The sequence below is a fragment of the Enterobacter quasimori genome, from assembly GCF_018597345.1.
Taxonomy (GTDB): Bacteria; Pseudomonadota; Gammaproteobacteria; order Enterobacterales; family Enterobacteriaceae; genus Enterobacter; species Enterobacter mori.
The window spans coordinates 1-461,373 of record NZ_JAHEVU010000001.1 but is presented as its reverse complement, the minus strand read 5'-3'; the positions used below and the strand labels follow the sequence as shown (position 1 = coordinate 461,373).

407 protein-coding genes, 2 tRNA genes, 5 pseudogenes and 1 other annotated feature (1 of these 415 only partly in view) are annotated in these 461,373 nt (G+C 56.2%); of the genes and pseudogenes, 205 read left to right on the top strand and 209 right to left on the bottom strand.

What is annotated here, in order from left to right; genetic code table 11:
- From KK102_RS02060 to KK102_RS02030, 7 genes are all read right to left on the bottom strand, one after another.
- Positions 1-64: the 5' end (the start) of a hypothetical protein gene (locus KK102_RS02060; protein WP_216356842.1), read on the bottom strand. 407 nt of this gene lie to the left of the window's left edge; the window shows 64 of its 471 coding nt (coding positions 1-64); its start codon is at positions 62-64; its stop codon lies beyond the left edge, outside the window.
- Between the two features lie 235 nt (positions 65-299).
- Positions 300-896: an NAD(P)H-dependent oxidoreductase gene (locus KK102_RS02055; RefSeq protein WP_126816441.1), complete on the bottom strand. Its 597-nt coding sequence runs from the start codon at positions 894-896 to the stop codon at positions 300-302.
- Between the two features lie 74 nt (positions 897-970).
- Positions 971-1,564, bottom strand: a complete 594-nt coding sequence (locus KK102_RS02050) for a TetR/AcrR family transcriptional regulator (RefSeq protein ID WP_042716852.1) — start codon at positions 1,562-1,564, stop codon at positions 971-973.
- A gap of 35 nt (positions 1,565-1,599) precedes the next feature.
- Positions 1,600-4,689, bottom strand: a complete 3,090-nt coding sequence (locus KK102_RS02045) for an efflux RND transporter permease subunit (protein WP_216356841.1) — start codon at positions 4,687-4,689, stop codon at positions 1,600-1,602.
- Positions 4,686-5,783: an efflux RND transporter periplasmic adaptor subunit gene (locus KK102_RS02040; protein WP_216356840.1), complete on the bottom strand. Its 1,098-nt coding sequence runs from the start codon at positions 5,781-5,783 to the stop codon at positions 4,686-4,688. Before KK102_RS02040 ends, KK102_RS02045 begins: the two co-directional genes overlap by 4 nt.
- 75 nt (positions 5,784-5,858) lie before the next feature.
- A complete protein-coding gene (locus tag KK102_RS02035) occupies positions 5,859-6,473 on the bottom strand; it encodes a TetR/AcrR family transcriptional regulator (protein ID WP_216356839.1) in 615 nt (204 codons plus the stop codon).
- Between the two features lie 274 nt (positions 6,474-6,747).
- Entirely contained in the window at positions 6,748-7,215 is a 468-nt protein-coding gene (locus KK102_RS02030) for a nuclear transport factor 2 family protein (RefSeq protein WP_063942514.1), read from the bottom strand.
- A 103-nt stretch (positions 7,216-7,318) separates the two neighbouring features.
- Between KK102_RS02030 and KK102_RS02025 the strand changes: the two genes are divergently transcribed.
- Both KK102_RS02025 and KK102_RS22170 read left to right on the top strand, forming a co-directional pair.
- Positions 7,319-7,897, top strand: a complete 579-nt coding sequence (locus tag KK102_RS02025) for a TetR/AcrR family transcriptional regulator (protein WP_126544588.1) — start codon at positions 7,319-7,321, stop codon at positions 7,895-7,897.
- Positions 7,898-7,928: 31 nt separating this feature from the next.
- Positions 7,929-8,063: pseudogene (locus KK102_RS22170) on the top strand (VOC family protein); the annotation flags it as partial.
- A 36-nt stretch (positions 8,064-8,099) separates the two neighbouring features.
- Here the strand turns inward: KK102_RS22170 and KK102_RS02020 are convergent.
- Together KK102_RS02020 and KK102_RS02015 are read right to left on the bottom strand one after the other, a co-directional pair.
- Positions 8,100-8,870, bottom strand: coding sequence for a hypothetical protein (locus tag KK102_RS02020; protein WP_126544589.1), 771 nt, complete (start codon positions 8,868-8,870; stop codon positions 8,100-8,102).
- A 1-nt stretch (position 8,871) separates the two neighbouring features.
- Positions 8,872-9,069: a hypothetical protein gene (locus KK102_RS02015; RefSeq protein WP_042715285.1), complete on the bottom strand. Its 198-nt coding sequence runs from the start codon at positions 9,067-9,069 to the stop codon at positions 8,872-8,874.
- A 261-nt stretch (positions 9,070-9,330) separates the two neighbouring features.
- Between KK102_RS02015 and KK102_RS02010 the strand changes: the two genes are divergently transcribed.
- The 8 genes from KK102_RS02010 to KK102_RS01975 are packed head-to-tail and all read left to right on the top strand — an operon-like array spanning position 9,331 to position 15,211.
- The gene (locus KK102_RS02010; protein WP_216356838.1) at positions 9,331-9,765 is read left to right on the top strand and encodes a nuclear transport factor 2 family protein; all 435 of its coding nucleotides are present in this window, start codon (positions 9,331-9,333) and stop codon (positions 9,763-9,765) included.
- On the top strand, positions 9,762-10,481 hold the full coding sequence (locus KK102_RS02005) for an SDR family NAD(P)-dependent oxidoreductase (RefSeq protein WP_126544591.1): 720 nt from the start codon (positions 9,762-9,764) through the stop codon (positions 10,479-10,481). The genes KK102_RS02010 and KK102_RS02005 overlap by 4 nt, the downstream gene beginning before the upstream one ends.
- Complete coding sequence (locus KK102_RS02000; protein WP_216356837.1) at positions 10,478-11,737, top strand: NAD(P)/FAD-dependent oxidoreductase; 1,260 nt, start codon at positions 10,478-10,480, stop codon at positions 11,735-11,737. Before KK102_RS02005 ends, KK102_RS02000 begins: the two co-directional genes overlap by 4 nt.
- A 1-nt stretch (position 11,738) precedes the next feature.
- Positions 11,739-12,461: a DUF1365 domain-containing protein gene (locus tag KK102_RS01995; protein ID WP_216356836.1), complete on the top strand. Its 723-nt coding sequence runs from the start codon at positions 11,739-11,741 to the stop codon at positions 12,459-12,461.
- Positions 12,458-13,678, top strand: coding sequence for an SAM-dependent methyltransferase (locus tag KK102_RS01990; RefSeq protein WP_126544594.1), 1,221 nt, complete (start codon positions 12,458-12,460; stop codon positions 13,676-13,678). The genes KK102_RS01995 and KK102_RS01990 overlap by 4 nt, the downstream gene beginning before the upstream one ends.
- The gene (locus tag KK102_RS01985) at positions 13,675-14,160 is read left to right on the top strand and encodes a DUF2878 domain-containing protein (protein WP_216356835.1); all 486 of its coding nucleotides are present in this window, start codon (positions 13,675-13,677) and stop codon (positions 14,158-14,160) included. Before KK102_RS01990 ends, KK102_RS01985 begins: the two co-directional genes overlap by 4 nt.
- Complete coding sequence (locus KK102_RS01980) at positions 14,157-14,681, top strand: hypothetical protein (protein ID WP_216356834.1); 525 nt, start codon at positions 14,157-14,159, stop codon at positions 14,679-14,681. Before KK102_RS01985 ends, KK102_RS01980 begins: the two co-directional genes overlap by 4 nt.
- On the top strand, positions 14,678-15,211 hold the full coding sequence (locus KK102_RS01975; RefSeq protein ID WP_216356833.1) for a DUF3833 domain-containing protein: 534 nt from the start codon (positions 14,678-14,680) through the stop codon (positions 15,209-15,211). The genes KK102_RS01980 and KK102_RS01975 overlap by 4 nt, the downstream gene beginning before the upstream one ends.
- Here the strand turns inward: KK102_RS01975 and KK102_RS01970 are convergent.
- Together KK102_RS01970 and KK102_RS01965 are read right to left on the bottom strand one after the other, a co-directional pair.
- Positions 15,208-15,666, bottom strand: a complete 459-nt coding sequence (locus KK102_RS01970; protein ID WP_216356832.1) for a DMT family transporter — start codon at positions 15,664-15,666, stop codon at positions 15,208-15,210. The genes KK102_RS01975 and KK102_RS01970 overlap by 4 nt on opposite strands.
- A gap of 4 nt (positions 15,667-15,670) precedes the next feature.
- A complete protein-coding gene (locus KK102_RS01965; protein WP_126544599.1) occupies positions 15,671-16,105 on the bottom strand; it encodes a DMT family transporter in 435 nt (144 codons plus the stop codon).
- A gap of 97 nt (positions 16,106-16,202) precedes the next feature.
- Here KK102_RS01965 and KK102_RS01960 point away from each other — a divergent pair, with 97 nt between their 5' ends.
- Together KK102_RS01960 and KK102_RS01955 are read left to right on the top strand one after the other, a co-directional pair.
- Entirely contained in the window at positions 16,203-17,135 is a 933-nt protein-coding gene (locus KK102_RS01960) for a LysR family transcriptional regulator (protein ID WP_216356831.1), read from the top strand.
- A gap of 68 nt (positions 17,136-17,203) precedes the next feature.
- Positions 17,204-18,148 (top strand): LysR family transcriptional regulator, encoded by a 945-nt coding sequence (locus KK102_RS01955; protein WP_216356830.1) that lies wholly within the window; start codon positions 17,204-17,206, stop codon positions 18,146-18,148.
- On the opposite strand, the gene KK102_RS01950 is transcribed toward KK102_RS01955, so the two are convergent.
- Positions 18,145-19,203, bottom strand: coding sequence for an ABC transporter substrate-binding protein (locus KK102_RS01950; RefSeq protein ID WP_126544602.1), 1,059 nt, complete (start codon positions 19,201-19,203; stop codon positions 18,145-18,147). The two genes, KK102_RS01955 and KK102_RS01950, sit on opposite strands and share 4 nt — an antisense overlap.
- Positions 19,204-19,425: 222 nt before the next feature.
- On the opposite strand from KK102_RS01950, the gene KK102_RS01945 reads away from it, so the two are divergent.
- Genes KK102_RS01945 through KK102_RS01935 form a run of 3 tightly spaced genes read left to right on the top strand, consistent with a single transcriptional unit; the run spans position 19,426 to position 23,545 of the window.
- The gene (locus tag KK102_RS01945) at positions 19,426-20,994 is read left to right on the top strand and encodes an ABC transporter permease (RefSeq protein ID WP_216356829.1); all 1,569 of its coding nucleotides are present in this window, start codon (positions 19,426-19,428) and stop codon (positions 20,992-20,994) included.
- On the top strand, positions 20,991-21,734 hold the full coding sequence (locus tag KK102_RS01940) for an ABC transporter ATP-binding protein (protein WP_216356828.1): 744 nt from the start codon (positions 20,991-20,993) through the stop codon (positions 21,732-21,734). Before KK102_RS01945 ends, KK102_RS01940 begins: the two co-directional genes overlap by 4 nt.
- Positions 21,735-21,757: 23 nt before the next feature.
- The gene (locus KK102_RS01935; protein ID WP_216356827.1) at positions 21,758-23,545 is read left to right on the top strand and encodes an aryl-sulfate sulfotransferase; all 1,788 of its coding nucleotides are present in this window, start codon (positions 21,758-21,760) and stop codon (positions 23,543-23,545) included.
- 42 nt (positions 23,546-23,587) lie between these two features.
- Here KK102_RS01935 and KK102_RS01930 read toward each other — a convergent pair whose 3' ends face one another.
- Entirely contained in the window at positions 23,588-24,619 is a 1,032-nt protein-coding gene (locus tag KK102_RS01930) for a methionine synthase (protein WP_216356826.1), read from the bottom strand.
- Between the two features lie 26 nt (positions 24,620-24,645).
- Positions 24,646-25,620, bottom strand: a complete 975-nt coding sequence (locus tag KK102_RS01925; RefSeq protein ID WP_126544607.1) for a DUF1852 domain-containing protein — start codon at positions 25,618-25,620, stop codon at positions 24,646-24,648.
- Between the two features lie 171 nt (positions 25,621-25,791).
- On the opposite strand from KK102_RS01925, the gene KK102_RS01920 reads away from it, so the two are divergent.
- On the top strand, positions 25,792-26,331 hold the full coding sequence (locus KK102_RS01920; RefSeq protein ID WP_126544608.1) for a DUF2058 domain-containing protein: 540 nt from the start codon (positions 25,792-25,794) through the stop codon (positions 26,329-26,331).
- A gap of 7 nt (positions 26,332-26,338) precedes the next feature.
- Here the strand turns inward: KK102_RS01920 and KK102_RS01915 are convergent, their stop codons facing one another.
- Positions 26,339-27,025 carry an RluA family pseudouridine synthase gene (locus KK102_RS01915; RefSeq protein ID WP_216356825.1) on the bottom strand — a complete coding sequence of 229 codons (687 nt, stop codon included), beginning with the start codon at positions 27,023-27,025 and terminating at the stop codon, positions 26,339-26,341.
- Positions 27,026-27,115: 90 nt separating this feature from the next.
- On the bottom strand, positions 27,116-27,721 hold the full coding sequence (gene azoR / locus KK102_RS01910; protein ID WP_010430882.1) for an FMN-dependent NADH-azoreductase: 606 nt from the start codon (positions 27,719-27,721) through the stop codon (positions 27,116-27,118).
- 205 nt (positions 27,722-27,926) lie between these two features.
- Here azoR and hrpA point away from each other — a divergent pair, with 205 nt between their 5' ends.
- Positions 27,927-31,829 (top strand): ATP-dependent RNA helicase HrpA, encoded by a 3,903-nt coding sequence (gene hrpA, locus KK102_RS01905; protein WP_216356824.1) that lies wholly within the window; start codon positions 27,927-27,929, stop codon positions 31,827-31,829.
- Between the two features lie 81 nt (positions 31,830-31,910).
- On the opposite strand, the gene KK102_RS01900 is transcribed toward hrpA, so the two are convergent.
- The 5 genes from KK102_RS01900 to KK102_RS01880 form a co-directional block, all read right to left on the bottom strand.
- Complete coding sequence (locus tag KK102_RS01900) at positions 31,911-32,570, bottom strand: O-methyltransferase (RefSeq protein WP_126544612.1); 660 nt, start codon at positions 32,568-32,570, stop codon at positions 31,911-31,913.
- Positions 32,571-32,638: 68 nt separating this feature from the next.
- Positions 32,639-34,018 (bottom strand): efflux transporter outer membrane subunit, encoded by a 1,380-nt coding sequence (locus tag KK102_RS01895; RefSeq protein ID WP_216356823.1) that lies wholly within the window; start codon positions 34,016-34,018, stop codon positions 32,639-32,641.
- Complete coding sequence (locus KK102_RS01890) at positions 34,015-35,097, bottom strand: HlyD family secretion protein (protein WP_216356822.1); 1,083 nt, start codon at positions 35,095-35,097, stop codon at positions 34,015-34,017. Before KK102_RS01890 ends, KK102_RS01895 begins: the two co-directional genes overlap by 4 nt.
- A gap of 22 nt (positions 35,098-35,119) precedes the next feature.
- Positions 35,120-36,772 carry an MFS transporter gene (locus KK102_RS01885; protein WP_216356821.1) on the bottom strand — a complete coding sequence of 551 codons (1,653 nt, stop codon included), beginning with the start codon at positions 36,770-36,772 and terminating at the stop codon, positions 35,120-35,122.
- A gap of 156 nt (positions 36,773-36,928) precedes the next feature.
- Positions 36,929-38,248, bottom strand: coding sequence for an MFS transporter (locus KK102_RS01880; protein WP_216356820.1), 1,320 nt, complete (start codon positions 38,246-38,248; stop codon positions 36,929-36,931).
- Between the two features lie 393 nt (positions 38,249-38,641).
- Between KK102_RS01880 and KK102_RS01875 the strand changes: the two genes are divergently transcribed.
- Both KK102_RS01875 and aldA read left to right on the top strand, forming a co-directional pair.
- Positions 38,642-39,433 carry a YdcF family protein gene (locus tag KK102_RS01875; protein ID WP_126544617.1) on the top strand — a complete coding sequence of 264 codons (792 nt, stop codon included), beginning with the start codon at positions 38,642-38,644 and terminating at the stop codon, positions 39,431-39,433.
- Between the two features lie 198 nt (positions 39,434-39,631).
- Positions 39,632-41,071 carry an aldehyde dehydrogenase gene (gene aldA / locus KK102_RS01870; RefSeq protein WP_216356819.1) on the top strand — a complete coding sequence of 480 codons (1,440 nt, stop codon included), beginning with the start codon at positions 39,632-39,634 and terminating at the stop codon, positions 41,069-41,071.
- 37 nt (positions 41,072-41,108) lie between these two features.
- On the opposite strand, the gene gap is transcribed toward aldA, so the two are convergent.
- Positions 41,109-42,110: a type I glyceraldehyde-3-phosphate dehydrogenase gene (gap, locus tag KK102_RS01865; protein ID WP_216356818.1), complete on the bottom strand. Its 1,002-nt coding sequence runs from the start codon at positions 42,108-42,110 to the stop codon at positions 41,109-41,111.
- A gap of 190 nt (positions 42,111-42,300) precedes the next feature.
- Between gap and cybB the strand changes: the two genes are divergently transcribed.
- A complete protein-coding gene (gene cybB, locus KK102_RS01860) occupies positions 42,301-42,831 on the top strand; it encodes a cytochrome b561 (RefSeq protein WP_126544620.1) in 531 nt (176 codons plus the stop codon).
- Between the two features lie 93 nt (positions 42,832-42,924).
- On the opposite strand, the gene KK102_RS01855 is transcribed toward cybB, so the two are convergent.
- Positions 42,925-43,992 carry an oxidoreductase gene (locus KK102_RS01855; RefSeq protein ID WP_216356817.1) on the bottom strand — a complete coding sequence of 356 codons (1,068 nt, stop codon included), beginning with the start codon at positions 43,990-43,992 and terminating at the stop codon, positions 42,925-42,927.
- 13 nt (positions 43,993-44,005) lie between these two features.
- Entirely contained in the window at positions 44,006-44,749 is a 744-nt protein-coding gene (locus tag KK102_RS01850; RefSeq protein WP_216356816.1) for a DeoR/GlpR family DNA-binding transcription regulator, read from the bottom strand.
- A gap of 739 nt (positions 44,750-45,488) precedes the next feature.
- Here KK102_RS01850 and KK102_RS01845 point away from each other — a divergent pair.
- The 4 genes from KK102_RS01845 (at position 45,489) to KK102_RS01830 (ending at position 68,467) form a co-directional block, all read left to right on the top strand.
- Positions 45,489-46,826 (top strand): TolC family outer membrane protein, encoded by a 1,338-nt coding sequence (locus KK102_RS01845; RefSeq protein WP_126544623.1) that lies wholly within the window; start codon positions 45,489-45,491, stop codon positions 46,824-46,826.
- A 121-nt stretch (positions 46,827-46,947) separates the two neighbouring features.
- Positions 46,948-64,953: an Ig-like domain-containing protein gene (locus tag KK102_RS01840; RefSeq protein ID WP_216356815.1), complete on the top strand. Its 18,006-nt coding sequence runs from the start codon at positions 46,948-46,950 to the stop codon at positions 64,951-64,953.
- A 176-nt stretch (positions 64,954-65,129) separates the two neighbouring features.
- The gene (locus KK102_RS01835) at positions 65,130-67,295 is read left to right on the top strand and encodes a type I secretion system permease/ATPase (RefSeq protein WP_216356814.1); all 2,166 of its coding nucleotides are present in this window, start codon (positions 65,130-65,132) and stop codon (positions 67,293-67,295) included.
- Positions 67,292-68,467 (top strand): HlyD family type I secretion periplasmic adaptor subunit, encoded by a 1,176-nt coding sequence (locus tag KK102_RS01830; RefSeq protein WP_216356813.1) that lies wholly within the window; start codon positions 67,292-67,294, stop codon positions 68,465-68,467. Before KK102_RS01835 ends, KK102_RS01830 begins: the two co-directional genes overlap by 4 nt.
- A gap of 35 nt (positions 68,468-68,502) precedes the next feature.
- Here KK102_RS01830 and KK102_RS01825 read toward each other — a convergent pair whose 3' ends face one another.
- Positions 68,503-69,387 carry a helix-turn-helix domain-containing protein gene (locus KK102_RS01825; protein ID WP_126544626.1) on the bottom strand — a complete coding sequence of 295 codons (885 nt, stop codon included), beginning with the start codon at positions 69,385-69,387 and terminating at the stop codon, positions 68,503-68,505.
- Positions 69,388-69,676: 289 nt separating this feature from the next.
- Here KK102_RS01825 and KK102_RS01820 point away from each other — a divergent pair, with 289 nt between their 5' ends.
- Positions 69,677-71,140: an EAL domain-containing protein gene (locus KK102_RS01820; RefSeq protein WP_216356812.1), complete on the top strand. Its 1,464-nt coding sequence runs from the start codon at positions 69,677-69,679 to the stop codon at positions 71,138-71,140.
- 25 nt (positions 71,141-71,165) lie between these two features.
- Here the strand turns inward: KK102_RS01820 and KK102_RS01815 are convergent, their stop codons facing one another.
- Both KK102_RS01815 and KK102_RS01810 read right to left on the bottom strand, forming a co-directional pair.
- Positions 71,166-71,438, bottom strand: a complete 273-nt coding sequence (locus tag KK102_RS01815) for an ElaB/YgaM/YqjD family protein (RefSeq protein WP_010430933.1) — start codon at positions 71,436-71,438, stop codon at positions 71,166-71,168.
- A 134-nt stretch (positions 71,439-71,572) separates the two neighbouring features.
- Entirely contained in the window at positions 71,573-72,049 is a 477-nt protein-coding gene (locus tag KK102_RS01810; protein ID WP_216356811.1) for a GNAT family N-acetyltransferase, read from the bottom strand.
- A gap of 91 nt (positions 72,050-72,140) precedes the next feature.
- Between KK102_RS01810 and KK102_RS01805 the strand changes: the two genes are divergently transcribed.
- From KK102_RS01805 to KK102_RS01790, 4 genes are all read left to right on the top strand, one after another.
- Positions 72,141-73,064, top strand: a complete 924-nt coding sequence (locus KK102_RS01805; RefSeq protein WP_216356810.1) for a LysR family transcriptional regulator — start codon at positions 72,141-72,143, stop codon at positions 73,062-73,064.
- Between the two features lie 150 nt (positions 73,065-73,214).
- Positions 73,215-73,490, top strand: a complete 276-nt coding sequence (locus tag KK102_RS01800; RefSeq protein WP_063451370.1) for a metal/formaldehyde-sensitive transcriptional repressor — start codon at positions 73,215-73,217, stop codon at positions 73,488-73,490.
- 30 nt (positions 73,491-73,520) lie between these two features.
- Positions 73,521-74,639: an S-(hydroxymethyl)glutathione dehydrogenase/class III alcohol dehydrogenase gene (locus tag KK102_RS01795; protein WP_010430994.1), complete on the top strand. Its 1,119-nt coding sequence runs from the start codon at positions 73,521-73,523 to the stop codon at positions 74,637-74,639.
- A gap of 160 nt (positions 74,640-74,799) precedes the next feature.
- Positions 74,800-76,491 (top strand): methyl-accepting chemotaxis protein, encoded by a 1,692-nt coding sequence (locus tag KK102_RS01790; protein WP_126544632.1) that lies wholly within the window; start codon positions 74,800-74,802, stop codon positions 76,489-76,491.
- Positions 76,492-76,610: 119 nt separating this feature from the next.
- Here KK102_RS01790 and KK102_RS01785 read toward each other — a convergent pair whose 3' ends face one another.
- The gene (locus tag KK102_RS01785; protein WP_216356809.1) at positions 76,611-78,995 is read right to left on the bottom strand and encodes a glucose/quinate/shikimate family membrane-bound PQQ-dependent dehydrogenase; all 2,385 of its coding nucleotides are present in this window, start codon (positions 78,993-78,995) and stop codon (positions 76,611-76,613) included.
- 261 nt (positions 78,996-79,256) lie between these two features.
- Complete coding sequence (locus KK102_RS01780; RefSeq protein WP_216356808.1) at positions 79,257-80,180, bottom strand: LysR substrate-binding domain-containing protein; 924 nt, start codon at positions 80,178-80,180, stop codon at positions 79,257-79,259.
- A 227-nt stretch (positions 80,181-80,407) separates the two neighbouring features.
- On the opposite strand from KK102_RS01780, the gene hglS reads away from it, so the two are divergent.
- Both hglS and KK102_RS01770 read left to right on the top strand, forming a co-directional pair.
- Positions 80,408-81,751, top strand: a complete 1,344-nt coding sequence (gene hglS, locus KK102_RS01775; protein WP_216356807.1) for a 2-oxoadipate dioxygenase/decarboxylase HglS — start codon at positions 80,408-80,410, stop codon at positions 81,749-81,751.
- A gap of 42 nt (positions 81,752-81,793) precedes the next feature.
- The gene (locus KK102_RS01770; RefSeq protein ID WP_216356806.1) at positions 81,794-83,299 is read left to right on the top strand and encodes a carboxylesterase/lipase family protein; all 1,506 of its coding nucleotides are present in this window, start codon (positions 81,794-81,796) and stop codon (positions 83,297-83,299) included.
- Here KK102_RS01770 and KK102_RS01765 read toward each other — a convergent pair.
- On the bottom strand, positions 83,286-84,128 hold the full coding sequence (locus KK102_RS01765; protein WP_216356805.1) for a LysR family transcriptional regulator: 843 nt from the start codon (positions 84,126-84,128) through the stop codon (positions 83,286-83,288). The genes KK102_RS01770 and KK102_RS01765 overlap by 14 nt on opposite strands.
- Before the next feature lie 113 nt (positions 84,129-84,241).
- On the opposite strand from KK102_RS01765, the gene KK102_RS01760 reads away from it, so the two are divergent.
- From KK102_RS01760 to rimL, 4 genes are all read left to right on the top strand, one after another.
- Positions 84,242-85,411, top strand: coding sequence for a pyridoxal phosphate-dependent aminotransferase (locus tag KK102_RS01760; protein WP_216356804.1), 1,170 nt, complete (start codon positions 84,242-84,244; stop codon positions 85,409-85,411).
- 10 nt (positions 85,412-85,421) lie between these two features.
- Entirely contained in the window at positions 85,422-86,195 is a 774-nt protein-coding gene (locus KK102_RS01755) for a transporter substrate-binding domain-containing protein (RefSeq protein ID WP_216356803.1), read from the top strand.
- A 242-nt stretch (positions 86,196-86,437) separates the two neighbouring features.
- Complete coding sequence (locus KK102_RS01750; RefSeq protein WP_108417505.1) at positions 86,438-88,093, top strand: glucan biosynthesis protein D; 1,656 nt, start codon at positions 86,438-86,440, stop codon at positions 88,091-88,093.
- 102 nt (positions 88,094-88,195) lie between these two features.
- Positions 88,196-88,735, top strand: a complete 540-nt coding sequence (gene rimL / locus KK102_RS01745) for a 50S ribosomal protein L7/L12-serine acetyltransferase (protein WP_216356802.1) — start codon at positions 88,196-88,198, stop codon at positions 88,733-88,735.
- Here rimL and ydcK read toward each other — a convergent pair.
- Positions 88,730-89,710, bottom strand: a complete 981-nt coding sequence (ydcK, locus tag KK102_RS01740; RefSeq protein WP_216356801.1) for a YdcK family protein — start codon at positions 89,708-89,710, stop codon at positions 88,730-88,732. The genes rimL and ydcK overlap by 6 nt on opposite strands.
- A 134-nt stretch (positions 89,711-89,844) precedes the next feature.
- Between ydcK and tehB the strand changes: the two genes are divergently transcribed.
- Positions 89,845-90,438 (top strand): tellurite resistance methyltransferase TehB, encoded by a 594-nt coding sequence (gene tehB / locus KK102_RS01735; protein ID WP_126544643.1) that lies wholly within the window; start codon positions 89,845-89,847, stop codon positions 90,436-90,438.
- On the opposite strand, the gene pepT is transcribed toward tehB, so the two are convergent.
- Positions 90,435-91,664, bottom strand: coding sequence for a peptidase T (gene pepT, locus KK102_RS01730; protein WP_216356800.1), 1,230 nt, complete (start codon positions 91,662-91,664; stop codon positions 90,435-90,437). The two genes, tehB and pepT, sit on opposite strands and share 4 nt — an antisense overlap.
- Positions 91,665-91,775: 111 nt before the next feature.
- On the opposite strand from pepT, the gene KK102_RS01725 reads away from it, so the two are divergent.
- Complete coding sequence (locus KK102_RS01725) at positions 91,776-93,371, top strand: ABC transporter substrate-binding protein (RefSeq protein WP_216356799.1); 1,596 nt, start codon at positions 91,776-91,778, stop codon at positions 93,369-93,371.
- Between the two features lie 135 nt (positions 93,372-93,506).
- A complete protein-coding gene (locus KK102_RS01720; RefSeq protein ID WP_010431033.1) occupies positions 93,507-94,181 on the top strand; it encodes a DUF3313 domain-containing protein in 675 nt (224 codons plus the stop codon).
- 33 nt (positions 94,182-94,214) lie between these two features.
- Here the strand turns inward: KK102_RS01720 and KK102_RS01715 are convergent, their stop codons facing one another.
- Positions 94,215-95,111, bottom strand: a complete 897-nt coding sequence (locus tag KK102_RS01715) for a DMT family transporter (protein ID WP_126544645.1) — start codon at positions 95,109-95,111, stop codon at positions 94,215-94,217.
- A 173-nt stretch (positions 95,112-95,284) separates the two neighbouring features.
- On the opposite strand from KK102_RS01715, the gene KK102_RS01710 reads away from it, so the two are divergent.
- Positions 95,285-96,157, top strand: coding sequence for an AraC family transcriptional regulator (locus tag KK102_RS01710; protein WP_126544646.1), 873 nt, complete (start codon positions 95,285-95,287; stop codon positions 96,155-96,157).
- Here KK102_RS01710 and KK102_RS01705 read toward each other — a convergent pair.
- A complete protein-coding gene (locus KK102_RS01705; RefSeq protein WP_216356798.1) occupies positions 96,137-97,303 on the bottom strand; it encodes a benzoate/H(+) symporter BenE family transporter in 1,167 nt (388 codons plus the stop codon). The two genes, KK102_RS01710 and KK102_RS01705, sit on opposite strands and share 21 nt — an antisense overlap.
- Before the next feature lie 95 nt (positions 97,304-97,398).
- Here KK102_RS01705 and KK102_RS01700 point away from each other — a divergent pair, with 95 nt between their 5' ends.
- Complete coding sequence (locus KK102_RS01700) at positions 97,399-97,926, top strand: helix-turn-helix domain-containing protein (RefSeq protein WP_100166686.1); 528 nt, start codon at positions 97,399-97,401, stop codon at positions 97,924-97,926.
- Positions 97,927-98,006: 80 nt separating this feature from the next.
- A complete protein-coding gene (locus KK102_RS01695; protein WP_126544649.1) occupies positions 98,007-99,971 on the top strand; it encodes a peptidase U32 family protein in 1,965 nt (654 codons plus the stop codon).
- Here KK102_RS01695 and KK102_RS01690 read toward each other — a convergent pair whose 3' ends face one another.
- Entirely contained in the window at positions 99,972-100,202 is a 231-nt protein-coding gene (locus KK102_RS01690) for a DUF2554 family protein (RefSeq protein WP_100166684.1), read from the bottom strand.
- A 274-nt stretch (positions 100,203-100,476) separates the two neighbouring features.
- On the opposite strand from KK102_RS01690, the gene KK102_RS01685 reads away from it, so the two are divergent.
- Complete coding sequence (locus KK102_RS01685) at positions 100,477-100,839, top strand: hypothetical protein (RefSeq protein ID WP_010431056.1); 363 nt, start codon at positions 100,477-100,479, stop codon at positions 100,837-100,839.
- A gap of 151 nt (positions 100,840-100,990) precedes the next feature.
- Here KK102_RS01685 and ftrA read toward each other — a convergent pair whose 3' ends face one another.
- The gene (gene ftrA / locus KK102_RS01680) at positions 100,991-101,989 is read right to left on the bottom strand and encodes a transcriptional regulator FtrA (protein ID WP_120158350.1); all 999 of its coding nucleotides are present in this window, start codon (positions 101,987-101,989) and stop codon (positions 100,991-100,993) included.
- Between the two features lie 73 nt (positions 101,990-102,062).
- Here ftrA and KK102_RS01675 point away from each other — a divergent pair, with 73 nt between their 5' ends.
- The 8 genes from KK102_RS01675 to zinT all read left to right on the top strand — a co-directional run bounded on the left by KK102_RS01675 (position 102,063) and on the right by zinT (position 110,075).
- Positions 102,063-102,476 (top strand): rhodanese-like domain-containing protein, encoded by a 414-nt coding sequence (locus tag KK102_RS01675; protein WP_126544652.1) that lies wholly within the window; start codon positions 102,063-102,065, stop codon positions 102,474-102,476.
- 156 nt (positions 102,477-102,632) lie between these two features.
- Complete coding sequence (locus KK102_RS01670; protein WP_126544653.1) at positions 102,633-103,736, top strand: cobalamin-independent methionine synthase II family protein; 1,104 nt, start codon at positions 102,633-102,635, stop codon at positions 103,734-103,736.
- 199 nt (positions 103,737-103,935) lie between these two features.
- Positions 103,936-105,207 carry an urea ABC transporter substrate-binding protein gene (urtA, locus tag KK102_RS01665; RefSeq protein ID WP_126544654.1) on the top strand — a complete coding sequence of 424 codons (1,272 nt, stop codon included), beginning with the start codon at positions 103,936-103,938 and terminating at the stop codon, positions 105,205-105,207.
- A gap of 24 nt (positions 105,208-105,231) precedes the next feature.
- Positions 105,232-106,806: an urea ABC transporter permease subunit UrtB gene (gene urtB / locus KK102_RS01660; protein ID WP_216356797.1), complete on the top strand. Its 1,575-nt coding sequence runs from the start codon at positions 105,232-105,234 to the stop codon at positions 106,804-106,806.
- On the top strand, positions 106,806-107,879 hold the full coding sequence (urtC, locus tag KK102_RS01655) for an urea ABC transporter permease subunit UrtC (RefSeq protein WP_010431075.1): 1,074 nt from the start codon (positions 106,806-106,808) through the stop codon (positions 107,877-107,879). Before urtB ends, urtC begins: the two co-directional genes overlap by 1 nt.
- Positions 107,879-108,676, top strand: coding sequence for an urea ABC transporter ATP-binding protein UrtD (urtD, locus tag KK102_RS01650; RefSeq protein WP_126544656.1), 798 nt, complete (start codon positions 107,879-107,881; stop codon positions 108,674-108,676). The genes urtC and urtD overlap by 1 nt, the downstream gene beginning before the upstream one ends.
- A 9-nt stretch (positions 108,677-108,685) precedes the next feature.
- On the top strand, positions 108,686-109,384 hold the full coding sequence (urtE, locus tag KK102_RS01645) for an urea ABC transporter ATP-binding subunit UrtE (RefSeq protein WP_216356796.1): 699 nt from the start codon (positions 108,686-108,688) through the stop codon (positions 109,382-109,384).
- 52 nt (positions 109,385-109,436) lie between these two features.
- Entirely contained in the window at positions 109,437-110,075 is a 639-nt protein-coding gene (gene zinT / locus KK102_RS01640) for a metal-binding protein ZinT (protein ID WP_126544658.1), read from the top strand.
- A gap of 47 nt (positions 110,076-110,122) precedes the next feature.
- Here the strand turns inward: zinT and ydeE are convergent, their stop codons facing one another.
- Positions 110,123-111,316, bottom strand: coding sequence for an efflux MFS transporter YdeE (ydeE, locus tag KK102_RS01635; RefSeq protein WP_126544659.1), 1,194 nt, complete (start codon positions 111,314-111,316; stop codon positions 110,123-110,125).
- 193 nt (positions 111,317-111,509) lie between these two features.
- On the opposite strand from ydeE, the gene eamA reads away from it, so the two are divergent.
- The gene (eamA, locus tag KK102_RS01630; protein WP_216356795.1) at positions 111,510-112,409 is read left to right on the top strand and encodes an O-acetylserine/cysteine exporter; all 900 of its coding nucleotides are present in this window, start codon (positions 111,510-111,512) and stop codon (positions 112,407-112,409) included.
- A 37-nt stretch (positions 112,410-112,446) separates the two neighbouring features.
- On the opposite strand, the gene marB is transcribed toward eamA, so the two are convergent.
- From marB to marR, 3 genes are read right to left on the bottom strand one after another with little or no spacing between them, the layout of a single operon-like run.
- A complete protein-coding gene (gene marB / locus KK102_RS01625; RefSeq protein ID WP_010431092.1) occupies positions 112,447-112,665 on the bottom strand; it encodes a multiple antibiotic resistance protein MarB in 219 nt (72 codons plus the stop codon).
- 31 nt (positions 112,666-112,696) lie between these two features.
- Entirely contained in the window at positions 112,697-113,077 is a 381-nt protein-coding gene (marA, locus tag KK102_RS01620; RefSeq protein WP_001303241.1) for an MDR efflux pump AcrAB transcriptional activator MarA, read from the bottom strand.
- 20 nt (positions 113,078-113,097) lie between these two features.
- A complete protein-coding gene (gene marR, locus KK102_RS01615; protein WP_010431103.1) occupies positions 113,098-113,532 on the bottom strand; it encodes a multiple antibiotic resistance transcriptional regulator MarR in 435 nt (144 codons plus the stop codon).
- Positions 113,533-113,788: 256 nt separating this feature from the next.
- On the opposite strand from marR, the gene KK102_RS01610 reads away from it, so the two are divergent.
- The gene (locus tag KK102_RS01610; protein WP_010431105.1) at positions 113,789-114,454 is read left to right on the top strand and encodes a MarC family NAAT transporter; all 666 of its coding nucleotides are present in this window, start codon (positions 113,789-113,791) and stop codon (positions 114,452-114,454) included.
- Between the two features lie 95 nt (positions 114,455-114,549).
- Here KK102_RS01610 and KK102_RS01605 read toward each other — a convergent pair whose 3' ends face one another.
- Positions 114,550-115,746, bottom strand: a complete 1,197-nt coding sequence (locus KK102_RS01605) for a sugar transporter (protein WP_126544661.1) — start codon at positions 115,744-115,746, stop codon at positions 114,550-114,552.
- Positions 115,747-115,917: 171 nt separating this feature from the next.
- Between KK102_RS01605 and KK102_RS01600 the strand changes: the two genes are divergently transcribed.
- Both KK102_RS01600 and KK102_RS01595 read left to right on the top strand, forming a co-directional pair.
- The gene (locus tag KK102_RS01600; protein WP_126544662.1) at positions 115,918-116,706 is read left to right on the top strand and encodes a PhzF family phenazine biosynthesis protein; all 789 of its coding nucleotides are present in this window, start codon (positions 115,918-115,920) and stop codon (positions 116,704-116,706) included.
- 19 nt (positions 116,707-116,725) lie between these two features.
- Positions 116,726-117,517 (top strand): PhzF family phenazine biosynthesis protein, encoded by a 792-nt coding sequence (locus tag KK102_RS01595; RefSeq protein WP_126544663.1) that lies wholly within the window; start codon positions 116,726-116,728, stop codon positions 117,515-117,517.
- Here KK102_RS01595 and KK102_RS01590 read toward each other — a convergent pair.
- From KK102_RS01590 to KK102_RS01565, 6 genes are all read right to left on the bottom strand, one after another.
- The gene (locus KK102_RS01590; RefSeq protein ID WP_216356794.1) at positions 117,514-118,191 is read right to left on the bottom strand and encodes an SDR family NAD(P)-dependent oxidoreductase; all 678 of its coding nucleotides are present in this window, start codon (positions 118,189-118,191) and stop codon (positions 117,514-117,516) included. The two genes, KK102_RS01595 and KK102_RS01590, sit on opposite strands and share 4 nt — an antisense overlap.
- A gap of 1 nt (position 118,192) precedes the next feature.
- Positions 118,193-118,663 carry a NanQ anomerase/TabA/YiaL family protein gene (locus KK102_RS01585; protein WP_216356793.1) on the bottom strand — a complete coding sequence of 157 codons (471 nt, stop codon included), beginning with the start codon at positions 118,661-118,663 and terminating at the stop codon, positions 118,193-118,195.
- A complete protein-coding gene (locus KK102_RS01580; RefSeq protein WP_216356792.1) occupies positions 118,660-119,826 on the bottom strand; it encodes a sialidase family protein in 1,167 nt (388 codons plus the stop codon). Before KK102_RS01580 ends, KK102_RS01585 begins: the two co-directional genes overlap by 4 nt.
- A gap of 1 nt (position 119,827) precedes the next feature.
- The gene (locus KK102_RS01575; protein WP_126544667.1) at positions 119,828-121,240 is read right to left on the bottom strand and encodes a sodium:solute symporter family protein; all 1,413 of its coding nucleotides are present in this window, start codon (positions 121,238-121,240) and stop codon (positions 119,828-119,830) included.
- A gap of 76 nt (positions 121,241-121,316) precedes the next feature.
- Positions 121,317-122,201 carry a dihydrodipicolinate synthase family protein gene (locus KK102_RS01570; protein ID WP_108417482.1) on the bottom strand — a complete coding sequence of 295 codons (885 nt, stop codon included), beginning with the start codon at positions 122,199-122,201 and terminating at the stop codon, positions 121,317-121,319.
- Between the two features lie 17 nt (positions 122,202-122,218).
- Positions 122,219-123,364, bottom strand: coding sequence for an iron-containing alcohol dehydrogenase (locus KK102_RS01565; RefSeq protein ID WP_216356791.1), 1,146 nt, complete (start codon positions 123,362-123,364; stop codon positions 122,219-122,221).
- 173 nt (positions 123,365-123,537) lie between these two features.
- Here KK102_RS01565 and dtnK point away from each other — a divergent pair, with 173 nt between their 5' ends.
- From dtnK to KK102_RS01545, 4 genes are all read left to right on the top strand, one after another.
- Positions 123,538-124,755, top strand: coding sequence for a D-threonate kinase (dtnK, locus tag KK102_RS01560; protein ID WP_216356790.1), 1,218 nt, complete (start codon positions 123,538-123,540; stop codon positions 124,753-124,755).
- Positions 124,748-125,734 carry a D-threonate 4-phosphate dehydrogenase gene (locus KK102_RS01555; protein ID WP_126544670.1) on the top strand — a complete coding sequence of 329 codons (987 nt, stop codon included), beginning with the start codon at positions 124,748-124,750 and terminating at the stop codon, positions 125,732-125,734. The genes dtnK and KK102_RS01555 overlap by 8 nt, the downstream gene beginning before the upstream one ends.
- Before the next feature lies 1 nt (position 125,735).
- Positions 125,736-126,497, top strand: a complete 762-nt coding sequence (locus tag KK102_RS01550; protein WP_126544671.1) for a DeoR/GlpR family DNA-binding transcription regulator — start codon at positions 125,736-125,738, stop codon at positions 126,495-126,497.
- A gap of 71 nt (positions 126,498-126,568) precedes the next feature.
- Positions 126,569-127,051 (top strand): GNAT family N-acetyltransferase, encoded by a 483-nt coding sequence (locus tag KK102_RS01545; protein WP_126544672.1) that lies wholly within the window; start codon positions 126,569-126,571, stop codon positions 127,049-127,051.
- Here KK102_RS01545 and ptrR read toward each other — a convergent pair.
- Positions 127,005-127,883, bottom strand: a complete 879-nt coding sequence (gene ptrR, locus KK102_RS01540) for a putrescine utilization regulator PtrR (protein WP_010431127.1) — start codon at positions 127,881-127,883, stop codon at positions 127,005-127,007. The genes KK102_RS01545 and ptrR overlap by 47 nt on opposite strands.
- A 99-nt stretch (positions 127,884-127,982) precedes the next feature.
- On the opposite strand from ptrR, the gene sad reads away from it, so the two are divergent.
- The 9 genes from sad (at position 127,983) to KK102_RS01495 (ending at position 137,920) form a co-directional block, all read left to right on the top strand.
- Entirely contained in the window at positions 127,983-129,371 is a 1,389-nt protein-coding gene (gene sad, locus KK102_RS01535; RefSeq protein ID WP_216356789.1) for a succinate-semialdehyde dehydrogenase, read from the top strand.
- A gap of 122 nt (positions 129,372-129,493) precedes the next feature.
- Entirely contained in the window at positions 129,494-131,083 is a 1,590-nt protein-coding gene (locus KK102_RS01530) for a methyl-accepting chemotaxis protein (protein ID WP_216356788.1), read from the top strand.
- 62 nt (positions 131,084-131,145) lie between these two features.
- Positions 131,146-132,072 (top strand): glutaminase B, encoded by a 927-nt coding sequence (glsB, locus tag KK102_RS01525; RefSeq protein ID WP_216356787.1) that lies wholly within the window; start codon positions 131,146-131,148, stop codon positions 132,070-132,072.
- Complete coding sequence (locus KK102_RS01520; protein ID WP_216356786.1) at positions 132,072-132,428, top strand: DUF4186 domain-containing protein; 357 nt, start codon at positions 132,072-132,074, stop codon at positions 132,426-132,428. Before glsB ends, KK102_RS01520 begins: the two co-directional genes overlap by 1 nt.
- 191 nt (positions 132,429-132,619) lie before the next feature.
- Entirely contained in the window at positions 132,620-133,612 is a 993-nt protein-coding gene (locus tag KK102_RS01515; RefSeq protein WP_216356785.1) for a sensor domain-containing diguanylate cyclase, read from the top strand.
- Positions 133,613-133,665: 53 nt separating this feature from the next.
- A complete protein-coding gene (locus KK102_RS01510; RefSeq protein ID WP_216356784.1) occupies positions 133,666-134,631 on the top strand; it encodes a sensor domain-containing diguanylate cyclase in 966 nt (321 codons plus the stop codon).
- Between the two features lie 77 nt (positions 134,632-134,708).
- Positions 134,709-135,236 carry a GNAT family N-acetyltransferase gene (locus KK102_RS01505; protein WP_216356783.1) on the top strand — a complete coding sequence of 176 codons (528 nt, stop codon included), beginning with the start codon at positions 134,709-134,711 and terminating at the stop codon, positions 135,234-135,236.
- Between the two features lie 116 nt (positions 135,237-135,352).
- Positions 135,353-136,804, top strand: coding sequence for a tagaturonate reductase (locus KK102_RS01500; protein WP_216356782.1), 1,452 nt, complete (start codon positions 135,353-135,355; stop codon positions 136,802-136,804).
- A gap of 201 nt (positions 136,805-137,005) precedes the next feature.
- Positions 137,006-137,920, top strand: coding sequence for a bestrophin family protein (locus KK102_RS01495; protein ID WP_010431145.1), 915 nt, complete (start codon positions 137,006-137,008; stop codon positions 137,918-137,920).
- Here KK102_RS01495 and KK102_RS01490 read toward each other — a convergent pair.
- A complete protein-coding gene (locus KK102_RS01490) occupies positions 137,908-138,456 on the bottom strand; it encodes a GNAT family N-acetyltransferase (RefSeq protein ID WP_216356781.1) in 549 nt (182 codons plus the stop codon). The two genes, KK102_RS01495 and KK102_RS01490, sit on opposite strands and share 13 nt — an antisense overlap.
- Before the next feature lie 118 nt (positions 138,457-138,574).
- Between KK102_RS01490 and KK102_RS01485 the strand changes: the two genes are divergently transcribed.
- The 6 genes from KK102_RS01485 to KK102_RS01460 all read left to right on the top strand — a co-directional run bounded on the left by KK102_RS01485 (position 138,575) and on the right by KK102_RS01460 (position 144,044).
- Positions 138,575-139,045, top strand: a complete 471-nt coding sequence (locus tag KK102_RS01485) for a GNAT family N-acetyltransferase (RefSeq protein WP_216356780.1) — start codon at positions 138,575-138,577, stop codon at positions 139,043-139,045.
- Positions 139,046-139,057: 12 nt separating this feature from the next.
- Positions 139,058-139,498 (top strand): GNAT family N-acetyltransferase, encoded by a 441-nt coding sequence (locus KK102_RS01480; RefSeq protein ID WP_126544681.1) that lies wholly within the window; start codon positions 139,058-139,060, stop codon positions 139,496-139,498.
- A 145-nt stretch (positions 139,499-139,643) separates the two neighbouring features.
- Entirely contained in the window at positions 139,644-140,639 is a 996-nt protein-coding gene (locus KK102_RS01475) for an alpha/beta fold hydrolase (RefSeq protein WP_216356779.1), read from the top strand.
- A 44-nt stretch (positions 140,640-140,683) separates the two neighbouring features.
- Complete coding sequence (locus KK102_RS01470) at positions 140,684-141,424, top strand: response regulator (RefSeq protein ID WP_216356778.1); 741 nt, start codon at positions 140,684-140,686, stop codon at positions 141,422-141,424.
- Positions 141,421-142,716 carry a sensor histidine kinase gene (locus tag KK102_RS01465; protein ID WP_216356777.1) on the top strand — a complete coding sequence of 432 codons (1,296 nt, stop codon included), beginning with the start codon at positions 141,421-141,423 and terminating at the stop codon, positions 142,714-142,716. Before KK102_RS01470 ends, KK102_RS01465 begins: the two co-directional genes overlap by 4 nt.
- Before the next feature lie 137 nt (positions 142,717-142,853).
- Complete coding sequence (locus tag KK102_RS01460; protein WP_216356776.1) at positions 142,854-144,044, top strand: cytochrome c biogenesis protein/redoxin; 1,191 nt, start codon at positions 142,854-142,856, stop codon at positions 144,042-144,044.
- An 8-nt stretch (positions 144,045-144,052) separates the two neighbouring features.
- Here KK102_RS01460 and tam read toward each other — a convergent pair whose 3' ends face one another.
- Together tam and KK102_RS01450 are read right to left on the bottom strand one after the other, a co-directional pair.
- A complete protein-coding gene (gene tam / locus KK102_RS01455; protein WP_216356775.1) occupies positions 144,053-144,811 on the bottom strand; it encodes a trans-aconitate 2-methyltransferase in 759 nt (252 codons plus the stop codon).
- 83 nt (positions 144,812-144,894) lie between these two features.
- A complete protein-coding gene (locus tag KK102_RS01450; protein ID WP_126544687.1) occupies positions 144,895-145,479 on the bottom strand; it encodes an NUDIX hydrolase in 585 nt (194 codons plus the stop codon).
- A gap of 86 nt (positions 145,480-145,565) precedes the next feature.
- Here KK102_RS01450 and KK102_RS01445 point away from each other — a divergent pair, with 86 nt between their 5' ends.
- Positions 145,566-146,339: a DeoR/GlpR family DNA-binding transcription regulator gene (locus KK102_RS01445; protein ID WP_216356774.1), complete on the top strand. Its 774-nt coding sequence runs from the start codon at positions 145,566-145,568 to the stop codon at positions 146,337-146,339.
- A gap of 100 nt (positions 146,340-146,439) precedes the next feature.
- A complete protein-coding gene (locus tag KK102_RS01440) occupies positions 146,440-147,732 on the top strand; it encodes a glycoside hydrolase family 28 protein (protein WP_126544689.1) in 1,293 nt (430 codons plus the stop codon).
- 11 nt (positions 147,733-147,743) lie between these two features.
- Here KK102_RS01440 and KK102_RS01435 read toward each other — a convergent pair whose 3' ends face one another.
- From KK102_RS01435 to KK102_RS01405, 7 genes are all read right to left on the bottom strand, one after another.
- Positions 147,744-148,106, bottom strand: coding sequence for a TIR domain-containing protein (locus KK102_RS01435; RefSeq protein WP_126544690.1), 363 nt, complete (start codon positions 148,104-148,106; stop codon positions 147,744-147,746).
- Positions 148,107-148,238: 132 nt separating this feature from the next.
- Positions 148,239-148,619 (bottom strand): VOC family protein, encoded by a 381-nt coding sequence (locus tag KK102_RS01430; protein ID WP_216356773.1) that lies wholly within the window; start codon positions 148,617-148,619, stop codon positions 148,239-148,241.
- 284 nt (positions 148,620-148,903) lie between these two features.
- Positions 148,904-150,208, bottom strand: a complete 1,305-nt coding sequence (gene yjjJ, locus KK102_RS01425) for a type II toxin-antitoxin system HipA family toxin YjjJ (protein ID WP_216356772.1) — start codon at positions 150,206-150,208, stop codon at positions 148,904-148,906.
- Positions 150,209-150,252: 44 nt separating this feature from the next.
- Positions 150,253-153,429, bottom strand: coding sequence for a Cu(+)/Ag(+) efflux RND transporter permease subunit SilA (gene silA / locus KK102_RS01420; RefSeq protein ID WP_216356771.1), 3,177 nt, complete (start codon positions 153,427-153,429; stop codon positions 150,253-150,255).
- Between the two features lie 10 nt (positions 153,430-153,439).
- Entirely contained in the window at positions 153,440-154,690 is a 1,251-nt protein-coding gene (locus tag KK102_RS01415) for an efflux RND transporter periplasmic adaptor subunit (RefSeq protein WP_126544694.1), read from the bottom strand.
- Between the two features lie 11 nt (positions 154,691-154,701).
- Complete coding sequence (gene cusF / locus KK102_RS01410; RefSeq protein ID WP_126544695.1) at positions 154,702-155,043, bottom strand: cation efflux system protein CusF; 342 nt, start codon at positions 155,041-155,043, stop codon at positions 154,702-154,704.
- A 29-nt stretch (positions 155,044-155,072) separates the two neighbouring features.
- Positions 155,073-156,458 carry an efflux transporter outer membrane subunit gene (locus KK102_RS01405; protein ID WP_216356770.1) on the bottom strand — a complete coding sequence of 462 codons (1,386 nt, stop codon included), beginning with the start codon at positions 156,456-156,458 and terminating at the stop codon, positions 155,073-155,075.
- 190 nt (positions 156,459-156,648) lie between these two features.
- Here KK102_RS01405 and KK102_RS01400 point away from each other — a divergent pair, with 190 nt between their 5' ends.
- Together KK102_RS01400 and KK102_RS01395 are read left to right on the top strand one after the other, a co-directional pair.
- Positions 156,649-157,329 carry a copper/silver response regulator transcription factor gene (locus tag KK102_RS01400; protein ID WP_126544697.1) on the top strand — a complete coding sequence of 227 codons (681 nt, stop codon included), beginning with the start codon at positions 156,649-156,651 and terminating at the stop codon, positions 157,327-157,329.
- Positions 157,322-158,779 carry a Cu(+)/Ag(+) sensor histidine kinase gene (locus tag KK102_RS01395; RefSeq protein ID WP_216356769.1) on the top strand — a complete coding sequence of 486 codons (1,458 nt, stop codon included), beginning with the start codon at positions 157,322-157,324 and terminating at the stop codon, positions 158,777-158,779. The genes KK102_RS01400 and KK102_RS01395 overlap by 8 nt, the downstream gene beginning before the upstream one ends.
- A 3-nt stretch (positions 158,780-158,782) precedes the next feature.
- On the opposite strand, the gene KK102_RS01390 is transcribed toward KK102_RS01395, so the two are convergent.
- The gene (locus KK102_RS01390; RefSeq protein ID WP_010431230.1) at positions 158,783-159,688 is read right to left on the bottom strand and encodes a LysR family transcriptional regulator; all 906 of its coding nucleotides are present in this window, start codon (positions 159,686-159,688) and stop codon (positions 158,783-158,785) included.
- A 117-nt stretch (positions 159,689-159,805) separates the two neighbouring features.
- On the opposite strand from KK102_RS01390, the gene KK102_RS01385 reads away from it, so the two are divergent.
- Positions 159,806-161,191 (top strand): MFS transporter, encoded by a 1,386-nt coding sequence (locus tag KK102_RS01385; protein ID WP_216356768.1) that lies wholly within the window; start codon positions 159,806-159,808, stop codon positions 161,189-161,191.
- Positions 161,192-161,278: 87 nt separating this feature from the next.
- Here KK102_RS01385 and KK102_RS01380 read toward each other — a convergent pair whose 3' ends face one another.
- Genes KK102_RS01380 through KK102_RS01370 form a run of 3 tightly spaced genes read right to left on the bottom strand, consistent with a single transcriptional unit; the run spans position 161,279 to position 163,989 of the window.
- Positions 161,279-162,274: a DUF2891 domain-containing protein gene (locus KK102_RS01380; protein WP_216356767.1), complete on the bottom strand. Its 996-nt coding sequence runs from the start codon at positions 162,272-162,274 to the stop codon at positions 161,279-161,281.
- Positions 162,275-162,283: 9 nt separating this feature from the next.
- Positions 162,284-163,270, bottom strand: a complete 987-nt coding sequence (locus KK102_RS01375; RefSeq protein WP_126544702.1) for a DUF979 domain-containing protein — start codon at positions 163,268-163,270, stop codon at positions 162,284-162,286.
- Positions 163,267-163,989, bottom strand: a complete 723-nt coding sequence (locus tag KK102_RS01370; protein WP_008501655.1) for a DUF969 domain-containing protein — start codon at positions 163,987-163,989, stop codon at positions 163,267-163,269. Before KK102_RS01370 ends, KK102_RS01375 begins: the two co-directional genes overlap by 4 nt.
- A gap of 201 nt (positions 163,990-164,190) precedes the next feature.
- On the opposite strand from KK102_RS01370, the gene KK102_RS01365 reads away from it, so the two are divergent.
- Positions 164,191-164,736: a winged helix DNA-binding protein gene (locus tag KK102_RS01365; RefSeq protein ID WP_216356766.1), complete on the top strand. Its 546-nt coding sequence runs from the start codon at positions 164,191-164,193 to the stop codon at positions 164,734-164,736.
- 1 nt (position 164,737) lies between these two features.
- Here the strand turns inward: KK102_RS01365 and glgX are convergent, their stop codons facing one another.
- From glgX to treZ, 3 genes are read right to left on the bottom strand one after another with little or no spacing between them, the layout of a single operon-like run.
- Entirely contained in the window at positions 164,738-166,813 is a 2,076-nt protein-coding gene (glgX, locus tag KK102_RS01360) for a glycogen debranching protein GlgX (RefSeq protein WP_216356765.1), read from the bottom strand.
- Between the two features lie 15 nt (positions 166,814-166,828).
- Positions 166,829-169,297, bottom strand: a complete 2,469-nt coding sequence (gene treY / locus KK102_RS01355; RefSeq protein ID WP_216356764.1) for a malto-oligosyltrehalose synthase — start codon at positions 169,295-169,297, stop codon at positions 166,829-166,831.
- Positions 169,294-171,081 (bottom strand): malto-oligosyltrehalose trehalohydrolase, encoded by a 1,788-nt coding sequence (treZ, locus tag KK102_RS01350; protein ID WP_216356763.1) that lies wholly within the window; start codon positions 171,079-171,081, stop codon positions 169,294-169,296. Before treZ ends, treY begins: the two co-directional genes overlap by 4 nt.
- Positions 171,082-171,212: 131 nt before the next feature.
- Here treZ and KK102_RS01345 point away from each other — a divergent pair, with 131 nt between their 5' ends.
- From KK102_RS01345 to KK102_RS01335, 3 genes are all read left to right on the top strand, one after another.
- The gene (locus KK102_RS01345; protein ID WP_126544706.1) at positions 171,213-171,740 is read left to right on the top strand and encodes a GNAT family N-acetyltransferase; all 528 of its coding nucleotides are present in this window, start codon (positions 171,213-171,215) and stop codon (positions 171,738-171,740) included.
- 77 nt (positions 171,741-171,817) lie between these two features.
- On the top strand, positions 171,818-172,564 hold the full coding sequence (locus KK102_RS01340; protein ID WP_216356762.1) for a 5'-nucleotidase, lipoprotein e(P4) family: 747 nt from the start codon (positions 171,818-171,820) through the stop codon (positions 172,562-172,564).
- A 153-nt stretch (positions 172,565-172,717) separates the two neighbouring features.
- Positions 172,718-173,704 (top strand): MBL fold metallo-hydrolase, encoded by a 987-nt coding sequence (locus KK102_RS01335; protein ID WP_216356761.1) that lies wholly within the window; start codon positions 172,718-172,720, stop codon positions 173,702-173,704.
- Between the two features lie 31 nt (positions 173,705-173,735).
- On the opposite strand, the gene KK102_RS01330 is transcribed toward KK102_RS01335, so the two are convergent.
- Complete coding sequence (locus KK102_RS01330) at positions 173,736-174,620, bottom strand: LysR substrate-binding domain-containing protein (RefSeq protein WP_216356760.1); 885 nt, start codon at positions 174,618-174,620, stop codon at positions 173,736-173,738.
- A 112-nt stretch (positions 174,621-174,732) separates the two neighbouring features.
- On the opposite strand from KK102_RS01330, the gene KK102_RS01325 reads away from it, so the two are divergent.
- From KK102_RS01325 to KK102_RS01315, 3 genes are all read left to right on the top strand, one after another.
- Complete coding sequence (locus KK102_RS01325) at positions 174,733-176,220, top strand: UbiD family decarboxylase (protein WP_126544710.1); 1,488 nt, start codon at positions 174,733-174,735, stop codon at positions 176,218-176,220.
- Positions 176,221-176,347: 127 nt separating this feature from the next.
- A complete protein-coding gene (locus KK102_RS01320; RefSeq protein ID WP_216356759.1) occupies positions 176,348-176,635 on the top strand; it encodes a VF530 family protein in 288 nt (95 codons plus the stop codon).
- Between the two features lie 7 nt (positions 176,636-176,642).
- Entirely contained in the window at positions 176,643-177,935 is a 1,293-nt protein-coding gene (locus KK102_RS01315; protein WP_216356758.1) for a glycoside hydrolase family 10-like protein, read from the top strand.
- A 44-nt stretch (positions 177,936-177,979) separates the two neighbouring features.
- Here the strand turns inward: KK102_RS01315 and dsbG are convergent, their stop codons facing one another.
- The 11 genes from dsbG to KK102_RS01260 form a co-directional block, all read right to left on the bottom strand.
- Positions 177,980-178,756, bottom strand: coding sequence for a thiol:disulfide interchange protein DsbG (gene dsbG, locus KK102_RS01310; RefSeq protein WP_126544713.1), 777 nt, complete (start codon positions 178,754-178,756; stop codon positions 177,980-177,982).
- A gap of 41 nt (positions 178,757-178,797) precedes the next feature.
- Positions 178,798-179,358: an RNA polymerase sigma factor gene (locus tag KK102_RS01305; RefSeq protein ID WP_185805597.1), complete on the bottom strand. Its 561-nt coding sequence runs from the start codon at positions 179,356-179,358 to the stop codon at positions 178,798-178,800.
- Positions 179,359-179,363: 5 nt separating this feature from the next.
- Positions 179,364-179,777, bottom strand: coding sequence for a hypothetical protein (locus KK102_RS01300; RefSeq protein ID WP_126544715.1), 414 nt, complete (start codon positions 179,775-179,777; stop codon positions 179,364-179,366).
- A gap of 200 nt (positions 179,778-179,977) precedes the next feature.
- Entirely contained in the window at positions 179,978-181,528 is a 1,551-nt protein-coding gene (locus KK102_RS01295; RefSeq protein ID WP_216356757.1) for a methyl-accepting chemotaxis protein, read from the bottom strand.
- Between the two features lie 98 nt (positions 181,529-181,626).
- Positions 181,627-182,643, bottom strand: coding sequence for a LacI family DNA-binding transcriptional regulator (locus tag KK102_RS01290; protein WP_216356756.1), 1,017 nt, complete (start codon positions 182,641-182,643; stop codon positions 181,627-181,629).
- A gap of 28 nt (positions 182,644-182,671) precedes the next feature.
- Complete coding sequence (locus KK102_RS01285) at positions 182,672-184,078, bottom strand: sucrose-6-phosphate hydrolase (protein ID WP_216356755.1); 1,407 nt, start codon at positions 184,076-184,078, stop codon at positions 182,672-182,674.
- On the bottom strand, positions 184,078-185,448 hold the full coding sequence (locus tag KK102_RS01280) for a sucrose-specific PTS transporter subunit IIBC (protein WP_126544719.1): 1,371 nt from the start codon (positions 185,446-185,448) through the stop codon (positions 184,078-184,080). Before KK102_RS01280 ends, KK102_RS01285 begins: the two co-directional genes overlap by 1 nt.
- A gap of 67 nt (positions 185,449-185,515) precedes the next feature.
- Positions 185,516-187,033: a carbohydrate porin gene (locus tag KK102_RS01275; protein ID WP_216356754.1), complete on the bottom strand. Its 1,518-nt coding sequence runs from the start codon at positions 187,031-187,033 to the stop codon at positions 185,516-185,518.
- Between the two features lie 170 nt (positions 187,034-187,203).
- A complete protein-coding gene (locus KK102_RS01270; protein WP_216356753.1) occupies positions 187,204-188,094 on the bottom strand; it encodes an aminoimidazole riboside kinase in 891 nt (296 codons plus the stop codon).
- 100 nt (positions 188,095-188,194) lie between these two features.
- Complete coding sequence (locus KK102_RS01265; RefSeq protein WP_126544721.1) at positions 188,195-189,406, bottom strand: diguanylate phosphodiesterase; 1,212 nt, start codon at positions 189,404-189,406, stop codon at positions 188,195-188,197.
- Between the two features lie 88 nt (positions 189,407-189,494).
- On the bottom strand, positions 189,495-190,970 hold the full coding sequence (locus KK102_RS01260) for an alpha/beta hydrolase (protein ID WP_216356752.1): 1,476 nt from the start codon (positions 190,968-190,970) through the stop codon (positions 189,495-189,497).
- A gap of 268 nt (positions 190,971-191,238) precedes the next feature.
- Here KK102_RS01260 and KK102_RS01255 point away from each other — a divergent pair, with 268 nt between their 5' ends.
- Genes KK102_RS01255 through KK102_RS01225 form a run of 7 tightly spaced genes read left to right on the top strand, consistent with a single transcriptional unit; the run spans position 191,239 to position 198,073 of the window.
- On the top strand, positions 191,239-192,093 hold the full coding sequence (locus KK102_RS01255) for a MurR/RpiR family transcriptional regulator (protein ID WP_216356751.1): 855 nt from the start codon (positions 191,239-191,241) through the stop codon (positions 192,091-192,093).
- A 12-nt stretch (positions 192,094-192,105) separates the two neighbouring features.
- Positions 192,106-192,681, top strand: a complete 576-nt coding sequence (ddpX, locus tag KK102_RS01250) for a D-alanyl-D-alanine dipeptidase (protein ID WP_010431314.1) — start codon at positions 192,106-192,108, stop codon at positions 192,679-192,681.
- A 15-nt stretch (positions 192,682-192,696) separates the two neighbouring features.
- Positions 192,697-194,229: an ABC transporter substrate-binding protein gene (locus KK102_RS01245; protein ID WP_216356750.1), complete on the top strand. Its 1,533-nt coding sequence runs from the start codon at positions 192,697-192,699 to the stop codon at positions 194,227-194,229.
- 23 nt (positions 194,230-194,252) lie between these two features.
- Positions 194,253-195,275: an ABC transporter permease gene (locus KK102_RS01240; RefSeq protein WP_126817046.1), complete on the top strand. Its 1,023-nt coding sequence runs from the start codon at positions 194,253-194,255 to the stop codon at positions 195,273-195,275.
- Positions 195,272-196,165: a D,D-dipeptide ABC transporter permease gene (ddpC, locus tag KK102_RS01235; RefSeq protein ID WP_216356749.1), complete on the top strand. Its 894-nt coding sequence runs from the start codon at positions 195,272-195,274 to the stop codon at positions 196,163-196,165. The genes KK102_RS01240 and ddpC overlap by 4 nt, the downstream gene beginning before the upstream one ends.
- Positions 196,165-197,151, top strand: coding sequence for an ABC transporter ATP-binding protein (locus KK102_RS01230; RefSeq protein ID WP_216356748.1), 987 nt, complete (start codon positions 196,165-196,167; stop codon positions 197,149-197,151). Before ddpC ends, KK102_RS01230 begins: the two co-directional genes overlap by 1 nt.
- Positions 197,144-198,073: an oligopeptide/dipeptide ABC transporter ATP-binding protein gene (locus KK102_RS01225; RefSeq protein WP_126544727.1), complete on the top strand. Its 930-nt coding sequence runs from the start codon at positions 197,144-197,146 to the stop codon at positions 198,071-198,073. Before KK102_RS01230 ends, KK102_RS01225 begins: the two co-directional genes overlap by 8 nt.
- On the opposite strand, the gene KK102_RS01220 is transcribed toward KK102_RS01225, so the two are convergent.
- The gene (locus tag KK102_RS01220; RefSeq protein WP_216356747.1) at positions 198,070-198,819 is read right to left on the bottom strand and encodes an SDR family oxidoreductase; all 750 of its coding nucleotides are present in this window, start codon (positions 198,817-198,819) and stop codon (positions 198,070-198,072) included. The genes KK102_RS01225 and KK102_RS01220 overlap by 4 nt on opposite strands.
- A 116-nt stretch (positions 198,820-198,935) precedes the next feature.
- Here KK102_RS01220 and KK102_RS01215 point away from each other — a divergent pair, with 116 nt between their 5' ends.
- A complete protein-coding gene (locus tag KK102_RS01215) occupies positions 198,936-199,841 on the top strand; it encodes a LysR family transcriptional regulator (protein WP_216356746.1) in 906 nt (301 codons plus the stop codon).
- Positions 199,842-199,865: 24 nt separating this feature from the next.
- Here KK102_RS01215 and KK102_RS01210 read toward each other — a convergent pair whose 3' ends face one another.
- The gene (locus tag KK102_RS01210; RefSeq protein ID WP_126544730.1) at positions 199,866-200,294 is read right to left on the bottom strand and encodes an OsmC family protein; all 429 of its coding nucleotides are present in this window, start codon (positions 200,292-200,294) and stop codon (positions 199,866-199,868) included.
- Between the two features lie 115 nt (positions 200,295-200,409).
- Here KK102_RS01210 and KK102_RS01205 point away from each other — a divergent pair, with 115 nt between their 5' ends.
- A complete protein-coding gene (locus KK102_RS01205) occupies positions 200,410-201,369 on the top strand; it encodes a hypothetical protein (protein WP_216356745.1) in 960 nt (319 codons plus the stop codon).
- Positions 201,370-201,372: 3 nt separating this feature from the next.
- Here KK102_RS01205 and KK102_RS01200 read toward each other — a convergent pair whose 3' ends face one another.
- The gene (locus KK102_RS01200; protein WP_216356744.1) at positions 201,373-202,266 is read right to left on the bottom strand and encodes a LysR family transcriptional regulator; all 894 of its coding nucleotides are present in this window, start codon (positions 202,264-202,266) and stop codon (positions 201,373-201,375) included.
- A 111-nt stretch (positions 202,267-202,377) separates the two neighbouring features.
- Between KK102_RS01200 and KK102_RS01195 the strand changes: the two genes are divergently transcribed.
- The 12 genes from KK102_RS01195 (at position 202,378) to KK102_RS01140 (ending at position 216,348) form a co-directional block, all read left to right on the top strand.
- Positions 202,378-203,229 (top strand): Vmh family MBL fold metallo-hydrolase, encoded by an 852-nt coding sequence (locus KK102_RS01195; RefSeq protein ID WP_216356743.1) that lies wholly within the window; start codon positions 202,378-202,380, stop codon positions 203,227-203,229.
- Between the two features lie 230 nt (positions 203,230-203,459).
- On the top strand, positions 203,460-203,675 hold the full coding sequence (gene bdm, locus KK102_RS01190) for a biofilm-dependent modulation protein (protein WP_014883903.1): 216 nt from the start codon (positions 203,460-203,462) through the stop codon (positions 203,673-203,675).
- Between the two features lie 95 nt (positions 203,676-203,770).
- Positions 203,771-203,908 (top strand): stationary-phase-induced ribosome-associated protein, encoded by a 138-nt coding sequence (gene sra / locus KK102_RS01185; protein WP_013096533.1) that lies wholly within the window; start codon positions 203,771-203,773, stop codon positions 203,906-203,908.
- 176 nt (positions 203,909-204,084) lie between these two features.
- A complete protein-coding gene (locus KK102_RS01180; RefSeq protein ID WP_126544733.1) occupies positions 204,085-205,782 on the top strand; it encodes an NAD-dependent malic enzyme in 1,698 nt (565 codons plus the stop codon).
- 382 nt (positions 205,783-206,164) lie between these two features.
- On the top strand, positions 206,165-207,877 hold the full coding sequence (locus KK102_RS01175) for an ABC-F family ATP-binding cassette domain-containing protein (RefSeq protein WP_216356742.1): 1,713 nt from the start codon (positions 206,165-206,167) through the stop codon (positions 207,875-207,877).
- 196 nt (positions 207,878-208,073) lie between these two features.
- A complete protein-coding gene (gene adhP, locus KK102_RS01170) occupies positions 208,074-209,084 on the top strand; it encodes an alcohol dehydrogenase AdhP (RefSeq protein ID WP_216356741.1) in 1,011 nt (336 codons plus the stop codon).
- Positions 209,085-209,233: 149 nt separating this feature from the next.
- Positions 209,234-210,853 carry a TIGR04028 family ABC transporter substrate-binding protein gene (locus KK102_RS01165; RefSeq protein ID WP_216356740.1) on the top strand — a complete coding sequence of 540 codons (1,620 nt, stop codon included), beginning with the start codon at positions 209,234-209,236 and terminating at the stop codon, positions 210,851-210,853.
- A 10-nt stretch (positions 210,854-210,863) separates the two neighbouring features.
- On the top strand, positions 210,864-211,808 hold the full coding sequence (locus KK102_RS01160; RefSeq protein ID WP_126544736.1) for an ABC transporter permease: 945 nt from the start codon (positions 210,864-210,866) through the stop codon (positions 211,806-211,808).
- The gene (locus KK102_RS01155) at positions 211,805-212,656 is read left to right on the top strand and encodes an ABC transporter permease (RefSeq protein ID WP_126544737.1); all 852 of its coding nucleotides are present in this window, start codon (positions 211,805-211,807) and stop codon (positions 212,654-212,656) included. The genes KK102_RS01160 and KK102_RS01155 overlap by 4 nt, the downstream gene beginning before the upstream one ends.
- On the top strand, positions 212,653-214,260 hold the full coding sequence (locus KK102_RS01150) for a dipeptide ABC transporter ATP-binding protein (protein WP_216356739.1): 1,608 nt from the start codon (positions 212,653-212,655) through the stop codon (positions 214,258-214,260). Before KK102_RS01155 ends, KK102_RS01150 begins: the two co-directional genes overlap by 4 nt.
- Positions 214,257-215,246 (top strand): putative FMN-dependent luciferase-like monooxygenase, encoded by a 990-nt coding sequence (locus tag KK102_RS01145; RefSeq protein ID WP_216356738.1) that lies wholly within the window; start codon positions 214,257-214,259, stop codon positions 215,244-215,246. The genes KK102_RS01150 and KK102_RS01145 overlap by 4 nt, the downstream gene beginning before the upstream one ends.
- Before the next feature lie 10 nt (positions 215,247-215,256).
- A complete protein-coding gene (locus tag KK102_RS01140; protein WP_216356737.1) occupies positions 215,257-216,348 on the top strand; it encodes an alkylhydroperoxidase domain protein in 1,092 nt (363 codons plus the stop codon).
- A gap of 5 nt (positions 216,349-216,353) precedes the next feature.
- Here the strand turns inward: KK102_RS01140 and araJ are convergent, their stop codons facing one another.
- The gene (araJ, locus tag KK102_RS01135; RefSeq protein ID WP_216356736.1) at positions 216,354-217,529 is read right to left on the bottom strand and encodes an MFS transporter AraJ; all 1,176 of its coding nucleotides are present in this window, start codon (positions 217,527-217,529) and stop codon (positions 216,354-216,356) included.
- A gap of 120 nt (positions 217,530-217,649) precedes the next feature.
- The gene (locus KK102_RS01130) at positions 217,650-218,294 is read right to left on the bottom strand and encodes a QnrE family quinolone resistance pentapeptide repeat protein (protein ID WP_126544742.1); all 645 of its coding nucleotides are present in this window, start codon (positions 218,292-218,294) and stop codon (positions 217,650-217,652) included.
- 179 nt (positions 218,295-218,473) lie between these two features.
- On the opposite strand from KK102_RS01130, the gene ppk2 reads away from it, so the two are divergent.
- From ppk2 to KK102_RS01115, 3 genes are all read left to right on the top strand, one after another.
- Entirely contained in the window at positions 218,474-219,316 is an 843-nt protein-coding gene (gene ppk2, locus KK102_RS01125) for a polyphosphate kinase 2 (RefSeq protein ID WP_244991816.1), read from the top strand.
- A 102-nt stretch (positions 219,317-219,418) separates the two neighbouring features.
- On the top strand, positions 219,419-219,607 hold the full coding sequence (locus tag KK102_RS01120) for a type II toxin-antitoxin system CcdA family antitoxin (protein ID WP_126544743.1): 189 nt from the start codon (positions 219,419-219,421) through the stop codon (positions 219,605-219,607).
- Entirely contained in the window at positions 219,607-219,930 is a 324-nt protein-coding gene (locus KK102_RS01115) for a CcdB family protein (protein ID WP_126544744.1), read from the top strand. Before KK102_RS01120 ends, KK102_RS01115 begins: the two co-directional genes overlap by 1 nt.
- Before the next feature lie 71 nt (positions 219,931-220,001).
- On the opposite strand, the gene fdnI is transcribed toward KK102_RS01115, so the two are convergent.
- Genes fdnI through fdnG form a run of 3 tightly spaced genes read right to left on the bottom strand, consistent with a single transcriptional unit; the run spans position 220,002 to position 224,594 of the window.
- The gene (gene fdnI / locus KK102_RS01110; protein ID WP_216356735.1) at positions 220,002-220,658 is read right to left on the bottom strand and encodes a formate dehydrogenase-N subunit gamma; all 657 of its coding nucleotides are present in this window, start codon (positions 220,656-220,658) and stop codon (positions 220,002-220,004) included.
- On the bottom strand, positions 220,651-221,535 hold the full coding sequence (gene fdxH, locus KK102_RS01105; protein WP_126544746.1) for a formate dehydrogenase subunit beta: 885 nt from the start codon (positions 221,533-221,535) through the stop codon (positions 220,651-220,653). The genes fdnI and fdxH overlap by 8 nt, the downstream gene beginning before the upstream one ends.
- Positions 221,536-221,546: 11 nt before the next feature.
- The gene (gene fdnG, locus KK102_RS01100) at positions 221,547-224,594 is read right to left on the bottom strand and encodes a formate dehydrogenase-N subunit alpha (protein ID WP_216356734.1); all 3,048 of its coding nucleotides are present in this window, start codon (positions 224,592-224,594) and stop codon (positions 221,547-221,549) included.
- A gap of 221 nt (positions 224,595-224,815) precedes the next feature.
- Between fdnG and yddG the strand changes: the two genes are divergently transcribed.
- Positions 224,816-225,694 (top strand): aromatic amino acid DMT transporter YddG, encoded by an 879-nt coding sequence (gene yddG / locus KK102_RS01095; RefSeq protein WP_216356733.1) that lies wholly within the window; start codon positions 224,816-224,818, stop codon positions 225,692-225,694.
- Positions 225,695-226,320: 626 nt separating this feature from the next.
- Positions 226,321-227,394 carry a porin OmpC gene (gene ompC / locus KK102_RS01090; protein WP_100166597.1) on the top strand — a complete coding sequence of 358 codons (1,074 nt, stop codon included), beginning with the start codon at positions 226,321-226,323 and terminating at the stop codon, positions 227,392-227,394.
- 43 nt (positions 227,395-227,437) lie between these two features.
- Here the strand turns inward: ompC (KK102_RS01090) and KK102_RS01085 are convergent, their stop codons facing one another.
- The gene (locus KK102_RS01085; RefSeq protein ID WP_216356732.1) at positions 227,438-228,364 is read right to left on the bottom strand and encodes a LysR substrate-binding domain-containing protein; all 927 of its coding nucleotides are present in this window, start codon (positions 228,362-228,364) and stop codon (positions 227,438-227,440) included.
- A 189-nt stretch (positions 228,365-228,553) separates the two neighbouring features.
- Here KK102_RS01085 and KK102_RS01080 point away from each other — a divergent pair, with 189 nt between their 5' ends.
- The 7 genes from KK102_RS01080 to KK102_RS01050 are packed head-to-tail and all read left to right on the top strand — an operon-like array spanning position 228,554 to position 235,005.
- Entirely contained in the window at positions 228,554-229,504 is a 951-nt protein-coding gene (locus KK102_RS01080) for a branched-chain amino acid ABC transporter permease (protein ID WP_216356731.1), read from the top strand.
- A gap of 8 nt (positions 229,505-229,512) precedes the next feature.
- The gene (locus tag KK102_RS01075; RefSeq protein ID WP_046889617.1) at positions 229,513-230,619 is read left to right on the top strand and encodes a branched-chain amino acid ABC transporter permease; all 1,107 of its coding nucleotides are present in this window, start codon (positions 229,513-229,515) and stop codon (positions 230,617-230,619) included.
- On the top strand, positions 230,616-231,383 hold the full coding sequence (locus tag KK102_RS01070; protein WP_216356730.1) for an ABC transporter ATP-binding protein: 768 nt from the start codon (positions 230,616-230,618) through the stop codon (positions 231,381-231,383). The genes KK102_RS01075 and KK102_RS01070 overlap by 4 nt, the downstream gene beginning before the upstream one ends.
- On the top strand, positions 231,376-232,095 hold the full coding sequence (locus KK102_RS01065; RefSeq protein WP_216356729.1) for an ABC transporter ATP-binding protein: 720 nt from the start codon (positions 231,376-231,378) through the stop codon (positions 232,093-232,095). The genes KK102_RS01070 and KK102_RS01065 overlap by 8 nt, the downstream gene beginning before the upstream one ends.
- Positions 232,096-232,123: 28 nt before the next feature.
- Positions 232,124-233,281 (top strand): branched-chain amino acid ABC transporter substrate-binding protein, encoded by a 1,158-nt coding sequence (locus KK102_RS01060; protein WP_216356728.1) that lies wholly within the window; start codon positions 232,124-232,126, stop codon positions 233,279-233,281.
- 18 nt (positions 233,282-233,299) lie between these two features.
- Positions 233,300-233,782: an L-2-amino-thiazoline-4-carboxylic acid hydrolase gene (locus tag KK102_RS01055; RefSeq protein WP_046889613.1), complete on the top strand. Its 483-nt coding sequence runs from the start codon at positions 233,300-233,302 to the stop codon at positions 233,780-233,782.
- Positions 233,779-235,005 carry a Zn-dependent hydrolase gene (locus KK102_RS01050; protein ID WP_216356727.1) on the top strand — a complete coding sequence of 409 codons (1,227 nt, stop codon included), beginning with the start codon at positions 233,779-233,781 and terminating at the stop codon, positions 235,003-235,005. The genes KK102_RS01055 and KK102_RS01050 overlap by 4 nt, the downstream gene beginning before the upstream one ends.
- 70 nt (positions 235,006-235,075) lie before the next feature.
- On the opposite strand, the gene KK102_RS01045 is transcribed toward KK102_RS01050, so the two are convergent.
- On the bottom strand, positions 235,076-236,563 hold the full coding sequence (locus tag KK102_RS01045) for an MFS transporter (protein WP_216356726.1): 1,488 nt from the start codon (positions 236,561-236,563) through the stop codon (positions 235,076-235,078).
- 116 nt (positions 236,564-236,679) lie between these two features.
- Between KK102_RS01045 and KK102_RS01040 the strand changes: the two genes are divergently transcribed.
- The 6 genes from KK102_RS01040 to narI (KK102_RS01015) all read left to right on the top strand — a co-directional run bounded on the left by KK102_RS01040 (position 236,680) and on the right by narI (KK102_RS01015) (position 245,534).
- Positions 236,680-237,255 (top strand): TetR family transcriptional regulator, encoded by a 576-nt coding sequence (locus KK102_RS01040; protein WP_216356725.1) that lies wholly within the window; start codon positions 236,680-236,682, stop codon positions 237,253-237,255.
- A 209-nt stretch (positions 237,256-237,464) separates the two neighbouring features.
- Complete coding sequence (locus KK102_RS01035; RefSeq protein ID WP_216356724.1) at positions 237,465-238,853, top strand: NarK family nitrate/nitrite MFS transporter; 1,389 nt, start codon at positions 237,465-237,467, stop codon at positions 238,851-238,853.
- Between the two features lie 27 nt (positions 238,854-238,880).
- Complete coding sequence (locus tag KK102_RS01030) at positions 238,881-242,621, top strand: nitrate reductase subunit alpha (RefSeq protein ID WP_216356723.1); 3,741 nt, start codon at positions 238,881-238,883, stop codon at positions 242,619-242,621.
- Positions 242,618-244,162, top strand: coding sequence for a nitrate reductase subunit beta (gene narH, locus KK102_RS01025; RefSeq protein ID WP_148400751.1), 1,545 nt, complete (start codon positions 242,618-242,620; stop codon positions 244,160-244,162). The genes KK102_RS01030 and narH (KK102_RS01025) overlap by 4 nt, the downstream gene beginning before the upstream one ends.
- Positions 244,162-244,857, top strand: a complete 696-nt coding sequence (narW, locus tag KK102_RS01020) for a nitrate reductase molybdenum cofactor assembly chaperone (RefSeq protein WP_126544759.1) — start codon at positions 244,162-244,164, stop codon at positions 244,855-244,857. The genes narH (KK102_RS01025) and narW overlap by 1 nt, the downstream gene beginning before the upstream one ends.
- Positions 244,854-245,534, top strand: a complete 681-nt coding sequence (gene narI, locus KK102_RS01015; RefSeq protein ID WP_216356722.1) for a respiratory nitrate reductase subunit gamma — start codon at positions 244,854-244,856, stop codon at positions 245,532-245,534. Before narW ends, narI (KK102_RS01015) begins: the two co-directional genes overlap by 4 nt.
- A 79-nt stretch (positions 245,535-245,613) precedes the next feature.
- On the opposite strand, the gene nhoA is transcribed toward narI (KK102_RS01015), so the two are convergent.
- On the bottom strand, positions 245,614-246,459 hold the full coding sequence (nhoA, locus tag KK102_RS01010; RefSeq protein WP_216356721.1) for an N-hydroxyarylamine O-acetyltransferase: 846 nt from the start codon (positions 246,457-246,459) through the stop codon (positions 245,614-245,616).
- Between the two features lie 108 nt (positions 246,460-246,567).
- On the opposite strand from nhoA, the gene KK102_RS01005 reads away from it, so the two are divergent.
- Positions 246,568-247,140, top strand: coding sequence for a flavin reductase family protein (locus KK102_RS01005; protein WP_126544762.1), 573 nt, complete (start codon positions 246,568-246,570; stop codon positions 247,138-247,140).
- Positions 247,141-247,175: 35 nt separating this feature from the next.
- Here KK102_RS01005 and fusA read toward each other — a convergent pair whose 3' ends face one another.
- Entirely contained in the window at positions 247,176-249,275 is a 2,100-nt protein-coding gene (gene fusA / locus KK102_RS01000) for an elongation factor G (protein WP_216356720.1), read from the bottom strand.
- Positions 249,276-249,435: 160 nt separating this feature from the next.
- Here fusA and KK102_RS00995 point away from each other — a divergent pair, with 160 nt between their 5' ends.
- Complete coding sequence (locus KK102_RS00995; protein WP_008501755.1) at positions 249,436-249,735, top strand: ArsR/SmtB family transcription factor; 300 nt, start codon at positions 249,436-249,438, stop codon at positions 249,733-249,735.
- Here KK102_RS00995 and KK102_RS00990 read toward each other — a convergent pair.
- The 4 genes from KK102_RS00990 to KK102_RS00975 form a co-directional block, all read right to left on the bottom strand.
- Positions 249,728-250,369, bottom strand: coding sequence for an ECs1377 family protein (locus tag KK102_RS00990; RefSeq protein WP_216356719.1), 642 nt, complete (start codon positions 250,367-250,369; stop codon positions 249,728-249,730). The two genes, KK102_RS00995 and KK102_RS00990, sit on opposite strands and share 8 nt — an antisense overlap.
- 158 nt (positions 250,370-250,527) lie before the next feature.
- The gene (locus tag KK102_RS00985; protein ID WP_420842087.1) at positions 250,528-251,781 is read right to left on the bottom strand and encodes a glycerate kinase type-2 family protein; all 1,254 of its coding nucleotides are present in this window, start codon (positions 251,779-251,781) and stop codon (positions 250,528-250,530) included.
- A gap of 13 nt (positions 251,782-251,794) precedes the next feature.
- Positions 251,795-252,862: a tartrate dehydrogenase gene (locus tag KK102_RS00980; RefSeq protein ID WP_216356718.1), complete on the bottom strand. Its 1,068-nt coding sequence runs from the start codon at positions 252,860-252,862 to the stop codon at positions 251,795-251,797.
- Between the two features lie 14 nt (positions 252,863-252,876).
- Complete coding sequence (locus KK102_RS00975) at positions 252,877-254,184, bottom strand: MFS transporter (protein ID WP_216356717.1); 1,308 nt, start codon at positions 254,182-254,184, stop codon at positions 252,877-252,879.
- A gap of 131 nt (positions 254,185-254,315) precedes the next feature.
- Between KK102_RS00975 and KK102_RS00970 the strand changes: the two genes are divergently transcribed.
- Positions 254,316-255,212, top strand: a complete 897-nt coding sequence (locus tag KK102_RS00970; RefSeq protein ID WP_126544768.1) for a LysR family transcriptional regulator — start codon at positions 254,316-254,318, stop codon at positions 255,210-255,212.
- A gap of 95 nt (positions 255,213-255,307) precedes the next feature.
- Here the strand turns inward: KK102_RS00970 and pptA are convergent, their stop codons facing one another.
- From pptA to KK102_RS00910, 11 genes and pseudogenes are all read right to left on the bottom strand, one after another.
- Positions 255,308-255,538 (bottom strand): tautomerase PptA, encoded by a 231-nt coding sequence (pptA, locus tag KK102_RS00965; RefSeq protein ID WP_126544769.1) that lies wholly within the window; start codon positions 255,536-255,538, stop codon positions 255,308-255,310.
- 38 nt (positions 255,539-255,576) lie between these two features.
- Positions 255,577-256,194 (bottom strand): glutathione S-transferase family protein, encoded by a 618-nt coding sequence (locus KK102_RS00960; protein ID WP_216356716.1) that lies wholly within the window; start codon positions 256,192-256,194, stop codon positions 255,577-255,579.
- Positions 256,195-256,235: 41 nt separating this feature from the next.
- Positions 256,236-257,123 carry a transporter substrate-binding domain-containing protein gene (locus KK102_RS00955; RefSeq protein ID WP_216356715.1) on the bottom strand — a complete coding sequence of 296 codons (888 nt, stop codon included), beginning with the start codon at positions 257,121-257,123 and terminating at the stop codon, positions 256,236-256,238.
- A 9-nt stretch (positions 257,124-257,132) separates the two neighbouring features.
- On the bottom strand, positions 257,133-257,906 hold the full coding sequence (locus tag KK102_RS00950) for an amino acid ABC transporter ATP-binding protein (protein WP_024909602.1): 774 nt from the start codon (positions 257,904-257,906) through the stop codon (positions 257,133-257,135).
- The gene (locus KK102_RS00945) at positions 257,890-258,816 is read right to left on the bottom strand and encodes an amino acid ABC transporter permease (RefSeq protein WP_126544771.1); all 927 of its coding nucleotides are present in this window, start codon (positions 258,814-258,816) and stop codon (positions 257,890-257,892) included. Before KK102_RS00945 ends, KK102_RS00950 begins: the two co-directional genes overlap by 17 nt.
- Before the next feature lie 9 nt (positions 258,817-258,825).
- Positions 258,826-259,335, bottom strand: a complete 510-nt coding sequence (locus tag KK102_RS00940) for a GNAT family N-acetyltransferase (protein ID WP_047745574.1) — start codon at positions 259,333-259,335, stop codon at positions 258,826-258,828.
- Between the two features lie 9 nt (positions 259,336-259,344).
- Positions 259,345-261,608: pseudogene (locus tag KK102_RS22165) on the bottom strand (NtaA/DmoA family FMN-dependent monooxygenase).
- 16 nt (positions 261,609-261,624) lie between these two features.
- Positions 261,625-262,746, bottom strand: a complete 1,122-nt coding sequence (locus KK102_RS00925) for an amidohydrolase (RefSeq protein ID WP_216356713.1) — start codon at positions 262,744-262,746, stop codon at positions 261,625-261,627.
- Positions 262,743-263,744 carry an LLM class flavin-dependent oxidoreductase gene (locus tag KK102_RS00920; protein WP_216356712.1) on the bottom strand — a complete coding sequence of 334 codons (1,002 nt, stop codon included), beginning with the start codon at positions 263,742-263,744 and terminating at the stop codon, positions 262,743-262,745. The genes KK102_RS00925 and KK102_RS00920 overlap by 4 nt, the downstream gene beginning before the upstream one ends.
- A gap of 109 nt (positions 263,745-263,853) precedes the next feature.
- On the bottom strand, positions 263,854-264,393 hold the full coding sequence (locus KK102_RS00915) for an AAA family ATPase (RefSeq protein ID WP_216356711.1): 540 nt from the start codon (positions 264,391-264,393) through the stop codon (positions 263,854-263,856).
- 74 nt (positions 264,394-264,467) lie between these two features.
- The gene (locus tag KK102_RS00910) at positions 264,468-264,866 is read right to left on the bottom strand and encodes a (R)-mandelonitrile lyase (RefSeq protein ID WP_126544786.1); all 399 of its coding nucleotides are present in this window, start codon (positions 264,864-264,866) and stop codon (positions 264,468-264,470) included.
- Between the two features lie 113 nt (positions 264,867-264,979).
- Here KK102_RS00910 and KK102_RS00905 point away from each other — a divergent pair, with 113 nt between their 5' ends.
- Positions 264,980-265,894 carry a LysR family transcriptional regulator gene (locus KK102_RS00905; RefSeq protein ID WP_126544778.1) on the top strand — a complete coding sequence of 305 codons (915 nt, stop codon included), beginning with the start codon at positions 264,980-264,982 and terminating at the stop codon, positions 265,892-265,894.
- Between the two features lie 304 nt (positions 265,895-266,198).
- A complete protein-coding gene (gene ansP / locus KK102_RS00900; RefSeq protein WP_010431489.1) occupies positions 266,199-267,695 on the top strand; it encodes an L-asparagine permease in 1,497 nt (498 codons plus the stop codon).
- Positions 267,696-267,787: 92 nt separating this feature from the next.
- Here the strand turns inward: ansP and yncE are convergent, their stop codons facing one another.
- Positions 267,788-268,849, bottom strand: a complete 1,062-nt coding sequence (yncE, locus tag KK102_RS00895; RefSeq protein WP_216356710.1) for a 7-bladed beta-propeller protein YncE — start codon at positions 268,847-268,849, stop codon at positions 267,788-267,790.
- Between the two features lie 242 nt (positions 268,850-269,091).
- Here yncE and pqqU point away from each other — a divergent pair, with 242 nt between their 5' ends.
- A complete protein-coding gene (gene pqqU, locus KK102_RS00890; RefSeq protein WP_216356709.1) occupies positions 269,092-271,206 on the top strand; it encodes a TonB-dependent receptor PqqU in 2,115 nt (704 codons plus the stop codon).
- 121 nt (positions 271,207-271,327) lie between these two features.
- Here the strand turns inward: pqqU and KK102_RS00885 are convergent, their stop codons facing one another.
- The 3 genes from KK102_RS00885 to KK102_RS00875 form a co-directional block, all read right to left on the bottom strand.
- Positions 271,328-271,996, bottom strand: coding sequence for a GntR family transcriptional regulator (locus tag KK102_RS00885; protein ID WP_010431497.1), 669 nt, complete (start codon positions 271,994-271,996; stop codon positions 271,328-271,330).
- Between the two features lie 251 nt (positions 271,997-272,247).
- A complete protein-coding gene (locus KK102_RS00880) occupies positions 272,248-273,288 on the bottom strand; it encodes an NADP-dependent oxidoreductase (RefSeq protein ID WP_216356708.1) in 1,041 nt (346 codons plus the stop codon).
- Positions 273,289-273,354: 66 nt separating this feature from the next.
- Entirely contained in the window at positions 273,355-273,930 is a 576-nt protein-coding gene (locus KK102_RS00875; RefSeq protein ID WP_126546433.1) for a helix-turn-helix domain-containing protein, read from the bottom strand.
- A 162-nt stretch (positions 273,931-274,092) separates the two neighbouring features.
- On the opposite strand from KK102_RS00875, the gene KK102_RS00870 reads away from it, so the two are divergent.
- Together KK102_RS00870 and KK102_RS00865 are read left to right on the top strand one after the other, a co-directional pair.
- Positions 274,093-274,611, top strand: coding sequence for a GNAT family N-acetyltransferase (locus KK102_RS00870; protein ID WP_010431503.1), 519 nt, complete (start codon positions 274,093-274,095; stop codon positions 274,609-274,611).
- Complete coding sequence (locus tag KK102_RS00865; protein ID WP_126546434.1) at positions 274,608-275,057, top strand: DMT family transporter; 450 nt, start codon at positions 274,608-274,610, stop codon at positions 275,055-275,057. The genes KK102_RS00870 and KK102_RS00865 overlap by 4 nt, the downstream gene beginning before the upstream one ends.
- Positions 275,058-275,060: 3 nt before the next feature.
- Here KK102_RS00865 and KK102_RS00860 read toward each other — a convergent pair whose 3' ends face one another.
- Together KK102_RS00860 and KK102_RS00855 are read right to left on the bottom strand one after the other, a co-directional pair.
- Positions 275,061-275,294, bottom strand: coding sequence for a YdcY family protein (locus KK102_RS00860; RefSeq protein ID WP_010431507.1), 234 nt, complete (start codon positions 275,292-275,294; stop codon positions 275,061-275,063).
- Between the two features lie 95 nt (positions 275,295-275,389).
- On the bottom strand, positions 275,390-276,988 hold the full coding sequence (locus KK102_RS00855; RefSeq protein WP_126546435.1) for an ABC transporter substrate-binding protein: 1,599 nt from the start codon (positions 276,986-276,988) through the stop codon (positions 275,390-275,392).
- Between the two features lie 280 nt (positions 276,989-277,268).
- Between KK102_RS00855 and KK102_RS00850 the strand changes: the two genes are divergently transcribed.
- From KK102_RS00850 to KK102_RS00840, 3 genes are read left to right on the top strand one after another with little or no spacing between them, the layout of a single operon-like run.
- Entirely contained in the window at positions 277,269-278,603 is a 1,335-nt protein-coding gene (locus KK102_RS00850) for an SrfA family protein (RefSeq protein ID WP_216356707.1), read from the top strand.
- A 4-nt stretch (positions 278,604-278,607) separates the two neighbouring features.
- Positions 278,608-281,589: a virulence factor SrfB gene (locus KK102_RS00845; protein WP_216356706.1), complete on the top strand. Its 2,982-nt coding sequence runs from the start codon at positions 278,608-278,610 to the stop codon at positions 281,587-281,589.
- Entirely contained in the window at positions 281,586-283,760 is a 2,175-nt protein-coding gene (locus KK102_RS00840) for a virulence factor SrfC family protein (RefSeq protein WP_216356705.1), read from the top strand. Before KK102_RS00845 ends, KK102_RS00840 begins: the two co-directional genes overlap by 4 nt.
- Before the next feature lie 78 nt (positions 283,761-283,838).
- Here the strand turns inward: KK102_RS00840 and KK102_RS00835 are convergent, their stop codons facing one another.
- Both KK102_RS00835 and KK102_RS00830 read right to left on the bottom strand, forming a co-directional pair.
- Positions 283,839-284,594 (bottom strand): alpha/beta fold hydrolase, encoded by a 756-nt coding sequence (locus KK102_RS00835; RefSeq protein WP_126546439.1) that lies wholly within the window; start codon positions 284,592-284,594, stop codon positions 283,839-283,841.
- Between the two features lie 86 nt (positions 284,595-284,680).
- Positions 284,681-284,854, bottom strand: coding sequence for a GhoT/OrtT family toxin (locus KK102_RS00830; protein ID WP_003856960.1), 174 nt, complete (start codon positions 284,852-284,854; stop codon positions 284,681-284,683).
- A 244-nt stretch (positions 284,855-285,098) separates the two neighbouring features.
- Here KK102_RS00830 and KK102_RS00825 point away from each other — a divergent pair, with 244 nt between their 5' ends.
- The 3 genes from KK102_RS00825 to KK102_RS00815 are packed head-to-tail and all read left to right on the top strand — an operon-like array spanning position 285,099 to position 285,993.
- Positions 285,099-285,425 (top strand): TehB family protein, encoded by a 327-nt coding sequence (locus KK102_RS00825; protein ID WP_108417515.1) that lies wholly within the window; start codon positions 285,099-285,101, stop codon positions 285,423-285,425.
- Positions 285,426-285,452: 27 nt separating this feature from the next.
- Entirely contained in the window at positions 285,453-285,806 is a 354-nt protein-coding gene (locus KK102_RS00820; RefSeq protein ID WP_216356704.1) for a TehB family protein, read from the top strand.
- Between the two features lie 4 nt (positions 285,807-285,810).
- Positions 285,811-285,993 carry a DUF1869 domain-containing protein gene (locus KK102_RS00815; protein WP_010431529.1) on the top strand — a complete coding sequence of 61 codons (183 nt, stop codon included), beginning with the start codon at positions 285,811-285,813 and terminating at the stop codon, positions 285,991-285,993.
- Between the two features lie 38 nt (positions 285,994-286,031).
- Here KK102_RS00815 and patD read toward each other — a convergent pair whose 3' ends face one another.
- From patD to ymcF, 7 genes are all read right to left on the bottom strand, one after another.
- Positions 286,032-287,456 carry an aminobutyraldehyde dehydrogenase gene (gene patD, locus KK102_RS00810; protein WP_216356703.1) on the bottom strand — a complete coding sequence of 475 codons (1,425 nt, stop codon included), beginning with the start codon at positions 287,454-287,456 and terminating at the stop codon, positions 286,032-286,034.
- 24 nt (positions 287,457-287,480) lie between these two features.
- Positions 287,481-288,287: an ABC transporter permease gene (locus KK102_RS00805; protein WP_042716209.1), complete on the bottom strand. Its 807-nt coding sequence runs from the start codon at positions 288,285-288,287 to the stop codon at positions 287,481-287,483.
- Complete coding sequence (locus KK102_RS00800) at positions 288,277-289,215, bottom strand: ABC transporter permease (RefSeq protein ID WP_420842086.1); 939 nt, start codon at positions 289,213-289,215, stop codon at positions 288,277-288,279. The genes KK102_RS00805 and KK102_RS00800 overlap by 11 nt, the downstream gene beginning before the upstream one ends.
- Before the next feature lie 7 nt (positions 289,216-289,222).
- Positions 289,223-290,236 (bottom strand): ABC transporter ATP-binding protein, encoded by a 1,014-nt coding sequence (locus KK102_RS00795; protein WP_216356701.1) that lies wholly within the window; start codon positions 290,234-290,236, stop codon positions 289,223-289,225.
- A 17-nt stretch (positions 290,237-290,253) separates the two neighbouring features.
- Positions 290,254-291,399 (bottom strand): putative ABC transporter substrate-binding protein YdcS, encoded by a 1,146-nt coding sequence (gene ydcS, locus KK102_RS00790; protein WP_126546445.1) that lies wholly within the window; start codon positions 291,397-291,399, stop codon positions 290,254-290,256.
- A gap of 272 nt (positions 291,400-291,671) precedes the next feature.
- On the bottom strand, positions 291,672-293,081 hold the full coding sequence (locus tag KK102_RS00785) for an aminotransferase-like domain-containing protein (protein ID WP_120158244.1): 1,410 nt from the start codon (positions 293,079-293,081) through the stop codon (positions 291,672-291,674).
- 82 nt (positions 293,082-293,163) lie between these two features.
- Positions 293,164-293,352 (bottom strand): cold shock small protein YmcF, encoded by a 189-nt coding sequence (gene ymcF / locus KK102_RS00780; RefSeq protein WP_126546446.1) that lies wholly within the window; start codon positions 293,350-293,352, stop codon positions 293,164-293,166.
- Between the two features lie 393 nt (positions 293,353-293,745).
- Between ymcF and KK102_RS00775 the strand changes: the two genes are divergently transcribed.
- The 4 genes from KK102_RS00775 to hslJ all read left to right on the top strand — a co-directional run bounded on the left by KK102_RS00775 (position 293,746) and on the right by hslJ (position 296,849).
- The gene (locus KK102_RS00775) at positions 293,746-295,146 is read left to right on the top strand and encodes a cytochrome ubiquinol oxidase subunit I (protein WP_126546447.1); all 1,401 of its coding nucleotides are present in this window, start codon (positions 293,746-293,748) and stop codon (positions 295,144-295,146) included.
- Complete coding sequence (gene cydB, locus KK102_RS00770) at positions 295,146-296,156, top strand: cytochrome d ubiquinol oxidase subunit II (RefSeq protein WP_216356700.1); 1,011 nt, start codon at positions 295,146-295,148, stop codon at positions 296,154-296,156. Before KK102_RS00775 ends, cydB begins: the two co-directional genes overlap by 1 nt.
- Positions 296,156-296,284, top strand: coding sequence for a DUF2474 domain-containing protein (locus KK102_RS00765; protein WP_126546449.1), 129 nt, complete (start codon positions 296,156-296,158; stop codon positions 296,282-296,284). Before cydB ends, KK102_RS00765 begins: the two co-directional genes overlap by 1 nt.
- A gap of 127 nt (positions 296,285-296,411) precedes the next feature.
- Positions 296,412-296,849 carry a heat shock protein HslJ gene (hslJ, locus tag KK102_RS00760; RefSeq protein WP_126546450.1) on the top strand — a complete coding sequence of 146 codons (438 nt, stop codon included), beginning with the start codon at positions 296,412-296,414 and terminating at the stop codon, positions 296,847-296,849.
- On the opposite strand, the gene KK102_RS00755 is transcribed toward hslJ, so the two are convergent.
- Positions 296,850-297,116: a putative hemolysin gene (locus KK102_RS00755; RefSeq protein WP_010431552.1), complete on the bottom strand. Its 267-nt coding sequence runs from the start codon at positions 297,114-297,116 to the stop codon at positions 296,850-296,852.
- A 270-nt stretch (positions 297,117-297,386) separates the two neighbouring features.
- Here KK102_RS00755 and nifJ point away from each other — a divergent pair, with 270 nt between their 5' ends.
- Both nifJ and ompC (KK102_RS00745) read left to right on the top strand, forming a co-directional pair.
- Positions 297,387-300,911 carry a pyruvate:ferredoxin (flavodoxin) oxidoreductase gene (gene nifJ, locus KK102_RS00750; RefSeq protein WP_216356699.1) on the top strand — a complete coding sequence of 1,175 codons (3,525 nt, stop codon included), beginning with the start codon at positions 297,387-297,389 and terminating at the stop codon, positions 300,909-300,911.
- Positions 300,912-301,300: 389 nt separating this feature from the next.
- Positions 301,301-302,410 (top strand): porin OmpC, encoded by a 1,110-nt coding sequence (ompC, locus tag KK102_RS00745; protein ID WP_216356698.1) that lies wholly within the window; start codon positions 301,301-301,303, stop codon positions 302,408-302,410.
- A gap of 39 nt (positions 302,411-302,449) precedes the next feature.
- Here ompC (KK102_RS00745) and KK102_RS00740 read toward each other — a convergent pair whose 3' ends face one another.
- Positions 302,450-302,647 carry a hypothetical protein gene (locus tag KK102_RS00740; protein WP_126546453.1) on the bottom strand — a complete coding sequence of 66 codons (198 nt, stop codon included), beginning with the start codon at positions 302,645-302,647 and terminating at the stop codon, positions 302,450-302,452.
- A 75-nt stretch (positions 302,648-302,722) separates the two neighbouring features.
- Positions 302,723-303,058 carry a DUF1294 domain-containing protein gene (locus tag KK102_RS00735; RefSeq protein WP_126546454.1) on the bottom strand — a complete coding sequence of 112 codons (336 nt, stop codon included), beginning with the start codon at positions 303,056-303,058 and terminating at the stop codon, positions 302,723-302,725.
- A gap of 277 nt (positions 303,059-303,335) precedes the next feature.
- On the opposite strand from KK102_RS00735, the gene KK102_RS00730 reads away from it, so the two are divergent.
- From KK102_RS00730 to ttcA, 3 genes and pseudogenes are all read left to right on the top strand, one after another.
- The gene (locus KK102_RS00730; RefSeq protein WP_126546460.1) at positions 303,336-304,184 is read left to right on the top strand and encodes a glycosyltransferase family 17 protein; all 849 of its coding nucleotides are present in this window, start codon (positions 303,336-303,338) and stop codon (positions 304,182-304,184) included.
- Between the two features lie 142 nt (positions 304,185-304,326).
- A pseudogene (locus KK102_RS00725) lies at positions 304,327-304,428 on the top strand (site-specific integrase); the annotation flags it as partial.
- Between the two features lie 29 nt (positions 304,429-304,457).
- The gene (ttcA, locus tag KK102_RS00720) at positions 304,458-305,393 is read left to right on the top strand and encodes a tRNA 2-thiocytidine(32) synthetase TtcA (protein WP_216356697.1); all 936 of its coding nucleotides are present in this window, start codon (positions 304,458-304,460) and stop codon (positions 305,391-305,393) included.
- Positions 305,394-305,434: 41 nt separating this feature from the next.
- Here ttcA and dbpA read toward each other — a convergent pair whose 3' ends face one another.
- The 4 genes from dbpA to KK102_RS00700 form a co-directional block, all read right to left on the bottom strand.
- A complete protein-coding gene (gene dbpA / locus KK102_RS00715; protein WP_216356696.1) occupies positions 305,435-306,808 on the bottom strand; it encodes an ATP-dependent RNA helicase DbpA in 1,374 nt (457 codons plus the stop codon).
- 27 nt (positions 306,809-306,835) lie between these two features.
- Positions 306,836-307,012, bottom strand: coding sequence for a proline-rich small protein YnaL (ynaL, locus tag KK102_RS00710; protein WP_476728970.1), 177 nt, complete (start codon positions 307,010-307,012; stop codon positions 306,836-306,838).
- Between the two features lie 279 nt (positions 307,013-307,291).
- Positions 307,292-308,275, bottom strand: coding sequence for a zinc transporter ZntB (gene zntB, locus KK102_RS00705; RefSeq protein WP_126546385.1), 984 nt, complete (start codon positions 308,273-308,275; stop codon positions 307,292-307,294).
- 143 nt (positions 308,276-308,418) lie between these two features.
- The gene (locus KK102_RS00700) at positions 308,419-309,555 is read right to left on the bottom strand and encodes a methyl-accepting chemotaxis protein (RefSeq protein WP_216356695.1); all 1,137 of its coding nucleotides are present in this window, start codon (positions 309,553-309,555) and stop codon (positions 308,419-308,421) included.
- A gap of 361 nt (positions 309,556-309,916) precedes the next feature.
- Here KK102_RS00700 and KK102_RS00695 point away from each other — a divergent pair, with 361 nt between their 5' ends.
- The 3 genes from KK102_RS00695 (at position 309,917) to KK102_RS00685 (ending at position 313,587) form a co-directional block, all read left to right on the top strand.
- Positions 309,917-312,046 (top strand): putative bifunctional diguanylate cyclase/phosphodiesterase, encoded by a 2,130-nt coding sequence (locus KK102_RS00695; RefSeq protein ID WP_216356694.1) that lies wholly within the window; start codon positions 309,917-309,919, stop codon positions 312,044-312,046.
- Between the two features lie 92 nt (positions 312,047-312,138).
- Positions 312,139-313,371 (top strand): sensor domain-containing diguanylate cyclase, encoded by a 1,233-nt coding sequence (locus KK102_RS00690; protein ID WP_216356693.1) that lies wholly within the window; start codon positions 312,139-312,141, stop codon positions 313,369-313,371.
- A 75-nt stretch (positions 313,372-313,446) separates the two neighbouring features.
- Positions 313,447-313,587 carry an Ecr family regulatory small membrane protein gene (locus KK102_RS00685; protein WP_148102939.1) on the top strand — a complete coding sequence of 47 codons (141 nt, stop codon included), beginning with the start codon at positions 313,447-313,449 and terminating at the stop codon, positions 313,585-313,587.
- Positions 313,588-313,626: 39 nt separating this feature from the next.
- Here KK102_RS00685 and KK102_RS00680 read toward each other — a convergent pair whose 3' ends face one another.
- Complete coding sequence (locus KK102_RS00680; RefSeq protein WP_216356692.1) at positions 313,627-315,243, bottom strand: peptide ABC transporter substrate-binding protein; 1,617 nt, start codon at positions 315,241-315,243, stop codon at positions 313,627-313,629.
- A 185-nt stretch (positions 315,244-315,428) separates the two neighbouring features.
- Between KK102_RS00680 and mpaA the strand changes: the two genes are divergently transcribed.
- Complete coding sequence (gene mpaA / locus KK102_RS00675; protein WP_126546381.1) at positions 315,429-316,142, top strand: murein tripeptide amidase MpaA; 714 nt, start codon at positions 315,429-315,431, stop codon at positions 316,140-316,142.
- On the opposite strand, the gene ycjG is transcribed toward mpaA, so the two are convergent.
- Positions 316,133-317,098 carry an L-Ala-D/L-Glu epimerase gene (gene ycjG / locus KK102_RS00670; protein ID WP_126546380.1) on the bottom strand — a complete coding sequence of 322 codons (966 nt, stop codon included), beginning with the start codon at positions 317,096-317,098 and terminating at the stop codon, positions 316,133-316,135. The two genes, mpaA and ycjG, sit on opposite strands and share 10 nt — an antisense overlap.
- A 107-nt stretch (positions 317,099-317,205) precedes the next feature.
- Here ycjG and tpx point away from each other — a divergent pair, with 107 nt between their 5' ends.
- Both tpx and KK102_RS00660 read left to right on the top strand, forming a co-directional pair.
- Positions 317,206-317,712, top strand: coding sequence for a thiol peroxidase (gene tpx, locus KK102_RS00665; protein ID WP_126546379.1), 507 nt, complete (start codon positions 317,206-317,208; stop codon positions 317,710-317,712).
- A 283-nt stretch (positions 317,713-317,995) separates the two neighbouring features.
- A complete protein-coding gene (locus KK102_RS00660; RefSeq protein ID WP_216356691.1) occupies positions 317,996-319,204 on the top strand; it encodes an aldose 1-epimerase family protein in 1,209 nt (402 codons plus the stop codon).
- A gap of 38 nt (positions 319,205-319,242) precedes the next feature.
- Here the strand turns inward: KK102_RS00660 and tyrR are convergent, their stop codons facing one another.
- The 3 genes from tyrR to KK102_RS00645 all read right to left on the bottom strand — a co-directional run bounded on the left by tyrR (position 319,243) and on the right by KK102_RS00645 (position 323,344).
- Positions 319,243-320,784 (bottom strand): transcriptional regulator TyrR, encoded by a 1,542-nt coding sequence (tyrR, locus tag KK102_RS00655; RefSeq protein ID WP_216356690.1) that lies wholly within the window; start codon positions 320,782-320,784, stop codon positions 319,243-319,245.
- A 113-nt stretch (positions 320,785-320,897) separates the two neighbouring features.
- Positions 320,898-321,950, bottom strand: coding sequence for a YcjF family protein (locus tag KK102_RS00650; protein ID WP_126546376.1), 1,053 nt, complete (start codon positions 321,948-321,950; stop codon positions 320,898-320,900).
- On the bottom strand, positions 321,947-323,344 hold the full coding sequence (locus tag KK102_RS00645) for a YcjX family GTP-binding protein (RefSeq protein ID WP_216356689.1): 1,398 nt from the start codon (positions 323,342-323,344) through the stop codon (positions 321,947-321,949). Before KK102_RS00645 ends, KK102_RS00650 begins: the two co-directional genes overlap by 4 nt.
- 153 nt (positions 323,345-323,497) lie before the next feature.
- Between KK102_RS00645 and KK102_RS00640 the strand changes: the two genes are divergently transcribed.
- Complete coding sequence (locus tag KK102_RS00640) at positions 323,498-324,508, top strand: LacI family DNA-binding transcriptional regulator (protein WP_174339661.1); 1,011 nt, start codon at positions 323,498-323,500, stop codon at positions 324,506-324,508.
- 34 nt (positions 324,509-324,542) lie between these two features.
- On the opposite strand, the gene KK102_RS00635 is transcribed toward KK102_RS00640, so the two are convergent.
- The 15 genes from KK102_RS00635 to pspA all read right to left on the bottom strand — a co-directional run bounded on the left by KK102_RS00635 (position 324,543) and on the right by pspA (position 338,969).
- Positions 324,543-325,457: an OmpG family monomeric porin gene (locus KK102_RS00635; protein ID WP_216356688.1), complete on the bottom strand. Its 915-nt coding sequence runs from the start codon at positions 325,455-325,457 to the stop codon at positions 324,543-324,545.
- Positions 325,458-325,523: 66 nt separating this feature from the next.
- Positions 325,524-326,606 (bottom strand): ABC transporter ATP-binding protein, encoded by a 1,083-nt coding sequence (locus KK102_RS00630; protein WP_216356687.1) that lies wholly within the window; start codon positions 326,604-326,606, stop codon positions 325,524-325,526.
- Positions 326,607-326,608: 2 nt separating this feature from the next.
- A complete protein-coding gene (gene pgmB, locus KK102_RS00625) occupies positions 326,609-327,286 on the bottom strand; it encodes a beta-phosphoglucomutase (RefSeq protein WP_216356686.1) in 678 nt (225 codons plus the stop codon).
- A complete protein-coding gene (locus KK102_RS00620) occupies positions 327,276-329,558 on the bottom strand; it encodes a glycoside hydrolase family 65 protein (protein WP_216356685.1) in 2,283 nt (760 codons plus the stop codon). The genes pgmB and KK102_RS00620 overlap by 11 nt, the downstream gene beginning before the upstream one ends.
- Complete coding sequence (locus KK102_RS00615) at positions 329,552-330,610, bottom strand: D-glucoside 3-dehydrogenase (RefSeq protein WP_126546369.1); 1,059 nt, start codon at positions 330,608-330,610, stop codon at positions 329,552-329,554. Before KK102_RS00615 ends, KK102_RS00620 begins: the two co-directional genes overlap by 7 nt.
- 11 nt (positions 330,611-330,621) lie before the next feature.
- The gene (locus KK102_RS00610) at positions 330,622-331,410 is read right to left on the bottom strand and encodes a 3-dehydro-D-guloside 4-epimerase (RefSeq protein WP_216356684.1); all 789 of its coding nucleotides are present in this window, start codon (positions 331,408-331,410) and stop codon (positions 330,622-330,624) included.
- 17 nt (positions 331,411-331,427) lie between these two features.
- Complete coding sequence (locus KK102_RS00605) at positions 331,428-332,480, bottom strand: D-guloside 3-dehydrogenase (RefSeq protein ID WP_216356683.1); 1,053 nt, start codon at positions 332,478-332,480, stop codon at positions 331,428-331,430.
- A 28-nt stretch (positions 332,481-332,508) separates the two neighbouring features.
- Complete coding sequence (locus KK102_RS00600) at positions 332,509-333,351, bottom strand: carbohydrate ABC transporter permease (RefSeq protein ID WP_216356682.1); 843 nt, start codon at positions 333,349-333,351, stop codon at positions 332,509-332,511.
- Positions 333,338-334,219, bottom strand: a complete 882-nt coding sequence (locus KK102_RS00595) for a carbohydrate ABC transporter permease (RefSeq protein ID WP_216356681.1) — start codon at positions 334,217-334,219, stop codon at positions 333,338-333,340. Before KK102_RS00595 ends, KK102_RS00600 begins: the two co-directional genes overlap by 14 nt.
- 21 nt (positions 334,220-334,240) lie before the next feature.
- Positions 334,241-335,533 (bottom strand): ABC transporter substrate-binding protein, encoded by a 1,293-nt coding sequence (locus KK102_RS00590; RefSeq protein ID WP_126546365.1) that lies wholly within the window; start codon positions 335,531-335,533, stop codon positions 334,241-334,243.
- 14 nt (positions 335,534-335,547) lie between these two features.
- Positions 335,548-337,245, bottom strand: a complete 1,698-nt coding sequence (locus KK102_RS00585; protein ID WP_126546364.1) for a sugar phosphorylase — start codon at positions 337,243-337,245, stop codon at positions 335,548-335,550.
- A 189-nt stretch (positions 337,246-337,434) separates the two neighbouring features.
- The gene (gene pspD / locus KK102_RS00580; protein WP_126546363.1) at positions 337,435-337,656 is read right to left on the bottom strand and encodes a phage shock protein PspD; all 222 of its coding nucleotides are present in this window, start codon (positions 337,654-337,656) and stop codon (positions 337,435-337,437) included.
- 12 nt (positions 337,657-337,668) lie between these two features.
- Complete coding sequence (gene pspC / locus KK102_RS00575) at positions 337,669-338,028, bottom strand: envelope stress response membrane protein PspC (protein ID WP_216356680.1); 360 nt, start codon at positions 338,026-338,028, stop codon at positions 337,669-337,671.
- On the bottom strand, positions 338,028-338,252 hold the full coding sequence (pspB, locus tag KK102_RS00570) for an envelope stress response membrane protein PspB (RefSeq protein ID WP_010431698.1): 225 nt from the start codon (positions 338,250-338,252) through the stop codon (positions 338,028-338,030). The genes pspC and pspB overlap by 1 nt, the downstream gene beginning before the upstream one ends.
- A 48-nt stretch (positions 338,253-338,300) precedes the next feature.
- Complete coding sequence (gene pspA, locus KK102_RS00565; RefSeq protein WP_010431699.1) at positions 338,301-338,969, bottom strand: phage shock protein PspA; 669 nt, start codon at positions 338,967-338,969, stop codon at positions 338,301-338,303.
- A 166-nt stretch (positions 338,970-339,135) separates the two neighbouring features.
- Here pspA and pspF point away from each other — a divergent pair, with 166 nt between their 5' ends.
- From pspF to pdeR, 10 genes are all read left to right on the top strand, one after another.
- Positions 339,136-340,113, top strand: coding sequence for a phage shock protein operon transcriptional activator (pspF, locus tag KK102_RS00560; RefSeq protein WP_126546361.1), 978 nt, complete (start codon positions 339,136-339,138; stop codon positions 340,111-340,113).
- An 88-nt stretch (positions 340,114-340,201) separates the two neighbouring features.
- Positions 340,202-341,842, top strand: coding sequence for an ABC transporter substrate-binding protein SapA (sapA, locus tag KK102_RS00555; RefSeq protein WP_126546360.1), 1,641 nt, complete (start codon positions 340,202-340,204; stop codon positions 341,840-341,842).
- Positions 341,839-342,804, top strand: a complete 966-nt coding sequence (gene sapB / locus KK102_RS00550; RefSeq protein ID WP_126546359.1) for a putrescine export ABC transporter permease SapB — start codon at positions 341,839-341,841, stop codon at positions 342,802-342,804. Before sapA ends, sapB begins: the two co-directional genes overlap by 4 nt.
- On the top strand, positions 342,791-343,681 hold the full coding sequence (gene sapC, locus KK102_RS00545) for a putrescine export ABC transporter permease SapC (protein ID WP_089600639.1): 891 nt from the start codon (positions 342,791-342,793) through the stop codon (positions 343,679-343,681). The genes sapB and sapC overlap by 14 nt, the downstream gene beginning before the upstream one ends.
- Entirely contained in the window at positions 343,681-344,673 is a 993-nt protein-coding gene (sapD, locus tag KK102_RS00540) for a putrescine export ABC transporter ATP-binding protein SapD (RefSeq protein ID WP_089600637.1), read from the top strand. The genes sapC and sapD overlap by 1 nt, the downstream gene beginning before the upstream one ends.
- A 1-nt stretch (position 344,674) precedes the next feature.
- Positions 344,675-345,481 carry a putrescine export ABC transporter ATP-binding protein SapF gene (sapF, locus tag KK102_RS00535; protein ID WP_089600634.1) on the top strand — a complete coding sequence of 269 codons (807 nt, stop codon included), beginning with the start codon at positions 344,675-344,677 and terminating at the stop codon, positions 345,479-345,481.
- Positions 345,482-345,605: 124 nt separating this feature from the next.
- On the top strand, positions 345,606-346,394 hold the full coding sequence (fabI, locus tag KK102_RS00530; RefSeq protein ID WP_126546018.1) for an enoyl-ACP reductase FabI: 789 nt from the start codon (positions 345,606-345,608) through the stop codon (positions 346,392-346,394).
- A 156-nt stretch (positions 346,395-346,550) separates the two neighbouring features.
- Positions 346,551-347,537, top strand: a complete 987-nt coding sequence (locus tag KK102_RS00525) for a CMD domain-containing protein (RefSeq protein ID WP_126546017.1) — start codon at positions 346,551-346,553, stop codon at positions 347,535-347,537.
- 88 nt (positions 347,538-347,625) lie between these two features.
- Entirely contained in the window at positions 347,626-349,560 is a 1,935-nt protein-coding gene (locus tag KK102_RS00520; protein WP_126546016.1) for an exoribonuclease II, read from the top strand.
- A gap of 319 nt (positions 349,561-349,879) precedes the next feature.
- Positions 349,880-351,868 (top strand): cyclic di-GMP phosphodiesterase, encoded by a 1,989-nt coding sequence (gene pdeR / locus KK102_RS00515; RefSeq protein WP_216356679.1) that lies wholly within the window; start codon positions 349,880-349,882, stop codon positions 351,866-351,868.
- Here the strand turns inward: pdeR and KK102_RS00510 are convergent.
- Entirely contained in the window at positions 351,865-352,734 is an 870-nt protein-coding gene (locus KK102_RS00510; protein WP_216356678.1) for a crotonase/enoyl-CoA hydratase family protein, read from the bottom strand. The two genes, pdeR and KK102_RS00510, sit on opposite strands and share 4 nt — an antisense overlap.
- A gap of 193 nt (positions 352,735-352,927) precedes the next feature.
- On the opposite strand from KK102_RS00510, the gene KK102_RS00505 reads away from it, so the two are divergent.
- The 3 genes from KK102_RS00505 to osmB all read left to right on the top strand — a co-directional run bounded on the left by KK102_RS00505 (position 352,928) and on the right by osmB (position 354,389).
- Positions 352,928-353,110 carry a YciZ family protein gene (locus tag KK102_RS00505; protein ID WP_010431733.1) on the top strand — a complete coding sequence of 61 codons (183 nt, stop codon included), beginning with the start codon at positions 352,928-352,930 and terminating at the stop codon, positions 353,108-353,110.
- A gap of 43 nt (positions 353,111-353,153) precedes the next feature.
- Entirely contained in the window at positions 353,154-353,906 is a 753-nt protein-coding gene (gene yciT / locus KK102_RS00500; RefSeq protein ID WP_216356677.1) for a DNA-binding transcriptional regulator YciT, read from the top strand.
- 264 nt (positions 353,907-354,170) lie between these two features.
- The gene (gene osmB / locus KK102_RS00495; protein ID WP_010431738.1) at positions 354,171-354,389 is read left to right on the top strand and encodes an osmotically-inducible lipoprotein OsmB; all 219 of its coding nucleotides are present in this window, start codon (positions 354,171-354,173) and stop codon (positions 354,387-354,389) included.
- Positions 354,390-354,490: 101 nt separating this feature from the next.
- Here the strand turns inward: osmB and yciH are convergent, their stop codons facing one another.
- From yciH to pgpB, 5 genes are all read right to left on the bottom strand, one after another.
- Positions 354,491-354,817, bottom strand: a complete 327-nt coding sequence (gene yciH / locus KK102_RS00490) for a stress response translation initiation inhibitor YciH (RefSeq protein WP_010431741.1) — start codon at positions 354,815-354,817, stop codon at positions 354,491-354,493.
- On the bottom strand, positions 354,817-355,554 hold the full coding sequence (pyrF, locus tag KK102_RS00485; RefSeq protein WP_216356676.1) for an orotidine-5'-phosphate decarboxylase: 738 nt from the start codon (positions 355,552-355,554) through the stop codon (positions 354,817-354,819). Before pyrF ends, yciH begins: the two co-directional genes overlap by 1 nt.
- Positions 355,555-355,740: 186 nt before the next feature.
- The gene (gene lapB / locus KK102_RS00480; RefSeq protein ID WP_126546012.1) at positions 355,741-356,910 is read right to left on the bottom strand and encodes a lipopolysaccharide assembly protein LapB; all 1,170 of its coding nucleotides are present in this window, start codon (positions 356,908-356,910) and stop codon (positions 355,741-355,743) included.
- Between the two features lie 6 nt (positions 356,911-356,916).
- A complete protein-coding gene (locus KK102_RS00475; protein WP_010431755.1) occupies positions 356,917-357,225 on the bottom strand; it encodes a LapA family protein in 309 nt (102 codons plus the stop codon).
- A gap of 148 nt (positions 357,226-357,373) precedes the next feature.
- Positions 357,374-358,141, bottom strand: a complete 768-nt coding sequence (gene pgpB, locus KK102_RS00470) for a phosphatidylglycerophosphatase B (RefSeq protein ID WP_216356675.1) — start codon at positions 358,139-358,141, stop codon at positions 357,374-357,376.
- A 197-nt stretch (positions 358,142-358,338) separates the two neighbouring features.
- On the opposite strand from pgpB, the gene ribA reads away from it, so the two are divergent.
- Positions 358,339-358,929: a GTP cyclohydrolase II gene (ribA, locus tag KK102_RS00465; protein ID WP_008501210.1), complete on the top strand. Its 591-nt coding sequence runs from the start codon at positions 358,339-358,341 to the stop codon at positions 358,927-358,929.
- Between the two features lie 36 nt (positions 358,930-358,965).
- Here ribA and acnA read toward each other — a convergent pair whose 3' ends face one another.
- The 5 genes from acnA to topA form a co-directional block, all read right to left on the bottom strand.
- A complete protein-coding gene (gene acnA, locus KK102_RS00460; protein ID WP_126546010.1) occupies positions 358,966-361,641 on the bottom strand; it encodes an aconitate hydratase AcnA in 2,676 nt (891 codons plus the stop codon).
- A 164-nt stretch (positions 361,642-361,805) separates the two neighbouring features.
- A complete protein-coding gene (gene ymiC, locus KK102_RS22160; protein WP_042713577.1) occupies positions 361,806-361,904 on the bottom strand; it encodes a small membrane protein YmiC in 99 nt (32 codons plus the stop codon).
- A 312-nt stretch (positions 361,905-362,216) separates the two neighbouring features.
- Positions 362,217-362,357, bottom strand: coding sequence for a YmiA family putative membrane protein (locus tag KK102_RS00455; RefSeq protein ID WP_213327741.1), 141 nt, complete (start codon positions 362,355-362,357; stop codon positions 362,217-362,219).
- Positions 362,358-362,694: 337 nt separating this feature from the next.
- On the bottom strand, positions 362,695-363,669 hold the full coding sequence (gene cysB / locus KK102_RS00450; protein WP_010431770.1) for an HTH-type transcriptional regulator CysB: 975 nt from the start codon (positions 363,667-363,669) through the stop codon (positions 362,695-362,697).
- Between the two features lie 188 nt (positions 363,670-363,857).
- Positions 363,858-366,455 (bottom strand): type I DNA topoisomerase, encoded by a 2,598-nt coding sequence (gene topA / locus KK102_RS00445; protein WP_216356674.1) that lies wholly within the window; start codon positions 366,453-366,455, stop codon positions 363,858-363,860.
- 399 nt (positions 366,456-366,854) lie between these two features.
- Between topA and KK102_RS00440 the strand changes: the two genes are divergently transcribed.
- Positions 366,855-367,106, top strand: coding sequence for a YciN family protein (locus KK102_RS00440; protein ID WP_010431772.1), 252 nt, complete (start codon positions 366,855-366,857; stop codon positions 367,104-367,106).
- Positions 367,107-367,140: 34 nt separating this feature from the next.
- On the opposite strand, the gene sohB is transcribed toward KK102_RS00440, so the two are convergent.
- The gene (gene sohB / locus KK102_RS00435; protein WP_216356673.1) at positions 367,141-368,187 is read right to left on the bottom strand and encodes a protease SohB; all 1,047 of its coding nucleotides are present in this window, start codon (positions 368,185-368,187) and stop codon (positions 367,141-367,143) included.
- 252 nt (positions 368,188-368,439) lie between these two features.
- Between sohB and KK102_RS00430 the strand changes: the two genes are divergently transcribed.
- Together KK102_RS00430 and cobO are read left to right on the top strand one after the other, a co-directional pair.
- Positions 368,440-369,201, top strand: coding sequence for a YciK family oxidoreductase (locus KK102_RS00430; RefSeq protein WP_126546007.1), 762 nt, complete (start codon positions 368,440-368,442; stop codon positions 369,199-369,201).
- The gene (gene cobO, locus KK102_RS00425) at positions 369,198-369,788 is read left to right on the top strand and encodes a cob(I)yrinic acid a,c-diamide adenosyltransferase (protein WP_126546006.1); all 591 of its coding nucleotides are present in this window, start codon (positions 369,198-369,200) and stop codon (positions 369,786-369,788) included. The genes KK102_RS00430 and cobO overlap by 4 nt, the downstream gene beginning before the upstream one ends.
- 35 nt (positions 369,789-369,823) lie before the next feature.
- Here cobO and rluB read toward each other — a convergent pair whose 3' ends face one another.
- The 3 genes from rluB to rnm form a co-directional block, all read right to left on the bottom strand.
- Positions 369,824-370,699 carry a 23S rRNA pseudouridine(2605) synthase RluB gene (gene rluB, locus KK102_RS00420; RefSeq protein ID WP_216356672.1) on the bottom strand — a complete coding sequence of 292 codons (876 nt, stop codon included), beginning with the start codon at positions 370,697-370,699 and terminating at the stop codon, positions 369,824-369,826.
- A 96-nt stretch (positions 370,700-370,795) separates the two neighbouring features.
- A complete protein-coding gene (locus KK102_RS00415) occupies positions 370,796-371,416 on the bottom strand; it encodes an L-threonylcarbamoyladenylate synthase (protein WP_003856793.1) in 621 nt (206 codons plus the stop codon).
- Positions 371,413-372,306 carry an RNase RNM gene (gene rnm, locus KK102_RS00410; protein WP_216356671.1) on the bottom strand — a complete coding sequence of 298 codons (894 nt, stop codon included), beginning with the start codon at positions 372,304-372,306 and terminating at the stop codon, positions 371,413-371,415. Before rnm ends, KK102_RS00415 begins: the two co-directional genes overlap by 4 nt.
- Positions 372,307-372,433: 127 nt before the next feature.
- Between rnm and trpL the strand changes: the two genes are divergently transcribed.
- The 8 genes from trpL to yedF all read left to right on the top strand — a co-directional run bounded on the left by trpL (position 372,434) and on the right by yedF (position 380,716).
- A complete protein-coding gene (trpL, locus tag KK102_RS22340) occupies positions 372,434-372,478 on the top strand; it encodes a trp operon leader peptide (protein ID WP_106993556.1) in 45 nt (14 codons plus the stop codon).
- Positions 372,455-372,549: a sequence feature (Trp leader region), on the top strand. (Overlaps the previous gene by 24 nt.)
- Positions 372,550-372,572: 23 nt before the next feature.
- A complete protein-coding gene (locus KK102_RS00400; protein ID WP_216356670.1) occupies positions 372,573-374,135 on the top strand; it encodes an anthranilate synthase component 1 in 1,563 nt (520 codons plus the stop codon).
- Positions 374,135-375,730: a bifunctional anthranilate synthase glutamate amidotransferase component TrpG/anthranilate phosphoribosyltransferase TrpD gene (trpD, locus tag KK102_RS00395; protein WP_216356669.1), complete on the top strand. Its 1,596-nt coding sequence runs from the start codon at positions 374,135-374,137 to the stop codon at positions 375,728-375,730. Before KK102_RS00400 ends, trpD begins: the two co-directional genes overlap by 1 nt.
- Positions 375,731-375,733: 3 nt before the next feature.
- A complete protein-coding gene (gene trpCF, locus KK102_RS00390) occupies positions 375,734-377,092 on the top strand; it encodes a bifunctional indole-3-glycerol-phosphate synthase TrpC/phosphoribosylanthranilate isomerase TrpF (RefSeq protein ID WP_216356668.1) in 1,359 nt (452 codons plus the stop codon).
- Between the two features lie 10 nt (positions 377,093-377,102).
- Positions 377,103-378,296 (top strand): tryptophan synthase subunit beta, encoded by a 1,194-nt coding sequence (gene trpB / locus KK102_RS00385; protein WP_047647557.1) that lies wholly within the window; start codon positions 377,103-377,105, stop codon positions 378,294-378,296.
- Positions 378,296-379,105 carry a tryptophan synthase subunit alpha gene (gene trpA, locus KK102_RS00380; RefSeq protein WP_042719119.1) on the top strand — a complete coding sequence of 270 codons (810 nt, stop codon included), beginning with the start codon at positions 378,296-378,298 and terminating at the stop codon, positions 379,103-379,105. Before trpB ends, trpA begins: the two co-directional genes overlap by 1 nt.
- Before the next feature lie 169 nt (positions 379,106-379,274).
- A complete protein-coding gene (gene yedE / locus KK102_RS00375; RefSeq protein ID WP_108417798.1) occupies positions 379,275-380,486 on the top strand; it encodes a selenium metabolism membrane protein YedE/FdhT in 1,212 nt (403 codons plus the stop codon).
- The gene (gene yedF, locus KK102_RS00370; RefSeq protein ID WP_003856774.1) at positions 380,483-380,716 is read left to right on the top strand and encodes a sulfurtransferase-like selenium metabolism protein YedF; all 234 of its coding nucleotides are present in this window, start codon (positions 380,483-380,485) and stop codon (positions 380,714-380,716) included. The genes yedE and yedF overlap by 4 nt, the downstream gene beginning before the upstream one ends.
- A gap of 43 nt (positions 380,717-380,759) precedes the next feature.
- On the opposite strand, the gene ompW is transcribed toward yedF, so the two are convergent.
- Positions 380,760-381,392, bottom strand: a complete 633-nt coding sequence (gene ompW, locus KK102_RS00365) for an outer membrane protein OmpW (RefSeq protein ID WP_010433029.1) — start codon at positions 381,390-381,392, stop codon at positions 380,760-380,762.
- A 183-nt stretch (positions 381,393-381,575) separates the two neighbouring features.
- Between ompW and KK102_RS00360 the strand changes: the two are divergent.
- The 4 genes and pseudogenes from KK102_RS00360 to yciA form a co-directional block, all read left to right on the top strand.
- Positions 381,576-381,665, top strand: a pseudogene (locus tag KK102_RS00360) (YkgJ family cysteine cluster protein); the annotation flags it as partial.
- Between the two features lie 25 nt (positions 381,666-381,690).
- Positions 381,691-382,434, top strand: a complete 744-nt coding sequence (locus KK102_RS00355) for a YciC family protein (RefSeq protein WP_042719117.1) — start codon at positions 381,691-381,693, stop codon at positions 382,432-382,434.
- A 13-nt stretch (positions 382,435-382,447) separates the two neighbouring features.
- On the top strand, positions 382,448-382,987 hold the full coding sequence (locus tag KK102_RS00350; protein WP_010433024.1) for a septation protein A: 540 nt from the start codon (positions 382,448-382,450) through the stop codon (positions 382,985-382,987).
- Between the two features lie 96 nt (positions 382,988-383,083).
- On the top strand, positions 383,084-383,479 hold the full coding sequence (gene yciA, locus KK102_RS00345) for an acyl-CoA thioester hydrolase YciA (protein ID WP_126545998.1): 396 nt from the start codon (positions 383,084-383,086) through the stop codon (positions 383,477-383,479).
- A gap of 36 nt (positions 383,480-383,515) precedes the next feature.
- On the opposite strand, the gene tonB is transcribed toward yciA, so the two are convergent.
- Positions 383,516-384,238, bottom strand: coding sequence for a TonB system transport protein TonB (gene tonB / locus KK102_RS00340; protein ID WP_185805621.1), 723 nt, complete (start codon positions 384,236-384,238; stop codon positions 383,516-383,518).
- 221 nt (positions 384,239-384,459) lie between these two features.
- Between tonB and KK102_RS00335 the strand changes: the two genes are divergently transcribed.
- The gene (locus KK102_RS00335; RefSeq protein WP_089600585.1) at positions 384,460-384,756 is read left to right on the top strand and encodes a YciI family protein; all 297 of its coding nucleotides are present in this window, start codon (positions 384,460-384,462) and stop codon (positions 384,754-384,756) included.
- A 39-nt stretch (positions 384,757-384,795) separates the two neighbouring features.
- Here the strand turns inward: KK102_RS00335 and KK102_RS00330 are convergent, their stop codons facing one another.
- The 4 genes from KK102_RS00330 to KK102_RS00315 all read right to left on the bottom strand — a co-directional run bounded on the left by KK102_RS00330 (position 384,796) and on the right by KK102_RS00315 (position 387,257).
- Entirely contained in the window at positions 384,796-385,749 is a 954-nt protein-coding gene (locus KK102_RS00330) for a bifunctional helix-turn-helix transcriptional regulator/GNAT family N-acetyltransferase (protein ID WP_216356667.1), read from the bottom strand.
- A gap of 91 nt (positions 385,750-385,840) precedes the next feature.
- A complete protein-coding gene (gene leuE, locus KK102_RS00325) occupies positions 385,841-386,476 on the bottom strand; it encodes a leucine efflux protein LeuE (protein WP_109081352.1) in 636 nt (211 codons plus the stop codon).
- A gap of 69 nt (positions 386,477-386,545) precedes the next feature.
- Positions 386,546-386,956 (bottom strand): Exc2 family lipoprotein, encoded by a 411-nt coding sequence (locus KK102_RS00320; protein WP_126545991.1) that lies wholly within the window; start codon positions 386,954-386,956, stop codon positions 386,546-386,548.
- A gap of 127 nt (positions 386,957-387,083) precedes the next feature.
- Complete coding sequence (locus KK102_RS00315) at positions 387,084-387,257, bottom strand: YciY family protein (RefSeq protein WP_017384232.1); 174 nt, start codon at positions 387,255-387,257, stop codon at positions 387,084-387,086.
- Positions 387,258-387,400: 143 nt separating this feature from the next.
- Here KK102_RS00315 and cls point away from each other — a divergent pair, with 143 nt between their 5' ends.
- A complete protein-coding gene (cls, locus tag KK102_RS00310) occupies positions 387,401-388,861 on the top strand; it encodes a cardiolipin synthase (RefSeq protein WP_089599052.1) in 1,461 nt (486 codons plus the stop codon).
- A 33-nt stretch (positions 388,862-388,894) separates the two neighbouring features.
- The gene (locus KK102_RS00305) at positions 388,895-389,224 is read left to right on the top strand and encodes an HI1450 family dsDNA-mimic protein (RefSeq protein WP_006810881.1); all 330 of its coding nucleotides are present in this window, start codon (positions 388,895-388,897) and stop codon (positions 389,222-389,224) included.
- A 31-nt stretch (positions 389,225-389,255) separates the two neighbouring features.
- Here the strand turns inward: KK102_RS00305 and KK102_RS00300 are convergent, their stop codons facing one another.
- From KK102_RS00300 to KK102_RS00270, 7 genes are all read right to left on the bottom strand, one after another.
- On the bottom strand, positions 389,256-390,092 hold the full coding sequence (locus KK102_RS00300; protein ID WP_089599051.1) for an ion transporter: 837 nt from the start codon (positions 390,090-390,092) through the stop codon (positions 389,256-389,258).
- A gap of 48 nt (positions 390,093-390,140) precedes the next feature.
- Complete coding sequence (gene oppF / locus KK102_RS00295; RefSeq protein ID WP_010433006.1) at positions 390,141-391,145, bottom strand: murein tripeptide/oligopeptide ABC transporter ATP-binding protein OppF; 1,005 nt, start codon at positions 391,143-391,145, stop codon at positions 390,141-390,143.
- Positions 391,142-392,155 (bottom strand): ABC transporter ATP-binding protein, encoded by a 1,014-nt coding sequence (gene oppD / locus KK102_RS00290; protein ID WP_174339689.1) that lies wholly within the window; start codon positions 392,153-392,155, stop codon positions 391,142-391,144. Before oppD ends, oppF begins: the two co-directional genes overlap by 4 nt.
- An 11-nt stretch (positions 392,156-392,166) precedes the next feature.
- Positions 392,167-393,075, bottom strand: a complete 909-nt coding sequence (gene oppC / locus KK102_RS00285) for an oligopeptide ABC transporter permease OppC (protein WP_047348245.1) — start codon at positions 393,073-393,075, stop codon at positions 392,167-392,169.
- 12 nt (positions 393,076-393,087) lie between these two features.
- Positions 393,088-394,008: an oligopeptide ABC transporter permease OppB gene (oppB, locus tag KK102_RS00280; RefSeq protein WP_126545989.1), complete on the bottom strand. Its 921-nt coding sequence runs from the start codon at positions 394,006-394,008 to the stop codon at positions 393,088-393,090.
- Positions 394,009-394,092: 84 nt separating this feature from the next.
- Positions 394,093-395,721 carry an oligopeptide ABC transporter substrate-binding protein OppA gene (gene oppA, locus KK102_RS00275; protein WP_126545988.1) on the bottom strand — a complete coding sequence of 543 codons (1,629 nt, stop codon included), beginning with the start codon at positions 395,719-395,721 and terminating at the stop codon, positions 394,093-394,095.
- Between the two features lie 772 nt (positions 395,722-396,493).
- Positions 396,494-397,141 carry a YchE family NAAT transporter gene (locus KK102_RS00270; RefSeq protein ID WP_216356666.1) on the bottom strand — a complete coding sequence of 216 codons (648 nt, stop codon included), beginning with the start codon at positions 397,139-397,141 and terminating at the stop codon, positions 396,494-396,496.
- 478 nt (positions 397,142-397,619) lie between these two features.
- On the opposite strand from KK102_RS00270, the gene adhE reads away from it, so the two are divergent.
- Positions 397,620-400,298: a bifunctional acetaldehyde-CoA/alcohol dehydrogenase gene (gene adhE, locus KK102_RS00265; protein WP_100166115.1), complete on the top strand. Its 2,679-nt coding sequence runs from the start codon at positions 397,620-397,622 to the stop codon at positions 400,296-400,298.
- Positions 400,299-400,373: 75 nt separating this feature from the next.
- On the opposite strand, the gene tdk is transcribed toward adhE, so the two are convergent.
- Positions 400,374-400,988, bottom strand: coding sequence for a thymidine kinase (gene tdk / locus KK102_RS00260; protein WP_216356665.1), 615 nt, complete (start codon positions 400,986-400,988; stop codon positions 400,374-400,376).
- Between the two features lie 549 nt (positions 400,989-401,537).
- Between tdk and hns the strand changes: the two genes are divergently transcribed.
- A complete protein-coding gene (hns, locus tag KK102_RS00255; RefSeq protein ID WP_003856724.1) occupies positions 401,538-401,951 on the top strand; it encodes a histone-like nucleoid-structuring protein H-NS in 414 nt (137 codons plus the stop codon).
- Positions 401,952-402,156: 205 nt separating this feature from the next.
- Here the strand turns inward: hns and galU are convergent, their stop codons facing one another.
- The 3 genes from galU to rssA form a co-directional block, all read right to left on the bottom strand.
- On the bottom strand, positions 402,157-403,065 hold the full coding sequence (gene galU / locus KK102_RS00250) for a UTP--glucose-1-phosphate uridylyltransferase GalU (RefSeq protein WP_126545985.1): 909 nt from the start codon (positions 403,063-403,065) through the stop codon (positions 402,157-402,159).
- Positions 403,066-403,264: 199 nt separating this feature from the next.
- The gene (gene rssB, locus KK102_RS00245; RefSeq protein WP_126545984.1) at positions 403,265-404,278 is read right to left on the bottom strand and encodes a two-component system response regulator RssB; all 1,014 of its coding nucleotides are present in this window, start codon (positions 404,276-404,278) and stop codon (positions 403,265-403,267) included.
- Between the two features lie 92 nt (positions 404,279-404,370).
- A complete protein-coding gene (gene rssA / locus KK102_RS00240) occupies positions 404,371-405,273 on the bottom strand; it encodes a patatin-like phospholipase RssA (protein WP_126545983.1) in 903 nt (300 codons plus the stop codon).
- Positions 405,274-405,387: 114 nt separating this feature from the next.
- Here rssA and KK102_RS00235 point away from each other — a divergent pair, with 114 nt between their 5' ends.
- From KK102_RS00235 to KK102_RS00220, 4 genes are all read left to right on the top strand, one after another.
- Positions 405,388-405,846, top strand: a complete 459-nt coding sequence (locus tag KK102_RS00235) for a YchJ family protein (RefSeq protein WP_126545982.1) — start codon at positions 405,388-405,390, stop codon at positions 405,844-405,846.
- A gap of 48 nt (positions 405,847-405,894) precedes the next feature.
- The gene (gene purU / locus KK102_RS00230; protein WP_216356664.1) at positions 405,895-406,737 is read left to right on the top strand and encodes a formyltetrahydrofolate deformylase; all 843 of its coding nucleotides are present in this window, start codon (positions 405,895-405,897) and stop codon (positions 406,735-406,737) included.
- Positions 406,738-406,895: 158 nt separating this feature from the next.
- Positions 406,896-406,980 (top strand) — tRNA-Tyr (locus tag KK102_RS00225).
- A 35-nt stretch (positions 406,981-407,015) separates the two neighbouring features.
- A tRNA-Tyr gene (locus KK102_RS00220) sits at positions 407,016-407,100 on the top strand.
- A 157-nt stretch (positions 407,101-407,257) separates the two neighbouring features.
- Here the strand turns inward: KK102_RS00220 and KK102_RS00215 are convergent.
- Positions 407,258-407,701, bottom strand: a complete 444-nt coding sequence (locus tag KK102_RS00215; RefSeq protein ID WP_216356663.1) for an Lrp/AsnC family transcriptional regulator — start codon at positions 407,699-407,701, stop codon at positions 407,258-407,260.
- 107 nt (positions 407,702-407,808) lie between these two features.
- Here KK102_RS00215 and KK102_RS00210 point away from each other — a divergent pair, with 107 nt between their 5' ends.
- Complete coding sequence (locus KK102_RS00210) at positions 407,809-408,705, top strand: DMT family transporter (RefSeq protein WP_126545980.1); 897 nt, start codon at positions 407,809-407,811, stop codon at positions 408,703-408,705.
- On the opposite strand, the gene narI (KK102_RS00205) is transcribed toward KK102_RS00210, so the two are convergent.
- From narI (KK102_RS00205) to KK102_RS00185, 5 genes are all read right to left on the bottom strand, one after another.
- Positions 408,702-409,379, bottom strand: coding sequence for a respiratory nitrate reductase subunit gamma (gene narI / locus KK102_RS00205; RefSeq protein ID WP_216356662.1), 678 nt, complete (start codon positions 409,377-409,379; stop codon positions 408,702-408,704). The two genes, KK102_RS00210 and narI (KK102_RS00205), sit on opposite strands and share 4 nt — an antisense overlap.
- Positions 409,379-410,089 (bottom strand): nitrate reductase molybdenum cofactor assembly chaperone, encoded by a 711-nt coding sequence (gene narJ / locus KK102_RS00200; protein ID WP_216356661.1) that lies wholly within the window; start codon positions 410,087-410,089, stop codon positions 409,379-409,381. Before narJ ends, narI (KK102_RS00205) begins: the two co-directional genes overlap by 1 nt.
- Positions 410,086-411,621, bottom strand: coding sequence for a nitrate reductase subunit beta (narH, locus tag KK102_RS00195; protein WP_089599043.1), 1,536 nt, complete (start codon positions 411,619-411,621; stop codon positions 410,086-410,088). The genes narJ and narH (KK102_RS00195) overlap by 4 nt, the downstream gene beginning before the upstream one ends.
- Entirely contained in the window at positions 411,618-415,361 is a 3,744-nt protein-coding gene (locus KK102_RS00190) for a nitrate reductase subunit alpha (protein ID WP_216356660.1), read from the bottom strand. The genes narH (KK102_RS00195) and KK102_RS00190 overlap by 4 nt, the downstream gene beginning before the upstream one ends.
- 380 nt (positions 415,362-415,741) lie before the next feature.
- Entirely contained in the window at positions 415,742-417,139 is a 1,398-nt protein-coding gene (locus tag KK102_RS00185) for a NarK family nitrate/nitrite MFS transporter (RefSeq protein WP_126545976.1), read from the bottom strand.
- A 309-nt stretch (positions 417,140-417,448) separates the two neighbouring features.
- Here KK102_RS00185 and narX point away from each other — a divergent pair, with 309 nt between their 5' ends.
- Together narX and narL are read left to right on the top strand one after the other, a co-directional pair.
- Positions 417,449-419,245, top strand: a complete 1,797-nt coding sequence (gene narX, locus KK102_RS00180) for a nitrate/nitrite two-component system sensor histidine kinase NarX (protein ID WP_126545975.1) — start codon at positions 417,449-417,451, stop codon at positions 419,243-419,245.
- On the top strand, positions 419,238-419,888 hold the full coding sequence (narL, locus tag KK102_RS00175; RefSeq protein WP_028018756.1) for a two-component system response regulator NarL: 651 nt from the start codon (positions 419,238-419,240) through the stop codon (positions 419,886-419,888). Before narX ends, narL begins: the two co-directional genes overlap by 8 nt.
- Before the next feature lies 1 nt (position 419,889).
- Here narL and KK102_RS00170 read toward each other — a convergent pair whose 3' ends face one another.
- The 7 genes from KK102_RS00170 to nasR form a co-directional block, all read right to left on the bottom strand.
- Positions 419,890-421,296 carry a YchO/YchP family invasin gene (locus KK102_RS00170; protein ID WP_216356659.1) on the bottom strand — a complete coding sequence of 469 codons (1,407 nt, stop codon included), beginning with the start codon at positions 421,294-421,296 and terminating at the stop codon, positions 419,890-419,892.
- Positions 421,297-421,498: 202 nt separating this feature from the next.
- Positions 421,499-423,976 carry a nitrate reductase gene (locus tag KK102_RS00165; RefSeq protein ID WP_216356658.1) on the bottom strand — a complete coding sequence of 826 codons (2,478 nt, stop codon included), beginning with the start codon at positions 423,974-423,976 and terminating at the stop codon, positions 421,499-421,501.
- A complete protein-coding gene (gene nirB, locus KK102_RS00160; RefSeq protein WP_216356657.1) occupies positions 423,973-427,959 on the bottom strand; it encodes a nitrite reductase large subunit NirB in 3,987 nt (1,328 codons plus the stop codon). Before nirB ends, KK102_RS00165 begins: the two co-directional genes overlap by 4 nt.
- A 13-nt stretch (positions 427,960-427,972) precedes the next feature.
- Positions 427,973-428,761 (bottom strand): ABC transporter ATP-binding protein, encoded by a 789-nt coding sequence (locus KK102_RS00155; RefSeq protein ID WP_042715167.1) that lies wholly within the window; start codon positions 428,759-428,761, stop codon positions 427,973-427,975.
- A gap of 9 nt (positions 428,762-428,770) precedes the next feature.
- Positions 428,771-429,649, bottom strand: coding sequence for a nitrate ABC transporter permease (gene ntrB, locus KK102_RS00150; RefSeq protein WP_126545971.1), 879 nt, complete (start codon positions 429,647-429,649; stop codon positions 428,771-428,773).
- Positions 429,650-429,651: 2 nt separating this feature from the next.
- On the bottom strand, positions 429,652-430,899 hold the full coding sequence (locus KK102_RS00145; RefSeq protein WP_216356656.1) for a CmpA/NrtA family ABC transporter substrate-binding protein: 1,248 nt from the start codon (positions 430,897-430,899) through the stop codon (positions 429,652-429,654).
- Between the two features lie 227 nt (positions 430,900-431,126).
- A complete protein-coding gene (gene nasR, locus KK102_RS00140) occupies positions 431,127-432,311 on the bottom strand; it encodes a nitrate regulatory protein NasR (RefSeq protein WP_216356655.1) in 1,185 nt (394 codons plus the stop codon).
- A gap of 73 nt (positions 432,312-432,384) precedes the next feature.
- On the opposite strand from nasR, the gene KK102_RS00135 reads away from it, so the two are divergent.
- From KK102_RS00135 to KK102_RS00125, 3 genes are all read left to right on the top strand, one after another.
- On the top strand, positions 432,385-432,738 hold the full coding sequence (locus KK102_RS00135; RefSeq protein ID WP_216356654.1) for a DsrE/DsrF/TusD sulfur relay family protein: 354 nt from the start codon (positions 432,385-432,387) through the stop codon (positions 432,736-432,738).
- A 106-nt stretch (positions 432,739-432,844) separates the two neighbouring features.
- Complete coding sequence (locus tag KK102_RS00130; RefSeq protein ID WP_216356653.1) at positions 432,845-434,629, top strand: methyl-accepting chemotaxis protein; 1,785 nt, start codon at positions 432,845-432,847, stop codon at positions 434,627-434,629.
- Between the two features lie 194 nt (positions 434,630-434,823).
- The gene (locus KK102_RS00125; RefSeq protein ID WP_010432930.1) at positions 434,824-435,063 is read left to right on the top strand and encodes a DUF1883 domain-containing protein; all 240 of its coding nucleotides are present in this window, start codon (positions 434,824-434,826) and stop codon (positions 435,061-435,063) included.
- A 30-nt stretch (positions 435,064-435,093) separates the two neighbouring features.
- On the opposite strand, the gene KK102_RS00120 is transcribed toward KK102_RS00125, so the two are convergent.
- Together KK102_RS00120 and chaB are read right to left on the bottom strand one after the other, a co-directional pair.
- On the bottom strand, positions 435,094-435,789 hold the full coding sequence (locus KK102_RS00120; RefSeq protein ID WP_216356652.1) for a gamma-glutamylcyclotransferase: 696 nt from the start codon (positions 435,787-435,789) through the stop codon (positions 435,094-435,096).
- A 177-nt stretch (positions 435,790-435,966) separates the two neighbouring features.
- A complete protein-coding gene (gene chaB / locus KK102_RS00115) occupies positions 435,967-436,197 on the bottom strand; it encodes a putative cation transport regulator ChaB (protein ID WP_032680829.1) in 231 nt (76 codons plus the stop codon).
- 270 nt (positions 436,198-436,467) lie between these two features.
- Here chaB and chaA point away from each other — a divergent pair, with 270 nt between their 5' ends.
- A complete protein-coding gene (gene chaA / locus KK102_RS00110) occupies positions 436,468-437,568 on the top strand; it encodes a sodium-potassium/proton antiporter ChaA (RefSeq protein ID WP_023312122.1) in 1,101 nt (366 codons plus the stop codon).
- A gap of 94 nt (positions 437,569-437,662) precedes the next feature.
- On the opposite strand, the gene kdsA is transcribed toward chaA, so the two are convergent.
- From kdsA to hemA, 6 genes and pseudogenes are all read right to left on the bottom strand, one after another.
- Complete coding sequence (gene kdsA, locus KK102_RS00105; RefSeq protein ID WP_126545965.1) at positions 437,663-438,517, bottom strand: 3-deoxy-8-phosphooctulonate synthase; 855 nt, start codon at positions 438,515-438,517, stop codon at positions 437,663-437,665.
- A 36-nt stretch (positions 438,518-438,553) separates the two neighbouring features.
- Positions 438,554-439,363 (bottom strand): invasion regulator SirB1, encoded by an 810-nt coding sequence (gene sirB1, locus KK102_RS00100; RefSeq protein ID WP_089599489.1) that lies wholly within the window; start codon positions 439,361-439,363, stop codon positions 438,554-438,556.
- Positions 439,364-439,377: 14 nt separating this feature from the next.
- Positions 439,378-439,521: pseudogene (locus KK102_RS22155) on the bottom strand (SirB2 family protein); the annotation flags it as partial.
- The gene (prmC, locus tag KK102_RS00095; RefSeq protein WP_216356651.1) at positions 439,497-440,327 is read right to left on the bottom strand and encodes a peptide chain release factor N(5)-glutamine methyltransferase; all 831 of its coding nucleotides are present in this window, start codon (positions 440,325-440,327) and stop codon (positions 439,497-439,499) included. The pseudogene KK102_RS22155 and the gene prmC, both read right to left, overlap by 25 nt.
- A complete protein-coding gene (gene prfA / locus KK102_RS00090) occupies positions 440,327-441,409 on the bottom strand; it encodes a peptide chain release factor 1 (RefSeq protein ID WP_049005087.1) in 1,083 nt (360 codons plus the stop codon). The genes prmC and prfA overlap by 1 nt, the downstream gene beginning before the upstream one ends.
- A 41-nt stretch (positions 441,410-441,450) precedes the next feature.
- A complete protein-coding gene (gene hemA / locus KK102_RS00085; protein ID WP_126545963.1) occupies positions 441,451-442,707 on the bottom strand; it encodes a glutamyl-tRNA reductase in 1,257 nt (418 codons plus the stop codon).
- 201 nt (positions 442,708-442,908) lie between these two features.
- On the opposite strand from hemA, the gene lolB reads away from it, so the two are divergent.
- The 4 genes from lolB to dauA all read left to right on the top strand — a co-directional run bounded on the left by lolB (position 442,909) and on the right by dauA (position 447,263).
- Positions 442,909-443,520, top strand: a complete 612-nt coding sequence (lolB, locus tag KK102_RS00080) for a lipoprotein insertase outer membrane protein LolB (RefSeq protein WP_010432909.1) — start codon at positions 442,909-442,911, stop codon at positions 443,518-443,520.
- Positions 443,517-444,386, top strand: a complete 870-nt coding sequence (gene ispE, locus KK102_RS00075; RefSeq protein ID WP_216356650.1) for a 4-(cytidine 5'-diphospho)-2-C-methyl-D-erythritol kinase — start codon at positions 443,517-443,519, stop codon at positions 444,384-444,386. Before lolB ends, ispE begins: the two co-directional genes overlap by 4 nt.
- A gap of 125 nt (positions 444,387-444,511) precedes the next feature.
- The gene (gene prs, locus KK102_RS00070; RefSeq protein ID WP_003856663.1) at positions 444,512-445,459 is read left to right on the top strand and encodes a ribose-phosphate diphosphokinase; all 948 of its coding nucleotides are present in this window, start codon (positions 444,512-444,514) and stop codon (positions 445,457-445,459) included.
- Between the two features lie 124 nt (positions 445,460-445,583).
- Complete coding sequence (gene dauA / locus KK102_RS00065; RefSeq protein ID WP_216356649.1) at positions 445,584-447,263, top strand: C4-dicarboxylic acid transporter DauA; 1,680 nt, start codon at positions 445,584-445,586, stop codon at positions 447,261-447,263.
- Here dauA and KK102_RS00060 read toward each other — a convergent pair.
- Together KK102_RS00060 and ychH are read right to left on the bottom strand one after the other, a co-directional pair.
- Positions 447,249-448,307 carry a MerR family transcriptional regulator gene (locus tag KK102_RS00060; protein ID WP_216356648.1) on the bottom strand — a complete coding sequence of 353 codons (1,059 nt, stop codon included), beginning with the start codon at positions 448,305-448,307 and terminating at the stop codon, positions 447,249-447,251. The genes dauA and KK102_RS00060 overlap by 15 nt on opposite strands.
- Positions 448,308-448,428: 121 nt before the next feature.
- Positions 448,429-448,704 carry a stress-induced protein YchH gene (ychH, locus tag KK102_RS00055; protein WP_042713911.1) on the bottom strand — a complete coding sequence of 92 codons (276 nt, stop codon included), beginning with the start codon at positions 448,702-448,704 and terminating at the stop codon, positions 448,429-448,431.
- A gap of 274 nt (positions 448,705-448,978) precedes the next feature.
- Here ychH and pth point away from each other — a divergent pair, with 274 nt between their 5' ends.
- A complete protein-coding gene (pth, locus tag KK102_RS00050; protein ID WP_126545959.1) occupies positions 448,979-449,563 on the top strand; it encodes an aminoacyl-tRNA hydrolase in 585 nt (194 codons plus the stop codon).
- 126 nt (positions 449,564-449,689) lie between these two features.
- Positions 449,690-450,784 carry a redox-regulated ATPase YchF gene (ychF, locus tag KK102_RS00045; RefSeq protein ID WP_010432886.1) on the top strand — a complete coding sequence of 365 codons (1,095 nt, stop codon included), beginning with the start codon at positions 449,690-449,692 and terminating at the stop codon, positions 450,782-450,784.
- A gap of 58 nt (positions 450,785-450,842) precedes the next feature.
- On the opposite strand, the gene KK102_RS00040 is transcribed toward ychF, so the two are convergent.
- The 8 genes from KK102_RS00040 to KK102_RS00005 form a co-directional block, all read right to left on the bottom strand.
- Positions 450,843-451,244: a hypothetical protein gene (locus KK102_RS00040; RefSeq protein ID WP_244991812.1), complete on the bottom strand. Its 402-nt coding sequence runs from the start codon at positions 451,242-451,244 to the stop codon at positions 450,843-450,845.
- Positions 451,245-451,333: 89 nt separating this feature from the next.
- Positions 451,334-452,122: a macro domain-containing protein gene (locus KK102_RS00035; RefSeq protein WP_216356646.1), complete on the bottom strand. Its 789-nt coding sequence runs from the start codon at positions 452,120-452,122 to the stop codon at positions 451,334-451,336.
- Positions 452,079-456,437, bottom strand: a complete 4,359-nt coding sequence (locus KK102_RS00030) for an RHS repeat-associated core domain-containing protein (protein ID WP_216356645.1) — start codon at positions 456,435-456,437, stop codon at positions 452,079-452,081. Before KK102_RS00030 ends, KK102_RS00035 begins: the two co-directional genes overlap by 44 nt.
- 3 nt (positions 456,438-456,440) lie before the next feature.
- Entirely contained in the window at positions 456,441-456,881 is a 441-nt protein-coding gene (locus KK102_RS00025) for a DcrB-related protein (RefSeq protein ID WP_126545955.1), read from the bottom strand.
- A gap of 75 nt (positions 456,882-456,956) precedes the next feature.
- The gene (locus KK102_RS00020) at positions 456,957-458,033 is read right to left on the bottom strand and encodes a hypothetical protein (RefSeq protein WP_216356644.1); all 1,077 of its coding nucleotides are present in this window, start codon (positions 458,031-458,033) and stop codon (positions 456,957-456,959) included.
- A gap of 3 nt (positions 458,034-458,036) precedes the next feature.
- The gene (locus tag KK102_RS00015; protein ID WP_338070871.1) at positions 458,037-458,477 is read right to left on the bottom strand and encodes a hypothetical protein; all 441 of its coding nucleotides are present in this window, start codon (positions 458,475-458,477) and stop codon (positions 458,037-458,039) included.
- A 120-nt stretch (positions 458,478-458,597) separates the two neighbouring features.
- Positions 458,598-459,035, bottom strand: coding sequence for a hypothetical protein (locus KK102_RS00010; RefSeq protein WP_244991811.1), 438 nt, complete (start codon positions 459,033-459,035; stop codon positions 458,598-458,600).
- A 70-nt stretch (positions 459,036-459,105) separates the two neighbouring features.
- The coding region (locus KK102_RS00005; protein WP_216356642.1) for a type VI secretion system Vgr family protein at positions 459,106-461,373 on the bottom strand (2,268 nt) is incomplete at its 5' end.

Below are 461,373 nucleotides of genomic sequence, written 5' to 3'. Positions count from 1 at the left end.
CATCCGCGGTGTTTTTTTCTGGTGAAAGCATTTCCATTAAATGAAATAAAACATCGAGTGTCATAGGTGCTCCATATACGCACATTATTATTTATTGTTTTAATGCCGCTATCCACTATCGACAGCGCTATACCAGGGGTGAGTGGATGGTATTTCATCGCGATAGCGGTTGAAAAACGATAAATAGTGGGCGTCAATGTGAGTTTTACTCAACGTAGGATTTCATATCCTATGCTTTTCTTAGATATGGTGGTGACCCGGCGCGCGAAAAGGCAAGCCGGGTAAGACAGGCGGGCTTATTAAATGCTCTCGAGCCCCTGCAGGAAATCCTCCACCTGGGCAGGTGTTGCCGTGTCAGCCTGGTAAAGGATGTCGAGCTTCACGTTCTTCAGCCCGCAGAAGCCAAATACACCTTCGATTATCTGCGTCTGAATTGCCGTCGAATAGCCATGTTTGTCGAATCCGGTGAGATCGCTGCCGCCGGTGGCAATCAGGCGGACGGGCACATCGCGTAAATTGCCCACAATCCGGCCATCGTCGGCCACTTTATACGCCCAGTTCAGGGTCAACACCCGATCGAACCAGCCTTTTAACAGTGCGGGGACTGACCACCAGTACACCGGGAAGACAAATACCAGCATATCTGCGCGCTCAACGCGCTGCTGCTCGCGCAAAATATCCTCGGGAAGCGCAGTGGGATCGCCGTGATACAAATCAAGGTCGGGACGAGACATGGTCGGATTAAAGCCTTCAGCATGAAGATCGGCAATTTCTACCTGCGTCCCTTGCTCGCGTAACGTCGCGGCAATGCGATCCGCCAGCGAATGGGATAAAGAATGTTCAACAGGGTGAGCCGTCACGATCAGTGCATTATTGATGACATGTGTAACAGACATAGCAACCTCAGCAGGGGAGTGAATTGACACCTATATTACTATTGGTAAGTTAGGTGTCAATCCGACAGCAACGATCATTTTGTGCTGTTGGCGTAGGTATCCAGAACGCCAGACATGGCGCCGCTGAGCATATCTTCTGCGACGTTGCGAGCGAGTATCCCGTTACCCGCGGCAGTACTGAGCGCGTCCGCGGCACCGATGATGGCTGTCAGTACCGCTTCACCCTGAACGCCTTTAAGCACGATAAACGGAGAAAGCGCCGTGCGAAGACAGTCGGCACATTCGGCAACGCACGCCTCGCGGAACGTCTGCAGCGCGCGGGAGCCGGACAGCGCTGCGGCTATCGGACCCGTTTCCGGGCCGGCGGTAATGGCGCAGTCGATATAGGCAGCGCTGAAAAAGCGGATCGTCTTCTCCAGCGTTTTGCTGTCGACCGCCAGCGTCTCGCGGAACTTCGCCAACTGACTATCGCTATAATCCTGGTACAGCGCCATCAGCAAGCCTTCACGATCGCCAAAGTGGTCATAGGGAATAGGCTTTGTCACGTTAGCCCGCTCGGCAAGATAGCCCAGGGTGAGCGCCTCGGTGCCTTGCTGGCGAACAATGCCGCGAGCAACCTCCAGCAGCTGCACCCGGCGATCCTCTTTTCTTAAGCGCTTAACAACCATGATGTCCCTCGTATCGTTTATCTACTGATAGTAGTTTACACGCTTTCTGCCAGAGGCTGAACGCTTTGTGTCGCAGGACGGATCCTGAACCAGATCGCATACATCGCTGGCAGGAAGACCAGCGTAATGATGGTTCCCCCTAACGTTCCGCCGATCAGCGTCCAGGCGAGCGTTCCCCAGAATACGGAATGCGTCAGGGGAATAAAGGCCAGAACGGCGGCCAACGCCGTCAGTAAGACCGGTCTGGCACGCTGTACTGTCGCTTCGACAACCGCATGGAACGGATCGTGCCCCTCTTTCTGGTTATGATCGATTTGACCAATAAGAATCAGCGTATTGCGCATCAGAATGCCCGAAAGGGCGATCAATCCGACGAGGGCGTTAATGCCAAACGGCTGATTGAACAGCAGCAAGGTTGGCACTACGCCGATAAGCCCCAGCGGCGCGGTAAGAAAGACCATGACCATGGCCGACATGGAACGCACCTGCAGAATGATGATCAGTAGCGTCAGGGCAATCATAATGGGGAACAACGGCAACATTGCCCGGGTGGCTTTGCCTGATTCCTCAATCGATCCGGCCATTTCAATACGGTATCCTGGCGGCAGCGAATCCACGATCGGCTGGAGCTGTTTCATGATGGCCATCGACACGTCCGGTGGCTGAAGCGTTTCGTCGATATCACCCCGGACGGTGATGGTCGGCGTTCGATCGCGACGACGCAGCAGCGGATCTTCCATTCTCACCTCAACATCGCCAATTTGTGACAGAGGGATGCGCTGGCCCGCATTGCCGACCAGGGTAAAGCCCGCTATTTTTGCCGGATCCAGGCGAATGTCACCTGCGGCGCGGCCAATCACCTGAACGGCGCGAATGTCCTCTCGTACAGACGTGATGGGAACACCGGACAGAAGGAACTGCAGCTGCTGAGCAACGGCATTCGAGGTTAAGCCAGTGGCCTGCAGACGGTCCTGATCGAGCGTGAAATGCAGTGTGGGTACGCGCGTTCCCCAGTCCGTGTTGACGGTCCGCATCATCGGGCTTGCCTCGAGCACGCCTTTCACTTTGTCAGCGATGCCGCGTAGCGTATCGACATCGGGTCCCGTGACTCGCCAGGCGACCGGGAAGGGAGAGTAGGGACCAAACACCAGCTGCGTGACGCGCACGCGCGCTTCGGACGCAAGGCCTTCGGCAACCGCTTTACGTAGTCTGAGCTTGAGTGCCTCACGTGATGCCGGGCTATCCGTCAACACCACTATCTTCGCAAATGACGGATCGGGTAACTCAGGAGCCATGGCCAGATAAAAGCGCGGTGAACCCTGACCAATGTACGATGTGACGATGTTGGCTTCTGGCTGTTTCTGCAACCAGTCTTCTATTTTCGCTGCGGCGGCGCTGGTTTGCTCGATTGACGTGCCGTAGGGCATCTGCACTTCAACCAGCACTTCGGGGCGATCCGACGTCGGGAAAAATTGTTTTTTCACCAGCCCCATGCCCAGGATCGCCAGGATAAAAATGGCGACAACCGACCCCGCCACAATCCATTTTCTGGCGATGACGCGGGTTAAGAGATGGCGAAAACGGTTATAGCGAGGCGTACCGTAGATAGCGGCATGGCCTCCTTCCACTTTGGGCATATCCGGCAGCATTTTCACGCCGAGATAGGGAGTGAAAACCACGGCGACGACCCAGGATGCAATCAGCGCCAGGCCGACAATCCAGAACATATTGCTGGTGTATTCTCCCGCCGTTGACTGGGCGAAACCATTCGGCATAAAGCCAATGGCCGTTACCAGCGTGCCGGCGAGCATCGGAGCCGCGGTATGGCTCCAGGCGTAGGCGGAGGCTTTGATTCTGTCGTAGCCTTCCTCCATTTTTACCACCATCATTTCGATGGCGATGATGGCATCATCAACCAGCAAGCCCAGGGCAAGAATGAGGGAGCCCAGCGTGATGCGGTCAAAGTTAATGCCGCTGGCCTCCATTACCACAAAGACCACGGCCAGTGTCAGTGGAACCGCCGCCGCGACGACCACGCCCACGCGCCAGCCCATACTGACAAAACAAACCACCATTACAACCAGCAGGGCGACGAAGAATTTGATCATGAACTCATCCACCGACGAGCTGATGTTCACGGACTGATCGGTGACTTTCGTCAGGGTCATCCCCAGAGGCAGACCGTCATTGATTCTCGTCGTTTCGGCATCCAGCGCTTTCCCCAGCGCCAGCCCGTTCCAGCCTTCGCGCATCACAATACCCAGCAGCAGAGCCGGTTCATGCTGGTTGCGAATTTGCAGAACAGGCGGGTCTTCGTAACCTCGTTCCACCGTGGCGACGTCGGAGAGCTTGAGCGTTTTGCCCTGCGCAATAAACGGCGTATCGCGGATTTTCCGCAGGGTATCGAAGGCCCCGTCGAGGCGGATAAAGATCTGCGCGCCGCGCGTCTCAATTGAACCCGCAGCCGTCAATACGTTCTGATTGTTCAGCGCATTGAAAATATCCTGAGGCGACAGGCCCAGCGTCGCGAGACGCTCGTGAGAGAAGGAGATATAGATGCGCTCTGCCTGCTCGCCGATGATATTGACTTTCTTCACGCCCGGGACGTGCAGGAGCTGCTGGCGCATGGTTTCGGCATCGCGCACGAGCAAACGCTGCGGCTCTCCTTTTGCTTTGAGCGCAAAGAGAGCAAATGTCACATCGGCGAACTCGTCATTGATCATCGGTCCCGTTACGCCTGCGGGAAGATTTCGGCTCTCATCCCCAAGCTTTTTTCTGGCCTGATAGAACTCTTCCTGCACCTCAGAAGGTGGCGTATTGTCCTGTAATGACAGCGTGATAAAGGCCATGCCGGGGCGGGTATAGGTTTCCGTACGGTCATACCATTTGAGCTCCTGCAGGCGTTTTTCCAGCGGTTCGGCCACCTGATCCTGGATCTCCTGCGCGGTCGCGCCGGGCCACACGGCGATTGCGGTCATCTGCTTCACCGTGAAAGGCGGATCTTCTGCACGCCCGAGCCCAAAAAACGAGAGAATACCGGCAATTGTTACCAGAATAATCAAAAACAGCGTGACCGAGCGTTCGCGTACAGCGAGCGCTGACAGGTTGAAGCGTCCTGCGCTCATGGCTGACTCTCCGAACGCTGTTGAGCGAGGCGGACCACTTCGCCTTCATGCAGAAGATGCACCCCTAGCGCGACAATCTTTTCACCGGGCGTCACACCCCCCGTTACCTGGGCGGCATCATCGCTCACGCTAAGCACCTTGACGGGCTGCCAGGTCACTTTGGCGGGTTGATCCGAGATCCGCCAGACGCCAGGCCCTTTGCCCGCATCGTAGAGCGACGCTAGGGGAACCTGCATGACCTGGTTTTTCTCATTACTGTTCCCTATGTTCAGCGTGACGGTCGCACCCAGCGGCGCGTCTGCCAGCGCGCCTGCCAGAACATACCGCGCCTCATAGGTGCGGGTGGTGGCATCGGCGGAATCAGAGAGCAGACGAAGCGTTGCGGTAACAGGCTGTTTTTCGTTGCCATAGCGGGTCGCCTGTGCTTCGCTCCCGACGACCGGACGCAGGGTCTCTGGAAGTTGCACCAGCGCCTCACGTTGTCCCGCGCGGGCAAGACGAATCACTGCCTGTCCGGCGCTTACGACCTGACCTGGCTCAGCGAAGGTCTCCATCACCACGCCGTCTGAATCGGCCAACAGTACGGCATAGCCTGTCGCGTTTTGCGCGACGCTGGCCTGCGCCCTGGCGGCACTCAGCTCCGCTCTGGCGGTATCGGCCGCCGCTTTAATTTGGTCGTACTCGGAGGCAGACACAGCGCCCGTAGCCACAAGGCCCCGGTATCGCGCTTCGTCAGCGATCGCTTTTCTTGCACGCGCCTGGGCGGCATCCACCGTCCGTTGCTGAGCCTGCGCCTGTAACGTCAGATCGGCGGGATCGAGCCGCATTAAAGGCTGGCCTTTTTTTACGCTCTGGCCCGTATCAACAAGTCGCTCAAGGATTTTGCCCTGAACCCTGAAGCCGAGATCGCTCTGCGTTCTGGCAACCACCACGCCGGTAAACGCGCGGGACGTCGCGTTCGCGCGTTCTACGGACGCGGATCTGACGAGCGGTGGGTGCGTGCGCGGATCGTCACTCGCCGCGTTATCGCCGCAGGCCGCGAGGGCCAGCGGCAGGAGAGAGACGAGACAACGGGCTGATGTAAGCCTGAGCATGGGAAACCCTTATTAAAATAACAGGACAGTTTCCACATTCTCTGACTAGTGACCAATATTGTCAATGGTCACTAGTCAGGGAGCCAGGCTTCTTAAAATCAGTGAGGGGAGAAGGATCGCAGCAGTGGGGGCGGTTTCGAGATTGTATTGCAGTTGAATGGGGTTAATGAAAGGACACATCACCAGATATATCGCGAGCGTTGCCTCATCGAGCGGGGTTTTCCTTTCGAACTCCCCGGCCTGCCTGCCTTCAACAATAATACTCTCAATCAGTTTTAGCAGGTGTTCTGAGTACCTTTCAGTTGAGGGCCATTTTTCGCGCGCGGCAACGGCGGCGATGTCGTAGAGCTTACGATCGTGGAAAAACAGTTCGCTTCCCGCCTCGGTGAGCGCCCTGAAGAGACGACGTATTTTCTCGCTGGCGGAGGGCGCATCGGCGAGCGCCGAATGCACTGCGGTCATGATCAGTTCCAGGCGGTTAGCACAGATCACCTCGCCGATAGCCTGTTTGGAGTCAAAAAATTTATAAATGTAGGCCTTTGAAAAGCCGATGGATTTAGCAAGCTCTGCCACGGTGGTTTTTTCATAGCCGTAGTGACCGAAGTGCTCAAAGGCCGCTTCGACGATCTGCTCTCGGACGGAGTGGTCAAGTGGACCACGCGTAACTGGGACGTTCAAATTTTTAGTCATTTTTTAAGCTTAGCGTGACAGGCTTCGAATGACAACGAGTGACCATTTTGTGATTTGGTTACATGCGTTTTCGTCATGAACCCTTCAGACGGGACGATAAATCAGATGGGGTAAGTGTATCACTGTTTTTCGCGCGCAATGGCATCTATATGACAGTGCCAGCCTTGTGTCGATGCGCTTTAATGGGGAGGGGAGGCCGCAAAACCATCGCGGCCCGAGACGCATAGGGTAGCCCTGAGGCCACGCCTGAAATAGGCGCTATCTCTTAATAAAGCTATAAGCCCAGATCGCTCAGAGAGGGGTGATCGTCCGGACGTCTTCCCAGCGGCCAGTGGAACAGTCGCTCTGATTCTTTTATCGGCATATCGTTTACGCAGGCAAAACGGCGCTTCATCAGTCCGTCCGGCTCAAACTCCCAGTTTTCATTACCGTATGAACGGAACCAGTTGCCGGAATCATCATGCCATTCATAGGCATAGCGCACCGCGATTCGGTTATCCGTAAATGCCCAGAGCTCTTTAATCAGACGATAATCCAGCTCTTTTTTCCATTTCCGCGCCAGAAACGCCTGGGCTTCTTCACGGTTGGTCGCGAATTCTGCGCGGTTGCGCCATTGGGTATCGAGCGTATAGGCGAGCGCGACTTTCGCCGGGTCGCGGCTGTTCCAGCCATCTTCTGCCAGTCTGACTTTTTCGATAGCGCTTTCACGGGTGAAGGGCGGTAAAGGAGGACGTGTATTCATTGCGATTACCTCTGGGTTATATGATGTAGACAGGTCTGTCTACTTGCGGTAATCTATGCCTGTAAAATAACGCTGTCAACCTCCGTTTTGAGGCTACTAAAAAATGAAAACAGAACCCGCAGGCAACGATACTAAAATTAGCGTCAGAGATAAGATATTACTCACGGCGCACGATCTGTTTTATTCCACAGGCTTCAGGGCGACGGGGGTGGATACGCTGATTAAAGCGTCGAAAGTGACCAAGGTGACTTTTTATCGCCATTTTCCGAGTAAAAGTTTACTTATTCTCGCCTATTTACACTATCGGCATGAAATATGGATTAGCTGGTTTGAGACTACGCTGCGCCGACATCTTGACGAAGGCGAAATACCTTCTGATGCGATATCTGCAACGCTTTACGAATGGTTTATTTCGCCCGAGTTCCACGGCTGCGCGTTTATTAATGCCAGTGCAGAGGCTAAATCGGAAGATATTGAAAGTGAAATAAAAGAGATATGCCGGGACCATAAGTCAGAGACAAAGAAAACAATCGTCACGCTCACCGGTATAAATGATGAAGAGACCGTCAATGACATGATGATGCTCATTGACGGCGCTATTATTCATGCGCAAATGGGTATGGATCCAGAAAGGGTGGTAAAAGCGTTAAAGACGGGCTTGGAGAAACTGACCGGTCAGTGATATTCCTCTGCCCTATGCAAATGAAACAAAAATGAGAACACAGAAACGATGTCTTGGTTGCGTGGCTATTGTAGTTGTTGGCTACGATCGCGCTATTGATTCTTAAACGCACAAGCTGGGCTTTACCCTCGTCGAGGATACGCCACAGCCGGGTAAGCGCTGGGTAGCCCACGCGTGAAGCGGATCATATGGGAATATCTCTTTAGGACGAGCACTCGTCCCGCTGCGCCATCTCAAGCGCGCTGGCACTCGCGGGGTCGAACAGCGAGATGCTCTCAATCTGGTTGAGCAGAATGACCTTGCGGAAATCCATTGCGCTTCGCGGGTCTGAATCCAGCGTAATATCGTGTTCGTCATACCACCTGCTGTAGTTATTTTCGATGCGCAGATTCATCGTCTTCTCGTCGCGATAGCCGCTTAACATGGGGATCAGCACGATATTGGCCGTTTTTTCGTACTCCAGCGTGGCGGTGTGGATCATGCCGATGTAAATCCGCCCCGACCTGAGCGACACCTGCGCCAGCTCGCCTTCCTCCATGCACTGATAGAGCACCTGTTCAATACCGCTTGACTGGGCGAGCCGCTTGTAGAGCTTTTTCCTGCCTTCACCGTCCAGCCTGGCACTGCCTGCCCAGTTAGAGCGGTAGAGGCAAAACAGGATGGCAAACGCCAGCATCACGACCACCGGCGCCTGGATGCCTAAAAAGCTCCAGTTCATAAAGTCGATTTGCCAGTCGGTATATTTCGGTGAGGCAAAGTGAAAAGCGTTATTGGCGGCGGAAAGGGAGAGCAGGAGTAGCCAGAGCAGACCGGTGGCAATCACGCCCTGAAGAACAAAAATACAGCCGTAAAGCGCCACGAGAAAATAGACGTCCCAGCCGAAGGAACGCTTGATTTTGAAGCGGGTGGACAGATCGCGGCTGGTGTACCAGTACCCGCACACCATCAGCACCATAAAGATTGCCGTTCCCATATCAGGCCCTCTTCAGCGCGTCGACGTGACGCAGAAAATCCTGCCGTACCTCGTTGCTTTTGTAGTTCACCGAAGCGTTCCCGTCCTGGTCGATAATGATGCGATCGCCATCTTCTACGGCTTCAATGATTTCCTGCTGGCTCATTACCTGGAGCAATGACTCAGGGCTGGAGAAAAGGGAGAGAAAGAAGCGTTTCATGTCAGGCATCCTTATGAATAAAAAGGATAAGCCTGGAAGAAGGGTGGCGAGTTTGCCTTAAGGATAACCTGAAAGTGAGTGAAAGCCGGGTGGCGGTTACGCCTTACCCGGCCCACAAAATCTTCAAGTAAATGAGCTTTCAACTTATTGATATTTATGATTAATAAAAAATAAATTCGCACAAACTTGGACAAGTAACGTTAATTGTGTAAGTTTTAATTATGCGATTACGCCACGTTGTTTGCCGCCAGGATGTGACCCATGAGCACGTTGCCCTCCATTGTCAGTCGGTTTGTTGATTACTACGCCACGTTGGACGCTCAGCCGCCGTCGGCGCTGGCGGGGCTTTATCATCCGGATGCCACGCTTGTCGATCCGTTTGGCGAACACAACGGGTTTTTTGCGCTCCAGCGTTATTTCACCCATTTGCTGGCAAATGTCGAAAACTGCCGTTTTACCATTGATGCCCCCCTTCTGAGCGAACGCCGGTTTGTCGTCACCTGGACAATGCACTGGTCGCACCCGCGCATTGCCGGGGGGGAGCCGCTTGACCTGCCGGGGTGTTCAGTGGTGGACACGGAAAACGATCTCATCACGCGTCAGCGCGACTACTACGACGCGGGGGAGATGATCTACGAACACCTTCCTCTGCTGGGCTGGGCGGTACGCGGCGTGAAGCGGAGGGTCAAATCATGAAAACGGTGCTCATTACCGGTGCCAGCTCGGGCATTGGGGCCGGGCTGGCGAAATCCTTTGCCGCGGACGGCTACCAGGTGATTGCCTGCGGGCGCGATGCGTCGCGTCTGGACGCCCTCCAGCTGCACAGTCCGAACATCACGGTGCGCCGCTTCGATATGACAGACAGGGACGCCTGTTGCCAGGCATTGAAGGACTGTAACGCCGAACTGGCGATCCTCTGCGCCGGGACCTGTGAATACCTCGATCGTGGCGTGGTGGATGCCGCGCTGGTGGAGCGGGTGATGAAGACCAATTTCCTCGGCCCGGTCAACTGCCTCGCCGCGCTACAGCCGCAGCTGGCTGCGGGTCATCGCGTGGTATTGGTCAGTTCGATGGCGCACTGGCTTCATTTTCCGCGAGCCGAAGCCTACGGAGCGTCCAAAGCCGCGCTCACCTGGTTCGCCGACACGCTGCGTCTGGACTGGGAGCCGAAAGGCATTGGCGTAACCGTGGTTTCTCCGGGGTTTGTGGATACGCCGCTGACCCAAAAAAATGATTTTGCCATGCCGGGCAGAGTGACCGTTGACGAGGCCGTGAATGCAATACGCGCCGGGCTGGCGAAAAATAAAAACCATATCGCGTTCCCTTCCGGATTCGGCCTGATCCTGCGGCTGCTCTCACGGCTTCCGACCCTGATCCAGAACGCGCTGCTGCGCAGGATGGTGCGCTCATGAAGATCGCGATTATCGGCAGCGGTATTGCCGGGCTGACCTGCGCCTGGCGTCTGGCGGGCCATCATCAGGTCACCCTGTTTGAAGCGGGCGCAACGCCGGGCGGACACACCGCGACGGTTGACGTCTCCACGTCCCAGGGGACCTGGGCCATCGACACCGGGTTTATCGTCTACAACGACCGTACTTATCCGCGCTTCATGGGCCTGCTCAGCGAGTTGGGCATCAGCGGCCAAAAAACGCAGATGAGCTTCTCTGTGCACAACCCGCAGTCCGGCCTGGAGTACAACGGACACACGCTGACGTCGCTGTTTGCCCAGCGCCGAAACCTGGTGAACCCGGCATTCTGGCGGCTGCTGGGGGAGATCGTCCGCTTCAATCGTCTGGCAAAACAGGCGCTGGACGGGGAGGTGGACCCGAACGCCACGCTGGAGACGTTTCTGGAACAGCACGGTTTCACGCCGTTTTTTGCACGCCATTACATTCTGCCGATGGGCGCCGCGATCTGGTCCTCGTCGCTTCAGGAGATGAGACGCTTTCCGCTGCCGCTGTTCCTGCGCTTCTTTGCGCATCACGGCCTGCTGGATATTACCCATCGTCCGCAGTGGTACGTTGTCCCCGGCGGCTCGCGGGAGTACATCCGCGCCATGCTCGACAAGCTGGGCGACCGTCTGAACGTGCATCTCAATTCGCCGGTGCAGCGGGTGAGCCGCCACGAGCACGGGGTCACGCTTCAGCTTGAAAACGACAGCCATACCTTCGATCAGGTGATTTTTGCCTGCCATTCCGGGCAGGCGCTGGCGATGCTGGACGAGCCGACGCCTGCAGAACGTGCCGTGCTGGGCGATATCGGCTGGCAGCGCAACGAGGTGCTGTTACACAGCGACAGACGCTGGCTGCCGGTGCGCGAGCGCGCGTGGGCGAGCTGGAACTATCGCCTGAGTGAACGTGACCAGGCCAGCGCCTGCGTCACTTACAACATGAACATTTTGCAGGGGCTGCCCGAGGGGAGTCCGCTGTTCTGCGTCACGCTGAATCCTGAAACGCCGGTGGATGAACGTTTCGTTCTGAAGCGCTTTATCTATGAACACCCGCTGTTCAACCCTCAAAGCTGGCGCGCGCAGGCGCGTCGCGGGGAGATTAACGGTCATCGACGGAGCTGGTTCTGCGGAGCGTACTGGTACAACGGTTTTCATGAAGATGGCGTGCGCAGCGCGCTGGACGTGGTCAATGCGATAGCCGCCGTGGAGGGGTACTGAGATGAACAGCTGCCTTTACCACGGCGTACTGCGCCACCGCCGCCTCCAGCCGAAAACCCACGCATTCAGCTACAGCGTCTTTATGGCCTGGCTGGATCTCGATGAGCTGGAAACATTGCCCTCGGTCGGCGTACGCCGTAACCGCATGGCCGCCGCCTCGTTCCACGACGCGGACTATCCGCTGGGGACGCCGCTCAAGGAGAACGTGCTGAGCAGGCTGGAGAGCCTGACCGGGGAACGTCCGCAGGGGCGGGTCATGCTCCTGACGCAGCTGCGCTACTTCGGGTTCCATTTTAATCCGGTCAATTTTTACTACTGCTATGACCAGCAGAATGCGCTTCGCTGGGTGCTCGCCGAAGTGCGCAACACGCCGTGGAACGAGCGGCATTACTATGCGGTAGACGGGCAGAATGCCCGGCCCACGGAGAAAGCGTTTCACGTTTCGCCCTTCAACCCGATGGACATGGTCTACCACTGGCGCTTCAACAACCCGGACAACACGCTGCATATGCACATTGAAAATCATCAGGAAGCGAAGGTCTTTGACGCCACGCTGGCGCTTCGTCGGGAGCAGCTGACCCGTCCGGCGCTGCGTTCGCTGCTGCTGCGCATCCCGCTGATGACCCTGAAAACCGTTTTCGCCATTTACTGGCAGGCGCTGCGGCTGTGGCTCAAGCGCGTGCCGCTGTATAACCATCCCGTCAGCAGGAGTGAACGCTCATGACCGATCCCGTCTTTGCGCTAGAACCCGATATCCCGCGCAACGTCCGCATCGCGCGCTGGCTGCTTTTTAGGCTGCTAAGCGGCATACGCGGCGGCTCGCTGACGCTGCGTGAAGGGGCGCAAACCTTTCACTTTGGTGAGGCATCTGCCGCGCTGCATGCCGACGTGCAGATCCTCTCGCCTGGGCTTTACTGGCGCATCTTAACGGGCGGCAGCCTGGCGGCGGCAGAGGCCTGGATGGACGGCGAATGGGAGACCCCGCACCTGACGCCGCTTCTGGAGCTGCTGGCGCTCAACGGCAAGGTGCTTGGCCGTCTGGAGAATGGTTTCCGCCTGCTCGGCAGGCCGCTGGAGCGGCTGCGCCACTGGACGCGGCGTAACTCCCGCGCGCAGGCGCGGGAAAATATTGCCGCCCATTACGATCTGGGCAACACCTTTTATGCCCACTTTCTGGATCAGGAGCTGCTCTATTCCAGCGCGCTGTTTACCGCTGACGAGCAGGATCTTACTGCAGCTCAGCAGGCCAAAATGGCGCGTCTGTGCGACCAGCTGGCGCTTAACGCGAGTGACCACCTGCTGGAAATTGGCACCGGCTGGGGAGCGATGGCGGAATACGCGGCCCGTCACTACGGCTGTCGGGTCACCACCACCACGCTGTCGCAGGAGCAATATATCTGGGCGACCGAGCGCATCGCCCGCGCCGGGTTGCAGGATCGCGTTGAGGTGCTGCTCTGCGACTATCGCGACCTTACCGGGCAGTACGACAAGCTGGTGTCGATAGAGATGATTGAAGCCGTCGGGCAACGCTATCTGCCCACGTTCTTCCGTACCTGCCAGGCGCGGCTGCGCCCGGGGGGACGGATGGCGATTCAGGCCATCACCATTCAGGACCAGCGCTACCGCGACTACAGCAAAAGCGTCGACTTTATTCAGCGCTACATTTTCCCCGGCGGCTTTTTGCCGAGCGTCACCGCCATGAACGAATTGATGACGCGCCACACCGATTTTGTGTTGCGCAACCTCTTCGACATGGGGCCGGACTACGCCCGCACGCTGGCTCACTGGCGGCAGCGCTTTGTCCACGCCTGGCAGGAGATTGAAACGCTCGGCTTTGACGAACGTTTCCGCCGGATGTGGCTCTACTACTTCGGCTACTGCGAAGCCGGGTTTAACGCCCGCACCATCAGCGTGGTGCAGCTGACAGCGGAACGCGTATGAGACGTTACATGCAGGTGTTCCTGATGGCGATTGCGTTCGATCTCTACTGGACGCTGGTGGTGCTGTTTCGCGAGCGGGGGCTGGTCGTCTGGCTCGCGCTGGCGATCCTTGCCTGCCTGATGCTGTCGCCTGCACACCGTATTTACGCCATTTTGCTGGCGGCGGCAGGCAGCCTGCTGGACGCTCTCTGGGCGGTGACGGGGCTTATCGCCTTCACGGGCGACTCGCTGATGCCCCTGTGGATGGTGGCGCTGTGGCTGACGTTCGCCACCGTCTGGACCCGACTGACGTGCACCACTACCTTACCGGGCTGGATCTTAACGCTGTTGGCGACCGTCGGCGGGCCCGTGGCGTACCTTATCGGCGAGCGGCTGGGGGCTATTACGTTCCTGGAACCTGATTTTATCGTCGTCAGCTGGATGGCGCCGGGCTGGCTGGTATTAATGCTGTTTTTCCACCTGCTGATGGGGAGACAACAATGAAAACCCTGCTGATGCTAATCTGTCTGACCTTTACCGTACCGGTCGCGAACGCCGCTGACTGGCTAAGCTGGCGCAAAGTAGGCAGCGCCACGCTCACCTGGGGGCCCTTCACCGTCTATACCTCGCAGCTGCTGACGCCCGATGGACGCTACGCCGGCGAAAACAGAGATCAGGCGCTGATCATTACCTATGCGCGCGACATCGACCGTAAGGATCTGGTTGAAGCGACGCGCGATCAGTGGCAGGCGCAGGGAATTTTGCAGCAGGAGCCGCTGAGCGAAGCATGGCTTCACCGGCTGGAATCGCTCTGGCCGGACGTCAAGGCAGGCGCGCAGCTGGCGTTTGTGCTTAAAAATCAGCAGGGACAGTTCTGGTACCGCGCGCCTGACGCGCAGACAGGTTTCACTCCACTGGGGCCAGCGCAGCCAGCGGCGTTCAGTACGCGCTTTCTGGCCATCTGGCTCGATCCCCGCACGCAATACCCTGAACTGCGTCAGCAGTTAATCGGAGGCCAAAAATGAAACGTTTCCTGACCCTGGCGCTGGCGCTCACGATGCTGCTGGCAGGCTGCAGCACGGAGGTAACGGAGTACCGCCAGCAGCAGCCGCGGCTTGATATCTTCCATTACTTCCAGGGGAAAACCGAAGCGTGGGGCATGGTGCAGGATCGCAGCGGGAAGCAGATCCGCCGCTTTCACGTTGAGATCGCCGGGGATGTGATTGGCGATACGCTGACGCTCAACGAACGCTTTGTTTACGACGATGGTGAAAAACAGCAGCGCGTCTGGCACATCCGGCGCCTGGGGAACGATCGCTACGAGGGAACGGCGGGGGATATTGAAGGGGTTGCTACGGGGCAGGCCGCAGGCAACGCCTTTAACTGGCATTACAGCATGAGCGTGGAGGCCAACGGCAAAACCTGGTTGCTGCACTTTGACGACTGGATGTACCTGCAGGATGAGGCCCATCTGTTCAATAAAACCGAGATGAAGAAATTTGGCGTCACCGTCGCCACGGTGACGCTGTTCTTTACCCGTAAGTCCCCGGCTTAGTCGCGGATGCTGCCGGTTTTGCTGCTGGAGTAGATGAAGTACAAGGCGATCCCAAGGCAGACTACCGCGCCCAGTCGGCTCAGCGAAAACGGAATGGCGGCATTCCCCAGCCAGCCAAAGTTATCAATCAGCATGCTCATGGTGAGCTGGCCGAAGATCACCGCTACCGTGGCGACGGCGGTGCCGATCCGCTGTACGGCGAGCACCATTATCACAATATAGGGCACGCCAAACATCGCGCCGAGGAGCTGCCATTTCGGCACGTCCAGCAGCGTGACCGCCGGCTTAGGCTCAAAGAAGAAAATGAGCAGGGCGGTCACCAGCGCGCCGACGGAAAACGTCAAAAACGCGCTTTTAAATACGCCCACGCTGCTGCCGAGCTGCCCGTTTATCGCGGCCTGAATGCTCAGCGTCGCGCCGCCGCAGACGGCCAGTAGAATCATCATCAGTGTCATGCGCTTACCCCTGTGCCACCAGAACCAGTGCGGCAATAATAAAAACCAGCGCCACGATGCGTTTTGCGTTTATCTTCCTGTGTGGCGTACCCAGCAGACCAAAGTGATCGATGATCAGGCTTTTAAACACCTGACCGGCCAGAATGCCAATCATGGTCATCGCGATGCCGATAGCGGGTGTTGCAACGGTCAGAATGACCACGTACACGGGGCCGAGCACTCCGCCGAGCAGTTGCCAGGACGGCAGTGTAAAAAATGACGGACTGTTGCGCGGGCTGAAAAACAGCATCAGCAGAAACGTCAGCGCGGCACCCACGCCGAAGATACTGAACGTGGCCCACAAATCACCCACTTCGCCCCCTAGCGGTCCCAGCAGTCCCGCCTCTACGGACAGCCCCATCCCGCCAGCAATCACCAGGAAAATTAAAATAAGTTGCATAGCTCACTCTCTTGTTGTCCAGGCGACGAAGAATACGGGGTATCAGCAGTGAGAAAAATGCCATAATGCAGGAAACACCATTGCAGGAAATGCACTAATGATCGATGCCGGAAATATCAGCATTCGCGCGCTGCTGATCTTTATCGCGGTTTATGAATCGCAGAATTTCTCCGTGGTTGCGCGGCGGGAAGGGATCTCCGCCTCGCAGGTTTCACGCGTGATCCACCAGCTTGAGGACGCGCTCGGCCAGCAGCTTTTTTATCGCAATACGCGGGCCGTGATCCCGACGGAAAGCGGGAATCTCTTTATCCGCTACGCCCGGGCGATGGCAGGAAGTCTTGACGAGGCGCGCCGGGAGCTGGACGAGCGATCCCTCGAGCCAACTGGGCTCATTCGCATTAACTGCCCGGTATTTTTTGGACAGCGGCACGTAGCCCCTGGCCTGGCGGGGCTGTCGACGCGCTACCCCCGGCTCAATCTTGAGTTGACCCTCACCGACGACTTTATCGACCCTCACCGGGACGCCGCCGACGTGCTGTTCCGCATCGGCACGCTGACGGACTCCTCTTTTCACGCCCGGGTGCTCGGGCAGCAGCTGTATCATCTGGCGGCATCGCCGTCCTATCTGCAACAACACGGTGCGCCCGATGTGCCGGAGGATCTGACGCATCACCGCTGCCTTGTCTATCGCGGATCGTCCGGGCCTAACCGCTGGCTCATTCGCCGTCCAAATGCGGCGTGGGTTCACTATCCCGTTGCGCCGCTGATGACCTCCAACAACGCCGAAACGCTGCTGATTGCCGCGCTGGGCGGAATGGGGATCGTGCTGTTCCCCGACTGGCTGGTGAGCGAAAGGCTAAACAGCGGCGAGCTGGTGTCGCTTCTGCCGGATCATGAATGTTCGATCAACACCGAGCCGCAGACCATCGCGGCGATCTACCCGAACGCGCGTCATCCGCCCCTTAACGTCAGGGCGGTGATCGATTATTACGTGGAGCGGTTCGGCACGCCGCCGTACTGGCAAAGATGAACCCGCGATTGCGCGACCTGGCCGCTATCCCTTACTGTAGCGAAAACGTAAAAGGATAATCCTGGCCTATGCATCTTGATTTTCGCCAACTGCGCAACTTCGTCGCGCTGGTTGAATACGGCAGTTTTAATCGCGCGGCAGAGGCGGTGTGCCTCTCGCAGTCGGCTTTTAGCCGCAGCATTCAGGCGCTGGAGCAGAGCGTCGGGCATCCGTTATTTGACCGGCAAAGCAAGCTGGCCACCCTGACGCAGCACGGCCAAACGCTGCTGCCCTACGCCCGACGGTTTCAGGAGCTGAACGTTGAGCTCAGCAGCCAGATGCGCGAAGCTGAGGAGGCGCAGACCGGCGAAGTGACGTTCGGCTGCGGTCCGGCCCCGGCTGCCCGCCTGATCCCCGCCGCGGTGGGGGCGTTTCATCGCAGCATGCCGCAGGCGAAGGTACGCTTTCAGATCGACAACTGGTTTACGCTGCATCAGGCGCTGACCACGCAGCATTATCCATTTGTCGTGGCCGATAGCTGGCAGGCGGAGCTGGATCCCCAGCTGCGGGTGCAGCCGCTCAGCCCGCAGCGCTGCTTCTTTATCTGCCATGCCGACCACCCGCTGGCGCAGCAGGGCATCGTATCCGTACAGGCGCTGTTGCGTTACCCCTTTGCGGCACCCTATTTACCGCCGGGCGTGCGCAAGGTGCTGGCTACCCTCAGCCAGCAGCAGGATTTTACCCCCGCGATCCAGTGCGATCACGTCTATGCGCTGCTCTCAACGCTCGCCTATACCCACGCGATAAGCTTCGCCAGCGAGGATGGCTTTGCGCTGTGCCAGCACAGCCACCGGCTGGTGAAGCTGGAGATATGCGACCTGCCGGAAGAGTGGCGGCTGATGCAGACCCGGTTTGCCATTATTTCCCCGGTCCATGCTACCCAGCCGCCGCTGGTGGAAAAGATGATTGAGACGATCCTCCATGCCGACCGCCAGCATCAGAATCAGCTGCTGGCGCAGGAGGAGGGGAGTTAAAGCGGCTGGCCCTGAGGCGAGTACTGCGGCCAGTGGTTTTCCAGCTTTTGCGCTTTCAGGGCCTGCTCGACGAAGGAGCCGTCAACCCACTCTTTGGTACTAAAGGCGCTGCGGATCAGACGGCCCGAATGCGCCTGTTCAACGCTGTTGGTAAAGCTGTCGGTCAGAAAGGGATCGATGCGCGGTGAGGTGGTGAAGTTAAGATCCTGCGGCTGCAGCTCCTCCAGGAACAGCGCCCTGGGGATTTGGCTTTGCTGTGCCATTTCCGCCGACCAGGCTTCACGGTTGTTCGGATCGCTGATTTCTGCCGCGTTCTTCACCAGCACGTCGATAATCTGCTGCGTCGCCTGCGGCCAGGCGTCAATAAAGGTTTGTGTCCCAAGGAACCCCGCCTGCGTGGTGTTCTGGCGACCGGAATCGCCGCTCTTCACCACCACGTCGATCTTATCGCCCCGCAACGCCAGAAGAGACACGCCGCCCCAGACGGCATCCACGCGGCCCGCCGCCAGCGCCGCTTTTCCGGCATTCCAGTCGAGATTAATGACCTGCAGGTTTCTTTCCGTAAGCCCGACGGTTTGCAGGGCGCGGTCGAACGCCAGCTGGTCCGCCGTACCGCGATAGACCGCGACCCGTTTACCCTTTAAATCCGCCAGGGTTTTAATGCCCGAGGCGCGTGTGACCGCGAGGTAAGAGTCCGACCCGCGGCTGCCCAGCAGCAGGCGCGTGGGAAGGCCGTTCGCTTTGCCGATGATGGCCGCCAGATCGCCAAGGTAGACAAAATCGAGCTGTTGGTTAGCCAGCGCTTCATTCACCGCCGGACCCGCGCCCTTAAAGAACTGCCACTGGATTTCTACGCCCTGAGGTTTGAACACCGCCTCAAGCTGGTGGCGGATGTAGGCCATGCCGACCGGGCCCTCAATAAAGGGCTTACTGCCCGCACTTTGATCCGGCACGCCGATACGAATGGCGTGCAGCGCTTCGGCGCTGGCGTTTCCCATCAGGGCGAGGGCGGCCACCAGCGGCAGCAAAGCGCGACTAAAAAATGCTTTCATCATAACAAGTTACTCCAATGTGTTTTTTCTCACCCTAATGAGCCGCCCGGCCCGCTGTTAAATGCTTTTATTGGAAAAGGACAGGTGAAAATGAGCTAAATCAGCGCCCGCGAGTCCGGCAGGCTGAAATGCATTTGTTGCATCGGGATTATTCGCGTAACGCAATGACGAAGGGGAACGGGACGGGTTTTTATAGCGGCATGACGGGTTTAAACGTGAATCACTATGTCGCAGATAATTTTAAAAACGGGCTCATCCGGAAGGCAGAAAGTACGACTGAACGGCTGGCCGTGGATATTGCCCGCGCTACTGCTGCTGCTGTGGTCCATCGCGGCAGAGCGCCACTGGATGCCGGAACAAATTTTACCCGCGCCTTCGGCGGTCGCCGACACGGCGCTCTCGCTCCTGGCCGGAGACCTTCTCTCCCAGTGGGCGTTTAGCCTGCAGCATCTGCTGCTGGGCCTGCTGGCAGGCGCGTTCGCCGGCACGCTGCTGGGCGCGCTGTTCGGCCTGGTTCCCGGTGCGGCGCGTCGCGTGGAGCCGCTGTTTTACGCGCTGGCGCAAATCCCGACCCTGGGGTGGATCCCGCTGTTTATGGTGCTGTTCGGGATCGATAACGGCCTGAAGCTGGCGGTAATCATCAAAACCACCATCGTGCCGATGACGATTAACACGCAGCAGGCGGTAACCAGCGTGCCCCATACCCTGAGCGAGGCCGCCAGGGTGATGAACTTTTCACGCTGGCAGCGTCTTCGCTGGCTGGTGATCCCCGCCAGCCTGCCCGGCTGGTTTACCGGCCTGCGGCTGGCGCTCTCTCAGGCCTGGGTGTCGCTGATCGTTGTTGAACTGCTCGCTTCGTCGGAGGGCATTGGCTACCTGATGGTCTGGGGGCGCCAGCTTTTCCAGCTGGATATCGTTTTCGTCACCATTGCGGTGGTGGGCTTCAGCGGCATGCTGATGGAGTGGGCGGCGAATCGGGCCTTCTCCCGGCTGGTATTCTGGCCCCAGCCCGCCGTCGGGCGTCTTGCCTGGAAACCGCAGGCCAGCTGGCAGGCGCTGCAGCTGCCGATCCTGCTGCTGGCGCTGTGGCAGCTGGCTAGCCGAAGGGGATGGATTGACGGGGCGCTATTCTCTTCGCCGCTGGCGGTCGCCGAGCGCTTTATGCAGGGCGCGGCGAGCGGGGAGCTGGCGGCGGCGATGCTGGCGAGCCTTGGGCGCGCCTTTGCGGGCGGGGCGGCGGGTATTGCCGCTGGCCTGCTCTGCGGATTACTGCTGGCGCTGCGGCCGCGCGCCGGGCAGATCGTGACGCCATCGCTCAACGTGCTGCGCCATATAGCCCTTTTTGCGTGGCTACCGCTGCTGACCGCGTGGGTAGGCAACGATAACGTCGGCAAAATCGTCTTTATCGCCCTGGCCTCGTTCTTTCCGATGTTCTTTAGCACCCTTCAGGCCGTGCTGCAGCGCAGCCCGCAGCTGGACGAAGTGGCGCGTGTGCTGCGTTTAGGCGGCCTGACGCGCCTGCGAATGCTGATCCTTCCCGGCGCGGCGCCCGGCATTTTCGCCGGGCTGCGGCTGGCGATGATCTACGCCTGGCTTGGCAACATTGGCGCGGAATACTTCATGTCCTCGGGCGCCGGGATCGGCAGCCTGATGATTAACGCCCAGCAGCTGCTGGATATGCCCACCATTCTCTGCGGCATGGTGCTGGTCGGTCTCACCGGCGCAGCGCTGGATAAAGCCGGACGTTTACTGGAACTTCGCGCCACCCGCTGGCGCCAACAGGAGCCATCATGACCGCCCAAACTCTGGTCTCATTTCAACACGTGCGTAAAACCTGGCAGCAGGTCACGGCGCTGCAAAATTTTAGTCTCGACATCGCTGCCGGTGAACTGGTGGTGCTGGTCGGCAGCAGCGGCTGCGGTAAGTCGACGCTTCTGCGCATGCTGGTCGGCCTTGAAGAGGCGACGCAGGGGGAAATCCGCATCAGCGGCGAGCGGGTCACCGGCGTGGGCAAAGAGCGCGGCATCGTGTTTCAGGAGCCCCGGCTGTTCCCGTGGCTGAGTGTGATCGACAACGTCATGCTGGGGCTGGCAGATGAAAAACTGAGCCGGGCCGCCAAACGCCAGCGCGCGCGGGAGATGCTGGCGCGGGTGCAGCTCGCCGAGTTCGAGGGCGCGCTCCCCGCGCAGCTTTCCGGCGGGATGGCCCAGCGCGTCGCCATTGCTCGCGGCCTGGTTGCCCGCCCACAAATTCTGATGCTGGACGAGCCGTTCGGCGCGCTCGACGCCCTGACGCGTCACACCCTGCAGCAGGCGCTTTTGCAGATTCACAGAAGCGAGGGAACCACCACGCTGCTGGTGACCCATGACGTCGAAGAAGCGGTCGCCCTGGCTGACCGGGTCGTGGTGCTTTCCCCACGTCCCGGCCGCATACGCGAAGTGGTAAGCCTTGCGCTGCCGCATCCGCGACAGCGTGACGACGCCGCGTTCACCGACGCCTGCCGCCATATTCGCACTCTTATTACCTCTGCCTGATAACCTTCACTAAGGAGCAATACATGGGACATCCTTCCGTTTTCCCCACCGGCGCGACGCTTTACGATCCTGCGCGCGCGTGGAGCGGCTATACCCTTTTCCAGGCCACCGAGCATGGCGCGGTGCTGGTCGACATGAACGGCGCCGTGGTGCGCGAATGGCCAGAGCTTCACGGTTTCCCCAACAAAATCCTGCCCGGCGGGGCGATCCTCGGACACAGCGGCGAGCGCGACCCGCGCTACGGCATGCAGGATATGCTCGACCTGATCCAGGTGGACTGGGAAGGCAATGTGACATGGTCCTTCGATCGCTATGAGAACGTGAGCGACCCCGGCAATGAAACCCGCTGGATGGCGCGGGCGCACCACGACTATCAGCGCGCGGGCAATCCGGTTGGCTACTACGCGCCGGGGCTGGAGCCGCAGGTCGAAGGGGGGAATACCCTGATTCTCGCCCACACCAACCTGGTCAACGAGGCGATATCGGACAAGGTTCTGCTGGACGACACCATTATTGAGGTCGACTGGCAGGGAAACGTGGTTTGGGAATGGCGCTGCAGCGATCATTTTGAGGAGCTGGGCTTCGACGATGCGGCACGCACCGCGCTTTACAATAACCCCAACATGCGCGCCAGCGGCGGCGGAATGGGCGACTGGATGCATATCAACTCGATGTCCACGCTGGGGCCGAATAAATGGTATGACGCCGGAGACAGCCGCTTCCACCCTGACAACATCATCTGGGACGCCCGCGAGTCCAACATCATCGCCATCATCGATAAGCAGAGCGGCAACATCGTCTGGCAGCTTGGCCCGGATTACAGCACGCCAGCGCTAAAACACATCGGCTGGATCATCGGCCAGCACCACGCGCACATGATCCCGCAGGGGCTGCCCGGCGCAGGCAATATCCTTATTTTCGATAACGGGGGCTGGGCCGGATACGGCGCGCCAAACCCGGCCTCGGCGGACGGGGTGAAAAACGCCTGGCGCGACTATTCGCGGATCCTCGAAATTAACCCTGTGACGCTGGATATCGAGTGGCGCTACTCGCCGTATGAAGCGGATCTGCCCCAGCCAACCGATTCATACCGTTTTTATAGCCCGTACATTAGCAATATGCAGCGCCTCGAAAACGGCAATACCCTGATTAATGAAGGCTCCAACGGGCGCATTTTTGAAGTGACTCGCAATCATGAAATCGTCTGGGAGTACGTGTCGCCGTTCTGGGGCAAGACGCTCAACAACAACATGGTTTACCGCGCGTACCGCATTCCTTATGCCTGGATCCCGCAGCTTCCTCAGCCGCTAGAAACGCCAATAGTCCCGGTGGATGTTCGAACCTTACGCCAGCCTGGCGCGGCGGCGGCTGGCCCGGCGCAAAGCGTTGTGCGGGTCGCAGGCGTGAAGCCCTACAGTAAAAGCGCCGATGCGCTATGCGTCGCGACGGATAACGACACCCTTCGCCGCAGCCCAAAACTGTTCCGCGTGGCGGAAAGCGCGTTTAAAACGGTGAGCGCGTCGAGCGAGCTGGAAAGCGATGGCCCGATACTGCTGTTTGTCGGGGCGGAGCGCTGCGTGCACTGCCGCAGGCTCTGGCAACTGCTGGCGAACGAGAAGCTGATTCCGCTGACGGCGCGGTTTGATACCCGCTATCTGGACGCCGATCTGAACACGGAACTGGCAAGCCAGCTTGGCGTGCGCGGTTTGCCCACGCTGCTGGTGCTCAGGCAGGGTCAGCCGGTCTCGCGTGCGCCTGCGCAGCAATCGGTAGAAAGCGTCGGTGAGTGGTTGCAAGGCGTGAGTGAATAATGCGATACCCGGGAGAGTGAGCCTCTCCCGGGAAGGGCGAGATTATTTTGCCAAAATCTCACGGCGAACGATCTCTGCGCCTGCGCTCAGCGCCCTCAGCTTGCCGTTAGCAACCTGACGGGAAAGGGGAGCCATTCCGCAGTTGGTGGAAGGATAAAGCTTGTCGGCATCGACAAACTGCAGCGCTTTACGCAGCGTATCGGCGACTTCCTCCGGCGTTTCGATATGGTTCGTCGCCACGTCAATCGCGCCCACCATCACTTTTTTGCCGCGGATCAGCTCCAGCAGATCCATCGGCACGCGCGAGTTGTGGCACTCCAGCGAAATGATGTCGATGGTTGAGGTCTGCAGCTTAGGGAAAGCCTCTTCGTACTGGCGCCACTCGGAGCCGAGCGTCTTTTTCCAGTCGGTATTGGCCTTGATGCCGTATCCGTAGCAGATGTGTACCGCGGTTTCGCACTTCAGCCCTTCAACGGCGCGTTCAAGCGCGGCGATACCCCAGTCGTTGACCTCGTCGAAAAAGACGTTAAAGGCAGGTTCGTCAAACTGGATGATATCGACGCCTGCGGCTTCCAGCTCGCGTGCTTCCTGGTTGAGAATTTTGGCAAATTCCCAGGCCAGCTTTTCGCGGCTTTTGTAGTGGGCGTCGTAAAGCGTGTCGATCATGGTCATCGGGCCCGGCAGCGCCCATTTGATCGGCTTGTCCGTCAGCTGGCGCAGGTACTTCGCATCGTCCACGAATACCGGCTTTTGACGCGCAACGGCTGAAACCACGGTCGGCACGCTTGCGTCATAGCGGTTGCGAATGCGCACCGTCTGGCGGTTCTCAAAATCGACGCCGCTCAGGTGCTCAATAAAGGTGGTAACAAAGTGCTGGCGGGTCTGCTCGCCGTCGCTGACGATATCAATGCCCGCGCGGAGCTGTTCATCGAGGGATAAACGCAGCGCATCCTGCTTACCCGCCAGTAATTCATCATCCTGAAGTTTCCACGGGGACCACAGCGTTTCAGGTTGTGCAAGCCAGGTTGGTTTAGGTAAGCTGCCAGCCGTTGATGTCGGGAGCAATGTTTTCATAATAGAAGACCTTTATTATCGGTTAATTAAAGCGTGAAGTTATGAGACCACTGCTCAAGACGTTGTTTGTAAGGCTTAATAAACTGTTCTTCCGTAAATTTGCCCTGCTGAATCGCTAACTGGCTGCGCTCTTCACGGTCATAAACAATTTTCGTTAATGAATGATCCTGCTGATTCAGATCAGGCTGATAGCACTGTCCGGCGGTCGAGTTCGCATTATAAATTTCAGGGCGGTAAATCTTCTGGAATGTTTCCATGGTGCTGATCGTTCCAATCAGTTCAAGATTTGTATAATCCGCCAGCAAATCACCGGAATAATAAAAGGCAAAAGGCGCAGCGCTGTTCTCAGGCATGAAATAACGCACCTTCAGGCCCATCTTGCCAAAGTATTGTTCAGTCAGTGATGTCCCGTCCGGCTGGTACTCAATTCCCAATACAGGGTGCGTGTTGCCCGTACGGTGGTAGGTATCTTTGCTGGAGACGCTCAGGCAGATCACCGGCGGTTTTTTGAAGTTTTCTCTGTATTCAGCAGAGCGGGTGAAGTGCTTGAAGATGTTGCCGTGCAATTCACCAAAGTTCTCCGGGATGCTGAACGTTGAGCGATCTTTATTATGTTCGAGCAGCAATACGCTGAAGTCATAGTCACGCACGTAGGAAGAGAAGTTATTCCCGACAATGCCTTCGATGCGCTCATGGGTTTGCTTGTCGACAATGAACGTCTGCAATATTTCTATGGCCGGGAAGCTATTTTCTCCATCGATGTTCATATCAACGGAAATAATTTCAAGCTCAACCGCATAACGATCGGCTTTAGGGTTATCCCAGCGCGCTAAGGCGTTGAAGCGGTTGTTGATCATCACCAGCGTATTGCGCAGGTTTTCCTGACGCTTTTCGCCGCGCGCCAGGTTAGCAAAGTTGGTGGTGGTACGCGTATTTTCTGACGGGTTGTAATTTTCATCGAAGCAACTGCGCTTAAGGCTAAATGTAAAAGCTTTACTCATTGTGGTTATGCATCCTAAGTTCATGTTGCCAGGAAGTTATCAATGCATAATTTATGCCTGAGCCAGTGTCAGAGGGGAAGTGACTTAATTTCAATGCAACATGAGCGAACTTCATGAACGGCGCACTTCACGTTATACTGCCCAAAATATCCAACCGGTTTAGAAACAATCATGACAAAACTCACCTTACAAGAGCAGATGCTGAAAGCGGGCCTCGTCAGCAGCAAGAAAGTGGCGAAAGTGCAGCGCACGGCAAAGAAATCACGCGTTCAGGCGCGTGAGGCCCGTGAAGCGGTCGAAGAGAACAAGAAAGCGCAGCTTGAGCGCGACAAGCTGCTGAGCGAGCAGCAGAAACAGGCGGTGCTGGCGAAAGAGTTTAAGGCGCAGGTGAAGCAGTTGATTGAGATGAACCGCATCACCGTGGCGAAAGGCAACATCACCTTTAACTTTACCGACGGTACGCTGATTAAAAAGATTGAAGTCGATAAGCAAACGCAGACCCAACTGATCAACGGCCGTCTGGCGATTGCGCGCCTGGTGCTCAATGCTAACGGTGACTGCGACTACGCGATCATTCCGGCAGTGGTGGCCGATAAAATTGCCCAGCGCGATGCCGATAGCATCGTGTTAAACAGCGCGCTCAGCCAGGAAGAGCAGGACGAAGACGATCCGTACGCGGACTTCAAAATCCCTGACGATTTGATGTGGTAAACCCTGTCTAAAACGGAGCCGCGTGTCGGGCGTTAATCGTCTCGCCGCTCACCGGATGCACAAAATCCAGCCCGCTGGCGTGCAGCATCAGCCGCGGCGTCGTTTCAGCGCCCGGCACGTCAAGACCGCCATACAGATCGCAGCCCAAAATAGGGTGACCCAGCTGCTGGCAGTGTATGCGCAGCTGATGGGTACGCCCCGTCTCTGGCGTGAGCGCAACCCGCGTCAACGGTAACCCCGTCGTCTGATAAAAACGTTCGATAACCCGGTAGCGGGAGCGCGCCGGTTTGCCCGTGACGGCGCAAATCGACATCAGCGGGAACAGCGCCGGGTCTTTGGCAATCGGCGCGTCAATCACCCCTTCGTCATTTTCAACATGTCCGCACAGCAGGGCGCTATACACCTTCTTCACGGCGCGCTGGCTGAACTGATAACAAAGTGCGGCGTTAATCGCTTTATTACGCGCAATCACCATTAAACCGGACGTGCCAAAATCAAGGCGATGCACCAGCGTGCAGCCCGGGAAGTTTTGCACCAGACGGTAATGAACGGAATCCAGGTTTTGCGGGTTTTTGCCCGACAGGCTAAGCAGGCCGGAAGGTTTATCGATTAGCAGCAGGTGCTCGTCCTGCCAGAGAATGTCAATCTCATCGAGACAAGGTGGGGCAATAAAATTATCGACGATTGCAGACATCAGGCCGCCCGGCTGGAGAGTGGGAGCGGATGATAACGAAAAGCGGGGGAAAAGAAAAACCCTCCCACCTGGCGGTGAGAGGGGGAATTCTTAGGCTGCGACGAAGCCGTCGATAGCTGCTTTCGCATCGGTCTGCGCTTTGGTCGCCACTTCAGGACCGTAAGCGATACCTTCAGCGAACACGAAGTTCACGTCGGTGATACCGATGAAGCCCAGGAAGAGGGTCAGGTACGGCGCAACCAGATCGGTTGGGGTATCTTTGTGAATACCGCCACGGCTGGTCAGTACAACCGCACGCTTGCCTTTCACCAGACCTTCAGGGCCGTTTTCGGTGTAACGGAAGGTCACACCCGCACGCGCCACCAGGTCGAAGTAGTTCTTCAGCTGGGTAGGGATGTTGAAGTTGTACATTGGGGCGTTGATGACGATAACGTCGTGCGCCTGCAGTTCTGCAATCAGTTCATCAGACAGGGCCAGGGCTTCCTGCTGACGCGGAGTCAGTGGTGCATCGCTTGGACGCAGCGCGCCAACCAGCTCGCCGTCCAGCACAGGAATCGGGTTTGCAGCCAGGTCACGCACGGTGATTTCGTCAGCAGAATGCTGTTCACGCCACTGTTCAACGAAGTAATCAGACAGCTGACCAGACTGAGAGTACCCTGCCAGAATACTGGATTTCAAAACTAATACTTTGCTCATGGGTGATTCCTGTTGTTGCATTTGATTGAAGGGGGTTGCCCCGTTGCTTGTTGACACTCTATTCACAATCCTGCCACAGAGATAGCGCAATATATCGAAGTCTATGTTCGAATTTTTTGAATAAGGCGCGAAAGGCGTCAATGTGGTACTCTATAGCAATCATTAAAAAGAGAGTTTATCAGGGCGTGTACTGCCCTTTAACGCTATGACAGAACAACAAAAATTAACCTTCCCGATGCTCCTGCAACAGCTTGATTCCCTGATGCTGCGCGATAAACAGCGCTTTGCGCGCCGTCTGCACGGGGTGAAGAAGGTTAAAAATCCTGATGCACAACAGGCCATTTACCAGGAGATGGCGAAAGAGATTGAACAGGCGGCAGGGAAAGTTGCGCTGCGCGAAGCCGCACGCCCGGCGATCAGCTATCCGGAAAACCTGCCCGTCAGTCAGAAAAAACAGGACATCCTTGAGGCCGTCCGCGACCACCAGGTGGTCATTGTCGCGGGGGAAACCGGTTCGGGGAAAACCACCCAGCTGCCGAAAATATGCATGGAGCTGGGACGCGGCCTGAAAGGGCTGATTGGCCACACCCAGCCGCGTCGTCTGGCGGCGCGTACCGTGGCGAACCGTATTGCCGAAGAGCTGCAAACGGAGCCGGGGGGCTGCATTGGCTACAAGGTGCGATTCAGCGACCACGTCAGCGATAACACCATGGTTAAGCTGATGACCGACGGTATTCTGCTGGCGGAAATCCAGCAGGATCGCCTGCTGATGCAGTACGACACCATCATCATTGACGAAGCGCACGAGCGCAGCCTGAACATCGACTTCCTGCTCGGCTATCTGAAGGAGCTGCTGCCGCGTCGCCCGGATCTGAAAGTGATCATCACTTCCGCGACCATCGACCCGGAGCGCTTCTCGAAGCATTTCAACAATGCGCCGATTATCGAAGTCTCGGGACGCACCTATCCGGTAGAGGTGCGCTATCGCCCGATTGTTGAAGAGGCGGACGACACCGAGCGCGACCAGCTGCAGGCCATCTTCGATGCCGTCGACGAGCTGGGCAACGAAAGCGCGGGCGACATCCTGATCTTCATGAGCGGCGAGCGTGAAATCCGCGATACCGCCGATGCGCTTAGCAAGCGCGACCTGCGCCACACCGAGATCCTGCCGCTTTACGCGCGCCTGTCAAACAGCGAGCAGAACCGCGTGTTCCAGCCGCACGGCGGACGCCGCATCGTTCTGGCGACCAACGTGGCGGAAACCTCGCTGACCGTGCCGGGGATTAAATACGTGATCGACCCGGGCACGGCGCGCATCAGCCGCTACAGCTACCGCACCAAGGTCCAGCGTTTGCCGATTGAGCCGGTCTCTCAGGCCTCCGCCAACCAGCGTAAAGGCCGCTGCGGCCGCGTGTCGGAAGGGATCTGTATTCGTCTCTATTCCGAAGACGATTTCCTGTCGCGCCCGGAATTTACCGACCCGGAAATTCTGCGTACCAACCTGGCGTCCGTTATCCTGCAGATGACCGCGCTGGGGCTGGGCGACATCGCGGCGTTCCCGTTCGTCGAAGCGCCGGACAAACGCAACATTCAGGACGGCGTACGTCTGCTGGAAGAGCTCGGAGCGATCACCACCGACGAACAGGCGACGGCCTATAAGCTGACGCCGCTGGGCCGTCAGCTCAGCCAGCTGCCGGTCGATCCGCGTCTGGCCCGTATGGTGCTGGAAGCGCAGAAACACGGCTGCGTGCGCGAGGCGATGATCATTACCTCGGCGCTCTCCATTCAGGATCCGCGCGAGCGTCCGATGGACAAACAGCAGGCGTCTGACGAAAAGCACCGCCGCTTCCACGACAAAGAGTCCGATTTCCTCGCCTTTGTGAACCTGTGGAACTACCTCGGCGAGCAGCAGAAAGCGCTCTCCTCGAACCAGTTCCGCCGCCAGTGCCGCGTGGATTTCCTCAACTACCTGCGCGTGCGCGAGTGGCAGGATATCTACACCCAGCTGCGCCAGGTGGTGAAAGAGCTGGGCATTCCGGTTAACAGCGAGCCGGCGGAGTACCGCGAAATCCATATCGCGCTGCTGACCGGCCTGCTGTCCCATATCGGGATGAAGGATGCGGACAAGCAGGAATTTACCGGCGCGCGTAACGCCCGTTTCTCCATCTTCCCCGGTTCCGGCCTGTTCAGGAAACCGCCGAAGTGGACCATGGTTGCCGAGCTGGTAGAAACCAGCCGCCTGTGGGGGCGCATTGCCGCGCGTATCGATCCGGAATGGGTCGAGCCGGTGGCGCAGCACCTGCTGAAACGCTCGTACAGTGAACCGCACTGGGAGCGCGCGCAGGGCGCGGTAATGGCGACCGAGAAAGTGACCGTCTATGGCCTGCCGGTGGTTGCCGCGCGTAAGGTGAACTACAGCCAGATCGATCCGGCGCTCAGCCGCGAGCTGTTTATCCGCCACGCGCTGGTGGAGGGCGACTGGCAGACGCGCCACGCCTTCTTCCGTGAAAACCTGAAGCTGCGCGCCGAAGTGGAGGAGCTGGAGCACAAGTCCCGCCGCCGCGACATTCTGGTGGACGACGAGGCGCTGTTTGAGTTTTATGACCAGCGCATCAGCCACGATGTTATCTCTGCCCGCCACTTCGACAGCTGGTGGAAGAAGGCCAGCAAAGAGACGCCGGACCTGCTCAACTTCGAAAAGAGCATGCTGATTAAGGAGGGGGCGGAGTCGGTCAGCAAACTCGACTACCCGAACTTCTGGCATCAGGGCAACCTCAAGCTGCGGCTGACCTATCAGTTCGAGCCGGGGGCCGACGCGGATGGCGTGACCGTCCACATTCCGCTGCCGCTGTTAAACCAGGTGGACGAGAGCGGTTTCGAGTGGCAAATTCCCGGCCTGCGCCGCGAGCTGGTGATTGCGCTGATCAAATCTCTGCCGAAACCGGTGCGCCGCAACTTTGTGCCTGCGCCAAATTACGCGGAAGCGTTTTTGGGCCGCGTCACGCCGCTGGAGCTGCCGCTGCTGGACGCGCTCGAGCGCGAGTTCCGCCGCATGACCGGCACCACCATCGACCGTGAGGACTGGAACTGGGATCAGGTGCCCGATCACCTGAAAATCAGCTTCCGCGTGGTGGACGATAAAAACAGAAAGCTGCAGGAAGGTCGTTCGCTAACCGAGCTGAAGGATGCCCTGAAGGGTAAAGTTCAGGAAACGCTGTCTGCGGTGGCGGACGACGGCATCGAGCAGAGCGGGCTGCACATCTGGAGCTTTGGCCAGCTTCCGGAAAGCTACGAGCAGAAGCGCGGTAACTATAAGGTCAAAGCCTGGCCTGCGCTGGTGGACGAGCGCGACAGCGTGGCGATCAGGCTCTTTGATAACCCGCAGGAACAGCAGCAGATGATGTGGCGCGGGCTGCGTCGCCTGCTGCTGCTCAACATCCCGTCGCCGATCAAGTATCTGCACGAGAAGCTGCCGAACAAGGCCAAGCTGGGGCTCTACTTTAACCCGTACGGCAAGGTGCTGGATCTCATTGACGACTGCATCTCCTGCGGCGTGGACAAGCTGATCCACGAGGCGGGCGGCCCGGTCTGGACGGAAGAGGGCTTTGCTCAGCTTCACGAAAAGGTGCGCGCGGAGCTGAACGACACTGTGGTAGAGATTGCCAAACAGGTCGAGCAGATCCTTACCGCCGTGTTCAACATCAATAAGCGCCTGAAGGGGCGCGTGGATATGACCATGGCGCTGGGGCTGTCTGACGTGAAGGCACAGATGGCGGGACTGGTCTATCGCGGCTTTGTCACCGGCAACGGCTTTAACCGTCTGGGTGATACGCTGCGCTATCTGCAGGCGATTGAAAAACGTCTGGAGAAAATGGCGGTCGATCCGCACCGCGATCGCGCGCAGATGTTGAAAGTGGAGAGCGTGCAGCAGGCGTGGCAGCAGTGGCTCAACAAGCTGCCGCCCGCGCGCCGCGACGATGAAGACGTGCAGGCGATCCGCTGGATGATCGAAGAGCTGCGCGTCAGCTTCTTTGCCCAGCAGCTCGGTACGCCGTATCCGATTTCGGATAAACGTATCCTGCAGGCGATGGAGCAGATTTCCGGTTAAACCTTGCCCGGTGGCGCTGCGCTTACCGGGCCTACGGGTGCGAAATGTAGGCCGGGTAAGGCGTAGCCGCCACCCGGCTGGTTATCGTTCTACAATCGCCAGCGTAAACCCATCCCAACCCTTAATCCCCACCGTTTGCAGCGCGGTGGCGGTTAAGCGCGGGTTATCCCCCATCATCTCAATAAAACGCCGCACGCCCAGCACGCGCGCGTCGTCGCTTTGCCCGTTAATGACCTCGCCGTCGCGCACCACGTTATCGCCAATGATTACCGTGCCGGGGCGGGAATAGTGCAGCGCCCACTCCAGATAGCCGGGATTGTTTGGCTTATCGGCATCGATAAAGATCAGATCGAACGCTGGAACGTCACCGAAATTCTCCAGCGAGCTCAGGGCCGGGCCTTCAATTAATTCAATACGTTCGTTTAGCCCCGCGAGATGAATATTCTGGCGCGCAACGCTGGCATGCGCGGGATCGGCCTCAAGCGTAATCAGCTTTCCGTCCGGCGGCAGGGCGCGCGCCATCCAGATAGCGCTATAGGCACCCAGCGTCCCGATCTCAAGAATGCGCCTTGCCTGCGTCATGCGCACGAACAGCGCCAGCAGCTGCCCCTGATTGGCCGCTACGTCGTGTTCGGGCAGCCCGGCGCGTTTGTTGTTTTCCAGTACCTGATTGAGTACGTCATCGTCAGGAATAAGCGAAGAAATCATGAAATTATCTACTGCAGACCACTGTTGTTGCATAGATTGACTCCTTGAGAGGGATTGCCGGGTGGCGGCTGCGCCTTACCCGGCCTACGGGGTGAAATGTTTCAGGCACTGACCCAGCCGCCGCCCAGCGCTTTATACAAATCAATCTGCGCCAGCAGCAGGTTATTTTTCACCTGCACCACGCTGGTCTGAACCGAGAACAGCGTGCGCTGCGCGTCCAGCACGTCAAGATAGGAGGAATAACCGTTGCGATAGCGATTCTGCGCAATGCGCAGCGTCTCCTGCGCCACATCCTGCTGTGCAAGCAGCTCCGTCAGCTGTTCCTGATAGCGCGTAATGGCATCAAGGCTGTCATTCACCTCAGCAAACGCGTTACGCACGGTTTTTTCGTAGCTGTACAGCGCCTGGTTACGCTGGGACTGGGAAATATCCACCTGCGCATTCAGCGCCTGACGGTTCAGCAGCGGCGCAAGAATGCTGCCGCCAACGCTCCACAGCTGGAGTGGGTTATCCAGTAAGCCTGACAGGGTGCGATCCTGGACCGATCCGGTTGCGGTCAGGTTGATCGACGGCAGCAGGCTGGCGCGTGACGCGGCAAGCGTCGCGTCTGCCGCCACCAGCTGACGTTCAGCCTGAACGATGTCCGGTCGACGATTCAGGAGCGTAGAAGGCAGCTGTGACGGCAGCGTCAGCGGCGTCAGCGCCGCAAAGCTTTCGCTGCGTGCCACCGCGCCGGGATTGCTTCCCAGCAGCAGGCTCAGGGCATTCTCCTGCTGCGCAATCTGGTGCTGCAGCACGGGCACCTGCGCCCGCGTTGAGCGAAGTTCGGAATCCGACTGCATCAGCTCCAGACGCGAGCTGTAGCCCGTCTCAAACTGACGTTTCGCGAGGTTAAATGCCTCTTCGCGCGATTTCAGCGTGGACTCCGTCACGCGCAGCTGTTCGTCAAGCGAGAGCAGGGTGACATAGCCGGATGCAACGGAAGACGCGACGGTCAAATCCGCGGCAGCGGCGGCGGCTTTTTGCGCCTCCAGCGAGGCCTCGGCGGCATTGGCGGTGCTGCGGTTGACGCCCCAGATATCAACGTCATAGCTCGCCGTCAGGCTCCCTCTGTACAACGTCCCGTAGACCGGCAGCCCGGTCGCGGCAGACTGCGAGCGGGCGCGCGTGCCCGTTACGCCCGCATCCAGGGACGGGAACAGGCTGCCGTCCGCAGCATAAACTCGCGCCTGATACTCGTTTATCCGCTCGCGGGCAATCAGGACGTCGCTGTTGTTTTTCAGCGCCTGGTCCACGTAGCGGTTCAGGTTGCTGTCGTGGAAATTGCGCCACCAGAGCTGCTCCGCCGGGCTGTTCGGCCCCGACGCGGCGCGCCACTGGGCGGGGATGTGCAGCGTCGGCTGCGCCGGCTTGACGTCGACGGACTGGCATCCGGCCAGCATGACCGCTGCCACCAGCGCGGCTATCGGGCGAAGGATCATTGCTTCGCCTCCCGCGTATCAATCGTCACCTGTACCGACATACCCGGACGCAGCAGCGCGGATTCTTCCGGTTTCCCGAGTACCTCGATGCGCACCGGGATACGCTGGGCGATTTTAACAAAGTTGCCCGTGGCGTTATCCGGCGTGATGGCGCTGAATTCAACCCCGGTTGCAGGCGAAATACTCTCCACGCGGCCCTGATACGCTTTGTCGTTCAGGGCATCGACGGTGAATTTGACAGGCTGTCCGACGCGCAGCTCCGCGAGCTGGGTCTCTTTGATATTGGCGATTACCCAGTGCTGCGGCGGAACCAGCGTGGTGAGGTGCGTCCCGGCGGTGACATAAGCGCCCAGACGTACGGCAATCTGGCCGAGCTGACCGTCGCGCGGGGCGATAATGCGGGTGTTTTGCAGGTCAATCTGCGCCAGCTCCAGCGCCGCTTTCGCGTTTTCGACATCCGCCTCCAGCGCACCGCGATTGACAATCACCGTCTGCAGATCCTGACGCGACATCTCAAGCGTCGCTTTCGCCTGGTCGATGTCGGCGCTACCCTGAGCTGCACTGGCCAGCGCCGCGTCGCGCTCGCGAATCGAGAGCGAGCCGTCTGACGTCAGCTCTTTCACGCGCTTTAAATCCGCCTGCGTTTTCAGGCTCTGGGCGCGGGCGTTTTTCAGCGCGGCGTCGTTTTTGGCAATCGTCGCTTCGGCGCTTTTACGCTGCTGCAGGTTGTTGTTCAGGGCGGCAATTTTCATCGCCAGCTGCGCCTCGGCCTGATGGACGCGCTGTCGATAGATACGATCGTCGATCTGAAACAGCACCTCGCCTTTTTTAACCTGCACAAAGTCCTGAACGTTCACCTCGGTGATATAGCCATTCACCTGGGGGCTGATAAACGTCGTCTGGCCGCGCACGTAGGCGTTGTCGGTAAACTGTGCGTGGCGGGTGAACGGCGGCAGCTGCCACGCGTACAGGATCACCAGCACGCCGACAACACCGATAGCGGCGGCGGTGAATACGGAAACAATGCGCACATTTTTGCGGGTGTTGGCCTGCTCTTTGGCGGCATCCTGCTGACTCATAAACTCTCCAGAAATAGTTCAATTATTTGTTGCCGGTGGCGTTCTTCAGCGCCATACGGGCAGTGATGCGCAGGCGCAACAGGCGCCATAAAATCCAGACCAGGGTGGCGGCAGCGATGCTGGCCGTCAGCAGGTAAGTATCGTTGTAAGCCAGAATATTCGCCTCGAGCGCGGTGACCGTTTGCAGCTGCGTTATCGCCTGCGTCCCCAAAAGCGAGCTGTCGCCGATCAGGCTCTGGTACATCTGGGTGTAAGCCTGAATGCGTTCATTCACCAGCGGGTTCAGCGTGGTGAGCTGGTCGGCCAGCAGGCTGGAGTGGTACTTCTCGCGCCAGGTCTGAAAGGTGCCGAGAATAGCGGAACCCAGCAGGCCGCCGATGTTCTGGCTCATGCCAAACATCACCGAGAAGCTGACCAGATTGCGCGGGTCGGCGATGACCCCACCGATGGCTGCCAGCATCGCGGGGGCCAGGAAGAAGGCGCTGCCGAAGCCGAGCAGGAACTGGCTTAACATCAGCTGATCCGGCCGGGTCAGGCTGTTGGAATGGCTGTCCAGCAGCGAGGCGATAATCATCAGCGCCAGAGAGGTTATGATTGGCCACGCCAGTTTCGTCGGCTTGATGGTAAGACAGCTGGTGACGATCCCGCAGACAATCCCGGCGAAAATGGACCACGCCAGGTGGGTCATCTGCTCGTTCTGTAACCCCACGTACTGCAGCCAGCCGATGACCCCGGTGTTTTGCTCGGCCAGCACGATGCGGATCAGCAGCATGATCAGCCCTAAACGGACGATGCTGCCGCTCGAAAGCCAGCGGGTGTTCAGCAGCGGGTTGCTGCGGTTATGTTCGAACACAATGGCGGAGACAATCAGCACCAGCGAGAGCGCCAGCGACCAGCCGATCCAGGGGGCTTCGAACCACCAGTCAAGACGGCCTAAAGAGAGCACGGCGCAGATCAGGGCCATTCCCGGGGCCATTAAAAAGAAGGTGATGAAGTCTTTTTTCTCAAAGACCTTGCGCCTGTCCCCCGGCGGCAGTTTTAAGGCGATGACGCAGGCCAGGGAGATCAGCGCCAGCCCCAGTTCGAAGAAATAGAGCCCTCGCCACTCGTCCAGCTGCAGCAGTTCGGTCGAAAACAGGCGCGCCAGCGGGATTGCCAGCGACGAGCCGGTGATGCCAATCGTCAGCGCTTTCAGGCGATGCTTCGCGGGCCACGCCTGGATCTGGTAGTAAATACCCAGCGAGCTCAGCGCGGCGGCCACCATGCCGTGCGCGGCGCGCACCATCAGCGCGGAGCTGAGATCGTTCACGAACAGGTGGAAAAAGGTCACCAGCACATACAGCACCAGAAAACCTTCCGTAAAGGCGCGCAGGCCGTACTGCTGACGGAATTTCACCAGCAGCAGGTTGATGGAAACGTTGGTCATCACGTACACGGCGGGCAGCCAGGCGATCTCGGTTGACCACGCCCCGAAAGTGCCCTGAAGGTTTTGCAGATTGGCGGTGACGACCGCGTTACCCAGCGCCCCCGTCAGACAAACCAGCAGGCCGACAACGCCGTAAGCGATCCGCTTTGGCGTAGGGTGTTCCGGGGTGGAGGGGGAACCCAGCAGGGCGGGCTTCTCATGTGGCTGCCACTCGCGAGGAGCATAAGGATCGCGTTCGGGCAGGCGCATAGCGTTGTTTACCTTAGAAAAAATGTAATGATTAGAGGGCTAATGATTCTACGTCTGACGCAAATCATAATTCAAGTGAATATGATTATCGCATGTTAATCAAATGTTGAGGGGACGCTTGAACAAAAAGAGCGGCCCGGGAGGGCCGCTGGATATTCAGATGTGGTCAGGTTGCGCCTGGACGGCGGGTGTTGGTTTGACCCGGCTGGCGCAGAAAATGGCGATCAGCGAGATAACGACCGTCACCGCCAGATACCAGGCTACCGGCACCCAGTCGCCGTCGTATTTCGCCAGCAGACCGGTGGCGATCAGTGGGGCGGTTCCGCCTGCCAGCGCTGCCCCCAGTTGATACCCGAGGGTGATGCCGGTGTAGCGCACGTTGGCGCTGAAAATTTCAGAGCACAGCGTGCCGAGCACCGCCGTTACCGGCGCCCAGAGCACGCCAAACGCGATGACGGTGGCGAGGACAATTCCCCAGGTCGTGCCGGTATTGAGCAGCGTAAACCACGGGACGATAAACAAGCCGAGCACGAAGACGCTGACCGCGTACATGCGCTGGCGACCTATTTTATCGGAGAGCAGCCCCATCAGCGGGATCATAATGGTGGCAACCAGCGCGCCCAGCGTCACGGCTTCCAGCGCCTGAGATTTTTGGTACGTCAGCGTGGTGGTGGCATAGCTCACCACAAACGTCGAGAAGATATAGAACGGGGCGGTTTCGACGACCTTCAGACCGGCGGCAATTAACACTTCACGCCAGTGGTGTTTCAGGGTATCGCGCAGGGGCGCTTTCGCCACCTGGCCCGTTTGTTTTACTTTCTGGAAATCAGGCGTCTCGTCGATGTCCTTACGGATCCACAGCCCGATCAAGACCAGAACTGAGCTGAGCAGGAACGGGATGCGCCATCCCCAGGAGAGGAAATCTTCCTCACTGAACAGCGTCATCAGCGAGACAATAAAGGTCGCCATCAGCATGCCGATGGTCACGCCCGCCTGAGGAATGCTGCCGAAAAAGCCTTTACGTTTTTCAGGTGCATATTCGTAGGCCAGCAGCAGCGCGCCGCCCCATTCACCGCCAATGCCCATGCCCTGAATGATGCGCATCAGGATCAGCAGGGCGGGTGCCCACATGCCAATCATGTCGTAGGTGGGGAGCAGGCCAATCGTGACGGTTGCACCTCCCATTAATGACAGCGTCAGCACCAGCGTTTTTTTGCGCCCAATACGATCCCCGATGTGGGCGAAGAGAACACCGCCAATGGGGCGGATAAAAAAGGTTAGCGAGAACGAGAGATAGGAGAGGATCAGCCCGATAACCGGGTCGACCATCGGGAAGAAAATTTTGTTAAACACCAGCGCGGCGGCAGTGCCATAGAGAAAATAGTCAAACCATTCAATGGAACTGCCGGTGAGGCTGGCAATTAACACCTTCTTGTTTTTTCGTAAAACCGCTGTCGTACTTTCATGTTGTGTCATGACCCGAAGCTCCGCCACGTAGAGGGTGAAAGCGGTGTCACCTGGCGCGCTTCAGGTGCAACCCGCAGGAATGAAAAAGGTTGTAAAATTGTTAAGCAACTTAGGGTTGGATGTTGTGTTTGGCAAGTGAGGGGCGGGCGAGACTGGTCAGATCACGGTGAATTAAGCAGCGGCTGGTGCTTTTTGTCGGCGGTTTGGCTGGCATGATGTTTTGTAAGTCGGATAATCAAAAGCATAACCTGCAGGTGCAACCCAATTGTTTTTGGATGTTTCTGGTTATTTCAAAAAAATGACAGAAATGCCGAATAACGGGCGTTTTGGCTTTCGGAGAGATCCCCTGTTCAGCCGCGACGCGTGCAGTACTCTGAACCTAAATGCTGTAAGGAGGTAACGATGACGCTGGCACTTTTTCCATGTCTGCCTGGATCCACTCTGAATGCCGTCAACACCGTCGGGGCGTGGCTTGCGCAGGACGATCGACGCGTCCCGCCTGTTGATATCGTCATTCTGGCGGGGAATGCGGTTATCCCTGCGATTGATGCGGCCTGTAGAATTGCGGCTGAACAGAACGTCCCGCTGCTGATCAGCGGCGGTATCGGGCACTCAACCACCTTCCTGTATGCCGCGGTGGCGAAGCATCCGCGTTATAACACCCTTCCCACCACCGGACGGGCAGAGGCGGCAATCCTCGCCGATATCGCGCGTGAGTTCTGGAACATTCCGGCAGACAAAATCCTGATAGACGATCAGTCAACGAACTGCGGCGAGAACGCCCGGTTTAGCTGGCACATGATGAAGCAAAAGGCCCTGAACGCCGGGCGCGTCCTCGTGGTACAGGACCCGACCATGCAGCGCCGCACGATGGCGACCTTTGCCCGCGTTTGCCGGGACGAGGCCGTTACGCCGGAATGGATTAGCCATCCCGGCGTAACGCCGGTGCTGCAAAACGGTGAAGACGGCCTTGCGTTTAGCGGCGGTAGCGAAGGGCTCTGGCCGGTGGAACGCTATTTGTCGCTGGTGCTGGGGGAACTGCCGCGCCTGCGGGACGACATTAACGGCTACGGCCCGGCGGGGCGAGACTTCATTGCGCACGTGGACATTCCTGACGAGGTGGAGAACGCGTGGGCCATTCTGCGCAATGACGCCATCCTCACCGACGCGCTGGTCAGCCGTTCTCTGCTGTAGCCCTCTGCCCGTTTGCGACAGGTTTTACGCAAACGGGCATTTAATGTTGCAAGTTTGTGATTGAATGGATTGGCTGACCCGTTTCTTTTTTGAGATATCTCACAAAAACAGCCTCATAGGATAGGAAATCCTCCCTGGAATTATAGTTTTTAACAATGCATTTACTTGTCAAAAACAGTGTAATTACAGGAGCAGGTCATGACGGTACCCGTACAACATCCTATGTATATTGATGGACAGTTTGTTGCCTGGCAGGGTGATGCCTGGATTGATGTGATCAACCCGGCCACAGAAGAGGTCATTTCCCGTATTCCCGATGGTCGTGCCGAAGATGCGCGCAAAGCCATCGACGCCGCCGAGCGTGCCCAGCCTGACTGGGAAGCTTTACCCGCCATAGAACGCGCCGGCTGGCTGCGTAAAATCTCTGCCGGGATCCGCGAACGCGTCAGCGAACTCAGCGCGCTGATTGTCGCTGAGGGCGGCAAAATCCAGAAGCTGGCAGAAGTTGAAGTGAACTTTACCGCAGACTACATCGACTATATGGCCGAATGGGCGCGACGCTACGAAGGCGAAATCGTCCAGAGCGACCGTCCGGGGGAGAATATCCTGGTCTTTAAACGCGCCCTGGGCGTGACCACCGGGATCTTGCCGTGGAACTTCCCGTTCTTCCTGATTGCCCGCAAGCTCGCGCCAGCGCTGATTACCGGCAATACCATCGTGATCAAACCCAGCGAGTTCACGCCGAATAACGCCTTCGCATTCGCCAAAATTGTTGATGAGATCGGTCTGCCGAAAGGGGTCTTCAACCTGGTTCTGGGGCGCGGGGAAACCGTGGGCCAGGAGCTGGCGGGGAACCCGAAGGTGGCGATGGTCAGCATGACCGGCAGCGTGGGGGCGGGTGAGAAGATCATGGCGGCGGCGGCAAAAAACATCACCAAAGTGGCGCTTGAGCTGGGCGGCAAAGCGCCCGCTATTGTGATGGACGATGCGGATCTGGAGCTGGCTGTGAAAGCCATTGTGGACTCCCGCGTGATCAACACCGGGCAGGTCTGCAACTGCGCCGAGCGCGTTTACGTACAAAAAGGCATTTACGACCGTTTCGTCAACCGTCTGGGCGAGGCGATGAAGGCGGTGCAGTTTGGTAATCCCGCAGAACGCACCGATATTGCGATGGGGCCGTTGATTAACGCCGCCGCGCTTGAGCGCGTGCAGCAGAAGGTGGCGCGTGCGGTCCAGGAAGGGGCGCGAGTCGCGCTCGGCGGCAGCGCCGTTGAGGGGAAAGGGTACTATTATCCGCCAACGCTGCTGCTGGATGTGCGACAGGAGATGGCCATCATGCATGAAGAGACCTTTGGCCCGGTGCTGCCGGTCGTGGTTTTCGACACGCTGGAAGAGGCGCTGAAGATGGCTAACGACAGCGACTACGGGCTGACCTCGTCTGTTTATACCCGCGATCTGAACGTGGCGATGAAAGCGATTAAGGGGCTGAAGTTCGGCGAAACCTATATCAACCGCGAGAACTTTGAAGCCATGCAGGGCTTCCATGCGGGCTGGCGCAAGTCAGGAATTGGCGGAGCGGACGGTAAACATGGCCTGAATGAATACCTGCAGACGCAGGTTGTCTATTTGCAGTCTTAAGCTGAACATCCCCTCTCCGGTGAGAGGGGATTTTAGGCTACAGCGACGCGTATTTATCCAGCGTTCGCACCAGCTGCGTGACGAAACCGTACTCGTTGTCATACCAGGCAACGGCTTTCACCAGCTGCACATCCCCGGCTTCGGTCACCTCGGTCTGCGTGGCATCAAACACCGAACCATAATGGGAGCCGATCACGTCTGAAGAGACAATCTCTTCATCGGTATAGCCAAACGATTTATTGCCGAGCGTCGCTTTTTTCAGGGCGGCGTGGATCTCCTCAACCGTCACTTTTTTCTCCAGAATCGCCACCAGCTCCGTCACCGAACCGGTTTTCACCGGCACGCGCTGGGCGTGGCCCTTCAGCTTGCCGCTGAGGGAGGGGATCACCAGACCAATGGCTTTCGCAGCCCCGGTGGTGTGCGGAATGATATTTTCCGCCGCCGCGCGTGAAGCGCGAAGATCCTTCCCGCGCGGGCCGTCCACCAGCGCCTGCGTCCCGGTGTAGGCATGAATGGTGGTCATCGTGCCCACCTTTATACCAAAAGCATCGTTCAGGGCTTTAGCCAGCGGCGCGAGGCAGTTGGTGGTGCAGGAGGCGACAGAGACGATGGTATCGCTGGCATCGAGCGTGTCGTCATTCACGTTGAACACAATGGTTTTCATCTCACCCGCAGGCGCGGAAATCAGCACCTTTTTGGCGCCTGCATCCAGATGGGCGCGGGATTTTTCTTCAGAGGTATAAAAACCGGTGCATTCGACGACGATATCCACGCCTGCCGCTTTCCACGGAATATGTTTAGCCTCTTTTTCGGCGTAAACCGAAATCGATTTTCCATCAACAATCAGCGAGTCTTCCGTGAAATCCACGCTCCACGGAAAACCGCCGTAGTTGGAATCGTGTTTGAGCAGATAGGCAAGCACCTTCGGCGAGGTGAGGTCGTTGATGGCGACGACGGTGTTGCTGTCCTGGGTTTCAAGAAGGCGACGCAGGACAAGGCGTCCGATGCGTCCAAAACCGTTAATACCAATTTTACTCATCGTATTCTCCTGGTGAACATGTTGAGGGGACCGTTTGAACTCATCCAGGCTTAGACTATGACGCGCCTGACGGCAATTGAAGATGCTTCATCCGCGGGGAAGTATTTGAAAAACCATACAGAAAACTTAATGAATTTTTAAGGAAAGCGGATTATGTTGGCGCTGTATTTGTCTTTTATCAGGAAATCACATGCGTACTAAATATACAGGCCTGCAAATCGGTATTCACTGGCTGGTGTTTCTGTTAGTTATCGTGGCCTACTGCGCCATGGAGTTCAGAGGCTTTTTTCCGCGAAGCGATCGCCCGATGATTAACATGATCCACGTCTCCTGCGGGATCTCCATCCTGGTGCTGATGGTGGCGCGCCTGCTTCTTCGTCTCAAATACCCGGCTCCGCCGATTCAGCCAAAACCGAAAGCGATGATCACCGGCCTGTCGCACCTTGGACACCTGATCGTTTACCTGCTGTTTATTGCATTACCGCTGATTGGCATTGTGATGATGTATAACCGGGGTAATGACTGGTTTGCCTTTGGTATGGTGATGCCGCATGCGGCGGAAGGGAATTTTGACCTGGTGGATATGCTGAAAGAGTGGCACGTCACGCTGGCCAATCTGGGGTATTTCGTGATTGGTCTGCACGCCCTTGCGGCGCTGATGCATCACTATTTCTGGAAAGACAATACGCTGCTGCGCATGATGCCTAAAAAACGCCTGTAGCCCGCTTATTGCCCGGCGGCGCTACGCTTGCATGGGCATACGATTCAGAAACCTTTGTAGGCCGGGTAAGCGCAGCGCCACCCGGCTTGTTTTTTAACGCAGCAGAGCACGCTCTTCAGCCGTTAATTCCAGCGTCTGGGTTGACCCTGTTTCGGATGACTTCACCGCCGCTTCCAGCACCGCCATCACCGCCAGCGCTTCAACCGGATGAACCGGGTTCTCGATTTTGCCCATCAGCGCATCACGCACGTTAATGTAATACTGGCGCTGATCGCCTTTCGGCGTTTTCAGGCGCGTCGCGTCTCCGGCGGCATCAAACAGCACCATATCGTCGCTGTCTTCGCCCCAGATTTCGCTGCCCGGGATAACACCCGCCAGCAGCTGTGCTTCCTGCTGATCGATGCGTGCCTTCACCACGCTGGCTTTATCGCCGTGGACGGTAAAGCGTGAGGTACCGCCAGCCACCAGCATGCTGGCGTGCAGAATCACCTTATGTTCAGGGTAATTCAGGACCACGTGCGCCCAGTCGTTAATTTCAGCGCCGTCGCGCAGGGTGGCGATATTGCCCTGAACCGACTGCGGCAGCCCGAAAAGCTGCAGCGTCTGGTCGATCAGATGCGGCCCAAGGTCAAACCACAAGCCGCTGCCCGGAACGTTTTGCTCTCTCCAGCGCACGCGCACTTCCGGGCGGAAGCGGTCAATGTGTGACTCAAACAGTTTCACCTTGCCGAGACGGCCTTCCTCAATCACCTGCTTAATGCCGAGAAAATCGCTGTCCCAGCGGCGGTTGTGAAAGACGGAGAGCAGACGCTGTTTCTCATCCGCCAGGGCAATGAGCTCGCGGGCTTCCTGCATGTCGAGGGTGAAGGGCTTATCCACCACCACGTGCTTGCCAGCGTTAAGGGCAAGCGCTGCCAGCGGCGCGTGGGTGGCATTAGGGGAGGCAATCACCACCAGATCGACATCCGGGTGTTGAATGGCTTCTTCCGGGGTAGCGACCACCAGTACGTTCGGCAGATCGCGTTTCACTTTCTCTTCATCCCGGGAAGAGACGACCGCAAGCGTTAACCCTTCGATGGACTGGATCAGCGGGGCGTGGAACGTCTTACCCACAAATCCGTACCCGATCAGCGCAATGTTAATTGTCTTAGCTTTATTCATGACCTTCTCCACGTTAGTCCGCGCACACCGTGACCTGCAATGCGCCGGTATCCCCAAGCTCAGCCCAGGGCCTGTCTATAAACAGTTGATGAATTTCGCTTACCCCGGCGACCAGCCAGGGTTCACAGTGGTTTAATTTCATATGGTCCGCGACGATCCAGTGCTCATGGCTTGCCGCGAGCATCGCCCGCTTAACATCCGCATCCGCTTCTTTGCTCGCGCTTAAGCCAAGCTGCGCGTGGATAGCACACGCCCCGAGAATGGCGATATCCGCGCGATAGCGTGACAGCAGGGACAGGGTAGCGCTTCCGGCGAACAGGCGCTGCTTTTGGTCCCACTGTCCGCCGAGCAGGATCAGCTCGATATCGTCCCGGTCACTGAAATGTTGGGCGATATCCAGTGAGGTGGTGATCGCTTTCAGGGGGCCCTGAAGGAAAGTGGCGACGGCCATCACCGTGCTCCCGGCATCGAGAAACAGCGTGGAGCCGGTCGGCACGCGCTGTGCCACCGCTCTACCGAGCCGCTGTTTTGTTTCAGGCAGTAAGGTATTTCTGCTCTGGCGATTCATGCCGGAGAGATCGAGCGCAATCGCACCGCCGTGGTTCTTTTGTGCCAGGCCCTGTTTTTCCAGATCGGTCAGGTCGCGACGGATGGTATCTGCGGAAACCTGCAGTTTCTCAGCAAGCTCGGTAATGCTGGCCTGGCCTTGCTCGATGATGAGATCGAGCACGTACTTCTGACGGGCAGTTTTATGCATGACGCGGTAATCCTGCAAAATGTCGCAATAAATCGCATAATACAGCATTTCTGAGCGGAGGGAAGAGAAGGTTTAGCCGAAAACAGGAAGAAAACCTGATAGTTTAGATGCGTAACTATTGAAATTTTATTAAGCAAACATCATCAAGGCGTTTGGAATAGTGACCACGATGTTATCGTTATGTTTTATTTAACTGTTTGGGTGATATAACCAATACACAACCATTGATTGGCATTTAATTCCATTTATGTGAAATTAATTAGTTTTTTGCTTTGATAATGGCTTTGTATGTGGATTTTAATATTGAATGAGCTCGGCTGATTACCTAAATTGACACTTCTTTGAAAATCTTTGTGTCTGAGTCATTAGGAAATTAACGCAAAAATGTACATAAACGAAATTAGGAATTTTCTTTAAATAACAGGGGGTTTTTATGTTTCATTTGAAAGGCCACTTTTCGTATTTTGTCCAGAACCTGCATGTTTTTTCTTATTTGTAACACCACATTAACATTGAGGGTGTAGTTGCCTATAACGCATTTTGTTATGCTCCAGACCAGTAAAAAAAATAAGTAAATTCTTATACGAAATAAGAAGAAACAATCTCATCTCCAATGGAAATGGATGCGGGGGAGTTTTGCCTGAAATTCAGTGAGGAAGTTAAAGAAGATATTTGTCTAATTATCTATACCTCCTTTTGGGTAATTGCTTAAGTATCACTCAGAGTCAGGGAGATAAAAATGACGGCATTACGAAAGAACGTTTCACTCAAATTTACACCGACAATCATATTAATTACGCTCGCAATGAATATGGCGTACGCCAATAGTGGCCAAACGCAGATGGCCCCGGTGGCGGCGATAACCTTAAAAGAAAGCATTTTATTTGCTATCGATCGCGATCCGTCTATTAGCCAGCAGGCCGCACAATTAGGTATTGGTCAGGCTCAAATAGATGAGGCACGCAGCGGCTGGATGCCGCAAATATCGCTGAACGGCAGTACGGGGCATAGCCAGACCACCGACTCAAGCGGATCGCTGAAGAATTCTGCGGCCTGGGGGGTTAGCCTGACGCAGCTGTTGTACGATTTTGGCAAGACGAATAACAGCATCAGCCAGTCCTCAGCCCAGCGCGATAGCTACCGCTACCAGCTGATGAGCACGCTCTCTGACGTGGCGGAAAAGACGGCGCTCGGCTACGTGGAGGTTAAACGCTATTCCGATCTCTTACAGGCTGCCAAAGACAACGTCCAGGCGCTCAAAAACGTTGAGCAGTTGGCGAAACTGCGTGCGGATGCAGGCGTGAGTTCCACTTCCGATGAACTCCAGACCCGCACGCGCATTGCCGGTATGCAGGCGACCGTGGCGCAGTATAACGCCGCCTTAAACAGCGCCCGCGCAAGGCTCGCGGTGCTGACAGGTCTGCAGGCTGAGACCTATTCGCCTGTTCCTGCGAACCTCGCCGTTGAGCCGGATTCCCTCAACCGCATTGATTATTCGTTGATACCGACGGTGTTGGCCGCGCAGAACATGGAGCGCTCGGCCCAGTATGGCGTTGAAACAGCAAAATCGCAGCACTGGCCAACCCTGAGCCTGAAGGGAGGACGTACGCGCTATGAGTCTGACAACCGTTCTTACTGGGACGACCAAATCCAGCTCAATATAGACGCACCGCTTTATCAGGGCGGCGCGGTTTCCGCACGCGTGCGTCAGGCTGAAGGGGCGCGTGCTATGGCCTCCTCTCAGGTAGACCAGGCGCGCTTTGATGTCCTGCAAAAAGCCTCCGTCGCGCAGGCTGACTGGACCGGCGCCCGGGGAAGAATGGAGGCCGGAAAACAGCAGCTGGAAAATGCCCTGCGCGCCCGCGCTGTCTATAAAAATGAATATACCCTGAGCAAGCGGAGCATTAACGATTTGCTCAGCGTTGAGCAGGATGTCTGGGCCGCCACCTCCGCAAAAATAATGGCTGAATATGACGGCTGGAGTTCGGCGATTAACTACGCTTCTGCGGTTGATAATTTGATGCCGCTTATCGGAATAGAGAAAAACGCTGCCGCAAAATTACCCGATTTGAGTTAAAAAAAGACGCGCCTTTCTGCGTGAAATAAGTCTGACAATAATGGGTGTTTTTTCCCAGGGATAGCTACATCCGTCTGGTGGACATATCCACAGGAATCCGTACACCTGCAAGGAGAAGAATATGAGTAACGTAAAAGTTGTTGATGTCATCATTCGCAAAACGGCGGAGAAAACGAAATTAACCGGCGAAGGAAATCTGTCGGTATCCATTTCATCGCCGAGCGTGATTGAAATCCAGGGCTCTGCTCAGGACGTGGTGCGTTATGTCCGCCAGGGGAAAGACCTCCTGATTTATATGAAAGATGGCAGTGTGATCCGCTGCAATAACTATTTTGTCGAAGATCCAGAAACGCATAATCAGTCAGAGCTGGTGTTCAACGATAATCAGGAACTGACGCATATTTCTTTTGCCGATGCCGGGGAAGCGTCAGGCATGGCCGCGACGGAATTAACCGCGCAGGCCGCACCCATTAGCAGCATTGAGCCTTTCCTGGAGCAGGGAAGCGTATTAAGCGATGCGCCGTGGGGCTGGATTGCGGGAGCGGCATTAGGCGGCGGTGCCATAGGAGCGCTGCTGGCTCACGGCGGTGACGGCGAAACAAAAACGAAAGTTATTGATAATACCAAAGAGGTTGAGAGCGCCACGCCGACCTTTTTGCTGACGGATAACGCGGGTGACAAGCAGGGCGTGCTGAGTGCAAAAGAGATCACGGACGATAACACCCCAACCTTTAGCGGTACCGGGCAGCCGGGCGCGACCATTCAGATTAAAGACAGCGGCGGCAGCACCATCGCCAGCGCCATGGTCGCGAAGGACGGCACCTGGACGGTAAAACTCCCGACACAGACCGACGGGGAGCACACCTGGTCGGTCGTACAGATCGACGGCAGCAAAACCACCTCTGCGGGCAGCATCACCGTAACCGTCTCAACGGCCGAGGCCGCCGTGACGCTCGCTACCACGGCGGGCGATAACGTGATCAACGCCAGCGAACAGTCCGCGGGCTTCACGCTTTCCGGGGCCAGCAAAAACCTGGCGCAGGGAACGTCGCTGACCGTCACGCTGAACGGAAAAACCTACACCGCAGAAGTCGGGGCAAACGGCGCGTGGAGCGTGAAGGTGCCTGCCGCAGACGCGCAGGCGCTGGGCGACGGCACCTGGACGGTCAACGTGAGCGGCAAAGACGCGGCGGGTAATATCGTAAGCGGCAGCCAGACGATTGGCGTCGATACCGTTGCGCCTGCGCTCTCCGTTAACGCAATCGCGCAGGACAATATCATTAACGCCGCTGAACATAATCAGCCGCTGACGATTAGCGGTAAAACCGATGCGGAAGCGGGCCAGATTGTGACGGTCACGCTGAACGGTAAAAATCACACGGCGACCGTGGGCAGTGACGGCACCTGGTCCGTCACGCTTTCTGCCGGCGAAGTACAGGCGATGGCTAACGGCGGGCACACCCTCACGGTCAACGTCAGCGACAAAGCGGGTAACGGTTCTTCCACCACCGCCGATTTCACGGTTGATACCGCCGCTCCCGTTGTGACGATCAACACCGTCGCGGGTGACGACATTCTGAACACCAGCGAGCAGGGCCAGGCGCAGATCGTTTCCGGGAAGGCGAGCGGCGCGGCGGCAGGCGACGTGGTGACCGTGACCGTTGGCGGACAGACCTTCACCGGTGTGGTGCTTGCCGACGGCAGCTGGAGCGTCGGCGTGCCTGCCTCCGTCATCGGCGCACTCGGTGAGGGCAGCCACACGATTTCTGCCTCCGTCACTGATGCTGCGGGCAACACCGGCAGCGCGACGCACGGCGTGACGCTGAGCGGCAACCCGCCGGAATTCACGATTGACGCCATCAGCCAGGATAACGTTCTGAACGCGCAGGAGGCCATGCAGCCCCTGAGCCTGAGCGGCACCAGCAGCCTGCCGAACGGCAGCGCCATCACCGTCACGTTAAACAGCGTTAACTATCAGGCCACGGTTGAAAACGGTATCTGGACGGTTCAGGTGCCGGTTTCTGACGTGCTGAATCTGGCGAACACCCTTTACACCGTGAGCGTCAGCGGCACCGACAGCGTGGGTAACAGCGGCTCTGCCGAGGCGAATCTGCTGGTGGACACCGTGCTGCCGCAGGTCATTATCAATACGTTTGCGGGCGACAACCTGGTCAATAACGCCGAAGCGGGCGTCGATCAAACCCTCAGCGGACGCGTTACCGGCGCGGCGGCAGGCGATACCGTCTCTGTCACCGTCGGCGGCAAGAGCTACACCGCAACGGTTGGCAGCGATCTGACCTGGAGCGTGAAAATCCCGTCAGCGGATCTTCAGGCGTTCGGCGACGGGGATTTGACCTTCAGCGCATCCGTTACCAACGCGCACGGCAATACCGGCACCGGCGAGCGTGATATCAATATCAACGCGGAGCTGCCGGGCCTGCGCGTGAACACCATTTCCGGCGATGACGTGATCAACGCCATTGAACAGCAGCAGGATCTGACCGTTACCGGCTCCAGCACCCATCTGGCCGCGGGGACGCAGATTGTCGTCACCATTAACAACGTTGAGTACGTTACCGCGGTTAACGCCAGCGGCAACTGGCAGATCGGCGTTCCGGCGGCGGACCTGCAGGCCTGGACGGCGGGCGGCATGACGGTTAGCGTCAGCGCCGTAGATGCCTGGGGCAATACCGTTGCGGCTGAACACCCGATTGAACTCGATCTGAACGCCGTGGCGGTCACCATTGATACCGTCTCCGGCGACGACCTGCTGAACGCGGCGGAAAAAGGCGCGGACTTAACCCTTTCCGGCCAGACGCAGGGCGTGGAGGCAGGGCAGACCGTGGTGGTGAAATTCGCCGACCAGACCTTTACCGCACAGGTGCAGCAGGACGGCTCCTGGAGCCTGAGCGTTCCGGCCAGCGCCATGGAAACCCTGATCGACGGGCGCGCGCAGGTGAGCGTCAGCGTCACTAACGTCAGCGGCAACAGCGCGGACGCCGCGCGCGTGGTCACGGTGGATACGCAGCCACCGGCCATTACGCTCGATAACCTGACCGACGACAACATCATCAATGCGGCTGAAGCGCAGCAGGATTTAGCCTTAAGCGGTACCAGCACCGCGGAATCGGGCCAGACGGTCACCGTGACGCTGAACGGCAAAACGTATCAGACCACGGTTCAGGCGGACGGTACGTGGCGGCTGAGCGTGCCTGCGGCTGACGTGGGTGCCCTGACGGATGGCATTGTTACCGTGACCGCAACCGTGAGCGACGTGGCGGGCAACAGCAGCAGCGCGGATCGCGTTGGACTGGTGGACGCCACCGTACCGCAGGTGACCATTAACGACTTTGTCACCGACACCAATACCGTTAACCAGCTCGCCCATTCTCAGGCGCAGATCCTGAGCGGCTCCGTCACCGGCGCGGCAGCGGGCGATCGGGTGACCGTCACCATTAACAGCGTCGATTACGCCACCGTGGTAGATGCGGCGGGGAACTGGAGCCTTGGCCTGCCCGCGTCCGTCGTGCAGGGGCTGACGGACGGCACCTGGACCATCGACGTCTCCGTAACCGACCGATCCGGCAACACCGGAAGCAGTTCGCTGGATGTAGTGGTGAATACCGTGGCGCCTGTTATTGGTATTAACACGCTGGCGGCGGACGACGTAATCAATGCGACCGAGAAGGGCGAAGATCTGCTGCTCTCCGGCACCAGCAACCAGCCGGAAGGCACGCGCGTCACCGTTAACCTGAACGGCATCAACTACACCGCCACCACCGACGCCAGCGGTAACTGGAGCGTGACCGTACCGGCCTCGGCCGTAAGCGCGCTGGGAGAAGCTCATTACACCGTGACGGCGAGCGTCACGGATAGCGTAGGCAACAGCGCCTCAACCTCACACGATGTGCTGGTGGACAGCTCGCTGCCGGTGGTGACGATCGACACGCTGGCGGGCGACAATATCGTTAACGCGGCGGAAGTGGCGGCAGGGCAAACCCTGTCCGGTAAGGTAACGAACGCGGCGGCAGGTGACACTGTCACGATTATTCTCGGCGGCCAGACGTACACCGCTACCGTGCAGGACGATCTGACCTGGAGCCTGCCGTTAAGCGAAAGCCAGTTAACCGCGCTCGGCAACGGCGACCTCACCGTATCCGCCAGCGTGACCAACGCGCACGGCAATACCGGCTCTTCTTCTCACGACTTCACCATCGACGCCCAGCTCCCGGGACTGCGTATTGATACCGTCGCGGGTGACGACGTGATTAACGTGATTGAACACGCTCAGAACCTGATTGTCTCCGGCACCAGCACCGATCTGGCGGCGGGCAGCACCGTGACCGTGACCATTAACGGCAAAGCCTATTCCGCAACGGTGCTGTCCGACGGCACCTGGCAGGCGGCGGTACCGGCGGCGGACGTGTCCCAGTGGGCGGACGGCTCGCTGGATATCAAGGCCAGCGCGCAGGATGCCTCCGGCAACCCGGTGGCTATCGGGACCGTCGTGGACGTCGATCTCGCGCCTGTCGCCATCACCATCAGCAGCGTGACTGACGATAACGTGCTCAACGCAGCGGAAAAAGGCCAGGACCTGGTGCTTTCCGGCACCACGTCCAACGTTGAAGCGGGTCAGACCGTGACAATCACCTTCGCGGGTAAAACCTATACCACGACGGTGGATACCAACGGCGACTGGACCTGGACCGTACCGGCTTCCGATCTGAGCGGCCTGAAAGACGGTGACGCCAGCGTGCAGGTCAGCGTCACCAACGTGAACGGTAACGCGGCGTCTTCGGTGCAGGAATTCAGCGTCGATACCACCGCGCCGACGGTGACCATCAACACCATCAGCAATGACAATATGCTGAACGCGGCAGAGGCGGCGCTGGATCTGACCCTGAGTGGGACGTCTACGGCCGAAGCGGGCCAGACGGTCACCGTGACCTTCAACGGCAATCAGTACACCGCCCAGGTGCAGGCGGACGGCAGCTGGACTCTCGACGTTCCGGCGGCGGACATGGCAGGCATCACCGACGGCAGCGCGGCGGTCACGGCGACCGTGTCCGATAAGGCAGGCAACCCGGCCAGCGCGGGCTCCTCGGTGCTGGTCGACACCACCGTACCGCAGATTTCATTCAACATCGTTGCGGGCGACGACGTCGTGAATATTGCCGAGCACGGCCAGGCGCTGATCGTCTCCGGCAAGGTGACGGGTGCGCAGGCGGGCGACGTGATTACCCTGAGCCTGAACGGCAAAGACTACACCGCCATGCTGGATGCGTCCGGCAGCTGGAGCGTGGGCGTTCCGGCGACAGACGTGGGCGCGCTGGCAAACGGCGAGCAGACGATCTCTGCGACCCTCACCGATAAAGCCGGCAACAGCACCACCGCCACGCACGAGTTTGACGTCTCGCTGACCGCGCCGACGATCGTCATCAATACCCTGGCGGTTGACGACGTAATCAACGCGACCGAGAAAGGCCAGGATCTGCTGGTGTCCGGCACCAGCAACCAGCCGGACGGAACCACCATTACGGTGACCCTGAACGGTATCAGCTATACGGCCACCACCGACGCCAGCGGCAGCTGGAGCGTCACCGTTCCGGCGGCAAACGTCTCTGCGCTGGGCGAAGCCAGCTATGTGGTGACGGCGAGCGTAACCGACACCGCAGGCAACAGCGCGAGCGCCGGGCACAGCGTGCTGGTCGACAGCGCGCTGCCACAGGTCACCATCAACCCTGTCGCCACGGACGATGTCATTAACGCCGCGGAAGTGGCTGCCGGGCAGACCCTGAGCGGCAAAGTGAGCGGTGCGGCGAGCGGTGACACTGTCACTATTTCAGTCGGCGGCAATACCTGGACCGCGACGGTTCAGGACGATCTGAGCTGGTCGGTCAACGTGCCGTCCACGGTGTTAACCGCCATCGGTAACGGCGAACTGACGGTATCAGCCAGCGTCACCAACGGCCACGGCAACACCGGAACCGGCGAGCGCGACATCACCATTGATGCCAACCTGCCGGGCCTGCGCGTCGATACCGTGGCGGGCGACGATGTGATCAATAGCATCGAACACGCTCAAAACCTGATAATCACCGGTTCCAGCGACGGTCTGGCAACGGGCGCGGCGCTGACCGTCACCGTCAACGGCAAAACCTACACCGCAACCGTGCTGGCGGACGGTACATGGACGGCGGCCATTCCGGCGGCAGACGTCAGCGCGCTGAATGCCGGCACGGTCACCGTGACCGTGGAAGGCCAGAGCGCGGTGGGCAATCCGGTTTCCATCAGCCACGACGTGAAGGTGGATCTGGCGACCGTTGCCATCAGCATCAACGCCATCGCCACCGACGACGTGATTAACGCGGCGGAGAAAGGCGCGGACCTGGTGCTGTCCGGCTCGACCACCAACGTGGAAGAAAACCAGACCGTTACCATCACTTTCGGCGGCAAGTCGTACACCGCGACGGTCGATGCCAGCGGCAACTGGACGGCGACCGTACCGTCCGCCGATTTGGGCAGCCTGAAGGACGGCGATGCCAGCGTGCAGGTGAGCGTCACCAACGTGAACGGCAACAGCGCGTCGGCAGGCCGCGAGTACAGCGTGGACGCCACCGCGCCGACGGTATCTATTGAAATTGTCAGCGACAACAACATCATCAATGCGGCCGAAGCGCAGCAGGATCTGGTCGTTAACGGCGTGACCAACGCCGAAGCGGGCCAGACCGTCACCGTAACGCTGAACGGCGTGGACTACACCACTACCGTACAGGCGAACGGCAGCTGGAGCGTGACCGTGCCGTCTGCAGACGTGGGCGCGATTACCGACGGCAACTACACCATCAGCGCCGCCGTGTCTGATAAGGCGGGCAACCCGGCCTCTGCGGATCGCGACGTGCTGGTGGATACCACCGTCCCGCAGCTGACCATTCACACCGTTTCCGACGACGACGTGATCAACAGCGCCGAGCATGCGCAGGCCCTGATTGTCACCGGTTCCGTGACCGGCGCGGCGGCGGGCGACGTGGTCACCGTAACCCTCAACGGCAAATCCTACACCGCCACCCTGGACGCCTCAGGCAACTGGAGCGTCGGCGTGCCTGCGGCGGACGTCACCGCGCTGGCCGCCGGGGATCACACTATTACCGCAGCGCTGACCGATAAAGCAGGCAACAGCAACAGCGCCACGCACGGCGTGGAGGTGAACCTGACCGCGCCGGGGCTGACCATTAACACCGTTTCCGGTGACGATGTGATCAATAATACAGAGAAAACTCAGGATCTGACGATCACCGGTACGGCCTCCGGCCTGGCGGCAGGGGCGGTGGTAACCGTGATGCTCAACGGCAAAGCGTACGGCGCGCAGGTGGACGATAACGGAAAATGGACCACCACCGTTCCGGCAAGCGAAGTCGGTCAGCTGGGCGAGGCGCTTTACACCGTCACCGCATCGGCAACGGACAGCGTCGGTAACAGCACCAGCGCGTCGCACACCGTGAACGTGGAGTCCGTTCTGCCGGGCGTGATTATCAACACCATTGCAGGTGATGACATCATTAACGCGGCGGAGCTGGCAGCCGGGCAGACCATCAGCGGTAAGGTGGTAAATGCCGAAGCGGGCAACACCGTGACCGTGACCATTGGCGGTAACAGCTACACCGCAACGGTGCAGAGCGATCTGACCTGGTCCGTGAACGTGCCGGAATCCGTTCTGACCACGCTGGGCAACGGCGATTTGACCGTGTCAGCCAGCGTCACCAACGGCGTGGGCAATAGCGGAACGGGCGAGCGCGAAATTGTTATCGACGCCAACCTGCCGGGCCTGCGCGTGGATACCGTGGCGGGTGACGACGTGATCAACAGCATCGAACACGGGCAGAACCTGATTATCACCGGCTCCAGCGACGGGCTGGCGGCGGGCGCGGCGCTGACCGTGACCGTAAACGGCAAAACCTATCCGGCGACCGTGCTGGCGGACGGCACCTGGAGTGCGGCGATCCCGGCGGCGGACGTTGGCGCACTGAGTGCGGGCACGGTTTCAGTCACCGTTGCGGGTCAGAGCAGCGCCGGTAACCCGGTCTCCATCAGCCACGATGTGACGGTGGATCTGGCGACTGTGGCCATCAGCATCGATGCGATTGCCGCCGACGACGTGATTAACGCCGCCGAGAAGGGCGCGGATCTGGTGCTCTCCGGGGCGACCTCGAACGTTGAGGAAAACCAGACCGTTACCATCACCTTCGGCGGCAAGAGCTACACCGCGACCGTAGGCGCCGATGGCAAATGGACGGCCACGGTGCCAGCCGCCGACCTGGCGGGTCTGAAAGACGGCGACGCCAGCGTGCAGGTGAGCGTCACCAACGTGAACGGCAACAGCGCCTCGGCGGGCCGCGAGTACAGCGTGGATGCGACCGCGCCGAGCCTGACCATCAACACCCTGGCGACGGACGACATTCTCAATGCCACCGAAGCGAGGAGCGATCTGACCGTGTCCGGTACCAGTACCGCCGAAGCGGGCCAGACGGTCACCGTATCGCTGAACGGCAAAGACTACACCACAACCGTCGGCGCAGACGGCAGCTGGACGCTGAACGTTCCGGCGGCGGATCTGGCTGGATTAACCGACGGCAGCGTGACCGTCACCGCATCGGTAAGCGATAAAGTGGGTAACCCGGCGTCCGTGGACCACAACCTGGCGGTAGATATCACCGCGCCTGCGGTGACCATCAACACCGTGGCGGGCGACGATGTCATTAACATCGCAGAACACGGCCAGGCGCACATCATCAGCGGTACCGCCACCGGCGCGTCAGCGGGCGATAAGGTCACCGTCACCATCGGCGGCCAGACTTACACCACCGTGCTGGACGCGGCGGGCAACTGGAGCGTGGGCGTACCGGCGAGCGTGATTTCCGGCCTCAGCGACGGCACCGTAACCGTCACGGCGTCAGTCACCGACGCGGCGGGCAATACCGGCACCGGCAGCCATGACGTGACCGTCGACACCGGCCTGCCATCGGTCAACTTCAACGCCATCAGCGATGACAACGTCCTGAACGCGGTTGAAAAGGGTCAGGATCTGAGCGTCAGCGGCACCAGCGCCAACCTCGCGGAAGGCACCGTGGTGACCGTAACCCTGAACGGTAAAAACTACGCGGCCACCACGGCGGCAGACGGCACCTGGAGCCTGACGGTTCCGGCAGCGGATCTGGCCGGTCTCGGCCAGGCCAACTACACCCTGAACGCGACCGCCACCAACGGCGTGGGCAACAGCGTGAGCAATACCGCGAACCTGCTGGTGGACACCGCGCTGCCGACCGTGACCATTAACACCGTGGCGGGCGACAACGTCATCAACGCGGCGGAAGTGGCGGCAGGCCAGACCCTGAGCGGCACCGTGGCGAATGCCGAAGGGGGCAATACCGTCACCGTCATCATTGGCGGCAACAGCTACACCGCAACGGTGCAGAACGATCTGACCTGGTCCGTGAACGTGCCGTCTGACGTGCTGACGGCGCTGGGTAACGGCAGCCTGAGCGTGACGGCGACCGTCACCAACGGCCACGGTAACACCGGGACCGGCGAGCGCGAGATCGCTATCGACGCTAACCTGCCGGGCCTGCGCGTCGATACCGTGGCGGGCGACAACGTGGTCAACAGCATCGAACATACTCAAAACCTGATCGTCAGCGGATCCAGCGACGGGCTGGCACCAGGTACGGCCCTGACCGTCACCATCAACGGTAAAGACTATGCGGCCACGGTGCTGGCGGACGGCAGCTGGAGCGCGGCTGTTCCATCAGCGGACGTGAGCGCGTGGCCGGAAGGTACCGTCAAAATCAGCGTTACCGGCGACAGCTCAGCGGGTAACCCGATTACCATCAGCCACGATGTGACGGTAGATCTGGCGACCGTTGCCATCAGCATCAATCCGATTGCGACCGACGACGTGATCAACGCGGCGGAGAAGGGCGCGGATCTGGTGCTGTCCGGTGCGACCACCAACGTGGAAGCCGGGCAGACCGTGACCATCAGCCTGAACGGCAAAATCTATAGTGCGACAGTAGACGACAGCGGCAACTGGACCTGGACCGTACCGTCTGCGGATCTGGCTGGCCTGAAGGACGGCGATGCCAGCGTGCAGGTGAGCGTCACCAACGTGAACGGCAACAGCGCCTCGGCGGGACGTGAGTACAGCGTGGATGCGACCGCGCCGTCCGTAACCATCAACACCCTGGCGACCGACGACATTCTGAATGCCGCTGAAGCGCAGTCCGATCTGACCGTGTCCGGCACCACCACCGCCGAAGCGGGCCAGACGGTGACCGTAACGCTTAACGGCAAAGACTACAAGACAACCGCAGGCGCGGACGGCAGCTGGACGCTGAGCGTTCCGGCGGCGGATCTGGCGGCGCTCGGCGATGGCAGCGTGACCGTGACGGCGAGCGTAAGCGACAAGGCGGGCAACCCGGCATCGGCCGATCACAATCTGACGGTGGACGTGACCGTTCCTGCGGTAACCATCAACACCGTAGCGGGCGATGACGTGATTAACATCACTGAGCACGCTCAGGCGCACATCATCAGCGGCAACGCCACCGGCGCGGCAGCGGGCGATAAGGTCACCGTCACCATCGGCGGCCAGACTTACACCACCGTGCTGGACGCGGCGGGCAACTGGAGCGTGGGCGTACCGGCCAGCGTGATTTCTGCTCTGCAGGACGGCACCGTGACCGTCACTGCGTCAGTGACCGACGCGGCGGGCAATACCGGTACCGGCAGCCATAACGTGACCGTCGATACCGGCCTTCCATCGGTGGCGTTCAACGCCATCAGCGATGACAACGTGCTGAACGCGGTCGAGAAAGCTCAGGATCTGAGCGTCAGCGGCACCAGCGCCAACCTGGCGGAAGGCACCGTGGTGACCGTGACCCTCAACGGTAAAAACTACGCGGCCACGACGGCGGCGGACGGCACCTGGAGCCTGACCGTTCCGGCAGCGGATATGGCGGGTCTGGGCGAAGCGAACTATACCCTGAGCGCCGCCGCGACCAACGGCGTGGGCAACAGCGTGAATAACACCGCGAACCTGCTGGTGGATACCGCGCTGCCGACCGTCACCATCAATACCGTGACGGGCGATAACGTCATCAACGCGGCGGAAGTGGCCGCGGGCCAGACCATCAGCGGCAAAGTGGCGAATGCGGAAGCGGGGAATACCGTCACCGTCACCATTGGCGGTAACACGTACACCGCAACGGTGCAGAGCGATCTGACCTGGTCCGTGAGCGTGCCGGAAACGGTCCTCACCGCGCTGGGCAACGGCGATTTGACCGTGTCGGCGACCGTCACCAACGGTCACGGCAACACCGGCGCGGGCGAGCGCGAAATCGTTATAGACGCCAGCCTGCCGGGTCTGCGCATTGATACCGTGGCGGGCGACGATGTGATTAACAGCATCGAGCATGGGCAGAACCTGATCGTCTCCGGCTCCAGCGACGGGCTGGCGGCAGGCACCACGCTTACCGTAACCGTTAATGGCAAAACCTATGCGGCCTCCGTGCTGGCAGACGGCACCTGGAGCGCGGCGATCCCGGCGGCAGACGTCGGGGCCTTCGCAGCAGGTACGGTCACCGTCACCGTTGCAGGTCAGAGCGCGGCGGGCAACCCGGTGACCATCAGCCACGATGTCACCGTCGATCTGTCTGCCGTTGCCGTCAGCATCGATGCGATTGCCATCGACGACGTGATTAACGCGGCGGAGAAAGGCGCGGATCTGGTGCTCTCCGGCAGCACCTCGAACGTGGAGGAAAACCAGACCGTTACCATCACCTTCGGCGGCAAGACCTATACCGCGAAGGTGGATGCCGACGGTAAATGGACGGCCACCGTACCGTCTGCAGACCTTGCGGGTCTGAAGGACGGCGACGCCAGCGTGCAGGTGAGCGTCACCAACGCGCACGGCAACAGCGCCTCGGCGGGCCGCGAGTACAGCGTGGACGCGACTGCGCCAACCGTGAGCATTGATACGGTCGCTGGCGATAACGTGATTAACGCCAGCGAAGCGGCTGCGGGCGTGGCCATTTCCGGCACCACCACGGCGGAAACCGGGCAGACGATCACCGTGACCCTGGGCGGTAAGAGCTATACCGCCCAGGTGCAGCAGGGCGGTATCTGGAGCGTGAACGTGCCGGGCACTGACCTCTCCGCACTGGCGGATAACGGCTACATCGTGCAGGTCAGCGTGAGCGACGCCGCGGGTAACCCGGGCAGCGCGGGCAAAGCGATTACGCTTGATACCACGCCGCCGACCGTCAGCTTTAACGCTGTCGCGGGCGATAACGTCATCAACAGCGTGGAGCACGGGCAGGCGCAGATTGTCAGCGGCACGGCAACCGGCGCGAACGTCGGGGATAAAGTGGTTATCACCCTCGGTTCGAACCAGTACACCACTACCGTTGACGCCAGCGGCAGCTGGAGCGTGGGCGTTCCGGCCAGCGTGATTTCCGCGCTGAACGACGGCACCGTGACCCTCAGCGCGACCATTACCGACAGCGCGGGCAACAGCAGCACCCAGACCCACGACGTGGTGGTCAACACCGCCTCCGTGGCGCTGACGGTGAACACCGTTAGCGGTGACGACGTCATCAACGCGGCTGAAGCCGGTTCGTCCCTGGTGATTAACGGCTCCAGCGCCCAGCTCGCCAGCGGCACGCAGGTTACCGTGACGCTGAACGGCAAGAGCTATACGGCCACCATCCAGAGCGACGGAAGCTGGACGACCACCGTTCCGGCCGCAGACGTGGGTGCCCTGGCCGATGGCGCGCGCTATCAGGTGTCCGTGTCGGCGCAGGACAGCGCGGGCAACAGCGCGTCGGCGACCCACGGCATCAGCGTGGATACCACTGCGCCGGTGGTGAGCATTGCGACGCTGTCGGCTGACGACATGCTGAACGCGGCGGAAGCGCAGCAGCCGCTGACCGTACACGGATCTTCCAGCGCGGAAGCGGGCCAGACGGTGACCGTGACGCTGGGCGGCAAAACCTACACGGCCATCGTGGCAAACGACGGCACCTGGACGCTGGACGTTCCGGCCGCCGATCTTGCCAGCCTGAGCGAAGGCGCGCTGACGGTGACCGCCTCGGTCAACGATAAAGCGGGTAATAACGGCCAGACCACGCACACCTTAACGGTAGACACCGTCGCGCCAGCCGTAACCATCAGCACCGTGGCCGATGACGATATCGTCAACAACGCCGAGCAGCTGGCGGGCCAGACCATCCGCGGCACCACCACGGCGGAACAGGGCCAGACGGTGACCGTCTCCTTCAACGGGCACAGCTATCAGGCGACCGTCGGGGCGGACGGATCCTGGTCGGTCTTCGTACCGGGCCGTGATTTCCTTGGCCTGAGCGACGGGGATTACACCATTACGGCTACGGTGAGCGATAAGGCGGGCAACCCGGGGAGCGCAACGCACGACGTGACGCTGAACGGCGATGTCCCAACCATCACCATTAACACCTTTGCGCAGGACGATATCGTCAACGCCGCCGAGCACGGCACGCCGCTGGTCATCAGCGGCACCACCGACGCGCCTGTAGGCCAGACGGTGACCATCACGCTGAACGGTAAAACCTATACGGCGACCGTGCAGAATGACGGCACATGGAGCTACACGGTCGGCAGCGCAGACGTGACCGCGCTGGCGGACGGCGGTTCGTACGAGATTAACGCGCAGGTCAGCAATACCATCGGCAACAGCGCCAGCGATAACCACACCGTGACCGTGGATCTCACCGCGCCGTCGATGGGAATTACGATTGATTCGCTGCAAAACGACACCGGCCTGAGCGCGAGTGATTTCATCACCAACGACAGCCAGGTGGTGGTCAACGGCTCCCTGACCGCGCAGCTCGGCAATAACGAGAAGGCGCAGATCAGCCTCGACGGCGGCGTCACCTGGATCGACCTGACCGTGACCGGCACCAACTGGCGCTACGCCGATGGCCGCACCCTGACGGACGGTACGTATCAGTACCAGGTGCGCGTGATCGATAACGCGGGCAACGTGGGGGCCACGGACAGCCAGGACGTGGTGATTGACCTGACGAAGCCTGCGGCGACGACGATTACGGTTGATTCCATCACCCAGGATACCGGCCTGTCCGACAGCGATTTTATCACCAGCGACAGCCAGATCAGCCTGAAAGGGACGCTCGGCGCGGCGCTCGGCAGCGGCGACCACGCGCAGATCAGTCTCGACGGTGGCGTGACCTGGATCGACGTCAGCGTCAGCGGCCTGAGCTGGACGTATGTTGATGGCCGCACGCTGGCCGACGGGGATTACAACTACCAGCTGCGCGTGATTGACGATGCGGGCAATATCAGCGCCACCGCCAGCCAGGTGGTGACCATTGATACGGTTGCGCCGGACGCCAGCAAAACGATCGCCATCGACAGCATCAGTGACGATACCGGCCTGAGCAGCAGCGACTTTATCACCAACGATACGTCCCTGACGCTGCACGGCTCGCTCGGCGCGACGCTGGCCGACGGGGAATACGCCCAGATCAGCATCGACGGCGGTGTCACCTGGCAGAACGTCATCGTCACCGGCAACAGCTGGTACTACGTCGATGGCCGCACGCTGGTTAACCAGACCTATGACTACTACGTTCGCGTGGTGGATGCGGCGGGCAACGTGGGTGCCAGCGCTCATCAGCAGGTGACCGTCGATACGGTCGCCCCGGATGCGGCGATTACGGTGACCGTGGATAACATCACCGTGGATACCGGCTTCGACAATAACGACTTCCTGACCAGTTCGACCTCGTACACGCTGCACGGAACGCTCGGCGCAGAGCTGGGCGCGGGTGAATTCGTACAGGTGAGCATGGACGGCGGCAGCACATGGGTTTACGCCACCGTCAGCGGGACGCAGTGGAGCTACAGCGACACCCGTACCCTGACCGACGGCAGCCATAGCTATCAGGTGCGGGTCGTTGACCAGGCGGGGAACGTCGGGGCCACCACCACGCAGGCGGTGACGGTGGATACCCAGTCGCCGCAGTACGGCGTCACCATCGACAGCATCAGCGACGATACCGGCCAGTCCGGCAGTGATTTCATCACCATGGACACCACGCTGACCCTCAACGGTTCGCTGGGCGGCGCGCTGGCAAGCGACGAGCGCGTACAGATCAGCCTGGACGGCGGAAATACCTGGCTCGATACCACGGTCACCAACCAGCGCTGGAGCTACACCGATACCCGCGATCTGCCTGACGGAGACTACACCTACCAGGTGCGGATTATCGACCAGGCGGGCAACGTCGGCTCCACCGCCTCTCAGGTGGTGACGGTGGACACCACGCCGCCAACCACCGTAGGCACGGTAGTGAGCTATACCGACGGCGAAGGCGAGCGTCAGGGCACCTTTGGCAGCGCGGTGGCAACGGACGATAACTCGCCGCTGATCAACGGCACGCTTAACCGCGCCCCGGACGACGGTGAAATTGTGCAGCTCTATCGTGACGGCGTCCTGCTCGGTCAGGTGACCATGAACGGCAGCGCGAGCTGGTCCTTCCAGGACAATGGCCTGAGCGACGGGAATCACACCTACATTGTGCGGGTCACCGATAAGGCCGGTAACTACACGGAATCCGACGGCTTTGTGCTGAACGTTGATACCAGCATCCCGACCACCACGGCGGCGATTACCGCGCAGACCACGTCGGACACCACGCCGATTGTCAGCGGTACCGTCTCCGCTGACCTGGTGAACGGTGAATACCTGGTGGTGACGGTGAACGGTAAAACCTACACCTCCCAGACCGGCGGCGCGGTAGTGGTCGATCCGGATCACAACACCTGGTATCTGCAGATCCCGGACGGCGATGCGCTGAGCGTGTCGAGCTACAGCGTGACGGCGCAGGTGAAGAGCTGCGCGGGTAACGGCAATACCACCGGTACGGCGACAGGCAGCCTGGTGATTGACACCACCTCGGTGAATACCGACTGGGCGAACACGGCGGGGAACAGCAACAACTCCACCATGACCCTCGGCATGAACAGCAGCGGTCTGTGGAATATCATTGCTAACGGCCAGTCTTACTCCAGCAGCGATAGCTCGACCTATGCCGGAAATACGCTGACCAACACCCGCGGCTACTACGTGGTGAGCCAGACCGCCGCTGACTTCGACCGTAACGGCACGCAGGATATCTTCGCGACGGAAAATACCTACGCTGGCTCTACGCAGGTGATGTGGACCTATGATGGCAGCACCTATAACGCCAGCCAGCTGGCGATGGGGACCACCATCTGGTACGGCGGCGTCATTGCCTACGATAAAACCGGGGATGGCTATCTGGATCTGGCGTACGGCGATGCCGGCATGGACTCACTGACCTATCTGGTGAACAACAACGGCGTTCTGTCGCCGGACGGCACCGGTGGCGAAGGCGGTTTCTACGGTCAGTTCGATTCCGGGCGCGAAATCTCCGGCGTCGATCTGAACAACGACGGCACGGTAGACATTGTCCAGCACACCAACCGTAGCGGCGCGTACTCGTTAACCGTGATCAACAACAACGGCAACGGCACGCTCTCTATCGGTCAGAACCTGACGAACGTGTTTGTGGCCAATGCCTCGAATACCACCACGGCGGCATCCATGACGTGGGCGGACTTCAACGGCGATGGCTATATGGATCTGTACCTGGGCAGCAGCTACAACAACAACGGCGGGGTGATCTACTACAACGACGGTACCGGGACGCTTTCTGCCACCAAGAGCGCGGTGGAAGCCTCTAACGCCACGGCAGGGTATCTGTCGGTGGCGGTGGACTGGAACGGCGACGGGCAGATGGACATCATCAAGCTCAGCACCTACGGCGGCTCGCAGACGGCGACCTTGTTCACCAACAACGGCTACGGCTCTACCTGGACCTCAAGCCAGCTTGCGTCAGGTATTGCCTACGCGACCGGCGTGGCGGCGGTGGACTACAACTGGGACGGCGCGCAGGATCTGCTGGTGTCGCAGCAGAACGGCAAGGTGGTTCTGGTGCAGAACAGCAAAACCATTGCTGACGGTACCGCGATGCATCTGCACATTGTCGACAGCGAGGGCATCAACGCCTACTACGGCAACACGGTCAATCTGTACAACGCCGCGGGCGTACTGGTGGCGTCGCAGATCATCAACGCCCAGTCCGGTATCGGCTCGAACGATACCTCTGCGCTGGTGAGCTTCTACGGACTGGATCCGAATGAAACCTATTCGGCTGAGATCCTGAAGATTACCAACGGCGTATCGGATAACGTCACCTGGAGCGGTCTGGAAGCGGGTAACGGCAAAGAGGGCTACGTTCTGACGGCCGAAGCAGCCACTGGCGGCCACAGCGGGACTATCACCGGGACCGGGTATAACGACACCTTTATCGCAGAGGACGGCACCTATACCTATAACGGCTCCGGCGGCTGGAATACCCATTCCGACTACGACACCTGGAGCAACACCGGCGGGATGGACGTGGTGGATTACCGCAATGCGACCTCCGGCGTGACCGTTGACCTGCGCCTCTCTACCGCGCAGGACACCGGGTTCGGGACGTCACGACTGCTCAATATTGAGGGGATCAACGGCTCGAACTTCGACGACGTCATTACCGGCAACAGCGGTGATAACCAGTTCGAAGGCCGCGGCGGGAACGACACCTTCAACATCGGCAGCGGCGGTCACGATACGTTGCTCTACAAGCTGATCAACGCGACGGATGCGACGGGCGGTAACGGTCACGACGTGGTGAACGGCTTTACGGTCGGCACCTGGGAAGGCACGGCGGACACGGATCGTATCGACCTGCGCGATCTGCTCTCCGGCAGCGGCTATACCGGCACGGGCTCGGCGAGCTACGTGAACGGCGTGGCCACGCTGGACAGCAGCGCGGGCAATATCAGCGATTACATCCGCGTGGTGCAGAACGGCAGCAACACCGAGATCCAGGTGGACCTGGACGGGACGGGCGGCCAGTTCTCGCCAACCGCCCTGGTGACGCTGAACGGCGTGCAGACGGATCTGGCGACGCTGCTGGCGAACCACCAGCTGTTAATTGCGTAAAACAACGCCGCGGGGAGCGATCCTCGCGGCCTTTTGCGTTTCTTTACACGAATAGCCATAACCCTATATTTCACAAGATTATTTTGCGGACTCGTTTAGGAAGTGTTCGATTCTTAATCATTCCGTAAGGGTATCATTTCAGGGCGAAATTATCGCCCTGAACAGGACGTAGCATTATGAAGACACATCCACAGTACGAACCCTGGCTGCAGGGCATGCTCATCATCGCGAAGCACTATCGGCTGGACTTTTCGGCGGAGCACGTTCGGGTCACGATTAACCATGAAAGTCAGTCTCCGCGCCAGCTGGTGCTGGAGGAGATGGCGCGCCAGCTTGGGCTGGGGATGCGTGTGGTGGCGGCTGAAGCGGTATCCCTCGACCCGTGGCGTCTGCCGCTGCTGGCGGAGTTCACCGGCGGACAAATCGCGGTCATTAACCGCATGGACAGCGAAGGCAACGTCAGCCTGCAGTTCAGCGGCGACGCGGGGCTGGAGACGACCCTGACGCGTGACGAACTCGGGGCGCGGTTAACGGGGCTGATGGTGTTGCGCCCGCTCGAATCCACGCCGGATGCTCGCGTGGACGACTACATCAAACCCTATGAGAAAAACTGGTTCTGGCAGCTGGCGCTGAAGGACTGGCGACGCTACAGCGACATCATGCTGGTGGCGCTGGTCGCTAACGTGCTGGCGCTTTCCGGCATGGTCTTCTCCATGCAGGTCTACGACAGGGTGGTGCCGTCGCAGTCGGAAGCCACGCTGTGGGTGCTGTTTGGCGGCGTGATGATTGCCATTCTGTTCGAATTCATCATGCGCATGCTGCGCGTGCATATTTCTGACGTGGTGGGGAAGCGCGCCGATCTGCGTATCTCTGAACGCGTGTTTGCCCACGCGCTGCGGATTAAAAATGGCGCGCGATCCAAATCAACCGGATCGTTTATCGCGCAGATCCGCGAGCTGGAGTCGGTGCGCGAGCTCATCACCTCGACCACCATTGCGGCCATCTCCGATCTGCCGTTCTTCCTGCTGTTCGTCTTTATTCTGTGGATGATTGGCGGTCCGCTGGTGCTGGTGGTCCTGCTCGCCGTGCCGCTGCTGCTCATTCCCGGCCTGCTGGTGCAGCGCCCGCTGGGGAAACTCTCCAGCGAAGGGATGCGCGAATCCGCCATTCGTAACGCCACGCTGGTGGAAGCGGTGCAGGGCCTTGAAGACATCAAGCTGATGCGCGCCGAACAGCGTTTCCAGAACCAGTGGAATAACACCAACGACGTCGCCGCCAGCGTCGGCATGAAGCAGCGCTGGCTGACGGGCCTGCTGCTCACATGGACGCAGGAGGTACAGTCAATCGTCTATGCGGTGGTACTGCTGGTCGGCTGTTACCTGGTCATCAGCGGCGACATGACCACCGGTGCGCTGGTAGGGACCTCGATTCTGGCGTCTCGCACTATCGCGCCGCTGTCGCAGATCTCAGGCGTGCTCTCGCGCTGGCAGTCGGCAAAGGTGGCGCGCAAGGGGCTGGACGACCTGATGCAGCGCCCGATTGACGATCCGCAGCACGGCAAGAAGGTGCACAAAGCCCACCTGCGCGGCGACTATAGCCTTGAGGACGTCGGGTTTTATTACGACGAGGAAGAGAAACTCACCGTGCTCAACATCAGCAAGCTGCAGATCCGCGCCGGGGAGCGCGTGGCGGTGCTTGGGCGTAATGGCTCCGGTAAAAGCACGCTGTTACAGCTTCTGGCGGGTATGCAGGAGCCGCAGCAGGGGAGCATCCTGCTCGACGATATTGCCCTCAATCATCTGGACCCGGCCGATGTGCGTCGCGACATGCAGCTGCTTAGCCAGCAGGCCCGGCTGTTCTTTGGCTCCGTGCGGGACAATATTCTGATGGGCAACCCGCTCGCCACCGACGATGAGATTCATCAGGCGCTGGTCAACAGCGGCGCGCTGGAGTTTGTGCGTAAGCAGAAAATGGGGCTGAACACCATCATCAACGAAGGCGGAACGGGCCTGTCGGGCGGGCAGCGTCAGGCGCTGCTGCTGGCGCGCGCGCTGATCGTCTCACCCAATATCCTGCTGCTGGACGAACCGACCGCCTGGCTGGACGAAATGAGCGAGAAGCAGTTCATACAGCATCTCCACAAATGGCTGGGTAAACGCCGGACGCTGGTGGTAGCGACGCATCGCCTGCCGATTCTGGATTTGGTGGACCGCATCATTGTGCTGGAAAACGGCAAGGTGGTGATGGACGGTCCGCGCGATGCGATCCTGCACCAGCACGGTATGGCACCGCAGAAAGCCGTACAGCGTACCGTCACCATGAAAACGGAGGGCGTGGCATGAATGATTTCTCTCGCTTTAACAGCCGTCTGAAAGAGCCGCGCCTGCCGCGCGCGTCACTGGTAGCATGGTCGCTGTTCGCCCTGCTGGCGGTCTTTATCACCTGGGCGAGCCTGTTCAAGCTGGATGAGGTGACGACCGGCAGCGGTAAGGTGATCCCATCCTCCCACGAGCAGGTGATCCAGTCCCTGGAAGGGGGGATTATCCACAGCCTGATGGTGCGCGAGGGTGATATTGTTGAACGCGGCCAGCAGCTCGCGCAGCTTGACCGGACAAAAACCGAGTCCAGCGTGCTGGAGAGCGAGTCTCGCCTGAATGCGGCGCTGGCAACGGCGGCGCGCCTGAAGGCAGAGGTGAACGACACGGAACTTGCGTTCCCGGAAGAGCTGGATGACGACGTTGAGCTGGTTAAACAGGAAACGGCGCTCTACCAGTCCCGTCGTGAGAGCCTCGAAAAAGGGCTGGCCGGTTTACGTCAGGGAGCCGAACTGGTGCAGCGCGAGCTGTCCTTAACCCGTCCGCTGGTGACCCAGGGGGCGGCCAGCAAGGTTGAGGTATTACGTCTTGAGCGTCAAAAAAATGAGCTTGAGAATAAAATCACCGAGATGAAAAACCAGTATTACGTTCGCGCCCGCGAAGAGCTGGCGAAAGCCAACGCGGAGATTGAAGCCCAGCGTTCGGTGATGAAAGGGCGTGAGGACTCCCTGACCCGGCTGACCTTCAATGCGCCGGTTCGCGGGATCGTGAAAGATATTGACGTCACCACCGTGGGAGGCGTTATCCCGCCGAACGGCAAGCTGATGAGCCTGGTCCCGCTGGACGATCAGATGGTGGTTGAAGCGAAAATCTCGCCGCGCGACGTCGCCTTTATTCATCCCGGCCAGAAAGCGCTGGTAAAAATTACGGCCTATGACTATTCCATTTACGGCGGACTGGAAGGGGAAGTGACCATGATTTCCCCGGACACCCTGCAGGATGAGGTGAAAAGGGATGTCTACTACTATCGCGTCTATATTCGTACCGACAGCAACCATCTGACCAATAAGCAGGGTCAGGAATTCCCGGTCTTTCCGGGCATGATTGCTACCGTTGATATTAAAACCGGCAGCAAAACCATTCTGGATTATCTGTTGAAGCCGCTGAACAAGGCGAAAGAGGCGCTGCGCGAAAGATAAAATAGTGGCGTTCGGGATCCCGAACGCCATGTTAATTATACCGTTGACGTCACGTTATTGAGGTGGCGTCGTTCTTTCGGAACCACGTTGATGTAATGCGTGACATACGCGAAATACAAACCGGCATAATTTTCCACCAGTTCGATAAAGGCCGGGTAAATCGACATCCTTCCATCACCCCGATCTTTAAGATAGCCCGCCTCTTGCGCCGTTTTGATAATTCGGTTGACGTGAATGCGTGAAACAAAAAATTCTTTAGCGAGCGTGCTGGCAGAATAATCAATAATTGCGCCATGTGCTGATTTATTTTTTACCGCCTGTAGATAAAGATATAGCATAATCATCCGGCCTCCGTCTTTATCGATAAATAACCCCACTTCCGGTAAAACTTTCCTGAACGTTAACCCCCGAAAAAGGTATTCCGCCGCGCGCCGGAAAAAGTTATTTCTTAAAATATCATTATCCAACAAATTGACGTCAATATTAAATGCAGGATACAGAATGCTGACGGGTATAAATGCGCCGGACATATAGCGTTTAAGTTCATTCAATCCTTTTTCGGTTGGGGCAATTCTTGTTTTTCGCCTGTCTTCCGTACAGCGCCAGGTCCTGATGCGCCCGGTGGTTCGAAGTATCGTAATGATCGCAATGACGCTGTTGGGGCTGGCTATTTTATAGCGTGAACATAACTCTTTAATCTCTGAAACGGATTCGGCCTGATTTCCAAAAATAAAGCAACACATGGAGAGAATAATGTTAAATCGTGATTCCTGCAGCATTGTCTTGTAGAACAAAGGTTGTTTTTTGTAGATGGTATCATTAATTGTGTAGTGCTCTAATATTGCCTCGCCGAATCGCGGGTTGTGCTTTATAACATCCCTTCGATGTAGCAAGGCCCTGGATGAGATGTGATTATCCATAGCGTTTTTCTCGTGTTTAATGAACCGATAGATGAAGTGTTAAGCCTTCTTTTTCGGAATATTCATTATACCTGAGAAACTGTCGTTTGCGGTCGTTATTTGAAAAGAAAGATATATTTTCAGTCATGATAATGGGCAGGTGATTAACGCAAAGATGTTCCGGTCAATGGCGTCGATAACGATATCTTAACCACTCGGCGTGCTGTAAAATCATTATTCAAGCCAGGTGTATTCAGCTTTTTGCATTTATAAAAAATGAGATTGGCGCTTTCGTGCCCAGGAGCAGGTTATGACTCAAAAAACGTCTCTCAGAAATGCTGCTTGCGATGAGCAAAAATTTGTCATCTCAACCTGTTGTTTCACATTTCAGGGATATTGTCTGCTGCTCAAACAGTATGGGATAAACGCCTCACTTATTCACTTTGAGGAAGATGAGGTGCGCCAACGAGATCTTGAAGATATCGTTAAAAATCAGCATGCTAGCGTTTCAGTATTTCTTGGGAAGGGCGTTGTGGAACTTCTTGCCAGCCTGAAGCGGCTGGCATCAGTGCTGAACGCGCTGCCCGTTATTCGACGCGTAACCCTGTATGGTGACATCCCCGATGGTTGGCTCTATTGTACGCTGAGAAGCCTTTTAAATAATAGCCAGCAATTGTCAGTGATTCGTATATCCAGCGTTGCTGATTTGGCATCCAGCCTTAATATTCGCGGCGAAAATCTTAAGGAGCTTTCGCGCTTATTACGCAGCCAATATATGGCATCCGCCAATCAGGTAAAAATAAAAGGCTTAACAAAAAGAGAGATTGATGTTTTATTACGCTTCTACCGAGGGATGTCCGTAAAAGAGCAGTGTGAAAGCACTGGGTTGTCTAATAAAACTATTTATACTCACCGTAAGGAAGGGATGAATAAATTACATGTGATTAGACAATGGCTAAACGATCCGCGCAATTTCAGAGCGGAAAGCCGTGACGTCCTGCCCAATAGAAATGAAGGATTCACCGATAAAGAAGTCGATATCTATAACGCACTGTTGAAAAGGGAAATATTTCCAGCGTATCAGATCATTACCGATCGTGATAAAAAAGGGGTAGGTTTTGAGATACTTATTCGCTGGAATAAAAACGGTAAAATTGTTAAGCCCGCCAGCTTCCTTAATGATATCTCACATCATGAAATATGGTTAAAGATTACGGCGCTGGTCATCCATGCCGCCGTTTGCGGAATTAATAAATATAATGGGAAGTTTTATTTTTCCGTGAATATTCCACCTCGTCTGGCCTCCGGGAATGCCTTGCCGGATATGGCCCGGAAGGCTACCGGCATGCTGCTCAAACCGCAGTGGGCGGAAAAGCTGGTGTTTGAATTCGCGGAAAGCATTGATGTGATGAAGGACAGCAGGATCCCTGAAACCATGCGTCTCCTGCGGAAAACGGGGTGTAGGTTATTTTTGGACGACTGCTTCTCCAACCATCATACCCTGTTCCCCGTCAGGCAGGTGCATTTTGACGGGCTGAAGCTAGACCGGGATATCGTTGAACATTTTGTGGCAAATGATAATGACTACCATCTCATTAAAGCGATACAAATTTATAGCGACATGACCGGAACGGATTGCATCGCAGAGGGCGTTGACAGTGAAGAGAAATTTGAAAAATTAGTTGAGCTGGGGGTGAAAAGCTTCCAGGGTTATTATCTGTCACGGGCTGTGAAAGAGGAAGAATTAGACAGGATGGTAAGAATGTTTAGCTAGAAAATAAAGCCCCGGAGGGCCTTTATTATTTGCGTCCCAGCAACAGACCGAGAACAATACCCACAGCACCGGCGGCAATGAGCCCGGTCAGTGGATTATTCTTAACCGCTTCCGTTACGTCAGAAACGGCATCACTGGCCTGCGCGGCATATTTTCTCGCCGCACCTTTGACCTGATGCTTTGGTGAATCTACGAATTCACCAAACTGCTGCTGTGCTGAACCTGCCAGTTCATCAAGCTTATTTTTGGCTTTGTCTTCAGCGAACTGGGTGTTTTTATCGGCATTGATATCAGACATGTTTACCTCCTTTAGTGAGTAATTAAAGGATAGCCGCTCTTTGCCGATGTGAGAGACGAAAGGTTTATTTCGGCCCCTGGCAGGGCTGTTTTCGGATATATCTCTGTGCGTGAGACTCGCACAGAGAGACGCTGTTATTCGGCAAAACTTAGCAGCGCTTCACCATCAAGACGATAGCGAACCCATTCAGACTGCGGCAGCGCGCCTATGCTCAGGTAAAAATCAATGGCGGGCTGGTTCCAGTCCAGCACGCTCCATTCAAGGCGGCCGCACTGCCGTTTTACCGCGAGCTGCGCGATATGTTTCAGCAGCGCTCTTCCCGCGCCTTTGCCACGATAATCCGGGGAAACGTACAGGTCTTCCATGTAAATACCGTTGCGTCCTAGCCAGGTAGAATAGCTGGTGAAGAACACGGCATAGCCGGCGATCTTACCTTCACATTCCGCGATCAACGCTTCCGTTTGACCGCCGGTACCAAAGAGCGTTTCCCGGATCTCCTCTGCCGTGGTGACGACTTCTTCCGGTGCTTTTTCATACACGGCGAGCTCGTAGATCATGGCGTAAATTGCCGCCGCATCTTCGGGACGGGCCTGACGAATGGTTATGCTCATTGTTTTTCCTGTTTTTTTAGCCTGCATTTCGATTGATGGCGATAAGCATACGGAGTATTGTCCGAAGAATTAAGTGCAATGAAATCAACGAATGATGAATATTATGCATCCGGCACTGAGACGCCTTGATTTAAACCTGCTGCCCGTTTTCGACGCGATTTACCGCCACCGTTCCGTACGGTTGGCCGCTGATGAACTGGCGATGAGCACATCGGCACTGAGCCACGCGCTGTCGCGTTTGCGTATCACCCTTAATGACCCGCTTTTTTTTCGGGAAGGGCATCGCATGTCCCCCAGCGTGTATGCCACTCAGCTTGCGCCTTCTATTGCTTCCGCATTGTCGTTCCTGAATCATGAGCTGACCCCGCAGCCGGAGTTTGACCCGGCCAGCAATACCGAAAGCTTACAAATTGGGATTACGGACTTTACCGCGCTGTGCATTTTCCCCGTGCTGATGCACAAACTGCAGCTTGCTGCCCCGGGTTTGCGTTTCGAATTACGCTATCTGCCGCACAGCCCGGCGCTGACGGAACTGCTGGCGGGCGAAGTGGATCTCGCGCTGGGGTTCAGCACTCAGGATGATATCCGGCACCCGGAACTGGAAGAGATCGACTGGTTTGAAGATGAGTATGTGGTCATCAGCAACGCCCGGCGGACGCGTCTGACGCTGGAGGATTATCTTGCAGCCCGACACCTGGTGGTGACGCCATGGAATGAGAAGCAGGGCGTTCTGGACGTGCGGCTCGAACAACTGGGCTATACCCGGCAAATCGCGATCAAAACGCCGTCGATGCTCAGCGCGCCCTTTATCGTTGCGGAAAGTGACCTGCTGATGGCGATCCCCCGTTTTGCCGCTGAGAAGCTGACTGCGGCAGCGGACCTGAGGATTTTTCCTTTACCGTTTTCGATACGTACGTTTGAAGTGAAAATTTACTCGCATAAACGCAGCGGCCAGCGAGGCGCGACCCGCTGGCTTAAGGAGGAGCTGCAAATGCTGGCGCAGGCTGGCCGCTAAACGCCAGAATCCTGACCGAACTTGCTAATTATTTGCTTGGTTTATGAGATGCAGTTGAGGCGCTGCTGTTGTTGCAACATCAAATGGGAGGTTTACATCCTCAGACAACTAAAATACCATACCCCCCTATAGTATATTAACGGAGGGCGTATGCCGCATTCACCCGAAGATAAAAAACGCATTCTCACGCGCGTCCGTCGCATTCGGGGCCAGGTTGACGCCCTTGAACGTGCGCTGGAATCGGGCGAACCCTGCCTTGCCATATTGCAGCAAATCGCCGCCGTGCGCGGCGCTGCCAATGGCCTGATGGGCGAAATGGTCGAAATTCACCTCAAAGATGAGCTGGTGACGGGGGAGACAACCCCGGATCAGCGGGCAGTTCGGATGGCGGAAGTCGGCCATTTGCTGCGCTCTTATCTAAAATAAACCCACAGACATCACATAAGGGAAGTCATTATGAAATCACGCGCAGCCGTCGCATTTGGTCCAGGCCAGCCGTTAAAAATCGTTGAAATCGACGTTGCACCGCCAAAAAAAGGCGAAGTGCTGATCAAAATCACCCATACCGGCGTGTGCCATACCGATGCGTTTACGCTGTCCGGTGACGATCCTGAAGGCGTTTTCCCGGCGGTGCTTGGCCACGAAGGTGGCGGTATCGTGGTTGAAGTGGGCGAGGGCGTAACCAGCCTGAAGCCGGGCGATCATGTTATTCCTCTTTACACCGCTGAATGCGGCGAGTGTAAGTTCTGTAAATCCGGCAAAACCAACCTCTGTCAGGCCGTTCGCGCCACCCAGGGCAAAGGTCTGATGCCGGACGGTACTACCCGTTTCTCCTACAACGGCGAGCCGATTTATCACTACATGGGCACCAGCACGTTTAGCGAGTACACCGTCTGTGCGGAAATTTCACTGGCGAAGGTCAACCCGCAGGCGCCGCTGGATAAAGTCTGCCTGCTGGGCTGCGGCGTGACCACCGGTATCGGTGCGGTACACAACACCGCGAAAGTGAAAGAAGGCGATACCGTTGCGGTGTTCGGTCTCGGTGGGATCGGTCTGGCGGTTATTCAGGGCGCAGTGCAGGCGAAAGCTGGCCGTATCATTGCGGTGGACACCAACCCGGAAAAATTCAAGCTGGCGGGTGAAATGGGGGCGACCGATTTCGTGAACCCGAAAGATCACGAAAAGCCGGTGCAGGACGTAATTGTTGAGCTTACCGACGGCGGCGTTGATTTTAGCTTCGAGTGTATTGGCAACGTAAACGTCATGCGTTCCGCGCTGGAGTGCTGCCACAAAGGCTGGGGCGAGAGCATCATCATCGGCGTGGCGGGTGCGGGCCAGGAGATCAAAACGCGTCCATTCCAGCTGGTGACCGGTCGCGTGTGGCGTGGTTCGGCGTTTGGCGGCGTGAAAGGGCGTACCCAACTGCCGGGTATGGTTGAAGATGCGATGGTCGGCAAAATCCAGCTGGATCCGTTCATTACGCACCGTTTGCCGCTGGAGCAGATCAACGAAGCCTTCGATCTGATGCATGAAGGTAAATCCATTCGTACCGTCATTCATTTCGGCGACAAGTAACTCTTCTGCCAGCGGTTTTTCGCCGCTGGCGTTTCTTTAATAATCTTCTCTAAAGTGTGACCAGTGCGGCGTTTTTAGCCGTAATCTAAATCCCTGTCGTGCCGATGACTATCTAACAGGCGTGTTTTTACGCATCTTACCTATAAGAGAGTCGACGGTCATGGACAACACAACTTCGATGCAGGCGCAGCGCAGGCTGGGCTTCTTGCATCACATCAGGCTGGTTCCGCTGTTTTCCTCCATTCTCGGTGGCATTATTCTTCTGTTTGCCTTGAGCGCAGGTCTGGCGGGGTATTTCCTGTTGCAGGCGGATACCGATCAGCAGGATGTCACAGCAGAAATTCAGGTGCGTATGGGGCTTTCGAACAGCTCCAACCATTTACGTACCGCGCGAATTAATATGATCCATGCCGGTGCGGCGAGCCGTATCGCGGAAATGGAGGCGATGAAGCAAAACATCAGCGAGGCGGAAACGCGCATCAAGCAATCACAGGCAAGCTTTACCGCCTATATGAATCGCGCCGTGCGCACCTCCGCGGACGAAGCGCTGGATGCTGAGCTGAAAGCACGCTACGACGCCTATATTGCGGGGCTGCAGCCGATGGTCAAATTTGCCAAAAACGGCATGTTTGAGGCGATCATCAATCATGAGAACGAAACCGCACGTCCGCTGGATGACGCCTACAACGCCGTCCTGCTGAAGGCCATCAAAATCCGTACCGATCGCGCCAGCGCGCTGACAGCTCAGGCACACACCCGTACACAGCTTGGGCTGATGTTTATGGTCGGCGCGTTTGCGCTGGCGCTGGTGTTAACGGCCATGACCTTTGTGGTGCTGCGCCGGACGGTGATTAACCCGCTTCAGCGGGCTGCCACCCGCATTGAGAACATCGCGAAAGGTGATTTAACCATGCCGGACGATCCGACAAGCCGGAGCGAAATCGGTCGCCTGACGCGGGATCTGCAAACCATGCAGCATTCGCTGGTGACCACCGTAGGCACCGTGCGCCAGGGTGCAGAAGAGATTTATCGCGGCACCAGCGAGATCTCTGCGGGGAATACCGACCTCTCTTCTCGTACCGAACAGCAGGCAGCCGCGATTGAGCAGACCGCCGCCAGCATGGAGCAGTTGACCGCAACGGTGAAACAGAACGCCGATAACGCTCATCATGCCAGCAAACTGGCGGAAGATGCCTCCGGCAAAGCCAGCCGCGGCGGCCAGATGGTGTCCGGCGTGGTGAAAACGATGGGCAATATCTCGACCAGTTCGAAGAAAATTTCAGAAATTACCGCCGTGATTAACAGCATTGCCTTCCAGACCAACATTCTGGCGCTGAACGCTGCCGTTGAAGCGGCGCGTGCAGGCGAACAGGGACGAGGCTTTGCGGTAGTGGCGAGTGAAGTGCGCACGTTGGCAAGCCGCAGCGCCAACGCCGCGAAAGAGATTGAAAGCCTGATCAACGAGTCGGTGACCCTGATTGACCAGGGGTCGGGTGAAGTGGTCGCGGCCGGGAACACCATGAATGAAATCGTCGAGGCGGTGAAGCGCGTCACCGATATCATGCTGGAAATTGCTGCCGCGTCCGACGAGCAGAGCCGTGGCATTGTCCAGGTGAGCCAGGCCATTTCTGAAATGGATAAAGTCACCCAGCAAAACGCCTCGCTGGTGGAAGAAGCCTCAGCGGCCGCGGCATCGCTGGAAGAGCAGGGTGCGCGTCTGACGGAAGCAGTGGGGGCATTTCGGCTGAACGGGGCAACGGCGGGGCGTGCGGTAGCGTCTGCGCCAGTGGCGAAGGGCGTGCCGTTGCGCCAGGCGGCTACGGTTTCCGGAGATAACTGGGAGACGTTCTGAGTTGCCAGCAGTGTCGGGTGGCGCTGCGCTTACCCGACCTACAAAACCAGCCCAGTAGGCCCGCGTAAGCGAAGCGCCACCGGGCAAAAAAAGGGACCACATGGTCCCTTTTTCATCTGTTACTTCTTATCGGGTAACGCATACGCGATAACGTAATCACCGCGATCCGGCGACTGACGAGCTCCGCCTGCATTAATGATGATGTACTGTTTACCGGTTTTCGGTGAAACGTAGGTCATCGGCCCGGACTGGCTGCCTACCGGCAGGCGGTCTTTCCAGATCTCTTTCCCGGTGGCGGTATCAAACGCGCGCAGGTAGAAATCCTGAGTACCGGCGAAGAACAGCAGGCCAGACTGCGTGGAGAGCGATGCGCCAAGGGTTGGCATGCCGATGGGGATTGGCATATGCATACGAATGCCCAGCGGACCGGTATCTTCCACGGTGCCGACAGGAACCTGCCACACCAGCTTGCCGGATTTCAGATCGACCGCTGACATGGTGCCAAACGGCGGCTTCTGGCACGGAATGCCCAGCGGCGACAGGAAGCGCTCACGCATCGCGCCGAACGGCGTGCCGTCCATCGGGACAATCCCCATCTCAATGCCGCTTGCGTTTTTGGCAACATTCGCGCGAGGCACCATATAGTTCGCCAGACCCAGACGCATATCGTTGACGAACATCAGGCCGTTGTTAGGGTCAACCGACACGCTGCCCCAGTTCATCCCGCCGAGAGAACCAGGGAACTGCAGGGAACGGTCGAGGCCCGGTGGGGTAAAGACGCCCTGATGACGCATCTCTTTAAACTGAATACGGCACAGCAGCAGGTCAACAGGCGTCGCCCCCCACATGTCGGATTCGGTCAGCGTCTGGTTGCCAATCATCGGCATGCCCACGGAATACGGCTGGGTCGGAGAGTAGCGTTCACCCTCAACGTTACCCGCCGGAACGGGACGCTCTTCTACCTTCGCCACCGGCTTACCGGTTTCGCGGTTAAGCATGAAGATCATGCCCTGTTTGCTGGTCTGCACCAACACCGGCGTGGTGCCGCCTTTACCGTCAGGGAGATCGTACAGCAGCGGCTGAGAAGGCAGGTCAAAGTCCCACAGATCGTGGTGGGTGGTCTGGAAATGCCAGCGCACCTGACCGGTCGTTGCGTCGACGGCCACGATGGAGGAGCTGTATTTGTCGTCCAACTCGGTGCGTTCGCCCGCCCAGAAGTCCGGGGTGGCGTTGCCGGTTGGCAGATAAATCAGGTTGAGTTTTGCATCGTAAGACATAGCTGACCAGACGTTCGGCGTACCGCGCGTGTAGGTCTGGCCTTCCGGCGGCAGGCCGGTCAGGTTCGGATTACCCGGATCCCACGCCCAGGCCAGCTTGCCGGTGTGAACGTCGTAGGCGCGCACCACGCCCGGCGGTTCGCCGGTGGAGTAGTTATCCGCGACGCGACCGCCGACGACAACCACATTCCCGGCCACCAGCGGCGTGGAGGTCTGCTGATAATAACCGGGCTTAATTTCGCCCATGCCGACGCTCAGATCCACGGTGCCGTGATCGCCGAAGTCTTCGCAGACCTTGCCGTTATCCGCATTGATGGCAATCAGGCGGGCATCGGTAGTCGGCAGGAACAGGCGGCGAGGGCATGCTGCAGGCTGTGTTTCCGTCAGTGGGGCTGTCACGCTTGAGCTATCTTCAAAATAGCCCAGACCGCGGCAGCGCTGCCAGTTAGGGGCCGTCGCTTTAGAATCGTAACGCCATTTTTCTTTACCGGAATCGACGTCCAGCGCCAGCACTTTGCTGTACGGCGTACAGACGTACAGCGTGTCGCCAATCTGTAACGGTGTATTCTGATCTTCCGCGCCCGAGCCGTTGCTCTGCGGGATATCCCCGGTGTGTGCAACCCAGGCGACTTTCAGATCGCTGACGTTTTGCTTGTTAATCTGGTCCAGCGCGGCAAAGCGATCGCCGTGGGTCGTGTTCCCCCAGTGCGCCCAGTTTTTCTGCTGCTCGCCTTCGGCGACAGGTTTTACCGGCACCGATTCATTCGCGGCAACCAGCGTCTGCGGCTTAAACATCCAGCCCAGGCTGACCAGCATGACCACGGCCAGCACGGCGGCAATGCCAAAAGCGGGCGCTTTGTTAACCGGCTCACGGGTATTCGCGGCGCGCAGGAAGGGCCACACGATGGCGCACAGGAACGCCAGCACCGCGAAGGTGAAGAGGCGGGAAAAGAGCGGCCAAAAATCCCAGCCTGCATCGCTTACCGCCCAGAATAACGAGGCGATAAACGCGATACCATACAGCACGATGCCGCTGGTGCGGTTGGTGAAGATCAGGATGGCAGCAATTACCATCACTGCCCCCATGATCAGGAAGTACAGGCTTCCACCCACTGTCGCGAGCTTAAAGCCCAGCCCGCCGACTGCCAGACCGATGAGCATCATCAGTCCGACAAGGAGCCACTGCAGGATACGAGGTAACCCGCGTGGCGCGCTGCCAAATGCCATGTCTATCTCCTTAAATACGCCCGCCCGTCTGGTGTGCTGTACGCATCTGTACCAACTGGGTCATGCAGGACGGGCGTTATGATGTTTTTACCGTTTGAATAGCGTGAAATTCACTCATAAAAATTTGTGTGCGAACCATTTGGTGAATTCGCGGCTATGATAAAACTGTTAAATTGTTTTACGCAATTGTTAATGAATGATTTCGCATTATTTGCCCATGAGAAGGGAAACCCGCCTTTACGGCGGGCCAGGGCAGGGATATCAGGCTGGCATGGACTTGCGGATCGCGCTTAGCAGAGCTTGTGCGCCCGTGGAGAGCGGGGCATCAACACGGGTCAGGATCCCAATAGGTTCCCCGGCTCCGGGCGAGGTCACCGGGAGGGCGGTCAGGGTGCCGCGGCGTAAATCGTCTTTGACAGCACCTGAGGGGACGAACCAGACGTAGTCATAGTCCACGGTAAGCTGGCGCGAAAGGGAGGCTGACAGGGTTTCAATGCAGCCCGACGGGAGAGTGCAACCCTGCATTTCGAGTAGCGTTTCGGCACTCTGACGCGGGACCGTACCTTTTGGTGACACGACAACCGGCCACTCCATGACGCGGCTCAGGGTCACGGTGTCCTGCAATAGCGGATGATCGGGACGGACCACCAGCTTGAGTGATTCCAGGAACAAGAGTTCGTAATTGAGGCCGCTCATCAGTTCCGGATCGGACATTCTGCCTATACCCAGATCCAGCTCGCCCGCTTTCAGCCCGGCAAGCAGCATCGTGTTATTCATGGTGGCGACCTGAATCGTGGCGTGCTTTTGCTGCTTGTGAAACTGACCAATCACCGCGGGCAAAATGCCCAGCGCCGCGGTAGGAAGCGCGCCCACGCGCACGATATCGCTGGCAGGTTCCTCTTTCCGGTTCAGCGCCTGGCCTGCCGTGTTGAGGGCATCCAGCACTTTTACCGCGTGCGTCAGAAATTGCTCACCCACGATCGTGAGCTGTGCGCCCAGACGACCGCGATCGAAGAGCCGCGTTCCGGTAAGCTGTTCCAGCTCGTTCAGGGTTTTTGATAGTGCAGGTTGACTCAGGTTAAGGGTTTCAGCCGCACGCCCCAGCGTTCCCTGTTGAGCGACGGCCACAAATGTATGCAAATGGCGCAAGCGTATGCGCTGACTGAACAGACCATTTTTTTCCATAGGCGATGTTAAAAACAGAGCGATGAGGGTGACAAGTTAAGTTGTTTGATTTTGATAACTTGATAGCAAAATATTTTTAACATTTGATCTATTTGAGTTACAACCTGTTTTTGGTCATGGACAGGCTTTGACCACTCGCCTGTCTGGATCACAATTCGTAAATTCTTCCCGCCGGAAGGAACGGGCTTCTCTACACTCCAGGTAATATTCACTGGAGGCATGACATCATGGCGAACACCATCACGGCTGATGATATTCGGGAACACTTTTCGCAGGCTATGTCGGCGATGTACCAGCAGGAAGTTCCGCAGTACGGCACCTTACTGGAACTGGTGGCGGACGTTAACCTGGCGGTTCTTGAAAATAATCCACTCTTACATGAACAGCTGGCGAACGCGGATGAACTCGCGCGCCTGAATGTTGAACGTCACGGCGCAATTCGCGTCGGCACCGCGCGGGAACTGTCCACCCTGCGCCGCATGTTCGCCATTATGGGAATGTATCCGGTCAGCTATTACGATCTCTCGCAGGCGGCGGTGCCTGTTCATTCCACGGCGTTCCGCCCGGTGGACGATGCGGCGCTGTGTCGTAATCCGTTTCGGATTTTTACCTCGCTGCTGCGCCTGGAGCTGATTGAAAATGTCGGGCTGCGCGAGCGTGCCGTCGGGATCCTCGCCCAGCGGAACATATTCACGCCGCGTTGCCTGGAACTGATCGACCTGCATGAGTCAGAAGGCGCATTCACTGAAACGCAGGCGCGCGAGTTTGTTCAGGAAGCGCTGGAAACATTCCGCTGGCATAGCCATGCAACGGTCGACCAGGAAACCTATCTGGCGCTGAGCAAAGAACATAAGCTGATTGCCGACGTGGTGTGCTTCCCCGGCTGCCACATCAACCATCTGACCCCACGCACGCTGGATATCGACCGGGTGCAGGAGCTGATGCCGAAGTACGGCATTGAGCCAAAAATCCTGATTGAAGGGCCGCCGCGCCGTGAGGTGCCGATCCTGCTGCGTCAGACCAGCTTTAAGGCGCTGGAAGAACCGGTTCTTTTCGCCGGGGAACATAAGGGAACGCATACCGCACGCTTCGGTGAAATTGAACAGCGTGGCGTTGCGCTGACGCCGAAAGGTCGGGAGCTGTACGACAGTCTGTTAAGCCAGGCCGGTACCGGTAAAGATAACCTTACGCACCAGCTGCATCTGCGCGAGGTGTTTAGCGCATTTCCGGACAGCGAAATGTTCCTGCGCCGTCAGGAGCTGGCCTATTTCCGCTATCGCCTGACGCCAGCGGGTGAAGCGCATCGGCACGCGTTTCGACCGGGAGACGATCCGCAGCCGCTGATCGAACGCGGCTGGGTGGTTGCTCAACCTATAACGTATGAAGATTTTCTGCCGGTTAGCGCGGCGGGTATTTTCCAGTCCAACCTCGGAAATGAAACGCAGGCGCGTAGTCAGGGAAATGCCAGCCGCGAGGCCTTTGAAGCGGCGCTGGGCTGTACGGTGTATGACGAATTCACGCTCTATCAGGAGGCGGAAGCGCGCAGCAAACAGCGTTGCGGTTTGCTCTGAAATCGTTACTCTGCAGGGGTGTGATGGAAAAAGAAGGTGGTTATGCAAAAACCCTCCGCCCCTGTGGTTGAAACGCGCCAGGGCGCACTGGCTGGTTTCACGGACAACAATATTCATGTGTGGTGTGGGATCCCCTACGCTGCACCGCCGGTGGGCGACTGGCGCTGGCGCTCTCCGCGTCCTCCGGAAAGCTGGGAGGGCGAACGGCAGGCAACGACGTTTTCGCCCTCAAGCTGGCAAAACATTGAGTACTGCAAGGAGCTGGGCGGCGGCGATCCCGGCCAGTTCTCGGAAGATTGTCTCTATCTTAACGTCTGGTCTCCCGTCGATCGCGCCGGGCCGCTTCCGGTCATGGTCTGGCTGCACGGCGGCGGGTACACGATTGGTGCCGGTAGCCTGCCGCCATACGACGGTAAAGCGCTGGCGTCGCGCGGCGTGGTGGTTGTGACGATCAACTACCGTCTGGGTCATCTCGGCTTTTTCGCGCATCCGGCGCTGGAAGGTGAAGAAAGCCGCGTGGTGCATAACTTTGCGCTACTTGACCAGATCGCCGCGCTGGAGTGGGTGCGGGATAACATTGCCGCGTTTGGCGGGGATCCGAACTGCGTGACGCTGTTTGGTGAATCTGCGGGCGCGCGCAGCGTGTTGTCGCTGATGGCATCGCCGCTGGCGGAAGGATTGTTCCATAAAGCGATCGTGCAAAGCGGGTACACCTTACCGGATACGCCGCGCGAGAAAGCTCTGCAAAAAGGGGAAGCGATAGCCGCCCATTTTGGGCTGGAGAACGCCACCGCCGGGCAGCTGCGCGCGCTGCCGCCTGAGGCCTTCTGGCCGCTCACGTCGCCGCTGAACGTTGCGCCTGCGCCCGTCGTCGGGGATTGCGTCCTGCCGGAAGCGATGCTGGATGTGTTCTTTGCCGCGCGACAGCATCCCGTTCCGCTAATGATTGGGTCGAACAGCGATGAAGCCAGCGTGATGGCGGTGTTTGGCGTGGATCTTGCCGGGCAGATTCAGAAGCTTCGCCAGGAACGACGCTTTGGCCTGGGGCTGATTAAGCTGCTCTATCCGGGCGTGAAGGGGGATGAAGAGCTGGGCAGGCAGGTGTGCCGCGATATGGCCTTTACCACGATGGGCTATGTGGCGATGCAGGCTCAACAGCGTGTGGGCGGGCTGTGCTGGCGCTACTGGTTTGATTATGTCGCGGAAGCGGAACATGGCACCTATATCAACGGTGCCTGGCACGGCAATGAAGTGCCTTACGTATTCGATACCCTGGGCCAGGTGGAACCTTCGCGTCAGTACGTGAACGAACGCGATCTGCAGTTTGCTGCCCAGGTCGCGGATTACTGGGTGAGCTTCGCGCGCGAGGCCGGGGCGCAGGACGGCTTATCCGGCCCGGTGTACTGGCTCGCCTGTCGCAAAGGGCGCGACGTATTGTTGCGTATTGGAGTGAATAAACATGCAGGTTTCAGGCTTGAAAACCGCTTTATGCGCGCCCGCATGAGTCTGTTCAAACGGGTGATGAAGCACCACGTCAGCCTCGATTAAGCAAGCAGGCGCGAAACGCCGCCAGGCCATTTTCCTCGCCTGGCGTTTCGCGCAGCACAAGCCGGTAGCTCGCGCCAGTTTTTATGCTTGTCTCATAAGGCCGCATCAGCCTTCCTGCGCGAATATCTTCCGCCACCAGCGTTTCGTCGGCTATGGCGACGCCGAGTCCCTGAATGGCGGCAGTGATGGCGAGATCCATAGTGTCGAAGTGTTGATTTTTGTGCATAACAAACGCCGGGCTTTCCTGTTTCGCCAGCCACAATGACCAGTCGGTTTTATCTCTTGTCGGATGAAGAAAGGTCAAAGCGCCCAGCGCTGCGCCTGCCCGGAGCGGGCTAAGCACCGGCGTCAGCGCTTCTTCAAACAGCAAATCGCCCGCGCTCATGTGGGTGCCGAAAACAATGGCGGCATCGTAAGACTCGGTTTTGAAATTGACGTTGTGATCGGTCGTGGTGGTCAACGCAATTTGCAGATCCGGCTGTTCGCGCTCCACGTCCAGCAGCCGGGGAATTAGCCAGCGCATGGCGCAGGTCGGCGCTTTCAGGCGAATGACGGTCTGGTGCGCCCGCGCCCGATCCGCGACGTTCAATAACTGCGTAAAGGCCGATTGCATTTCAGGAAGCAGGGCACTGCCCTGAGGAGAGAGCCGCAGCCCGCGCGCATGGCGTTCGAACAGGGGAAAGCCAAACCACGCTTCGAGTGAGGCAATTTTGCGGCTCACGGCACCCTGCGTCAGGCAAAGCTCCTGCGCCGCATGGGTAAGGTTCAGATGACGCGCAGTGATCAAAAAGGCGTCGATGGCATTAAGCGGGAATGAACGGCGCGACATACTACACCTCAGCTATGCATTTTTCTCATGACTATTATGACAACAATTCGATTGTCCCGACAGCGGAGATGTTGTTTGAATAGTTATGCAACAACCATGAGAAGGGACAGAGGATGACTTTACAGACACCGGTGCAAACCCGTTCAAAATTGCCTGACGTGGGGACCACGATTTTTACCGTTATCGGGCAGCTTTCTGCACAGCATAACGCCATCAACCTTTCTCAGGGCGCGCCCAATTTTTCCTGCGACCCAAAGCTTATCGCCGGTGTCACCCGCGCCATGGAGGCGGGGCATAACCAGTACGCGGCAATGACGGGCCTGAGCGCCCTGAAAGAACGCATTGCGGAAAAGATTGCCACGCTTTACGGCACCCGGTATGACCCCGGCAGCGAAGTGCTGGTGACCGCCAGCGCCAGTGAAGGGCTCTACTCGGCCATTAGCGGGCTGGTCCATCCTGGCGATGAGGTGATTTACTTCGAACCGTCATTTGACAGCTACGCGCCGATAGTGCGGTTGCAGGGGGCGACACCCGTTGCCATTAAGCTGACCGTTCCGGATTTTGCCGTTAACTGGGACGAGGTTCGCGCCGCGATTACGCCGCGCACGCGTATGATCATCATCAACACGCCGCATAATCCGAGTGGTCAGGTCTTCTCAGCGAACGATCTGCAACAGCTGGTGGCGGTGACCCGTAATACCGACATCATTATTTTGTCTGACGAAGTGTACGAGCACGTCGTTTTTGACGGCGAGCCGCACCACGGCATGGCGACGCATCCGCAGCTGGCGGAGCGCAGCGTGATTATCTCATCGTTCGGAAAAACCTATCACGTCACCGGCTGGCGAGTGGGTTACTGTGTTGCCCCGGCGGTGCTGATGGACGAGATTTGTAAAGTCCATCAATTTTTAATGTTTTCTGCCGATACGCCAATGCAGCACGCGTTTGCTGAACACATGGTCGATCCGCAAACCTGGCTGTCGCTCTCTGCATTCTATCAACGCAAGCGCGACCTGCTGCAAAGTTTGCTGGCGGAATCACCGTTCCGACTGCTGCCAAGTGCCGGATCGTTCTTCCTGCTGGCGGACTACAGCCATTTCAGCGACGAGCGCGACAGCGAGATGGTCAAACGGCTGATCGTCGAGTGTGGCGTGGCCACCATTCCGCTGTCGGCGTTTTACGCGGACGGCACGGATAATAAATTGATTCGTCTCTCTTTTGCCAAAGATGAGGCGACGTTACGGGCAGGTGCCCAAGCCCTGTGTCGGGTTAAACCACGCTGAGGAGTGTGAGATGAAATTACGCGCGTTAATAGTCGGCATGGGATTGCTGTGTACGTTTTCTTCCTTCGCTGCCACCGAGTTACGTTACGGCCTTGAGGCGGAATATCCGCCGTTTGAAAGCCGAAATGCGGCAGGCGAACTGGAAGGGTTCGACGTTGAGCTGGGCAACGCTATCTGCAAAGCGGCAGCGCTGAAGTGCAGCTGGGTTGAAACCTCATTTGATGCGTTGATCCCGGGCCTGGTGGCGAAAAAATTCGATGCCATTAACTCGGCGATGAACATCACCGAGCAGCGCCGCAAAAGCATTGATTTTACCCAGGCGATTTACCGCATTCCGTCGCAGCTGGTCGGCAAAGCCGGTACGGCAGTAGACACGACGGCTGAAGGGCTGAAGGGGAAAACCATTGGCGTACTGCAGGGGTCCATTCAGGAAACCTATGCCAAAGAGCACTGGGAAAAACATGGTGTCACCGTGGTGTCTTATAAAGATCAGAATATGGCGTGGGGCGATCTGCTAAATGGCCGTATCGACGCCTCGCTGGTGATGTCCGCGGCCGGGCAGGCAGGTTTCCTCAGCAAGCCGCAGGGTAAAGGGTTTGGCTTTATCGGCAAACCGGTGTCTGACGACACTATCCTCGGCAGTGGGATCGGTTTTGGGTTGCGCAAAGGTGACGAGGCCACCAAAAAGCAGCTTGATGCCGCGATTGATAAAGTACGTGCCGACGGCACGATCGCTAAACTCGCTGATAAGTACTTCCCGGGTATCGATGTCAGCGTAAAATAACCGCCTCGTTAGCCCCGGTGAGTGATGTCGCGCCGGGGCATTTTTCTACACATTTTCCAGGCTTTCTTTACACCACTTTCGGGCCGTTCTGGTCGACAGAAAATATTTCTCACTTTGTTCATATAATCACCGGCCAACAATTGGATTCTTAACCATTTTTGTTTAGGCTGTGCGTTCTTTCTTGCCGTCATTTCGCCGCGCGCGAAACACATTCACACGACCATAAGGACGTTTTTCCAGGCATGAATCGCAGACGTTTTCTAAAAGGCTCGCTTGCAATGGCTGCCCTGAGCGGCACATCTGGCCTTGCTTCCCTGTTTTCCAAAGCGGCTTACGCGGCTGACTCTGACATTGCAGACGGCCAGAGCCGTCGTTTCGACTTCTCCGTACTGCAATCCATGGCGCATGACCTGGCGAAAACCCCGTGGGGTGGCGCGCCGCGTCCGCTGCCGGAGACGCTGGCAACCATGACGCCGCAGGCGTATAACGCCATCCGCTACGACGAAAAACAGTCTCTGTGGAATAACATCGAAGGCCGTCAGCTGGACGTGCAGTTCTTCCATATGGGGATGGGTTTCCGCCGCCGCGTGCGTATGTTCTCGCTGGATCAAACAACCTCTCAGGCGCGTGAGATCCACTTCCGCCCTGAACTGTTCAGCTACGGCGACACGGGTGTGGATACCAAACAGCTTGAAGGCCAGAGCGATCTCGGTTTTGCAGGCTTCCGCGCCTTTAAAGCCCCCGAGCTGGCGCGTCGCGACATCGTCTCGTTCCTCGGTGCGAGCTACTTCCGCGCGGTGGATGACACCTATCAGTACGGCCTTTCCGCACGCGGTCTGGCGGTGGATACCTTCACCGACACGCCGGAAGAGTTCCCGGATTTCACCTCCTTCTGGTTTGAAACCGTTAAGCCGGGCGATACCACCTTTACCGTTTACACGCTGCTGGATAGCCCAAGCATCACCGGTGCCTATAAGTTCGTGATCCACTGCGAAAAGAGTCAGGTGATTATGGAGGTGGAAAACCATCTCTATGCGCGTAAAGACATCAAGCAGTTGGGCATCGCGCCGATGACCAGCATGTTCAGCTGCGGCAACAACGAACGCCGCATGTGCGACACCATTCACCCGCAAATCCACGACTCTGACCGACTGGCGATGTGGCGCGGCAACGGGGAGTGGATTTGTCGTCCGCTGAATAACCCGCAGAAGCTGCAGTTCAATGCCTACATGGATAAGAACCCGAAGGGCTTTGGCCTGCTGCAGCTTGACCGCGATTTCTCTCACTATCAGGACGTGATGGGCTGGTATAACAAACGTCCAAGCCTGTGGGTGGAGCCGCGAAACAACTGGGGGAAAGGCGCGGTAGGGCTGATGGAGATCCCGACGACCGGCGAAACGCTGGATAACGTGGTCTGCTTCTGGCAGCCTGAGAAGCCGGTGGAAGCGGGGGACGAGCTGGACTTCAAATACCGCCTTTACTGGAGCGCGCAGCCGCCGGTGCGTTCTCCGCTGGCGAACGTCTTCGCCACCCGTACCGGTATGGGCGGCTTCCCGGAAGGCTGGGCGCCGGGCGAAAACTACCCGAAAGTGTGGGCCCGTCGCTTTGCCATCGACTTCGTCGGCGGCGACCTGAAGGCCGCTGCGCCAAAAGGCATTGAGCCGGTGATCACGCTCTCCAGCGGTGAAGCGAAGCAGGTTGAGATCCTCTACGTCGAGCCGTTTGACGGCTATCGCATACTGTTTGACTGGTACCCGACCTCGGATTCGACGGAACCGGTGGATATGCGCCTGTTCCTGCGCTGCCAGGGCGACGCTATCAGCGAAACCTGGCTGTATCAGTATTTCCCGCCGGCGCCGGATAAGCGTAACTACGTTGACGACCGGATAATGCGTTAACGTTTGTGGGGTTGTGCCGGGTGGCGGCTTCGCTTTACCCGGCCTACGTTTCGATACTGTAGGCCCGGTAAGCGCAGCGCCACCGGGCGATGACGAGGCACCATGACATCTGAAATCATTCCCGTTTCACAACACATTGAACTGCGCTCCGTCGAAGAGCGTTACACCGCCGACCTGCACAACCTCGTCATCAAAAACAAAATCTTCCTGCAAACCGCCTTTGACTGGGCGCAGCACGTGGGCAGCGAAGAGGATACCCGTCGCAACGTGCAGAGCAACCAGATGCTGCACCAGCGCGGTTACGCCAAAATGTTTCTGATCTTCAGGGATGATGCGCTGGTTGGCGTGCTGTCGTTCAACACGATTGAACCGACCAACAAAACCGGCTACATCGGCTACTGGCTGGATGAAGACCACCAGGGGCAGGGCATTCTCTCTCAGTCACTGCAGGCGTTCATGCGCTACTACGTCGAACGCGGTGAGATCCGCCGTTTTGTGATCAAGTGCCGGGTGGCGAATCAGCACAGCAACGGCGTTGCCGTGCGCAACGGTTTTACGCTGGAAGGGTGCCTGCGGGAAGCGGAATACCTGAATGGCCGCTTTGACGATGTGAACATTTACGGCAAGATCTCTACCCTATAACGCCCCCAGCAGCGGGGTGCGGGTGATGCGCTGGTCGCCGTTAATCACTTTTTCGCCGCGCAGGTGAATGCTCTCGCCGGCAAACGCTTCAATGACCGCGTCGTCGGTGATTTCAACCCGATGTTCGATGAGCACATCACCGCTTATTCGCGCGCGCCCCTGGATCACCACTTTATCATCCAGCATGATCGGCCCGCCGCGCAGCCAGGCCTGACCGCCAATCAGGACGTGGTGCTTGATGACGCAGTTTCCCTCCACCACCGCGTTTTCCGCCACCTGGGAGCTGTAGCGCACGGTGGGGATAGCGTCGTCATCAAAGCCCGCAATGAGGCGCGCGTTGCCGTACACTTTAGCGCAGTCACAGACCCAGACGTTATTGAGATCGTTCCCCTCCAGGATGGCCCTGTCGAAGACTTCAGCACGGTGTTCAATAAAGGCATAGCTGACCAGCGCATCGCCGTAGATTTGCGCCTGATGCACAATGCGCGACTCGCTCACCGTGGCCCGGTCATAAATTTTGAGGATCTGTTCCTGGTCGGGCGTTAAGCCTTTCGCGGCAATCACTATGCTGTTGTGGATCACGCGGGCATCACCGTAAATATGGCATTCGCCGCGTACGGTAGATTGCTGAATAGTGACGTTGTCACTTATTTTTGCCTCATGGCTCACCTGTGCATTGTCCAGCCAGCTGTTACCGCCGACGCAGGCACGGTGGCTCACGACGCAAGGCTGGGTAAGACGAGCGTTATCCGATATTGTCGCGCCCGCAAATACCACGCTGTTCTCGTCGTAGATCCAGCAGTCCCCGTCCTGCGCGAGGGCGCTCTCGTCGTCAATCCAGCCGCCTGTCGTGCCGGCCGTCACGTCGTTAAAATCCGCCGTGGCGATAATCTGCCGCAGCGTGGCTGAGTGGGTTGTCTCGCCGTTTTTCCACTGCCAGAGGCGGGTCTCGTCGCTAAGGCGGTATTTGTTCATTTTTAGGTCTCTGATAAGCGTCTTAACTAAACGTAGCAAATTTTTCGGTTTTCGAACGGTTGGCAACCTGAGGAGAAACGCCTTAAAATGGCATTCAAAATACACTTTCAACTTACGCAGGTTCAGGAAGAATAATGACCGTCGATGAGAATTACTTCACAGAGAAATATGGCTTAACCCGTACCCATTCAGAGGTGCTGTACAGCGCGGAGATCGTTAAACCGGGTAAAACGCTGGACCTGGGCTGCGGCAACGGCCGCAACAGCCTTTACCTGGCGGCCAACGGCTACGATGTCACCGCCTGGGATAAAAACCCGATGAGCATTGACAACATCGAGCGCATCAAAGCGGCAGAAGGGATTACGACGCTGCAGACCGCGATCAAAGATCTAAACAACCTGAGCTTTGACGGTGAGTATGATTTTATCCTCTCAACCGTAGTGCTGATGTTCCTGGAAGCGAACACCATCCCTGGTCTTATCGCCAATATGCAGCGCTGCACGAAGCCGGGCGGCTACAACCTCATCGTGGCCGCCATGGATACGGCAGATTACCCGTGCACCGTCGGCTTCCCGTTTGCGTTTAAAGCCGGTGAGTTGAGCAACTACTATGAAGGCTGGGCGTTGCTCAAATACAACGAAGAGGTGGGCGAACTGCACCGCACCGACGAAAACGGCAACCGCATCAAGCTGCGCTTTGCCACCATGCTGGCACGCAAGCCCGCTTAGCGGGCGGCCAGCAGGCAGATCTGCAGGGCAGTGTTGTACGACGCCTCGAACGACGACAGCGGTAAAAACTCGAACTTCGAGTGGAAGTTATGCGCGCCGGTGAAGAAGTTCGGGGTAAGCAGTCCTTTTGCCGAGAGCGCCGCGCCGTCTGTACCGCCGCGCATTGGCGTTGGTTTTGGCGTGATGCCGAGCGATTCCATCGCCTCGAACATCAGATCGATGGCGCGTCGGTCTTCGCCAATCGCATTGCTGATATTGCTGTAGGTATCTTCAATGCGATAGTCCACGCTGGCCGTCGGATATTGGGCGGCAATCAGCGCGGCCACGTCGGCAATCTGCTGCTTGCGCGCGGCAAAGCGCTCCTTGTCAAAGTCGCGGATATTGGCCTTAAGAACGGCCTCGTTCTGTCCGGCCTGAATGCCGTTAAACCAGATATAGCCTTCACGTCCCTCGGTGCATTCGGGCGTTTGCTGGCGGTCAAAATGGCTGATGTAGTCAGTCGCCATCAGCAGGGGATTCACCAGCACGCCTTTCGCGGACATCGGGTGCGCCGTCACGCCGGTAAAACGGATCTCCGCCGCTGCCGCGTTAAAATTCTCGTAGACAATTTCACCCAGCTCGCAGCAGTCGATGGTCCAGGCAAAGTCGACGTCGAAGCGCTTAAGATCCAGCGCTTTGGCGCCGTTCAGGCCGATCTCTTCGTCAGGCACAAACGCCACGACGATATCGCCATGCCGATGCTCTGCCGACAGGTTTTCCAGCACCGTCATGACCACCGTGACCGCCGATTTATTATCCGCGCCCAATACGCTGGTACCGTCGCTGAAAATAATCTCCTCATTCGGATAAGCCAGAATTTCCGGATGCTCTTTAACCCGCAGCCAGATGTCATTCTCTTTATTCAGACAGAGATCTTCACCGGTAAAGGTTAATATTTGTGGATGAATATCCGGTGACAGTCCCACGTCCACGGTATCGATATGGGTAATAAAGCCGATGCGCGGCGCACCGGGCACGTTGCCTTTTTTTACCGCCGTTACCGTGGCGAATTCATCAATCACAATATCGTCTAACCCTAGCTGTGCCAGCTCCTGCGCAAGCTCCCGCGCCATGTCGTGCTGGCCCGGCGTTGAGGGCAGGGTTTTGACTTTAGGGTCGCTCTGGCTGGTGATCGCGAGATAGCGGAAAAAACGGTGCGTTAATTGTCTGGAAAGCGGCGAGCCCATAGTGATTTATTCCTTATTTATTTATCAGGTGTTTGCCACATCACTTTAATGTTATTTATGAAATGGCAAAAGAATTAATTAGCCGTCGAATTAAAAAGACAGGAATAAATGATGAAAAGCAAACTCACAACTATAGCGCTGGCGCTCGCGGCACTCACGGTCAGTTCCGCCGTTGCCGCGAAAACGCTGGTGTATTGTTCCGAAGGATCGCCGGAAAACTTTAATCCTCAATTATACACCTCGGGAACCAGCGTGGACGCCAGCGCCGTGCCGGTCTATAACCGTCTGGTTGATTTCAAACCCGGCACAACGGAGCTGGTGCCGAGCCTGGCGGAGCGCTGGGAGGTGAGCGACGACGGCAAGGTTTATACCTTCCATCTGCGTAAAGGCGTTAAGTTCCAGAGCAATAAATCCTTCATGCCGACCCGCGACTTTAACGCCGATGACGTGATCTTCTCGTTTATGCGGCAAAAAGACGTGAATCATCCCTACCACAACGTCTCTAACGGCAGCTACTCCAACTTCGAAAGCCTGGAGTTCGGTAGCCTGATAACCGCCATTGATAAAGTCGATGACCACACCGTGCGCTTTACCCTGGCTCACCCGGAAGCGCCGTTTGTCGCCGATCTGGCCTGGTATTTTGCCTCAATCCTTTCAGCGGAGTATGCCGACGCGATGCTGAAAGCGGGCACGCCGGAGAAGGTGGATATGGAGCCCATCGGCACCGGGCCGTTTAAGCTGGCGCAGTATCAGAAAGATTCCCGCATTTTATTCACGGCGTTCCCGGAATACTGGCAGGGTAAATCGAAGCTGGACCGCCTGGTCTTCACCATCACGCTGGATGCGTCCGTGCGTTTTGCGAAAATCGAAAAAAATGAATGTCAGGTGATGCCGTTTCCGAACCCGGCCGATCTGCCGCGCATGAAGGCGAACAAAGACATCACGCTGATGAGCAAGGCGGGGCTGAATACCGGTTTTCTGGCATTTAATACGCAAAAGCCGCCGCTGGATAATGTGAAGGTCCGTCAGGCGCTGGCGATGGCGATCAATAAACCTGCCATTATTGACGCGGTATTCCACGGTACGGGCACTGCGGCGAAAAACCTGCTGCCGCCGGGCGTCTGGAGCGCAGACAGCGAGCTTAAGGATTACGATTACGATCCTGAAAAGGCGAAAGCGCTGCTGAAAGAGGCCGGTTTTGCCAACGGCGTCAGCATCGACCTGTGGGCGATGCCGGTGCAGCGTCCCTACAATCCGAATGCGAAACGCATGGCCGAGATGATTCAGGCCGACTGGGCGAAGGTTGGCGTGCAGGCCAAAATCGTCACCTATGAGTGGGGGGAATACCTCAAGCGTGTGAAAGGGGGCGAGCATCAGGCTGCGCTGATGGGCTGGACAACAGCCACGGGCGACCCGGATAACTTCTTTGGCCCGCTCTTTACCTGTACGTCAGCCAACGGCGGGTCGAACTCGGCCAAATGGTGCTATAAACCCTTTGATAAAATTATTGCCGAAGCAAAATCGATAACCGATCAGAATAAACGTATTGCCTTGTACAAAGAGGCGCAGCAGATGATGCATGACCAGATGCCAGCCGTCATGATTGCGCACTCCACCATATTTGAACCGGTACGTAAGGAAGTGACTGGCTACGAAATCGACCCGTTTGGTAAGCATCTGTTCTGGCAGGTAGATATTAAGCCGTAATTTTGTCCTGCCCGGACCGCGTTCGGGCAGTCTTTTTGCAATTTGTGCTGCCTGCATCATTTTTTGCCACAACAAATCCCTTCATCTTTTGCTATAACTTCAAGTGCATACTTGCAGATAACATGGAATACCATCATGCGTACTCACACTTTTTTTAAAGTTGCAGTGCTTTCTGGTCTGTTGGCGTTGGCGGGCTGTGCATCGAAAGTTGCCGCTCCCGAACAATATTCAGGCTTTTTAAAAGATTATTCAGGCTTGCAGCAAACGACGTCAGCGACGGGGAAACCAACGCTGCGTTGGGTTGATCCTTCCTATAACGAAGCCAATTACGACAGTATTCTCTGGACGCCGATAACCTATTATCCGGCGCCAAAACCGACCACTCAGATTGGTCAAAAAACGCTTGATGAGCTTCTGGCCTATACCAATACCAAAATGAAAACGGCAATTGGTCAGCGTAAGCCCGTTGTGTCGACTCCAGGTAAACACAGCCTGATTTTCCGCGGGGCCATCACCGGCGTGAGCTCGCAGAAAGAAGGACTGCAGTTCTATGAAGTGGTGCCTGTCGCGCTGGTCGTAGCGGGTACGCAGATGGCTACCGGTCACCGCACAATGGATACGCATCTGTTCTTCGAAGGTGAATTGATTGACGCGGCAACGAACAAAACCGTCATGAAAGTGGTGCGTAAAGGCGAAGGGAAAGAGTTGGCTAACGAAAATACGCCAATGGGCTTCGCAACGCTGAAGCAAGTTGTGGATGACATGGCGACAGATGCCACCATGTTTGATGTGCATAAAACAGCGAAATAATGAATCAGGGCCTGCAGCGATGCAGGCCTTTTTTTATGCCGTTCTCAGTCGTCTGTACCAGGTTTCTGGCTTCGTAAACATCACCATATTTCCGCCCAAAATCAGCAATAGCCCAACAATCCCATTCACGTGCCACACGTATCCTTCGTAGATCGTCGAAATAGAGAGCGCAACCAGCGGGAACAGCAGGGTGCTGTAGGCGGCTTTACCCGGACCGATGCGTCCGACCAGCGTAAAGTAGGCGCCAAAGGCAATCACCGAGCCAAACAGGGCCAGATAGAGCAACGCACCGATGTAGCTTACCGTCCACTCCGGCATAAAATTGTCCCCTCTGGCGAGTGCAATACCGCCCATCACCAGCGTACCGTAGAGCATCGCCCAGGCGTTGGTGGTCATGGTCTCCAGACCGTTACGCTGGTGGCGCATGCTGATCATATTACCCAGTGAGAATCCGTATGTGCCCAGTGCAGACAGGCCAATGCCCGTTAGTAAAGAGGCGCTCCAGCCGCTTGCCAGCAGATCGTCCCAGAAGAGGGTGATGATCCCGACCAGGCCCAGCGCGGCGGCTGCCCAGAAGCGAGCGGGCGGGCGCTGTCCGAAGAAAATAAAGCTGTTAATGGCGTTATACAGCACCGCCATGGAGAAAATCACCGACTCCAGGCCGGTATTGATGTGCGCGGCGGCGGCGTAAAAGCACCAGAAATTGAAGCAGAAAACGCAGCATCCCTGCAGCAGGCAAAAGAGGTGATCCCGCAGGGCCATCTTGCGCAAACGGCGTAGGGCAAGTAAGACGATCATTATCGTGGCGGTGGCCACGGCAAAGCGCCAGAAAATCGACACCGGGGCCGGGACAGGTCCCTGCTGCAGAAAAATTGCAATCCAGGTCGTTCCCCATATCACGACCACCAGTCCATAGAGCAATGCGTTCATTGTTTCTCTCTTCTCATACCGCGAAAAGCACAGTCTGACCCGTCTGGCGCCGGGCTGCTTTCATCCCCTTGCGCTGGACTTGCAAATTCTTGCGCTTTTTTGTTGCGCGAAGGCTGGCATCGCGCGACAACACTTCTTAGACTGAGGGTCTGATCAACCATCCGTTCACGGCTATGCCTCACGCTTACGATACCTTTGAAACGCTACGCCAACAGAATGCAGTGCTCCGGGAAACGGTCGCGCTCAATTCCGGTATTCAACTGGCGGCGTGGTACAACAAGCACGATACGATTACCGTAAAAAGCAATCACCATACCCTCAGCCTGTACGTGGCCGATGGCTACGAAAGCTACCAAAAAACGCCGGGCGGCTGGAAGAATGGCGGCGGTCCGGACCGTTTCTGCCTGATGCCGAAAGAGAGCGAATCGACGTGGGATATCCGCGATGACCTGTCGTTTGTTCATCTGTACTGTACCGATGAACATCTGCGCGACGTTGGCGAAAAAATCTGGGATAAACGCCCGCTGTCGCTGACTCTGGATGAGAAAATCTTCGGCAGCGATCCGAAAATAACCGCGCTTTATCGCCAGTTTTTGCTTGGCTGCGACTGGCAGCAAAAAGCGAATCAGCTCGCCCTCAGTACCGCCTCTACGCTTTTACTGACGCATCTGCTCCAGAATTACGCCAGCGTGCAGTGGAAGCTGCCGGTCGTCACCGGCGGGCTGTCGCCGTTTGTGCTGCGAAACGTGCTGGCATTTATCGAAGAGCATCTCTCCCAGCCGCTGACGCTGGCCGATCTGGCCGATCAGGCTGCGCTGAGCGAGTATCACTTTGCCAGAATGTTTCGTCAGTCGATGGGGCTGGCTCCGCATCAGTACGTTATGCAGCGCCGTATGGAGAGAGCCAAAGCGCTGGTGCAGCATACCAACACGCCGCTTACGGATATCGCACTCGCCTGCGGGTTTAACTCCGCCAGCCACTTCAGCAACCGTTTTCGCAGCATAATGGGGATAACCCCGTCACAGCTACGCGCGGCGACGGCGTGAAAACACGGCGTAACAGAGGCCACCCAGCACCAGCCCCCAGAAAGCAGAGCCAATCCCCAGGATTGTTGCCCCGCTGGCGGTCATCAGAAAGGTGACGATCGCCGCGTCGCGTTCCGCCTCGAGATTCAATGCCTGATACAAACTCCCGCTGATGGTGCCGAGCAGCGCCAGACCGGCAAGCGTCTGGATCCAACTGAGCGGTAATGCGGCCATTAACCCTGCGATCGATCCGCCAAAAATGCCCGCCATGAGATAAAACGCGCCCGCAGCTGCGGCGGCAAGCCAGCGTTTACCCGCATCAGGATGGGCATCAGGGCTCTGGCAAATGGCGGCGGTAATGGCGGCGATACAGATGGAGAACACGCCGAAGGGAGATAACAGCAGCGCCAGCCCGCCCGTCACGATAATCAGCGGTGAGGCCGCCAGCGGATAGCCCGACGCTTTCATCGTGGCGAACCCCGGCGCGTTTTGCGAGGCCATGGTGACCAGGAAGAAGGGCACGCCGATGCTCAGCAGGCTGGTGAAGGTAAACGCCGGTGCGATAAATTGCGGCATAACGACAGAAAGGGCGATATCGCGTGTGACAACGTCACCTCCCGCCCATGCTACTGCGCTACCCACCAGCAGTGTGGCGACAATGGCGTACCGGGGCGCAAGGACTTTGGCCATCAGCCAGGCCGCAAGCATGCTCCCGCACAACAGAAAATGCCCGTCGAGATTGCTGAACGCCTGCAGGCCAAACCGCAGCAGCACGCCTGCCAGCATCGCGGCGGCAAGGGAATGCGGGATGAGCTTCATCAGGCGGGCAAATAGGCCGGTCACGCCACACAGTAAAATGAGCGCGTTGGCAAAGATAAAAATGCCGATGGTTTCGGCAAGCGTCACGCCGTTGAGGCTGGTGGCTAACAGCGCCGCGCCGGGCGTTGACCAGGCGGTGAGTACCGGGGCTTTGTACCACCACGATAACGCAAGGGTGCTGATGCCCATCCCAATACCCAGCGCGGTCATCCAGCCCGCAACCTGGTGCGCATTTGCGCCCGCCGCCGCTGCGGCCTGCCAGATGATGGCTGCCGAGCTGGCATACCCCACCAGTACGGCAACAAACCCGGCAAGGACGGCAGGAAAGAGAAGAGTTGAAGGGCGCATAAAAAAACTCCGTTGTGCGTTATAGCGTCCGGCATAAGGTAACACTGTGCGTTATAGCGTACAAGTGGTATGCTGTGTGGGTATCTGGAGGGACCATGGAAATTACACAACATCTTGCTCATACCCTGAAAACCGAGCGCCAGGCGCGCGGCTGGAGCCTGTCGAAGCTGGCAGAAGAGACGGGCGTGTCAAAGGCCATGCTGGGCCAAATTGAGCGCAATGAATCCAGCCCGACGGTGTCGACGCTGTGGAAAATCGCCACCGGGCTGAACGTACCCTTTTCTGCCTTCATCGCACCAGAGGCGGACGGGCAAGCCGTGTTTGATCCCCAGCAGCAGGCGATGGTTGTGAAACCGTTATTCCCGTGGGATGAAACGCTGAGGTTTGACCATTTTTCGATTACCCTCGCGCCCGGCGCGCTGAGCGAATCCACGCCGCATGAAGCGGGCGTCATTGAACATGTGGTGGTGATCAGCGGCGAACTGGAGATGAACATCGACGGCGAGTGGCGCACGATCCATGCTGACGCCGGAGTGCGTTTTGCGGGGGATAAACCGCACGCCTATCGCAACAGCAGCGCCCGGACGGTGCATTTTCACTCCCTTATTCATTATCCCCGCTGAGGCTACGCAAAACTGTTTCGCTGACGCATACTTCTGACTACAATAGCCGCCATTTTGACCATAACGGATAACGACGAAGTATGCGCCTGCAATCCCATCATCTTGAACTTTTAAGCCCGGCCCGCGACGCCGCCATTGCCCGTGAAGCGATCCTTCACGGTGCCGATGCCGTCTACATTGGTGGCCCTGGCTTCGGTGCCCGCCATAACGCCAGCAACAGCCTGAGCGATATTGCCGAGCTGGTGCCGTTCGCCCACCGTTTTGGGGCGAAAGTGTTCGTGACCCTGAACACGATCCTTCATGATGATGAACTGGAGCCTGCGCAGCGTCTGATTACCGATCTCTACCAGACCGGCGTGGATGCCCTGATTGTTCAGGACATGGGCGTTCTTGAGCTGGATATTCCGCCCATTGAACTGCATGCCAGTACCCAGTGCGACATCCGCACGGTAGAAAAAGCGAAATTCCTCTCTGACGTCGGTTTCTCGCAGATCGTACTGGCGCGCGAGCTGAACCTGAACCAAATCCGCGATATTCACCAGGCTACGGACGCGACCATCGAGTTCTTTATTCACGGTGCGCTGTGCGTCGCGTATTCCGGCCAGTGCAATATTTCTCACGCGCAGACCGGCCGCAGCGCCAACCGCGGCGATTGCTCGCAGGCCTGCCGTTTGCCGTACACCCTGAAAGACGATCAGGGGCGCGTGGTGGCCTTCGAAAAACACCTGCTGTCCATGAAGGATAACGATCAGACCGCTAACCTTGGCGCGCTGATTGACGCGGGGGTGCGCTCCTTCAAGATTGAAGGGCGCTATAAAGACATGAGCTACGTGAAGAACATCACCGCGCACTATCGCCAGATGCTGGACGCCATTATTGAGGATCGCGGTGACCTGGCGCGCGCGTCGGCCGGCCGCACCGAGCATTTCTTTATTCCGTCGACGGATAAAACCTTCCACCGCGGCAGCACTGACTATTTCGTGAATGCCCGTAAAGGGGATATCGGCGCGTTCGACTCACCGAAGTTTATCGGTTTACCGGTTGGCGAAGTGCTGAAAGTGGCGAAAGATCACCTGGACGTGGAAGTGACGGAGCCGCTGGCGAACGGTGACGGCCTGAACGTGATGATCAAGCGTGAAGTCGTGGGCTTCCGCGCCAATACCGTGGAAAAAACCGGCGAAAATCGCTATCGCGTCTGGCCAAACGAGATGCCAGCGGATCTCTACAAAGCGCGCCCGAACGCGGCGCTGAACCGTAACCTTGACCATAACTGGCAGCAGGCGCTGCTGAAAACCTCCAGCGAGCGTCGCATTGCGGTAGATATTGCGCTTGGTGGCTGGGAAGAACAGCTGATCCTGACCATGACCTGCGAAGACGGCATCAGCGTGACGCATACGCTCGATGGCCTGTTCGAGGTGGCAAACAACGCGGAAAAAGCGCTGAATAGCCTGAAGGACGGGGTGGCGAAACTGGGGCAGACGATGTATTACGCCCGTAACATCGACGTGAATCTCCCGGACGCGCTGTTTGTCCCCAACAGTCTGCTCAACCAGTTCCGCCGTGAAACGGCCGACATGCTGGATGAAGCACGTCTGGCGAACTACCCGCGCGGTAGCCGTAAAGCCGAAGCGGTGCCCGCGCCGGTCTATCCGGATACGCACTTGTCCTTCCTGGCGAACGTCTACAACCACAAAGCGCGTGAATTTTATCACCGCCACGGCGTGCAGCTGATCGACGCGGCCTATGAAGCGCATGAAGAGAAGGGCGACGTGCCGGTGATGATCACTAAACATTGTCTGCGCTTTGCGTTTAACCTCTGCCCGAAACAGGCGAAGGGGAATATCAAGAGCTGGAAAGCAACGCCAATGCAGCTGGTGAACGGCGACGAGGTATTGACCCTTAAATTCGACTGCCGCCCGTGTGAAATGCACGTCATCGGTAAAATGAAAAATCACATTTTTAAGATGCCGCAGCCCGGCAGCGTCGTGGCGTCAGTCAGCCCTGATGAACTGATGAAGACCCTGCCTAAGCGTAAAGGCAGCTAACTAGCGAAAATGGGTGTCTGGTTTGCGCGATTTCTGCCACTGGTGGTGCTCGCGCAAGCCTTCCGCTGACTCCTCCGCTGCGGTACGCAACTCATCGCTGTCGGCTTCATGCCGAAGCTGATGCTCCACGCTCTTCACATACAGAAATTCATGTCCTTTGTGCCCGGCCATCAGTTGACCGGAGAATAATGCGCACGTCAGTAATATTATCGATAAACCTTTTCTTAACATTATTTCACCGCAGCAGATTCTGTCGTGGCTATCATGGCAATAATTTCGTGGTGTTATTATTCAAAAAGACAAAGTAGCGAAAAGAGTTTGTCAATAACTGTAGTGAAGCGGCGATCTGGTAATATCCCGTAACCAATAAGAGGTCATCCATGCCTATTTTAGGAATATGCTGAATTACATTACCCCTGCCAAATTTGATATGTATCCGGCTCACCAAAAAGTAGAATAATCCTATATAATGGTATTCCTCTGGCTAAGGAATGAGTCTGATTAAATGAAAAAAATATTACCTATTGCGCTCGTGGTGGTTTCTGTTGGTGCAGTTGCAGGGATAGGCTATACCCGCACTGGCGCCCCGGAATATATCCAGTCGGCAGAATCCCGTGTGGGCTCCTATTTAACCAGCGATTACGGCCGTGTGGCGTGTATTAGCAGCCAAAAGAGCGAGCAGCGCTGGGAATTAGATTGCACCAATCAGGCAAAAGGGAAGTCATTCCAGTTTGCCGTATATCCTTCCGAAAAGGCGCCCTATGGCGTATCACGCTCTTTTTATCTTGAAGCGATTAATGATGACGCTAAACAGAGCGCGGAGCAGGGACTGATGCGTTACCTGCAAATAAATACCCAGGCAGGTTAAGCGGTCTGTTTACCTTTCGTTGAGTCTGATGGTGTTAGGTTGTATGGGATCCGCAGCCCGGCATGGAATGTCGGGAACGTAGATACCAAAATACAAATCTATCCATGCAAGCATTTACCGCCAGCTAATGGCGGTTTTTTTTTGCCCATATTCAGCCCGTGCGGGCGAACTGTTTGCGATACCGCGCAGGGGAAAGGGCGTAATGCTGCCGGAAATGGTGCCTCAGGGTAGCGGCCTGGCCAAACCCGGTCTGTTCAGCGATGCTGTCGATGCTTAATTTACTGTTTTCAAGATAATCTTTGGCGCGCAGCAGGCGTTCATTCAGCAGCCAGCGCGTAGGCGTGGTCCCGGTGGCGTCCTGAAAGCGCCGCAGAAAGGTGCGCTGACTCATGCCAACCCGACGCGCCAGGGAGTCCACGGTGTGCGCCAGAGCCAGATGCTGGTGCAGGAAATCAAACAGCTGGCCCAGACGCTGGCTTTCCCGCAGCTGGGCAACCGGACGGCTCAACTGCTGGGTTTGCGAACCGTCCCGATGCGGCGGAATGACCAGACGCCGCGCCACGCGGTTTGCCGCTTCCATGCCGTAATCCCGACGCACCACGTGCAGGCACAAATCGATTCCCGCAGCGCTCCCCGCAGAGGTCAGAATATCGCCTTCGTCCTGATACAGGACATCTTCAACCACGTCGATGGCCGGATAACGGGTTTTAAGCGCCTCAATGTAGCGCCAGTGCGTGGTGGCTTTGCGCCTGTCAAGCAGTCCGGTAGCGGCAAGTACAAAGACCCCTGAACAGATGGACAACAGCTGGCACCCGCGCGCGCTGGCCCGGCGTAAGGCATCACAAAGCGCGTCAGGTACGGCGGCGTCAATACCGCGCCAGCCCGGCACGAGGATTAAATCTGCACGCTCAAGCAGGCTCAGATCGCCATCGGCCAGAATACGGATGCCCCCCGTGGCCCGTAACTCGCCTTCATCCACGCCTGCAACCGCAAACCGATACCAGCTCTCGCCCATTTCCGGGCGCGGCAGGCCGAAGATTTCCACGGCCACACCAAACTCAAAGGTACACAAACCGTCATAGGCCAGAACGACGACTCTGGGAGGAGAAACCTGTCTTAAGTTTGTCATCTTTTTGCTGTTTTCTGGCATACGCGGACGCATTCACTGGCTGAATTTATGGATAGAGTAGTGTTAACACAAACACCCAAGATGAGGAAGGATCATGAGCTATGTTACTGAAATCCCGGCGGCAGAACCGCAGGAAGCCGTTGCCCATTTTCTGCATCGCCTGAGCGTCGAGACCGACTGTGCTGACGTGCATCATGCCATTGCTAACAATGAACAGGACTTTGTTTTGCTGCACGTGGTGGGTAAAGCAGAGCAGTTTGCCCGTCGCCACGTCCCCGGCGCGCTGCACTTGCCCTGGAGCCAGATCTCCGCAGAACGCATGGCGCAGTGGCCTGCAGGCACGCTGTTTGTCGTGTACTGCGCCGGGCCTCACTGTAACGGCGCAGACAGGGCTGCGCTTAAGCTCGCACGCCTTGGGCTGCCGGTCAAAATCATGCTCGGGGGGATTACCGGGTGGGAAGACGAAGGCTTCACGTTTGCTCATGAGGCATCGCCCGTTTCGCTGTGAAGATGAATTTTTTTCAACACAGGTGAAATTTTCTCGTTTGCCGGAATGCGGCAGATATGACATCTTTTTTGGACATTTAGACATCCAGAAGTCTAAAAATTCAAATGATGAATTATCACTGTTGGCAACCATTGCCGACAGACAGAGGAGATTTCCATGCAGCGACAACACGCCCCGTACCGCGCCGACGTAGTTGGCAGTTTTTTACGCCCGGATGCCATCAAGCAGGCTCGCCAGAAATTTGCCAACGGTGAGATTGATGCCGGGCAGCTTCGTGCGGTAGAAGATGAGGCCATCCGCCATGTTGTCGAACAGCAGTGCGCTTGCGGGCTACACGTCGTCACTGACGGCGAGTTTCGCCGCGCCTGGTGGCATTTTGATTTCTTCGACGGCCTGCAGGGCGTGGAGCGCTATGATTCGCAGCAGGGCATTCAGTTCAACGGCGTGCAGACCAAGGCCCACGGCGTTCGCGTGACGGGCAAGCTGGGCTTTGGCGAGCACCCGATGCTGGACGATTTCCGCTACCTGAAAAGCATTAGCGGCAACGCGCAGCCGAAGATGACCATTCCAAGCCCGAGCGTGCTGCATTTCCGCGGGGGACGTAAAGATATCGACGCTACGGTTTATCCCGATCTGGCTGATTATTTTGACGATCTGGCGACCACCTGGCGCGATGCCATCCGCGCGTTTTACGACGCGGGCTGCCGCTATCTGCAGCTGGACGATACCGTCTGGGCCTATCTCTGCTCGGACGACCAGCGCCGTCAGATCCGCGAGCGCGGCGATGATGCCGATGAACTGGCGCGGATCTATGCCCGCGTGCTGAATAAAGCGCTCGAAGGCAAGCCTGACGATCTGACCATCGGGCTGCACGTCTGTCGCGGTAACTTCCGTTCGACCTGGATTTCCGAAGGCGGCTATGAGCCAGTGGCCGAGGTGCTTTTCGGGACGGTCAACGTTGACGCGTTCTTCCTCGAATACGACAACGACCGTAGCGGCGACTTTGCGCCATTGCGTTTCGTGCGTCCGGGCAAGCAGCAGGTGGTGCTGGGCCTTATCACTACCAAGAACGGCGAGCTGGAAAACCCGGAAGGGGTGAAGGCGCGTCTGGAAGAAGCGGCGAAATACGTGGCGAAGGAACAAATCTGCCTTAGCCCGCAGTGCGGCTTTGCCTCGACAGAAGAGGGCAACAGCCTGAGCGAATCCCAGCAGTGGGATAAAGTGCGTCTGGTGACGCAGATCGCCAGCGAAGTCTGGTAAGCCTCCTCCAGCGCTGCATTATAAAAGTGCAGCGCTGATTCATTCTGAGTCGTTCTCTTTACAACCCGCGCGTCATCTCCCGCCATTCCGCTCTCTCCATTCTGGCATCCTTTTTGCTCTCCTGAAGCTGACACACTGTTTATCTGCGTCCCTGCGGTATCGGACGCTTTCGCACAGCTTTCTTTTCAGGAGTGAAAATATGCACCGTCGTACCTTGTTAAAAGCTTTTGCACTGTCGGCCTCCGTGGTCGCGATGGGAATGAGTTTTGGCGTGCAGGCTGCCGATACCATCAAAGTGGGGATTATGCACTCGCTGTCCGGCACGATGGCGATCTCCGAGACGCCCCTGAAAGACGTTGCCCTGATGACGATTGATGAGATCAACGCCAAAGGCGGCGTGCTGGGCAAGAAGCTGGAGCCGGTGGTGGTTGACCCGGCGTCGAACTGGCCGCTGTTTGCCGAGAAAGCCCGTCAGCTCATCAGCCAGGATAAGGTGGCGGTGGTGTTCGGCTGCTGGACGTCGGTGTCGCGAAAATCCGTGCTGCCGGTGTTTGAGGAGCTGAACGGCCTGCTGTTCTACCCGGTTCAGTACGAAGGTGAAGAGATGTCGCCGAACGTCTTCTATACCGGCGCCGCGCCGAACCAGCAGGCGATCCCGGCGGTGGAGTACCTGATGAGCGAAGACGGCGGCGCGGCGAAGCGCTTCTTCCTGCTGGGCACGGACTACGTGTATCCGCGCACCACCAACAAGATCCTGCGCGCCTTCCTGCATTCAAAAGGCGTTGAGGATAAAGACATTGAAGAGGTTTACACCCCGTTTGGTCACAGCGATTACCAGACCATCGTAGCCAACATTAAGAAATTCTCCGCAGGCGGTAAAACGGCGGTGGTGTCGACCATCAACGGCGATTCCAACGTTCCATTCTATAAAGAGCTGGCTAACCAGGGGCTGAAGGCTACCGATGTTCCGGTGGTGGCGTTCTCTGTCGGTGAAGAGGAACTGCGTGGGATCGACACCAAACCGCTGGTGGGGAACCTGGCGGCGTGGAACTACTTCGAATCCGTGGATAACCCAACCAACCAGACCTTCGTGGCGGATTACAAAGCCTACGCCAAAGCGCACAGGCTGCCGAATGCCGATACCGTCGTAACCAACGATCCGATGGAAGCCACCTATGTGGGCATTCACATGTGGGCGCAGGCCGTCGAAAAAGCAGGCACCACCGACGTGGATAAAGTGCGTGCCGCGATGGCGGGCCAGTCCTTTAAAGCGCCGTCTGGGTTTACGCTCACCATGGATGCCACCAACCACCACCTGCACAAGCCGGTCATGATTGGGGAAATCGAGGGTAACGGTCAGTTTAACGTGGTCTGGCAAACCGACGCGCCGGTGCGCGCCCAGCCGTGGAGCCCGTTCATCGCCGGAAATGACAAAAAGCCTGACCAGCCGATGAAAACCGCCAGTAACTAAGCCATCACCGCAGGGAGAAACGTCATGAACGCCATGCGCATGTTCATCGCTCTTGTATGGCTTACCGGACTGCTGCCAGGGATGGCGCAGGCATCGGATGCCGATAACTTTGTTGCTGCGAGCCGCACGCAGCAAGCAGCAATGCTGACCGCGTGGGCGGCTTCACCGGATGCGGCAAGGATGCCGCTGCTTCAGGCACTGCAAGCTGAAAGCCTGTTTATCGACGGCCAGAAGCATGCCTTTGCCAGGCACGGCGGCGAGATGGTGCCGCTCGGGGCGGCAACGGCGGCAGAAGGGCCAACCAAAGCCGTACGCCTGACCAACCGACTGCGTGTGCTGGCGGCGACTGCCCTGGCGACACATCAACTCATAAGTGACAACGTCACCGAAAGGCGCGACGCAGCCCGGCAGCTCCAGCGGGATACCCTGCCAGATATGCTCGGTTTTCTGCAAAAACAGGTCAGTCTCGAAACGGATGACGTGACGCGGCAGTCGCTGCTGCTGGCGCTGGCGAACCTCCAGCTTGCCAGTCCTCAGGCGGAGACCCGTCTTCAGGCTATTGAACTGCTGGGTCAATCCGACGACCCGGACGTGCAGGCAAAAATCACGCCGTTTACCCAACCGCAGACGGAGCCGGATGCGAAGGTGCGTGCGGCGGCCGCCGAGAGCCTGAGCCGCATTCAGCATCGTCTGATGTGGGGAGACCTGCTTGGGCAAGCGTTTATGGGGCTTTCGCTGGGCTCTGTCCTGCTGCTGGCTGCGCTGGGGCTGGCAATCACCTATGGTCTGCTTGGCGTCATCAACATGGCCCACGGTGAAATGTTGATGTTAGGGGCGTATGCCACCTGGATGGTGCAGCAGGTGATGGCGCAATTTCTGCCCCAGTGGCTGGCGCTTTATCCGGTTATTGCGCTGCCCGTGGCATTTTGCCTGACGGCGGGCATCGGGATGATTCTCGAGCGCACGGTGATCCGCCATCTTTACGGCCGTCCACTGGAAACGCTGCTGGCGACATGGGGGATAAGCCTGATGCTTATCCAACTGGTACGCATGACGTTCGGGGCACAAAACCTGGAGGTGGCAAACCCGTTCTGGCTTTCCGGAGGCGTGCAGGTGTTCGCCAACCTGACGCTGCCGTGGAACCGTATCGTGGTGCTGGGCTTTGTGCTGCTGGTGCTGTTCTTCACCTGGCTGATTCTGAACAAAACCCGTCTTGGCCTGAACGTCCGCGCGGTGACCCAAAACCGCAGCATGGCTGCCTGCTGCGGAGTGCCTACCGGGCGCGTCGACATGCTGGCGTTTGGGCTGGGGTCCGGCATTGCCGGTCTGGGCGGCGTGGCGCTTTCCCAGTTGGGGAACGTCGGGCCGGAGCTGGGTCAGGGCTACATTATCGACTCGTTCCTGGTGGTGGTGCTGGGCGGCGTGGGCCAGCTGGCCGGCAGCGTGGCGGCGGCGTTTGGCCTCGGGATTTTCAACAAAATCCTCGAACCGCAGATGGGTGCGGTACTCGGCAAAATCCTGATTCTGGTGGCGATCGTTCTGTTTATTCAGAAACGCCCTCAGGGACTCTTTGCCTTAAAAGGGAGGGTTACTGACTGATGAGCCAGCCGCTTACCTTAACGATGGCGCGTAAAGCGCCGCGCACGACTCAGATTGCGGGCAGCCTGCTGGTGGCGTGTCTGCTGATCTTACCGTTTTTCGCGTTGCTGCCCGCCACGCATCCCCTGGCGCTATCGACCTGGATGCTGACGCTGATTGGCAAGATCCTCTGCTATGCCATCGTGGCCGTTGCGCTCGATCTGGTGTGGGGATACGCAGGCATGCTCTCGCTGGGACACGGCATTTTCTTTGCCCTTGGCGGCTATGCGATGGGCATGTACCTGATGCGCCAGGCGGCGGGGGACGGTCTGCCTGCGTTCATGTCCTTTCTCTCCTGGAGCGAGCTGCCGTGGTTCTGGTGGGGCACCCAGCACTTTGCCTGGGCGCTGGTCCTGATTGTGATGGTTCCGGGATTGCTGGCGCTGGTGTTTGGCTGGTTTGCCTTCCGCTCAAAAATCAAAGGGGTCTATTTTTCCATCATGACCCAGGCGCTGACCTACGCGGGCATGCTGCTGTTCTTTCGTAACGAAACCGGTTTTGGCGGTAATAACGGCTTTACCGGTTTTACGACCCTGCTCGGATTCCCGGTGACGGAGACCGCCACGCGCATCGCGCTGTTTCTGGCGACCGTGTTGCTGCTGATTCTGGCATTAGGCACAGGATTTGCGCTGGCGAAAAGCAAGTTTGGCCGCATCCTGACGGCGGTGCGTGACGCGGAAAACCGGTTGACGTTCTGCGGTTACGATCCGCGCGGGTTCAAGCTGCTGGTGTGGACGCTGTCCGCGGTGCTGTGCGGTCTGGCGGGAGCGCTGTACGTCCCGCAGGTGGGCATTATCAACCCTGGCGAAATGTCGCCGACCAACTCGATTGAAGCCGCGATCTGGGTGGCGCTGGGCGGGCGCGGCACGCTGGTCGGTCCGGTGATCGGCGCGGCGCTGGTGAACGGTGCCAAGAGCTTCTTCACCGTCGCGATGCCGGAATACTGGCAGCTGTTTCTCGGGCTGATTTTCATCGCCGTCACGCTGTTCTTGCCGCGCGGCGTCTACGGCCTGTTGCGTAAGGGGGAGAAATAATGCAGCCATCTGACGGATTATTCACCCGGCAGCTGCCGGGTGACCGCTACCGGGAACAGACCGATCCCGTGTTGCAGCTTGAGGCCATCAACGTCAATTTTGACGGCTTTCAGGCGTTGACGGATCTCTCGCTCAATATTGGCGTGGGCGAACTGCGCTGCGTGATTGGGCCTAACGGCGCGGGCAAAACGACGTTAATGGACGTCATCACCGGCAAAACGCGGCCTCAAAGCGGCAAAGCGCGCTATGACCAGTCTGTCGATCTGACCCTGCTCGATCCCGCCGCCATTGCCCGGCAGGGGATCGGGCGTAAATTCCAGAAACCCACGGTATTCGAAGCGCTGACGGTGTGGGAAAACCTCGAAATCGCAATGAAAACCGACAAATCCGTCTGGGCGAGTCTGCGGGCAAAGCTAAACGGCGAACAGGTCGATCGCATTGATGAAATGCTGGTGCTTCTGCGGCTCAGCAGCGAGCGCGACCGCCGCGCCGGGCTGCTTTCTCACGGGCAAAAACAGTTTCTGGAGATCGGTATGCTGCTGGTGCAGGATCCGCATCTGCTGCTGCTGGACGAGCCCGCCGCCGGAATGACGGACGCGGAAACCGAATACACCGCAGAACTGTTCAGAACGCTGGCGGGCAAACACTCTCTGATGGTGGTGGAACATGACATGGGGTTTGTGGAAACCATCGCCGACCGGGTGACGGTGCTGCATCAGGGGCGCGTGCTGGCAGAAGGCTCGCTTCGTGAGGTACAGGCCAACGAGCAGGTGATTGAAGTCTATCTGGGACGCTAAGGAGCCGTAATGCTACAGGTTAACGAACTGAATCAATACTACGGCGGCAGCCATATTCTGCGCGGCGTGAGCTTTCAGGCTCTTAGTGGCGAGGTCACCTGCCTTCTGGGGCGCAACGGCGTCGGTAAAACCACGCTGCTGAAGTGTCTGATGGGGCTGATCCCGGCGAAAAGCGGTGACATCGTCTGGCAGGGCAAGAAAATCACCCACAGCAAGCCGCACCAGCGGGTGCACGCTGGCGTGGCGTATGTCCCGCAGGGGCGCGAGATTTTCCCGCGCTTAACCGTTGAAGAGAATCTGCTGCTGGGGCTGTCACGCTTTTCCGCCCGCGACGCGAAGCAGGTGCCGGATGAGATCTGGCAGCTGTTTCCGGTGTTAAAAGAGATGAAGCACCGCCGCGGGGGCGATCTCTCGGGGGGACAACAGCAACAGCTGGCGATAGGACGCGCGCTGGCAAGTCGGCCCCAGCTTCTGATCCTCGATGAGCCGACGGAGGGCATTCAGCCATCGGTTATCAAAGAGATTGGACAGGTGATCCGCTCGCTGGCGGATCGCGGCGATATGGCGATTCTGCTGGTTGAGCAGTTTTATGACTTTGCCGCCGAGCTGGCCGACAGCTATCTGCTGATGTCGCGCGGCACCATTATTCAGCAGGGGCGTGGTGAAAATATGGAGCAGGAGGGCGTTCGCGGACTGGTTGCGATCTGAAATGTTATAATATAACATTATCATTCTTATAAAACGGAATGAGGGTTTTGTTTTGGCTGCACATATTGGAAAAATTGCCATGACTCTGGGGGCGCTGCTGGTCAGCGGCCAGCTGTTTGCCCATTCGCACGGTCACCAGATGACCGAGGCGGAACAGAAGGCGGCGAACGGCGTGTTTGAGGATAAAGACGTGAAGGACAGAAAGCTGTCGGACTGGGACGGCACCTGGCAATCCGTCTATCCGTTCCTGTTGGACGGTTCGCTCGATCCGGTATTTAAGAAGAAAGCGGAGAAGGACCGCAAATCCGTTGAGGCGGTGAAAGCCTATTACCGTACGGGCTACGCAACGGACGTGGGATCTATCGGCATCGAAAATAATGTGATGGAATTCCACCAGGGGGAAACGGTGAGACGCTGTCACTATGACTACAGCGGTTACAAAATCCTGACCTATGCCTCAGGCAAAAAAGGCGTTCGCTATCTGTTTGAGTGCAAGGATGCCAGCAGCCAGGCACCGAAGTTTGTTCAGTTCAGCGACCATATCATTGGACCGAAAGCCTCTTCACACTTCCATCTTTTCATGGGCAATACCTCCCATGAGGCGCTGCTGAAAGAGATGGATAACTGGCCGACGTACTACCCGAACGAGATGTACAAAGAACAGGTGGTTGAAGAGATGTTGCACCACTAGCTTTTGCCTGAGCCGGGTGGCGGCTTCGCCTTACCCGGCCTACATGGTTACGCGACTTTGGGCGCGTCGCACCACGCTTTCACGCTCATCCCACGCAAAATCATCAGCCAGGCAATGACGATGGCGGCCATCATAATCACAAACAATGACCAGTGCGGCAGATGGGTCAGGATGAGCCCGGTGATCATCGGGTTCGCCGCCGCGCCCAGCCAGCCCAGCGCCTGGGCGGAGAAATAGCTCGCCTTCATTCCCGGCGGGGCGATGTTGTCGATCAGCATATATTCCCCCGGTGCATAGATAATCTCCCCGAGGGTAAAGATCGCGGCAGCGATGCCCCAGTAAACCAGGTTTTCACCGGAGAGCATAAACCCGCCCAGACCCACGATGAAAAACAGGGTGGCAATGGTCATCAGCGGGCGAATGTTGCTGGCTGAAATTTTACGCCCGAGGGCGTATTGCAGCGTCACCACCACGGCCGCGTTGACGGGGAGCACCACGGCCACCACTTTTTCAGCGAAATCACCGTCCGCGTGCGCGGCAAGCACATACTGTGAAATGCAGGTTGCAAACGATCCCCCGACGTAAGACGCGAGCAGACCAGACAGCGTGTACCAGAACAGGGCGCGGTCCTTCAGCAATACCGACGGTTGCCATGGCGCCTTTTCTTCAGCGGTATCTAACGCAACGCTTTTCTGTACAAAGAAATGGATAAAGCCGAGCGGCAGTGCGGCGCAAAAGGCCGCCAGCCAGAACGGGAGCTGCAGGCTGTACATCACCAGCAGGGTTCCAAGCGGTGGTCCGATCGTCCAGCCTATGTTCAGGAAGCTGTAGTTCAGGGAGAAGACGCGGGCTTTCTCGCTTGAGGTCAGCACATCCGCAAACCAGGCTTTGAGTACCGTTGAAAAAACCGAGTAGGCGCAGTTGATCAGCGCAAAAAACAGCACCACCAGCGTGACGTTATTAACCAGCGGAATGGCCACAAACCCCGCAATAAACGCCACAATGGCGATCAGCATATAGCGCTTTTTATCAAACTTATCGGCGAGAATGCCAAACCCTAAGCTGAACACGACGCCAATGGTCAGCGCAATGGTCAGCGCATAACCGATATTCTCGACGCTCATGCTGTACGCGCGCGTGAGATAAATGGTCATAAACGGCAGCGTTGCCCCTCGACCGATTGTTAATAACAATGACGATGCCAGCAGCGCTGCGGTAGAGCGCCTGAGAGATGGTTTCATATTCCTGCCCGACAAATGCTTATGCTTTTTTTGTTGTGTCATAAAAGGAGTATCACGACATAAGGGGCTTGTATAGCGCCTAATTTATCCGTAAGTGCTTCGCCTGACTGCCAGAATTAATGATCTTCTCGTGGTGCTATTTTTTCTGTTACCTTGAAGTGTTAACAAATTATTAATAATTCAGGGGCAGGGTATGACGCGTAAAGACGGGCTGCTGGCGTTGCTGGTGGTCGTAGTGTGGGGGCTTAATTTTGTGGTCATCAAGCTGGGGTTGCACAATATGCCCCCGCTGATGCTGGCAGGTTTACGTTTTATGCTGGTGGCGTTCCCGGCGCTCTTTTTCGTGGCGCGTCCGAAAATCCCTCTGAAACTGCTGCTGGGCTACGGCCTGACCATCAGTTTCGGGCAATTTGCGTTCCTCTTCTGTGCCATTAAATTCGGCATGCCCGCCGGTCTGGCCTCGCTGGTTCTGCAGGCGCAGGCGTTCTTTACCATCATTCTCGGCGCGTTTGTATTTGGTGAGCGTTTACAGGGTAAACAGCTGGCGGGGATCACGCTGGCGGTGTTTGGCGTGCTGGTGCTGATTGAAGCCAGCCTGAACGGCCAGCATGTGGCCCTGCTGGGCTTTATGCTCACGCTGGCGGCGGGGCTGAGCTGGGCCTGCGGAAACATCTTCAACAAGCTGATTATGCAGCATGAAGCGCGTCCGGCGGTGATGTCTCTGGTGGTGTGGAGTGCGCTAATCCCGATTATCCCGTTTCTGGCGGCATCGTTTATTCTGGACGGCCCGGACATGATGCTAAAAAGCCTGGTCGAGATCGATCTGACGACTATCCTGTCGCTGATTTATCTGGCGTTCGTCGCCACGATTATCGGCTATGGCATTTGGGGGTCGCTGCTGGGTCGCTATGAAACCTGGCGGGTGGCGCCGCTGTCTCTGCTGGTACCCGTGGTGGGGCTGGCCAGCGCGGCGTTGCTGCTGGATGAAAAGCTCAGCGCGCTGCAGCTCTTTGGCGCGGTGCTGATCATGGGTGGACTCTACATCAACGTGTTTGGTTTTCGCGTGCGTCGGGCGACGCGGGTACGGAGTTAGGGCACAAAAAAGCCCCGCAAACGCGGGGCAAAACGAATCAGAAGCCGTGCTGATTGTAATACGGCACGCCTAATTCGTCGGATTTGTCGCTACCAGCCCCCATATGGTTGAAATCAAAAGGTGACTGGTCATGTGCTGACGGCAAAATCATCGTGTCACGATTATTTTGCTGCGTTGCACTGGGCGTTTGCTCCGCGAAGGTCTGGCTGGAAAACAGCACCAGCAAGGCGAGGGCGGCGGAGACGGTAACTTTCATGATTTCCTCGGTACGTCTTTACAGGCGTTGTTTAACTACAGTGTTTTAACGGATACAGATATCGGGATTCACCCGGCATGCTGGTGATACGATACTTATGAGGCGGCACATCAAAGTAGTTCTTAAACGTGCGCGTCAGGGTTTGTTGCGATTCAAATCCGTAACGCTCCGCCAGATAAAGGATCGGCTCATTACTTTCTTTCAGTTTTTGGGCAATCTCCGTCAGCTTGCGGCTGCGAATATATTGACCTAATGAATGACCGGTCTCTTTTTTGAACATCCGTTGCAGGTGCCATTTTGAGTACCCTGAACGCTCTGACACTTTTTCAAGGGAGAGCGGCGATTCCAGGTTGTCCTCGATCCAGTCCAAAATGCTATGAATGGTGATAGCGTCAGTATTGCGTCTGGACATCGTCATACCTCTTTTTCTGTTTACGGCAGTATTTTCTTAAGCAAAAGCTCAAGCGTTGCCACTTCATCTGCCGTTAAGTTTTTTGTTAGTTCCTGATGCAGTGTTTGTCCTACGAGTTGATGACATTGCTCACACATGGCCGCGCCGTCGCTGGTCAGTTTGATCAGCACGCCGCGTTTGTCATTCGGGTTAGGGCTTCGTTCTATCCATCCTTTGCAGACGAGACGATCCAGCATGCGGGTTAACGCACCCAGATCGACAGAGAGCACCTTTTTCAGCTCAACCGGCGTGATACACACTTCGCAGCGAATGGAACACAGCACTTTGAACTGTGTTGCGGTGATATCCAGCGGTGACAGATAGTCATTGAGCAGGCGATCTTTTTTCTGGTTAACCATGTGAATAAGACGGCCCAGTGGAATGATGTCGTTAAAGAGATCGCTGGTGCTTTTCACAATGGTTGCCCTGGCAAGTAGTTTAGTCACGGCAGATATTATTGCTCAGGCAAGTATAAGTCAACTGAATGAATCGACGGATGCCACGAATTGCTAAAACGTTTCATGAACTTTTTTTGAGTGCTTTCAAATCATATACATAACGCAGGGTTATCTTTGCAGTGAGAAAATAATGGTTACGTTGTGGTCATGGCTGAATGTCACACTTTCACCCTATAATTGCGGGGATGAATATGGATAAGGACAACGACGCACTATGTTGGATTTGATTAAAGCAATTGGCCTCGGGCTGGTGGTGTTGCTGCCGCTGGCGAACCCGTTAACGACGGTGGCGCTGTTTCTGGGGCTGGCAGGGAACATGAACAGCGCAGAGCGAAATCATCAGTCGATGATGGCCTCTGTCTATGTGTTTGCCATCATGATGGTGGCTTACTACGCCGGGCAGCTGGTGATGAACACCTTTGGGATTTCGATTCCCGGCCTGCGTATCGCCGGGGGGCTGATTGTGGCCTTTATTGGGTTCCGTATGCTGTTCCCCGCGCAAAAAGCGCATGAATCACCGGAAGCGGCCAGCAAATCCGAAGAGCTGGAAACAGAGCCCAGCGCGAATATTGCTTTTGTCCCGTTAGCGATGCCGAGTACGGCGGGGCCGGGAACGATTGCGATGATCATCAGCTCCGCCTCAACGGTGCGTGATAGCTCCACCTTCCCGGACTGGGTGCTGACGGTTGCGCCACCGCTGATTTTCGCGCTTATCGGTATTATCGTGTGGGCGTCGCTGCGCAGTTCCGGCGCGATTATGCGCTGGGTAGGAAAGGGCGGGATTGAAGCGATTTCCCGTCTGATGGGCTTCCTGCTGGTGTGTATGGGCGTGCAGTTTATTATTAACGGCGTGCTGGAAATTATTAAGACCTATCATTGAGGTCATTGCCGGGTGGCGGCTTCGCCTTACCCGGCCTACAAAAAGACGGATTTCGTAGGCCGGGTAAGCGCAGCGCCACCCGGCACAAACAAACCTCACCCGTGCTGACCCTGTTCCTCGAGCGCCACCGGCCATTTGCGGAAGATCAGCAGCGACCAGATAAGCGCCACCAGCGCAGGGATCGCCCCGAGATAGCCAATCGCCGACATCGACACGTGCAGGCTAATCTGATTTCCCACCAGCGCGCCCGCGCCAATCCCCAGATTGAAAATCCCCGAGAACAGCGACATCGCGACGTCCGTGGCATCCGGTGCCAGCGCCAGCACTTTCACCTGCATGCCCAGACCGATAATCATGATTGCTACGCCCCAAAACAGGCTGAGGATCGCCAGATGGCTTTCGCTGCCCGCGGCAGGCATCAACAACAGCAGGCACGCCAGCAGCAGGCCAATGGCGCTGCTCACCAGCGTAGACGCATGCTGGTTGCCGAGCTTACCAAACAAAATACTGCCGATAATGCCCGCGCCGCCCAGAATCAGCAGCAGAACCGTGGCGAAATTGGCGCTAAAGCCCGCCACAACCTGCACAAACGGCTCAATGTAGCTGTAGGCCGTGTAATGGGCGGTTACCACAATCACCGTAAGCAAATAAATGCTCATCAGCGCCGGGCGACGCATCAACAGCGGCAGGCTTTTCAGCGAGCCGGAATGTTCGCTCGGCAATGCTGGCAGCAGCTTGATGAGGCAGACCAGCGTGATCAGCGCCCCCATGCCGATGGCAAAGAAGGTGGTACGCCAGCCGAAGTATTGCCCAACAATGCGGCCAATCGGCAGGCCGAGCACCATCGCCAGCGCGGTACCGGTGGCAATCAGGCTCAGCGCCTGCGCGCGTTTCCCCGCCGGTGCCAGGCGAATAGCGAGCGACGCGGTAATCGACCAGAACACCGCGTGGGCAAAGGCAATACCGATGCGGCTAACGACCAGCACCGTAAAATTCCACGCCATAAATGACAGCACATGGCTGGCGATGAAGACCACAAACAGGCCAATCAGCAGCTTTCGCCGCTCCATCTGGCTGGTCAGCAGCATAAACGGCAGCGACATCAGCGCCACCACCCAGGCGTAGATGGTCAACATAATGCCCACCTGCGCCGTCTCCATCTGGAAGCTGTCGGCTATGTCAGACAGCAGCCCAACCGGAACAAATTCAGTGGTATTGAAAATAAACGCAGCGATGGCGAGCGTGACCACACGTAGCCACGCGACCCTGCGGGAAACCGTGTTTGTTGTCATAAAGATGTCTGGGATTGATTAACGATGAGGAGACGATCTTAAAGCTTTAAACGGCGAAAACTCAACCATAATGTGACCTTAATCACAAAATTTACCGTGCCACAGCGGTAGCGGCGGGCGAGGTTTTCCGTGAAGATAAAGAACAACACAACGATAACAGGCGGTAAGTCGATGCAGGAGATTGATTTTTATCTGGTAGATGCGTTTAGTGATACCTCATTTGGTGGCAATCCGGCGGCGGTTTGCCCGCTTAAGGCATGGCTACCGGATGAGACGTTACTCAGCATGGCGCAGCAGCATAACCAGTCCGAAACCGCGTTCTTCGTGTGCAGTAAAGGCGGGATTGAGCTGCGCTGGTTTACCACCTTAACCGAGGTCAATCTCTGCGGACACGCAACGCTTGCCGCTGCGTATGTGCTGTTTAACGAGCTGGACTACCCGGACTCGCGCATTCACTTTGAGACCGCCTCGGGCCGCCTGACGGTCAGCCGGGAAGGTGACTGGATGACGCTCGATTTCCCGGCCAGTCCGACGCAGGAATTGACCCCGCCGCCAGAGATGCTCGCCGCGCTGGGGATCAACCGCTACGTTGAGGCCCGAAAGGGGCGCGCCTGGGTGGTGGTGCTGGAAAATCGTGAGCAGGTGGAAGCCGTGACGCCAAACTATTCCGCGATGACGCCAGGTGAACACAAGGTTGCCGTCACCGCGCGTGGGGAGGGTGAGTACGATTTCGTCAGCCGCTTCTTCTCTCCGGGGGTTGCCGTACCTGAAGATCCTGTCACCGGCTCTGCGCATACGATGCTCATTCCTTACTGGAGTGAAACGCTGGGAAAAACGACGCTGTTTGCGCGTCAGGTTTCGGCCCGTGGCGGTGATGTGCGCTGCGAACTGAAAGGCTCGCGCGTGATGATGAGCGGCCAGGCATCATTATATTTGAAAGGCACAGTATTTCTGCGCTAGAAAAAAAGAGGAAGAGACCATGCAGGAAATTGATTTTTATCTGGTAGATGCCTTCAGCGACAGGGCGTTCGGTGGTAATGCGGCGGCGGTTTGCCCGCTGGAAGAGTGGCTTCCGGATGAGACGCTGCTCAACATGGCGAAGCAGCATAACCAGTCGGAAACGGCCTTCTTCGTGCGTACGGATAACGGCTTTGAGCTGCGCTGGTTTACCACGCTTGATGAAATTAACCTCTGCGGACATGCCACGCTGGCGGCGTCCCACGTCATTTTTGAATATCTCGATTACCCGCATACCGAAATCACCTTCTCGACGCGTTTTGTTGGCGACCTGACGGTGAAGCGCAACGGAGACTGGCTGACGCTCAATTTCCCGGCATGGTCGACGGAGGTTGTCGACAATCCGCCCGCGTTACTCTTTAGCGCGCTGGGCATCAGCGGTGCACAAGAGATCCGCGCAGGGCGCGATTACATGGTAGTGCTGGAAAGCCAGCAGCAGGTGGAAGCCTTAACGCCGGATATCGCGGCAATGATCCCGCTGGATAAAATGGTCTGCGTCACGGCGCCGGGGGACGCGTATGACTTTGTCAGCCGCTTCTTCTGTCCGGGTGAAGGCGTGCCGGAAGATCCGGTGACGGGATCGGCGCACAGCATGTTGATTCCGTACTGGAGCGAAAAACTGGGTAAAACGTCACTGAATGCCCGCCAGGTATCAGCCCGTGGCGGGGATCTGCGCTGCGAGTTAAAGGGCGACCGCGTGCTGATTGGCGGGCAGGCGACGCTGTATCTGAAAGGGCGGATCTTTTTGCGCTAGCTGAGCGATGCGCCGCCGCAGATCGCAATCTCTTGCCCGGTAATGGCGGCGGCCTCTTCGCTCAACAGGAAGTTGACCAACCCGGCGACCTCTTCTGGCCTGATAAGCCTCCCTAACGGCGGACATTTCGGCGGGGAGGTTTCCCGCCCCGGCGAACTGAGCATTGGCGTTTGGGTGGCTCCGGGAGCGACCACGTTCGCGGTAATCCCTCGTGGGGCCAGTTCGGCGGCCCAGCTTCTGATCATCCCAACCATTGCCGCTTTGGTGGCGACATACTGGGAACGTCCGGCTGCGCCGCGTGACGTTCTGCTGCCTATCGCCACCAGCCGTCCTCCGGACGCCATGCGGGGTGCGAAGTGGTTAAACAGTACTTCACACGCCTGCACGTGCAGTCGCCAGAGTGTGTCACCCGTAGCAGACTCCAGCAGCCCCAGAGGCGCGGCAGCCATCATTCCGGCAGCATGGATCACCGCGTGAGGCGGAGGGAGGGGCTGTAATAGGGCCATCAGCGCATCAGGCTTGCTGATATCAACGCTCAGACTGGTGAAGTTGGGTGTTTCCAGCGTGACGGGGCGTCGGCTTAGTCCGGTCACCTGCCAGCCTTCAGCCAGCAGACGTTTAACGATCGCCTCACCAATGCCCGAGCTGGCTCCGGTAACGACAGCATGGCGCATCTCAAACCTCCAGCATCGTGCGGGGAATTTTGAATACCGCTTTACGCACCGTCATGGGCGACACGGCAGCACACAGCGCCTGATGGGGCTCACCAGGGTAAAAGACGGCAAAATCACCCGCGCCGAGACGGATAGCGACGCTGTGTTCAGCGGTGGAGGCAATAAACAGATCTGGCTTGCGCTCTTCATCACCCGGCCGCCCGATGGGAAGTGCTCCGGCGTGAATATATTCTTCGCCTGCTAACACAACCTGAATATCTGCCCACTGGTGATGGTACTCCGTGTGCCGCTCGATACGCGGCTGCGTCCTGGCAGGCCCGATATGGCAAAACCAGTCGCTATTCTCCGGTTGCCAGCGACCATCAGCGCGCGCCATAAGAGCCGGAAGCGTGCACTCCGGGCGGGAAAGCAGGGCGTATAACGCCGACGGTAGCCCTGCCAGTGGCAGGGCGTTGAGATGCCCGATAATCATATTAGCCCCTTGACCCATTCTGGCGTCACCCGCACGTATTTGATGGCCTGACGGAAGTAGGTGTAAGCGATATGAATATTGCCTTCCGATCCCTGTTTGATGCTGGGATAGGAAAATTCGCGATTGAGTTTTTCCATGGAGTTGTTGGTCATACAGTAACCGTCCCCCTCGTCCAGGTTACGCTGCCACGGCCAGCTTTTCCCGCCGTCCGGCGAAATGGCGACGGTCATCGGCGCACGCGGCGCACCCCAGAAGGCAGCACGACCGCGGGTAACGACCGGCTCTTTACGGTCATCACCATCATCAATTTCATCGTAGAGAGACGCCCGGCGCTCAAGCGCACCGGCGGCGCTCATGTGATTGAACACCAGCGCCAGTTCACCGCTCGAAAGCGTCGTTACCTGAATGGAGGAGTTGTTATTGGGTAGCGCCGTCGGCTCCGGTACGGACCAGCTTTCGCCGCCGTCCGTTGACTGGCTGTAATAAATATTGTCCGCCCAGCGGCTGCGGAACAGCGCCACCAGGGTGCCGTTGTGAAGCGGGGTAATATTCATATGCACGCAGCCCAGGCTTTCGGGCACCACAACATCACGCCAGGTTTTTCCGCGATCCTCCGAGATTTTCACCGCGCTGATATCGTCGTTACCTACCCATTTCTCCCCCGGCCGTGTACGGCAGTAAAACACCGGTAGCAGCCAGTTGCCGTTTTCCAGCACCACTATCGGCTGGCGGATAAAGGTGCCCGGTTTATCGAGAAGAGTATCAATCTCGCCCCAGGTTTGGCCCAAATCCAGTGACTGGCGATAGCGCACAATCGCCGTGTCCTGATTGCCGGAAATCTGGGCGGTCCACAGCAGCCACAGCACGTTGTCCGGGGCAAGGAAGAGGACCGGGTTTTGCTCAGAGCGCGTCGCGTCGTCAGAGAGTTTAACCGCGTCGCTCCACTGCTGGCTGCCCTGTGTCAGGCGTGAACCCCATACGGAGATATCCGCAATCCCTTCCTGCGTCCCCCCGAACCAGACGCACATCAGCGCGCCATCTGGCAATGGCAGCAGGTTTGCCGCATGGTTTTGTGGGCAAGAGGAAGGCAGCATGGCTGTCTCCATGTGAATGTCCTGCGGGTGCGGACGAACAATCCCGTCGCGGGTTACGGTTACAGACATATCAAACTCCATTATTTTCTGCAGGGGTGGGCGCTTTTGCGTTCGCTTTTCCCGGAATAAGCCGCTCTATCACCATGATGACGGCTGGGGTCAGCAGAGCGATATACATATTGTTTATACCAAACGGATCGCCAAGCAGATACCAGACCGACGTGACGACGCAGGCACCAATTAGGCCAGCGTTAGCCCCACGGGTGCTGCGGAAGAACGGGGCGTAGAAGGCGATAACGGCCACCACGGAAATCGACAGGCGAATGGCGCGGGTAAAGAACGAGAGCTTCAGGACTTCAGGCACCAGCAGAACAAAAATCAGCGGCAGGAAGCCAATCAGCAGTGAGATCCAGCGGGTTGCCTTAAATTCCTGCTCAGGCGTCGGGTTGCGCATCGGCACGTAAAAGTCTTTAACCACCAGGGAGGCGATAGCCAGCGCAACGGTACTGACGCTGACGAAAATAGACGCCACCAGAGAGGTGGTGACCAGACCGGCCAGCCACGGGTTCATATCCTGCAGGAAAATCGGCATCGCATACAGGCTGTCGATCTCCGGGTGCAGGTATTTAGCCGCCACGCCGATTACCGCGATGGCCAGCGCAATCGGCAGACAGAAGAAGAACGCGACCCAGGTTGAACGTTTGGCCGATTTCACGTCTTTGGTGGAGGAGATGGCCTGAATCACAAACTGGGTACAGAAGATGGAACCAATGGTGCCGATGAGCCATGCGAAAATGGTCGACGCGCCGATATTGCCATCCCAGGTCCAGTAGAAGTCCGGCATGTTTTCAACCATTGGCGCGAAGCCGCCCGTCTTAGACAGCGCGAAGCCCATGATGACCAGAATGCCGAAGTATTTCAGCGCACTGTGCAGCACCGTCACCCACGCCACACCCTTCATGCCGCCAAAGGCGAAATAGAAGGTGCTGACGATAGCGGTAATAAACGCCGCAACGGGCAAATTGACCTTCAATACGGTGGAGATGGCCGCCGCACCGCTGACGTAGTTCCCTACGTTAACCAGCAGAAGGGCGTAGATCATGATGATGGAGATAATATTTTTGGTGCTGTTACCGTACTTTTCGGCAATGGCCCCGGAGATGGTGATTTTCCCTGTGTTATAGATGCGCTTGACGAGCAACAGACCAAACAGCGGAAAGCCAATCGCCGCACCGATGACGGACCAGGAGGCCGCAAACCCGTCTTCAAACGCGGCCTGCGCCGTGCCGATAGTGGATTTTGCGCCGATATATTCAGACATGAGCAGGATCCCGACAATAAATGCTGGCATTGCGCGGGAGCCTTCCATGAAATCACCGGAGTTTTTACTGCGGATCCGGAAGGTTAGCCAGGTCGTGAACAGAATGTAGACAATCACTATGCCGACAATGATTAGGGTATCTTCAGCGGTAAAATTATTCATCTTTGCCTCTCTTCAGGGCGAGTGAATCCTGGGCACCTCAGGCACCCGGTATTCTTATTGACGAAACTGACGCCGGTTAATTCAGTGACGCTGTCACTATCTGGCGTATCTGTTGCAGCTGTTGCGCGTTAAACGCCACGGCGTATCGGCTTTCTCCAACGTCTTCTCCCATAATCTGCAGCGCTTTTTTGACTGCGGCGGGGGAAAACGCGACGCTGTATAACTCCGTGCGAAGCTGGGTGACGCTTTCCTGAGCCCGGCGGGAACCGTCGATGTCACCCGCATTAAAGCGTGACCAGATGGCGTTAATGGCCGCCGGTGCGACGTTCGCCAGTCCGGAAATACAGGCGGAGCAGCCATCGACAAAGCCCTGGTGAATCAGCGAATCGGGGCCGTTCAGCACGTCGAATCCGTCAATGTCTTTCACCGCATTGAGGAATCCGCTCAGGCTCTCGTAACTACCGGCACTGTCTTTAATACCGATAATATTGGGATGCTCCGCCAGCGCGCGAGCGGTGTCGGGCTCAATGGTGTTACCGGTTCTCGCTGGAATGTTGTAGAGATAAATCGGCACGCTCAGCGCATCGGCAATAGCCGTATAGTGCGTGATTAGCTCGTCTTGCTTTAGGGGAACAAAGTAAGGGGTAATGACCGATACGGCATCCACACCCAGTGAGGCGATCTGTTTGCCAAGACGGATGGTCTGGCGGGTGGATATTTCTCCTGCGTGGGCCACAACGGGCGCGCGTCCCGCCACGGTTTCCACGCAGTGCCGGGTGACGGCGAGTTTTTCTTCTTCGCTCAACACGAAAAACTCGCCGTTGGTCCCTCCGCAAAAGATGCCATTACCGGCATCCAGCTGACGCGCTATCTGCCGCGTGAGTCCCGGTAAGTTCAGGTCGCCGTCCGCGTCAAAGGGGGTGACGATAGCCGTCAGTACGCCCTTTATGGTGTTACGCATTTCTCACTCCTTCGATATTAATGTTGGGGAAACAGTGTCCGATAGATTGCCTGCACCTCGTCACGGTCTGGCTGACAGGGGGCATTATTCATTAAGCGTTTAACGTTAAGCGCGGCCTCACTGAGGGAAGCAATGTCTTCTCGCGGTACGCCCAGCGTCTCAAGGTTATCCGGCAGGTTGAGGCGGCGAACCAGCGCGGCAAAGTACGTCACCAGCGCGTGGGATTTGTCCTCGTCCGACAGGGTAGTATCCGCGCCGGGCACGAGATCCCAGACCTGAGCAAACTTTGTCACCGCATGGGGGCGCACTACGCGTATGCACGGTGCCAGCAGAATGGCGTTAGCCACGCCGTGCGGCAGGTGATATTTCCCGCCGAGAGGATAGGAAAGGGCGTGAACCAGGTGCGTGCCTGCATGCGCAATGGCAACCCCGCCGTAGTAAGACGCCCACAGCATCTCCAGCTTCGCCAGCAGATTACCCGGTTCGGCGCAGGCTGTTTCAATGTTGTTCAGCAGCTTAGACAGTCCCGTCAGCGCGGCGTTATCGCTGACCGGGTTGGCAACCGTTGACGTGAAACACTCAATCAGGTGGCACAGCGCATCAATACTCGTCGACGAGGCGATGTGTGCGGGCATGCTGGTAGTGAGTTCAGGCAGGAGCGCAACGTAATCCGGCAGCAGCACGGGGGAGATGATCCCCACTTTCGTATTCTGTTCCGGTATCGCCAGAATTGCGTTTGGCGTGGCTTCGGAGCCAGTACCGGCCGTAGCGGGGATCAGCAAGGAGGAAATCCGCGCTGCGGGTTTTGTCCCGGCCAGCAGGGTATCCAGCCCCGGGGACTGAGGATGACACAGTACGGAGAGTAACTTTGCGACGTCCAGCACGCTGCCGCCCCCGATCCCCACGATCAAATCGAACTTGCAAGACGTTAACCCGCCGAGCACCTGGCTGACATCGTGGTGCGAAGGTTCCGGCGGCACGTTATCAATAATCGTGATGCTGCGATTGTCCTCTTCAAGAAGGGTCCGGATCTGCTTTGCTGCCTCCAGACGTGAAATATTGCCGTCTGTGACCAGCAAAATGTGTGCTTTACCGTTAAGCAGCGGTCTGATGGCGGGAATAGCGCCAGCGCCGCTGATAATTGTGCTGTTGATGGTTACCACATTCTTCTCCTGTCCTGGTGGTCATGATTGATTTCGCTCAAATCAGATCAGTCATGGTCATCGTGTGGCTAAATTTATAATTTATTCGCAAACTGATTAACTTGATCTTGCTCACATATAATCAATCATGATTGAATATAATCATTAACAGGATGAACGGACCCGGAGTGGGGATGAAAACAAACGATCTGTACAGAGAGGTGGTGGTCGTCGCAGATGACTTTACCGGCGCAAACGATGCGGGCGTCAGCCTGGCGCTTCGCGGGAAAAAGGTCTGCGTGGCGTTCCAGACAGTTTCTACTGAACCCACTGATGCGCTGGTTATCAATACCGAATCACGGGCGCTGGGGGCATCAGAGGCGGCTGAAAAAATTGCGCGGCTCGGGGCGGATGTCGTGAACGCGCGGTGGCTGATTAAAAAGGTTGATTCCACGCTGCGCGGGAACGTGGGCGCTGAAACCGCTGCCCTTCAGGCACTGAGCGGTAAACGGCAGATCGTCATTGCGCCAGCGTATCCCGCGGCCGGGCGCATTACGCGGCACGGCCAGTGTCTGGTGGACGGCATCCCGGTAAATGAAACCGAATTTGCCAGCGACCCGAAAACGCCGGTGCCTTCTGCTGACATTGTTGATCTCTTCTTCGGACTGGCGGGCAAATCCGTGACCGTACACGACCTGGAAACCGCGCTGGCGCAAGGGGATGGCGTGCTGATTGTGGATGCAGAGACGGAGGGGGAGCTGGATGCCGTTATTGCCGCCGCGCTGACCTGCGAGCAGACGCCGCTGTTGGTGGGATCGGCCGGGTTGTGCGATGCGCTGGCACGCCATCTTGCGCCGGTCCGGCGCAAACAGCTGCTGGCTGTCGTTGGCTCGATGAGTGAAATCGCGCAGCGTCAGATTGCGTTTGCGCTTAACGCACCTGGCGTGTCGCGGGTATTCATTGATGTTAACGACATGCTTAACGGCACAACGGCAGACGCATTCATCCGAATCATTCAGGCGCTTCAGGCGGGTCATCACTGCATTGTGCAGACCTGTTCGGATCGGGAGTCCCGACATCGCGTTGAGGATATTTGCAGCCAACATCGAATGACCCGCGCGGCGCTGGGTGAAAAGATTTGTACTTATCTGGGAATGCTGACCCGCGAAGTGCTGGAAAAGCAGGCACCGGATGCGCTGTACGTTTCAGGTGGCGATGTGGCGATGGCCGTTGCCTGCGCGCTTGAGGCACAAGGTTTTGAGATTACGGGACGCATTGCACAGTGCGTACCTTACGGCAGATTTTTGGGTTGTGCCTGGCATCGGCCGGTGATGACCAAAGCAGGGGGCTTCGGAAAGGAAGAGACGCTGCGTGAGGTTTTGCATTTTATCGAGGAGAGAATGAGTGACTAATATTATTGCTGTAACCATGGGTGACCCGGCGGGTATTGGCCCGGAAATTATTATCAAATCCCTTACTGACGGCGAGTTATCGGGTTCACCTGTTGTCGTGGTAGGCTGCGCCCGTACGCTACAGCGGGTGCTTAAGCAAGGGATCACCGCGCAAGCGGATATGCGTGTGATTGAGAACGTCAGCGATGCGCAGTTCGCGCCCGGTGTGATTAACGTGCTGGACGAACCGCTGGCGGATCCTGATGGGTTAACGCCGGGGGTTGTTCAGGCTCAGGCCGGGGATCTGGCTTATCGCTGCGTGAAGCGAGCCACCGAACTGGCGATGGCGGGTGAGGTAAAGGCAATTGCAACGGCGCCACTCAATAAAGAGGCTCTGCATCTGGCCGGACATCACTATCCGGGCCACACGGAACTGCTGGCACATCTGACCGACAGCAGAGATTACGCCATGGTGTTGTATACCGATCAACTCAAGGTGATTCACATCACCACCCACATCGCGCTGCGCAAATTCCTTGATACGCTCAGTCAGGATCGGGTAAAAACCGTGATCGGTATTGCCGATACCTTCCTGAAACGTGTGGGGATCGATCATCCGCGCATTGCAGTTGCAGGTGTGAACCCGCATGCGGGTGAGAACGGCCTGTTTGGTGATGAAGAGATCAAGATTGTCGGCCCCGCCGTCGAGGCGATGAAAGCGCAGGGGCTAAACGTCACCGGACCTTGTCCGCCGGATACGGTATTTATGCAATGCCACGAAGGAATGTATGACATGGTCGTTGCGATGTATCACGATCAGGGGCATATTCCGTTAAAATTACTCGGCTTCTATGACGGGGTGAATATCACCGCCGGGTTGCCGTTTATCCGTACCTCTGCAGACCACGGCACCGCGTTCGATATTGCGTGGAGCGGCAAAGCGAAGTCTGAGAGCATGACGGTGTCTATCCAGTTGGCTATGCAAATTACACGGGAATGATATGAAGGGATATAACCGGTTAGAGCAGATAATGGATTACCTGAAAGGGCATAATCTGGTGACGGTGGATCAGCTGGTGGCAATCACGGATGCCTCACCGGCGACCATCCGCCGCGATCTGATTAAGCTCGACCAGGAGGGCGTCATTAGCCGTACCCACGGCGGCGTTACCCTTAACCGGTTTATTCCTTCCCAGCCCACGACGCACGAAAAAATGCAGAGGAGTCTGGCGGAGAAACATGCTATCGCCAGTGTGGCGGCCAGCTTTGTTAAGGCGGGAGATGCCGTCGTGCTGGATGCGGGCACCACGATGATTGAACTCGCGCGTCAACTGACGCACCTGCCGCTGCGCGTCATTACCAGCGATCTGCATATTGCGCTGTTTCTCTCGGAATTCAGGCAAATCGAAGTGACGATTATTGGTGGCCGTATCGACGATTCGAGCCAGTCGTGCATCGGTGAACACGGGCGTCGCTTACTGCAAAACGTATGGCCGGACGTGGCTTTCGTCAGCTGTAACGGCTGGGATATAACCCGAGGGATCACCTCGCCAACGGAAGAGAAGGCGGCATTAAAACGCGATTTGATCGCCAACGCTAAGCGCCGCGTACTGCTGGCAGACAGTTCAAAGTACGGCTCCTGGTCGCTGTTTAATGTGGCACATCTGCATACTCTGACGGATATCGTCACGGACAGCAGGCTGGATGAGACGACACAGGCCGAGCTGAGGGCGCTTGATGTCCAACTGACGCTGGCGTCATGACATAAGTTAATACTATGTAGCCCCCTGGCAGGTCTGCGCTATGTTAAAAGAAAAATAGCAAGGAGCCTGCCATGTATTCCATCACCTCTGAGTCTGCCCGTCATCCCGACATCCTTAATCTGATCGCGGCCCTTGACCGCTATCAGAGCGAACTTTACCCCGCCGAAAGCAACCACCTGCTCGATTTGGCTAATCTTCCGGACGCGTCGCTGATTTTAATGATTATTCGCGACCAGCAGCTCAATGCCGTAGGGTGTGGCGCCGTGGTGCTGAGCGGTGACGGCACGGGAGAGATGAAGCGGGTGTATATCGACCCGACGCATCGGGGACAACATCTTGGGGAAAAGCTGCTGGCCGCCCTTGAGGATGAAGCCCTGAGCCGGGAATGCCATACCGTCCGGCTCGAGACGGGGATCAAACAGCATGCCGCTATCCGTCTGTACCAGCAGTGCGGATACGAATTGCGTCCGGCGTTTGCCCCGTACGTCGAAGACCCGCTGAGCCTGTTTATGGAGAAGGCGCTGGTGGTTGACGTTCGTTTAGCAGCGCTATAAAGGCTTCAAGCTGACGGGTCATTGCCCCGCGTCGCCACACCAGCCAGGTGGTGAGCCAGCGCCAGTTTTCCACCAGCGGCCACGCTGCAACCTGATGGTGCCCCGGCATGCTCTCCAGCATGGATCGGGGCATTAATGCGATGCCGGCCCCGGCAATCACGCAGGCGAGCATGCCGTGATACGACTCCATCTCATGAATACGCCCCGGCGTAGCTCTGTCGGCGTGAAACCAGCTTTCCAGATGTCGGCGATAGGAGCAGTTCGCGCGAAAAGCGTAAACATCGCTGCCGCTGACCTGGGTGGCTTTTGAGACTTCAGCATGCCCGGCGGGCGTCACCAGCATCATCTCTTCCCGATAAACCGGCATCCCTTCCAGCTCCGGATGGGATAGCGGCCCGTCAACAAATGCGGCGCTCAGGGTACCTTCCAGTACCCCATCAATCATCGTCCCGGATGGCCCGGTGGACAGTGCAAACTGAATGCGCGGATAGCGCTGGTTAAACTGCGCCAGACTCTCCGGGATGCGCACGGCGGCGGTGCTCTCCAGCGCGCCGAGGGCAAACAGCCCCTGCGGTTCGTCCCCGGCCACCACCATCCGTGCCTCGTCAACCAGCGCCAGGATCTGCCTACTGTAGCGCAGAAAATTATGCCCGGCTGGCGATAAGCGCAAACGCTGGTTCTCGCGGATAAACAGCTCCACGCCGAGATCCGCTTCAAGCTGGCGGATGCGGGTGGTCAGGTTCGACGGCACGCGATGCACCTTCTGCGCCGCCTGGGTGATGCTGCCGGTTAGCGCGACGGCGTTAAACATTTCAAGCTGAGTTAAGTCCATATCGTTCTCGATTCGTGAATAAGGTGGTCAGTATTATTCATTTTTAAGAAATAGCAGAGTGGGCCACAATGAATCAACTGTTATTGCGAGGAGAACATCATGACCCTTTCATCTGCTATTTATGCACGCTCTGTTAACCCGGCGACGGGCGAAACCCTGGCCACGTATCCCTGGGCGACAGCCGACGATGTAGAACGCGCTATTTCCCAGGCCGATACGGGCTTTCGCCAGTGGCGTCGCGAAAGCGTTTCCCATCGCGCGCAGAAGCTGCGCGATCTGGGCGCGGCTTTGCGTAACCGGGGTGAAGAGATGGCGCGGATGATGTCCCACGAAATGGGCAAACCCATTCTGCAGGCGCGCGGCGAGGTGGCTAAATCTGCCAGCCTGTGCGACTGGTATTCCGAACATGGCCCGGCAATGCTGAATGCTGAACCCACGCTGGTCGAGGATCACAACGCGGTCATCGAGTATCGTCCGCTGGGACCGATTCTGGCGGTAATGCCGTGGAACTTCCCGCTCTGGCAGGTGCTGCGCGGCGCGGTTCCCATTCTGCTGGCGGGGAACAGCTACCTGCTGAAGCACGCCCCGAACGTGCTCGGCTCCGCGGATCTGATTGCGCAGATTTTTGCCGATGCCGGTTTTCCTCAGGGCGTGTTTGGCTGGGTAAACGCCACCAACGACGGCGTCAGCCAGGCCATTAACGACCGCCGTATTGCTGCGATTACCGTCACCGGCAGCGTGCGTGCCGGGGCGGCGATTGGCGCTCAGGCGGGCGCGGCGCTCAAAAAATGCGTGCTGGAGCTGGGCGGTTCCGACCCCTTTATCGTCCTGAACGATGCCGATCTGGATCTGGCGGTGAAAGCCGCAGTGGCGGGGCGTTATCAAAATACCGGACAGGTTTGCGCGGCGGCGAAGCGTTTTATCGTGGAACAGGGGGTGGCTGATGCCTTTACCCAACGCTTTGTCGACGCGGTTGCGGCGCTGAAGATGGGCTCGCCGGAGACGGAAGAGAACTATCTTGGCCCGATGGCGCGCTTCGATCTGCGTGATGAACTGGATCAGCAGGTGCAGGCCACCCTGGCAGAAGGGGCGACCCTGCTGCTGGGCGGAGAGAAACTGGCTGGCGAGGGAAACTACTACGCGCCAACCGTACTCGGCAACGTCACCCCGAACATGACCGCGTTCCGCCAGGAGCTGTTTGGCCCGGTGGCGGCGATTACGATCGCCAGGGATGCGGAGCATGCTTTAGCGCTGGCTAACGACAGTGATTTCGGTCTGTCCGCCACGGTCTTTACCGCAAACGACGTGCTGGCGGAGTCATTTTCTCGCGAGCTGGAGTGCGGCGGGGTGTTTATCAATGGCTTCAGCGCAAGCGATGCCCGGGTGGCTTTTGGCGGCGTGAAGAAGAGCGGCTTCGGTCGTGAGCTTTCACATTTCGGCCTGCACGAGTTCTGTAACGTGCAGACGGTCTGGAAGGATCGCGTGTAATTTATCGCCCATCTGTGTTTTCGGCCCTTATTACGAGGGCCGTTGTCATTTATCTGCAATGGTTCTGTCATTTTCGTTTCGTAGACTCGCTCGCGTCTAACGTATTGTTACAGAAGAAAATTATGAACCTAACGCAAATTTTTCGCCGTATTGCGCAGCGCGTCATCCCCCGTCAATTTGGTCTGCTGGCCGGCATTTTTTGTATTATTGGCCTCTTCTCCGCACTGCAGCTCTCCTCTACGCTGCTGCTCACCGCCTCTCTGAAAGAAGCCCAGCGCAACGAACAGCATAACCAGCTGGCATATCAGCAGCAGGGCAAGCTGGATCAGGCGCGCGTTTCTCTGCTGGCCGCAAGCGATTTGCTTAACCGCTCCGGCGTCTGGTTTATGCAGGATAAAGAGACCGGTTCGGAAGGGAGCTGGCACAGTCTGATGGACGAAGCGCAAAAGGCGCTGGACGACTCTCATCAGGCATGGGCGGCGTGGCTGGCGCTCCATCCGGCGAAAGACGAGGCGCTGGTAAACAGCTATCAGCTATTCTACGCTGCCATTAAAGAGCAGGCGGAAGGGCTGATTAAAACGAACTCGATTGATGCCTTTTTTGCTGTTCCCGCTCAGGCGTTTCAAACCGACTTCAACGATAACTATGCGCGTTACCAGCAGCTGAGCGAGAAACAGGCCCTGCAAGGACGGCAGACGCTGGTGGCGCAGCTTTCAGGTCTGCAAAGGCTATTCCTGTTTGCGCCCGTCGTCCTGCTGGCGATTGCCATTCTGGTCTGGTTCGGGATGGCGAAGTGGGTCATTACGCCGCTGCGCCGGTTGATTGCGCATATCAACCGGCTTTCGGCGGGCGATCTGTCCGGTACACCGCCAGGTGTAGCCTGCTTCAACCGGGAGATGGGTCAGCTCAGCGGCAGTGTTCATACCCTGCAGCATGGACTACATCAGCTGGTATCTCAGGTCAGCCACGCCACAACCTCGATGGTCGAGAACATTAGCTCCCTGGCGCAGGGGAACCAGAAGCTGTATCAGCAGTCGGTACGTCAGGCGAAAGAGCTTGAGGATGTCACGGCGAATATCGCCGCGCTGGAAACGCATGTTGAAGGCAATACCGGTTATGCGAAACTTGCCAGCGCCCGCGCGGATGAGGCGCGTCAGGCTGCGGCAGGCGGCGACCAGATGATGTCTACGGTGAATGCCTCCATGCAGGCGATCGTTGACCGATCCTCTGAGATGCGCGGGATCGTAGCAATGATCGACAGCGTGGCGTTCCAGACCAATATTCTTGCCCTGAACGCGGCCATTGAAGCGGCACATGCGGGCAATCAGGGGCGCGGTTTTGCCGTGGTCGCGCGTGAGGTGGGGCTGCTGGCCCGCAAAAGCAGTCACTCTACGCAGACCATTCAGGAACTGATCAATCACTCTTTGCAGGGCATTCATGATGGATCAAAAGCGGTTAACCGGCTGGAGGATAACCTGCAGCAGGTTACCGGACTGGTGGCGAATTTAAGCAGCCTGCTGAATGACATCTCCGTTGCCACGCTGAGCCAGGGAGAGCGTATTCATCAGATGACTCGCCAGCTCCACGCCCTGAATCAGGTATCGCGGCAGACGGATGCGCTGGTGTCTGACGCGTCGGATGCCTCAGCGCGTTTGCATCAGGAGTCCGATAATTTGCTGGAAGCCGTCTCGCGTTTTCGCCTTCCTGCCTGACGCAATATATCAGCCTCTGTTATACTCGCAGCCCGTTTTAGCCTGAGGGCAAGGAGCAAAGTGTGGCTGCGGTTATCCATAATGAGATGCTGGACGATATTCTGGCGCAGGTCCGTCCGTTAATCGGAAAGGGGAAGGTTGCCGACTATATTCCGGCGCTGGCCTCGGTCAGCGGTAATAAGCTGGGTATTGCCATATGCACGGTAGACGGACAGCGTTTCCAGGCCGGTGACGCGACCGAGCGATTCTCGATTCAGTCCATCTCAAAGGTGCTGAGCCTGGTGGCGGCAATGCGTCAGTATGAGGAAGATGAGCTCTGGCAACGCGTAGGTAAAGATCCCTCCGGCCAGCCGTTCAACTCGCTGTTGCAGCTTGAAATGGAACAGGGTAAACCGCGTAATCCTTTTATCAATGCCGGGGCGCTGGTAGTGTGCGATATGCTGCAAAGCCGCCTCAGCGCGCCTCGCCAGCGAATGCTCGAAATCGTGCGCCAGCTTTCTGGCGTGCAGAGCATTGCCTACAATCCGGTGGTTGCGCGCTCTGAGTTTGAACACTCCGCGCGCAATGCGGCGATAGCCTGGCTGATGAAATCCTTTGGCAATTTCCACAACGACGTGGCGACCGTTCTGCAAAACTACTTCCACTACTGTGCGCTTGAAATGAACTGTGTTGAACTGGCGCAAACGTTCCTGTTCCTCGCGCACCAGGGGTATGCACCGCATCTCGATCAGGAGGTGGTGTCGCCGATGCAGGCCCGTCAGGTAAATGCCCTGATGGCAACCAGCGGGATGTACCAGAATGCCGGTGAATTCGCGTGGCGTGTCGGCTTACCGGCGAAATCCGGCGTGGGCGGCGGGGTCGTGGCCATCGTTCCCCACGAGATGGCCATTGCCGTCTGGAGTCCTGAACTCGATGAAACGGGAAATTCACTGGCAGGTGTGGCGGTACTGGAAAGACTGACCCAACGGCTGGGGCGCTCGGTTTACTGATGTCGAACCTGGATCCGTTATTTGCGCGCCTGTCGCGTTCAATGTTTCGGTCACGCTTCCGTCTGGGGCCAAAAGAGCGGCAATACTGTTGGGAAAAAGGGGCTGAAACCATCGATCGTCATGCGGCGGATTTTGTTGCTCAGCGCCTTGCCCCGGCCCATCCCGCGAATGACGGTAAGCAAACGCCGATGCGTGGGCATCCGGTGTTTATTGCTCAGCACGCCACCGCCACGTGCTGTCGTGGCTGCCTGGCAAAATGGCACAGCATCCCGCAGGATGTCGAGCTTACGGCGCAGCAGCAGCACTACATCGTCACCGTGATCCACCACTGGCTGGTCATACAAATGAATGCATGACGTAGACGTTGTGCATACCAATACAGAGAGAATGCGGCCTTGATACATATGATTAAGAGATAAATTGCTTGCTAGGTATTTTTAAGCTCAATAAGATACCGCAAGAAACATATCGGAAAAATCTTAGTATGAATGCCACTGACAAACTTAGTCCCAAGCCTCGCTTACCCGGTCGTCGGTTTGTCAAACGTATGTATCTCATGCGTTTACTCGGCACATTTCTCTGTTTTATTCCTATTCTGTCCGTATTGATTGAACACCATCGCTCGGTCTGGCTGATGATCCTGCTAGGGGCGAATGCCTTTATTTGGCCAACGGTGGCCTGGCTGCGGGCGCGTCGTTCACCGACGCCCCTGGCGACCGAGCATCAGCACCTGGTGCTGGATGCAGGCGCAGGGGGCTTTTGGATTGCGATGATGGCGGTTAATCCGCTTACGTCGGTCGTGATTGCGACCATCCTGCTTTCAGACAGGCTTTCTGCAGGCGGTTTTACGCTGCTGAAAAAGGCTGCCGCTATGATGCTGGGCGTATTCCTGGTGACCTGGCTGACGCAGGGGATGTCGGTAGACGGGGTTGTTTCCCAGCGGACCATGTTTGCAACCTTACCGCTGATCGCCATTTATCTGCTGGCCATGAGCATGCTGACCGACAGTATTGCGCAGCGCTTACGGATAAAAAGCCGCGAGCTGGAACGGATCGCGATGATGGATCCGCTGCTGGATATCGCCAACCGTCGTCTGCTGGAAAAACGCATCGATAATGAACTGAATAAACTTCGTCAGACGTGCCGTGAATCTACTTTGATGTTTATTGATATCGACAACTTTAAAGAGGTAAATGACCGCTTTGGCCACAAGGTGGGCGACGCGATGCTGGCGACGGTATCGAAGATCCTGCATCTGGCCACGCGCCCTTCAGATACCCCAGCGCGTCTGGGAGGCGACGAATTTGTCATTTTGCTCCCGGATACCAGCGTGGATGAGGCCCAGATTGTGGCTACCCGCATTATGGACGCGGCGGCAGTAATGAAGGATGTGGCGCAAGAGGCCATGCATTGCACCCTCAGTATCGGTATCGCCTGCGCAACGCGAGACACAAGCAGCGTGGCCGACTGGCTGCAGGCCGCCGATAGTGCCCTTTACCATGCCAAGCGTGAAGGCAAGAACAGAATATTCGCACACTGACAATGTCTCTGTTTAAGCTACGCTTTTAATAACGCAAAGCGTCAGGAGACGTTATGAAAGCACCTGTAACCCCCGCTAATGAAACAGAACGCCTGAACTCGCTGCGCGAGTCTGGCCTTCTTGAGATCGACAATTCCGTGGCATTTGACCGGCTGACGCGTCTGGCTAAGCGTTTTTTCCAGGTGCCGCTGGCGATGGTCAATCTCATTGATGAACATTCACTTATTGTGAAATCCGCCGACGGACAGGCACCTGACACCGTTCCGCGCAATATCTCTTTTTGCGGTCACACGATCCTCAGCGAAGCGCCGCTGGTGGTGAGTGATATGCTTCAGGATGACCGTTTTGCCGATAATCCGCTGGTGGCAGGCGACCCAAGGGTTCGCTTCTACGCGGGTTTTCCGCTGCGTTTGCGTGACGGGGCGAGCGTTGGGTCTCTGTGCCTAATCGATTTTGCGCCACGTGAATTTTCCGCGGCGGATCTCGCCGTATTAGGGGACCTGGGCGCGCTGGCAGAAGATGAATTTGCCGCAGTCAGCGCGGCAACCACCGACGAACTCACCGGTTTATACAATCGTCGCGGCTTTAACCAGTTTGTTCGTTTCACCCTCTCTGTCGCCAGACGTCGGGCGGAGCCGCTAACCCTGGGATGGCTGGATCTCGATCGTTTTAAAGAGATCAACGATCGTTATGGCCACGAGGAGGGCGACAAGGCATTGCAAGCGATGGCTTCCCTCATGAAGTCCTCTTTCCGCGAGGCCGATCTGCTGGTTCGCTTTGGGGGGGACGAATTCGCGGTGCTGTTTGCCGATACGGATGAGCAGGGCGCCTGGATCGCCATGCAGTATTTGATCGAACAGGTCGAGAGCTATAACGCGCGTCAACTGCACCCCTGGTCGCTGCATTTCTCCTGGGGCTTGAGTGAGTTCGACCATAACAGCAACGATATTCAGCAGTGGCTTAAAAATGCCGATCGGAAAATGTATTCCATGAAACAGCAGAGGCATACTGAGAGATAACGAAATCCTATGTATTAGGTTATTGCGTTACGGAAATGTTAATAGCAATCTGGAGAGATTCATTAAAAGGACAAAACATGAACTCTCCACTGCATATTAAAACCCTCTCCCGGGACGACATTCTGTCCCACATCGATGCGCTGGCCGATATCCTCGAAAACTGTGTTAACGGCGGCGCATCCGTCAGCTTTATGCTGCCTTTTGGTCACGACAAAGCGCGCACGTTCTGGCGCGGGATTGCTGAAAGCGTTGGCCGTCATGAGCGTACCGTACTGGCGTGCGTTGATGAGCAGGACGGCATTATTGGAACGGTACAGCTCATCACCGATCAGCCGGAAAATCAGCCGCACCGTGCGGATGTCGCAAAACTGCTGGTTCACGAAAAGGCCCGCCGTAAAGGGGCGGCAATGGCGCTGATGGAGACCCTTGAAGTGATTGCGCGCGAAAAAGGGCTGTCGGTACTGGTCCTGGATACCTCCACCGGTAGCGGCGCGGAGACGTTTTACCAGCGTGCCGGGTGGAAAAAGGTCGGGGAGATCCCGTGCTACGCGTTGATGCCCGATGGTGCGATGACGGCGACATCCGTTTTCTATAAATTCTTGTGATTATTTTTCACAATTGCCTGCTGAGTTGATCCAAACAGGGGTTCTGGTCTGAAAGGTTTGGTAAGTTATTACACCAATTATATCGGGCTGTATGACTAATCGAAAAGGACCCCAATGTGAACACACTCAACCGACGTGATTTCCCCGGTGCTCTCTACCCTGAACGTATCATTCAGTTTGGCGAAGGTAATTTCCTGCGTGCGTTCGTTGACTGGCAAATCGACCTGTTAAATGAGCATACCGATCTAAATGCCGGCGTGGTGATTGTACGTCCGATCCAGAGCGATTTCCCGCCGTCGCTCAGCACCCAGGACGGTTTGTATACCACCATCATTCGGGGTCTGAATGAGAAGGGCGAGGCGGTAAGCGATGCGCGTCTTATCCGCTCCGTTAACCGTGAAATCAGCGTCTACGGTCAATATGATGAGTTTTTGAAGCTGGCCCACAACCCCGATATGCGTTTTGTCTTCTCGAACACCACGGAAGCCGGTATCAGCTATCACGCTGCTGACAAATTCGACGATGCCCCGGCGGTAAGCTATCCGGCGAAACTGACGCGACTGCTGTTTGAACGCTTTAGCCACTTTAACGGCGCAGCGGACAAAGGCTGGATTATCATTCCGTGCGAGCTTATCGACTACAACGGCGAAGCACTGCGCGAACTGGTGCTGCGCTATGCGCAGGCGTGGGCGTTGCCGCAGGCGTTTATCCAGTGGCTAAATGACGCCAATAGCTTCTGCTCTACGCTGGTTGACCGTATCGTTACCGGTTACCCGCGTGACGAAGTGGCATCGCTGGAATCTCAGCTGGGCTATCACGATGGATTTATCGATACCGCTGAACATTTCTATCTGTTTGTGATTCAGGGACCAAAATCACTTGCCGCCGAGCTGCGTCTGGATAAATTCCCGCTGAACGTGCTCATCGTTGATGACATTAAGCCGTACAAAGAGCGCAAAGTGGCTATCCTGAACGGGGCGCACACCGCGCTGGTGCCGGTGGCCTTCCAGGCCGGTCTGGATACGGTTGGTGAAGCGATGAACGATGCAGAGATTTGTGCGTTCATCGAAAAAGCGATTTATGAGGAAATTATTCCTGTGTTGGATTTGCCGCGCGAAGAGCTGGCGTCGTTCGCCGGTGCGGTGACCGGGCGTTTCCGTAACCCTTATATCAAGCACCAACTGCTGTCGATTGCGCTGAACGGGATGACTAAATACCGCACGCGTATCCTGCCGCAGCTGCTGGCGGGGCAGCAGGCGACGGGTCAATTACCCGCGCGTCTGACGTTTGCGCTGGCCGCGTTGATTGCGTTTTACCGGGGTGAACGTCATGGCGAACGCTATCCGGTACAAGATGATGCGCACTGGTTGACCCGCTATCAGCAACTCTGGGCACAGCACCACGATAAGCAGATCGATACCCGTTCACTGGTGGAAGCGGTGCTGAGTGAAAGCAATCACTGGGAGCAGGATTTGACGCAGGTGAAGGGATTAGTAGAACAGGTTACGTTAGATCTTGATACCATTTTGCATCAGGGGATACGTGAAGCGGTAAAACCACTTTGCTAAACGGTTACCCGGCTTCGGTCGGGTATTTTTTACGATCTTTAATAGTTACAACATACTATTTACTCCATTTTTAAAAAATCACTTCAACTCCGTGCGGCTTACGCTTGCCAGTGAAGAAAATGCAATGTTCCATTAACATGCTTGCAACCGTGAGGGGGATCACGTTTAATAGCCTCGCTCTTTTCCTTTCTGACACTGACTATGATTGTTCGTCCTAAACAGCACTGGCTACAACTGATTTTTGTCTGGCACGGTTCGGTTCTGCCGAAAATCTACACCCGCTTGTTGCTCAACTTCCTGCTTTCCATCGCCGTCATCCTGATGCTGCCGTGGTATACCTCGCTTGGCATCAAATTTACCGTCGCACCGTTTAGCATTCTTGGCGTGGCGATCGCGATCTTTCTCGGTTTCAGAAACAACGCCTGTTATTCGCGCTACGTTGAGGCCCGCCAGCTCTGGGGGCAACTGATGATAGCGGCGCGTTCGCTGTTTCGCGAGGTAAAAAACACCTTACCCGACGATAAACATCTGGGTGAGTTTGTGCGCCTGCAAATTGCCTTTGCCAACTGTTTACGCATGACGCTGCGCCGGGAAACAAACGCAGAACAGCTTTCACCTTATCTGGCGGCAGAGGATTTACGTAAAGTGATGGACGCCAACTCTCCGGCGAACCGTATTTTGCTGATCATGGGGGAGTGGCTTGCCGTACGGCGTCGTAACGGGCAGCTGTCAGATATCCTGTTCCACAGTCTGAATAACCGTCTGAACGATATGTCGATTGTCCTGTCCGGCTGCGAGCGCATTGCGACAACACCGGTGCCGTTTGCGTACACCCTGATTTTGCATCGCACGGTGTATCTGTTCTGCATCATGCTGCCGTTTGCACTGGTTGTGGATCTGCACTACATGACGCCGTTCGTCTCCGCGTTGATTTCCTATACCTTTATCTCGCTGGATACGCTGGCGGAAGAGCTCGAAGATCCGTTTGGCACCGAAGATAACGATCTGCCGCTGGACGCCATCTGCAACATGATGGAACGCGATCTGCTGCAGATGAACGATGAAGAGAACATTCCGGAAAGGTTGTTCCCGGATAAACACTATCAGCTGACCTGACGGGCATTCCACTCGTCACGGGTGATCTCCCATAACTTGGAATCCAGCATTCCGCTGACGTAGGCTTTCTTTTCCGTTCTGATTAACCGCATGCCGCTGCTGTCTGAAATACGTCGGGAGCGGCTATTGGCGGCAGCCTTCGGGGCGCGTAGAACGGGTTTGTTGAGCGTGTTAAACCAATAATCCGTCGCGGCAATGCTGGCCTCGCGCATAAACCCTTTCCCCTGAAACTCCGGCGCCAGCCAGAACCCGCGGTTGTTATCCTCGACATCGTAGAGGCAGATAATTCCCATGAGTCGATCAGGCGCTTCACGACGCCGGATACTCCAGAACCAGGCAATCCCTTTTTCCATATCCGGCAGCGCCACGTTGTTAACATAGCTTTCCGCACCGTTTTCCGGGTAGGGCCAGGGCATCGAAGAAACCATATAGCGTACGATTTCCCAGCGCGGATACAGCTCTTGAATCTGGACGGCATCTTCAGCAACCAGCGGTTTCAGCAGCAGGCGTTCTGTCGTAAGCGTCGGTATCGTCATCCGCGGATCTCCATATTTAAGCGTTATGCTTTTGTTTGCGTTCTGGTATTTTCAAGTTTACTGCGCTCTATCCCAGCAAATTCTCTTTCCCATACTACTCACATTTGCAGAGGTCGCGATGAAATTAAGACAGGCTAAACCGCAGGAAGCCGAAATACTCTGGGATATTCGCAATCAGGCGATTCGTCACGGCTGTAAAACCAGTTACGACGCGGATGTAATTGCGCGCTGGACGCCCGACCTTATGCCCGAACACTATCGAAAAATGGTCATAGATTACCCTTTTTATGTGGTGGAAGATGAAAAGGGTGACATCGCGGCGACGGGTTATCTCGATCTTGATACGCATAGCCTGGAGGCGATATTCACCTTACCTTCAGCATCAGGTAAAGGAATGGCGACACGGATCGTCGAGGCACTGATCAACGAAGCCCGCAGCCGTGGAATTACGCGCTTGCTGCTCGATTCGACGCCAAACGCCCGGTCGTTTTATCATAAGCTCGGTTTTGTCACGCTGGGCGAAAAGCATCATCACTCGCGTATGGCGGGTGCTGATTTACGCTGTTTTGAAATGGCAATCACGTTGTAATGTGAGGAACACATGGCTGTCACGGTAAGATCGTTGCGCGCAGATGACTATTCCCAGTGGCGACCGCTGTGGGATGGCTATACCCATTTTTATGATTGCTACCTCGATGAATCTGTTACCGCATCGACGTGGGAAAGGGCGCTCTCAGATAACTCACCCCTATTTTGCCGGGTCGTCGAGAAGGATGGACAGGTAATCGGTTTCGCGATGTGTATTCTGCATGAAGGCACCTGGTCGACAGCCCCCATCTGCTACCTGGAAGATCTGTTTGTGAATGCTGCTGAGCGCGGGGCGGGAGCAGGGAAGGCGCTGATAGATGCCTTGATTGCGGAAGGCCAGCGCGAAGGGTGGTCAAAACTGTATTGGGTCACCCGGGAGAGCAACCCGGCGCGTAAACTCTATGATAAATATGGCGAGGCTGACGATTACGTCCGATACCGCATAACCCTTTAACGTCAAATCGCCTGTGTTTGTATCACACTGTATCAGCGTCCCGGATACATACACAGGCTTGCAATAAACCCGCTTTCGCACATATCCGCTATACAGTGACATGGTGTTATATCCCCGTGAAATGTACACAACCGGAGATATCAACATGTTTAGCAAACTCGCTTACTCGACTCTTGCACTGACCGTTTCTCTTGGCACCATCATGTCCTGCCAGGCAGAAGCCACAGGCAACGACTTCGCCTCGGCATTCGATCACCCTCAGCAGATTAACGCTGGCGATCTCAACGTCGGCTATGTCGACATCGGACCGAAAACCGGCCAGCCGGTGATTTTGTTACACGGCTGGCCTTACGATATTCATAGCTATGCGGAAGTGGCGCCCGCACTCGCGGCAAAAGGCTATCGTGTTATCGTGCCTTCACTGCGCGGATACGGCACCACGCGGTTTATCTCTGATAAAACACCGCGTAACGGTCAGCCTTCCGCCATGGCGAAAGACGTTGTTAACCTGATGGACGCGCTGAACATTAAGCAGGCCGTTTTCGCGGGTTACGACTGGGGGGCCCGCACGGCGGATATCGTCGCCGCGTTATGGCCTGAGCGCGTTAAATCGCTGGTCTCGGTGAGCGGTTATCTGATCGGTAGCCAGGCCTTAGGCAAACAGCCCTTGCCGCCGAAAGCCGAGGTTCAGTGGTGGTATCAGTTCTACTTCGCAACCGAACGCGGCGCGGAAGGCTATGCTAAAAATACCCATGATTTCGCGCGTCTGATCTGGACCCAGGCATCACCGGACTGGAAATTCAGCGAGGCCACCTTTAACGCCAGCGCCAAATCGCTTGATAACCCAGACCACGTTGCCGTAACGCTCAGCAACTACCGCTGGCGTTTAGGCCTGGAGAAAGGGGAACATAAATACGACCGCTACGAGAAGAAGCTGGCTACGCTGCCAAACATCACCGTGCCTACGATCACCATTGAGGGCGGTAATAACGGCGCGCCGCATCCTGCACCCGCGGCCTATGCCAGCAAATTTACCGGAAAATATGAGCACCGAACCTTTGGTGCCACCGTCGGGCACAATCCTCCCCAGGAAGATCCGCAGGATTTCGTTAAAGCGGTCGTCGACGCTGATGCGCTTTAAAATATGCTATTTTCAATCCGTTACCCTTCATTCTGGAGCTTGCGGTGGAGCATATTGATCATATCCTTATCGTCGATGACGACAGGGATATTCGTGAACTGATTGTCGCTTATCTCATCAAATCCGGCTATCACGCCTCCGGCGCGGCTAACGGGAAGGAGATGCATGCGGCGCTTAATAAACAGCACGTCGACCTGGTTGTGCTGGATGTGATGATGCCGGGCGAAGACGGTCTGACGCTGTGTCGACAGCTGCGCAGCAGCAAGCATAAAGATCTGCCGATACTGATGCTGACGGCCCGCAACGAGGAGACGGACCGGATCCTGGGGCTGGAGATGGGCGCCGACGATTACGTGGTTAAACCCTTTGTTGCCCGCGAGCTTCTGGCCCGCATCAAAGCCATCATGCGTCGTTTTCGCACGATGCCGCCCAATTTGCAGGTCACCGAAGCAGGGCGGTTGGTTGAGTTTGGCGACTGGCAGCTCGACACCGTTGCTCGTCATCTTATCGACCCGGAAGGCACGATCGTGGCGCTCAGCGGTGCGGAATATCGCCTGCTGCGCGTATTCCTTGACCATCCACAACGCGTTCTGACGCGCGACCAGCTGCTCAACCTGACTCAGGGGCGAGATGCCGAACTGTTTGAACGTTCGATCGATCTGTTGGTGAGCCGCGTCCGCCAGCGTCTGAATGAAGATGCGCGAACGCCGGCCTACATTAAAACCGTTCGTAGTGAAGGCTACGTTTTCACCATGCCGGTGACCATTAAAGAGGTTAATGAATGACACTCTGGCCGCGCTCGCTGCTGACCCGGCTGCTGATTATTGTGCTGCTTGGGCTGCTACTGGCTAACGCGCTCAGCCTGACGCTGGTTATGGTGGAGCGCATGCGCAGCGCCCGCACGGTGATGTTGGGTAACCTGGAATATGATGTTGCTACCAGTGTCGCCATTCTTGACCGTCTTCCGGCGAATGAACGTCCGGACTGGCTGGCGCGGCTTGACCGGGGAAATTACCGCTATATTCTTGGGCCGGGCGAACCGGGTACGGCCCCGCAGGACAAGCGGTCGCAAGATGCTGTGCGCACCCTCAAAGAGACGCTTTCTTCAGACTACCCCCTTAATTTTACGGCTGTTACCGGGCCGGTGTCGCACATTCAGGCGCATATCACCTTAAGCGATGGTGCGCCGCTTACGATTGATCTCATCCCCCGCATGCCGCCGGTCGCCAGCTGGCTACCCGTGGTGCTGATCTTACAACTGCTGCTTTTGGCCACCTGTTCGTGGGTTGCCGTGCGTCAGGTGGTGCGGCCATTCTCGCAGTTTACTCGCGCGGTTGACTCCCTTGACCCGTCGTCACATGCCGCCATGTGCGAGCAGGGGCCGATCGAGGTGCAGCGCGCCGCGCATGCCTTTAACGCCATGCAGTCCCGCATTCAGGCTTACCTTCGCGAGCGCGGGCAGATCCTGGCGTCCATTTCACACGATTTGCAGACCCCGATAACCCGTATGAAGCTGCGCGTTGAAATGGCCGAACAACCTGAACTGCGTGACAAGCTGCTTAACGACCTTGACAGCATGTCGCGTTTGGTTCGGGAGGGTATTGCCTATGCCCGCTCATCAGAAATTCTGGAAGAAGCCACGGTGAAGATGGAGTTAAACGCCTGGATAAACACCCTTGCCAGTGATTATCAGGATGTCGGTAAGAACGTGCAGTTTCAGGCAAGCGACGAAAGGCTACCTATCGTCACTCGCCCCCAGGCGCTGCGGCGGGTAATGACCAATTTGTTGGACAATGCGCTTAAATTCGGTGATTACGCCGAGATTGAAATTGAGCCTCAGGCAGAACAGGTTGTTATCCATATCAAAGACGGCGGGCCGGGAATTCCTGATGCCGAACTTGATGCGGTATTACAGCCTTTTTATCGTATTGAAACGTCCCGTAACCGCGATACGGGAGGAACCGGGCTTGGCCTTGCCATCGCGGCGCAGCTTACCGCGCAGCTGGACGGGAAACTTCACCTGGCGAATCGCACTGAAGGGGGACTGGAGGTTTCCGTCGCGCTGCCGCGCCGTTGATTGTACGGCTTTGTATCTGCGTTCCGTACGGATACGGTGGCAGACAAATCGCGCAGATTTGCACATCACCTGAACACATCGGTACGTTGAAATAACCTCACTGCAGCTACGCAGCCAATCTGTTATGTGAGGTCGTTATGTTTCTGATTATCGCTTTTTTAGGCGGGATGATTAGCCTGCTGAGCCCCTGTACGCTCCCCGTTATTCCGCTGCTGTTTGCTGGCTTTCAGGGGCAGCGGCGACACGTCGCGGCGCTTCTCGCGGGCATGGTTGTGATATTCACCCTGGTGGCCCTGGCCGTCACGGCTGCCAGCGAGTGGATCGTGCAAGCCACCCTGGTAGGGCGCTGGATTGCACTCATGATTTTGGCCACCGCAGCCCTTGCGCTGATTTTTCCGCAGATTGCTCAGCGTATTGCCACACCCGCAGTCCATGTCGGCAATGCGCTGAATACCCGAAGCGGACAAACTCGTGGGGTGTCTGCCGCATTTCTGGCCGGGCTTGCGGTCGGCCTGCTCTGGTCTCCCTGCGCGGGCCCTATTCTTGGCGCGATCTTCAGCATCAATATCGCGGGTCACTCGCCTCTTACCACCGGCACGCTGCTCATCGCCTACGGAAGCGGATGCGCGCTGATGCTGGGATTGCTTGTTGCCGGAGGCCGTAAGTTGATTCAGCCGTTAAGGGCGAAATCGGCGCTCATGGGACAACTGCGTCAGGCGGCAGGTGCAGTGATGTTGGCCGCGGTGGCATTCAACGTCACGGGGATGACGTCGGCCTTAAAAGGGGCAAATGGCATCGCCGATCGGCTCGAAAACTCACTGTTAAACCTGGCAAAACCGTCGACCTCAACCGTGAAATTGCAGCCGGTGGTGGACAGCGCGCCGAGCAGTGAATTACCGTCATTGAGCGGCGGCACGGGATGGCTAAATGGTGACCCTGTCACGTCTGAGTCACTACGAGGGAAGGTGGTTCTGATCGATTTCTGGACCTGGGACTGCATTAACTGCCAGCATACGCTTCCCCACGTCCGGGACTGGGCCAACAAATACCAGTCTCAGGGTCTCGTGGTGATTGGCGTTCACACGCCAGAATATCCATGGGAAAAACCGCTTTCGTCCGTAAAAAATGCGGTCAATAAATGGCAGCTCCCGTACCGGGTGGTGGCGGATAATCAGTATCAAATCTGGAACAGATTTGGAAACCAGTACTGGCCCGCGCATTACTTCTTTGATGCCAAAGGACAGCTACGCTATACCTCATTCGGCGAGGGTAACTACGACAAACAGGAGCAGGTCATTCAACAGCTTCTGAAAGAAGCCCGCTCCTGAACGCCACCTCAGGGTTGACGCTGAGCGACGATGAAAAGCCGTGGAAACGCCAGCAGTATCTGCCCGTTCTCCTGAAGCGGATACTGCTCTTCCAGCAACGCCTGATAGCGCTTCAGGTAGGCTTTTCGCTCGCTTTCGTTGAGATCCTGCAGCCACGGACGCAATCCCGTGGCGCTGACCCAGTCAATAATGGCCTGGTGCGAGCTCATCTTGTGGAAATAGGTTGTCCGCCAGATATCCACCTCGCATCCAGCCTCCGTCAAAATATCATAGTAGGCATGCACGCCGGGCAGCGGCTCACGGCCACGGTCGGGATAGCCTTGTTCGTAAGCCACTTCGCGCATTGAAACATGCGTAGGTTCAAGCCAGTTGTCGGGCATTTGAATCGCCAGCACGCCATTCAGACGAAGCAGCGAAACCAGGTGCGGCAGCAGATCGTAATGGTCCGGGATCCACTGCAAAGAGGCGTTGGCGTAAATCACATCGAGCGGCTGGTGTGGTGTGAACTGGCGAATGTCTGCCTCTACAAAGTGGCATTCAGGCAGCGCGCTGCGCGCTTCTTCCAGCATGGCGGGAGAGTTATCCACCCCTGTTATGTGTGCCGATGGCCAGCGCTGCTTCAGCAATGCGGTACTGTTGCCCGGACCACACCCCAAATCAACGACGGTGGACACCGTATCCAAAGGAACACGCGCCAGAAGCTCGGCGGCAGGACGTGTGCGTTCCGCGCTGTATTGCAGGTAGAGAGAAGGATTCCAGTCGGCCATGTTCGCAACTCCATTTCAAGGGATTAAGGAAGAATAGCACAGACAAATACCCGCACAGCGGCAGGTATCTGACAACGCGATGTTTATAGGATCCCTTTCAGGGCGACGTGGTAAATCAGCATGATGGTTTTGCCGTCTACAATTTGGCCGGTCTCAATGCCGCGGAGCGCCTCGTCCAGCGTCACTTCCAGCACGTCGATATCTTCACCCTCTGACTTGATTCCGCCACCTTTGCCGGTTTGATCCCGAGGGTGATATTCCGCCAGGTAGAAATAGAGCTTTTCCGTTACCGAGCCAGGGCTCATATAGGCTTCGAAAATTTTCTCTACGCGCGACACCGTAAACCCGGTCTCTTCTTCGGCTTCCGCTTTGATACGGCTTTCAGGATCCATATTGTCGAGCAGCCCGGCAGCGGCCTCTATCAGATCGCCTTCGTGGCCGTTAATAAATACCGGGAAGCGGAACTGGCGGGTGAGGATGATCGTTTTTTGGTCGCGATTGTAGAGCAGTATGGTGGCTCCGTTGCCCCGGTCGTACACTTCCCGGCTTTGGCGCTGCCACTCGCCGTCGCGGCGTCGTTTATCAAAGGTAAATTTTTTCAGGATGTACCAGTTATCGGATAGGGTTTCGCTGTCGATAATGCGGATATCTGCGCGTTTTGATTGCACGTTCGTCTCTCCTTACGTAGAGTTAAGATCATAAACAGCACTATCGTGCACCCTCAAGATAAAACATGCAACATCAGGAAAGTCCGATGCTCACCAGTCAGCGAAAACAATTGATTTTGGAAAAACTCGAAGCGGAGGGTCAGGTACAGTCGACGGCACTCAGCGTCCATTTTTCAGTATCTGAAGATACCATCCGGCGCGATCTCCGCGAGCTGGCGGCAGAGGGGCGTTTGCAGCGCGTGCACGGCGGTGCGCTGCCGGCATCGTCGGCGGTAGTCCCCTTTGCCGAGCGTAAAACCGTGAAAATGGATGCGAAGAAAAACGTTGCGAGAAAAGGCGCTCAGCTGATTTCGGCAGGACAAGTGGTCATCATCGACGGTGGCACGACCACCGCTGAATTAATCACGTTTTTGCCCCCAGACCTGCAGATTACCGTCGTCACGCACAGCCCGGGTATTGCGCTGGGTCTGGTCGAGCACCCTTTGATTGACGTTATCCTGATCGGCGGACGTCTGTATAAGCACTCGATTGTCACCGTAGGTGCGGCAGCCATCGAAGGCATTGGGAACATACATGCGGATCTGTTCTTTATGGGGGTAACGGGCATTCACCCGGAAGCAGGGCTGACGACCGGCGATTTCGAGGAGGCATGCATCAAACGTGCATTTGCCGGCAGAGCCGCGGAGACCATTGTGCTGGCTTCTCCTGAAAAGATTAATACCGCCTCGTCATTTGCGATCGGCGATGTGTCGCTGGCGAATACGATGGTTGTGGAAGATGGCACGGATCGGGCCTGGATAAATGCGATAACAGAGAAGGGCGTGACGATCGTTAAAACCTCTGATCGGACACATGAATAACCGGTTTTCTGCCAGCTTTTTGGTCAGGCTGTCCTTACGGTAAAGGTTATTGATTAAGCGATTTCTTATACTGCTGATTTTCAACAGTATAAGGGATTCCATGGCAGACATTTCAATTTTAACGTTCGGGGCAGATCCGAGCGCAGAACGTATTTCAACGACGGCTATCCAGCAGGCTATTGCGAAAGCGCAGCCTGGCGACAGCGTGGTGATCCCCGCAGGACGTTACCTTACCGGTGCCATTTTTCTTAAAAGCAACATCACGCTGCATCTGGCGGAAGGTGCGGTGCTTTTAGGCAGCCAACACCTGGAAGATTACCCCTTAATCGACACTCGGGTTGCCGGCATTGATATGCGGTGGCCAGCAGGCATGATCAACGTAATTAACGCGCAGAACGTTAGCCTCACCGGAACGGGTAGCCTGGATGGGCAAGGGCGGATCTGGTGGCAGCGATTCTGGGGAGATGATGAACGCGGCGGTATGGTTGGGGACTACAGCGCCAGCGGTTTACGCTGGGTGGTGGACTATGATTGCCTGCGGCCACGCAATGTTCTGGTGTATGAAAGTAAGAATATCCTGCTCAGGGATTTCACCAGCTGCGAGTCCGGTTTCTGGAATGTTCACCTTTGTTATTCCCGCGATGTGGCAGTCGAGAACCTGAGTATCATAAATTCTGCAGGGCCAAGCACTGATGGCATCGACATTGACTCTTGCGAGCAGGTTCGAATTGAGCGCTGTACGGTTTCCTGCAATGACGACAATATCTGCATTAAGGCGGGCCGCGGGCGCGAAGCCGCGCAAAAATCCCGTACGGCGAGGGACATTGTTATTCGGGAATGCATATTGAACAAGGGATCCGGCATCACCCTTGGCAGTGAAACCTCCGGTGGGATTGAGCGCGTACTGATCGAAAACAACCGTTTTAACGGCACGGGAGTTGGGTTTCGCATTAAGTCAGCCCGCAATCGCGGCGGGTTTATCCGTCACATCACGGTGCGGAATTTGCAGCTCCAGAATGTGCGTTTCCCCGTACTTATCCAACTGAACTGGTTTCCGCAGTACAGCTACGGCGATAGTGGAAATCTGATGGATAAGCCCGAGCACTGGCGCAAGCTGGCTGAAGGGGTAGAAGGAGAGGCGGGCCTGACTGAAGTGAGCCACCTGACGCTTAGCAATATCACTGCGCGCCGTCCAGACAGCAAGTTATTCTCTCGTGCGTTTTTTATCGAAGGCTATCCGGACCGTCCTGTCTGCGGGTTAACGCTGGACGATATTTCCGTCGATGCCACCGAGTTTGGGAAAATATCGGGCGTTGAGGGATTGCGCTTCAATAATGTCCTGGTTACCGCGACCGAAATCACGCAGGACATAAATGATAGCTACGAACGCTGATGGGTATTCCGTCAGGCCTGAGGAATGCTCTCTAAGCTGGTATAGATCTGAAGACCACGCTTACGCGCGACCTCAATATCCATATCTGCGCCTTTCGATGCGCCTGCAATGCGATAAATCGCATCGCATTTACCAATGAGGCGATGGGCAACGGGATACAGCATCGCTTCACTGATTTCATCATGCAACGAGGTTGACCCCGCGGCCTTCGCCAGCGGCAGGGCGAGCCATTCACCAATGACCGGAATGTGCCCACGTTCGTAGACCGCAAGCGCTGCGTTTTCTAATCTTGCAAGATTGGCATCGATACGTTCCTGAATACCATCCGTGCCGCTACGATAGGGTCCGGCGATTAAAATCAACTGTTGAGTCATATCTACCTCTGTGAGTGATGATGCATGTTATTGCACGATAATTGCTTTTTTACAGTGAGAATAAACATAACAGGCATTATCATGCAGGATCAAGGGGAGTCATGCATACAGATCACCGAAGTAGCGGTAGCGTCAGTCCGATAAGCCGCTTTCAGGAGCATGACAAACCGCCTCGATGTTATGACCATCGGGCGCAATGACAAATGCGGCATAATAATTTTTTCCGTAGGATCGTAATCCCGGCGCGCCGTTATCCTGCGCGCCAGTGCGTAATGCGGCATTGTAAAAGTCATCAACTTGCTGACGCGTTGTGGCGACAAAGGCGATATGCAATGATGCGGGCTTATCATGTGTCTGATACAGGCAAAGTGAAACATCGCCGGAACTCATTTCAACGCCGTAGTCTGGCGTGCCTTCATCGATAATGTTTACGCCAAGCGGCCGCAGGGCTTCGAGGAAGAAGGTTTTACTTTTTTCATAATCACTTACGCCAAATTTAACATGGTCAAACATTTGAGCCTCCAGTAAGTCGTGGTGAAATATGGAGTATAGAAGCGGAGCGTGATGACGGTGGATTGAATGCTTGATAATGTGGGGTTGGGCACGTTCGCTGACGAGGACAAGGATGACCATTAAATGCTGGATTTTGCCTTAATCCATTTTAGTGCGCATAATGTATATTATGTTAAATGATGTATTATGGTCACATATCGACTCTCTACTAAACCAATAAGTTATTAATTTCTGCCCTATTAAACGCCTAAAACCCCGCCCTAACCTGGCGGGATTAATGCTCATTATCCCAGCCGCGATATCCTTGACCTCGCCTCGTCAAGATGTGCGCGTAACGCCGTCAAACAAGGTGCAAAGCTGGCAGAGAAACGGTCGCAATCGCGGACTAAAGCAAAAAATCGCTCAGCCAGCTCCAGCGCTTCACGCCAGGTTTCCCCATCGATCGCATCATGTAGCGTTGCCGGACGAAGTGTATTCACTATTTCGCCACCTGACTTGGGCGCAAACCCCATAGGTAGAATGTCGTAGGCTGGCGCAAGATGATACGGACGTCCATGAGCACTGATGAACGACAGATTGCCATGATGCATGTCGGTATTGCCGATCAGCATCCCAAACGCCCAAAGTCGTGCCGTGCCGGTCGCCGCGTTAGGGTGAACACATCCCTGCTTCACCAGTTCATTAACCAGAACAGGCCAGGCTTCTCTCGCTCGGCCTACAAATTCCGCCTCCAGAGCCCGCAAAGAAAAAAGAGCTTTTCGGCCAAGTTGGCCAATACGGTCAAAGCGAGGGATCTCAAGGAAGCGCTGCCCTGCGAAATCAAACACCTCGGTTTCGACACCAAGCACGCTTAGCGCAAGATGTTCAGCCAGTAGCAAATCTCGCCAGCGTTCACTGATGGGGTTATCGTCTGCAGCCGTGAATTTCACGATGACGTGACCGCGTTCGGTATAAGTGCAAAATTTGGGTTGCTCACCTCCAGCGGACGAACCCGGTGCCTCTCCGGAACTCACGGCCAGAGCCAACGACGGGTAAGCCGTCGCCCGATCCACCGCAACAGGCAGCGGCATCTCTACAAAATGATTCCTCGCCTGTTCACCGATTAATAGGTTCCCCACTGCATCGTGCCCATGAGCCAGCAAGGCCCTGATCACATCTGAGTCGGCCCAGTTTTCTGGATTTGCCGGCAGGCCAAGCTCGGATGAATACCGGGAAGCATACGCGCGTCCCAGATACCCCTGAGGTCGCATGTCAAATAACCACCAGGGGAGTCCATCGCTATGAAGGCACACGTTGTCCGTTTGTTCCATCACAAATCCGTCTGGATAAACCGGAATGAGCCTACCCAGCGGTTTGATCTGTCCCTCTTCTGTTATGCGGTAAATGGGGGCTGAACTAAACCCCCGAAACACATCGCGTAGCACATAGTGAATAGATGGACCGGTGCCAATTCGAACAACCTCATCACCAAGCGCTTTCATCGCTCGCGAGATGGTTGGCTGACTAATTACCATAATATCAGTAAGTTGCCTTACTGATGTGGGGCCTTGTCTCAGCAGCTGTCGTATCGTTTCAGAACGGTCTGTCATTATTGTGAATCACTATGTGAATAGGTTATTGAATAGCTAATTTATCAGGTGTTGTACCCCCTGTCATCTTCAGCAAATGCTGTCGCCGTTTTATGCCTGCGCAGCCAGATCAGCTTGTACGCTGCAGGAATAATAAACAGCGATAACAGCGGCGCCGTGATCATCCCGCCAATCATGGGCGCCGCTATCCGGCTCATGACCTCTGACCCGGCACCGGTACCCCACAGAATCGGCAGCAGACCGGCAATGATCACCGCAACGGTCATCGCCTTTGGCCGCACGCGCAGCACGGCGCCATGATAAAGGGCGTCATCAAGCCCTTGCTCGGTGAACGTTTCACGACGAGACAACTCCGGGTGCGCTTCAATGGCCTGACGCAGATACATCAGCATGACTACCCCAAACTCAGCCGCGACGCCAGCCAGGGCGATAAACCCGGTTCCGGTTGCGACAGACATATGGAAGCCCTGCCAGTACAGGAACCATATCCCTCCAACCAGTGCGAACGGCAGGCTCATCAGAATCAGCAAGGCTTCGTCCACGCGGCGGAAGGCCAGATAGAGCAGAATGAAAATGATCATCACCGTCATCGGCACCATCAGCTTCAGTTTTTTATTGGCATGCTCGAGTAATTCAAACTGTCCAGAGAATGAGACGCTGGTTCCCGGCCTCAGTTTTACCTTCTGGCTGATGGCTGTCTTAATGTCGTTTACCACCGACACCATATCCCTGCCCCGTGCATCAATGTAAATCCAGCTGGCGGGACGGGCATTTTCCGTTTTCAACATGGTGGGACCGGAAACGACGTTAATCTCTGCCACATCGCCAAGGGTGATTTGCTGCTTCATCGGCGTCAGGATCGGCATCTCCTTCAGCGCCTGCGGGCTGTTCCGGTAATCCTGCGGATAGCGGATATTGATCGGATACCGGGCCACGCCTTCTACCGTTTCCCCTACCGTCGCGCCGCCGATGGCGGAGGAGACGAACAGTTGCACATCGCCCACCGTCATGCCGTAGCGGGAGGCTTTTTCACGGTTGATATCCACATCAACGTAGCGTCCCCCTTCCAGACGTTCAGCCAGGGCTGAGACCACGCCCGGCACGGTTTTGGCTACCGTTTCAATGCTCTGCGCCGTTGCGTCGATATCCGACAGAACGGTGCCAGACACCTTGATCCCTATCGGACTTTTGATCCCGGTTGAGAGCATATCAATGCGGTTACGGATGGGCGGCACCCAGAGATTGGCAAGCCCCGGCAAACGAACCGTCTGATCCAGTTCATCGATAATCTTGTCAATCGTCATGCCCGGCCGCCACTGGTCTTCCGGCTTGAGCTGAATGGTCGTTTCAACCATTTCAAGCGGCGCGGAATCTGTTGCGGTTTCAGCCTTACCCGTCTTACCAAACACGGAAGCCACTTCCGGGACGGTTTTGATTAACTTGTCCGTGGTCTGTAATAGCGCCGCCGCTTCTGCCGGAGAGACGCCCGGCAGGGTCGACGGCATATACAGCAGATCGCCCTCATTGATCTTCGGCAGAAACTCACCGCCCACCTGACTTAAAGGCCAGATAACCGTGAAGATGGATAACGCCGCAACCAACAGGGTAGTTTTAGGCCAGTGGAGCACCCTGAGCAGTAACGGGTGATAGGCTTTAATCAGCAGCCGGTTCAGGGGATTACGGGTTTCCGCAGGGATTTTCCCGCGGATCCAGAACCCCATCAGAATCGGAATGACGATGATAGCCAGCGCGGCCGCCCCCGCCATGGCGTACGTTTTCGTGAAGGCCAGCGGGCCAAACAGCCGCCCTTCCTGCCCTTCAAGGGTAAAAATCGGAATGAAGGATAAGGTGATGATCAACAGGCTGATAAACAGCGCGGGGCCAACCTCCACGGAGGCGTTGGTGATCACCTGCCAGCGGGTGGCGTTATCAATCTGCTCTCCGGGATGCTGATGATCCCACTCCTCAAGCCGTTTATGCGCATTTTCAATCATCACAATGGCGGCATCCACCATTGCGCCGACGGCGATGGCGATCCCGCCCAGCGACATAATATTGGCGTTCAGCCCCTGGAAGTGCATGACGATAAAGGCAATACACAGGCCGAGCGGCAGAGAAATGATGGCGACCAGCGCAGAGCGGACGTGCCAGAGGAACAGGGCGCAGACGATGGCCACCACGATAAACTCTTCAAGCAGCTTGGAACTCAGGTTGTCGATTGCCCGGTCGATTAGCTGACTGCGATCGTAGGTGGTCACTATCTCAACGCCTTCCGGCAGACTGGCCTTCAGCGTCTCCAGTTTATCTTTCACCGCAGTAATGACTTCACGCGCATTTTTGCCCGAACGCAGGATCACGACGCCCCCGGCGACTTCCCCCTGCCCGTTTAGTTCGGCAATACCGCGCCGCATTTCCGGCCCCGTCTGCACGCGAGCAACATCACGCAGATAAATGGGTACCCCGTTCTCCCCGGTTTTCAGGACGATATTATTGAAGTCATCAAGAGTCTGGAGATAACCGCTGGCGCGAACCATATACTCCGCTTCCGCGATTTCGATGGATGAGCCCCCTGCTTCCTGGTTGGACGATTCCAGGGCCTGCTTAACCTCAGGGAGGGTTACGCCGTACTGGGCCAGTTTTAACGGATCGACCTGGATCTGATACTGCTTCACCACGCCGCCGACCGACGCCACCTCGGCCACGTTCGGAATGGTTTTCAGTTCAAACTTGAGGAACCAGTCCTGAAGAGATCGCAGTTCTGCGAGATCGTGTTTTCCGCTGCGATCGACCAGCGCATACTCAAATATCCAGCCCACGCCCGTGGCATCAGCTCCGATTTCAGCGCTCACCCCGGCGGGCAGTTTACCCTGCACCTGATTCAGATACTCCAGCACGCGCGACCTGGCCCAGTAGAGATCTGTCCCATCTTCAAATATGACATACACGTAGGAATCACCAAACTGGGAAAACCCGCGCACGGTCTTTGCGCCCGGCACCGACAGCATGGTGGTGGTGAGCGGATACGTCACCTGGTTTTCAACAATCTGCGGAGCCTGGCCGGGATAGCTGGTTTTAATAATCACCTGAACATCAGACAGATCGGGCAAGGCATCGACCGGCGTGTTGATGATGGTCCAGGTTCCCCAGACGCTGAGAAACAGCGCCCCCATCATCACCAGAAAACGATTGGCGACTGACCGCCGGATAATCCATTCAATCATCGTCGTCTCCTTAGTGACCAGCATGCGTGTCGACAGGTTTTTCAGGATGCCGCATGCGCTCCAGCGCACCGGTAATATTGGCCTCAGAGTCAATCAGGAACAGACCGCTGACCACCACCGACTCCCCTTCATTCAGGCCTGAACCAATACCGGACTGTTGCTGAGATTCGTGCAGCACGTGGATCGGTTTCGGCACAAAACGCCCCTCCGCATCGACCGTAATCACGCGCTGTTCCTTGCCGGTATCAATAACGGCCTGAGACGGGATCAGGAGCATGTCCTGGCTTTGAGTATTCAGTTTCAGATAAGCGTTCATACCCGGTTTCAGACGTTCATCTTTATTGGACACCTGCAGACGCACCTGCAGCGTGCGAGTGGCCGGGTCCACGCTCGGCAGAAGGGTCCATTTTTCAACCGGGAACGATGTGTCCGGATAAGCCGGTACGGAAACAGCAAACTGCGACGTGTCTTTCAGGAGATACGCGATGGACTCAGGGACGGCTGCGCTGATCCAGACGGGGTCCATCCCCTGAATCTGTGCCACCACTTTATCTTTTGAAATATTCATTCCGGTGCGCAGGTCAAACGCGGTGATCGCCCCGTCGATGGGGGCTTTAATGGTGAATCGGGTCTGAATCGTTCGGCTTGCGCGCAGCCTTTGTATATCATCGTCTGGCATGCCTGCCAGCCGCAGCCGCTCAAGCACCCCTTTAATCTGGGTAGGCGTTCCGCCGGTGCCGGATAACAGCAAAAATTCACTCTGCGCTTCGACCCAGTCCGGGATCGTGATATCAATCAGCGGTGTGCCTTTTTTCACATGGTCGCCCGTTGTCAGCGGGTACACCTTCTCAACGAAACCTTCAGCGCGTGCCTGCACAATGACAAACTGATAGTCGTTATAGCTAACGTTCGCCGGGATGGTCTGGGAATAATTCAGCTTCCCTCGCGTGACTTTTTGCGTTTTTAGTCCCAGATTCTGAACCTGCGTCGGATCAATACGAATACCGGCGCTGCTTTTCTCGTCGTCTTCATCCGCATATTTCGGCACCAGGTCCATATCCATAAAAGGTGATTTACCGGGTTTATCAAATTTAACGTCTGGCTTCATCGGGTCATACCAGAAAAGTACCTTTCGCTCGGGTACTGTCTTTTCTGTTTTATCCACTGAATGCATTGCCTGCCAGGCCGTCACTGAAATCAGCCCGCCCGCGATGAGGCTGGAAATAATCATTGCAGCATATTTTATTTTAAAAGACGCCATGCTATTTCTCGCTATTTAATGCTCTTCAGTAAAGAGATATTGCCCTGCTGCACAAACGAAAAATTAACCTGGCTACCCACTTTTAACGCCGTAATAGTCTCGTCAGCCTGGGTAAAGGTGAAGCGCATGGTCATCGCGGGCCAACCCACCGCCGGGATAGCATCATGAGAAATAGTGATTTTCTTATTGGCGAGATCAATGTCCTTCACAATGCCGGTTCCTTCGATTACCTGCTCTGAAGCGGCGTCGCTGGCAGCGGTCATCTCACCATGCTGGTGAACTTCAGCCTGAACGCCAGCAGAAAACATCACGGAGAGAGCACCAAATACAACGGCTTTAATAGAATTACGCATATTCATTGTCCTGTTAAATGATAAATAATTTATTCAACCCAGCCGCCACCCAGTGCGGTGTAGAGATTAATTTCATTCACCTGTCTGGAATTGATCAGGTCGAGAAGGGTTTGCTGTGTGGTGAAAAGAGAGCGCTCTGCATCAAGCACTTCGATATAGCTCACCGCGCCGCTGGCATATAATCCTCTGGCGCGCTGAAGGGTTATTTGCAGTGAATCCAGATAACGCTGCTGCGCATCAATTTGCTTGCTGATGCTGTCACGCAGGGCGAGTGCATCAGCAACCTCTTTAAATGCAGCCTGAATTTTTTGTTCGTAATTCACAATGGACTGCTGTTGGCGAATTTCTGCCAGCTTCAGGTTGGCGTTATTCCTTCCGGCATTGAAAATCGGAATGTCGATTTTAGGAAAAAAATTCCACATCCCGCTTGCCGGTGTGAAAAGGCTGGATAACGCCGTGCTGCTTGTTGAAAGTCCACTGGTCAGCGAAATGGAGGGGAAGAAAGCGGCTCGCGCAGCGCCAATATTGGCATCAGCCGCTTTCAGCTGATACTCCGCCTCCATGATATCCGGGCGCTGAAGCAGGATGTCTGAAGACAGATTGGGCGGCAGATTAACGGGTGTCAGAGCGCGATCGCTCGCACCGTTTTCTGTCGGGAGCGCGCGATACGTGCCCAGGACTAACTGCAGGGCATTATTGGCCTGCGCCAGCTCGCCTTCTCTTTTGGCAATCTCCGCGCGGGTGCTTTCGATTTGCCCACGAGCCTGCTCCAGCGCGAGGACGTTCGTGCTGCCCGTCACCAGCTGTTGCTCTACAAAAGCATAAGACTGTTGATAATTTTTCAGCGTCTCGCGCGCAATACGCAGCTGTTTGTAGGCCAGCTGCTGGCTGAAATAACTCTGCGACGCGCTGGAGACAAGCAGAATATGTACCGCCCTGCGCGCCTCTTCGCTGGCAAAAAAGTTTTGTCTGTCAGACTCACTCATGTTCCTGAGCTTGCCGAAAAAATCGAGTTCGTAGCTAAGCTCAAGTCCCGCCTCATACTCTTGAGATGTTGGCTTGTCACTTTTCAGCCCGCCGCTGTAGGTAATACCTGACGACGCATTCAACTGCGGATAGCGGTCTGCATCCGTGACGTTGAACTGCGCCCGGGCCTCTTCCACCTTCAGGGCGGCCATGCGTAAATCGCGATTATTGCGCAGGGCCTCGGCGATCAGCCTTGTCACCTGCGGATCGACAAAAAAGTTGCGCCATCCGCTGTCCTGATAATTCTGCGCTGCAGGCATCAGACCGTTGCGAGACAGTGAAAACTGCTGAGGGACCGGTGCCGCGGGGCGCTGGTATTCAGGTGCCAGGGAGACGCAGCCTGCAAGGAGGAAAATGGTGCTGATGCTAAGTCGTTTTAAGGTGAACATAACGCTTCTCGTCCAGGCAGACCTGGTAAATGATTCCAATGAAGTCCAGAGTGTTACCAGGGTTACTCTAACGAAATCATCCTGTTTGCCCGGTGACAGGATAATGACAATGTTGTCATTTTTAGCGTAAGCCGTTGATTACGACCTTCGGCGCAATAGAATGTCGCTAGCAGCCAGTCAGGGGAGCAAGATGAAAATACTGATCGTTGAAGACGAGATTAAAACAGGCGAATACCTCAGCAAGGGGCTGACGGAGGCGGGCTTTGTGGTGGACTACGCTGACAATGGCCTGAACGGATATCATCTCGCCATGACCGCCGGGTATGATCTGCTGATTCTGGATATCATGCTGCCAGACGTGAACGGCTGGGATATCGTCCGCATGCTGCGTTCTGCCGGGAAAGGAATGCCGATACTGTTACTGACGGCCCTCGGCACGATTGAACACCGGGTTAAGGGGCTTGAGCTGGGCGCAGATGATTACCTGGTAAAACCTTTCGCGTTTGCTGAGCTTCTCGCTCGGGTGAGAACGCTGCTAAGGCGCGGTAATACGGCGATAGCCGAGAGCCAGTTCAACGTGGCGGACCTGACGATCGATCTCATCTCCCGGAAGGTCACCCGCGCCGGAAACCGTATTCTGTTAACCAGCAAAGAGTTCAGCCTGCTGGAGTTTTTCATCCGGCATCAGGGCGAAGTCCTGCCCCGCTCCCTGATTGCTTCGCAGGTGTGGGACATGAACTTTGACAGCGACACCAACGCCATCGACGTCGCGGTTAAGCGCCTGCGCGCCAAAATAGATAATGATTATGAGCCGAAACTGATCCAGACCGTCCGCGGCGTCGGCTATATGCTGGAGGCGCCGGATGCATAATAAGCCCGCCAGACGTCCATTCTCTCTAGCCCTGAGGCTGACGTTTTTTATCAGCCTCTCTACGATCCTCGCTTTTTTCGCTTTTACCTGGTTTATGCTGCATTCGGTTGAAAAGCATTTTGCCGAACAGGATATTAGCGATCTGCAGCAAATCAGCACCGCAATGCACCGCATACTGCAGTCACCGGCCGATCCCGATGAACGAAAGGTCAGTAAAATCAAAGAGTCGATTGCCAGTTACCGCAACGTCGCCGTGCTGCTTCTGGATCCTCATGGGAATGAACTGTTCAGTTCAGCGCAAGGCGCGGCATTACGCCCTGCGGTAAATACGGCGGATTTTGGCACACACCGCCGCGCGCAGGATGTGTTTCTCTGGACGGTAGAAGATCCGTCCATGCCCGCGCATTCCGGCCCCGAAATGAAAATGGAAACCTACCGAATTATCGCCTCTTCTGGAACGGCTGCATTTCAGGGAAAAACGCAGAACTACGTCATGCTTATCGGGCTTTCCATCAATTTTCATCTTCATTACCTCGATGCGCTGAAAAAGAATCTGCTCGTGATTGCCGCTGTTATCAGCGTGCTGATTATTCTTGTCATCCGCATCGCGGTTCGCCAGGGACACCTGCCCCTACGTAACGTCAGCACCGCTATCAAAAATATCACCTCTGAAAATCTGGATGTGCGGCTGGAGCCGTCCCGCGTGCCTGTTGAGCTGGAACAGCTGGTGATCTCCTTCAACCATATGATTGAAAAAATTGAGGATGTCTTTACCCGTCAGGCCAATTTTTCTGCCGATATCGCGCACGAAATCAGAACCCCTATCACCAACCTGATGACGCAAAGCGAGATTGCCCTAAGCCAGAACCGGACCCAGAAAGAGCTTGAAGACGTGCTCTATTCCAGCCTTGAAGAGTACACCCGGATGACCCGCATGGTCAGCGACATGCTGTTTCTCGCGCAGGCGGATAATAACCAGCTGATCCCTGACCGGATCATGTTTGATTTACGTGCAGAGGTGATGAAAGTTTTCGATTTCTTCGAAGCCTGGGCGGAAGAGCGCAACATCACGCTGAAATTCAACGGGATGCCCTGCCTGGTTGAAGGTGATCCCCAGATGTTCAGGCGAGCAATAAATAACCTATTATCCAATGCCCTGCGCTATACGCCGGAAGGACAGGCTGTGACTGTCTCACTCACAGAACAAGATAGCTATTTTGTTCTTATGATTGAAAACCCCGGCACGCCCATCCCGGAAACGCATTTGCCGAGACTGTTTGACCGCTTCTATCGGGTGGATCCGTCCAGGCAACGTAAAGGCGAAGGCAGCGGGATCGGGCTTGCCATCGTCAAATCCATTGTGGTTGCCCATCATGGGAAAGTGCGTGTGGAATCTGACGCTCGCTCGACGCGGTTTATCTTGTCCGTGCCAAAGGCGATAACGCGCTAAGGCTCACTGCGCAACCTGGCAGACTTCGCGCACTTTCTCTCTCAACCATCGGTGCCCCGGATCCTGCTCCATTCGCGGGTGCCACATCTGGGAAACCGTAATGGTCCGGGCTTTAAACGGCAGTTCGAAGACGTGCAAATTTTCCGTCATGGTTTGATTGCGCAGATACAGTGCGGGAACCATCGCAATGAGATCGGACGCCAGCGCCACGGATAACGCCGTCGGGAAGCCCGGCACCACGCTGGCCACTTTACGTTTCATACTCTGTTCCGCCAGAACGTCATCGACAAAGCCGTGTAACGAACCGTCGGGCGAGGCGACCACATGGCCCCATGACACATAATCGTTGATGCTGATTGCCGACAGCGCGGCCAGCGGATGTCCTTTGCGTACCGCACCCACAAACCGGTCCTGAAATAACCGCTGCAAACGTATCTCCGGTCCCATGTTGCTCTGTACGCCAATTTCCAGGTCAACCAGCCCCTCACGCAGGTACCGCGACGTTTTTTCAGGCTTCGGTGCGAATCGGATACAAACCTCAGGGGCAGCCGCGGCAACGGCGGCAATCAGGGCAGGACCAAAGGCCACCACGAAGCCATCATTTGCCCGAATGGTGAAAAGTCGCGCCAGAGTTTGGACGTTAAGCGTCTCGGTGGAGGGCTGGAGCACCGCCCTTGCCTCGTGCACGGCGTTTCTGGCCCGGTCCCGGGTGGCTTCTGCCCAGGGCGTCAGCACCATGTGACGCCCGGCCCGAACCAGAATCGGATCGCCGGTCACTTCACGCAGCCTGCTAAGCGTTCGGCTCATGGCGGAGGTGCTCAGGTTTAGACGCCGCGCCGCAGCCGCTACGCTGGCTTCAGCCAGCAAAACGTCGAGGGCAACCAGCAAATTGAAATCAGGATCGGTCACGTTATCTCCTCATATAAGGCGTTATACGCAACGAATGAATGCACAGGCTGCGTCTTCCGCCTTGTATACCCCATGATTATAGTTTCGTCATCACTATTCTTTTCTGGAGTAAATATCATGACGCTGTTTTCAAACCAGCCCGGCGATGAGGGATTACCGGGACATGAACGTGCCCGGGTCATGGTCGCGCTGATGACCACCACGCTGATGGGCGTCTTTGATGGCACCATGATTAACGTAGCGCTGCCCTCCATGGCGAGCGCGATGCAGGTCTCTGCGAATGTCGCAGTATGGTTTGCCAACGGTTACCTGCTGTCGGCGGCGATGACGCTGGCTATCTTCGCGGCGCTGGCAGCGCGCATGGGCTATCGCCCGGTGTTTCTGGCGGGTCTTGCGACGTTCACGCTTACCTCCCTCGGCTGCGCGCTGGCGACGACGCCCGACATGCTGATCGGGATGCGCGTTTTGCAAGGCATAGGGGGTGCGGCCACGTTGAGTATTGCCCCGGCGATACTGCGCTCCGTTTTCCCTGGACGACTGCTTGGCCGGGTTCTGGGGCTGCACGCCCTGCTGATTGCCGCCAGCACGGCCATAGCGCCGGTGCTGGGCGGCACGATCCTGGAGGCGCTGCGCTGGGAATGGCTGTTTGCAATTAACATTATTCCGGGAAGTGTCGCACTGCTGCTGGCCTGGAAGGCACTACCGCGGGGTTCGGCTTCCAGTAAAACGCCCTTTGACACCGCAGGTGCGGTGCTCTCGGCGATGCTGTTAGGTTCGACAATCATGACAGCGAACAGTTTCCAGCACGTCAGCCATGAGGCGGCGTTCTGGGCGGGTATTGCCCTGCTCAGCACCGCCGCCTTCATCTGGCATATTTGCCGCGTCCAAAGCCCCTTGCTGCCCCCCGTTATCTTTCGCAACGGTCGCTTTACGCTCGCCGCCCTCACCTCACTTGCGTCGTTTGTCAGCCAGGGCATCACCTTTATCGCGCTGCCGTTTCTGTTTCAGAGCGTGTATGGCTACAGCCCGCTGGAATCGGCCCTTCTGTTCACGCCCTGGCCGATTGGTATCGTGTTGATTGCCCCTCACGCGGGGCGCTGGGCTGATACAATTCCCGCGCCGCTGATTTCCACCATCGGGCTGATGATTTTTGCCGTTGGGTTGATCCTGCTGGCGACGTTACCGGCAAGCCCTCTCACATGGGATATCTGCCTGCGCAGTCTGGTGTGCGGTATTGGGTTTGGCTGCTTCCAGAGCCCCAATAATCGGGAAATGCTCGCTAACGTGGCGCGGGAGAATGCCAGCTATGCATCCGGGGTCTTGTCTATCGTCAGGACCTTCGGGCAGTGTCTGGGGGCGGCCGTGGTGGGTGTTTGGCTGGCCGCGACGACGGGCTCGGACCAGGCCGTTCACTTTGCGCTGTGGACTGCGGTGGTAGCCTCGGCCGGGTCGGTGTTGTTTAGCCTGAGCCGACTGCACGCCGCCGTTCGGGCATCAGCCTGATTCGCCCGGCGGCGCTACGCTTGCACGGGCCTACAATGTAGGCCGGGTAAGCGCAGCGCCACCCGGCAAAAAAGACGGCTCGTTAGTTTACTCCAGCGCCAGCAGCGCAAAGCTTGCCAGCCAGTGCCCGCCGCTGTAGTGGCTGCCCACCACGTGCTCGACGCTCGCCGACAGGTGTTTCGCCACGGCATCACGCAGCGCCTGCTGCCCCGGATGGTTCTCCGGCAGCGCCTTTGCGATGTGCTTCATACACCACGCGCGGCTGAGGTTTAATCCGTCCAGATGGGCAATTTTCGGGTCGGTACGATCGCTCACTTCCGCCGGGTTCATCAGTGCCGTAACGGCGCCCACCTCCGGCAGAAACGCGTCAAACCAGGCCGGGAAGTCTTCAGCCACCTTGCTCATCAGCAGCGCCTCCGTCAGCGCGCCGGAAATATACTCGTCTCCGCCGGGCTCATAATGAGCCGGATAGCGCGTGTCGGCGAGATAAAACCGCTCCGCCGCTGCCACAATCGCCTGTTCAAGCGCCTTGTCTCCGACTGCGCGACCGTAATCGAGCGCCAGCGCGAGGGCAAACGCGGTGTTGTAGTGCGTCCCGACGCGGATCGGATAGGTGAGCTTGCTGAGATAATCCACCAGCCGGCTGCGAATATCCTGGGTTAACGGCTCAAGCGTCTGGTACCAGCCTGCAGCCTGCGGCAGCGACGACTGCTTCAGCTCCTGAGCCAGCGCCAGCAGCCAGCCGTAGCCATACGGACGTTCGAACGACGCGCGGAACGGCGCGGTGAAATAGGCCAGCTCTTTCGCCACGTTCTCGTCGGTCAGATGCTCGTCGATAAGCGCGACGATGTCATTCCGACACGGTAGCTCAGGATAGAGGCGCACGCAGCGCAGCAGCAGCCAGTAGCCGTGCACCGCCGAGTGCCAGTCAAAACAGCCGTAGAAAATGGGGTGCAGCTCGCGAGGCGGCAGAACATCGCCATCATCATTCAGCAGGTGCATGATGTGGTTCGGATATTCCTGGCGCAAATAGGTCAAAGGCATGCGGGCAAACGCGTCTGCCTGATGTTGCGTTAATTCCATATCAGCTCCTTAGCGAAACACGAGGAAATACATTAAGAACACGTTCACCACCAGCAGGGTTAACGCGGTCGGGATCTGGATCTTGATCACCTGATATTTGTCTTTCAGCTCCAGCAGCGCGGCGGGAACGATATTGAAGTTCGCGGCCATCGGCGTCATCAGCGTGCCGCAGTAGCCCGCGTACATGCCAATCGCCAGCAGCGGTGCCGGGTTGCCGTGATGCACGTTAATCAGGAACGGTAAGGCGATACCGGCACTTAATACCGGGAAAGCGGCAAAGGCGTTACCCATGATCATGGTAAACAGCGCCATACCCACGCAGTAAATCACCACCAGCATGAAGCGGCTATCCGGGTTCACGAACAGGCTGACCACTTTCTGCACCGAATCGCCGGTATTGGCCGCCACGAACACGCCGCCGAGCATCGCCAGCATCTGCGGCAGGATCACCGCCCAGCCGATGGTGTCGACAAGACGACGAGACTGGCGGATAGCGTGTAGCGGCGTCCCCTTGGTTAGCCACCATCCGGTGAGGATCGCCGCGACGCAGGCCACGCACAGCGCCGCCAGGGTAAGCTGTTTCTGGTCGAGAAGATAAACGCCGCCAATCGACACGTCCTTCAGGAACAGCGTCCCGATAACCGTCACCACCGGGATCATCAGCGCGGGCAGGAACAGCCAGTTTTTGAGCCGGTTCGATGAGGCAACGCGCTCCTCGTCGGAGGCCATTTTATAGTGCCCTTTCCCGACCAGACCAAAGCCCGCCAGCAGCGCGATAGCGATGACGCCGCCGCCAATGATCCGGTACGCCAGCGATTTCCCCAGCTCCTGCACCATCAGATCGCCAAACAGGAAGATCCCGCCGAATAAAAACCAGAACAGCGCGGTGGTAAAACGCTTCGGATTGGCGCGATCGCGCAGGGTCATCACGACCAGCAGCATCACGACAAAGCCGATGAGGTAGTACACGCGGTTAATGGTGATAAGCGTCATCATTGCGCGGCCTCCTGTGTACCCTGCTCTGCACGCCAGGCCATCACGTCGCGACGAATGCTGGCATCCAGGCGCAGCAGGCGCGTCATATGAATGATTAATGCCGCAATGGCGGTGGGAATAGCCCACAGGCCGATATGCAGCGGTTCGATCCCCTGGATCCCGTTCTCTTTCAGGAAGGCGTCAATCAGCAGAACCGCACCGAAGGCGATAAAGATATCTTCGCCAAAAAAGACCGCGATATTGTCACACGCTGCGGCATGGGCTTTGATTTTGTCGCGGATATGCTGCGGCAATTCGCCATATTCGTTCAGCGCCGCCCCTTCGGCCATCGGGGCCAGCAGCGGGCGCACCGTCTGGGCATGGCCGCCAAGAGACATCAGACCCAGCGCCGCGGTCCCTTCACGCGCGACAAAATAGAGCATCAGAATACGCGCCGAGGTGGCGCTGGCGATCTTCGCCACCCAGGCCTGGGCGCGCTCTTTAAGCCCGTAGTATTCCAGCAGACCAATCACCGGCAGGATCAGGATGAAGGTGGCCAGCGATCGGCTATTCACGAACTTCTCGCCGAAGGTCTCCAGCAGCATGCCGAAATCCATCCCGACCAGCAGACCCGTCGCCAGCCCCGCCACCACGACCACCAGCAGCGGGTTGAAGCGCAGTGCAAAACCAATAACCACGATCGGTATCCCGATCAGCGGCAACAGCGTAGTACCGTCCATAAACGTTTACCCTATCCAAAGTGAGCGTTGCGCGCCGACGGCTATTTTTTTAATTTGCGGCGAGCGATGTTGTGTTTTGTTGGCAGGCTTCGCAAAACCTGCGCTAAAAAGCTATATCTGAACCTCAAAAACATGTAAACAATTTATCAATAAAATGTTCTTATTTTATCGATGAGTTTACATTTCTGGCTAAGGAACGTTATGACCTCAAAAAAGAGTGTTGCCTCAAACCACGACGATATTACGGATGGCCGCATCGTCTCCTCTCGCCACCTGGTGTCGGAACGCTGTGCGGAGCTATCGGAGCTGGAATACGCGCTGATCATGACCAGCAACGCGTTTAACAAATGGATGGTGCGCTGCATGACGGCTGCCGGCGAGCCGGATATGGGGGCGTTTGACGTGTCGCTGCTGCATCATGTGAATCATCGCAACCGCAAGAAAAAGCTGGCCGATATCTGCTTTGTCCTGAACGTGGAGGACACACACGTGGTGACCTATGCGCTAAAGAAACTGGTGAAAGCGGGCTATGTGACGAGTGAGAAAGCGGGCAAGGAGCTCTTTTTCTCAACCACGGTGGAAGGCAAAGCCTTATGCATGAAGTACCGCGACGTGCGGGAAGCCTGCCTGATTAACATTCATGGAGAGAGCGGTATTTCAGGAACGTCTATCGGGGAAACCGCGCAGCTGCTGCGCACGATCTCCTCCCTGTATGATACCGCCGCACGGGCGGCGGCATCGCTGTGAGTTAAGGACGTCTGAAAAGCGAGATACTGCGTCCGGCCAGTTCGTAATCTACGGCCTTGGTGATAACCGTTCCGGCGGCAGTATCTTCAGCCGTAGACAGTTCAAGCACCCATCCCCCCTCCCCAAACTGCGGGATCTGGAACGGCACCGGGCCTTCAAACGGGTTAAACAACATCAGCACATCGTGCCAGATACCGTCCTCCTGCCTGAGATCCGGCCTGCTGATGGAGACCCCGAGCGTCGAGCCCTCATCCCACTGTTCCTCCTGCTGCGGCCCCCCTCCGGCATTAAACCAGCGGATCTCCAGCCCGTCGCGCCAGCTTTCACGGCGCAGTAACGGCTGTGAAGCGCGTAGGGCAATGAGATGGCGGGTAAAGTCGCGCAGCGCCTCGTCGTTTTCGGATAGCCCCTTCCAGTCTATCCACGAGATCTCGCTGTCCTGGCAGTAGCCGTTGTTATTGCCCTTCTGCGTGCGGCCAAACTCGTCCCCCGCCAGCAGCATCGGCGTGCCGTGGGAAAACAGCAGCGTGGTCAGGAAATTACGCTTCTGCCGTTCGCGCGTGGCGATAATATCCGGGTTCTCCGTCGGCCCCTCTTCGCCATAGTTGTACGAGCGATTATCGTTATGCCCGTCGTTATTGTCCTCACCGTTGTCGGCGTTATGCTTTTCGTTGTACGACACCAGGTCATTCAGCGTAAAGCCGTCGTGAGCGGTGATGAAGTTAACGCTGGCCCACGGACGGCGACCGCGCAGATCGTACAGATCGCCGGAGCCCAGCAGGCGGGCGGCAAAATCGGTTGAGACGTTATCGCTCTTCCAGTATTCGCGCACGGTGTCGCGATATTTGTCGTTCCACTCCCCCCAGCCAGGCGGGAATCCGCCGACCTGATAGCCGCCGGGACCGATATCCCAGGGTTCGCCAATCAGCTTAAGTTTAGAAAGCACCGGATCCTGTGTGACCGCGTCGAAAAAACCGCCGCGCGGATCAAACCCTTCGGGCTCGCGGCCGAGGATGGTTCCTAAGTCAAAGCGAAAACCGTCAATATGCATTGATTCCGCCCAGTAGCGCAGGGAGTCCATGACCATCTGCAGCACGCGCGGGTGCGAGGTGTTGACCGTGTTTCCCGTCCCGGTGTCGTTAATGTAGTACCGGTGCTGCTCCGGCAGCGTGCGGTAATAGCTGTAATTATCAATGCCCTTAAACGAGAGCGTTGGCCCAAGCTCGTTGCCTTCCGCCGTGTGGTTATACACCACGTCCAGAATGACCTCGATGCCCGCATCATGATACGCCCGCACCATGTCGCGGAAACCCTGGATCCCCGCCGGGCCGTAGTAGCGCGACGCCGGAGCGAAAAAGCCCAGCGTGTTATATCCCCAGAAGTTTTTCAGCCCGCGGTCAAGCAGATGCTGGTCGTCCGGGAACCAGTGAACCGGGAGCAGCTCAACCGAGGTGATGCCAAGACTCTTGATGTAATCGACCGAGGCTTTGTGTCCCATCCCCTCAAACGTCCCGCGCAGTTCGGGCGGAATGGCCGGGTTCATCTGGGTGAAGCCTTTCACGTGGCTCTCGTAGACAACGGTATGCGGCCAGGGCACCTCCGGCCGGTTGTTGTCCTGCCAGTCGAAGGCGTCCGGATCGATAACCTTGCATTTGGGCGTGAACGGCGCGCTGTCGTGGGTATCAAAACTGAGATCCAGTTCATCATGCCCAAGCTCATAGCCAAAATGGGCGTCGTTCCAGTCGATATCGCCCACCAGTTCACGCGCGTACGGGTCGATAAGCAGCTTATTTGGGTTGAAGCGGTGGCCGTTTTCCGGGTCATAAGGTCCGTAGACGCGATAGCCGTACAGCGCGCCGGGCTTTAGATCGGGCACGTAGCCGTGCCAGACTTCATGGGTATATTCCGGGAGTTCCAGCCGGGCAATTTCCGTTTTCCCGGACGGGTCAAACAGACAGAGCTCCACCCGCTCTGCGTGCGCGGAGAAGAGCGCAAAGTTCACGCCTTTTCCATCGTAGTTTGCGCCCAACTGCTGGCCGTGACCGGCCCGAATTTCAAACCTGTTATCCTTTGCCATTTTCGTTCTCCACGATTATTCGCAGGTAAGCAGAACCAATACACATCCCTTTTCTGACGTGAGATCCAGCGTCTCTTGCAGAACACGGCTTTCACCGCTGAACACATCGCGATAGCGCTTCCCGACCAGCTCTTCGGGTATGGCTACCGAGGTATTGACCCACAGTTTTTCGTTCCCGGTGACGGTGAAAACCAGGCGCGGCACAGCAACTATCAGCGCCTCGTCGTCCTTCACGCGCGCATACGCAATAAGATGCTCCTCGCGCTCACCGGTCACTTTAAGCGGCAGCCAGTCGCCGTAGCGGAACAGCGCCGGGTAGTGCGGACGCAGCCGCAGCAGCGTGGCAGTGACATACTGCTTCACGCGTCCGTCCCGCCAGCACTGTTCGTCGTGAAATACCCTGAGGTTCGCCGTACTGAGGTTTTGCACCAGCGCGGCGAAGTCCGGCTCGCGTCGGTTATCCGGGTCAACCAGGCTAAAGTTGAGCGCTTCGCTGCCCTGATAGATGTCCGGTACGCCGGGCGCGGTAAGCTTTATCACCGTCTGGCTCAGGCTGTTCATCAGGCCTGCGCGAACAAACGGCTGTAAGGTTTCACTGAAATCATGCAGGAACAGCGTGTTGCCGGGCGACAGCAGATGACGAACATAGTCCATCACCACGTTTTCGTAGCTCTCGTTACTGTCGATCCAGTCGGTTCGCTGTTTGGCCTCGCGCAGCGCTTTTTCAATAAAACCCAGGAAGCGCGCTTCAAGGGTTTGCAGCCCGTCCCGGTCGTCAGGTGAGAGCGTGGCAGGCCAGACGCCAGCCAGCGCCTGATAAATCATCCAGGTATCAGCGGCGTTCGGCGCGGTGCCGTCGTTAAGGAAGCGCACGTGCGTCTGGTTCATCTGCCGCCAGCGGGCCAGATTTTCGCCCCACTGCTCGGGCGCTTCGGTCAGCGCGTACAGGCGCGCCCGGGCATCCTCCCCGCGCTTGGTGTCGTGCGTCGAGGTGCCCAGCAGCGCGTCGGGCTGACGGGCAAGACGGATGCGCATCTCCTGATGGAAACGCGACAGCGAGAAGGCGCGCGGCGTCGGGTCGGCCCCCACTTCGTTAAGCGCAAGCTCCAGGTTGTGGCGGAAGAACAGCGTGTCTTCCACGGACTTCGCCATCAGCGGCCCGGTCAACTGCTGGAAACGGGTCCTGAACAGGGTGGCCGCCTCGCGGTCACGCTCCGGCAGATCGCCGGTCAGAACCCGCACGATCAGGCTTAGCGCGGGTTCCGAAGCGTTCACACTGGCGACAACGCGGCTCAGCAGCGTAACGTCAGCAGGCGTTAACCCCTCCGCCGTCCCGTAGGTGCGGTAAACCGGAAAGGCGATAAGCAGTTCGCGCAGCGCATGGTGAATATCATCCGTCTGTATCTCAACGCCATTATGCTGAGCCAAATCGCGGGCGAGGTTGAGGAGCGTGGTGAATTCCCCTTCGAAGTTGCGGTCGGTCATCAGCCCTTTGGCATCCCGCAGCGCGTTTTGCCGATCGACCGTCACCCCCAGCGTCTCGTTATGGACTTTCTCCAGACGCTCCAGGCTATTGTCATCCACCAACACCTCCGCCAGCGACGCGATGAATTCATACCCCGTCGTGCCGGACACGGGCCAGTCGGCCGGGAGCTGTTCTCCCTTCGCGAGGATTTTTTCCACCGTGATGTAACAGTCTGGCCCCGTGGCCTGGCGCAGGCGCTGCAGATACCCCAGCGGATCCGCAAGCCCGTCAATATGGTCAATGCGCAGGCCGTCAACGGTCCCGTCGTGAACCAGCTCGAGGATCAGGCGGTGCGTGTCGTGAAAAACCTGTTCGTCTTCAACCCGGACGCCGACCAGCCCGGTAATCTCAAAGAAGCGTCGCCACGAAAGCTGCTTTGGCGCTTCGCGCCATGACATCAGCCGCCAGCTCTGCGCCTCGTGCAGTTCGGCGATGCTTTTGTTCTCGTCCCAGGTGCCCGGGTTGAGCGGATAGGCGGTGTCGTAATAGACCAGTGCGGCCTTGTTCGTGACACTGTCACGATGAAGCCTAATGGCACCCTTCTCCAGTTCGGCTTCAAAGGTATCACCAAGAAACGGCAGCGTCAGCGGTCGCGACCCGTCGATATCGAAATAGCGCGCGTAGCGGCTCTGTTTGCCGTGCTCAATCACGTCTCGCCACCAGCGGTTTTCCAGCGAGGTCGACATATGGTTAGGGACAATATCCAGTATCAGCCCCATGCCAGCCTGCCTGAGCGCCGCGGCCATGCGGTTAAAACCGTCTCGTCCGCCTATCGCGGGGTCAATTTCGTTGGGATCGGTGACGTCATAGCCGTGGGTGGAACCCGTTGTCGCGGTAAAAACAGGTGACGCATAGAGATGGCTAATGCCGAGATCGCGGAAATACGGGATCAGAGCAACCACCCGGTCAAATGTCATGCCATTGCGAAACTGTATGCGGTACGTGGCGGAAGGGATCATAACGCGGCTTCTCCATCAGCAAAGCGAACAACAATACTGTTTGGCGGCAAAACGTCACCCGCCTCCGGCCAGCTAAAGAGGGTTTCTCCGGCCAGTTCGGGCATTGGGGCAGGCTTTTTGCCAATATTCAGCGCCAGCGACAGCGTCCCCTGCTGGAACTGCCAGCTCACCGCGACCCTGCCGTGCGCCGTGTGCAGGATCTTGCCCTCAACGGTTCCGCCCTGGCGCAGCAGCGGGACGATATGACGATGTCGCAGCGTAAGCAGGCTTCGGGTAAATCGCAGCCAGGATTTTCCCTCCTCCTGCTTCAGCTTTTCCCAGTCGAGCGTTGAGCGAAGGAACGTGTTCAGATCGTTAGGATCGGGGACGTTCTCATCGTGCCCGGCATGGCCGGTAAATTCCTTCGCGCGCCCTTCCCGCACGGCTTTTGCCAGCTCGCCATGGAAATCGGTGAAGAACAGAAACGGATGGGTTTCACCGAACTCTTCGCCCATAAACAGCAGCGGGATATGGGGTGAAAGAAGCAGCGCCGCCAGCAGCACGCGGGTCTTCTCCGCGCCCGCCAGCGTGATGAGCCGCTCCCCCTGGGCGCGATTCCCGGTCTGATCGTGGTTTTGAATAAAATCGACGAAGAATTGTGGCGGCTGCGAGTGGCATTCCACCCCGCGGGATTCGCCGGTTTGCAGCGAAACCTCGCCCTGGTAGACAAACCCTTCTGCCAGCGCCCGGGCGAATTTTTTCTCCGGCTCAAAGGCAAAGTCCTGGTAATAGGCGTGCGTCTCACCGGTAGCAAACACGTGGGCGGCGTTGTGAAAATCATCGTTCCACTCGCCGGTAAACAGCGGCGCGTTGCCCTGTTCATCGCGCGGATGCAGGAAAATTACGTTGCGGCTGTCTTCCGTGGTCAGGTGAACGTGACGGTGCGGGATCGCCTCGCGGATCTTTTCGGCTATCTCCACAAGAATGTGCGTATCCGAGGCGTCTTTGATCTGGTCGATGGCATCAAAGCGCAGCCCGTCCAGACGATATTCCGTCAGCCAGTAAAGCGGCGCATCGGTGATGTACTGCCTCACCGGCTCGCGCTCGTATGCGATACCGTTGCCCCACGGCGTCATCCGATCCGCATCGAAAAATGCGGGCGACAGCAAGGGCAGATAATTCCCTTCCGGGCCGAAGTGGTTGAGCACAATATCCAGTACCACCGAAAGCCCCAGCCCGTGCGCGGCGTCGATAAACGCGTGAAAATCCTCCGGCGTACCGTAGACGGCGTGCGGAGCGTACAGCAGCACGCCGTCATAGCCCCACCCGCGGGAACCGCCAAACTGAGAGACGGGCATCACTTCAAGCTGGGTAATTCCGAGCTCTGCCAGATACGGCAGCTTATCGATGGCCGCCCGGAAGGTTCCCTCCGGGGTAAAGGTACCGATATGCAGTTCGTAAATGACCGTCTCTTCCCACGAACGCCCCTTCCACCCACGGTTAACGTGCGTATAGCGGCGATGATCGACAACAACCGACGGTCCGTTGACGTCCCCTTTCTGAGCGCGTGATGCAGGATCGGGAACGGGCATGCCGTCCTGTAAAACAAACTGATACTCTGCGCCATGCCTGATGCCCGGAACGTCAGCCTGGAACCAGCCATTGCCGCTGGCAGCCATCGGAATGTCGTTATCATTAAGACGCAGCGTGAGATTTTTTTGTCCTTCAGCCCAGACGCGAAAGCGGACAACGTCATCGGAAATATACTCAGCACCCCAGTGCCTTTGACATGTTCTGAATTCCATTCCTTGTCCTCGAATGACCGCATTTTACGCGAAACGAAGTACAAGCTTAGTTCAGGATGAAAAGTGTGTTAGCTCAGCGGATTTAACCGCTTCGTCTATTCTTTATGAAATAACTCACCACAGGGAATACTATGCAGATTCGAAAAGGATTAAATACTGACCTCGTACGTCTTGAATGCTGTGACTTTTCTTTCACCATTAGCCATATTGCGCGAGAGCCCTTTATCCATTGCGATTTGCATATCGATGCCGTCGCCGAGCCCTGGACAAAAACCTATGAGCTCGACATTCAAACCCTTGAAAACCACTGCGTTAACCCGGACGCTATATTTCTTATCGCCGAAACGGATGACGGTGAAATTGCCGGATTTATCACCGCCTCAATGAGCTGGAATAAATTTATCTCAGTGGATTATATTGCCGTTGAACGAACAAAACGCAGAACCGGTGCCGCGCAAAAATTGATGGCCGCCGCCCACGTCTGGGCCCGCAGCGTTAATGCCGCCGGGTTACGGCTTGAGACGCAAAACGTGAATGTGTCAGCCTGTCTGTTCTACCGTCAATATGGTTTTACCCTTGGCGGTTACGATCGCTATCTGTACAACGCCATGCCGGAAAAAGACGAGGTCGCCCTGTTCTGGTATTACATGCTGGTATAGCAACGCCGCCTTCATATTTCTGTCATTAGATTTCATTACGCTTTCGGGATTTTAACCACGGTGTTGAGGAAAGAAGTGTGAATTCAATGGCTAAGGCATTACTGCTGGCATTACCTGTTTTGAGTGCAACGGCAGCGGCGACTGCCGCTGAGCGCGACCTGTGTGAACCCAAAGCGTACGAAATGGCGCTGCGCTATCAGCAGAAATCGGCAGAGATTATGGCTCTTCAGCTGCAAACGTATCGGTTTGCCACCGAGCGTTTCAACGAAAAGGTAAAAGACCTTAAAACGCCTGAAAATTACGCCGTGGTAATGGATCTGGATGAAACAGTACTGGATAACACCCCTCTGCTGGTGCGCGATACGGAGCAGTGTCATGACTATACAAAATGGGACACCTGGAGCGACTGGGAGAAACAGGGAAAACCCGGCTTAATTCCTGGCGCGAAGGCGTTTCTTGACCATGTGAATCAAAGCAATGTCCGTATCTATTATGTCTCGGACCGCATGCAGGAAAATAAAGCCGATACGCTCAGGACGTTAAAAGCCCTGGGACTTCCGCAGGTATCCGATGAAAGCGTGCTTCTGGATACGACCAGCAAGGAAGAGCGTCGCCAGAGCATCCTCAAAAAGCAGCAGATAGTGATGCTGTTTGGCGACAGCCTGCCGGATTTTGCCGTGCAGTTTAAAAACAAAAAGCCGAGCGAGCAGCAGCGTGAGCTGGTTGAAGCCAGCGCTGAACACTTCGGTAACGACTGGATTGTGCTACCTAATGCCGCTTATGGATCCTGGTCCAAAGCCACGCCGGACAGCTGGAAACCATGAATTTTGCCGGGTGACGCTGCGCTTACCCGGCCTACGTCCAGAATGTAGGCCCGTGCAAGCGTAGCGCCGCCGGGCGATACTCACCTCTTCTGGGATGTATTTACATGAATTCCGGTTTACGCTCTCATGCTAGCGCTTTCAAAGGAGACTCTCATGCTTACCGTAAAAAAACTGGCTCTTTCATCGCTGATTTCCAGTTCACTGCTTTTCTACCCTGCGCTGCAGGCGTCGGCAGAGACGCCTCAGCACGTTGTTAAACAACCGGCGGGCGGATACAGCGTTCAGGTCGGCGACGTTCTGGTCACCTCGTTTACGGACGGGAGCGTAGCGCAGGATCTGCACAAGCTGCTGCGCCGGACCACGCCGCAAAAAATTGATGCGCTGCTCGCGAAAAATTTCCAGACCAACCCGGCCGAGGTGTCCATTAACGCGTTCCTGATTGCGCTGCCCGGACATAAAATTCTGGTGGATACCGGCTCAGGCCAGCTCTTTGGCCCCGGCAACGGCGGCCGTCTGATTGAGAGCCTTGCCACACAGGGTATAAAACCCGGGGACATTACTGAAATTCTGCTGACCCACGCCCACTCCGATCACGCGGGCGGCCTGGTGAAAGATGGCAAGGCGGTGTTCAGCAACGCGCGCGTGTTTGTTGGCAAACCGGAAGTCGACTTTTTCTTTAACGACGATAACCAGAAAAAAACCGGCTACGGCAAGAACTACTTTGACGTCGCGCAGAAGACCTTAAAGCCCTATCTTGACGCCGGTAAAGTGGTGCCCTTTAGCGGCACATCTGACATTCTCCCGGGGCTGACCGGTACGGTTCATCCCGGCCATACGCCGGGTTCAGCCTTCTACACGCTGACAAGCAAAGGCGAGACGATCACCTTTGTTGGCGACATCATTCACGCCGCGGCGGTCCAGTTCCCCCAGCCTGATGTGACCATTACCTACGATGAAGATCAGAACAAAGCGGCAAGCGTGCGCGAACATGCGTTTGCGGACTTTGCGAAAGACAGAGACCTGGTTGCCGCCCCCCATTTGCCGTTCCCGGGTATCGGCTATGTCACCCGGGGCGAAAACGGCGGCTATGTATGGGTCCCTGTCACCTATACCAACCGGGACGCCAGCGGCGCGAAATAAACGGGCGCGAGCTGCTGCAGGCCGCCGGGCGTCAGGTGCGATCGAGGGTAAGCAGAAACTTTTTGAGCACCTCTGAGCGAATAATCCGGTGGCAAACCAGCGTCAGCTCGCTTTCCCGGAGCCGGTCGAGGATGTCCACGTAAACCACATTCTCGACGCTCACCGCCTTTGCTGACGCGGGCAGCAGCGCCAGCCCAAACCCCGCCGAGACCAGGCTTATCACGGTCGGCACGTCGGTCGCGTTTTGCACCACGTCCGGCTGAAAGCCCGCCCCGCTACAGGCGTCATAGAAATATTGTTCCAGCCCCATTCCCTCCGGGTCGCGCAGGGAGATCCATTTTTCGTCTTTCACCGACGAAAGCGTCAGCGCGGATGAGCCCGCCAGCGGATGCTGACGATACAGCGCCAGCACCGTTTTCTCGGCGGTAAACGGTCGGCTCTGCAGATCGTCAGGCAGCGTGGGCAAGGGAGCCCGGATAATGGCCACATCCAGCTGATTGCTCTGCACGGCCGCGTAGAGCGTCTGCACGTTTCCCGTCACCAGCGACATGGTGATGCCCGGCCAGCGCGTATGCATCTGGCGCAGCGCGGCGGGCAGCCTGCCGTCGAACATCGCGCTCGACACGCACCCCAGGTTTAACACCCCCTGCTCGCCCCTTGCCGTTTGCCTGGCGTCCAGAACCGCCTGCTCGGTCAGGGAGATGGCGAGCCTGGCTTTGACCAGAAACGCTTCACCAGCGGGAGTCAGGGCTAAGCGACGGTTCGCCCGGCTAAAGAGCGTGACGCCTAAACGTTCCTCCAGCGCCTTTATCTGCTGACTCAGCGCAGGTTGCGCCATGTTCAGACGCTCGGCGGCCCGGTGCATGTGAAGCTCTTCGGCAACGACGATGAAATGGCGCATCTGACGAAACTGCACGAAACCCCTCCTTATTTGATAATAATTTACTTATCAATTTAGCAGTAATGATGCAATTGATGCTATTACTCATTGCCATAAGAATGGAGGTATTCAACCGAGGGAGGAAAATATGGAAAACCCGATCAACGATCTCCGCAGCGCCATCGCCCTGCTTCAGCGCCACGAAGGGCAGTATCTTGAAACCGATTATCCGGTCGATCCCAACGCGGAGCTGGCGGGAGTCTACCGTCATATCGGCGCGGGCGGCACGGTAAAACGTCCGACCCGTACGGGCCCGGCCATGATGTTCAACAGCGTGAAGGGCTATCCGGGCTCCCGCATTCTGGTGGGCATGCACGCCAGCCGCGAGCGCGCCGCGCTCCTTCTGGGCTGCGAGCCCTCTGAACTGGCAAAACACGTCGGGCAGGCGGTGAAAAAGCCGGTGGCGCCCGTTGTCGTCCCGGCCGCGCAGGCCCCCTGTCAGGAGCAGGTTTTCTACGCGGACGACCCTGATTTCGACCTTCGCAAACTGCTTCCGGCACCGACAAACACGCCAATTGATGCGGGCCCGTTCTTCTGTCTGGGGCTGGTGCTGGCAAGCGATCCTGAAGATAGCTCGCTCACGGATGTCACCATCCACCGTCTCTGCGTCCAGGAGCGCGACGAGCTTTCCATGTTCCTTGCCGCCGGTCGCCATATCGAAGTCTTCCGCAAAAAGGCCGAAGAGGCCGGCAAACCGCTGCCGGTGACGATCAACATGGGGCTCGATCCCGCCATCTATATCGGCGCGTGCTTTGAGGCCCCAACCACGCCGTTTGGCTACAACGAGCTGGGCGTCGCCGGGGCGCTGCGCCAGCAGCCGGTCGAACTGGTGCAGGGCGTGGCGGTAAAAGAGAAAGCCATTGCGCGGGCGGAAATCATCATCGAAGGCGAACTGCTTCCGGGCGTGCGCGTACGGGAAGATCAGCACACCAATACCGGCCACGCGATGCCGGAGTTCCCGGGCTACTGCGGAGAGGCGAACCCCTCCCTGCCGGTGATCAAAGTGAAAGCGGTGACCATGCGCCATCACGCAATCCTGCAAACGCTGGTGGGACCCGGAGAAGAACATACCACGCTGGCCGGTTTACCGACGGAGGCCAGCATCCGCAATGCCGTTGAGGAGGCGATTCCGGGCTTCCTGCAAAACGTCTATGCGCATACCGCGGGCGGCGGTAAGTTTCTCGGGATATTGCAGGTGAAAAAACGCCAGCCGTCAGACGAAGGACGGCAGGGCCAGGCGGCGCTCATTGCCTTAGCCACCTATTCGGAGCTGAAAAACATTATTCTTGTGGACGAAGACGTGGATATTTTCGACAGCGACGACATCCTGTGGGCGATGACCACCCGGATGCAGGGCGATGTGAGCATCACCAATATTCCTGGGATCCGCGGCCACCAGCTGGATCCGTCCCAGTCGCCGGACTACAGCAACTCAATTCGCGGAAACGGCATTTCCTGTAAGACAATTTTCGATTGCACGGTGCCGTGGGCGCTGAAGGACCGCTTCGAGCGCGCGCCGTTTATGGAGGTGGATCCGCGTCCGTGGGCGCCGGAGCTGTTTAAAGATAAAAAATAAACGTTTTTTCCTTTTCTTCACCCCTCAGGGGTGAAGAACCTCACGCTTAAATTGCCGCTTCCCCTGCTTTCTTGTACCCTTTCACCGGTAACCCTGCCCCCATAAACATTGAGATATCCGGACGCCTATGACTGCACACATTTCTAACGATCCTTTACATGGCGTAACGCTGGAGATGATGGTCAACGCCCTGGTGGTGAAATATGGCTGGAGCGAGCTGGGCGACCAAATCAAAATTAACTGTTTCAGAAAAGATCCCAGCGTTAAATCGAGCCTGAAATTTCTGCGCCGCACCCCGTGGGCGCGCGCGGAGGTTGAAGCCCTGTATCTGGACTCCCTCAACGATGAGGTAAGCACCGAGCAGGAGGCGCCCGCCTTTAATCCCTGGGCTAACAGTCGGATTATCAAGAGCTAAAACGCAAATGACGCGACACGTAAAACGGATTGGTGCGCTGGCTGCCTGCGCGCTTTTACTTGTGAGCTGCACCTCAAAACCACCCAAATCGCTGGTTACCCCTCTCCCCACAGCGAGCAAACCGACGCCGCAGGCAAACGAGCCGATGCGCGGGATCTGGCTGGCGACCGTCTCTCGTCTCGACTGGCCGCCGTTGGCATCGGTGAATGGCCGCAGCGCTGACCAGCGTATCGCGATGCAGAAGCAGGCGCTGACGGACAAACTCGATAAGCTGAAAAGCCTCGGGATCAACACCGTATTTTTTCAGGTGAAGCCAGACAGCACGGCGCTGTGGTCATCTAAAATTCTGCCCTGGTCAGATACCCTGACGGGGACCATTGGGGAATATCCGGGCTACGATCCGCTGCAGTTTATGCTGGATGAGGCCCACAAGCGCGGCATGAAGGTCCACGCCTGGTTCAATCCATACCGCGTATCCACGAACACCAAACCTTCGACCATTGCCGCGTTAAACCGGACATCGTCACTGCACCCCTCCAGCGTTTACGTACAGCACCCGGAATGGATCCGTACCTCAGGCGATCGTTTCGTCCTCGATCCGGGTATTCCGGAGGTGCGTGACTGGATAACCCAGGTGGTGACCGAGGTAGTGAGGCAATATGCGATAGACGGCGTGCAGTTCGACGACTATTTCTACACAGAAACGCCCGGGTCGACCCTGAATGATGCCTATACCTTCAGGCGATATGGCGAGGGATTTGCCTCAAAAGCAGACTGGCGACGTCACAATACGCAAGAGCTGATCGTGCAGGTCTCCCGTGCGGTTAAGCAGGCAAAACCCAACGTTGAGTTTGGCGTGAGCCCGGCGGGAGTCTGGCGCAACCGCTCCTTTGACCCGGCAGGCTCTGACACGCGCGGTGCTGCCGCGTATGATGAATCCTACGCCGACACCCGTAAATGGGTTCAACAGGGGCTGCTGGATTATATCGCGCCGCAGATCTACTGGCCTTTCGCCCGCGACGCCGCGCGCTATGATGTTCTGACCAAATGGTGGGCTGATGTGGTGAAACCGACCCATACCCGCCTTTACATCGGCATCGCGTTCTACAAAGTGGGGGCACCCTCTAAAAATGAGCCTGACTGGACGGTTAACGGCGGCGTGCCCGAGCTGAAGAAACAGCTCGATTTGAACGATTCACTGCCCAACGTGAATGGCACCATCCTGTTCCGCGAAGACTATCTCAACCAGCCGCAAACACAGGACGCGGTAAGCTATCTCCGCGGGCGCTGGGGTAGCTGAGAGGGTAAACGCGGGCAGGAACACGCCGTTTCTGCCCGCCCCGATCAGGGTTTCGGCCCGAACATCTCTACCAGCTGCTTCTCGTTCGGCAGTCCCATTACCTGCTGAAGTTCGTTTTCTTCATTCAGATAATAAATCGCCGGAGTGGCATTCCCCCCCAGACTGTCCATTAATGCCTGATGCTTCTGCAGGATCTCGACGGTTTCACGCGTCGCCGCAGCGTCTGGTTTGGGCAATTTTTTCCCACCGGAAAGCTCGTACTCTTTCCAGGCCGAGACCGGATCTTTGGCATTCAGAATGGCTGAGGCGTTACGTCCGCTGTTGGGGTTGAGAAACGCAACCAGCAGCGTGTTCAGCTGGACCTTGCCCGCCTTCACCCACGGCTGCGCTTCGGCCCAGAAGGCTTTGCAGTACGGACAGAACGGATCGGCAAAGACAAAGACTTTACGCGGCGCAGCGTCAGCCCCCTCTTTCAGCGGATGTGCTGCATTGAGCTTTTTCCACATTTCACGCCCCATCGGCGCGTAGATCTCTTTCCGGAAATAGGCCTCACTGAGATTTTTCCCCTTTTCATCATACAGATACCCCGAAACCACGTGCTTTCCGTCAGGGGTTAAGAAAAGGGTGACGCCCATGTCCTGGTATTGTCCCAGCCAGGCCGGCGCGCCGCCTGGGGCGTCAATCTTCTTGAGGATCTTGATATCCTGCTGCTCACTGAAGTTCTTCACGGCATCAGGCAGCGTCTCTTCCGCGTTGCCCCCTCCTGAAACCATCAGAGCAGCAAGTAACAGCACGTTTTTCTTTGCAGGCAATTGAAGCATAACGATCCCTCTAACATATTGTTTTTCAGAGTGGTCGAACTTCAATCCCCTGTCAACGCTTCATAGATATCCTGCAGGCGACTACGCAAAAATCGCACGGCCTTGTGCTTGCGGGATAACAACGCCTGCACCGTGTCGCCCGTTTCATCCGCCAGCGCTTTCATGCTGTACCCCTGAAATTCCGTTTTTTCGAATACCTCCCGCTGCGACGGCGGCAGTTCCGACAGGGCTTGCTCGAGCTCTTCCCACAGCAGCGATTTAAGATACTCCTCCTCCGGCGTTTGCGGCACGCCGAATAACGTTTCGGCTAATTCTTCTTCGGGGAAATCCTCGTCGTCGTCAGCGGTAAAGTCGCCAGCGAGCGAAACCTCGCGCTTTTTCCGCGCCCGGTCGGTCATCTCATTGCGTGCCGCGCGAAACAGCCAGGCGGCGACGTTCTCCACCGGCTGTTCCACTTTCATCAGCTGATACGTCACTTCCTGCAGGATATCGTCGGCATCATCGCGAACCGCCGTTCGCCCGCGAATGAATGCCTTCAGGCGGGCGCGGCAGGCATTAAGCGCCGAGACCAGTAATGATTCACCTGCCTCACCGGCTTTCATCTCGTTCACTCTGCTTCCGGCGTTTTCGTCGCATTGTCATCGCGCTTTTCATCACGATGGTCGCGCCAGCCACAGTGGCCGTGGCGTCCAAACCCAGCGCGGCGCTGCTGAATAAAGGCTTCACGCTGTTCGGGCGTCATGTTCATCCAGCGCTCGTGCATCCGGCGGTGTGCCCCGAACATGCCAGGCCTGATGCCCAACCCACCGAACAGAATGCGGCTCAGTACCAGAATGCCCAGCGCCTGCCAGAAGCCGATGGCTTTCACGCCGAGTATGGCGGGGAGTAATGCGTTCCACAGGGTCATCACCAGCAGGCCGAGTGCGATGAAAATCACCGCGCCGATGATCAAACCCTTACCCATACGGTGGCGACCGAATCCGCGTCCGCGACCTCTGCCGTGCAGTTCAAAATCTCTCATGGTGTTTACCTCGTTTACAGTAACTGATTATGGCGTGTGATGAGGTAGACGGATGAGGGCGGGAAATATTGCTGGGGAAAATGAAATAATGACTCTGGCCGCACATTCGCGGTTATTGCCCGGCGGCGCTGACGCTTGCGCGGGCCTACAGGTTTCGTAGGCCGGGTAAGCGTCAGCGCCACCCGGCACATGTCAAAGGCTTACGCCTGCACCGGCAATCTAAAGCTCGAAATACTCCGCGAAAGCTGCTGAGCCTGCTCTTCCAGTGAGGCCGCCGCTGCGGCAGACTGCTGCACCAGCGCCGCATTCTGCTGGGTCACGCCATCCATCTCGGTCACCGCCTGCCCGACCTGCCCAATCCCCCGACTCTGCTCTTCCGAAGCAACGGAAATCTGTTCCATCAGCGTATTCACTTTATTTACCGAAGAAATAATCGAATCAATAACGTCTCCCGAGCGGTTAACCAACTGCGCACCGTTTTTCACGCTGGAAACAGACTGCGCGATAAGACTTTCAATGTCCTTCGCCGCCACCGCGCTTTTCTGAGCGAGTGTTCGCACTTCGCTGGCAACAACCGCAAAGCCACGGCCTTGCGTACCCGCGCGCGCGGCTTCAACCGCCGCGTTGAGCGCCAGAATGTTGGTCTGGAAGGCGATGCTGTTAATGACGCTGGTAATATCCTCGATGCGCTTCGAGTTCGCCGCAATGGTGTTCATCGTTTCGATCACTTCGCGGGTCACCGCTTCGCCGGTGTGGGCATTTTTCACCGCATCCTGCACCAGCTTCCCGGCCTGGAATACATTATCGGTATTATTTGCCACCGTCGCGCTCAGCTCTTCCATACTGGCTGCGGTCTGGGTCAGTGCGGATGCCTGTTGTTCGGTGCGTGAAGCCAGATCGATATTCCCGGAGGCGATCTCTTGCGCCGCGTGCGTGACGGTATGGCTCGCGTCGCGCACCTGGGCGATAGTGGCGAGCAGCGCCTGACGCATCTGTTCCATCGAACCCATCAGGTGATCGATTTCATTCCCGGCGCTGCCCTTCACGGGCACCGGTATGTCCAGCTTGCCCGCCGCAATCTGGCTGCAGTGTTCACGGGCAAGGTTAACCGGCGCGAAGACAAATCGCTTCATCAGCAGGCTGACGGCGATAATCACCAGCACAAACAGGCAGGCGATAACGGCAATCATCACCAGGCCAGAAACAAAGTTGCTGCTCGCATCCTCGTTAAGACTTTTGGCATATTTCTGATGAATGGAAAGGACCTGGTCGAGAACGATCTCGTACTGACGGTCAAGGCGGGAGACTTCCGGGATCAGCGCGTTAAATTTGGCGACATCGTGCGCCTCGGCGGCATCGATCAGCGGCGCCAGCCCCTGGTTGCGGTAGTTTTGCCAGGCATCATGATAGGCAGTCACCTGCGGGGCTTCATCCGTCAGACGCGGTGAAGCCATAAAGGCCGCAAAGGCGTGGTCCGCTTTGGTCAGCGCCTCTTTCACGGCGGTTAGCTTTGCAGTTCCGTCTGCCGCGTTGCCCGCTTCCACCATCTTCACGTACTCCATCACCCTGACGCGCAGCGTGCGGCTATGGTTGATGGGGTCAATAATGGAGAGCACAACCTGGATCTCTTTGTTGACGTTATCCAGGGAATTATTACTTTTAATGATGAGGCCAACGCTGGTAGCAGTGCTGACAACAAAAAAGAAAAGCAGTGAGAACAGGACAATCAGGGACGACTTCTTCAACGACATAAACCATTACCTCAAGGAAAATTATTCCTTATGGTTATCGGCTCATCCAAAACTAAAATTAATTAAAGTTATTGAACTATCCCCTTATCCAGACAGGGTTACTCTACCCCTTTAAAGCGCCGCTGAAGGGTGGCATCCAGCTTCCGCTGCACGGGTTGCGGAGCCTCGCCGTCGATCAATTTACCAATCAGATCAAAGCAGTGCCACGCCAGCTGGCGGTTGTCCTGGCGAATGGTATCAACCGGTATCGTCAGCGAATCATACAAATAATGATCGTCAAAACTGGCTAACCTGATATCACTTTGCAACAGGTTATGTTGCCCCATATAGCGCAATACCCCTTCCAGCAGGCCACAGGCGGCGGTAAAGAGGGCTTTAGGCGGACGGCCTAAGCGCGCGCAAAGCTCAGCGAACATCTCATAGCCGGAGCTGGGGTGATAATTGCCGTGAATGATCCACTCCGGACGTAGTTCGACGTTGGCCTCACGTAAACCTTGCTTAAAGCCTTCCAGACGGTCCCGCGTCGGGGAAAGCCGTGGCTGCCCGCCGAGGAAATAAAACTCATCAGGATGCTGGCGGGCGATCTCGGCCACCAGTTCCGCCGTGGGGGTAATCGAATCAGTAATGACCAACGGCAGAGAGCTGTCGTTCATATGGCGGTCAAAGAGGACAACGGGCAGCTGCTCGCTCAGTTTCTGGTAGTCCGCATCATTCAGCATGCTGGAGGCAACAATCAAACCGTCTACCTGGCGCGCCACCATGTTATTGACCACCACGGTCTCCTGCCCCGGATTCTCATCGCTACAGGAAATCAGCAGCTGAACACCCGCCTCGCGGCACAGCGTTTCCAGCTCGTGAGAAAAGACGGCAAAACCGTAGTTGGTGATCTCCGGGACCACCAGACCAATGGTGTGGCTGCGGTTATCACGCAGCGAACGGGCGTGAATGCTGGGCTGGTAGTGATGCTCTTTGGCAATCGCCAGAACGCGATCGCGGGTCTCTTCCGCCACCCGAAGCTCTTTGCTGCGTCCGTTCAGGACCAGGCTGGCGGTGGCTTTTGAAACCCCCGCCAGCTCCGCGATGTCTTTAATTGTGACGCGTTTTGTTTTTCTCACAACGACTTAGATCCGGCTGCCAAAACCCCTATTCTATCATGCAGCGGCGCAGCAACCAGTAGCGTAATGTGATGTCGGACGCACCTTCGAAGCGCACCCTGGCCGGATGAGCAGGAAAATAGCGGCTGCTCATCACCCCTTCGCCATGATTGATGAAAATCTCAACGCTGGAACGGTCGCACAGCACGCGTAAATGGTTAACGTCACCCAGCCAGAAGCGGGTCAAGGTTTCGCCATTTTTCAGGCTGGCGCGTTCAAGACGCAGCCCCTTCTCATCCCAGCGAAGGCGCATCGCGCCGGCAAAATCAACATTCACACACGCCGTTTCCAGCTCAAACTCAAGACTCGTCGCATCCAGAACGGGCGCACCGCGGGCAGCACCCTGCCACTGACATTCGGTCTCGCGCAGCGTTTCCAGTTCACGAACGGGCGTTTGCCAAAGTCTGCCGTCGCGATACCGCAGTTCACGCGGGCAGGTCATCTGGTGGATCCAGCCATGGGCCCGCGTCGGCTGGAGCATCTCTTCCCCGTCCGGCACGCCCATCCAGCCAATGAGGATACGCCGTCCGTCTTCCGCCTGCGTGGTTTGCGGGGCGTAGAACTCGAACCCCGCGTCCAGTTCGTGTAACTCGCCGTGATCAAACGTCGCGCGCTGATAGTCAAACGCCCCACTCATCCAGGTCGCCGGATAAGTATTGAGGTAGCGATGCGGCTCGCGCGCCAGCCCCTGCGGACAGCAGATCAACACGTGCGTCCCATCGAGGGCGAACAGGTCCGGACACTCCCACATATACCCCGCGTCCGACAGGCCGTTGACGCCGTGACCGGCAATCTCGCCGCAAGGCTGCCAGCGCTTTAAATCACTGGATGTGAACAGCAACACTTTGCCGTGCTTTTGCACGTCTTGCGCGCCCAGCACCATGTACCACTCCCCGTCGTGTTGCCACACCTTCGGGTCGCGGACGTGTCCGGTATAACCGTCCGGCAGCGGCAGCACCGGACCCCGTTTTTTAAAGCTTCCGTCCGGTTGTTCGACGGCCAGGCACTGCCAGGCCGTGCGGCTGCCGTCGTCAAACTTCACGTTGCCTGTGTAGCACAGCGTCAGCACGCCCTGGTTATCCACGGCGCTGCCGGAGTAGCAGCCGTTGCGGTCATATTCTTCATCCGGCATCAGCGCCAGCGGCTCATGCTGCCAGTGCACCAGATCCGCTGAACTCCAGTGTCCCCAGCACTTGTAGCGATGATCGCAATCCAGCGGATTCCACTGATAAAACAGGTGGTAGCGCCCGGCGTACCAGATAAACCCGTTGGGATCGTTCATCAGCCCCGTCACCGGCGCGGCGTGCCACGCGGGGTAATGGCTGTCGGCCAGCGCGCGCGGCTGGCCCTTCATGACGGCCTGCAGTATCGCAGGCCAGCGGGAAGCGAAGGTCATTATTCAGAGTCCGTTTTATATTTCAGCAGCAGCGAGACGGTAAACGCCACGCCGAAGGCAATCACCATGCCGATAATATAGTTGAGCAGCGAGCTGGCCTGCACGATGGCCATTCCCGGAATAGCGGTCAGGCCAACGGCGGTCATATAGACATGGACCGACACCACCCAGGCGCCGCCCACCGCGCCGCCAATCAGCGCGGCGATAAAGGGTTTTACAAAGCGCAGGTTGATACCAAAAATGGCCGCTTCGGTGATGCCCAGCATCGCAGAAAACGCCGAGGGTAAGGTAATGGCTTTGATTTTGGCATCTTTGGTCTTGAACCACACCGCCAGACAGGCACCGCCCTGCGCCACGTTCGCCATGGCCCAGATAGGCAGCAGGAAGTTAACACCAATCGACGGGTTACCCAGCAGCCCGGCCTCGATGGCGTGGAAGCTGTGGTGAATACCGGTGATCACAATCACCGAATAAAGCCCACCAAACAGCAGCCCGGCCAGCCAGCCCGCGTGTTCGATGAGCGTGCTCAGGATAAAGGAGATACCGTCGCCCAGCGCGCGCCCTGCCGGGCCGATAATCAACAGCGCAATAAAGCCGGAGATCACCACGGTCAGAAAAGGCGTCAAAATCAGATCCAGCGCGTCCGGGATCGCGCGGCGCAGGTTTTTCTCCACGATGCTCATAAACCAGACGGCCAGCAGCACCGGGAATACCGTGCCCTGATAGCCAATCATGGCGATCTCAAGGCCGAAGAAGTTCATGGTGTGGAAACCGGACGCCACGCCCCAGGCGTTGGTCAGCGCCGGGTGGGTCAGGATCCCGCCCAGCGTGGCCCCCAGATAGGGGTTGCCGCCAAATTCGCGTGCGGCGGTGAAGCCAATCAGGATAGGCAGAATGATAAACGCCGCCGAGCTGCACATGTCCAGCATGATGTAGAGCGCGTTGTCCGCGTTAACCCAGCCGTAGGTTTTCACCATGCCGAGCAGGCCCATCAGCAGACCGGACGCCACAATCGCGGGGATGATCGGCACAAAGATGTTGGAGAGCAGACGGGCAATGCGCTGGAACGGGTTCAGCTTGCGCGCCGCCAGGTCCGCGGCTTCCGATTTACTGGATTCGCTAATCCCCGCCGCCTGAATAAATGCGGCGTACACCTTGTTGACCACGCCCGTGCCAAAAATCACCTGCATCTGCCCGGCGTTACGAAAACAGCCTTTTACACCCTCGACCTTGCCGATAGCCTGCTGATCGGCAAGCGCGTCATCGACCAGCACCAGACGAAGACGCGTTGCGCAGTGGGCGGCGCTGGCGATGTTTTCCTTGCCACCGAGCAGCGGAATAAGCTCGCGGGCGATTTGATTAAAATCCATAGATACCTCTGCCTGACTTCTTTTTTATGATGTGCGAAACGCGCCCGCCAGGCGGGTGCGTGATGGGTTAAAACCAGGTTTCCATCTGAACCCCAAAGTTCCATTCCCCGCCGGCGTTGAAGCCGCTGCTGCCAAAGGCATCATCGCTGGCGTAATTATCCAGTTTGCTGCTCCATTCCATCCAGGTGGCAAACAGGCGCAGCTCCGGACGGCTGAAGAAATCGCCAATCTTGCCCGCTTTTAACGTCGGGGCGAAGGTCAGCTTGTAGAAGCTGCCGTTGACAGCATTACGATCCTTGTAGCCTTCCGGGTTTAAGTCCATGTACTGATAGCTACCCTCGAACGCGAGGGCGAAATTCTGCGTGACCTCTTTGATCAGGCGCGTATTCAGGGTGACCCACTCATAGCTGTCGCCTTTCACGTAGCGGTCCTTGCTGCTCTGCGCCAGCACGGCAGGCGCGATATGCCAGCCACCGCCGAGCGGCGTGACACCGTAACTTGCAAAGCGCCAGGTATCGGCTTCCGACAGCAACGCGCCATCCGAACCGATGCTTTTGACCTCGGCGCCCAGACCGTGGCCGTAGAGCAGCGCCGTTTTGGCGGAACCTTCACGCAGCCCGTAGAAACTCTCGTTATGCAGGCCCACCAGGGCGTGCACGCCGTTGTTCGCCGCATCGGTTTTAATCAGATCGCCGCTGCTGTCTTTACGGTCGTCATTATCCTTTGCGCGTAAGCCACTGACCATGACCTGGAGCGGACCGGCGAAGTGGTTCATGCTGAGGATGTAGTTCTGAACGTTATTGTCGATCTCCTCTTCGCTGCCAAAGTTGCGGCCATAAATTGAGAAGTTGCTGCGCAGGTTCTCGTTCCACTTCACGTCATACACGCCGCCGCCGGTCCCGGCGAGAAACACCACGTCGGAGTCCAGCCAGTGAATGTCAAAGTTATCGCGATCGAATCGTTTACCCGCCCAGAAGGTGCTGCCCTTTAGCGCGCCGGTAAAATCTGGCAGATTTCCCAGTTCGGCAAAGGCCTGACGAATATTGAGATCGCTGGTATCGGCGGACCAGTCGTTATAGGTCTTCTGACCGTCGGCAAGCATTGCCTTGAAGCGGGTGGTCGCCCCGCTGTCGAGCGTCTGTTTGTGCTCCACGTTCAGCTCAACGTAGGTGTCTGCTTCGTTACCCAGACGCCCTACTGCACCACCGGTTTCCCCGGCTGGCGTCAGGTATGGACCACTTTTACTGCTGGAGGCCGCGTCGTTCATCAGCAGCCCGGAACGGGCGTAGCCATGGAACTCGAACCCGCTGCTCTGGTCGGCTTTTTTCTCCAGCACCGTGGTACGTTGCGCCACCTCCTGAGTGGTGGTTTGCGCCTGCTGCTGTGCCGCCACAAGCTGCTGCGTTTTTTGCTCCGCCGCCGTGGCGCGTTTCTCGGCAACCTGTGCGCGGGTTTCCGCAGCCTGGAGGCGCTGCTCCATCGCGGCAAGGCGCGCTTCGATGCTTGTCATATCCGTTTGGGCAAAAACAGAGGTACTGCCGGCCAGCATGCCTATCATCACGGCAAGTCTGCGTTTTTTATACATTTTGTCGCATCCCTAAAAGAATTTATTAAAAGTGCTAAATTGCTAAACCGGTTTAGGTTGCTGATACTAAACCTGTGAAATTTGGATCGGCAACGTTTTTTGCTAAACCGATTTAGTTTGTGTGATCGAGGCGACAATTCAGGCCGCCTAAGGGCGGCCATGGGGGGGAATTACAGTTCGTGATGGTAAGGCAGCGCGGTCATTGCCCCTTTCGCCGTCGTGGCTAACGCGCCGCAGCGCTGCGCGAGTCCGATGACCGGGACAAGTTCCTGACCGGCGGCCAGTCCGTAGAGAAGACCGGCCACGAAGGCATCACCTGCTCCGGTCGTATCAACACACTCCACGGAGGTTGCCGGAAAGTGTTTCACGGCGCCATCATGCCAGGCGATAACGCCCTCTTTGCCCAGCGTGACCAGCACCAGACGGGCCGGACAGCAGCGCATCAGTGACTCCAGCCCGGTTTTTACCTGAGCGTCGTGGGTTAAAAACGTCAGCTCCTCAACGGAGAGTTTGACCACGTCTGCGTGCTGCAAAGCCAGTTCGAGGCAGCGGCGAAGTTCGTTCTCATCAGCCCAGAGATCCGGACGAATATTGGGGTCGAAACTGACGTAACCACCCGCTTCTCTGATGGAGGCCATCGCCTGAAACGCCGCTGAGCGGCTCGGTTCTGCGCTTAAGGCGATGGAGCAGACGTGCAGCCACTCACCGGCGCTGAAGGACGGCAGATCGGCGGGTTCCAGAAACAAATCGGCGCTCGGGCGCACCATGAAGGTAAACGAGCGTTCGCCGTGGTCATCCAGATCGACAACCACCGTAGAGGTACGATGCGCCGGGTCAAGGCGCATCTGCCGCACCTCAACCTTCTCATCAGCTAATATCTGATACATAAAGCGGCCAAAAGGATCGTCGCCCACTCTGCCGATAAACGCGCTGTTTCCCCCCAGCCGCGCCACACCAACCGCCACGTTTGCCGGTGCGCCGCCGGGGCATTGCAATAACCTGCCTTCCCCATCTGGCAGGAGATCCACTACGGCATCACCAAGAACCCAGATCTTTTTCATGTCACCCTCTTTGCTAAACATTGTTAAACCGTTTTAGCTATTTAAGCACAGCCTGGCACAAGGGGGAAATAGTCGAGAAGGAATTGTATAGAATGCGCGATCAACGCGTCATATGCGGCCAGTTAATATCAGACACGCCGTTCAGCTGTGGGCGAGCAAACAAAAAGCCCTGAAAACGGCGTATTCCGGCAGACTCCAGCCAGAACCACTCTTCGAGCTTCTCGATGCCTTCGGCCACCAGGGTAATTTCAAGATCGGTACAACAGCTAATGATTGAGCGCACAATCGCCTGCTTCGGACCGCTCAGGTGAATATTGCTGACAATCTCCCGGTCGATTTTAATTTTATCCGGCTGGAATCGAGTCAGCAGAGAAAGTCCGGCATAGCCAGAGCCAAAATCGTCAATAGCCAGACCAATCCCTTCTGCACGCAGCTGTTTAATGGCGCTGTTAAACTTATTGAAACCAGAAATCATCTCGTTTTCGGTCACTTCGATGATGACCTGTTCAGGCTGTAAACCGTACCTGCCGATCTGTTCGACCAGAAACTCAACTGCGCCAGGCACATTCACCAGCGACATTGGCAGCAGGTTCACTGCAAGCTTGTGGCTCCCGATCCCCAGCTTTTCGGCCAGCGCGAAGGCATACGCTTTGGTTTGCAGATCGACCTCGTAAATCTTTTCCGGGTCGAGAGTATTGAAGAAATGCTCCGGGCTTCCGCCGTCATTTCCGCGGATCAGCGCTTCAAAAGAGCTAATTTTGCCTTCCGAGGGCTCGACAATCGGCTGAAGGGCAAACTGGCAGGGTTGATCCGCGAACAGCCCTAAGGCGTCACCAAAATCCGTGCTCTCGCGGGAAAGCGTCCATTTCTCAGGTTCGTAATGCGAGCCAGACGATGTCGATTTATCGCCGGTAATAAACGACTGGATAAATTTAAACACCCGATCGTCAGATGTCAGATAACTCTCGAGCTTACTGTAATGTAGAACCGATTCCAGAACCTCTTTCTGCGACTGAACCTGCAGATCGAACAGCAGCATGCCGACGTTGTCGAAACGTCGGCGCGGACCGTAATCCCGCATAAGCTCTACCACGCCTGCATGCCGTTCATCTTCACGGATTTTATGGAAGAGTTTCACCACGCTCTCTTCTTTCCCTTCGAGAAGTTGCAGGATTTCGCTTCCGTTCGAGAGAAGAATACCGGTGATGTTCTCCCCCGTATTACGGATCCTGGCCTTTTCAACCAGCGCGCTGAGCTCTGCAGAGCTGCAGGATAAATTCAACTGGCTTCGATAAATGAGAGTAGTAAGCACAGAGTCGGGGTCCGAATATGAGGTAAACGTCTGGAAGTTACTGTTTAACATACTTCCCCCTTGCGGCCTAATCTATTCATCAAACCAATTAATTTCCGTCGATGCGCCGGTTAATCCGCTCCTGCATATAGTCGTAAAACGGATTCGACGTGACTCGCATGAGCGCATCCTTCCCAACGCTAAGAACCGATGTCTCGCCCCACAGCGCAATGGTTCCCAGGCTGATGCCATAGCGGTTTTTGACCTCCGGATGACGGCCATACAGATCATCTTCAGGAGGGAACGGGATGGCCACATGCGAGAGCGAATAGACCTCTTGCGGATACGAAGTGGAGAGCGGGACGACCGTTTCACGCGTACTCTCCGCAGGCGTAATCTTAGCAACCGTGTCATCACTGTCTACCCTGCGATTGGTCACCACCGTGACACTGTAACGCCTTTTTGCCGCAGGCAGGAGATCGGCAAGCGCTGTCCATGAAGAGGGTTTAAACAACGGACGGAAGCTCGCCGCCTGGTTGATATCAAACACCACCAGTTCACTGCCGTTTGCCGGAAGCTGGTCGAACAGCCCCGTCACCACCGCCCGGGTACTGACCGTAGAATCCATGATGGACTGAAAAGCTATCACCGGCGCGAGCTGGTCGAGGCGGTGGCTCTGTGCATCATGGCTAAGCTGCTGCTGCAACGCCTGCGTCAGTAACCACGACTGTCGCGCCGCGTTCACCGGAAACGAATTATATTTGTAAGGGTTATATTCTGGAGCAATGTTGAGCCACGCGGCTTTGGCAAATGCCGGTAACATCGCGGGGAGCCCGGCGAATCCGGCAAAACGGGCGAACGCCGTGACGCCAATCATGGGTGACAGCAGAACCAGCTGCTGAGGTTTACGCAACGTCGGGGCGTCGAGCGCATCAAGGGCATATTTCATAGCCAGTGCCCCGCCGTTGGAATACCCCACCAGATGCAGCGGCACCGCGTCACCCGCCAGACGCGTCGCTTCACGTACGGCAAGCCGCGTCGCCGCCATCCACATCTCCCAATCGACATCCGTTAACGCACCAGGCGCAGTGCCATGACCGGGCAGGCGCGGACCAACGGCGACAAAACCGTGCTGCTGATAGTTAACCGCAAGGTGTTTTACGCTGTAAGGCGAATCCGTCAGTCCGTGAAGGAGCACCACCGCTCCGCGTGGTTTTCCTTTTGGCATCAGCACAAATGAACGGTTGGCATCGGGTGAAAACTGTCCTGGCCATACCAGGCTCTGGCGGTTGTAGCGGTTAAGAGGGGTCTGCTCTTCTGCTTCCGTTTTCGCCGTCACCTCGTTTTCCAGCGCGCTGAAAATGGCGTTTTCGCGGGTCAGGTACTGGGCAAAATTTGCCTTGTCCATCTCCTGGACAGACATTTCATCCGCGCGCCAGGTATGCCAGCGGTGCAGTTCCGGCCCCTGCTGCGAGAGATAAACCCGCACGGCGAGCAGTACAAACAGGATAATCCCCAACACCAGGATACTTTTCTTTGCGAACGCGATCAGCCGCACGCTGACACGCCAGGGCCAATTCGCCATGCCGATTTTCCTTTCCAGCTCAGTGTCCTTCAATCTTAACAAAAATGTGAAGGCACTGACGTATTCACCAAAATCATTCTCCTCCGCTTCGACCAATGCACCAAAAGTGAACTACGCTGCACAAATGTTGATCATTGGTTAAACAAATATTGCATTAACTTTGCTGCATAGCGGGTTTTACCGCCCTCTGTGAACATGGCACGCGTCCTGCATTGTTAATCAGGTAACAAAAATCCGGCAATTGACAGCCAGTTAACAGCGAGGCGGTATGACAACACAACCTGAAGTGCTGAGCCGTATCGAAGCGACCTTCAGTCAGCTCACGCCAAGCGAAAAGCGGGTGGCAAGCTGGATGCTGGCGCACGCCGCGCAGATCCCCTTTGAAACGGCAGAAAGCGTGGCGATGATTACCGGGACCAGCGGGATCACCGTCGGGCGCTTCCTGCGCAAGCTGGGCTACCGCAATCTGGACGATGCCAAAAAAAGCCTGCGCGACCCTTATCAGCCCTGGGGCATGAACGAGCGTCTTGACTCGTGGCAGCAGCAGCAACCGCTGTCGGACCGCGTTCAGCACTCGCTTTCCCTGGAAATCGACGCGATTACGCAGGTGTACCAGCTGGCGCAAAGCGAGGCCTTCAGGCTGGTGGTCCATCAGCTTGCCCGTGCAGACGCGGTATTTGTGCTGGGTATTCAGTCGACGCGCGGGATCGCTAATGCGTTCTTCAGCCATCTGGAATATCTGCGCCCGCGCGTGAGCTACTCAGAAGGGTTATCCGGTAGTTGGGTGGAGTCCCTGAACTCCGGATTTGCCAACCCCTACGTGGTGCTGACCGATACCCGCGCTTACTCCGCTATCGCCCGTCAGTACTGTCGCGTCGCGAGTGAGAAAGGCATTCCGATGGCGCTCATTACCGATATCTGGTGTCCGTGGGCGCGGGATTACCCTATCGATTTACTGCAGGTGAAAACCGATACCGGACACTTCTGGGATTCGCTTGCCCCCGTCAGTTGCCTGTTCAACCTGCTGCTCTCGGGCGTGGTGGAAGCACTGGGTGAAGCGCTGCCGGATCGCATCGCGGTAAACCGACAGCTACAACAAGAGTTTGGTCAATTCGAACGCTAAAGGAGTGTATCAATGTCCGACGAGTATCAACTGGTTGATGTGGCGAAGACGTTTCCCGCGCTGCATATCGATCTTAAATACGCCACCGATGACAACATCACCGGCAGGCCGATTTATCAGGAAGCGCGATGCTTGCTGCATACCGATGCGGCTACCGCGTTAGCGAAATCGATCGGCATTGCTACCCTGGCCGGACTGAAACTGGTGGTCTACGACGCCTACCGTCCGCAGGAGGCCCAGGCGCAGCTTTGGGATGCCTGCCCAAACCCGGAATACGTGGTTGATGTGGCCATTGGCTCGAACCACAGCCGGGGGACCGCCATCGACGTCACCTTGATGGATGAACGGGGTCACGTGCTGGATATGGGTGCCGGGTTTGACGAAATGCACGACCGCTCGCATCCGTATCACCCTTCCGTACCGCCGCAGGCACAGCGCAACCGCCTGCTGCTCAACGCCATTATGTTTGGCGGCGGATTCGTGGGCATCAGCAGCGAGTGGTGGCATTTCGAGCTGCCAAATGCCGCAGGCTACCCGCTGTTAGACGATCAATTCCCCTGTTTTTCGACCACACACGCTGCACGTTAATACTGGAGCCCGGCCATGAAAAAAACGCTTCTGACCACCCTGATCGCCGCTACGCTGGCGTTAACTTCTACCGCTGCACTGGCAGCCGTTCCCAAAGATATGCTGGTGATTGGCAAGGCGGCCGATCCGCAAACCCTCGACCCGGCGGTGACAATTGATAACAACGACTGGACGGTCACCTACCCGTCCTATCAACGTCTGGTGAAATACAAGCCGGGCACGACCGAGGTGGAAGGCGATCTGTCGACGGGCTGGAAAGCGTCCGACGACCAGAAAGAGTGGACATTTACCCTGACGGACAACGCCAGATTCTCCGACGGTACGCCGGTCACCGCCGAGGCGGTCAAGCTATCCTTCGAACGTCTGCTGAAAATCGCTCAGGGCCCGTCGGAAGCCTTCCCGAAAGATCTCAAGATTGATGCGGTTGATGAGCACACGGTGAAATTTACCCTCAGCCAGCCGTTTGCCCCGTTCCTCTATACGCTGGCGAACGACGGGGCCTCCATCATTAACCCGGCGGCGCTAAAAGCCAACTCCGCCGATGATGCACGCGGTTTTCTGGCGCAAAACACGGCAGGATCTGGCCCGTTCATGCTGAAAAGCTGGCAGAAAGGCCAGCAGCTGGTGCTGGTACCGAACCCACACTGGCCGGGTGACAAGCCGCACTTTAAGCGCGTGTCGGTGAAGATCATTGGCGAGAGCGCATCGCGCCGCCTGCAGCTTTCCCGTGGCGATCTGGACATCGCCGACTCTCTGCCGGTGGATCAGCTTTCCGCCCTCAAGCAGGAAGGCAAAGTGACCGTCGCGGAATACCCGTCCCTGCGTGTGACCTATCTCTATCTGAACAACAGCAAAGCGCCGATGAACCAGGCTGATTTACGCCGGGCAGTCTCCTGGGCGACGGACTATCAGGGGATGGTGAAAGGTATTCTGAGCGGCAACGGCAAGCAGATGCGCGGGCCGATCCCGGACGGCATGTGGGGTTATGACGCCACCGCCATGCAGTACAGCCTTGACGAGGCCAAAGCCAAAGCGGCGCTGGAAAAGGTGAAGGATAAACCCGCCAGCCTGACGTTCCTCTATTCCGACAACGATCCGAACTGGGAGCCGATCGCCCTTTCCACTCAGGCGAGCCTCGGCAAGCTCGGGATTAACGTCAAGCTGGAGAAACTGGCCAACGCCACCATGCGCGACCGCGTGGGCAAAGGCGATTACGACATTGCCATCGGCAACTGGAGCCCGGACTTTGCCGACCCGTATATGTTCATGAACTACTGGTTCGAATCGGACAAGAAAGGGCTGCCGGGCAACCGCGCGTTCTATGAGAACAAAGAGGTCGATGCCCTGCTTCAGGCGGCGCTGAAAACCACTGACCAGGCCGAGCGCACCAAAGACTATCAGCAGGCGCAAAAAGTGGTGATTGACGAGGCGGCCTACGTTTATCTCTTCCAGAAAAACTACCAGCTGGCGATGAACAAAGAGGTCAAAGGCTTCACCTTTAATCCGATGCTCGAGCAGGTGTTCAACATCGCCACCATGAGCAAGTAGCGGCTCTCGCCGGGGGAAAATGTATGACGTTCTGGAGCATTCTGCGCCAGCGCTGCTGGGGGTTACTCCTGGTGGTGGCCGGTGTCTGTATTATCACCTTTGTTATTTCACACATGATCCCCGGCGATCCGGCCCGCCTGCTGGCCGGTGACCGCGCCAGCGACGAAATGGTCCAGAGCATCCGCCAGCAGTTGGGGCTGGATCAGCCGCTCTGGGTCCAATTTGGCCGCTACGTGGACGCGCTGGCGCACGGTGATTTAGGCACCTCCATCCGCACGGGGCGGCCGGTGGCGGAAGATTTGAAGGCCTTTTTTCCCGCCACGCTGGAACTGGCCTTTTGCTCCCTGCTGCTGGCGCTGGTGATTGGCGTGCCGCTGGGGATTTTATCCGCGGTCTACCGTAACCGCTGGCTGGACCACCTGGTGCGGCTGATGGCGATGACCGGCATCTCCACGCCCGCGTTTTGGCTGGGGCTGGGGGTGATTGTGCTGTTCTACGGACAACTGCAAATTCTCCCGGGCGGCGGCAGGCTGGATGACTGGCTCGATCCGCCCACGCACGTGACCGGGTTTTATCTGCTTGATGCGCTGCTGGAAGGCAACGGCGAGGTGTTTTTCAACGCGCTGCAGCACCTGATTCTCCCCTCGCTCACCCTGGCGTTTGTTCACCTGGGAATTGTCGCGCGACAGGTTCGCTCGGCGATGCTGGAGCAGCTTAGCGAGGATTACATCCGCACCGCCCGCGCCAGCGGCCTGCCGGGCTGGTACATCGTCCTGCGCTATGCTCTGCCCAATGCGATGATCCCGTCGATTACGGTGCTCGGGCTGGCGCTGGGCGATCTGCTTTACGGTGCGGTGCTGACCGAAACCGTCTTTGCCTGGCCGGGAATGGGTGCCTGGGTGGTGACCTCTATTCAGGCGCTGGATTTCCCGGCAGTAATGGGCTTCGCGGTGGTGGTGTCGCTGGCGTATGTCTTCGTCAATCTGGTGGTGGATCTGCTCTATCTGTGGATTGACCCACGAATCGGGCGCGGAGGTGCCGAATGATGTTAACTCAGGAAACGTCCGTCCCCGTAAAGCCCGCAAAGCAGCGCATCAACTGGGCAAAGCTGTTCTGGATGCTGCGCCAAAGCCCACTCACGCTGATTGGCGGCGTAATAATGCTGCTGATGCTGGCGCTGATGGTGACATCACCATGGATCGTACCGCACGACCCGAACGCGCTCGATCTGACCGCCCGCCTGCAGGCACCGTCTGCACAACACTGGTTTGGCACCGATGAAGTGGGCCGCGATCTGTTCAGCCGGGTGCTGATTGGCAGCCAGCAATCCATTACCGCAGGGTTAGCCGTGGTGGCGATCGCGGGCGGTATTGGCTCGCTGCTCGGCTGTCTGTCCGGCGTGCTGGGCGGGCGCGGTGACGCCATTATCATGCGGATTATGGACATTATGCTCTCCATCCCTTCGCTGGTGCTGACGATGGCGCTGGCCGCCGCGCTCGGCCCGAGCCTGTTTAACGCCATGCTGGCGATTGCGATTGTGCGCATTCCGTTTTATGTCCGCCTGGCGCGCGGGCAAACGCTGGTGGTGCGCCAGTTTACCTACGTGCAGGCCGCACGTACCTTTGGCGCTTCGCGATGGCACTTGATCAGCTGGCACATCCTGCGCAACGCCCTGCCGCCGCTGATTGTGCAGGCCTCACTGGATATCGGCAGCGCGATCCTGATGGCCGCCACGCTGGGCTTCATTGGTTTAGGCGCGCAGCAGCCCACCGCCGAATGGGGGGCGATGGTCGCCGTTGGCCGCAACTACGTGCTTGACCAGTGGTGGTACTGCGCCTTTCCGGGAGCGGCGATTCTGATCGCCGCTGTCGGTTTTAACCTGTTTGGCGATGGGATCCGCGACCTGCTGGATCCGAAATCGGGAGGAAAGCAGTGATGAGTGATGCCGTTTTAGCGATAGAAGATGTACACCTGAGCTTCCCGATTTTTCGCGGAGACGTTCATGCGCTTAACCACGTTTCGCTGGAGATCAAGCGCGGGGAAATCGTCGGCGTGGTGGGCGAATCCGGTTCGGGCAAATCGGTGACGGCGATGCTGGCGATGCGCCTGCTGCCGGAAGGTAGCTACCGTGTTCATCACGGAAAGGTCACTCTGCTGGGTGAAGACGTGCTGAACGCCACGGAAAAACAGCTTCGCCAGTGGCGTGGCGCGAAGGTGGCGATGATTTTTCAGGAGCCGATGACGGCGCTCAATCCGACCCGGCGCATCGGCAAACAAATGGTGGAGGTGATCCGCCAGCATCAGCCGCTTTCCCGGCGGGAGGCGCAGCAAAAAGCCATCAGCCTGCTGGAGGAGATGCAAATTCCCGACGCGGCCAGAGTGATGGAGCGCTATCCGTTTGAGCTTTCCGGCGGCATGCGTCAGCGGGTAATGATTGCCCTTGCCTTCTCCTGCGAGCCGGAGCTGATCGTTGCGGATGAGCCCACCACCGCGCTGGATGTGACCGTCCAGCTGCAGGTGCTGCGGTTACTGAAGCATAAAGCGCGCGCCAGCGGTACCTCGGTGCTGTTTATCAGCCACGATATGGCGGTGGTATCGCAGCTTTGTGACCGGATGTACGTGATGTATGCCGGGAGCGTGATAGAGAGCGGCGCCACGCAGACGTTAATTCATCATCCTGTTCATCCCTATTCCATCGGCCTGCTGCAGTGCGCACCGGAAAACGGCCAACCTCGCGACGTTCTACCCGCCATTCCCGGCACGGTACCCAACCTCAGCCAGCTTCCGCGCGGGTGCGCATTTCGCGAGCGCTGCTTTGCCGCTGGCGCGAAATGCGGCGAAACGCCCCGCCTGATGCCACATGGCGCTGAAGGCCAACAGGCGGCATGCTGGTACCCGCAACAGGGGGGACATCATGTCTGACATTCTGCTGGAACTGAACAGCGTGCACGTGAACTTTACCGCGCGCAAAAACTGGCTTGGGCGCGTTACCGAGCAGGTTCACGCCCTCAACGGGCTGGATCTCCAGCTCCATCGGGGCGAAACGCTGGGCATTGTCGGAGAGTCCGGCTGCGGCAAAAGCACGCTGGCGCAGCTGCTGATGGGGATGCTCAAACCCAGTACCGGCGTTTGCCAGCGGACGCACCATGCTGGCGATATGCAGATGGTGTTTCAGGATCCGCTCTCGTCGCTCGATCCGCGTTTGCCGGTCTGGCGGATTATCACCGAGCCGGTGTGGGTGCAAAAACGCAGCAGCGTACGTGAACGTCGCCAGCTTGCTGAGGATCTGGCGCTGCAGGTCGGGATTCGTCCGGAATATCTCGATCGGCTTCCCCACGCGTTTTCGGGCGGCCAGCGCCAGCGCATCGCCATCGCCCGCGCGCTCTCCTCCGATCCTGACGTCATCGTGCTGGATGAACCCACCAGCGCTCTGGATATCTCCGTGCAGGCGCAGATCCTCAATCTGCTGATCAAGCTGCAGCAGCAGCGCAATCTTACCTACGTGCTGATCTCGCATAACGTCTCGGTGGTCCGGCACATGAGCGACCGCGTGGCGGTGATGTATCTGGGACAAATCGTTGAGCTGGGAAGCGCCGCGCAGGTTCTGGGGGATCCTCAGCATCCGTATACGCGGCTGCTGCTGGACTCCGTCCCGAAAACCGGCGTGCCGCTGGATGAAGCGCTGGCGCTGCGTAAAACGGACCTTCCGGGTAACCGCCATCTGCCAGAAGGGTGTTATTTTCGCGACCGCTGCCCGATGGCGGCGCAGGGGTGTGAACGCCCTCAGACGCTACAGCCCTCGCGTGAGGGCCGAAACGTGCGCTGCTGGCGAAATGCGGATTAGATTTGTGCCATTCCGCCGTCGACAAACAGCTCGACGGCGTTAATAAAGCTGGCCGCGTCGGAGGCCAGAAACGCCACCGCTTTACCGACCTCGCCCGGTGCCCCTAAGCGGCCCAGCGGAACCTGAGCGGCCAATGCGTCGTAAAGCCCCTGGCGCTGCGCTTCCGGCACCAGGTCACCCAGTCCCGGGGTTTTGACCGGACCAGGGCTGACGACGTTGACGCGAATGCCCCGCCCCTGCAAATCCAGTGCCCAGGAGCGGGCAAAGTTACGCACGGCGGCCTTACTGGCGCTGTACACGCTGAAGTTGGCGGTCCCTTTCACCGACACGGTCGACCCTGTAAGGATGATGGATGAGCCGGTGACCAACAGCGGCAGCGCTTTTTGTACCGTAAACAGTACGCCACGCACGTTGGTGCCGAAAATCCGGTCAAACTGCTCTTCGGTGATGGCCCCGAGCGGCAGCATGTCCCCGCCGCCTGCGTTAGCAAACAGGATATCCAGGCGACCTGCTTCCTGTGCAATTTGGGCGTAGACCCGGTCGAGATCGGCAAGCGAAGAGACGTCTGCGCGGGTACCCACGGCAGCGGCACCGACGCTGGCAACGGCGGCATCCAGCTCGGCCTGGCGGCGACCGGTGATATAAACCTTAGCACCCTGTGCCGCCAGCTCCTGCGCGGTTGCCAGACCAATACCTGTGCTGCCGCCGGTCACCAGTGCGATTTTTCCTGCGAGCGTTGTGTTCATTGTATTCACCTTTAATAAGGGGGTTGGGTTGAACACACTTTATCGCTGGCGTTATTGGTGAAAAATGGGCAAAAATGAAAATGACTATTTACACAGAGAAATAATTCGGGGGGAGCATGGATCAATTACTGGCGATGCGGGCGTTTACGCGAGTCGTTGAATCTGGCAGCTTCACGCGTGCGGCAGATTCTCTGAACATGCCGATCGCCACGCTGAGCAAGCTGGTCAAATCGCTGGAAACGCATCTGGAAACGAGGCTGCTGCACCGGACGACCCGCCGCGTCGTGACGACGCTCGAGGGGACGGAATATTATGAAAAAGCCCTGCGAGTGCTGATTGACATTGAGGATATCGACACCTCGTTTCGCGCCTCCTGCTGTACGCCCAAAGGACATTTGCGTATAGACGTCGGCGGCTCCACCGCGCGTGACGTGCTGATCCCCCTGCTGCCGGATTTTATGCAGCGGTATCCGGATATTCGCATCGATCTGGGCGTGGCCGACCGCCCGGTAGATTTGATAGGCGGCAACGTGGACTGCGTGATCCGCGGTGGCCCGCTTGATGATTCAACGCTGATCGCCCGCCGCATCGGGGAGGCGGAAAGGGTGACCTGTGCGTCACCCGACTATTTGAAGCGTCACGGCATTCCCGCGTACCCGCAAGAGCTGCGCAATGGGCACAGGCTCGTGAGCTATCTCTCACCCGTGACCGGACGGGCGTTTCCTTTTCGCTTCAGAGAAAACGGCGAGGCGCTGGACATCAGCGTGCCGCACTATCTTGGGGTAAACGAAAGCAATGCGCACCTGGCGGCGGCGGTCGCGGGGCTGGGAATTATTCAGACGTTTGGCTACGCGGCCCGTTCCTCTTTGAGAACCGGAGCGTTAGTTGAAATCCTTCATGAATGGCGTCCTGCGGATTATCCTTTTCACGTGGTTTATCCGCAGAACCGGCATCTGACGCATCGCCTGCGGGCATTTATTACGTGGTTGGGTGACGTGTTCCCGACAGCGTTGAAGGGCTAGCCGGGCGGGCGCCCGGCTTTAGACTTAGTTGAGCTTATAGTCCAGCGTGATTTCCGCTTTTAATACCTGCGATACCGGGCATCCGGCTTTGGCCTTCTGGATGATGCCGTCGAACTTCTGCGGATCAATACCCGGCACGGTGACCTTACTGCTTAGCGCAATTTTCGTGATAGCAAAACCACCGTCGGCTTTATCCAGCGAGACATCCGCCGTGGTGTCAATGGAATCCGCAGTGAAGCCCGCTTCACCAATCATCAGCGACAGCGCCATTGAGAAACAGGCGGCGTGCGCTGCGCCAATCAACTCTTCCGGGTTCGTGCCCTTAGCGCCTTCAAAACGGGTGTTAAAGCCGTAAGGTTGTTGATTCAGGACGCCACTTTCCGTTGAAACCGTCCCTTTTCCTGATTTGATGTCACCAGACCAGTGTGCCGAACCGTGCTTATGAATCGTCATTCTTGCTCTCCTTTTGGCTTACAAAGGGTTAAGTATAGACTATGCCTCTGGCACTCCCCTGAACCCAGACAATTCCGTAACTTACCTCTACCCTACCGACAACAAGGATAAACATATGACGCTAAAAATCAGGACGGTCCTCGCGGTAATGACGCTGGCTATGTCGCTGTCTGTGCTGGCAAAGACGCCGGAAAACTTTATTTATACCAGTTCAGGCGATCTCGACGCAGCGTTCCCGCTTGTTGCGCGAAGCGACATCGGCGGCGTGCAGATCGTCTACAGCTGGCGCGCGCTGGAGAAAGAGAAGGACAGCTATGACTTCTCGCAGATTGAACGGGATCTGGCGCGCCTCAAGGCCGCCAATAAAAAACTCTTTATTCAAATTCAGGATCGTTTTTTCGAAAAAGATGCCCGCTATGTTCCTGACTATCTGATGAAGGATAAGCAATACGGCGGCGGCATTGCGCCGCAGTTTGATAACCCAGGGGAAGGTAAACCGGTTGGCTCGGGCTGGGTAGCTCAACAGTGGGATCCCGCCGTGCGTCAGCGGTATCAGGCGTTACTGGCCGCCATTGCTAAGCAGTTTGATGGCCGGGTGTATGGCGTGAATCTTCCCGAAACGGCGATAGATCTTGACGAGAAAAAGCCACCGAAGGGATTTACATGTGATACCTATTTTGCCGGAGAAATGGAAAACCTGGCCTATGCGCGAAAGGCGTTCAGCCAGTCCCACGTCGTGCAGTATGTCAACTTCTGGCCGTGCGAGTGGAATAACGATCGCGATTACATGGGACGCCTGTTTGCCTTCGCCAGCGCCAACAACGTCGGCCTCGGCGGCCCGGATATCGTTCCCAACCGCAAGGCGCACATGAAGAACGCTTACCCGTTCTTCAATCAGTACAAAGGTAAACTCGCCCTCGTCGCCATGGCCGTTCAGGAGCCGACCCTGACCTACCGCAACCCGGAGACCGGAAAACCGTTCACCAAAACTGAGTTTGTGCAGTTTGCAGAGAATTATCTCGGCGCTGATATCATCTTCTGGAGCACGTCATCCCCCTGGCTGAATGCGAAATAGCCATCAGCTCTGCCGTGCGTCGTTAGACAGATAGCGCGCAATTTCGTCCAGAAAGACGCGCAGCGCCGCGGGCTGATATTCCCGGGACTGATAAATACCGTGAATGGTTAAGGTTCTGGGTTTCAGCCCGCTCAGCAACGGGACCAGCGTACCCTGCTCAATCGCGACGTGTGCTTCCTGCTCTGGCAGCATCGCAATGCCGCAGTGCTTTTCTGCCGCGTCCATCAACAATGATGAGATGCTGGCGCTGAGGTTGCCGCTTACGGCGACGCTGACGCTTTCCCCTTCCGGCGTCAGGAAGTGCCACGACTGGCCAGCGAAAAAGCTGTAGTGCAGACAGTTGTGCTGCGCTAAGTCATCCGCATGTACTGGCGTGCCGTGGGTCGCGAGATACTGCGGCGATGCACAGAGTACGGAGCGGCACTCACCCAGCCTGCGGGCAATCATTCCCGGTTCCGGGTTATCCGTGATGCGAATCGCCACGTCAATCCGTTCTCCGACAAGGCTCACCGGATGGTTGTTCACGTCCAGCTCAACGCGCAGCTGCGGAAACCGGGACAGCAGATCGGGCAGCACCGGCGCGATAATGTGCATAGCGGTAAAATGCGCGCAGGCTACCCGCAGCGTGCCTGAAGGCAAATCTTTTGCCGACTGATCTTCAATTTCCTGCGACAGCTGCGAAAGCGTGCGCGTTTTTTGCAGCACCTTTTCCCCTGCTGCCGTCAGCGTCAGCTTGCGCGTCGAGCGGTTTACCAGCCGCGTTCCCGCCCACTTTTCCATCTGTTCCAGATAGCGGCTGACCATTGGGCGAGAAATACCCAGCGCACGGGCTGCCGCGCTCAGGCTCCCCAGCTCGCATATTCGGTTATAGACCTGAGCAGCAATTACGCGATCCATACAACACTCCATTTGCTCGATTTATGAAACAAAGCATGTCTTGTTTCAGGAATTCTGGCAAATGCGAATATCCGTACAATAGCGATATTCCTGAACAACAGAGACAACAGCATGAAATTCACTCACCTTGCCCTGCTTTCCACCCTTTTTACTCCGGCTGTGTTTGCCGCGCCGTTGACCATTGATACCTATAACCCGCAGGAAAAAGGCATTTTTGCGGTCTCCTCCACGCTGGTCTCCGGCCCGAAAGAGGCGGTGCTGTTTGACGCGCAGTTCAGCGTGAAAGATGGCGAAGCGCTGGTAGAAAAAATCCGCAAAAGCGGGAAAACACTGAACAAGATTGTGATCACCTCCGGCGATCCGGATTTCTATTTTGGCCTTCAGCCGCTGGTGAAAGCCTTCCCGAATGCCAAAGTGGTGGCCACGCAGCATGTGGTTGACCATATCAAAGCCACCAAAGACGCCAAACTCGCCTTCTGGGGTCCGCAGATGAAAGACGGCGCGCCAACGGAGCTGGTTGTCCCGCAGGTGCTCGCGTCCACCACGTTTATGGTTGACGGAGAAAAGATTGATATTGAGGAGCCAGACAGCTACGCGGCCTATGTGTGGATCCCATCAGCGAAGACTATCCTCGGCGGCACCGGCGTCTCCTGGGGCATTCACGTCTGGACAGCGGATACCCAAACGTCGGCTCGCCGTCAGCAGTGGCAGGCAACCCTGGATAATATGGTCGCGCACAAGCCAGAGCGCGTGATCCCGGGCCACTACCTCGGTACGCCGCCAGCCGGAACCGGCGCTATCGACTTTACCCGCACGTATCTGCAGCAGTTTGAACAGGCATTGGCCAAGCATAAGGATTCTGCTGGCGTGATTGCCGCGATGAAAAAACAGCAGCCGGACCTGGCCGAAGTCAGCTCTCTTGAGTTAAGCGCTAAGGTGAATACCGGCGAAATGAAGTGGTAAGTTAAAATCTGCTCCTGCTATATTTCCACGATAGCAGGAGCAACCCGCAAATATCCGCCCACTCTCCCACTGATTTCCCCTTCTTTTTAAAAGCACATAAAAGCATGCACTTATGACTTTTTTAATTCTAAGATGAATCTTACACACAGTGCCGGAAATATTTGCCATTCTGAATGTGAATTATATTTTTGCACGCCGTAACATTAAACAGACAACGACACGGAGGCAGCATGTTTACTTATTACCCGGCAAATACTACAGCAGCACAACCGGAACTCGTTAACGCCATTGCGCAGGGTCTTCACGCCGAGCACGGTGCTGTGACTGAAGATGACATTTTGATGGAACTGACCAGGTGGGTGGAATCCACAGATAATGACATCCTCAGTGACATCTACCAGCAGACCATTAACTACGTCGTCAGCGGGCGAAACGCACCTTTGTAAAAACCTGCTAAGCTGGATCTGCAACCTAAGGGGTTACATTTCGTTTGCGTAAGCAAGCTTGTCCTTAAAACTATCAACAGGATTGAGGAGTTAACATGAAATCGAACCGTCAGGCACGCCATATTCTGGGACTGAACTACAAGCTTTCAAACCAACGTAAAGTGGTGATTGAGGGCGACAGTGAAACGCAGGTCACCCACGCCACGGGCAGAAAACGCCACGCCGGCAAGTAAGTTCCAGGAAGATATTTACGACACCATCGGTAATCCCGATGGTGTTTTTGTTTATACGTTGCGGTAATTAATATTTAGCTCCTTTATAATACCGCCCGACCGCACCCCGTAGCACAGGCCAGAAAGATGACAAACAGCAGTGTCAGGGACGGATCTTCATAAAAAGAGTGAGTGACATGGACAACAAACTGAAAAAACATCGTTCCTTATACATCCCATACGCCGGACCCGTTTTACTCGAATTTCCCCTGCTCAATAAAGGCAGCGCCTTCAGCATGGAAGAGCGCGGCAGCTTTAACCTGCTAGGTCTCTTACCTGAAGTGGTTGAAACCATTGAAGAACAGGCAGAGCGCGCCTGGATCCAGTATCAGGGCTTCAAGACGGAAATCGACAAACACATCTACCTGCGCAACATCCAGGACACCAACGAAACCCTCTTCTATCGCCTGGTGCAAAACCATCTCGAAGAGATGATGCCGGTGATCTACACCCCGACGGTGGGTGCCGCCTGCGAGCGTTTCTCGGAGATCTATCGCCGTTCCCGCGGGGTATTCATCTCTTATCAGAACCGTCACAACATGGACGATATTCTGCAGAACGTGCCGAACCATAATATTAAAGTCATCGTGGTGACCGACGGCGAACGTATTCTGGGTCTTGGTGACCAGGGCATTGGCGGGATGGGGATCCCCATCGGTAAGCTCTCCCTCTACACCGCCTGCGGCGGCATCAGCCCGGCGTATACCCTGCCGGTGGTGCTGGATGTCGGTACCAATAACCAGCAGCTGTTGAACGACCCGCTCTATATGGGCTGGCGTCATCCGCGTATTACCGACGACGAGTACTATCAGTTTGTCGACGACTTCATCCAGGCCGTGAAGCACCGCTGGCCGGACGTGCTGCTGCAGTTTGAGGACTTTGCGCAGAAAAACGCGATGCCGCTGCTGAATCGCTATCGCGATGAGATCTGCTCCTTTAACGACGATATCCAGGGCACCGCAGCCGTGACCGTAGGCACGCTGATCGCCGCCAGCCGCGCAGCGGGAAGCCAGCTGAGCTACCAGAAAATCGTCTTCCTTGGCGCAGGCTCTGCGGGCTGCGGTATCGCCGAGCAGATTATCGCCCAGACGCAGCGCGAAGGGTTAAGCGAAGAGCTGGCCCGCTCCCGCGTCTTTATGGTGGACCGTTTCGGCCTGCTGACCGACGGTATGCCGAACCTGCTGCCGTTCCAGACCAAGCTGGTGCAGAAGCGCGACAACCTGAAAAACTGGGATACCGACAACGAAGTTCTTTCCCTGCTGGACGTGGTGCGCAACGTGAAGCCGGATATTCTGATCGGCGTTTCCGGACAAACCGGTCTCTTTACCGAAGAGATCATCCGCGAGATGCACAAGCACTGCGAGCGCCCTATCGTGATGCCGCTCTCTAACCCGACCTCACGCGTGGAAGCAACGCCGCAGGACATCATCGCCTGGACCGAAGGTAACGCGCTGGTCGCGACCGGCAGTCCGTTCGATCCGGTGGTGTGGAAGGATAAAACCTATCCGATTGCCCAATGCAATAACTCGTACATCTTCCCGGGCATTGGTCTGGGGGTGATCGCCTCCGGCGCGTCCCGCATTACCGACGAAATGCTGATGTCGGCAAGCGAAACCCTGGCGGGCCACTCGCCGCTGGTCAACGACGGCGAAGGGCTGGTGCTGCCAGAGCTGAAAGATATTCACAAGGTGTCGCGCGCCATCGCGTTTGCGGTAGGTAAAATGGCGCAGCAGCAGGGCGTGGCGGTGAAAACCTCTGCCGACGCGCTGCAGCAGGCCATCGACGACAACTTCTGGAAGCCTGAATACCGCAGCTATCGCCGTACGTCGATTTAAACCGTTCCGCCCGGTGGCGCTTCGCTTACCGGGCCTACGGGCTGGGTGTTTTCCCTCTCCCTATGGGAGAGGGTCAGGGTGAGGGCAACAAACCGCACCATCGAATACCCACTAGCCAAACCCCTTTTCCCCCGCTACACTCCTTCCATCCATTAACCCACTGAATATATAAGGAGGCCAATTATGCTGTATCGTGAAATTTTCAATGTTTCACATACATTTGGTGATCGCACCCGCTCAAGCGTTATCGGTATCGTGCTGCGATAACTTCTGCTTGAGCGAAGACACCAACCCCTGAAATCCCTTCTCTCGGGCTTACTGAGTTATCGTCAGCGATGTTTGACGAGGCATAAACATGCCTGTAACTCTTGGGTAAGCAACAATGAGCACTTTACTCACTGCACAATATTTACGCGTTGATACGGCGTTTGGCACGCTCTTCGACTCACTCTCCTTTACGCTGAAAAAAGGCGACCGCATTGGCCTGCTGGGCGACAACGGCTGCGGCAAAAGTACGCTGCTGAAGGTGCTGGACGGCACAGATTCCCCTGCTGCCGGAACGGTAGCGCTGGCCGGGCACTGCCTGATGGCGCGCGTTGAGCAACATCTCCCGGACGCCATTTTCCCGCTGACCATGCTGGATGCCGTACTCGCACAGCTGCCTTTTGCTGAGCGCGACAGCCTGCGCTGGAAAGCCGAAACGCTGCTGGCAAGCATGGGCTTCACGCCGCAGGATATGATGATGCAATCCGCAACGCTCAGCGGCGGGCAGCATACGCGTCTGCTGCTGGCGCGAGCGCTGATTCACGATCCGGATCTGCTCCTGCTGGACGAACCGAGCAACCACCTCGATTTACCGACCCTGCTGTGGCTGGAACAATTCCTGCAGAACTGGCCCGGGAGCTTCGTGCTGGTCTCGCACGACAGACAGCTGCTGGATGCCGTCACCAACGGCAGCTGGATCCTGCGCGATAAGATGCTGCACTACTTTGCCCTTCCCTGCACGGCGGCACGCAAGGCGCTTGAAGCAAAAGATGAAAGCGACGCGCAGCGCCACAAAGCGGAGCAAAAGGAGATCGATCGCGTCACCGCCAGCGCCAGGCGGCTGGCAACCTGGGGCAAGGTTTACGACAACGAAGACCTTGCCCGCAAAGCCAAACAGATGGAAAAACAGGTCGAACGGCTCAGGGAGAGCCAGACGCCGCTTACGGCGGGCAGTCAGTGGACGTTAACCCTACGTGGCGACGCGCTGCGGGCAGACCGTCTACTGGAACTGGAAAACCTCGACGTCCCGCCTGCGCCCGGGCTACCGCCGCTGTTTAACATCGAAATGGCACGGCTGAAAAGCGGCGATCGCGTGGCGATTGTCGGTCGTAACGGCTGCGGCAAATCGTCGCTGATGAGGCTTATCTGGCAACAGTTTGCCGATGAACTGACCCGCGACGGGCTGAAGCTGCACCCACGCGTGTCGCCGGGCTATTACGACCAGACGCTGAATCAGCTGCCGGACAACGCCACGCTGCTCGACGCGCTGGAGCCTTTCGCGCCGGATCCGCAGAACCGCAAAATGGCCCTGATAGGCGCCGGCTTCCCGTGGGCGCGTCACGGACAAACCGTCAGCACGCTCAGCGGCGGCGAGCGCTCTCGCCTGCTGTTCGTTGGCCTGACGCTTGCCCGTTATAGCCTGCTGATGCTGGATGAGCCGACCAACCACCTTGATATGGAAGGCAAAGCGGCGCTGGCAGAAACCCTTCAGCAGTTCGAAGGCGGCGTGCTGCTGGTCAGCCATGACCGTCAGTTAATCAGCCAAAGCTGCAACCGTTTCTGGCTGATTGAAGAGAGAACGCTGAGCGAATGGCACGATGCCGAAGCGGTGTTTGAGCGGATGCGTGAAAGCGCGGGTCTGATGACATCCACCGCGCCTGTCATCGCCGCTGAGACAGTTCAATCCTCGCCGTATGACGATCTGCTCGAACGGCTGGTCGCGCTGGAAACGCTGCTGGAAGACGATCTGGCGCGTAAGCCGAAGCATCAAAAGCCGCAGCTGCAGGCGCAATGGCGTAAAGAGATTGAGGAGATAGAAGCACAGCTGTAAATCTGCGCCCGGCGAGCACCTCGCCGGGCCAGCATTTTCCCCCTTAATTATTAGAGGATCGCCGTATTCTTAATCTGAAAACGGATTAAATGATGACATTATGTTGCCGCAGCCTTGCATTACCAGGCTAATGTATTAATCCTTAAGGGGTATTACACCCACTATGCAGATTCTTATCATGAACAAGGAGATACACATGAAGGCTGCTGTTGTCACACAGGACCACCAGGTCAACGTTACCGAAAAAACCTTACGCCCGCTCAAGCACGGGGAAGCCCTGCTGAAGATGGAGTGCTGTGGCGTATGCCATACCGACCTCCACGTGAAGAACGGCGATTTCGGCGATAAAACCGGGGTTATCCTGGGCCATGAAGGGATTGGCATCGTGAAGGAAATCGGCCCCGGCGTGAAATCACTGAAAGTTGGCGATCGTGCCAGCGTGGCGTGGTTTTTCGAAGGCTGCGGCCACTGCGAATATTGTAATACCGGCAACGAAACCCTGTGCCGCGACGTGAAAAACGCCGGCTACTCCGTTGACGGCGGCATGGCGGAAGAGTGCATCGTCACCGCTGACTACGCCGTAAAAGTGCCGGACGGTCTGGATTCGGCAGCGGCCAGTAGCATTACCTGCGCCGGCGTAACCACCTACAAAGCGGTGAAAGTGTCTGAAATCAAACCGGGCCAGTGGATTGCAATTTATGGTCTGGGCGGGCTGGGCAACCTCGCGCTGCAGTACGCCAAAAACGTCTTTAACGCCAAAGTCATCGCCCTTGACGTTAACGACGAACAGCTGAAGCTGGCGGCCAGCATGGGTGCAGATTTGACCATCAACTCCCGCAGCGAAGATGCCGCGAAAATTGTGCAAGAGAAAACGGGCGGCGCACATGCCGCAGTCGTCACTGCCGTCGCAAAAGCCGCATTCAACTCAGCCGTTGATGCCGTGCGTGCCGGTGGCCGCGTGGTCGCGGTTGGCCTGCCGCCAGAAGCGATGAGCCTCGACATTCCGCGCCTGGTGCTCGACGGCATTCAGGTGGTCGGTTCGCTTGTCGGCACCCGTCAGGATCTGCAGGAAGCCTTCCAGTTCGCCGCTGAGGGTAAGGTTGTGCCGAAAGTGACGATGCGTCCGCTTGAGGACATCAACGCCATCTTTAAAGAGATGGAACAGGGCCAGATCCGCGGCCGTATGGTGATCGACCTGCGTTCATAACCGATCATCTTTCATCACCGCTCCTCTCCGGGGCGGTTTTTTTATAGCCATTTTCCGGCAATCCTTATCTTAATTCCTTTGTTCCCTTGTTTTCCCCCGCGCCCGATGATGAATCCGACGCTAACAAGAAGATAACAAAGGAATTCACCATGCAAACCCCATTTCGTCTGCCGCTGCTGACGGCGCTGATTCTGACGACAACCGCAGCCTGGGCAGCAGAAGCGCCCGTCAAAGGTGGCACGCTGATCTATCTGGAGCAACAGGCGCACACTAACCTCTACCCGCCCGCCGGTGGCTTTTACCCGAACGGCGGCATTCTGAATCAAATCACCGACAAGCTGACGTGGCAGAACCCGAAAACGCTGCAGGTGGAACCCTGGGTGGCAGAAAGCTGGACCACCAACGCCGATAAAACCGAATACACCTTTAAATTGCGTCCCGGTATTACCTTCTCCGACGGCACGCCGCTGGACGCTAACGCCGTAGCGAAAAACTTTGATACCTACGGCTTAGGTAACAAGGCGAAGCGCCTGCCGGTGTCAGAAGTGATCAATAACTACGATCGTAGCGAAGTCATCGACCCGCTGACCGTGAAGTTCTACTTCAAAAAACCGTCGCCAGGGTTCCTGCAGGGCACCGCCACCATCGGGTCGGGCCTGGTCTCGCTCAGCACGCTGAAGCGCAACTTTGAAGAGCTGGGTGATGCCCGGCATATCATTGGCTCCGGCCCGTTTGTGGTGAAGGACGAGAAGCTGGGTCGCGAAGTGACGCTGGAAGCGCGCAAAGACTACCAGTGGGGACCGAAAAACCTGGCGCAGCAGGGTCCAGCCAATCTTGACGGCATCAAGTTTATCGTCACCCAGGAGGACAGCGTGCGCGTCGGCGCCCTGCTGGCCGGTCAGGCGGATTTTATTCGTCAGGTGCAGGCGTATGACGAAAAGCAGGCGACAGACCAGGGCTATAAAATCTACGCCGCCCCGACGCGCGGGGTGAATGACAGCATCAGCTTCCGCCCGGATAACCCGCTGGTCTCCGATATTCGCGTCCGCCAGGCGCTGCTGCACGCCACGAATGCAAAACAGGTCGTGGAGACCCTCTTCTCGGCCAACTATCCGCAGGCGAAGTCGGTGATTGCCGATTCCGCCGCAGGCTTTGTCGATCTCAGCGATAAATTGACCTTTGACCCGGCTAAAGCCAACCGGCTGCTGGACGAGGCGGGCTGGAAAGCGGGCAGCGACGGGATCCGCGCCAAAGAGGGTCAACGTCTGGCATTGACGGTATATGAATCCCTGCCGCAGCCGCAAAACAAAGAGGTGCTGCAGCTGGTTGCCCAGCAGTGGCGACAGGTGGGCGTGGCGCTGAGCGTTAAAGCCGGTGACGCAGGCAGCCGCACGCTGGATAACCTTGACCCGCTGAAAACCCCGTTAACCGTCTCCGAAGTGGGCCGCGCCGATCCGGACGTGGTGAAAAGCATGTTCTACCCCGCTAACCGCGACGCGCTGCTGCAAAAAGGCGGCTCCAGCGACAAGGTCAAAAGCTTCCGTGACGACAAGCTGAATGCGCTGCTGGTGAATATCTCCTCAGAGGTTGATCCGCAAAAACGCCTGCAGCTGACCGGCGATGCCCAGCGTTACCTGCTGGATAACGCCTACGTCATTCCGATTTTCGAAGAGCCGCAGGTCTTTGCCGGTGCGCCGTGGCTGAAAGGCGTCAATTTTGAAGCGGTCGGCCGCCCGTCGTTCTACGGCGCGTGGCTTGAGAAACACTAAGGAGCTGACGATGCGCCACGCACTTCTTCAACGTCTTGGGCACGGCCTGCTGGTATTGTGGGCTGCCTTTACCCTCTCGTTCGTGTTGCTCCAGGTGCTGCCGGGTGACGCGGTGCTGATCAAATTTCAGAACCCGGATCTGGGACTAAGCCCGGCACAAATCGAGGAAATGCGCGTGGCGTACGGCGCGGACAGCCCGCTATGGCAGCAATATTTTCATACGCTGCTGGCTATGCTGCACGGTGATTTCGGCTACTCCTTGCAGGCTGGCGTACCGGTTAGCGAGCTGATTGCCAGCAACCTGCCGGACACCCTGAGCCTCGCTCTGCCCGCGTTTGTGCTCGCGGTCCTGCTGGCGTTTGCGCTGGCCTTTGCCTCCCGCCTGCCGGGTCTGCGCTGGCTGAGCAATACCCTCCAGTCGCTGCCGGTCCTGTTTATCTCCCTACCAACGTTCTGGCTGGGGATTGCCCTCATCCAGCTCTTTTCTTTTCAACTGCGGCTGATCCCGGTGATTAACCCGACGCCGCTGCAGGGGCTGATTTTGCCGATCGTCACCGTCGCCATCCCGATTTCCGCCCCGCTGGCGCAAATTCTGATGCGCAGCCTGGACCAGGTGGCGACGCAGCCGTTTGTCGCCGTCGCCCGGGCCAAAGGGCTGAGTGAAACCGCCGTCCTGTGGCGTCACGTTACCGGCAACGCCCTGCTGCCGGTCCTGAACATTGCCGGGCTGCTGCTGGGCGAGCTGATTGCCGGAGCGCTGATAACGGAAACCGTTTTTGGCCGCAGCGGGCTGGGACAGCTGACCCAGCAGGCGGTGAACAACCAGGACATCGCCGTGCTTCAGGCCGTGGTGATGATTTCTGCGCTCGGTTTTGTGCTGATTAACCTGCTGGTGGATCTGCTGATGCCACTCCTCGATCCACGCCTGCAAACCGTTACCGGAGGTGCCTCATGAGTCTGGTCGATTACGCTGCCGCCGCGCGCAAACGCGTCCCGACGTGGCAAGGGCTGCAGTGGCAGCCGGGACTCTGGCTGGCCTGGGCGGTCATTATCGCCGCCGCGCTCGCGGCGGTTGCTCCGGGTCTGTTTACCCATTACAGCCCGATTGAAGGGATTGCCGGGGCGCAGCGCCTGGCTCCACAGGCCGATCACTGGCTCGGAACCGATCAGCTTGGCCGTGACGTGTACGCCCGTATTATTTACGGCGCGTCGCACTCGCTGAGCGCCGCGCTGGCCGCCGTCACCATGGGGCTGTTGGTCGGCACCGGGCTGGGCGTGGTGGCCGGGGCGTTCGCCGGGCGCGTCGAATCTCTGCTGATGCGTTTTGTTGACGTCTTGCTGTCGATTCCGTCCCTGCTGCTTTCCCTGACCGTGATCATCCTGCTCGGTTTCGGCACCGTCAACGCCGCCATCGCCGTGGGCGTCGCCTCAATTGCCAGCTTTGCCCGCCTCGCGCGCGGGGAAGTCGTGCGCATCCGGCATACCGATTACGTCGAAGCGGCGTACGGCAGCGGCGGAACGTTCTTCGCCGTGCTGTGGCGACACATTCTGCCCAACGCGTTAACCTCCGTTCTCGCTTTCGCCACGCTGCAGTTTGGTCAGGCGATCCTGGCGCTGTCCACGCTCAGCTTCCTCGGCTACGGCACCCCGCCCCCCATTCCGGAATGGGGCTTGCTGATTGCCGAAGGCCGTAACTATCTCTCAACCGCCTGGTGGTTAACCACCTTCCCCGGCGTGGTGGTCATCGCCGTGGTGCTGGCCACCAACCGTATTAGCCAGCAGTTTAGCGGAGGTCGCTCATGACCGTTCTCTCAGTGGAAAATTTGACGATTAGCTACCGCACCGCGCGCCGGTGGCAAGAGGTGGTGCATAGCGTCAGCTTTACCCTCAAACGCGGGGAAATGCTGGCGTTTGTCGGCGAGTCAGGATCCGGTAAAACGAGCACTGCGCAGGCGATCATGGGGTTGCTGGCCGACAACGCACGGAGTGATGCGGGCAAAATCATCCTCAACGGCGAGGAGATAAGCAGGTGGTCAGCTAAACGTCTCGATACCCTTCGCGGCGCGCGGATTAGCCTCGTCCCGCAGGATCCGGGTAATTCACTCAACCCGGTGAAAACCGTCGGTGCGCAGGTGGGAGAAATAATTGAACTACACCAAAAAGTGACCCACGCGCAGCGTGATGAACAGGTGCTCGCCCTGCTGACCAAAGTGGGGTTAAGCCACCCCGAACAGCGCATGAAGCAGTATCCCCATCAGCTCTCCGGCGGCATGAAACAGCGCGTGTTGATTGCCATCGCCATTGCCCTGCGACCGGACGTAATCGTTGCCGACGAGCCGACCAGCGCGCTGGATGTGACGGTGCAAAAACGCATTCTGGATCTGCTGGACGCCCTACGCCGGGAGTCCGGTACCGCCGTACTGTTTGTGACCCATGACCTGGCGCTGGCCGCACAGCGCGCCGACAGGCTGCTGGTGTTCCGCCACGGTGAAGTGCAGGAGCACGGCGCGACCGATGATATCGTCCGCGCCCCGCAGCATGCCTATACCCGCCAGCTGTTAAGCGATTTACAGGGCCAGCGTCTGACTATCGCGCCGGTCTCGGGACGTCCGCTGGCCTCGCCGGCCATTCGCGCGCTGTCCATCAGCAAGCAGTTCTCGTTGGGTAAAGGGCATCGGCTGCAGGCGCTGGACGACGTCAGTTTTGACGTCACGCGCGGCAGTACGCACGCGCTGGTCGGCGAATCGGGATCGGGCAAAACCACCCTTGCCCGCATTTTGCTCGGGTTTGAGCAGGCGGACAGCGGGCGGGTGATTATCGATGATATTGATGCCACCACGCTCAGCCGGGAGGCACGTCGACAGCTGCGTCAGAAGATCCAGTTCGTTTACCAGTACCCGTTTGCCTCGCTCGACCCGCATCAGACGCTGTTTGAGATTATTGAAGAGCCGTTAAAAAATTTCGCCCGTTTCAGTAAAGCGGAGCGTAGGACCCGCGTGGAGACGGTTGCGCAGCGGGTGGCTCTGCCGCTCGACGCGCTGGGGCGTACGGCGCGGGAACTCTCCGGCGGGCAGCGCCAGCGCGTGGCCATTGCCCGGGCGCTGATCCTGGAGCCGACCCTTATCGTTCTGGATGAAGCCACCTCCGCGCTGGACGTTACCGTGCAGGCGCAAATTCTGGCGCTTCTCCAGCAGCTGCAGCAACAGCTTGGGCTGACCTATCTCTTTATCACCCACGATCTGGCAACGGTTCGCCGCATAGCCCACACCGTCACCGTGCTGCAGGGCGGTAAAGTCATCGAGCATGGCGCCGTTGAGACGTTGTTCAACGCCCCGCAGAGCGACTATACCCGCGAACTGATCGACGCTATTCCCCATTTTTCACCCGCTACGGAGGAGTTCGCATGACGCGAAAACGCCTGGGATTTTTCACCCGCCTGCTTGACGACGCCACGCCGAAGGAGCGCTATCGTCTGGCAACTGAACAGATCCGCCACGCCGAACGCCACGGTTTTGACAGCGCCTGGATTGCGCAGCACCACTTTCACGAAACTGAAGGCGGACTGCCTTCGCCGCTGCTGTTTCTGGCGCACGTAGCGGCGCATACCGAAACCATTCGGCTGGGGACGGCCATCATTACCCTGCCGATGGAAAACCCGCTGCGCGTGGCGGAAGACGCCGCGGTTCTGGATTTACTCGCCGATGGACGTCTCGAAGTCGGCTTTGGTTCGGGCGGCACGCCGACCTCTTTCCTGCCGTTCGGACTGACGTTTGAACAGCGCGGCGCGGCCTTTGCCGACCATCTGCATGTGATCCAGAGCGCCTGGCGCGGGGATTCGCTCACCCATCCGGATAACCACCTTTACCCGCCTGCGCCACAGCTTGCCGACCGTATCTGGATTGCCACCTTTTCGGTCGACGGTGCCGTTCGCGCCGCGCGGGCCGGACACGGTTTAATGCTCTCCCGCACGCAGCCGCGCCCGGCAGACCAGTTGGATTTAACGCTCGACGCGATCCAGAACCTTATTGTGGATGCCTACCTTGAGGCGCTGCCCGCGGGCATCGCACCGCGCATTCTGGCTTCCCGTACGGCATTCGTCGCCGACAGCGATGACTATGCGCTGAAGGTCGCCACGCCGGGTCTGACGAAACAAGCCCAGCAGCATCGCGCCGCCGGGCACGCGTTTAAAGGTGACACTGTCACCGATTTTCGTCGCCAGTTCGACGCCCATATCGGTTCGCCCGAGACGGTGCTGCGTTCGCTGCAGGCCGATTCCGTTCTCCGGCGCGCCACGGACATCTCATTCCAGGTCCATTCGGTCGAGCCCACCCATCGCGACACGCTGCGCTCCATCGAACTGATCGCAGAACATATTGCCCCCCATATACGTTGAGGAGATACCTATGTCATTAAGTCACGACATTCTCGCCGAGCTGGCGGAAATTAAACCCGGTTCCCCTCAGGCAGAGGCGCGCGCCACGCGGGACGCCGCCACGCGCCACGCACAGGGCAGCTACGAAATCTTATTTACCCAGCAGGATAGCGATTTTGCGCTGGACGAGCGCTTCGCCGTCGCGGCAAAAGTCGCCAGGTGGCACAACGCGGAGGCGCTGGCCGCGCACTATGCGGGGTTTGGCCTGGCCGACCCGACCTCTGAACGCCTGACCCCGGCGCTCAATTTCGCGCGGCTGCTGACCTTCTCCCCCGTCGAAGCCACGCCGGCATCGTTAAGGGCGCTGACCCAGGCGGGATGGAGCAAGGAAGGCATCGTGACCCTGGCGCAGCTGATCGCGTTTGTCAGCTTCCAGAGCCGACTGATTGCCGGGCTGCGGCTGCTGAACGACAGGCCTGTCGCCAAAAGCGATGCGCCGGTGGCGGCAGGCGTCTGGCACACGACCGCCACCACGGCCACCGGAAAGGCGGCTCCCGTCGCGTTTACCCAGCAGGAGCTGGGATGGGAGCCATGGATAGCAGCAAAACCGCTGGCGGATTTTCGTGACGATGAGGTTGCTATACTGGCGAAGTTTGGCCACACCGATTCCGACTATTTCCGCCTGCTGGGGCGCAACCTGCCGGTGCTTGAACAGCGTACGCTAACGGATAAAGGGATTTTTTATACGCCGGGGGGATTGCCGCGCGCCGAGCGCGAGCTGGCGGCAACGGTCGCCAGTAAAATTAACGGCTGCATTTACTGCGCATCTGTCCATGCGCGGAAAGCCAGCCAGCTGTCAAAGGATGACCCGGCGGTAGAGGCCCTGCTGGCCGTGCGTCCGGGACAATCCCTGAGCGAGGGGCAATCTGCGCGCTGGCAGGCGGAGATTAATTTTGCGGCAGCGCTGTCGGTTACCCCGCCTGCCGCCACGCCGCCGCACCTTGCCGCGCTGGAAAAAGAGGGGCTGGACACCTTAGCCCAGCTTGACCTGGTGCAGTCCGCCGCGTTCTTTGCCTGGGCCAACCGTCTGATGTTGACCCTGGGCGAGCCCTGGCTTCCCTGAAAAAATCAGGCCAGCGCCCGCGCGTTGGCCTGACGCTTTTTGGCGCAGAGATGGCCATACATCAACAGCGAGGTCATCGCAGCGAAGGACAACAGCGCCGCCGGTAGCGTGACATAGCTCCAGCTAAAGCCGAGCGTAATCATCATCCCACCGAAGTATGCCCCTACAGCGCTGCCCAGATTAAAGGCCATCTGTCCGCCCGCCGCCCCCAGCATTTCGCCCCCTTTCGCATTCTGCAGCAGCAGAATTTGCAGCGGTGCGGAAAGTGCAAACAGGCCTGCACAGCAGACAAAGCCCATCAACAGCGAGGCCGTTTTCAGTTCGCCAAAGGCGAACAGCAGCAGCAGCGAGGCGACAATGACCATGTCGGTGGTGGCCGCAATGCGCAGCGGGCTAAACCGCCCCGAGAGCTTACCGCTCAGCAGATTGCCCAACACCATGCCGAGCCCCATCAGCATCATAATGACGGTCATCATGCCTTCGGAGAAACCCGTTACATTGACCATAAACGGCTTAACGAAGCTGAACCACGCGAAGACGCCGGCGTTGCCAAACATGGTGGCGGCGAAAATCAGCCAGGGCTCCGGTTTCTTCAGAAAGTGGAACTGCGCGGTCAATTTGATCTCTGATTTATCGTGCAGCGTCGGCACCCACAGCAACACGGAGATGATCACCAGCACGTCAAAGGCAGCAATCAGGAAAAAGGTGTAGCGCCAGCTGTACTCATGCCCAAGCCACGTCCCGAGCGGTACGCCGACAAGATTGGCAACGGTCATTCCGGCGATCATACCGGCCACCGCGACCGTGACTTTTCCCGGCGGCGCAATTTTGGAGAGGATTATCGCCCCTACGCCGAAAATCGCGCCGTGAGGAAATCCGGAAATTAAGCGGCCTGTCACCAGCCCGACGTAAGAATGTGAAAGGCTGAATATGGCATTCCCGATGACGCACATCGCCACCAGGAACAATAATGTTGATTTTAGAGAGAACCGGCTGGAAAACAGCGCCACAATAGGGGCGCCGATCACCACGCCGAAGGCGTAAAAGGAGATCATGTTCCCGGCCGAGGGAATCGAAATTCCGGTGTCCTTCGCCAGTTCCGTCAACACGCCCATCACGCCGAATTCGGCCATTCCCAGACCAAACGTACCTAGCGCCAACGAAAAAATTGTTTTTTTCATACTACGACCACGGGTTAACTATTCGCGACGGACATTATCAAACAATCTGGTATGGTGAGCCAGTTCAAATCAGTTGGCTGACAGGTTAATCCATTCATTCAGGTGAGGCTGTGAATACCGTTAGCCTAAAACAACGATGCCAAGTCGCTCCATCAACTGGGAAACCTGATAGCTGTCCAGTTTGACGCCCTGCAAATCAATCCCTCGCACGTCCAGATCACCCAGTTCTGAATTAGTCAGATCGCAGTGGGTAAAATTGGCCACTCGCCAGTCAAAGGATGAGAACTCGCCCCCAGACAGATCCGAGCCGCTAAAGGTAGCGCCAAGTATCTGCGCGCCGTTCCAGCGGTTTTCCCACAGCTCGCATTTTTCCAGAACCACCTTCGAAAAATTGGCATAGCTCAGGTTGCTTTTTGTGATGTAAGCACAGCAAAACCAGGTACGGGTAGTGATCATGTTCATAAAACTGGCCCCGCGAAAATCGGCCCCTTGCGCCCTGCATTCACGTATTTCGATGCCTAATGCATTTGAATGCCTGAAATCTGCCATCGATAAATCGCAGCTTTTGAAAATAGCATCTTTAAGTTGCGCCCGATTAAAGTTACCGCCCTGCTGGCTTGCCCGGTCATAGAACTGACAGCCGATAAACTCCGAGCTGGTTAAATCCGTACCGGAAAAGTCGCAGTTACGAAAGATTGCATTCTCAATTTTCTCGCCGGTAAAACGGTTACGACCTATTTTTTCGCCTTCAAAAATCACTGCCATGGCACCACCCTGTTTATTTATACAGTCCCTCACACGATTCTAACCCGTTACCTGATGAAGGGAAACACGCTTATCAGACACACATATCAAAAATTCCCGCGAAGGTTGCAGGCCAGCATTACACTTCAAAGTGTTAGTTCCTTTCAGGCACATCACCCGTTTCGGAGAAGAGGATTATCATGGGAAATGCAAAACAGAATAAAACGAAAGCAGTGACCGTGACTAAAGCCAGCGTAAACAGGCAGGTTAAGCCCGCGCTAAAGACCAAAGAGTATGAACAAGAGCTCCGCCGCCTGCACGTTGAACTGGTTAAGCTCCAGCAGTGGGTCGTCGCCAAAGGATTAAAAGTCTGTATTGTATTTGAAGGACGCGACGGTGCCGGTAAAGGCGGCACCATCAAAGCAATCACCGAGCGCGTCAGCCCGCGCGTCTTCCGCGTTGTCGCGTTGCCCGCCCCCACCGACAAAGAGAAAAGCCAGCTCTACTTCCAGCGCTACGTGCCGCATCTGCCCTCTGCCGGTGAAATCGTCATCTTTGACCGCAGCTGGTATAACCGCGCGGGCGTCGAGCGCGTGATGGGGTTCTGTACCGAGGAGCAGGTGGAGAAATTTTTGGACGGCACGCCGGTCATGGAAAAAGCGATGGTGGATGCCGGAATTATCCTGCTGAAGTACTGGCTGGAAGTCACGCCCAAAGAGCAGGAACGCCGTCTGCGCGACCGCATTAACGATGGGCGTAAAATCTGGAAGCTGTCCCCGATGGACATTAAATCTTTCAACCTTTGGGACGAATACACTCTCGCCCGCGACGCGATGTTTAAAGCCACCGACACCGCCTGGGCGCCGTGGTTTGTGGCGCGTTCAGAAGATAAAAAACGCGTGCGCCTGAATATTATTTCTCACCTGCTTTCGCAGATCCCGTATAAAGAAATACACGTCGACAAGGTGGATTTACCGAAACGCAAAATCGGCAAAGTAAAACCCACAAAATATCCGTTCCGCTATGTGGAGGAGCGGTTCTGAAATTACTGGAATACGCCTCGCAGAATGTAGATTACCAGGGGATACAGTATTGTTTTTTGCTGGCTGCGGTTGATAATGACCGCACCAACAAAGGAGATAAAAATGACACATACCACAGAACCAGATCTGGGCCAGAACATCACATCGCGTAAGCCCTTGTCTCATACAGAACAGAACTCAACCAGGCGGCGTCAGCCATCAGACGAAGATCGTGCATTTATAAGGGCAATGAATGAATTTGTAGAAAAACATGGAACCATTACTGATGATGAGTTTTTCAGGGTGCTTTAATGCTGAGACAATTTAATGTTTATCGAAATACATCATTCGCAACACGGGACAAGCTGCCTTATTATATGCTTATTCAGGATGATTGCTATGACGACCTTGCTACACGCGTCATCGTACCGCTCGCAAGAAATAATAAGTTACCGTTATGGCAGAGCCATCTGGCTCCAGGCGTAAATATCGATTTTGAAACGCTTCTGATTTATTCGCCAATGATAACTAACCTTAACAACAATAAAATAAATCCTAAAGACTTTGTTTGTAATTTACGCAACGCGCGTCATGACGTTATAGCGGCAATTGATTGTTTATTGACTAACACATGACGCCAGCCGGTCAGGCATTTTCCCTGCCCGCGCAAGCGCAGCGCCGCCGGGCAAAGCCGACGGCGCAGGGTTTACTTCAATCCTTCGGTACTTTCCTGTTTCGCTTCCAGACGCTCCACATCACGGTACCAGCGCGGATGGTGTTTCTGCGCCCAGCGGCGGCTCACCTTCCCTTCAATCATTCCTTTGATCGACCCTTTCACCCAGAACGCCATATACATATGGATCAGGATAGCGTGGATCAGAATGATGGCCGACGTGGCGTGGATCAGCAGCGCGTAGCGGATCACCTGAATCGGGAAATAGTACGCAAAATACGGACGCCAGATAATCACTCCGGTCACCAGCAGCACAAAAATCATACTCATGATGGTCCAGAACATCATCTTCTGGCCGGCGTTGTATTTGCCCACCTTCGCCACTTTATGCTCGTTACCTTTCAGGACTTCAACAATCCCTTTCACCCATGGGATGTCCTGCTTGTCCGGGATGTTGTGATGGACGAAGCGCACGAACATAAACATCAGCACCACGAAGATCAGCACGCCGAAGAACGGGTGCAGAATTCGCCCCATCTGCGGCGTACCGAAGGTTTCGGTCAGCCACTGCAGCGTCGGGAAGAAGAACGAAATCCCCGACACCGCCACCAGGAAGAAGCAGATCACCACCGTCCAGTGACAGGCGCGGTCGATAAACTTCGTGCGCACAATCATTTTCGACTTACTCATGATGCTCCTCCTCGTCGTCATCCACCTCTTTGTTTGGCCCAATACCGATGTAGTGGTAGATCAGCCCGGCAAAGGTGGCGATAAAGCCCGCCGCCGAGAGCGGTTTGAGCGCCCCTTTCCACAGGTTGATCGAGGTATCGATCGCCGGATCCTTCGGCAGGTTGTGGTACAGCTCCGGCTGGTCGTTATGGTGCAGCACGTACATCACGTGCGTACCGCCCACGCCCTGCGGGTTGTAAATGCCCGCCTTGTCGTAGCCGCGCGCTTTCAGCTTATCGACGCGCGACTGCGCCACGTCCAGCATCTCTTTCTTGGTGCCGAAGTGGATCGCCCCGGTGGGACAGGTCTTGACGCAGGCCGGCTCCTGCCCGACGCTGACGCGGTCCACGCACAGGGTACATTTGTATACCCGGTTATCCTCTTTATTGAGGCGCGGGATATTAAACGGACAGCCCGCGATGCAGTAGCCGCAGCCGATGCAGTTGTCCTGCTGGAAGTCGACGATCCCGTTGGCATACTGGATAATTGCCCCGGCAGACGGGCACGCCTTCAGGCAGCCCGGATCTTCACAGTGCATGCAGCCGTCTTTGCGGATCAGCCACTCCAGCCTGCCGTTCTGGTCGGTTTCGCTAAAACGCATGACCGTCCAGGATTTCGCGCTCAGATCCGCCGGATTGTCGTAGACGCCAACGCAGTGCCCCACCTCGTCGCGGATGTCGTTCCACTCCGAACAGGCCACCTGGCAGGCTTTACAGCCCACGCAGGAGGAGACATCGATAAGCTTGGCGACTTCTGCCTTATAATCCCGCGCGCGAGGCGCGGGCGTTATCGGGTTGGTCGCGGAGCGTTTGATAATGTCTTGTGTTTCCATCGCCATTGAATCGCTCCTTACGCTTTCTCGATGTTGACCAGAAACGCCTTGTACTCCGGCGTTTGCGAGTTGGAATCGCCGACGTTTGGCGTCAGGGTGTTGGCGATGTAGCCTTTCTGCGCCACGCCCTCAAAGCCCCAGTGCAGCGGAATACCCACGGTTTCAACCTGCTGACCGTGCACGTTCAGCGACTGCAGGCGGCGAGTGACCACGGCAACGGCGCGAATAAAGCCGCGCTTGCTGCTGACCTTCACGCGATCGCCGTTGGCAATGCCTTTCGCCTTCGCCAGGGTTTCGCTTATCTCCACAAACTGTTCCGGCTGCGCGATGGCGTTCAGCCGCGCGTGCTTGGTCCAGGTGTGGAAATGCTCGGTCAGGCGGTAGGTCGTTCCGACGTATGGGTATTTGTCCTTTTTGCCCAGGCGCAGCACGTCCTCTTCGTAAATACGCACCACCGGGCTGGAGACCACGTTCGGATGCAGCGGGTTGGTGCCCAGCGGCGTTTCCATCGGCTCGTAGTGTTCCGGGAAAGGCCCTTCAGCCAGCTTGTCGAGGGCGAACAGGCGTCCCAGCCCTTCCGGCTGCATGATAAACGGCCCGGTGTTGCTGCCCGGCGCGGCGGTGCTGTAGTCCGGGATATCGTTCCCCGCCCACTTCGCCCCGTTCCACTGGATCAGCATGCGCTTCGGATCCCACGGCTTGCCGTTTACGTCCGCAGAGGCGCGGTTGTACAGCACGCGACGGTTCAGCGGCCACGCCCATGCCCAGCCCAGCGTATTGCCCAGCCCGGACGGGTCGGCGTTATCGCGGTTGGCCATCTGGTTACCCTGCTCCGTCCAGCTGCCGGTGTAGATCCAGCAGGACGACGCCGTCGTGCCGTCATCGCGCAGCAGCGCGAAGCTGTTCAGCAGCTGGCCTTTCTTCGCCACCAGGTTGCCGCTCGCGTCATAGAGATCCGCCAGCGCCACGCCGTTGTTCTCTTTCGCGACTTCCTCTGACTCAGGATGGTCAGGCTGCTTGTAGTCCCAGCTCATCTTCAGCAGCGGCTCCGCGCCTTTGCCACCTTCAGTGCGGTACATTTCGCGCAGGCGATGGTAAATCCCGGCGAGGATCTCACCGTCATTACGCGCTTCGCCCGGCGCATCCTGACCTTTCCAGTGCCACTGCAGCCAGCGGCCGGAGTTGGCTATCGAGCCGTCCTCTTCCGCAAAGCAGGTAGACGGCAGGCGGAACACTTCGGTCTGAATCGATGCCGGGTCGACATCGTTTGATTCCCCGTGGTTCTGCCAGAAGGTGGAGGTCTCGGTCACCAGCGGATCGATCACCACCATGTACTTCAGCTTGCTCAGGCTGCGAACGACTTTGTTTTTGTCCGGGAAGGAGGCCACCGGGTTGAAGCCCTGGCAGATGTAGCCCGTGACGTTGCCCTTATCCATCATGTTGAAATACTTGATGACGTCGTAAGCCTGGTCCCATTTCGGCAGCCACTCAAAGCCCCAGTCGTTCTCCTTCTGCGCCGCATCGCCGTAGAAGGATTTCATCAGGCTGACGTAGAACTTCGGATAGTTGCTCCAGTAGTTCACCTGGTCCGGCAGCGTCGCCTTAGGCGTATTCGCCGCCAGATAGGTCTGCAGATCGGCCTGCTTCTCAGACGGTAGCGTCAGGTAGCCCGGCAGGCTGGTCGACAGCAGGCCGAGGTCGGTTAAACCCTGAATATTGGAGTGACCGCGCAGCGCGTTCACGCCGCCCCCCGCCATGCCCATGTTGCCGAGCAGCAGCTGGATCATCGCCATGGTGCGGATGTTCTGCGCGCCAACCGTGTGCTGCGTCCAGCCCAGCGCGTACAGGAACGTGGTGGTTCTGTCGGCGGCGCTGGTGGAGGCCAGCACTTCGCACACCTTCAGGAAGTCCGCTTTTGGCGTGCCGCAGATGTTTTCCACCACGTCAGGCGTATAGCGGGATACATGCTCTTTCAGCAGATTCCACACGCAGCGCGGGTGCGTCAGCGATTCATCACGCATCGCGTAGCCGTTTTCATCGAACTGATAGTTCCAGGACGATTTATCGTACTGGCGTTTTTCGGCGTCATAGCCGCTAAACAGCCCGTCATCAAAGGCAAAATCATCCCGCACCAGCAGGTTCGCGTTGGTGTAGTGCTTAACGTATTCCGCGTTAATTTTGTTATTTTCAATCAGGTACAACAGCACGCCGGACAGGAACGTGATGTCCGTACCGGAGCGGATCGGCGCATAGATATCGGCCACCGATGCCGTACGCGTAAAGCGCGGATCGACGACGATCAGCGTCGCATCGTTGTTGTTTTTCGCTTCCATCGCCCAGCGGAAACCCACAGGGTGTGCTTCAGCGGCGTTACCGCCCATCACCACCACGACGTTGGCGTTTTTGATATCAACCCAGTGGTTGGTCATCGCACCGCGACCAAATGTTGGAGCAAGACTTGCTACCGTTGGTCCGTGTCAGACGCGCGCCTGGTTGTCTACCGCCAGCATGCCGAGAGAACGCACAAATTTTTGCGTCAGCATGCCGGTTTCATTACTCGCCGCAGATGCGCACAGCATCCCGGTGGAAAGCCAGCGGTTAACCGTTACGCCCTGCTCGTTCTTTTCAATAAAGTTGGCATCGCGGTCGGCTTTCATTAATTTGGCGATTCGGGAGAAGGCCTCATCCCAGGATATTCGCTGCCACTTGTCGGAACCCGGCGCGCGGTATTCCGGGTAGCGCAGGCGGTTTTCACTGTGAACGTAGTCCAGCAGCCCCGCCCCTTTCGGGCAAAGTGCCCCACGGCTCACCGGATGATCCGGATCCCCTTCAATATGGTAAATCGCTTCTCTGGCGTTCTTCGCGCCATCGCCCAGGCTATACATTAAAAGCCCACAACCTACGGAGCAGTATGTGCAGGTGTTACGGATCTCTTTCGCGCGCAGCAGCTTATAGTTGCGTGCCTGAGCCAGCGCCATTTTGGGAGCAAATCCCAGCATCGCGGCTGTTGTTCCGGCCATACCGCCCGCGCAGATTTTAAAAAAATGTCTGCGGCTGACGTCCATTGTTGTCCTCGTGTTCGAATAAGACTTCGCGCCGCAAACTAACAGCAAAGCCCCTGATTTTTTTGCGTCAAATCAAGGTCGCCTGACTTCGCCCCCTTAATAGTCACCGCTGCCGCGTTTGAATAATCCTTTAGGGTTAAGCGCTTAAGAGAATTATTCGCGGCGTTAGTCGAATTAATGCTATAAATTTTCCCTTTGATTTTATTAGCGATGAAGACGTAATGGACAGAAAAAGAGCAACGCTCATTGGACTGGCGGCGATACTGTTGTGGAGCACGATGGTGGGCCTGATTCGTAGCGTAAGCGAGGGGCTGGGACCCGTCGGCGGTGCCGCGATGATCTACACCCTTAGCGGATTACTGTGCCTCGCAACGGTAGGATTTCCTGACATTAGACGTTTCTCACCCCGCTACCTCATTGCCGGCAGCGTGCTGTTTGTCAGCTATGAGATCTGCCTTGCGCTTTCGTTAGGCTATGCCGCTACGCGATCGCAGGCCATTGAAGTAGGCATGGTCAATTATCTCTGGCCAAGCCTGACGATTGTATTTGCGATTTTGTTTAACGGGCAGAAATCAAACTTATGGGTGGTCCCCGGGCTTGCGATCTCATTGCTCGGCGTCTGCTGGGTATTAGGCGGTGAACAGGGGTTACATGTTGATGAAATCATCCGCAATATCGTCTCCAGCCCGCTGAGTTATGCTCTGGCATTTGCAGGCGCCTTTATCTGGGCGGCCTACTGCACCGTCACCGCCAAATTTGCCAGAGGACAAAACGGGATCACCCTTTTCGTTTTGCTAACGGCGCTGAGTCTGTGGGTGAAATATGCGCTCAGCGATCAGCCGGAAATGGTGTTCAGCATCCCGGTGGTGGTGAAGCTCGTCATGTGCGGCGTCGCGCTGGGGTTTGGCTATGCCGCATGGAATATTGGCATCCTCCACGGCAACGTCACCGTCCTGGCGGCGATCTCCTATTTCACACCGGTATTATCCGCCGCCCTGGCAGCCGTGCTGTTAAGTTCCCCGCTGTCGTTCTCTTTCTGGCAAGGTGCGCTCATGGTCTGCGCCGGTTCGCTCCTTTGCTGGTATGCGACACGCAAATGATTCCCCCGCGCCGGGAATATTTTCATCCCGGCAACATAATTAACATTAATTTAAAATGTGAGCCTGCTCAGAATATTTATCAGAATTAGAGTGACCGGTTTAAATTCTGTTTATATTAGGCTCGTGGCGTAACCTCACCTCTTCTCATATTGACATAAACTGACAACGCAATGTGATTAGTTTGTTGCGTATATTAACGAACTATATAGCACGGAATGCAATAATACATTTCTGGATATGTCATACGCCCCTTTATAAATTCGATGCAACAAAACCTTCATATGACTGTTTTTATTGAACTTAACATTATCACCTCACACTTGAAAGATCGTTAATCACGAATATTCCCATCCTGTACTACAACATATATAAACTATTTACTGCGTAATATTCATGGCGAGTAAATAGTCATTTTATGTGTGAACATTAATCAAATTCGCGGGTTTCACGGCAATTATTCCGATCAGGATCACACTAATTGAAATTATCTTTACTATTTTGAAACTTATTATTGAAAGCAGGCTACAAGATTTTTAAAAATAGTCTGCCATTGACGAAAGACCTCGTTTAGAAATCGTTCAAATTGGCTCAGGAAATACCTAAGAAAATTATAAGGAATATTTAAGATGAAACTTAAATTAGTTGCAGTGGCAGTCACTTCTATGCTGGCAGCAGGCGTTGTAAACGCGGCTGAAGTTTTTAACAAAGACGGTAACAAACTGGATCTGTACGGCAAAGTAACAGGTCTGCACTATTTCTCTGATGACGCTGACAACGACGGCGACAAAACTTACGTTCGTCTGGGTTTTAAAGGCGAAACGCAGATCAACGACCAGCTGGCCGGTTACGGTCAGTGGGAATATGAGTTCAAGGGCAACCGCTCTGAAGCACAGGGCTCTGACGGTAACAAAACCCGTCTGGCATTTGCCGGTCTGAAATTCAACGAATTCGGCTCTTTCGACTATGGTCGTAACTACGGTGTTGCTTACGACATCGGCGCGTGGACTGACGTTCTGCCAGAATTCGGTGGCGATACCTGGACCCAGACCGACGGCTTTATGACTGGCCGTACCACTGGCGTTGCAACCTACCGTAACACCGACTTCTTCGGTCTGGTTGACGGCCTGAACTTTGCGGCACAGTACCAGGGTAAAAACGACCGTGACGATATCACCGAGTCCAACGGTGACGGCTGGGGTCTGTCATCCAGCTATGAGTTCGACGGCTTCGCGGCAGGTGCGACCTATGCGAAATCCGACCGTACTGACCGTCAGGTTCGCGCAGCAAGCGATCTGAACGCCGGTGGCGAAAACGCAGAAGTCTGGGCAGCGGGCCTGAAGTACGATGCGAACAACATCTACCTGGCAACCACCTACTCTGAAACCCGTAACATGACCGCGTTCGGTAACGGTCACGTGGCGAACAAAGCGCAGAACTTCGAAGTGGTTGCACAGTACCAGTTCGACTTCGGCCTGCGCCCATCCATCGCTTACCTGAAATCCAAAGGTAAGGACATCGGTTCTTATGGCGATCAGGATCTGGTTGAATACATTGATGTTGGCGCGAGCTACTACTTCAACAAAAACATGTCTACCTACGTTGATTACAAAATCAACCTGCTGGACGACAACACGTTCACTAAAGATGCCAAAGTGTCTACCGACAACATCGTTGCTGTGGGTCTGACCTACCAGTTCTAAGATGTGTCAGTACGAAAAGGCCAGCCATTGTCGCTGGCCTTTTTTATTCCAGGCTCTGTTCACTGCCCGCCGCCCGGCGTAGCCAGTTTTGCAGCAGTTTCCCGTCTTCGGTCATGTCCGAGTCGGTGCGTACGCAGAGGTAGTAATCTCGTCCGTCGTCGATAGGCAAATCAAAGATTTTCACCAGTTCACCGCTCTCAAGATACGGTGCAATCAGCGGCTCGCGCATCAGGGCACATCCCAGCCCGGCCTGTACGCCAGCCAGCGTCAGCAGGCCATCCTCAAACATCGGTCCACTGCGGCGCACGGGACGCTTCACCCCCTGCTGCATAAACCATTGCGGCCAGGTCGAGCGCTCCTCGTCATGCAGCAGCGGCATTTGCAGCAGCTGTTCGGGCGTATCGATGTGGCCGTGAATACGCAAAAACGCGCGGCTGCACACCGGCACCATCTGGCCGGAGATCAGTTTTTCGCTCTGATAACCAGCCCACTGGCCGTTACCAAAGCGAATCGACATATCGGACGCATCGCTCAGGTAGTTACGGTGGTTGGCGTAGACAACGTTGATCTCCGTCTGCGGGTTGGCGCGCATAAAGGTCGGCAGACGTGGAATAAACCACCCCATACCAAACAGCGGGATCAGGCTGATGGTCACCTGACGCGTTTGCGCCTGTTCCACCAGGTGCTCCGTCGCCTGCCGAAGCACGTTGAACGCGGCGCGAATCGAGCGGTAGTAATCCCGCCCCTGCTGGCTCAGGATCAGCCTTCGCCCCTGTCGCTCCGTGAGTGGCATCTGCAGATAGGCCTCCAGCACCTTAAGCTGATGGCTCACGGCGGAGGGGGAGATATCCAGCTCCTGCGCGGCCAGGGTTATGCTTCCCAGCCTGGCAATGGCCTCAAATGCCCGCACGGCCCGAAGTGGTGGATCGTTTGCCAGACGGCTTTCGGCATAGGCTGACACGGCGGTCAACTATTCTGTTTTATTCATATATTGATTTCTTTAGGCTTTTCACCCTGCTGATGTATTTTAATATTTTAATGTAAATCATAAAGATAAAACAATACCGGTTTATCATAAGAAATAATATATGTGTATTTTACAATTTTATTCATTTATTGGATGGTAGCCGCTGAAAGAGCAACTTGTCGGGTACGCACGTTGGATACACTGATACAACAACTGATCAACGGCGTGATGCTGGGAAGCATCTACGCGCTGATCGCGCTGGGCTATACCATGGTGTATGGCATTCTGCGCATTATTAACTTTGCCCATGGCGATATTCTGATGGTCGGCGCACTGACCACGCTTTCCGCCATTAACGTTCTGAACAACACCTTCCCGCATCTGCCGCTGCTGCTGCAGTTGGGCTTTGCGCTGCTGGTTGCCATGGCGGTCTGTGCTCTGCTGGCGATGGCTGTGGAACGCTTTGCCTACCGACGCCTGCGCAACGCGCCGCGTCTGGCACCGCTGATCTCCGGGATTGGCGTCTCGGTGCTGCTGCAAACCGTGGCGATGATTATCTGGACGCGCAATCCGCTGATGTTCCCGCAGATCCTGCCGATGGACCCGATCGCCGTCACGTCCGGCAGCGAAGCCCATCCCCCTGCGATTGTTACCGTCACCGGCATCGTGACCGTGGCGCTGGCGCTGACCGTCATGATCGGTCTCTGGCTGTTGGTCGAATACAGCCGCCTGGGGCGCGGCATGCGCGCCGTGGCGGAAAATCCGCGCGTCGCCATGCTGATGGGCGTGAACCCGAACGCGATAATTACCCTCACGTTTGCCATCGGCGGCATCTTTGCCGCGCTGGCAGGCGTGATGATGGCGAGCAACTATGGTAACGCCAGCTTCGCCATGGGCTTTCTGCCAGGGATTAAAGCGTTCACCGCCGCCGTGCTGGGCGGGATCGGCAATATTCGCGGCGCAATGATTGGCGGGATCCTGCTTGGCATCATTGAAGCACTCGGCGCGGGCTATCTGGGTGAACTGACCCACGGCGTGTTCGGCAGCAATTATCAGGATGTCTTTGCCTTCATCGTGCTGATTCTGGTGCTGGTCTTCCGTCCGGCAGGCCTGCTCGGCGAACGCGTGGCAAACAGAGCGTAAGGAACACTATGACAACCGTACAACTCCAAACGCCGACGGCGACGCGCAAGTTCTGGTCCGGCATGACGCTGTTCTGCCTCGCGCTGCTGATTGCGCCCGTGGTCGCCAGCCAGATTGGCGGCAACTACTGGGTGCGGGTTATCGACTTTGCCCTGCTCTACATCATGCTGGCGCTGGGGCTTAACATCGTGGTCGGCTACACGGGCCTGCTGGACATGGGTTTTATCGCTTTTTACGCGGTCGGTGCCTATCTCGCCGCCCTGCTTGCCTCCCCGCACCTGTCGGAGGTATTCCCGATCCTCACCGTCTGGTTCCCGGAGGGGCTGCACACCTCCTGGCTGCTGATAATTCCCATAGCGGCACTGGTTGCCGCGGTGTGCGGCATTCTGCTTGGTGCACCCACGCTGAAGCTGCGCGGGGATTACCTGGCGATAGTGACCCTCGGCTTTGGCGAAATCATCCGCATCCTGATGCGTAACCTCGACCGTCCGGTGAACATCACCAACGGCGCAAAGGGCATTACCGGCGTCGATACCCTGAACCTGTTCGGCCTGAAGTTCAGCGGCGTATATCACTGGTTTGGTTTCAAAGTGCCTGCCCTGTGGCTGTGGTACTACCTGCTGATGCTGGTGATTGTGGCGATTGTGTTTGTCTGCCTGCGCCTGCAGCATTCGCGCATCGGCCGCGCCTGGCACGCCATTCGTGAAGATGAAGACGTGGCCCGCGCGATGGGCATCAACGTGCGTAATTACAAGCTGCTGGCCTTTGCCATGGGCGCCTCGTTTGGCGGCGTGGCGGGAGCCCTGTTCGGCGCGTTTCAGGGCTTTGTCTCACCGGAGTCGTTTACCTTGCAGGAATCCATTGCCGTACTGGCGATGGTGGTGCTGGGCGGTATGGGGCATATACCCGGCGTGATCCTCGGCGCGGTGCTCCTGACCGCCCTGCCGGAGCTGCTGCGCAGCCAGGCCGCGCCCGTTCAGCAGGCGCTGTTTGGCACGGTGCTGGTCGACCCGGAAATTTTACGCCAGCTGTTCTACGGTCTGGCGCTGGTGCTGGTGATGCTGGTTCGACCTTCAGGCATCTGGCCGGTGCGCCACAAGGAGGTGAAAGCATGAGCCTGTTAACCGTACGCAATATGTCCAAGCGCTTCGGCGGGCTGACCGCGGTGGATGACGTTTCGCTCACCGTGAACAAAGGCGAAATCTACGGCCTGATCGGCCCTAACGGCGCGGGCAAAACCACCTGCTTCAACCTGATTACCGGGCTCTATCTGGCGGACAGCGGTGAGTTCACCATTGCCGATAAGCCCTATTACCCGAAACAGATTGAACAAGTCACAGCCGCCGGGATCGCCCGCACGTTTCAGAACGTCAGGCTGTTTAACGAGATGTCGGTACTGGAAAACGTCATGGTGGGCCGCCACGTGCGCACCCGCAACGGTTTATGGGCGGCGCTGAGCCGCAACCGGCGCGCCCGTAAAGAAGAAGCCGAAACGCGCGAGCAGGCGTGGCACTGGCTGGAATACACCGGCATTGCCAAGTTTGCCCACTATCGCGCCTGCGACCTGGCCTACGGGCATCAGCGACGTCTCGAAATTGCCCGGGCGCTGGCAACGGATCCGCTCCTGCTGGCGCTGGACGAACCCGCTGCCGGGATGAACGCGGCGGAAAAAGTGGCGCTCGGTGAACTGCTGACGCGTATTCGTGACGACGGCAGAACTCTGCTGATGATCGAACACGACGTCAAGCTGGTGATGGGCATCTGCGATCGCCTGACGGTGCTTGATTACGGCAAAACGCTCGCCAGCGGCACGCCAGAGAGCGTGCGGCGCGACCCGGCAGTGATTGCCGCCTGGCTTGGAGGCAACGCCCATGTCTGAATTACTGAAGGTTGAACGTCTGGACGTGCATTACGGCGGTATTCAGGCCGTACGCGATGTCTCTTTTACCCTGCGCGAGGGCGAACAGGCTACGCTGATCGGCGCGAACGGCGCGGGAAAAAGCTCCACCGTGCGCGCCATCACCGGGCTGGAAAACTTTAGCGGCAGTATTGAATTCAACGGTAGAACGGTACGTAAGCACAGGCCCGAATCCTTGCTCCGGGACGGGTTAGTCATGGTCCCGGAAGGCCGTGGGATCTTCGCCCGAATGACGGTACTGGAAAACCTGCAGATGGGTGCCTGGCTCAGGAGTGACACTGTCACCGTCAGGCAAGAGATGAATGACATATTCGAGCGCTTCCCGCGCCTGGGAGAACGCCAGCATCAGCTCGCTGGCCTGCTTTCCGGCGGTGAGCAACAGCTTCTGGCGCTTAACCGCGCCCTGCTCAGCCGCCCGCGCCTGCTGATCCTCGACGAACCCTCAATGGGCCTTGCCCCGAAGATGGTGGAAAACATTTTTGCCGTTATCGCCGGGCTGCGCGAACGCGGCGTCGCCCTTCTTCTGATTGAGCAAAACGCCAGGCTCGCGCTTGAGGTGACCGACAGCGCGTGGGTGATGGACAGCGGCAGCATTGTCCATCATGGCGAGTCGAAAGCGCTGCTCAATGACGACCAGATTGCACAGATTTACCTGGGCGAAATGCCCGTTTAACCACACCAGCCAACATCAGGGAAATATAATGAAAACAGTAAAAATCAGTGCGCTCAGCGCCGCTCTTCTCCTCAGCGGTTTTGCCTCGACGGCCGCGTGGGCCGCTGGCAGCGAAACCGTGACCATCGGCCTGGCGGGCCCGCTCACCGGCCCGTCTGCCCGTATCGGTAAAGATCTGGAAAACGGCGCGCAGCTGGCCATTGACGACATCAACAAGCAGCACCCGACCATCGGCGGCAAAGCGGTGACCTTCAAACTGCAGTCCGAAGACGATCAGTCCGACCCGCGCACCGCCGTTGCCGTGGCGCAGCGTCTGGTGGACAGCGGCGTGGCGGGCGTGGTCGGCCACTGGAATACCGGCACCAGCATTCCGGCCGCGCGCGTTTATCATGATGCGGGCATCGCACAGGTGGCCCCGGTGGCGACCGGGCACGCCTATACCAAACAAGGCTTTGACACCAGCTTCCGCGTAATGGGCCATGACGATGACGGCGGACAGTTTGCCGGTCAGTACGCGGTCAATACGCTGAAAGCCAAACGCATTGCGGTGATCGACGACCGTACCGCCTTTGGTCAGGGCCTGGCGGACGAATTTATCAAATCGCTGGAAGCTCAGGGCGTGAAGATTGTCGACCGTCAGTACGTCGATGATAAAACCGTGGACTTCAGCGCGGTGCTGACCGCCATTCGCAGCAAAAACGCCGATCTGATCTTCTTCGGCGGCGTCGACAGCCAGGCGGCACCGCTGGCGCGTCGTATTAAACAGCTGGGCATGAACGCCACGCTGATGGGCGCAGGCGGCTTCGTCAGCCAGACCTTCCTCCAGCTGGCGCAGAAGGAAGGCGAAGGCGTGGTCGCGCTGGAGCCGGGTCTGCCGGTTGAACAGATGCCTGGCGGTAAAGCCTTCGAGCAGGCGTATCAGTCGCGCTACCACACCCATATCGAACTGCACGCGCCGTTCGCCTATGACGCCACCCGCGTGCTGGTTGCGGCCATGGAAAAAGCCGATTCCGTCGAACCGTCCGAGTATCTGCCTGCCCTGCGCGCCATCAGCTATTCGGGCGTGACCGGACAGATCGCGTTTGATAAAGAAGGCAACCTGAAATCACCGTCGTTCACGGTTTACAAAGTCGTTGACGGCAAGTGGCAGCCGCAGACCGTACTGGGCGGCGCGAAAGACAAGTAACCGCAGTGAGGCAATGTGATGAGTGATAATAATGAGCTGGGCATTCTCGCCCGCCGCAAAATTGAAGCCGAAATTATTAAGCCAATCTATGAAATCCTGGTGCGGGAGATTGGCAAAACCCGCGCGCAGGCGGTCATTGGCGAGGCCATTGAGCAGGCCGCGATTGACGCAGGCAAAGCGTTTGCCAGCAAAGAGCCCGACGGCGCGGACGTAAAGAGCTTTATCGCCCTGCAGTACCTGTGGGAGAAAGATAATGCCCTTGAGGTTAAGGTGATCGACGCCGACGACCAGCAGTACAACTACAACGTGACCCGCTGCCGCTACGCCGAGATGTACCACGAGATGGGGCTGGGTGAAATCGGTCACCTGCTTTCCTGCGCGCGCGACGAGAAATTTATTGTGGGCTACGCGCCGGATGTGGAGCTGACGCGCACCACCACCATCATGCAGGGCGGCTCGTGCTGTGACTTCCGCTACCGCAGTAAAAAGGACACGGCATGATCCGGGTCAACGCTGAGCGTCTGTGGACAACGCTGGAGATGATGGCGCAGATCGGCGGCACGCCCGCAGGTGGCGTTACCCGTCTGGCCCTGAGCGAGGAAGATCGCATCGCGCGTAACCTGCTGCGCGACTGGGCGCTGGAGGCGGGTTTCACCTGCGACGTCGACAGCATGGGCAATATGTTTATCCGCCGTGCGGGAAAAAACCCGGCGCTCGCGCCGGTGATGACCGGCTCGCACGTTGATTCGCAACCCCTCGGCGGCAACTACGATGGTATCTACGGCGTGCTGGCCGGGCTTGAGCTGCTGCGGACGCTGAACGATAACAACGTACAAACCGAGCGCGACATTGTGCTGGTGAACTGGACCAACGAGGAAGGCGCGCGCTTTGCCCCGGCGATGCTCGCATCAGGCGTTTGGGCAGGCCAGCTTTCGGAGGATTTTGCCTACGCCCGGATGGACAGCAAGCGGGTAACGGTACGCGAGGCGCTTGAGGCGATCGGTTATCGCGGCGAAATTCCGGCCCGCGCTTTTCCGGTCCACGCCTGCTATGAACTGCACATTGAGCAGGGACCGATTCTGGAAGATGAATCCATCGATATCGGTCTGGTGCGTGCGGCCATGGGCCAGCGCTGGTATACGATCGCGCTGGACGGTTTCGCCGCGCATGCGGGCACCACGCCCATGCACAGCCGACGCGATGCGCTAACCGCGTTCGCCGGGCTGGCGCTGAAGGTGGAAGAAATTGGCTATCGGCATGCGCCGGACGGTCGCGCGACGATCGGCATGGCCGAGATCACGCCCAATTCGCGCAACGTGGTGCCGTCTCGCGTCGTGTGTAGCGTGGAGTTCCGCCATCCGGAACAGGATGCGCTGGCAGCAATGGAGGCGGCGCTGCATCAGGCTGCTGAAAGCCTGGCCGCCCGCGGCGTGACGGCTAACGTCGAGCGCATTTTTGACTACGCGCCGATTGCGTTTAACGCCGAGTGTCTGGCCCGCACGGAACGCGCCGTGGCGGCGCTGGGCTACTCGTCTAAACCGATGGTATCCGGTGCCGGGCATGACACCTGCTATGTCAGCAAAATCGCTCCGGCCAGCATGATCTTTATCCCCTGCGTAAAAGGCATCAGCCATAACGAAGCGGAAAGGATCCTGCCGGAGTGGTCAGAGAAAGGGGCAAACGTGCTGCTGCACAGCGTGTTGGCCGCCGCGCAGGAAATCTAAGCCATTACCGTGGCCTGATGCCCTCACCCTAACCCTCTCCCACAGGGAGAGGGGACAAACTGGGCGGGTTTTACGGCTTCGGCGCTTTCGCCAGGCTGAACCAGATCCCCACTGCCAGCAACAGCAGCATTCCGCCCGCACTCCCCAGCGCCACGCTGTGGGAGGTGATAAACGCCGTTTTCGCCGCCTCAATCACCGACTCCGCCAGCGACGGCGCCAGATCCTGCGCCATCTTCACCGCTTCACCAATAGAGGACGAGGCTTTATCTGCAAGCGACGGGGCCAGCCCCTGCGGGAGCTCAATCGACGTCGAGAAGCTGCGGGTTAACAGCAGGCCGAAAATGGCGATCCCAAGCCCCGCGCCCAGCTCGTAGGACATGGTTTCAATCGCCCCTGCGGCAGCCGCTTTCTCTTTTGGCGCAGCGGCCATAATCGCAGAGGTCGAGGCCAGCAGCGCGCTGGCCGCGCTAAAGCCGAGCAGAACCATCAGGGAAGACGCCAGCAGCTGCTGAGTGCTGAAATCAAGCATCGACAGGCCGATAAAACTGACCGCGCTCAGCCCCATCCCCCCAGCCGCCACAAGACGCAGACCGAGACGTCCCACCAGTACACCCGCAATCGGGCCGCTAAACCCGCTCGCTACCATCAGCGGCAGCATAAACATGCCCGCCTCAAACGGCGTGAAGCCATGAACAAACTGCAACTCCTGCGCCATCAGCAGTTCAAACCCCACCAGCGCAATCATCGCCGTCATCGCCATCACCACGCCGCTTAAAATGATGCGGTGACAGAACAGGCGCATGTCGATCATCGGCACGCGGGCGCGCAGCTGAATGCGCACGAAAATAAACAGCATTACCGCGCCAGTCAGCAGCGTACAGGCCACCAGCCACGGCGACAGCACGCCTTTCAACGCGGTTTTTGCGCTGTAGACCAGCAGTAAAATCGCCACGATCAGCATGATCGCATGGCTAATGTTCAACGGCTGCTCAGGCCGCCCCTGCTGCCGGGGAACAAAACGCGCCGCAAGCGTGACAACGATAAGCACGATTGGCACGTTGATCAAAAACACTGAACCCCAGTAGAAGTGTTCCAGCAGCATGCCGCCAATCAGCGGGCCAAATGCCGCCCCGCCGGAACCCACGGCCGCCCAGACGCCGAGCGCAATATTACGATCCCGCGCGTCGATAAACAGCGTACGGATCCCAGCAAGCGTAGCCGGAATAATCATCGCCGCACCAATAGCCAGCGACGCGCGCGCCGCAATCAGCCAACCTGCCGACGGGGCAAACGCTGCCGCCAGCGACGACAGGCCAAACAGCGTGCTGCCAATCATGAGCAATCGTTTAAAACCAATGCGATCACCCAGCGCCCCCATCGGCAGTACCATTCCCGCCATTACCAGCGAGTAAATGTCGATGATCCACAGCAATTCATTGCCGCTGGCGCCCAGCGTCATGCTCAATGTCGGCGCCGCCACGTGCAGCACCGTCGCGTCGATCGCCACCGGGATATACACCAGCACGATAATCACCAACGCTAACCACTGACGAAACATAAATTTCCTTTTCTTTTAAAACATGGACACATGTCCAGGATGCGATCCTACGTAAAGTTGAACGCATGTCCAGCTTTTTGTTACACTCGTTTCATTGCCATTGAGAGTGAATAAACATGCGATATCTGAGCAAGGATGAACGGCGGGAAGCCATCTTACAGGCCGCCATGCGCGTGGCGCTGGCTGAAGGACTGGCGGCAATGACGGTGCGCCGCATTGCCGCTGAAGCCAGCGTGGCGACCGGACAGGTTCACCACCACTTCACCTCCGGCGGCGAGCTAAAGTCTTTGGCGTTTGTTCGCCTGATCCGCGAATTACTGGATGCCGACGTGCCGGGTGAAGAGGCGAGCTGGCGCGCACGCCTCCATGCTATGCTCGGCAGCGATGACGGCAGGTTTGAGCCCTATATTCGTCTGTGGCGTGAAGCCCAAATTCTGGCCATTCGGGATGCCGAAATAAAAGGCGCTTACGTACTGACAATGGAGATGTGGCATCAGGAGACCGTTGCCATTATTCGTGCCGGGGCGGAGGCCAGCGAATTTACGCTGACTGACCGTGCAGAAAATATTGCCTGGCGTTTGATAGGGCTGGTGTGCGGGCTGGACGGCATTTACATATTAAATATGCCGGAGATGGACGACGCGGCCTTTAATAAGCATCTCGATAAACTCATTACGCTGGAATTGTTTTAATACCCCTTCCGGAGTATTAATTCTCGTGCATTTTACAATTAGTAACACATTAAGCGACCCCTTAATCCCATTCTAATCTCAGGGGTTCGCTTTTTTATCTATCCTTTCAGATGTATCCCAAAACATCCAATAAACCCTAGTCCCCACTCTCATTTATCTTTTTGTTTTCACTTCGTTTTTCTCTCCATTATGGCAAGCAAGAGGGCGATATGTCACCACAAAGTGAAAAGAGTAACCCGCATCTTTTAAGTAACTGGAAACCTGAAAACGCGCAATTTTGGGAGAATAAAGGCAAACATATCGCGCAAAGAAATCTGTGGATCTCGGTGGCATGTTTACTGCTGGCCTTTTGCGTATGGATGCTGTTTAGCGCAATCGCGGTCAATCTCAATAAAGTCGGATTTAATTTCACCACCGATCAACTTTTTATGCTAACGGCATTACCTTCTCTCTCCGGCGCGATATTGCGCGTCCCCTATTCGTTTATGGTACCCATATTTGGCGGACGATACTGGACGGTATTGAGTACCGTCATCCTGATTATTCCCTGCGTCTGGCTGGGAATTGCCATTCAGACCACCGCGACGCCTTACTGGGTCTTTATCGTGATTGCCCTGCTCTGCGGCTTTGCAGGTGCCAACTTTGCCTCCAGCATGGGCAACATCAGCTTCTTCTTCCCCAAGGCAAAACAGGGCAGCGCGCTCGGCATTAACGGCGGGCTCGGCAACCTTGGCGTCAGCGTGATGCAGCTGGTCGCACCGTTGGTGATATTTCTGCCGATGTTCACTTTCCTCGGCGTGCACGGCGTGCCGCAGGAAGATGGCTCGACGATATGGCTGGCCAATGCAGCATGGATCTGGGCGCCGCTGCTGCTGCTGGCAACCCTTGCTGCTTTTTTTGGCATGAACGATATTGCCAGCTCTAAGGCTTCTATTGCCAGCCAGCTCCCGGTGCTGAAGCGCTTTCACCTCTGGCTGCTGAGCCTGCTCTATCTGGCGACCTTCGGCTCGTTTATCGGCTTCTCGGCGGGTTTTGCCATGCTGTCGAAAACCCAGTTCCCGGACGTGAACATCCTGCACCTCGCCTTCTTTGGCCCACTTATCGGTGCGCTGGCGCGTTCAGCGGGCGGGATGATCTCCGACAAACTGGGCGGCGTACGGGTCACGCTGATTAACTTCGTCTTTATGGCCGTCTTTAGCGCCCTGATCTTCCTGACGCTGCCCGGCTCTGGCTCCGGCAGCTTTGTCGCGTTCTATCTGGTCTTTATGGGACTGTTCCTCACCGCCGGGCTGGGCAGCGGCTCCACCTTCCAGATGATTGCCATTATCTTCCGCCAAATCACGATAACCCGCGTGAAGCAGGAGGGCGGCACGGACGAGCAGGCGCAGCACGAAGCGGTGACGGAGACCGCCGCCGCGCTGGGCTTTATCTCCGCCATCGGTGCCGTTGGAGGATTCTTCATTCCTAAAGCCTTTGGCACCTCGCTGGCGATGACCGGATCGCCGGTCGGCGCCATGAAGGTGTTCCTCGTGTTTTACATCGTCTGCGTGCTTGTTACCTGGCTGGTGTATGGCCGCAAATCCGCAAAAAAAGAATAACTACACGTCCGAAGCAGGAGAAATGTCATGAGCAAACTGTTGGATCGCTTTCGTTATTTCAAAACAAAGGGGGACAGCTTCGCCAACGGGCACGGGCAGGTATACCACACCAACCGCGACTGGGAGGACAGCTACCGTCAGCGCTGGCAGTTCGACAAGATTGTGCGCTCCACCCACGGCGTAAACTGTACCGGCTCCTGCAGCTGGAAGATTTACGTCAAAAACGGCCTGGTGACCTGGGAAACCCAGCAGACCGACTATCCGCGTACCCGCCCTGACCTGCCCAACCACGAGCCGCGCGGCTGTCCGCGCGGGGCGAGCTACTCCTGGTATCTCTACAGCGCCAACCGTCTCAAATACCCGCTGGTGCGCCGCACGTTAATTGAGCTCTGGCGCGAGGCGCTGGCGCAGCATACCGATCCGGTGCTGGCCTGGGACGCCATCCAGAGCGATCCGCAAAAGGCGCAGAGCTACCGGCAGGCACGCGGACACGGCGGATTTATCCGCTCGAACTGGAAAGAGCTGAATCAGCTGATCGCCGCCGCCAACGTCTGGACCATCAAAAAGTATGGCCCGGATCGCGTCGCCGGTTTCTCCCCTATCCCGGCGATGTCGATGGTCTCCTACGCTGCCGGCACGCGCTATCTTTCCCTGCTCGGCGGCACCTGCCTGAGCTTCTACGACTGGTACTGCGACCTGCCTCCGGCTTCGCCGATGACCTGGGGCGAGCAGACCGACGTGCCGGAGTCCGCCGACTGGTACAACTCCAGCTATATCATCGCCTGGGGCTCGAACGTGCCGCAGACCCGCACCCCGGATGCCCACTTTTTTACCGAAGTGCGCTACAAAGGCACCAAGACCGTCGCCATCACGCCTGACTTCTCGGAGGTCGCGAAGCTGAGCGACCAGTGGCTGGCCCCCAAACAGGGCACCGACAGCGCCCTCGCCATGGCGATGGGCCACGTGATCCTCAAAGAGTTCCACCTCGATAACCCCAGCGACTACTTCCTCAACTATTGTCGCCGCTATACCGACATGCCGATGCTGGTGCTGCTCGACGAGCAGGAAGACGGTCGTGTGGTGCCGGGACGAATGCTGCGCGCCTCGGACCTTATCGACGGGCTGGGTGAAGCCAATAACCCTGAATGGAAGACCGTCGCCTTTGACATTGCCGGGAACCTGGTGGTGCCAAACGGATCGATTGGTTTCCGTTGGGGAGAAAAAGGCAAATGGAATCTGGAGCCGCAGGCTGCAGGCCACGAAACCGAACTGACCCTTTCCCTGCTCATTACCCACGACAGCGTGGCGGACGTCGCCTTCCCCTATTTTGGCGGCAACGAGAACCCGCATTTCCGCAGCGTGAAGCAGGAGCCGGTGCTGACGCGCCGCGTGCCGAGCAAAACCCTGACGCTCGCCGACGGCAGCGAGAAACGGGTGGTCAGCGTTTACGATCTGGTGCTGGCTAACTACGGTCTCGATCGCGGTCTGGAAGACAACAACGCAGCAGCACACTACGGTGAAATCAAAGCCTACACCCCGGCCTGGGGCGAGCAGATTACCGGCGTACCCGCTTATCTGATAGAAAAAATCGCCCGCGAGTTTGCCGATACGGCGCACAAAACGCACGGTCGTTCGATGATCATTCTGGGTGCCGGGGTCAACCACTGGTACCACATGGACATGAACTACCGCGGGATGATCAACATGCTGGTCTTCTGCGGCTGCGTCGGGCAGAGCGGCGGCGGCTGGTCACACTACGTGGGCCAGGAGAAGCTGCGCCCACAAACCGGCTGGCTGCCGCTGGCCTTCGCGCTGGACTGGAACCGTCCGCCGCGCCAGATGAACAGCACCTCATTCTTCTACAACCATGCCAGCCAGTGGCGCTACGAGAAGCTGACCGCGCAGGAGCTGCTCTCCCCGCTGGCGGACGCCTCGAAATTCACCGGCCACCTCATCGACTTCAACGTCCGCGCCGAGCGTATGGGCTGGCTGCCGTCAGCCCCGCAGCTCAACCTTAACCCGCTGCACATAAAAGCCCGCGCGGAGGCGGCGGGGATGACGCCGCAGGAGTACACCGTGCAGGGGCTAAAATCGGGTGACGTGCGTTTCGCCTGCGAGCAGCCCGACAGCGGTAAGAACCATCCCCGCAACCTGTTCGTCTGGCGCTCTAACCTGCTCGGCTCGTCCGGGAAAGGCCATGAGTACATGCTGAAATACCTCCTCGGCACCGAAAGCGGCATTCAGGGCGAAGATCTCGGCTCTACCGATGACGTGAAGCCTGAAGAGGTGGAGTGGCAGACCGCAGCCATCGAGGGCAAGCTCGACCTGCTGGTCACGCTCGACTTCCGCATGTCCAGCACCTGTCTGTTCTCCGATATCGTCCTGCCCACCGCCACCTGGTATGAAAAAGACGACATGAATACCTCGGACATGCATCCGTTTATTCACCCGCTCTCGGCCGCCGTCGATCCGGCGTGGGAGTCCCGCAGCGACTGGGAGATCTATAAAGGTATCGCCAAAGTCTTCTCCGAGGTCTGCGTCGGGCATCTGGGCACCGAAACCGACGTGGTGCTGCAGCCGCTGCAGCACGACTCGCCGGCGGAGCTTTCACAGCCGTTTGATATTCAGGACTGGCGCAAAGGCGAATGCGATCTGATCCCCGGTAAAACGGCGCCGAACATTGCGGTGGTCGAGCGTAACTACCCGGAAACTTACGAACGCTTCACCGCCCTCGGCCCGCTGATGGAGAAGCTCGGCAACGGCGGGAAAGGCATATCGTGGAACACGCAGAACGAGGTCGATTTCCTCGGCAAGCTGAACTACGTCAAGCTTGAGGGCCCGGCGAAAGGCCGCCCGCGCATTGAAACCGCAATTGACGCCTCTGAAGTGATCCTCGCTCTGGCACCGGAAACCAACGGTCAGGTGGCGGTGAAAGCCTGGGAAGCGCTCGGCGAACTGACCGGGCGCGATCACACCCACCTGGCGCTGAACAAAGAAGACGAGAAGATCCGCTTCCGTGATATCCAGGCGCAGCCGCGCAAAATCATCTCCAGCCCGACCTGGTCCGGACTTGAGAGCGAGCACGTCTCCTACAACGCGGGCTATACCAACGTTCATGAGCTGATCCCGTGGCGCACCCTTTCGGGCCGCCAGCAGCTGTATCAGGACCACGCGTGGATGCGCGCCTTCGGAGAGAGTCTGGTGGCCTACCGTCCGCCGATTGATACCCGAAGCGTTACCCATATGCGCGAGATCCCGCCAAACGGCTTCCCGGAAAAAGCGCTCAACTTCCTGACGCCGCACCAGAAATGGGGCATCCACTCCACCTACAGCGAGAACCTGCTGATGCAGACCCTGTCGCGCGGCGGACCGATTGTCTGGATCAGCGAAACCGACGCACGCGAGCTGGGCATTGAGGACAACGACTGGATCGAAGCCTTCAACGCCAACGGCGCCCTCACCGCCCGCGCGGTGGTCAGCCAGCGCGTGCCGCCGGGCATGACCATGATGTACCACGCTCAGGAGCGCATCCTGAACATTCCGGGTTCCGAGGTGACCGGACGGCGCGGCGGGATCCACAACTCTGTCACCCGCGTCTGCCCGAAACCGACGCATATGATCGGCGGCTACGCCCAGCTGGCGTACAGCTTCAACTATTACGGCACCGTCGGCTCCAACCGCGACGAGTTCATCATGATCCGCAAAATGAAAAACATTAACTGGCTGGACGGCGAAGGTCGGGATCAGGTCCAGGAGGCGAAAAAATGAAAATACGCTCACAGGTTGGCATGGTTCTGAATCTCGATAAATGCATCGGCTGCCACACCTGCTCGGTCACCTGTAAGAACGTCTGGACCGGGCGTGAAGGGATGGAATATGCGTGGTTTAACAACGTCGAAACCAAACCGGGCATCGGCTACCCGAAAAACTGGGAAGATCAGGAGGAGTGGCAAGGCGGCTGGATCCGCGGCATTCACGGCAAGCTGACGCCGCGTCTCGGCGGCAAGATGGGCGTGCTGTCGAAGATTTTCGCCAACCCCGTCCTGCCGCAGATTGACGATTACTATGAGCCCTTTACCTTTGACTATCAGGATCTGCACCGTGCCCCGGAGGGCGATCACCTCCCCACCGCCCGCCCACGTTCGCTGATCGACGGCAAGCGGATGGACAAAATCGTCTGGGGGCCCAACTGGGAGGAGCTGCTGGGCGGCGAGTTCGAAAAACGCGCCCGCGACCGCAACTTCCAGAAGATCCAGAAGGAAATGTACGGCCAGTTTGAAAATACCTTCATGATGTACCTGCCGCGCCTGTGCGAGCACTGCCTGAACCCGAGCTGTGCCGCAACCTGTCCGAGCGGCGCGATTTACAAGCGCGAAGAGGACGGCATCGTGCTGATTGACCAGGACAAATGCCGCGGCTGGCGTCTGTGCATCAGCGGCTGTCCGTACAAGAAAATCTACTTCAACTGGAAAAGCGGCAAATCAGAAAAATGTATTTTCTGCTATCCGCGCATTGAATCCGGCCAGCCGACCGTCTGCTCGGAAACCTGCGTCGGGCGCATCCGCTACCTCGGCGTGCTGCTGTATGACGCGGACCGCATTGAAGAAGCGGCCAGCACCGAGCATGAAACCGACCTGTACGAGCGCCAGTGCGACGTGTTCCTGAATCCGAACGATCCGGCGGTGATTGAAGAAGCGCTGAAGCAGGGTATTCCACAGAACGTGATTGACGCCGCCCAGCGTTCGCCGGTCTACAAAATGGCGATGGACTGGAAGCTGGCCCTGCCGCTGCATCCGGAATACCGCACCCTGCCGATGGTCTGGTACGTGCCGCCGCTGTCGCCGATTCAGTCCTACGCGGACGCCGGCGGCCTGCCGCAGAGCGACGGCGTACTGCCTGCCGTAGAGAGCCTGCGCATTCCGGTACAGTATCTGGCGAACATGCTCAGCGCGGGCGATACCGGCCCGGTGCTGCGCGCCCTGAAACGCATGATGGCGATGCGCCATTACAAACGTTCCCAGACCGTGGAAGGCGTGACCGATACCCGCGCCATTGAAGAGGTCGGCCTGACCGAAGCGCAGGTTGAAGAGATGTACCGCTATCTGGCGATCGCCAACTACGAAGATCGCTTCGTGATCCCGACCAGCCACCGTGAAATGGCGCGCGACGCGTTCCCGGAGAAAAACGGCTGCGGCTTCACCTTTGGCGACGGCTGCCACGGCTCCGACACCAAATTCAACCTCTTCAACAGCAGCCGCATCGACGCGATTAACATCACCGAGGTGCGCGAACACGGGGAGGGAGAATAATGCAGATCCTCAAAATCATCGCGCTACTCATTGAGTATCCCGATGAGATCCTGTGGGAAAACCGTGATGAAGCGCTTTTGTTAATAGCGCAGGACGCGCCCATGCTGCTGCCATTTGCGCAGCAGCACCTGAGCGCCCCGCTGCTGGACAAGCAGGCCGAATGGTGTGAAGTATTTGAACGCGGCCGCGCGACCTCGCTGCTGCTGTTCGAGCATGTTCACGCCGAGTCCCGCGATCGCGGTCAGGCGATGGTTGATCTGATGTCCCAGTACGAGAAAGCTGGGCTACAGCTGGACTGCCGCGAGCTGCCGGACTATCTGCCGCTCTACCTGGAATACCTCAGCATCGTTACCGACGACGAGGCGCGCGAAGGATTGCAAAACGTCGCGCCGATCCTGGCGCTGATTGGGGGACGTCTGAAGCAGCGCGGCGTAGCGCATTACCAGCTGTTTGACGCCCTGCTGGCGCTGGCGGGTACGCGGCTTTCCAGCGACAGCGTGGCGACACAGGTGTCCGGTGAAAAACGGGATGATACCCGCCAGGCGCTGGACGCCGTCTGGGAAGAAGAACAGGTGAAATTTATCGAAGACAACGCCACATCGTGCGACAGCTCGCCGATGCAGCACTATCAACGACGCTTTAGCCAGGACGTCGCGCCGCAGTACGTGGACGTCAGCGCCGGAGGCCCAAAATGACACACTACCTGAACGTGTTTTTCTATGACATTTACCCCTACATTTGCGCCACCGTCTTTTTCCTCGGCAGCTGGTTGCGCTACGACTACGGGCAGTATACCTGGCGGGCCTCATCGAGCCAGATGCTCAGCAAACGCGGCATGAACTGGGGCTCTAACCTGTTTCATATCGGGATTCTGGGGATCTTCTTCGGGCACCTGTTCGGCATGTTAACCCCGCACTGGATGTACGCCTGGTTTTTACCCGTCGCGGTTAAACAGCAACTGGCCATGATTGCGGGAGGCATCTGCGGCGTATTGACGCTGATTGGCGGTTCTATGCTGCTTTACCGCCGCCTGTTCAATCAACGCGTGCGCGCCACCTCCACCACGCCGGATATCATCATCATGAGCATTTTGCTGATCCAGTGCATTTTGGGACTGACCACCATCCCCTTCTCCGCACAGTATCCTGACGGGAGTGAGATGATGAAGCTGGTCGGCTGGGCGCAGGGGATCGTGACGTTTAAGGGGGGCTCATCAGAAATGCTGAACGGCGTGGCGCCGATCTTCCACATCCATCTGGTGCTGGGGATGACGATCTTCCTGATCTTCCCGTTCACCCGTCTGGTGCACGTGTGGAGCGCGCCCTTTGAGTATTTTACCCGTCGGTATCAGGTGGTGAGATCGCGTCGTTGATTTAGTCGGGTGGCGGCTACGCCTTACCCGACCTACGTTCAAACTCATGCAGGCCCGGTAAGGCGTAGCCGCCACCGGGCTATTTTCCGGCCTGAGGATGCGTATCAAAACCCGCCATCACGGCCGTGAGCTCAGCCAGTGAAAATCCGTGTTTGGCATCGTCAACGCCCAGTCCAAAGCGTTCCTGCATCAGTCGGTAAAGCGCTTCAGCGTCCGGCAAATGGATCTGCTCCTCCACATGGCCATTTTGCCAGTGGGTAAAGTTGAAGTTGGTCAGCGTCAGCTTGCCGCCGTCAGGCAGGTGGCGACACATCAGCAGATGGTGGCGGAAATGCGACTGCGGCCAGTGCGCTGACCAGAAATTCCCCATCACGTAATCGCTGAAATACTGCGTCGTCAGGTCAAACTGGTACATCGACTGCCAGTGATCGTGATGGCGGAACTGCAGCACCCAGTCGTTACCCTCGCTCAACAGACGATACAGGCCGTGCGGCGTTTCCTGTTGTTCACCGGCGAGCAGACGAATCGGCGACGTCAGCGTCTGGCCGCCAAACCCCACGTCCGCTATCCAGCGCTCGCCGTTAAGCTCAACCAGCAGCAGGCGGTGCGTGCGCGGCGGCATTTGCGGTGGATTCGCCAGAACGACGCGCCCAAGCACGCTGCGCACCGTAAAGCCGACTTCGCGCAATACGCGTTCGAACAGGCCGTTTTGCTCAAAGCAATAGCCTCCGCGGCGCGCGGAGACCAGCTTGTCGACCAGATTCTGATCCTCAAGCTGGATTTCACGCGGCAGAACGACATCAATATTCTCAAAAGGGATCGCACAGTTGTGGTGTAAATGCAGCGCGTGCAGGGTATCGATATCAACAGCGGTCGGTTGCGTCCAGCCGATGCGGGCGAAATAGGCGGTCAGGAATGGGGACATTAATCAGTTTCCTTTGATTGTGATGTTCTGTTTATAAACTAATTTTATGCGTCCACTTTGATTTACGTGCTTTTTCGTCATACTCATCGATGTAGATGAGGAGATCATATGAGTCACTTTCGCCCTGTTGAATTACGTCATGCCAGCCGTCTGCTGAACCACGGCCCTACTGTGCTTATCACCAGTCGGGATGAAAGCCTGGACAGACGCAACGTGATGGCCGCCGCATGGTCAATGCCCGTTGAGTTTGAACCGCCGCGTATCGCCATCGTCGTGGATAAAAGTACCTGGTCACGCGAGCTGATTGAGCGCAGCGGGAAATTTGGCATCGTCATCCCCGGCGTGGCGGCGGCCAACTGGACATACGCGGTCGGCAGCGTCAGCGGGCGCGATGAAGACAAATTCAACTGCTATGGGATCCCGGTCGTACAAGGCCCTGAGCTTGGCCTGCCGGTGATTGAAGAAAAATGTCTGGCGTGGATGGAGTGCCGGTTATTACCTGTAACTTCTGCGGCAGAAAAATATGACACCCTGTTTGGTGAAGTGGTTTCAGCGGCAGCCGATGAACGCGCGTTTGTCGCCGGACGCTGGCAGTTTGACGGGGATAAGCTGAACACCCTGCATCATCTTGGGGCCGGGACGTTTGTGGCGAGTGGGAAGATAGTGAAGGCGTTGGATTGAGAAAACCCTCCCCCGACAGGGAGAGGGTGATCTTATTACTTAGCTCGCCGCGAAATAATCTCATCCGCAACATTCCGCGGGGCTTCTGCAAAATGGTGGAATTCCATCGTATAGGTCGCGCGTCCCTGGGACATCGAACGCAATGTGGTGGCATAGCCAAACATCTCCGCCAGCGGCACGTCAGCGCGAATAATCTGGCTGCCGTACTGCTCCGCCATCCCCTGCACCATGCCGCGGCGGGAAGAGAGATCGCCCATAATGTTACCCGCGTACTCTTCCGGCGTTTCCACCTCCACGTGCATCACGGGCTCCAGGATGACCGGATCCGCTTTACGCGCGCCCTCTTTGAAGCCCAGGATCGCCGCCATGCGGAAGGCCATCTCCGAGGAGTCGACGTCGTGATACGAACCAAACGTCAGGGTGGCTTTCACATCCACAACGGGATATCCCGCCAGCACCCCGGAGTTCATGGCCTCACGCAGCCCTTTCTCGACGGAAGGAATATACTCGCGCGGCACCACGCCGCCCTTGGTGGCATCTTCAAACTTGAAGCCGCTGCCCGGCTCTAACGGTTCAAGGCTGAGCACCACATGGCCGTACTGCCCTTTACCGCCGGACTGACGAACAAACTTGCCTTCGATATCCTTCACCGCTTTACGCAGGGTTTCACGGTACGTTACCTGTGGGCGACCAATATTTGCTTCGACGCCAAACTCACGCTTCATGCGGTCAACAATAATTTCCAGATGAAGCTCACCCATACCGGAGATAATGGTCTGGCCGGACTCCTCGTCAGTGTGCAGGCGGAAAGACGGGTCTTCCGCTGCCAGACGCTGCAGCGCGATCCCCATTTTCTCCTGATCGCCTTTGGTTTTCGGCTCAATCGCCAGCGAGATCACCGGATCCGGGAACTCCATGCGCTCAAGCGTAATGACGGCGTTCGGATCGGTAAGCGTGTCGCCGGTGGTCACGTCTTTCAGACCCACGCAGGCCGCGATATCCCCGGCGCGCAGTTCGTCCACCTCGTGGCGATCGTTGGCATGCATCAGCACGATACGCCCGATGCGCTCTTTCTTCCCTTTCACCGGGTTGTACACCGCGTCGCCTTTGCGCAGCACGCCAGAGTACACGCGGATAAAGGTCAGCTGCCCGACGTACGGATCGCTCATCAGCTTGAACGCCAGGGCCGAGAACGGCTCATCATCACTCGGGTGACGCTCCGCGTGCTGCCCTTTTTCATCCACGCCATCAATGGCTGGCACGTCCAGCGGCGACGGCATAAGCTCAATCACTGCATCGAGCATGCGCTGTACGCCTTTGTTTTTGAACGCGCTGCCGCACAGCATCGGCTGGATTTCGCCCGAAATGGTGCGAATACGCAGCCCCTTGATAATTTCCGCTTCAGTCAGGTCGCCGGTTTCCAGGTATTTGTCCATCAGTTCATCGCTGGCTTCCGCCGCCGCAGAGACCATTTTTTCCCGCCATTCCTGGGCGGTACTGACCAAATCGTCCGGCACGGGGGCATAGGTAAACACCATGCCCTGCGTCGCATCGTCCCACAGAATGGTGCGCATCTTGATGAGATCCACCACGCCGGTGAAGTGATCTTCAGCCCCCACCGGGATGACGATCGGCACCGGATTGGCCTTCAGGCGTTCCTGCATCATCCGCACGACGCGGAAGAAATCGGCCCCCGGACGGTCCATTTTGTTGACGAAGGCCAGTCGCGGAACGTGATATTTATTGGCCTGACGCCAGACGGTTTCCGACTGCGGCTGCACGCCGCCCACGGAGTCATACACCATCACGGCACCGTCGAGTACGCGCATGGAACGTTCTACCTCAATGGTGAAATCCACGTGCCCCGGGGTGTCGATGATGTTGATCCGGTGCGGCTCATATCCTCTGTCCATACCCGGCCAGAAGCAGCTGACCGCCGCGGAGGTAATCGTGATCCCGCGCTCTTGCTCCTGAGCCATCCAGTCGGTGGTTGCCGCGCCATCGTGTACTTCACCCAGCTTGTGGCTCATCCCGGTATAAAACAGGATGCGCTCGGTGGTGGTGGTTTTACCGGCATCGATATGCGCGGAGATACCGATGTTGCGATAACGTTCGAGAGGGATGGGTCGGGGCATGATATTTCCTTAAGTCTTATGACTTGTCTGTGACGACCGGGATGGTCGTGCATTCGTTCGTTTGCTATAATAGTCCTATTGTACGAGTATTATCGAACTATTTTTTAAGGGTTGACCTATTGTTGATATAGCTCAATCTGACAGCATACGCAGGAAAACGATGATCCCTAACCACCCTGAAACTGAACAAATACTGCTGGAAAATGTGCTCTTTGCCCTCGGCAACCCGCTCCGGCTATCGATTATTCGCCGGCTCGCCGACGGCAGCGAACTCAGCTGTAACGCGCTGCGCCCGGAAGATGTGGTGAAGTCCACAATGACCCATCACTGGCGCGTATTGCGCGACAGCGGGGTCATCTGGCAGCGTCCGCAGGGACGCGAAAATATGATTTCATTGCGAAGAGACGATCTGGATACCCGTTTTCCAGGGTTGATGGCGATCCTGCTGCAGGTTAAGTAATTTCAGTCCCTTCCAGGCGATAGACCGGGATCTGCCGGGTTGTTTTGGTAAGCGTATCGAACACCTCGGCGTTGGACGTCACGATCCGCATCCCAGTTTTGCGCAACCGTTGCACATCCGCTGCGATGCGCTGAATACCAAACCAGAAAAGCCCGTCGAGCGCCGTCACGGACAGTCCATTTTCAAGCGCCAGCTTGAGTCGTTCCCGGGGGGTTTTCACCTGCTGGGCGATTTGTCGGTAAGGGACTTCATTACATCCTGTCGCGCCGCTGCGCTGGATCCGCGTTTTCAGCTGATAGGTAAACTCGTCTGGTATTCCGTTGAGATCCTTTTTAAGGGTATAGACGCAGCCAAAGCGCTTGCCGTTAAACAGAACATTTTTCTGACTAAGCTGAAGCTCGTTTCTGACGCCGTCTATCAGCTGCGGTGCGCGGGTGAGGAGCAGCCTGAAGGGAAGCTCGAAGCTGGTCACGTAATCCACATTTAGCAGCGCGAGGCGCAAGCGCTCCTCAGCACCGGATTTTTGCTCGCGACACTCCTCCAGCACCTCGGCCCACTGGCGCGTCAGACGCTCCGGCTCGGCGGCTTCTGTGAGGAGAAACTTCTCAATCTGGTAATCGACTCGGGCGGTCATCGTTACATCCCTTCGCGGTGGATGCGCTCATTCTAGCCAGCGAAAGGATATTTAGAAAGAGGAGCGAGCTTAAAGATAGTGCGCAAATTCACAGGCTTATCATGCGCTTTGAGGGGCTGTGCTTACCCGGCCTGTGAAACAATGGGCCGGGTAAGGCCTTACAGCACGATAATCGCCCTAATATCGTTGACGTTGGTGAGCGTCGGGCCGGTGAGTACCAGGTCCCCGCTCGCGGCAAAATAGCTGTAGCTGTCATGCGCCGCGAGCATCTCTCTGCCATGGTGTTCCGTTCGGGTGAGCGTGTCCGGGGTAACGATCGCCCCTGCCGCATCCTCTGTTCCGTCAATACCGTCGGTGTCCCCCGCAATGGCGTAAATCCCCGGTTCACCCTTGAGCGCGCACGCCAGCGAGAGCAAAAACTCGGTATTACGTCCGCCGCGCCCGGCTCCGCTTGCGCCAATCGTCACCGTCGTTTCTCCGCCACTCAGCAGCACCGCCGGGCCTTTAACCGGCACGCCGTGCTGTTTTACAGATTTCGCTATCCCGGCCATCACAATGCCAAGCTGGGCGCTCTCGCCTTCAATCGCATCGCCCAGAATCAGCGGTGTGAAACCCATTTTGCTCGCAACCGATGCCGCCGCGGCAAGCGCGCCCGACGGAGTGGCGATGGTGCGGATATCCTGTTCAATATCAGAAGCCGTGACGGGCAAACGCGGCGTTTCAAGCACCTTTATGATGTGCTCAGGCAGGGCAATGCCGTAGCGCCGCACGATCTCCAACGCCTGGGCAGACGTAGAACTGTCCGCAACCGTTGGGCCAGAGGCAATACTCTGCGGGTCGTCCCCAGGCACGTCGCTGATGATTAAGGTCACCACTCGCGCAGGACGCGCGGCCAGCGCCAGCCGCCCGCCTTTGATATCGGATAACTGCTTACGAACGGTATTCATCTCATGGATGGTGGCACCGCTTTTCAACAGAGCTTTGTTCACCGCCTGCTTATCGGCCAGGGTGATCCCTTGTCTTGGCAAAGCCAGCAGCGACGATCCTCCGCCGGAGATCAGCGCAATGACGCAATCCTCCTCGCGTAAGTCCTTAACCTGTTCCATCATCAGCATCGACGCCATCTCGCTCATGGCATCCGACACCGGATGCGCGGCTTCAACGATGCGGATCTTCTGCGTGAGTACCGCATGCCCATAGCGAGTAACCACCACGCCCTGCATATCCACGTCAGGCCAGGCGGCTTCCAGCGCGGCGGCCATTGCGCCGCTGGCCTTCCCTGCTCCCACCACCACGCACCGCCCGCGCGGTTTTTCCGGCAGCGCGCCGATCAGCGCTTCGTGCGGGTCGGCACTTTTTACGGCGGCCATGAATATTTCAGTAAGCGCCCCTCTCAGGGCGCTGTCGTTTATCTGAACCATAGGCTTAACCTTCGCGGATAGCGCGGATCACCGCCTGGGTGACCTCTCGGGTAGTGGCCGTGCCTCCTACGTCAGGCGTCATGATCCCCTCGGCACAAACGACCTCAACCGCCGCCATCAGGCGGGTTGCCGCGTCCGTTTCCCCGAGGTGCTCCAGCATTTGCGCCGCCGTCCAGAAGCTGGCGACCGGGTTAGCAATGCCTTTACCGGTGATATCAAACGCAGAGCCGTGGATCGGTTCAAACATCGACGGGAAACGACGCTCAGGATCGATATTCGCCGTCGGGGCCACACCCAGACTGCCGGCCAGCGCACCCGCCAGATCGGAGAGAATATCCGCATGAAGGTTGGTTGCCACAATGGTATCCAGCGATTCCGGGTGCAGCGTCATCCGCACCGTCATAGCGTCCACCAGCATTTTATCCCAGGTGACATCCGGGAATTCGCGCGCCACCTCAGCGGCAATTTCATCCCACATCACCATGCCGTGGCGCTGGGCATTAGATTTGGTCACCACCGTTAGCAGCTTACGCGGGCGAGACTGCGCCAGACGAAACGCGTAGCGCATAATGCGCGTGACGCCGGTACGGGTAAAAATAGCCACCTCGGTGCCCACTTCCTCCGGTAGCCCCCGGTGCGCCCGCCCGCCGTGACCGGAATACTCGCCTTCGGAATTCTCACGCACAATCACCCAGTCCAGGATGCCCGGCACGGCCTTACGCAGCGGCGACTGTATGCCCGGCAGGATCTTGGTTGGACGCACGTTAGCGTACTGGTCAAACCCCTGACAAATCGGCAGGCGCAGGCCCCACAGCGTGATGTGGTCCGGCACATCCGGCGCGCCCACCGCACCAAAATAGATGGCATCGAACGCTTTCAGCTGCTCCAGCCCGTCTTCCGGCATCATTACGCCGTGCGTTTTGTAGTAATCAGAGCCCCACTCAAAGGTGTGAACCGAAAAACGAATATTTCCACGGCGCTCGGCCAGCGCGTGAAGCACATCCACCCCTGCGGAAATCACTTCCGGGCCGATACCGTCTGCGGGAATAGCGGCAATAGAATACTCTTTCATATTTATGTTCCTTATTAATGTTTTGGTTGAATCAGCGTGCCGCCGGCCTGGGCTTTACGGGCGGATGCCGACAGCCACAGGACAACAAGCGAAGAGAGAATGAGCAGCCCGGCCACAAACCACAGGCCCCAGGTGTAGCTGCCGGTCTGCTGTTTTATGAGGCCAATCATGAACGGTCCGACGAAACCGCCCAGATTGCCCAGTGAGTTAATGGTGGCGATCCCCGCCGCCGCCGCAGAGCCGGATAAGAACAGCGTTGGCATGCTCCACAGCGGTGGTTTAGAGGCGCTGATCCCGCAGTTCACGATGGTCAGAGCGAAGATAACCCCGACAATGGTTGTCGCATTTCCGGCCATAAACAGCCCCACCGCCGCCAGCAGGCAGGCACCGATAACGTGCCAGGGACGTTCGCCGGTTTTATCCGAGTGCCGCGCCCACAGCACCATCGCGCAGACGGCAATCACGGCAGGAATGACATTCAGCAGGCCGACCGACATCGATGAAATCCCCAGGGTTTTGATGATCTGCGGCGACCAAATCCCCAGCGTGTACAGCCCGGCAGACGTACCGAAATAGACCAGCGACAGGGCAAGCACACGCTTATCAAGCAGCCCTTTCCAGACGCTGTGCTGCGCGGTGGCCTGCTTCGCGGCGTTTTCCCGTGCAAGCGTCGCAATTAACCAGCCGCGCTCCTCATCGTTGAGCCATTTGGCCTTTTCCGGGCGATCGGTCAGCCAGAACAGCACCACTACGCCCAGAATGACCGCCGGAACGGCTTCGAGAACAAACATCCACTGCCAGCCCGCAAAGCCCATCAGCCCGTGCATTTCGAGTAGCGCAGCGGACACCGGCGAACCAAGCGCGGTGGAGATGGGGGCCGCCGCCATAAAGATCGCCGTGACCTGTGCGCGTTTCTGCGCCGGAAACCAGTAGCTGAGATAAAGAATGATGCCGGGGAAAAATCCGGCTTCCGCCACGCCGAGCAAAAAGCGCAGCGTGTAGAAGCTGGTCGTGCCCTGCACAAAGGCCATTGCACCGGAGACCAGGCCCCAGGTGATCATCACCCTGGCTATCCAGATACGTGCGCCGACCTTATGCAGGATCAGGTTTGAGGGAACTTCAAAAAGGAAATAGCCGAGAAAGAAAATCCCCGCGCCGAAACCAAATACGGCGGGCGAGAAACCCAGCTCTTCGTTCATCGTGAGCGCCGCGAAGCCGATATTTACGCGGTCGAGAAAGGCGATGAAATACAACAGCATGATAAAGGGTACGATGCGCAAGGCGATCTTGCGCATGACCCGTTGTTCGATTGTGCAGGTCATGAGGTGTGTTCCTTATAATTTTTTATGTAGGGTCGCAGTCGGGCTGCTTTGAATGAGTATGCTGATTTTTCTTGCGGGATCATGCGCTACGGTTTATACAAAAAAATGCAATAATCGAGGGTGGGTAAAAAATGGAGCTTCAGCACTTACGCTGTTTTCTGGCGGTCGCAGAGACACTGCATTTTGGCGAGGCGGCGCATCGTCTGGATATGCTGCCGTCAGCGCTTGGCAGGAATATTCGTCTTTTAGAAGAGGCACTTGGCACACGGCTTTTTACCCGCTCGACCCGCCGCGTGGCGCTGACGGAAAACGGGATACTGCTGCGCGAAGAGGCGCGAAAGCTCCTCGCCCATGCCGATGCGATTATGTTGCAATTTCGTCAAAATCCGCGCCGCGCACAGCCGCTTTTACGCGTGGGAACCATAGACAGCGCCGCGATTGGCCTGCTGCCAGGCCTACTGCAACTTTTTCGCCAGCGTTATCCTGAGGTTGAGATCCAGCTGTACGAAGATAAAACCGTGCATCTTCTGCCGAAGCTCAAAAGCGGCAGGCTCGATCTGGTGTTTATCCGCCCGCCTTCCCAGCTCGACCCGCAGTTTGAGCGTCTGTTTTTGTGTCATGAGCCGGGTATTCTCGCCCTTCCGTTGAGTCACCCGTTCGCCGATCGCGACGCGGTTGAGATTCGTGAGCTGGAAGGGATGCCGATGATCCTGCCGGAGCGACGCTCTCGCCCGCACAGCCATGATTTAACCATGAATTTGTTTCATCATGCGGGAGTAAAGGTGACAGTGTCACAGATGGCGGACGAGAAACAGACCATTATCAACCTGGTTGCCGCCGGTATTGGCCTGGCGATTGTGCCTGCCTGGAGCAGCCGTTTTCAGGTCGCGGGCGTGAAGTTTGTGCAGTTAACCGGGCCGGAAGCCACGGGAATGCCGTTGGAGGCGGTGTGGATGCACGAGGCGCAGGATGAGATCAGAGACACCATGTTGACGCTGCTGAAAGAGCATCCCGAGTTGTATGGTTAAATCGCCGGGTGGCGCTGAGCTTGCCCGGCCTACAAAACCGCGGACATTGGCGGGTGTAGGCCGGGTAAGGCGAAGCCGCCACCCGGCAACAAGGCTTACATCGAATACCCTGGCTTCTTGATCAGCTCATCCAGCTTAGGGCCAATCTCAACATCCCAGACCTGCTCTTTCCACTCTTCCGGCTGCACCTGGTTCAACGCAACCGATACGGAACTGTCTTTGCTGTCGAAATGACGAATAATCACCTCGGCGATATCCGCCGCCAGGGCGGATTTTTGTTCGTCATTCAGATCGCGGGGAAAACATTTGATATCTACGTGTGGCATTTGCAGGTTTCCTTTTATGTAATCGCCTTCCAACGTTATCAGATAATCTCGTTTGCCTTTAACACCTTGTGCAGTTCAGGTAGCGCACACACTGAATCTGCGATCGCGGTGATCTTTGGCGTGTTGGCCGCAAACCATTCGCGCCGTGGCCCCCAGGTGCGCGCGACCGCAATATAGACGTCGAGCATCGTCAGCCGCTCCCCCAGCGCAAAAGGAGACGCGGTAAGTTGGCCATCGAACCACAGATAGAGTGATTTCCGGTACTCAATGCAGTTTTTCTTCAGCTGCTCCGGCGCGTCGGGCACCCAGCGTTCCGGATAATCGGCATAGGTAAAGGTGGGATAGACGTTCGCCACAAACCAGATGAGCAAACGCTGGAACTGCTGGCGCTCGGCCTGGCCGACGGGCGGGGCAAGATCCGGGCAACGGTCGAGCACCATCAGGGCAATCGCCGCGGTTTCCGTCATGATGGCGCCGTTTTCAAGCTCAAGCGTAGGCACCTGACACAGCGGGTTGAGCTTTTGCAGCAGCTCCCGCTGCGGGCCGGGCTGGTCAAACCCGTCCACGTTGACAAACTGATAAGGAATATCTGCCAGAGTTAGCATCACTTCGCTGATTGCCGAGCCCCAGCCGGGTACGCCATAGAGTTTAATCATGTTGCCCCCTCAGGAGTGAAAATCCTAAGTGTAGAGCACCATTAATAGGTTATCCCAGGCGGGTTGACCTCCGACTGCGCCACCGCTTCGCCCTGCTCACCCCAGCGTGCCAGCACCCTCTGGTACTCTCCCCGCTTAATTGCACCATCCAGCGCGGCCTGCAGCGCGTACACCAGCTCATTGCCTTTTTTCGTGGTCGTCGCGACAAACGCCTTCTTCGGCCCTAACCCCACGACGCGCGTTTTTCCCGTCAGCGCCGCTTTGTAGGCTGAAACCGACTGAGGGCCAAAGAACACATCGGCCCTGCCGGACTGAATATAGAGATTGCCCGAGGCATCGTCGGTCAGATAGATCGGCAGCGCATGCGTCCGCCCCGCCTTTTTGTTCTCTTCGTTCCAGCCCAGCAGAATGCGTTCCTGATTCGTACCGGAGCCGACAATCACCTTTTTCCCTGCCAGATCTTCCGCGCTTTTGATTGACTGGATCTCGCTGGTGGATTTCACCGAAAACGCCAGCGAATCGACGCGATAGGTGGCGAAATCAAACTTCTCTTTGCGCTGTTCGGTCACCGCAATGTTCACCAGCGCCACGTCGTAGCGCCCGGAGCTAATCCCCAGCGGCCAGTCTTCCCATGCCGTCGGCACCAGCTTCAGCTTTAGCCCCAGACTGCCCGCCAGCAGGCGGGCGATATCCGGATCGCTGCCGATGCGCGTGCGGTTATCGCTGGCCAGCAGCGCCAGGGGCGGGGAATTGAGGGCCGAAATGGCCACCGTCAGCGTACCCGGCTCAACAAATTTGTAGTTCGCGGGGATCTTCGCCACCGCCTGCGGATCGAGCGTGACCGGCAGCGGCTGCTCGTTGGCTTTCACATCAATGCTGGCGTGGCTTACCGTCGTGAAGACCAGCCCCGCCAGAAGTCCGTATTTCATCTGCGCTCCTTACAGCACTTTAGACAGAAACTGGCGCGTTCGCGCATGCGATGGACGGTTCAACACCTCGTCGCTACTGCCCTGCTCAACGATTTTCCCGTCAACCATAAACACCACCTGATCCGCCACTTCACGGGCAAAGCCGATCTCGTGGGTGACGACCACCAGCGTGGTGCCGGATCGGGCGAGCTTTTTGATGACGTCCAGCACTTCGCCAACCAGTTCAGGGTCGAGCGCAGAGGTCGGCTCATCAAACAGCATCACGCGGGGGCGCAGCGCCAGCGCGCGCGCAATCGCGATACGCTGCTGCTGACCGCCGGAGAGATGGCGGGACCAGGCATCGGCTTTATCCCGCAGCCCGACCACGTCCAGCAGGCTGTACGCCCGTTCCACCGCCTCTTTTTTGCTGAGCTTTTTGTGCGCGATAGGCGCTTCTATCAGGTTTTCCAGCACCGTCAGATGGGGAAAAAGATTGAAGTTCTGGAACACATAGCCCACGTTGACGCGCTGTTTGAGGATCTCCTTCTCCTTCAACTCGTAAAGCCTGTCACCCTGACGGCGATAGCCGATGTAGTCCCCGTCGATCTGGATAAAGCCCTCGTCGACGCGCTCCAGGTGGTTAATGGTGCGCAGCAGGGTTGATTTGCCCGAGCCGGACGGCCCGAGGATGACCGTCACGGACCCGGGAGGGATCTCAAGCGAGACGTTATCGAGCGCCTTATGGCGGCCAAAAAACTTGCTGACGCCGGTAATCGAAATATGTCCTTCAGGAGAGGCTTGCATGGACGGGCTCCTGTGCTGGCGTGGTCGTGACAGAACGGGTACGACGGGCGGCGCGGTTCTGGTTAACGGCAGAGCGGCGTTCGCTGCGGGCAAGCGCGCGTTCAACACCGTACTGGATAGCGGACAGGACGGTGGTAATCGCCAGGTACCAGGCTGCGCCGACCATCAGCAGCGGGATCACCTCCTGCGTGCGGTTGTAGATCATCTGAATGGTATAAAACAGCTCCGGCATCGCCAGGACGTACACCATTGCCGTACCTTTGGCGAGACTGATGATTTCATTAAACCCCGACGGCAGGATGGTGCGCAGCGCCTGAGGCAAAATGATGCGCACCGTGCGACGCCAGGCCGGGAGACCCAGCGCGGCAGCCGCTTCATACTGGCCGTGATCGACCCCAAGGAAGCCCCCGCGAATGATCTCGGCGGTATAGGCGCTCTGCACCAGGGTTAGCCCCACCACGGCGGTAGAGAACTGCCCCAGCACGTTGATGGTCTCGAAGCTGCCCCACGTGATGCCGGTGAACGGCACGCCGAGCGAGAGCGTGTCGTAGAGATAGGAGAAGTTGTAGAGAATGATCAGCACCACAATCAGCGGCAGCGACCGAAACAGCCAGATATAGCCCCACGCCAGGCTGTTCAGCAGCCATGACGAGGACAGTCTCGCCAGCGCCAGCAGGCCGCCCAACACCACGCTCAGCGCGGTGCCGATCAGGGTCAGCAGCAGGGTCTGCCCTACGCCTTCGAGGATCACCGGGTCAAAGAACCAGCGGGCGAATACCGCCCACTCCCAGCGCGGGTTAAAGGCCACCGACTGAATCACGACCGCCAGGACAAACAGCGCCACCGCGGCGCCGACGGCCCGCAGCGGATAACGTGCCGGGACCACCTTAATGGTTTCAACGTTGCTCATCGTCATTCCTCATGCGGTTTTACTGAACGCTTCGCGTACCAGCGTTTTGGTGAAGCGCAGCCGGCCGTCAAACGGAGGCTGGCTGTACTCTTCCGGATCGCGGTTCAGATCGAACTGCGGCTGATAGCCCTGGCTGAGATAGAGCCTGACCGCCTCCGGCTGGCGAAAGCCGGTCGTCAGGTAGATTTGGCTGTACCCTGCCAGCACCGCCCTGCGCTCCAGCTCCTGCACCACGCGCCCGGCAAGCCCCTGCTGACGCAGGGTTTTGTCCGTCCAGATGCGTTTGATTTCCGCGGTACGTTCGTCGAACGGTTTGTACGCGCCGGTGGCGATAATCTTTCCGTCGCGCTCCAGCACGATAAACAGCCCCTGCGGCGCTAAATACCACTCGGTGAGCTCAACTTCCGCGTCTTTGGAGAAGTAGTCCCCGTAGCGGGCGGCGTATTCACCGAACAGCCCCTCAATAATGGGCTGCAGCTCGGCATCTTCCGGCGAAACGTCACGAAATTGTTCGCTCATGCAGCCTCCTTAATCGCCCAGGCCCGCCGGGTTCACTTCGGACTGAGGAATACGCTCAACGCCTTCCCCCCAGCGGTTCAGCACTTTGTCGTAGTCGCCGTTTTTGATCGTACCGTTCAGCGCGGTTTGTACCGGCTCAACCAGCCCGCTGCCTTTTTTCAGCGTCACCGCGATGTGCGCCGCCTTTGGCCATCCGCCGTCGACGCTGCCCACCAGTTTGGTTTTCCCGTTCAGCGCCGCTTTCCACGCGCCAATCACGTTCGGACCGAAGTAGGCATCCGCGCGTCCGGACTGCAGCGCCAGCGTTTGTGCCGCATCGTCTTTGGTATAGATCGGAGTAAAGGGCTTCAGCCCCTTCTTCAGGTTTTCGGCATTCCATGCGAGCAGAATGGCCTCCTGGTTAGTGCCGGAGCCGACGATAATCCGCAGCCCGGCGATGTCCTCCGCCTTCTCAAGCGACTTGATCGGGCTGGTTGATTTCACGTAGAACCCGAGGGAATCTTTTCGGTAGGTGGCAAAGTCAAACTTCTCTTTGCGCTCTTTGGTGACGGTAATGTTGCTGATGGCGGCATCGTATTTCCCGGAGGCCACGCCCAGCGGCCAGTCTTCCCAGGAGGTCGGCACCACGTTCAGCTCCAGCCCCAGGCTGTCGGCGACCAGACGGGCGATGTCCACTTCGCTTCCCAGCAGCGTTTTGTTGTCGTCGGAGAAAACGGTCAGCGGCGGTGAGTTAAGCGCGGCCACCGCTACCGTGAATTTTCCCGGTACGGCAAAGCGATAGTCTTTCGGCAGCTGTGCCACCGCATCATTGTTTTTGGCAGTGTTAACCGGCGTTTTATTGGCCTCGATGCTCACGCCGGTGCCGTTAATATTCACATTCTCTGCCCAGACGGCAGGGGTAAAGGCCAGCGCGAGCGCCAGAATAAGCGATGTTTTCTGCATAGCGGGGTTCTCTTTTATTGTTGTGCGTATTGGTTTTTAGGTTCGTCTAAGCCCAGACTTTCGCGCAGCGTGGTGCCCGGGTAGTCGGTGCGGAACAGGCCGCGGGCCTGCAGAACGGGCACCACCTGATCAACAAAGCGCGGGAAGGTGTCCGGCGTGCCGCCCTGAATGATGAAGCCATCTGCGGCATAGCCTTCAAACCAGGCCTGCAGGCCGTCGGCCACCTCTTCCGGCGTGCCGGAAAAGCGCGGGCGCGGCGAAGCGGCCTCAAGCGCCACCTGACGCAGGGTCAAGTTGCGCTCGCGGGCGTTACGCTTGATTTCATCGGTGGTGCTGCGGAAGCTGTTTTTGCCTAAGTCACCGATATCCGGGAACGGCTCGTCGAGCGGATACTGGCTGAAATCGTGATGTTCAAAATAACGCCCGAGGTAGTTGAGGGCGTCGTTAATCGACACCAGCGCCGCCGTGGTCTGGTACTGGTTTTCCACGTCTTCGGCATCTTTACCCACAATCACGCTGACGCCCTGGAAAATATGTAAATCAGACGCGCGGCGGCCGTTTGTTTCCAGCTGCTGTTTTACGTCCCGGTAAAAGGCTTTTGCCTCGTCAAGCGTCTCGTGATGGGTAAAAATGGCGTCGGCATGCTTCGCCGCCAGCCTTTTCCCGTCGTCCGACGCCCCGGCCTGAAAGACAATCGGACGCCCCTGCGGGGTGCGGCCAATATTCAGCGGCCCGGCGACCTGGAAGAAGTCACCGTGGTGATCGAGCGTATGCAGTTTGGCCGGGTCAAAAAACTGGCCGCTCTCTTTATTGCGGATAAACGCGTCCCCTTCCCAGGAATCCCACAGCCCTTTCACCACGTCGAGATACTCGTCCGCAATGCGATAGCGCAGCGCGTGCTCGGGATGCTTTTCACGGGAAAAATTCTTCGCTGAGCCTTCCAGCGGCGAGGTCACCACGTTCCAGCCCGCGCGTCCGTTGCTCAGGTGATCGAGGCTGGCAAACTGACGTGCCACGGTAAAAGGCTCGCTGTAGGAGGTGGATAAGGTTCCCACCAGGCCAAGACGTGAGGTAATACTCGCCAGCGCGGATAATACCGTTAGCGGTTCAAAGCGGTTTAAAAAATGCGGGATCGATTTCTGGTTAATATAGAGACCGTCGGCCACGAATAAGAAATCGAGTTTGCCCGCTTCCGCTTTTAGCGCCGTCTCTTTAACAAAATCAAAATTGATGCTGGCATCCGCGATTGCCGCAGGATGACGCCAGGCTGACATATTTCCGGATGCACCATGCAAAATGGTTCCCAGCCGCAGTTGACGATGTGCAGACATATTCACCTCAAATAAATTAAACGTGTTGCAGGGCTTTTTCCGCAAGCTGTGCAAAATAGCGGGCAGCGGGTTCAATTAAGGTCTCATCCGGATTAAAGGACGGGTGGTGTAAACCGAACGGGCTGTTGCTGCCAATGCTGACAAACGCGCCAGGAACAGACTGCAGATAGACCGCAAAATCCTCCCCGCCCATGTGCAGTTCCGCGTGCTGGGTTTCGTACCCTGACTCTCTGGCAACGGAGGTGGCGAAATCCGCCCAGCGTTCGTCGTTCACCAGCGCGGTCGGTCCGGCATACCAGGTGATGTCGATCTGCGCACTGAAGGCGCTGGCAAACCCGGCGGCGATTTCCCCGACGCGGGCCTTCACGTTTTGCTGCACTTCCGTGCGATGGGTGCGCAGCGTGCCTTCCAGCTCCACGCTTTCCGGCAGGACGTTCCAGGTGTTGCCTCCGGCAATGCGCGTTACGCTCAGTACCACCGAATCCAGCGTATTGACGTTGCGGCTGGCGACGCTTTGCAGCGCCGTCACCAGCTGGCTCGCCAGCACAATGGCGTCGTTGCCTTCGTGTGGGCGTGCGGCGTGTGCACCCTTGCCGGTAATGCGAATCACGAAGCGGTCAACGTTGGCATAAAACGGCCCGCCGCGAGTGGCAAACTCACCGACCGACAGCCCCGGCTCGTTATGCATACCGAAGATGGCGCTAACGTCACGCAGGGCACCGGCGCGCACCATGCTCTTCGCACCGCCAAAGTTCTCTTCCGCAGGCTGGAACAGGATCCGCACCCGCCCGTCGAGCGACGCTTCACGCTCTTTGAGCTTCAGCGCCGCGCCGAGGATCACGCTGGTGTGGACGTCGTGTCCGCAGGCATGCATCACCCCCGCACGCTGCGAGCTAAACGGCACGCCGCTGCGCTCCTCTATCGGCAACGCATCAATGTCTGCCCGCAGCGCAATCAGCTTTTTACCCGTCCCGATTTCCGCCACCAGCCCGGTTGTCAGATCATACGGCAGCGGCGTAATGCCGGCATTCGTCAGCCACTGGCGCAGGCGTGCCGTCGTTTCGATCTCCTGGCCGGAGAGTTCCGGGTTCTGGTGCAGCTCACGACGCCAGGCAATCAGTTGTTCGCCAAAACTCATACGGTGACCTCCTTGTTGAGACGCGCTTCGGCCAGCAGACGCAGCGACGCGAGGCGCGTTGCTCCCTCCGCGACCGGCGTGTCGATGATAAATTCGTCAATGCCCCACTGCGCGTGCAGGGCGTTAAGCTGTTCAAGCACCGAGTCAGCGGTGCCCGCCAGCAGGGACTGCGCCCGGCGGGCAATACGCACCGGCTCGCTGCCTGCCTGACGCGCAAAGGCGTAGGCCTGTTCTTCGCTGGCGACGGTCACGCGCTGGCCGTTTGCCAGCTCAACGCCCCATACTTCGACCTTCTGCGCCAGCGCGTCGGCCTGCTCCTGCGACTCCGCCACAATGGCCTGCACTGCAACAATCACATCGCGGGTGCTGTTCTGACGCCAGGTTGATACCACCTCTCGCAGCAGTTCCGGATCGCCGTTCAGATGGGCGGCAAAGACAAAGTGCCAGTCAAGCGATGCGGCGAGCCGCGCGCTTTCGGTACTGGCTCCCAGCAGGAACCCCTGCGCAGGCACTGGCGGCAGCGGCGTGGCGCGAACGGCCTCCTCCGCCGACTGATTTTCAGGGCGGATCCAGCCGTCCAGCTGCGTCAGCTGTTCAGCAAAGCTGCCTTTTTCCTGAGGATGTAATCCGAGCTGCAGTGCGCGGGTAGAGAGCGGGAGACCGCCGGGGGCTTTCCCGACGCCCAGATCCACGCGGCCCGGGGCCAGAGCGGCCAGAAGATTAAAGTTTTCTGCGACCTTATAGGGGCTGTAGTGCTGAAGCATGACGCCGCCCGATCCCACGCGAATGCGCTTTGTTTGCCCGAGGATCCAGGCAATCAGCAGTTCCGGCGAGGGGCTGGCGAGCTGAGGGGTGTTGTGGTGTTCGGCAATCCAGAAGCGGTGATAACCCAGCGTTTCCGCCAGCTGCGCCAGTGTTAAGGTACGCGCCAGCGCATCGGCGGCGGTTTCGTGTTCTGCGACGGGGCTTTTATCCAGAATGCTGATTCGCCATGACATGTTGCGTTCTCGTTTGACTTAACATGTCGTCATTATTAAAGGCGCGATTAACCTCTGAGAAACAATTAATTTACATTTAGTTTGCCGAAAATCAGATATGTAAACCCTGCTAAGGGTGTGATTTAAGCGATGAAATCAGCGCCTCCGCCTCCTGCCGACAGGTGATGCGGACAAAGCGAATGTGGTCATATTGCGGATTTTTCAGATCGGCTTCGTAGCGTTCGCGATTGCTGCGCCAGGTTTTGATAGTCCAGATGATGATGGACTCCCGGCTGAAAAAGGAGCGGCGGAAGCTTTCGCGGTTTCCGGTGCCGGGCCACAGTTCCTGCTGGTGCCATGCGCGCCTGAAGGCGCGCGTGACTGCCTGCCAGAGCGTGCGGGCAAACCCGCAGTCCACCCACACCACCAGATCCACCTCATGCCACTTCACGTGACGAGTGCGGTTGTAGTTACCGTCGAGCACCCAGCCGGGCGTGGCGGCCAGCGTCTCCGCCAGCGTTTTCAGCAGCACCTCGTCGGGCGTTCCCTGCCAGTCAGGACGCCAGTACAGCCTGTCCATCTCAATGTACGGGAGTGACAATTCCGTTGCGATGCGCCGGGCAAGCGTGCTTTTGCCACTCCCGCTGGTGCCGATAATATTGATTTTCACCGTTCCGCCTGACTATGCTGAAAAAAAGGGATCGCATCATATCCCTTTCTTTTTGTCACCGAAACGCTCAATAGCTAATCATTCGGGTACTGCAGGTCACTCACTTTCTCCAGCCACTCAACCGGACTGCCGTTTACCGCTTCGGCGATGGCAATATGAGTCATCGCCGTTTGCGCACACGCGCCGTGCCAGTGCTTGACGCCCGGCGGGATCCACGCGATGTCGCCCTGGTTAAGCGGTTCAGCCTCTTTACCCCACTCCTGCAGCCAGCCGCGCCCCTGGGTGACAATCAGCGTTTGCCCAAGCGGATGAGTGTGCCAGGCGGTACGCGCGCCCGGCTCGAAGGTCACCGTGGCCCCGCCTACTTTTGCCGGTTCTGTCGCCTGGAACGGCGCATCAATGCGCACGGTGCCGGTGAACCAGGCGTCTGGCCCCTTTACTGACGGTAATGAGCCGCTACGGATAATTTTCATCATGTACTCCTCGTTGACTGTTGCGTTAACAGTAGCGCAAAGCCATCCGCAGCATTAGAGTGCATAATCAGAACGTAAACATGAACTGAATTCATAAATGAGGGATAGCCGTCATGTTAAAAGACAATTTCAACGATCTGCTCTCGTTTATGGTCGTCACCCGCGAGCGCAGCTTTACACGAGCCGCGGCACAGCTGGGCGTCTCGCAGTCGGCACTGAGCCATGCGATGCGCAATCTTGAAGCCCGACTCGGCGTTCGCCTGTTGACCAGAACCACCCGTAGCGTGGCGCCTACCGAGGCCGGCGAGCAGCTTTTTATCCGCTTACGTCCCCACCTGATGGAGATCGAACAGGAGCTAACGGCGCTGCGCGATACGCGCGACAGGCCTGCGGGAAATATCCGTATTACCGCGGGTGAACATGCCATGGAGAGCGTACTTTGGCCGGTGTTGAAACCCTTTATGGCGCAATACCCGGATATTAACGTTGAAGTGACGGTGGATAACGGCCTGACCGACATTGTTGATGGGCGTTTCGACGCGGGCGTGCGCCTGGGTGAACAGGTGGCGAAAGATATGGTGGCGGTGAGGATCGCGCCGGACATGCGTATGGCCGTCGTCGCGTCCGAAGATTATCTGGAGCGCTTTGGCGTGCCGGAAACACCGGAGCAGCTTGCGACACACCGCTGCATCAATATGCGCCTGCCCACTCTTGGGGGATTATATGCCTGGGAATTTGAACGCGACGGGCGCGGTTTTAGCGTACGCGTTGAAGGACAGCTTACGTTGAACAGCCTGCCGCAGCGTATCGATGCCGCCGGGAACGGTCTCGGTTTGGCCTACGTGCCGGAAACGTCGATCAGTAAGGCCGTGTCAGAAGGACGGTTAGTTCAGGTCCTCGATGCCTGGTGTCCGACCTTTGAAGGATATCACCTTTATTATCCCAGTCGTCGCCAGCATGCGCACGCTTTCAAGCTGCTGCTGGATGCCCTGCGTCAGCCGTCAGCGATACCCACAGGTAATTATTAAGCAAACCTGATGATTAAAGCACCGCTTCAACGCGCGTTTTGTCTAAAAACTCACCACGTTTCAGCGCGTTGTGATCCCCGTCTGCTCTGACCACACGATTTCCTTCGACGTGCATCACTTTCGGCACGGTTATATTTTGCGTCGCTTATCAATTGCGGGTAGGATGCCACGCCATGTTTCGCCTTATCCATACACAGAATGACTGGAAAGGCAGCATGTGTTTGCGCAGAAGCAATCGTTTGTATTGCGTTCTGCCAGGCAGGACTATCACGATAATGGTTCAGACAGGCAAACAGGTAACTCAATGAAAACAAGCAATAAAAGCGCAGCCGATCATCATGCTGCTAAACGTCGCTGGTTGAACTCCCACGAAGAGGGCTACCACAAAGCGATGGGCAACCGTCAGGTTCAAATGATCGCCATCGGCGGCGCTATCGGTACAGGTCTGTTTTTAGGTGCTGGCGCACGTCTGCAAATGGCGGGCCCTGCACTTGCACTGGTCTATCTGGTGTGCGGGATCTTCTCGTTCTTCATCCTTCGTGCCCTGGGCGAACTGGTACTGCACCGCCCGTCCAGCGGCAGTTTTGTCTCCTACGCTCGCGAGTTCCTCGGTGAAAAAGCCGCCTACGTGGCAGGCTGGATGTACTTCGTCAACTGGGCGATGACCGGTATCGTCGACATCACCGCCGTTGCGCTGTACATGCACTACTGGGGCGCGTTTGGCGATGTGCCGCAGTGGGTCTTTGCGCTCGGCGCGCTGGCGATTGTCGGCACCATGAACATGATCGGCGTGAAGTGGTTCGCCGAGATGGAGTTCTGGTTTGCGCTGGTAAAAGTGCTGGCCATCGTGGTGTTCCTGGTGGTCGGTACGGTGTTCCTCGGCAGCGGTAAACCGCTGGACGGCAATGCCACCGGCTTCCACCTGATAACCGATAACGGCGGCTTCTTCCCGCACGGCCTGCTGCCTGCGCTGGTGCTGGTTCAGGGCGTGGTGTTTGCTTTTGCTTCCATTGAGCTCGTCGGTACCGCGGCGGGTGAATGTAAAGACCCGCAGACGATGGTGCCAAAAGCCATCAACAGCGTGATCTGGCGTATCGGCCTGTTCTACGTCGGCTCCGTGGTGCTGCTGGTTCTGCTGCTGCCGTGGAACGCCTATCAGGCCGGTCAGAGTCCGTTCGTGACCTTCTTCTCTAAGCTGGGCGTCCCTTATGTGGGCAGCATCATGAACATCGTGGTACTGACCGCGGCGCTCTCCAGCCTGAACTCTGGCCTGTATTCCACTGGCCGTATTCTGCGCTCCATGTCGATGGGCGGTTCTGCGCCGAAGTTCATGTCGAAGATGAGCAAGCAGCAGGTTCCCTATGCGGGGATTCTGGCGACGCTGGTGGTTTACGTCTTTGGCGTGTTCCTGAACTATCTGGTGCCGTCCCGCGTATTTGAGATCGTTCTGAACGTCGCCGCGCTGGGCATTATCGCCTCCTGGGCCTTTATTGTGGTCTGCCAGATGCGTCTGCGCAAAGCGATCAAAGAAGGCAAAGCGGCTGATGTGAGCTTCAAGATGCCGGGCGCACCGGTGACCTCCTGGCTCACCCTGCTGTTCCTGTTCAGCGTGCTGGTGCTGATGGCGTTTGACTACCCGAACGGTACTTACACCATCGCGACGATCCCACTGCTGGCGGTTCTGCTGATTGCTGGCTGGTTCGGCGTGCGTAAGCGCGTTCACGAGATCCACAGCACCGCGCCGGTTCATCACGACGATGAAAAGCACGACGCACCGCTGGTGGAAGAAACCTCGCGTTAATAAAAAAGCCGGGTGGCGGCTTCGCCTCACCCGGCCTACATATCAAGAATTTGTAGGCCCGGTAAGCGCAGCGCCACCGGGCAATTCCCCCATCAGAGTGCAATACGAATCACATCGTCAGGCTGGGTTGCTTCCTGCTGACGGGTCGACTTCTGTTTCACCGTCACATACAGCGTTTTACCATCGGCAGAGAGTGCCAGGCTATTCGGATAAACCGGCGTATCGAACGTTTTGGTCACCTTGTAGGTTTTCGCGTCAATCACGCTCACCTTGCCCGCTTCGCGGTGCGTCACGTAGACTTCATTGCGCCTTGGGTTAAACAGGACGGCCAGTGATTCAGGCGCGGCGATCTTCTCCATTACGCTGCCGTCTTTCAGGCTTACCACCAGCACTTCCGGCTGCTTTGAATCGGTCAGGAACGCGCGCTGACCGGCGGTGTCCAGGCTCAGGTTAAGGTAGAAATGCTCTTTACCGTCGTCCTGGACTTTTTTACGGCTGATGATTTTGTGGGTGCCCGTGTCAATCGTCAGCAGTTCGCCGTCCGCATTGGTGGTGTAGAGACGTTTTGCCTGCGCATCCAGCGCCAGGCCGGTGCTATAGGTGCCGGTATTGCCGATGGTGTCCTTCAGCTTCAGGCTGGCGCCGTCCACGACCCAAATCACGCTCTCTTTGCCTACCCCGGTGATGTAAACGGTGTTACTCGCGTCGTCCGCCACCAGCTGGCGCGGCTGCAGCGGTTTGACCGTCTCGCTGCGTTTACGATCGTCGAGCACCAGACGCCCTTTCACGTCCCCCGTTTTGGCATCAATGGCCGTCACCGCACCGTTGATGGTGTTACCCAGCCACAGCGTCTGGGTGGCGTTATCGAAGGTTGCCCCGAACGGTTTGAGATCGCTGTGGATCGCCTGCGTCACGTCCAGCGTGACCGGGTCAAGGCGATAAACGACGCCGCCTTTATCGGTCTTACGGCTTTGTGATGTCGCCACCCACAGCGCATTCTCCTGCTGGCTCAACGCCATCTCATAAGCCCCTTTGCCGACCGCTTTACGCAGCATCTCTTCTGCAGCATGAACCTGGAACGTACCGGCGAACAGTAATGAGCCTAACAGCAGAGAACCACGCAGGCGCGGCGTGCACAGATGACGTAAAGACATAACAATTCCTTTTTTGAAGAATAAGTGTACTGCTGACATCGCTTCCAACAGGCAGCGTCATCGCACCGCCTTTATGATAATGAGAATAGTAATCATTAATTCTATAAATGTGGAGTTTTTCTTCCCTCCGCTCCTTTCATTAACGCAATGTGCGGTTATAGTTTTCAAAACATTTACAAAAGATTTAACATGTATGCACATGTTCCATTTGGTTCGTTTCTTCTCCTTAACTGGTTTACTTCATGAAAATCATTACTGCCCGTAAGGCAACTCTCCCGCTGCTGCTGGTTCCTGTTATCTTTACGCCCCTTGAGGCGATGGGCGCGGACGAGCAGACCATGATCGTCAGCGCCACGCCGCAGACCGTCTCTGAACTGGATACGCCCGCGGCGGTCAGCGTGGTCAACGGCGACGATATGCGTCAGGCAGCGCCGCGAATTAATCTGTCTGAATCTCTCGGCAGCGTGCCGGGGCTGCAAATTCAGAATCGCCAGAACTATGCGCAGGATCTGCAGATTTCAATGCGTGGCTTTGGCGCCCGCTCTACCTTCGGCGTGCGCGGTATTCGGATGTACGTGGACGGTATTCCCGCCACCATGCCGGACGGACAGGGCCAGACCTCGAACATCGATCTCACCAGCGTGGATAGCGTGGAAGTGCTGCGCGGCCCCTTCTCTGCCCTTTACGGCAACGCCTCTGGTGGCGTCATTAACATAAATACGCAGACCGGCCAGCAGCCGCCGACCATTGAGGCCAGCAGCTATTACGGCAGTTACGGCACCTGGCGCTACGGCATGAAAGCCACCGGCGCGATGGGCGACGGTACGCATGCGGGCGATGTGGATTACACCGTTTCGACCACCCGCTTCACCACCCATGGCTTTCGCGACCATAGCGGCGCGCGTAAGAACCTCGCCAACGCGAAGCTGGGCGTGCGTATTGATGACGTAAGCAAGCTGACGCTGATTTTCAACAGCGTAGACATGAAGGCCAACGATCCGGGCGGTCTTGACTATCAGGAATGGCGTGACAACCCGCGTCAGTCACCGCGCGGCGACCAGTACAACACCCGCAAAACCATCAAGCAGACCCAGGCCGGGCTGCGCTATGACCGTCAGCTGAGCGAGCAGGACGATCTCAGCGTGATGATGTACGCCGGTGAGCGTGAAATGACGCAGTATCAATCCATTCCGTATCAGCCGCAGTTGAGACCAACCCATTCCGGCGGCGTGATTGATATGCAGCGTCACTATCAGGGCGTCGATACCCGCTGGACGCACCGGGGCGAGCTGCTGGTTCCAGTCACCTTTACCACCGGACTGAATTACGAAAACCTGAGTGAAGATCGTCGCGGGTACGAGAACTTTGTCATGAACAACGGCGTACCGGATTACGGTGTAAAAGGCGATAAGCGTCGTGACGAACGTAACCTGATGTGGAACCTTGACCCTTACCTGCAAACCAGCTGGCAGTTAACGCAAAAACTCTCTGTCGATGCGGGTGTACGTTACAGCTCCGTCTGGTTTGATTCTAACGACCACTACGTTACGTCCGCCAACGGCGATGACAGCGGCGAGGCGAGCTACCATAAATGGCTCCCGGCGGGCTCGGTGAAATACGCCGTGACCGACGCGTGGAATCTCTATGCCGCCGCAGGACGTGGATTTGAAACGCCGACCATCAATGAACTCTCCTATCGTCCTGATAACCAGGGTGGGCTGAACATTGGCCTAAAGCCGTCCACCAACAACACCTATGAAGTGGGCAGCAAAACCCGTATCGGCAATGGCCTGCTGACGGCAGCGCTGTTCCGCACCGATACGGATGACGAGATTGTGGTGGATTCCAGCTCCGGAGGCCGAACCAGCTATAAAAATGCCGGTAAAACCCGTCGTCAGGGGGTGGAAGTTTCCCTCGACCAGCAGTTTGCGGAAAACTGGAAGCTGAAAATGGCGTGGACCTACCTTGATGCCACCTACCGTACCAACGTATGCGGGGATGATAACTGCAACGGCAACCGTATGCCGGGTATCGCCCGCAACATGGGCTTCGCATCGTTTGGCTGGCAGCCAGAAGAAGGCTGGTATGCAGGGACAGACGTGCGCTACATGAGCGACATCATGGCCGACGACGAAAACACGGCCAAAGCGCCGTCTTATACGGTTGTCGGACTCAATACCGGGTATAAATTCAACTACGGTAACTGGGGAATGGATCTCTTTGGCCGCGTCGATAACCTGTTCGATAAAGAGTACGCGGGCTCGGTGATTGTCAACGAGTCCAACGGGCGTTATTACGAACCTGCTCCGGGCCGCAACTACGGCGTAGGACTGTCGGTCTCTTATCGCTTCGAGTAAGGATACGCGAAGGCCCTCTTATCTTTTTTATATTTTAACTCCTGTTGGCTAAATGCCAGCAGGAGTTATTCATCAAAAAAATAAATGGATGCGGTAAATAGTCGCGCGCTAAAATAATCTCTCAGTTGAAATATTGTCGCTGTAGCAGATCGTTTGCTTCATCAATCAGCTTATCTATTGCTTTCTTACTCCCTTCAACATCCCTTCTTTCCAGAGCAGAAAGTAAATCTGCGTAATGATAGGTTGATGCCCTGATATCATTCAGCTCCCGGTGGAGATAGTTAATACAGGGACCAATGCGCACCCACAGCTGCTCGATGAGCGCATTGAGCGTCGGCATCTCCGCGTACTGATACAGCGTAAAGCGGAAAACACGGTTTGCGTATAACGCCTGCTGGACGTTGCCGTTAGACATGGCGTCATGAAAGGCCTCAGACAGCTTGTGCAGCGTTTCCAGCTTGCTCTCCGTCATGTGCTGACAGGCAGCCGCTACCGCCATTGGCTCCAGCTGTTTTCTGATGGCGTTTATTTCGTTATAGCGATCTAACGTTACCTCAGGCACCAGGAAGGCCTGTGCAGGCGTGGCGTGCAGCGCCCCCGCCGATACCAGACGTAAAAGCGCCTCGCGAACCGGGGTGATACTGGTGCCTAATTTATCGGCGATCTCTTTCGTAATCAGTCGAGCACCAGGTTTGAGTGAGCCTGTAATTAACGCCCCTTTTAAACTGATCTCAACTTGCATGGTTAGACTGACTCTTTGCGCTTTTTCTAAATGATCCAAATCAAGCATGTTCAATTCCTGTAGCTAATACTTAACGCTATTTTTAAGCGTCGCTTTTTATAACGACGCTGGTTCGATATATCCTGTATCGTCATGCCTGGTGGTGGGAAGTGCGTATAAACGCAAAAAAATACATACACTCTGTTTTTATCGCGCTCTGGCCCTCTATGCTGATGGCGCTGGCGCGGTGCCGATATAATTAAAGACAATATATCGTATCTTCACAAATAAATATGGCGGGAAACCCGCCATAGTGTTGTTTAATTATTGTCCGCCGCGACGCGAATCACGACTTTGCCGAAGTTTTTGCCTTCAAGGAGCCCAATCAACGCCTCGGGTGCGTTTTCGAGTCCGTCAGTAACCTGTTCGCGATAATGGATTTTACCTTCCTGTACCCAACGCCCCATCTCGTCCTGGAACTCTTTAATACGGTGTCCGTAATCCTGGCCGATGATAAAGCCCTGCATGCGAATGCGTTTCTTCAGCAGGGTTGCCATCAACAGCGGCAAACGATCCGGGCCGTCCGGCAGGCGGGTTGCGTTGTAGCCGCTGACCAGCCCACATACCGGCACGCGCGCGGCGGTATTCAGCAGCGGCAGTACGGCATCAAAGACCTTCCCGCCAACGTTTTCATAATACACATCAATACCCTGCGGGCAGGCTGCTGCCAGCTGCGCGTCAAAATCCGCAGCGTGGTGATCCAGGCACTGGTCGAATCCCAGTACCTCGACGGCATGGCGGCATTTTTCAGCACCTCCCGCGACGCCAATAACCCTACAGCCTTTAATCTTGCCAATTTGCCCGACCGTTGCACCAACCGGCCCGGTCGCCGCAGCCACCACCAGCGTTTCGCCGGCTTTTGGCTGTCCGATATCCAGCAGGCCCATATAGGCGGTAAAGCCCGGCATCCCAAGCACGCCAAGCGCCCATGAAGGGTGCGAAGGGTTATCCCCCAGCTTGACCAGGCCGCTGCCGTCCGAGAGTTCATACTCCTGCCAGCCGCTGTAGCCCAGCACCCATTCACCCGGTTTGAAATCCGGGTGATTCGACTGCTCAACCCGGCTCACCGTGCCGCCCACCATTACCGCGCCAATCTCAACGGGCGGAGAATAGGAAGGTGCATCGCTCATGCGGCCGCGCATATACGGGTCCAGCGAGAGCCACACCGTGCGCAAGAGCACCTGTCCCTCTGCCAGCGCGGGCAGCGGCTGTTCTTCTAAACGGAAGTTATTCGCCACAGGCGCGCCGTGTGGGCGAGAGGCCAAAAGCCAGCGACGGTTTCGCGTGGAAGATTGACTCATAAATCACTCCTTTCTCGTGCAAATGTCTCTTGAGACTAGTCCCTTATCCGTCATGACGCTTTGACATTACGAGCCAGACTGATTGAGTCGGACAACCAGATAGATGCAGGCTTCGTCAGTTTCATTAATAAACCGACAGTCATTGGGCGGCCCCAGTTCGAGACAATCTCCGGCCTTCATTTCATGCCGGGTCTCCCCTTCCTGAAACACCAGCTCGCCAGACTGCAGCCAGATCAGCTGACGTGCCAGCGCGTAAGACGATGCGGGCATCGGCACATCGCTGCCGGGGGGAAGTTCCACCTGCACGAGATCGATAGGCAAATCGGTACGCGGCGACACATGGCGACGCACGTAATGCGTTTGCGGATCGCGCCAGACCGGTTGATTCGCCAGGCGCAGGAGTTTGCCTTCCTGCATTTCCGCCCGCGCGATTAGCGTGGACATGCTGATGCCAAAGGCACCGGATAACCGGGCGAGCAGCGTCGCCGTAGGGCTACTGTCCCCGCGCTCTATCTTATGGATCATCGCACGCGATACGCCTGCCCGGTCGGCCAGTTCGCTCAGGGACCAGCCTCGCGATTCGCGTTCGATACGAATACGCGCGCTAATTCGTTGATTCATATTGTCTGTCATAGTATTCATCACGTCATACTATAGTGTATGAACAGCATTTCAATGCATTTCAATGGCGGTTTTTATAACAAAAAAATAGGGTTTATACCGTAGCCGTAAGACCGCACTTTTGTGTACTATCGTGACATAAGCGTACCACTATAGTGAACAACTTCAGCCTGAGGGTTAACCATGATCGTTCGTCATGCCAGTAAAGAAGATTGCGCCGCCATCGGTGAAATATACAACCACGCAGTCCTGCACACGGCCGCTATCTGGAACGATAAAACGGTGGATACCGATAACCGAATCGCATGGTTTGAAGCGCGCACGCTGGTGGGTTATCCCGTGCTGGTTAGCGAAGACGATGGCGTGGTAACGGGGTACGCCTCCTTCGGCGACTGGCGGGCGTTCGACGGTTTTCGCCACACCGTTGAGCACTCCGTCTACGTACATCCGGACCACCAGGGTAAAGGCATCGGTCGGTTGCTGATGAAGGCGTTGATTATTGAAGCGCGAAAAATTGGTAAACACGTCATGGTGGCGGGGATCGAAGCGCAAAACCATACCTCCATTCATCTTCATGAGACGCTGGGGTTTGTCACCACCGGACAGATGCCGCAGGTGGGGACCAAGTTTGGCCGCTGGCTGGACTTAACCTTCATGCAGCTGCAGCTTGACGAGCGCAGCGAACCGGATGCACTCCCATGAATCAATCGCTCACGCTGGCGTTCCTCGTTGCCGCGGGTATCGGGCTGGTGGTGCAAAACACGCTGATGGTGCGCATCACTCAAAGCTCGTCCACCATTCTCATCGCCATGCTGCTGAACTCGCTGGTTGGCATTGTGCTGTTTATCGGCATTTTGTTGATCAAGCAGGGGTTCGCCGGCTTTCATGAACTGGCGTCATCGGTTCGCTGGTGGACGTTGATCCCGGGCCTGCTGGGCTCGTTTTTTGTTTTTGCCAGCATAAGCGGGTATCAGAATGTTGGAGCGGCAACGACCATTGCGGTGCTGGTGGCAAGCCAGCTGATTGGTGGGCTGGTGCTGGACGTGCTGAGAAGCCACGACATTCCGCTGCGCGCGCTGATCGGCCCGGTGTGCGGCGCGTTGATGCTGGTGGTAGGCGCCTGGCTGGTGGCCCGACGCCAGTTTTGATCGTTAAAGTATGGTGCCGCCTTTAGTTAGCTGTTCCTCACGCGCATCCATCTCTTCTTTGTGCTGCTTACCGTGGTGTGAAATCGCGGTGCGCAGGCGCTGCTGCTGGGTGTAGCGATCTTCGCGGCTCAGCTCTGCATCATCGCTGAGTTCAATCAGCAGTTCGTTCATGTGGGTAATCACGCTCTCTTTAATGGCGGCATCCACACGGGCTGTTACGTCGTTTAAATGTGACATTGTCACTCCTTGTTATTGCCGGGTGGCGGCTACGCCTTACCCGGCCTACTTTAGACCTGTAGGCCCGGTAAGCGCAGCGCCACCGGGCGACATTGTCAATTCAGCTTCGCTTTTGAGAAATCGCTGCCCATCAGGCTCACGCTGTAACCCGTCACGTTGCTCCGGGTCGCGTAGAAGGTTTTGCCGTTCGCGAGGGCAATCCACGGTGCCTGCTGATAGAAAATCTCCTGCGCCTGGCCGTAGAGTTTCGCGCGTTCAGCCGGGTTGCTCGTCAGCTTCGCTTTATTCACCAGAGCGTCATAACCCTTGTCGCACCAGCGTGCGGCGTTGGATCCGGTTTTGATGCTTTCACAGCCCAGCAGCACGTCGGCGAAGTTATCCGGGTCGCCGTTGTCGGACATCCAGCCAAACAGCGCGGAGTCGTGCTCGCCTTTACGCATGCCGGAGAGATACTCGCCCCACTCGTAAGAGACAATTTTCGCCTTCACGCCCACTTTCGCCCAGTCGGCCTGAATCATCTCAGCGATACGACGCGAGTTCGGGTTATACGGACGCTGAACCGGCATTGACCACAGGGTCACTTCTGCACCCTTCTCCAGTCCGGCCTGTTTCAGCAATGCTTTCGCTTTTTCAGGATCGTAGCTGTAATCCTTCAGATCTTTGTTGAAGCCCAGCATATTAGGCGGGATCGGCGATTTTGCCACCGTACCCGAACCCATAAACACCGCGTTCACGATCGCCTTTTTGTCGGTCGCATAGTTCAGCGCCTGGCGCACCAGCACGTTATCGAAGGGTTTTTTCTCGGTGTTGAATGCCAGATAGCCGACGTTAAGCGCGTCGATGGCATGCAGCGTCAGGTCTTTGTTTTTCTTGATGACGTCAAACTGTACCGGCGACGGCGCAGGGATAATCTGGCATTCGTTGGTCTGCAGTTTCGCCAGACGGGTTTCTACGTTTGGCGTGATAGAGAAGATCAGGTGTTTGGTCGGGACCGCACCGTCCCAGTAGTTCGGGTTTGCGACGTAGCGGATAAGCGAGTCCACCTTATACTGCTGAAGCACGTAAGGCCCGGTGCCGATTGGCCAGGTATCGACGTTCTCAGGCGTGCCCTTTTTCAGCATCGCATCGGCATATTCGGCGGACAGGATAGAGGCAAAATCCATCCCCCAGTCGGCCAGAAACGCGGCGTTCGGTTCGCTAAGCGTAAACTGGACGTGGTAATCATCGACCTTTTTCACGTCCTGAATCAGCTTATCCAGCCCCACGTCGTTGAAGTATTCGTAATTGCCCTGTGAGACGTTGTGATACGGGTGCTTAGGGTCTTTCTGACGCAAAACCGAGAAAATAACGTCATCCGCGTTAAAGTCACGGGTCGGCTTGAAGAATTTATTACTGTTAAACTTCACCCCTTTGCGCAGGGTGAACGTATAAGTTTTGCCGTCCGGCGAAATGGTCCAGGACTCCGCCAGCGACGGAACCGGGGTGTTTTTCACCGGGTCAAAATTGATCAGGCGGTTATACAGCACCTGAGAACTGGCGACAAAAGACGGCCCCGAACTGGCGATTTGCGGGTTAAACGACTCGGGTGAAGCCTCGGAGCAGTAAATAATGGTATCGTTGTTTGCCGCCCACGCGGCCCCTGCCGGTAAAAGCGTGCTCAAGGCGAGAGCAAGCAGTGTTTTCCCTGTAGACATGGTTATAACCCTTTCAGTTTTATTATTGTGAACGGTAATAACAGCACAGCTGTTTTGACCTGACAAATAACGAAACACTATCAGGTTATTCTAAAGCAGAGTTTATTGCTGCTTTTCCAGTCAAGAAAAAAGGCGATTTGCCTTAAGTGCCATTATTCGTCAAGCACAACCGTCGCGATCAATGCCGTAAGAAATCGGCCCTTTTGGCGTCTCCTCAGCCGTTTGTTTGCGTCCGGGTTTCGTTAAAGTAACGGTGTGAAGAAGTCTATGGGACCAAATCGTGGCAAAAACACTTTTACGCAGCGGTAATCTGGATGATTTTCAGGCCGTTGGCGGCGGCGGACAGGCCGTTTTTGAATCAGCATTGCAAATCCGTGAAGCGCTTCGGCTGCGCAAACAGCAGGCTATTGTTGACTGCCTGGCCATTCCTCAGGTGAACGACGGCGGCGACCGCGTTGACTGGTATTCCCCCGTTGACGGAACGGTATCCAGCTGGAAAGCCGCAGAGGAAGATGAACGTTACCGCGCCCTGCGCTACCTGGAGAACACCCTGGCGAGCGTGGAATCGCTGAGTAAAAAGTGTCTGCAGTCACCGAAAACCGCGCAACAGCTGTTTGGTTCCCTGCTGTCAAAAACCTTCCAGTTTCCCGGCGAAAACTTCCTCTATCTGGTCGATGGCAAACCGGTGATCTGCTTCTGGGGCTTCGTGAACCTTAACGAGAACGCCCGTGACGACGTGCTTGATTGCCTGAGGGAATCGCTGATCCCGGAACCTGCGCCCGTAGTCATTGACGATCCCGAGCCAGAGCCCGAGCCCACGCCGGTGATTACCTTTGAACAAGCCGATGAGCCGCTCGTGACGCCCGCGACCAGCGTGCGCATCACCGAGGACGCGCTGTACGAGCCAGAGCCGCCCCGCGTGATTACGCCGCCTGTAGTTGAAGAACCCATCCCCGAAATTGTGCCGAAAAAGCGCCGCGTCCCCCTGTGGTCGTTGCCCGTCGCGGCGGTGGTTGTTGCGGCAATAGCAACCCCACTACTCTGGCCAAAACAGGCCCCCTCTGCTGAACCTGTCGCCGCACCGGCAGCACCTGTAGCCATTGCGCCAAAACCGATTAAACCAGTGGAACAGCTTGCCATGAACCTGCCTCTGCACCAGGCCGAAGTGCTGGAGCCGAAGGTACAAGCGCCCGTCGCCAAACCAGAGCCAGTCGTGATTGCCGCGATCCCGAAAGATGCCTTGGTGATGGAGGCCAATCAGGTCAAGGCGGGCTCGACACGGTTCCTGAACGGGACCTGGCGCGCCCTCCTCGACGTGAAAGATCCGGTCACCGGCAAGCCGCCGTCACTGCGCTACCAAATACAGAATAATAAAGGCACCGCGCGCGTGGTTCACGGTGACAACATCGTTTGCCGCGTTGAGGTGTTCTCCGGGCTGCACAGCAACGGTGAGTTGCTGATTAAAACCCGCGGCAACGCCCGCTGCACCGACGGTTCACGCTATCCCATGCCAGAAGTCGCCTGCAAAGCAGGCACCAGCGATGTGGCGGAATGTAGCGCACGTTATGATGCCAACACCGTTGTTCCACTGACGTTCAAGAAAGCAGGTGCGTGATTCTATGCTGGTAACTCTTTGCGACTATAAACAGAGCGTCACGCTCATTGCTAACAGCGGCGTACAGTTCCTTGATTTTGGCCTGACCCCGCAGGACACCGCCAGCAATGGCCGTTTCGTGCGTAAAACGGCAAATGGCCCGCTGCTGCGTCTTGATTTCGACCTGGTGAACGGCCGTTACACGCTCCCGGCGAGCGGCGGCAGCCAGCCGGAGGTGGTGAAGCCGGAAAGTACCATCCCCCTGCATCAGTCTCTGACGGTACTGGACGGCGTCTGGCTTCCGCTGCCGTTCCTGCGCTTTAATCCCCCGCGCACCTTCGTTGATGGCCCGGACAACTGGGCTCGCGTGCAGGTACGTAAACTGGATACCCCGGACGCGGCAGGCAATACGCATCGCGTGACCCTCGCGCTCGACAGCCAGATTGCAGAACACGCCACTTCCGCGCTGTCGCCCGTCGAAAACGACATTCTGAACGGCACCCGTTTCGCCCTCGCCTGGCGCGATGAGGAAGTGGAGAATTTCCTCGATCAGACCTGGATTGACGGCTGGCTCCGCGAAGCCTTTACCCAGTTTGCGGACGGCGTTGAAAAGCGTTCTGAGCGCGAGCTGCACCAGGCAATGCGCAGCTTTGAATATCAGGCGCACTGGCTCAATCTCCTGTCGATGCTCGGCGAACAACTGAGTGTGCCTGAGGTGAAATTTGTCACCCACACGCTCAGCACCCCTGCTATCCCGGTCGATCTGATCCTCGACGTGGGGAACACCCACACCTGCGGCGTCATTATTGAAGATCATGGCGATGCGAACGATGGGCTGCGCCAGACCGCCGAGCTGCAGGTTCGCTCGCTAAGCGAGCCGCAGTTCCTGAATGAGCCGCTCTTCACCAGCCGCCTGGAGTTCTCCGAAGCGCGTTTCGGCAAGCAGCACTTCTCCGTGGAAAGCGGCCGTGAAGATGCCTTCGTCTGGCCGTCAATCGTGCGTGTGGGAGACGAAGCGCGCAAACTGGCGATGCAGCGCCTGGGTACCGAAGGCAACAGCGGTATCTCCAGCCCGCGTCGCTACCTGTGGGACGAAACCCCGGTGGTTCAGGACTGGCGCTTCAGCCAGATGAACAGCAAAACCCAGCGTGAACCGCTGGCGACCGCCTTCCCGCTGATGAACCTGATGAACGATGACGGTGAGCCGCTCTTCACGCTGCCTCAGGATGAACGCCTGCCGGTATTTTCCCCACAGTACAGCCGCAGCACGTTAATGACCCATATGCTCTGTGAGCTGCTGGCACAGGCGCTGGGGCAGATCAACAGCGTCGCCACGCGCCTGCGGCTGGGCTTCCCGGCGTCTCCGCGCCAGCTGCGCACGCTCATTCTTACCCTGCCCTCGGCCATGCCGAAACAGGAGCGTGAGATCTTCCGTCGCCGCATGTTTGAAGCCATTGCTATCGTCTGGAAAGCGATGGGCTGGCACCCGCAGGATGAAGATTTTGCCAGCCGCAAACAGCAGGAAAAAAGCGTGGTGCCGGTACCCGAAATTCAGATGGAGTGGGACGAAGCCAGCTGCGGCCAGCTGGTCTGGCTGTATAACGAAGCCATCTCCCATTTCGGCGGCCAGACGGAAGCGTTCTTCGCCTCCCTCGCCCGTCCAGATCGCGAGCCTGAACCGGGCGTTCAACCCGGGCGTTCACTGCGCGTGGCCTCTATAGATATTGGCGGCGGTACGACGGATATGGCGATTACGCACTATCAGTTAGACGACGGTTCCGGTAACAACGTCAAAATTACCCCGCAGCTGCTGTTCCGCGAAGGGTTTAAGGTCGCCGGAGACGACACGCTGCTGGACGTGATCCAGCGCTATGTGCTGCCTGCGCTGCAAACCCAGCTGCAGAAGTCCGGGATTGCGGACGCTTCCCTGCTGATGGCGTCGCTGTTTGGCGATTCCGGACGCATTGACACGCAGGCCGTGCTGCGCCAGCAAACGGCGCTTCAGCTGTTTATGCCGATTGGACATGCGATCCTCGCCGCGTGGGAATCCAGCGACATTGACGATCCGCTGGCCGGACTGCATGCCACCTTCGGCGATCTCCTTGCGCAAAAACCGACGCGCAACGTCCTGAACTATCTGCAGCAGGCGATCGACCATGCGCTGCCCGCAGGGTCAGAAGCGTTCGATCTCTTTGCCGTTCCGCTGCACGTTAATTTCCGCGAGATGCAGGATGCGATGCTGGCCGGACAGTTCACGCTGGCGTCTCCCCTTCATGCGGTGTGCGAGGCCATTTCCCATTACAGCTGCGATATTTTGCTGATCACGGGCCGTCCGGGCTGCCTGCCGGGTGTCCAGGCGCTCATTCGCCACCTGCAGCCGGTGCCGGTCAACCGCATCGTCTGGCTGGATAAGTATCAGGTGCATGAATGGTATCCATTCAGCCAGCAGGGGCGTATCGGTAATCCTAAATCTACTGCCGCCGTCGGCGCGATGCTGTGCAGCCTGGCACTGGATCTTCGCCTGCCGCGTTTTAACTTTAAGGCAGCCGACATTGGCGCATACTCGACGGTTCGTTACCTGGGCGTGCTGGATAACACCATCAATACCCTGCGCGAAGAGAACGTCTGGTACCAGGATATCGATCTCGATAAGCCGGGCGCGAAGCTGGATGCCCGTCTCCATTTCCCGCTACGCGGGAACGTCACGCTCGGCTTCCGTCAGCTTGCAAACGCCCGCTGGCCAGCGACGCCGCTGTATACCCTGAGCATTAACTCTGCTGAACTGGCAAAAGCCATTGCAGGCGACGGCGTGCTTAACGTTCGCCTGAAGCTGCGCGGCGGCAGCAAGCACGAAGGGCCGGAGTCCTTCGAGCTCAGCGACGCCTGGCTACAGGACGGCACGCCGGTTCCCCCGGACGCACTGACCTTTAAACTGAATACCCTGGCCGATCGCCGACACAGCGGCAGCCACTACTGGATTGACAGCGGGAGCGTATACCTGAAATGACTGCGACGACTGCCACCACTCAGGCCTTAATCGGGTGGATTAACGACACGCGCCTGCACGCTCCCATGCTGGATAACGATGCTGATGCCCTGCTGTCACGGGTCACGTCCGTCCAGGCGCGTGAGCAGGCCATTGACCGTGCCCTCCTGAGCCATAGCAGCATCGGTCTGTATGGCCATTCTCAGGCGGCGAAATCGCATTTACTCGCGTCATTGTGCGGCAGCGGCAATGGTCGGCTGAACGTGTCACCCGGCCAGCGCACGTTCGACTATTTTTCACATATCAATCCCGGCCATGCGGCAACGAATATGGCCATTCGCTTCACCCGCGAACAGCGGGATATTGCCGATGAGGCGTTTCCGCTGCGTCTGCGACTGGTGACCGAAGCCGAACTGGTCCAGCTGTTTATTGCTCGCACCACCCTGCACCCGCAGATCCGCCCGGTGGATAAATCCGTGATTGAAACGCGGCTGGAGAAGTGGCGCGCCTTGCGTCAACCTCAGGGCGTTCCGGGGATCACCGCGCAGGAGGTGGGTGCAATCGCCCGTTACTGGCAGAGCACCGTTCCCGGTGGGAAACAGCATATGGACGATGCCCTGTGGCACCAGTTCGCACTGCTGATCCCCTCGCTCGATCTCAGCACGCGCGCCAGCGTCTGGTCTCTGCTGTGGGGGGAACAACAGGAGTTAACCCAACAGTGGCTTAAGCTCGCCCACGTTCTGCATCAAACCAGCCACGCCACGCTGCTTGCGGCCCCCCTTAGCCTGCTGGTGGATAATTTTGGTCTGCCTGGTGAAGGTTTCCTGACTCACGGGGCGTTAACCGCGCCGGAGGCGCAGGAAGCACTGCTGCACCCGATCAGCGACGGTGACGTGCTAAATGCCATCAGCATTCCCGTTGATATCCTCGCCTTCCTTACCCGTGAGCTGGTGCTGCCGGTAGAAGGATGCGTCATTGATAACGTTGATATTATTGATATTCCTGCGCTGTCTGACGACGGAGCTTCGTTGATGATGCAGGCCAAATGCCTGTGGCTGCTGGAACATTATCGTCAGCAGCTACAGCCCGATGTACTGGTCATCTGTAACGCCACTGCGGATCATCAGCAGACGTCCAAAACCGCGCGAACCCTTCAGAACTGGGTCAAAGAGACGCAGACAGCGGAAGAATCCGCTCTCCCGGGTCTCGTGTGGGCAATTACGCCGCACGACGCGCGTTTTACGACGAAACAGAACCTGGATGAAACCGTCCAGCAGCTGCTCGGCCAGCCGGGAGTGCGCTGGGGTACGCTGCAGGCGCTGGACAGCCACAGCATGCAGCGCATGATTGAGTGGCTTTCTCAGGCCACGCTGCCGTCTCAGCGTCACAAGCGGCTCCATAAGCTAAAAACGCTTTTACAGCAGGATCTGGCGGCGCTCATGCACCCTTATCTTGCGCCCGTCACTCAGAATGCCGGGGGAAGACGTTCACAGGCCGAAAACATGGTGCGAATGCTGCAAAGCAGCGCCGCACGCCACGGTGAACTGCTTGAAGGACTCTTACCACCGCTCAAAGCCTTTGAAACGCTGCTGGCAGTCCAGCAGCCGCGCGAGGAGCAGGTCAACGGGTTGTTCACCGACGTTATTGACCTGTTCGCTGAAAATACGCAGGAAAGCACCGCCACCGTTCAGACCAAAGATAAAGCACGCCTCGCGCACAAGGTGTGGATTAACCATCTGCGTCAATGGAGCCGCAACGATGCCGCCGCCGCCCGGTTAGGTCTTGAACCGGCGGTTTTACAGCAGGTTGCCGATGTGCTCGTCGTCGCCAGCTACCGTCTGGATTTACCTCAGCGGCTGCAGCGGATCGTTGAGACGGATAAAAGCAGCGCTGCGCAACTGCATGCGTTGATGGGCAATTTCATTGGATGGCTGGGTTACGACAGCATGCCGGTTTCTGAGCGTCCTGCAAGCCGCATCCGTAAGGGACAGGCAATCTTTGTTACGCCCGTCGTGAGCAGTGCCACCCCGCGTCTGGCGCGTCTGGGCGAGCAACCCGTCCATGCCGCAACGGCATATGTGTACGACTGGCTGGTCGCGCTCTATAGCCGCGCGATAGAGAACATTGATTACCAGCATCCGCATGATGTCCAGCCTGGCGCGCGTCAGGCCTTACAGGCATTACTGCGCTGAATGTAGTCGCCTTTCTTGCCGGGTGGCGCTGCGCTTACCCGGCCTACATTCTTCTCCGTAGTAGGCCCGTGCAAGTCATCACTCCGTCATACAACCGGCTAGCGTCTGCGCCAGTGCGGACGGGTTCTCCCAGGACATAGAATGTCCCGCAGCAGGGATGATTTTCACCTCAACGCCTTTCTGTAAAAGCGCATTAAAATCATCATCAGGCAGAGACAGCTCGCCGAAAATCAACGTAACCGGACAGGCAAGCGACAGGAATTGTGTTGCCCAGTCAGGTTTAACACCGTGCACGAGGCTCGACGCGCCCCGCCAGACGGCATAAGGGGCATTACTTTTCAGGCAACCCGCCCATGCCGTCGTTTCCGCGCTCAGCATGGCGTCATAACCCTGCGTCAGAAACTGTTGCTCGGTTTGTGCGGCAATTGACCGGCTGAACATTCCCCCACCCGCATGAAAATTGGGTTCTGAAACCATCAGTCCCTTCACGCGCGTTTCCAGCAGCCCCGCCGCTTCGATAGCAATGCTGCCGCCCATGCTGTGGCCGTATAACCAGAAGGCATCCAGTTTCAGGTGATCAATCAGTTCCGCCACAACGTGCGCCTGGTCGGTAGTTTTATAGCTGTAGTGCTCAGGCTTATCGCTGTAGCCGCTGCCGGGCAAATCGATGAGAATCGCTCTGCGCGCGCCAAACCGCGGGTCATGAACGACACGGGGATATTCATAGGAAGAGGCGCAGCCCAGCCCGTGAATGAACACCACGGGATCGCCGGTGCCGGGCAAGTCATGCCAGCGCACGGTGCAACCGGCCTGCTGCGAGTAAAAACTGTTCATAAGCACTCCTTTTACGATTCACTGTGTATTTATACAGTTACCGTATCCTGAATGCCATATTCATCGTTTAAAAATGGAAGCGTGCTTCAGAAAAGCGAGATCAGCAGCGCAACGGGAAAGCTCATTGGCCACGTCGAGCCCACCAGAAAAGCACTGAGCAGGCGGATACGTTTGCGGTCTTTGGAGAGGAACCAGGTAATTAATGCGCAGATAGAAGCCATGATTGCGTAAAAAACCAACATCTTTTGATACAACGTCATTCTGTATACCAGAGCCGAAAAAATAACCGCACGCAATATGCGTCATATGTTGATACAGATCAAGTTTTTTCGTTACAGAATAACCACTTAAAATTTATGGATAATAACAATTGAGTATCTTGCGTAACAAACAGGGAGAGCAGGCAATACTCCTTATCTATAACAAGTATATTAAATGCACTTTTTGACAAATTCTTTATTTTTGAAAGGCGTCTAATAAAGGCAGACATTCATGGGAGGCCAAATGCTACGCATTCCGCAGAGTTGTATTCATACCCGTTCCACCCCTTTCTGGAATCGAGACACCGCCCCTGCCGGGATCTTTCAGCGTCATCTCGACACGGGTACCCGTCCGGGCGTTTATCCGCGCCTTTCCGTTATGCAAGGCGCCGTACGCTACTTAGGCTACGCCGATGAACTGACGCCCGAGCCAGACAGTACATTGATTATCAAGGCCGGGCACTTCGGTGTTTTTCCGCCGGAGAAATGGCATCACATCGAAGTCATGTCCGATGACACGCTGTTCAACATCGACTTTTTCGTCGAACCCGAGGTACTGAGGTCGCTTTAAGTGGCTTTCACTTAAGAGGAAATCACTATGCTACGTATTCCTGAGAATTTTGTGCATACCCGCTCCACGCCATTCTGGGATAAAGACTCAGCACCAAAAGCCCTTTTCAATCATCATAATACTAAAGCCAGCGTCTACGGCCGTTTGTCCGTGATGCAGGGCGCGGTGCGCTATTTTGGCTTCCCCGATGCAGATGCAACAGAACCGGATGTGGAACAGGTGATCGAGGCGGGATCGTTTGGCATCTCACCGCCGGAAAAATGGCATCGCATTGAGTTGTTGACCGACGATACCTATTTCAATATCGACTTTTTTGCCGATCCTGACGTTACGCTTCAGGGCGCAGGTATCGGGAAAGTTGTTAATACACATAAGGAGTAATGTCGTGAGTAAAGCAACGTACACCGTGACCGTGACCAACAACAGCAACGGCGTCTCGGTGGATTATGAAACTGACGCACCAATGGAGTTGCTCATCCCCGACGTCGCCGCAGACGTGGTGAAAGATTTGGTGAATACCGTCCGCGCTTACGATACGGAAAATGAGCACGAGGTATGTGGCTGGTAAATAAAACGCCCGGCGATACTGGCCGCCGGGCATGGTTTTTAGTGTTTTATCATCACATGCCGGACAACCGTATAATCCTCAAGCCCGTAGACCGACATATCTTTGCCGTAGCCGGATAATTTCATGCCGCCGTGCGGCATTTCGCTCACCAGCATAAAATGGGTATTCACCCAGGTGCAGCCGTACTGCAGGCGCGCACTCAGGCGATGGGCACGGCCCACGTCTTTGGTCCAGACCGACGACGCCAGGCCATATTGCGAATCGTTGGCCCAGCCAAGTACCTGCGCTTCGTCGTCAAATTGCGTCACGCTGACCACCGGACCAAACACCTCGCGTTGAACAATTGCATCTTCTTGCTTCGCCCCGGCCAGCAGGGTTGGCTGGAAGTAGTATCCCGCCCCCTCGCGTTTACTCCCGCCGGTCACCACGCGGATATGGCTCAGCGCTTTTGCCTCGTCAACCGCGTTGCACACGCGTGACAGGTGTGCGGCAGAACTGAGTGGGCCAAGTTCTGTCGACTCGTCCTCCGGCGCCCCCATTTTTAGGCTGGCAACGGCGGCCCCCAGCTTCTCTACCAGCGCGGCGTAAATGCCCTTCTGGGCATAGATACGGCAGGCGGCGGTGCAGTCTTGTCCGGCGTTGTAAAAACCGAACGTGCGCACGCCTTCCACCACGGCATCCAGATCGGCATCGTCAAAAACAATCACCGGCGCTTTGCCGCCCAGCTCCATATGCGTGCGCTTAATTGAAGGAGCCGTGTGGCTGATAATGTGCTCGCCCGTGGCAATCGACCCGGTGAGTGAGACCATGCGGACTTTTTCATGCCCGGTGAGCGGGTCGCCGACGGTTTTACCGCGGCCAAAGAGAACGTTAAGTACGCCTGCCGGGAAGATGTCTCTGGCAAGCTCGGCCAGCTTTAAGGCCGTCAACGGGGTGATTTCAGAAGGTTTTATTACCACGCAGTTGCCTGCCGCCAGCGCGGGGGCCAGCTTCCAGGCAGCCATCATCAGCGGGTAGTTCCACGGCGCAATGGACGCGACGACGCCGACCGGATCGCGGCGGATCATCGACGTATGCCCTTCAAGGTACTCTCCGGCGGCCAGTCCATTCAGGCAGCGCGCCGCGCCCGCAAAGAAGCGAAACACGTCGACCACCGCCGGGATTTCGTCCCCCAGCGCGCAGTGCAGAGGCTTTCCGCAGTTAAGGGATTCGAGCCGGGCGAACTCTTCAGCATGCGCTTCAATGGCATCAGCCAGCTTCAGCAAACACTCGGCGCGGGTTTTAGGCGTCGTTTGCCCCCACTCCCCGAACGCGCGATCCGCAGCCTGAACGGCCGCATCGACCTGCGCCGCTGACGCTTCAGCAATGTCCAGCAGCACGTCGCCGGTGGCAGGGTTATAGATCGGCTGCGTTTCCCCTTCACCGGACACCAGTTCACCATTAATCAGCAGTAGTTTTTGCATAGCGTTGTCCTGTTGAAATCAATGTTATTTCCCGCTTTCGGCACCGTTTTCGCCGTCACGGGTTAGCCACCAGGCTCCCAGAATGGGGATGGTTGTGACCAGCATCACCAGCAGTGCAACAACGTTGGTGACCGGTACGTCCCGCGGACGACCGAGCTGGTTGAGCAACCACAGCGGTAACGTGCGCTCGTGTCCCGCCGTAAATGTCGTTACGATAATTTCGTCAAACGACAGCGCAAACGCCAGCATCCCTCCGGCCAGCAGCGCCGAGCCAAGGTTAGGCAGCACCACATAGCGAAAGGTTTGCCAGCCGTCTGCGCCTAAATCCATCGACGCTTCCACCAGGCTCCAGGACGTGCGCCGGAACCGGGCAATCACGTTGTTGAAAACCACTACCACGCAGAAGGTGGCGTGTCCTACAACGATGGTGAAAAATCCCGGCTCGAGGTTGATGGTTTTAAATGCCGTCAGCAGCGCCAGGCCGGTGATAATCCCCGGCAGGGCAATCGGCAACAGCAGCAGCAGAGAGATCGCATTTTTACCAAAGAACTCGCTGCGCCACAGTGCCGCTGCAGCAAGCGTGCCAAGCACGAGTGCAATGCCGGTTGATAAGCTGGCGATTTTAAGTGACAACGTCACTGATTCAAGAATATCTCCACGCCCTGCCGCCACGCTGAACCACTTGAGCGTTAGCCCCTGCGGCGGGAAGCTGAATGCCGCGTCCTCGGTATTGAACGCATAGATCGCGATAATCAGCAGCGGGAAGTGGAGGAAGATGACCCCGCCCCACGCGGCCACTTTCAGGAACAACGGTGCGCGATCAGAGTGCATCGAATGCTCCCAGGCGTTTCACGAACGCCAGATAAAGCGAGATCAGCACAATCGGAACCAGCGTGAATGCGGCAGCCATGGGCATATTCCCAATGGCCCCCTGCTGGGCGTAGACCATGTTTCCGATGTAATATCCCGGCGGCCCCACCAGCTGCGGCACGATAAAATCCCCGAGCGTCAGCGAGAAGGTAAATATTGATCCTGCCGCAATCCCCGGAATAGCCAGCGGCAGAACCACGTAGCGGAAGGTTTGGCGCGGACGCGCGCCCAGATCGGCAGACGCCTGTAGCAGAGAAGCGGGTAGCCTCTCCAGCGCCGCCTGCACGGGTAGGATCATAAACGGCAGCCAGATATAGACGAAGACAAGAAAGCGCCCCAGCCCTGACGTCGACAACGTGTTTCCGCCAATCGCCGGAAGCGTAAGCAGAGAAATCAGGAGCGGCTCAAGCCCCAAATGGCTGAGAAACCACTGTGCCACCCCATCTTTCGCCAGCAGCAGCGTCCAGGCGTACGCCTTAACGATGTAACTCGCCCACATGGGTAGCATCACCGCGATGTAGAAAAAGGCTTTCCACTTACCGCGGGTATAACGCGCCATATACCACGCCATTGGAAACGCGAGGATCGCGCTGGCGACGGTGACCGCAAGAGCCATCACCAGCGTGCGCAAGATGATGTCGTAGTTCGCCGGGTTGAAAAGTGCCTGAATGTTCGCAAAGGTGAGATCGGGCGTCACCGACATGGTGAAGTCGTCGAAGGTATAGAAACCCTGCCACAGCAGCGTCAGAAGCGAGCCCAAATAGACGATGCCAAACCACATCAGCGGCGCGAGAAGGAGCAAGAACAGGCCGAGCGACGGTTTACGCCAGAACAAGGCGGTTATATGGCTTAATCTACCGCGCGGCGCGGGCGTGGGTGAAACGCTCATGTCCATTTCACCTCTCCTCATGAAGCAACACCATGGCCTCTCGTGACCACGAGGCCAGCACCTGCTGCCCTGGCGCAACCCCCGCCGGGAGCGCGCCTCCGGTAAGATTCGCCTGGCTGACCAGCAGTTTCGCACCGTCTGCCAGACGCAGTTCAAAACGCGTGGCCGCACCCTGATACTGTACCGCCTGTACCACGCCCTGCACCTGAACGTCACCGCCCTCATTGAGACGAATATGTTCCGGGCGCAGCGAATACATCCCCTCCATTCCACAGACCTGACGGGCCAGCGCGGTATCAAAAACGTTAGAGGTGCCAACAAAGCTGGCGACAAACGGCGTGCGAGGACGCATGTACAGTTCGCGCGGGGTATCAACCTGCTCGATACGCCCGTTGTTGAAGACGGCCACCCGATCCGACATAGACAGGGCTTCTCCCTGGTCGTGGGTGACGAAAATAAAGGTAATGCCAAGCTCCTGCTGAAGCTTTTTCAGCTCAAACTGCATTTGCTCGCGCAGTTTCAGATCGAGGGCGCCTAGCGGTTCATCCAGCAGCAGCACGCGGGGTTCGTTCACCAGCGCGCGGGCAATCGCCACGCGCTGACGCTGGCCGCCGGAGAGCTGTGAAGGCTTACGCGCGACGGCAAAGCTCAGGCCGACCTTCTCCAGCGCCTGACCGGCCAGCGCGTAACGTTTTTTCTTGTCGATACCTTTAACCATCAGCCCGTACGCTACGTTGTCGAGGATCGACATGTGCGGAAACAGCGCGTAGTCCTGAAATACGGTGTTGACGTCGCGCTCCCAGGGAGGCAATTCGCTGGCTTCTTTACCGAAGATTTTTATCGCGCCGCCGCTCAGCTGTTCAAAACCGGCAATCAGGCGCAGGCAGGTCGTTTTGCCGGAGCCCGAAGGCCCCAGCATGGAGAAAAACTCCCCGTCACGAATGCCAATAGTCACCCCATCCACCGCTCGTACGTCGCCGTACAGACGGGAAACTTCATTAAACTCTACTGCGTACGTCATGTTCTGCTCCCGGACGTTCAACGACCGCCCATGATGGCAATGTAATCCTGCGTCCAGCGGCTGTAAGGGACATATTTCCCCCCTTCCGCGATCGGCGTTTTCCAGAACATGATTTTTTCGAACTCGTTATAACCGTTTGTTTCGCAGCCTTTATCACCGAGCAGCGTGCTGGCTTTACAGCCTTCCGCGACCACCGGCAGCGAGCCAAACCAGGCCGCCAGATCGCCCTGCACTTTTGGCGTCAGCGACCAGTTCATCCATTTGTAGGCGCACATTGGGTGTTTTGCCTGCGCGTGCAGCATGGTGGTGTCCGCCCAGCCGGTCACCCCTTCTTTCGGGAAGACGGTGGCAACGGGCTGGTTCTCTGCCTTCAGGGCATTCGCCTGATATGGCCAGGCGCTGGAGGCCACCACGCCTTCATTTTTAAAGTCGCTCATCTGAACGGTGGTGTCATGCCAGTAGCGGTGGATAAGCGCGTGCTGATCGCGCAGCACCTTGAGCACGGCGGCGTACTGCTCTTCGGTGAGCTGGTACGGGTCTTTAATACCCAGCAGCGGTTGAGTGGCTTTGACGAACAGCGCGGCATCGGCGATATAAATCGGGCCGTCGTACGCCTGCACGCGTCCCTGGTTGGTTTTACCGTCAGGCAAATTCTGTTTAGTGAATACCACGCTCCAGCTGTCCGGCGGCGTCGGGAAGGTTTTGGTGTTGTACATCAGCAGGTTTGGCCCCCACTGATACGGCGTGCCGTAGACTTTGCCGTCGACGTTAAACCATTCCCCTTTCACAATCCGTGCGTCGAGGGTTTTCCAGTTGGGGATCAAATCAGGGTTAATCGGCTGAACGCGTTTCCCCATGATCAGGCGCAGCGAAGCGTCGCCGGAGGCCGTGACCAGGTCATATCCCCCTTTCGCCATCAGGCTGACCATCTCGTCGGATGTGGCCGCCGTTTTGACGTTGACGGTACACCCGGTCTCTTTTTCAAACTGGGTCACCCAGTCATAATTTTTATCCGTCTGACCGCGTTCGATGTATCCCGGCCAGGCAATAATATCCAGTCGACCTTCCCCGTTACCGATGGCCTTGGGCGGTTCGGCGGCTTGCGCGGTCATGATTGTCATGCCAAGCGCATACAGGCTGCTGCGGGCAAAATTTTTGCTCATTAGATTTACTCCAGTCGCAATGAAATTTAGCGGCAGCCTTGCCGTAAAAATATCTCCTTAATTAAACGTAGACCGCGCAAATGCGCCGCACCTTTCAGCTAAAGGAAATTTCATCAAGGTGTGACCGAGGGCGCATTCCCCGTTAACTGGATTATAGACAAGGAGTTAGCAGAGGAAGTGAGTATGCAGATTTCCTATGATGCGGCGCTGAGGGATATTCGCAGCGCCGTCATAAAGATAAGGAAGGATTATTTAAAAGCCGACTACGCGATTTATTCCAGCATCTCGCTAATTAATTTTCCCAACTGAATAACAGCCTGTTCTTCCCGTTCTCCCCACGCCCAGGAGGTATTAAACCGGAAAAACGGCGTCCAGCTGTCTGACGTTGAAAACATCTTTCCTGGCGCAATGCTGATGTGGTGGACTAACGCTTTCTCGCTCAGCAGCCCGGCATCCAGCTGCGCCGGTAGCTCCAGCCATAAAAAATAGCCGCTGTCGTTGTGATGGATTTTGACGCCAGCGGGCATATGGCGCAAAAGCGACTGCCACCCCTGCTGTTTGCGCTCGGCAAGCGTGCGGCGCAGGCGGCGAAGATGGGCGTCATACCGTTTGGTCGCCAGATAATCCACCAGCGCCAGCTGCATGGGTGAGCTGGTTGATAAGGTGCTCATGAGCTGCAGCTGCTGAATGCGGCGCGCATGTTTTCCCGCCGCCACCCATCCGATGCGAAAACCGGCCACCAGACATTTTGAAAATGAGGAGCAGTGCAGCGTCATATCCTGCCTGTCCCAGGCCTTGGCTGGAAGCGGTTTTTCACGGCCAAAATAGAGTTCGCTGTAGACATCGTCCTCAATCAGGGTGACGTTATGCTTCGTTAGCAGCGCCACCAGCTGCGCCTTTTTCTCCGCACTCAGCGTGAAGCCAAGCGGGTTTTGACTGTTGGTCATTAGCCAGCAGGCTTTTACCGGATAATCATTCAGGGCCTGTTCAAGGGCATTCAGGTCGATCCCCTCGCGCACGTCGGTCGCTATCGACAGGGCCTTCAGCTTCAGGCGCTCAAGCGCCTGGAGAGCACCATAAAAACAGGGGTTTTCAACGATCACCCAGTCACCGGGTTCGGTGACGGCCTGCAGGCTAAGATTCAGCGCCTCAAGCGCGCCTGCGGTAATGACGATCTCTTCAGGCGAGATGTTCATCCCCTGCTGCGCGTAGCGGCGGGCAATGGCGTGGCGGAGATCGACGTTACCCGGCGGCAGGTTTTCAATCACGCTCATAGCGGTGGCGGTTTTACTGACGTTCGCCAGCGAGCGGTTAAGCTGCTGAAGCGGAAAGAGGCGCGGATCGGGAAATGCGGAAGCAAACGGCACGACGGAGGGATCGCGGCTGGCCTGCAGCACGTCGAAGATATAGGTATTGATGTCGACCACTTCATCGCGCATCACCTGAGCCGGAGGAGCAGGCTGTTGCGCAGTCGGGCGCGAGGCAACGTAATAGCCCGATTGCGGTCTGGCGACAATGCGCCCCTGGCTTTCCAGCATCTGATACGCGTGGCCAACGGTCATAAAACTCATGCCGCTGCTCGCCACCTGCTCTCGCAGCGAAGGCAGCTTATCGCCCGGCAGCCATACGCCAAGCTCAATCTGCGAGATAATTTGTTGCGCCAGACGCTGGTATTTTTTCATCAGATTCTCCTTATTGCCGACAGTGTATATCAGCAGGAGAAAAAGAGAAGATTTTGCTAACTGTTATGAAAAGCGTTGTTAATTACTTGCGGTACTCAGTGATATGGCTCTGGGCGGAACGTGCTGCAGCCAGATGGTCGAGGGTAATCATCGACGATTTGCAAAAAATGCATTTCGCGCCGTGAGGATTTTTCTCAGACACATCAAAAACTGAAGTACGGTACTGCGAGCCATGACAGCATGGGCAGCGAAAATGGATATAAGAAGTCATAGGATTCTCCTGTAAACGTAAAAACGTAAATTACTCATGAGCCGATCAGGCAATGATGGTTTTAAACAAAACTAATCGGAATGTAGATAAAGACCCAAGAGAGGCTGCGGAGAGGCACAACGTGATGAGAACTGCTTTATAAAACTACGTCAGATATTTATTTGGACTCAAAACCAGAAGACCATTAACGCACGACGCAGACGACAAGGCAAGCGGTTTAATGCGTAAAATTCATAAAAAGAATTTTCTTATTCTTAGACTCTGACCTATATCAGATGGCTTAATTGACAACAGTTAGCAAACTGTTATGCATAAATTTTGCTTTTCTGCGTCTGATAGTCGACTTTGCCCGCCTATACCATAACAGCACACCGTTTGACATTGAGGCTGTGCATGTTTGGTTTAGATGCTTTTCACCTTGCGCGGATACAGTTTGCCTTTACCGTATCCTTTCACATTATTTTCCCGGCAATCACCATCGGCCTGGCAAGCTATCTTGCTGTACTCGAAGGGCTGTGGCTCAAAACAAAAAATCCGGTCTGGCGCTCGCTGTACCATTTCTGGTCGAAGATTTTTGCCGTTAACTTTGGCATGGGCGTGGTCTCCGGGCTGGTGATGGCCTACCAGTTTGGCACTAACTGGAGTGGATTTTCACAGTTTGCAGGCAGCATCACCGGCCCACTACTGACCTATGAAGTGCTCACCGCCTTCTTCCTTGAGGCCGGGTTCCTTGGCGTGATGCTGTTCGGCTGGAACAAAGTCGGGCCGGGACTGCACTTCTTTGCGACCTGTATGGTGGCGCTGGGCACCATTATCTCCACCTTCTGGATCCTCTCTTCAAACAGCTGGATGCAAACCCCGCAGGGCTATGAGATCGTCAACGGCCAGGTCGTGCCGGTGGACTGGTTCGCCGTGGTGTTTAACCCCTCCTTCCCGTACCGCCTGCTGCATATGTCGATAGCCGCCTTCCTCAGTAGCGCGCTGTTTGTGGGAGCTTCTGCCGCCTGGCACCTGCTGCGCGGTAACAGGACGCCTGCCATTCGCGCTATGTTCTCCATGGCATTATGGATGACCCTGATTGTGGCCCCCATTCAGGCGATGGTGGGTGATATGCACGGGCTGAACACCTTGAAGTACCAGCCCGCCAAAATTGCCGCCATTGAAGGCCACTGGGAAAACCCGCCGGGTGAACCGACGCCGCTGCTGCTGTTCGGCTGGCCGGACATGGAGCAGGAGCGCACCCGCTTTGGGCTGGAGATCCCGGCGCTGGGTAGCCTCATACTGACCCACAGTCTGGAAAAACAGGTTCCCGCGCTCAAGGAGTTTCCGAAAGAAGACCGGCCTAACGCCACCATCGTCTTCTGGTCGTTCCGCATTATGGCAGGCCTGGGCATGTTGATGTTGCTGCTGGGGGTTGCTGCGGTCTGGCTGCGCTACAAAAAACGGCTGTATACCTCTCGTCCCTTCCTGTGGTTTGCCCTGCTGATGGGCCCCTCCGGACTGATTGCCATCCTTGCCGGATGGGTTACGACGGAAGTGGGCCGCCAGCCGTGGGTGGTCTACGGACTGCAGCGCACGAAAGATGCGGTTTCCGCACACGGCGATCTGCATATGAGCGTCAGCCTGCTGGCCTTCTTCGTGGTTTACACCTCGGTGTTTGGCGTCGGTTACAGCTATATGGTACGCCTGATCAAAAAAGGCCCTCAGCCTCATGAGTCATTTGCGACAGAATCTGATGGTCGCCCTGCCCGCCCTCTGTCTGCCGTTACCACTGAACGTAAGGAGAAACCATAATGGGAATCGATCTCTCCCTTATCTGGTTTGTGATCATCGTATTCGCCACGCTGATGTACATCGTGATGGATGGATTTGATCTGGGAATTGGCATCCTGTTCCCCGCGACGCAGGACGGCGACGATCGCGATGTGATGGTCAACAGCGTTGCGCCGGTGTGGGACGGGAACGAAACCTGGCTGGTGCTTGGCGGCGCGGCCCTGTTTGGTGCCTTCCCGCTGGCATACGCGGTCATCATCGACGCGCTGACCATTCCGCTGACATTAATGCTGATCGGACTTATTTTCCGGGGCGTGGCGTTTGAGTTTCGCTTCAAAGCCACACCGGCACACCGTCCGTTCTGGGATAAAGCCTTTATTGGCGGCTCGATACTGGCGACGTTCACCCAGGGCGTGACGGTCGGCGCTGTGATTAACGGTTTCTCCGTTACCGGACGCGCGTACAGCGGCGGGCCCTTTGACTGGTTCACTGCCTTTAACCTGTTCTGTGGCGCAGGTCTGGTTATAGCCTATGCCCTGTTAGGCTCAACATGGCTGGTGATGAAAAGCGAAAATGCCCTGCAGCAGCGGATGCGTGAGGTTTCAAAAACGTTGTTAATCATCCTGCTGGCATTCATTGCGGCAATCAGTATCTGGACGCCTTTGGCGCAGCCGGCTATCGCCGCGCGCTGGTTTACGCTGCCGAATCTGTTTTATCTGCTGCCTGTCCCGGCGCTGGTGGCGTTCCTGAGCCTGTGGCAGTGGCGAAGCCTGAAGGATCCTGATAGCCATAATCTGCCGTTTGTGCTGACGCTGGGGTTGATTTTCCTCGGATTCAGCGGTCTTGGGATCAGCATCTGGCCGCACATCATCCCGCCGTCTATTACCTTATGGCAGGCCGCTGCACCACCGCAGAGTCAGGGCTTTATGTTAGTGGGCGCACTGTTGATCATTCCCATCATTCTGGTCTACACCTTCTGGAGCTACTACGTATTTCGCGGAAAAGTACAGCATGGGGAGGGTTATCATTGATGCAACAACCTGTCTGGAAACGACTGTTGTGGCTGGCCATCATCTGGGGCGGTAGCGTCCTGGCGCTGACCGCCGTAAGTATGTTCTTCCGCATGCTGATGGCGGCGGCGGGATTTAAATCTCACTAACACCTTGTGCCGGGCACCGCGCTGTTGCCCGGCCTCTTCTCGCACTTTCAGATAAACCCCATTAACTCGCGCGGGCGTATGGTTACACTTGGAATAGATTCACAGCATTGATATTTAGAGAAGAAAAATGAAAAAGCTCGTTGCAGTAACTTTTCTGAGCCTGGCCCTGGCGGGCTGCGTTAACCCGGGTAAAGCGTCCGTTCAGCCGGAGCAGCTTCAAAACCACCGTTTTGTGCTGGAAAACGTCGATGGTAAAGCCATCACCAAAACGGCAACGCAGCCTGAAATAAGCTTTAGCGCACTGTCAGATATCAGCCTGATTAAAAACATCACTGTCTCAGGCATGATGTGTAACAGCTATAACGGACAGGGGAAATTGTCCGAAGGCGCGCTCACCGTCAAAACGCTGGCGATGACCCGGAAACTGTGCACTGACCCACAGCTTAACGAACTGGATCAGGCCATCGGCGACATGCTGCGCAAGGGCGCACAGGTCGACCTGACTGAAGACCAGTTAACGCTGGCGACAGCCGAAAAAACGCTGATGTTTAAACGCGTTGAGTAATCAGTAGTTACCGCAAGATCCCACGGCAAGCGACTGTTCACTGCAGCGCTTGCCATTTGGCAACGCGCACATACCAATCGCAGACCCATCGAGTTGGCGAGCAACCGATAACGAACCCCCAATCATCGCGCAGTTGGCCTGGCCGGAGCTTGACATCGCGGCTCTCATACCTGGCGTGACGTGCGCCGCCGTTGCCTGCTGAACAGGTTCACTGCTACATGCCGACAACAATAACGCGGCACACCCTACCCAAAACGCTGAACGCATGTTCTCTCCCCCACGAATAATGACAAACCTATGCATAATAGGCACGCGGCGCCGCATCGTCGAGAGTGGATGTGCGTATTTATGCGCTCCGGAAACAATTTCTCGCAATTTTTCCGGCAAAAGTTTGATCTACTCATTGATGCCGGGAATATCGAGGACACAAAAGCGAAAATCGCAAAACCTGAGCTTTGCTAAAATAAAAGAATAATTATCAGGGCTTGTTGCCGTTATACAGGCCCCTCTTTTTGCGCAATGTAAGGGTGTCGTCTTATGCAAACTATTGACGGTAATGGTGCAGTCGCGTCAGTTGCGTTCCGTACCAGCGAAGTTATCGCCATCTACCCGATTACGCCAAGTTCCACGATGGCTGAACAGGCGGATGCCTGGGCCGGAAACGGGGTAAAAAACGTCTGGGGGGATGTCCCACGCGTGGTTGAAATGCAGTCCGAAGCGGGCGCGATTGCCGCGGTGCACGGTGCGCTTCAGACAGGCGCCTTGTCCACGTCGTTTACCTCCTCTCAGGGATTGCTGCTGATGATCCCGACGTTATACAAATTAGCCGGACAGTTGACGCCATTTGTGCTGCATGTTGCCGCACGTACGGTCGCGACTCACGCCCTCTCCATCTTTGGCGATCACTCAGACGTGATGGCGGTCCGTCAAACGGGCTGCGCCATGCTGTGCGCCAGCAGCGTCCAGGAGGCACAGGACTTCGCGCTCATTTCGCATATCGCGACGCTGAAAAGCCGCGTGCCGTTTATTCATTTCTTTGATGGGTTCCGCACTTCCCACGAAATCAACAAAATCGTTCCGCTGGCTGACGATACGATCCTCACTCTTCTGCCACAGGCTGAGATCGACGCGCACCGCGCTCGCGCCCTCAACCCGGAACATCCTGTGATTCGCGGAACATCTGCAAACCCGGATACCTATTTCCAGTCTCGCGAAGCGACCAACCCGTGGTACGACGCGGTTTATGACCATGTTGAACAGGCGATGAATGCGTTCGCGACCGCCACAGGACGGGCGTACAAACCGTTCGAATATTATGGCCATCCGCAGGCGGAACGCACGATCGTGCTGATGGGCTCAGCCATCGGCACCTGTGAAGAAGTGGTGGATGAACTGCTGGCGCGCGGCGAAAAGGTCGGCGTGCTGAAAGTGCGGCTTTATCGTCCATTCTCAGCTAAACATTTGCTCTCAGCGCTTCCGGAAAGCGTGCGATCCGTTGCCGTTCTTGACCGTACCAAAGAACCGGGTGCGCACGCGGAACCGCTCTATCTGGACGTGATGACGGCCCTGGCGGAAGCGTTTAATAGCGGCGAACGCGAAATGCTGCCGCGCGTTATTGGCGGGCGCTATGGCTTGTCATCTAAAGAGTTCGGCCCGGACTGCGTGCTGGCCGTCTTTAACGAGCTGAATTCAGCGAAGCCAAAACCGCGCTTTACGGTTGGCATTTATGATGATGTGACTAACCTGTCCCTGTCGTTGCCGGAAAATACCCTGCCCTCGACCGCTAAACTTGAGGCGCTGTTCTATGGTCTGGGCAGCGACGGAAGCGTCTCAGCAACCAAAAACAACATCAAGATCATCGGAAATTCGACGCCGTGGTATGCCCAGGGCTATTTCGTCTATGACTCCAAAAAAGCGGGCGGTCTGACCGTTTCCCACCTGCGCGTCAGCGAACACCCTATCCGCTCGGCTTACCTCATTTCGCAGGCAGATTTTGTCGGCTGCCATCAGCTTCAGTTTATCGACAAATACCAGATGGCGGAGCGCCTGAAACCTGGCGGTATTTTCCTGATTAACACTCCGTACAGCGTTGATGAAGTCTGGGCGCGGCTGCCGCAGGAAGTGCAGGCGGTGCTGAACCAGAAAAAGGCCCGACTCTTTGTGATTAACGCTGCGAAAATTGCCCGCGAATGTGGCCTGGCGGCGCGTATCAACACCGTGATGCAGATGGCATTCTTCCATCTGACCAACATCCTGCCGGGCGACAGTGCGCTGAGGGAGCTGCAGGGTGCGATAGCCAAAAGCTACAGCAGTAAAGGCCAGGAGCTCGTCGAGCGCAACTGGCAGGCGCTGGCGCTGGCGCGCGAATCGCTGTTTGAGGTACCGCTGCAGCAGGTGAACGCAGCCAGCCCGAACCGTCCTCCGGTGGTGTCCGACGCGGCGCCGGATTTCGTGAAAACCGTAACGGCGGCGATGCTGGCCGGTTTGGGCGACGCCCTGCCCGTCTCGGCGCTGCCGCCGGACGGCACCTGGCCAATGGGCACCACCCGTTGGGAAAAACGCAATATCGCCGAAGCGATCCCGATCTGGAAAGAGGAGCTGTGCACGCAGTGCAACCACTGCGTGGCGGCCTGCCCGCACTCGGCCATCCGAGCCAAGGTGGTTTCACCTGAAGAGATGGAAACCGCACCGGCCAGCCTGCACTCGCTGGATGTGAAATCCCGCGACATGCGCGGACAGAAGTACGTTCTGCAGGTCGCCCCTGAAGACTGTACCGGCTGTAACCTGTGTGTCGAGGTGTGCCCGGCGAAAGATCGTCAAAATCCAGAGATCAAAGCCATCAATATGATGTCGCGTCTGGAACATGTTGAAGAGGAGAAAGTGAATTATGACTTCTTCCTGAACCTGCCGGAAATCGATCGCAGCAAGCTGGAACGTATTGATATTCGCACCTCGCAGCTGATTACTCCGCTGTTCGAATACTCGGGTGCCTGCTCTGGCTGCGGAGAAACACCGTATATCAAACTGCTTACGCAGCTTTACGGCGACCGAATGCTGATCGCTAACGCCACAGGCTGCTCGTCTATTTACGGTGGTAACCTCCCTTCCACGCCGTACACCACCGACGCTAACGGTCGCGGCCCGGCATGGGCGAACTCGCTGTTTGAAGATAACGCCGAGTTTGGCCTTGGCTTCCGTCTGACCGTCGACCAGCACCGCGCGCGCGTGATGCGTCTGCTGGCGCAGTTTGGCGATAAAATCCCGGCGGAACTGAATGAGGCACTTCACTCGGAAGCCGCGCCGGACGTGCGGCGCGAGCAGGTCGCTGAACTGCGCAACGCGCTGCAGGGCGTTGAGGGTGCAGAGCAGTTGTTGACGGATGCCGATGCGCTGGTTGAGAAATCTATCTGGCTGATCGGCGGCGACGGCTGGGCCTACGACATTGGCTTCGGCGGGCTTGATCATGTTCTGAGTCTGACCGAAAACGTTAATATTCTGGTGCTGGATACGCAGTGTTATTCCAACACCGGCGGTCAGGCGTCTAAAGCGACACCGTTAGGCGCCGTCACCAAATTTGGTGAGCACGGTAAACGCAAAGCGCGTAAAGATCTCGGCGTCAGCATGATGATGTATGGCCACGTTTATGTCGCGCAGATTTCACTGGGTGCGCAGCTTAATCAGACCGTGAAAGCGATTCAGGAAGCGGAAGCCTACCCTGGCCCATCGCTGATCATTGCCTACAGCCCTTGCGAGGAGCACGGCTATGACCTGGCTCTCAGCCACGATCAGATGCGGCAGCTCACGGCAACCGGCTTCTGGCCGCTGTACCGGTTCGACCCACGGCGTGCGGATGAAGGCAAGCTGCCGCTGGCGCTGGATTCACGTCCTCCATCTGATGCCCTTGCCGAGACGCTTATGCAGGAGCAGCGCTTCCGCCGCCTCAATGCGCAACAGCCTGAAGTAGCAGAACAGCTCTGGAAAGATGCCGCCGCGGATCTGCAAAAACGCTATGACTTCCTGGCGCAGATGGCAGGGAAAGCAGATAAATCGACCAGCGAATAAGTCTACCTGCCCGGCTCGTCCGGGCATTTTTTTGTCATAAAAAAAGCCCGGCGTATTCACACCGGGCTAATCCAGATAATCTCAGAAAACTATTTAGATAACTAAATAATATTCACAGCAATTATGGATGAAGAAATCTTAAAGGCATATAACGACGGCGATCTTACCTTTTTTCCCACGCAATTAATAATTTTAGTTTTGTATGTTTCCGGTTAATACATTCATGAAATCTATCAAGATTTCAACAGTATTATTTAGTTGAGAATTTACTTAAAACGTAACAAATATAACTACGACTCCACATTGGGAGTGATTTAGCATGAGACATCTTTCCAGTGTGGAAAGTTCATCTGGTAATTAAATAAAAATGATTGCAAAGGAATATCACTATGCAAAGAAAAGTACTGGCCCTCATGATTCCTGCGCTGTTAATGGCAGGCGCAGCACATGCAGCAGAAATTTATAATAAAGACGGTAACAAATTAGACCTGTACGGAAAAGTAGATGGTCTCCACTACGTCTCTGACGATGCGTCAAAAGATGGCGACCAAACCTATATGCGTCTGGGCTTCAAAGGCGAAACCCAAATCAACAACCTGATGACCGGCTACGCACAGTGGGAATACAACGTTCAGGCTAATAACACCGAAGGGTCTGATAACCAGTCCTGGACGCGTCTGGCCTTCGCGGGCGTGAAAGTGGGTGATTACGGTTCATTCGATTATGGCCGTAACTATGGCGTGCTGTACGACGTGGAAGGCTGGACAGATATGCTGCCAGAATTCGGTGGCGACTCATACACCTACGCCGATAACTTTATGACCGGCCGTGCAAACGGCGTGGCAACCTACCGTAATACTGACTTTTACGGCCTGGTGCAGGGTCTGAACTTTGCGCTGCAATATCAGGGCAACAACGAATCCGGCAATAACAATCAGGAAGGGACCAACAACGGTCGTGATACGCGCCATGAGAACGGCGACGGTTTCGGTATCTCAACCACCTATGATTTCGGCATGGGCATCAGTGCAGGCGCGGCTTACGCCTCTTCTGACCGTACCAACGATCAGGTGACACGTACGACCGCGGGCGGCGATAAAGCGGATGCATGGACTGCTGGCCTGAAATACGATGCCAACAATATCTACCTGGCGGCAATGTATTCCGAAACCCGCAATATGACACCATACGGTGATAAAGAAATTAACGTAGCCAACAAAACTCAGAACTTTGAAGTCACCGCTCAGTATCAGTTCGACTTTGGTCTGCGTCCGGCGATTTCTTACCTGCAGTCCAAAGGGAAGGATCTGGGCAACGGTCAGGGCGATCAGGACCTGGTTAAATATGCTGACGTAGGTGCCACCTACTATTTCAACAAAAACATGTCCACCTATGTTGATTATAAAATCAACCTGCTGGACGAAGACGACAGCGTCTACAAAAATAACGGCATCAGCACTGACGATGTTGTTGCATTAGGTCTGGTTTACCAGTTCTAATCCTACGGGCCCGCAGCGTTCTGCGGGCTCAAAACATCGCTATACACCTTTTCTGACCAGCTCAGCGGCTTTGACGAACACCTCGTCTTCAACGCCATCGCCCTTCTGCCGGCCGAGTCTGACCAGTTCATCAACGATACTTTCACGGTTGATAGGCTTCTGCGCGGAAACCAGCCCAATAACGGCGGCCCCTATCGCCAGCCCAACCAATCCTGTCTGTTCTTCTTTGTTCTTCATGATCGCGCTCCCTTGTACAACAGAAAAGCGTAGCAGGAATACAGTAAAATGAGTGTTTGTTACGCCAGCCGACGCTCATAACGCAGAGAAGTGATATACCGCCGCCATCGCTGCGATGCTCACGACCACACTGAGCATAAAGTAGGTTTTGAAGGGCTGCTTTTGCGTTTTATGGCGAAACAGTTGCTGACCCAGAATGGCGGCAGGCCAACCCCCTGTCACCCCAAACGCCAGCAAAGTGATTTCCGGGACTCTGCGCAAGCCCTTTTGCGCCGCCATTTTATCCGCGCCATATATCACCACCGTTAACATATTGATGAGCACGAACCACATGACAAGAGGATTCGAGGTAAAAAGGCTGCCGGTCGCAGCAGAAAACAGGAGCAAATAACAAAAACGATTGAGCGTCATAGCAGTGACCACGGGAACGTTAAGCGTATTCAGATGCCGCATTATACGCGATAACGTGAATGTATCAGGTTAGCGCTGTGTCAATTTCTGCCAACACTGACATCTTTACCATATCATTGATTTCATTAATTATTTTTTGTAAAATACGGATATCCTGAGAGACTAGCGATCTCCATCTGTTTTGTTTTTTAGTCCTCTAAGGTAGCATTACGCAAAGAAGAACGTGAAAGATGCTGGATAAATGCTCCAACCTGGCGAAAAGATAAAGGAATTCCAAATGATTTATGATTGTTTTTTATACTACGATGAAGATATGCTGCTTGAACTTCGCCTCAATACGTTAAACAAAGTCATTGATAAGTTTGTGATTGTAGAATCAACTCATTCATTTACTGGAATTCCGAAGCCGCTCAATTTCAATATCGAAAAATTCCCTGAATTTAAAGATAAAATCATTTACGTTGTTTACGATTCACTTCCTAAGCTGAAAAATGGCGTCGAAGGGGAATATGATGCCTGGGCTAACGAAGCAGCGACCCGAAACGCAACGATGCGCGGGCTTCGTGATGCGAAGGACGACGATATTATTATCATCTCCGATGTCGATGAGATCTTCACCCCTGAAGCCATTAAGCAAATTAACCCCAGGAAATTATGTACGACCTTCCACATGAATTTCTTCAACTATCAATTTAACCTGCAAGTCTTTAATAAAGATGGCTCTGCGCGCCTGTGCACACTTCCGCGCGCGACAACGTTACGTAATCTTAGAGACCGTTTTGGCGGAAACGCGTTTGACTTTAGAAACGTTAAGTCCACTAAAATGTATAAAGCGTTTTTGTCAAGACTGACATTCAAATATAGAAACAAGATTGTAAAAAATGCAGGTTGGCACTTCTCGTGGGTGATGTCGCCTGAGCGCATCTCCAGGAAGATGTCTACGATCTCTCATACTGAACACGATACGCCAGAATTCAATAACCCTGAACACATCATGAAAGTGATTACGAACGCAGAGGACATCTGGGGTCGAGACAGAAAATTGGTCAAGCAGGATCTTAAAAAACCTGAGTTTCCGGCTTACTTAGTCGATAATAAAGAGAAGTTTAAAGCGTTTATTATTTAATCAGCGGTTTTGACCAGATAATACCGGGTGCTTTTAATGTACATGTTCGGCTATAAAGCACTCTCTTTTTTCCCATAATCACAGGAATCGGTCTCGCTCTCTCTGTTGCCATCCCGGGAAACCTACTACGCTTTATCATTCCAACACCGCTCTAAAACTTGCTGGTATTCGCCGTCGGAATCCGTAACATACGCGGCATACTTTTGCCTGCTGGCTTTTATCTGCCAGCGCTAAACCGTCTTTCGACCCTGCTGGCTCCGAAGGTAGTAATAAATGCAACAAATTCAAGAAATTAACAAAAAAGAACAATACAACCTGAACAAGCTGCAAAAGCGTTTGCGCCGTAACGTGGGCGAAGCTATTGCGGACTTCAACATGATTGAAGAAGGCGACCGCATCATGGTTTGTCTGTCAGGGGGTAAAGACAGCTACACCATGCTGGAGATCCTGCGTAATCTTCAGCAAAGCGCACCGGTGAATTTTTCCCTGGTGGCGGTGAATCTCGACCAGAAACAGCCTGGGTTCCCTGAGCACATTCTGCCAGAGTATCTGAAAAATCTTGGCGTTGAGTACAAAATCGTCGAAGAAAACACCTACGGGATTGTTAAAGAGAAGATCCCGGAAGGGAAAACGACCTGCTCGCTGTGCTCTCGCTTACGCCGCGGGATCCTCTACCGTACCGCGACGGAGCTGGGCGCGACCAAAATTGCGCTCGGCCATCACCGCGACGATATCCTGCAAACGCTGTTCCTGAACATGTTCTACGGCGGCAAGATGAAAGGCATGCCGCCTAAGCTAATGAGCGATGACGGCAAGCACATTGTGATCCGTCCCCTCGCCTACTGCCGCGAAAAAGACATTGAGCGTTTTTCGCAGGCTAAAGGTTTCCCGATCATTCCATGTAATCTCTGCGGCTCACAGCCGAACCTGCAGCGTCAGGTGATTGGTGACATGCTGCGCGACTGGGACAAACGTTATCCGGGTCGGATCGAAACCATGTTCAGCGCAATGCAGAACGTCGTCCCTTCCCATCTCGCGGATGTTGAGTTGTTCGATTTCAAAGGTATAAACCACGAATCCGAAGTGGTTAACGGTGGCGATCTGGCGTTTGACCGGGAAGAGATCCCACTGCAGCCTGCGGGCTGGCAGCCGGAAGAAGATGAGAGTCAGTTAGAAGAACTGCGTCTGAATGTGCTGGAAGTGAAATAAAGCGAAGCGTCTCAGAGAGATATCTGAGACGCTTTTTTCCGTTACTTCAGCAGACGAACGCGGCAGGCTTTGCCTTTAATTTTACCGTTTTGCAGCTGCTTCCAGGCTTTATGCGCCACCGACTGGCGGACCGCCACGTAAACGTGCGCCGGATGAACCGCAATCTTTCCGATATCCGCCCCGTCAAGACCGATATCTCCCGTCAGCGCACCTAATACATCACCCGGACGCATTTTGGCTTTTTTGCCGCCGTCGATGCACAGCGTCGCCATTTCAGCCTCCAGCGGGACTATGCTGATATTGCCCGGGGCATTCACCCAGTTCAGCTTAATCTGCAGCATTTCAGAAAGAATATTGGCGCGCTGCGCCTCTTCCGGCGCGCAGAAGCTGATGGCGAGACCGCTGTTGCCCGCGCGCGCGGTACGACCAATACGATGGACGTGTACCTCGGGATCCCAGGCCAGTTCAAAGTTAACCACCAGCTCTAGCGATTTAATGTCCAGACCGCGGGCGGCAACGTCGGTCGCGACCAGCACGCGCGCGCTGCCGTTAGCAAAACGCACCAGCGTCTGATCGCGGTCGCGCTGCTCCAAATCCCCATGCAGCGACAATGCGCTTTGACCAGCGGCATTCAGGGCATCGCAAACCGACTGACAATCCTTTTTAGTGTTGCAAAACACCACGCAGGAAGCAGGCTGGTGCTGGCTCAGCAGCTTTTGCAGCAGCGAGATTTTGCCGTGCTGCGACGTTTCAAAAAACTGCTGCTCGATGGCGGGCAGAGCATCAACGGTATCAATTTCAATGGTCAACGGATTTTTCTGCACACGACCACTGATTGCCGCGATGGCTTCAGGCCAGGTCGCGGAGAACAAAAGCGTCTGACGATCCTGCGGCGCAAAGCGGATCACCTCATCAATGGCATCGCTAAAGCCCATGTCGAGCATACGATCGGCTTCATCCATTACCAGCGTCTGAAGAGCATCAAGCGAAACCGTCCCCTTTTGCAGGTGATCGAGCAGGCGTCCCGGCGTGGCAACGATAATGTGCGGCGCATGCTGGAGCGAATCACGCTGTGCGCCAAAAGGTTGCCCGCCACAGAGGGTGAGGATTTTGGTGTTCGGCAGAAAACGAGCCAAACGGCGCAACTCTCCGGCGACCTGGTCAGCCAGCTCGCGGGTCGGACACAGAATCAGCGACTGCGTCTGGAACAACGTCGCATCGATATGCTGCAACAGCCCGAGACCAAATGCAGCCGTTTTCCCACTGCCGGTTTTTGCCTGTACGCGTACGTCACGGCCTTCCAGGATGGCCGGCAGCGCAGCCGCCTGTACAGGGGTCATAGTGAGGTATCCCAACTCGTTAAGGTTATCGAGTTGGGCAGCAGGCAGAACGTTCAGGGTAGAAAAAGCGGTCACAGTATTCTCTCGTGGTCATCTTCGCAGTCAGATGGCGCGTATCCTCGCAGATATCAGGGTTGGATGCGACATTTTAATCGGTTCTTCATCTGGCGGCGGGTCCGGCATTGGCTGAGGACGCGGGATGGGGTCGGGCATCGGCGTTGGGTCGGTGGGTACCGGATCGGACTGGCGTATATTCATAAATTGCAGGGCGAGTAGCATGCTCATCTCTTCCTCCAGGTTTTTTGTTGACCCTTTTAGGGTAGTCGCTGGGGAACAGCAGGCAAAAAAAAGCCGACTATTAAGTCGGCGTCGTACGAATCAATTGTGCTATGCAGTAATTCAAAAAAAGGAAGTAAGACAATATGGAGCGCAACGCCCATCGCTTGACGTTGCATTCACCTGCGGGAGTAATATTGCACCTTGCGGGGCCGATGTTTATTGACTTCGCTCAATTAAAATGTCGTTTTGAAGCAATCTACTGACCGAAAAAGTGCAAATTTACAACCATTTACTGCGATGCAACCACCATGCAACACCGCCAATCAAAACCACTAACATGACGCAAAAGGTGGTAAAACCATAGTGGTATTCTCCGCCGGGTATTCCGCCAAGATTGACGCCAAACAGCCCCGTCAGAAAAGTGCTGGGTAAAAAGACCATCGCCATGAGCGACATCGTATAAGTTCGTCTCGAGAGTGATTCCTGCATCACCTGGGCAATTTCGTCCGCCATTACCGCCGTTCGGGCAATACAGGAGTCGATCTCGTCCAGTCCTCGTCCGAGCCTGTCCGCTATGTCCTGCATTCTTCTACGCTGGTCATCGTTCATCCAGCTCAGCCGCTCGCTAGCCAGTCGCGCGTACACATCGCGCTGTGGCGTCATGTAGCGACGCATGACGATCAGCTGTTTGCGCAAAAGCGCCAGAAAACCGCGTGGGGGGATCTGCTGATCGAGCAGATTGTCCTCCAGATCGATAATCTTATCGTGCAGCTCTTCGATAAATTCACTGGCATGATCGGTCAGGGCATCGCAGACGTCCACCAGCCAGCTGCCGCAATCCGTCGGGCCCGTGCCCTCTTTCAGATCGTTAACCACGTCATCCAGCGCCAGCACCTTACGCTGCCGGGTGGAGACAATCATCCGCTCATCCATATAGAGGCGCATGGCAACCAGCTGGTCGGGACGTTCATCCGTGCTGCCGTTAATGCAGCGCAGCGTAATTAATGTCCCCTCGCCCATTCGGCTGACGCGTGGCCTGAGGCTCTCTCCTGCGAGCGCATCGCGCACGTTATTGGGTAAGAGCGGCGTCGATGCCAGCCACTGGGCACTGTCTGGATGGGTGTAGTTCAAATGCAGCCAGCAGGGATGTTCATTATCAATATCATCGCTGTCTTCCAGCGGCCTCGCACCACCACGGCCATCGAACACCCACGCAAAAACTGCGTCAGGCACGTTAATTTCGGACCCTTTAATGCTCTCCACAGCGCCTCCCGCTTTTCATCTTTACGGTGTCAGTCTAGCTTTCGTCCAGGCTTAAGCAATAGATATGTTCAGCATCGCGCTGAATGCGCTCAGGAATTGCACTTTTCGCATCAAAGAAAAAGCCTGGCAAGCCAGGCTTTTTATCAGAGAGAGGGGAGCGGGGAAGGTTGACGTCGCGATGAGGGCTCATCCGCGAGATGTCGCTGGTCAAGCCGGAAATTACGCGTGCGGGTTTGCAGTTCAATCACCTGGTTACGCAGCACATCGGAGGATCCGTTGAGCTCTTCCACCATGGCAACATTGCTCTGCGTCACGCGTTCCAGTTCAGACAGCGCCTGCGTTATCTGCGAAATCCCCTTTTCCTGTTCTGACGTGGAGGCAGAAATATCGTCCATTAACCGGCTGACGTTGTTCGACCCCGCCACGATATCCTGCATATTTCTCTCCGCTTCCGAGACAACATTAACGCCCTGCGTCACGTTATTGCTGGTGACATCTATCAGCGATTTGATGTTTTTCGCTGCTTCGGCGCTTCGGTGTGCGAGATTACGGACTTCGCCCGCCACCACGGAGAATCCTTTGCCATGATCGCCCGCGCGTGCAGCCTCTACCGCCGCGTTAAGCGCCAGAATATTGGTCTGGAAAGCGATACCATCGATAAGGGAAATAATTTCCGTCATTTGCTGGGCACATTCGGTTATAGACTGCATGTTGTTAGCAACCTGCCCCATTAATTGTCCGCCTTTTTGCGCCTGTAACGTCGCGGCATTCGCTTGCTCACTGGCCAACCGAGTATTGTCTGCATTGTTTCGGGTACTCGCTGCCATTTGTTCCATGCTGGCCGCCGTCTGGATCAATGACGCTGACTGCTGCTCGGTCTTTACCGACAGCTCTGCACTGCGGGATGAGAGTTGCTCCGCAAGCGTCATGGCCGTTTGTGAAGAGGATCTGATCTCGCTGACCAGCGTTGCGATGTTACTGGATAAGCTATTAATCCCTGGGATCAAACGCCCTGCGCAGTTATTGCCAAATTCAGGGATAGAGACGCCAAGATTGCCCGACGTCACTTCTTCAATACTTTTTTTCACAGTATTGATCGGCGTCACAAGATATTTTGTCATGTACGCCCAAAGCAAAATCAGAGCAATTAATTGTGTAGTATTCACGGCAATAAAAAGTGACATGCCATTTGCAAACAATGCAATCACTCCGTTATTAACCAAAATGAGACATAAAAGGAAAAAGACAATAAAAGTTCTGACACTAATATTTCTTAGCATACATTTTCCTGGGACTTTATATTTTTATCGGCATTAAAATTTATAGCATTGCACGATAGCTTTGTCCTCACGATCTGCGCGAGTTTGTTGTTTCGCAGTTTGATTGGCTTAGTTTCACTTAAGAGAGAACAAAAGCGGGTTTTACAGGAAATGCATTACTCGACATGCTACCGCTCTGGTTTATGCCCCACGTACGCGATACTCTGTCCTTACGCCACGCGATAGATATTCATATGTATTTAAGAGGTATTGCGTTAAAAGCGGGGAACTGTTTAGTCACGCTTAAAAGAGTAATTTGCTTAATATATTTTATATTCTTTATTAATTGATAACTCCGTAACTTTAGGCGTGGGATGACATAATGCTCAATGTATCGTGGGACCCTGTTTTAATAGCCATTTCTTATTTGGTGGCGTTTATCGCCTCATTTGTGGCTTTAGACAGCGCGGGTAAAATCCCCCTTTCCAGCCGCAGGACAGCCCTATTCTGGCGTATGGCTGGCGGAGTGACCTTAGGTATTGGGATCTGGTCTATGCATTTCATCGGCATGCTGTCGATGAAAATGCCGATGATCATGAGCTACCACCTCTGGCTCACCGTCGGCTCGCTGGGTATTGCCGTCGTTGCTTCAACGCTTGCCATTAATATCGCCGTTCCCGGGAAATCGCTTTCCCCTTTTCGACTGATCCTCTCCACGCTGATCCTCAGCGCGGGTGTCGTTTCCATGCACTATGTCGGCATGGCGGCATTAATGCTGAAGGGCAGCATTATCTGGGATCGACGCATTGTCCTCTTATCGGTGCTGATTGCCGTCATCGCGTCCGGCGCGGCACTCTGGTTAGCCTTCCATTTACGGGAAAAGCGTAAAGGCGTGTATATCAACCGTCTTGCGGCTGCGCTAGTGATGGCTGCAGCCATTTGCGCTATGCATTACACGGGAATGAACGCCGCGCATTTCCACGAAATGGAAAACACATTACCGGGCGGTATCAGTGAACTGGGATTATCTATTTGGGTATCCGTCACCACATTATGTTTGCTCGGTGTGATGTTGATTATCTCGCTGATAGATTCACACTGGCGGACTAACCGGCTGACGGATAATTTGCGCCAGCTAAACAGACAGCTCGAGCTACAGGCACGTTTTGATGCGCTTACCGGGCTTGCCAATCGTCACCAGATGGACGCGCGGATGCAGGACTGCCTTCACAGCGCGCTGCTGAGCAAAAAGCCGTTTGCGGTGATATTTTTCGATATTGACCATTTCAAGCGGATTAATGACATCTGGGGTCATCACGTTGGCGATGAACTGCTGATAAACGTGGCTCATCGCGTGACTGCACGGCTAACACGTGAAATGACGCTGGCACGCCTGGGTGGTGATGCCTTCATTTTGCTGGTCCCAGAATGCGACGACGACAAGCTAAACGCTCTGCTTTCATCCCTGCTGGACGATATCCGTCGTCCACTTTCCCTTTGCGGGCATACGTTAACCATCACGCTCAGCGCAGGGGTAAGCCTCTATCCTCAACATGGTGAAACGCTGCATGAGCTTAAGCTAAAAGCCGATGCAGCGATGCATAATGTGAAAAAACAAAGTCGAAACGGCTGGGCCATTTACCGCGCAGAGATGTCCACGGCGGTTCCGGCTGAGCCAGCCTTTTTGCAGGAGTTATCCCTTGCGCTGGAACGCGATCAGTTTGAAATCTGGTATCAGCCGACCTGGCTGGCAGAAGAGAACGCCATTCACGGGTTTGAGGCATTGCTACGCTGGCGTCACCCGGAACAGGGTATTTTACTGCCCGCTCTCTTTTTACCGTCGCTGGAACAAACCGGGTTGATCATTCCCGTTGGTAACTGGGCGATTGAAGCAGCCTGTAAACAGCTGAGCTTCTGGACTGAACAGGGATTCAGCCAATGGACATTGTCATTCAACCTGTCGCCGATGCAATTTGAGCAGCAGGATATCTTTCAGGTTATCTCGTCCACGCTGCAAAAATATAACCTCGCTCCCTCCCGGTTGATCCTTGAAGTGACGGAAAGCACGGCGCTAAAAAACCTCGATCGCAGCATTGAATTGCTCACCGCGTTCAACCAGGCAGGGATTACCGTTTCGATAGATGATTTTGGTACGGGTTATTCGAACCTTCTCATGCTCAGCGTCTTACCGGCGAAAGAGCTGAAAATCGATAAAAGCTTCGTCAGTTCAATGCTTGAAAATGAGAAAAGCCGAAAGCTTGTAGAAACGATAATTACCATCGCCCGGACTCTGGAGATGAATGTCGTTGCAGAAGGAATTGAAACCGAAGCGCAGCGGGCAATGCTGGTGAGCCTGGGTTGTGATTATCTCCAGGGGTTCCTGTACTCCCGCCCGTTACCTGCAGAACAGGTTCCGTGGCTGCTTCTGCAAAAGACGGCTGAAAGACAGATTATACCAATCGGTAAAATTCAGGCGGAATCCCCTTTTATTTCACAAAAAAACCACGCCTGATGTGATTAAGTAAGGTATGTTTCAAAGGAGCCCACGCGAGTCAATTCCGGCGTGATCGTCAGGTATACCGTGCCGATGTACAGGAATTCCCTATGTCGCAAAATTGCTTCGATGCGCTGAATGTTATTAAAAACCCGGTGTGGCTGATTTCAGCCGTCGCAGAAAATATTATATTTGCCAATACTGCGGCGACTAAACTTATGGGTGATAAAACGTTGACCGAGATGCGCGGTGGGATCTATTCCGCTAATGCGCAGACTGCGCTCTCAATGTATGTTCCCGATCTTAAAAGTGAACTGGATATTGTCGAAATACTCACGGTCTGGCGAGATACTCAAGAGAGTACGCTGAGCTGTCGTCTGACGCTTACGCATCTGGCACCTTATGGTGATGTGATTGTGTTTGAGGGGCTTTCGCAGCAGGTGCCTGCCGGGCTTAAAGCCAGCCGATCAGCAACCTATCAGCGAAAAAAACAGGGATTCTACGCGCGCTTTTTTCTGACTAACAGCGCACCAATGCTGTTAATCGATACGGCCCGCGATGGTCACATTGTTGACGCCAATCTGGCTGCGCTTAATTTTTACGGCTACACCCATGAAGAAATGTGCCGTAAACACACCTGGGAAATCAACACGCTTGGGCGCGACATCTTGCCTGTTATGACGGAGATCGCCAGCCTGCCCGGAGGACATAAACCGCTTAACTTTGTCCACCGACTGGCGGATGGTTCGACCCGACACGTGCAGACCTACGCCGGACCCATTGAGATCTACGGCGACAAGCTGATGTTGTGCATTATTCACGATATTACTGAACAAAAGCGGCTCGAGCAGGAGCTGGAACATGCAGCCCTGCGTGATTCAATGACCGGTCTGCTCAATCGCCGACAGTTTTACAATATCACAGAGCAAACCACGCTTTCTCACCTCCCGGCACAGCAGCAGTTTAGCCTGATGCTGGTAGATACTGACCATTTCAAAAACATCAATGACCTTTTCGGACATCTTAAGGGTGACGAGGTACTCATTTCGCTTTCGCGCACGCTGGAAGCCTGCAGCCGTCCCGATGACTACGTTTTCCGCTGGGGTGGCGAGGAATTCGTGCTCCTGCTGCCGCGAACCACGCTTGAAACCGCGATGCAGATTGCGGAAACCATTCGTGCCGCAGTAGCACACATTACGATTCCTGGATTGCCCCGCTTCACCGTCAGCATCGGCGTTGCACGACACAACCAGGGCGAAAGCATTGATGACCTCTTCAAACGTGTCGATGATGCGCTCTACCGCGCCAAGAATGACGGTCGCAACAAAGTGCTGGCCGCATGAAGCTGGAGTTGTGAAGAAAGCCCCGTTAGAATCCCTCCCAGGGCTGAAACAGACTTCAGGTGGGTAATCGCTTAGATGGGAAAAACAGAAATACTCCTCACCTTAATTATTCTCTGCCTTATTATATTGGGTTTGTGGTTCATTTTTAGCGGCGAAATTTGGATGCTGGTAGCCTATTTTGAAAATAGCCTTTATCCCACCATTGAAGCGCCGTAAGTAAACCGGCGCGGGGTGTTTCGCTGCTTCACTTACGAATCAGTGCTTTTCAATATACATCGTCCGGCTATAGGCTACGTCTTCGGGGTTATTAATCGGATACCCTTTCACCCACGGCTTGATCAAACGCCCATTGGTATACTGATAAATCGGGGCTATCGGCGCTTTCTCTGTCAGGATTTTTTCCGCCATGTTGTAATCTTCGTTACGCGCTTTCTCGGTAGTTTCAAGCGTCGCCTGGCTGATAATCTTGTCGTAAGCCGGGTCCTTGAAACGGGAAATATTGCCGCTGTGGGTTGAGGTCAGCAGCGACAGGAACGTCGACGGCTCGTTGTAGTCCCCTACCCACGACGCGCGGATCACATCAAAATTTCCGGTGTTGCGGCTGTCAATGTAAGTTTTCCACTCCTGGTTCTGCAATTTGACATCCACACCCAGGTTCTTCTTCCACATTGATGCCACGGCGATGGCAATTTTCTGGTGGTTTTCTGATGTGTTGTACAGCAGAGTGAGCTTCAGCGGACGCTGCGGACCGTAACCTGCCGCCTGCAACAGCGTCCTTGCTTGTGCGTTTAACTCCTGCTGCGACATCTGCTCAAAAGGTGATGCCGCCGGCGTAAAACCTGCCGTGACGTCAGGGGTGAAGTGCCAGGCTGGTTTCTCACCTGTACCCAGCACTTTTTCCGCCATAATTCGCCTGTCTATTGTCATGCTCAGCGCCAGGCGCACGCGGGCATCAGCCGTTGGGCCTTTCTGCGTGTTGAACGCATAGTAATAGGTGCCCAGCTGCGGCGGCGTATACACCTGCCCCGGAATATCCTTCAGCAGCTTCTGATACATATTTTTTGGGAACGACTCGGTAATATCAATATCACCCGCCAGATAACGTTTTGTGGCTGAAGACTCCTGGTTAATGGGTACAAAAGTGACTTTCTTCAGCACCGTTTTACCGTTATCCCAGTAGTGTTCATTCTGCTCTACCACCAGCTTCTCATTGACCACACGATCTTTCAGCACATACGCACCGTTCCCCACAAGGCTACCCGGTCGCGTCCACTCTTTACCACTCTCAACATTGGCTTTCTGGACTGGATAAAACGCGAAGCTAGCCGTCAGGTTGCTAAACCAGGGCAGCGGTTTATCCAGCTGTACGCGCAACGTTCTGGCATCGACGGCCGTAACGCCGAGCGTATCAGGTGCGGCTTTACCATCAATAATTGCCTGCGCATTGTTGATACCCGCCAGCGCCGCAAACCACGCGAACGGTGAGGTTGTTTTTGGGTCAACGAGACGCTGCCAGCTGTAGACAAAATCCTGCGCCGTCACGGGCGAGCCGTCAGACCATCGGGCGTTATCGCGCAGCGTGAAGGTCCAGACGCGGTTATCGTTGCTCTGCCAGCGCGTTGCCACGCCGGGGGTCAGTTCCCCTTTTTCATTCTGATTCACCAGACCTTCATACAGGTCACGGATCACCTGAATTTCAGGCAAACCTACAGCTTTAGCCGGATCGAGCGAAGCCGGTTCGTCTTTAATGTGTCTTACCAGTTCCTGTTTTTGCGCCAGAACAGTGCCCTGCGGCACATCAGCGGCGTATGAAAGTGAAGAAAGTCCGCACAGCCAGAGTGCAGTACAAAGACGCGAAACAGGATGCTTCATAAGATCCCCTTGATTGAATTCAGATAACCAGCAGATGCGTAATTATTTGTTTCACAAATGAGAAAAGCAAATACCTTCATCCGGAAAGTTGATATCTGGCAATTTTCCGCTATTACGGAAACTATTTGATAAACAGCAAGTTTTGCACAACACTGCCAGTAGAGACATTTTTATCAGGATTTCATATGACAATCACCCGACCAAGAGCGCAACGTGGCGCTTTTCCGCCAGGCGCTGAGCAATATGGCCGTTCTTTTTTTGGTGCATCTTTGATCTGGTTTCCTGCCCCGGAGGCCGATCGTAACAGCGGTCTGATCGTTGCCGGTACGCACGGCGATGAGAATTCATCCATTGTCACGCTGTCGTGCGCGCTGAGGACGCTGACTCCCGAACTGCGGCGTCATCACGTGATTTTGACCGTCAACCCGGATGGCTGTCAGCTAGGCTTGCGCGCCAATGCGAGGGGGATTGACTTAAACCGCAATTTTCCGGCTGCAAACTGGCGCGCCGGTGAGACGGTGTATCGCTGGAACAGCTCCGCCGAAGCGCGCGATGTGGTTCTGCTGACGGGAGACGCCCCCGGCTCGGAGCCGGAGACGCAGGCGTTATGCCAGCTCATTCATAAGATCCACCCGGCCTGGGTTGTCTCGTTCCACGATCCGCTGGCCTGTATCGAAGATCCGCGCCATACGGCGCTGGGTCAGTGGCTGGCTGAGGCATTTGCCCTTCCACTTGTGACCAGCGTGGGTTACGAAACACCAGGCTCGTTCGGCAGCTGGTGCGCTGACCTGGGGCTGCACTGTATCACCGCAGAATTCCCGCCCATCTCGTCTGATGAAGCCAGCGAAAAATATCTCAAGGCGATGACAGAACTTCTGCGGTGGGAACCTCAGAGGTGAAGCACGCCCGTGGTAAAATTCAGCGCGGGTGAAACGTCAACCGCCAGCCACGTCGGGCCATCGAGATCGGCAAAACGCACTTGATTTGCCAGCGGTAGCGCCGCGCCAATCGCCCGGGATGTGCATAACATGCATCCCAGCATGAGGGTAAATCCCTGCTCCTGCGCCGCTTTCGCCAGCGCTAGCGCTTCGGTTAATCCGCCCGTTTTGTCGAGCTTAATGTTAACCATCTCATAGCGGCCTTTAAGGCTGTCCAGGCTGTCGCGGGTGTGACAACTTTCATCTGCACAGACGGGAAGTGGATGAATGAAATTCGCCAGGGCAGCATCCTCATGCGCCGGTAAAGGCTGTTCGAGCATGGCAACGTCAAGGTCGGCCAGCAGCTGACAGCGTGCGGCCAGTCCCTCGCTATGCCAGGATTCATTCGCATCCACAATCAGCGTTGCCTGGGGCACTGCCGCACGAATGGCCACCATCCGTTCACTGATTAAGCGATCGTCGAGCTTAATCTTTAATAACGTCGCGCCGGTGTCGTAAAGCGCTTTTGCACTGGCCGCCATCTGTTCTGGCTCACCGATAACGACCGTCTGCGCGGTTATCACCGCCCCCGGCAGCGTCATCCCCAGGAGTGAGGGCAAGGTTGTCTGCCGCTGCGCGGCCTCCAGGCTCCACAGCGCGCAGTCAATCGCGTTGCGCGCTGCACCGGCGGGCAGTCGCTGCTGCAACGCCTCGCGGGTAAGACCGGTTTGCAGATCGGGTACCAGCGTCATGATCTGGGCCATCACCGAAGCAAGGCTCTCGCCGTAGCGAGGATAAGGCGTGCATTCACCGACCCCCTTAATGCCGTCCTCCTCTATTTCGACCACCACGACGCGGGCTTCACTGCGACTGCCGCGGGAGATCACAAACGGGGTATGCAATGGCCAGGCTTCTTCATAGACCTTTACGCTTCTCATCACTGACTCCTTGTAGCCCGGTAAGGCATAAAAATTGGTTTGCCGTGTTATCCGCGGATGGCATACACTAGCCCCGACGTTAACTATATGTAAACAGGAAGATATCTATGTCACAACTCGTTCATTTCCAGGGCAACCCGGTCTCTGTTGCAGGTGCCATTCCGCAGGTGGGTAACAAGGCGCAGGCTTTTACGCTGGTGGCTAAAGATCTGTCTGACGTCACGTTGAGCCAGTTTGCTGGCAAGCGCAAAGTCCTGAACATTTTCCCAAGCATCGATACCGGCGTTTGTGCCGCATCCGTGCGTAAATTCAATCAACTGGCAACAGAAATGGACAACACCGTCGTGCTGTGCATTTCCGCTGACCTCCCATTTGCCCAGTCTCGCTTCTGCGGCGCTGAAGGTCTGAGCAACGTCATCACCCTTTCTACCCTGCGCAGCCCTGATTTCCTGGAGAAATACGGCGTTGGCATTTCTGAAGGTGCCCTGAAAGGCCTGGCGGCACGTGCAGTTCTGGTCATCGACGAAAACGACAACGTCGTTTTCAGCGAACTGGTAAACGAAATCACCACCGAGCCGGATTACACCGCTGCGCTGGACGTCCTGAAGGCGTAATGATTGCTTAGCATTCTATAGAGCTTAGCAGTGTCCTGAAACCTCGCTTCAGCGGGGTTTTTTATTGCCCGCGAAGCTGAATCGTTAAAGCATAAATGCGTTTACTTCACACATTTTATGTAAATGTTGCTTATCAGATAAGCACACAGGTGAGTTAAATCTCACTCTACGGGTTAAATAGCCGTTATTTTCTCACCAGTGAACCGCATCACATTTCCCCTCCCCTCGAAAGATTAGATTTGCTGACGAATTAAAATAATCGTTTCAGCAAAAAGGAATAAAGATGAAAATTAAACTGGCGTTGACGGTGGTTGCAGTACTGATTTCAGGTCATGTCTCGGCAAAAACATGGGTGCTGACAAGCGCTGAAAGCGGTGTGGAAAAAGGAAACTGGCGAATTTCGAGCGACCAGCTGAACGTTAAGGGGCCGAACTTCAGCATTGAACAAAAACTTCTCCACGGCGGTAAGCAGGAAGGGAGCAAAATCATTGTTATTAGCAGTAAAAATGGCCTGACAATAACGTTGAGTCCAACCCGTGGAATGAATTTACTGCGCGTTGAGGGTTTTGGGTCAAAGCTGGGGTGGGATTCTCCGGTTAAAGAGGTCGTTAACCCGGCATTTATCAATCTGGAAAGTCGGAATGGACTCGGATGGCTGGAAGGTTTCAACGAAATGATGGTTCGCTGCGGCTATGAGTGGACAGGACACCCGGTGACAGCCGACGGACAGATTTACACGCTGCACGGCAAGGCGGGAAATACGCCGGTATCTCAGGTTGAAGTTGAGATCGCTGATGCTGCACCGCATGAAATCCGCGTTCGCGGTCTGATTAAAGAGAGCACCTTCAAAAAAGCCGATCTGCAAACGATGACCGAACTGCGCTATGTTCCCGGCAGCAACCAGTTCAGCCTGCATGATGTCCTGACCAACCATGCTGACTACCCGCACGACTATCAAATCATCTACCACAGCAACTTTGGCACGCCGATCCTTGAAGAAGGCGCTCGCTTCCTGGCTCCGGCCGCCAGCGTGAGTCCATTTAACGATTACGCCAAAGCGGGTCTGAACGGCTGGCAAACCTATGCCGGTCCGACAAAAGGGTTTGATGAGATGGTCTTTAATATCACGCCGCTGGCTGACAAAGATCGCCAGACGCTTGCTGCGGTGGTCAACAAAGCGGGTGATAAAGGGGCATCCATTCAGTTTGATACTCGCCAGCTGCCGGTTCTGACGTTGTGGAAAAATACCGACACGCTAAAGCAAGGCTATGTCACGGGTATTGAACCCGGTACCAGCTACGCCTACCCGGTCACGATTGAACGCGAGCAGAAACGCGTTAAGCAGCTGGAACCCGGCGCAAGTGCCCAGTTCGATCTCACCTATACCCTGCTTCATAACCAGGATCAGGTGAAAGAGGTAGAGAACAGGATCGCGGCGATTCAGGGTGAGACAAAACCAGACCTCGTTCCCACCCCAATCGCGCAGGAGTAAGTGGACATTCAAAAGCCTCCGTCAGGAGGCTTTTGCTTTTATTCGTCGCCTTTCTTATGGTTCAGCCCATACTCACGCAGCTTATTCGCAATCGCGGTATGTGACACCCCAAGCCGCTTGGCCAGCTTGCGGGTGCTTGGATAGCTACGATACAGCTGCGTCAGCACAGAGCGCTCAAAACGACTGGTGATATCGTCCAGCGAGCCTTCCATCGCCTCTTCACCGACCGACACCGTCCCGGCATCGTAATCCGGCAACAGGATATCCTGAGGCCGCAGCTCGTATCCTTCCAGCTGAGTCAACGCGCGATACACGGCGTTTTTCAACTGACGAATATTCCCCGGCCAGCCGTAGCGCGTCAGCACCGTGCCCAGATCGGCAGAAAGCTTCGGACGCGGCACCCCCTGCTCATCCGCAAACCGGGCCACAAACAGCTCCGTCAGCGGGATGATGTCTTGCGGACAATCGCGCAGCGGCGGGATGTTGAGCGTCAGCACGTTCAGACGATAATAGAGATCTTCCCTGAACACCCCTTTTTGCACCAGCTCCACCAGGTTTTTCTGGGTGGCGCAAATGACGCGAACGTCGACGTGGACTTCATGGTCCTCACCCACGCGACGGAAAGTACCGTCGTTCAGGAAACGCAGCAGCTTAGCCTGCATGCACGCAGACATCTCGCCGATTTCGTCCAGCAGGACCGAACCGCCGTTGGCCTGTTCGAAGAATCCTTTTTTCCCTTCCGGCGCATGGCCAAACAGCTCACTTTCAACGGCATCTTCAGGGATCGACGCGCAGTTCAGCGCCAGGTAAGGTTTTGCCGCACGCGGGCTGGCCATATGTACGGCATGCGCGAGTAAATCTTTCCCGGTTCCCGTGTCCCCCGTAATCAGCAAGGGTGCAGTCAAACTGGCAAGCTTACGCGCCTGATCGACCACATGGCGCATTTTCGGGCTGACGGCAATAATCTGGCTGAATGCGCCGACGTCCTGGCTGGAAATATTCTGCAGCTGGCGTCCCATACGGACGGTGGAACGCAGCATGATCACGGCCCCCGTCAGAACACGACCGTCGTTTTCCCCTTTCAGGTAGACCGGCGTGATCTCCATCAGGAAATTTTGCCCGTTAATAACAACATGTTCGCTATGGGTGTTCTGCGGGTTGCTGTCCAGCCAGCGCTGGAAGTTAAAGCCGGGGATCAGCTGCGTAGCGTGATGAGTGCTGAGTTTCTCCTGGCTCTGCGCAAAAAGCTGGCAGCTCGCCAGGTTCACGCGCTCGACTTTACTTTTCAGGTCGAGGGACAAGAAAGGTTCAGGCATGGCTTCCAGCAGCGCGCTCAGCGCCAGGTGCTCTCGCTCTGACGGCATCCAGGGAATGGTACGGACATCCGTAACGCCAGCGATACGGCGGATTTCCGCCATCAGGCTACTGAAGGTGTTGAATTCAATTTCGGCAAAATTGAGGTAAATTCGCCCGACAGGATCGATCTCAATGCCACGTAAATCAATGCTACGTAAAACAAGAAGATCGAGTAACTCGCGGGTCAGACCGAGACGGTCCTCACAAAAGACTTCCAGACGCATGGGAAATTCACCGTTCTTAGCCATTAACGCTAAAATGATATGTCAGTTCACGGTATTCTGGAAGGTGGCTGTCAACAAATATTGACAGCCTGCACGAATAGTCAGCAACGCCTTTACGATGTCGGCTTTTTATTGAGCGTTTCTTTCAGCTGGCCAATGAGCTCACGGCGGAAATCGCCCAGACGGGGTTTGTCACCATCGATCCAGGGCAGCGGACGGCACACTTCCATCGCTTTGATACCCAAACGGGCAGTCAGCAACCCCGCACCAATCCCCTGAGCAGCACGTGCGGACAGACGCGCCGCCAGATCCTGTGACATCCAGTCCATCCCCACTTCACGAACCAGCTCGCTGGCACCGGCAAACGCGATATTCAGCAGCACCAGCTTGAACAGGCGCAGACGGCTGTAATAACCCAGTTCGATGCCGTACAGATTTGCGATACGGTTAATCAAACGCAGGTTACGCCAGGCGATAAATGCCATATCCACCAGCGCCAGCGGGCTGACGGCAATCATCAGCGTGGACTCCGCCGCCGAACGGCTGATTTCGCGTCGCGCCTGCGCATCCAGCACCGGCTGCACCAGGTGGGAATAAAGCGTCACCACTTCACGATCGTTCTGAGTTTCATGAATGGCGGCATACCAGCGCTGAAGCGCCGGGTGCGACTTGTCTATCCCGGCCTGTGCGGCCAGTTTTTCACAAAAGTCCCGGCCCTTCCCCGTACCGTGGCTGTGAAGCAGGTCCCGGGCGATATCTCGCTCGTGCGCGCGCTGTCGCAAACGCCACAGACGCCGCCACTCGGTAGCAACCGACCCGACACCTGCCCCCACAATCAGCGCCCCCGCAGCACATCCCCCCAGCGCAACCCAGTCCTGGGTTTGCCAGGCGTTGATCGTCCACTGAACGCCCTGGCCCACCACGCTTACCCCAAATAACGCCAGTCCGGCAGTGACCATCTTCCGCCACAGGCTGCGTTTGGGATGTAAGGCCGCTTCAACCACCGCTTCAGCCGGGCCGTCCTCGACGCTGGGCTCTTCAGTCAGCACTGGAGCAAAGTTATCAGCCTGCACGCCGTTAAAGGTTTGCGCCGTTTTAAACGCCTCCTGATGCTCTTTCTCAAGCGTCCCGGTAAAGTCAATGCGCGGTTTTAACGGTTCCGTCATCGCAATTTATCTCCAATCAAAAATTCCAGAGCCGCATCCAGACGAATGTGCGGTAACGGCCGATCGACGCTCAGGGTTTGTGGCCGGAAGGCTTCGAACTGGAAGCCCTGATTTTGCCAAAATGCCTGCCCCGGCAGACGAGCCGGTACTTCCCCCGGATAGACGGTCAACGGTTCGCCGTCGCTGAGACGGTTGCCCCGCAGTGCCGGGATTTTTTCGCCATTAACGTCAATCAACCCGCTCTGTGTCGCCTGCACCGACGCCAGCCCGAGGCAGTCCATACCGATCCCTTCAAACGCAGCGTTCTGCCAGGCATCCTGCACCAGCTGCTGCAGCAGCGAAACCAAATTGGCATGCTGATCGACCGTCACGTGGTCGGCCTTGGTGGCGGCAAAGAGCAGTTTATCGATCACCGGCGAGAACAGACGGCGGAACAGCGTGCGCTGTCCATAATGAAAACTTTGCATCAGCTGCGTCAGCGCGAGGCGCATATCATTAAACGCCTGCGGCCCGCTGTTGAGCGGCTGGAGGCAGTCCACCAGCACGATCTGGCGGTCGAAACGTAAAAAATGATTTTTGTAGAAACCTTTAACCACTTTTTCGCAGTAGTAATTGTAGCGCTCGCGCAGCATCCCGGCGTTGGTGTGCTTGTCCGCTTGCGCCAGCTTTGATTCCCCGTAGGCATCCACATCCGGCCAGGGGAAGAACTGCAGTGCGGGTGCCCCCGCTAAGTCGCCCGGCAGAACAAAACGGCCTGGCTGGATGAAATGCAGCCCTTCCTGTTTGCACTGATGCAAATACGCCGTCCAGGCCTCGGCAATCGTTGCCAGCCGGTTTTCATCCGCCGGGGCCAGGGGATCTAACCCCTCGCACAGCTGTCGCCATTTTGCCGACCACCCGGAACGTTGCCCCTGCAATAATCCCGTCATCTGGCGAGACCACGTCAGATAATCCTGGGCCAGCATTGGCAAATCAAGCAGCCATTCACCAGGGTAATCCACAATTTCCAGATAGAGCGTCGACGTATCCTTGAAGTGGCGCATGAGGGATTCACTGGAGCGAAAACGGAGCGCAAGGCGAATTTCACTCACGCCGCGCGTCGGCGTCGGCCATGTCGGCGGGTCGCCATAAAGCTGTGCCAGCCCTTCATCATAGGTAAAACGCGGAATGCCGAAGTCGCGCTGCGGCACGCGCTTAACGCCCAGCAAACGCTCTTCGCGCACCGCGCTTAGCAGCGGCAGGCGTGCCCCGGCGTGCAGATTCAGCAGTTGGTTCACTAGCGCCGTGATGAACGCCGTTTTGCCGCTGCGGCTGAGACCCGTCACCGCCAGACGCAGATGGCGATCGACACCGCGGTTCACCAGAGAGTTGAGTTCGTTTTTAAGTCGCTTCATCGCCGTCCTTCATTGCGTGGAAACCTGAAATGCATGGCTTCAGAATACAATAAATGGGGGCAGATCGTTGATTATCAATTCTTATTTATTGCTATTGCCGTTTTCTCTCCAGTAAGATGAACGGCATTGCTGTTTGTCTGGAGTGAGAGGTGTATGTCACCCACTATCTATGATATCGCCCGGGTTGCTGGCGTTTCAAAATCAACCGTGTCGCGCGTTCTGAATAAACAAACGAATATTTCCCCTGAAGCGCGTGACAAAGTGTTGAAGGCGATTGACGAATTAAATTATCAGCCCAACAAACTTGCCCGCGCCCTGACCTCTTCTGGCTTCGACGCCATTATGGTAATTTCAACGCGTTCAACCAAAACGACTGCCGGTAACCCTTTCTTTTCTGATGTTCTTCATACCATTACGGCAAAAGCTGAAGAAGAAGGTTTTGACGTTATTTTGCAGACCTCTAAAAGCAGTGAAGACGACCTGCTAAAATGCGTGAGCAAAATAAAACAGAAAATGATTAAAGGGATCATTATGCTGAGTTCACCAGCCGATGAATCTTTTTTTACTACCCTGGATGCGTATGGCGTACCGGTAGTCGTCATCGGTAAAGTGGAGGGCGATTTTACGAATATTTACTCCGTCGACACGGATAATTTTCATGACAGCGCCACGCTAACAGATAATTTTATTAAGAACGGACGGCATAAAATTGCCTGCCTACATGCGCCGCTTGATTATCATGTTTCTATCGATCGTCTTTCAGGCTATAAAGCCAGTCTGGAAAAGAATAACATTGCTATTAATCCTGACTGGATCATCGATGGCGGGTATACCCACGAGAGCGCGCTTACTGCGGCCATTCAATTATTGTCCTCAACCACGCCGCCTGACGCGGTATTTGCGACTGACAGCATGAAGTTGCTTGGTCTTTATCGCGCGGCGGATGAGTTAAACCTGATGATCCCAGAGCAGGTTGTGGTTGCAGGGTATAGCGATCCGATGCTGTCACTCATTCTCACGCCCGCACCCGGTGGCTTTGATATTCCTACCCGCAAGCTGGGCGAGGAGAGTTGCGATCTGCTGTTTAAGCGTATCGCCGGTCACCCTGCACCACAAAAGGTACTGGTTGATACCCATTTTTCACTTGCCGCCTCCCTACGGTAATACCAGGGGCGGTTAGCCCCTGGTATTGTCTCAATCAGAATGCGTAATTCACGCCAACGCCCGCATAGTGGAAGCGGTCGCTTTCACCTTCATCATGGTTTTCCCACTCATAGGCGTATTCCAGCGTCATGGATAAACCATTGTTGAAATCGTAAGCGTAGAGAAGACCGAGTCGGTTGAAGTCGTGCCCTTCACGCTCAGGATCGTCCTGCCAGTCCCAGTTCGACCAGCGATCGAGCCCAAGGCGGGTATAGGGTGTTAGCGTCGTCTGGCCTAATGAAATGGGCAGATATGCTCGAATTTCCTGCGTCGAAAACTCACCGTTATTACGGGAACTGTCCATATTGAAACCGCGCTCTAAATAGTAATTCACTTTAGCCGCGAAGGTTTCATTAAGGGTCCAGGTAAAGCCCGTTTCGGTTTCGACACGGCTGTCAGAATATCCGGTTTTCTCCAGGTCATTAGCAAACTGATACATGGCAAACCAGCCGCCAAAACGCCAGTCATCGGTTAATCTAATATCCCAGTCAGGCTGAATTTTATAGCGCTGCATATTAGCACTGCCGTCTTTCGCACCCTTTTCATCCTTGAAGTGGTATCCATAATTACGGAAACCACCCGTCAGGCCGAGTGTGAAATCATCCGTGCCAATAAAGCGATAGCGCAATTCAAATTCAGGACGGTCGAAATAGGTTCCGCGCGTCATGCTGCTGTAATCCACCGGCCCTTCCTGATACATCGCCATCGAAATTGTCCACGCATCCCAGGTGGCGTTAAACCAGACGGAGGGTTCATATAAACCATCTTTATCGTCGCCCTGACCTTCTACGTTTTCAATTTCATACATTGCACCGATATTAAACGTCCAGTGTTTTGCTGTTTCTTCGGCTTGCGCGCAGCTAACCGCTGCGCACAGCACGAGCGCAGCACTTCTTAGTAGAGTACTCATTAAAATATTCCTTTATAATTAACAAACAAAAAAACCGGAAATTTGCATTTCCGGCAAACACCTTTCTTATCTAATAGCCGCTTCGGTATCCGCGTCGAAGAAATGGCACTTATTCATATCAAACTGGATGCCGATAGTGTCTCCGGCAACGTAGTCATTGGCCGCACCCGCCCGAACAACCAGTTCATGCCCGCCGACGGCGGCATAAAGCATAAACTCCGCACCCGTCAACTCGGCCACGCTCACTTTCGCGGCAATATCTTCCCCCTGGCGCTGAAGCGTCAGAATATCTTCCGGTCGGATCCCAAACACCACGGCTTTACGCTGATAGCCCGCGGCATTCAGTGCCGCAAGCTTCTCTTTCGGGATTTCCAGACGCAGCGTTTCCGTCACGAAATAACGGTCGTCTAACGCCCCGCGAATAAAGTTCATCGCGGGTGAACCAATGAACCCGGCGACAAACATATTCGCGGGCTCGTTATACACCTGCTTCGGTGCCCCCACCTGCTGAATAAAGCCGTCCTTCAAAATCACGATGCGTGTGGCCATCGTCATCGCTTCCGTCTGATCGTGGGTCACGTAAATCATCGTGGTATTGAGTTTCTGGTGCAACTTGCTGATTTCAGCACGCATCTGCACGCGAAGCTTGGCGTCGAGGTTAGAGAGCGGTTCATCCATCAGGAAGACACCGGCTTCACGCACGATCGCCCTGCCTAATGCCACACGCTGCCGCTGGCCGCCGGACAACGCGCCAGGTTTACGCTTGAGATACTCACGTAAACCCAGGATTTGAGCCGCCCAGTTAACGCGCTCTTCGATAACCGCAGGCGCGATTTTTTGCATCTTCAGGCCAAACGCCATGTTGTCGTAGACCGTCATATGCGGATAGAGCGCATAGTTCTGGAAAACCATCGCGATGTCGCGAGACTTGGCGGGGACATCGTTCATGCAGACGCCGTCTATCACCAGTTCACCGGCGCTGATTTCTTCCAGTCCAGCGATCATGCGCAGCGTCGTCGATTTACCGCAGCCTGATGGCCCGACGAAGACGATGAACTCCTTGTCCTCAATTTCGAGGTTGAAATCCTTCACCACGTGGACCTGGTTATCGTAGATTTTCTGAATGTGTTTCAGAGAGAGTTGAGCCATTATTAATTCCTTATCAATGCCGTCCGGGACGCCCAGAAATCCGTCAGGCATTTCCAGGTCAGTTCCCGCGTTGAATGAAGTTGTAATTCCGCATGGTCCAGGCCAGGTCCAATCCCAACCGACAACATCCCTGCCGCATTGATCGCTTCAACGCCCGCCGCCGCATCTTCAATACCGATGGTCTCTTCCGGGCGGACATGCAGCCCTGCGCAGGCAGCGAGGAAAATCTCCGGGTCAGGTTTTGAGCAGGTAATCCGAGACGCATCAGCGCAAAAATCAAAAGCCTTATGAATGCCCAACGCCTGTAAAATGCCGGGAGCGTTGAGGGAAACGGAGGCCAGCCCAATTTTGACATTCGCCGCGCGAATATCCGCCAGCACATCGCGGATACCCGGGAGCAGTGACGCTTGCGTCAGCGAGGCCAGGGACTGGACATAGATTTCGTTTTTCTTCCCGGCAAGCGCGAGGCGCTGCTTGTCGTCAAACGTTCCCGCTTTTCCGCCGTGTTGAAGGATCAGATGCAGGGAATCCATGCGGCTAATGCCCTTTAGCTGCTCGTTGAACGCCTCGTCGATGGTGATGCCAATCTCCTGTGCCACGCTATGCCAGGCCAGGAAATGCAGGTGTGCGGTATCGGTGATCACGCCATCCAGATCAAATACAACAGCGTTAAGCGTCATAGCGCCCCTCCTTGGTAGCGGTCCCAGTAATGGACGTGAGAAAATCCTTACGTGCGAAGGTCTGCAGCCCCGAGACGTTAAGGGTTTTACCCCACAGCGATAACGTGACGGGAGCAGAGGATTCGACGGTCAATACATCATCTTCAAAGGAGAAACGCATTTGCGCGTTTCGCCACCGCAGCGGGAAGCTCAGTTTTCGCCAGTGGGCAGGCAGTTTCGGCGCGAGGTGAAGTTCCCCTTCCACAATCTGCAACCCGGCAAAACCCTGAATCACCCCCGACCAGATGGCGCCGGTCGCGGCGGCGTGAATACCATCATCGCTGCTGTGCGGATCGTCACCCAGGTCGATGGCGACACCGTCACGCCATAAGACGTATGCCCCTTCAGTGTCGCCGCAGCGCGCTGTCACAATTCCGTGAATGGCCTTGCTCAGCGAAGAGTCATGTATGGTGCGTGGCTCGTAGAAAGCCAGGTTGGCAGCGCACTGTTGTGGGCTAAACCTTTCCGGCAGCAGGTAGTTGAGCATCACCACATCGGCCTGTTTGAGGATCTGCATCTCATTCACTTCAGCGCGAGAGTAATCAAGCAAAATGGTCTGTTTACCCGCTTTTGCTTTGTAGCGGCTCAGATCGATAGCCGGTTTCGCCATGAAGGTATCATCCTGAGGAAGGACACCTTCGGCATTTGCTTCCGGAAGCCATAAACGCGTCAGAAAACGGGTGGCATTCGCCAGGAAAGCGGCATCGTCACGACCAAACATCGTCATAAACTGGCGGGCACAGGAGACGTTATGCCAGGCCAGATAATTGGTGTAAGCGTTGTTGTTAACGTGTTCGGTGTATTCATCCGGCCCGATCACATCATGGATTTCCAGACGACCGTTGGCTTCGACGGCACGTCCCATCCAGAACGTTGCCGTCTCCATCAGTAACGTCAAACCTTCGTTGCGCATAAAGGCGTCATCCCGTGTCGCCTGCCAGTAAGCAACAACGGCCCACGCGATGTCTGCCACAATGTGGTGTTCGGCCAGTGCAGAGGCCACTTTCTGACGTGTCCCCGTGCGAATGTTGATTGCCGCAAATTCCGGCGTCTCTTCCTGACCGCTCGCGGCGCTTTCCCACGGGAACAGCGCGCCTGGCCAACCGTTACGACGCGCTTTTTCACGTGCTCCGGCGAGGTTAAGCCAGCGATAGCGCAGCAGGTTGCGGGCAATCTGTGGACGGGTGAAAAGATGGAAAGGCAGCAAGAAAATTTCGGTATCCCAGAAGATGTGGCCTTTGTACCCTTCTCCGGTCAAGCCTTTGGCAGCGATACTGCTTCGCTCGTCATGCGCTGGCGTCATGGTTGTCAGATGCCAGACGGCATAATCAAGCGCCATCTGATCCTGTTTGTCCGTGGATGTCACGTCAACCCGCGCGTCACGCCAGACATTCTCCCAGGCACGCGCGGAGTTCTCCAGCAGCGATGCATACCCTTTTGCGGCACATACTTTGAGATCGGCCAGCGCATTACGCGCATAGGTTTCCTGCGAGAGCGTTTTGTCCTTGCGGTGAGTGATCCACACCAGTTTTTCAAGCGTGACAGTGTCACCGGCAGGAAGCGTCAGCGAGTGGTGTGCCATGACGCGGCGATTTTTCGCGCTAAAGCAGCTGTCGCTGCTGTCCGACGACAGGCGGCAGCTTGTGGAGATCACCACCTCCGCAGCGCGATCCTGGGTTTCATAGACACCCTGCAGGTAATGCTGGTCAAAGACTCTGACAGAAACTTCATCCAGATGCTGTCTGCCGCTGTTGGTTTGGGTCGCATCAATACCTGTTTTCAACACCACCTGGGATGCAGCATCCAGCGGCGTGATCGACAGTTGCATTGCCACCAGCGGCAGCTGAGCGAGTGACACAAAGCGACGGCTATCCAGACGATAGCGCTTCCCATCGGGCGCGCGCCAGAGAACCGTGCGACGCAGTTCGCCGTTGGCAAAGTCCAGCTCGCGCTGCCAGCTCAGGATATCCCCTGACAGAAGAGTAAAATTCACACCGTCCAGTTCAACCTCGATACCGGTAATATCCGGCAGGTTGATCAGTTCTGTGGTTTCGTTCCGACCTGCACGATGATACAGCCCCGCCAGATACATTCCTCTGGTTTGCTGGGTATAGTCTTCCTCATGCGCAGCGCGAATGCCCATATAGCCATTGCCGCAGGCCATAACAGAAGCGAATTTGTTCAGGCTGTGTGGACAAAAGCCCGGGTCGGTTAATACAGACACGTTCAGCATAACGTCACGCTTTCCCCTGTTTCTGCTGATTCATAAAGCGCGGCTACAAGCTGCTGGATAACCAGCCCCTGCTCCGCATCAGCAATCATGACCGGCTCTCCCTGCACGTGACGAACAAAGGCGTCCATACTGCGCAAATGGCGTTGGTCGTCAGCCTCTTCGCGCTGCGTGAGTGTCTGTAATACCCCGGCCTCGTCAGTGTAAATGTGTGCCGGAAACAGCGTTGCCCCGGCCTTTTCTCCGCAAAATGAGACATTCACGATCGACTGCTCGCGAATATTCAGGGCAAACGAGGTATCCAGGCGCAGGATGCCGCCGTTGCAGAATTCAATCGTGCCGAATAGCGCGTCTTCGACCGTAAACTGAGCCGGATCCCACTCACCAAACTGGCCACTGTTTTTCCTGTTTCCCAGCCGCTGGAAGCTGTGCGCCGTGACCCGTTTTACCGCCGGGAACCCCAGTACATACATGGCGGCATCCAGCATATGAATGCCGATATCGATCAACGGTCCGCCGCCCTGCAGCGATTTATTGGTAAAGACGCCCCAGCCCGGCACGCCACATCGACGCAGCGCCTGCGCCGTCGTGAAGTAGATCTCGCCCAGGACGCCATTCAACACGGCCTCACGCAGCAATTGCGTATCGCGTGCAAACCGGTGGTGAAAATCATACGCCAGCACTTTTCCCGCCTTACGCGCAGCGGTACGCATCTGTTCGGCCTGCAGCGGGGTCATGGCGGGCGGCTTTTCACACATGACATGGCATCCGGCGTCGAGGGCGGCCATAACATGCTCAAAGTGAAACCGGTTAGGCGAACAAACGCTCACCGCATCCGGTCTGACCGTCTCCAGCATGGCTCGCACGTCCTGCCAGGCAGACGGGATCCCATGACGTTCCGCAAACGCCTGCGCCTGTTCAGGGCGGCTGTCCATGACAGCCACCATCTGAACATCACCGCGCGTGGCGTAATACGAGGCATGAACTTTGTCCGCGACCTGTCCGGCGCCAATGATGGCGACGCGCAGAGGCGAAGGTGTTGAAGCACTCATCACGCATGTCATCCTTAGCATTCACGCAAATAGGTGAGCGAATCCTGATAAGCCTGTGCAGGATTGTCAGCGCGAACGCGGCACTCATAGACCACGTAGCCCTGATAATCGTCAGCACGCAGCCGATCGAACAGGCTGGGAAAATCGAGGCTGCCGCTGCCCGGCTGGTAGCGGTGGTTATCCGCAATGTGAACATGCCCCAGCAGATCGCGGTTCCGATGCAGCGCATCCGTTAGCGAGTCTTCTTCGATGTTCATATGATAGAAATCACCGATGATCTGCACGTGCTTGAGCGCATTCTCTTCGATGTAACGACGCGCATCCGCCAGGGTGTTGATCATATGGTCCTGATAGCGGTTCAGCGGCTCCAGGTATACCGTCGTCCCGGTACGTGCGGCTACTTCATCCAGCCAGCGCAGGGAGGCGCTGACTGCTTTGCGGTCACCGTCCAGGCTGCGTGGAGAGGTCATCGGCGGCAGACGGAAGGTAAACATGCCCCAGGCCGCAGGGACGATAATGCCCTTTCCGCCCACTTCTGCCAGCGCTTCCAGAATACGTTCAATCTGCTGTAAACCGTTTAGACGGCGCTCTTCGATAAAGTCACCGATCCAGCCGTCGTATCCGCCGCAGGCCGTCGTCACCGGCAGACCTGTCGCTTTGATTGCCGCTTTGACCTCATCGAGGTTGTCTACCAGCAGTCGGCCATCGATTTCGTAGCCATCAAACCCCATCGCTTTGATGTACTTGAATTTTTCCATGATATTGGTCGGGAAAAAGGCCTGATTTTGTGTTGCGATCTTCATTGCTTGCTCTCCTTAGCTTAAAAAGTGACGCCCATTTTGATGCTCAGCTCAGGGTGCCGATCGACATATTTCATGTAGCTTTCAGCGCTGGTGGTAAAGGTGACTACCGGGTCGATCAGATCCTCGCAATTGAGATAACCGTTCATCAGCAATTCCCAGCAGGTCTCTTCAATACGCTTGCGGCTCCAGCGCGGGTAATCCGGATTGGGTTCACTGCAGGCGCGGGAGAAGACAATTTTCGCATTGTTGAAATGCGCTTCACGACCAAGGTTGAATCCTGCTGCAAAGGGTTTGGCGAAGGCCACGTAGGAGATCGTTCCGCCGTAAGCGAGACCGCGCAGTGCAGATTGCAGCGCATCGGCAAAACCACTGGTTTCGATGATCACATCCGCACCCTGCTTACCGGTCAGTTTTTTAATTTCAAGACCGACATCAGTACCGATTGGGTTCAGGCAGTGGTCCGCGCCATGACGGCGAGCAATCTCACAGCGATGTTCAATAGGATCGACACCGATGACCACTGACGCGCCGGCTTTCTTCGCCAGCTGAATCGCGATCTGACCAATCGCCCCCAGCCCGACAACAACCACAAAATCACCTACACGGACATTGGCATCCCGCACGCCGCTCATGGCAAATTGCGCCGGATCGTAGCAAACGGCATTTTTCCAGGACGACCCCTGCGGCATTTTGCGCAGCTTGTAGTTGTTAACCGCGTTAACGATGACCGTTTCCTGCAATGGACCGTAGCAGCAGACGCTGTCGCCGATCTGGTATTCCGTCACGTCAGCCCCGCATTCGATGATGTCGCCGACGATCATGTTTCCCAGCTGGAATTTACCGAACTCAATACCGCGGGCCGCGCCCTCTTCACGCGGCGTGAACATCTGCCACTCGGCGTTGAACTCTTCATCGATAAACGGGCTTGCCGCGCGGAAATCCACCACTTCGGTACCGTGTTTCGGGGCACCAAAGCGCGCGCGGATCTTCACTTCGTGAACGGCAACAGGACGATCTTCATATTCCACCAGCGCCGCCACGCGGGGCGCTGTCGCAACTAACTTTTTCATGACTGACTCCTTGTTAAAATTGGCCGCCTCAGCCCTTCACGCCACCGGCGGTCAAACCACTTTTAATAAAACGTTCAGACAGCGCGTACATGATGACCACAGGCAGTGCCGTGACCAGCGATGCCGCCATCATGCGACCCCAGATGTAATCTGGCGTGCTAAACAGGGTGTTGAGTCCTACCGGCAGGGTGAAATTACTGGCGCTGGACAGGAAAATAGAGGCAAACAGATAGTCGTTCCACGCCACCATGAAGCAGTAGACAAACACCGACACCAGACCGGAAATTGCCAGCGGCACGGTGATGCGGAAGATGATTTGCAGACGGTTAAGGCCGTCCATCATCGCGGCTTCTTCGATTTCGTCCGGGATGGTGTCGAAATAGCTGCGGAGCATGAACACCGCGGTCGGTAACGTCTGGGTCACCATGGTGATAATCAGCGCCAGTTCGGTATCGTAGATCCCGAGTGCGGTGATAATTTTGAACAGCGGCACCACCAATAAAATCCCGGAGAACATGTAGACGGTGTAAAAACTCGCATTGATCGTCGCGCGTCCTTTAAAACGCAGTTTGGACAAGGCGTAGGCACCCAATGTACCGAGAAACACCGCAATCACTGATGAGGTCAGCGACACCACCATGCTGTTGCGGAAGTAGTCCACAAACGGGAAAATCAGTGGGTTAAAGATGTCGACGTAATGCTGTAACGTCCACTCCTGCGGCAGAATCGTCGGATGCAGCGAGATCGCCTCTTTGGCGCTTTTAAACGACGTCATCAGCATCACGAAGAACGGGAACAGCGTGATGATGAGGAACACCGCCAGCCCCAGATAAAAACCGATACGGCCCAGCACGCGTTTATTTGTTGCCATTGAGGTTTACCCTTTTTCTGGTCAGCAGAATGACGGCGAAGATGATCACGAACAGCACCACGGAAATAGCGGCGGCTTTACCCAGGTCGTTGAAGGCAAAGGCCGTTTTATAGAGATAGACGCCCAAAATATCGACCTTCGTTGTCAGCAGATAGACATCCGCAAACATGTAGAACATCCAGATGGTTCGCAGCGTAACCACCGTTGCCAGAACCGGCATAATCGCGGGCAGCGTGACAATGCGAAAACGCTGCCAGGCATTCGCGCCATCCATCTCAGCCGCTTCATATAACGACTTATCAATGGTCTGCAAAATGGCCAGGAACGAGATGAACGCATAGGGGAAATAGCGCCAGATGGCGAACAGCACCACCAGCACAAAACTGCTGCCGGGGTTGTCAAACCACAGCGGTGCCTGGTCATACAGATGCAGCAGGTCAACGCCCAGATAGTTCACAATGCCGTAGCCGTTGTTGAACATGTACTTCCAGGCAAACACCAGCGAAATTGATGGCGTGACGTAAGATAAAATCACCAGTGAACGGGCCGTTTTGCGCAGGCGAAATTCACGGTTAAAGAAGATGGCGACGGCCAGCCCAAGGCCCGTACTGCCCATGACGACCTGCGCGGTGTACCAAAACGTCATCCACAGCGAGTGCCAGAACGCAGCATCGCTCAGAATACGGATGTAGTTATCAAGCCCAACAAACACGGCATCGATGCGCGGATTGAGCGGCAAGCGTAAGAAACTGATTTCAATGTTGGAAATCATCGGCCAGGCCACGAGGCCCCCCAGCAAAATCAGGCTGGGGGCCAACAGCAGCATGGCGAAAGGCATATCTGAACGACCAGAAAACAACGTCTTCATAATTCCCTTCGCAAAGCGCTCCTATCGTTGTGAAATCAGGGCAGTCAGTCGCTTCTGGCTGTTGCTTAACGTTGCACTGAGGTCTTGTTGGCCTACCGTGACGTTATGCACCATAGAACTGATAATGCCGGAACCGGTGACATCGCCCATGCGGGTGAAGTTTTTGTCACCCACGGCACCAAACACCTGCACGTTCGGGAACTGCGCGATCAGCTCGTAAGGCAGTTGCCCAAACGCTTTAATCACATCGTTGTTTTTCCAGGTTTCAGTGCCCACAACCCGTTTGTTCACGGGCAACGCCGCGCCGGGCGACATCATGACCCAGTCTGTCGCGTTCTGAGCCTGCTCCATCCAGGTGACAAATTTCTCTGCCGCTTTGGTTTCCTCATCGGTTTGGCCTGTGGTGATCGTCAGTGATGTGATCATGCCGTAGACCGCAGAGGATTTTTCAGTCGGGACCACAAAGCCCAGGTTCGCGGGATTGCCCTCTTTGTAGACCGCCGGAAGGATGTAGGTGGAGTAAACGGCCATCGGCGCGGAACCGTTCATAAAGGCGTCTTTGATCTCCATGACATCGTTTGACCCGGGCATGGTGGTTGCCGCCAGCGCTTTATAAAAGGCCAGCGCATTCGTCATCTCTGGCGTATCAATCTCCACGTCACCTTTCGCATCAAAGACGTTTGCGCCACCCGAAAGAGCGAACTGGGAGAATGCCTGTTCCGTCATCACGCTTTCTGCCGTTGGCAGCGCAATGCCGTAGTGTTTCTTGCCCGGATCGTTAAGTTTCTGACTGGCCTGCAGCAGCTGCTCCCAGTTGTGCGGTTCTTCAATGCCCGCAGCCGCCAGGATGTCTTTGTGGTACCAGACGCCGGACAGCCAGGCACTGACAGGCACGCCGGTCCACGCCGTACCGTCTTCAGTACGAACTACGCGAAGAATGCCGTCGTAGAAGGTGTCTTCACCGACGGCTTTAATCGCTTCACCGATCGCGTCCCGATCCAGTAGCTGCTCTTTGTCCATCACTTTTGCGTAGTCATGGCTGACTTCGATCACTTCCGGCAATGCGCCGGTGCGGGCCAGAGTGATGACCTTGGTGTTATAGGCATCCTCTTCCACCGGCACCTGTTTCACCGTGATGGTTGGGTTTTCCTTTTCGAATTTCTCAATCAGTTTCGTAATGACGGCCTGACGTTCCTGCTCCACCGACGAATGCATAAATTCAATGGTGACGTTCGATGGCTTGTCGTCCTTACATCCTGATACGAGGGCGCACGAAACCAGTGCTGAGATCAGCACAATTTTGGGCATCTTCATTTTTAAGGTCCTTTTTAGTTTTCTTTAATCCACATCACCTGCCATGGATTGAGGGTCAGAGTGGTACCGCTAATATTCAGTTTAGAAATAAGTTCCGAACCGGATACGCCGTCACAATTCACGGTCTGAATATGTTGGCTAAAGTTAAATAACGCCGTAATTCGCTCACCGTTTTCGGCCACGCGTATAATTTTAAAAATATGTTCACCGTATGTTTCGAAAATTGCATCGCTGCCCGGGTGAAATACCTGCTCTGCTTTGCGAATCGCAATTAATTCGCTTAGCTGTTTAAATATTTGATGGCGGATGCCTGTTTTGTTTGAAAGTTCGAAATCAATCTCACTGGCAACGTATTTTTTGCGATTGATTGCACGGTTATATCCGAGTCGCTCAACGCCTTCATAATCATTACGTGAGCCCAACGCACTTTGAATATATATGGCAGGCACGCCAGGGAAACTCAACAGGACCGCATGCGCCAGAATAAAGCGTGCAATACGTTCATCATCAGCAGCGTTTTTTGGGCTTAATGCATCCAGGTAGGTAACATTAATTTCATAAGGGCTTCGCGTTCCGTCAGGGTTATTTTTCCAGTTGACCAGAGCCCCTTCCTGCTGAAGTTTCTCCACCAGCGAAAGGATGTCGGATTCAGGTAAAATCCCGCGTAACGGATTCAGGCCGATACCATCATGCGAAGCTAAAAAATTGAACCAGGTGGTTTTCGTGGATGGGAGCTCCAGCGATGAGGCCCACTGGCTCAGGGTACGGACATCCTGACGATGGATGGCATGCAGCACCAGCGGCGGTAAAGAGAACTGATACACCATCTGCGCTTCATTTTCACCGTTGCCGAAATAGGAAATGTTGTCTTTGTGCGGAACGTTTGTTTCGGTGATGATGATCGTTCCCGGTGCCACAGCCTCGGTAATCGCACGGAAGAGCTGGATGAGCTGGTGGGTTTGTTCCAGATGGATACAATGCGTTCCAGGGATTTTCCACATAAAGCCCACGGCATCGAGACGGATATAACTCGCCCCTTCCATCAGGTAATGAAGCAGTACATCCACCATCGCAATTAACACGTTCGGCGAAGCAAAGTTCAGATCGATCTGGTCTTCGCTAAAGGTGGTCCATAGATGGCGAACGCTGCCGTCATGAAGCGTAAAAGGCGTCAGAAGCGGTAACGCTCGCGGGCGCGTCACGGCGGATAAGTCTGTTTCCGGATCGACAGAGATAAAGAAATCTTCATAGCCGGGCGTTTGCCGTAGATAGTTGGCAAACCATTGGCTTTTTGCCGACATATGATTGCATACGTAATCAAACATCAGGCTGGTCGACCGTTTTAATTCAGCGATATCACTCCAGGTTCCGGTTTCCGGTGCCACTTCATGATAATCGATAACGGAAAAACCATCGTCAGAGGACCATGGATAAAAAGGAAGAAGATGGACATGAGAAAAGGCGTGAGAAAGCCACTTATTATAAAAACGGGTAAACACCGGCAGCGCTTTCTCCCCTGCCGCCGAAAACTGATCGGCATAGGTAATGAGGACGACATCTTTTTCATCCCAGCCAGATTTACGTTTTTCCTTAATAAGAGAAGCGGCATTACCGATTTTTTCCAATAACACCTTTCGGTGTTTATCAGTAAATGTTTCCCCGTAAACAAGATCAATGAGTTTATTAATTTTTGCGTTCACTTTATTTTCCATGGTAGCGGTCCCACGGATTGCAATCTACTCCCCTGAAAAATATCTGTCAACGGACCAGGGAGCATAAAATCGCCTTCAAAAAGCAGCGCGGAGCATTAATGTGAGCTACAGCAAAAAAAAAGAGGAAGAGGAGAATCGAGTCGCTAGCCCTTCTCTCCGGGGAGAAAGGGCTAACGCAATCAGGAAGGGTCAGGAAAAGTAACGGCGAGAAACGCGTTTTGCCAGTTTTTGCAGCAGGGGTTCCAGCGCCACGGCAAGCAGCATTCTGACCGGTTTACGGGCAACAGATTTTATCGCCCAGCCCGCCACGCCGGCCGGACCGTAACGCAACGCCGTCAGCAGGACCAGTTTACCTGCGATTTTCAGGCCGGGTTTTACCTTCTGACCGGCCTGTTGCCAGTTTTGTTTCATGAATGTTCTCTCTTAAAGCTGACGAAAACGACTTCTCAGCGTAAAGGTATCAGAGGTGATATAGCGCTCCATTTCCCGCAGCCGCTTCTCCCCTTCAGCCAGCCGATCATCAACAGCGTTGAGCAGATCGCTGCTGGTCGGTGCGCCTTCCGCTGCCAGTTCACCGTCAGGCATCGGGTCGAGCACAAACGACAGCACGATATAGGCCACCAGGGTAATAAAAGCCAGACCAAAGAAAATCGATAATACCGTTACCACACGCACCAGCTTCACCGGTACATCGAGATAATGGGCCAATCCAGCACAAACGCCGCGTACCATGCCCTGCTGCGGGATGCGCCACAATTTTTTGTTCAGGTTCAGTCCAGACATTAACGCTCCCTCCAGTTCGGATGTTCTGCATCCAGGATAGCTTCCAGCGCCTGAATGCGATCGCGCATTTTATTCGCCTGATCGGTAAGCTGCACGAGACGTTGCTGCTCACTCTGAGAAAGCTCCCCACGCGAAGAACGGTTACTGTAGTGCAGCCATAACCAAATCGGCAGAACGAACAGCACGAAAATGGTCAGGGGAATTGCCAGAAAAAGCGCGCTCATGTGTACTCCTTGTTTATGATGCGGCACGCTCAGGTGCCGCACGAATTATTACTGGTTGTCTTGCTTCATTTTGGCTTTCAACGCCGCCAGCTGCTCGCTGATTTCGTCGTCGGCTTTCAAATCGGCAAACTGCTGATCCAGCGTCTTCTGCTTACCAATACTGTGACTTTCCGCTTCCGCTTCCATGTGGTCGATACGGCGTTCGAAGGACTCGAAACGGGCCATCGCTTCGTCCAGCTTACCGCTGTCCAGCTGACGGCGAACGTCACGGGAAGAGCTTGCTGCCTGGTGGCGAAGCGTCAGCGCCTGTTGACGTGCGCGGGTTTCGCTGAGTTTATTCTCAAGCTCGCCGATCTCTTTCTTCATACGAGAGAGCGTGTCATCAACCAGCGTCACTTCGTGTTCGAGCGCGGTGACAACATCTGACAACTTCTGTTTTTCAATCAGCGCGGCACGAGCGAGGTCTTCTTTGTCTTTACGTAACGCCAGTTCGGCTTTTTCCTGCCATTCGTTGAGCTGGGTGGTCGCCTGCTCAATGCGACGCGTGAGCTGCTTTTTCTCAGCCAGCGCACGAGCGGAGGTGGAACGCACTTCAACCAGCGTGTCTTCCATTTCCTGAATCATCAGACGCACCAGCTTCTGCGGATCTTCCGCTTTCTCAAGCAGTGAATTGATGTTGGCGTTCACGATGTCGGCAAAACGAGAAAAAATACCCATAATCAAATCCTCATATTTCTGTTATCGGGCGATGCCCTGCTACAGAGATAATACAAATCTCGTGCCAACTTTTTATCTCATTGATATTATTAGATGTGATTGATATTTGTACATTATGGCACTATCCTCACCTGGTGAATATCACTAAGGAGTGGTTAATTTCATCATGAGTGGATACAAAGACAACTTACTGGGTGAAGCGAATAGTTTTCTTGAAGTTCTTGAACAGGTTTCGCGCCTGGCGCCTCTCAATAAACCGGTGCTGATCGTCGGTGAGCGCGGTACGGGTAAGGAACTGATAGCCAACCGTCTCCACTATTTATCAGGGCGCTGGGATGGGCCATTTATTTCCCTCAACTGCGCGGCGTTGAATGAGAATCTGCTCGACACCGAACTCTTTGGTCATGAAGCGGGGGCGTTTACCGGCGCCCAAAAACGCCACCCTGGGCGGTTCGAGCGCGCAGATGGCGGCACACTGTTCCTCGATGAACTGGCAACAGCCCCAATGCTGGTTCAGGAAAAGCTGCTGCGCGTCATTGAGTATGGCGAGCTGGAGCGCGTCGGCGGAAGCCAGCCGCTGCAGGTTAACGTGCGTCTGGTCTGCGCAACCAACGCCAATCTGCCGGAAATGGTCGCTGAGGATAAATTCCGCGCAGACCTGCTCGACAGGCTGGCGTTTGACGTCGTACACCTGCCGCCGCTGCGTGAAAGGCGCAGCGACATCATGCTGCTCGCAGAGCAGTTTGCCATCCAGATGTGCCGTGAGCTGGGTCTGCCTCTTTTCCCCGGCTTCAGCGACTACGCCACAGAAACCCTGCTCGGCTACCCCTGGCCGGGGAATATTCGTGAACTGAAAAACGTGGTAGAGCGTTCGGTTTATCGCCACGGCAGCAGCGAAACGGAACTGGACAACATTATTCTCGACCCGTTTAAGCGCGACGCGCCGGCCGCTGTTGTGCCAGTCAACAACGCTGACGTGCCGTCTCTGCCGCTCGATTTGCGTCAGTTTCAGCATAAGCAGGAACAGCAGTTACTGGAACAGAGCCTCCAGTTGGCGAAATATAACCAGAAACAGGCGGCTGATTTGCTGGGTCTGACCTACCATCAATTAAGGGCATTGCTCAAAAAGCATCAAATGCGCTGACATTATCAGCACTTATCTGCAGACATTTTTACGAAGCAGGTGTAAGTGCGATACACTTTGCAGATCGAACCTAAAAACCTTAAAAATTATGCGTCTGGTTTTATCGTCCCTGTTGGCACTCGGTCTGTTCAGCAACCTGGCTGTTGCTGCACCTGAGCGATCTGCGCTCCCTGATATTCGCGATAGCGGATTTGTCTATTGCGTCAGCGGGCAAGTTGATACCTTTAACCCGCAAAAAGCGGGTAGCGGCCTGATTGTCGATACGCTGGCCGCGCAGCTGTACGATCGTCTGCTTGATGTTGATCCTTATACCTATCGCCTGGTGCCAGAGCTTGCTGACAGCTGGGAAGTGCTGGATAACGGTGCCACCTATCGTTTCCATCTCCGCGATGATGTCGACTTCCAGCGCACGCCATGGTTTACGCCTACCCGCAAACTGAACGCGGATGACGTGGTGTTTACCTTCCAGCGCATCTTTGACCGTCACCATCCGTGGCATAACGTTAACGGCGGAAACTTCCCCTATTTCGACAGTCTGCAGTTTGCCGATACCGTCAAAAGCGTGCGCAAGCTGGATAACCGGACGGTGGAGTTCCGGCTGGTTCGCCCGGATGCCTCTTTCCTCTGGCATCTGGCAACACACTATGCGTCAGTGATGTCGGCAGAATACGCGGCTGCGTTGACGAAAAAAGATCGCCAGGAACTGCTCGACCGCCAGCCTGTCGGCACGGGCCCGTTCCAGCTGGCAGAGTATCGTGCCGGGCAGTTTATTCGCCTGCAGCGTCACGAACATTTCTGGCGCGGCACGCCGCTGATGCCCCAGGTGGTTGTCGATCTTGGCTCTGGCGGTACGGGACGTCTTTCAAAGCTGTTAACCGGTGAGTGCGACGTGCTCGCCTGGCCTGCGGCCAGCCAGTTGACCATTCTGCGTGACGATCCGCGTCTGCGCCTGACATTGCGTCCCGGGATGAACATTGCCTATCTGGCGTTTAACACCGATAAACCGCCGCTGAATAATCCCGCCGTTCGCCACGCGCTGGCGTTAGCGATCAATAACCAGCGTCTGATGCAGTCGATTTACTACGGTACCGCAGAAACGGCGGCGTCTATTTTACCGAGAGCCTCCTGGGCCTACGACGGTGAAGCTAAAATTACGGAATACAATCCGGCGAAAGCGCGCGAACAGCTCAAGGCTTTGGGAGCGGAAAACCTGACGCTGCAACTCTGGGTGCCAACCAGTTCACAGGCGTGGAACCCAAGCCCGCTCAAAACGGCAGAGCTGTTGCAGGCCGATATGGCGCAGGTGGGCGTTAAAGTGATCATCGTCCCTGTCGAAGGTCGTTTCCAGGAGGCTCGCCTGATGGATATGAACCATGATTTGACGCTGGCGGGCTGGTCGACCGACAGTAACGACCCGGACAGCTTCTTCCGCCCGTTGCTCAGCTGCGCCGCGATTAACTCGCAGACCAACTACGCGCACTGGTGTCATCGGGAATTTGACGCCGTGTTACAAAAAGCGCTGGCCTCACAACAGCTTGCGTCGCGTATTGAAGCCTACGACGAAGCTCAGGATATTCTGGCGCGGGAACTCCCGGTGCTCCCGCTGGCCTCATCCCTGCGTTTGCAGGCCTACCGCTACGATATTAAAGGGCTGGTGCTGAGTCCGTTTGGCAACGCCTCCTTCGCAGGGGTCACCCGTGAAAAAGAGCAAGAAGTGAAGAAACCATGATCATATTTACCTTGCGCCGTCTGCTGTTGCTGTTGGTGACGCTGTTCTTTTTGACCTTCGTGGGCTTTAGCCTGAGCTATTTCACGCCCCACGCCCCGCTTCAGGGATCGTCACTGTGGGATGCGTGGCTGTTCTGGTTTAACGGCGTACTACACTGGGACTTCGGGGTTTCCAGCATCAACGGTCAGCTGATTTCAGAACAGTTGAAAGAGGTTTTCCCGGCAACCATGGAGCTGTGCATCCTGGCCTTTGGCTTTGCTTTGATGGTGGGCATTCCCGTGGGGATGCTGGCGGGCATTTATCGCAATAAATGGCAGGATAAATTTATCAGCGCCATTGCCCTGCTCGGCTTCTCAATCCCGGTATTTTGGCTGGCGCTGCTGCTCACCCTCTTCTTCTCTCTGACGCTGGGCTGGCTGCCGGTTTCCGGGCGATTCGACCTGCTTTATACGGTTAAAACGGTGAGCGGTTTTGCCATCATCGATGCATGGCTTTCGGATTCGGTCTGGCGCGATGAGATGATCGTGAGTGCGCTGCGCCATATGGTGCTGCCGGTTCTGACTTTAGCCGTTGCGCCTACCACCGAAGTGATCCGCCTTATGCGCATCAGCACCATTGAGGTGTTCGATCAAAACTACGTCAAAGCGGCCGCCACGCGCGGGCTGTCGCGTCTGACTATTCTGCGTCGCCATGTGCTGCACAATGCGCTGCCGCCGGTTATTCCCCGCCTGGGATTACAATTCTCAACCATGCTCACGCTGGCGATGATCACGGAGATGGTCTTTAGCTGGCCGGGTCTGGGGCGCTGGATGATCAACGCCATTCGCCAGCAGGATTACGCGGCGATCTCCGCCGGTGTGATGGTGATTGGCTCACTGGTGATTATTGTTAACGTTCTTTCCGATATTTTGGGTGCCATGGCCAACCCTCTGAAGCATAAGGAATGGTATGCCTTACGATAGCGTATACAGTGAAAAGCGCACGCCCGGTGCGCTACGTACCGTGTGGCGTAAATTCTATGGTGACACCACGGCTATGATCGGCCTTTACGGCTGTGCCGGCCTGGCCTTGCTGTGCGTATTGGGTTCGTGGTTTGCACCCTATGGCATCGATCAGCAGTTCCTTGGCTATCAGCTTTTGCCGCCTTCGTGGTCCCGCTATGGTGAAGTCTCCTTCTTCCTCGGGACTGACGATCTTGGACGTGACGTGTTAAGCCGTCTTCTCAGCGGCGCGGCCCCGACGGTGGGCGGTGCGTTTGTGGTGACGCTTGCGGCCACGATCTGCGGCCTGGCGCTGGGCATTTTTGCAGGCTCCACTCACGGCCTGCGTTCGGCGGTGCTGAACCACATTCTGGATACCCTGCTCTCTATTCCGTCTTTGCTGCTTGCCATTATCGTCGTGGCGTTCGCGGGGCCACATCTGTCACACGCGATGTTTGCCGTCTGGCTGGCGATCCTGCCGCGCCTGGTTCGCTCGGTATACAGCCTGGTGCATGACGAGCTGGAAAAAGAGTACGTTGTCGCGGCCCGTCTGGACGGCGCGACGACGTTTAATATTTTGTGGTTTGCCGTATTGCCGAACATTGCTGCCGGACTTGTCACAGAGATCACCCGCGCCCTGTCGATGGCTATCCTGGACATCGCCGCGCTGGGTTTCCTCGATCTGGGGGCGCAACTGCCCTCCCCTGAATGGGGTGCAATGCTCGGCGATGCCCTCGAGCTTATCTATGTCGCCCCCTGGACGGTCATGCTGCCAGGGGCGGCCATTATGGTGAGCGTACTGCTGGTCAACCTGCTGGGCGACGGCATTCGCCGTGCGATTAATGCGGGGGTGGAATAATGCCGTTACTTGATATCCGCAACCTGACAATCGAATTCAAGACCGGTGAAGGCTGGGTGAAGGCCGTGGACCGCATCAGCATCACGCTTGCTGAAGGCGAAATCCGCGGGCTGGTGGGAGAGTCTGGCTCCGGTAAGAGCTTGATCGCCAAAGCCATCTGCGGCGTGGCGAAGGACAACTGGCGCGTCACCGCTGACCGCATGCGCTTTGATGATATCGACCTGCTGCGCCTCTCCCCTCGGGAACGCCGCAAGCTGGTGGGGCATAACGTGTCGATGATTTTCCAGGAGCCCCAATCCTGTCTTGACCCGTCCGAACGCGTGGGTAAACAGCTGATGCAGAACATCCCCGGCTGGACCTATAAAGGACGCTGGTGGCAGCGTTTTGGCTGGCGCAAGCGCCGTGCCATTGAGCTACTGCACCGTGTCGGGATTAAAGATCACAAAGACGCGATGCGCAGCTTCCCGTACGAACTGACCGACGGCGAATGTCAAAAAGTGATGATTGCCATCGCGCTGGCAAACCAGCCGCGCCTGCTGATTGCCGATGAGCCCACAAACGCGATGGAGCCCACCACGCAGGCGCAAATTTTCCGCCTGCTGACGCGTCTTAATCAGAACAATAACACCACCATTTTGCTGATCAGCCATGACCTGCAGATGCTGAGCAAATGGGCGGATAAAATTGACGTGATGTATTGCGGGCAGACGGTCGAAACTGCCGTTAGTGAAGATCTGGTGAATACACCGCATCATCCGTACACCCAGGCACTGATCCGCGCGATACCGGATTTCGGTAGCGCGATGCCGCATAAAAGCCGTCTGAATACCTTGCCGGGTGCCATTCCCCTGCTGGAGTCGTTGCCTATTGGCTGTCGTCTGGGGCCTCGTTGTCCCTACGCTCAGCGTAAATGCATTGAGACGCCGCGTCTCACGGGGGCGAAAAGCCACCTGTACGCCTGTCATTTCCCGCTGAACATGGAGAGAGAGTGAAATGGTCGAAACCTTACTGGAAGTTCGTAACCTGAGTAAGACCTTTCGCTACCGCACAGGGCTTTTTCACCGCCAGACCGTAGAGGCGGTTAAGCCGCTGAGCTTCACGCTGCGCGAGAAACAGACGCTGGCGATCATTGGCGAGAACGGTTCCGGAAAATCCACGCTGGCGAAAATGCTGGCGGGCATGGTTGAGCCCACCGATGGCGAAGTGTTGATTGACGATCACCCGCTAAAATTTGGTGACTATTCTTTCCGCAGCCAGCGCATCCGCATGATCTTTCAGGATCCGTCTACTTCCCTCAATCCTCGCCAGCGAATTTCGCAGATCCTGGATTTCCCGCTACGGTTAAATACCGATCTGGAGCCTGAAGCCCGGCGTAAACGCATCGTCGAAACGCTGCGTTTAGTCGGACTGCTTCCCGATCATGTGAGCTACTACCCGCACATGCTCGCACCGGGGCAGAAACAACGTCTGGGGCTGGCACGCGCGTTGATTCTGCGTCCAAAGGTAATTATCGCCGATGAAGCCCTTGCCTCGCTGGATATGTCGATGCGTTCGCAGTTAATTAACCTGATGCTGGAATTACAGGAAAAACAGGGTATCTCTTATATCTACGTGACCCAGCATCTTGGCATGATGAAACACATCAGCGACCAGGTCATGGTGATGCACCAGGGTGAAGTAGTCGAACGAGGAAGTACGGCTGATGTGCTGGCCTCCCCGCTGCACGATTTGACGAAACGGCTCATCGCCGGGCATTTCGGTGAAGCATTGACCGCCGATGCGTGGAGAAAAGATCGATAAGCACGGGTCTACTGAGTGGTCGGATTAACTAAGCACGCGACACGTGATATTATCGCCGCGTTTTAACGACGATTGCCCCGCTAAGATGGCGATCGCCACAACAATGAATATAAGGATTAAAGCTATGGGTTTTCTTTCCGGTAAGCGCATTCTGGTGACTGGCGTTGCCAGCAAACTGTCCATCGCATACGGCATCGCACAGGCAATGCATCGCGAAGGCGCTGAGCTGGCGTTCACCTACCAGAACGACAAGCTGAAAGGCCGTGTTGAAGAGTTTGCCGCGCAGCTGGGTTCCAGCATTGTTCTGGAATGTGACGTTGCACAAGACGAAAGCATCGATGGCATGTTTGCTGAACTGGCTAAAACGTGGGAGAAATTCGACGGTTTCGTTCACTCCATCGGCTTCGCGCCTGGCGATCAGCTGGACGGCGACTACGTGAACGCGGTTACCCGTGATGGCTTCAAAATTGCGCACGACATCAGCTCTTACAGCTTCGTGGCGATGGCAAAATCTTGCCGCAGCATGCTGAACCCGGGCGCTGCCCTGCTGACCCTGTCCTACCTGGGCGCAGAGCGTGCTATCCCTAACTATAACGTGATGGGTCTGGCTAAAGCCTCTCTGGAAGCCAACGTTCGCTACATGGCGAACGCAATGGGTCCTGAAGGTGTGCGCGTTAACGCCATCTCTGCTGGTCCTATCCGCACCCTGGCCGCTTCCGGTATTAAAGATTTCCGTAAAATGCTGGCACACTGCGAAGCGGTTACCCCGATTCGTCGTACTGTTACCATTGAAGACGTGGGTAACTCTGCAGCCTTCCTGTGCTCTGACCTTTCTGCGGGTATCTCCGGCGAAGTGGTTCACGTTGACGGCGGTTTCAACATCGCAGCCATGAACGAGCTGGAAATCAAATAAGCGCGTGACTCTCTTCCCCTCCGGGAAGAGAGTTTCTCTCCCCCTGCTGTCCTCTTCGTTATTCCCTTCTGTTATTTGTTATCACCTAACAATATTTTTCCCCCCATCCGCCTTACGCCAGGATATTGATCGCCATTTTGAGATCAAGGAACGCCCATGGAACAACGCCGCTTTTCCGGCAAAGGCCACTGGTATCATGAAACCCAGTCCAACCACTCGCAAACGGATGTCCTGCCTTTGGTGCCCGAAGCCGCTAACGTCGACGATCGTTTTTTGCTCGATTTAGAACTCCCTGAAAAGATTGTCACCGCCTGCCATGGCTGGCTCGCTCCCGCCAGGGCCTTGTGCAACCTTCTGTTCCCGCTCAATATTGAGGTTAACCGACTCCACACACTCAGTGCGTACGACAGACTCAGCACGGCGTTGACGGTCGCTCAGGCGTGTAGTGTTCAGCGACTCTGTAACCACTACGCTGCCCTGCTCGCCCCACTTCCTGGTCCTGACTCCTCACGCGAAAGCAACCGCCGCCTGGCACAAATCACGCAATATGCCCGCCAGCTCGCCAGCTCGCCCGACGTCATTGACCACAAAGCGCAGCTACAGCTCGATGAAGTGGGCCTGACAACCTATGACATTGTGCTGATCAACCAGATTATCGGCTTTATTGGCTTTCAGGCGCGCGTTGTGGCGGTGTTTCAGGCGTTACTGGGGCATCCTGTACGCTGGTTACCCGGGCACCATATTCCGCCGCATTCCTTACCGGTGACGATTTGTCACTGGAGCTCTGTACTGCCCGTCGTCGAACTGCGCTATGCGACCCCACTCCAGCTTGAGTCCCTTTCACGCTGGCAGGCGGAGCCGGAACTTCAGGCGCTCACGCCGGTGCTGAGCCACGAACCTGCGCTGCTCAACCTGATGGGCGAGATTCTGATCAACCACCGTCAAAACGAGCCACAAATGCACGGGGCGCTTACTGCGGCAGTAGAGTTACTGACTCGTTCACCGGATCGTTTTAGCGCGGCACAATTCACGCCGCTGACGGATGTTGGGATCTCCGATATCCGCGCCATCAATCTGCTTACTCAAAGCGCATTTACTGGCTGGCTCGACCGCCTGCGAGTGGCGCTTGGCAAAGCGGAATAACCATACTCTTTATCCAAAGAGCGCTTGCTGAAGCAGTAAGATTCGCGTAAAACTGTCAGCCGCTCAATGGCTACGAAAATAGAACATTATGTTTCAGGACAACCCGCTGCTAGCGCAGCTTAAACAGCAACTGCATTCCCAGACGCCGCGTGCAGAAGGGGTCGTAAAGGCCACGGAAAAAGGCTTTGGCTTCCTTGAAGTTGACGGGCAAAAGAGCTATTTCATCCCGCCTCCGCAGATGAAAAAAGTAATGCACGGCGATCGCGTCACCGCGGTTATTCATACGGAAAAGGAACGCGAGTCCGCCGAGCCGGAAGAACTGATTGAACCGTTCCTGACTCGCTTCGTGGGCAAGGTGCACAGAAAAGATGACCGTCTTTCCATCGTGCCGGATCATCCCCTGCTGAAAGATGCTATTCAGTGCCGTGCTGCGCGTGGCGTTGAGCATGATTTTAAAGATGGCGACTGGGCCGTTGCTGAAATGCGCCGTCACCCTCTCAAAGGCGACCGTGGTTTCTATGCTGAGCTAACGCAATTTATCACCTACGGCGACGACCACTTCGTCCCGTGGTGGGTAACCCTGGCGCGTCACAATCTTGAAAAAGAGGCGCCAAACGGCGTCGCGACAGAAATGCAGGATGAAGGGCTGTCACGCCGTGACCTGACCGGCCTGGACTTTGTCACCATCGACAGTGCCAGCACCGAAGACATGGACGATGCGCTGTTTGCAGAAGAGACTGCGGATGGCAAAGTGCATCTGACCGTCGCGATTGCCGATCCTACCGCCTGGATTGTCGAAGGCAGCAAACTGGACGATATGGCAAAAGTGCGTTCGTTCACCAACTACCTGCCGGGCTTTAATATCCCGATGCTGCCGCGTGAACTCTCTGACGATCTCTGCTCGCTGCGCCCGAATGAAGTGCGCCCGGTACTCGCCTGCCGCATGACTATCGCCGCCGACGGCACGATTGAAGACGATATCGAATTCTTTGCGGCGACCATCGAATCCAAAGCCAAGCTGGCCTATGACGACGTGTCCAACTGGCTGGAAAACACGGGCAGCTGGCAACCTGAAAACGACGCCATTGCCGCGCAAATTCAACTGCTGCATCGCGTGTGTCTGAACCGCAGTGAATGGCGTAAAACCCATGCGCTGGTCTTCAAGGACCGTCCAGACTACCGTTTCGTGTTGGGTGAAAAAGGCGAAGTGCTGGATATCGTTGCTGAACCACGCCGCATCGCTAACCGTATTGTTGAAGAAGCCATGATTTCAGCCAACATTTGTGCCGCCCGCGTATTGCGCGACAAGTTAGGCTTCGGCATCTATAACGTTCATACCGGATTCGATCCGGCTAACACCGAGGCGCTGGCTGCCCTGCTGAAAACGCATGACGTGCATGTCGATCCTGAAGAAGTGCTGACGCTGCAAGGCTTCTGCAAACTTCGTCGCGAACTGGATGCGCAACCATCCGGTTTCCTCGACAGCCGTATTCGCCGCTTCCAGTCCTTTGCCGAAATCAGCATCGAACCGGGCCCGCATTTCGGCCTGGGGCTTGAAGCTTATGCCACCTGGACCTCTCCGATTCGTAAGTACGGCGACATGGTAAACCATCGCCTGCTGAAAGCGATTATCAAAGGGGAATCGGTCGCGCGTCCTCAGGATGATTCCACAGTGCAAATGGCCGAGCGCCGCCGCCTGAACCGTATGGCTGAACGCGATGTCGGTGACTGGCTGTACGCCCGCTTCCTGAATGATAAAGCGGGAACGGATGCCCGCTTCCCGGCGGAAATCATCGATATCAGCCGCGGCGGTATGCGCGTACGCCTGGTGGACAACGGTGCCGTTGCCTTCATTCCAGCGCCGTTCCTGCATGCTGTACGCGACGAACTGGTGTGTAGCCAGGAAAACGGAACCGTGCAAATCAAAGGCGAAACGGTTTACAAAGTTACTGACGTGATTGATGTGAATATCGCTGAAGTTCGCATGGAAACGCGCAGCATTATTGCGCGCCCGGTCGCCTGATAAGCTGTTAAATTGTCGACCCTTTCCTTCATGAATGGGTCGACAAACTCTTCTCTCATCACAAACCGCAAAATCACTGACTATTTTCAGCCTCCTCCCGCCCAAAATCGCCATAATTATCTACATTAAAAGAATCCCTTCATATTCGGTTACGTGAATTTTTATACGCTGAGTATCCTTTTTTACCTGTCTCGTCTTATTATAAGAAACCAGGGAAAAAACAATACGTTCACTTCGGTTTTGCCGCTGTATCACAACGGAAAAGTCGACAACAAATGAATGATTTGTGCGCTAATGAGCGGCTGCGGGAGAAAACAGGATGGACGATTTGGAGCAGAATTTGCTGTTTCGTTACATGGGAACCCACAGCCCCTGGTGGCGACTGACCGCTGACAGCAATGCTCTGCATCTCTCCACCAGTGAAAATGCCGATGTGACGCAAGTGATCGCGCTGAATGATGAACAGGCCGCGCTCATCCGCCAGTTAACCGTCATCACTTCCAGTATCTCGATGACCCTCTCTTTGTACGGTGAAGATGTTCCTGTCCATCTGGTCGGGCGCAAAATTACCCGAAACGAGTGGGCCGGTACAGCCTCTGCCTGGCACGATACCCCTTCCGTTGCGCGCGATCTGGCGCAGGGTCTCTCTTTTGCCGAACAGGTTGTCTCAGAAGCCAATTCCGTTATCGTTATCCTGGACCAGAACGGCAATATCCAGCGCTTTAACCGCCTGAGTGAAGAGTACACAGGGCTGAAAGAGCACGAAGTCATCGGGCAAAACGTCTTCAAACTGTTTATGACCCGCAGCGAAGCCGCTGCCTCAAGACGTAATATCGCCGGTTTTTTTCGTAACGGCAGTTCCTACGAAGTTGAACGCTGGGTCAAGACCCGCAAAGGGCAGCGATTGTTTCTGTTCAGAAACAAATTTGTTCACAGCGGCAGCGGTAAAAATGAAATTTATCTTATCTGTTCCGGTACCGATATCACGGAGGAGCGGCGTGCTCAGGAACGCCTGCGCGTGCTGGCCAATACGGATACCATCACCGGACTGCCAAACCGAAACGCGATCCACGAGCTGATTTCCGATGCCATCGCCACCCGGGGAGACACTCAGGTCGGCGTGGTCTATCTCGACCTGGATAATTTTAAAAAGGTTAATGATGCCTATGGGCACATGTTTGGCGACCAGTTATTGCAGGCCGTCGCCCTGGCCATTCTGAGTTGCCTGGATGAAGGTCAGGTGCTGGCGAGACTCGGCGGTGATGAGTTTATTGTGATGGCAACCGATACCTCGCAAGGCTCACTGGAAGCCATGGCATCGCGTATTTTGAGCCGGTTACGGCAACCCTTCCGCATCGGCTTAATTGAAATTTACACCGGCTGCTCTCTGGGCATCGCCCTTGCCCCGCAGCATGGCAACGACCGCGAGAGCGTCATTCGCAACGCGGATACCGCGATGTATACCGCGAAAGAGAACGGGCGAGGCAAGTTCTGCGTTTTCTCTCCAGAGATGAACCAGCGCGTGTTCGAATATCTTTGGCTGGATACTAACCTGCGCAAAGCGCTGGATAACGACCAGCTCTTGATCCACTATCAGCCGAAAATGACCTGGCGCGGTGAAGTCAGAAGCCTGGAAGCGCTGGTGCGCTGGCAGTCGCCAGAGCGCGGACTTATTCCTCCGCTGGAATTTATCTCTTACGCTGAGGAGTCCGGCTTGATTGTGCCGCTCGGTCGCTGGGTTATGCTGGACGTGGTGCGTCAGGTGGCTAAATGGCGCGATAAAGGCATTAACCTGCGGGTGGCGGTCAACGTATCAGCGCGTCAACTGGCAGACCAGACGATATTCAGTGACCTGAAACAGGCGCTGAAGGATCTGAATTTTGAATATTGCCCTATCGATGTTGAACTGACCGAGAGCTGTCTTATCGAAAACGAAGAGCTGGCCCTTTCGGTCATCCAGCAGTTCAGCCAGCTTGGAGCGCAAATTCATCTGGACGATTTCGGTACAGGCTATTCATCCCTGTCACAGCTGGCGCGTTTTCCTATCGATGCCATCAAGCTCGATCAGTCGTTTGTGCGGGATATCCATAAACATTCCATTTCGCAGTCTTTGGTCCGTGCGATTGTGGCCGTCGCTCAGGCACTGAATCTGCAGGTCATTGCGGAAGGCGTGGAGAGCGCAAAAGAAGACGCCTTTCTGACTAAGAACGGCGTCAACGAACGGCAAGGTTTTCTGTTTGCTAAGCCGATGCCCGCTGCCGTTTTCGAGCGATGGCTAAAGCGCTATCAGTCACGAAAGATGCGTTAACTGGCCTGGCGTAACCCCGCTGCCTGATGGCGGTTTTGCAGCATAACCAGACGTTCCATATAAGCGATATCTTTCGGTTCAAGGCAAAACGCGGCATCGACCCAGTCTTCTGTAATATCCATCAGTTCACTGCGTGGCAGCTGCAAAACGCGGGTGCGGGCGCGCAGCATTGCCCTTACGCCGTTCAGTTTCGGCTGCAGCGTGTCGATAAACGTTCGTACGGTGACGTAGCTTTGTCTCGGTTCAAACAGCACATCCACCAGTCCGTGCTGTTCGTACCACTCAGCCGTATGGGATTCCCCTTTGTAGATGAGCTCCTCTGCCAGCTTCATGCCAGAGCGGCGTGAAACGAGCGAATAGCCACCCATGCCGGGGAAAAGATTAAAGGCGATCTCCGGGAACCCTAACCGGGCGTCGCGCTGAGCCAGGAGAAAATGGTGCGCCAGCGCAGCCTCGAAGCCGCCGCCCAGGGCGCTCCCTTCCACCATCGCCAGCGTAATTGCCCCGGCATCAAAACCCCGTGATGCGGCGTGTACGCAATCAACACAGGCACGCGCATATGCACGTAATGCTTCCCGGCGCCCGTTTTGAATACAGTCTACGAAGAACTGTAAGTCCCCACCGGCGTTATACATATCGGCTACCAGCGATCCGGTAACCCAAAAATCGACCGCAAAACCGGACTGGCGAACCAGCCAGGAAAGATTCATGATCTCCTCTATTAATGCGTGGTTGAAGCAAGGGCGCGGTTGCGACCGCAACATCATCCAGACAGTGCGACGATCCGCCTCATAATAGCCTGCCAGCTGAGTGAAACGTTCAGTATCGGTAAACAGTGTGCAGGTTGCTTGATTAATAACGGTCATAGTCTAATTCCTCTTAAAAAAAAGCGCCTTGCGCGCAGTTTTAGACTAATCCACTCATTAACCCCGCTGCATGAGAGGGAATAAATTTATCACTTTCATTTATGTACTTTAGTTATTGCATTTTTTCCCTTCTCTTTTGTTCCCATTTTCTGCATCATTGAAAATATTAACTTTTCGCTCCTGGGGTGAGATTATGTCTGACATTGATGCACTGGCTGTGGCACGACGTATTGATACGGTGCTGGATATCCTGGTAGCGGGTGATTATCACTCTGCGATCCGTAATCTTGAGATCCTGAAATCAGAGTTACTGGCTCACAAAGATTCCGATTCCGCGCCAGAAAGCGCTCAGCCAAAAGCCCCGTGGGAAGTTTGACTCCACCGTTTCCGACCTCGTTTTTGCTTTTTAAATGGATGCTATGAATTCCCGACAACAAATCATTTTGCAGATGGTCATCGATCAGGGGCGCGTAAGCGTGGTCGATCTCGCTAAAACGACCGGCGTTTCTGAAGTCACAATCCGGCAGGATCTTAACCTTCTGGAAAAACAGAGCTACCTGCGTCGTGCGCATGGTTATGCCGTCCCACTGGACAGTGAAGACGTTGAAACCCGCATGATGAACAATTATGCCCTCAAGCGAGAACTGGCAGAATTTGCTGCGTCCTTAGTGAACAATGGTGAAACGGTCTTTATTGAGAATGGCAGCAGTAACGCCCTTCTGGCACGTACCCTGGCCGATCAAAAAGACGTCACCATCATCACCGTCAGCAGCTATATTGCGCATCTGCTGAAGGAGACGCGCTGTGAGGTCATTCTGCTGGGCGGTATTTACCAGAAGAAAAGTGAAAGCATGGTGGGTCCACTCACTCGCCAGTATGTCCAGCAGGTTCATTTCAGCAAAGCGTTCATTGGTATTGATGGCTGGCAACCAGACACCGGTTTCACCGGCCGGGATATGATGCGTTCTGACGTGGTTAATGCCGTGCTGGAAAAAGAGTGTGAAACAATTGTCCTTACCGACAGTTCTAAATTCGGTTCCGTACATCCCTATATGATGGGTCCGGTAAACCGATTTAGCCGCGTGATCACCGATGAACGACTGAGTGATGAACATCGCCAGCAGCTTGAGCATGACGGCCTGACCGTCGATATTGTGAGAAAACCTGCCTGACTCTCCTCTGCGCCTGAATAACGGGCGCAAATCTCTCCCTCTCTCTGAGATGATTCCGAAGCCTGCTTTAAGAGTTTTTACCTGTTTAACCTGGGCTAAAGGGGTAAAATTATTATTAGCGATATAACAGGAAGTGACTATCACTTGCGTGATTACGTAACACCTGCGCGACTAGCTTTCATGGAAAACAGAATTTAAGTATGACTATTGTCTATACTTAAAGTGCACTTCTTTCCGTGAATCGATAATTCAGGAGAAAGTATTATGACCTTTACCAGCAAAAAAATCGCTGCCGCTGTTCTGGCAATTACAGTAGCTATGTCCCTGAGCGCCTGCTCTAACTGGTCTAAACGTGACCGTAACACCGCGATTGGCGCGGGTGCCGGTGCTCTTGGTGGTGCGGTATTAACGGATGGTAGTACGCTGGGTACATTAGGTGGTGCTGCTGTCGGCGGCATTATCGGTCACCAGGTGGGCAAATAATCACCATAACGGCTCTCACCGGTCTAATAATATATTCAGTATTTTTCAGGTCTGACTTACACACGTAAAAGAGCCACGGTTAACGCCGTGGCTCTTTTAATTCAGCCGCCCGCCAGTTTAACTTTCATTCCTTTGGCTTCGAGCAGCGTTTTAATTAAATCGCGTTTGTCGCCCTGAATTTCGATCACGCCATCTTTCACGGCACCGCCACAACCGCATTTCTTTTTTAATTCTGCGGCCAGTTTAGCCAGCTCCGCATCATCCAGATCGATACCTGTAATCAGACACACTCCCTTGCCCTTGCGACCGCTGGTCTGTCGCTGGATGCGCACGATGCCATCACCTTTCGGTCGTTCAGCTTTCTCTTTCGGTTCGTCGATACGCCCGGTCCCGGTGGAGTAGACCAGGCGGCTGTTGGAATCGCTCATCAACCCCCCTTTTTCAATGACGCGTTTATCGCTTTTAGCGTTTGCGCAGGATCCGCAGATTGCGTAACGGGACGGCCGATCACCATATAATCCACGCCAGCAGCCAACGCTTGCTCTGGCGTCATAATACGGCGCTGATCGCCAGCCTCACTGCCCGCAGGACGAATACCCGGCGTGATCAGCTTAAATTGCTGGCCCAGTTCGGATTTGAAGCGCACCGCCTCCTGGGCTGAACAGACTACCCCATCAAGACCACAGTTTTGCGTCAGGCGAGCCAGACGTTCAGCCTGCTCGGCAGGTGACAACGTCACGCCAAGATCGCGCAGGTCAGATTCATCCATGCTGGTCAGCACGGTGACCGCAATCAGGAGCGGTGCATCTTTGCCGAAGGGCATCAGCGCCTCGCGCGCGGCGGTCATCATACGCGCCCCACCCGAGGCATGGACGTTAACCATCCACACGCCAAGCTCGGCTGCAGCAGCGACGGCATGCGCGGTGGTGTTAGGAATATCATGGAATTTAAGGTCCAGAAAAACGTCAAACCCACGCTGCTGAAGATCGCGGACAATTTGCGGACCAAACAGGGTAAACATCTCTTTGCCAACTTTCAGACGGCAATCTCGCGGATCGATACCATCCACAAAGGCCAGCGCGGTGTCGCGGTTATTATAATCAAGCGCAACAACAACAGGAGAATCAGTAATTACGCGGGAAGCGGAGGAAGTAACAGACGTCATGACCAGCCCTTTTCGTCTATGGGCGCGCAGCGGCGCGGAACAGATAAACGGCCTGCATTCTACCTGCCAGCGGTGGAAAATGACAGAATCGATTTCCTTCCCTGCCTGACCGAAAATTGCACGGTGCTGACTCGGTGACAAAAACCCAACAGCATGTTGTAACTAAAGTGAGGCGTTTTAAAAAAATTACTGCCCGTCAAGACCACGAATCGGCTTGATGGTTGACCAGGCCCGGCACGAAGGACAGTGCCAGTAAAGCGTATAGGCAGTAAAACCGCACTTCTGGCAGCGGTAGCGCGGCTTACTGCGTACCTGCTCGCCGACCATATCGCGCAGCACCATCAGGCTCTCTTTGGCACGCCCTTCTTCTGCGTCGTTCAGGTGGTAGTCCATCAGTTTATGGAACACCCGCATGGTCGGATGGCGCTGCAGCTGACGCGTAATATAAACCTGCGCGGTGTCGCTTCCTTCATACTGCTCAACAACGTCTGAGAGCATCAGTTCAGCGGTGGCGCCAGTATTTTCTTCCACGCAACGACGCAGGAATGATACCCACTCATCCTGCTTGTCGAGCTGTTGATAGCAGGTTTGCAGCATTTCCAGCGTTTCACTGACCAACTCTTTATCCTGGTCGATAACCCGCAGCAGGCTTTCAACGGCTTTGGCGTAGTCGCCATTCGCCATAAAGACGCGCCCCATCATGATGGAGATTCGCGCGCTGTTGCGATCCGCAGCGGCGCCTTTCTTCAGCAGTGCCATGGCTTTATCCATGTCGTCGTTGCCCATCTGCTGAAGCGCCAGTTCACAATAGAAGTGAGCAATTTCTACGCGTTGCTTATCTTTACCAAGCTTCACCAGACGTTCGGCTGTATCTATGGCTTTTTGCCATTCGCTGGTCGCCTGGTAAATCTGCAGTAACTGCTGGAGCGCACTGATACGGAAGTCGGTCTCATCAACCAGTTGGGTGAACATATCTTCGGCACGGTCGTACAGCCCCGCCGCCATGTAATCACGTCCCAGCTGTTGAACGGCCAGCAAGCGTTGATCGTAGGTTAACGACGCGCTTTCCATCAGCGTCTGGTGAATACGAATAGCGCGATCAACCTCACCGCGCGAGCGGAACAGATTGCCCAGGGTGAGATGCGCTTCTACGGTGCCCGTATCCTCTTTCAACATATCAAGGAACAGATCAACCGCTTTATCCTGTTGATTGCTCAGGAGGAAGTTCACCCCCGCAACATAGTCGCGGGAGAGTCGGTTGGCCTCATCCTGTTTTGTTTGTTGCGCACTTCTGCGGCCCATATACCAGCCATAGGCTGCGGCTACAGGCAAAAGCAGAAACAACAACTCCAGCATATTCGATTATTCCTTGGCTACCGGCACACCAGAACTCTCCGGAATGTCAGTCGCGGGCGCAATTTGATGTTCAAGGCGTTTGATTTTACGTTCAGCGCGCACAAGCGAAACACGAACTTTAAGCCAGAAGAGACCACACACCAGCCAGCCGATGATAAAACCGGCGGCGAAAAGGACCGCGAGCAGGCTCGATACCCGGTACTCGCCCTGTGCAAGCAGATAGTTAAAGGTCACCTGCTGATCGTTTTGCGCACCTAAGGTGACGGAAATAACAAAAATCGCCAACACCAGTAAGAAAATGAGTAAATATTTCACATGACTTCCCGTTATGTGGTTCAAGCGAATAAAGTCTGTTCAACTCACCGCAATCAGCCTTATAAACTACCATTTTAGTGACGGGCGCGAAACGGAAAAAGTTGCGCACCCGTCATGGATTTGTGGGCAATATACGGAATATCAACCTTCAGACACCGCTTTGCTCACGCTCGGCGATTTCTTCCTTCTCTTCCGGCGGCGGCGTCAGCGGCCCACAGAATCGTTCGGCAAGCCAGGTGGCTAACGTTACCAGCAGCCAGGAAATCAGCGTGGCCACCATTAAATCACGCGGCCAGTGCATTCCCAGCAGTAAACGGCTCCCCATCACGCCTGTTGCCCAGACTAACAGAATTGCAATAGTGACCGTCCGGCGTCGCGGCCACAATAAGCCGACGCCGAGTAACGCCCAGCTTGCGGCAAACATCGTGTGCCCGGAAGGAAATGCAAAACCTGTCTCTTTTTGCCAGTGTTTACGCAAAAATGCAGGAATATCCTGTTGTTCTGCAAGCTGCTCTTTTACCAGCGCACCGCGATCTTTACGTTTTAAAGTGTAGAACTCATCTACCGGCACATGGTGCGTTTTTTCCATCCAGATGACGAAAGGACGCGGTTCCTGTACACGATCTTTAACCCAGGATTTTACGCCCTGACCCACCAGAATGGCCCCGCCGAGGATAGCAAATAACACCAGCGCTGCGCGCAGACGAAAACGCAGGCACCACAGGAACCAGGCGCAGAGAAGAACATGCGTGATGATCCCCCACGGCTGTGTCACCGTTTCCGTTATCCAGTATAACGTTTTCAGCCACATGGCGTTTTGGCCCGGCTGCCACATCCAGCCGGAGCACCATACAACCAAAGGCATCACAAGTAGTACGGCCGCACCCGCTGCCGTTCGTCTGGCGATTGAAAGCATGTCTTCTCCTTTTATGCTAAGCACCACAATCATAACTGAAATTCATCCATGTGGTGGATATGTCGGATCGTGCGTTTAACGCGCGTATAGCATGGTGGTGATTAGGCGAACTTGAGGAGCTTGTGGCAAAATGAACATATAGAGAAAGCCAAACAGGCAGACGGCACGAAACGTGTCAGCCGATTCTGGAGAATCACATGCAGCTTAAACGTGTGGCAGAAGCCAAACTGCCAACCCCATGGGGCGATTTCCTGATGGTGGGTTTTGAAGAACTGGCAACCGGACAGGATCACGTCGCGCTGGTCTATGGCGACATTTCAGGGCAGACGCCGGTGCTGTCCCGCGTACATTCAGAGTGTCTGACCGGCGATGCGCTGTTCAGCCTGCGCTGTGACTGCGGTTTCCAGCTCGAAGCCGCCCTCTCGCACATTGCGGAAGAAGGCCGCGGCGTGCTGCTGTATCACCGTCAGGAAGGGCGTAATATTGGTTTGCTGAATAAAATTCGCGCCTACGCGCTTCAGGACCAGGGTTATGATACGGTCGAAGCGAACCATCAGCTCGGTTTTGCCGCTGACGAACGTGATTTCACCCTGTGTGCCGATATGTTCAAGCTGCTGGGCGTGGACGAAGTGCGTCTGCTGACCAATAACCCGAAAAAAGTGGAGATCCTGACAGAAGCCGGGATCAATATCGTTGAACGCGTACCGCTGATTGTCGGCCGTAACCCGAAAAACGCCCACTACCTTGATACTAAAGCTGCCAAAATGGGCCATCTGCTGAAAGAGTGATGCTAAAAGCCCGGCACGCGTGCCGGGCTCGTTTCATCAATCCAGCATTTTACGAATCACGTAATGTAAAATGCCGTCGTTCTGGTAGTAGGTCAGCTCGGTTGCCGTATCAATACGGCACCGGCAGTCCAGCACCTCGGTTTTCCCATCTGCCCGCGTTAGCTTCACGGGAACCGTTTTACCCGGCTGCAGGTTTTGCAGACCGCTAATGTCAATCTGCTCCTCTCCGGTCAGGCCCAGCGTTTTACGGGTGACGCCCTGTGGAAATTCGAGAGGCAGGATCCCCATCCCGATCAGATTCGAGCGGTGAATACGTTCGAACGATTCGGCGATGACCACGCGAACCCCGAGCAGTCGCGGACCTTTCGCTGCCCAGTCGCGGCTTGAGCCAGAGCCGTACTCTTTCCCGGCAATGACCGCCAGCGGCGTGCCTTCCTGCTGGTATTTGACGGCCGCATCATAAATGGAAACCACCTCCGTACCCGGCAGATGACGCGTCATGCCGCCTTCCACACCCGGCACCATTTCATTACGGATACGAATATTGGCAAACGTGCCGCGCATCATCACTTCATGGTTGCCCCGGCGTGAGCCATAGGAGTTAAAGTCGCGGCGTTCTACACCCCGGCTTTGCAGATAGCGTCCAGCCGGGCTATCGGCTTTGATGCTGCCCGCCGGTGAGATGTGGTCCGTGGTGACAGAATCCCCCAGCATCGCGAGAATACGCGCGCCGTGGATATCCTGAAGCGGCGCGGGCTCTGCCAGCATGTCATCGAAGAATGGCGACAGGCGGATATAGGTTGAATCATCCTGCCAGTCATAGGTATCCGAGCCGACGACGTTGATAGCTTTCCATTCCGGCGTGCCTTCAAACACCTCCGCATACTCTTTGCGGAACATTTCGGTCGACACTTTTTCTACCGCTCGCGCAATTTCTCGCGACGACGGCCAGATATCTTTCAGATAGACCGGCTCGTTCCTGCGATCGTGGCCAATCGGATCGGTCACCAGGTTGATGTTCATATTCCCGGCCAGCGCGTAAGCCACGACCAGCGGCGGCGACGCCAGCCAGTTAGTTTTGACCAGAGGATGAATGCGGCCTTCAAAGTTTCGGTTGCCCGAAAGCACTGCGCCAACGGTCAAATCGCCCTGCTTGATCGCCACTTCAATCGGCTCCGGTAGCGGACCGGAGTTACCGATACAGGTGGTACAACCGTAGCCAACCAGGTTAAAACCCAGTTCATCCAGATACGGGGTCAACCTGGCCTGCGCAAGATAATCGGAAACCACTTTGGAGCCCGGCGCGAGAGAGGCTTTCACCCATGGCTGAGGCTTGAGGCCCAGCTCCACCGCTTTTTTCGCCAGCAGCCCGGCGGCCATCAGTACGCTTGGGTTGGAGGTATTGGTGCAGGACGTAATTGCGGCGATGACCACCGCACCGTCAGGGAGCTGATACTGATGCCCGTTCATGACATAGTCGACCGGACGGTGATCCTTTTGTGCCGTATTCACTTCCAGCTCATTGCTGGCCGCGAAGGCCTTTGGCACATTATTTAGGGCAACGCGATCCTGAGGCCGTTTTGGCCCCGCCAGACTCGCTTCAACCGAGCCCATATCCAGCGCCAGGGTGCTGGTAAAGACCGGCTCATCCCCGGGATTGCGCCACATGCCCTGCGCTTTGGTGTAGGCCTCGACCAACGCCACCTGTTCTTCGCTGCGACCACTCAGACGCATATATTCCAGCGTGACATTATCGATTGGGAAAAAGCCGCAGGTTGCGCCATATTCCGGTGCCATATTGGCGATAGTGGCGCGATCCGCCAGCGGCAATGAATCAAGTCCGTCGCCGTAAAATTCAACAAACTTGCCAACCACGCCATGCTTACGCAGCATCTGGGTAACCGTCAGCACCAGGTCCGTGGCGGTAATCCCTTCTGAGAGCTTACCGGTTAGTTTGAACCCGACGACATCAGGAATGAGCATGGAGACAGGTTGCCCAAGCATCGCCGCTTCCGCCTCAATTCCGCCGACACCCCAGCCCAAAACGCCCAGGCCGTTGATCATGGTGGTATGGGAATCCGTACCAACCAGCGTATCCGGGTAAGCGACCCATTCCTTATCCTGTAATTCGCTCCAGACGGCTTTGCCAAGATATTCGAGATTCACCTGGTGACAGATGCCGGTGCCCGGTGGAACAACGCTGAAGCGGCTGAAAGCCTGCTGTCCCCACTTCAGGAAAACGTAACGTTCATGGTTACGCTCCATCTCCAGACGCACGTTCTCGCCAAACGCATCATCATCACCAAAATGGTCAACGGTCACCGAGTGGTCAATAACGAGATCGACGGGGGAAAGTGGATTCACTTTTGCCGTATCGCCCCCCAGACGTTTAACCGCTTCACGCATGGCGGCTAAATCAACGACGGCAGGTACGCCGGTGAAATCCTGCATCAGGACCCTTGCCGGGCGATAGGCTATTTCTCTGTCAGCATGGGCATCCTTGAGCCATCCTGCCAGAGCGTGAATGTCCTCGGCGGTGACAGACTCTTCATCCTGCCAGCGCAGGAGATTTTCCAGTAAAACTTTCAACGACTTGGGTAACCGCGAAATGTCTCCAAGCGTGTTGGCTGCCAGCGGTAAGCTATAGTAGTGCCAGGTTTTATTTTCTGCCTGCAACGTATCCTTACTGGCTTCGCGTAGGGTTAACGACATAAGCTCCTCCTTAATCACAGGGAAACCCTGACAATCATCAGGGCCGTAATTAAAGATAACACAAAGATGTCGTAACGTTTTGATAACAACCCAAATTGATAAATCCAGGAAGGTTCTGGTAAAGCCTGAAAACAAAAAACCCCGCCGCGGCGAGGTTTTAGCATTTAGTGGATAGCCAGCCAGATAAGCTGACACCAGAAGAGAATCGACACGGAAAAAACGCCGATCCATGACCAGTATTTGAGAGTTGTCATGTTATTCATCATAGGGACACCAGGCTTTAATTATTAAAGATTCCGAGGTCAGCCCTCAGGTCTATATTGCTGATGTGTATTTATTAAAGAGTACAAAAGCACAGAGTCTTTATTCAGACTATTTGCATCGTTACGCAAAAAAACTAAATTATTGTTTTTTGGGTTCGTCTTCCGCGAACACATCAATAAAGGCCTGCTGCTGTGCTGTCAGTTTCCAGGACGCAGGTACGGTAGTCGCAGGTGCTTTGCGAGCTTTGTGTCCGTTGTCACGGTGTTGACACACTGGTTTTAGCGTTTCTGAACGTACCGTCACTGCCATATTTAACCCCAATATTTCCAGGCCAGGAGAGCAACCACCACCCAAAACAGGGTAGAGACGAGAAAGACCGCCAGCCAGGCTTTACGCTTGAGCGCAGGATCCCTTTGCGGTTCTTCACTTCCTGAAGGCATTGCTAACCTCATACAATCGACATCGCTTATCATTTTAGGACCAAACAATTGGTACAATTAATCATCTGATGAGATAAATCCTAAAGAAACTTTAGCCGAAAAGCCAGTGAATTTACGTATCTATTCCCGCGAATATTCAATCTTTTGACCAGAAATAAATAATTGAAAAGAAATATTTGCGAAGGCGTAAAATACTTTCTACTTTTGTCGCCAATTCGCGACATTAAAACCACACAGTCTTAATGGATACTGACATTATATGGCACTAAAGTGCAGATGATGATAATTCTGATTTAGGTTTGAGAGGTTATTTCGGTATCTCTCCGCAGGGGAAAGATACCGGGAGTGATTATTTGGCAGGAAGTTTGATGTCTTTAAACATCTCTTCGATATCTTCGTTTGAGCGCAAAGCAACGGCGGTATCAACCACGTCACGGGTTAAATGCGGAGCGAAGCGTTGAATAAAATCATACATATAGCTGCGCAGGAAAGTACTGCGGCGGAAGCCAATCTTGGTCGTGCTATGGCTGAAAACATCATGCGCATCAAGGCGTACCAGATCCGGGTCGGAAACCGGGTCAACCGCCATGCTGGCAATCACCCCTACCCCCAGTCCCAGACGCACATAGGTTTTAATCACATCGGCATCGGTTGCGGTAAAGACGATACGCGGCGTTAAGCCCGCGCGGTTAAATGCCGTATCAAGCTCAGAACGCCCGGTAAAGCCAAACGTGTAGGTTACGAGCGGATATTGCGCCAGCTCTTCAATCGTCACCGAACCTTTACCCGCCAGCGGGTGGTCAGGCGTCACGACAATGGAGCGGTTCCAGTGATAGCACGGCAACATCACCAGATCGTCATAAAGATGAAGAGCTTCCGTCGCGATGGCAAAGTCCGCATTGCCCTTAGAAACCGCCTCAGCAATTTGCGTCGGCGAGCCCTGGTGCATATGTAAAGAGACGCGGGGATAACGCTCGATAAAGCCTTTAATGACGCCCGGCAGCGCATAACGCGCCTGCGTGTGGGTGGTTGCGATGTAGAGCGAGCCTTTGTCCGGCCAGGTATGCTCCCCCGCCACGGATTTTATCGCATCAACTTTGGAAAGCACTTCCCGCGCAATCCGAATAATTTCCTGCCCGGCCGGCGTCACCTGCGTAAGGTGCTTACCGCTACGGGCGAAAATCTGGATGCCTAACTCATCCTCCAGCATGCGAACCTGTTTGCTGATGCCTGGCTGCGAGGTATAAAGCCCCTCAGCGGTAGAAGAGACATTAAGGTTGTGATTCACCACCTCAACAATATAACGAAGCTGCTGTAATTTCATGCCAGACCATCCGATTTAGCGCACGCGGGTCAATCGCTTAAGACGATTTGATAATAAGAAAAGGGTTAACTATAACCACTATATCATTTATAGCCTGACTGTATAGTACGTAACAAAAAATAATAACAACGTAATAAAAAAGGGCCGGAAATCCGGCCCTTTCACAGGTAAGTTACGGTAAGTGAAGATTATTTCTTGCCTTCAACCCACTTGCCGTCAACAAAGAACGCTGACCAGCCGGTCGCTTTACCCTCTTTTTCCGCAGCCACATACTGCTGCTTCGTTTTACGGCTAAAACGCACAACGGTCTTGTTGCCTTCTGGATCCTGCTGTGGCGCATCGGCCAGATAACGCAGTTTTTCCGGCAGGCGATCGCGGAAGCGATACAGCTCTTCCACCAGAGGCGCACGCGTTTCACGTGATTTCGGGAAGGTGTTGGCCGCAAGGAAAACGCCGGCAGCACCGTCACGCAGCACGAAGTACGCGTCTGACTTCTCACACGGAAGCTCTGGCAGCGGAACCGGATCTTCCTTCGGAGGAGCCACTTCACCGTTACGCAGAATTTTACGCGTGTTTTTACAGTCGTCGTTGGTGCACGCCATGTACTTACCGAAGCGCCCCATTTTCAGGTGCATTTCAGAACCGCACTTCTCGCACTCAACGATCGGACCGTCATAGCCCTTAATGCGGAACTCGCCCTCTTCGATCTCATACCCGTCACACGTTGGGTTATTACCGCAGACGTGCAGTTTGCGTTTAGGATCGATGAGGTAGCTGTCCATTGCCGTGCCGCATTTTTTGCAGCGGCGCTTGGCGCGCAGCGCGTTGGTTTCTGCATCGTCACCTTCCAGCACGTTGAGCACTTCGTTCTCAGGCACCAGGTTGATAGTGGTTTTGCAGCGCTCTTTCGGCGACAGCGCGTAACCGGAGCAGCCCAGGAACACGCCCGTGGTTGCGGTACGGATCCCCATCTTGCGGCCACAGGTTGGGCAGTCAATGCTGGTCAGGACCATCTGGTTGGGCAGCATGCCGCCCTCTTCAGGGTCTTTCTCGGCTTTCTCAAGCTGGTCGGTAAAGTCGCTAAAGAAGCTGTCGAGTACCTTCTTCCACTCCGCCTTGTGGCTGGCAACCTCATCGAGGCTGTCTTCCATCTGCGCGGTGAAGTCGTAGTTCATCAACTCGCGGAAGTTAGCTTCCAGACGGTCGGTGACAATCTCACCCATTTTTTCAGCGTAGAAGCGACGGTTTTCAACGCGGACGTAGCCGCGATCCTGGATGGTCGAAATGATCGACGCATAGGTCGACGGACGACCGATCCCGCGTTTTTCCAGCTCTTTAACCAGCGAGGCCTCACTGAAACGGGCAGGCGGCTTGGTGAAATGCTGTGCCGGAACCAGATCGACAAGCGACAACTCGTCACCTTTATTAACCGCAGGCAGCGTTCTGTCTTCATCGCCTTTACGCAGCGCAGGCATCACTTTGGTCCAGCCATCGAAGCGCAGAATACGACCGCGCGCCTTCAGGCGGAAATCACCCGCGCCGACGGTCAGCGTTGTGGAGTCGTATTTCGCAGGCGTCATCTGACAGCCGACAAACTGGCGCCAGATCAGCTGATACAGCTTCTGCGCATCCGCTTCCATATCTTTTAACGATTCCGCAAGGACGGAGACGTCGGAAGGACGAATTGCTTCGTGCGCTTCCTGCGAATTCTCTTTGCTGGCGTACTGATTCGCACTTTCCGGCAGGTATTTTTTGCCGAAATTGTCGCTGATATAGCCGCGAACCATATTAACAGCGTCCTGGCTCAGGTTGGTGGAGTCAGTACGCATGTAGGTGATGTAACCCGCTTCATACAAGCGCTGCGCCATCATCATGGTTTTCTTCACGCCGTAACCCAGACGCGTGCTCGCCGCCTGCTGCAGCGTTGAGGTGATAAACGGCGCACCGGGCTTGCTGCTGGTCGGTTTATCTTCGCGATCCAGCACCTGATAACGCGCTTTTTCCAGCAGCGCCACCGCAGCCATAGTCTGGTCACGGTTTTCAGGACGGAAAGGTTTGTCGTTGTGATGACTCACCTGTAGCGGCAGGGCATCGCCACCGGGCGTGGTGACATTGGCGTCCACTTCCCAGAACTCTTCTGGAACGAAGGCTTTAATTTCGCGTTCGCGCTCGACGACAAGACGTACGGCTACGGACTGCACGCGACCGGCGGACAGACCACGCGCAACCTTTTTCCACAGCAGTGGCGAAACCATGTAGCCCACGACACGGTCCATAAAGCGACGTGCCTGCTGCGCGTTTACACGGTCAATGTTCAGTTCGCCCGGCTTCTCAAACGCCTGACGAATCGCATTCTTAGTAATTTCGTTAAACACTACACGGCTGTAGCGTTTGTCGTCACCCCCGATCACTTCCCGCAGGTGCCAGGCAATGGCTTCCCCTTCGCGGTCAAGGTCGGTTGCGAGATAGATGTGGTCTGCTTTTTCAGCAAGCTGCTTCAGCTCGTTAACGACTTTTTCTTTACCCGGCAGCACTTCATATTGTGCATCCCAGTTATGCCATGGGTTAACACCCATGCGGTTGACAAGCGCGCTACGTTCATCCTTTTTAGGCTTTTTAGCCCCTTTGGTGGAGGTAGAGTCTGCGCTCTTTTTGCTGGCTGAGCCACTGGTCGGCAAATCGCGGATATGACCAACGCTGGACTTAACCACGTAGTCATTACCCAGATACTTATTGATCGTTTTGGCTTTTGCCGGGGACTCAACGATGACGAGAGCTTTACCCATATTCACCTTTACCTAATTTAATTCTTCCAGGAATACGCCGCACGTTGATTTCCCTTCCGCTGACGACGAGCCATTGATATTGCGACTGCGCCAGGGGATATCAACCCCTTTGTCTTACCGGACGTCAGAAAGATAACATCCAGGTTATTGACTTATCGGGTATTTTTCTCGCACTCAATATAATTCGTGACGAATTCCCGGTCGAATGTCAAGCAATTCTGTTGCCAGAATGACGAAAGCGCACACTGTACCTGATAAAATTCGTTACGCAACTTTATTAGCATGCAAAAGCAAATCATGCCAGCCAGCCCCCTTCGCCTTACCCTCTCAGATTACAGGGAAAATTTGCCCCCAACGCGCCCCGGGCGTAAACTACTGTCATTGTTTAAGGAGTGGATTATGCACAGTACGACCCAACCTATTGACCGAGCGTCTCTGCTTATTGAAGCAAATAAACTCATTCGCGATCATGAAGACACCCTGGCGGGCATTGAGGCCACAGGCGTGGAACAGCGTAACGGCGTGCTTGTTTTCAGCGGTGAATATTTCCTCGATGAACAGGGTTTACCCACCCCGAAAAGCACTGCGGTATTCAACATGTTTAAATACCTGGCCCATACGCTCTCAGAGAAATATCACCTGATCGATTAATGCAAAACGCGAGGCAACTGCCTCGCGTTTTTGTTTACAATAGCGGTTTTTGACCGCGCTGTAGCCAACGTAGCAGCATGCGATCTGCACTTTCTGCGGCACTATTGGTAAAGCGGTCCAGCAAACGCTTACGCTGGGTGAAGCGCACGCCAACCAGTTCGCGCCCATCCATCAGGTTCAGGAGCAGATCGTCACTGGTCCCCACCTCGTCCACCAGCCCTTTCTCCTGGGCCTGCGTGCCGTACCAGTGTTCACCGGTTGCGACCTGCTCTATATCAAGCGAGGGACGCATACGGTGCACAAAATCTTTAAACAAGTGGTGGGTTTCGTTCAGATCTTCGCGGAATTTTTGACGACCTTCTTCCGTATTCTCTCCCAGCAGCGTCAGGGTGCGTTTATACTGCCCCGCGGTGTGAAGTTCGATATCAATCTCTTTATTTTTCAGGAAGCGGTTAAAGTTCGGGATCTGCGCGACCACGCCAATTGAGCCAATGATAGAGAACGGCGCCGCGACAATTTTGTCCGCCACGCAGGCCATCATATATCCCCCGCTCGCGGCCACTTTGTCCACGGCTACGGTCAGCGGGATCTGTTTTTCACGCAGGCGCTGCAGCTGCGAAGCCGCCAGTCCGTAACCGTGGACCACCCCGCCAGGACTCTCAAGACGGACCACCACCTGATCCTGCGGTTTCGCGACCGCTAATACCGCCGTCACTTCTTCACGCAGGGAGGAGACTTCATGCGCATCCATGCTGCCTTTAAAATCGAGCACATAGACGCGAGGTTTTGCCTCATCCTGCGGCGCGGCAAGCTTCGCTTTTGCCTTAGCCGTTTTGGCTTCCTGTTTGTGCTTTTTCTTCTGCGCTTTGTGCCACAGTTTCTGTTGATGGCTGTCAAGCAGGGCCAGCGACATCTCTTCCTGCATCTCTTTATACTGCTCGCTCAGGCGGGTGATGCGTAACTCCCCACGCTGACGCTTGCGCTGCGTCAGGTTGACAATCAGAACGGCAACCACCGCAATGGCAATCACCACCGTCGCGATTTTGGCCAAAAACAACCCATATTGAGAAAGTAATTCCACGCGTTCCACCTTGATTTAACCACGAATCTTTCACGGCAGTGTACATCAGCCCCGCCCATGCGTCTCGCTCGTGACATTACCTCTGCGAGCCGCCTTCCGGAATCCCCGGTCTGGCGTTTAAATATTTGCAAATTGTTAATTTTACAGCAATGCGTCCTGTAGACTGATTGAATTATTAGGCTAATTCGGGCATAAAGCCGAAAAGTCATAAAAGAAGGCGCCATCAAGCTCCAGTGCGCCAGAGGAGTCACCGTGCATTATCAACCGCAAAAAAATCTGCTCCAGAACCGGATCATACTTGTCACAGGTGCCAGCGACGGCATCGGTCGTGAAGCCGCCCTGACCTACGCTGAATATGGTGCCAGCGTCATCCTGACGGGTCGTAACGAAGAAAAACTCCGGGGAGTCGCTCAGGAGATTGAATCTGCTGGCGGCATCGCTGCTTCCTGGTACACCCTCGATTTACTTACCTGCACGCCCGCTAGCTGTCAGGAACTTGCCCAGCGCATCAGCACGCATTATCCCCGTCTGGATGGCGTGTTGCACAACGCTGGCTTATTGGGCGAAGTACGCCCGATGGATGAACAAGATCCTGAGATTTGGCAGCAGGTCATGCAGGTAAACATTAATGGAACCTTTTTCCTCACCCAGGCGTTGCTTCCTTTATTGCTCAATTCTGAGTCCGGTTCGCTGGTCTTCACCTCTTCCAGCGTTGGCCGTGAGGGACGCGCCAACTGGGGGGCCTATGCCGTCTCAAAATTTGCGACCGAAGGCATGATGCAGGTGCTGGCGGAGGAGTATCAAAACCGTCATCTGCGCGTAAACTGCATCAACCCTGGCGGAACGCGCACGAAAATGCGCGCCAGCGCTTTCCCGACGGAAGATCCGCAAAAGCTGAAAACACCGGCAGACATTATGCCGCTCTATCTCTGGCTGATGGGCGATGACAGCCGCCGTAAAACAGGGATGACTTTTGATGCCCAACCCAACCGCAAACCGGGGATTTCGCAATGAGTGATGAACGCCATCAGCAGCGCCAGCAGCGTCTGAAAGAACAGGTCGATGCTCGCGTTGCCGCAGCTCAGGACGAGCGCGGGATCCTCATTGTATTTACCGGCAACGGTAAAGGGAAAACCACCGCCGCGTTTGGCACGGCGACGCGCGCCGTCGGACACGGGCAGAAAGTGGGCGTGATCCAGTTTATCAAAGGCGAATGGCCCAATGGCGAGCGCAATTTACTCGAGCCTCACGGCGTTGAATTTCAGGTGATGGCCACCGGGTTTACCTGGGACACGCAGAACCGGGAAACCGATACAGCCGCCTGCCTCGCCGTCTGGGAGCATGCAACGCGGATGCTGGCCGATCCCTCGCTGAATATGGTTCTGCTGGATGAGATTACCTATATGGTCGCGTACGACTACCTGCCGCTGGACGCCGTGCTGGACGCACTAAAGAACCGCCCTGCGCACCAGACGGTTATCGTCACGGGACGCGGGTGTCATCGGGATATCATTGAGCTGGCAGATACCGTCAGCGAGCTGCGTCCGGTCAAGCATGCGTTTGACGCAGGTATCAAGGCGCAAATTGGGATTGATTACTGAAGAAAAAAGCCCGGTGCATTCACCGGGCTTTTAGATTAACCGTTGTTATTCCGGCTGCCAGAGCGACGATTGCCGCTGACCTGGCTGTGACGCTTCACCGCACGGCGAATCTGGTTCGCCTTCATGCGACGACGATCTTTTTCCACCGCCACTTTTGAGGTGGTTTCAGGCGTCAGGCCAACCAGCTCGCGCAGGTAGTTGGTTTGGGTCAGATCCAGTTCGGTATACCCCCCACGCGGCAGCCCTTTCGGCAGCAGAATGTCACCGTAACGGACACGGATCAGACGGCTCACCTGGACGCCTACCGCTTCCCAAAGACGACGCACCTCTCGGTTACGGCCTTCGGTCAGGGTCACGTTGTACCACTGGTTAATGCCTTCCCCACCGGTAAATTTGATGGTTTTGAACGCCGCGGGGCCGTCTTCCAGCTGAACGCCACGCGACAGGTCGCGCAGTTTGTTTTCGTCAACCTGGCCGAAGACGCGCACCGCGTATTCACGCTCTACTTCGCGGCTTGGGTGCATCAGACGGTTTGCCAGTTCACCATCGGTGGTAAACAGCAGCAGACCGCAGGTGTTCACGTCCAGACGACCCACGGCGATCCAGCGAGCGCCGCGCAGTTTAGGCAGACGGTCAAATACCGTCGGACGACCTTCCGGGTCGTTGCGGGTGCACAGCTCGCCTTCCGGCTTGTAGTAAGCCAGCACGCGGCAGATCTGTTCAGCGGACTCTTTCACGGAGATAAGATGACCGTCGATGCGGATCTTCAGCCCCGGGACGATTTCTACGCGGTCACCCAGCGTGGCGATTTTACCGTCCACACTCACGCGACCCGCTTCAATAATGGCTTCGATTTCACGGCGCGAACCGTGGCCGGCGCGCGCCAGCACTTTCTGTAACTTCTCGCTCATTGAGCTTCCTCAGGTGTCGCCTTCACAGGCGTCGAATCAGGTCAAAAGAGGGCCGGGCCCTGCTTTGATGGCCGCGTAGTATATCTGCTTACACCTTTACAAGAAAGGCTTAACATCGCCCACGCCCTCACGAATCACTTCCGGCGCATCTTCGGTTAAGTCGACCACGGTGGTCGGCTGCTGGCCGAGATAACCGCCGTGAATAATCAGCTCGACCACCTTCTCCAGACGATCTTTGATCTCTTCGGGATCGGACTCGGTGAACTCGCTGCCCGGCAGCATCAGCGAGGTAGAGAGCATCGGTTCGCCGAGGGTTTCCAGCAGCGCCTGCGCAATCGGGTTCGACGGCACGCGCATGCCGATAGTTTTGCGTTTTTCCTGCAGCAGACGGCGCGGCACCTCTTTCGTCCCTTTCAGGATGAAGGTGTAGTTACCCGGCGTGTTGTTCTTAATCAGGCGAAACGCAACGTTATCGACATAGGCATAGGTCGACAGCTCAGAGAGATCGCGGCACATCAGGGTAAAGTTATGGCCGTCCGGCAGCTGGCGAATACGGCAAATGCGTTCCATCGCCCCTTTATCTTCAATTTTGCAGCCCAGCGCGTAGCCTGAATCGGTCGGGTAGACAATGACGCCGCCTTTGCGGACGATCTCCACGGCCTGGTTAATCAGACGTGGCTGCGGGTTATCAGGATGGATATAGAAAAACTGACTCATACTTCCCTCTCTTCAATTTGCTGCGGCTGTTCCCAGAGCTGCCAGACCGGCTCAACGCCTGCGGGCAGCCAGAGCTTGCGCCCCAGTTCGATCCACGCGCAGGGCTGATGGAAATCAGAACCCTGTGACCCAAGCAGGCCGAACTGTCGGGCATAGGTGGCGAGCTGCGCACGCTCGTTGGGCGCCTGCTGACACTGGGCGACTTCCATCGCCTCACCGCCGTTTTCGGCAAAGTGCGCCAGCAGCCTTTTCAGCCATTTAGCAGAAAGATTATACCGCCCCGGATGGGCCAGCACGGCCTTACCGCCAGAATGATGAATCACATCAATAGCTTGTTTTATTGTACACCACTGTGGCGGAACGTATCCGGTTTTCCCGCGCGCCAGATACCGTTTAAAGACGTCCGCCATGGTCGTCGCTTTGCCTGCCTCAACCAGAAAACGGGCGAAGTGACCGCGCGTCACTGCCCCGCCGTTCGCCAGCTTTTGCGCACCTTCCAGCGCGCCCGGAATATGCGCCTTTTCCAGACGCTCGCCGATCATTTCTGCGCGCTGGTTGCGGCGTGTTTTTTGTTCTTGCAAAAACGCACGCATTGCCGGATGGTCTATATCGATGTTGAGGCCAACAATATGAATCTCATGGTTTTCCCAGACGGTCGAAATCTCGACGCCGGACACCAGATTGAGCGCCAGCCCGCTGCGGGCGATCTCGGCGCGCGCCGCCGGAATGGCATCTGTCGTATCGTGATCGGTTATCGCCAGCGTGCCGACGCGCATTTCAACGGCACGATGAACCAGGGCTTCGGGCGTCAGAAGGCCATCAGAGGCCTGAGTATGGCTGTGTAAATCGTAAATAATGGCGTAGGTGGTATCGCTCAAAGCACTTCCCATAACAGGTTGGAGACATCCGAAAACACCATGATACCGACTTCACGCGAAATTCTGAAATCAAGGGTTGACAATACGCCATCGAACTAGTTAACTAGTACACAAGTTCACACGAGAAAGGTATCTGAAAATGACAGCACATTTCACTCTGCACGGTTGGTGGCGCACGTCCTGATCTTCGGGCAGTGTCACGCGTCTGCGAAATGCAAACAGATACCCAGCCCGCTACCCAGCGGGCTTTTTTTTGAACAGAAAATGAGAACACTATAATGCAAACAGCCAAACCACACCTCGAACTGCTGACCTGCGAGGCGGCCTATCGTCACAACCCCACCGCACTGTTTCATCAGGTTTGCGGAGCGCGTCCGGCGACCCTACTGCTGGAATCAGCGGATATCGACAGTAAAGACGATCTCAAGAGCCTGCTGCTGGTCGACAGCGCGCTGCGCATTACCGCTTTAGGTGACACTGTCACTATCAAGGCGCTGTCAGATAACGGTGCATCGCTGCTGCCGCTGCTCGACGCCGCGCTGCCTTCTGGCATAGAAAACGAGCGCCACCCGGACATGCGCATTCTGCATTTCCCGCCGGTTAGCCAGCTGCTGGATGAAGACGCGCGCCTCTGCTCCCTGTCCGTTTTCGATGCCTTCCGCCTGCTGCAAAACCTGGTCACCGTGCCGGAAGACGAGCGTGAGGCGATGTTCTTTGGTGGGCTGTTCGCTTATGACCTGGTCGCCGGATTTGAAGATTTACCCGAAACCGAACAGGGTAACCGCTGCCCGGATTACTGCTTCTACCTCGCCGAAACCCTGCTGGTGATCGACCATCAGAAAAAATACACCCGCGTTCAGGCCAGCCTGTTCACGCCATCGACCGCTGAGAAAAACCGTCTTGAGCACCGCATCGCGCAGCTGCAGCAGCAGATGACGGAAGAGCCGCCGGCACTTCCAGTGCAGCGGGTGGAGAAAATGACGTGCGATGTTAACCAGACCGACGATCAGTACGGCGCCGTGGTTCGCCAGATGCAAAAGGCGATCCGCGCCGGGGAAATTTTCCAGGTGGTACCTTCACGCCGCTTCTCACTGCCCTGCCCGTCGCCGCTCGCCGCCTACGACGTGCTGAAAAAGAGCAATCCAAGCCCGTACATGTTCTTCATGCAGGACAATGATTTCACGCTGTTCGGCGCATCCCCGGAAAGCTCGCTGAAGTACGACGCCACCAGCCGCCAGATTGAGATCTACCCGATTGCCGGTACCCGTCCACGCGGACGCCGCGCCGACGGCTCGCTGGATCGCGATTTGGACAGCCGTATCGAACTCGAAATGCGGACTGACCATAAAGAGTTGTCAGAGCACCTGATGCTGGTTGACCTGGCGCGTAACGACCTGGCACGCATTTGCACCCCGGGCAGCCGCTACGTGGCGGACCTGACTAAAGTTGACCGCTATTCGTTCGTGATGCACCTGGTCTCCCGCGTGGTGGGCGAGCTGCGCCACGACCTTGACGTTCTGCACGCCTACCGCGCCTGCATGAACATGGGCACCCTGAGCGGTGCGCCGAAAGTGCGTGCCATGCAGCTGATCGCCGCCGCCGAAGGGCGTCGTCGCGGCAGCTACGGCGGCGCGGTGGGCTATTTTACGGCCCACGGTGACCTCGACACCTGCATCGTGATCCGCTCCGCCTATGTCGAAGACGGTATTGCTACCGTCCAGGCGGGTGCCGGCATTGTTCTTGATTCTGTTCCGCAGTCTGAAGCTGACGAAACGCGCAGTAAAGCCCGTGCGGTCCTTCGCGCCATTGCTACCGCACACCATGCACAGGAGATTTTCTGATGGCTGACATTCTGCTGCTCGATAATATCGACTCTTTTACCTATAACCTGGCAGATCAGCTGCGTGCGAATGGCCACAACGTCGTTATCTACCGCAACCACGTTCCTGCGCAGACCCTGATTGACCGTCTGGCAACCATGCAAAACCCGGTGCTGATGCTCTCCCCCGGGCCTGGCGCACCGAGCGAAGCGGGCTGCATGCCGGAGCTGCTGACCCGCATGCGCGGCAAACTGCCGATTATCGGTATCTGCCTTGGCCACCAGGCGATTGTCGAAGCCTACGGTGGATACGTGGGTCAGGCGGGTGAGATCCTGCACGGTAAAGCCTCCAGCATTGAACATGACGGCCAGGCAATGTTTGCCGGGCTGCCGAATCCGCTCCCGGTCGCGCGCTACCACTCGCTGGTCGGCAGCAACATTCCAGCGGGACTGACCATTAACGCCTCGTTTGAAGGCATGGTGATGGCGGTACGTCACGATGCGGATCGCGTCTGCGGGATGCAGTTCCATCCGGAATCGATCCTGACCTCTAACGGCGCGCGCCTGCTGGAACAGACGCTCGACTGGGCGTTACAGAAGCTGGAGCAGACCAACACCCTGCAGCCGATTCTGGAAAAACTGTATCAGGCGCAGACCCTGAGCCAGCAGGAGAGCCACCAGCTCTTCTCCGCCGTGGTTCGCGGCGAGCTGAAGCCTGAACAGCTGGCGGCTGCGCTGGTGAGCATGAAAGTGCGCGGCGAAAGCCCGCAGGAGATCGCCGGCGCCGCCACGGCCCTGCTGGAAAATGCCGCCCCGTTCCCGCGTCCGGACTATCAGTTTGCCGATATCGTTGGGACCGGCGGTGACGGCAGCAACAGCATCAACATCTCTACAGCCAGCGCCTTTGTGGCCGCAGCGTGTGGGCTGAAAGTGGCGAAGCACGGTAATCGCAGCGTCTCCAGCCGGTCAGGCTCTTCCGATCTGCTCGCCGCGTTTGGCATTAACCTGGATATGAAAGCAGAGCGTTCTCGTGAAGCGCTGGATGACCTGGGCGTCTGCTTCCTGTTCGCGCCGAAGTATCACACCGGTTTCCGCCACGCGATGCCGGTTCGCCAGCAGCTTAAAACTCGCACGCTGTTTAACGTGCTCGGCCCGCTGATCAACCCAGCCCATCCACCGCTGGCGCTGATTGGCGTTTATAGCCCGGAACTGGTTCTGCCGATTGCTGAGACACTGCGCGTGCTGGGCTACAAACGTGCCGCCGTGGTACACAGCGGCGGTATGGATGAAGTATCGCTGCATGCACCGACGCTGGTTGCCGAATTGAACAACGGTGAAATTATGAGTTACCAGCTTGAGGCTGCTGACTTCGGCTTAGCGCCGTATCGCCAGGAAGCGCTGGCAGGCGGTACGCCGGAAGAAAACCGTGACATTCTCACGCGCTTATTACAAGGTAAAGGAGAGGTTGCCCACGAGGCCGCCGTGGCTGCCAACGTCGCTATGCTGATGCGTTTGCACGGTGAGGAAGACCTGAAGGCCAACGTTCAAAAAGTTCTGGACGTACTGCGCTCCGGTGCAGCTTACGATCGCGTTACCGCACTTGCGGCAAGAGGGTAAAGAATGCAAACCGTTTTAGCGAAAATCGTTGCCGATAAGGCCATCTGGGTAGAAGCCCGCAAGCAACAGCAGCCGCTTGCCAGCTTCCAGAATGACGTCGTACCAAGCCAACGACGTTTCTATGATGCCCTGCAGGGTGCGCGCACCGCGTTTATTCTTGAGTGCAAAAAAGCGTCCCCGTCGAAAGGCGTTATTCGTGACGATTTTGACCCGGCGCGTATTGCCGGTATTTATAAGCATCATGCGTCCGCCATCTCCGTGCTGACGGATGAAAAATATTTCCAGGGCAGCTTCGATTTTCTGCCGATCGTCAGCGGCATTGCGCCGCAGCCAATCCTGTGCAAAGACTTTATTATCGATCCGTATCAGATCTGGCTGGCGCGTTTCTACCAGGCCGATGCCTGCCTGCTGATGCTCTCGGTGCTCGACGACGAGCAGTATCGCCAGCTCTCCGCCGTCGCGCACAGCCTGAACATGGGCGTGCTGACCGAAGTGAGCAACGAAGAAGAGCTTGAGCGCGCCATCGCGCTGGAAGCCAAAGTGGTCGGCATTAACAACCGCGATCTGCGCGACCTGTCCATTGACCTGAACCGCACGCGCCAGCTGGCACCGCGTCTCGGATCTGGCGTCACGGTTATCAGCGAATCCGGCATTAACAGCTACGCCCAGGTGCGCGAGCTGAGCCACTTCGCCAACGGTTTCCTGATTGGCTCCGCCATGATGGAGCATGACGATCTCAACGCAGCGGTACGCCGAGTGCTGCTGGGTGAAAACAAAGTCTGCGGCTTAACCCGCGAACAGGATGCCCAGGCCGCGTACGAAGCCGGGGCGATTTACGGCGGGCTGATCTTTGTCGATTCGTCCCCTCGCGCGGTCAGCGAAGAGCAGGCGCGTAAGATCATTGCAGCGGCTCCGCTCAGCTACGTGGGCGTTTTCCGCAATGCAGATATTGAAGACGTTGCGGCAAAAGCCGAGGCGTTATCCCTGAGCGCGGTGCAGCTTCACGGCAGCGAAGATCAGGCGTATATCGATGCCCTGCGCGCCGCGCTGGCGCCTCAGGTTCAGATCTGGAAAGCGCAAAGCGTCGGCGAGACCCTGCCCGCACGTAACCTGAACCATGTGGATAAATACGTGCTCGATAACGGCCAGGGCGGCACCGGCCAGCGTTTTGACTGGTCACTGCTGAGCGGCGAAAAGCTGGACAACGTCCTGCTGGCGGGCGGATTAAGCCCGGATAACTGCGTAGAAGCCGCGAAAACCGGCTGCGCAGGCCTCGATTTCAATTCAGGCGTAGAGTCCCAGCCGGGTATTAAAGATGCCAACAAACTGGCCTCGGTTTTTAAAACTCTGCGTGCATATTAAGGAAGAGAAGATGACGACATTACTAAACCCGTATTTTGGTGAGTTCGGCGGGATGTACGTCCCGCAAATCCTGATGCCCGCGCTGCGCCAGCTGGAAGAAGCCTTTGTCAGCGCGCAGAAGGATCCGGCGTTTCAGGCGGAATTTACCGACCTGCTGAAGAATTACGCCGGTCGTCCGACCGCGCTGACCAAATGCCGCAACCTGACGGAAGGCACCAAAACCACGCTGTATCTGAAGCGTGAAGATCTGCTGCACGGCGGTGCGCATAAAACTAACCAGGTGCTGGGCCAGGCGCTGCTCGCGAAGCGTATGGGCAAAACCGAAATCATCGCTGAAACCGGCGCAGGTCAGCACGGCGTGGCCTCTGCGCTTGCCAGCGCCCTGCTCGGCCTGAAATGCCGAATCTATATGGGGGCGAAAGATGTTGAGCGTCAGTCTCCGAACGTCTTCCGTATGCGCCTGATGGGGGCAGAAGTGATCCCTGTGCACAGCGGTTCCGCCACGCTGAAAGATGCCTGTAACGAAGCGCTGCGCGACTGGTCCGGCAGCTACGACACCGCACACTACATGCTCGGCACAGCCGCAGGTCCGCACCCGTTCCCGACTATCGTACGCGAATTCCAGCGTATGATCGGTGAAGAGACCAAAGCGCAAATCCTCGAGAAAGAGGGTCGCCTGCCGGATGCGGTGATCGCCTGCGTCGGCGGCGGGTCTAACGCCATCGGCATGTTTGCTGATTTCATTGACGACACCAGCGTTGGTCTGATTGGCGTCGAGCCTGCCGGTCACGGGATTGAATCCGGTGAGCACGGCGCGCCGCTGAAGCATGGTCGCGTAGGGATCTACTTCGGGATGAAATCCCCGATGATGCAAACCGATGAGGGCCAGATTGAAGAGTCATACTCTATCTCTGCGGGCCTCGACTTCCCGTCCGTTGGCCCACAGCATGCGTTTCTGAACAGCACAGGCCGCGCGGACTATGTCTCCATTACCGATGACGAAGCGCTGGAAGCCTTTAAAACATTGTGCCGGAGCGAAGGGATCATCCCTGCGCTGGAGTCTTCACATGCCCTGGCGCATGCGCTGAAAATGATTAAAGAGAACCCGGAAAAAGAACAGCTGCTGGTGGTGAACCTTTCCGGTCGCGGTGACAAAGACATCTTCACCGTTCACGATATTCTGAAAGCACGAGGGGAAATCTGATGGAACGCTACGATAACGTATTTGCAGAGCTGAAGTCCCGCCAGGAAGGCGCGTTCGTTCCCTTCGTCACCCTGGGCGACCCGGGCCCGGAACAGTCGCTGAAGATTATCGACACCCTGATTGAAGCCGGTGCCGACGCGCTGGAGCTGGGTATTCCGTTCTCTGACCCGCTGGCAGATGGCCCGACCATCCAGAATGCGACACTGCGCGCATTTGCCTCCGGCGTGACGCCAACCCAGTGTTTCGAGATGCTGGCGGCGATCCGTCAGAAGCACCCGACCATTCCGATCGGCCTGCTGATGTACGCCAACCTGGTCTTTAACCGCGGTATTGATGAGTTCTATGCCGAGTGCGCACGCGTGGGCGTCGACTCCGTGCTGGTAGCAGACGTGCCGGTTGAGGAGTCTGCCCCCTTCCGCCAGGCGGCGATGCGCCATAACGTTGCACCGATTTTCATCTGCCCACCGAACGCAGACGACGAACTGCTGCGCCAGATTGCTTCTTACGGACGCGGGTATACCTACCTGCTCTCCCGCGCGGGCGTCACCGGTGCCGAGAATAAAGCGGCGTTGCCTCTGCATCATCTGGTGGAGAAGCTGGCTGAATACCATGCCGCGCCTCCGCTGCAGGGTTTTGGTATTTCATCCCCGGATCAGGTTGCTGCCGCAATCGATGCGAAGGCCGCCGGGGCGATTTCCGGTTCCGCCATCGTAAAAATCATCGAGAAAAACGTGGATAAGCCAGAGCAGATGCTGGCTGAGCTCAAAACCTTCGTGACCGAGATGAAAGCGGCAACGCGCAAAGCATGATGCACTCCCCGTCTGGCGCGACTGCCAGACGGTTCCCCTTTTACCCCTGTCGAGTTACGTCATAATTGATCGCGTCGATATTCTCGGTGCGAATGACTTTTCAAACCCTGCCGTAAGCGTATGATTCGGTTTCTTTCTGTTTATACCTTCTGAGTTCAGAGGCTTACACATGTCATGGCAACATTTCAAACAGGCTTACCTGGTTAAGTTCTGGTCACCTGTACCGGCCGTTATCGCGGCAGGTATTCTCTCTACTTATTATTTTGGCATTACCGGCACCTTCTGGGCCGTCACCGGAGAATTTACCCGCTGGGGCGGACAGCTGCTGCAGCTGGCGGGCATCCACGCTGAAGAGTGGGGCTACTTTAAGCTCATCCACCTGGACGGTACTCCGCTCACCCGCATTGACGGGATGATGATCATCGGGATGTTCGGCGGCTGCTTCGCGGCGGCGCTGTGGGCTAACAACGTGAAGCTGCGCATGCCGAAAAGCCGTATCCGCATCCTGCAGGCGGTAGCCGGTGGGATTATCGCAGGGTTTGGCGCGCGTCTGGCGATGGGCTGTAATCTGGCGGCGTTCTTCACCGGGATCCCACAGTTTTCGCTGCACGCCTGGTTTTTTGCCGTGGCAACCGCAATTGGCTCTTACTTTGGCGCAAAATTCACGCTTCTGCCGTTTTTCCGCATTCCGGTAAAAATGACCAAAGTTAGCGCCGCATCGCCATTAACGCAAAAACCCACTCAGGCCCGCCGCCGTTTTCGTCTGGGTATGCTGGTCTTCTTCGCCATGATCGCCTGGGCGCTGTGTACTGCGCTGAATCAGCCAAAACTGGGGCTGGCAATGCTGTTCGGCGTTGGCTTTGGTTTGCTGATTGAGCGCGCGCAAATCTGCTTTACCTCAGCGTTTCGCGACATGTGGATCACCGGACGCACCATGATGGCCAAAGCCATTATTGCCGGGATGGCCGTGAGCGCGATCGGCATCTTCAGCTATGTTCAGCTTGGCGTCGAGCCGAAAATCATGTGGGCTGGCCCTAACGCGGTCATCGGCGGGCTGTTGTTTGGCTTTGGCATTGTGCTGGCGGGCGGCTGTGAGACCGGCTGGATGTATCGTGCCGTCGAAGGTCAGGTGCATTACTGGTGGGTGGGACTCGGGAATGTGATTGGCTCCACCCTCCTGGCCTATTACTGGGATGACGTGTCACCCGTACTGGCGACGAACTGGGACAAGGTTAATCTGCTGAACACCTTTGGCCCACTCGGTGGGCTCGTGGTGACCTATGCCCTGCTGCTGCTCGCCTTTCTATTGGTTATTGCACAGGAGAAACGCTTCTTCCGTCGTGCCACCGTCAAAACTGCAACGCAGGAGAATGCCGCATGAAAGAGATCGTGCCTGACTATCGCCTCGATATGGTGGGTGAACCTTGTCCTTACCCGGCTGTCGCCACGCTTGAGGCACTGCCGCAGCTTAAGAAAGGTGAAATTCTGGAAGTGGTGAGCGATTGCCCGCAGTCGATCAATAACATTCCGCTGGATGCCAAAAACCACGGCTATACCGTGCTGGATATTCAGCAGGATGGACCAACGATTCGTTATTTGATTCAGAAATAATCGATGACATGCGCCCTGAACAGGGCGCATTGAAGAGCACGCGTTAGAAACGATAGCCTGCTGAGAACATAAATACCCACGGATCCAGACGGGTATTGATGCTTTGCTGCTGGCCACCGGCTTTGAAACGAACGTCAGTATCAATGTCCATGTACCAGACTGAGGCGTTGATTAACCAGTCACGGTTAATCAGATAATCAAGACCTACCTGCCCCGCCATACCCCATGAGTCTTTCAGGCTGAGATCGGTAAGCCCGGCTTCTTTGCCTGTATCGTTAAACTTCTCATCGAAGAAGGTCGTGTAGTTCACACCCGCGCCAATGTACGGGCGCACCTTGCTGCTGGCATCACCAAAGTACCACTGAGCCATCAACGTCGGCGGCAGATGGTGCACCGTGGCGATATCGCCGGTCGGCCCAAGGCCAACGCGGTGACGGAACGGCGTTGCGGCCAAAAGCTCAACGCCGATGTTTTCTGTCGCCATATAGGTAAAGGTCAAACCTAACTGAGTGTTATTGCTGACGTTAAAGCCGCCCATTCCCAGTACGCTATCGGAACCTTCAGTTGGGCGAACCGTTGCCGAACCGGCTCGAATAAAAAATTCGCCTGCTTCATGCGCATACGCGCCACCAGAGAGACTGCTTAAGATAAGGGCTGCCACCGCTAATTTTTTCATATCCGCTCCATCGTTGTGGTTTTAAGTGCGGATGAGAATATACTCACAAAAGAGTACTAAGTGATCTATCACAGATCACATTAAAACCAGTAAGTTAACATTCATTGATCTGGGTTAATTTTTGATAATCAAAGATAACCTGCCAGCTGGGTTCTACATCAATTTTTTGTGATGAGCGAAAAATTACTGCCGCTTTACAAAGATATGCTTTTCCATACAAGCCTTGATGCTGCCACGGCACTCTTATCCGGTGTACAATTGCCGGCTAATTAACACCTGCAATACTCAAGGAGAGTGCATGTCTATCACGGCGAAGTCTGTCTACCGTGACACGGGAAATTTTTTCCGCAATCAGTTCATTACCTTTTTACTGATCGCGTTGCTATGCGCCTTTATCACGGTGGTGCTTGGTCATGCGTTCTCACCAAGTGAAGAACAGATTGCCAGCCTGAGCCAGGGCGACCATCTTGCCGGTAGCGTGGGGTTATTTGAACTGGTGCAAAACATGACGCCGGAGCAACAGCAAATCCTGCTGCGGGCGTCCGCGGCATCGACATTTTCAGGTTTGATCGGTAATGCTGTTCTGGCGGGCGGCGTGCTGCTGATGATTCAGCTCGTTTCCGCGGGTCATCGCGTCAGTGCCCTGCGCGCCATTGGTGCCAGCGCGCCAGTGCTCCCTAAGCTGTTCATCGTCATCTTTTTAACCACGCTGCTGGTACAAATGGGGATTATGCTGGTCGTGGTACCGGGTGTGTTACTGGCTATCGTGCTCTCTTTCGCGCCGGTAATGATTGTGCAGGATAAGATGGGTATCTTTACTGCGATGCGCAGCAGCATCAGACTGGCGTGGGCGAACATGCGTCTGGTGGCGCCGGCGGTGATCGGCTGGCTTCTTGCCAAAACGCTACTGTTATTATTTGCACCGAATTTTGCCGTGTTAACGCCTAACGTTGGCGCGGTCGTTGCTAATACGCTGAGCAACCTGATATCAGCAGTTCTGCTGGTCTACTTGTTCCGCCTGTATATGTTAATTCGTCAGTAATTGGGATCGTAGAATGAAGCAGTTTCTTGATTTTTTACCGCTGGTCGTCTTTTTTGCGTTTTACAAGCTGTACGACATTTATGCCGGAACGACGGCGCTGATTATTGCTACCGCTATCGTGCTGATATACAGCTGGGTGCGTTACCGCAAAGTTGAAAAAATGGCGCTGATCACCTTCATTATGGTGGCTGTATTTGGTGGCCTGACGCTGTTCTTCCACAATGATGAATTCATCAAATGGAAGGTCACGGTCATTTACGCGCTGTTTGCAGGTGCGCTGCTGATCAGCCAGTGGGTGATGAAAAAGCCGTTGATCCAGCGCATGTTGGGTAAAGAGCTTACGCTGCCGCAAGAGGTGTGGTCCCGTCTGAACGTCGCCTGGGCGGTGTTCTTTATTCTCTGCGGCCTCGCCAATATCTACATTGCTTTCTGGCTACCGCAGAACATCTGGGTCAACTTTAAGGTCTTTGGGCTGACCGCGTTGACGCTTATCTTCACGCTGTTGAGCGGTGTCTATATCTATCGACACATGCCTCAGGACGACAAGCACTGATCCCCACGCCCGGAACATGCGCGTTCCGGGCTATTTTCTCCCGTGAAAAATCATAGTAGCATCCCGCCTGAAGTCTTCAGTTACGAGTTTAAAACAATGACAACGAATGACGCCCCTCAGGGCGAACTGGTTTTACGCACACTGGCAATGCCCGCGGACACGAATGCCAATGGCGATATTTTCGGCGGCTGGCTAATGTCGCAGATGGATATGGGTGGAGCAATTTTAGCAAAAGAGATTGCGCACGGGCGGGTGGTGACTGTCCGGGTGGACGGCATGACCTTCCTGCGCCCGGTCGCGGTGGGGGATGTGGTGTGCTGTTACGCGCGGTGCGTGAAGCGCGGCAACACGTCAATTTCCATCAACATTGAAGTATGGGTAAAAAAGGTCTCTTCTGAACCGATCGGACAGCGTTACAAAGCCACGGAAGCGCTGTTTATTTATGTGGCGGTCGATAGCGCGGGTAAACCGCGTCAGCTCCCTCAAACCTGATAGTCAGACAAAAAAGCCTCCTTGCGGAGGCTTTTTTCATTCCATCTGTGCCCCGCCGTTCAGGCGGAAAACAATATTCACTATCAATCCACTGCCCGGCTTGCCGGCTTCATAGCGCCATTTACGCATCGCGGCCTTTACATCGCGCTCAAACATATTAGAGGGCTGAGCAGAGAGGATTTGCACGTTGTCAACGCGGCCATCAGAGGTCACGTCAAACTTCACCCGCACGCGCCCTTCAATACGGAGCGCCTGAGCGCGCGCCGGATAGGCGGGCTGGTTGCGGCTGAGCGCCCTCGGCCCTGCAGGCGCTGTAACGGTCGGCTTCGTGGTCGTGGCGGTGTTATTCATCACCGGACGCGAAGGCGCTGTATTCTCAACCGGCTGCGTTGGCCGCGTCTCGACCGGGCGCACTTCGCGTTTCGGACGCTCTTCGACTTTCTTCACCGGTTTTGGCTTCGGCTTAGGTTTCGGCTTAGGCTCCGGTTTGTGGATCACCACCGGCGCTTCCTTCGGGGGTTCCGGGACTGGCTCGGGTTCAGGTTCAGGTTCCACAACCGGCTGTGGCGGCGGAGGCGCAACCTGCGGCGGCTCAAGATCCGCTGGCGAAACCATGGTCACGGAAATTGGCTGCGCGGGCGCGGGCATTTCAATAACCTGATGAACCGAGGTATAGAGTAAACCCGCCACAACGGCACCGTGAATCACGACAGAAAGCAGCGTCGGCCAGGGAAAGCGGCGAGGTAAATCAAGGGTCATCGAAGTCATAATCATCAACGTTAAAAAACCGAACCCTGATTTTAAATGCAAATAGCAATCATATTCAATAAGACACTTTGTCTCAGCGCAATTAAAGCGCCAGAGCGGTGAAAAAAGGGGCATTTAGATCAGGGTTTTAACATTGTTTTTATCTTTACATTGCAGTCATTTGCCCTTTCACATAACGTAACTGGCACTTTTAATGGTTAAGGAGCTTCGCCGTGCTTTATGTGATTTACTCTGAAGATGTCGCTGAATCCCTGGAAAAACGCCAGTCTGTTCGCCCTGCCCACCTGGCACGCCTACAGCTGCTGCAGGATGAAGGCCGCTTATTGACCGCGGGGCCTATGCCTGCGGTAGACAGCAACGATCCTGGCGCCGCGGGTTTTTCTGGCTCTACGGTCATTGCCGAGTTTGAATCTCTGGAAGCGGCAACCGCCTGGGCTGACGCCGATCCGTATGTGGCTGCCGGTGTGTACGAAAAAGTCACGGTGCGCCCGTACAAAAAAGTCTTTTGATGCCTCAAGGCTCCGCAAGGAGCCTTTTTTATCGCACCGTTAAACCTGTTTGAACCGGGTGAACTGCTGCTCAATGATACGGCTGCCCCACTGATCGCCCTCCCACTCTTTCGCCAGCGTAAAGCCAAAGGATTCGTACAGGCGTCGGGCAGAGGTCAATTTATTGAACGTCCAGAGATGCACGGCGGAAAAGCCCTCGCCGTCACAAAACGTCATGGCCTCGCTCAACAGTTTTTTGCCAACCCCATGCCCCCGGCAGCCATCGTCCAGAATAAACCAGCGCAGATGCGCCTCACCCGGCTCTAAATCCTCGCCGTCGATGGCGACAGATCCTACAATTCTGCCGTTCATCACGGCCAGCCAGACCTGATTGCACGGCTTCTCGAGGCGTCCGCTAAATTCAGCAAGCCCCGAGGCGACTTTGGCTTCGAAGAAGCTGCCAAAGTTATGCTCGCGTGCGTAATAGCTGCCGTGCATTTCCGCGATGCGGCCAATCATGCCGGGACGATAGCCTGCGACAATCACGGGAGCCGCTGGCTGTCGCTCAGCGCCGCTCTCCCGGCAGGCCAGCAACGCGTTGGCGTAGAGCGACAGTCCTTGAGAGATGGTTTCCTGCTGTATGGGATCCAGTGATTGTATCGCTGAAATGACCCGCTCGCTCCCGTAAGCATTAATTTGCTGAACGGTCTTGCGTCCCTTTGCAGTTAGCCGGAGACTTTTGGCACGGGCATCTTGCGCAGAAACACCCTCCTCCAGTTCGCCTGCAGAAATAAGGCGCGACAGCATTCGGCTGACGCTGGATTTTTCCAGACCCAGCAGCTGCACCAGCTGACCTGCGGTCATCTCTTTATGCAGCTCAATTTCCACGAGGGTGTGTACGGCCGAGGGCGAGTAATGCGTAGAGGCCAGCGTGGAGGCCATAAAGCCCAGCTCTCTGACCATCAGACGTGACGCAACGCGAATGTCGCTTACTACAGGGGGTTCAGTATGCATTCTTTCCTCCGCTATTTAGTTGTACTATACAACTAAATAGCGGAGCATTGTCAAGGGTATTAAAAAGGCTCCCTCAGGAGCCTTTCTTCTGTCAATGCAGCGACGCTAATCTCGCCGCAAAGCCGACAAATAATAGTCCTATCAGCCCATTCCCCAGCTTCGCCAGTTTCTTTTTGGTTTTCAGGTAGCGGGTGACAAACGCGCCAGAGAAGATCAGGAAGCTCATGTACATAAAGCTAATCAACTCAAGCGTGGTGGCGAGGATCAGGAAAGAGGTTCCTGTGTTTTGCGCATTCACGTCAATAAACTGTACGAAGAATGACACGTAAAAAAGAATCGCTTTCGGGTTCGTCAGGCTCAATACCAGAGACCGTTTCATGATCGCGCTGGCAGGCTCGGTTCCACCTTCGTGGGCGTTATTCTGGCGAGTCATAACGGACCACAGCATTTTGCCGCCGAGCCACAGCAGATAAAACGCCCCCAGATAGCGGACGATATTGAACAGCACCGGCGTGGTCTGGATTAAGGCCGCGACCCCTGCCCATGCCAGAAACATCAAAACCGCATCGCCGATAAACACACCGGTCGCGGCGAGATAGCCTTTTTTGACGCCGTGACCAATACCCGTTTTCAATACAAACAGCGTATTCGGACCGGGTACCAGCACAATGAAAAATGCGCCGACCACGTATGTCCAGAAATTCAGTACACCAAACTCCGCAAACACCTCTCCCTCCTTTTGCTGAAAAACAACGGGAATATCGCTGCAAAAACGATATTCCCGAAAACTGTCGCGTTATTGTACGCCGTTATAGCCGTCAAGATAAGTCGTGGCCAGTTCGTTGCCGTATAAAATGGCATCCTTTGGCTCCATTTCCGAGGTCCATTTACTCCCACTATTCCCCGTGAAGGCGTGCTCCGTTTTGGCCTCTTCCTGCAACCGATCGCGAATAGCCTGTGCGTACTGCTGAGCGTAAGACGGCGGTTGCCCCGCAGCGCGGTCAGCTTTCCCCTGCATATACAGCTCGCGAAACTGCGGCACATTGAGACGGTAATTTTGCGAAATACTGGAGGTATAATTCCCGCCCGTAAAATTGGATTGATGCGAGACGAAATAATAGGCATGTCTTTCAGGTGAGGGTTTATTGCTGTTGCAACCGCTGAGGACAGCGATCCCCATAAGTACCGCGACCACGTTTCCATTCATCCTTTGTTCCTTTTAAATTCATGCAGTTAGGCAAGAGGAGTATATCGCGGAATGAGGTCGGGAAGAGACTGCGAAAAATGATAGTCTTATAAAATCAGCGGGCACCTTGACGGTGCCCTCATGGTTCTCAGATATCCTGGACGGCGAACAGCAACGCGTTGCGGTGTCTGTTAAGTCCACATTTTCTGATAGCGTGGATACGCATATTGCGGCGGGATTGTGCTTCCAGCCAACGAGCCTTACGACGACTCACCTGTCGCAACATACGCCAGCGCCCTACTTCTGTTCTACTGCGCTTCATATCGACAACTCTTTCACTCACAGAGACGCCATTATATGCTCAACCCCGTCGCAAACCAGCGCTTTTATCTGCCGTTTTTATTTGCCAGATGAATCCTGATGCGTACACTCATAACAATACGCTTTCAAAAGGATTTTTTACTTATGACAACCTTCTACACCGTGGTGAGTTGGCTGGTCATTCTGGGATACTGGCTGTTAATCGCGGGGGTGACGTTACGCATCCTGATGAAGCGCAGAGCCGTACCTTCTGCCATGGCCTGGCTTCTGATTATTTACATTCTGCCGCTGGTGGGCATTATCGCGTATCTCTCTTTCGGTGAGCTCCATCTGGGTAAACGCCGCGCCGAGCGCGCCCGCGCGATGTGGCCCTCGACGGCGAAATGGCTCAGCGATCTTAAAGCCTGCAAACATATCTTTGCCGAAGAGAACAGCAGCGTCGCCTCTTCATTATTCAAGCTGTGCGAACGCCGCCAGGGCATCGCGGGCGTAAAGGGTAATCAGCTGCAATTAATGACTTCGTCCGACGATGTGATGCAGGCGCTGATCCGCGATATTCAGCTGGCGCGTCATAACATCGAGATGGTTTTTTATATCTGGCAGCCGGGGGGCATGGCGGATCAGGTTGCTGAATCACTGATGGCCGCCGCTCGTCGCGGTATTCACTGCCGCCTGATGCTGGATTCCGCTGGCAGCGTCGCGTTTTTCCGCAGCCCGTGGGCGGGAATGATGCGCAATGCCGGTATAGAAGTGGTTGAGGCGCTGAAGGTTAATCTGCTGCGTGTTTTCCTGCGGCGCATGGATCTTCGCCAGCACCGCAAAATGATTCTGATTGATAACTATATTGCCTACACCGGCAGTATGAACCTGGTCGACCCGCGCTTCTTCAAGCAGGACTCCGGTGTCGGTCAATGGATCGATCTGATGGCGCGAATGGAAGGCCCGGTCGCCACCTCTATGGGGATCGTCTACTCGTGCGACTGGGAAATAGAAACCGGTAAGCGTATTTTACCCCCGCCCCCGGACGGCAATATTATGCCGTTTGAAGAGGCCAGCGGACATACCATTCATACCATTGCCTCCGGGCCGGGTTTCCCGGAAGATCTCATACACCAGGCATTACTCACGGCGACCTATTCTGCGCGTGAGTATCTGATTATGACGACGCCTTACTTCGTCCCCAGCGACGATCTGCTGCACGCTATTTGTACTGCCGCGCAGCGTGGCGTAGACGTCAGTATTATTATGCCGCGCAAAAACGATTCTCTGCTGGTCGGTTGGGCAAGCCGCGCATTCTTTAGCGAACTCCTTGCCGCAGGGGTGAAAATTTATCAGTTTGAAGGCGGACTGTTGCATACCAAGAGCGTGCTGGTAGACGGTGAGCTGAGCCTCGTGGGCACAGTTAACCTTGATATGCGCAGCCTGTGGCTTAACTTCGAAATCACCCTCGTGATTGACGATGCCGGATTTGGTGGAGATCTGGCGGCGGTCCAGGATGATTATATCTCCCGCTCGCGCCTGCTGGATGCCAGACTGTGGGTGAAACGCCCGCTCTGGCAGAGAATTGCTGAACGACTGTTTTACTTCTTTAGTCCGTTGCTGTAAAACGTGCCCAACGATGTTTAACAGGTAGTCATCATGGAAATGGATCTGAACAATCGCCTGACCGAAGACGAAACGCTCGAGCAGGCCTATGACATTTTTCTCGAACTGGCGGTTGATAACCTCGATCCCGCAGATGTGATCCTCTTTAATCTGCAGTTTGAAGAACGCGGCGGTGCCGAGCTGTTCGACCCTTCAGAAGACTGGGCTGAGCATGTTGATTTTGATCTCAATCCGGACTTCTTTGCTGAAGTGGTGATTGGGCTGGCCGATGAAGATGGCGGTGAAATTAACGACATTTTCGCCCGCGTTCTGCTGTGTCGCGAGAAAGACCATAAGCTGTGCCATATTCTCTGGCGCGAATAATAAAAAAGGCTGCGATGGCAGCCTTTTTTATTTAATCCGGTAGTTCACTACCACAGCGGTTACAGAAACGCGCGCTGTGTTCATGCTCACCCTGATGGCAGTTCGAGCATTTACGCTGCTGCTTGCGGTTCTGAAATGCACTGCTCATGTGGGTGGTAATCAGTCCCGTCGGGATCGCGATCACCGAATAGCCAATCAAAATCAGGACCGATGCCACAATACGCCCAAGCGGCGTATGCGGTGTGATATCGCCGTAGCCAACGGTTGTAACGGTCACAATGGCCCAGTAGACGGACGCATTGAGCGTCGTAAAGCCATATTTGGGCCCTTCTATTAAATACATCAGCGCGCCAAAAACAATCATGACGATGGCAATAAACGAGTAGAACAAAATAAGCTGATGCCGCGCACTGACGATCGCACTCCAGAATACGCGTAATGACGGCATAAAACGCAGTAATTTCAGAATACGTAATACCCGAATCACACGCATCGCTCGCCAGGCGAAGACATAGCTCAGGCTGATCTCCGGCCAAAGCCACATAACATAGAGCGGCAGGATGGTGGCTAAATCGATAAATCCCCAGAAGCTGAAAACATATCTGGCCGGGTTGGGCCAGGCTATCACTCTGAGGAGATATTCGGCGGTAAAGACCAGGGTAATCGCCAGCTCAAGCCAGACAAAGATATGCCATTCGTCAAACGTCAGGTGGTATTGCGTCCCGGCACCCGATTCAATAAAGATGACAACCACGCTGAGCAGCGCAAATAAACCGCAAAGACCTTCGAAGCGTCGCCCGGATACCGTTTCAGGATCGAATAAAAAATGATAAAGCCGCCGACGGGCTGACGTGAATAAACGCGACACAGTAACCTCGCAAAAAAATAAGGGCTGACATCATGTCAGCCCTTGCGATTATAACGGGTCTACTTTAAGGCAGGAAACCGCATGTCGGAAACTGCCCTCCAGCACCGGTCGTGTTTTTGCACATTCCGGGCCGGCCATTGGACAGCGCGTGCGGAAGACGCAGCCCGACGGTGGATTAATTGGTGAGGGTAATTCCCCTTCCAGCAGCTGAATCGTTTTATTTTTTTCCAGATCCGGGTCGGGGATCGGCACTGCCGACATCAGCGCTTTGGTATAAGGATGCAGCGGGTTGTGGTACACCTCGTCATAGGTGCCCAGTTCCACCGCGTGCCCCAGATACATCACCAGTACACGGTCTGAAATGTGCTTCACCACGGCCAGATCGTGAGCGATGAAGATCAGCGAGAGCCCCATCTCACGCTGCAGCTTCTGCAGCAGGTTAACCACCTGTGCCTGAATGGACACGTCCAGCGCGGAGACCGGCTCATCACAGATGATCAGCTTCGGTTCCAGGATGAGCGCACGCGCAATGCCAATACGCTGACACTGGCCGCCGGAGAATTCGTGCGGATAGCGGTTGATGAGGTTTGGAAGCAGGCCCACTTTCATCATCATCGCTTTCACACGATCGCGCACTTCCTGACGCGACATCTTCGGATGATAGGTGCGCAGCGGCTCGGCAATAATTTCGCCGATGGTCATACGCGGGTTCAGTGACGCCAGCGGATCCTGGAAGATCATCTGAATATCGCTGCGCACGTCGCGCCACTCGTCCGGTTTCATCCCCAGCAGGTCTTTGCCCAGCCAGGCCACTTTGCCATCGGTGGCTTTCACCAGACCGATAATGGCACGGGCAAACGTGGACTTCCCGCAGCCAGACTCACCCACCACGCCCAGCGTTTCGCCCTCGTACAGGCGAAGCGTTACGCCATCAACGGCCTTGAGGGTTTTAGGCGGCTGCCAGAACCACTGTTTGCCGTCTTTGATATCGAAATGGACTTTAAGATCGGCAATTTCGAGCAGCACATTTCTTTTTTCATCTAATGCGTTCATACCAGCTCCTCATGCGGCTTAAAGCAGGCGCGCAGGCGGCCTGGTGCAAACTCTTCCAGCGGCGGAGCGCTATTACAAATTTCCATCGCATGCGGACAGCGTGGCTGGAATGGACAACCTTTTGGCAAACGCAGCAGGTTTGGCGGGTTACCTGGGATCGTCAGCAGGGATTCACCTTCCGCATCCAGACGCGGTACCGCATTCAGCAGGCCGATAGAATACGGATGTGCAGGCTGATAGAAGACATCACGTGCCTGACCATACTCCATGGTACGACCGGCATACATCACCAGCACTTTGTCGCAGATACCTGCGACCACGCCCAGGTCATGGGTGATCATGATAATTGCCGTGTTGAATTCCCGCTTAAGCTCGTTCAACAGGGTCATGATCTGTGCCTGAACGGTCACATCCAGCGCAGTGGTCGGCTCATCAGCAATCAGCAGTTTTGGCCGGCAAAGCAGCGCCATCGCAATCATCACGCGCTGACGCATACCGCCAGAGAATTCGTGCGGGAACATGCGCATGCGCTTGCGCGCTTCCGGCATTTTTACCGCATCCAGCATTTTGACCGACTCTTCAAAGGCTTCCGCTTTACCCATACCTTTATGCAGCATCAGTACTTCCATCAGCTGTTCGCCGACGCGCATATACGGGTTTAAAGAGGTCATTGGGTCCTGGAAAATCATCGAAATCTGCTCAGCGCGAAGCTTATTCAGCTCGTGTTCCGGCAGGTTGAGGATTTCACGACCGTTGAATTTCGCAGAACCACCTATCACGCCGTTAGACGCCAGCAGACCCATCAGCGCAAATGCGGTTTGCGATTTACCGGAGCCAGACTCCCCCACGATCCCCAGCGTTTCACCGGCGCGCAGGTTAAAATTAAGGTCGTTTACGGCGGTTACATCACCATCCGGCGTTTTAAAGGTGACACGGAGATCGTTTACATCCAGCAGCATATTGCTCTGCTGTTGCGCCATTGGCGCAGTGGCCGTTTCAATAATCGTCATGACGGCGCTCCTTAACGGTCTTTCGGGTCGAGGGCATCACGCAGGCCATCGCCGATAAAGTTGAAACAAAACAGGGTGACAACCAGGAAGCCCGCCGGATACAGCAGCAACCACGGTGAAACTTCCATCGAGTTTGCACCGTCACTCAACAACGCGCCCCAGCTGCTTAGCGGCTCTTGCGTGCCCAGCCCCAGGAAGCTCAGGAAGGATTCAAAGAGGATCATGCTCGGCACCAGCAGTGAGGCATACACCACCACCACGCCAAGAACGTTCGGCACAATGTGGCGAACCACGATATTACCGGTCGATACCCCACCCACCTGTGCCGCTTCGATAAACTCTTTGCGCTTAAGGCTCAGCGTTTGACCGCGTACGATACGCGCCATATCGAGCCAGGATACCATCCCGATGGCCACGAAAATCAACAGGATGTTCTGACCAAAGAAGGTCACCAGCAGGATCACGAAGAACATGAACGGGAAGGAGTTGAGGATTTCCAGCAGACGCATCATAACGGAGTCCACTTTCCCGCCGAGATAACCCGAAAGCGATCCGTAGAGCGTGCCGAGGATCACCGCCACCAGCGCGGCAGCAATACCGACCATCAACGAAATGCGGCCACCGATTGCCACGCGCACCAGCAGGTCACGACCGGATGAATCGGTACCGAAATAGTGCCCGGACTCCATATCTGGCGCGCTGGACATCATGCCCCAGTCCGTATCGAAATAGGTGAATTGCGACAGCATCGGTGCCAGCGTCACAAACAGGGCAATGATCACCAGTACGACCAGACTCGCGACGGCAGCACGGTTGTGCATAAAGCGACGACGCGCATCCTGCCAGAGGCTACGACCTTCGACTTCCAGTTTTTCACTGAAGTTTTCCAGCGCCTCGCTGTTTTTCTTACTCAACATCATGGCGTGCTCCAGTTAGTAACGGATTTTAGGGTCGATAACGGCATACAGCACATCGACAATGGCGTTAAACAGAATGGTCAGCGCACCAACCAAAATCGTCAGGCTCAGCACCAGCGAGTAGTCACGGTTAAGGGCACCGTTAACAAACAGCTGACCAATGCCCGGCAGGCCGTAGATGGTTTCGATAACCATTGACCCCGTAATGATGCCGACAAAAGCTGGCCCCAGGTAAGACAGGACGGGTAACAGCGCAGGCTTCAGCGCATGCCGTAAAATAATCCGGCGCATCGGTAACCCTTTCGCGCGCGCGGTACGGATAAAGTTTGAGTGCAGAACCTCAATCATCGACCCGCGCGTAATACGCGCGATACTGGCGATGTACGCCAATGACAATGCCACCATTGGCAGTATCATGAACTTCAGCGCCCCGCCGTTCCAGCCGCCGCCGGGCAGCCATTTCAGGGTGATGGCAAATATCATGACCAGCAACGGTGCGACAACGAAGCTTGGGATAACCACCCCGGTCATTGCGACCCCCATGACGGCATAATCCCATTTGGTATTTTGCTTTAAGGCGGCGACAACGCCCGCAGCTACCCCGAGCACGACGGCGAGCAGGAATGCGGCAGCACCCAATTTAGCCGATACCGGGAAGCTTGACGCCACCAGGTCGTTAACGGAGTAGTCTTTATATTTGAATGACGGCCCAAAATCCCCGTGCGCCAGCTGCTTCAGATAGTTGAAGTACTGGGTGGAGATAGGATCGTTCAGATGGTATTTCGCTTCAATGTTGGCCATAACTTCTGGCGGCAGCGTACGTTCACCGGTAAAAGGGCTTCCCGGTGCAAGACGCATCATGAAGAAGGAAATCGTGATGAGAATAAATAGCGTTGGAATCGCTTCAAGACAGCGACGTAGGATAAATTTCAACATTGCCCGTACCTTCTGGCGTGTGCCTATATTATGTGACGTTGGTTAGACACCGTGGGGCGAGTACCCTCGCCCCACTCATTGCCATTAATGCTTGATAATATAAAGATTCTTAACGGAGATATTATCCAACGGGTCTTTACCGGTATAACCCCCTACCCACGGTTTCACCAGACGGGCGTTTACGTAGTAGTAAACCGGTACAATTGCAGAGTCTTTATCGAGCTGTTCTTCTGATTTCGCGTACAGCTCTGCGCGCTGCGCATCGTCAGTCACTTTCAGCGTATCACCGATGATCTTATCGAAAGCCGGGCTCTTATAGTGTGCAGTGTTATTCGAACTGTCACTGAGCATCGTGTTCAGGAAGGATGTCGGTTCGTTGTAGTCCGCACACCAGCCAGCACGTGCCACGTCGAACGTCCCCTGATGACGGGTATCAAGGAAGGTTTTCCACTCCTGGTTTTCCAGTTTGACGTTCGCACCCAGGTTTTTCTTCCAGATAGACGCGACGGCAATAGCCAGTTTTTTATGCAGATCTGACGTGTTGTACAGCAGGTTAAACGTCAGAGGCTTATCAGCGGTATACCCTGCTTCAGCCAACAGTTTTTTGGCTTCTTCGTTACGTTTTTCCTGGGACCATTTGAACCACTCAGGTTCAACCAGTTTCATACCGTCGGTGTAAGGCGGGGTGTAGCTATAAGCGGGCAGATCGCCCTGGTTTTTCACCTTGTTAACAATGATATCGCGATCCAGCGCCAGCTTCAGCGCGGTACGAACGCGCACGTCGGTGAACGGTGCTTTCTGGTTGTTAATTTCGTAGTAGTACGTGCACAGGTACGGATCGACGTGAACTTCTTTCGGGATCTCTTTTTTCAGTTTCTGGAACAGTTCAATCGGCATGTTGTTATAGGTCATGTCGATCTCGCCGCTGCGGTAGCGGTTAACGTCTGTCACTTCAGAAGAAATTGGCAGGTATGTCACCTGATTGATCACGGTTTTCGCGTTGTCCCAGTACTGCGGGTTACGCTCCAGAACCATACGTTCGTTGACCACCCAGTCTTTCAGCTTATAAGCACCGTTGGTCACGATATTGGCTGGCTGCGTCCATTTTTCACCAAATTTCTCGACGGCGGATTTTGGTACCGGAGACACGGACGGGTGAACAAGCAGCTTATAGAAGTACGGAACAGGTTCGCTCAACGTCACTTCAAAGGTATTCGCATCAATGGCTTTTACGCCCAGATCGGTAACAGGTTTTTTGCCTGCGATAATGTCATCAATATTGGCGATGTGACCATACTGCAGATAGCTCGCATACGGAGAGGCGGTATTTGGATTCGCCAGGCGCTGCCAGCTATACACGAAATCTTCGGCGGTGACCGGAGTGCCGTCGGACCACTTAGCATCTTTACGCAGATGGAAGGTCCAGACTTTGAAATCTTTGTTTTCCCATTTCTCTGCCACACCCGGAGCAGGGTGGCCGTCTACGTCAGTAACCAGCAGACCTTCGAACAGATCGCGGTTAACGTTCGACTCAGGAACCCCTTCAATTTTGTGCGGGTCCAGAGACTGAACTTCCGCACCGTTGTTACGCACCAGCGTCTGTTTTTCCGCCAGTTGTACCCCAGCAGGCACATCCGCAGCCATTGCGTTGCCCGCGATTAGCGCAGTTAAAATCCCCGCCGCTATCAGATTTTTTTTTGTGATGATGGTCATTGTGTTGGTACTCCACTCATTATAATTACTGGCCTTCGCCAGCTGTGTAATCCCCTGTTGGGGCCTGTACAGCGCAGGAGTTTTTTTATGCTGCTGCCAGGTTCTTTTTTCTACTTCTTGCTATCACCGACTTTTTTATTACTGACCGCTCGTATGGCCGTCTTGCGTCGATTCTTAACGCGCCGCCCCGTCTGCGACGTGTTATGGATTTCTGAGACGAAAACTATATGAAAATAATTCTCATCTACTTGTTTAATTCTGCAAAATATAAGGCCGGAAAGTATCAAATGGCGCATACGCCCGCCAATACATTTTGCAAATTTGTTAAGCAATTCTCTTTTACGAAGGATACCGTTTCTCTGACAATCGTCTCACTGGACAGCATTTATCAAAAAATTAGTGAATATTCAATAAGATGTAAAAAACCTTCTTTGCGTGCACTTCAATGCGTCGCCTCAGGCAGACTTTGCACAAAAATTTAACAACTGGTTATTATTTAGCACATTCCTCTAGGGGAACATTGAAATTACTAATATCATTTCGGATATCACTCAGCAAGCCCCAGACTATCATGTGAGTAAAATAACAGAGCATTCGAAGGTTTTATGTGCAGGGAGGTGGGTAAGAAAGAATTAACTCGTTGAAATACAAGCAAAGGGGATTATTAGTAGAATTTATTATGGCATGTTCACATTTCAACTTTATTTATATGATTTGCTGATAATGACGTAAAAAAAACGGAGCCCCTGGCTCCGTCCTTTCATATGAAGTTTTAATGTAATAACCCGGGGAAAATGCTTTTAATGCCGGTAACGATAAACTCAATGCCCAACGCCATCAGCAGCAGACCCATGATACGGGTAATAACGTTGATGCCTGTTTGCCCTAACAGCCGCACCAGCCAGGGGGCCATGCGGAATACGCCCCAACAGCAGAGCGCGAAAAGCGCAATCGCCACGGAAAAACCGATCAGGTGCATCAGACTGTGATAGCGCGTCCCCCACACTATCGTCGAGCTAATAGCCCCCGGCCCCGCCATCAGCGGCAAGGCCAACGGAACGACACCGATACTTTCGCGAACCGCCGTTTCTGATTTTTCCTGTTTGTTCTGTTTATCCTCACCCAGCTTACCGCTGATCATCGACATGGCGATGGTGACAACCAGGATCCCGCCCGCAATACGGAAGGAATCGATAGAGATACCGAACAACTGCAGAATGCCATCACCCAGGTAAAGCGACGTCAGCAGAATAATCGCTACCGATAAGTTTGCCGTCAGGTTGGTTTTGTTTCTGGCAGCGGCGGTCTGGTAGCTGGTCATACTGATGAACACAGGGATAATCCCCACTGGGTTCACCAGGGCAAACAAACCAATAAAAAACTTAAAATATGTAGGGAAATCAAAGAGCGTTTGAATCACATTTAGCTCCGCTAATGAGCATGTTCAGGGACAGAAAATATGTCATGATAAAACCGCGCTGAAGATACGCTTTTTTGCAGCATTCTTCACCAGAAATCTGTGCCAAAACGTTATCATTTCATGATGTTAAACATTTGTAGAATCAATGATAGCGTCACTTCCAATAGTTACGTAATTATTTAACAGTGGAAAATTCTTGCCGAAATAGCCTGCTGAAAGGTATCAGCTTGGGGAAAAATTGATGCAGATCATGATTTCCGTACTCAGAAGTGAGTAATCTGATTACGCCGCCAGGGAGATCACCTATCAAAAAGGTATGATGCTAAGGTAAGGCTCTTTTAGTAAATTAGTGGACTGGAACAAGAAGTAACCCCTTGTTTTACTGTGTGTTACGCAAGTGGTATCGGCTCTGTCTATACTGTGTGACGTATCGAGCGCTGGTTTACTAAAAGAGTTTAAACATTATCAGGAGAGCATTATGGCTGTTACTAATATCGCTGAACTGAACGCACTCGTCGAGCGCGTTAAAAAAGCCCAGCGTGAATATGCCAATTTCACCCAAGAACAGGTTGATAAAATCTTCCGCGCGGCCGCACTGGCTGCTGCAGATGCTCGAATCCCTCTCGCTAAAATGGCCGTTGCCGAATCCGGTATGGGTATCGTTGAAGATAAAGTGATCAAAAACCACTTTGCTTCAGAGTATATCTACAACGCCTATAAAGATGAGAAAACCTGTGGCGTGCTGTCTGAAGACGACACCTTCGGTACCATCACTATTGCAGAACCTATCGGCATCATTTGCGGTATTGTTCCAACCACTAACCCAACGTCTACTGCTATCTTCAAATCACTGATCAGCCTGAAGACCCGTAACGCAATCATCTTCTCCCCGCACCCACGTGCAAAAGACGCGACCAACAAAGCAGCAGATATCGTTCTGCAGGCTGCAATTGCCGCTGGCGCACCAAAAGATTTGATTGGCTGGATCGATCAGCCGTCTGTTGAACTGTCCAATGCACTGATGCATCACCCGGACATTAACCTGATTCTGGCGACCGGTGGTCCTGGTATGGTTAAGGCGGCATACAGCTCCGGTAAACCAGCCATCGGCGTAGGCGCAGGTAACACCCCTGTTGTTATCGACGAAACGGCGGATATCAAACGTGCCGTTGCGTCTGTACTGATGTCAAAAACCTTCGATAACGGCGTGATCTGTGCGTCTGAGCAGTCTGTTGTGGTTGTTGACTCCGTATACGATGCCGTTCGCGAACGTTTCGCAAGCCACGGCGGCTACCTGCTGCAGGGTAAAGAGCTGAAAGCCGTTCAGGACATCATCCTGAAAAATGGCGCACTGAATGCTGCTATCGTAGGTCAACCAGCATACAAAATTGCTGAGCTGGCAGGCTTCACCGTTCCGGCAACTACCAAGATCCTGATTGGTGAAGTGAAAGTTGTCGATGAAAGCGAACCGTTCGCTCACGAAAAACTGTCCCCTACTCTGGCAATGTACCGTGCGAAAGATTTCGATGACGCGGTAGAGAAAGCAGAGAAACTGGTTGCCATGGGCGGTATCGGTCACACCTCTTGCCTGTACACCGACCAGGATAACCAGCCAGAACGTGTTGCTCACTTCGGTCAGAAGATGAAAACTGCACGTATCCTGATCAACACCCCTGCTTCTCAGGGTGGTATCGGTGACCTGTACAACTTTAAACTCGCACCTTCCCTGACTCTGGGTTGTGGTTCCTGGGGTGGTAACTCCATCTCTGAAAACGTTGGTCCAAAACACCTGATCAACAAGAAAACCGTTGCTAAGCGAGCTGAAAACATGTTGTGGCACAAACTTCCGAAATCTATCTACTTCCGCCGTGGCTCTCTGCCAATCGCGCTGGATGAAGTGATTACTGATGGCCACAAGCGTGCGCTCATCGTGACTGACCGTTTCCTGTTCAACAACGGCTACGCAGATCAGATCACCTCAGTACTGAAAGCGTCTGGCGTTGAAACTGAAGTCTTCTTTGAAGTTGAAGCTGACCCAACCCTGAGCGTTGTTCGTAAAGGTGCTGAACTGGCAAACTCCTTCAAACCAGATGTGATTATCGCACTGGGTGGCGGTTCCCCAATGGACGCCGCGAAAATCATGTGGGTCATGTACGAGCATCCGGAAACCCACTTCGAAGAACTGGCGCTGCGCTTTATGGATATCCGTAAACGTATCTACAAGTTCCCGAAAATGGGCGTGAAAGCGAAAATGATCGCTGTCACCACCACTTCCGGTACCGGTTCAGAAGTGACGCCGTTTGCGGTTGTAACTGATGACGCAACAGGTCAGAAATACCCACTGGCTGACTACGCGCTGACTCCAGATATGGCTATCGTTGATGCCAACCTGGTGATGGATATGCCGAAATCACTCTGTGCCTTCGGTGGTCTGGATGCCGTGACTCACGCTCTGGAAGCCTATGTGTCTGTACTGGCGTCTGAGTTCTCTGACGGTCAGGCTCTGCAGGCTCTGAAACTGCTGAAAGAGAACCTGCCAGCGTCTTACAACGAAGGTGCGAAAAACCCGGTAGCGCGTGAGCGTGTACACAGTGCTGCAACCATCGCAGGTATCGCGTTTGCGAACGCCTTCCTGGGTGTTTGTCACTCAATGGCACACAAACTGGGTTCTCAGTTCCACATTCCTCACGGTCTGGCGAACGCCCTGTTGATCAGCAACGTTATTCGTTATAACGCGAACGACAACCCAACCAAGCAGACTGCATTCAGCCAGTACGACCGTCCGCAAGCTCGTCGTCGTTACGCTGAAATCGCTGACCACCTGGGTCTGAGCGCACCGGGCGACCGCACTGCTGCGAAGATTGAGAAACTGCTGGCATGGCTGGACAGCATCAAAGCTGAGCTGGGTATTCCTAAATCTATCCGTGAAGCAGGCGTTCAGGAAGCTGACTTCCTCGCTCACGTAGATAAGCTGTCTGAAGACGCATTTGATGACCAGTGTACTGGTGCTAACCCGCGCTACCCGCTGATCTCCGAGCTGAAACAGATTCTGCTGGATACCTACTACGGTCGCGAGTTCAAAGAAAACGACACTGTCGCTGCAAAAGTTGAAGCGCCTGTTGTTAAAGCTGACAAAAAAGCGAAGAAAAGCGCTTAATTGACAGCCTAATAAAAAACCCGCCAATGGCGGGTTTTTTTATGTCTGCTTGTCAGCAAAGCAATCTGTTCTGACCTATTTCCGGTTATCGCTCTGGATAGCTGCCAGTGAGCCTACAACAAGTGCTTCTTTATAGTGCTTGCGACAGACCGATACATAGCGCTCATTGCCACCTATAACGACCTGTTCGCCATCCGCGTAGGGTTTACCGGATTGATCGAGACGAAGCACCATACTGGCTTTACGGCCGCAGAAACAGATAGTCTTCAGCTCAACGAGCTTATCCGACCATGCGAGCAAATACTGGCTGCCAGCAAATAACTCGCCGCGAAAATCGGTGCGTAGACCATAGCAGAGTACGGGAATATCCAGTTCGTCAACGACTTCAGAAAGCGCATGAACCTGTTCTCGCGTCAGGAACTGGCTTTCATCAACCAGAACACAATGGATGGGCTTAGCGGCGTGTTCAGTGCGGATATCATCCAGTAAATCCGTTTGCGGGTTATACAGCCCTGCCGGCGACGAAAGCCCTATTCTTGAACTTACCTTCCCTGCACCAAAGCGATTGTCGATTTCAGCGGTGTATACAACGGTACGCATCCCCCGCTCCTGGTAATTGTATGAGGATTGCAGTAACGCCGTCGATTTCCCTGCATTCATTGCCGAATAGTAGAAATAAAGTTGTGCCATTGGCCGAAGAACCCTAATCAATGTGTAATATTCCCGATGAATCATTGTACCATATTTTGTCCCGTCATCAGCGATACACCGCACAGACTATGCCGCTGAACCCGTGATTAACCCTTGGTACTTTTAGAAAATAATGCGTTAAAACATACATTAAACGCTTACCGGGCTGCCAATAAGCCTCATCTGCAGCCAAACATAACACTTCTTTTTATACTGGAATCTACGTTCATTAAAATTCACTATTTATTAACTATTTTTGCCTTATCCGTGCGTTCCTGAAGTAATACAAAAGGCTGATATTTATCCGCCGCAACTATAATTCCTGAGGGAAATGTCACAAAACCAAACATACATACCGCTGTTTTTGCCGTTCGACCTGAAATCATCAGACCAGACAAACGGCGAAATTTAAGTTAGCGTAATTAATAATAGCGACGACGATTTCGTATTTTTTGAATTCCTTACATTCCCACCTATTGCACAACTCAATTTATCGCTCTATTATTAGGACAACAAACCACCCCCCATTATAAGTTTGAGATTACTACAATGAGCGAAGCACTTAAAATTCTGAACAACATCCGTACTCTTCGTGCGCAGGCAAGAGAATGTACCCTTGAAACGCTTGAAGAAATGCTGGAAAAATTAGAAGTTGTAGTTAATGAGCGTCGTGAAGAAGAAAGCGCAGCTGCTGCTGAAATCGAAGAACGCACTCGTAAACTGCAGCAATATCGCGAAATGCTGATTGCAGATGGTATCGATCCAAACGAATTGCTGAACAGCATGGCTGCGGCTAAAACCGGTACCAAAGCTAAACGCGCTGCTCGTCCGGCTAAATATAGCTACATTGATGAGAACGGCGAAGAGAAAACCTGGACCGGCCAGGGTCGTACTCCAGCTGTTATCAAGAAAGCAATGGATGAGCAGGGTAAACAACTGGATGACTTCCTGATCAAGGATTAATCTGAATCTATTTACAAAAATCTCGCTTAATGCGGGATTTTTTTTACGCGAAATTCCGCTGAACCCCCTTTTACACTCTGTCATATGTCGCCACAGACTATTTAATGTCTTTTACAATCCCTCTCCAGCGGCCACAGAGCCTCGTTATGGGCATAAAAAAACCGGTGGGCATCGCCACACCGGTCTTGTCCTACTGAGTATCAGACTATTTCTTAATACCCACGCTTTCTTTGAGCCAGGCTTTAAATTCTTCGCCCAGGGCATTGTGGCGAATACCATATTCAACGAATGCCTGCATATAACCGAGTTTATTACCGCAGTCATGGCTCTTACCTTTCATATGGTAAGCTTCTACGGTTTCTTTTTCGATCAGCATGTCGATGCCATCGGTCAACTGGATTTCATCACCCGCTCCCGGAGGCGTTTTCGCCAGCAGCGGCCAAATCTCAGCACTCAGTACATAACGACCCACAACCGCCAGATTAGATGGCGCTACGTCCGCTTTCGGTTTCTCAACCACACCCACCATTGGAACGCTTTCACCAGGCTCCAGGTTAACGCCCTTGCAGTCCACAACACCGTAAGCGGTAACGTCTTCTACAGGCTCAACCATAATCTGGCTGCTGCCGGTTTCGTCGAAGCGCTTGATCATTTCTGCCAGGTTATCCTGAGACAGATCTGATTCATATTCATCCAGAATAACGTCCGGCAGAATAACAGCAACCGGCTCATCACCCACAACCGGATGTGCACACAGCACAGCATGACCCAGACCTTTCGCCAGCCCCTGACGAACCTGCATAATGGTGACGTGTGGAGGACAAATAGACTGAACTTCCTCTAACAGCTGGCGCTTAACACGTTTTTCCAGCATCGCTTCAAGTTCAAAACTTGTATCAAAATGGTTTTCGATAGAGTTTTTAGATGAATGCGTAACCAGCACAATCTCAGTAATCCCTGCCGCGATACATTCATTAACGACGTACTGGATTAATGGCTTATCAACTAAAGGCAGCATCTCTTTAGGGATTGCCTTCGTTGCTGGTAACATCCTGGTCCCCAATCCCGCTACCGGGATGACGGCCTTTCTGACTTTCGAATTTAGGGCAGCCATTCAAATTCTCCTGAGCTGTTCAAGTTTTGAACTTTTATGCATTAAATAACGCGTTAAGTATATCAGCCTCAGCCTTTAGTACGGGTCTGAAAAGAACGCGTTGCCGATCAATTAGGATAAATACGCATGAATCTGGCAGCGATAGTAGCACCGCCAACTAAACACTGGAAAAGCAATCTCAAGAATAAAACTCAACTGCTTATTCCGTGGACAACATTAAGCGCAACCGCCCGCCAGCACCCCAAATTTGGCACTGCCAGGAGGAACAGCGATGGCTAATTTGATTGAGGTAAGCCGTCCCCAGTGTTCCCAGCGGTACGCCGTTACTCACCTGAATATGATGCTCACCCGTATTCAGAGAAGCGTTTAAACCCGCAGAGACAAGAATCAGGTTTTTCAGTCCGCTGTGATAATAACCGACGAGAAGAGGAAATTGCCCAGGCAAATTAGCCTGGCGGAAAAGTTGATTAACTTGTTTAAGCAAACTGCCCAACTCAGGAAGCCGCTGTCCCTGGTGGGATAACTGCTCCTGCAATAATCCATTAAATAGGGCACGAAGTAACAATGCGGCTAAAACACCATTGTCTCCTGCACGGGTCACGTCCAGGCAATAAAAAGCAAGATCGGAATCGGATAACGGCGCAATATCGAGCACCAGGCCATGCTGGTCTGCCGCCACGAGTTGTCGATAATTTATCCGGCAATGGGAAAGCGTTTGTTGTACCGGAGGCTGAAGCTCTTGTAACAATTTGGCTGCGGCGAGCGGATTACTGACCAACGCATCCCAGTCCTGAAAAAGACGTTCTTCTTCCTCAACGCGGGAATTGAACATGTTGGGGTAAAGGCAAGCGAGCACCGTCTCACGCAGACGGTTCAAATCCTTGACGGGCTTCAGCAGAATATCCTGCACTCCCAGACGAAGTGCTTTCGCGATATCCGCCATATTCTCCGTCGCAGAGATCACCAGCACGGGCATCTGATTCCCTTCGTTGCGAAGATGCTCAACCAGTTTCAGGCCATTCATTCGCGGCATCGCGATGTCGCAGATCATTAAGTCCGGGGCAACAGAGGTCATTTTCTCCAGCGCGTCGATGCCGTCCGCGGCAAGAGAAGTATCTGCGCCCAGTGAGGATAACCACGAATCCAGCAAAGAGCGGAAAACGGGCTCGTCTTCAACGATTAAAATGTGTTTTCCGACCAATGGCTGCGTCATGGTTCCTCCCCTGGCTGACAGTTACTCAATAGTGGCATGCTATTGGGACTATCGCCTGTCAGATTTTGCTGAAGTAATCAAATAAAGGATGCTTAAAGTGCTGTTCGCACAAATGGCAACAATTCATCTATTTTCTTTTCGACGGCTAAGGTACCCGCTGAAATCGCGGCCTCAGCTCTATGGAAATCAAGGGTAGAGATTTGAGGACAATAAGGTTGAATCAGAATGTCGGGAGGATCGCCGGCCATACGGTTTCGCTTCAGGCGGTTCTCAAGTACCTGAATTGACGTGGTCATGATTTCCAGGGCGGTGGGTGCCGTTACTGCCCTGCGAGCTGCCAGGCGTCCAATCCTTCCGCGCAAACGCGCATGCCAGGCGAGCTTCTCACCCTCAGCATCATCACTTTGAAGATTAACGGGCATGAGGTCTTGCTGCATCAGGTGGGCATCATGTTGCAAGTCCACGGCAATAACAATATCCGCACCCATGGCACGCGTCAGGGATACAGGGACCGGGTTTACTACCCCGCCATCGACCAGCCAGTAGCCGTTATGCGGCACAGGGGCCATTAATCCCGGCATGCTGCAGGACGCCCGGACGGCAAGATGAAGATCGCCTTCGGTGAGCCACAGCTCACGTCCTGTACTGAGGTTCGTGGCTACCGCGCCAAACGGCAACTGGCAGTGGGTAAAGTCATCAAGGGGCATAATCTGACGGAACTGATTAAACACGCGCTCGCCGCGCAGCAGGCCGCCACGCTGCCAGGAGAGATCCATCAGGCGCAGCACATCCCAGTAGCTGAAGGAACGTACCCATCGCTCAAGCTCCGGTAGCTTACCGCAGGCATATGCTGACCCGACCAGCGAACCAATCGAACAGCCTGCAACGATATCAACGTCAATACCCATCTGTTTCAAGGCGTTGATAACGCCAATATGCGACCAGCCTCGGGCTGCACCTGAGCCTAGCGCCAGTCCAATTTTTACTTTTCTCATTAGCCCTGTTTTACTTCCCCTGGATCCCCAACATAGCGTCAACGCAACAGCTCAGTTAACATAGTGCTACCCTAAGCGTTAAACGCCCTTATTTTTTGTTCCAGGAAGAGAATCGTGTCTCAACTCTGCCCCTGTGGTAGCGCTCTGGAGTATAGCCTATGTTGCCAGCGATATCTTACTGGCGAGCAGGTTGCTCCAGACCCGTCACACCTGATGCGTTCGCGGTATACTGCTTTTGTGATCAAAGACGCAGATTATTTAGTCAAGACCTGGCACCCAGATTGCCATGCCGCTGATTTTCGGCAAGACATTGAAGCGGGCTTCGCCAATACCCACTGGCTCGGTCTCACGGTCTTTGATTCAGCCCCCGGTCGTGATGAAAACGAGGGTTACGTAAGTTTTGTTGCCCGTTTCACCGAACAGCACAAACCCGGCGCCATTATTGAACGTTCCCGTTTCTTAAAGGAAAGCGGGCAATGGTATTATATTGACGGAACGCGCCCTCAATTCGGTCGTAACGATCCCTGCCCTTGCGGTTCAGGTAAAAAATTTAAAAAGTGTTGCGGGCAGTAATGCCTGACAACCGAGACTTCGCAAATACACAAACAGGATTTCCCGGCGATGCAATCACTACAACGTAAAGTTCTGCGCACCATCTGTCCCGATCAAAAAGGGCTGATCGCACGAATTACCAACATTTGTTACAAACATGAACTGAATATCGTGCAGAACAACGAGTTCGTTGACCACCGTACCGGTCGCTTCTTTATGCGCACCGAGCTCGAAGGTATCTTCAACGACACCACCCTGCTTACCGATCTGGATAGCGCCCTGCCGGAAGGTTCCGTGCGTGAGCTGACGCCAGCTGGCCGTCGTCGCATTGTGATCCTGGTGACCAAAGAGGCACACTGCCTGGGCGACCTGCTGATGAAAGCCAACTACGGCGGTCTTGATGTCGAAATTGCCGCCGTTATCGGCAACCACGAGACGCTGCGTACGCTGGTCGAGCGGTTTGATATTCCATTCGAACTGGTCAGCCACGAAGGCCATACCCGTGAAGAACACGACGATCTGATGGCGCAGGCGATTGAAGCGCATAATCCAGACTACGTGGTGCTGGCGAAATATATGCGCGTGTTAACGCCTTCCTTCGTGGCGCGTTTCCCGAACAAGATTATCAACATCCACCACTCGTTCCTTCCCGCCTTTATCGGCGCACGCCCGTACCACCAGGCCTACGAGCGCGGCGTGAAGATCATCGGTGCGACGGCCCACTACGTGAATGACAACCTGGATGAAGGTCCTATCATCATGCAGGACGTGATCCATGTGGATCACACCTATACCGCGGAAGACATGATGCGCGCTGGGCGCGACGTTGAGAAAAACGTCTTAAGCCGTGCGCTGTATCAGGTGCTTGCCCAACGCGTCTTCGTTTACGGCAACAGAACCATCATTCTTTAATCTTTCGGAAAATGAATTGATTAGCTTTGCGCCTTTACGGATAAAAAGCAGGCAAACGACTTCATTTCCCTAAAGGAATGCTTTACAGGGGCGTCTCATTTGATATGATGCGCCCCGCTTCCAGCAGGAAGCAGGCCAGTAAAAAAGCATTACCCCGTGGTGGGGTTCCCGAGCGGCCAAAGGGAGCAGACTGTAAATCTGCCGTCATCGACTTCGAAGGTTCGAATCCTTCCCCCACCACCATCTCTCAGCATTACCTCAAAATTTGAATTACCCCTGGTGGGGTTCCCGAGCGGCCAAAGGGAGCAGACTGTAAATCTGCCGTCATCGACTTCGAAGGTTCGAATCCTTCCCCCACCACCATCATTTCCAAATAACGCTTAACTTTCTGTTCGCACCGGGCATCATGTATTTCCGTAACGGGGAAGGATGAGAAGCTTCGATTAAGGTTCGATTCGAGCTTAACCTTTGTAGCCTTTGTAGGCCGGGTAAGGCGCAGCCGCCACCCGGCGAAAAACGGCTACATCGGCGGCAACCGTCGCCTGACCGGCGAGCTCTTCACAATCGACGTATTACACTGGGCATGCTCTGCCAGGCCGTCCAGCAACACGTCCAGTTGTTCTATCGATCGCACCACCAGCCTGATCACAAAACAGTCCTCACCCGTGACTTTGTCGCTCTCAATGCACTCCGGCATCGCCTGAATGTATTTATCCACCTTATGCAATAATCCCGGCAATGGGCGCACGCGCACCAGCGCCTGCAAGGTGTATCCCAGCGCAGCCAGGTTCACCCGCGCACCATACCCCTGAATCACACCGCGCTCTTCCAGCCTCTTCAAGCGTTCTGCCGTGCTGGGTGACGTCAATCCCACGCGACCACTCAGCACCTTCAGCGACACGCGCGCGTCCTCTACCAGACAAGCCAATATTTGCCGGTCGATATCATCAAGCAGGTATTCCATCGATTTCACCTAATTTTAAAAAGCCATTACCCTTTTTCACCTTATATCAGCCCTGTAAAACCCGACAGCGATTTTCGACAATAGGGTCATTACTCAGGAGGTGGATGATGCGTGATTTACAAAAAGGCGTCGGGCAGATGAGCCTGGCGATGTTAATTTCCGGCTCTATCGGCGCGTTTGTTTTACTCAGCGGTCTGCCGGTAACGGAAGTGGTATTCTGGCGCTGCGTCATCGGCGCGGTTACGCTTTATATGTTCATCCGGTTAAGTCGAAAGCCCTTCAGTCCCCTCACCCGCACCACGCTGCTGCTGGCCATTTTTGGCGGCATAGCGCTCGTGGTGAACTGGCTGCTGCTGTTTGCAGCCTATGAGCGGATCTCGATTGGCCTTTCTACCGTGGTCTATAACACCCAGCCCTTTATGCTGGTGATGATGGGGATGCTTTTAGGCGAACGCGTCAGCCTGGTGAAATGGGGTTGGTTGATCCTCGCCTTCGGCGGCGTGGTCATATTGCTTTCCAGCGAGCTCAGCGGCACGCATGGCAGTGAATGGCTCGCAGGTATCGGGCTGGCGCTGGGGGCGGCATTCTTTTACGCGCTGACGGCCATTATCGCCCGCAAACTACAATCCATCGCACCGCAGCATATCGCCTTTATTCAGGTCCTGACCGGGGTGGTAATGCTTCTTCCTCTGGCGCATATGCCTTCCCTTTCGGGTGATTTCCCCTGGACGATACTGCTGACGCTGGGCATTGTCCATACCGGCATCATGTACCAGTTGCTGTATAGCGCCATTCAGAAACTCCCCACTCCAGTCACCGGCTCGCTGTCGTTTATCTATCCGGTGGTCGCCATTGCTGTTGATAACCTGGTGTTCGGACACTCGCTGAACCTCACGCAGCTTGCGGGCGGCGCGCTGATATTGTTTGCCGCCGCGGGCAACAACCTGGGCTGGGGCGAAAAAAAACCCCGCGGGTGCGGGGTGGGTATCAAAACGGCAAATTAGCGACGGGCGCGCACAATCTGGTATTTGCGCGTCAGGTACTCTACCGGCGCGCTCCAGATGTGCACCAGGCGGGAGAACGGGAACAGCACAAACAGCGTCATCCCCAGCACCAGGTGCACGCGGAAGATAAAGGCCACACCGTCCAGATGCTCAGATGCGCCGCCGTGGAAGGTCACCACCGACTGCGCCCAGCCGACCAGCTTCATCATTTCGCTGCCGTCCATATGCTGCGCGGAGAATGGAATCGTCAGCAGACCCAGCGCACACTGCACCATCAGCAGGGAGAGGATCAGGATGTCCGCAGCGGTCGTGGTGGCACGCACGCGCGGGCTGAACAGACGACGTTTCAGCAGCAGCAGACCGCCCACCAGGCACATCACGCCGCTGGCACCGCCCGCAAACATCGCCATTTTCTGCTTCACTTCAATCGGCAGCCAGGCTTCGTACATCCAGTGCGGCGTCAGCATGCCCAGGAAGTGACCGGCAAAAATCCCCAGGATCCCGATATGGAACAGGTTAGAGGCGAGGTTCATCCCCTTGCGGTCCAGCATCTGGCTGGAGGCCGCCCGCCAGGTATACTGGCCACAGTCATAACGCAGCCAGCTTCCCACCAGGAATACGGTGCCCGCAATGTACGGGTAAATGTCAAAGAAGAACATATTCAGGAAGTGCATTATTGCCGTCCTCCGTTAGAGATATTCAAATATTGCGGAGCAACGGCCCCGGCAAAACGACGCTGGTGAGCGGAGATTTCAGACTCGCCGCAGTTCTGGTCAGCAAAGAACTTCACCTGCTCTTCTTCCCAGACCGCATCAAGCGCCTGCGGGGTGTCGTCGCGCGCTTCATCCGCGATTTTTTCCGCCACTTTTTGGCTATCAACGGCGGCGTTAGCCAGCTTCACCAGCAGGTCAAAAAGCACCGCATAAGCACTTTCGCGCTGCTGAAGACGCGCGCCGAGCAGCGCTAGGATCGGCGCGATGTCCTGTAAACCGCCCAGCGCCTCATCTTTCGGCAGCTGCGCCAGATATTCCAGGTACAGCGGCAGGTGGTCCGGCAGTTCGCGGCTGTCAATCTGCAGGCCGTGCTGCTCGTACTGGGACATCAGGTCGACCATCGCCTGACCACGATCGCGGGATTCACCGTGGACGTGTTCAAACAGCAGCAGTGACGTCGCGCGCCCGCGGTCAAACAGCTGGCTGTAGTCCGCCTGCGCGTCCAGGAGATCGCGCGCTAACAGATCGCGGAGGAAAACGCCCAGCTTCTGGGCATCCGCTTTATCCAGGTTTTCAGATGACGCGAGTGCATCAAAGAGTTCCTGCTGATGCTGCGCAAGCGCAGCATCCGGGTACTCGAGCAGACGCGAAACAATGACGAGTTCAATCATTGGTGCGGCTCCGTTTTGCTGGTCACATCCATGGCGTCGATGCGGCGGCTGTTGAACAGGTTGAATTTGGTATCTGAGCCGTGGCAACCGTCACCGAAGCTAAAGCCACATCCGTTTTTCTCCGGGAAGGCGTCGCGCGCCTGCTCGCGGTGGCTGCTTGGTACGACGAAACGGTCTTCGTAGTTCGCAATCGCCAGATAGCGGTACATCTCCTGAGCCTGTGCTTCGGTCAGACCAACCTCTTCCAGCGCACGGGTATCGGTAACGCCGTCAACGGTCTCAGCACGCTTGAAGTGACGCATCGCCAGCATACGCTTCAGCGCCAGCAGGACCGGCTGGGTATCCCCTGCGGTCAGCAGGTTCGCCAGGTACTGCACCGGAATACGCAGGCTTTCCACGTCCGGCAGTATGCCGTTGCCGCCCAGTTCACCCGCGTCAGCGGCTGACTGAATCGGCGACAGCGGTGGCACGTACCAGACCATCGGCAGCGTGCGGTATTCCGGATGCAGCGGCAGCGCCAGCTTCCAGTCCATTGCCATTTTGTACACCGGAGACTGCTGCGCCGCGTCGATCACGCTCTGCGGCACGCCGTCCTTCAGCGCCTGCTCGATCACCTTCGGATCGTTCGGATCGAGGAACACGTCCAGCTGACGCTGGTACAGATCTTTCTCGTTCTCGGTGCTTGCTGCCGTTTCAATCGCGTCCGCGTCATACAGCAGCACGCCGAGGTAGCGAATACGGCCCACGCAGCTTTCTGAACAGACGGTCGGCATACCGGCTTCAATGCGCGGATAGCAGAAGATGCACTTCTCTGACTTGCCGCTCTTCCAGTTGAAGTAGATTTTTTTATACGGGCAGCCGGTAATGCACATGCGCCAGCCGCGGCACTTGTCCTGGTCGATGAGTACGATGCCGTCTTCTTCACGCTTGTAGATGGCGCCGCTCGGGCAGGTCGCCACGCACGCCGGATTAAGGCAGTGCTCGCACAGGCGCGGCAGGTACATCATGAAAGTGTTTTCGAACTGGCCGTACATCGCCTTCTGCATGTTCTCGAAGTTTTTGTCTTTCGACAGCTTCTCGAACTCACCGCCCAGATCGTCTTCCCAGTTCGGGCCTTTCTCGATCTTGTTCATGCGCTGACCGGTGATCAACGAGCGAGGACGAGCAATCGGCTGATGTTTACCTTCCGCTGCGTTATGCAGGTTCTGGTAGTCGAAATCGAACGGCTCGTAGTAATCGTCGATGCCCGGCAGATGCGGGTTAGCGAAGATTTTTCCCAGAAGCATCGCGCGGTTGCCCATGCGCGGCTGGATTTTGCCGTTGATTTTGCGGATCCAGCCGCCCTTGTATTTTTCCTGATCTTCCCAGTTGGTCGGGAAGCCGGTGCCCGGCTTGGTTTCCACGTTGTTGAACCAGGCGTACTCGGTGCCTTCGCGGCTGGTCCAGACGTTTTTACAGGTGACTGAGCAGGTATGACAGCCGATGCATTTATCCAGATTCAGCACCATGCCGACTTGTGAACGAATTTTCATTTTACGCTCTCCTGTACCTGGTCATTACCTTCGCCGTCTAACCAGTTAATATTCTTCATCTTACGTACCACCACGAACTCATCGCGGTTAGATCCTACGGTGCCGTAGTAGTTAAAGCCGTAGGCCAGCTGCGCATAGCCACCAATCATATGGGTCGGCTTCGGCGTAATACGGGTGACCGAGTTATGAATACCACCGCGCTGCTCGGTGATTTCTGAGCCAGGAATGTTCACGATACGTTCCTGCGCGTGGTACATCATGGTCATCCCTGCTGGAACACGCTGGCTAACCACTGCACGAGCGGTCAATGAACCGTTGCTGTTGAAGACTTCGATCCAGTCGTTATCCACAATCCCCAGATCTTTGGCATCCGCTTCGCTCATCCAGACAATCGGACCGCCGCGTCCCAGCGTCAGCATCAGCAGGTTGTCGCTGTAGGTGGAGTGGATCCCCCACTTCTGGTGCGGCGTCAGGAAGTTCAGCGCTTTCTCCGGATTACCGTTGGACTTCTCGCCCATTACCGCTTTCACCGAACGGGTGTCGATTGGCGGACGGTAAACCAGCAGGCTTTCGCCGAAGTCACGCATCCACTGGTGATCCTGATACAGAGACTGACGACCGGTCAGGGTACGCCATGGGATCAGCTCGTGAACGTTGGTGTAACCCGCGTTATAAGAGACGTGTTCATCTTCCAGACCAGACCAGGTCGGGCTGGAGATAATTTTGCGCGGCTGGGCCTGAATATCGCGGAAGCGGATTTTCTCATCTTCTTTGTTCAGGGCCAGATGCCTGTGGTCGCGACCGGTGATTTTACTCAGTGCTTCCCAGGCTTTTACTGCGACCTGGCCGTTGGTTTCCGGAGCCAGGGTGAGGATCATCTCTGCGGCATCAATCGCCGTGTTAAGTATTGGCTGGCCTTTGGCCGGGCCGTCTGCTTTGGTGTAATTGAGCTTACGCAGCAGGTCCATTTCGCTCTGGGTGTTCCAGGCGATCCCTTTCCCGCCGTTGCCGATTTTCTCCATCAGCGGGCCGATAGAGGTAAAGCGTTCGTAGGTCGCCGGGTAGTCACGTTCAACAGGAATGATGTGCGGCGCCGTCACGCCAGGGATCAGATCGCACTCGCCTTTTTTCCAGTCCTTCACGTCCAGCGGCTGCGCCAGTTCGGCAGCGGAATCGTGCTGGATGGGCAGCGTCACCACGTCGGTTTCTTTGCCCAGGTGCCCCACGCAGACTTCGGAGAACTTCTCGGCGATGCCTTTGTAGATTTCCCAGTCGCTTTTGGATTCCCACGCCGGGTCAACGGCAGCAGACAGTGGATGAATAAACGGATGCATATCCGAGGTATTCATGTCGTCTTTTTCATACCAGGTTGCCGTCGGCAGAACGATATCGGAGTACAGACAGGTGCTCGACAGACGGAAATCCAGCGTCACCACCAGATCCAGCTTGCCGTCCAGGCCGTTGTCTTTCCATTCCACTTCTTCAGGCTTCACGCCGCCCTGCTTGCCGAGATCTTTGCCCTGAATACCGTGTTCGGTACCGAGCAGATACTTCAGCATGAACTCGTGACCTTTACCGGATGAACCCAGCAGGTTTGAGCGCCAAATGAACAGGTTGCGCGGATGGTTTTTACCGTTTTCCGGCTGTTCCGCCGCAAAGCGAATCGAACCTTCCTTCAGCGACTTAACGGTGTAGTCCACCGGGGTCATGCCCGCCTTCTTCGCCGCTTCCGCGATGCGCAGCGGGTTGGTGCCAAGCTGAGGAGCCGACGGCAACCAGCCCATACGTTCCGCACGCACGTTGAAGTCAATCAGGTGGCCGCTGTAGCGGGATTTATCCGCCATTGGCGACAGCAGTTCCTCTGCGGTAACCGTCTCGTAGCGCCACTGGCTGGAGTGGTTATAGAAGTAGGAAGTGCTGTTCATGTGGCGTGCCGGACGCTGCCAGTCGAGGGCAAACGCCAGCGGCTGCCAGCCGGTCTGCGGACGCAGTTTTTCCTGGCCGACGTAGTGCGCCCAGCCGCCGCCGCTCTGACCGACGCAGCCGCAGAAGATGAGCATGTTAATCAGGCCGCGGTAGTTCATATCGAGGTGGTACCAGTGGTTCAGACCGGCACCGACGATGATCATGGAGCGACCGTGGGTCTTGTCAGCGTTTTCCGCGAACTCACGCGCGATGCGGGTGATCTGCGCGCGCGGCACGCCGGTGATCTGCTCCGCCCATGCCGGAGTGTACGCTTTCACCTCATCGTAATTGCTTGCGCAGTTTTCGTCGTTCAGACCGCGCTCAAGGCCGTAGTTCGCCATGGTGAGATCGTAAACGGTGGTGACGAGCGCCGTTGAACCATCGGCGAGCTGCAGACGCTTCGCCGGCAGTTTGTGCATCAGAACGTTATTCAGTTCAACCTTGTTGAAGTGCTCGGTGCCTTCTCCGCCGAAGTACGGGAAGCCAACGTCGGCGATCTCGTCCTGGCTGCCCAGCATGCTCAGGCGCAGTTCGGTCTCTTCGCCGGTGGTGCCGTTACGCTGCTCCAGGTTCCATTTGCCCTTTTCGCCCCAGCGGAAACCGATAGAGCCGTTAGGCGCAATCAGTTCGCCATTGCTGTTACAGGCAACGGTTTTCCACTGCGGGTTATTTTCCTGACCAAGTGAATCCACCAGGTCAGCGGCGCGCAGCATACGACCGGCAGCGTAGTAGCCGTCGCGCTCTTCCAGCATCACCAGCATCGGCATGTCGGTGTAGCGACGCACGTAGTCGGTGAAGTACTGGCTAGGCTTGTCCAGGTGGAACTCGCGCAGCATGACGTGGCCCATCGCCAGCGCCATCGCCGCATCGGTGCCCTGCTTAGGTGCCAGCCACAGGTCGCACAGCTTGGCGATTTCCGCATAGTCAGGGGTAATCGCAACGGTTTTGGTGCCTTTATAACGCACTTCGGTAAAGAAGTGGGCATCCGGGGTACGGGTCTGCGGAACGTTAGAGCCCCAGGCCAGAATGTAGCTGGAGTTATACCAGTCGGCGGATTCCGGCACGTCGGTCTGCTCGCCCCAGGTCTGCGGAGACGCAGGCGGCAGGTCGCAGTACCAGTCATAGAAGCTCAGGCAGGTCCCGCCAATCAGGGAGAGATAGCGCGCGCCAGACGCGTAGGAGACCATCGACATCGCCGGGATTGGCGAGAAGCCCGCCACGCGGTCCGGACCGTAGGTTTTGACGGTGTAGACGTTAGACGCCGCAATCAGTTCGTTCACTTCTTTCCAGGAGGAACGGACAAAACCGCCGCGACCGCGAGCCTGCTTGAAGCTCTTCGCTTTGTCGGCGTCTTCGATGATGGATGCCCAGGCATCAACCGGATCGCGGTGCTGGACTTTCGCTTCACGCCACATTTTCATCAGGCGCTTACGCATCAGTGGGTATTTCAGGCGGTTAGCGCTGTAGAGATACCAGGAGTAGCTTGCGCCACGCGGACAGCCGCGCGGTTCATGATTCGGCAGATCGGGACGGGTACGCGGGTAGTCGGTTTGCTGGACTTCCCAGGTCACCAGGCCATTCTTGACGAAAATCTTCCAGCTGCACGAGCCCGTGCAGTTGACGCCATGGGTTGAACGGACCACTTTGTCATGCTGCCAGCGCTGGCGGTAGCCGTCTTCCCAGTCGCGGTTGGTCTCCAGAAGCTGACCGTGCCCATCGGCAAACGTCTCGCCCTTCTGCTTGAAGTAGCGAAACCGGTCTAAAAATTTGCTCATCGGGTATCTCCTGTGTGGAGCCTGTGGCTCTCTAAATCGACATTGCTGATTTGCAGCGAAGGTAACGCCCTGAAAGAGGAGGAGAATTGATAACGATCAAGGCGAACGGGGTCTCTGAAGGAGGGGGTTATATCAAATACCACCAAAGCGGTAGGAATTTAAATTTCGTATCACAATGATTAATATGGGTATTTTATATTTATCGTACAAAAAGCAGGGCTAAATTTAACATCTCGGGTATTAAGGGGTAGACCCCACTGAAAAGCGATGGCGATCGCAGTGTTACCCGCAGGCTGTCAGTACAGAAGCCATCAGTATGTTGTAACTATTTCCAATCCAAAAAAACGCGGCCCGAAGGCCGCGCAAACGGATAATCACACTTACTTATTTTTCTTGGTATTACGGCCATATACCAGCCACGTAATCACAACGCAGGCGATATAGAAGACGAGGAAGACTTTCATGGCCCCTGCCGGAGAGCCGGTCAGGTCCAGTGAGATACCGAACGCTTTCGGGATGAAGAAACCGCCGATTGCGCCAATCGCGGAGATAAAGCCCAGCGCCGCTGCGGTGTCGGTCGCCGCTTCACGCATGGCCTGCTCTTCTGAGCCACCCTGTGCCTTAACGCGGTCCATGGTCAGCTTACGGAAGATGACGGAGATCATCTGGAAGGTAGACGCGCTCCCCAGCCCGGCCGTCAGGAACAGCACCATAAACACACCGAAGAAGGCGATGAAGTTACCGCCCTGCCCGTTGGCTGGCAGCGTCAGGAACAGTAGCGCGCAGAAGATCGCCATCACCATGAAGTTCACCAGCGTCACGCGCGTCCCGCCCAGACGGTCGGAGATCATCCCGCCAAGAGAACGTGCCAGTGCGCCAATAAATGGGCCAAAGAAGGCAAATTGCAGGATCTGCACCTCCGGGAACTGGGTTTTCGACAGCATGGCGAAGCCCGCCGAGAAGCCGATGAACGAGCCGAACGTTGCCAGATACAACAGCGCCATGACCCAAAGGTGACCGCGTTTCAGAACCGGTAACTGTTCGCTCAGGGACGCCTTCGACGCGGACAAATCGTTCATAAAGAACCAGGCCGCCAGCGTGAAGACCACCAGGAACGGCACCCAAATCCAGGCCGCATTCTGCAGGAACAGAGAAGAACCATCCGGCTGGGTTACACCGCCGCCGCCAAAGGCCGCAAAGATGGAAACCGAAATCGCCAGCGGGGCAATCAGCTGCATCACGCTCACGCCCATGTTCCCCAGACCGCCGTTAATCCCCAGCGCACCGCCCTGCTTCGCTTTCGGGAAGAAGAAGCTGATGTTCGCCATGCTGGAGGCAAAGTTCGCGCCCGCAAAACCGCACAGCAGAGAGATGATCACAAACACGCTAAACGGCGTGGAGGTATCCTGCACCGCAAAACCGAGCCACACGCACGGCACGATCATGATGCCGGTACTGAAAGCCGTCCAGCGGCGTCCGCCAAACACCGGCACCATAAACGCGTAAGGCACACGCAGCAGCGCACCGGACAGGGACGGTAGCGCCGTCAACATAAACAGCTGATCGGTCGTAAACGTAAAGCCGACTTTTGGCAGGTTTACCGCCACCGCGCTAAACAACATCCATACGCAAAACGCTAACAGCAGGCACGGAACGGAAATCCATAGATTACGACTTGCTACACGATGGCCGCGCTGTTGCCAGAACGCCGGATCCTCTGGTCGCCATTCTGTAATAACGGCACCATTTTCCCTTTCGGGAGCGGATGAGTGACTCATAGACACCTCTGATTCTCAAATGATGCTGCAAACATTAGGGTTTTAGGGCGGCGGTAAGTTGATATAAATCAAAGGAAAAGTGCGGGGTTTTGTGGCGAAAAAAAAGTCATCACTCTTAGTGAGTAGGTGAAAGCGGTAAAAAAGATGTGGTTTTTCACGGTGCTGAGCCATCCTGGCTACTCCCTCCCCCTAACCGTTACTCCCCTGGCAATTTAGAGGTAATCCTTTATTGGTATGGGTATACTCCAGGGTATGCACCAGAATAGCGCCATTCCTGCAGTCAGGCCACGCCAGGAGCCCGGCAACACCATGTTAAAAAGATGTCTATCCCCGCTGACGCTGGTGAACCAACTGGCGCTTATTGTCTTGCTGTCCACCGCGATCGGTGTCACCGGCATGGCGATTTCCGGCTGGCTGGTTCAGGGCGTACAGGGTAATGCGCATGCCATCAACGAGGCAGGCTCGCTACGCATGCAGAGTTATCGTCTGCTGGCCTCAGTGCCCTTAACGCAGGACGACCAGAAGCTGATCGATGATATGGAGCGTACGGCTTTCAGCCCCGAGCTGGAAAGCGCCGCCATTCGCGCTGGTCAGAAATCCCAGCTCAAGGCTCTTCAGGGCTATTGGCACACGCAGCTGGAGCCAGGCTTAAAGCAGGCGAACAGCCCTGACGCCGTCGCGCGCGACGTTGCCGGTTTCGTCTCACGCATTGATACGCTGGTCTCCTCTTTCGATCAAACCACCGAACTACGCATTGACCGGGTGGTTACGATCCACCGGGTGATGGCGCTATTTATGGGTCTGCTGCTGATTTTCACCATCGTCTGGCTGCGCGCGCGGCTGCTGAATCCCTGGAAACAGCTGCTGGCGATGGCACGCGCCGTAACGAACAGAGATTTTACCCAGCGCACGCATATCAGCGGGCGTAACGAGATGGCGATGCTCGGCAAGGCGCTCAACACCATGTCGGAAGAGCTGTCTGAAAGCTACGCGGTACTGGAACAGCGGGTTCAGGAAAAAACCGCCGGACTCGAACAGAAAAACGAAATTCTCTCCTTCCTGTGGCAGGCCAACCGCCGTTTGCATATGCAGGTACCGCTGTGCGAGCGCCTCTCGCCGGTGCTGAACGGCCTGCAAAACCTGACGCTGCTGCACGATCTGGAGCTGCGGGTTTACGACGTTGAAGACGAAGAAAATCATCAGGAATTTACCTGTCAGTCGGACATGTCCTGCGATGATAAAGGCTGTCACCTTTGCCCGCGGGGTATACCCCCGTTAACAACGACGGGCACCACGCTGAAGTGGCGTCTGACGGACAGCCACACCCAGTACGGCATTCTGCTGGCTACCCTGCCCGCCGGAAGGCATTTGAGCCACGACCAGCAGCAGCTGGTGGATACTCTGGTGGAACAGCTCACGGCCACGCTGGCGCTGGACAGGCATCAGGAAAAACAGCAGCAGCTGATTGTCATGGAAGAGCGCGCCACCATCGCGCGGGAGCTGCATGACTCCATCGCCCAATCGCTCTCCTGCATGAAGATGCAGGTCAGCTGCCTGCAGATGCAGGATGCGGAGATGCCGGAAAGCAACAAACAGCTCCTGAGCCAAATCCGCAACGAGCTGAACACTTCATGGGTTCAGCTTCGTGAGCTGTTAACCACTTTCCGACTGCAGCTGACCGAGCCGGGCCTTCGCCCCGCGCTGGAGTCCAGCTGTCACGAATTTAGCGCCCGACTGGGGTTCCCGGTGAAGCTCGACTACCAGCTTCCGCCGCGTTTTGTCCCCTCCCATCAGGCGATTCATTTACTGCAGATCGCCCGCGAAGCCCTGAGCAACGTGCTCAAGCACGCCAGCGCGACGGCGGTAACGGTAACCGTCAGCCAGCACAATAATCAGGTGAAGCTGACGATTCAGGACGACGGCTGCGGCGTGCCGGAAAATGCCGAGAGAACCAACCACTATGGTTTAATTATCATGCGAGACCGCGCGCAAAGCCTGCGCGGTGATTGTCAGGTTCGCCGGAGAGACACGGGTGGCACGGAAGTGGTCGTCACCTTTATTCCCGAAAAACCGCTTACAACTGTCCAAGGAGAACACCATGACTAATCAGGAACCGGCATCCATTCTGCTGATCGACGACCATCCCATGCTGCGTACCGGGGTGAAACAGCTGGTCAGCATGGCGCCCGATATTACCGTCGTCGGCGAAGCCAGCAACGGCGAACAGGGTATTGAGCTTGCCGAAGCGCTCGATCCTGATTTGATCCTGCTCGATCTCAACATGCCGGGCATGAACGGTCTGGAGACGCTGGACAAACTGCGCGAAAAATCCCTGTCTGGCCGCGTGGTGGTGTTTAGCGTGTCAAATCATGAAGAAGACGTGGTGACGGCGCTGAAGCGCGGCGCGGACGGCTACCTGCTGAAAGATATGGAGCCGGAAGATCTGCTCAAGGCGCTGCAGCAGGCCGCGGCGGGGGAAATGGTGCTGAGCGAAGCCTTAACGCCGGTACTGGCCGCCAGCCTGCGCGCCAACCGCGCAACTTCGGACCGCGACGTGAGCCAGCTTACCCCGCGCGAACGCGATATTCTGAAGCTGATTGCCCAAGGCCTGCCGAACAAAATGATCGCCCGCCGTCTGGACATCACCGAAAGCACGGTAAAAGTGCACGTGAAGCACATGCTGAAGAAAATGAAGTTAAAGTCCCGCGTCGAAGCCGCCGTGTGGGTCCATCAGGAACGGATTTTTTAACTTACTCGTCCGGCAGCAGCTTCCACCGTGGATCGTCGTTGGGCAATGCGACCAGCGGTTGAACCACCGTTAGCGCGATCTCATTGGAAGAGACGCGCTGCCCGTCTTTATCTTCCGCGATCACCGACAGCCGCCACTGGTTAGCTGCACCTTCAGCATTATCCCAGGCGGGCATAATGACGCTCCAGCCGTCGCTGCTGGTACTGTCAGCCGGTGCGGTCAGGCTCAGCGCCTGCGTATCCCCCTGCCAGTGCAGCTGGCGAATACCATGTTTGCTGCGTATTTGCAGCTTCAGCATGACGGTTTCGCCCCCTTTCAGATCCCACGGCGGCGTTGCCAGATAGACCGACAGCGTTTTGCGCTGGCGGAACTCCATGACCGGCAGGTTCTCCCGCTCTGGCGAATCGTAGCGACTGCCGCGCAGCGAACGCGTCACAGCCACTTCGCTGGCGGACAGCTGTTTGACCAGGGGCACGCCAAACCGATAGTTGAGCTTAAGCCCGAGGTTATTCTGGCTGACGCCGCTCTCTCCCTGCTTATGGGCAGCCGTCAGGGTCACCAGCGGAACGGGGGTATAGTTGAGTCCCAGATTGACCGCCATCGGGTTGTGGTAGCCGGTTCCGCTGTTGAACAGGTCGACGTTATCGCCAAAATACTGTTCAAAACTGACGCTGGTATTCAGATGATGGAACCACGGCAGCCAGGCTTTAGCGGTGATGTCATACCCGCGCGCCATGCGCTGCTCCTGCAGATCCGCGCTGTCGCGCCAGCTGGCGAACGGCTGATAGTAGTTCGCCGACAGGCGTAGATTCCGCCCCCACGCTTCTGCCCCCAGCCCGGCGCGCTGCAGGTTTTCCTCAAGCAGGTTATCGTAAAAGGTGTTATAGCCCAGCAGCCAGTCTCCGGCGACCCATCGCTGGCCAATCCCGGCATTGCTCACCAGACCGTCCGTCTGTTGCGTCAGGCCCAGCTGGCTCCAGCTCAGGTAACGATTGTTATCGTTCCAGGGAATAAACCAGCTTCCGCTGCTGCCATTGAAATTGCCCTCATCATCCACCAGCAGATTTACGCTGGCGTTACCCCAGGGGGAAAGCCAGGATTCAATCTGCTGGTTCACTTCCCCGCTCACCACATCCCGTACCTGACCCAGTGCGAACTGCTTCGCCTGCTCGCCTGTCGTCAGGCCGTTGTCGGTCATACTGGCTTCGCCAAAGGCTTTCGCCATTTCAGCAAGGTGCTTTTCGCCCTCGCCTGTTGGGGCTGCCATACCGAGATCGGGCAAGCTATCGCCGTTATTATCAAACGGATTTTGCGCTTGCTGCATAAAGGAATTCGGCGCACCGTGAACGGCTCCGGCCGTAAGAAGGGAGAGTAAAAACAGCAAATGAATGCGGGACGATACAGCCATCAACGTCGTAAATAAGGACCTGTGTTCATAAGGCAATTCTTTTTATGTTAACGCGATAAGAAGTAAAATGCAGGCTTAACGAAAATTCCAGGATTATCCTGAACATTATTGTCGGGTGGCGGCTGCGCCTTACCCGACCTACGGGGCGGCACGAATTTGTAGGTCGGGTAAGGCGCAGCCGCCACCCGATGCCCTTACACCGCTATCTAAACAGCGCTTTCAGCTCGGGCACGCACGAACCGCAGTTCGTTCCGCAGCGCAAACGTCCCCCCAGCGCCGAAATGGAACCGCACCCACCGGCAATCGCCTCGCGTATCGCGTTTTCCCCGACGCTGAAACAGCTGCAGATAATGCGTCCCGGATCCACCACCTCCCCCACGCCCTGACCGTTCAGGAGCGCATGACGTGCAGCAGGCGTTAAGGGGGGCGACTGAAAAGCCGCTTCAATCACCGGGTGCGCCAGCTCCGGTCGCGCGGTTCCTTCCCAGAAGGCGAGCATCAGCTCGCCGTTATGCCAGGCCAGCACGCTGCTACGCTCGCCGGTCTGCGCAACCTGCAGCTGCCAGCCCCTGCCGCTGGCGTAATCCATGACCCATGGCTGGAAGGGTTTATCACCCGCCAGCGTCAGGCGGGTCGCTTTACGCCACCAGTACACGAAGGACGGCAGTTCCGGTACGTCACGCGCGTAAAGCTCCCCCTGCCAGCCCGGCTGCCAGGGCAGGATCCTGACCGCGGTTTGTTTACTCTCTGGCTGGCCTGAAACCAGGTCAACGCGGCCTTCCACCAGGGCATTGACCTTCCCCTGACGGGAAAATTGCGCATTCCAGTGCATCGGGATAAACAGCTCTCCCGCCTTCTGAGCGTCGTTAATATGGATCCGGGCAACCATCACCCCGCGCGGGGAAGCGATTCGCGCCAGCTGCCCCTCGCACACGCCATATCGCGCGGCGTCTGAACGGCAGATGTCAACCAGCGGCTCGGCGATATGCTGCATTAATCGTGCGACGTATCCCGTGCGGGTCATGGTATGCCACTGGTCGCGAATACGGCCGGTGTTGAGCATCAGGGGGTACAGGGTATTGATCCCCGCGGTGGGCAACGATGGGATAACCGGGACAATCCGTCTGTGGGGAAAATGACCGGCGCACCATTGATAAGGCTCCAGCGCATCCCATTCCTCGCGGCTTAACGTCGCCAGTTCACCCAGATTGAGCGCGCGCTCGCCGTTGTTTTCAAACGCCGTGAGCGCCGCATGTTCACAAAAAATATCCCGCGGATGTTCCCAGGCAAAGGCTTCGCCATAGCCCAGCCTTTTCGCGACCTGGGCAATAATCCACCAGTCCGGCTTTGCCTCGCCCGGCGCGGGCAGAAACGCGCGCTGGCGCGAAATGCGCCGCTCTGAGTTGGTTACCGTACCGTTTTTCTCGCCCCAGCCCTGCGCCGGAAGACGAATATGGGCAAACCGGCTGGTGTCCGTCTCCTGCATCACCTCGGAAACGATCACCAGCGGACAGGCCGCCAGCGCCTGGCACACCGCGTGGCTGTCCGGCAGCGATACGGCGGGGTTGGTCCCCATAATCCACACCGCCTTCACCTCGCCGCGGGCGATGGCGTCAAACAGCTCCACCGCCATCAGGCCTGGCGTCTGCGCCAGCCGCTCGGTTCCCCAGAAACGCGCCACCCGCGAGAGATCGTCCGGCTCGAAGTTCATGTGTGCCGCCAGCTGGTTCGCCAGCCCGCCCACTTCTCTTCCGCCCATCGCATTAGGCTGTCCGGTCAGCGAAAACGGGCCGCAGCCCTGACGATTGAATTTGCCGCTGGCAAGATGGACGTTGATGATAGCGTTGCACTTGTCGCTGCCGCGGGTGGACTGGTTGATCCCCATGGTGTAGAGCGTGATAGCGCGAGGTGCCGTCATAAACCAGTCGTAAAAGGTGCCAATATCCAGCGGCGAAAGGCCGCAAAATGCCGCCACCCGCTCAACGGGCCACTCATCCGCTCCCTGAATCAGGTTCAGCAGGCCGACAAATAATCCGGCATCGCTCCCCGGCGCAAGCGCAAGATGCAGATCGGCGATATCGCAGGTGGCGGTATTGCGCGGGTCAATCACCACCACCTTCATCTGCGGATTGTTGTACTTTGCCTGCACCAGCCGCTGATACAGCACCGGATGGGTCCATGCAGCGTTGGATCCCACCAGCACGACCAGATCGCTGTTTTCCACATCCTCATAGCTGCACGGCACCACGTCTTCGCCGAAGGCGCGCTTGTAGCCGACCACCGCCGAAGACATGCAGAGCCGGGAGTTGGTATCAATGTTTGCCGCGCCGATAAATCCTTTCATCAGCTTGTTGGCAACATAATAGTCCTCGGTTAACAGCTGTCCGGAGGCGTAAAACGCCACGGCCTGCGGCCCCCATTTGTCGATGATCGCCTGGAGTCGCTCGCCTGTCGCCCCCAGCGCCTGCGGCCAGCCCACCTTAACACCGTCAACAACGGGGCGCAGCAATCGCCCCTGTAACCCCGTCGTTTCCCCCAGGGCCGATCCCTTCACGCACAGGCGGCCAAAGTTCGCAGGATGGGTTTCGTCCCCCCGAACGCTTACCGCTCCACCTTCCACGCTGGCGACTACGCCGCAGCCCACCCCGCAGTAGGGGCACGTTGTCCGGGTTTCCGTCATGAGGCCTCCGCACGCATCACTATCGCGTCGTTCCCGACCCACACCTTGCCGTTTTCAATCTTCACCGGCCACGCGCGTACCGCAGGTTCACCGTTATCCACCTGGCACCCATCGCGCAGGCGAATACGCTGCTTGTAGAGCGGTGAAATCACCACCGGCTCGCCCGCCGCATCGCCGAGGATGCCGCGTGAAAGCACGTTCGCGCTACTGCCCGGCTCCATATCGTCGAGGGCGTAGACTCGCTGTCCGAAACGGAACAGCGCAATCGGTTTGCGGCCAAGACGCGCGCCAATGCCCGCCTGCTCGGGAATATCGTCAATGCCGCAGATTTCCTGCCAGCGCTTGCTTTCATCCGACGGCGCGGCGTTCACCGCGGTGCGGAACAGCGCCATACGATGGGGATCGCTGAGCGTGGTTTGCCATTCGCACTGATACGTCTCTACCACCCGCGCCATCTCCTGCTCCAGCTCGTGAGCGATACCCAGGCTGTCGTTGACGATCACCTCGCGCAGATAGTCGAGGCCGCCTTCCAGGTTGTCCATCCAGGTACTGGTGCGCTGCAGGCGATCCGCCGTGCGGATGTAGAACATCAGGAAACGGTCAACGGTGCGGATCAGCGTTTCGTCGTCCAGATCGCTGGCAAAAAGGTCCGCATGGCGCGGCTTCATCCCGCCATTGCCGCACAGGTAGAGGTTCCAGCCCTTGTCGGTGGCAATCACCCCCACGTCTTTGCTCTGCGCCTCCGCGCACTCGCGGGTGCAGCCGGAGACCGCCATTTTGATCTTGTGCGGGGCGCGCAGACCCTTGTACCGGTGTTCCAGTCTGACCGCGAGACGGGTGGAGTCCTGCACGCCGTAGCGGCACCAGGTCGAGCCGACGCAGGATTTCACCGTGCGCAGGGATTTCCCATAGGCGTGTCCGGTTTCAAACCCGGCTTCCACCAGCGCCTGCCAGATCTCCGGCAGCTGTTCCAGGGTGGCGCCAAACAGGTCGATACGCTGCCCGCCGGTAATTTTACTGTAAAGGTCATAACGTTTCGCTATCTGGCCGATGGCGATCAGCCCGTCTGCCGTCACTTCCCCGGCGGGCATGCGCGGCACGATGGAATAAGTCCCGTCCTTCTGGATATTGGCGAAGTAGCGGTCGTTGGTATCCTGCAGCGGCAGATGTGCCGGTTTCAGCAGATACTCGTTCCAGCAGGAGGCAAGCACCGACCCCACCAGCGGCTTGCAGATCTCACATCCGTGCCCCTGCCCGTAGCGGCTAATCAGCTGGTCAAAGGTGCGAATATGGTTAACGCGCACCAGGTGGTAAATCTCCTGGCGCGAGTACGGAAAGTGTTCGCAGATATCCTTTTTCACCTCCACGCCCTGCTCCGTCAGCTGGAACTCCATCACCTGCTTCACCAGCGCGCTGCAGCCCCCGCAGCCGGTCGCCGCTTTGGTGCACTGCTTAATCGCGCCGATATCCGCTGCGCCCGCACTCACCGCCTGGCAGATATCGCCTTTGCTGACGTTATGACAGGAGCAGATTTGCGCGCTTTCCGGCAGCGCCGCCACGCCGAGCGCTTTTGGCGCGCTGCCCGTCGACGCGGGTAATATCAGCGTTTCCGGCTCTTTTGGCAGGGCTATCCCGTTGAGCATCATCTGCACCAGCGTGGCGTATTCGCTGGCGTCACCCACCAGCACGCCGCCGAGCAGCGTTTTGCCGTCGTGGCTGACCACGATTTTCTTGTAGATTTGCTGTGGACCGTGCGTCCACTGGTAGCTCAGCGCCCCCGGCGTGCGCCCGTGAGCGTCGCCGAACGAGGCCACGTCCACGCCGAGCAGCTTGAGCTTGGTGCTCATATCCGCGCCGGTGAAGGTTTTCTCCTCACCCGCCAGCGCGGCGGCGGCCACCCGCGCCATCTGATAACCGGGCGCGACCAGACCGAAGATTTTCCCCTCCCACAGGGCGCATTCGCCGATGGCCAGCACGTCCGGATCGGAGGTCCGGCAGCCGTCGTCAATGCAGATCCCGCCGCGTTCGCCGATAGCCAGCCCGCTACTGCGCGCCAGCGCGTCCTGCGGACGAATACCGGCAGAAAAGACCACCATGTCCGTTTCCAGCTGTTCACCATCGGCAAAGCGCAGCACCAGTCCGCCGTCCGCGGTGGCAATCTCCGTCGTCGCTCTACTGGTGTGAACGCCAACGCCCAGCGCCTCGATTTTCCTGCGCAGCATCGCCGCGCCGTCGTTGTCGAGCTGCACCGCCATCAGATTGGGTGCAAACTCAACCACGTGGGTTTCCAGCCCGAGTTGCTTCAGGGCGTTCGCCGCCTCCAGCCCCAGCAGGCCGCCGCCAATCACCACGCCGCGACGCGAGCCCTTTGCATGTGCGGCAATATTATCAAGATCGTCGAGGGTGCGATAAACAAAGCAGCCAGGCAGATCGTTGCCCGGAACCGGTGGGACGAACGGATAAGAGCCTGTCGCCAGCACCAGCTTGTCCCAGTGGGTTTCATGCCCGCTGGCGGTACGCACCACGCGCGCGTCGCGGTCGATGGCGACAATCTGCTGCGACAGACGCAGCTCAATGCCGCTGTCGGCAAAGAAATCCCCTTCCACCAGCGAGAGCGACTCTGCGCTGCGCCCGCCAAAATATTCCGACAGATGCACGCGGTCGTAGGCGGCATAGCGCTCCTCGCCAAAGACGATTATCTGATACTGCTGATGCAGATTGCGGTTAACGCAGTCTTCAAGGAAATGATGGCCGACCATACCGTGCCCAACCACCACCAGAGTAGGTTTTGTCATAGCGTTCTGTCCTGCAACCTGCGGTTGCGTAGTGAAACGATCGAACAGCCAGTCCGCGTGTGCGGGCGCAGCCGTTGCCAGTAAATCGGTAAATGTTGCCGCACTGCGGCAGTCGCCCATCAGCAGCACGCCTGCCAGCGCCCCCTGATGGATCAGTAAACGTCGATAGTGACGGGTCAGCGGATCCCATGCGCTCCAGACCACATCGCCCTCCTGCTCTGCCGCGCGACCGAGGCTAAACAACTCCACGCCGGTCACCTTGAGGCGCACGCCGTTGTCGGTGAGGGTAAACGGCACAGTAACGTCCCCGGCCAGCCGCGCGGCGAGGATATCCGCCTGCATCATGCAGGGGGCGACCAGGCCAAACGTCTGGCCGTCAATTTCGCAGCACTCGCCAATGGCGTAGACGTTCGGCTCGGAGGTTTGCATCTGGTGATCCACCACGATGCCGCGCGCGCAGCGAATGCCGCTGGCGTGCGCCAGCGCAACGTTCGGCTGCACGCCGGTCGCCAGCACCACGCGCGCGGCGGCGATGCTGTGCCCATTGAGAAACGTCACGCTATTGCCGTTAATTGCCGCGATGCCTGAGGAAAGCTCGCAGCGCACGCCCCGCGCCGCCAGCGCCTCTTCCAGCAGCATGCCCGCCTGCTGGTCCAGCTGTTGCTCCATTAGCCACGGCCCACGATGAACAACAGTGACGTCGTCACCTTTACGTGCCAGCGCTGCCGCCGCCTCAACCCCGAGCACGCCGCCCCCCAGCACCACCGCAGGACCGGCGATTGCCTGAATGGCCCGGGTATCCTCCAGAGTACGGAACGTGAATACGTGCGGCGCATCGCCGCCGGGGATGGGCGGAACAAAGGGCGTTGACCCTGTGGCGAACACCAGCGCATCCCAGCCCAGCGTGCGGGCGGCGGTTTGCACTTCCCGCGTATCCACGTTCACGGCAATCGCCTTTTCGCCCCGCAGCACCGTCACGCCGCGTGCCTGGTACCACTCATCATCCTGAAGGCAGATGTCCGCCGCCGCTTTTTCACCGCCCAGCACCGGTGAAAGCTGGATGCGGTTATAGGCATGCTCAGGCTCGTCACCGATGACGGTGATAGCGAAATGACCGGCAGCACGCCCAGTGAGCGAGGCAATCAGCCGCGTGGCCGCCATGCCATTTCCGATAATGACCAGTCGCATCAAAGCCCCCTCGCTACGCCGCTTTCGGCTGCTTTTCATAGAGGAAATGCAGGATCTGCTGGCGCATGTGGTGATAGCGGCTGTCGTCCGCCAGCTGCACCCGGTTACGCGGGCGCGGCAGGTCAACGCGCAGGATTTCTCCCACGGTGGCCGCCGGGCCGTTGGTCATCATCAGCACGCGATCGGAAAGCAGCACCGCCTCGTCCACGTCGTGGGTAATGAGCACGATGGTGGTGTTCAGCGCCTGCTGGATCTGCATCACCGAGTCCTGCAGGTGGGCGCGCGTCAGCGCATCGAGCGCCCCGAAGGGTTCATCCATCAGCAGCACTTTCGGCTTCATCGCCAGCGCGCGGGCAATGCCGACGCGCTGCTTCATGCCACCGGAGATCTCCCCCGGGCGCTTGTGCAGCGCGTGCCCCATCTGCACGCGGTCGAGGTTGTGCTCAATCCACTCTTTGCGCTCGGCCTTGCTCATGGTGCGACGGAAAACCTGATCCACCGCCAGCGCCACGTTGTCGAAACAGGTCAGCCACGGCAGCAGGGAGTGGTTCTGAAACACCACCGCGCGCTCGGGCCCTGGCCCGGCAATTTCACGGTTGTCGCAAATCAGCCCCCCTTCCGTCGGCAGCGTAATCCCGGCGATGAGGTTCAGCAGCGTCGATTTGCCGCAGCCGGAATGGCCGATCAGACTGACGGTTTCGCCCTCGTGGATATCAAAAGAGACGTTTTGCAGCGCCAGAAACTCGCCGCTGGCGGTGGAAAAACGCTGGCTCACGGCCTGGACCTGAATTAATGGTTTCATGTTTGCTCCTTATTTTTCCTGCCAGCTAAAGCGGCGGGCGATCAGCATCAGCCCCTGCTCCAGCAGCAACCCGACCACGCCAATGATGACGATGGCGATGAGGATGTTTTCGACGTTGAGGTTGTTCCACTCGTTCCAGATCCAGAAGCCGATGCCCAGCCCCCCGGTCAGCATCTCGGCGGCAACAATCACCAGCCAGGCGATGCCAATGGAGAGGCGCACCCCGGTCAGTACCGCAGGCAGCACGGCCGGAAAGAGGATGCGGCGCATGACGGTCCACTCGGAGAGCTGCAGCACGCGGGCAACGTTAAGGTAGTCCTGCGGAATGCGGCGCACGCCCTCGGCGGTGTTGATCACCATCGGCCAGATAGAGCAGATAAAAATGGTCCAGCTCGACGCGGGCTCTGCTTTTTGAAACAGCAGCAGGCCGATGGGCAGCCAGGCCAGCGGGCTAACCGGACGCAGAAGCGCAATCAGCGGGTTGAACATGCGCGAGAAAAAGCTGAAGCGGCCAATCAAAAAGCCCAGCGGAATACCCGCCACCGCCGCGAGGCCAAAGCCGATGGCGACGCGCTGCAATGAGGCCAGCACGTTCCAGCCGATGCCCATATCGTTTGGCCCGTCGCGGTAGAACGGATCGGCAAACAGGGTAATGGCCGAATCCAGGGTGCTCAGCGGCGTCGGGAAGCCTTTGCTGTTGATGGCCGCCAGCTGCCAGAGCACCACCAGCAGCCCCAGCCCCAGCATTGCCGGAATGATGCGCTGGAGAAGGTCGTTAATCCGACGCGCAAATGCCGGGGTGCGACGGCGAACCTGCACGGGCGGCAGAGGGATGACTTCCCCACTCGCGGGTATCTCTTGTGATGTCGTCTTTTGCAGATGCTGCATAATCAGGCCCCTTTACGATGAATGGCGAAGCGGTTGGCGTATCCTTCCGGGTCGGTACCGTTCCAGACGGTGCCGTCCATCAATGTGCTGTTGCGTAGCGGTGATGCCGGTGCGGTAATGCCCCCCACCGCGGTGGCGGCATCCTGCCAGGTTGCGGTCTGGTTGATCCGTTGCGCAATGCCCGCGTAGTCCGGCGCGGCCTTGAGCAAGCCCCAGCGTCGGAACTGGGTTAAGAACCACATGCCGTCAGAGAGATACGGGTAGCTGACCGCCCCCTCGTTGAAGAAGCGGATCGGGTGCGCGTCCTGCCAGCGCTGGCCCAGACCGCTGTCGTACTCGCCGAGCATGCGTCCGGTGAGGTACTGCTCTTTGCAGTTGAGCCAGGCGCGTCGGGAGAGGATCCGCGCGGTCTCGCGTTTGTTTTCCGGGGAGGCGTCGATCCAGCGCGCGGCCTCCATCACGGCGCTCACCAGCGCCCGGGCGGTATGCGGATTCCTCTCTACCCAGTCACGGCGAGTGCCGAGGATTTTTTCAGGATGGTCGGCCCAGATGGACTGCGACGTGGCGGCGGTGAAGCCGATGCGGTCGTTAATCGCCCGCGCGTTCCACGGCTCGCCGACGCAAAAGCCCACCATGTTGCCAATGCGCATGTTCATCACCATCTGCGGCGGCGGCACCACCACGGTCCGGATATCGTCGAAGGGGTTAATGCCCGCGCTGGCCAGCCAGTAGTAGAGCCACATGGCGTGCGTCCCGGTCGGGAAGGTGTGCGCGAAGGTGTAGGTACCAGGCGCCTGCTGCCCAATCAGCTTTTTGAGCCCGTCGAGATCGTGAACGCCCTTCTCCGCCAGATCGCTGGAGAGCGTGATGGCCTGACCGTTCTGGTTGAGGGTCATCAGGTTCGCCATCTGCTGCGGCTTGCCGGCGATGCCCAGCTCCAGCCCATACAGCAGGCCGTAGAGAATGTGCGCGGCATCCAGCTCGCCCGCCACCAGCTTGTCGCGCACCGCCGCCCAGCTCGCCTCTTTGGTGGGCACGATGGTAATGCCGTATTTTTTATCAAACCCTTTCAGCGCCGCGATAACCACCGGAGCACAGTCGGTCAGCGGGATAAACCCAATGCGCACCGTCTCCTGCTCCGGTTTATCCGAGCCTGCCGCCCACGCGGCCTGCATGACACCCGGTAACAGCATTGCGCCACTCGCCAGCATGCTGGCCTGCAAAAACCGCCGTCTCGACAAATCCGCCATGACCACTCCTGAAAAAAAGCCAAAAAAAAGCGCCCGCCGTGCCGGAGCACTGCTGGACGCCTTTATCCCGAAGACGCATGCACCGCCGTTGGCACATCGTCAAAAATGGTTAAACAGATAATGCAAAGTGAATGCCAGGTTTTCAGGCCCTGCTTTCGGGGCGTTAACCTGCTCGCTGTCGCGTTAGCGCACCTCAATCAGGCATTAAATGCCCACTGATTGTGCAACTACTCCTTTGGTGTTAGCTGCCACAGATTCTTCACTGTGAGCAGTGCGCGCGCGATATCGACCATGCGCTGGTTCTTGTCCATCGCCATTTTGCGCAGCGCCGTCCACGCCTGTTCCTCACTCATGCTTTGATGCGTCATCAGCACGCTTTTGGCTTTATCAATGGTCTTACGCTCCTCCAGCGTATCGCGGAGTGATGCCAGCTGGCGGGAGAGCTGGTCTATCTCTCGCGCCTGCTGGCGAACCAGCTGCAGCAAGGGTTTATCCGGGAAAAGCGCAAGAGGATCGTCATGCTCTTCGCCACCCATCGTGGCTTCACCGGACGCATGAATCGCGTCATCCACCGCCACCATCAGATCGGCAATCACCATTTCTTCAAGCGTGCGCAGATGTTCAAGACGCGAGGTTTGCAGGGCAAACCAGTTCAGCGCGGTATTGCCATCGTCAGCGGCGGGCTGACGGGTGCAGGCGACGCGCCGGAGCTGCTCTGTTTCTCGATCGGGCTGGCAGCTCTGGGCAAAGGTGTTCTGCACCTCAGCGTGGCTGTGGGATAAAAAGATCTCAAAGCAGGCCTGCTGCCCGTCAATCCTGTCTACCAGTCGCTGGCGGGTTTCATCAGTGAAAAACCCCTGCGTAAAGCCTATCGCCCCGAGCGCCCGCTCTTGCCCCACCAGTTCTTTGCCCTGCATCAGGCTATAAAGGGCGACAAAACGGCCTGCGATTTGCGGATCGTCAATGCTGTCATTAAGTTGCGGTACGATACTGAGCAGATGACGAAGCATCCGGCAGTAATGGTCCATTGCCTGAGGTGCCGTTATGCTTTGGGTGTCTATCCCGTCACGCAGCAAAGGCAGCGTTTCCAGGCTGAGCAACGCACAGGCGATGCGCTCACAAACGCCGCTCCCCGTGACCGGGAATTGTGCTTTCAGCATGGCCTGCAGCGCAGTGAGGTTTTCATCCACCAGCCCGCGACTGGCTTTGCATTCGGGGGCATACAGCTTACCCTGAGAGCAGAGCCAGACGTTGGATGCCCCGCGCTCGCACTGGAGCATATGCACAAGGCGGCTGATGCCGTTAACCAGCACGCCCAACGCAGCCAGCCTGCCGAGCTGCTCCCGACGAAGTAATGTCGCGCGCTGGAACCACTCGGTTGCCGCGGGTGAACTGCCCGCCATTAATGTCATGCTTACTCTCCCGGGTAGCGAATCTCCCGGAGAGTTAAGCAATATTCGTGCCTTTCAAACAACAGGAGTCAACATGCAGAAGATTGTGATCGTCGCCAACGGTGCGGCCTACGGCAGCGAATCCCTTTTCAACAGCCTGCGACTGGCGATAGCGCTGCGCGAGAAAGAGAGCGCACTTGAGCTGCGCCTTTTTTTGATGTCGGACGCCGTCACCGCAGGACTCAAGGGACAAAAACCCGCCGAGGGCTACAACATCCAGCAGATGCTGGAGATCCTGACCGCGCAAAATGTGCCGGTCAAACTCTGTAAGACCTGCACCGACGGCCGCGGTATCACCGGACTGCCGCTGATTGATGGCGTCGGGATTGGGACGCTGGTTGAGCTGGCCGAGTGGACCCTGACCGCTGATAAAGTATTAACTTTTTAATAATAAACCCGTAAAAATATTATTTTCTTATGGACGCGGTTTCAGCATCAAGTTTACCTGCGCGGCTGCCGATAGGCATGGAAACAACACAGCAGGTATTTCACTTATGTTCAGATCCATTCGTGCCCGTATTATTGCCGCGACGACAGGTTGCCTGATCGTCGCCCTTCTTCTCAATACCGTCATTAATTTCCAGGTTACGCGCCAGGATAACCAGCAGTCGCAGCGGGATATTCTGACCAGCACCAGCGCCAGCCATAACATGGCGATTGCGGACTGGGTTAAAAGCAAAATGACGGTGATAGCCTCCGCGCAGACCGTTGCGCTGAATGACGATCCGGTTCCGGTATTCAAACAGCTTGCGCAGGCGGGTGGCTTCACCAACGTCTATGTCGGCTACGCCAGCAAAACGGCAAAGTTCTCCGACCCGGCGGGCGTCCCGGCAGATTATGACCCCACGATCCGTCCCTGGTATCAGCAGGTGGTGAGTACTGACGGCCCGGTCGTGACCGCCCCGTACGTGGACGCGGGCACCGGGAAACTGGTGGTGACCTTTGCGGTGCCGGTGAATGAGAACGGTGCGCTGAAAGCGGTTGTGGCGGGCGACGTGGCGATGGACAGCGTGGTGGCTAACGTACGTGGTATTCACCCGACGCCTGCCAGCAGCGGGTTACTCCTTGATAGCGATGGCACGGTGATTGCCGCCAGCGATCCGGCGCTCACGCTCAAGCCATTCGCTGAAACCATCAAAGGGACCGATTTTGCGGCACTGAAAAGCGGTAGCCTGGTTGAGGGGTCGTTCAACGGCAGCGAAAAAACCTTCGTGGCAACCGCCGTGCCGGGCACGCACTGGATGCTGGCCGTGGCGCTCGATAACAACGATGCTACCTCCGGCATGCGCTCGCTGCTGAAAGCCTCTGCGCTGTCGCTGGTGATCCTCGCCTTGCTGAGCGGCGCGATTGTTCATTTCCTGATAGCCCGCCTGTTGAAGCGGTTGTCCGATATTCGCGACGCCATGCATAACATCGCTAACGGCACCAATGACCTGTCGCAGCGCCTGCCGGACAGCGGTGATGACGAAGTGGCGCAAATTGCCCAGGCGTTCAACGCGTTTAGCGATAAGCTCTCGGTCGTGATGGTCCAGCTGCGCGACGCCAGCGCCTCGGTGAAAAATGCGGCGCAGGAAATCGCAGCCGGTAACCAGGATCTCTCCGGGCGCACTGAGCAAGCGGCGTCAAGCCTTCGCGAAACCGCCAGCGCCGTCGAAGAGATCACCGCCTCCGTCACCCAGTCAAATGAATCTGCGGCTGAAGCGAACGAGCAGGCAAGCAAAGCCTCTGCTGCGGCGTCGCGCGGGGGAGAAGTGGTTTCTCAGGCTATCAGCACCATGCAGTCGATTGAGGTGGCGTCGGCGAAGATTGGCGATATCACCAGCGTCATCGACGGCATTGCCTTCCAGACCAACATTCTGGCGCTGAACGCCTCGGTCGAAGCGGCGCGCGCGGGCGAACAAGGCCGCGGCTTCGCGGTGGTGGCAGGAGAAGTACGTAACCTGGCCAGCCGCAGCGCTCAGGCGGCAAAAGAGATCAAATCCCTTATCGATTCCACAACCGACAGCGTGGCAACGGGTTCGCGCTACGTGCATCTGGCCGGAGAAAGCATGGATGAGATCCGCTCCAGCATCGGTAGCGTCTCGGGGATTATGCGTGAGATCTCGATTGCCACCAGCGAGCAGATGAAAGGCATTCACGAGATCAACCACGCGGTAACGCATCTGGACAGAATGGTGCAGCAGAACGCCGAGCTGGTGGTGCAGTCTGCCGCAGCGGCCAGCGCGCTGCAGAGTCAGGCGGGCGACCTTGCTGAAACCGCCGGTCATTTCCGCATTTAATTTCCTTCTGGCGCGGGTTAACCGGGTAAAACACGCGCCAGCTGAATGCTTTCAGGCATTTTGTCATTTTTGTTTAAACGTTATGCCATTTTTTGATCAAAATCATCGTCCTTCCCCCTCCCCTTTGGTGTTATGCAATGAGTAAATTGTGAACATTATCACGCTCGGGACGGGCAAAATCGACGGGGTAAAAAATGGCACTGGTGAAGACAAGTTTGAAACTGTTTGGCGGGGATACGGTTGTGGTGCGTTGCTCAGAACGCTGCCGCATTCATCTGATGAGTTCAAAAGCGCAGAAGCAATCGCAGGCGGATATTCTGACGGTGCAGGATGACAAGGCGTGGCTGACCGTGCCTTATACCGGCACCTGGGATGTGTTGATTGACAGCCACAGCCAGTCGCTGGAGCATTCGGTCAGCTACGTTGCCGCATAAAACGAACGCCCGGTTTAGCCGGGCGTTTTTTCAGGCAAAACCCGGACGTAGCGGGTTGTTAAGCAGGTTCCCTTCCAGCAGCGCTTTCACCTTCATGACCAGCTCATTCAAACATTCGTCCTGCATGCCCAGACGCGTCAGTTCCTGATCGAGTGAAAACAGATATTGCGCGTTGGTACCCAGCGGCCCGCTGGCCGCGGCAATCAAGGGTGCGATCACCTGCGTACGGGTATCCGCTTCATACAGCGGGTGGCGCGGATCCATAATAAATACCAGCGCATTGACGGTGCGTCCGTCATCCAGCTCCAGCTTGCACCAGCTCGGCATGTAGCAGCCGGTGATCATCTCGCGCTTCCAGAGAAGCATCAGCTCCTCTTCCAGCGTGGCGTCCGGCAGGCGGTAAGCCACACCCGTGGTGCGCCCGCCCTCTTTCAGTGCAAGCATGCGCCCAGGCTGGCACGCGCTGCCGCGTCCGGCGGTCAGTCGCAGGCAAAACGCGCGATGCCAGCCAGGCAGCGTTCCCGTTGCCGATTCAACAAATTCCAGAGCCGGGTTCCACATCAGAGAACCGTAGCCAAAAATCCATACCGGGCCATCATCCGGGCGGCAGGCAAGCGTAGCAGCAAGTGACGCCGCACGTTGTTCAGCTGACCAGAGAAGCGATTCCTCAATAGCACCAAATGCCGTCTTACAATCTGCCTTCATTAAGAAATCACGCGTTAACACATTACACCTCCGCCACTGCATGCTTCCTTGCGACATCTGTAATTCGCCTTCCCGACATTTTGTGCTGGTCATTTTGCCAGCAGTGAGTTAACGATAAGCAATTCACGGGCCAGTTGCAATACAGCGGAAGTTGAACCGCCTGAAAAGTCAAAATAAAGGCAGCTTATTATTTTGCGGCTATTTCTTTTTGTGCCATTTATCATCGTCGCCTTTCTCGTATTCATGTTTTACGGCGGCCCAGGCGACCTTGTGCGCGGTCTCTTCACGGCTGGCATCATCCCTGCGGTCCTCTTTATCTTTGTATTGATCCCAGGCGCTGTTAAAGGCTTCTTTGTAGATATCCTGCGCGTGGGCAGGGAGGACGTGCTGCACGCTATCGGGTAATTCGCGTTTCGTTTTGTATGGCATCGAAAACCTCTCTTTTTGCTAAAGAGATAAGTGTGGTTGAGGATGCCGCCGCCTGCCAGGTTGATTTAATTTATGCTTAAGTAAAAAACCTAATACACTGTAATAAAGTACTATTTTATCGATAATTACTCTTTATAGGCATAATAATAAATATAAACATCAAACCGTAAAATTAAGTAAAACTTAAACGGTATTTATCAGATATCTGTTAGTTTAATGCCCTCAAAAATCTATCTATAATTACAAGCACCTGCATTGATGGAGAAGCACATGACAGCAACACACGAGGCGGTAAAGACCCGCCACAAGGAGACGTCACTCATTTTCCCGGTTCTGGCACTGGCTGTGCTGCTCTTCTGGGGAAGCAGTCAGTCACTGCCAGTGGTGGTTGGTATCAATATTCTTGCGCTGGTCGGCATCTTAACCAGCGCCTTTAGCGTGGTTCGTCATGCGGACGTATTAGCCCACCGTCTGGGTGAGCCCTACGGCTCGTTAATTCTCAGCCTTTCCGTTGTGATTCTCGAAGTCAGCCTGATTTCCGCGCTCATGGCGACCGGCGATGCCGCGCCGACGCTGATGCGCGACACGCTCTATTCCATCATTATGATTGTGACGGGCGGCCTCGTGGGCTTCTCTCTGCTGCTGGGCGGCCGCAAGTTCGCGACCCAGTATATGAACCTGTTTGGCATTAAACAGTATCTGATCGCCCTCTTCCCGCTGGCCATTATCGTGCTGGTGTTCCCGATGGCGCTGCCGGGTGCGAATTTCTCTACCGGTCAGGCGCTGCTGGTCGCACTGATTTCCGCCGCTATGTACGGCGTGTTCCTGCTGATTCAGACCAAAACGCACCAGAGCCTGTTCGTGTACGAGCACGAAGATGACGGCGACGATGATGACCCGCATCACGGCAAGCCGTCGGCCCACAGCAGCGCGTGGCACACCGTTTGGCTGATCGTGCATCTGATTGCGGTGATTGCCGTCACCAAGATGAACGCCAACCCGCTGGAAACGCTGTTAACCGAGCTGAACGCGCCGGTGGCGTTTACCGGCTTCCTGGTGGCGCTGCTGATCCTGTCGCCTGAAGGGCTGGGCGCGCTGAAAGCGGTGTTGAATAATCAGGTGCAGCGCGCAATGAACCTGTTCTTCGGCTCCGTACTGGCGACGATTTCACTTACCGTTCCGGTGGTGACGCTGATTGCCTTTATGACGGGTAACGAACTGCAGTTTGCGCTGGGCGCGCCGGAGATGATTGTGATGGTGGCCTCGTTGCTGCTGTGCCAGATTTCTTTCTCCACCGGACGTACCAACGTGCTTAACGGGGCGGCGCATATGGCGCTGTTTATTGCGTACTTAATGACGATTTTTGCGTAAGATTGATCCGGTGCGGCCTGATGCCCTCACCCCAACCCTCTCCCACAGGGAGAGGGAGAAAACATAAAAAAACCCGCCGAAGCGGGTTTTTTTATTATTTGCTGGTATCCAGCTCGTCGAAGCTTTTCACCAGGTCGTCAATCGCTTTGATCTGTTTCAGGAACGGCTCCAGCTTATCCAGCGGCAGCGCGGATGGACCGTCGCATTTAGCGTTATCCGGATCCGGGTGCGCTTCAATGAACAGGCCTGCCAGACCGGTGGCCATACCGGCGCGCGCCAGCTCGGTCACCTGCGCACGACGACCGCCAGAGGCGGCGCCAAACGGGTCGCGGCACTGCAGAGCGTGCGTCACGTCGAAAATCACCGGAGACTGACCGGAGACGTTCTTCATCACGCTAAAGCCCAGCATGTCCACTACCAGGTTGTCGTAACCGAAGTTTGCGCCACGGTCACACAGGATCACCTTGTCGTTACCGCCTTCGATGAACTTATCGACGATGTTACCCATCTGCCCAGGGCTCACGAACTGCGGTTTCTTCACGTTGATGACAGCACCGGTTTTCGCCATCGCCGCAACCAGGTCGGTCTGGCGCGCCAGGAATGCCGGAAGCTGAATCACGTCCACCACATCGGCCACAGGCTGCGCCTGAGAGGCTTCATGCACGTCGGTGATCACTTTCACGCCAAAGGTCTGCTTCAGCTCCTGGAAAATCTTCATCCCTTCTTCCAGACCCGGGCCACGGTAAGAGTTGATGGAGGAGCGGTTGGCTTTATCAAAAGAGGCCTTAAACACGTACGGGATGCCCAGCTTCTGGGTCACGGTCACGTAGTGCTCGCAGATACGCATGGCGAGATCGCGGGATTCCAGCACGTTCATGCCGCCAAACAGCACGAACGGCAGGTCGTTTGCTACCTTGATATCACCAATGCTAACCACTTTTTGTTTCATAGGATCGCCTTATTCAGGTGTGAATCGGAATTAAGATTAATGCAGTGTAATTTGTTTGTGCGAGATCGCGTTGATCTGCGCACGAATCATTTCGCTAATCGGGTCTTCCGGACATTGCTCGACGAAATAATTCAAATCACTTAGCGCCACATGCTCGCAATCAAGCTGCGCATAAATCAGGCCGCGGTCGCGAATTTCGTACGGATCTTCCGGATTGAACTGCAGCAGCACTTCGCTGGCACGCAGCGCCAGCTCCATCTGACGCTCTTCCATTAGCGCAGACTTCAGCGTATCCAGCAGCTTGCGGATTACTTCGGCGTTATCCGCCTCGTCGAGATCTTCGTTGAAAAGCTCGGCCACCGGGCTAATATTGCCTTTCAGCCACACGTCCAGCGTGTGTTCATCCAGCGTGTCGCCGTTGAAGGGATTAATGAGCCACATTTCGCCGTCCAGCCACTCTGCACGCAGTATCATCTGCGTCGGGAAAATGACCGGCACCAGCGGAATATCCAGACGATGGGCGACCCACAGCAAAATGGATCCCAGCGCGACGGCGCTGCCCTGACGATTCTTCAAGACCTGGTCCAGCCATAATGCGTCTGACAGGCGATAAACGCCACGCGTGTCGCAGAAACCCCATTCGCCGTAGAAAAGCTCAAGCAGCTTCTCTAATTGCCAGTCCTGCGGACGCGCCTGACTGATCTCCTCCCGTGCCAGGCTGACCAGATTCTCCAGCTCCGCGTGGACGTACTGCGACGTAAAATCATCGCGAATCATTTCAGAAATCAGGATCATGCCTTCACACAGCGGCACTTTGTTAAATTCGAAATCGGCTAAGGACCTCATGACTTACCCCAGTAACGACTGCGCGTACAATGACGTCCAGACGCGATAAAACTCAAAACGATGTAGATGATAACGCCAAACCACTTTTCAGTCAGCCATGCGCCTTTATCAGTTAATGGCAGATAGCGGTGATTCATACCCACTGTCCCAGCGTCAGACGTTCATTGCCGCCGTAATCGCGGCAGGTTGCCACTGCGCGATAACCCGCATTGGTGAACAGCGCGCGCACCGCGTTCCCTTGCGTCCAGCCATGTTCCACCAGCAGCCAGCCACCGGAAAGCAAATGTTGTCGTGACGTTGTCACAATGTGATCAAGATCGGCTAAGCCTTCATTGGCCGCGACCAGCGCAGTCAGTGGTTCGAAACGAACATCGCCCTGCGCAAGGTGCGGGTCGTGTTCGTCGATGTAAGGCGGGTTGCTGACAATCAGCGCAAACAAGCGATTCTCCAGCGCGCTAAACCAGCTGCTTTGCAGTACCGTCACGTTGCTAAGCCCAAGACGTTCCACGTTACGCTGCGCCAGCGTCACCGCGTCGGGCATCACATCCACCGCCGTTACCGTGCAGTCGGGCCGCTCGGCGGCGAGCGCCAGCGCGATAGCGCCCGTGCCGGTGCCGAGATCGAGAATGCTACAGGCCGCTGTGGGTAAACGCGCCAACGCTTGCTCCACCAGACACTCGGTGTCAGGACGTGGGATCAGCGTTGCCGCCGAGACGTACAGCGGTAACGACCAGAACTCACGTTCGCCGACAAGGTGCGCCACCGGCTCGCCCGTCTTACGGCGGGCAAGCAGCGCGGCGAGCTGCGCTTCCTGCTCGGCGGTCAGCAGCGTTTCACTAAAAGCCAGCAGGTACGTGCGGGCTTTGCCCGTCACATGCTCAAGCAAAATTTCGGCATCGCGTTTCGGGCTTTCGCTTTCGGAAAGCTCACTGACCGCCTCACCTAACCAGCGCTGAAAATCCATTATTCCTGCTCGGACAGCGCCGCCAGCTGGTCGGCCTGGTATTCCTGCACGATAGGCTCAATCAGCATATCCAGCTTGCCTTCCATCACCTCGTCCAGACGGTACAGCGTCAGGTTGATGCGGTGGTCGGTTACGCGGCCCTGCGGGAAGTTATAGGTGCGGTTACGGTCGCTGCGATCGCCGCTTCCCAGCAGGTTACGGCGCGTAGACGCTTCCGCCTGCTGGCGTTTCGCCATTTCGGCCGCGTGGATACGCGCGCCCAGCACGGACAGCGCTTTGGCTTTGTTTTTATGCTGGGAACGTTCGTCCTGACACTCCACCACAATACCCGTTGGCAGGTGAGTAATACGGATCGCGGAGTCGGTGGTGTTAACGTGCTGACCACCCGCGCCAGAGGAGCGGAACGTATCAATACGCAGATCCGCCGGGTTGATGTCCGGCAGTTCGGCTTCCGGCAGCTCCGGCATCACCGCAACCGTACAGGCTGAGGTGTGAATGCGTCCCTGAGATTCTGTCGCAGGCACGCGCTGCACGCGGTGACCGCCGGATTCAAACTTAAGACGACCGTACACGCCGTCACCGCTGATCTTGGCGATAACTTCTTTAAAGCCACCATGTTCGCCTTCGTTGGCGCTCATGATCTCCACGCGCCAGCGACGCGACTCGGCGTAGCGGCTGTACATGCGGAACAAGTCACCAGCAAACAGCGCGGCTTCGTCACCGCCGGTCCCGGCGCGAACTTCCACGAACGCGTTACGCTCGTCGTCCGGATCTTTTGGCAGCAGAAGCACCTGAAGCTGTTGCTCCATCTCTTCAGAACGCGCTTTTGCGTCCTGCAGCTCTTCCTGCGCCATCTCGCGCATCTCAGGATCGTCGAGCATCATCTGCGCGGTTTCGATATCTTCCTGAACCTGTCGCCAGTCGGTAAAGCATTTAGACACATCACTCAACTGCGCATATTCACGCGACAGTGCGCGAAAACGTTCCTGGTCTGCGATGGTCCCGGCATCGCCGAGCAGCGCCTGTACTTCCTCATGGCGCTCATGCAGAGCTTCCAGTTTAGCGACGATAGAAGGCTTCATAGGCGTAAGTGCACCTTGTAATAGAAAATGGGTGTAGGGCGCTATTCCAGCCCGAGGCTGTTGCGCAGAATAGTCAGGCGTTCATCATCCCCGTCACGGGCAGCCTGCTGAAGAGATTTGGTTGGCGCATGGATCAGGCGGTTGGTCAGTTTCCACGCCAGATCCTGCATGATTGCATGTGCGTCACCGCCCTGTTCCAGGGCCGCTAACGCTTTGGCCGTCAGGTCATCACGCACCTGCTCAGCCTGTCCGCGGTACTCGCGGATGGTCTCGCTGACGCTTTGCGCGCGCAGCCAGGCCATAAACTCGCTGGTTTCCTGCTCAACAATGGTTTCCGCTTGAACCGCTGCCGCTTTACGCTGGGCAAGGTTGTGCGAAATGATGCTTTGCAGGTCATCCACGCTGTAGAGATAGGCGTTCGCCAGTTTGCCCACTTCGGGTTCAACATCACGCGGGACGGCAATATCAACCAGCAGCATCGGCTGATTACGGCGGGATTTCAGCGCACGCTCCACCATCCCTTTACCGATAATCGGCAGCGGGCTGGCGGTAGAACTGATAATAATATCCGCCTCTTTCAGGCGTTCATCGATGTCGCTCAGCGCAACAACCTCTGCGCCCACTTCGTCCGCGAGCACCTGCGCACGCTCGCGGGTGCGGTTGGCGATAATCATCTTTTTCACTTTATGCTCGCGCAGATGGCGCGCCACAAGTTCGATGGTTTCGCCCGCGCCCACCAGCAGCACGGTGACGGTCGACAGGGATTCAAAGATTTGACGAGCGAGGGTACAGGCCGCGAAAGCAACAGAAACCGCACTGGCGCCAATGTCGGTTTCGGTTCGCACTCGCTTTGCCACGGAGAACGACTTCTGGAACATACGCTCCAGCTCGCTGGCCTTCAGATGCCCTTTTTGCGAATCCGCAAACGCCTTTTTCACCTGCCCAAGAATCTGCGGCTCGCCCAGGACCAGCGAATCCAGCCCGCTGGCCACGCGCATGAGATGGCTGACCGCATCGTTGTCCTGATGCCAGTACAGGCTGTTGCGCAGTTCTTCTTCGTTGAGGTTGTGGTAGTCGCATAGCCAGCGGATCAGCGCCTCGTGCAGGTTATCCTGCTCTTCCACGCTGAGGTACAGCTCGGTACGGTTGCACGTCGAGAGCACCACGCCACCCTGCACCATAGGTTGTGCAAGCAGGCTGTCCAGCGCCAGGTCGAGCGTATCCGGCGAAAACGTCACGCGTTCTCGCAGTGAAACCGGGGCTGTTTTGTGGTTGATGCCGAGTGCTAATAGGGTCATGTTGAGCGGGAGTAGTACCAGCGTTAATAAGGTTAGCAGAACGCATCATACAGGATGCGCGAGATCAATAAAAGAGACAGCCCCCTTTCGGAGTAATAGGTTACACAACGCTTTGAGATAATTTGAACGTAGACGGTAGCCCCCTTCGACGCTAGCATTAACAGTTATAACTGCAACGTATCTCAAGGATTTGTCCTCATTATGACCCGACTGATTCGCCTGCTGCCGCTGGCGGCACTGGTTCTGACCGCATGTACCGTCACTCAACCAAAAGGCCCGGGCAAAAGCCCTGATTCACCGCAGTGGCGTCAGCACCAGCAGGACGTCCGTAATTTGAGCCAGTACCAGACCCGCGGCGCTTTCGCTTATCTCTCTGACGAGCAAAAGGTTTATGCCCGCTTCTTCTGGCAGCAGACGGGTCAGGACAACTACCGTCTGCTGCTGCTGAACCCGCTGGGCAGCACCGAGCTGGAGCTTATCGCGAAACCGGGTGAAGCGCAGATCACCGACAACAAAGGCCAGCACTACACCGCGACAGATGCCGAAGAGATGATTGGCAAGCTGACCGGAATGCCTATCCCGCTCAACAGCCTGCGCCAGTGGATCCTCGGCCTGCCGGGTGAGGCGACAGACTACCAGCTTGACGATCAATACCGTCTCAGCCAGGTGAACTACACTCAGAATGGCAAGACGTGGAAAGTGGTGTACAGCGCCTATGACAGCAAGAGTAAACCGTCGTTGCCGTCAAATATGGAGCTGACGCAAGGCAGCCAGCGCATCAAGCTGAAAATGGACAACTGGATCGTTAAATGATGACCCACTGGCCCTCTCCGGCGAAACTTAACCTGTTTTTATATATCACCGGCCAGCGCGCTGACGGTTATCACACCCTGCAGACCCTGTTTCAGTTTATTGACTATGGCGACACGATCGCCATTGAGCTGCGCCAGGACGGGCAGATTTGCCTGCTGACGCCCGTTGAAGGCGTGGCGCATGAGGACAACCTGATCGTGCGCGCCGCGCGTCTGCTGATGAAAGCCGCGGCGGAATCAGGTCGTCTGCCCTCAGGAAGCGGTGCGGATATCCGTATCGAGAAGCGTCTGCCAATGGGCGGCGGGCTGGGCGGTGGTTCATCTAACGCCGCGACGGTCCTGGTTGCGCTGAACCACCTCTGGGGCTGCGGGCTGTCAAAGGACGAACTGGCAGCCTTAGGCCTGACGCTGGGGGCGGATGTCCCGGTGTTTGTTCGCGGTCATGCGGCTTTTGCCGAGGGCGTAGGCGAGATCCTCACGCCGGTCGATCCGCCGGAAAAATGGTATCTGGTTGCCCACCCTGGCGTGAGCATACCAACGCCGGTCATCTTTAAAGATCCTGACCTGAAAAGAAATACCCCGGAACGGTCAATAGAAACGTTATTAAATTGTGAATTCAGCAACGATTGCGAGGATATCGCAAGAAAACGTTTTCGCGAGGTTGATGCGGTGCTTTCCTGGCTGTTAGAATACGCGCCGTCGCGCCTTACGGGTACAGGGGCCTGTGTCTTTGCTGAATTTGACACCGAATCCGCCGCTCGTCAGGTGCTTGAACAAGCGCCGGTTTGGCTGCATGGTTTTGTAGCACGCGGGATGAACACCTCCCCCCTACAGCAGACCATACTGGCGCAGACTGAGTTTCGGTGACAACGTCACCCTGTTCCAGACGTTGCATCGCGCTCTTTAATACACCGCCTGGATAGCCTTCGCCTGGCCCGCACAGTTTACGGCGAACGCTATCCACCACTGGACGCATGCCTGAGGTTCTTCTCGTGCCTGATATGAAGCTTTTTGCTGGTAACGCCACCCCGGAACTAGCACAACGTATTGCCAACCGCCTGTACACTTCCCTCGGCGACGCCGCCGTAGGTCGCTTTAGCGACGGCGAAGTCAGCGTACAAATTAACGAAAATGTACGCGGTGGTGATATTTTCATCATCCAGTCCACCTGTGCTCCAACAAATGACAACCTGATGGAATTGGTTGTTATGGTCGACGCCCTGCGTCGCGCTTCAGCAGGCCGTATCACTGCTGTAATCCCTTACTTCGGCTATGCCCGTCAGGACCGTCGCGTCCGTTCCGCGCGTGTGCCAATCACCGCTAAAGTTGTCGCTGACTTCCTGTCCAGCGTTGGCGTTGACCGCGTACTGACCGTTGACCTGCACGCAGAGCAGATCCAGGGCTTCTTCGACGTCCCGGTTGATAACGTATTCGGCAGCCCAATCCTGCTGGAAGACATGCTGCAGCTGAACCTGGACAACCCAATCGTGGTTTCTCCGGACATCGGCGGCGTGGTACGTGCTCGCGCTATCGCTAAGCTGCTGAACGATACCGACATGGCAATCATCGACAAACGCCGTCCGCGCGCTAACGTTTCTCAGGTGATGCACATCATCGGTGACGTTGCTGGCCGCGACTGCGTGCTGGTTGACGACATGATCGATACCGGCGGTACGCTGTGTAAAGCAGCTGAAGCGCTGAAAGAGCGTGGTGCCAAGCGCGTGTTCGCTTACGCGACCCACCCGATCTTCTCCGGTAACGCGGTAAACAACCTGCGCAACTCCGTCATTGACGAAGTGGTGGTATGCGATACCATCCCTCTGAGCGACGAGATCAAGGCACTGCCAAACGTGCGTACGTTGACCCTGTCCGGGATGCTGGCCGAAGCGATTCGTCGTATCAGCAACGAAGAATCCATCTCAGCAATGTTCGAACACTAATCGAACACGGCCGAAAAACCCGCTGCGGCGGGTTTTTTTGTCTCTGGGTTTTATTTGTATGATTAATGCCTCCTTCACCTGCCATTCACATGACAGATGATGCGCATACGGATGATAGATAATTGTGAAAAACGTAACCTCCTCACATGTTCTGCCCTTTCGCGCCTTCATCGACGCCTGCTGGAAAGAGAAATACACCTCCTCACGCTTTGTACGTGACCTGATTGCCGGGATCACCGTCGGCATCATCGCCATCCCGCTGGCGATGGCGCTGGCGATTGGCAGCGGCGTTGCGCCGCAGTACGGCCTGTACACCTCGGCCGTTGCCGGGATAGTCATTGCCCTGACGGGCGGCTCGCGCTTCAGCGTCTCCGGTCCGACCGCCGCCTTTGTGGTGATCCTCTACCCTGTTTCGCAGCAGTTTGGCCTGGCAGGCCTGCTGGTCGCCACCCTGATGTCCGGCGTCTTTTTGATTCTGTTTGGCCTGGCACGCTTTGGGCGGCTGATCGAGTACATTCCCCTTTCCGTAACGCTAGGGTTCACGTCGGGGATTGGTATCACCATCGGAACCATGCAGATCAAGGATTTCCTCGGTCTTCAGATGGCTCATGTTCCGGAACACTATTTACAGAAAGTGGGGGCGCTGTTTATGGCGCTGCCGACCGCCAACCTGGGCGACGCCGCCATTGGGATTGTGACGCTGGGCACGCTGATCGTCTGGCCTCGTCTGGGCATTCGGCTGCCGGGCCATCTGCCCGCCCTGCTGCTGGGCTGCGCGGTGATGGCTATCGTCAATATGTTCGGTGGTCATGTCGCCACTATCGGCTCGCAGTTCCACTACGTTCTGGCGGACGGCTCGCAGGGGAGCGGTATTCCGCAGCTGTTGCCGCAGCTGGTGCTGCCGTGGGACATGCCCGCCTCCAGCTTTACCCTAAGCTGGGATTCCCTGCGCGCCCTGCTTCCTGCCGCGTTCTCGATGGCGATGCTGGGGGCGATTGAATCTCTGCTCTGTGCCGTCGTTCTGGACGGGATGACCGGCACCAAGCACAAGGCCAACAGCGAGCTGGTCGGTCAGGGATTGGGGAACCTCGTCGCGCCGTTCTTCGGCGGTATTACCGCAACGGCGGCCATCGCGCGTTCCGCGGCAAACGTGCGCGCGGGGGCAACCTCACCCGTTTCGGCGGTTATCCACTCCGTGCTGGTGATCCTCGCCCTGCTGATCCTCGCCCCGCTGCTCTCATGGCTACCGCTTTCCGCCATGGCCGCCCTGCTGCTGATGGTGGCCTGGAACATGAGCGAGGCGCACAAGGTGGTGAACCTGCTGCGTCGCGCGCCGAAAGACGACATCATCGTGATGCTAATCTGCATGTCGCTGACCGTGCTGTTCGATATGGTTATCGCCATCAGCGTCGGGATCGTGCTGGCGTCCCTGCTGTTTATGCGCCGTATTGCGCAGATGACGCGCCTTTCCCCGGTTAACCTGGAGGTGCCTGACGACGTGCTGGTGCTGCGCGTGATTGGCCCGCTGTTCTTCGCCGCGGCGGAAGGTCTGTTCAGCGATCTGGAGTCCCGCATCGCGGGAAAACGGGTTGTGGTGCTGAAATGGGATGCCGTACCGGTGCTGGATGCGGGCGGGCTGGATGCCTTCCAGCGTTTTGTGAAACGTCTACCGGAAGGCTGCGAACTGCGGGTGAGTAACCTGGAGTTTCAGCCACTGCGCACCATGGCGCGCGCGGGCGTGCAGCCTGTCCCTGGCCGCCTTGCCTTCTACCCTAACCGCGAAGCCGCGTTAGCGGATCTGTGAGCCACCTGATGCAGAGAAACGTCTCTGCATCATCACCCCGATCGCCTGCTGGAGCCATGCAAGCACGGCAGGCGTCATCCAGGTTCCCTTCATCAGATGCGGCTCCTGCTGCATGGCCGTGCGAAACTTCTGCTGGGTCTCCGGGCTAGTGCCCGCGTAAGACTGGAACAATGTCAGCCAGTTTTCAGCCAGCTTTAGCGCATCATCAGAGGCGGGGTCGATATTTTCCCGCAGCGCCTGATGCAGTTTCGCCACCAGCGGCGGCCACTCCATCATGCGGTCAAAGTAGTGTGCCCGGGTAAAGGCCATCTCTTCGGGAGTAAGGTACTTCTCCCATATTTTTAGCTTTGATTCCGCAAACGCGCGCGTAATGTAATCCGTCATCTCCGGCGTGATGCCGGTTTGCGCCTGCATCTGTGGCTCTACGCTGTGCATCTCGTTCAGCCGGGTGAGAAATTCCGGCTTGCCCGCCGTATCCTGCTCCAGGCGTTCCATCCAGCGCGTCGCCAGGTCCATGGCCCGCGGGTCCGTAACGGGTATGTACTGTTTCAACAGCGTGTTTGCCTCTGTAACCAGCCCTGACCAGATAGCCGCCAGCGCATCCTTCTGCACCGCAAACGGCAGCTGCTGTAACTCTTCTTTGCTAAACCAGCGATCGTACATATTCATTAACTCCAGAGTCTGTAGCCAGGATTCCAGATCCGGCGTCGCATCGTCAATAAGCCCGGTCCGCAGCTCCACCAGCCGGTCGCGCAGCGTATGTATGCTGCGCAGCTGTTGATCCAGCAGCGTGATTTGCGCATCGAGTAACTCGGTTAACGACAGCGACTCCTGTTCCAGAAAATCCCTGATTTCAGCAAGTTCCAGCCCCGCTTTTGCCAGCGCCTGAATCATGTGCAGACGCTGGACATCCGCCAGGTTGTAAAGCCGGTAACCTGCCGCGCTTCTGGCAGAAGGCAGCAACAACCCTGTTTGCTCATAGTGGTGCAATGTCCGCACGGTGATCCCGGCACGTTTCGCCAGCTCCCCCACCTGAATCAACATAACTGCTCCTTTTTCTTTGCCAGTGGCATCACTCTGGAGCCTTACGTTACGTGAGGGTCAACCCATGATGCAAAAAAAAACGGCTCCCCAGGGAACCGTTTCGGTGTTCTTCATCGTAGCACTAGCTGTGCTTATGCTGATCGCGACGACAGCGTTTGTCGTAGTGGCGCACCCACCAGTACTTGTCACACACTTCCTCATGGCCGCTCACGCGAGCCCCCGCCAGCCATAATACCGCACCAATGAAGATGCTCAATATCGCGCCATGCGCGAAGTATTGCGGGAGATCAAACTGTGGTAACTGGTTTAAAATTGAATAACCCACCCCGGCTACCATCACGAACAGCCCCAACCCCATCAGCACGTTACCGAGTATTGAAGCGTTTTTGCGTTTCATATGTCACCTCCGGAACTTTGGGTTGTCAGGGGAAAAGCCCCTAATCCTTGTGTGTAAAGTATAGACAACGCCCCTTTTATGTGTTGCGTGAATGATCACAATTACAGATAACGCCCAAACAAAAGTTTACAAATAAGGCTTTGAACAGCTTGAAATTCTAATTGTTCAGATCAGAAATTATTCGTATTTCGCTGTGATGGTCGCAGAATTTTGTCAAGCGGCGCGCCAGACAGTAAACTACGGGCCAGATCTGGAACCCATTAGGAATTGAATCGTGACGATTAAACTGATTGTCGGCCTCGCCAACCCGGGCGCAGAGTATGCGGCCACCCGCCACAACGCCGGGGCATGGTACGTCGATCTGCTGGCCGAGCGGTTACGTGCTCCCCTGCGTGAAGAACCTAAATTCTTCGGCTATACCTCACGTATCAACCTTGCTGGCGCGGATGTTCGCCTGCTGGTCCCCACCACGTTTATGAACCTGAGCGGTAAAGCCGTGGCGGCGATGGCAACGTTTTATCGCATCAATCCGGATGAAATTCTGGTGGCTCACGATGAGCTGGATCTCCCGCCTGGCGTAGCAAAATTCAAACTGGGCGGCGGGCACGGCGGCCACAACGGTCTTAAAGACATCATCAGCAAGCTGGGAAATAACCCGAATTTCCACCGTTTGCGCATCGGAATCGGTCATCCGGGCGATAAAAACAAAGTTGTCGGTTTCGTACTCGGTAAGCCCCCGGTTTCTGAGCAGAAACTGATTGACGAAGCGGTAGACGAAGCGGCGCGCTGCACCGAAATCTGGCTGAAAGACGGGCTAACCAAAGCAACAAACCGCTTGCACGCTTTCAAAGCGCAATAATCCACCCGGTACGGCATTTTTACCGCGCGTCATGCGGGTTACGTGTATAATAGGCGTAGTTATTTACTTTTCATCAGTCGGTTATCGTTAACGGATTGATTATCAAGATATTAAGGTGATTTAGAAATGGGATTCAAATGCGGTATCGTCGGTCTGCCAAACGTGGGCAAATCCACCCTGTTTAACGCGCTTACCAAAGCGGGTATCGAAGCGGCGAACTTCCCGTTCTGTACCATCGAACCTAATACCGGCGTTGTGCCAATGCCTGATCCGCGTCTGGACCAGCTCGCGGAAATCGTGAAGCCGCAGCGCATTCTGCCAACCACCATGGAGTTCGTGGACATCGCGGGCCTGGTAAAAGGCGCATCCAAAGGTGAAGGTCTGGGGAACCAGTTCCTGACCAACATCCGTGAAACCGAAGCGATCGGTCACGTTGTGCGCTGCTTCGAGAACGACAACATTATTCACGTCAACAACAAAGTGGATCCGGCCGACGACATCGACGTCATCAACACCGAGCTGGCGCTCTCCGATCTCGACACCTGCGAACGCGCGATTCATCGCGTGCAGAAGAAAGCCAAAGGCGGGGACAAAGATGCAAAAGCGGAACTCGCTGCGCTGGAAAAATGTCTGCCACAGCTGGAAAACGCGGGCATGCTGCGCGCGCTGAAAAACCTGACTGAAGAAGACAAGGCGGCGATCAAATACCTGAGCTTCCTGACCCTGAAGCCAACCATGTACATCGCCAACGTTAACGAAGATGGTTTCGAGAACAACCCGTACCTGGACAAAGTGCGTGAAATCGCCGCGGCGGAAGGTTCTGTGGTTGTTGCCGTGTGCGCTGCCGTTGAATCTGATATCGCCGAGCTGGACGATGCCGACCGTGAAGAGTTCATGGCCGAGCTGGGTCTGGAAGAGCCGGGCCTGAACCGCGTGATCCGCGCAGGCTATGAGCTGCTGAACCTGCAGACCTACTTCACCGCAGGCGTGAAGGAAGTGCGTGCGTGGACCATCCCTGTGGGTGCAACTGCGCCTCAGGCGGCTGGTAAAATTCACACTGACTTCGAGAAAGGCTTTATTCGTGCGCAGACCATCGCGTTTGAAGACTTCATCACCTACAAGGGTGAGCAAGGCGCGAAAGAAGCAGGCAAGATGCGTGCAGAAGGGAAAGATTACATCGTTAAAGATGGCGATGTGATGAACTTCCTGTTTAACGTTTGATTGGTTTTGAATGAAAAAAATCCACGCTTGGGCGTGGATTTTTTTTAAGTTAACGAACTTAAGCCCTCTTGCGCAGATAGAACTCAAGGTATTTTTTAGGTCTATCCTGAAATGCTCGTTCTTTGCCGTAATTATAAGCATCGTTAAAATATCTATACGCTTCATCGAATTGATTCAGCTCGTAACAGACCATACCCAGGTCGATTAATGGTGCAGTGTCTATATCCGATCCACGTGTCCGTAATGTCGTCTCTCCCCATTTCTTTGCCTCAGCGTAATCCGCGAGATCAAAATATGCGCTGTACATGCAGGCAGAGATCCAGTTGGCAAATTCAGATTCGAGCTTTGGTTCAGGAAGAGCTTGCCAGGCTTTTTGGTATTGCTCTAAAGCCTCGGCGTATTTTTGGTTGTCGTGTAACTCGTTTCCTTGATCAATTGTATTTGTTATAGATATTTGCATACTAAACCCCTTACCCATTTAAATAAAAGCATCCTTTCTTAAACAACAGCCAAATATAATAGAATGCATTTCTAAATTTTTATTGCAGATTATAAAGTTATTACATTGCAATCAATCATCTTATAGCAAATTTTTTTTAGTATTAATGCCTCTATAACATTCCAATCACCTCCACCTAGACCTGCCCCTATCCTTGGCATTTGTATTGAAAGGCGGTGCGCTAAAGCAAAGTCAGATAATTTTTCAAGACAAACATCCAGGGATTGATAACATACGTATTGCTTTTTGTCATTGATATTTTTCTTTATACCATCCTGCGCATACATATTAGCAATAAATATTTGCTCTTGATCATCAACCTTGACAAAATCAATCATCCCTAGTTCTGGGATATTATTTTCTTTAAAGCTACTGAGATAGTGTTTCTTTGCAGCAGGATATTTATTTGAAAGGGACAGAACAAAACCTTTACCCCATTTTCCTTTATTATTCACAATATGAGCAATAACTGTGGATTTTTTCAAAGGTTCCACAGCATCTCCAGATAAGTAATTTATTCTCTTTTTTTCTTGCAATGAAACCGTTGATCTTTCCCAGATAGCTTCAAATTCATCATTTGAAATTTCTTCAGCTTCACTTAAGTCCAAATCGCTTTTTTTTCCATCATACAGCAGAAAACCAATTTTATCGTTTTTATCTAGCAAAGAGGAAGAGGCATAATAATCACCATTTATAATATTTATTTGCCGTGTAGCCACCTCTCCTATAAATTCATTGAGAATAATTCCTTCGCCTGCAATAAAATCCACGCTCCCTTTGTAATATTTTTTCACCTCAACCACAACTCCTCCCACTTTTAACAATTCTTTTAGAGACATCGAGATCTTTTGTGTTTAAGATCAAGAATGTGTTTTTCCGGGGTTCAATTACATCTAAGCCAGTAACATCTATTTCGACAAAATGACTTATACCTTTTAATTTTCTCGCATCACCATATATATCAGCTGCTAATTGGCCGAGAGACATTTTTCCACTTCCTCCAACATCTTTGAGTGTTCGTCCGCCAATCATTTCAGGTCTGATATTAGTGAAGTATTGTCCATCCCCGAAGCGAGCATGTATATCTCCTGATGAAGGTCTAATTACACCACTTTCCGTGATACCTTTCATGCCTTCTTCAGTTGTATAGTGAATCAATGTTTTAGGCGTCAACCCCCACGGATCCACCCACCCCAGCGCATTCGGCGCATACTGGTAAAGGTTTATCCCCCCCGCCAGCCCTATCGGGTCCTGCTGCGTAAACCTTCCGCAATCCGGGTCATAATACCGGAACAGATTGTAGTGCAGCCCTGTCTCACGGTCCAGGTATTGCCCCTGCATTCGCAGGTTCTGAGAATATCCTGATACCTGCGTCTCGCTTTCCCGCAGCAGCTTGCCCCAGGCGCTGTTCACCCCTTCCCAGCGCACCTGCCCTTCGATATCCGTCATCCGCTCCGGCGTGCCGTTGGGCTGGCAGTGGAACCAGAAAATCTCCGGCGCTTCCACGCCGTCAATACGCGCCAGTGGGTCGTAGCTGTCCTGATCGCTGTAGACGTAGGTGAGCGGCACATCCCCGTGCACCTCCTGAAGCAGGCGGAACCCTTCCCAGACAAACCGGGTGGTGACCGGCACGCCGGTTGGCTGTCCGCCCAGCATCTGGCGGCGCGTTTTGCTGATGCGTCGCCCGAGCGGATCGTAGCGGAAGCTGACCTGCATTTGCGGCCTGTTGCGGTCCCGCGGCTGGCTGATAACCTCCGTCAGGCGATGCTCGCCGTCGTAGCGGTAGTGCCAGCGGGTCTGACCGTTATCTTTCTCCACGGTGCGGCCGTGGATGTCATACCGCCAGCGAATGCCGTTCAGCTGCGTCAGGCGGTTGTGCGTAACCTTCTCAGCAGATCCTTCGAGCGGGTTACCGGCAGCATCCCAGCGCCACTGCTCCTGTCCGGGCAGCGTGCCGTCCTGCACCAGCAGACGCCCGGCGCTGTCGTACTGCCAGCGGTACCAGCTGAACGGGTTATCGTCCCGCTCTTCGCGCACCAGGTTATTGCGGTAGTCGTAATCCCAGCGGCGGGACCAGCGGCGCGGCGACGGGCGTTGCGCATTGCCGGTAAAGACGTCCCGGCGATGCAGTCGGCCGAGGCGGTCATACTCGCTGCGGGTGGTCAGCAGCCCCTGGGTGCGGCTGGTCTCGCGGTGGAGTTCGTCGCGGGTAAAATCAGTGACCGACAGCTTATCGAGCGCAATGCTAAGCAAATGCCCGCTGCCGTAGTAAAACTGCTTCAGCTCGCGGCCATCGGGCAGCTTAACGGAGGTGCGGTTGCCCAGCGCATCATACTCCCACGCCAGCTCACCGTGCTCGCCCGCTTCGCGCGTGACGCGACCGAGCGCGTCATACTCAAAGGCAAGCTCCTGCTCAGCCTCGGTAGTCCACGCGTCGGCTGAAAGCGCCGGATGCAGCCCAATCCTGCTTAACAGCCCGGACGGCGTGTAGTGGTAGCGGGTCTGGCCTTCCGGCGTGGTGCGGGCGACCAGCTGGCCGCTCGCGCTCCAGCCGAAGGCGTGGGTGATGGCCTCCGGATGGCCGGCGGCAAAGGTGCGCGCTATCGTGCGCCCGCAGGCGTCGTAGCGATACTGCGAGGCCACGCCATCGAGCCCCACCTCTTCCAGCAGCAGCGAGTCTGCACCCCAGCGGAACCGATACGCTTCGCCGTTTTCGTTTTCCAGGGCAATCAGACGCCCGCGGCTGTCCCAGCGGCGACGAACCTCCTCACCCTGAGTATTACGGGTGGCGGTTAAGCGCCCCGCCTCGTCGTATCTGAACTCGCTCTCTTTCCCGTCGGCGCCCGCATGCTTCACCGGCAGGCCGCGTTCGTTCCATTTGAGCGATTCCGTCCAGCCTTCCGGGCGATCGAGCTGCACCGGACGCCCTGCGGCGTCGTAGCGGTAGCGCGTCTCTTCGCCGTCGGCGCTAATCTCTGCCACCAGCCAGCCCAGCGGATGATAGCGGTAGCGGCTAATACGCCCGGAACAGTCCGTCGCACGAACGATCTGTCCGGCCTCGTTGTACTCCTGGTAGCGGCTGTTGCCGGCGGCATCGACCTCTTCAACCACCTGGCCGAACGCGTCCCGGTGCAGCTGCGTCGTCTGCCCCATCGGATCCACCACGCGCTTCAGCCCGTGGTGTTCGTCGTACCAGAACCGGGTGGCGCTGCCGTCGGCCTCGATAATGGCGGCGGGAAGCGCGCGGTGCTCCAGCCAGGTGGTGGTGCGGGTATTGCCGTCGGCATCGGTCTCCTGCACCCGGTTGCCCATCTCGTCATAGACGAAGGTGACGGCGTTGCCGAGCGGATCGATGCGACGCGTCAGAAGTTCGTTGTCGTCCCACTCGTAGCGCCAGTTTTCACCGCGCTCGTCGACGTAGCGGACAATCAGATTCTGCGCGTTCCAGTAGTGCCGGCGCGTCTGACCGTCATAGTGCTCAACGGTCGTCAGCCCTGCGGTTAAATCGTAGCTAAAGCGGCACCCGTCGCCGGTGCTGGTGCGGTTTTCCACCACGCGCCAGTGGTCGAATTTTTTCCAGCGGTATTCGCTCTCCAGACCGCCCGGCATCCGGTGCCAGACCATCAGGCCGTGGTCGTTATAGCGGTATTCACGCGTCACCACGCCGGAGGCATCCGTCGCGCTCGCCAGCTGTCCGCGTGCGTCGTAGCCCCACAGCATTAGCGGCCATGTCTGGCTGCCGTCGAAATGGCTGGCTGCGGTCACGCGCTGCGGAAATCGTTCATCGTCATAGCGCAGGGTGACGTCGATTGCCCGCGGCTCGTCGTGAAGACCAACCAGCCTGCCGTGCTCGTCCCACGCCGTCAGCAGCGCGTTACTGTATTCGTCGCTGAGCGAGGCCAGACGCAGGATGGAGGGATTCGCCCGGGTCGGTTTATACAGTCGCCACACCGCACCGTCATCGTCGGCAATCGCCACGTCGCCGCTCTCATTGCGGCGGATAATGATGCCTTCGCTTATGCTGTAAAACGCGCGGTCGACAGGCGGCAGCTCGAAGCTCAGCTCGCGCCCGGTTTCGTCGAACCAGGTAGCGTTGTTTTCTTCCAACGCCAGATAGCTGTCAAAGGTGGTTGCCCAGCCCAGACCGAACAGCCCTTCGCGGGTAGTCAGGCTGTTGTAGCTGCGCTGCCAGCGAAGCGGAAAGCGCCCCGGCAGCGAGAAATCGAGCTCGTCGTCGTCATTCAGCACCTTCACGCCGGTGGCGGCGTGAACCGGGTGCGAGGAGCCAAACACGGCATTCACCGCCATATCGGCCAGCATCCCGCCGCCCGCTGCCGCCAGCGCGCAGGGCATATTTTTCAGGATCTTGCCCGGACGCCCGCGCAGCAGGGAGAGCGCAATCATCCCCAGCGCCAGGCCCGGCGTTTTACCGCTTTTGATATCGCGAACCGTGAGCGTGTCGCCGCCGATGATCACGTTCGGGGAGACATCGTCGGACACGGTACCTTCGCAGGTGGTGCGATCCTTCGCGCGCACCGCGGGCTGCCCGTTGATAAAGACGCTTTTAGAGCCTTCCGCCAGATACTGCGGCCCGGAGTGCTTTTCGCAGGCAACCTTGTCTTCTTCCAGCGGCGAGGTTCCCGCGGCGGCAGAGGCCACGCTCGGCTGCCACATCTCGCTGCCAAACTGTCCGGCGGCGGAAAGCAGCATGCCCGCATAATCGGCAAAGCTGCCGGGCGACTGCGGCTCAGGGGACGGGGTATCAGCGGGCGTCAGCGTGCCTGCCGCGCGTGCGGCGGGGATTGCGTTGGTCAGAACGTTGTTCGAACCGGTGGTAATTTTGCCCGCAGGCGACGGCGGGAAAAGCGCATTGCCTAAGCCTTCCGCGGCGTTGCTGATATCGTCGGTAATACCCGCCACGTTCGCCAGCACGCCACCGATAATCCCGCTTAACAGACAGCTGGATCCAATTGCCGCCACGCCTGCGGCGGCTGCCCCCGCTCCCAACAAGGGTGCCGCTACGGTTGCTGCTGCGCCTACCGCCGCACCGATCACCGCATAGGCGGCACCTTCCGCCACAATGCTGGTGATATCAGCAAAAATGCTGGAGTGAATAATCTCGTCGCCCTTACGGGCCGCGTTGTTATCGCTCATGCCTTAAACGTTCCGGTTGTCGTTTAGCGTCAGACTCTGCTTAAGCGCGCTCCAGCGCACCTCGTCCTCTTCGGTGAATGCTCTGAGCGCCGAGAGGGTAAAAATCATCAATACCGGTTTGCCCGGCGTCTGCACGGCCAGCTGTTTTTGCCACAGGCGCTGTCCGTTACGGTCAAACGTGGTCTCAACTTCCAGCCCGTTAATGTTTCCGTCAGGCCCGGCTTTCACATGCTGGAATTCGCTCTGAGCGATCTCACCCATCTGAGGACGCAGCACGTCCCACTGGCGGTTAAACTCCTGTTCGTAGTCGCTTCCATCGGGGATCACGCCGCGGCTGACCACTACGGACAGCCCGCTTTCGTCATCGCGAATAATGTTCATGCTGTTATCCTGCCAGGCAGCAGGAAAAAGGGAAAACGAACCTTCCTGGAGGGTGTATTTCATAAGTGAACTCGGGATGATTAATATTGTGATAAACAAGAAGGCCAATCGATGCTGGCCTTTTGGCTGGCTGTGTAGTTATTTAAGCCACTGGCCTGACTGTTCGACTAAAACATGGCTGCCTTTGCTGACAACCAATTTCACGGGTGCATACGTCACGGTGTAAACGGTCTCGCCATTCCTGTACGTTGAGCCGATTATTTTACCTGCGAGGTCGTGTAACGTTTTTCCCTTTAAGGAGATCGTACTGTTATCGCTTTTGCGCACACCGAGATAAACCATCTGGTCACATTCACCCTCGAAACGCCCGCACTTATTTATCAGAGAGATAGTGAACTTTTCGGTGTCCAGTTTTCTGGTTTCCGCGTTTTGAACCGAAGCGGCTTTACGTAACGTATAACGCAGCGGAGCATAATCATTTCCTTTTTGTGGAGGCGTTACCAGACGCCATTCCATTTCACTCCCCTTGATTTCCAGAACAGCCCGTCCGCCTACACCGCCAAACGATGAGTTAAACGCTACGTTCGCACGGTTTCCCGCGATCGTACCGCTAAGATTTCGCTCATCTTCTTCAGGGCAGTCAATGCGGTTGCCTCTCTGGGAGATATAGCAATAAGACCCGGTGATACGGTTTCCTGATTCAGTCAACCGCAGGGTTAAGGTTGAGTCGTCGCCAGCGCCGCCTGCCCATACCCCGTCAAACGCAGGTTTCGATTGGCTGTTCGCTGCAAACTGCTTCGTATGGAATCTGGCGGCCCATTGCTGGATATCAGCATTCATACCCGGGCTATTATCAGAGGATTGGTAATAGATTACGTCCGACTCCGGAACCACCCAGGCCGCAAAGATTTTACCGTCAGGATCGATAACCAGCGCGGACGCGTTCTCCAGATAAAGATCTTTTAGCCAGCCTTCAACAAACAATCCTTCACCGATGGTGGTATGGGGTTCACCGAAGACATCAAAGTTATCAATAAAGGTCTGATAGTGATTTCCCATCGTCTTCCTGAGAGTGTCTGTCACTTCACTGTTGTTAATAATGCGACTGACCGTGTCCAGCTTATTGTATTGCGATAATTCAAGCGCCGTTGACGTTTCAACGCCACCTGTAACTAAAGCGGTTAACAATACAACTGCAAGATATTTTTTGGCCATAACTTACTCTGAAGTACCATTTTCGTAATTCATTGTAATTTTAATAACCTTACTGTCTTTAACCTCAAAAGAGAGCAATTTCTTACCCAATTCACAGGAAACCCACTGCTCCCCTGAATCATTTTCGACCTGACCATCGCCGTATGCATTGTTCAGTTCTCTGGTTGTTGAACCCACATGAACTCCAGGCGGCGTTGAAATATCTGAGGCAGTCAGCGTAATCTGGGAGACGATATAATCGTCAACGCTTCTTTCTGCTTTATCCCACCAGAGATTGGAACTGAATATTTCAAACCCAGCCTTTTGATGCTGGTAGAATTTATAGTTCGTTCCATCAAGAGGAATCTCACCGATAAAATGGCCTTCCAACGGCACGTCAATTTTACGGGCAATATCAGGAGTCCATCTATCGCCCAGGGCGACAGGCTGGTTTTTGATTTGCACAGAAATATCGGCGTGTGTTTTTTCACGTTAATCGTCACTGACTTGATGTAAATTACGCTTTTCACGGATGCTGCAAACCGGTAGCGAAATACCCGTGCCGGCAGGAAAACACAACGCTTATTAACGATCGTATCGTGACATAACGACTCGGTTCAGGCATTCCTGGTTCATTACAGGAAAACTAAATGCCCATGCGAGCCCACGCTCATCAGTGGCGGTTCGATATCCAACAGATTGCCCTGCGGTATTCCCACGTGGAATATTTGATAACTTAAGATCCGGAAAATGCGCTTTGACCTGGTCGAGCGTAATGCAAGGCTGTTCGATTACAAAAGAAACAAGTGAAACACTATCGTCTTCATTCCCCCATAAACGAACATCTAAATCGCTGATACGTGTTCCATCAGATAATGTGAATGGAACCGACGTATAACGATCTTTCGTTTCTGGATTTTTTTTGATGAGTGGTTGATTGAGAAGTTTACTTACGTCCTCGGCCTGTTTTCCCCATACTGTTTTGAGTTCTTTAACAATATGCCATAAAGAATCTTGGTTCATGTTTGTTTGTCCTGCGTAAGAAGATGTTGAAAAGAGTGGGAGCAAAAAAAGGATGGTGTTTTTTGTCATTCTACTTACCATAGAAACTCCCGTAATAATCGCTGTAGTTGAGATCGGTACCCGAAGCTATTTCGCCTTTACCATAGACTTTACCTATAGCTTTTGCTGCATCAACGCGCGACAGCTCACCACTTATCATTTTATCATAGGCAGCATTGTAAGCTTTGAGATTTTCAGGGCTTCCCGCTATATCAATATCAATCCCGCCATTTCCCAAGATTTCACGCTGTATTTTGATATTATTCAATGTTGCACCACCTTCATCCATAAGCTGGCTGTTAACGAAATTTTCTTTACTGGAATAGTCCGCTGCAACAGGATATGTTGCATGCCCTGCTTCATGAGCCAGTGTTTGTACTGTATTGGCTGTGTCTTCCATGTGTTCGGGATCCATAACGATCAGTTTATTATCCGAATCAGTATAACTTCCCCCTCCAGTCGCACCTGGTTGAATCGCCCATCCCTTGTCTTTCAAATCTTTTAACTGAGTTTGAAGAGTAGGCGACTTATTGATTTCTTTTACAACATCGTCATTGAAAGGCATAACGTCTGAACCGTTCGGACTATTTTTGTACACGTAATTACCTTTCAAAGGGGGAGCTGTTGTTGAAGCTGACGCAGGAGCCGGTTTCGATTGGCCTACTGCAGGAGCCGCAACGGGGGCGGGACGATTAGCGCTCTCTTGCGGCGCAAACTTCGCCTGCACCGCCGCATCAATATCCCCTTTATGCCCCGATCCCGGTGCCGTCGTACCCGGCTTTGTACCAGAGGTATTCAGATGCAGCTTACCGCCCGTGGTGATATACCCATCCCCTTCCACGAAAAAGTTAAACTCTTTGCCGATGAGGTTAATCTTGCCGTTAGCGTTGAGCTCAATGGCGCTCTCACCGGAGACCAGCCGCAGCTTCGTCCCGGAAGCAATGACGTACTGCTCCACCGCCGCGTCCAGCTTGCCTTTCCCCGTCAGGATCTCGGTTCCGCCTTTCACGGCCTGGGTCTGATTCGCTTCCACGCGATGCAGTTCGTTTTTCTTAACGTAATGGCTACGCGCCCCGCCGACGCTGTGCGTTTCATCATTTTTAACGCTGGTGTCCATGTTACGCTCGGCCTGGATCCACACCTGCTCTGCGCCCGCTTTATCCTCAAACCGCAGGGCGTTGGCATTGTCCACGGAGCCCCCCTTAGAGCGGCTCATAAAGCCCATCTGCGTCGCCGCGGCCGGCAGCGCCCACGGCGGCATGCTGGCTTCATTGTACACGCGACCGGTAATGATCGGACGGTCCGGATCCCCGTTGATAAAGTCCACCACCACCTCATCGCCCACGCGCGGGATTTGCACCCCGCCGTAGCCCTGGCCCGCCCACGCGCTCGACACGCGCACCCAGCAGGAGCTGGTATCATCGCCCTTCGCCAGACGGTCCCAGTGGAACTTCACCTTCACCCGGCCGTATTTGTCCGTCCAGATACTCTCCCCGTTCGGCCCCACCACTTTCGCCGTCTGCGGGCCGTAGGTGCGCGGCCACGCCGTGCTCTGCACCGGGCGGTAGGCCACCGCCGACGGGATGACCGTGAAATCGGTGCGGTGAATGGTCTCCCCCTCACCGCTGGCATAGCGGTTCTCTTCGAGGTGGTAACCCGCCGCCGTCACCAGATATTCACCGTTGTCGCTGAAGAACGGCGCGTTGGTTAACGTGAAGGTGTGCCCCGGCGCAATCCCCGCCGCCGTCGCGGTGGCCTGAATCTGCTGATGCTCCACCTGCCAGCGCTCCTGGCGGATACGGGCATAGAACTCCCCGTGCCCCTTGTCCACAAAGCGACCCGGCCAGTCGTACACGTCGATGCTGCCCGGCTTCGGCGACGCCGGGTTCTGCTGGGCCTGGAACAGCCACGCGTTCGGCTTGCGGAAGTCATAGTCGTCGAGGCTGTAAATCCCCGGCGTCACGCTGTCCTCCAGCGCCCACTGGCTGATGCCCTCTTCATCCGTACTGCCGCCTGACGGCGTCTGATGGTAAGGAATGACCTCATAGCCGCTGAACGGCTGGTACTGCGTGGCGGCGTCGGTGAGCACCAGAGTATGCTTGTCCGCCTCATGGCGGAAGTGATACGCAATCCCCTCCAGCTCCATCAGGCGGCTGATGAAGTCCAGGCTCGACTCCTGATACTGCACGCAGTAGTCCCACACGCGGTAGCTGCCGGTGAGTTTATCCTCAACGTTGACCTGATGCTCACCGAGCAGGGTTTTCACAATCTGCGGCACCGTCTGCCCCTGGAAAATACG

Excerpts from the sequence above, each read along its gene's own strand:
- KK102_RS02055 (WP_126816441.1), bottom strand. The coding sequence starts at position 896 with ATGTCTGTTACACATGTCATCAATAATGCACTGATCGTGACGGCTCAC.
- KK102_RS02050 (WP_042716852.1), bottom strand. The coding sequence starts at position 1,564 with ATGGTTGTTAAGCGCTTAAGAAAAGAGGATCGCCGGGTGCAGCTGCTG.
- KK102_RS02045 (WP_216356841.1), bottom strand. The coding sequence starts at position 4,689 with ATGAGCGCAGGACGCTTCAACCTGTCAGCGCTCGCTGTACGCGAACGC.
- KK102_RS02040 (WP_216356840.1), bottom strand. The coding sequence starts at position 5,783 with ATGCTCAGGCTTACATCAGCCCGTTGTCTCGTCTCTCTCCTGCCGCTG.
- KK102_RS02035 (WP_216356839.1), bottom strand. The coding sequence starts at position 6,473 with ATGACTAAAAATTTGAACGTCCCAGTTACGCGTGGTCCACTTGACCAC.
- KK102_RS02030 (WP_063942514.1), bottom strand. The coding sequence starts at position 7,215 with ATGAATACACGTCCTCCTTTACCGCCCTTCACCCGTGAAAGCGCTATC.
- KK102_RS02025 (WP_126544588.1), top strand. The coding sequence starts at position 7,319 with ATGAAAACAGAACCCGCAGGCAACGATACTAAAATTAGCGTCAGAGAT.
- KK102_RS02020 (WP_126544589.1), bottom strand. The coding sequence starts at position 8,870 with ATGGGAACGGCAATCTTTATGGTGCTGATGGTGTGCGGGTACTGGTAC.
- KK102_RS02015 (WP_042715285.1), bottom strand. The coding sequence starts at position 9,069 with ATGAAACGCTTCTTTCTCTCCCTTTTCTCCAGCCCTGAGTCATTGCTC.
- KK102_RS02010 (WP_216356838.1), top strand. The coding sequence starts at position 9,331 with ATGAGCACGTTGCCCTCCATTGTCAGTCGGTTTGTTGATTACTACGCC.
- KK102_RS02005 (WP_126544591.1), top strand. The coding sequence starts at position 9,762 with ATGAAAACGGTGCTCATTACCGGTGCCAGCTCGGGCATTGGGGCCGGG.
- KK102_RS02000 (WP_216356837.1), top strand. The coding sequence starts at position 10,478 with ATGAAGATCGCGATTATCGGCAGCGGTATTGCCGGGCTGACCTGCGCC.
- KK102_RS01995 (WP_216356836.1), top strand. The coding sequence starts at position 11,739 with ATGAACAGCTGCCTTTACCACGGCGTACTGCGCCACCGCCGCCTCCAG.
- KK102_RS01990 (WP_126544594.1), top strand. The coding sequence starts at position 12,458 with ATGACCGATCCCGTCTTTGCGCTAGAACCCGATATCCCGCGCAACGTC.
- KK102_RS01985 (WP_216356835.1), top strand. The coding sequence starts at position 13,675 with ATGAGACGTTACATGCAGGTGTTCCTGATGGCGATTGCGTTCGATCTC.
- KK102_RS01980 (WP_216356834.1), top strand. The coding sequence starts at position 14,157 with ATGAAAACCCTGCTGATGCTAATCTGTCTGACCTTTACCGTACCGGTC.
- KK102_RS01975 (WP_216356833.1), top strand. The coding sequence starts at position 14,678 with ATGAAACGTTTCCTGACCCTGGCGCTGGCGCTCACGATGCTGCTGGCA.
- KK102_RS01970 (WP_216356832.1), bottom strand. The coding sequence starts at position 15,666 with ATGACACTGATGATGATTCTACTGGCCGTCTGCGGCGGCGCGACGCTG.
- KK102_RS01965 (WP_126544599.1), bottom strand. The coding sequence starts at position 16,105 with ATGCAACTTATTTTAATTTTCCTGGTGATTGCTGGCGGGATGGGGCTG.
- KK102_RS01960 (WP_216356831.1), top strand. The coding sequence starts at position 16,203 with ATGATCGATGCCGGAAATATCAGCATTCGCGCGCTGCTGATCTTTATC.
- KK102_RS01955 (WP_216356830.1), top strand. The coding sequence starts at position 17,204 with ATGCATCTTGATTTTCGCCAACTGCGCAACTTCGTCGCGCTGGTTGAA.
- KK102_RS01950 (WP_126544602.1), bottom strand. The coding sequence starts at position 19,203 with ATGATGAAAGCATTTTTTAGTCGCGCTTTGCTGCCGCTGGTGGCCGCC.
- KK102_RS01945 (WP_216356829.1), top strand. The coding sequence starts at position 19,426 with ATGTCGCAGATAATTTTAAAAACGGGCTCATCCGGAAGGCAGAAAGTA.
- KK102_RS01940 (WP_216356828.1), top strand. The coding sequence starts at position 20,991 with ATGACCGCCCAAACTCTGGTCTCATTTCAACACGTGCGTAAAACCTGG.
- KK102_RS01935 (WP_216356827.1), top strand. The coding sequence starts at position 21,758 with ATGGGACATCCTTCCGTTTTCCCCACCGGCGCGACGCTTTACGATCCT.
- KK102_RS01930 (WP_216356826.1), bottom strand. The coding sequence starts at position 24,619 with ATGAAAACATTGCTCCCGACATCAACGGCTGGCAGCTTACCTAAACCA.
- KK102_RS01925 (WP_126544607.1), bottom strand. The coding sequence starts at position 25,620 with ATGAGTAAAGCTTTTACATTTAGCCTTAAGCGCAGTTGCTTCGATGAA.
- KK102_RS01920 (WP_126544608.1), top strand. The coding sequence starts at position 25,792 with ATGACAAAACTCACCTTACAAGAGCAGATGCTGAAAGCGGGCCTCGTC.
- KK102_RS01915 (WP_216356825.1), bottom strand. The coding sequence starts at position 27,025 with ATGTCTGCAATCGTCGATAATTTTATTGCCCCACCTTGTCTCGATGAG.
- azoR (WP_010430882.1), bottom strand. The coding sequence starts at position 27,721 with ATGAGCAAAGTATTAGTTTTGAAATCCAGTATTCTGGCAGGGTACTCT.
- hrpA (WP_216356824.1), top strand. The coding sequence starts at position 27,927 with ATGACAGAACAACAAAAATTAACCTTCCCGATGCTCCTGCAACAGCTT.
- KK102_RS01900 (WP_126544612.1), bottom strand. The coding sequence starts at position 32,570 with ATGCAACAACAGTGGTCTGCAGTAGATAATTTCATGATTTCTTCGCTT.
- KK102_RS01895 (WP_216356823.1), bottom strand. The coding sequence starts at position 34,018 with ATGATCCTTCGCCCGATAGCCGCGCTGGTGGCAGCGGTCATGCTGGCC.
- KK102_RS01890 (WP_216356822.1), bottom strand. The coding sequence starts at position 35,097 with ATGAGTCAGCAGGATGCCGCCAAAGAGCAGGCCAACACCCGCAAAAAT.
- KK102_RS01885 (WP_216356821.1), bottom strand. The coding sequence starts at position 36,772 with ATGCGCCTGCCCGAACGCGATCCTTATGCTCCTCGCGAGTGGCAGCCA.
- KK102_RS01880 (WP_216356820.1), bottom strand. The coding sequence starts at position 38,248 with ATGACACAACATGAAAGTACGACAGCGGTTTTACGAAAAAACAAGAAG.
- KK102_RS01875 (WP_126544617.1), top strand. The coding sequence starts at position 38,642 with ATGACGCTGGCACTTTTTCCATGTCTGCCTGGATCCACTCTGAATGCC.
- aldA (WP_216356819.1), top strand. The coding sequence starts at position 39,632 with ATGACGGTACCCGTACAACATCCTATGTATATTGATGGACAGTTTGTT.
- gap (WP_216356818.1), bottom strand. The coding sequence starts at position 42,110 with ATGAGTAAAATTGGTATTAACGGTTTTGGACGCATCGGACGCCTTGTC.
- cybB (WP_126544620.1), top strand. The coding sequence starts at position 42,301 with ATGCGTACTAAATATACAGGCCTGCAAATCGGTATTCACTGGCTGGTG.
- KK102_RS01855 (WP_216356817.1), bottom strand. The coding sequence starts at position 43,992 with ATGAATAAAGCTAAGACAATTAACATTGCGCTGATCGGGTACGGATTT.
- KK102_RS01850 (WP_216356816.1), bottom strand. The coding sequence starts at position 44,749 with ATGCATAAAACTGCCCGTCAGAAGTACGTGCTCGATCTCATCATCGAG.
- KK102_RS01845 (WP_126544623.1), top strand. The coding sequence starts at position 45,489 with ATGACGGCATTACGAAAGAACGTTTCACTCAAATTTACACCGACAATC.
- KK102_RS01840 (WP_216356815.1), top strand. The coding sequence starts at position 46,948 with ATGAGTAACGTAAAAGTTGTTGATGTCATCATTCGCAAAACGGCGGAG.
- KK102_RS01835 (WP_216356814.1), top strand. The coding sequence starts at position 65,130 with ATGAAGACACATCCACAGTACGAACCCTGGCTGCAGGGCATGCTCATC.
- KK102_RS01830 (WP_216356813.1), top strand. The coding sequence starts at position 67,292 with ATGAATGATTTCTCTCGCTTTAACAGCCGTCTGAAAGAGCCGCGCCTG.
- KK102_RS01825 (WP_126544626.1), bottom strand. The coding sequence starts at position 69,387 with ATGGATAATCACATCTCATCCAGGGCCTTGCTACATCGAAGGGATGTT.
- KK102_RS01820 (WP_216356812.1), top strand. The coding sequence starts at position 69,677 with ATGACTCAAAAAACGTCTCTCAGAAATGCTGCTTGCGATGAGCAAAAA.
- KK102_RS01815 (WP_010430933.1), bottom strand. The coding sequence starts at position 71,438 with ATGTCTGATATCAATGCCGATAAAAACACCCAGTTCGCTGAAGACAAA.
- KK102_RS01810 (WP_216356811.1), bottom strand. The coding sequence starts at position 72,049 with ATGAGCATAACCATTCGTCAGGCCCGTCCCGAAGATGCGGCGGCAATT.
- KK102_RS01805 (WP_216356810.1), top strand. The coding sequence starts at position 72,141 with ATGATGAATATTATGCATCCGGCACTGAGACGCCTTGATTTAAACCTG.
- KK102_RS01800 (WP_063451370.1), top strand. The coding sequence starts at position 73,215 with ATGCCGCATTCACCCGAAGATAAAAAACGCATTCTCACGCGCGTCCGT.
- KK102_RS01795 (WP_010430994.1), top strand. The coding sequence starts at position 73,521 with ATGAAATCACGCGCAGCCGTCGCATTTGGTCCAGGCCAGCCGTTAAAA.
- KK102_RS01790 (WP_126544632.1), top strand. The coding sequence starts at position 74,800 with ATGGACAACACAACTTCGATGCAGGCGCAGCGCAGGCTGGGCTTCTTG.
- KK102_RS01785 (WP_216356809.1), bottom strand. The coding sequence starts at position 78,995 with ATGGCATTTGGCAGCGCGCCACGCGGGTTACCTCGTATCCTGCAGTGG.
- KK102_RS01780 (WP_216356808.1), bottom strand. The coding sequence starts at position 80,180 with ATGGAAAAAAATGGTCTGTTCAGTCAGCGCATACGCTTGCGCCATTTG.
- hglS (WP_216356807.1), top strand. The coding sequence starts at position 80,408 with ATGGCGAACACCATCACGGCTGATGATATTCGGGAACACTTTTCGCAG.
- KK102_RS01770 (WP_216356806.1), top strand. The coding sequence starts at position 81,794 with ATGCAAAAACCCTCCGCCCCTGTGGTTGAAACGCGCCAGGGCGCACTG.
- KK102_RS01765 (WP_216356805.1), bottom strand. The coding sequence starts at position 84,128 with ATGTCGCGCCGTTCATTCCCGCTTAATGCCATCGACGCCTTTTTGATC.
- KK102_RS01760 (WP_216356804.1), top strand. The coding sequence starts at position 84,242 with ATGACTTTACAGACACCGGTGCAAACCCGTTCAAAATTGCCTGACGTG.
- KK102_RS01755 (WP_216356803.1), top strand. The coding sequence starts at position 85,422 with ATGAAATTACGCGCGTTAATAGTCGGCATGGGATTGCTGTGTACGTTT.
- KK102_RS01750 (WP_108417505.1), top strand. The coding sequence starts at position 86,438 with ATGAATCGCAGACGTTTTCTAAAAGGCTCGCTTGCAATGGCTGCCCTG.
- rimL (WP_216356802.1), top strand. The coding sequence starts at position 88,196 with ATGACATCTGAAATCATTCCCGTTTCACAACACATTGAACTGCGCTCC.
- ydcK (WP_216356801.1), bottom strand. The coding sequence starts at position 89,710 with ATGAACAAATACCGCCTTAGCGACGAGACCCGCCTCTGGCAGTGGAAA.
- tehB (WP_126544643.1), top strand. The coding sequence starts at position 89,845 with ATGACCGTCGATGAGAATTACTTCACAGAGAAATATGGCTTAACCCGT.
- pepT (WP_216356800.1), bottom strand. The coding sequence starts at position 91,664 with ATGGGCTCGCCGCTTTCCAGACAATTAACGCACCGTTTTTTCCGCTAT.
- KK102_RS01725 (WP_216356799.1), top strand. The coding sequence starts at position 91,776 with ATGAAAAGCAAACTCACAACTATAGCGCTGGCGCTCGCGGCACTCACG.
- KK102_RS01720 (WP_010431033.1), top strand. The coding sequence starts at position 93,507 with ATGCGTACTCACACTTTTTTTAAAGTTGCAGTGCTTTCTGGTCTGTTG.
- KK102_RS01715 (WP_126544645.1), bottom strand. The coding sequence starts at position 95,111 with ATGAACGCATTGCTCTATGGACTGGTGGTCGTGATATGGGGAACGACC.
- KK102_RS01710 (WP_126544646.1), top strand. The coding sequence starts at position 95,285 with ATGCCTCACGCTTACGATACCTTTGAAACGCTACGCCAACAGAATGCA.
- KK102_RS01705 (WP_216356798.1), bottom strand. The coding sequence starts at position 97,303 with ATGCGCCCTTCAACTCTTCTCTTTCCTGCCGTCCTTGCCGGGTTTGTT.
- KK102_RS01700 (WP_100166686.1), top strand. The coding sequence starts at position 97,399 with ATGGAAATTACACAACATCTTGCTCATACCCTGAAAACCGAGCGCCAG.
- KK102_RS01695 (WP_126544649.1), top strand. The coding sequence starts at position 98,007 with ATGCGCCTGCAATCCCATCATCTTGAACTTTTAAGCCCGGCCCGCGAC.
- KK102_RS01690 (WP_100166684.1), bottom strand. The coding sequence starts at position 100,202 with ATGTTAAGAAAAGGTTTATCGATAATATTACTGACGTGCGCATTATTC.
- KK102_RS01685 (WP_010431056.1), top strand. The coding sequence starts at position 100,477 with ATGAAAAAAATATTACCTATTGCGCTCGTGGTGGTTTCTGTTGGTGCA.
- ftrA (WP_120158350.1), bottom strand. The coding sequence starts at position 101,989 with ATGCCAGAAAACAGCAAAAAGATGACAAACTTAAGACAGGTTTCTCCT.
- KK102_RS01675 (WP_126544652.1), top strand. The coding sequence starts at position 102,063 with ATGAGCTATGTTACTGAAATCCCGGCGGCAGAACCGCAGGAAGCCGTT.
- KK102_RS01670 (WP_126544653.1), top strand. The coding sequence starts at position 102,633 with ATGCAGCGACAACACGCCCCGTACCGCGCCGACGTAGTTGGCAGTTTT.
- urtA (WP_126544654.1), top strand. The coding sequence starts at position 103,936 with ATGCACCGTCGTACCTTGTTAAAAGCTTTTGCACTGTCGGCCTCCGTG.
- urtB (WP_216356797.1), top strand. The coding sequence starts at position 105,232 with ATGAACGCCATGCGCATGTTCATCGCTCTTGTATGGCTTACCGGACTG.
- urtC (WP_010431075.1), top strand. The coding sequence starts at position 106,806 with ATGAGCCAGCCGCTTACCTTAACGATGGCGCGTAAAGCGCCGCGCACG.
- urtD (WP_126544656.1), top strand. The coding sequence starts at position 107,879 with ATGCAGCCATCTGACGGATTATTCACCCGGCAGCTGCCGGGTGACCGC.
- urtE (WP_216356796.1), top strand. The coding sequence starts at position 108,686 with ATGCTACAGGTTAACGAACTGAATCAATACTACGGCGGCAGCCATATT.
- ydeE (WP_126544659.1), bottom strand. The coding sequence starts at position 111,316 with ATGAAACCATCTCTCAGGCGCTCTACCGCAGCGCTGCTGGCATCGTCA.
- eamA (WP_216356795.1), top strand. The coding sequence starts at position 111,510 with ATGACGCGTAAAGACGGGCTGCTGGCGTTGCTGGTGGTCGTAGTGTGG.
- marB (WP_010431092.1), bottom strand. The coding sequence starts at position 112,665 with ATGAAAGTTACCGTCTCCGCCGCCCTCGCCTTGCTGGTGCTGTTTTCC.
- marA (WP_001303241.1), bottom strand. The coding sequence starts at position 113,077 with ATGTCCAGACGCAATACTGACGCTATCACCATTCATAGCATTTTGGAC.
- KK102_RS01610 (WP_010431105.1), top strand. The coding sequence starts at position 113,789 with ATGTTGGATTTGATTAAAGCAATTGGCCTCGGGCTGGTGGTGTTGCTG.
- KK102_RS01605 (WP_126544661.1), bottom strand. The coding sequence starts at position 115,746 with ATGACAACAAACACGGTTTCCCGCAGGGTCGCGTGGCTACGTGTGGTC.
- KK102_RS01600 (WP_126544662.1), top strand. The coding sequence starts at position 115,918 with ATGCAGGAGATTGATTTTTATCTGGTAGATGCGTTTAGTGATACCTCA.
- KK102_RS01595 (WP_126544663.1), top strand. The coding sequence starts at position 116,726 with ATGCAGGAAATTGATTTTTATCTGGTAGATGCCTTCAGCGACAGGGCG.
- KK102_RS01590 (WP_216356794.1), bottom strand. The coding sequence starts at position 118,191 with ATGCGCCATGCTGTCGTTACCGGAGCCAGCTCGGGCATTGGTGAGGCG.
- KK102_RS01585 (WP_216356793.1), bottom strand. The coding sequence starts at position 118,663 with ATGATTATCGGGCATCTCAACGCCCTGCCACTGGCAGGGCTACCGTCG.
- KK102_RS01580 (WP_216356792.1), bottom strand. The coding sequence starts at position 119,826 with ATGTCTGTAACCGTAACCCGCGACGGGATTGTTCGTCCGCACCCGCAG.
- KK102_RS01575 (WP_126544667.1), bottom strand. The coding sequence starts at position 121,240 with ATGAATAATTTTACCGCTGAAGATACCCTAATCATTGTCGGCATAGTG.
- KK102_RS01570 (WP_108417482.1), bottom strand. The coding sequence starts at position 122,201 with ATGCGTAACACCATAAAGGGCGTACTGACGGCTATCGTCACCCCCTTT.
- dtnK (WP_216356790.1), top strand. The coding sequence starts at position 123,538 with ATGAAAACAAACGATCTGTACAGAGAGGTGGTGGTCGTCGCAGATGAC.
- KK102_RS01550 (WP_126544671.1), top strand. The coding sequence starts at position 125,736 with ATGAAGGGATATAACCGGTTAGAGCAGATAATGGATTACCTGAAAGGG.
- KK102_RS01545 (WP_126544672.1), top strand. The coding sequence starts at position 126,569 with ATGTATTCCATCACCTCTGAGTCTGCCCGTCATCCCGACATCCTTAAT.
- ptrR (WP_010431127.1), bottom strand. The coding sequence starts at position 127,883 with ATGGACTTAACTCAGCTTGAAATGTTTAACGCCGTCGCGCTAACCGGC.
- sad (WP_216356789.1), top strand. The coding sequence starts at position 127,983 with ATGACCCTTTCATCTGCTATTTATGCACGCTCTGTTAACCCGGCGACG.
- KK102_RS01530 (WP_216356788.1), top strand. The coding sequence starts at position 129,494 with ATGAACCTAACGCAAATTTTTCGCCGTATTGCGCAGCGCGTCATCCCC.
- KK102_RS01520 (WP_216356786.1), top strand. The coding sequence starts at position 132,072 with ATGTCGAACCTGGATCCGTTATTTGCGCGCCTGTCGCGTTCAATGTTT.
- KK102_RS01515 (WP_216356785.1), top strand. The coding sequence starts at position 132,620 with ATGTATCTCATGCGTTTACTCGGCACATTTCTCTGTTTTATTCCTATT.
- KK102_RS01510 (WP_216356784.1), top strand. The coding sequence starts at position 133,666 with ATGAAAGCACCTGTAACCCCCGCTAATGAAACAGAACGCCTGAACTCG.
- KK102_RS01505 (WP_216356783.1), top strand. The coding sequence starts at position 134,709 with ATGAACTCTCCACTGCATATTAAAACCCTCTCCCGGGACGACATTCTG.
- KK102_RS01495 (WP_010431145.1), top strand. The coding sequence starts at position 137,006 with ATGATTGTTCGTCCTAAACAGCACTGGCTACAACTGATTTTTGTCTGG.
- KK102_RS01490 (WP_216356781.1), bottom strand. The coding sequence starts at position 138,456 with ATGACGATACCGACGCTTACGACAGAACGCCTGCTGCTGAAACCGCTG.
- KK102_RS01485 (WP_216356780.1), top strand. The coding sequence starts at position 138,575 with ATGAAATTAAGACAGGCTAAACCGCAGGAAGCCGAAATACTCTGGGAT.
- KK102_RS01480 (WP_126544681.1), top strand. The coding sequence starts at position 139,058 with ATGGCTGTCACGGTAAGATCGTTGCGCGCAGATGACTATTCCCAGTGG.
- KK102_RS01475 (WP_216356779.1), top strand. The coding sequence starts at position 139,644 with ATGTTTAGCAAACTCGCTTACTCGACTCTTGCACTGACCGTTTCTCTT.
- KK102_RS01465 (WP_216356777.1), top strand. The coding sequence starts at position 141,421 with ATGACACTCTGGCCGCGCTCGCTGCTGACCCGGCTGCTGATTATTGTG.
- KK102_RS01460 (WP_216356776.1), top strand. The coding sequence starts at position 142,854 with ATGTTTCTGATTATCGCTTTTTTAGGCGGGATGATTAGCCTGCTGAGC.
- tam (WP_216356775.1), bottom strand. The coding sequence starts at position 144,811 with ATGGCCGACTGGAATCCTTCTCTCTACCTGCAATACAGCGCGGAACGC.
- KK102_RS01445 (WP_216356774.1), top strand. The coding sequence starts at position 145,566 with ATGCTCACCAGTCAGCGAAAACAATTGATTTTGGAAAAACTCGAAGCG.
- KK102_RS01440 (WP_126544689.1), top strand. The coding sequence starts at position 146,440 with ATGGCAGACATTTCAATTTTAACGTTCGGGGCAGATCCGAGCGCAGAA.
- KK102_RS01435 (WP_126544690.1), bottom strand. The coding sequence starts at position 148,106 with ATGACTCAACAGTTGATTTTAATCGCCGGACCCTATCGTAGCGGCACG.
- KK102_RS01430 (WP_216356773.1), bottom strand. The coding sequence starts at position 148,619 with ATGTTTGACCATGTTAAATTTGGCGTAAGTGATTATGAAAAAAGTAAA.
- yjjJ (WP_216356772.1), bottom strand. The coding sequence starts at position 150,208 with ATGACAGACCGTTCTGAAACGATACGACAGCTGCTGAGACAAGGCCCC.
- silA (WP_216356771.1), bottom strand. The coding sequence starts at position 153,429 with ATGATTGAATGGATTATCCGGCGGTCAGTCGCCAATCGTTTTCTGGTG.
- KK102_RS01415 (WP_126544694.1), bottom strand. The coding sequence starts at position 154,690 with ATGGCGTCTTTTAAAATAAAATATGCTGCAATGATTATTTCCAGCCTC.
- cusF (WP_126544695.1), bottom strand. The coding sequence starts at position 155,043 with ATGCGTAATTCTATTAAAGCCGTTGTATTTGGTGCTCTCTCCGTGATG.
- KK102_RS01405 (WP_216356770.1), bottom strand. The coding sequence starts at position 156,458 with ATGTTCACCTTAAAACGACTTAGCATCAGCACCATTTTCCTCCTTGCA.
- KK102_RS01400 (WP_126544697.1), top strand. The coding sequence starts at position 156,649 with ATGAAAATACTGATCGTTGAAGACGAGATTAAAACAGGCGAATACCTC.
- KK102_RS01395 (WP_216356769.1), top strand. The coding sequence starts at position 157,322 with ATGCATAATAAGCCCGCCAGACGTCCATTCTCTCTAGCCCTGAGGCTG.
- KK102_RS01385 (WP_216356768.1), top strand. The coding sequence starts at position 159,806 with ATGACGCTGTTTTCAAACCAGCCCGGCGATGAGGGATTACCGGGACAT.
- KK102_RS01380 (WP_216356767.1), bottom strand. The coding sequence starts at position 162,274 with ATGGAATTAACGCAACATCAGGCAGACGCGTTTGCCCGCATGCCTTTG.
- KK102_RS01375 (WP_126544702.1), bottom strand. The coding sequence starts at position 163,270 with ATGATGACGCTTATCACCATTAACCGCGTGTACTACCTCATCGGCTTT.
- KK102_RS01370 (WP_008501655.1), bottom strand. The coding sequence starts at position 163,989 with ATGGACGGTACTACGCTGTTGCCGCTGATCGGGATACCGATCGTGGTT.
- KK102_RS01365 (WP_216356766.1), top strand. The coding sequence starts at position 164,191 with ATGACCTCAAAAAAGAGTGTTGCCTCAAACCACGACGATATTACGGAT.
- glgX (WP_216356765.1), bottom strand. The coding sequence starts at position 166,813 with ATGGCAAAGGATAACAGGTTTGAAATTCGGGCCGGTCACGGCCAGCAG.
- treY (WP_216356764.1), bottom strand. The coding sequence starts at position 169,297 with ATGATCCCTTCCGCCACGTACCGCATACAGTTTCGCAATGGCATGACA.
- treZ (WP_216356763.1), bottom strand. The coding sequence starts at position 171,081 with ATGGAATTCAGAACATGTCAAAGGCACTGGGGTGCTGAGTATATTTCC.
- KK102_RS01345 (WP_126544706.1), top strand. The coding sequence starts at position 171,213 with ATGCAGATTCGAAAAGGATTAAATACTGACCTCGTACGTCTTGAATGC.
- KK102_RS01335 (WP_216356761.1), top strand. The coding sequence starts at position 172,718 with ATGCTTACCGTAAAAAAACTGGCTCTTTCATCGCTGATTTCCAGTTCA.
- KK102_RS01325 (WP_126544710.1), top strand. The coding sequence starts at position 174,733 with ATGGAAAACCCGATCAACGATCTCCGCAGCGCCATCGCCCTGCTTCAG.
- KK102_RS01320 (WP_216356759.1), top strand. The coding sequence starts at position 176,348 with ATGACTGCACACATTTCTAACGATCCTTTACATGGCGTAACGCTGGAG.
- KK102_RS01315 (WP_216356758.1), top strand. The coding sequence starts at position 176,643 with ATGACGCGACACGTAAAACGGATTGGTGCGCTGGCTGCCTGCGCGCTT.
- dsbG (WP_126544713.1), bottom strand. The coding sequence starts at position 178,756 with ATGCTTCAATTGCCTGCAAAGAAAAACGTGCTGTTACTTGCTGCTCTG.
- KK102_RS01305 (WP_185805597.1), bottom strand. The coding sequence starts at position 179,358 with ATGAAAGCCGGTGAGGCAGGTGAATCATTACTGGTCTCGGCGCTTAAT.
- KK102_RS01300 (WP_126544715.1), bottom strand. The coding sequence starts at position 179,777 with ATGAGAGATTTTGAACTGCACGGCAGAGGTCGCGGACGCGGATTCGGT.
- KK102_RS01295 (WP_216356757.1), bottom strand. The coding sequence starts at position 181,528 with ATGTCGTTGAAGAAGTCGTCCCTGATTGTCCTGTTCTCACTGCTTTTC.
- KK102_RS01285 (WP_216356755.1), bottom strand. The coding sequence starts at position 184,078 with ATGACCTTCGCTTCCCGCTGGCCTGCGATACTGCAGGCCGTCATGAAG.
- KK102_RS01280 (WP_126544719.1), bottom strand. The coding sequence starts at position 185,448 with ATGGATTTTAATCAAATCGCCCGCGAGCTTATTCCGCTGCTCGGTGGC.
- KK102_RS01275 (WP_216356754.1), bottom strand. The coding sequence starts at position 187,033 with ATGTATAAAAAACGCAGACTTGCCGTGATGATAGGCATGCTGGCCGGC.
- KK102_RS01270 (WP_216356753.1), bottom strand. The coding sequence starts at position 188,094 with ATGAAAAAGATCTGGGTTCTTGGTGATGCCGTAGTGGATCTCCTGCCA.
- KK102_RS01260 (WP_216356752.1), bottom strand. The coding sequence starts at position 190,970 with ATGGCGAATTGGCCCTGGCGTGTCAGCGTGCGGCTGATCGCGTTCGCA.
- KK102_RS01255 (WP_216356751.1), top strand. The coding sequence starts at position 191,239 with ATGACAACACAACCTGAAGTGCTGAGCCGTATCGAAGCGACCTTCAGT.
- ddpX (WP_010431314.1), top strand. The coding sequence starts at position 192,106 with ATGTCCGACGAGTATCAACTGGTTGATGTGGCGAAGACGTTTCCCGCG.
- KK102_RS01245 (WP_216356750.1), top strand. The coding sequence starts at position 192,697 with ATGAAAAAAACGCTTCTGACCACCCTGATCGCCGCTACGCTGGCGTTA.
- KK102_RS01240 (WP_126817046.1), top strand. The coding sequence starts at position 194,253 with ATGACGTTCTGGAGCATTCTGCGCCAGCGCTGCTGGGGGTTACTCCTG.
- ddpC (WP_216356749.1), top strand. The coding sequence starts at position 195,272 with ATGATGTTAACTCAGGAAACGTCCGTCCCCGTAAAGCCCGCAAAGCAG.
- KK102_RS01230 (WP_216356748.1), top strand. The coding sequence starts at position 196,165 with ATGAGTGATGCCGTTTTAGCGATAGAAGATGTACACCTGAGCTTCCCG.
- KK102_RS01225 (WP_126544727.1), top strand. The coding sequence starts at position 197,144 with ATGTCTGACATTCTGCTGGAACTGAACAGCGTGCACGTGAACTTTACC.
- KK102_RS01220 (WP_216356747.1), bottom strand. The coding sequence starts at position 198,819 with ATGAACACAACGCTCGCAGGAAAAATCGCACTGGTGACCGGCGGCAGC.
- KK102_RS01215 (WP_216356746.1), top strand. The coding sequence starts at position 198,936 with ATGGATCAATTACTGGCGATGCGGGCGTTTACGCGAGTCGTTGAATCT.
- KK102_RS01210 (WP_126544730.1), bottom strand. The coding sequence starts at position 200,294 with ATGACGATTCATAAGCACGGTTCGGCACACTGGTCTGGTGACATCAAA.
- KK102_RS01205 (WP_216356745.1), top strand. The coding sequence starts at position 200,410 with ATGACGCTAAAAATCAGGACGGTCCTCGCGGTAATGACGCTGGCTATG.
- KK102_RS01200 (WP_216356744.1), bottom strand. The coding sequence starts at position 202,266 with ATGGATCGCGTAATTGCTGCTCAGGTCTATAACCGAATATGCGAGCTG.
- KK102_RS01195 (WP_216356743.1), top strand. The coding sequence starts at position 202,378 with ATGAAATTCACTCACCTTGCCCTGCTTTCCACCCTTTTTACTCCGGCT.
- bdm (WP_014883903.1), top strand. The coding sequence starts at position 203,460 with ATGTTTACTTATTACCCGGCAAATACTACAGCAGCACAACCGGAACTC.
- sra (WP_013096533.1), top strand. The coding sequence starts at position 203,771 with ATGAAATCGAACCGTCAGGCACGCCATATTCTGGGACTGAACTACAAG.
- KK102_RS01180 (WP_126544733.1), top strand. The coding sequence starts at position 204,085 with ATGGACAACAAACTGAAAAAACATCGTTCCTTATACATCCCATACGCC.
- KK102_RS01175 (WP_216356742.1), top strand. The coding sequence starts at position 206,165 with ATGAGCACTTTACTCACTGCACAATATTTACGCGTTGATACGGCGTTT.
- adhP (WP_216356741.1), top strand. The coding sequence starts at position 208,074 with ATGAAGGCTGCTGTTGTCACACAGGACCACCAGGTCAACGTTACCGAA.
- KK102_RS01165 (WP_216356740.1), top strand. The coding sequence starts at position 209,234 with ATGCAAACCCCATTTCGTCTGCCGCTGCTGACGGCGCTGATTCTGACG.
- KK102_RS01160 (WP_126544736.1), top strand. The coding sequence starts at position 210,864 with ATGCGCCACGCACTTCTTCAACGTCTTGGGCACGGCCTGCTGGTATTG.
- KK102_RS01155 (WP_126544737.1), top strand. The coding sequence starts at position 211,805 with ATGAGTCTGGTCGATTACGCTGCCGCCGCGCGCAAACGCGTCCCGACG.
- KK102_RS01150 (WP_216356739.1), top strand. The coding sequence starts at position 212,653 with ATGACCGTTCTCTCAGTGGAAAATTTGACGATTAGCTACCGCACCGCG.
- KK102_RS01145 (WP_216356738.1), top strand. The coding sequence starts at position 214,257 with ATGACGCGAAAACGCCTGGGATTTTTCACCCGCCTGCTTGACGACGCC.
- KK102_RS01140 (WP_216356737.1), top strand. The coding sequence starts at position 215,257 with ATGTCATTAAGTCACGACATTCTCGCCGAGCTGGCGGAAATTAAACCC.
- araJ (WP_216356736.1), bottom strand. The coding sequence starts at position 217,529 with ATGAAAAAAACAATTTTTTCGTTGGCGCTAGGTACGTTTGGTCTGGGA.
- KK102_RS01130 (WP_126544742.1), bottom strand. The coding sequence starts at position 218,294 with ATGGCAGTGATTTTTGAAGGCGAAAAAATAGGTCGTAACCGTTTTACC.
- ppk2 (WP_244991816.1), top strand. The coding sequence starts at position 218,474 with ATGGGAAATGCAAAACAGAATAAAACGAAAGCAGTGACCGTGACTAAA.
- KK102_RS01120 (WP_126544743.1), top strand. The coding sequence starts at position 219,419 with ATGACACATACCACAGAACCAGATCTGGGCCAGAACATCACATCGCGT.
- KK102_RS01115 (WP_126544744.1), top strand. The coding sequence starts at position 219,607 with ATGCTGAGACAATTTAATGTTTATCGAAATACATCATTCGCAACACGG.
- fdnI (WP_216356735.1), bottom strand. The coding sequence starts at position 220,658 with ATGAGTAAGTCGAAAATGATTGTGCGCACGAAGTTTATCGACCGCGCC.
- fdxH (WP_126544746.1), bottom strand. The coding sequence starts at position 221,535 with ATGGCGATGGAAACACAAGACATTATCAAACGCTCCGCGACCAACCCG.
- yddG (WP_216356733.1), top strand. The coding sequence starts at position 224,816 with ATGGACAGAAAAAGAGCAACGCTCATTGGACTGGCGGCGATACTGTTG.
- ompC (WP_100166597.1), top strand. The coding sequence starts at position 226,321 with ATGAAACTTAAATTAGTTGCAGTGGCAGTCACTTCTATGCTGGCAGCA.
- KK102_RS01075 (WP_046889617.1), top strand. The coding sequence starts at position 229,513 with ATGACAACCGTACAACTCCAAACGCCGACGGCGACGCGCAAGTTCTGG.
- KK102_RS01070 (WP_216356730.1), top strand. The coding sequence starts at position 230,616 with ATGAGCCTGTTAACCGTACGCAATATGTCCAAGCGCTTCGGCGGGCTG.
- KK102_RS01065 (WP_216356729.1), top strand. The coding sequence starts at position 231,376 with ATGTCTGAATTACTGAAGGTTGAACGTCTGGACGTGCATTACGGCGGT.
- KK102_RS01060 (WP_216356728.1), top strand. The coding sequence starts at position 232,124 with ATGAAAACAGTAAAAATCAGTGCGCTCAGCGCCGCTCTTCTCCTCAGC.
- KK102_RS01055 (WP_046889613.1), top strand. The coding sequence starts at position 233,300 with ATGAGTGATAATAATGAGCTGGGCATTCTCGCCCGCCGCAAAATTGAA.
- KK102_RS01050 (WP_216356727.1), top strand. The coding sequence starts at position 233,779 with ATGATCCGGGTCAACGCTGAGCGTCTGTGGACAACGCTGGAGATGATG.
- KK102_RS01045 (WP_216356726.1), bottom strand. The coding sequence starts at position 236,563 with ATGTTTCGTCAGTGGTTAGCGTTGGTGATTATCGTGCTGGTGTATATC.
- KK102_RS01040 (WP_216356725.1), top strand. The coding sequence starts at position 236,680 with ATGCGATATCTGAGCAAGGATGAACGGCGGGAAGCCATCTTACAGGCC.
- KK102_RS01035 (WP_216356724.1), top strand. The coding sequence starts at position 237,465 with ATGTCACCACAAAGTGAAAAGAGTAACCCGCATCTTTTAAGTAACTGG.
- KK102_RS01030 (WP_216356723.1), top strand. The coding sequence starts at position 238,881 with ATGAGCAAACTGTTGGATCGCTTTCGTTATTTCAAAACAAAGGGGGAC.
- narH (WP_148400751.1), top strand. The coding sequence starts at position 242,618 with ATGAAAATACGCTCACAGGTTGGCATGGTTCTGAATCTCGATAAATGC.
- narW (WP_126544759.1), top strand. The coding sequence starts at position 244,162 with ATGCAGATCCTCAAAATCATCGCGCTACTCATTGAGTATCCCGATGAG.
- narI (WP_216356722.1), top strand. The coding sequence starts at position 244,854 with ATGACACACTACCTGAACGTGTTTTTCTATGACATTTACCCCTACATT.
- nhoA (WP_216356721.1), bottom strand. The coding sequence starts at position 246,459 with ATGTCCCCATTCCTGACCGCCTATTTCGCCCGCATCGGCTGGACGCAA.
- KK102_RS01005 (WP_126544762.1), top strand. The coding sequence starts at position 246,568 with ATGAGTCACTTTCGCCCTGTTGAATTACGTCATGCCAGCCGTCTGCTG.
- fusA (WP_216356720.1), bottom strand. The coding sequence starts at position 249,275 with ATGCCCCGACCCATCCCTCTCGAACGTTATCGCAACATCGGTATCTCC.
- KK102_RS00995 (WP_008501755.1), top strand. The coding sequence starts at position 249,436 with ATGATCCCTAACCACCCTGAAACTGAACAAATACTGCTGGAAAATGTG.
- KK102_RS00990 (WP_216356719.1), bottom strand. The coding sequence starts at position 250,369 with ATGACCGCCCGAGTCGATTACCAGATTGAGAAGTTTCTCCTCACAGAA.
- KK102_RS00980 (WP_216356718.1), bottom strand. The coding sequence starts at position 252,862 with ATGAAAGAGTATTCTATTGCCGCTATTCCCGCAGACGGTATCGGCCCG.
- KK102_RS00975 (WP_216356717.1), bottom strand. The coding sequence starts at position 254,184 with ATGACCTGCACAATCGAACAACGGGTCATGCGCAAGATCGCCTTGCGC.
- KK102_RS00970 (WP_126544768.1), top strand. The coding sequence starts at position 254,316 with ATGGAGCTTCAGCACTTACGCTGTTTTCTGGCGGTCGCAGAGACACTG.
- pptA (WP_126544769.1), bottom strand. The coding sequence starts at position 255,538 with ATGCCACACGTAGATATCAAATGTTTTCCCCGCGATCTGAATGACGAA.
- KK102_RS00960 (WP_216356716.1), bottom strand. The coding sequence starts at position 256,194 with ATGATTAAACTCTATGGCGTACCCGGCTGGGGCTCGGCAATCAGCGAA.
- KK102_RS00955 (WP_216356715.1), bottom strand. The coding sequence starts at position 257,123 with ATGAAATACGGACTTCTGGCGGGGCTGGTCTTCACGACGGTAAGCCAC.
- KK102_RS00950 (WP_024909602.1), bottom strand. The coding sequence starts at position 257,906 with ATGCAAGCCTCTCCTGAAGGACATATTTCGATTACCGGCGTCAGCAAG.
- KK102_RS00945 (WP_126544771.1), bottom strand. The coding sequence starts at position 258,816 with ATGAGCAACGTTGAAACCATTAAGGTGGTCCCGGCACGTTATCCGCTG.
- KK102_RS00940 (WP_047745574.1), bottom strand. The coding sequence starts at position 259,335 with ATGAGCGAACAATTTCGTGACGTTTCGCCGGAAGATGCCGAGCTGCAG.
- KK102_RS00925 (WP_216356713.1), bottom strand. The coding sequence starts at position 262,746 with ATGAGTTTTGGCGAACAACTGATTGCCTGGCGTCGTGAGCTGCACCAG.
- KK102_RS00920 (WP_216356712.1), bottom strand. The coding sequence starts at position 263,744 with ATGTCATGGCGAATCAGCATTCTGGATAAAAGCCCCGTCGCAGAACAC.
- KK102_RS00910 (WP_126544786.1), bottom strand. The coding sequence starts at position 264,866 with ATGAAAATTATCCGTAGCGGCTCATTACCGTCAGTAAAGGGGCCAGAC.
- KK102_RS00905 (WP_126544778.1), top strand. The coding sequence starts at position 264,980 with ATGTTAAAAGACAATTTCAACGATCTGCTCTCGTTTATGGTCGTCACC.
- ansP (WP_010431489.1), top strand. The coding sequence starts at position 266,199 with ATGAAAACAAGCAATAAAAGCGCAGCCGATCATCATGCTGCTAAACGT.
- yncE (WP_216356710.1), bottom strand. The coding sequence starts at position 268,849 with ATGTCTTTACGTCATCTGTGCACGCCGCGCCTGCGTGGTTCTCTGCTG.
- pqqU (WP_216356709.1), top strand. The coding sequence starts at position 269,092 with ATGAAAATCATTACTGCCCGTAAGGCAACTCTCCCGCTGCTGCTGGTT.
- KK102_RS00885 (WP_010431497.1), bottom strand. The coding sequence starts at position 271,996 with ATGCTTGATTTGGATCATTTAGAAAAAGCGCAAAGAGTCAGTCTAACC.
- KK102_RS00880 (WP_216356708.1), bottom strand. The coding sequence starts at position 273,288 with ATGAGTCAATCTTCCACGCGAAACCGTCGCTGGCTTTTGGCCTCTCGC.
- KK102_RS00875 (WP_126546433.1), bottom strand. The coding sequence starts at position 273,930 with ATGAATACTATGACAGACAATATGAATCAACGAATTAGCGCGCGTATT.
- KK102_RS00870 (WP_010431503.1), top strand. The coding sequence starts at position 274,093 with ATGATCGTTCGTCATGCCAGTAAAGAAGATTGCGCCGCCATCGGTGAA.
- KK102_RS00865 (WP_126546434.1), top strand. The coding sequence starts at position 274,608 with ATGAATCAATCGCTCACGCTGGCGTTCCTCGTTGCCGCGGGTATCGGG.
- KK102_RS00860 (WP_010431507.1), bottom strand. The coding sequence starts at position 275,294 with ATGTCACATTTAAACGACGTAACAGCCCGTGTGGATGCCGCCATTAAA.
- KK102_RS00855 (WP_126546435.1), bottom strand. The coding sequence starts at position 276,988 with ATGTCTACAGGGAAAACACTGCTTGCTCTCGCCTTGAGCACGCTTTTA.
- KK102_RS00845 (WP_216356706.1), top strand. The coding sequence starts at position 278,608 with ATGCTGGTAACTCTTTGCGACTATAAACAGAGCGTCACGCTCATTGCT.
- KK102_RS00840 (WP_216356705.1), top strand. The coding sequence starts at position 281,586 with ATGACTGCGACGACTGCCACCACTCAGGCCTTAATCGGGTGGATTAAC.
- KK102_RS00835 (WP_126546439.1), bottom strand. The coding sequence starts at position 284,594 with ATGAACAGTTTTTACTCGCAGCAGGCCGGTTGCACCGTGCGCTGGCAT.
- KK102_RS00830 (WP_003856960.1), bottom strand. The coding sequence starts at position 284,854 with ATGACGTTGTATCAAAAGATGTTGGTTTTTTACGCAATCATGGCTTCT.
- KK102_RS00825 (WP_108417515.1), top strand. The coding sequence starts at position 285,099 with ATGCTACGCATTCCGCAGAGTTGTATTCATACCCGTTCCACCCCTTTC.
- KK102_RS00820 (WP_216356704.1), top strand. The coding sequence starts at position 285,453 with ATGCTACGTATTCCTGAGAATTTTGTGCATACCCGCTCCACGCCATTC.
- patD (WP_216356703.1), bottom strand. The coding sequence starts at position 287,456 with ATGCAAAAACTACTGCTGATTAATGGTGAACTGGTGTCCGGTGAAGGG.
- KK102_RS00805 (WP_042716209.1), bottom strand. The coding sequence starts at position 288,287 with ATGCACTCTGATCGCGCACCGTTGTTCCTGAAAGTGGCCGCGTGGGGC.
- KK102_RS00800 (WP_420842086.1), bottom strand. The coding sequence starts at position 289,215 with ATGAGCGTTTCACCCACGCCCGCGCCGCGCGGTAGATTAAGCCATATA.
- KK102_RS00795 (WP_216356701.1), bottom strand. The coding sequence starts at position 290,236 with ATGACGTACGCAGTAGAGTTTAATGAAGTTTCCCGTCTGTACGGCGAC.
- ydcS (WP_126546445.1), bottom strand. The coding sequence starts at position 291,399 with ATGAGCAAAAATTTTGCCCGCAGCAGCCTGTATGCGCTTGGCATGACA.
- KK102_RS00785 (WP_120158244.1), bottom strand. The coding sequence starts at position 293,081 with ATGAAAAAATACCAGCGTCTGGCGCAACAAATTATCTCGCAGATTGAG.
- ymcF (WP_126546446.1), bottom strand. The coding sequence starts at position 293,352 with ATGACTTCTTATATCCATTTTCGCTGCCCATGCTGTCATGGCTCGCAG.
- KK102_RS00775 (WP_126546447.1), top strand. The coding sequence starts at position 293,746 with ATGTTTGGTTTAGATGCTTTTCACCTTGCGCGGATACAGTTTGCCTTT.
- cydB (WP_216356700.1), top strand. The coding sequence starts at position 295,146 with ATGGGAATCGATCTCTCCCTTATCTGGTTTGTGATCATCGTATTCGCC.
- KK102_RS00765 (WP_126546449.1), top strand. The coding sequence starts at position 296,156 with ATGCAACAACCTGTCTGGAAACGACTGTTGTGGCTGGCCATCATCTGG.
- hslJ (WP_126546450.1), top strand. The coding sequence starts at position 296,412 with ATGAAAAAGCTCGTTGCAGTAACTTTTCTGAGCCTGGCCCTGGCGGGC.
- KK102_RS00755 (WP_010431552.1), bottom strand. The coding sequence starts at position 297,116 with ATGCGTTCAGCGTTTTGGGTAGGGTGTGCCGCGTTATTGTTGTCGGCA.
- nifJ (WP_216356699.1), top strand. The coding sequence starts at position 297,387 with ATGCAAACTATTGACGGTAATGGTGCAGTCGCGTCAGTTGCGTTCCGT.
- ompC (WP_216356698.1), top strand. The coding sequence starts at position 301,301 with ATGCAAAGAAAAGTACTGGCCCTCATGATTCCTGCGCTGTTAATGGCA.
- KK102_RS00740 (WP_126546453.1), bottom strand. The coding sequence starts at position 302,647 with ATGAAGAACAAAGAAGAACAGACAGGATTGGTTGGGCTGGCGATAGGG.
- KK102_RS00735 (WP_126546454.1), bottom strand. The coding sequence starts at position 303,058 with ATGACGCTCAATCGTTTTTGTTATTTGCTCCTGTTTTCTGCTGCGACC.
- KK102_RS00730 (WP_126546460.1), top strand. The coding sequence starts at position 303,336 with ATGATTTATGATTGTTTTTTATACTACGATGAAGATATGCTGCTTGAA.
- ttcA (WP_216356697.1), top strand. The coding sequence starts at position 304,458 with ATGCAACAAATTCAAGAAATTAACAAAAAAGAACAATACAACCTGAAC.
- ynaL (WP_476728970.1), bottom strand. The coding sequence starts at position 307,012 with ATGCTACTCGCCCTGCAATTTATGAATATACGCCAGTCCGATCCGGTA.
- KK102_RS00700 (WP_216356695.1), bottom strand. The coding sequence starts at position 309,555 with ATGCTAAGAAATATTAGTGTCAGAACTTTTATTGTCTTTTTCCTTTTA.
- KK102_RS00695 (WP_216356694.1), top strand. The coding sequence starts at position 309,917 with ATGCTCAATGTATCGTGGGACCCTGTTTTAATAGCCATTTCTTATTTG.
- KK102_RS00690 (WP_216356693.1), top strand. The coding sequence starts at position 312,139 with ATGTCGCAAAATTGCTTCGATGCGCTGAATGTTATTAAAAACCCGGTG.
- KK102_RS00685 (WP_148102939.1), top strand. The coding sequence starts at position 313,447 with ATGGGAAAAACAGAAATACTCCTCACCTTAATTATTCTCTGCCTTATT.
- KK102_RS00680 (WP_216356692.1), bottom strand. The coding sequence starts at position 315,243 with ATGAAGCATCCTGTTTCGCGTCTTTGTACTGCACTCTGGCTGTGCGGA.
- mpaA (WP_126546381.1), top strand. The coding sequence starts at position 315,429 with ATGACAATCACCCGACCAAGAGCGCAACGTGGCGCTTTTCCGCCAGGC.
- ycjG (WP_126546380.1), bottom strand. The coding sequence starts at position 317,098 with ATGAGAAGCGTAAAGGTCTATGAAGAAGCCTGGCCATTGCATACCCCG.
- tpx (WP_126546379.1), top strand. The coding sequence starts at position 317,206 with ATGTCACAACTCGTTCATTTCCAGGGCAACCCGGTCTCTGTTGCAGGT.
- KK102_RS00660 (WP_216356691.1), top strand. The coding sequence starts at position 317,996 with ATGAAAATTAAACTGGCGTTGACGGTGGTTGCAGTACTGATTTCAGGT.
- tyrR (WP_216356690.1), bottom strand. The coding sequence starts at position 320,784 with ATGCGTCTGGAAGTCTTTTGTGAGGACCGTCTCGGTCTGACCCGCGAG.
- KK102_RS00650 (WP_126546376.1), bottom strand. The coding sequence starts at position 321,950 with ATGACGGAACCGTTAAAACCGCGCATTGACTTTACCGGGACGCTTGAG.
- KK102_RS00645 (WP_216356689.1), bottom strand. The coding sequence starts at position 323,344 with ATGAAGCGACTTAAAAACGAACTCAACTCTCTGGTGAACCGCGGTGTC.
- KK102_RS00640 (WP_174339661.1), top strand. The coding sequence starts at position 323,498 with ATGTCACCCACTATCTATGATATCGCCCGGGTTGCTGGCGTTTCAAAA.
- KK102_RS00635 (WP_216356688.1), bottom strand. The coding sequence starts at position 325,457 with ATGAGTACTCTACTAAGAAGTGCTGCGCTCGTGCTGTGCGCAGCGGTT.
- KK102_RS00630 (WP_216356687.1), bottom strand. The coding sequence starts at position 326,606 with ATGGCTCAACTCTCTCTGAAACACATTCAGAAAATCTACGATAACCAG.
- pgmB (WP_216356686.1), bottom strand. The coding sequence starts at position 327,286 with ATGACGCTTAACGCTGTTGTATTTGATCTGGATGGCGTGATCACCGAT.
- KK102_RS00620 (WP_216356685.1), bottom strand. The coding sequence starts at position 329,558 with ATGCTGAACGTGTCTGTATTAACCGACCCGGGCTTTTGTCCACACAGC.
- KK102_RS00610 (WP_216356684.1), bottom strand. The coding sequence starts at position 331,410 with ATGAAGATCGCAACACAAAATCAGGCCTTTTTCCCGACCAATATCATG.
- KK102_RS00605 (WP_216356683.1), bottom strand. The coding sequence starts at position 332,480 with ATGAAAAAGTTAGTTGCGACAGCGCCCCGCGTGGCGGCGCTGGTGGAA.
- KK102_RS00600 (WP_216356682.1), bottom strand. The coding sequence starts at position 333,351 with ATGGCAACAAATAAACGCGTGCTGGGCCGTATCGGTTTTTATCTGGGG.
- KK102_RS00595 (WP_216356681.1), bottom strand. The coding sequence starts at position 334,219 with ATGAAGACGTTGTTTTCTGGTCGTTCAGATATGCCTTTCGCCATGCTG.
- KK102_RS00590 (WP_126546365.1), bottom strand. The coding sequence starts at position 335,533 with ATGAAGATGCCCAAAATTGTGCTGATCTCAGCACTGGTTTCGTGCGCC.
- KK102_RS00585 (WP_126546364.1), bottom strand. The coding sequence starts at position 337,245 with ATGGAAAATAAAGTGAACGCAAAAATTAATAAACTCATTGATCTTGTT.
- pspD (WP_126546363.1), bottom strand. The coding sequence starts at position 337,656 with ATGAAACAAAACTGGCAACAGGCCGGTCAGAAGGTAAAACCCGGCCTG.
- pspC (WP_216356680.1), bottom strand. The coding sequence starts at position 338,028 with ATGTCTGGACTGAACCTGAACAAAAAATTGTGGCGCATCCCGCAGCAG.
- pspB (WP_010431698.1), bottom strand. The coding sequence starts at position 338,252 with ATGAGCGCGCTTTTTCTGGCAATTCCCCTGACCATTTTCGTGCTGTTC.
- pspA (WP_010431699.1), bottom strand. The coding sequence starts at position 338,969 with ATGGGTATTTTTTCTCGTTTTGCCGACATCGTGAACGCCAACATCAAT.
- pspF (WP_126546361.1), top strand. The coding sequence starts at position 339,136 with ATGAGTGGATACAAAGACAACTTACTGGGTGAAGCGAATAGTTTTCTT.
- sapA (WP_126546360.1), top strand. The coding sequence starts at position 340,202 with ATGCGTCTGGTTTTATCGTCCCTGTTGGCACTCGGTCTGTTCAGCAAC.
- sapB (WP_126546359.1), top strand. The coding sequence starts at position 341,839 with ATGATCATATTTACCTTGCGCCGTCTGCTGTTGCTGTTGGTGACGCTG.
- sapC (WP_089600639.1), top strand. The coding sequence starts at position 342,791 with ATGCCTTACGATAGCGTATACAGTGAAAAGCGCACGCCCGGTGCGCTA.
- sapD (WP_089600637.1), top strand. The coding sequence starts at position 343,681 with ATGCCGTTACTTGATATCCGCAACCTGACAATCGAATTCAAGACCGGT.
- sapF (WP_089600634.1), top strand. The coding sequence starts at position 344,675 with ATGGTCGAAACCTTACTGGAAGTTCGTAACCTGAGTAAGACCTTTCGC.
- fabI (WP_126546018.1), top strand. The coding sequence starts at position 345,606 with ATGGGTTTTCTTTCCGGTAAGCGCATTCTGGTGACTGGCGTTGCCAGC.
- KK102_RS00525 (WP_126546017.1), top strand. The coding sequence starts at position 346,551 with ATGGAACAACGCCGCTTTTCCGGCAAAGGCCACTGGTATCATGAAACC.
- KK102_RS00520 (WP_126546016.1), top strand. The coding sequence starts at position 347,626 with ATGTTTCAGGACAACCCGCTGCTAGCGCAGCTTAAACAGCAACTGCAT.
- pdeR (WP_216356679.1), top strand. The coding sequence starts at position 349,880 with ATGGACGATTTGGAGCAGAATTTGCTGTTTCGTTACATGGGAACCCAC.
- KK102_RS00510 (WP_216356678.1), bottom strand. The coding sequence starts at position 352,734 with ATGACCGTTATTAATCAAGCAACCTGCACACTGTTTACCGATACTGAA.
- KK102_RS00505 (WP_010431733.1), top strand. The coding sequence starts at position 352,928 with ATGTCTGACATTGATGCACTGGCTGTGGCACGACGTATTGATACGGTG.
- yciT (WP_216356677.1), top strand. The coding sequence starts at position 353,154 with ATGAATTCCCGACAACAAATCATTTTGCAGATGGTCATCGATCAGGGG.
- osmB (WP_010431738.1), top strand. The coding sequence starts at position 354,171 with ATGACCTTTACCAGCAAAAAAATCGCTGCCGCTGTTCTGGCAATTACA.
- yciH (WP_010431741.1), bottom strand. The coding sequence starts at position 354,817 with ATGAGCGATTCCAACAGCCGCCTGGTCTACTCCACCGGGACCGGGCGT.
- pyrF (WP_216356676.1), bottom strand. The coding sequence starts at position 355,554 with ATGACGTCTGTTACTTCCTCCGCTTCCCGCGTAATTACTGATTCTCCT.
- lapB (WP_126546012.1), bottom strand. The coding sequence starts at position 356,910 with ATGCTGGAGTTGTTGTTTCTGCTTTTGCCTGTAGCCGCAGCCTATGGC.
- pgpB (WP_216356675.1), bottom strand. The coding sequence starts at position 358,141 with ATGCTTTCAATCGCCAGACGAACGGCAGCGGGTGCGGCCGTACTACTT.
- ribA (WP_008501210.1), top strand. The coding sequence starts at position 358,339 with ATGCAGCTTAAACGTGTGGCAGAAGCCAAACTGCCAACCCCATGGGGC.
- acnA (WP_126546010.1), bottom strand. The coding sequence starts at position 361,641 with ATGTCGTTAACCCTACGCGAAGCCAGTAAGGATACGTTGCAGGCAGAA.
- ymiC (WP_042713577.1), bottom strand. The coding sequence starts at position 361,904 with ATGAATAACATGACAACTCTCAAATACTGGTCATGGATCGGCGTTTTT.
- KK102_RS00455 (WP_213327741.1), bottom strand. The coding sequence starts at position 362,357 with ATGAGGTTAGCAATGCCTTCAGGAAGTGAAGAACCGCAAAGGGATCCT.
- cysB (WP_010431770.1), bottom strand. The coding sequence starts at position 363,669 with ATGAAATTACAGCAGCTTCGTTATATTGTTGAGGTGGTGAATCACAAC.
- topA (WP_216356674.1), bottom strand. The coding sequence starts at position 366,455 with ATGGGTAAAGCTCTCGTCATCGTTGAGTCCCCGGCAAAAGCCAAAACG.
- KK102_RS00440 (WP_010431772.1), top strand. The coding sequence starts at position 366,855 with ATGCACAGTACGACCCAACCTATTGACCGAGCGTCTCTGCTTATTGAA.
- cobO (WP_126546006.1), top strand. The coding sequence starts at position 369,198 with ATGAGTGATGAACGCCATCAGCAGCGCCAGCAGCGTCTGAAAGAACAG.
- rluB (WP_216356672.1), bottom strand. The coding sequence starts at position 370,699 with ATGAGCGAGAAGTTACAGAAAGTGCTGGCGCGCGCCGGCCACGGTTCG.
- KK102_RS00415 (WP_003856793.1), bottom strand. The coding sequence starts at position 371,416 with ATGAGTCAGTTTTTCTATATCCATCCTGATAACCCGCAGCCACGTCTG.
- rnm (WP_216356671.1), bottom strand. The coding sequence starts at position 372,306 with ATGGGAAGTGCTTTGAGCGATACCACCTACGCCATTATTTACGATTTA.
- KK102_RS00400 (WP_216356670.1), top strand. The coding sequence starts at position 372,573 with ATGCAAACAGCCAAACCACACCTCGAACTGCTGACCTGCGAGGCGGCC.
- trpD (WP_216356669.1), top strand. The coding sequence starts at position 374,135 with ATGGCTGACATTCTGCTGCTCGATAATATCGACTCTTTTACCTATAAC.
- trpCF (WP_216356668.1), top strand. The coding sequence starts at position 375,734 with ATGCAAACCGTTTTAGCGAAAATCGTTGCCGATAAGGCCATCTGGGTA.
- trpB (WP_047647557.1), top strand. The coding sequence starts at position 377,103 with ATGACGACATTACTAAACCCGTATTTTGGTGAGTTCGGCGGGATGTAC.
- trpA (WP_042719119.1), top strand. The coding sequence starts at position 378,296 with ATGGAACGCTACGATAACGTATTTGCAGAGCTGAAGTCCCGCCAGGAA.
- yedE (WP_108417798.1), top strand. The coding sequence starts at position 379,275 with ATGTCATGGCAACATTTCAAACAGGCTTACCTGGTTAAGTTCTGGTCA.
- yedF (WP_003856774.1), top strand. The coding sequence starts at position 380,483 with ATGAAAGAGATCGTGCCTGACTATCGCCTCGATATGGTGGGTGAACCT.
- ompW (WP_010433029.1), bottom strand. The coding sequence starts at position 381,392 with ATGAAAAAATTAGCGGTGGCAGCCCTTATCTTAAGCAGTCTCTCTGGT.
- KK102_RS00355 (WP_042719117.1), top strand. The coding sequence starts at position 381,691 with ATGTCTATCACGGCGAAGTCTGTCTACCGTGACACGGGAAATTTTTTC.
- KK102_RS00350 (WP_010433024.1), top strand. The coding sequence starts at position 382,448 with ATGAAGCAGTTTCTTGATTTTTTACCGCTGGTCGTCTTTTTTGCGTTT.
- yciA (WP_126545998.1), top strand. The coding sequence starts at position 383,084 with ATGACAACGAATGACGCCCCTCAGGGCGAACTGGTTTTACGCACACTG.
- tonB (WP_185805621.1), bottom strand. The coding sequence starts at position 384,238 with ATGACCCTTGATTTACCTCGCCGCTTTCCCTGGCCGACGCTGCTTTCT.
- KK102_RS00330 (WP_216356667.1), bottom strand. The coding sequence starts at position 385,749 with ATGCATACTGAACCCCCTGTAGTAAGCGACATTCGCGTTGCGTCACGT.
- KK102_RS00320 (WP_126545991.1), bottom strand. The coding sequence starts at position 386,956 with ATGAATGGAAACGTGGTCGCGGTACTTATGGGGATCGCTGTCCTCAGC.
- KK102_RS00315 (WP_017384232.1), bottom strand. The coding sequence starts at position 387,257 with ATGAAGCGCAGTAGAACAGAAGTAGGGCGCTGGCGTATGTTGCGACAG.
- cls (WP_089599052.1), top strand. The coding sequence starts at position 387,401 with ATGACAACCTTCTACACCGTGGTGAGTTGGCTGGTCATTCTGGGATAC.
- KK102_RS00305 (WP_006810881.1), top strand. The coding sequence starts at position 388,895 with ATGGAAATGGATCTGAACAATCGCCTGACCGAAGACGAAACGCTCGAG.
- oppF (WP_010433006.1), bottom strand. The coding sequence starts at position 391,145 with ATGAACGCATTAGATGAAAAAAGAAATGTGCTGCTCGAAATTGCCGAT.
- oppD (WP_174339689.1), bottom strand. The coding sequence starts at position 392,155 with ATGACGATTATTGAAACGGCCACTGCGCCAATGGCGCAACAGCAGAGC.
- oppC (WP_047348245.1), bottom strand. The coding sequence starts at position 393,075 with ATGATGTTGAGTAAGAAAAACAGCGAGGCGCTGGAAAACTTCAGTGAA.
- oppB (WP_126545989.1), bottom strand. The coding sequence starts at position 394,008 with ATGTTGAAATTTATCCTACGTCGCTGTCTTGAAGCGATTCCAACGCTA.
- oppA (WP_126545988.1), bottom strand. The coding sequence starts at position 395,721 with ATGACCATCATCACAAAAAAAAATCTGATAGCGGCGGGGATTTTAACT.
- adhE (WP_100166115.1), top strand. The coding sequence starts at position 397,620 with ATGGCTGTTACTAATATCGCTGAACTGAACGCACTCGTCGAGCGCGTT.
- tdk (WP_216356665.1), bottom strand. The coding sequence starts at position 400,988 with ATGGCACAACTTTATTTCTACTATTCGGCAATGAATGCAGGGAAATCG.
- hns (WP_003856724.1), top strand. The coding sequence starts at position 401,538 with ATGAGCGAAGCACTTAAAATTCTGAACAACATCCGTACTCTTCGTGCG.
- galU (WP_126545985.1), bottom strand. The coding sequence starts at position 403,065 with ATGGCTGCCCTAAATTCGAAAGTCAGAAAGGCCGTCATCCCGGTAGCG.
- rssB (WP_126545984.1), bottom strand. The coding sequence starts at position 404,278 with ATGACGCAGCCATTGGTCGGAAAACACATTTTAATCGTTGAAGACGAG.
- rssA (WP_126545983.1), bottom strand. The coding sequence starts at position 405,273 with ATGAGAAAAGTAAAAATTGGACTGGCGCTAGGCTCAGGTGCAGCCCGA.
- purU (WP_216356664.1), top strand. The coding sequence starts at position 405,895 with ATGCAATCACTACAACGTAAAGTTCTGCGCACCATCTGTCCCGATCAA.
- KK102_RS00215 (WP_216356663.1), bottom strand. The coding sequence starts at position 407,701 with ATGGAATACCTGCTTGATGATATCGACCGGCAAATATTGGCTTGTCTG.
- KK102_RS00210 (WP_126545980.1), top strand. The coding sequence starts at position 407,809 with ATGCGTGATTTACAAAAAGGCGTCGGGCAGATGAGCCTGGCGATGTTA.
- narI (WP_216356662.1), bottom strand. The coding sequence starts at position 409,379 with ATGCACTTCCTGAATATGTTCTTCTTTGACATTTACCCGTACATTGCG.
- narJ (WP_216356661.1), bottom strand. The coding sequence starts at position 410,089 with ATGATTGAACTCGTCATTGTTTCGCGTCTGCTCGAGTACCCGGATGCT.
- narH (WP_089599043.1), bottom strand. The coding sequence starts at position 411,621 with ATGAAAATTCGTTCACAAGTCGGCATGGTGCTGAATCTGGATAAATGC.
- KK102_RS00190 (WP_216356660.1), bottom strand. The coding sequence starts at position 415,361 with ATGAGCAAATTTTTAGACCGGTTTCGCTACTTCAAGCAGAAGGGCGAG.
- KK102_RS00185 (WP_126545976.1), bottom strand. The coding sequence starts at position 417,139 with ATGAGTCACTCATCCGCTCCCGAAAGGGAAAATGGTGCCGTTATTACA.
- narX (WP_126545975.1), top strand. The coding sequence starts at position 417,449 with ATGTTAAAAAGATGTCTATCCCCGCTGACGCTGGTGAACCAACTGGCG.
- narL (WP_028018756.1), top strand. The coding sequence starts at position 419,238 with ATGACTAATCAGGAACCGGCATCCATTCTGCTGATCGACGACCATCCC.
- KK102_RS00170 (WP_216356659.1), bottom strand. The coding sequence starts at position 421,296 with ATGGCTGTATCGTCCCGCATTCATTTGCTGTTTTTACTCTCCCTTCTT.
- KK102_RS00165 (WP_216356658.1), bottom strand. The coding sequence starts at position 423,976 with ATGACGGAAACCCGGACAACGTGCCCCTACTGCGGGGTGGGCTGCGGC.
- nirB (WP_216356657.1), bottom strand. The coding sequence starts at position 427,959 with ATGCGACTGGTCATTATCGGAAATGGCATGGCGGCCACGCGGCTGATT.
- KK102_RS00155 (WP_042715167.1), bottom strand. The coding sequence starts at position 428,761 with ATGAAACCATTAATTCAGGTCCAGGCCGTGAGCCAGCGTTTTTCCACC.
- ntrB (WP_126545971.1), bottom strand. The coding sequence starts at position 429,649 with ATGCAGCATCTGCAAAAGACGACATCACAAGAGATACCCGCGAGTGGG.
- KK102_RS00145 (WP_216356656.1), bottom strand. The coding sequence starts at position 430,899 with ATGGCGGATTTGTCGAGACGGCGGTTTTTGCAGGCCAGCATGCTGGCG.
- nasR (WP_216356655.1), bottom strand. The coding sequence starts at position 432,311 with ATGACATTAATGGCGGGCAGTTCACCCGCGGCAACCGAGTGGTTCCAG.
- KK102_RS00135 (WP_216356654.1), top strand. The coding sequence starts at position 432,385 with ATGCAGAAGATTGTGATCGTCGCCAACGGTGCGGCCTACGGCAGCGAA.
- KK102_RS00130 (WP_216356653.1), top strand. The coding sequence starts at position 432,845 with ATGTTCAGATCCATTCGTGCCCGTATTATTGCCGCGACGACAGGTTGC.
- KK102_RS00125 (WP_010432930.1), top strand. The coding sequence starts at position 434,824 with ATGGCACTGGTGAAGACAAGTTTGAAACTGTTTGGCGGGGATACGGTT.
- chaB (WP_032680829.1), bottom strand. The coding sequence starts at position 436,197 with ATGCCATACAAAACGAAACGCGAATTACCCGATAGCGTGCAGCACGTC.
- chaA (WP_023312122.1), top strand. The coding sequence starts at position 436,468 with ATGACAGCAACACACGAGGCGGTAAAGACCCGCCACAAGGAGACGTCA.
- kdsA (WP_126545965.1), bottom strand. The coding sequence starts at position 438,517 with ATGAAACAAAAAGTGGTTAGCATTGGTGATATCAAGGTAGCAAACGAC.
- sirB1 (WP_089599489.1), bottom strand. The coding sequence starts at position 439,363 with ATGAGGTCCTTAGCCGATTTCGAATTTAACAAAGTGCCGCTGTGTGAA.
- prmC (WP_216356651.1), bottom strand. The coding sequence starts at position 440,327 with ATGGATTTTCAGCGCTGGTTAGGTGAGGCGGTCAGTGAGCTTTCCGAA.
- prfA (WP_049005087.1), bottom strand. The coding sequence starts at position 441,409 with ATGAAGCCTTCTATCGTCGCTAAACTGGAAGCTCTGCATGAGCGCCAT.
- hemA (WP_126545963.1), bottom strand. The coding sequence starts at position 442,707 with ATGACCCTATTAGCACTCGGCATCAACCACAAAACAGCCCCGGTTTCA.
- lolB (WP_010432909.1), top strand. The coding sequence starts at position 442,909 with ATGACCCGACTGATTCGCCTGCTGCCGCTGGCGGCACTGGTTCTGACC.
- ispE (WP_216356650.1), top strand. The coding sequence starts at position 443,517 with ATGATGACCCACTGGCCCTCTCCGGCGAAACTTAACCTGTTTTTATAT.
- KK102_RS00060 (WP_216356648.1), bottom strand. The coding sequence starts at position 448,307 with ATGTTGATTCAGGTGGGGGAGCTGGCGAAACGTGCCGGGATCACCGTG.
- ychH (WP_042713911.1), bottom strand. The coding sequence starts at position 448,704 with ATGAAACGCAAAAACGCTTCAATACTCGGTAACGTGCTGATGGGGTTG.
- ychF (WP_010432886.1), top strand. The coding sequence starts at position 449,690 with ATGGGATTCAAATGCGGTATCGTCGGTCTGCCAAACGTGGGCAAATCC.
- KK102_RS00040 (WP_244991812.1), bottom strand. The coding sequence starts at position 451,244 with ATGCAAATATCTATAACAAATACAATTGATCAAGGAAACGAGTTACAC.
- KK102_RS00035 (WP_216356646.1), bottom strand. The coding sequence starts at position 452,122 with ATGTCTCTAAAAGAATTGTTAAAAGTGGGAGGAGTTGTGGTTGAGGTG.
- KK102_RS00030 (WP_216356645.1), bottom strand. The coding sequence starts at position 456,437 with ATGAGCGATAACAACGCGGCCCGTAAGGGCGACGAGATTATTCACTCC.
- KK102_RS00025 (WP_126545955.1), bottom strand. The coding sequence starts at position 456,881 with ATGAAATACACCCTCCAGGAAGGTTCGTTTTCCCTTTTTCCTGCTGCC.
- KK102_RS00020 (WP_216356644.1), bottom strand. The coding sequence starts at position 458,033 with ATGGCCAAAAAATATCTTGCAGTTGTATTGTTAACCGCTTTAGTTACA.
- KK102_RS00010 (WP_244991811.1), bottom strand. The coding sequence starts at position 459,035 with ATGAACCAAGATTCTTTATGGCATATTGTTAAAGAACTCAAAACAGTA.